This window comes from Nocardia sp. NPDC058176, from assembly GCF_042883805.1.
GTDB lineage: Bacteria > Actinomycetota > Actinomycetes > Mycobacteriales > Mycobacteriaceae > Nocardia.
Genome location: NZ_JBHVVA010000002.1, coordinates 807862 through 1216454, shown reverse-complemented (window position 1 = coordinate 1216454; position 408593 = coordinate 807862). Strand labels below are relative to the sequence as shown.

General features: G+C 68.1%; 364 protein-coding genes, 1 tRNA gene and 6 pseudogenes. 185 read left to right on the top strand and 186 right to left on the bottom strand.

Features of this window, described 5'->3' with window-relative positions:
• Positions 1-225: 225 nt before the first annotated feature.
• Positions 226-1737 carry a CCA tRNA nucleotidyltransferase gene (locus ACFVVM_RS18175; protein WP_387619303.1) on the top strand — a complete coding sequence of 504 codons (1512 nt, stop codon included), beginning with the start codon at positions 226-228 and terminating at the stop codon, positions 1735-1737.
• Here ACFVVM_RS18175 and ACFVVM_RS18170 read toward each other — a convergent pair whose 3' ends face one another.
• Positions 1738-2553 carry a hypothetical protein gene (locus ACFVVM_RS18170; protein WP_387619166.1) on the bottom strand — a complete coding sequence of 272 codons (816 nt, stop codon included), beginning with the start codon at positions 2551-2553 and terminating at the stop codon, positions 1738-1740.
• 124 nt (positions 2554-2677) lie between these two features.
• Here ACFVVM_RS18170 and ACFVVM_RS18165 point away from each other — a divergent pair, with 124 nt between their 5' ends.
• The 3 genes from ACFVVM_RS18165 to ACFVVM_RS18155 are packed head-to-tail and all read left to right on the top strand — an operon-like array spanning position 2678 to position 5048.
• The gene (locus ACFVVM_RS18165; protein ID WP_387619163.1) at positions 2678-3433 is read left to right on the top strand and encodes a LamB/YcsF family protein; all 756 of its coding nucleotides are present in this window, start codon (positions 2678-2680) and stop codon (positions 3431-3433) included.
• Between the two features lie 14 nt (positions 3434-3447).
• Entirely contained in the window at positions 3448-4137 is a 690-nt protein-coding gene (locus ACFVVM_RS18160) for an allophanate hydrolase subunit 1 (RefSeq protein ID WP_387619160.1), read from the top strand.
• 53 nt (positions 4138-4190) lie between these two features.
• Positions 4191-5048 (top strand): biotin-dependent carboxyltransferase family protein, encoded by an 858-nt coding sequence (locus ACFVVM_RS18155; protein WP_387619158.1) that lies wholly within the window; start codon positions 4191-4193, stop codon positions 5046-5048.
• Here ACFVVM_RS18155 and ACFVVM_RS18150 read toward each other — a convergent pair whose 3' ends face one another.
• Positions 5049-6569 carry a DUF4185 domain-containing protein gene (locus ACFVVM_RS18150; protein ID WP_387619156.1) on the bottom strand — a complete coding sequence of 507 codons (1521 nt, stop codon included), beginning with the start codon at positions 6567-6569 and terminating at the stop codon, positions 5049-5051.
• A gap of 51 nt (positions 6570-6620) precedes the next feature.
• Between ACFVVM_RS18150 and ACFVVM_RS18145 the strand changes: the two genes are divergently transcribed.
• A complete protein-coding gene (locus ACFVVM_RS18145; protein ID WP_387619153.1) occupies positions 6621-7091 on the top strand; it encodes a hypothetical protein in 471 nt (156 codons plus the stop codon).
• Here ACFVVM_RS18145 and ACFVVM_RS18140 read toward each other — a convergent pair.
• Positions 7060-8325: an MFS transporter gene (locus ACFVVM_RS18140; protein ID WP_387619300.1), complete on the bottom strand. Its 1266-nt coding sequence runs from the start codon at positions 8323-8325 to the stop codon at positions 7060-7062. The two genes, ACFVVM_RS18145 and ACFVVM_RS18140, sit on opposite strands and share 32 nt — an antisense overlap.
• 168 nt (positions 8326-8493) lie before the next feature.
• Between ACFVVM_RS18140 and ACFVVM_RS18135 the strand changes: the two genes are divergently transcribed.
• A complete protein-coding gene (locus ACFVVM_RS18135) occupies positions 8494-9270 on the top strand; it encodes a pirin family protein (protein ID WP_387619150.1) in 777 nt (258 codons plus the stop codon).
• A gap of 5 nt (positions 9271-9275) precedes the next feature.
• Here ACFVVM_RS18135 and ACFVVM_RS18130 read toward each other — a convergent pair whose 3' ends face one another.
• Entirely contained in the window at positions 9276-9875 is a 600-nt protein-coding gene (locus ACFVVM_RS18130; RefSeq protein ID WP_387619147.1) for a hypothetical protein, read from the bottom strand.
• Between the two features lie 139 nt (positions 9876-10014).
• On the opposite strand from ACFVVM_RS18130, the gene ACFVVM_RS18125 reads away from it, so the two are divergent.
• Genes ACFVVM_RS18125 through ACFVVM_RS18115 form a run of 3 tightly spaced genes read left to right on the top strand, consistent with a single transcriptional unit; the run spans position 10015 to position 11873 of the window.
• A complete protein-coding gene (locus ACFVVM_RS18125; RefSeq protein ID WP_387619144.1) occupies positions 10015-10866 on the top strand; it encodes a helix-turn-helix domain-containing protein in 852 nt (283 codons plus the stop codon).
• Positions 10867-10876: 10 nt separating this feature from the next.
• Entirely contained in the window at positions 10877-11242 is a 366-nt protein-coding gene (locus tag ACFVVM_RS18120; protein ID WP_387619141.1) for a DUF397 domain-containing protein, read from the top strand.
• Between the two features lie 58 nt (positions 11243-11300).
• Positions 11301-11873: a hypothetical protein gene (locus ACFVVM_RS18115; protein ID WP_387619138.1), complete on the top strand. Its 573-nt coding sequence runs from the start codon at positions 11301-11303 to the stop codon at positions 11871-11873.
• Positions 11874-11944: 71 nt separating this feature from the next.
• On the opposite strand, the gene ACFVVM_RS18110 is transcribed toward ACFVVM_RS18115, so the two are convergent.
• Positions 11945-13030: an alkene reductase gene (locus tag ACFVVM_RS18110; RefSeq protein ID WP_387619136.1), complete on the bottom strand. Its 1086-nt coding sequence runs from the start codon at positions 13028-13030 to the stop codon at positions 11945-11947.
• Positions 13031-13065: 35 nt separating this feature from the next.
• Entirely contained in the window at positions 13066-13455 is a 390-nt protein-coding gene (locus ACFVVM_RS18105; protein ID WP_387619133.1) for a RidA family protein, read from the bottom strand.
• Positions 13456-13555: 100 nt separating this feature from the next.
• Between ACFVVM_RS18105 and ACFVVM_RS18100 the strand changes: the two genes are divergently transcribed.
• From ACFVVM_RS18100 to ACFVVM_RS18080, 5 genes are all read left to right on the top strand, one after another.
• Positions 13556-13963 (top strand): MarR family winged helix-turn-helix transcriptional regulator, encoded by a 408-nt coding sequence (locus ACFVVM_RS18100; RefSeq protein ID WP_387619130.1) that lies wholly within the window; start codon positions 13556-13558, stop codon positions 13961-13963.
• A gap of 264 nt (positions 13964-14227) precedes the next feature.
• The gene (locus ACFVVM_RS18095; protein WP_387619298.1) at positions 14228-15979 is read left to right on the top strand and encodes a PQQ-binding-like beta-propeller repeat protein; all 1752 of its coding nucleotides are present in this window, start codon (positions 14228-14230) and stop codon (positions 15977-15979) included.
• Positions 15980-16040: 61 nt separating this feature from the next.
• Positions 16041-18056, top strand: coding sequence for a M13 family metallopeptidase (locus ACFVVM_RS18090; RefSeq protein WP_387619127.1), 2016 nt, complete (start codon positions 16041-16043; stop codon positions 18054-18056).
• 82 nt (positions 18057-18138) lie between these two features.
• On the top strand, positions 18139-18891 hold the full coding sequence (locus tag ACFVVM_RS18085) for an MBL fold metallo-hydrolase (RefSeq protein WP_387619124.1): 753 nt from the start codon (positions 18139-18141) through the stop codon (positions 18889-18891).
• A gap of 128 nt (positions 18892-19019) precedes the next feature.
• Positions 19020-20210 carry a Fic family protein gene (locus ACFVVM_RS18080; RefSeq protein ID WP_387619121.1) on the top strand — a complete coding sequence of 397 codons (1191 nt, stop codon included), beginning with the start codon at positions 19020-19022 and terminating at the stop codon, positions 20208-20210.
• A 3-nt stretch (positions 20211-20213) separates the two neighbouring features.
• Here ACFVVM_RS18080 and ACFVVM_RS18075 read toward each other — a convergent pair whose 3' ends face one another.
• The 7 genes from ACFVVM_RS18075 to ACFVVM_RS18045 all read right to left on the bottom strand — a co-directional run bounded on the left by ACFVVM_RS18075 (position 20214) and on the right by ACFVVM_RS18045 (position 28494).
• Positions 20214-21290: an ABC transporter ATP-binding protein gene (locus tag ACFVVM_RS18075; protein ID WP_387619118.1), complete on the bottom strand. Its 1077-nt coding sequence runs from the start codon at positions 21288-21290 to the stop codon at positions 20214-20216.
• Between the two features lie 60 nt (positions 21291-21350).
• A complete protein-coding gene (locus ACFVVM_RS18070) occupies positions 21351-22679 on the bottom strand; it encodes an ABC transporter substrate-binding protein (protein WP_387619115.1) in 1329 nt (442 codons plus the stop codon).
• A gap of 19 nt (positions 22680-22698) precedes the next feature.
• Positions 22699-23565: a carbohydrate ABC transporter permease gene (locus tag ACFVVM_RS18065; RefSeq protein ID WP_387619112.1), complete on the bottom strand. Its 867-nt coding sequence runs from the start codon at positions 23563-23565 to the stop codon at positions 22699-22701.
• Positions 23562-24554, bottom strand: a complete 993-nt coding sequence (locus tag ACFVVM_RS18060; RefSeq protein ID WP_387619295.1) for a carbohydrate ABC transporter permease — start codon at positions 24552-24554, stop codon at positions 23562-23564. Before ACFVVM_RS18060 ends, ACFVVM_RS18065 begins: the two co-directional genes overlap by 4 nt.
• 81 nt (positions 24555-24635) lie before the next feature.
• Positions 24636-25523 (bottom strand): L,D-transpeptidase, encoded by an 888-nt coding sequence (locus ACFVVM_RS18055; protein WP_387619109.1) that lies wholly within the window; start codon positions 25521-25523, stop codon positions 24636-24638.
• 303 nt (positions 25524-25826) lie between these two features.
• Entirely contained in the window at positions 25827-27206 is a 1380-nt protein-coding gene (locus tag ACFVVM_RS18050; RefSeq protein WP_387619106.1) for a cytochrome P450, read from the bottom strand.
• 7 nt (positions 27207-27213) lie between these two features.
• Complete coding sequence (locus ACFVVM_RS18045) at positions 27214-28494, bottom strand: serine hydrolase domain-containing protein (protein WP_387619103.1); 1281 nt, start codon at positions 28492-28494, stop codon at positions 27214-27216.
• A gap of 115 nt (positions 28495-28609) precedes the next feature.
• Between ACFVVM_RS18045 and ACFVVM_RS18040 the strand changes: the two genes are divergently transcribed.
• Both ACFVVM_RS18040 and ACFVVM_RS18035 read left to right on the top strand, forming a co-directional pair.
• Entirely contained in the window at positions 28610-29224 is a 615-nt protein-coding gene (locus ACFVVM_RS18040; RefSeq protein ID WP_387619100.1) for a hypothetical protein, read from the top strand.
• 10 nt (positions 29225-29234) lie between these two features.
• On the top strand, positions 29235-30686 hold the full coding sequence (locus tag ACFVVM_RS18035) for an MFS transporter (protein WP_387619097.1): 1452 nt from the start codon (positions 29235-29237) through the stop codon (positions 30684-30686).
• Between the two features lie 42 nt (positions 30687-30728).
• Here ACFVVM_RS18035 and ACFVVM_RS18030 read toward each other — a convergent pair whose 3' ends face one another.
• On the bottom strand, positions 30729-31403 hold the full coding sequence (locus ACFVVM_RS18030; protein WP_387619094.1) for a serine protease: 675 nt from the start codon (positions 31401-31403) through the stop codon (positions 30729-30731).
• A gap of 518 nt (positions 31404-31921) precedes the next feature.
• Between ACFVVM_RS18030 and ACFVVM_RS18025 the strand changes: the two genes are divergently transcribed.
• From ACFVVM_RS18025 to ACFVVM_RS17985, 9 genes are all read left to right on the top strand, one after another.
• Complete coding sequence (locus ACFVVM_RS18025) at positions 31922-32776, top strand: MlaE family ABC transporter permease (protein WP_387619091.1); 855 nt, start codon at positions 31922-31924, stop codon at positions 32774-32776.
• Positions 32777-32779: 3 nt separating this feature from the next.
• A complete protein-coding gene (locus tag ACFVVM_RS18020) occupies positions 32780-33643 on the top strand; it encodes an MlaE family ABC transporter permease (RefSeq protein ID WP_387619088.1) in 864 nt (287 codons plus the stop codon).
• A 7-nt stretch (positions 33644-33650) separates the two neighbouring features.
• Positions 33651-35162 (top strand): MlaD family protein, encoded by a 1512-nt coding sequence (locus ACFVVM_RS18015; RefSeq protein ID WP_387619086.1) that lies wholly within the window; start codon positions 33651-33653, stop codon positions 35160-35162.
• Positions 35159-36184, top strand: a complete 1026-nt coding sequence (locus ACFVVM_RS18010; RefSeq protein WP_387619084.1) for an MCE family protein — start codon at positions 35159-35161, stop codon at positions 36182-36184. Before ACFVVM_RS18015 ends, ACFVVM_RS18010 begins: the two co-directional genes overlap by 4 nt.
• A complete protein-coding gene (locus ACFVVM_RS18005; protein ID WP_387619081.1) occupies positions 36181-37176 on the top strand; it encodes an MCE family protein in 996 nt (331 codons plus the stop codon). Before ACFVVM_RS18010 ends, ACFVVM_RS18005 begins: the two co-directional genes overlap by 4 nt.
• On the top strand, positions 37173-38285 hold the full coding sequence (locus ACFVVM_RS18000) for an MCE family protein (RefSeq protein WP_387619078.1): 1113 nt from the start codon (positions 37173-37175) through the stop codon (positions 38283-38285). Before ACFVVM_RS18005 ends, ACFVVM_RS18000 begins: the two co-directional genes overlap by 4 nt.
• An 8-nt stretch (positions 38286-38293) precedes the next feature.
• Entirely contained in the window at positions 38294-39382 is a 1089-nt protein-coding gene (locus ACFVVM_RS17995; protein WP_387619075.1) for an MCE family protein, read from the top strand.
• Positions 39379-40554, top strand: a complete 1176-nt coding sequence (locus tag ACFVVM_RS17990; protein WP_387619073.1) for an MlaD family protein — start codon at positions 39379-39381, stop codon at positions 40552-40554. Before ACFVVM_RS17995 ends, ACFVVM_RS17990 begins: the two co-directional genes overlap by 4 nt.
• 129 nt (positions 40555-40683) lie before the next feature.
• Positions 40684-41394 (top strand): hypothetical protein, encoded by a 711-nt coding sequence (locus tag ACFVVM_RS17985; RefSeq protein WP_387619071.1) that lies wholly within the window; start codon positions 40684-40686, stop codon positions 41392-41394.
• Positions 41395-41482: 88 nt separating this feature from the next.
• Here the strand turns inward: ACFVVM_RS17985 and ACFVVM_RS17980 are convergent, their stop codons facing one another.
• From ACFVVM_RS17980 to ACFVVM_RS17955, 6 genes are all read right to left on the bottom strand, one after another.
• A complete protein-coding gene (locus tag ACFVVM_RS17980) occupies positions 41483-42046 on the bottom strand; it encodes a ribonuclease H (RefSeq protein WP_387619069.1) in 564 nt (187 codons plus the stop codon).
• A 10-nt stretch (positions 42047-42056) separates the two neighbouring features.
• Entirely contained in the window at positions 42057-42530 is a 474-nt protein-coding gene (locus ACFVVM_RS17975) for an SRPBCC family protein (RefSeq protein WP_387619066.1), read from the bottom strand.
• A gap of 23 nt (positions 42531-42553) precedes the next feature.
• Positions 42554-43774 (bottom strand): L-2-hydroxyglutarate oxidase, encoded by a 1221-nt coding sequence (gene lhgO, locus ACFVVM_RS17970; RefSeq protein ID WP_387619063.1) that lies wholly within the window; start codon positions 43772-43774, stop codon positions 42554-42556.
• Positions 43771-44433, bottom strand: coding sequence for a hypothetical protein (locus ACFVVM_RS17965; RefSeq protein ID WP_387619060.1), 663 nt, complete (start codon positions 44431-44433; stop codon positions 43771-43773). Before ACFVVM_RS17965 ends, lhgO begins: the two co-directional genes overlap by 4 nt.
• Positions 44434-44762: 329 nt before the next feature.
• A complete protein-coding gene (locus ACFVVM_RS17960) occupies positions 44763-45554 on the bottom strand; it encodes a TIGR03084 family metal-binding protein (protein ID WP_387619057.1) in 792 nt (263 codons plus the stop codon).
• A 107-nt stretch (positions 45555-45661) separates the two neighbouring features.
• Entirely contained in the window at positions 45662-47017 is a 1356-nt protein-coding gene (locus tag ACFVVM_RS17955) for a hypothetical protein (protein WP_387619054.1), read from the bottom strand.
• Positions 47018-47336: 319 nt separating this feature from the next.
• Here ACFVVM_RS17955 and ACFVVM_RS17950 point away from each other — a divergent pair, with 319 nt between their 5' ends.
• Both ACFVVM_RS17950 and ACFVVM_RS17945 read left to right on the top strand, forming a co-directional pair.
• Positions 47337-48221: a hypothetical protein gene (locus ACFVVM_RS17950; protein WP_387619051.1), complete on the top strand. Its 885-nt coding sequence runs from the start codon at positions 47337-47339 to the stop codon at positions 48219-48221.
• Between the two features lie 106 nt (positions 48222-48327).
• Complete coding sequence (locus ACFVVM_RS17945) at positions 48328-50058, top strand: protein kinase (RefSeq protein WP_387619049.1); 1731 nt, start codon at positions 48328-48330, stop codon at positions 50056-50058.
• Positions 50059-50367: 309 nt separating this feature from the next.
• Here the strand turns inward: ACFVVM_RS17945 and ACFVVM_RS17940 are convergent, their stop codons facing one another.
• Positions 50368-50988, bottom strand: a complete 621-nt coding sequence (locus ACFVVM_RS17940) for a TetR/AcrR family transcriptional regulator (protein WP_387619046.1) — start codon at positions 50986-50988, stop codon at positions 50368-50370.
• Positions 50989-51156: 168 nt separating this feature from the next.
• On the opposite strand from ACFVVM_RS17940, the gene ACFVVM_RS17935 reads away from it, so the two are divergent.
• Genes ACFVVM_RS17935 through ACFVVM_RS17925 form a run of 3 tightly spaced genes read left to right on the top strand, consistent with a single transcriptional unit; the run spans position 51157 to position 53118 of the window.
• Positions 51157-51855, top strand: a complete 699-nt coding sequence (locus ACFVVM_RS17935) for a hypothetical protein (RefSeq protein ID WP_387619043.1) — start codon at positions 51157-51159, stop codon at positions 51853-51855.
• 28 nt (positions 51856-51883) lie between these two features.
• On the top strand, positions 51884-52054 hold the full coding sequence (locus ACFVVM_RS17930) for a DUF2613 domain-containing protein (protein WP_387619041.1): 171 nt from the start codon (positions 51884-51886) through the stop codon (positions 52052-52054).
• A complete protein-coding gene (locus ACFVVM_RS17925) occupies positions 52051-53118 on the top strand; it encodes a DUF3068 domain-containing protein (protein ID WP_387619038.1) in 1068 nt (355 codons plus the stop codon). The genes ACFVVM_RS17930 and ACFVVM_RS17925 overlap by 4 nt, the downstream gene beginning before the upstream one ends.
• Positions 53119-53176: 58 nt before the next feature.
• Here the strand turns inward: ACFVVM_RS17925 and ACFVVM_RS17920 are convergent, their stop codons facing one another.
• Both ACFVVM_RS17920 and ACFVVM_RS17915 read right to left on the bottom strand, forming a co-directional pair.
• On the bottom strand, positions 53177-53974 hold the full coding sequence (locus ACFVVM_RS17920) for a hypothetical protein (RefSeq protein ID WP_387619036.1): 798 nt from the start codon (positions 53972-53974) through the stop codon (positions 53177-53179).
• A 372-nt stretch (positions 53975-54346) separates the two neighbouring features.
• The gene (locus ACFVVM_RS17915; RefSeq protein WP_387619034.1) at positions 54347-55054 is read right to left on the bottom strand and encodes a DUF6159 family protein; all 708 of its coding nucleotides are present in this window, start codon (positions 55052-55054) and stop codon (positions 54347-54349) included.
• Between ACFVVM_RS17915 and ACFVVM_RS17910 the strand changes: the two genes are divergently transcribed.
• Positions 55038-55166, top strand: coding sequence for a hypothetical protein (locus tag ACFVVM_RS17910; protein ID WP_387619032.1), 129 nt, complete (start codon positions 55038-55040; stop codon positions 55164-55166). The genes ACFVVM_RS17915 and ACFVVM_RS17910 overlap by 17 nt on opposite strands.
• 211 nt (positions 55167-55377) lie before the next feature.
• Entirely contained in the window at positions 55378-57915 is a 2538-nt protein-coding gene (gene lon / locus ACFVVM_RS17905; protein ID WP_387619029.1) for an endopeptidase La, read from the top strand.
• Positions 57916-58160: 245 nt separating this feature from the next.
• Here the strand turns inward: lon and ACFVVM_RS17900 are convergent.
• A pseudogene (locus tag ACFVVM_RS17900) lies at positions 58161-58568 on the bottom strand (PaaI family thioesterase); the annotation flags it as partial.
• A 107-nt stretch (positions 58569-58675) separates the two neighbouring features.
• On the opposite strand from ACFVVM_RS17900, the gene ACFVVM_RS17895 reads away from it, so the two are divergent.
• Both ACFVVM_RS17895 and ACFVVM_RS17890 read left to right on the top strand, forming a co-directional pair.
• On the top strand, positions 58676-59749 hold the full coding sequence (locus ACFVVM_RS17895) for a DNA polymerase IV (RefSeq protein WP_387619027.1): 1074 nt from the start codon (positions 58676-58678) through the stop codon (positions 59747-59749).
• Positions 59750-59878: 129 nt separating this feature from the next.
• Positions 59879-60874: an acryloyl-CoA reductase gene (locus tag ACFVVM_RS17890; RefSeq protein WP_387619024.1), complete on the top strand. Its 996-nt coding sequence runs from the start codon at positions 59879-59881 to the stop codon at positions 60872-60874.
• A gap of 1 nt (position 60875) precedes the next feature.
• Here the strand turns inward: ACFVVM_RS17890 and ACFVVM_RS17885 are convergent, their stop codons facing one another.
• The 6 genes and pseudogenes from ACFVVM_RS17885 to ACFVVM_RS17860 all read right to left on the bottom strand — a co-directional run bounded on the left by ACFVVM_RS17885 (position 60876) and on the right by ACFVVM_RS17860 (position 68896).
• Positions 60876-62336 carry a chlorohydrolase family protein gene (locus tag ACFVVM_RS17885; RefSeq protein WP_387619021.1) on the bottom strand — a complete coding sequence of 487 codons (1461 nt, stop codon included), beginning with the start codon at positions 62334-62336 and terminating at the stop codon, positions 60876-60878.
• Positions 62337-63587 (bottom strand): amidohydrolase family protein, encoded by a 1251-nt coding sequence (locus ACFVVM_RS17880; protein ID WP_387619019.1) that lies wholly within the window; start codon positions 63585-63587, stop codon positions 62337-62339. It abuts the gene before it with no gap.
• Positions 63588-63590: 3 nt separating this feature from the next.
• Complete coding sequence (locus tag ACFVVM_RS17875; RefSeq protein WP_387619017.1) at positions 63591-65120, bottom strand: ABC transporter substrate-binding protein; 1530 nt, start codon at positions 65118-65120, stop codon at positions 63591-63593.
• A pseudogene (locus ACFVVM_RS17870) lies at positions 65117-67110 on the bottom strand (dipeptide ABC transporter ATP-binding protein). The gene ACFVVM_RS17875 and the pseudogene ACFVVM_RS17870 overlap by 4 nt, the downstream one beginning before the upstream one ends.
• Positions 67107-67979 (bottom strand): ABC transporter permease, encoded by an 873-nt coding sequence (locus ACFVVM_RS17865; protein WP_387619014.1) that lies wholly within the window; start codon positions 67977-67979, stop codon positions 67107-67109. Before ACFVVM_RS17865 ends, ACFVVM_RS17870 begins: the two are co-directional and overlap by 4 nt.
• Positions 67976-68896, bottom strand: a complete 921-nt coding sequence (locus ACFVVM_RS17860; RefSeq protein ID WP_387619011.1) for an ABC transporter permease — start codon at positions 68894-68896, stop codon at positions 67976-67978. Before ACFVVM_RS17860 ends, ACFVVM_RS17865 begins: the two co-directional genes overlap by 4 nt.
• 242 nt (positions 68897-69138) lie before the next feature.
• On the opposite strand from ACFVVM_RS17860, the gene ACFVVM_RS17855 reads away from it, so the two are divergent.
• Entirely contained in the window at positions 69139-69831 is a 693-nt protein-coding gene (locus ACFVVM_RS17855) for a GntR family transcriptional regulator (RefSeq protein WP_387619009.1), read from the top strand.
• A gap of 21 nt (positions 69832-69852) precedes the next feature.
• On the opposite strand, the gene ACFVVM_RS17850 is transcribed toward ACFVVM_RS17855, so the two are convergent.
• Positions 69853-71739, bottom strand: a complete 1887-nt coding sequence (locus ACFVVM_RS17850) for an ABC transporter ATP-binding protein (protein ID WP_387619006.1) — start codon at positions 71737-71739, stop codon at positions 69853-69855.
• Between the two features lie 146 nt (positions 71740-71885).
• On the opposite strand from ACFVVM_RS17850, the gene ACFVVM_RS17845 reads away from it, so the two are divergent.
• Together ACFVVM_RS17845 and ACFVVM_RS17840 are read left to right on the top strand one after the other, a co-directional pair.
• The gene (locus ACFVVM_RS17845) at positions 71886-74825 is read left to right on the top strand and encodes an FAD-binding and (Fe-S)-binding domain-containing protein (protein WP_387619003.1); all 2940 of its coding nucleotides are present in this window, start codon (positions 71886-71888) and stop codon (positions 74823-74825) included.
• A gap of 376 nt (positions 74826-75201) precedes the next feature.
• Positions 75202-76140 carry a DNA-3-methyladenine glycosylase family protein gene (locus ACFVVM_RS17840; RefSeq protein WP_387619292.1) on the top strand — a complete coding sequence of 313 codons (939 nt, stop codon included), beginning with the start codon at positions 75202-75204 and terminating at the stop codon, positions 76138-76140.
• Here the strand turns inward: ACFVVM_RS17840 and ACFVVM_RS17835 are convergent.
• Positions 76137-76343, bottom strand: coding sequence for a hypothetical protein (locus ACFVVM_RS17835; protein ID WP_071930974.1), 207 nt, complete (start codon positions 76341-76343; stop codon positions 76137-76139). The genes ACFVVM_RS17840 and ACFVVM_RS17835 overlap by 4 nt on opposite strands.
• Before the next feature lie 182 nt (positions 76344-76525).
• Here ACFVVM_RS17835 and ACFVVM_RS17830 point away from each other — a divergent pair, with 182 nt between their 5' ends.
• From ACFVVM_RS17830 to ACFVVM_RS17815, 4 genes are all read left to right on the top strand, one after another.
• On the top strand, positions 76526-77443 hold the full coding sequence (locus ACFVVM_RS17830; protein WP_387619000.1) for a helix-turn-helix domain-containing protein: 918 nt from the start codon (positions 76526-76528) through the stop codon (positions 77441-77443).
• Positions 77440-77658 carry a DUF397 domain-containing protein gene (locus tag ACFVVM_RS17825; protein ID WP_302875657.1) on the top strand — a complete coding sequence of 73 codons (219 nt, stop codon included), beginning with the start codon at positions 77440-77442 and terminating at the stop codon, positions 77656-77658. Before ACFVVM_RS17830 ends, ACFVVM_RS17825 begins: the two co-directional genes overlap by 4 nt.
• Complete coding sequence (locus tag ACFVVM_RS17820) at positions 77655-77867, top strand: DUF397 domain-containing protein (protein WP_387618997.1); 213 nt, start codon at positions 77655-77657, stop codon at positions 77865-77867. The genes ACFVVM_RS17825 and ACFVVM_RS17820 overlap by 4 nt, the downstream gene beginning before the upstream one ends.
• Before the next feature lie 98 nt (positions 77868-77965).
• Positions 77966-78103: a hypothetical protein gene (locus ACFVVM_RS17815; protein WP_387618995.1), complete on the top strand. Its 138-nt coding sequence runs from the start codon at positions 77966-77968 to the stop codon at positions 78101-78103.
• Between the two features lie 14 nt (positions 78104-78117).
• Here the strand turns inward: ACFVVM_RS17815 and ACFVVM_RS17810 are convergent, their stop codons facing one another.
• The 3 genes from ACFVVM_RS17810 to ACFVVM_RS17800 are packed head-to-tail and all read right to left on the bottom strand — an operon-like array spanning position 78118 to position 81655.
• Positions 78118-78864 (bottom strand): succinate dehydrogenase/fumarate reductase iron-sulfur subunit, encoded by a 747-nt coding sequence (locus tag ACFVVM_RS17810; RefSeq protein ID WP_387618992.1) that lies wholly within the window; start codon positions 78862-78864, stop codon positions 78118-78120.
• Positions 78865-78866: 2 nt separating this feature from the next.
• Entirely contained in the window at positions 78867-80801 is a 1935-nt protein-coding gene (locus ACFVVM_RS17805) for a fumarate reductase/succinate dehydrogenase flavoprotein subunit (protein ID WP_387618989.1), read from the bottom strand.
• A gap of 26 nt (positions 80802-80827) precedes the next feature.
• The gene (locus ACFVVM_RS17800; protein ID WP_387618986.1) at positions 80828-81655 is read right to left on the bottom strand and encodes a hypothetical protein; all 828 of its coding nucleotides are present in this window, start codon (positions 81653-81655) and stop codon (positions 80828-80830) included.
• 249 nt (positions 81656-81904) lie between these two features.
• Between ACFVVM_RS17800 and ACFVVM_RS17795 the strand changes: the two genes are divergently transcribed.
• Positions 81905-83086, top strand: coding sequence for an acetyl-CoA acetyltransferase (locus ACFVVM_RS17795; RefSeq protein WP_387618984.1), 1182 nt, complete (start codon positions 81905-81907; stop codon positions 83084-83086).
• Positions 83087-83200: 114 nt separating this feature from the next.
• Here ACFVVM_RS17795 and ACFVVM_RS17790 read toward each other — a convergent pair whose 3' ends face one another.
• The 3 genes from ACFVVM_RS17790 to ACFVVM_RS17780 all read right to left on the bottom strand — a co-directional run bounded on the left by ACFVVM_RS17790 (position 83201) and on the right by ACFVVM_RS17780 (position 86043).
• The gene (locus tag ACFVVM_RS17790; RefSeq protein WP_071930967.1) at positions 83201-83491 is read right to left on the bottom strand and encodes a hypothetical protein; all 291 of its coding nucleotides are present in this window, start codon (positions 83489-83491) and stop codon (positions 83201-83203) included.
• Between the two features lie 192 nt (positions 83492-83683).
• The gene (locus tag ACFVVM_RS17785; protein ID WP_387618981.1) at positions 83684-84628 is read right to left on the bottom strand and encodes an alpha/beta fold hydrolase; all 945 of its coding nucleotides are present in this window, start codon (positions 84626-84628) and stop codon (positions 83684-83686) included.
• 233 nt (positions 84629-84861) lie between these two features.
• The gene (locus ACFVVM_RS17780; RefSeq protein WP_387618979.1) at positions 84862-86043 is read right to left on the bottom strand and encodes an AAA family ATPase; all 1182 of its coding nucleotides are present in this window, start codon (positions 86041-86043) and stop codon (positions 84862-84864) included.
• A gap of 110 nt (positions 86044-86153) precedes the next feature.
• Between ACFVVM_RS17780 and ACFVVM_RS17775 the strand changes: the two genes are divergently transcribed.
• The 3 genes from ACFVVM_RS17775 (at position 86154) to ACFVVM_RS17765 (ending at position 87726) form a co-directional block, all read left to right on the top strand.
• Complete coding sequence (locus tag ACFVVM_RS17775; RefSeq protein ID WP_387618976.1) at positions 86154-86441, top strand: hypothetical protein; 288 nt, start codon at positions 86154-86156, stop codon at positions 86439-86441.
• A gap of 328 nt (positions 86442-86769) precedes the next feature.
• Positions 86770-87330: a C40 family peptidase gene (locus ACFVVM_RS17770; RefSeq protein WP_387619289.1), complete on the top strand. Its 561-nt coding sequence runs from the start codon at positions 86770-86772 to the stop codon at positions 87328-87330.
• A gap of 3 nt (positions 87331-87333) precedes the next feature.
• A complete protein-coding gene (locus ACFVVM_RS17765) occupies positions 87334-87726 on the top strand; it encodes an RNA-binding S4 domain-containing protein (RefSeq protein WP_387618973.1) in 393 nt (130 codons plus the stop codon).
• Here ACFVVM_RS17765 and ACFVVM_RS17760 read toward each other — a convergent pair.
• Positions 87723-88100, bottom strand: coding sequence for a hypothetical protein (locus ACFVVM_RS17760; RefSeq protein ID WP_387619286.1), 378 nt, complete (start codon positions 88098-88100; stop codon positions 87723-87725). The genes ACFVVM_RS17765 and ACFVVM_RS17760 overlap by 4 nt on opposite strands.
• 154 nt (positions 88101-88254) lie before the next feature.
• Between ACFVVM_RS17760 and ACFVVM_RS17755 the strand changes: the two genes are divergently transcribed.
• Positions 88255-89205: an MBL fold metallo-hydrolase gene (locus ACFVVM_RS17755; RefSeq protein WP_387618970.1), complete on the top strand. Its 951-nt coding sequence runs from the start codon at positions 88255-88257 to the stop codon at positions 89203-89205.
• A 159-nt stretch (positions 89206-89364) separates the two neighbouring features.
• Here ACFVVM_RS17755 and ACFVVM_RS17750 read toward each other — a convergent pair whose 3' ends face one another.
• On the bottom strand, positions 89365-90294 hold the full coding sequence (locus tag ACFVVM_RS17750) for an NAD-dependent epimerase/dehydratase family protein (RefSeq protein WP_387618967.1): 930 nt from the start codon (positions 90292-90294) through the stop codon (positions 89365-89367).
• A gap of 159 nt (positions 90295-90453) precedes the next feature.
• Between ACFVVM_RS17750 and ACFVVM_RS17745 the strand changes: the two genes are divergently transcribed.
• Together ACFVVM_RS17745 and ACFVVM_RS17740 are read left to right on the top strand one after the other, a co-directional pair.
• On the top strand, positions 90454-92826 hold the full coding sequence (locus tag ACFVVM_RS17745) for a lysylphosphatidylglycerol synthase domain-containing protein (RefSeq protein WP_387618965.1): 2373 nt from the start codon (positions 90454-90456) through the stop codon (positions 92824-92826).
• A 242-nt stretch (positions 92827-93068) separates the two neighbouring features.
• Entirely contained in the window at positions 93069-93836 is a 768-nt protein-coding gene (locus tag ACFVVM_RS17740; RefSeq protein WP_387618962.1) for a GntR family transcriptional regulator, read from the top strand.
• Between the two features lie 8 nt (positions 93837-93844).
• Here ACFVVM_RS17740 and ACFVVM_RS17735 read toward each other — a convergent pair whose 3' ends face one another.
• From ACFVVM_RS17735 to ACFVVM_RS17715, 5 genes are all read right to left on the bottom strand, one after another.
• Positions 93845-95287 (bottom strand): threonine/serine exporter ThrE family protein, encoded by a 1443-nt coding sequence (locus ACFVVM_RS17735; RefSeq protein ID WP_387618959.1) that lies wholly within the window; start codon positions 95285-95287, stop codon positions 93845-93847.
• 141 nt (positions 95288-95428) lie between these two features.
• Positions 95429-96547 (bottom strand): NAD(P)H-dependent flavin oxidoreductase, encoded by a 1119-nt coding sequence (locus ACFVVM_RS17730; protein WP_387618956.1) that lies wholly within the window; start codon positions 96545-96547, stop codon positions 95429-95431.
• 43 nt (positions 96548-96590) lie between these two features.
• Positions 96591-97949, bottom strand: coding sequence for a wax ester/triacylglycerol synthase family O-acyltransferase (locus ACFVVM_RS17725; RefSeq protein WP_387618953.1), 1359 nt, complete (start codon positions 97947-97949; stop codon positions 96591-96593).
• 164 nt (positions 97950-98113) lie between these two features.
• Positions 98114-99001, bottom strand: a complete 888-nt coding sequence (locus ACFVVM_RS17720; RefSeq protein ID WP_387618951.1) for a hypothetical protein — start codon at positions 98999-99001, stop codon at positions 98114-98116.
• Between the two features lie 77 nt (positions 99002-99078).
• Positions 99079-99528 carry a MarR family winged helix-turn-helix transcriptional regulator gene (locus ACFVVM_RS17715; RefSeq protein WP_387618948.1) on the bottom strand — a complete coding sequence of 150 codons (450 nt, stop codon included), beginning with the start codon at positions 99526-99528 and terminating at the stop codon, positions 99079-99081.
• A gap of 106 nt (positions 99529-99634) precedes the next feature.
• On the opposite strand from ACFVVM_RS17715, the gene ACFVVM_RS17710 reads away from it, so the two are divergent.
• Complete coding sequence (locus tag ACFVVM_RS17710) at positions 99635-100813, top strand: MFS transporter (RefSeq protein ID WP_387618945.1); 1179 nt, start codon at positions 99635-99637, stop codon at positions 100811-100813.
• A 172-nt stretch (positions 100814-100985) separates the two neighbouring features.
• Here the strand turns inward: ACFVVM_RS17710 and ACFVVM_RS17705 are convergent, their stop codons facing one another.
• From ACFVVM_RS17705 to rpsF, 6 genes are all read right to left on the bottom strand, one after another.
• Positions 100986-102725, bottom strand: a complete 1740-nt coding sequence (locus ACFVVM_RS17705) for a cutinase family protein (protein ID WP_387618942.1) — start codon at positions 102723-102725, stop codon at positions 100986-100988.
• Between the two features lie 169 nt (positions 102726-102894).
• Positions 102895-105516: a replicative DNA helicase gene (gene dnaB, locus ACFVVM_RS17700; protein ID WP_387618939.1), complete on the bottom strand. Its 2622-nt coding sequence runs from the start codon at positions 105514-105516 to the stop codon at positions 102895-102897.
• 585 nt (positions 105517-106101) lie between these two features.
• On the bottom strand, positions 106102-106554 hold the full coding sequence (gene rplI, locus ACFVVM_RS17695; RefSeq protein ID WP_387618938.1) for a 50S ribosomal protein L9: 453 nt from the start codon (positions 106552-106554) through the stop codon (positions 106102-106104).
• Positions 106555-106571: 17 nt separating this feature from the next.
• Positions 106572-106823: a 30S ribosomal protein S18 gene (gene rpsR, locus ACFVVM_RS17690; protein ID WP_056823934.1), complete on the bottom strand. Its 252-nt coding sequence runs from the start codon at positions 106821-106823 to the stop codon at positions 106572-106574.
• Positions 106824-106854: 31 nt separating this feature from the next.
• On the bottom strand, positions 106855-107415 hold the full coding sequence (locus tag ACFVVM_RS17685) for a single-stranded DNA-binding protein (RefSeq protein ID WP_387618935.1): 561 nt from the start codon (positions 107413-107415) through the stop codon (positions 106855-106857).
• 96 nt (positions 107416-107511) lie between these two features.
• Positions 107512-107799, bottom strand: coding sequence for a 30S ribosomal protein S6 (gene rpsF, locus ACFVVM_RS17680; protein ID WP_071930950.1), 288 nt, complete (start codon positions 107797-107799; stop codon positions 107512-107514).
• Positions 107800-107937: 138 nt separating this feature from the next.
• Here rpsF and ACFVVM_RS17675 point away from each other — a divergent pair, with 138 nt between their 5' ends.
• The gene (locus ACFVVM_RS17675; protein ID WP_387618932.1) at positions 107938-109317 is read left to right on the top strand and encodes a glycosyltransferase family 87 protein; all 1380 of its coding nucleotides are present in this window, start codon (positions 107938-107940) and stop codon (positions 109315-109317) included.
• A 62-nt stretch (positions 109318-109379) separates the two neighbouring features.
• On the opposite strand, the gene ACFVVM_RS17670 is transcribed toward ACFVVM_RS17675, so the two are convergent.
• Complete coding sequence (locus tag ACFVVM_RS17670; protein WP_387618930.1) at positions 109380-110480, bottom strand: DUF475 domain-containing protein; 1101 nt, start codon at positions 110478-110480, stop codon at positions 109380-109382.
• Between the two features lie 69 nt (positions 110481-110549).
• The gene (locus ACFVVM_RS17665; RefSeq protein WP_071930948.1) at positions 110550-111125 is read right to left on the bottom strand and encodes a TerD family protein; all 576 of its coding nucleotides are present in this window, start codon (positions 111123-111125) and stop codon (positions 110550-110552) included.
• Positions 111126-111462: 337 nt separating this feature from the next.
• Between ACFVVM_RS17665 and ACFVVM_RS17660 the strand changes: the two genes are divergently transcribed.
• Genes ACFVVM_RS17660 through ACFVVM_RS17645 form a run of 4 tightly spaced genes read left to right on the top strand, consistent with a single transcriptional unit; the run spans position 111463 to position 117559 of the window.
• On the top strand, positions 111463-112536 hold the full coding sequence (locus ACFVVM_RS17660; RefSeq protein WP_387618926.1) for a hypothetical protein: 1074 nt from the start codon (positions 111463-111465) through the stop codon (positions 112534-112536).
• A 36-nt stretch (positions 112537-112572) separates the two neighbouring features.
• Complete coding sequence (locus tag ACFVVM_RS17655) at positions 112573-113784, top strand: HpcH/HpaI aldolase/citrate lyase family protein (protein ID WP_387618923.1); 1212 nt, start codon at positions 112573-112575, stop codon at positions 113782-113784.
• Positions 113781-116711: a phosphoribosyltransferase gene (locus ACFVVM_RS17650; RefSeq protein WP_387618920.1), complete on the top strand. Its 2931-nt coding sequence runs from the start codon at positions 113781-113783 to the stop codon at positions 116709-116711. Before ACFVVM_RS17655 ends, ACFVVM_RS17650 begins: the two co-directional genes overlap by 4 nt.
• Before the next feature lie 38 nt (positions 116712-116749).
• On the top strand, positions 116750-117559 hold the full coding sequence (locus tag ACFVVM_RS17645) for an HAD family hydrolase (protein ID WP_387619284.1): 810 nt from the start codon (positions 116750-116752) through the stop codon (positions 117557-117559).
• Positions 117560-117629: 70 nt separating this feature from the next.
• On the opposite strand, the gene ACFVVM_RS17640 is transcribed toward ACFVVM_RS17645, so the two are convergent.
• The 4 genes from ACFVVM_RS17640 to ACFVVM_RS17625 all read right to left on the bottom strand — a co-directional run bounded on the left by ACFVVM_RS17640 (position 117630) and on the right by ACFVVM_RS17625 (position 120905).
• Entirely contained in the window at positions 117630-118685 is a 1056-nt protein-coding gene (locus ACFVVM_RS17640) for an alpha/beta hydrolase (protein WP_387618918.1), read from the bottom strand.
• A gap of 123 nt (positions 118686-118808) precedes the next feature.
• Positions 118809-119573 (bottom strand): AIM24 family protein, encoded by a 765-nt coding sequence (locus tag ACFVVM_RS17635; protein WP_387618915.1) that lies wholly within the window; start codon positions 119571-119573, stop codon positions 118809-118811.
• A 4-nt stretch (positions 119574-119577) separates the two neighbouring features.
• The gene (locus ACFVVM_RS17630; protein ID WP_387618912.1) at positions 119578-120273 is read right to left on the bottom strand and encodes an AIM24 family protein; all 696 of its coding nucleotides are present in this window, start codon (positions 120271-120273) and stop codon (positions 119578-119580) included.
• An 8-nt stretch (positions 120274-120281) separates the two neighbouring features.
• Complete coding sequence (locus tag ACFVVM_RS17625) at positions 120282-120905, bottom strand: AIM24 family protein (RefSeq protein WP_387618909.1); 624 nt, start codon at positions 120903-120905, stop codon at positions 120282-120284.
• Between the two features lie 166 nt (positions 120906-121071).
• Between ACFVVM_RS17625 and ACFVVM_RS17620 the strand changes: the two genes are divergently transcribed.
• A complete protein-coding gene (locus tag ACFVVM_RS17620; protein WP_387618906.1) occupies positions 121072-122466 on the top strand; it encodes a TerD family protein in 1395 nt (464 codons plus the stop codon).
• Between the two features lie 27 nt (positions 122467-122493).
• Entirely contained in the window at positions 122494-124191 is a 1698-nt protein-coding gene (locus ACFVVM_RS17615) for a TerD family protein (RefSeq protein ID WP_387618903.1), read from the top strand.
• A gap of 107 nt (positions 124192-124298) precedes the next feature.
• On the opposite strand, the gene ACFVVM_RS17610 is transcribed toward ACFVVM_RS17615, so the two are convergent.
• The 3 genes from ACFVVM_RS17610 to ACFVVM_RS17600 all read right to left on the bottom strand — a co-directional run bounded on the left by ACFVVM_RS17610 (position 124299) and on the right by ACFVVM_RS17600 (position 129529).
• Positions 124299-126005, bottom strand: coding sequence for a glycosyltransferase family 87 protein (locus ACFVVM_RS17610; protein ID WP_387619281.1), 1707 nt, complete (start codon positions 126003-126005; stop codon positions 124299-124301).
• Between the two features lie 81 nt (positions 126006-126086).
• Positions 126087-128306 (bottom strand): transglycosylase domain-containing protein, encoded by a 2220-nt coding sequence (locus ACFVVM_RS17605; RefSeq protein ID WP_387619278.1) that lies wholly within the window; start codon positions 128304-128306, stop codon positions 126087-126089.
• 803 nt (positions 128307-129109) lie between these two features.
• Positions 129110-129529 carry a DUF5318 domain-containing protein gene (locus ACFVVM_RS17600; RefSeq protein ID WP_387618900.1) on the bottom strand — a complete coding sequence of 140 codons (420 nt, stop codon included), beginning with the start codon at positions 129527-129529 and terminating at the stop codon, positions 129110-129112.
• A gap of 123 nt (positions 129530-129652) precedes the next feature.
• Between ACFVVM_RS17600 and ACFVVM_RS17595 the strand changes: the two genes are divergently transcribed.
• The 4 genes from ACFVVM_RS17595 (at position 129653) to ACFVVM_RS17580 (ending at position 133332) form a co-directional block, all read left to right on the top strand.
• Positions 129653-130726, top strand: coding sequence for a DUF1707 domain-containing protein (locus tag ACFVVM_RS17595; RefSeq protein WP_387618897.1), 1074 nt, complete (start codon positions 129653-129655; stop codon positions 130724-130726).
• Between the two features lie 7 nt (positions 130727-130733).
• Positions 130734-131528: a DUF1707 domain-containing protein gene (locus tag ACFVVM_RS17590; protein ID WP_387618895.1), complete on the top strand. Its 795-nt coding sequence runs from the start codon at positions 130734-130736 to the stop codon at positions 131526-131528.
• A 144-nt stretch (positions 131529-131672) separates the two neighbouring features.
• Positions 131673-132230, top strand: coding sequence for a PadR family transcriptional regulator (locus ACFVVM_RS17585; protein WP_071930941.1), 558 nt, complete (start codon positions 131673-131675; stop codon positions 132228-132230).
• Entirely contained in the window at positions 132223-133332 is a 1110-nt protein-coding gene (locus ACFVVM_RS17580) for an inositol-3-phosphate synthase (RefSeq protein ID WP_387618891.1), read from the top strand. The genes ACFVVM_RS17585 and ACFVVM_RS17580 overlap by 8 nt, the downstream gene beginning before the upstream one ends.
• A gap of 62 nt (positions 133333-133394) precedes the next feature.
• Here ACFVVM_RS17580 and ACFVVM_RS17575 read toward each other — a convergent pair whose 3' ends face one another.
• The 6 genes from ACFVVM_RS17575 to ACFVVM_RS17550 form a co-directional block, all read right to left on the bottom strand.
• Positions 133395-133826 (bottom strand): GyrI-like domain-containing protein, encoded by a 432-nt coding sequence (locus ACFVVM_RS17575; protein WP_387618888.1) that lies wholly within the window; start codon positions 133824-133826, stop codon positions 133395-133397.
• A 3-nt stretch (positions 133827-133829) separates the two neighbouring features.
• The gene (locus ACFVVM_RS17570; RefSeq protein ID WP_387618885.1) at positions 133830-134288 is read right to left on the bottom strand and encodes a GyrI-like domain-containing protein; all 459 of its coding nucleotides are present in this window, start codon (positions 134286-134288) and stop codon (positions 133830-133832) included.
• A gap of 172 nt (positions 134289-134460) precedes the next feature.
• Positions 134461-136734 (bottom strand): transglycosylase domain-containing protein, encoded by a 2274-nt coding sequence (locus ACFVVM_RS17565; protein ID WP_387618882.1) that lies wholly within the window; start codon positions 136732-136734, stop codon positions 134461-134463.
• 117 nt (positions 136735-136851) lie between these two features.
• On the bottom strand, positions 136852-137739 hold the full coding sequence (locus tag ACFVVM_RS17560; protein WP_387619275.1) for a carbohydrate ABC transporter permease: 888 nt from the start codon (positions 137737-137739) through the stop codon (positions 136852-136854).
• 11 nt (positions 137740-137750) lie between these two features.
• Entirely contained in the window at positions 137751-138728 is a 978-nt protein-coding gene (locus ACFVVM_RS17555) for a carbohydrate ABC transporter permease (RefSeq protein ID WP_387618879.1), read from the bottom strand.
• 45 nt (positions 138729-138773) lie between these two features.
• The gene (locus ACFVVM_RS17550; RefSeq protein ID WP_387618877.1) at positions 138774-140051 is read right to left on the bottom strand and encodes an ABC transporter substrate-binding protein; all 1278 of its coding nucleotides are present in this window, start codon (positions 140049-140051) and stop codon (positions 138774-138776) included.
• 198 nt (positions 140052-140249) lie between these two features.
• Between ACFVVM_RS17550 and ACFVVM_RS17545 the strand changes: the two genes are divergently transcribed.
• Together ACFVVM_RS17545 and ACFVVM_RS17540 are read left to right on the top strand one after the other, a co-directional pair.
• Positions 140250-141050, top strand: a complete 801-nt coding sequence (locus ACFVVM_RS17545) for a DUF2786 domain-containing protein (RefSeq protein WP_387619272.1) — start codon at positions 140250-140252, stop codon at positions 141048-141050.
• Between the two features lie 106 nt (positions 141051-141156).
• Complete coding sequence (locus ACFVVM_RS17540; protein ID WP_387618874.1) at positions 141157-141687, top strand: TIGR04338 family metallohydrolase; 531 nt, start codon at positions 141157-141159, stop codon at positions 141685-141687.
• A 412-nt stretch (positions 141688-142099) separates the two neighbouring features.
• Here the strand turns inward: ACFVVM_RS17540 and ACFVVM_RS17535 are convergent, their stop codons facing one another.
• The 3 genes from ACFVVM_RS17535 to ACFVVM_RS17525 all read right to left on the bottom strand — a co-directional run bounded on the left by ACFVVM_RS17535 (position 142100) and on the right by ACFVVM_RS17525 (position 144078).
• A complete protein-coding gene (locus ACFVVM_RS17535) occupies positions 142100-142522 on the bottom strand; it encodes an organic hydroperoxide resistance protein (protein ID WP_387618871.1) in 423 nt (140 codons plus the stop codon).
• Positions 142523-142528: 6 nt separating this feature from the next.
• Positions 142529-142960 carry a MarR family winged helix-turn-helix transcriptional regulator gene (locus ACFVVM_RS17530; RefSeq protein WP_387618868.1) on the bottom strand — a complete coding sequence of 144 codons (432 nt, stop codon included), beginning with the start codon at positions 142958-142960 and terminating at the stop codon, positions 142529-142531.
• A gap of 155 nt (positions 142961-143115) precedes the next feature.
• Positions 143116-144078 carry an o-succinylbenzoate synthase gene (locus ACFVVM_RS17525; protein WP_387618866.1) on the bottom strand — a complete coding sequence of 321 codons (963 nt, stop codon included), beginning with the start codon at positions 144076-144078 and terminating at the stop codon, positions 143116-143118.
• A gap of 84 nt (positions 144079-144162) precedes the next feature.
• Between ACFVVM_RS17525 and ACFVVM_RS17520 the strand changes: the two genes are divergently transcribed.
• Positions 144163-144483, top strand: a complete 321-nt coding sequence (locus ACFVVM_RS17520; protein ID WP_387618863.1) for a hypothetical protein — start codon at positions 144163-144165, stop codon at positions 144481-144483.
• A gap of 139 nt (positions 144484-144622) precedes the next feature.
• Here ACFVVM_RS17520 and ACFVVM_RS17515 read toward each other — a convergent pair whose 3' ends face one another.
• Positions 144623-145792, bottom strand: a complete 1170-nt coding sequence (locus ACFVVM_RS17515) for a thiolase family protein (RefSeq protein WP_387618860.1) — start codon at positions 145790-145792, stop codon at positions 144623-144625.
• Positions 145793-145876: 84 nt separating this feature from the next.
• Here ACFVVM_RS17515 and ACFVVM_RS17510 point away from each other — a divergent pair, with 84 nt between their 5' ends.
• A complete protein-coding gene (locus tag ACFVVM_RS17510; protein ID WP_387618858.1) occupies positions 145877-146389 on the top strand; it encodes a winged helix-turn-helix transcriptional regulator in 513 nt (170 codons plus the stop codon).
• Between the two features lies 1 nt (position 146390).
• Here ACFVVM_RS17510 and ACFVVM_RS17505 read toward each other — a convergent pair whose 3' ends face one another.
• Complete coding sequence (locus ACFVVM_RS17505) at positions 146391-147038, bottom strand: NADPH-dependent F420 reductase (protein WP_387618855.1); 648 nt, start codon at positions 147036-147038, stop codon at positions 146391-146393.
• A 139-nt stretch (positions 147039-147177) separates the two neighbouring features.
• On the bottom strand, positions 147178-148260 hold the full coding sequence (locus ACFVVM_RS17500; protein WP_387618853.1) for an ABC transporter ATP-binding protein: 1083 nt from the start codon (positions 148258-148260) through the stop codon (positions 147178-147180).
• A 179-nt stretch (positions 148261-148439) separates the two neighbouring features.
• Here ACFVVM_RS17500 and ACFVVM_RS17495 point away from each other — a divergent pair, with 179 nt between their 5' ends.
• The 5 genes from ACFVVM_RS17495 to ACFVVM_RS17475 all read left to right on the top strand — a co-directional run bounded on the left by ACFVVM_RS17495 (position 148440) and on the right by ACFVVM_RS17475 (position 153477).
• Positions 148440-149582: an RNA-guided endonuclease InsQ/TnpB family protein gene (locus ACFVVM_RS17495; RefSeq protein ID WP_387618850.1), complete on the top strand. Its 1143-nt coding sequence runs from the start codon at positions 148440-148442 to the stop codon at positions 149580-149582.
• A gap of 131 nt (positions 149583-149713) precedes the next feature.
• Positions 149714-150508, top strand: coding sequence for an LLM class F420-dependent oxidoreductase (locus ACFVVM_RS17490; protein WP_387618847.1), 795 nt, complete (start codon positions 149714-149716; stop codon positions 150506-150508).
• Between the two features lie 71 nt (positions 150509-150579).
• Entirely contained in the window at positions 150580-152373 is a 1794-nt protein-coding gene (locus tag ACFVVM_RS17485; protein WP_387618844.1) for an ABC transporter substrate-binding protein/permease, read from the top strand.
• Positions 152373-153098: an amino acid ABC transporter ATP-binding protein gene (locus tag ACFVVM_RS17480; protein WP_387618841.1), complete on the top strand. Its 726-nt coding sequence runs from the start codon at positions 152373-152375 to the stop codon at positions 153096-153098. The genes ACFVVM_RS17485 and ACFVVM_RS17480 overlap by 1 nt, the downstream gene beginning before the upstream one ends.
• An 82-nt stretch (positions 153099-153180) precedes the next feature.
• Positions 153181-153477: a hypothetical protein gene (locus ACFVVM_RS17475; protein WP_387618839.1), complete on the top strand. Its 297-nt coding sequence runs from the start codon at positions 153181-153183 to the stop codon at positions 153475-153477.
• Between the two features lies 1 nt (position 153478).
• On the opposite strand, the gene ACFVVM_RS17470 is transcribed toward ACFVVM_RS17475, so the two are convergent.
• The 5 genes from ACFVVM_RS17470 to ACFVVM_RS17450 form a co-directional block, all read right to left on the bottom strand.
• Positions 153479-153694: a helix-turn-helix domain-containing protein gene (locus tag ACFVVM_RS17470; RefSeq protein ID WP_387619269.1), complete on the bottom strand. Its 216-nt coding sequence runs from the start codon at positions 153692-153694 to the stop codon at positions 153479-153481.
• Between the two features lie 27 nt (positions 153695-153721).
• The gene (locus ACFVVM_RS17465) at positions 153722-154939 is read right to left on the bottom strand and encodes a CHAT domain-containing protein (protein WP_387619266.1); all 1218 of its coding nucleotides are present in this window, start codon (positions 154937-154939) and stop codon (positions 153722-153724) included.
• 116 nt (positions 154940-155055) lie between these two features.
• Positions 155056-156567 (bottom strand): hypothetical protein, encoded by a 1512-nt coding sequence (locus ACFVVM_RS17460; protein ID WP_387618836.1) that lies wholly within the window; start codon positions 156565-156567, stop codon positions 155056-155058.
• A 167-nt stretch (positions 156568-156734) separates the two neighbouring features.
• Positions 156735-157919, bottom strand: a complete 1185-nt coding sequence (locus tag ACFVVM_RS17455) for a hypothetical protein (protein ID WP_387618833.1) — start codon at positions 157917-157919, stop codon at positions 156735-156737.
• Positions 157919-159244, bottom strand: a complete 1326-nt coding sequence (locus ACFVVM_RS17450) for a hypothetical protein (RefSeq protein ID WP_387619263.1) — start codon at positions 159242-159244, stop codon at positions 157919-157921. Before ACFVVM_RS17450 ends, ACFVVM_RS17455 begins: the two co-directional genes overlap by 1 nt.
• Positions 159245-159425: 181 nt before the next feature.
• Here ACFVVM_RS17450 and ACFVVM_RS17445 point away from each other — a divergent pair, with 181 nt between their 5' ends.
• From ACFVVM_RS17445 to ACFVVM_RS17435, 3 genes are all read left to right on the top strand, one after another.
• On the top strand, positions 159426-159941 hold the full coding sequence (locus tag ACFVVM_RS17445; RefSeq protein ID WP_387618831.1) for a lipoprotein LpqH: 516 nt from the start codon (positions 159426-159428) through the stop codon (positions 159939-159941).
• A 39-nt stretch (positions 159942-159980) separates the two neighbouring features.
• Positions 159981-160781, top strand: a complete 801-nt coding sequence (locus ACFVVM_RS17440) for a hypothetical protein (RefSeq protein WP_387618828.1) — start codon at positions 159981-159983, stop codon at positions 160779-160781.
• A gap of 172 nt (positions 160782-160953) precedes the next feature.
• The gene (locus tag ACFVVM_RS17435; protein ID WP_387618826.1) at positions 160954-163020 is read left to right on the top strand and encodes a PhoX family protein; all 2067 of its coding nucleotides are present in this window, start codon (positions 160954-160956) and stop codon (positions 163018-163020) included.
• A 60-nt stretch (positions 163021-163080) separates the two neighbouring features.
• Here the strand turns inward: ACFVVM_RS17435 and ACFVVM_RS17430 are convergent, their stop codons facing one another.
• Positions 163081-163824 carry a glycoside hydrolase family 25 protein gene (locus tag ACFVVM_RS17430; protein ID WP_387618823.1) on the bottom strand — a complete coding sequence of 248 codons (744 nt, stop codon included), beginning with the start codon at positions 163822-163824 and terminating at the stop codon, positions 163081-163083.
• A 136-nt stretch (positions 163825-163960) separates the two neighbouring features.
• Between ACFVVM_RS17430 and ACFVVM_RS17425 the strand changes: the two genes are divergently transcribed.
• The gene (locus ACFVVM_RS17425; protein WP_387618820.1) at positions 163961-164632 is read left to right on the top strand and encodes a pentapeptide repeat-containing protein; all 672 of its coding nucleotides are present in this window, start codon (positions 163961-163963) and stop codon (positions 164630-164632) included.
• 1 nt (position 164633) lies between these two features.
• Here ACFVVM_RS17425 and ACFVVM_RS17420 read toward each other — a convergent pair whose 3' ends face one another.
• Positions 164634-165974 (bottom strand): amylo-alpha-1,6-glucosidase, encoded by a 1341-nt coding sequence (locus tag ACFVVM_RS17420; protein ID WP_387618817.1) that lies wholly within the window; start codon positions 165972-165974, stop codon positions 164634-164636.
• Between the two features lie 54 nt (positions 165975-166028).
• Positions 166029-166529, bottom strand: coding sequence for a DUF6069 family protein (locus tag ACFVVM_RS17415; RefSeq protein WP_387618814.1), 501 nt, complete (start codon positions 166527-166529; stop codon positions 166029-166031).
• Positions 166530-166732: 203 nt separating this feature from the next.
• Between ACFVVM_RS17415 and ACFVVM_RS17410 the strand changes: the two genes are divergently transcribed.
• The 3 genes from ACFVVM_RS17410 to ACFVVM_RS17400 all read left to right on the top strand — a co-directional run bounded on the left by ACFVVM_RS17410 (position 166733) and on the right by ACFVVM_RS17400 (position 169112).
• Positions 166733-167422 carry an SDR family oxidoreductase gene (locus ACFVVM_RS17410; protein ID WP_387618812.1) on the top strand — a complete coding sequence of 230 codons (690 nt, stop codon included), beginning with the start codon at positions 166733-166735 and terminating at the stop codon, positions 167420-167422.
• A gap of 76 nt (positions 167423-167498) precedes the next feature.
• A complete protein-coding gene (locus tag ACFVVM_RS17405) occupies positions 167499-168287 on the top strand; it encodes a polysaccharide deacetylase family protein (protein WP_387619260.1) in 789 nt (262 codons plus the stop codon).
• A gap of 162 nt (positions 168288-168449) precedes the next feature.
• Positions 168450-169112, top strand: a complete 663-nt coding sequence (locus ACFVVM_RS17400) for a hypothetical protein (protein ID WP_387618809.1) — start codon at positions 168450-168452, stop codon at positions 169110-169112.
• 12 nt (positions 169113-169124) lie between these two features.
• Here the strand turns inward: ACFVVM_RS17400 and ACFVVM_RS17395 are convergent, their stop codons facing one another.
• Both ACFVVM_RS17395 and leuS read right to left on the bottom strand, forming a co-directional pair.
• On the bottom strand, positions 169125-169322 hold the full coding sequence (locus ACFVVM_RS17395; protein ID WP_387618807.1) for a DUF5808 domain-containing protein: 198 nt from the start codon (positions 169320-169322) through the stop codon (positions 169125-169127).
• A 34-nt stretch (positions 169323-169356) separates the two neighbouring features.
• Positions 169357-172203 carry a leucine--tRNA ligase gene (gene leuS, locus ACFVVM_RS17390; RefSeq protein WP_387618804.1) on the bottom strand — a complete coding sequence of 949 codons (2847 nt, stop codon included), beginning with the start codon at positions 172201-172203 and terminating at the stop codon, positions 169357-169359.
• A 205-nt stretch (positions 172204-172408) separates the two neighbouring features.
• On the opposite strand from leuS, the gene ACFVVM_RS17385 reads away from it, so the two are divergent.
• A complete protein-coding gene (locus ACFVVM_RS17385) occupies positions 172409-172816 on the top strand; it encodes an SdpI family protein (RefSeq protein WP_387618802.1) in 408 nt (135 codons plus the stop codon).
• Positions 172817-172826: 10 nt separating this feature from the next.
• Here ACFVVM_RS17385 and ACFVVM_RS17380 read toward each other — a convergent pair whose 3' ends face one another.
• Positions 172827-173681: a hypothetical protein gene (locus ACFVVM_RS17380; RefSeq protein WP_387618799.1), complete on the bottom strand. Its 855-nt coding sequence runs from the start codon at positions 173679-173681 to the stop codon at positions 172827-172829.
• A gap of 406 nt (positions 173682-174087) precedes the next feature.
• Between ACFVVM_RS17380 and ACFVVM_RS17375 the strand changes: the two genes are divergently transcribed.
• Entirely contained in the window at positions 174088-174258 is a 171-nt protein-coding gene (locus ACFVVM_RS17375; RefSeq protein WP_387618796.1) for a hypothetical protein, read from the top strand.
• 761 nt (positions 174259-175019) lie between these two features.
• Here the strand turns inward: ACFVVM_RS17375 and ACFVVM_RS17370 are convergent.
• Genes ACFVVM_RS17370 through ACFVVM_RS17355 form a run of 4 tightly spaced genes read right to left on the bottom strand, consistent with a single transcriptional unit; the run spans position 175020 to position 179438 of the window.
• Complete coding sequence (locus ACFVVM_RS17370) at positions 175020-176048, bottom strand: aminotransferase class I/II-fold pyridoxal phosphate-dependent enzyme (RefSeq protein WP_387618794.1); 1029 nt, start codon at positions 176046-176048, stop codon at positions 175020-175022.
• Positions 176045-177058, bottom strand: coding sequence for a 3-oxoacyl-ACP synthase III family protein (locus ACFVVM_RS17365; RefSeq protein ID WP_387618791.1), 1014 nt, complete (start codon positions 177056-177058; stop codon positions 176045-176047). The genes ACFVVM_RS17370 and ACFVVM_RS17365 overlap by 4 nt, the downstream gene beginning before the upstream one ends.
• An 8-nt stretch (positions 177059-177066) precedes the next feature.
• Positions 177067-177726, bottom strand: coding sequence for an SRPBCC family protein (locus ACFVVM_RS17360; protein WP_387618789.1), 660 nt, complete (start codon positions 177724-177726; stop codon positions 177067-177069).
• The gene (locus tag ACFVVM_RS17355) at positions 177723-179438 is read right to left on the bottom strand and encodes a thiamine pyrophosphate-binding protein (protein ID WP_387618787.1); all 1716 of its coding nucleotides are present in this window, start codon (positions 179436-179438) and stop codon (positions 177723-177725) included. The genes ACFVVM_RS17360 and ACFVVM_RS17355 overlap by 4 nt, the downstream gene beginning before the upstream one ends.
• Before the next feature lie 167 nt (positions 179439-179605).
• Here ACFVVM_RS17355 and ACFVVM_RS17350 point away from each other — a divergent pair, with 167 nt between their 5' ends.
• From ACFVVM_RS17350 to ACFVVM_RS17340, 3 genes are all read left to right on the top strand, one after another.
• Positions 179606-180133 carry an EXLDI protein gene (locus tag ACFVVM_RS17350; protein WP_387618784.1) on the top strand — a complete coding sequence of 176 codons (528 nt, stop codon included), beginning with the start codon at positions 179606-179608 and terminating at the stop codon, positions 180131-180133.
• 110 nt (positions 180134-180243) lie between these two features.
• Positions 180244-181212, top strand: a complete 969-nt coding sequence (locus tag ACFVVM_RS17345) for an ATP-binding cassette domain-containing protein (protein ID WP_387618782.1) — start codon at positions 180244-180246, stop codon at positions 181210-181212.
• Positions 181209-181976: an ABC transporter permease gene (locus ACFVVM_RS17340; RefSeq protein WP_387618779.1), complete on the top strand. Its 768-nt coding sequence runs from the start codon at positions 181209-181211 to the stop codon at positions 181974-181976. The genes ACFVVM_RS17345 and ACFVVM_RS17340 overlap by 4 nt, the downstream gene beginning before the upstream one ends.
• A 49-nt stretch (positions 181977-182025) precedes the next feature.
• Here the strand turns inward: ACFVVM_RS17340 and ACFVVM_RS17335 are convergent, their stop codons facing one another.
• The 3 genes from ACFVVM_RS17335 to ACFVVM_RS17325 form a co-directional block, all read right to left on the bottom strand.
• Positions 182026-182724, bottom strand: a complete 699-nt coding sequence (locus ACFVVM_RS17335; RefSeq protein ID WP_387618777.1) for a zf-HC2 domain-containing protein — start codon at positions 182722-182724, stop codon at positions 182026-182028.
• A complete protein-coding gene (locus ACFVVM_RS17330) occupies positions 182721-183230 on the bottom strand; it encodes a sigma-70 family RNA polymerase sigma factor (RefSeq protein WP_387618774.1) in 510 nt (169 codons plus the stop codon). Before ACFVVM_RS17330 ends, ACFVVM_RS17335 begins: the two co-directional genes overlap by 4 nt.
• A gap of 66 nt (positions 183231-183296) precedes the next feature.
• Positions 183297-183935 (bottom strand): YqgE/AlgH family protein, encoded by a 639-nt coding sequence (locus ACFVVM_RS17325; protein WP_387618771.1) that lies wholly within the window; start codon positions 183933-183935, stop codon positions 183297-183299.
• 106 nt (positions 183936-184041) lie between these two features.
• Here ACFVVM_RS17325 and ACFVVM_RS17320 point away from each other — a divergent pair, with 106 nt between their 5' ends.
• Positions 184042-184803: a lysophospholipid acyltransferase family protein gene (locus ACFVVM_RS17320; protein WP_387618769.1), complete on the top strand. Its 762-nt coding sequence runs from the start codon at positions 184042-184044 to the stop codon at positions 184801-184803.
• Here the strand turns inward: ACFVVM_RS17320 and ACFVVM_RS17315 are convergent.
• The gene (locus ACFVVM_RS17315; protein WP_387618766.1) at positions 184797-185108 is read right to left on the bottom strand and encodes a GNAT family N-acetyltransferase; all 312 of its coding nucleotides are present in this window, start codon (positions 185106-185108) and stop codon (positions 184797-184799) included. The two genes, ACFVVM_RS17320 and ACFVVM_RS17315, sit on opposite strands and share 7 nt — an antisense overlap.
• Before the next feature lie 335 nt (positions 185109-185443).
• Here ACFVVM_RS17315 and ACFVVM_RS17310 point away from each other — a divergent pair, with 335 nt between their 5' ends.
• Positions 185444-186580 carry a glycerate kinase gene (locus ACFVVM_RS17310; RefSeq protein ID WP_387618763.1) on the top strand — a complete coding sequence of 379 codons (1137 nt, stop codon included), beginning with the start codon at positions 185444-185446 and terminating at the stop codon, positions 186578-186580.
• On the opposite strand, the gene ACFVVM_RS17305 is transcribed toward ACFVVM_RS17310, so the two are convergent.
• Complete coding sequence (locus ACFVVM_RS17305) at positions 186581-186952, bottom strand: winged helix-turn-helix transcriptional regulator (protein WP_387618760.1); 372 nt, start codon at positions 186950-186952, stop codon at positions 186581-186583.
• A 114-nt stretch (positions 186953-187066) separates the two neighbouring features.
• Between ACFVVM_RS17305 and ACFVVM_RS17300 the strand changes: the two genes are divergently transcribed.
• A complete protein-coding gene (locus tag ACFVVM_RS17300; RefSeq protein ID WP_387619257.1) occupies positions 187067-187972 on the top strand; it encodes an NAD(P)-dependent oxidoreductase in 906 nt (301 codons plus the stop codon).
• Positions 187973-187977: 5 nt separating this feature from the next.
• Positions 187978-188847, top strand: a complete 870-nt coding sequence (locus ACFVVM_RS17295; RefSeq protein WP_387618757.1) for an NAD(P)-dependent oxidoreductase — start codon at positions 187978-187980, stop codon at positions 188845-188847.
• Between the two features lie 49 nt (positions 188848-188896).
• On the opposite strand, the gene ACFVVM_RS17290 is transcribed toward ACFVVM_RS17295, so the two are convergent.
• From ACFVVM_RS17290 to ACFVVM_RS17280, 3 genes are read right to left on the bottom strand one after another with little or no spacing between them, the layout of a single operon-like run.
• Complete coding sequence (locus ACFVVM_RS17290; RefSeq protein ID WP_189034374.1) at positions 188897-189133, bottom strand: helix-turn-helix transcriptional regulator; 237 nt, start codon at positions 189131-189133, stop codon at positions 188897-188899.
• Positions 189123-189965 carry an ABC transporter permease gene (locus ACFVVM_RS17285; protein ID WP_387618754.1) on the bottom strand — a complete coding sequence of 281 codons (843 nt, stop codon included), beginning with the start codon at positions 189963-189965 and terminating at the stop codon, positions 189123-189125. The genes ACFVVM_RS17290 and ACFVVM_RS17285 overlap by 11 nt, the downstream gene beginning before the upstream one ends.
• Positions 189962-190891 (bottom strand): ABC transporter ATP-binding protein, encoded by a 930-nt coding sequence (locus ACFVVM_RS17280; RefSeq protein WP_387618752.1) that lies wholly within the window; start codon positions 190889-190891, stop codon positions 189962-189964. Before ACFVVM_RS17280 ends, ACFVVM_RS17285 begins: the two co-directional genes overlap by 4 nt.
• 181 nt (positions 190892-191072) lie before the next feature.
• Between ACFVVM_RS17280 and ACFVVM_RS17275 the strand changes: the two genes are divergently transcribed.
• Entirely contained in the window at positions 191073-191519 is a 447-nt protein-coding gene (locus tag ACFVVM_RS17275; protein WP_387618749.1) for a nitroreductase family deazaflavin-dependent oxidoreductase, read from the top strand.
• Here ACFVVM_RS17275 and aroQ read toward each other — a convergent pair.
• A complete protein-coding gene (aroQ, locus tag ACFVVM_RS17270) occupies positions 191516-191968 on the bottom strand; it encodes a type II 3-dehydroquinate dehydratase (protein ID WP_387618747.1) in 453 nt (150 codons plus the stop codon). The two genes, ACFVVM_RS17275 and aroQ, sit on opposite strands and share 4 nt — an antisense overlap.
• 15 nt (positions 191969-191983) lie before the next feature.
• A complete protein-coding gene (locus ACFVVM_RS17265; protein WP_387618744.1) occupies positions 191984-192559 on the bottom strand; it encodes a hypothetical protein in 576 nt (191 codons plus the stop codon).
• Between the two features lie 522 nt (positions 192560-193081).
• Here ACFVVM_RS17265 and ACFVVM_RS17260 point away from each other — a divergent pair.
• Entirely contained in the window at positions 193082-194635 is a 1554-nt protein-coding gene (locus tag ACFVVM_RS17260) for an NTF2-like N-terminal transpeptidase domain-containing protein (RefSeq protein WP_387618742.1), read from the top strand.
• Between the two features lie 48 nt (positions 194636-194683).
• Positions 194684-195043: a DUF3054 domain-containing protein gene (locus ACFVVM_RS17255; RefSeq protein WP_387618739.1), complete on the top strand. Its 360-nt coding sequence runs from the start codon at positions 194684-194686 to the stop codon at positions 195041-195043.
• A gap of 1 nt (position 195044) precedes the next feature.
• Here the strand turns inward: ACFVVM_RS17255 and ACFVVM_RS17250 are convergent, their stop codons facing one another.
• Both ACFVVM_RS17250 and ACFVVM_RS17245 read right to left on the bottom strand, forming a co-directional pair.
• Positions 195045-196121 carry a YbhN family protein gene (locus ACFVVM_RS17250; protein WP_387618737.1) on the bottom strand — a complete coding sequence of 359 codons (1077 nt, stop codon included), beginning with the start codon at positions 196119-196121 and terminating at the stop codon, positions 195045-195047.
• 4 nt (positions 196122-196125) lie between these two features.
• On the bottom strand, positions 196126-197679 hold the full coding sequence (locus tag ACFVVM_RS17245) for an adenylate/guanylate cyclase domain-containing protein (protein WP_387618735.1): 1554 nt from the start codon (positions 197677-197679) through the stop codon (positions 196126-196128).
• A 39-nt stretch (positions 197680-197718) separates the two neighbouring features.
• Between ACFVVM_RS17245 and ACFVVM_RS17240 the strand changes: the two genes are divergently transcribed.
• The 4 genes from ACFVVM_RS17240 to ACFVVM_RS17225 are packed head-to-tail and all read left to right on the top strand — an operon-like array spanning position 197719 to position 201509.
• Positions 197719-198969, top strand: coding sequence for an AI-2E family transporter (locus tag ACFVVM_RS17240; protein ID WP_387618733.1), 1251 nt, complete (start codon positions 197719-197721; stop codon positions 198967-198969).
• Positions 198950-200128, top strand: coding sequence for a MacS family sensor histidine kinase (macS, locus tag ACFVVM_RS17235; protein WP_387618730.1), 1179 nt, complete (start codon positions 198950-198952; stop codon positions 200126-200128). Before ACFVVM_RS17240 ends, macS begins: the two co-directional genes overlap by 20 nt.
• 15 nt (positions 200129-200143) lie before the next feature.
• Entirely contained in the window at positions 200144-200800 is a 657-nt protein-coding gene (locus ACFVVM_RS17230) for a response regulator (RefSeq protein WP_387618728.1), read from the top strand.
• Between the two features lie 49 nt (positions 200801-200849).
• On the top strand, positions 200850-201509 hold the full coding sequence (locus ACFVVM_RS17225; protein WP_387618726.1) for a DUF1707 domain-containing protein: 660 nt from the start codon (positions 200850-200852) through the stop codon (positions 201507-201509).
• Positions 201510-201551: 42 nt separating this feature from the next.
• Here the strand turns inward: ACFVVM_RS17225 and ACFVVM_RS17220 are convergent, their stop codons facing one another.
• Positions 201552-202013, bottom strand: coding sequence for a hypothetical protein (locus ACFVVM_RS17220; RefSeq protein WP_387618723.1), 462 nt, complete (start codon positions 202011-202013; stop codon positions 201552-201554).
• Between the two features lie 663 nt (positions 202014-202676).
• On the opposite strand from ACFVVM_RS17220, the gene ACFVVM_RS17215 reads away from it, so the two are divergent.
• Complete coding sequence (locus tag ACFVVM_RS17215) at positions 202677-204284, top strand: DUF2339 domain-containing protein (protein WP_387618721.1); 1608 nt, start codon at positions 202677-202679, stop codon at positions 204282-204284.
• Between the two features lie 217 nt (positions 204285-204501).
• On the opposite strand, the gene ACFVVM_RS17210 is transcribed toward ACFVVM_RS17215, so the two are convergent.
• The 3 genes from ACFVVM_RS17210 to trmB are packed head-to-tail and all read right to left on the bottom strand — an operon-like array spanning position 204502 to position 211109.
• Positions 204502-209646 carry an MMPL family transporter gene (locus ACFVVM_RS17210; protein WP_387618718.1) on the bottom strand — a complete coding sequence of 1715 codons (5145 nt, stop codon included), beginning with the start codon at positions 209644-209646 and terminating at the stop codon, positions 204502-204504.
• Positions 209647-210369 carry an NYN domain-containing protein gene (locus tag ACFVVM_RS17205; RefSeq protein WP_387618717.1) on the bottom strand — a complete coding sequence of 241 codons (723 nt, stop codon included), beginning with the start codon at positions 210367-210369 and terminating at the stop codon, positions 209647-209649.
• Positions 210366-211109, bottom strand: a complete 744-nt coding sequence (trmB, locus tag ACFVVM_RS17200; protein WP_387619255.1) for a tRNA (guanosine(46)-N7)-methyltransferase TrmB — start codon at positions 211107-211109, stop codon at positions 210366-210368. The genes ACFVVM_RS17205 and trmB overlap by 4 nt, the downstream gene beginning before the upstream one ends.
• Positions 211110-211332: 223 nt before the next feature.
• Between trmB and ACFVVM_RS17195 the strand changes: the two genes are divergently transcribed.
• The 3 genes from ACFVVM_RS17195 to ACFVVM_RS17185 all read left to right on the top strand — a co-directional run bounded on the left by ACFVVM_RS17195 (position 211333) and on the right by ACFVVM_RS17185 (position 216105).
• The gene (locus tag ACFVVM_RS17195) at positions 211333-212442 is read left to right on the top strand and encodes a hypothetical protein (protein ID WP_387618715.1); all 1110 of its coding nucleotides are present in this window, start codon (positions 211333-211335) and stop codon (positions 212440-212442) included.
• Entirely contained in the window at positions 212429-213985 is a 1557-nt protein-coding gene (locus ACFVVM_RS17190; protein ID WP_387618712.1) for a hypothetical protein, read from the top strand. Before ACFVVM_RS17195 ends, ACFVVM_RS17190 begins: the two co-directional genes overlap by 14 nt.
• A gap of 287 nt (positions 213986-214272) precedes the next feature.
• Positions 214273-216105 carry a phosphoenolpyruvate carboxykinase (GTP) gene (locus tag ACFVVM_RS17185; protein ID WP_387618709.1) on the top strand — a complete coding sequence of 611 codons (1833 nt, stop codon included), beginning with the start codon at positions 214273-214275 and terminating at the stop codon, positions 216103-216105.
• A 51-nt stretch (positions 216106-216156) separates the two neighbouring features.
• Here the strand turns inward: ACFVVM_RS17185 and ACFVVM_RS17180 are convergent, their stop codons facing one another.
• A complete protein-coding gene (locus ACFVVM_RS17180; RefSeq protein WP_387618706.1) occupies positions 216157-216912 on the bottom strand; it encodes an HD domain-containing protein in 756 nt (251 codons plus the stop codon).
• A 112-nt stretch (positions 216913-217024) separates the two neighbouring features.
• On the opposite strand from ACFVVM_RS17180, the gene ACFVVM_RS17175 reads away from it, so the two are divergent.
• Both ACFVVM_RS17175 and ACFVVM_RS17170 read left to right on the top strand, forming a co-directional pair.
• Positions 217025-217975 carry a GlxA family transcriptional regulator gene (locus tag ACFVVM_RS17175; RefSeq protein WP_387618704.1) on the top strand — a complete coding sequence of 317 codons (951 nt, stop codon included), beginning with the start codon at positions 217025-217027 and terminating at the stop codon, positions 217973-217975.
• Between the two features lie 203 nt (positions 217976-218178).
• Positions 218179-218358 (top strand): hypothetical protein, encoded by a 180-nt coding sequence (locus ACFVVM_RS17170; RefSeq protein WP_387618702.1) that lies wholly within the window; start codon positions 218179-218181, stop codon positions 218356-218358.
• On the opposite strand, the gene ACFVVM_RS17165 is transcribed toward ACFVVM_RS17170, so the two are convergent.
• Complete coding sequence (locus tag ACFVVM_RS17165) at positions 218355-219800, bottom strand: aldehyde dehydrogenase (protein ID WP_387618700.1); 1446 nt, start codon at positions 219798-219800, stop codon at positions 218355-218357. The genes ACFVVM_RS17170 and ACFVVM_RS17165 overlap by 4 nt on opposite strands.
• Before the next feature lie 241 nt (positions 219801-220041).
• On the opposite strand from ACFVVM_RS17165, the gene ACFVVM_RS17160 reads away from it, so the two are divergent.
• Positions 220042-220308 (top strand): hypothetical protein, encoded by a 267-nt coding sequence (locus tag ACFVVM_RS17160; RefSeq protein ID WP_387618697.1) that lies wholly within the window; start codon positions 220042-220044, stop codon positions 220306-220308.
• Here the strand turns inward: ACFVVM_RS17160 and ACFVVM_RS17155 are convergent, their stop codons facing one another.
• Entirely contained in the window at positions 220309-221109 is an 801-nt protein-coding gene (locus tag ACFVVM_RS17155) for a methyltransferase domain-containing protein (protein ID WP_387618694.1), read from the bottom strand.
• Between the two features lie 155 nt (positions 221110-221264).
• Between ACFVVM_RS17155 and ACFVVM_RS17150 the strand changes: the two genes are divergently transcribed.
• Entirely contained in the window at positions 221265-222434 is a 1170-nt protein-coding gene (locus ACFVVM_RS17150; protein ID WP_387618691.1) for a glycosyltransferase family 4 protein, read from the top strand.
• Between the two features lie 30 nt (positions 222435-222464).
• Here ACFVVM_RS17150 and ACFVVM_RS17145 read toward each other — a convergent pair whose 3' ends face one another.
• Positions 222465-223322, bottom strand: coding sequence for a hypothetical protein (locus tag ACFVVM_RS17145; protein WP_387618688.1), 858 nt, complete (start codon positions 223320-223322; stop codon positions 222465-222467).
• A 114-nt stretch (positions 223323-223436) separates the two neighbouring features.
• The gene (locus ACFVVM_RS17140; protein ID WP_387618685.1) at positions 223437-225584 is read right to left on the bottom strand and encodes a hypothetical protein; all 2148 of its coding nucleotides are present in this window, start codon (positions 225582-225584) and stop codon (positions 223437-223439) included.
• Between the two features lie 174 nt (positions 225585-225758).
• Between ACFVVM_RS17140 and ACFVVM_RS17135 the strand changes: the two genes are divergently transcribed.
• The gene (locus ACFVVM_RS17135) at positions 225759-227189 is read left to right on the top strand and encodes a polysaccharide biosynthesis protein (protein WP_387618682.1); all 1431 of its coding nucleotides are present in this window, start codon (positions 225759-225761) and stop codon (positions 227187-227189) included.
• 52 nt (positions 227190-227241) lie between these two features.
• On the opposite strand, the gene ACFVVM_RS17130 is transcribed toward ACFVVM_RS17135, so the two are convergent.
• Entirely contained in the window at positions 227242-228441 is a 1200-nt protein-coding gene (locus ACFVVM_RS17130) for a DUF3068 domain-containing protein (RefSeq protein ID WP_387618679.1), read from the bottom strand.
• A 146-nt stretch (positions 228442-228587) separates the two neighbouring features.
• Between ACFVVM_RS17130 and ACFVVM_RS17125 the strand changes: the two genes are divergently transcribed.
• A complete protein-coding gene (locus ACFVVM_RS17125) occupies positions 228588-229775 on the top strand; it encodes an acyltransferase family protein (RefSeq protein WP_387618676.1) in 1188 nt (395 codons plus the stop codon).
• Positions 229776-229861: 86 nt separating this feature from the next.
• Here the strand turns inward: ACFVVM_RS17125 and ACFVVM_RS17120 are convergent, their stop codons facing one another.
• From ACFVVM_RS17120 to ACFVVM_RS17105, 4 genes are all read right to left on the bottom strand, one after another.
• A complete protein-coding gene (locus ACFVVM_RS17120) occupies positions 229862-234145 on the bottom strand; it encodes an alpha-(1->3)-arabinofuranosyltransferase (RefSeq protein ID WP_387619252.1) in 4284 nt (1427 codons plus the stop codon).
• A gap of 37 nt (positions 234146-234182) precedes the next feature.
• On the bottom strand, positions 234183-234353 hold the full coding sequence (locus tag ACFVVM_RS17115) for a DUF2613 domain-containing protein (RefSeq protein WP_022566695.1): 171 nt from the start codon (positions 234351-234353) through the stop codon (positions 234183-234185).
• 66 nt (positions 234354-234419) lie between these two features.
• On the bottom strand, positions 234420-235544 hold the full coding sequence (locus tag ACFVVM_RS17110) for an isochorismate synthase MenF (protein WP_387618674.1): 1125 nt from the start codon (positions 235542-235544) through the stop codon (positions 234420-234422).
• Between the two features lie 18 nt (positions 235545-235562).
• A complete protein-coding gene (locus ACFVVM_RS17105; protein ID WP_387618672.1) occupies positions 235563-236030 on the bottom strand; it encodes a universal stress protein in 468 nt (155 codons plus the stop codon).
• Positions 236031-236143: 113 nt separating this feature from the next.
• Between ACFVVM_RS17105 and ACFVVM_RS17100 the strand changes: the two genes are divergently transcribed.
• The 3 genes from ACFVVM_RS17100 to ACFVVM_RS17090 all read left to right on the top strand — a co-directional run bounded on the left by ACFVVM_RS17100 (position 236144) and on the right by ACFVVM_RS17090 (position 239361).
• A complete protein-coding gene (locus ACFVVM_RS17100) occupies positions 236144-237304 on the top strand; it encodes a glycoside hydrolase family 3 N-terminal domain-containing protein (RefSeq protein WP_387618669.1) in 1161 nt (386 codons plus the stop codon).
• An 84-nt stretch (positions 237305-237388) separates the two neighbouring features.
• Complete coding sequence (locus tag ACFVVM_RS17095; RefSeq protein ID WP_387618666.1) at positions 237389-237988, top strand: TetR/AcrR family transcriptional regulator; 600 nt, start codon at positions 237389-237391, stop codon at positions 237986-237988.
• An 83-nt stretch (positions 237989-238071) separates the two neighbouring features.
• Positions 238072-239361 carry a DUF5685 family protein gene (locus ACFVVM_RS17090; protein WP_387618663.1) on the top strand — a complete coding sequence of 430 codons (1290 nt, stop codon included), beginning with the start codon at positions 238072-238074 and terminating at the stop codon, positions 239359-239361.
• 7 nt (positions 239362-239368) lie between these two features.
• On the opposite strand, the gene ACFVVM_RS17085 is transcribed toward ACFVVM_RS17090, so the two are convergent.
• Positions 239369-241231 carry a VanW family protein gene (locus tag ACFVVM_RS17085; protein ID WP_387618661.1) on the bottom strand — a complete coding sequence of 621 codons (1863 nt, stop codon included), beginning with the start codon at positions 241229-241231 and terminating at the stop codon, positions 239369-239371.
• A 333-nt stretch (positions 241232-241564) separates the two neighbouring features.
• Between ACFVVM_RS17085 and gnd the strand changes: the two genes are divergently transcribed.
• The 3 genes from gnd to ACFVVM_RS17070 all read left to right on the top strand — a co-directional run bounded on the left by gnd (position 241565) and on the right by ACFVVM_RS17070 (position 244581).
• Positions 241565-242596, top strand: coding sequence for a phosphogluconate dehydrogenase (NAD(+)-dependent, decarboxylating) (gene gnd / locus ACFVVM_RS17080; RefSeq protein WP_387618658.1), 1032 nt, complete (start codon positions 241565-241567; stop codon positions 242594-242596).
• A 186-nt stretch (positions 242597-242782) separates the two neighbouring features.
• Positions 242783-243484, top strand: a complete 702-nt coding sequence (locus ACFVVM_RS17075; protein ID WP_387618655.1) for a hypothetical protein — start codon at positions 242783-242785, stop codon at positions 243482-243484.
• Positions 243485-243600: 116 nt separating this feature from the next.
• The gene (locus ACFVVM_RS17070) at positions 243601-244581 is read left to right on the top strand and encodes an alpha/beta hydrolase (protein ID WP_387618652.1); all 981 of its coding nucleotides are present in this window, start codon (positions 243601-243603) and stop codon (positions 244579-244581) included.
• 37 nt (positions 244582-244618) lie between these two features.
• Here the strand turns inward: ACFVVM_RS17070 and ACFVVM_RS17065 are convergent, their stop codons facing one another.
• The gene (locus tag ACFVVM_RS17065; RefSeq protein ID WP_387618649.1) at positions 244619-246568 is read right to left on the bottom strand and encodes a GMC family oxidoreductase N-terminal domain-containing protein; all 1950 of its coding nucleotides are present in this window, start codon (positions 246566-246568) and stop codon (positions 244619-244621) included.
• A 31-nt stretch (positions 246569-246599) separates the two neighbouring features.
• A complete protein-coding gene (locus ACFVVM_RS17060; RefSeq protein WP_387618646.1) occupies positions 246600-248021 on the bottom strand; it encodes an aldehyde dehydrogenase family protein in 1422 nt (473 codons plus the stop codon).
• A 150-nt stretch (positions 248022-248171) separates the two neighbouring features.
• Here ACFVVM_RS17060 and ACFVVM_RS17055 point away from each other — a divergent pair, with 150 nt between their 5' ends.
• From ACFVVM_RS17055 to ACFVVM_RS17045, 3 genes are all read left to right on the top strand, one after another.
• Positions 248172-249389: a PucR family transcriptional regulator gene (locus ACFVVM_RS17055; protein WP_387618643.1), complete on the top strand. Its 1218-nt coding sequence runs from the start codon at positions 248172-248174 to the stop codon at positions 249387-249389.
• 137 nt (positions 249390-249526) lie between these two features.
• Positions 249527-249760, top strand: coding sequence for a hypothetical protein (locus ACFVVM_RS17050; RefSeq protein ID WP_387618640.1), 234 nt, complete (start codon positions 249527-249529; stop codon positions 249758-249760).
• A gap of 228 nt (positions 249761-249988) precedes the next feature.
• A complete protein-coding gene (locus tag ACFVVM_RS17045; protein WP_387618638.1) occupies positions 249989-250192 on the top strand; it encodes a hypothetical protein in 204 nt (67 codons plus the stop codon).
• Between the two features lie 86 nt (positions 250193-250278).
• Here the strand turns inward: ACFVVM_RS17045 and ACFVVM_RS17040 are convergent, their stop codons facing one another.
• Positions 250279-251613 carry an acetyl-CoA C-acetyltransferase gene (locus ACFVVM_RS17040; protein ID WP_387618635.1) on the bottom strand — a complete coding sequence of 445 codons (1335 nt, stop codon included), beginning with the start codon at positions 251611-251613 and terminating at the stop codon, positions 250279-250281.
• A gap of 172 nt (positions 251614-251785) precedes the next feature.
• On the opposite strand from ACFVVM_RS17040, the gene ACFVVM_RS17035 reads away from it, so the two are divergent.
• Both ACFVVM_RS17035 and ACFVVM_RS17030 read left to right on the top strand, forming a co-directional pair.
• Entirely contained in the window at positions 251786-253141 is a 1356-nt protein-coding gene (locus ACFVVM_RS17035) for a 3-oxoacyl-ACP reductase (protein WP_387618632.1), read from the top strand.
• Complete coding sequence (locus tag ACFVVM_RS17030) at positions 253141-254010, top strand: MaoC/PaaZ C-terminal domain-containing protein (protein ID WP_387618630.1); 870 nt, start codon at positions 253141-253143, stop codon at positions 254008-254010. The genes ACFVVM_RS17035 and ACFVVM_RS17030 overlap by 1 nt, the downstream gene beginning before the upstream one ends.
• A gap of 49 nt (positions 254011-254059) precedes the next feature.
• On the opposite strand, the gene ACFVVM_RS17025 is transcribed toward ACFVVM_RS17030, so the two are convergent.
• Positions 254060-254875 carry a hypothetical protein gene (locus ACFVVM_RS17025; RefSeq protein WP_387618628.1) on the bottom strand — a complete coding sequence of 272 codons (816 nt, stop codon included), beginning with the start codon at positions 254873-254875 and terminating at the stop codon, positions 254060-254062.
• A 539-nt stretch (positions 254876-255414) separates the two neighbouring features.
• On the opposite strand from ACFVVM_RS17025, the gene ACFVVM_RS17020 reads away from it, so the two are divergent.
• The 3 genes from ACFVVM_RS17020 (at position 255415) to ACFVVM_RS17010 (ending at position 257450) form a co-directional block, all read left to right on the top strand.
• Positions 255415-255897 carry a hypothetical protein gene (locus ACFVVM_RS17020; RefSeq protein WP_387618625.1) on the top strand — a complete coding sequence of 161 codons (483 nt, stop codon included), beginning with the start codon at positions 255415-255417 and terminating at the stop codon, positions 255895-255897.
• A 498-nt stretch (positions 255898-256395) separates the two neighbouring features.
• The gene (locus ACFVVM_RS17015; protein ID WP_387618623.1) at positions 256396-256803 is read left to right on the top strand and encodes a hypothetical protein; all 408 of its coding nucleotides are present in this window, start codon (positions 256396-256398) and stop codon (positions 256801-256803) included.
• 77 nt (positions 256804-256880) lie between these two features.
• The gene (locus ACFVVM_RS17010; protein ID WP_387618620.1) at positions 256881-257450 is read left to right on the top strand and encodes a hypothetical protein; all 570 of its coding nucleotides are present in this window, start codon (positions 256881-256883) and stop codon (positions 257448-257450) included.
• Between the two features lie 164 nt (positions 257451-257614).
• On the opposite strand, the gene ACFVVM_RS17005 is transcribed toward ACFVVM_RS17010, so the two are convergent.
• Positions 257615-258076, bottom strand: coding sequence for a hypothetical protein (locus ACFVVM_RS17005; protein ID WP_387618618.1), 462 nt, complete (start codon positions 258074-258076; stop codon positions 257615-257617).
• 124 nt (positions 258077-258200) lie between these two features.
• Positions 258201-258776: a cysteine hydrolase family protein gene (locus tag ACFVVM_RS17000; RefSeq protein WP_387618616.1), complete on the bottom strand. Its 576-nt coding sequence runs from the start codon at positions 258774-258776 to the stop codon at positions 258201-258203.
• Positions 258777-258876: 100 nt separating this feature from the next.
• On the opposite strand from ACFVVM_RS17000, the gene ACFVVM_RS16995 reads away from it, so the two are divergent.
• Complete coding sequence (locus ACFVVM_RS16995; protein ID WP_387618614.1) at positions 258877-259854, top strand: GlxA family transcriptional regulator; 978 nt, start codon at positions 258877-258879, stop codon at positions 259852-259854.
• A gap of 65 nt (positions 259855-259919) precedes the next feature.
• On the opposite strand, the gene ACFVVM_RS16990 is transcribed toward ACFVVM_RS16995, so the two are convergent.
• Positions 259920-260564 carry a helix-turn-helix domain-containing protein gene (locus ACFVVM_RS16990; RefSeq protein ID WP_387618612.1) on the bottom strand — a complete coding sequence of 215 codons (645 nt, stop codon included), beginning with the start codon at positions 260562-260564 and terminating at the stop codon, positions 259920-259922.
• An 868-nt stretch (positions 260565-261432) separates the two neighbouring features.
• Here ACFVVM_RS16990 and ACFVVM_RS16985 point away from each other — a divergent pair.
• Together ACFVVM_RS16985 and ACFVVM_RS16980 are read left to right on the top strand one after the other, a co-directional pair.
• On the top strand, positions 261433-261879 hold the full coding sequence (locus ACFVVM_RS16985) for a DUF6301 family protein (RefSeq protein ID WP_387618609.1): 447 nt from the start codon (positions 261433-261435) through the stop codon (positions 261877-261879).
• 30 nt (positions 261880-261909) lie between these two features.
• A complete protein-coding gene (locus ACFVVM_RS16980) occupies positions 261910-262428 on the top strand; it encodes a hypothetical protein (protein ID WP_387618606.1) in 519 nt (172 codons plus the stop codon).
• 21 nt (positions 262429-262449) lie between these two features.
• Here the strand turns inward: ACFVVM_RS16980 and ACFVVM_RS16975 are convergent, their stop codons facing one another.
• Positions 262450-262821 (bottom strand): hypothetical protein, encoded by a 372-nt coding sequence (locus ACFVVM_RS16975; protein WP_387618603.1) that lies wholly within the window; start codon positions 262819-262821, stop codon positions 262450-262452.
• Positions 262785-263075, bottom strand: a complete 291-nt coding sequence (locus tag ACFVVM_RS16970) for a transposase (RefSeq protein ID WP_387618601.1) — start codon at positions 263073-263075, stop codon at positions 262785-262787. Before ACFVVM_RS16970 ends, ACFVVM_RS16975 begins: the two co-directional genes overlap by 37 nt.
• Before the next feature lie 185 nt (positions 263076-263260).
• On the opposite strand from ACFVVM_RS16970, the gene ACFVVM_RS16965 reads away from it, so the two are divergent.
• A complete protein-coding gene (locus ACFVVM_RS16965) occupies positions 263261-263632 on the top strand; it encodes a hypothetical protein (protein ID WP_387618598.1) in 372 nt (123 codons plus the stop codon).
• Positions 263633-263977: 345 nt separating this feature from the next.
• Here ACFVVM_RS16965 and ACFVVM_RS16960 read toward each other — a convergent pair whose 3' ends face one another.
• The 3 genes from ACFVVM_RS16960 to ACFVVM_RS16950 all read right to left on the bottom strand — a co-directional run bounded on the left by ACFVVM_RS16960 (position 263978) and on the right by ACFVVM_RS16950 (position 268067).
• Complete coding sequence (locus tag ACFVVM_RS16960; protein ID WP_387618595.1) at positions 263978-264691, bottom strand: helix-turn-helix domain-containing protein; 714 nt, start codon at positions 264689-264691, stop codon at positions 263978-263980.
• Between the two features lie 101 nt (positions 264692-264792).
• Complete coding sequence (locus ACFVVM_RS16955; RefSeq protein ID WP_387618593.1) at positions 264793-266064, bottom strand: ATP-binding protein; 1272 nt, start codon at positions 266062-266064, stop codon at positions 264793-264795.
• A 167-nt stretch (positions 266065-266231) separates the two neighbouring features.
• Entirely contained in the window at positions 266232-268067 is a 1836-nt protein-coding gene (locus tag ACFVVM_RS16950) for an acyl-CoA dehydrogenase (RefSeq protein ID WP_387618590.1), read from the bottom strand.
• A gap of 233 nt (positions 268068-268300) precedes the next feature.
• Between ACFVVM_RS16950 and ACFVVM_RS16945 the strand changes: the two genes are divergently transcribed.
• On the top strand, positions 268301-268906 hold the full coding sequence (locus tag ACFVVM_RS16945) for an alpha/beta family hydrolase (RefSeq protein ID WP_387618587.1): 606 nt from the start codon (positions 268301-268303) through the stop codon (positions 268904-268906).
• 60 nt (positions 268907-268966) lie between these two features.
• Here ACFVVM_RS16945 and ACFVVM_RS16940 read toward each other — a convergent pair whose 3' ends face one another.
• From ACFVVM_RS16940 to ACFVVM_RS16930, 3 genes are all read right to left on the bottom strand, one after another.
• Entirely contained in the window at positions 268967-269629 is a 663-nt protein-coding gene (locus ACFVVM_RS16940) for a class I SAM-dependent methyltransferase (protein WP_387618584.1), read from the bottom strand.
• 24 nt (positions 269630-269653) lie between these two features.
• Entirely contained in the window at positions 269654-270760 is a 1107-nt protein-coding gene (locus ACFVVM_RS16935; RefSeq protein WP_387618581.1) for a DUF4185 domain-containing protein, read from the bottom strand.
• Positions 270761-270930: 170 nt separating this feature from the next.
• Positions 270931-271680 (bottom strand): crotonase/enoyl-CoA hydratase family protein, encoded by a 750-nt coding sequence (locus ACFVVM_RS16930; protein WP_387618578.1) that lies wholly within the window; start codon positions 271678-271680, stop codon positions 270931-270933.
• Between the two features lie 111 nt (positions 271681-271791).
• Here ACFVVM_RS16930 and ACFVVM_RS16925 point away from each other — a divergent pair, with 111 nt between their 5' ends.
• The 5 genes from ACFVVM_RS16925 (at position 271792) to ACFVVM_RS16905 (ending at position 275601) form a co-directional block, all read left to right on the top strand.
• Positions 271792-272109 carry a hypothetical protein gene (locus ACFVVM_RS16925; protein WP_387618576.1) on the top strand — a complete coding sequence of 106 codons (318 nt, stop codon included), beginning with the start codon at positions 271792-271794 and terminating at the stop codon, positions 272107-272109.
• A gap of 92 nt (positions 272110-272201) precedes the next feature.
• Entirely contained in the window at positions 272202-273317 is a 1116-nt protein-coding gene (sfnG, locus tag ACFVVM_RS16920) for a dimethylsulfone monooxygenase SfnG (protein ID WP_387618574.1), read from the top strand.
• Positions 273317-274558, top strand: a complete 1242-nt coding sequence (locus ACFVVM_RS16915; RefSeq protein WP_387618571.1) for an SfnB family sulfur acquisition oxidoreductase — start codon at positions 273317-273319, stop codon at positions 274556-274558. The genes sfnG and ACFVVM_RS16915 overlap by 1 nt, the downstream gene beginning before the upstream one ends.
• Before the next feature lie 25 nt (positions 274559-274583).
• Entirely contained in the window at positions 274584-275111 is a 528-nt protein-coding gene (locus ACFVVM_RS16910) for an NADPH-dependent FMN reductase (protein WP_387618568.1), read from the top strand.
• Entirely contained in the window at positions 275104-275601 is a 498-nt protein-coding gene (locus tag ACFVVM_RS16905) for a flavin reductase family protein (protein ID WP_387618565.1), read from the top strand. Before ACFVVM_RS16910 ends, ACFVVM_RS16905 begins: the two co-directional genes overlap by 8 nt.
• A gap of 57 nt (positions 275602-275658) precedes the next feature.
• Here ACFVVM_RS16905 and ACFVVM_RS16900 read toward each other — a convergent pair.
• Positions 275659-275729: transfer RNA gene (locus ACFVVM_RS16900), tRNA-Gly, on the bottom strand.
• A gap of 122 nt (positions 275730-275851) precedes the next feature.
• Between ACFVVM_RS16900 and dcd the strand changes: the two genes are divergently transcribed.
• Positions 275852-276451, top strand: coding sequence for a dCTP deaminase (gene dcd / locus ACFVVM_RS16895; protein ID WP_387618562.1), 600 nt, complete (start codon positions 275852-275854; stop codon positions 276449-276451).
• On the opposite strand, the gene ACFVVM_RS16890 is transcribed toward dcd, so the two are convergent.
• Positions 276370-276876: a hypothetical protein gene (locus ACFVVM_RS16890; RefSeq protein ID WP_387618559.1), complete on the bottom strand. Its 507-nt coding sequence runs from the start codon at positions 276874-276876 to the stop codon at positions 276370-276372. The two genes, dcd and ACFVVM_RS16890, sit on opposite strands and share 82 nt — an antisense overlap.
• 205 nt (positions 276877-277081) lie before the next feature.
• Between ACFVVM_RS16890 and ACFVVM_RS16885 the strand changes: the two genes are divergently transcribed.
• Both ACFVVM_RS16885 and ACFVVM_RS16880 read left to right on the top strand, forming a co-directional pair.
• Entirely contained in the window at positions 277082-278344 is a 1263-nt protein-coding gene (locus ACFVVM_RS16885) for a helix-turn-helix domain-containing protein (RefSeq protein WP_387618557.1), read from the top strand.
• Between the two features lie 42 nt (positions 278345-278386).
• Complete coding sequence (locus ACFVVM_RS16880) at positions 278387-279643, top strand: pyridoxal phosphate-dependent aminotransferase (RefSeq protein WP_387618554.1); 1257 nt, start codon at positions 278387-278389, stop codon at positions 279641-279643.
• An 841-nt stretch (positions 279644-280484) separates the two neighbouring features.
• Here the strand turns inward: ACFVVM_RS16880 and ACFVVM_RS16875 are convergent.
• From ACFVVM_RS16875 to ACFVVM_RS16840, 8 genes are all read right to left on the bottom strand, one after another.
• A complete protein-coding gene (locus ACFVVM_RS16875; protein ID WP_387618551.1) occupies positions 280485-282413 on the bottom strand; it encodes a hypothetical protein in 1929 nt (642 codons plus the stop codon).
• Between the two features lie 372 nt (positions 282414-282785).
• The gene (locus tag ACFVVM_RS16870; RefSeq protein WP_387618548.1) at positions 282786-286499 is read right to left on the bottom strand and encodes an NACHT domain-containing protein; all 3714 of its coding nucleotides are present in this window, start codon (positions 286497-286499) and stop codon (positions 282786-282788) included.
• A gap of 375 nt (positions 286500-286874) precedes the next feature.
• A complete protein-coding gene (locus ACFVVM_RS16865) occupies positions 286875-288275 on the bottom strand; it encodes a hypothetical protein (RefSeq protein WP_387618545.1) in 1401 nt (466 codons plus the stop codon).
• Positions 288276-288382: 107 nt separating this feature from the next.
• A complete protein-coding gene (locus ACFVVM_RS16860) occupies positions 288383-288688 on the bottom strand; it encodes a helix-turn-helix transcriptional regulator (protein ID WP_387618542.1) in 306 nt (101 codons plus the stop codon).
• A 256-nt stretch (positions 288689-288944) separates the two neighbouring features.
• Positions 288945-291890, bottom strand: a complete 2946-nt coding sequence (locus tag ACFVVM_RS16855) for a PrgI family mobile element protein (RefSeq protein WP_387618540.1) — start codon at positions 291888-291890, stop codon at positions 288945-288947.
• Positions 291887-293695, bottom strand: coding sequence for a hypothetical protein (locus ACFVVM_RS16850; RefSeq protein WP_387618537.1), 1809 nt, complete (start codon positions 293693-293695; stop codon positions 291887-291889). Before ACFVVM_RS16850 ends, ACFVVM_RS16855 begins: the two co-directional genes overlap by 4 nt.
• A 47-nt stretch (positions 293696-293742) precedes the next feature.
• Complete coding sequence (locus ACFVVM_RS16845; RefSeq protein ID WP_387618535.1) at positions 293743-294141, bottom strand: pilin; 399 nt, start codon at positions 294139-294141, stop codon at positions 293743-293745.
• Positions 294138-295070: a hypothetical protein gene (locus tag ACFVVM_RS16840; RefSeq protein WP_387618532.1), complete on the bottom strand. Its 933-nt coding sequence runs from the start codon at positions 295068-295070 to the stop codon at positions 294138-294140. The genes ACFVVM_RS16845 and ACFVVM_RS16840 overlap by 4 nt, the downstream gene beginning before the upstream one ends.
• 474 nt (positions 295071-295544) lie before the next feature.
• Between ACFVVM_RS16840 and ACFVVM_RS16835 the strand changes: the two genes are divergently transcribed.
• The 6 genes from ACFVVM_RS16835 (at position 295545) to ACFVVM_RS16810 (ending at position 303430) form a co-directional block, all read left to right on the top strand.
• A complete protein-coding gene (locus ACFVVM_RS16835; RefSeq protein ID WP_387618529.1) occupies positions 295545-296192 on the top strand; it encodes a hypothetical protein in 648 nt (215 codons plus the stop codon).
• Positions 296193-296246: 54 nt separating this feature from the next.
• Entirely contained in the window at positions 296247-297257 is a 1011-nt protein-coding gene (locus ACFVVM_RS16830; RefSeq protein ID WP_387618527.1) for a TRM11 family SAM-dependent methyltransferase, read from the top strand.
• Positions 297254-299830 (top strand): helicase HerA domain-containing protein, encoded by a 2577-nt coding sequence (locus ACFVVM_RS16825; protein WP_387618525.1) that lies wholly within the window; start codon positions 297254-297256, stop codon positions 299828-299830. The genes ACFVVM_RS16830 and ACFVVM_RS16825 overlap by 4 nt, the downstream gene beginning before the upstream one ends.
• Positions 299827-300831: a replication-relaxation family protein gene (locus ACFVVM_RS16820; RefSeq protein ID WP_387618519.1), complete on the top strand. Its 1005-nt coding sequence runs from the start codon at positions 299827-299829 to the stop codon at positions 300829-300831. Before ACFVVM_RS16825 ends, ACFVVM_RS16820 begins: the two co-directional genes overlap by 4 nt.
• A gap of 7 nt (positions 300832-300838) precedes the next feature.
• Entirely contained in the window at positions 300839-301864 is a 1026-nt protein-coding gene (locus tag ACFVVM_RS16815) for an NlpC/P60 family protein (RefSeq protein WP_387618516.1), read from the top strand.
• Between the two features lie 105 nt (positions 301865-301969).
• Positions 301970-303430, top strand: a complete 1461-nt coding sequence (locus ACFVVM_RS16810; RefSeq protein WP_387618513.1) for a cutinase family protein — start codon at positions 301970-301972, stop codon at positions 303428-303430.
• A 217-nt stretch (positions 303431-303647) separates the two neighbouring features.
• On the opposite strand, the gene ACFVVM_RS16805 is transcribed toward ACFVVM_RS16810, so the two are convergent.
• From ACFVVM_RS16805 to ACFVVM_RS16795, 3 genes are all read right to left on the bottom strand, one after another.
• Positions 303648-303875 (bottom strand): recombinase family protein, encoded by a 228-nt coding sequence (locus tag ACFVVM_RS16805; protein ID WP_387619249.1) that lies wholly within the window; start codon positions 303873-303875, stop codon positions 303648-303650.
• Between the two features lie 29 nt (positions 303876-303904).
• On the bottom strand, positions 303905-304180 hold the full coding sequence (locus ACFVVM_RS16800; RefSeq protein ID WP_387618511.1) for a hypothetical protein: 276 nt from the start codon (positions 304178-304180) through the stop codon (positions 303905-303907).
• 1141 nt (positions 304181-305321) lie between these two features.
• Positions 305322-306086 (bottom strand): hypothetical protein, encoded by a 765-nt coding sequence (locus ACFVVM_RS16795; protein WP_387618509.1) that lies wholly within the window; start codon positions 306084-306086, stop codon positions 305322-305324.
• A 286-nt stretch (positions 306087-306372) separates the two neighbouring features.
• On the opposite strand from ACFVVM_RS16795, the gene ACFVVM_RS16790 reads away from it, so the two are divergent.
• The 3 genes from ACFVVM_RS16790 to ACFVVM_RS16780 all read left to right on the top strand — a co-directional run bounded on the left by ACFVVM_RS16790 (position 306373) and on the right by ACFVVM_RS16780 (position 308996).
• Positions 306373-307416: a hypothetical protein gene (locus ACFVVM_RS16790; protein ID WP_387618506.1), complete on the top strand. Its 1044-nt coding sequence runs from the start codon at positions 306373-306375 to the stop codon at positions 307414-307416.
• A 92-nt stretch (positions 307417-307508) separates the two neighbouring features.
• A complete protein-coding gene (locus tag ACFVVM_RS16785; protein WP_387618504.1) occupies positions 307509-307976 on the top strand; it encodes a hypothetical protein in 468 nt (155 codons plus the stop codon).
• Positions 307977-308813: 837 nt separating this feature from the next.
• On the top strand, positions 308814-308996 hold the full coding sequence (locus ACFVVM_RS16780; RefSeq protein WP_387618501.1) for a hypothetical protein: 183 nt from the start codon (positions 308814-308816) through the stop codon (positions 308994-308996).
• A gap of 108 nt (positions 308997-309104) precedes the next feature.
• On the opposite strand, the gene ACFVVM_RS16775 is transcribed toward ACFVVM_RS16780, so the two are convergent.
• The 10 genes from ACFVVM_RS16775 to ACFVVM_RS16730 all read right to left on the bottom strand — a co-directional run bounded on the left by ACFVVM_RS16775 (position 309105) and on the right by ACFVVM_RS16730 (position 320646).
• On the bottom strand, positions 309105-309737 hold the full coding sequence (locus ACFVVM_RS16775) for a hypothetical protein (RefSeq protein WP_387618498.1): 633 nt from the start codon (positions 309735-309737) through the stop codon (positions 309105-309107).
• 63 nt (positions 309738-309800) lie between these two features.
• A complete protein-coding gene (locus ACFVVM_RS16770) occupies positions 309801-310346 on the bottom strand; it encodes a hypothetical protein (RefSeq protein WP_387618496.1) in 546 nt (181 codons plus the stop codon).
• Positions 310347-310416: 70 nt separating this feature from the next.
• Entirely contained in the window at positions 310417-310743 is a 327-nt protein-coding gene (locus ACFVVM_RS16765) for a hypothetical protein (protein WP_387618493.1), read from the bottom strand.
• A 96-nt stretch (positions 310744-310839) separates the two neighbouring features.
• Positions 310840-312528 carry a hypothetical protein gene (locus ACFVVM_RS16760; protein ID WP_387618491.1) on the bottom strand — a complete coding sequence of 563 codons (1689 nt, stop codon included), beginning with the start codon at positions 312526-312528 and terminating at the stop codon, positions 310840-310842.
• A 50-nt stretch (positions 312529-312578) separates the two neighbouring features.
• The gene (locus ACFVVM_RS16755) at positions 312579-313826 is read right to left on the bottom strand and encodes an AAA family ATPase (protein ID WP_387618488.1); all 1248 of its coding nucleotides are present in this window, start codon (positions 313824-313826) and stop codon (positions 312579-312581) included.
• 799 nt (positions 313827-314625) lie between these two features.
• Entirely contained in the window at positions 314626-316416 is a 1791-nt protein-coding gene (locus ACFVVM_RS16750; RefSeq protein ID WP_387618486.1) for a BTAD domain-containing putative transcriptional regulator, read from the bottom strand.
• Between the two features lie 64 nt (positions 316417-316480).
• Positions 316481-317242, bottom strand: coding sequence for a hypothetical protein (locus tag ACFVVM_RS16745; RefSeq protein ID WP_387618483.1), 762 nt, complete (start codon positions 317240-317242; stop codon positions 316481-316483).
• A gap of 106 nt (positions 317243-317348) precedes the next feature.
• Positions 317349-318509, bottom strand: coding sequence for a lipase family protein (locus tag ACFVVM_RS16740; protein WP_387618480.1), 1161 nt, complete (start codon positions 318507-318509; stop codon positions 317349-317351).
• A complete protein-coding gene (locus tag ACFVVM_RS16735) occupies positions 318509-319744 on the bottom strand; it encodes a cutinase family protein (RefSeq protein ID WP_387618477.1) in 1236 nt (411 codons plus the stop codon). Before ACFVVM_RS16735 ends, ACFVVM_RS16740 begins: the two co-directional genes overlap by 1 nt.
• The gene (locus ACFVVM_RS16730; RefSeq protein WP_387618474.1) at positions 319741-320646 is read right to left on the bottom strand and encodes a hypothetical protein; all 906 of its coding nucleotides are present in this window, start codon (positions 320644-320646) and stop codon (positions 319741-319743) included. The genes ACFVVM_RS16735 and ACFVVM_RS16730 overlap by 4 nt, the downstream gene beginning before the upstream one ends.
• A 746-nt stretch (positions 320647-321392) precedes the next feature.
• Here ACFVVM_RS16730 and ACFVVM_RS16725 point away from each other — a divergent pair.
• From ACFVVM_RS16725 to ACFVVM_RS16715, 3 genes are all read left to right on the top strand, one after another.
• Positions 321393-322130, top strand: a complete 738-nt coding sequence (locus tag ACFVVM_RS16725) for a helix-turn-helix domain-containing protein (protein ID WP_387618472.1) — start codon at positions 321393-321395, stop codon at positions 322128-322130.
• Positions 322131-322305: 175 nt separating this feature from the next.
• Positions 322306-323076 carry a hypothetical protein gene (locus tag ACFVVM_RS16720; RefSeq protein ID WP_387618469.1) on the top strand — a complete coding sequence of 257 codons (771 nt, stop codon included), beginning with the start codon at positions 322306-322308 and terminating at the stop codon, positions 323074-323076.
• A gap of 79 nt (positions 323077-323155) precedes the next feature.
• Entirely contained in the window at positions 323156-323905 is a 750-nt protein-coding gene (locus ACFVVM_RS16715; RefSeq protein ID WP_387618466.1) for an HAD family hydrolase, read from the top strand.
• Here the strand turns inward: ACFVVM_RS16715 and ACFVVM_RS16710 are convergent.
• The gene (locus ACFVVM_RS16710; RefSeq protein ID WP_387618463.1) at positions 323823-325187 is read right to left on the bottom strand and encodes a hypothetical protein; all 1365 of its coding nucleotides are present in this window, start codon (positions 325185-325187) and stop codon (positions 323823-323825) included. The genes ACFVVM_RS16715 and ACFVVM_RS16710 overlap by 83 nt on opposite strands.
• Before the next feature lie 242 nt (positions 325188-325429).
• Here ACFVVM_RS16710 and ACFVVM_RS16705 point away from each other — a divergent pair, with 242 nt between their 5' ends.
• From ACFVVM_RS16705 to ACFVVM_RS16635, 15 genes are all read left to right on the top strand, one after another.
• Positions 325430-325666, top strand: a complete 237-nt coding sequence (locus tag ACFVVM_RS16705; RefSeq protein ID WP_387618460.1) for a hypothetical protein — start codon at positions 325430-325432, stop codon at positions 325664-325666.
• Between the two features lie 80 nt (positions 325667-325746).
• Positions 325747-326145 (top strand): DNA-directed RNA polymerase subunit beta, encoded by a 399-nt coding sequence (locus ACFVVM_RS16700; protein WP_387618457.1) that lies wholly within the window; start codon positions 325747-325749, stop codon positions 326143-326145.
• Between the two features lie 65 nt (positions 326146-326210).
• Positions 326211-326360 carry a hypothetical protein gene (locus tag ACFVVM_RS16695; RefSeq protein WP_387618455.1) on the top strand — a complete coding sequence of 50 codons (150 nt, stop codon included), beginning with the start codon at positions 326211-326213 and terminating at the stop codon, positions 326358-326360.
• Between the two features lie 164 nt (positions 326361-326524).
• Positions 326525-327055 carry a hypothetical protein gene (locus tag ACFVVM_RS16690; protein ID WP_387618452.1) on the top strand — a complete coding sequence of 177 codons (531 nt, stop codon included), beginning with the start codon at positions 326525-326527 and terminating at the stop codon, positions 327053-327055.
• Positions 327056-327255: 200 nt separating this feature from the next.
• Positions 327256-327864 (top strand): DUF5753 domain-containing protein, encoded by a 609-nt coding sequence (locus ACFVVM_RS16685; protein WP_387618450.1) that lies wholly within the window; start codon positions 327256-327258, stop codon positions 327862-327864.
• A 102-nt stretch (positions 327865-327966) separates the two neighbouring features.
• Positions 327967-328749 carry an SAM-dependent methyltransferase gene (locus tag ACFVVM_RS16680; RefSeq protein WP_387618447.1) on the top strand — a complete coding sequence of 261 codons (783 nt, stop codon included), beginning with the start codon at positions 327967-327969 and terminating at the stop codon, positions 328747-328749.
• 78 nt (positions 328750-328827) lie between these two features.
• Positions 328828-329526, top strand: coding sequence for a 6-phosphogluconolactonase (locus tag ACFVVM_RS16675; RefSeq protein WP_387618444.1), 699 nt, complete (start codon positions 328828-328830; stop codon positions 329524-329526).
• Positions 329523-330593 carry an ROK family protein gene (locus ACFVVM_RS16670; protein ID WP_387618442.1) on the top strand — a complete coding sequence of 357 codons (1071 nt, stop codon included), beginning with the start codon at positions 329523-329525 and terminating at the stop codon, positions 330591-330593. Before ACFVVM_RS16675 ends, ACFVVM_RS16670 begins: the two co-directional genes overlap by 4 nt.
• A gap of 1 nt (position 330594) precedes the next feature.
• Entirely contained in the window at positions 330595-331722 is a 1128-nt protein-coding gene (locus tag ACFVVM_RS16665; RefSeq protein ID WP_387618439.1) for a sedoheptulose 7-phosphate cyclase, read from the top strand.
• A complete protein-coding gene (locus tag ACFVVM_RS16660) occupies positions 331719-332822 on the top strand; it encodes a hypothetical protein (RefSeq protein ID WP_387618437.1) in 1104 nt (367 codons plus the stop codon). Before ACFVVM_RS16665 ends, ACFVVM_RS16660 begins: the two co-directional genes overlap by 4 nt.
• Positions 332819-333895 carry a hypothetical protein gene (locus ACFVVM_RS16655; RefSeq protein ID WP_387618435.1) on the top strand — a complete coding sequence of 359 codons (1077 nt, stop codon included), beginning with the start codon at positions 332819-332821 and terminating at the stop codon, positions 333893-333895. The genes ACFVVM_RS16660 and ACFVVM_RS16655 overlap by 4 nt, the downstream gene beginning before the upstream one ends.
• A complete protein-coding gene (locus ACFVVM_RS16650) occupies positions 333895-335013 on the top strand; it encodes a DegT/DnrJ/EryC1/StrS family aminotransferase (protein WP_387618433.1) in 1119 nt (372 codons plus the stop codon). Before ACFVVM_RS16655 ends, ACFVVM_RS16650 begins: the two co-directional genes overlap by 1 nt.
• Positions 335010-335756 carry a ribulose-phosphate 3-epimerase gene (locus ACFVVM_RS16645; protein WP_387618430.1) on the top strand — a complete coding sequence of 249 codons (747 nt, stop codon included), beginning with the start codon at positions 335010-335012 and terminating at the stop codon, positions 335754-335756. Before ACFVVM_RS16650 ends, ACFVVM_RS16645 begins: the two co-directional genes overlap by 4 nt.
• A gap of 82 nt (positions 335757-335838) precedes the next feature.
• A complete protein-coding gene (locus ACFVVM_RS16640; protein ID WP_387618428.1) occupies positions 335839-336276 on the top strand; it encodes a GNAT family N-acetyltransferase in 438 nt (145 codons plus the stop codon).
• Between the two features lie 48 nt (positions 336277-336324).
• Positions 336325-336969 carry an NUDIX hydrolase N-terminal domain-containing protein gene (locus ACFVVM_RS16635; protein WP_387618425.1) on the top strand — a complete coding sequence of 215 codons (645 nt, stop codon included), beginning with the start codon at positions 336325-336327 and terminating at the stop codon, positions 336967-336969.
• 161 nt (positions 336970-337130) lie between these two features.
• On the opposite strand, the gene ACFVVM_RS16630 is transcribed toward ACFVVM_RS16635, so the two are convergent.
• The 5 genes and pseudogenes from ACFVVM_RS16630 to ACFVVM_RS16610 form a co-directional block, all read right to left on the bottom strand.
• Complete coding sequence (locus ACFVVM_RS16630; RefSeq protein ID WP_387618423.1) at positions 337131-337334, bottom strand: hypothetical protein; 204 nt, start codon at positions 337332-337334, stop codon at positions 337131-337133.
• Between the two features lie 374 nt (positions 337335-337708).
• Positions 337709-338109: pseudogene (locus ACFVVM_RS16625) on the bottom strand (ribonucleotide-diphosphate reductase subunit beta); the annotation flags it as partial.
• 584 nt (positions 338110-338693) lie between these two features.
• A complete protein-coding gene (locus ACFVVM_RS16620; RefSeq protein WP_387618420.1) occupies positions 338694-339146 on the bottom strand; it encodes a hypothetical protein in 453 nt (150 codons plus the stop codon).
• Between the two features lies 1 nt (position 339147).
• Positions 339148-340050 (bottom strand): DUF6192 family protein, encoded by a 903-nt coding sequence (locus ACFVVM_RS16615; protein ID WP_387618418.1) that lies wholly within the window; start codon positions 340048-340050, stop codon positions 339148-339150.
• Positions 340051-340724: 674 nt separating this feature from the next.
• Positions 340725-340853, bottom strand: a pseudogene (locus ACFVVM_RS16610) (sensor histidine kinase KdpD); the annotation flags it as partial.
• Positions 340854-341028: 175 nt separating this feature from the next.
• Here ACFVVM_RS16610 and ACFVVM_RS16605 point away from each other — a divergent pair.
• Positions 341029-341154 (top strand): annotated as a pseudogene (locus tag ACFVVM_RS16605) (arsenate reductase ArsC); the annotation flags it as partial.
• Positions 341155-341484: 330 nt separating this feature from the next.
• Here ACFVVM_RS16605 and ACFVVM_RS16600 read toward each other — a convergent pair.
• The 10 genes and pseudogenes from ACFVVM_RS16600 to ACFVVM_RS16555 all read right to left on the bottom strand — a co-directional run bounded on the left by ACFVVM_RS16600 (position 341485) and on the right by ACFVVM_RS16555 (position 351844).
• Positions 341485-342267 (bottom strand): hypothetical protein, encoded by a 783-nt coding sequence (locus ACFVVM_RS16600; RefSeq protein ID WP_387618415.1) that lies wholly within the window; start codon positions 342265-342267, stop codon positions 341485-341487.
• Complete coding sequence (locus tag ACFVVM_RS16595) at positions 342267-342503, bottom strand: hypothetical protein (protein WP_387618412.1); 237 nt, start codon at positions 342501-342503, stop codon at positions 342267-342269. The genes ACFVVM_RS16600 and ACFVVM_RS16595 overlap by 1 nt, the downstream gene beginning before the upstream one ends.
• A gap of 109 nt (positions 342504-342612) precedes the next feature.
• Positions 342613-343326 carry a hypothetical protein gene (locus tag ACFVVM_RS16590; protein WP_387618410.1) on the bottom strand — a complete coding sequence of 238 codons (714 nt, stop codon included), beginning with the start codon at positions 343324-343326 and terminating at the stop codon, positions 342613-342615.
• A 46-nt stretch (positions 343327-343372) separates the two neighbouring features.
• On the bottom strand, positions 343373-344983 hold the full coding sequence (locus tag ACFVVM_RS16585) for an AMP-binding protein (protein ID WP_387618407.1): 1611 nt from the start codon (positions 344981-344983) through the stop codon (positions 343373-343375).
• An 8-nt stretch (positions 344984-344991) separates the two neighbouring features.
• Positions 344992-345219, bottom strand: coding sequence for a ferredoxin (locus ACFVVM_RS16580; RefSeq protein ID WP_387618405.1), 228 nt, complete (start codon positions 345217-345219; stop codon positions 344992-344994).
• The gene (locus ACFVVM_RS16575; RefSeq protein WP_387618403.1) at positions 345216-346454 is read right to left on the bottom strand and encodes a cytochrome P450; all 1239 of its coding nucleotides are present in this window, start codon (positions 346452-346454) and stop codon (positions 345216-345218) included. Before ACFVVM_RS16575 ends, ACFVVM_RS16580 begins: the two co-directional genes overlap by 4 nt.
• A 173-nt stretch (positions 346455-346627) precedes the next feature.
• A pseudogene (locus tag ACFVVM_RS16570) lies at positions 346628-348530 on the bottom strand (fumarylacetoacetate hydrolase family protein).
• 93 nt (positions 348531-348623) lie between these two features.
• A complete protein-coding gene (locus ACFVVM_RS16565) occupies positions 348624-350075 on the bottom strand; it encodes an MFS transporter (protein ID WP_387618401.1) in 1452 nt (483 codons plus the stop codon).
• A gap of 111 nt (positions 350076-350186) precedes the next feature.
• On the bottom strand, positions 350187-351038 hold the full coding sequence (locus ACFVVM_RS16560; RefSeq protein ID WP_387618398.1) for an enoyl-CoA hydratase: 852 nt from the start codon (positions 351036-351038) through the stop codon (positions 350187-350189).
• Positions 351035-351844: an enoyl-CoA hydratase/isomerase family protein gene (locus ACFVVM_RS16555; protein WP_387618395.1), complete on the bottom strand. Its 810-nt coding sequence runs from the start codon at positions 351842-351844 to the stop codon at positions 351035-351037. Before ACFVVM_RS16555 ends, ACFVVM_RS16560 begins: the two co-directional genes overlap by 4 nt.
• Positions 351845-351961: 117 nt before the next feature.
• On the opposite strand from ACFVVM_RS16555, the gene ACFVVM_RS16550 reads away from it, so the two are divergent.
• Both ACFVVM_RS16550 and ACFVVM_RS16545 read left to right on the top strand, forming a co-directional pair.
• On the top strand, positions 351962-352972 hold the full coding sequence (locus ACFVVM_RS16550) for an SDR family oxidoreductase (protein WP_387618392.1): 1011 nt from the start codon (positions 351962-351964) through the stop codon (positions 352970-352972).
• Positions 352973-352999: 27 nt separating this feature from the next.
• The gene (locus ACFVVM_RS16545; RefSeq protein ID WP_387618390.1) at positions 353000-353686 is read left to right on the top strand and encodes a TetR/AcrR family transcriptional regulator; all 687 of its coding nucleotides are present in this window, start codon (positions 353000-353002) and stop codon (positions 353684-353686) included.
• A 31-nt stretch (positions 353687-353717) separates the two neighbouring features.
• On the opposite strand, the gene ACFVVM_RS16540 is transcribed toward ACFVVM_RS16545, so the two are convergent.
• Together ACFVVM_RS16540 and ACFVVM_RS16535 are read right to left on the bottom strand one after the other, a co-directional pair.
• The gene (locus tag ACFVVM_RS16540) at positions 353718-355229 is read right to left on the bottom strand and encodes an AMP-binding protein (RefSeq protein WP_387618387.1); all 1512 of its coding nucleotides are present in this window, start codon (positions 355227-355229) and stop codon (positions 353718-353720) included.
• 106 nt (positions 355230-355335) lie between these two features.
• Positions 355336-356871 (bottom strand): long-chain-fatty-acid--CoA ligase, encoded by a 1536-nt coding sequence (locus ACFVVM_RS16535; RefSeq protein ID WP_387618385.1) that lies wholly within the window; start codon positions 356869-356871, stop codon positions 355336-355338.
• A gap of 285 nt (positions 356872-357156) precedes the next feature.
• Here ACFVVM_RS16535 and ACFVVM_RS16530 point away from each other — a divergent pair, with 285 nt between their 5' ends.
• The 10 genes from ACFVVM_RS16530 to ACFVVM_RS16485 all read left to right on the top strand — a co-directional run bounded on the left by ACFVVM_RS16530 (position 357157) and on the right by ACFVVM_RS16485 (position 365212).
• Positions 357157-358338, top strand: a complete 1182-nt coding sequence (locus ACFVVM_RS16530; protein ID WP_387618382.1) for a lipid-transfer protein — start codon at positions 357157-357159, stop codon at positions 358336-358338.
• Position 358339: 1 nt separating this feature from the next.
• A complete protein-coding gene (locus tag ACFVVM_RS16525; protein ID WP_387618380.1) occupies positions 358340-358798 on the top strand; it encodes a MaoC family dehydratase N-terminal domain-containing protein in 459 nt (152 codons plus the stop codon).
• Entirely contained in the window at positions 358795-359205 is a 411-nt protein-coding gene (locus ACFVVM_RS16520) for a MaoC/PaaZ C-terminal domain-containing protein (protein WP_387618377.1), read from the top strand. Before ACFVVM_RS16525 ends, ACFVVM_RS16520 begins: the two co-directional genes overlap by 4 nt.
• Positions 359206-359221: 16 nt before the next feature.
• Positions 359222-360052, top strand: coding sequence for an SDR family NAD(P)-dependent oxidoreductase (locus ACFVVM_RS16515; protein ID WP_387618374.1), 831 nt, complete (start codon positions 359222-359224; stop codon positions 360050-360052).
• A 21-nt stretch (positions 360053-360073) separates the two neighbouring features.
• Positions 360074-360205, top strand: coding sequence for a hypothetical protein (locus tag ACFVVM_RS16510; protein WP_387618371.1), 132 nt, complete (start codon positions 360074-360076; stop codon positions 360203-360205).
• Between the two features lie 128 nt (positions 360206-360333).
• Positions 360334-361515, top strand: a complete 1182-nt coding sequence (locus tag ACFVVM_RS16505; protein WP_387618368.1) for a TetR/AcrR family transcriptional regulator — start codon at positions 360334-360336, stop codon at positions 361513-361515.
• Between the two features lie 23 nt (positions 361516-361538).
• The gene (locus ACFVVM_RS16500; protein ID WP_387618365.1) at positions 361539-363857 is read left to right on the top strand and encodes a nitrate- and nitrite sensing domain-containing protein; all 2319 of its coding nucleotides are present in this window, start codon (positions 361539-361541) and stop codon (positions 363855-363857) included.
• A complete protein-coding gene (locus tag ACFVVM_RS16495) occupies positions 363854-364249 on the top strand; it encodes a roadblock/LC7 domain-containing protein (RefSeq protein WP_387618361.1) in 396 nt (131 codons plus the stop codon). The genes ACFVVM_RS16500 and ACFVVM_RS16495 overlap by 4 nt, the downstream gene beginning before the upstream one ends.
• Positions 364246-364617 carry a DUF742 domain-containing protein gene (locus ACFVVM_RS16490; protein ID WP_387618358.1) on the top strand — a complete coding sequence of 124 codons (372 nt, stop codon included), beginning with the start codon at positions 364246-364248 and terminating at the stop codon, positions 364615-364617. The genes ACFVVM_RS16495 and ACFVVM_RS16490 overlap by 4 nt, the downstream gene beginning before the upstream one ends.
• A complete protein-coding gene (locus tag ACFVVM_RS16485) occupies positions 364598-365212 on the top strand; it encodes an ATP/GTP-binding protein (protein ID WP_387618355.1) in 615 nt (204 codons plus the stop codon). The genes ACFVVM_RS16490 and ACFVVM_RS16485 overlap by 20 nt, the downstream gene beginning before the upstream one ends.
• Positions 365213-366153: 941 nt before the next feature.
• On the opposite strand, the gene ACFVVM_RS16480 is transcribed toward ACFVVM_RS16485, so the two are convergent.
• A complete protein-coding gene (locus ACFVVM_RS16480; protein WP_387618352.1) occupies positions 366154-367740 on the bottom strand; it encodes a hypothetical protein in 1587 nt (528 codons plus the stop codon).
• A gap of 280 nt (positions 367741-368020) precedes the next feature.
• Here ACFVVM_RS16480 and ACFVVM_RS16475 point away from each other — a divergent pair, with 280 nt between their 5' ends.
• Positions 368021-368263 carry a hypothetical protein gene (locus ACFVVM_RS16475; protein ID WP_387618349.1) on the top strand — a complete coding sequence of 81 codons (243 nt, stop codon included), beginning with the start codon at positions 368021-368023 and terminating at the stop codon, positions 368261-368263.
• Positions 368264-368440: 177 nt separating this feature from the next.
• Here the strand turns inward: ACFVVM_RS16475 and ACFVVM_RS16470 are convergent, their stop codons facing one another.
• Both ACFVVM_RS16470 and ACFVVM_RS16465 read right to left on the bottom strand, forming a co-directional pair.
• Positions 368441-369307 carry a hypothetical protein gene (locus ACFVVM_RS16470; protein WP_387618347.1) on the bottom strand — a complete coding sequence of 289 codons (867 nt, stop codon included), beginning with the start codon at positions 369305-369307 and terminating at the stop codon, positions 368441-368443.
• A gap of 261 nt (positions 369308-369568) precedes the next feature.
• Positions 369569-369826, bottom strand: coding sequence for a hypothetical protein (locus tag ACFVVM_RS16465; RefSeq protein ID WP_387618344.1), 258 nt, complete (start codon positions 369824-369826; stop codon positions 369569-369571).
• Positions 369827-370144: 318 nt separating this feature from the next.
• On the opposite strand from ACFVVM_RS16465, the gene ACFVVM_RS16460 reads away from it, so the two are divergent.
• Both ACFVVM_RS16460 and ACFVVM_RS16455 read left to right on the top strand, forming a co-directional pair.
• A complete protein-coding gene (locus ACFVVM_RS16460; protein WP_387618341.1) occupies positions 370145-372124 on the top strand; it encodes an NACHT domain-containing protein in 1980 nt (659 codons plus the stop codon).
• A gap of 628 nt (positions 372125-372752) precedes the next feature.
• Positions 372753-374027: a YibE/F family protein gene (locus ACFVVM_RS16455; protein WP_387618338.1), complete on the top strand. Its 1275-nt coding sequence runs from the start codon at positions 372753-372755 to the stop codon at positions 374025-374027.
• Position 374028: 1 nt separating this feature from the next.
• Here the strand turns inward: ACFVVM_RS16455 and ACFVVM_RS16450 are convergent, their stop codons facing one another.
• Both ACFVVM_RS16450 and ACFVVM_RS16445 read right to left on the bottom strand, forming a co-directional pair.
• On the bottom strand, positions 374029-375390 hold the full coding sequence (locus ACFVVM_RS16450; protein ID WP_387618335.1) for an Hsp70 family protein: 1362 nt from the start codon (positions 375388-375390) through the stop codon (positions 374029-374031).
• A gap of 87 nt (positions 375391-375477) precedes the next feature.
• A complete protein-coding gene (locus ACFVVM_RS16445; RefSeq protein WP_387618333.1) occupies positions 375478-376800 on the bottom strand; it encodes a UDP-glucose dehydrogenase family protein in 1323 nt (440 codons plus the stop codon).
• A 129-nt stretch (positions 376801-376929) separates the two neighbouring features.
• On the opposite strand from ACFVVM_RS16445, the gene ACFVVM_RS16440 reads away from it, so the two are divergent.
• Positions 376930-377460, top strand: a complete 531-nt coding sequence (locus ACFVVM_RS16440) for a YdcF family protein (protein ID WP_387618330.1) — start codon at positions 376930-376932, stop codon at positions 377458-377460.
• Between the two features lie 396 nt (positions 377461-377856).
• Complete coding sequence (locus tag ACFVVM_RS16435) at positions 377857-378060, top strand: PASTA domain-containing protein (protein ID WP_387618328.1); 204 nt, start codon at positions 377857-377859, stop codon at positions 378058-378060.
• Positions 378061-378150: 90 nt separating this feature from the next.
• Here ACFVVM_RS16435 and ACFVVM_RS16430 read toward each other — a convergent pair whose 3' ends face one another.
• On the bottom strand, positions 378151-381516 hold the full coding sequence (locus ACFVVM_RS16430; RefSeq protein ID WP_387618326.1) for a (Fe-S)-binding protein: 3366 nt from the start codon (positions 381514-381516) through the stop codon (positions 378151-378153).
• Between the two features lie 507 nt (positions 381517-382023).
• Between ACFVVM_RS16430 and ACFVVM_RS16425 the strand changes: the two genes are divergently transcribed.
• The gene (locus ACFVVM_RS16425) at positions 382024-382692 is read left to right on the top strand and encodes a hypothetical protein (RefSeq protein ID WP_387618324.1); all 669 of its coding nucleotides are present in this window, start codon (positions 382024-382026) and stop codon (positions 382690-382692) included.
• Positions 382693-382946: 254 nt separating this feature from the next.
• Here ACFVVM_RS16425 and ACFVVM_RS16420 read toward each other — a convergent pair whose 3' ends face one another.
• The 5 genes from ACFVVM_RS16420 to ACFVVM_RS16400 all read right to left on the bottom strand — a co-directional run bounded on the left by ACFVVM_RS16420 (position 382947) and on the right by ACFVVM_RS16400 (position 391319).
• Entirely contained in the window at positions 382947-384209 is a 1263-nt protein-coding gene (locus ACFVVM_RS16420) for a S1 family peptidase (protein ID WP_387618321.1), read from the bottom strand.
• Positions 384210-384352: 143 nt separating this feature from the next.
• Positions 384353-385714, bottom strand: coding sequence for a S1 family peptidase (locus ACFVVM_RS16415; protein WP_387618318.1), 1362 nt, complete (start codon positions 385712-385714; stop codon positions 384353-384355).
• 118 nt (positions 385715-385832) lie between these two features.
• On the bottom strand, positions 385833-386969 hold the full coding sequence (locus tag ACFVVM_RS16410) for a hypothetical protein (protein WP_387618316.1): 1137 nt from the start codon (positions 386967-386969) through the stop codon (positions 385833-385835).
• 23 nt (positions 386970-386992) lie between these two features.
• Complete coding sequence (locus ACFVVM_RS16405) at positions 386993-389473, bottom strand: LuxR C-terminal-related transcriptional regulator (RefSeq protein ID WP_387618315.1); 2481 nt, start codon at positions 389471-389473, stop codon at positions 386993-386995.
• Complete coding sequence (locus ACFVVM_RS16400) at positions 389466-391319, bottom strand: Hsp70 family protein (RefSeq protein ID WP_387618312.1); 1854 nt, start codon at positions 391317-391319, stop codon at positions 389466-389468. The genes ACFVVM_RS16405 and ACFVVM_RS16400 overlap by 8 nt, the downstream gene beginning before the upstream one ends.
• A gap of 291 nt (positions 391320-391610) precedes the next feature.
• On the opposite strand from ACFVVM_RS16400, the gene ACFVVM_RS16395 reads away from it, so the two are divergent.
• Genes ACFVVM_RS16395 through ACFVVM_RS16385 form a run of 3 tightly spaced genes read left to right on the top strand, consistent with a single transcriptional unit; the run spans position 391611 to position 396924 of the window.
• On the top strand, positions 391611-393539 hold the full coding sequence (locus ACFVVM_RS16395; RefSeq protein WP_387618310.1) for an IniB N-terminal domain-containing protein: 1929 nt from the start codon (positions 391611-391613) through the stop codon (positions 393537-393539).
• A gap of 17 nt (positions 393540-393556) precedes the next feature.
• The gene (locus ACFVVM_RS16390; RefSeq protein ID WP_387618307.1) at positions 393557-395395 is read left to right on the top strand and encodes a dynamin family protein; all 1839 of its coding nucleotides are present in this window, start codon (positions 393557-393559) and stop codon (positions 395393-395395) included.
• Positions 395392-396924: a dynamin family protein gene (locus tag ACFVVM_RS16385; protein WP_387618305.1), complete on the top strand. Its 1533-nt coding sequence runs from the start codon at positions 395392-395394 to the stop codon at positions 396922-396924. Before ACFVVM_RS16390 ends, ACFVVM_RS16385 begins: the two co-directional genes overlap by 4 nt.
• A gap of 3 nt (positions 396925-396927) precedes the next feature.
• On the opposite strand, the gene ACFVVM_RS16380 is transcribed toward ACFVVM_RS16385, so the two are convergent.
• Positions 396928-397404, bottom strand: coding sequence for a MarR family winged helix-turn-helix transcriptional regulator (locus ACFVVM_RS16380; protein ID WP_387618303.1), 477 nt, complete (start codon positions 397402-397404; stop codon positions 396928-396930).
• Between the two features lie 84 nt (positions 397405-397488).
• Between ACFVVM_RS16380 and ACFVVM_RS16375 the strand changes: the two genes are divergently transcribed.
• The 7 genes from ACFVVM_RS16375 to ACFVVM_RS16345 all read left to right on the top strand — a co-directional run bounded on the left by ACFVVM_RS16375 (position 397489) and on the right by ACFVVM_RS16345 (position 405830).
• On the top strand, positions 397489-399066 hold the full coding sequence (locus ACFVVM_RS16375; protein ID WP_387618300.1) for an MFS transporter: 1578 nt from the start codon (positions 397489-397491) through the stop codon (positions 399064-399066).
• Positions 399067-399339: 273 nt separating this feature from the next.
• Positions 399340-401205: a molecular chaperone DnaK gene (gene dnaK, locus ACFVVM_RS16370; protein ID WP_387618297.1), complete on the top strand. Its 1866-nt coding sequence runs from the start codon at positions 399340-399342 to the stop codon at positions 401203-401205.
• Positions 401202-401759, top strand: a complete 558-nt coding sequence (gene grpE / locus ACFVVM_RS16365) for a nucleotide exchange factor GrpE (protein WP_387618294.1) — start codon at positions 401202-401204, stop codon at positions 401757-401759. The genes dnaK and grpE overlap by 4 nt, the downstream gene beginning before the upstream one ends.
• Positions 401760-401780: 21 nt before the next feature.
• Positions 401781-402971: a molecular chaperone DnaJ gene (gene dnaJ / locus ACFVVM_RS16360; RefSeq protein ID WP_387618292.1), complete on the top strand. Its 1191-nt coding sequence runs from the start codon at positions 401781-401783 to the stop codon at positions 402969-402971.
• Positions 402971-403372, top strand: coding sequence for a heat shock protein transcriptional repressor HspR (locus ACFVVM_RS16355; RefSeq protein WP_387618289.1), 402 nt, complete (start codon positions 402971-402973; stop codon positions 403370-403372). The genes dnaJ and ACFVVM_RS16355 overlap by 1 nt, the downstream gene beginning before the upstream one ends.
• 615 nt (positions 403373-403987) lie before the next feature.
• Positions 403988-405157, top strand: coding sequence for a globin domain-containing protein (locus ACFVVM_RS16350; RefSeq protein WP_387618286.1), 1170 nt, complete (start codon positions 403988-403990; stop codon positions 405155-405157).
• A 103-nt stretch (positions 405158-405260) separates the two neighbouring features.
• Entirely contained in the window at positions 405261-405830 is a 570-nt protein-coding gene (locus ACFVVM_RS16345; protein WP_387618283.1) for a suppressor of fused domain protein, read from the top strand.
• A gap of 20 nt (positions 405831-405850) precedes the next feature.
• On the opposite strand, the gene ACFVVM_RS16340 is transcribed toward ACFVVM_RS16345, so the two are convergent.
• The 4 genes from ACFVVM_RS16340 to ACFVVM_RS16325 form a co-directional block, all read right to left on the bottom strand.
• A complete protein-coding gene (locus tag ACFVVM_RS16340) occupies positions 405851-406069 on the bottom strand; it encodes a hypothetical protein (protein ID WP_387618280.1) in 219 nt (72 codons plus the stop codon).
• The gene (locus ACFVVM_RS16335) at positions 406066-406347 is read right to left on the bottom strand and encodes a hypothetical protein (protein WP_387618278.1); all 282 of its coding nucleotides are present in this window, start codon (positions 406345-406347) and stop codon (positions 406066-406068) included. Before ACFVVM_RS16335 ends, ACFVVM_RS16340 begins: the two co-directional genes overlap by 4 nt.
• 143 nt (positions 406348-406490) lie before the next feature.
• Positions 406491-407249, bottom strand: a complete 759-nt coding sequence (locus tag ACFVVM_RS16330; protein ID WP_387618275.1) for an FAD-binding oxidoreductase — start codon at positions 407247-407249, stop codon at positions 406491-406493.
• Between the two features lie 25 nt (positions 407250-407274).
• A complete protein-coding gene (locus ACFVVM_RS16325; protein WP_387618272.1) occupies positions 407275-408432 on the bottom strand; it encodes an FAD-binding oxidoreductase in 1158 nt (385 codons plus the stop codon).
• Between the last annotated feature and the right edge of the window lie 161 nt (positions 408433-408593).

Sequence of the window (408593 nt, the reverse complement as noted above, 5' to 3'; positions counted from 1 at the left end):
GCGCCGCGGCTTGCTCCTTCGTCGCGTACGCCGCGGCGCCTGACCGGCGGCCCGGCCGCGACCGGCCACTTCGTGGCCGCCGCTCCTCGGGGTCGCGGGTGCGGGGCTGGTAGTGCGGTCATGGCGGACTTAAGTGGTGAGGTGTGGCTGGTAGTGCGGTAGGTGGTGGGGTGCGCGGGAGGGCGTCCACTTGGGCGTTGGGCGGCGACGAGTTCGGTGGGCGCGATGTGGCTGGGAGGGTGGGAGCTCGGCCCAGTAAGCTGCTTATTCGTGGTTTCCCCTGATGTTGTCCCTGAAGCTGTGGCGGATCGTCGTGCTCGCCTGCTGGCGGGGGCGCAGGTGACATTGGGGCAGCTTGCCGATGTGCTCACGCCGTTGGGGGCGATGTTCGCGGAGCGGGGGCATTCGCTCTATCTGGTCGGTGGCAGTGTGCGGGACGCGGTGCTGGGGCGGTTGGGCAATGATCTGGATTTCACCACCGATGCGCGGCCGGAGGTGGTGCAGGAGCTGATGCGGGGGTGGGCGGATCATTTGTGGGATACCGGTGGCCTGGCGTTCGGCACGGTGAGCGCGGCCAAGGCTGATCAGCAGCTCGAGATCACCACGTTCCGGGCCGACACCTATGACCGGGTCTCCCGCAATCCCGAGGTCACTTTCGGTGACACCCTCGAAGGGGATCTGGTCCGCCGCGATTTCACGGTCAATGCGATGGCGGTGCGCATAGCCGCCGACGGCACTCTCGAGTTCGTCGATCCGCTCGATGGTCTCGACGCGCTGCTCAGGGGGGTGCTCGATACTCCTGCCGCGCCGCAGGATTCGTTCGACGACGATCCGCTGCGGATGTTGCGCGCAGCTCGCTTCGTCGCCCAGCTGGGGTTCGAGGTGGCGCCGCGGGTGCGGGCGGCGATCGTGGACATGGCCGAGCAGATCGACCGGATCACCGCGGAGCGGGTGCGGACCGAGCTCGACAAGCTGATCGGCGCGGATCATCCGATCGATGGCATCAACCTCATGTGCGATACGGGCCTGGCCCAGCGGGTGCTGCCGGAGGTGCCGGCGATGAAGCTCGAGATCGACGAGCACCATCAGCACAAGGACGTCTACCAGCATTCGCTGACCGTGCTCTCCCAGGCGATCGACCAGGAGGAGGGCGATCCCGACCTGGTGCTGCGCTGGGCGGCGCTGCTGCACGACATCGGCAAGCCCGACACCAAGCGCAACGAGCCGGGTGGCGGGGTGAGCTTCCATCACCACGAGGTGGTCGGCGCGAAGATGGTGCGCAAGCGGATGCGCGCGCTGAAGTACCCGAAGGCGTTCACCGAAGAGGTTGCGCGCCTGGTGTTCCTGCACCTGCGCTTCCACGGCTACGGCAAGGGGCAGTGGACCGATTCGGCGGTGCGCCGCTACGTCACCGATGCCGACGACCTGCTCGATCGCCTGCACAAACTCGTCCGCGCCGACTGCACCACCCGCAACCGGCGCCGCGCGGCCGCCCTGCGCGCCACCTACGACGAGCTGGAATCGCGCATCGCGACCCTGCGCGCCCAGGAGGACCTGGCGCGCGTGCGCCCCGACCTCGACGGCAACGCGATCATGGAACTGCTCGACCTGCCGCCGGGCCCGCAGGTCGGCAAGGCGTGGAAGTACCTGAAGGATCTGCGCCTCGACCGCGGCCCGATGACGCGCGAGGAAGCCGAAGCCGCCCTGCTGGACTGGTGGAAAACGCAGAACCCCTGATCAGAACACGATCAGCGTGGTGCCCGCGACGATCGCCGAGCGGATCTGGGCCAGGTCGAACGAGCCGGTGGTCTCGGGCAGCTCGATCCGGAAGCGCACCTTGTCGCCGCGGCGGTGCGCGTAGGTGATGCTCGCCCGGTTCGGCAGGTCGTCGAGCAGCAGCGCGGGCGCCTTGATGGCGCGCCGTGGCAGGCGCAGACCGTGCCAGTTCGCCCGGTGGACGTCGATGGTGAGCAGATTGTCGTAGACCTGCGCGTCGACGATCGCGCTCATCTTCTTGGTGCGATGCGTGGCGAGGATGCGGCCGCGCTCGTCCAGGCGCACCCGCCAGTCGAAGTTCTGCGCGTCGACCCACTCGACCAGCGCCTCGATCCCGATGACGCCCTCGATGTCGAGCTGCTGCACCCGGATCTTGGTCGGCACACCGGGAATCAGCCGGACCCCGTGCGCGATCACGGTGACGCTGTCGAACGGATGCGCGTCCCAGACCAGGTCGGAGAGCACCGTCTTGCTCTGGAAGTGCGCGCCGCGCCTGCGCACCTTGAACACGTCGAGGGTGGCGGTCAGGTCGTGTCCGAGCAGGGTGGCGCTCACCTCTTGGCCGCCGAAACGGCTGAGAATGCCCTCGCTGAGCACGGTCATCAGCACATCGGGCATGAGCGCGGTGACGGTGCCGGAACCGAGGTCGGCGACGGGATCGGCCCAGGACGTGGTGAAACCGAGCCACTGGTCGATCCACGACGGGTCGAGCAGGCGCCTGCCCATATCGACAGCGCCCGACAGTGACCAGGACTTCGGATCGAAATACGTGGCCATGATGATCCGAGCGTACTTGGCCGCGGCTCCGGCGGCCACGGTCCGCGCGGGGTTCTGGGACCGGCGCCAAGACCGACCCCGCCCCGGTGGTGACGGAGTGGGCCGGGTCGTTCATGCTCGATTCATGCCGCTCGACCTGAACAGTGATCTCGGTGAGGGCTTCGGCCCGTGGCGGATGGGTGAGGACGCCGCGATGCTCGACATCGTCACCAGCGCCAACATCGCCTGCAGCTTCCATGCCGGTGATCCCGTCACCATGCGCCGCACCTGCGAACTCGCGGTGGCCAAGGGCGTGCGGATCGGCGCGCACATCGGCTATCGCGACCTGGTCGGTTTCGGCCGCCGCGATATCGCCATCGCCCCGGCCGACCTGCGCGACGAGGTGCTGTACCAGATCGGCGCGCTGGCGGCGTTCGCCACGGCGGCGGGCGATCGGGTGCGCTATGTGAAGCCGCACGGCGCGCTCTACCACGCGGCGGCCCGCGATCCCCTGCTCGCCGACGCCGTCCTGGCCGCGGTGGCCGAGGCGGCACCCGATCTGTTCCTGCTCGGCCCGGCCGGTACCGAGCTGGAACGCGCCGCGCTGCGGGCGAAGGTGCGATTCGTCGGTGAGGGTTTCGCCGATCGGGCCTACACCTCGACGGGCCTGCTGGCCCCGCGCGGAGTTGCCGGTGCGGTGCTCGCCCCCGATGACGCCGTGTCGCAGGCGGTTTCTCTTGCGCTGTCGGGGACCGCGCGTACCGTAGACGGTCCCGGTACGGTCGCCGTATCCGTGGCCAGCGTGTGTGTCCACGGTGACTCTCCTGCCGCCGTGGAGATGGCTCGCCGGATTCGCGGGGCGCTCGACGAGGCAGGCGTGCCGGTGGAGCCGTTCGGCTGAGGGTGGGAGGCTCGATGGTCAACGACTGGAACTCGCGGATCCGGCCCGCGGGTGATCGGGCCATGCTCATCACCCTCGACGATCCACGCCCGGTCCAGCGTCTGGCCTCGGCCCTGCGGGTGCACGCCATCGCGGGGGTGCAGGATGTGCTGCCCGCGGCGGAAACCGTGCTGGTGACCATGCATGCGGTGAGCTACGGGACGCAGGTCCGCCGCGAGCTCGTCGCCCTGCTCGACCGGCTGGATCAGGAGCCGCCGCAACCGGATTCGCCGGATGTTTCCCGTGGAACACCGCCGGAGGGCGGCCTCGACGACGACATCGTGGAGATCCCGGTCCGCTACGACGGCACCGATCTGCCCGAGGTCGCCCGGCTGCTCGACCTGTCGGTGCCGGAGGTGATCGCGGCGCACACCGGCACCGTCTGGCGGTGCGCGTTCGTCGGATTCGCACCCGGTTTCGGCTATCTCACCTCGCCCGACGGCAGGCTCACCGTGCCGCGCCGGGCGCAGGCGCGCACCGCCATCCCACCGGGTGCGGTCGCGCTGGCCGGCGGCTATTCGGCGGTGTATCCGCGAGGCACGCCGGGCGGCTGGCAGCTGATCGGCCGCACGGACCTGCGGATGTGGGTCGTCGACCGTGATCCACCCGCGCTGGTGCGGGCGGGTTCGGCGATACGGTTCGTCGAGCTGACGAGCGAGGAATAACCCCAGGCTGCTCAACGGTGCGCCGCCTCGACAGCGAATCGGGGAGTGATCGCATGCTGATCTTCATCGAGCGGGTGGGGCCGCTCGCGACCGTGCAGGACCTCGGCCGTCCGGGTTGGTTCGATTCCGGGGTCGGCCAGGCGGGTGCGGCCGATCGCGCGTCGCTGCGGCTGGCGAACCGGCTGGTCGGCAATCCGGAGGACCACGCCGCCATCGAGGTGCTGCTCGGCGGACTCGCCCTGCGCGCCGACACGCATCTCACGGTCGCGGTGACCGGCGCGCCCGCACCGGCGACGGTCGACGGCATGCCCGTCGGGCACGCCAGCGTGCTCGAACTCGACGAGGGCAAGGTCCTTCGACTCGGCCTGGCAGGCACCGGATTACGCAGCTACGTGGCGGTGCGCGGCGGCATCGATGTGGCCAAGGTGCTCGGTTCCCGCAGCCGCGACACGCTGTCCGGGATCGGCCCCGAACCGCTGCACGCGGGCGCGCAACTGCCCATCGGCCCCGCCCCGCGCACCCTGCCCACGGTCGAGTTCGCGCCGCAACCGGTGCCGCCGGAGGTGCTCACGGTCCGCGCGCGTCCCGGCCCGCGCGCGGACTGGTTCGCCGAACCCGAGCGGCTGTTCCGCGGGTCGTGGGTGGTCTCGGTCGACACCGACCGGGTCGGCGCGCGCCTGGATCGCGGCGACGGGCCACCGCTGGTTCGTTCCTGTTCGCACGAGTTACCCGCCGAAGGTGTCGCGCTGGGCTCGGTGCAGGTGCCGCCGAGCGGTCAGCCCGTCGTCTTCCTGGCCGATCACCCGATCACCGGCGGCTATCCGGTGGTCGCCGTCGTCCTCGACGCCGATGTCGACACGGTGGCCCAGGCCCGCCCCGGTCAGCGCCTGCGGTTCGTGCCGGATCTGTGATCAGGCAGGTGGATTCAGTCGTGCGTGCATCAGATACACGTTGTAGCTGTCCCACGCCGACATCGTGAAGTACAGGTCGCGCGCGGTCGACCAGGGATGAATGAACCCGCCGTAGGCCCGCGGATACTCCTCGGTGGAGACCAGCGGCACGGCCGAGGTCCATGCGCCCTGCGGCTCGGCCGCCGTACGCAACACGATCTGGCCCGCCGCCGCGTCCAGGTAGACCATCTGCCACTGCTCGCTCTCGGCGTCGAAGCGCACCGACAGCTCGCTGGCCGTGCCGAGCACGAGCGGGGTCGCCGAGTTCTCCGCGGCCGGGGCCCAGCTGCCGTTCACCCAGTACTGGTAGGCCGTCTTGTTGAGCACGTCCTTCTTGTGCACCCTGGCCAGGCCGATCACCCCGACCCGCCCGTTGGGCGTGCCGAACATGTAGACGTAGTCGCCGTGCGGCACCATCGCGGCCACCTGGAAGCGGCCGAGGCCGAACATGTTCTCCCACTTGGCGTGCTGGTCCTTGGTCCAGGTCTGGCCGCCGTCGTCGGAGTAGGCGAGGCCGCCGTAGTTGGTGAGCCACATGCCCGGGATCCGCGACCAGTGGTTCACCGACATGTAGCTCATGAACTGCCGCTCGCCGAGGGCGAACCCCGAGGTGGGGATGGTGGTGGTCTCCCAGTTCTTGATCTTGCGGCTGCCGAGCAGTTCGGCGGCGTGGCAGGGGCTGTCCTGCACCATCGAGTCGATGGTCAGCCCGTCGGACAGGTCGGTGTCGGTGCTGAAGGCGAGCGCGTTGGAGCGCCAGTCGGCGGTGTCGGCGCCCGCGCCGCCGTAGACCCAGCCCTCGCCGAAGGTGTCGCCGAAGACCATCGCGACCTTGCCCGGTTCGGTCTCCCAGAACAGGCCGAGGTCGGTGCCGTCGACCTGCCAGCGCATATCGGTCCGATTGGCCGAGCCGGGCCCGGTGACCTGCTCGACGAGCCGCACGAACTCCACCCCGGTCGGCGCGACCGGCGCGTGCACCGGACCCGGCTCGATCGGTCGCACAACGGTTTCGGGCGCCTCCTGCGGCGGATCGCCCTCGCCGCCGGGCACCGGGATCGGGATGGGCTCGATCTCCGGATTGATCCGGATCCGGGGCAGCAGGTCGGCCGAGCCCGTCGACATCGGCTCGCCCCCTTCGCTGTCCGGCACGGGAGTGTCCCTGACCTCGGGGCATGGATTGCGGCACGGGTCCGTCGGCAGCGGGGTCTGGGCGACCCGCGTGTTGTCGTGCGGTGGGTCGGGCACCGGCACCGGTGTCGGCAGGGGCACCGGGATCGGGATGTCGATGCTCGGCGGGAGCGGCGGCGCGGGCGGCGCGTCGGGGTCGGGCAGCCGGTGCACCGGATCGAATCCGACTTCCCCGCAGATGTTCACCGGTGGCGGCGCCCACGGGAGCGGAGCGGCCTGGGCCGGTACGGCGAGGGCCGCGGCGAGCAACACACCGAGTGCGGCCGAGCCGGGCGAAACCGCTGATGCGCGCATGCGCGTAGAACTTACCGGAACCGAACGCGCCTGCCGTGCGTCCAAACAGATGTGAACGAAATCGAGTACGTCTTCGGAACCGGCGACGGGATCGTGCACCACTGGTCGGGTCAGGCCGAGCTGGCACTGGCGAATACGGGGGTGGCCGACGCACTATGGCTCGACTTCGACGGTGACGGCGGTGTCGATGACGCACTGTGGGATTCCGACGGTGACGGCGTCGCCGATGTCGCGGCCCTCGACCTGGACGACGACGGCGTCCTGGACCACTTCTTCACCGATCCGACCGGCAACGGCACCTGGTCGCACCAGATCACCGGCGCGCCGGAGGATGCCGAGCGGGAGCCGCTGCCCTGGGTCGAACGCGACGCACCGGCCGAGGTCACCGTCGAGACCGCGCGTCCGGCGTCGAATCTCGACCTGCTGCCCGACATTCCGCTGGCGACGGTCGACCACCGGACCGTCCTGGCCCAGGACACCGCCGGTCCGCTCAGCCCGCCACCCTGGCCCTGCGGGCGTTGAGCGCGATCGCCACGATGCCGAGCGCGTAGACCGCCGCGCCGGTGAGCACCACGGCGAGCGAGTGCCCGTCGGCGGGGATCACCAGCGCGGTCACCGCGATCGCCAGCACGAAGGTGATGTTGAAAACGGTGTCCTGCAGGGCGAACACCTGGCCGCGCCGATCGTCGTCGATGTCCATCTGCATGCTGGCGTCGCCGGTCAGCTTGATCGTCTGCCCGGCGAGGCCGAGGCCGAACGCGCCGAGCAGCAGCAGGCGGTGGGCATTGTCGACCGCGGAGTCGGTCGAGGCGACCGCGATCGGGGTGACCAGCGTCAGCTGCACGATCACCGCGGTCACCAGCCCGACCAGCACCGTGCGCGGACGGCCGAGCCGGGGAATCAGCACCGGTGCCAGGATCGCGGCGGTGAGCATGCCCGCCGCGGCGAAGCCGATCGCGACCCCGAAACCCACCAGCCCGCCGCTCATCTGGGTCTCGCCGGTGGGCTGCCGCAGCACCAGCACCATGATCAGCGTGTTCATCCCGAACACGATCCGGTGCGCGCCGATCCCGATCATCGCCGTGGTCACCTGCACCGAGTCCCACACCGCGCGCGCACCGGTGCGCAAGCCGGTCGCGATCGCGTACACCGTGCTCGCCGTTCCGGCCGACCCGCGCTCGGGCCCGAGCACGCGCGGCCCGAACCCATAGGCGAGCACCGCGCCGAGCACCGAGCCGACACCACTGAGCGCCACCGCCACCGCCGCGGCGGCATCGCCCGCGCCGAGCACCGCGATCACCGCCACGGCCGTCGCCGCGCCGATCCCGGCACACACCGAGGCCACCGTCGCCAGGATCGAGTTCATCGGCACCAGCCAGCGCCGTTCCAGCACCCGTGGCAGCGCCGCCGACACTCCGGCCAGCACGAACCGGCTGATTCCCACCACCGCCAGCGCCAGGATCAGCAGCGGCGTCTCCCCCGCCCCGCCGAACAGCGCGAGCGCGGCCACCCCGATCAGCACCGCCCGGGTCACGCTCGCGACCAGCAGCACACCGCGGCGGTCCCACCGGTCGAGCAGGGCACCCGCGTAGGGCCCGAGGATCGAATAGGGCAGCAGCAGTACCGCGAAACCGGCCGCGATGGCCAGTGGATCGGTCTCACGTTCGGGGTTGAACAGGATGGCGCCCGAGAGCGCGGCCTGGAACATGCCGTCGCCGAACTGAGCGGCCAGCCGCAGCAGGGCCAGCCGTGGCATCCGCGGATTCCGCCGGAGGACTCCGCGGCTCTCCCGGAGCAGATTCCGCAGCGAGTTCGGTTGTTCGTCCGCCGGATCCGCGCCGTCGCGACGATGGGTGGACACGTCGTGAGAATAGTGGTGCCAGAATTGGGGTGGCGGTACGGGTGGAAGAGCAGGAGGAGCGTCATGTCGACACCGACGACGCCGCGGATCGAACTGCATCGCGGCGGTGACCGGATGAAGACGCGGATCTCGTGGCTGGACTCCAAGCACTCGTTCTCCTTCGGCGAGCACTACGACCCCGACAACACCCATCACGGGCTGCTGTTGGTGAACAACGAGGACGTGGTGCTGCCGGGCGAGGGCTTCGACACGCATCCGCATCGGGACATGGAGATCGTCACCTGGGTGCTCGACGGCAGCCTGGTGCACCAGGACTCGCTGGGCCACAACGGCGTCATCTATCCGGGTCTGGCGCAGCGGATGAGCGCGGGCACCGGGATCATGCACTCGGAGAAGAACGATTCGTGGCGCCTGGACGCCGCGCTGCCCACCCATGACGAGCCGGTGCATTTCGTCCAGATGTGGGTGGTGCCCGACGAGCCGGGCGTGGATCCGGGTTATCAGCAGCTCGAGATCGATGACGAGCTCGCCCGCGGCGATCTGGTGACGGTGGCCTCGGGCCTACCGCGCTATCGCGACCGCACCGCCATCGCGATCAATTCCTCGCACGCGGCGATGCATGTGGCCCGCATGCCCGCCGAGAGTCCCGGTTTCACCCTGCCCGATGCGCCCTACCTGCATGTCTTCGTGGCGCGCGGCGAGGTCGATGTCGAGGGCCTCGGCACGCTGGCGCAGGGCGACGCGGTGCGGTTCACGCGTTCGGGCGGCCGGCGAGTGCGTCCGCACGGTGCCGCGGAGGTCCTGGTGTGGGAGATGCACGCGCGGCTGGGTGGTCAGTAGCTCGCTCAGGCCGATCCGGGCTGGTGGATCAGGTCGGCGGTTCGGGCATTGGTGCGGGTCGCGGCGATGATCTGGGCGAAGTCCGGGCGGTGGTCGCCGTCGGGGGGCTGCATCCAGGTGCGGTATCCGCTGCGTTCGTCGGCCGGGGAGGGGAGCACGATCTCGCTGCCGGGTAAGGCGACCGAGGCGCACACCCGGAACAGTTCGGCGAAGAGCACGGTGTCGAGGTAGGAGTTGTCGGTGGGGCCGGTCAGGAAGGTCCAGCGGCCCGAGCGGGGATGGGCGATGATCGGCCCGCAGCGCAGGCCGCGCCCGATCAGCAGCCCGCGAACCCGCTCGCCCAGCGTCGATGGCATCACCACCGCCCCGACGGCGCCGATCTCCAGCATGATCCGGCCGAGGGTCGAGTCGACCACGCCGTAGAGCCCGTTGTGCTTGCGGTAGTGACGACAGCGCGCCAGTGCGTCCTGGGTGGCCGAGTATTCCTCGGCCGCGGTATACCCGCCTTTGTCATCAGTGCGCGACGTGCTCATCACGACCTCGTCTCTGTCGACGCTGGACTCGATGTAGCTGTGGATTCGCTCGATCGGGGAGAGCTCATACATCACGAACGCTGTGGAGCGGGAAACTTTTTCATAACGGCCGTTCCGATGGGAAAAATACCGTTCTCGACAGCCTAGTGCCGCACAACCGGCCTGACAATAGTCAGTAGCTAGCGTGTCGATCAGCGTATTATCTGCCCGCATGGCTCCCGTTTCGCCGACCGCAGCGCGCTGGGAACTCGTGCTGCGCCTGCGTGAGCTGCGCGAGCAGCGCGGTTTCGACTCGGCCGGGTTCGCCCGCCGCGTCGGGTTCACCCCGGCCAACTGGTCGCATGTGGAGAAGGGCAGGCGGGTGCTCACCCGCACCACCATCGAACCGGTCCTCGACGTTCTCGACGTCACCGCCGATGAGCGTCGTGAACTGCTGGAACTGCTCGAGGCCAGCAAGCAGCGCGGCTGGTGGTCCACCGCCTCGGCCCTGATCGGTCCCGAACTGCAGCGCCTGTACGGGATGGAGGCGGGCGCGCAGAGCATCCGCAGCTATGACAGTCTGCTCGTGCCCGGCCTGCTGCAGACCGAGGCGTACGCGCGTGCTCTGATCAGTGCCGATGTGATGATCCGTCCTGTGCAGGTAGACCAATTGGTCGCGATAAGACTACGCCGACAGGAGCGTTTGCGCGAGCCCGACCCGCTGGAACTCACCGCCGTGCTCGGCGAGGCCACCCTGCGCCAGCAGACCGGCGGTCCCGAGGTCCTGCGTGAGCAGCTGTGCCACCTGGTCGAACTGGTGCGCACGCTCGACACCGTCGACGTGCGAGTCATTCCGTTCAGTGCCACCGAGGGCGCGGTTCTCGGCGGTTCCAGCTTCCATCTGCTCGACTTCGCAAGCGATCAGCTACCTACCTTCGCCTGGGCCGAGAGCGCGGTATTCGGTGGCCCCGTCGACGACCCCGAGCAGGTGCGCGATCTCGGCTTCGCCTACCTGCGCGCTCGCGAGCAGTCCCTTTCCCGCACTGAATCTCTCGCTCTGATCAGGGAGTATGCGAGCGTGTAAGATTCGAGGCATGTCCACCACCGCTCGCCGCCGCCCGGCCGAACACGGCTGGTTCACCTCGTCACGCTCGAATAACGGCAACCAATGTGTCGAGGTCCGATTCGATGGTGACGTCGTCCAGATACGCGACAGCAAATTCCGCCGCAACCCGCTCAACGTCGGCCTGGACGAACCGATCATCACCGTCCCCACCGAGCTGTGGACCGAATTCCTGCACCACCTCCGCACCACCCGCCGCCACCCCACCCTCGTCGCCCACGTCTCCCCCGACCACTCCGCCACCCTCCGCCACAACGCCACCCTCCTCCACTTCACCGCCCCCGAATGGGAAGCCTTCCTCGCCGGCGTCCACGACAACGAATTCGCCTGCGTGTAGAGCCCGGATCGCGCGGTTGTAGGGTCTCCGGAAGTGGCCAGACGGCCATGATCGGGGAATGCGGGGTATCGGGGTGTCGACGAGGGAATGGCGTGAGCGCCACAAGGCACCGGTGGCCTGGAATGTGACGATGGTGGTGGCCGCTGTTGCCACGGCGCTGTGCTGCGCTCGGAAAATATGGGCCGATGTGACAGTCTTCGAAGACGACGAATTCTGGCTGACCGTCGGTCTTTTGCTTGTCATACCGGTGGCGGTCTGGTTGGCGCTGATCGTCGTCGCTTGCCTGAGGTACACGGGCTGGTGGCGCCTTGGCCTGCTGGTTCCCGTGTTCGTCGCGGTGACGGTGGCGCTGGCCGGGTTCTCCGTTCCGGGTCGGATCGGCTGGCTGGTGACTCGAAGCGAGATGAATCAGGCAGCCGCGGTGTGCGACGAGCGGGAAAGCGCTATTGGCATTTACAAGTTTCACCGTATCGAAAGTGAACCCGACAAAGAATGTGAATTCTATTTGTCGAGGTATTACCCCGGAGTTCGTAGCGGTTTCATCTATCTGCCGAGCGGCAGAGACCTCGTCAGCACCATCGATAGCAAGTACATCCGCCTCGATGATTCTTGGTATTACTTCAGGGCATAGTCCCGGCCGGGCCTCGCCGCTGGTCACACGACCCTCGGTGTGTGACCTGCGGCAGAGCCCAACGGTCAGGACTACGCGCCCTCGGTGACCAGTGCCGGGTAGTCGGTGTAACCCTCGGCGCCGCCGCCGTAGACGAGCTCACGGGCGTACTCGGTGAGCGGGGCTCCCGTGGCGATTCGGGCGGGGAGGTCGGGGTTGGCGATGAATGATCGGCCGAAGGAGAAGATGTCGGCCAGGCCGGCGTCGAGGGTTTTCTCCCCTGCGGCGCTGGTCGTTGGTGTCGGGCCGTTGAAGTTCGCGATCAGGGTGCCGGACCAGCGGGGGCGCAGGTCGGCGAGGGCGGGGTACTTGCCGCGTTCGATCACGTGGAGGTAGGCGAGGCCGAGGGGGTCGATGGCGTCGACGAGGGCTCGGTAGGTGGTCTGTGGGTCCGCTTCGGCGATCTCGTTCTCCGGGTTGTCGGGTGAGATGCGCAGTCCGACGCGTTCGGCGCCCACTTCGGCCACGACCGCGTGCACGATGTCGAGGACCAGCTGGAGGCGTCCGGTGAGCGAGCCGCCGAAGCGGTCGGTGCGCAGGTTGGTGTTCTCGGCCAGGAACTGTTGCAGCAGGTAGCCGTTCGCGCCGTGGATCTCGACACCGTCGAAGCCGGCAGCGATGGCATTGCGCGCCTCGACGGCGAAGTCGGTGACGGTGGCCTCGACTTCGGCGGTGGTCATCGCGCGCGGGGTGACGTAATCGACCATCCCCTGGCTGGTGAAGACCTTCGCGTCGGTGACGCCGACGGCCGAGGGTGCCAGCGGCGTCGCGCCACCCAGGGTCAGCGGGTGGGTCAGCCGGCCGACGTGCCACAGCTGGGCGAAGATGCGCCCGTCCGCCGCGTGCACCGCGTCGGTCACCTCGCGCCAGCCAGCCACCTGCGCGTCGTCGACGAGGCCGGGGATGCCGGGCCCGCCCTTGCCGAGAACGTTGGCGTAGATCCCCTCGCTGACGATGAGTCCGGCACCGGCCCGCTGGGCGTAGTAGTCCTTGGTGAGCGGATTCGGGACGCCGGTGGCGTCATCGGCGCGGCCCCTGGTCATGGGGGCCATCGCGATGCGATTGGGCAGGTCGAGGGTGCCGCGCTGGTAGGGGCGGAGCAGGGGGCTGTCGGACATCGGAGTTCCTTTCGGGAAGCGGGTCGAGCGGTGGATCAGCGGGCGAGAGCGGTGACTTCGACTTCGATCTGCCAGTCGGGCTGGGCGAGCGAGGACACCTCGAGCAGTGTGTCGGCGGGGTAGGGCTCGCTGAGGAACTCCCCGCGCAGCTGGATGACCTTGTCGAGGTTGGCGGCCATGTCGGTGACGAAGATGCCGACCTTCACCACGTCGGTGAAGTCCGCGCCGGCTTCCTGCAGCACGCGCCGGATGTTGCCGAACGCCTGACGCCCCTGGGTGAGGAAGTCGTCGGAGACGGTCTTGCCCTGCTCGTCGATGCCTGCCTGTCCGGAGACGTGCAGCAGGCCGCCTGCCCGGATCGCCTGCGAGATCTTGTACGGCGCGTACCAGTCGGGGGTGGTGGCGATCTTCTCGATGCTGGTCATGACGTTTCTCCTCTGTCGGTGCATGTACATGCATGTAATGTAGGTACATGCAGAGTTTGGCATTGCATATACTCTGGTGTCAAGACGGAAGGTGAAGATGATGGAAACAGCGATCTGGGACCAGGTCGTGGCCCTGCACGGCATGGTGACCCACCAGCTGGCCAAGCAGATGCAGCGGCGCCACAACATCGGACTCTCCGAGTTCCAGGCCCTGTGCCGGCTCGCGAGCGCCGACGACGGTGAACTGCGCATGCAGGAGCTGGCCGAACTCATCGGCCTCAACCAGAGCTCGGTCTCCCGCCTGGTCGCCCGCCTGGAATCGAGCGGCCTCACCCGCCGCGACCTGTGCCCCAAGGACCGCCGCGGCGTGTACACGGTGATCACCGACGAGGGCCGCGCCCTCCATCGCGAGGCCTTGCCGACCTACCAGAAGGCCCTGGCCGAGGCCTTGGACGAGGCGTCCGCCGACACCAGGGTCAGCGAACTCGTCGCCAAGCTCCGCACCTGATCGACCGCCTCCGCATTCGCCGACAGCGCGGCCGGCTCCGTCGACGATGCGGATGCCGGCGAGGTCGGTGACACCCGTGAACCGATTTGGTCTGCCGCTGAGCTGGTCGCTGACTGATACCTTCTGCGGGGCGAGGTATCAGGGGGAATCGTGTCAGTGGACGGTGAGAAATCGGACTCGGAGTCCAGCGTGCCGAGGGCGGGGTGGCCGGCTGGTCTGGCCGGGCTGGGTATCGGGCTCGGCATCGGGGCGACCGTGCTCGGGATGTGGAGTCGATTCGGCACCGAGGATGTGGCGCTCGGCGACTGGCACAGGACAGCGATAGTCGGTGTCGCCGAACGGGTCGCACTCACCGGGGCTGTCGTCGGGGCCATCGTCGCCGTCGGTCTGGTGGTGTTGGTCGTGCTCGGGCGACGACCCGATCCCAGCGCGGAAACCGATTTCAGTATCGACATCTGGATCGTTTCGATGATCGTGCTGGTTGTCGGTGCCATGCTCGGGCTGGGCGAGCCGTGGAACGCGGTAAAGGCTTGGTCGGTGGTCCGGGGGTTCTATCCCTTCTCACCGCGACCACCGATGGCCGCCGCCGCGTATCTGTTGGCCGGCGTGGCTCTGCTCCCGGCGATCATCGGCGCCATCCGCATCAGGTATGGCCGGCAGTTGCCGTTGCGCGTTCTCGGCTGCTCGCTGGTGGCCGGACTGCTGGTGTCGACGGCGGCCGCGGTCGGTGCCCTCCGATTGGGCGACGACAACACGAACATCGACCGTTCGACGGCTGGGTCGGCCGAGGCGCTCGCGGTACCGGCGCGGGTGAGCGGCGAAGCCTTCCGGTTCGTCCTGGACCGCGAGAACTTCTCGTCCACCCGTGACAGATACGAGATCGTCGCGACTACTGCTGGGTTCGTCATCGGAACGAAATCCGGCATCATCGCCTATGACGGCCTGACCGGCGAGCAGCGGTGGCACTACCAGCGCAGCGATCAGGGCTCCTCTTCGTTGCGGCGCCTGGACTACTCACTGCTCAGCACTGATGGGGGTGACGTGGTTGTCACGAACTGGGAGAAGATCGGGACCGTCGCCTTCGACGCCACAACTGGCGAAACCTTGTGGACGGCGAAGTCTTCGGAGGGGATCGACGACTTCGACCTGGTTTCCTACCCCTGGGTGGTGCCAAGTAGCGCGCCGAGGCCGCTGCTGCGCGGAGACGGCGTCGAGATCGCGGCATTCGAACCGCGGACCGGGCGGCGGCTCTGGCTTTCCGACACCTCGGTGCCGTATTGCTCGCTCGATCGCACGGTGATGACTTCGGCTGGTCTCTATCAGGTGCGTGAGTGCCGGGACGAGGCCGAAAGGCCGTATTGGTCGCACATCACGGCGATTCATCCCGAAACTGGAAACATCATCGCCACCAGAGAGTTCGGGCGGGAGCCAGCGGGCGCGGACTCGCCGCGCTTTCACGATGGCCGAGTCGTCCCGAGCGGGAACTCGCTCGTCGTGGAGTTTCCGGCCGCTCGCCGAGACGGCGACCCAGCCGTGCTCGTCGTCACCGAGCCCGATCAGCTGGCCGATGCTCCGCTACTCGAGGTGGCGGGACTGAGCAAGGTACTCGGCGCCACTGGTGACGGGGCAGAACTTCTGGCGGGACGCGAATGGCCGAGTGACCGGTACGCCATCACAAGCCATCTGGTGTCGGTCGCCGAGGCAGCGATGGGCCCGGTCCTTTCGGACTCGCGAGTGGATCTGGACAACCAGGAACTGTGGTCACACTCGATCTTCCTTACCGATCAACTCGTGCAGCTCTCGCACGCGGACGGCTACCGTGGCCCCGAGTACACCAAGCTCCGTACATGGGACCGCGCCGGCATCCGCGAAGAGCCGATCGATATCCCGGTGGATTGGCCCATGTACGGCGGGGACTACTGGTATGCCAATTCGGCCCTGATCCCGGTGAACGGCTCCCTGCTCCTCGTTCTACCTGGTGAAGACGGATCTCTCGTGATAATCGGCATCCGATAACAGGCGTACCAGCGATCCCATACCCACCGCCGCTTGCCCGATATTCGGCATACTGGGGACCGTGACTTCAGATCTGAGCGCTCCCTCCGGTATCGATCTGTCCTTCCGTGATCAGGATGTGCGGGTGCAGGACGATCTGTTCGCGCACGTCAACGGCCAGTGGCTGGCCGGGTACGAGATCCCGGCCGACCGCGCGGTCGACGGTGCCTTCCGCACGCTCTACGACCAGGCCGAGCTCGATGTGCAGGTGATCATCCAGGACAGCGCGGCCGGTGCCGCCGACGACGCCGATGCGCGCAAGATCGGTGACCTGTACTCGAGCTTCATGAACACCGACGCCGTCGCCGCGGCCGGGTTCACCCCCGTCGCCGACGAGCTGCGCGCCATCGCCGAGGTCGCCGATCCGAGCGCCTTCGCCGCGCTGCTCGGCCGCCTGCAGCGCACCGGTGTGCGCGGCGCGCTCGGCTACTACGTCGACACCGACGACAAGGACTCCACCCGCTACCTGGTGCACGCGACCCAGTCGGGCATCGGCCTGCCCGACGAGTCCTACTATCGCCAGGACGAATTCGCCGAGATCCGCGACGCCTACCGCGCGCACCTGGTGAAGATGTTCACCATCGCCGCCGCCGATCCGGCACTGGCCGGGCTGGTGCCCGCCGACGCCGAGGACGCCGCCCGTCGCGTGTTCGAGCTGGAACGCACACTGGCAGCGGGACATTGGGATGTCGTGCGCCGCCGCGATGCCGAGAAGAGCTACAACCTCACCACTTTCGCCGATCTCGCCGCCGAGCATCCCGAATTCGACTGGGCCGCTTGGGTCGAGGCGATCGCCGCCGGACTCGATCGCGCGGGCGCCGAACTGTTCGCCGAGCTCGTGGTCCGCCAGCCCGATTACGTGCGCGCCTTCGCCCGCGCGTGGGCCGATGTGCCGCAGGCGGATTGGCAGGCCTGGGCCGTCTCGCAGGTGCTGCACGCCAGGGCACCGTTCCTGACCGACGAGATCGTCGCCGAGAACTTCGACTTCTACGGCCGCACCCTCACCGGCGCCCAGGAGAACCGCGAGCGCTGGAAGCGTGGTGTGTCGCTGGTGCAGGAGCTGCTCGGCGAGGCCGTCGGCAAACTGTATGTGGCCAGGCACTTTCCGCCGCAGGCCAAGGCGCGGATGGTCGAGCTGGTGGCCAATCTGCAGGAGGCCTACCGCCGCAACATCGCCGAGCTCGAGTGGATGGGCCCCGATACCCGCGCCGCCGCGCTGACCAAGCTGGAGAAGTTCACCCCCAAGATCGGCTACCCCGACACCTGGCGTGACTACTCCGCGGTCGAGATCGATCCGGCCGACCTGGTCGGCAACTACCGCCGTGGCTACGCCGCCGATCACGACCGTGACCTGGGCAAGCTGGGCGGTGAGGTCGACCGCGGCGAGTGGTTCATGACCCCGCAGACGGTGAACGCCTACTACAACCCCGGCATGAACGAGATCGTCTTCCCCGCCGCGATCCTGCAGCCGCCGTTCTTCGACATGAACGCCGACGACGCGGCCAACTACGGCGGTATCGGCGCGGTGATCGGTCACGAGATCGGCCACGGCTTCGACGATCAGGGCGCCAAGTACGACGGCGACGGCAACATGAAGGACTGGTGGACAGATGCCGACCGCGCCGAATTCGGCAAGCGCACCAAGGCTTTGATCGAGCAGTACAACGTGCTCTCCCCCGCCGATCTGGCCGACGAGCACACCGTCAATGGTGAGTTCACGATCGGCGAGAACATCGGTGACCTGGGCGGTCTCTCGATTGCCCTTGCCGCGTACAAGATCTCGCTCGACGGCGTGGAGCCGCCGGTCATCGACGGGCTCACCGGTCTGCAGCGGGTGTTCTACGGCTGGGCGCAGGTGTGGCGCACCAAGGCACGGCAGGAAGAGGCCATCCGCCGCCTCGCCGTCGACCCGCATTCGCCGCCGGAGTTCCGCTGCAATGCGGTGGTGCGCAATATCGACAGCTTCTACGAGGCGTTCGAGGTCTCGCCCGAGGACAAGCTGTTCCTCGATCCCGCTGAGCGCGTGACGATCTGGTGACCGCGGTCCCCGGTCCGTGCGGCCACGTCGCCGGACCGGGGATCTTCGCGTCGGAAAGCGTTGGCCCAGAATAGGATCAGCTATGCGCTATGAACAGGTCGCCGACAACGTCTTCCTGATCCGCGGCACCGACGTGAACATGTTCGTGCTCCGCGACGGCCGCGACCTCACCCTGATCGACGCCGGCTGGCACGGCGACGCCGCGACCATCGAGAAATCGATCCGCGCCCTCGGCCACCGCCCCGAAGACATCACCGCCATCCTGCTCACCCACGCCCACCTCGACCACGTCGGCGCCCTGAACCACCTGCACCGCGAATACGCGATCCCGGTCTACACCAGTGAAACCGAAGCCGCCCACGCCCGCGGCGAACACCACGAATCCGCCACCCCTCTCGACGTGATCAAACGCCTCACCGACCGCAGCACTCTCGGCTGGGCCACCCGCATCACCGCCGCCGGCGGCCTCCGCAAAAACCCGGTCCCCCACATCCAACCCTTCCCCACCGAAGGCCCCCTCGACCTCCCCGGCCACCCCATCCCCATCCCCACCCCGGGCCACACCTCCGGCCACACCGCCTACCACCTCCCCACCGCAGGCGCCATCGCCACCGGCGACACCCTCGTCACCGCCCACCCCACGTCGAAACTCACCGGCCCCCAACCCCTCCCGAACTTCTTCAACCACAGCACCCCCGCCACGATCGACAGCTATACAGCCCTCGAACCCGTCCCCGCCGACCTCGTCCTCCCCGGGCACGGACCGGTCTGGACCAATGGCATCGCCGCCGCCGTGGCCCGTGCCCGCGAGAGCGCCGCACACCAGCGGACCTGACGCATACGCCCGAACTCGTCCCGGTGCGCACGGAGCGCCCAAATGACTGTATGGCGTCTACTACTATCGTTTACTGTACTCAAAGTATAGTAACGAGATGACTGCTGTACCTTTCGGGCGCCGCTGACATGAACTGGCCCGCACACCGAATCGAGGAAGTCGACTGGGCACCCCACCAGCGGCAGGGTAGTCGTGCCGAGCGCACGCTCGATCGCATCGCGGTGTCGATCCCCCCTCGTATCGCCGACCTCGACTACGACCCGACCGGTCCGGTGGCGCGTGCGCACGAAGCGGCAGTGATCGCCGTCGCGCGCCTCGAAGCCGGGTACGGACAGTATCTCGCCCCGCTGGGGGACTTCTTGCTGCGCAGTGAGTCCGTCGCCTCGTCGAAGATCGAACACATCGATGCGGGCTGGCGAGCATTCGGAAAGGCGATCGGTGGCGCCAAGGCCAGTGACGAAGCCAAATCCCAACTGGCCGCGGTGCAAGCACTGATCGCGCTGGTCGATGCGGCGGGTACGGGCCCGATCACCGTCGAGGGACTGCTCGGCGCACACCGCCTTCTCATGGCACCCGACTACTACGCCGCCCGCGATTCCGGCCGCTTCCGCGATGTCCAGAATTGGATAGGTGGCAGCGACTACACGCCGATCGACGCGCTGTACGTGCCACCGCCGCCGGAACTCGTGCCCGAGCTGATGGACGACCTCCTGACGTTCGCACAACGCCGTGACCTGCCGATTCTTGCCCAGGCCGCCATCGCGCACGCGCAGTTCGAATCGATTCATCCGTTCGTCGACGGCAACGGCCGCATCGGTCGCGCCCTGATCAGCGCGATTCTGCGCAGACGGGGCCTGACAAGCCGGGTCACGGTTCCGATGGCATCGGTGATGCTGGCGGACACCGCCCGCTACTTTGCCCAGTTGGATGGCTTTCGCAGCGGGAAGGTGGACGAATCGGTCGAGTATGTGGCGCTCGCCGCCGTGCACTCCAGCGAGGCCGCTGCCGATTCGGCCCTGACCCTGGCCGATCTTCCGCAGCGGTGGCGCGACATCGCCCGCCCGCGGGCCGGGTCGTCCGACGAGAGGCTGCTCGCGAATCTGCTCGACCAGCCGATTCTCAACATCGACACCGCGAATCGCATCACCGGAACCACCGACGCCAACACCTATCGGGCGCTCGACCGCCTGACCGAGGTGGGCATCCTCGACCTGCTGTCGGAGTCCAAACGCAACCGTGTCTGGGCGGCAACCGACATCCTGGCCGAACTCGATGCCCTCAGTGCCGCGATCGGTCGGCGCAGCGCCGAAGGCATCTGACGACTAGCGCACGCGGGCTTCGGTTTCGGCGTCGAAGAAGAAGATTTCGCTGGTGGTGGGGCGGAGGTGGAGGGTTTCGCCGAGGGTGGTTCGGAAGCGGCGGTCGACGCGGACGACGATCTTGCCGGAGCGGGTGGCCCAGTCGGTGCCCGCGCCGTGGGTGTAGACGAAGGATTCGGCGCCGAGTTCTTCGAGGAGTTCGGCGACGACGGTGATGCCTTCGGGGTCGGTGGTGACCGTCCAGGCTTCCGGGCGGATGCCGAGGATCACTCGAGGGCCGGAGATGGTGCGCGGCACGGGGATTCGGAGGCCGTCGAGGACGGCGTGACCGTCGACGACGGGGGCTTCGAGCAGGTTCATGCCGGGCGAGCCGATGAAACCGGCGACGAAGGTGTTGACGGGGTCGTCGTAGAGCTCACGGGGAGAAGCGATCTGCTGGAGCGTGCCGTCGCGCAGCACCGCGACGCGATGACCCATCGTCATCGCCTCCACCTGATCGTGGGTGACGTAGACCGTCGTGGTGCCGAGACGCTGTTGCAGCGCGGCGATCTGGGAGCGGGTGCTCACCCGCAGTTTCGCGTCCAGGTTGGACAGCGGTTCGTCCATGCAGAACACCTGGGGACGACGAACGATGGCGCGCCCCATGGCCACACGCTGACGCTGACCACCCGACAGCTTGGCCGGTTTGCGATCCAGCAGCGGTTCCAGCTCCAGCATGGCCGCCGCCTCGCGCACCCGAATCAGCGTGTCGGACTTGCTCATTCCCGCATTGCGCAGCGCGAAGCCCATGTTCTCGGCGACGGTCATGTTCGGGTAGAGCGCGTAGCTCTGGAACACCATCGCCACATCGCGGGCGCGCGGCGGCAGCCCGGTGACATCACGATCGCCGATCCGGATGGACCCGGCCTCCACCGATTCCAGCCCGGCCAGCATGCGCAGGCTCGTCGACTTCCCACAGCCCGACGGACCGACGAGCACGAGGAACTCGCCGTCGGCGATGTCGAGGTCGAGCGCGTCGACAGCGGGGGTCTCGGCACCGGGGTAGCGGTGGGTCACACCGTCGAACTGCACTGTCGCCATGGGGAATTCTCCTGGGGAAAACGAACGGGCCGGTGGCACGAGACCACCGGCCCGTGGGGACTACTTGGGCAGTTTCGGGGTGATCTGCCGGTCGATGATCGTCTGCACGTCGGCGGCCACCTTGGCCAGCACCGTGGCCGGATCGGCGTTCTGCAGGCCGATCTGCTCGTAGCCGGTGCCGATGATCTGGTCGGCGCCGGGCACGAACACGCGCGCGTAGTCCTGGGACTTCGACACCGCCAGCTGGTCGATCGCGACCTTGGAGTTGGGGTTCTTCGCGAGGAACTCGATCTCGGTCGGATCGTTGACGGCCGACTTGCGCACCGGCATGTACCCGGTGCCCTGCGTGAAGTACGCGGTGTTGGCGCCGTTGGTGATGAACTCGATGAACTTGAGCGCGTTCACCTTTCGCTCGTCGGAGATCCGCGACGGCACGGCAAGACCGGCGCCACCGGTGGTCACGCCGGGCCCGTTGGGGTGCGGCAGGAACGCGGTGCCGAACTCGAACTTGCCGTCGGCGTTCTTCTTGATGCCGGTCAGGTCGCCGGTGGAGGCGATGGTGGAGGCGGCGACGCCGGTGCCGAAGTCGACCGCGATCTGCGGGCGGATCGCCGCGTACTTCTTGACGTTGATCGAATCGCGCAGGTAGGTGGCCGCGGCGATGCTGCCGGGCTCGGTGAACTTCAGTGCCCATTCGTCGGAGTAGGCGCCGCCGAAGGTCCAGTTCGGGCCCTGGAAGGTCCAGCCGAGGTAGTTCTTGGCGTCGCCCCAGGCATGCGCGAACTTGCCGCCGCCGACGACGGTCTGCAGGCGCGGACCCCACTCGTCGAATTCCTGCCAGGACTCGGGGCCGCGATCGGGCAGGCCGGCCGCGGACCACACGTCCTTGTTGTAGTAGAACAGCGGGGTCGAGCGGGCGTAGGGCAGCGCGTAATGCTTGCCGTCGAAGAGGTAGTCGGCGGCGAGGGAGTCGACGTAGTCGTCGAGCTGCACGCCCGCGTCGCCGAAGTGGCCGTCGAGCGGCTCGATCGCCGCCGAGAGCGCGTAGTTGAACCACCACACGTCGGAGAGCACGACCACATCGGGCAGGTCACCGCCGGTGAGCGCGGCGTTGAACTTCTGCGCCACCTCCTCGTAGTTCTTGCCCGCGTCGACCAGGTTCACCTTCAGCTCGGGGAACTTCGCCTCGAAGCGCTTGATCAGCTCGAGTTCGAGTTCCTTGGAGGTGCCGGGGTGGTTGGACCAGAAGGTGATGGTGTTCGCGTCACCGGAACCACCCGATGAACCGCCGGTGCCCGCGCACGCGGTGAGCGCGAGGCCCGCGGCGACACCGCCGGTCAGACCGAGGAAGCCACGGCGGCTCAGCGCCGGGAATCGTGAAGTGGACACGTGGATCTCCGTTCGAGAATCAACCCTTGACCGCACCGGAGGTGAGGCCTTTGATCATGTGACGTTGCAGGGCGAGGAAGACGATGAGAATCGGCAGCATGGTCAGCACGGTGCCCGCCATCACCGGGCCCCAGTTGGTGACGCTGGGGTTCTCGGTGTTCTGCAGCAGGGTCAGGCCCACCGGCAGCGTCGCGACATCGGTGGAGTCGGCCATCAGGAACGGCCACAGGTACTCGTTCCACTCGTTGACTAGCGTGACGACCGCGAACGCGACCATCGTGGGCCCCGACATGGGCAGCACCACCCTGGTCAGCAGCCGCCACCAGTTGGCGCCGTCCATGCGCGCGGCCTCGATGACCTCACCGGGCAGCGACAGGAAGTGGTTGCGCATCAGGAAGGTGCCGAAGGCGACGCCGCAGAGCGGAATGATGATGCCCTGGAAGGTGTTTCGCCAGCCCAGCTGCGCGATGAGCGCGTAGTTGGAGATGACGGTGATCTGGTTGGGCACCATCAGCGCGGCGATGATCACCAGGAACACGATGTTCTTGCCGGGGAAGCGCAGGAACACCAGGCCGTAGGCGCTGAACACGCCGAGCACGAACTTCACCACCGACACCACGCCGGTGACGAACAGCGAGTTGCGCAGGAAGGTCCAGAACGGGACCGTGCTGGTGGCGCGCTCGTAGTTCTCCGGATGCCAGCTGTTGGGCCAGTACACCGCGGGCTGGGTGTAGATGTCGGGCCGGTCCTTGAACGAGGTGATCAGGATCCAGAACAGCGGAACGCCGATCAGGATCAGCACGCACACCATCGCCGCGTAGCCGAGGACGGTGACCGCGCGCTCGCGGCGCCGATACGACAGTGTCTGCGGTCCAACGTGTTTCATCGCTCGCCCCGATCCATCACGCGCACCTGGATCAGCGTGACCACCAGCAGTACCAGGAACATGATCGTGGCGACGGTCGCGCCGTAGCCGGCCCGGAAGTTGCGGAAGGACTCCTCGTAGACCTGGAACACCATGGTCGTGGTGCCGTTGCCCAGCGGCCCGCCGCGGGTCATGACGTTGATGATGTCGAAGACCTGCAGCGAGTTGAGCAGCACCGTGATCGACAGGAAGAACGTGGTCGGCCGCAGCTGGGGCAGCAGGACTTTGGTGAAGGTGGTCCACCGGCTCGCGCCGTCCATCTCGGCGGCTTCCATCAGCTCGGCGCGCACGCCCTGCAGCGCGGCCAGGTAGATCACGAAAGTGTAGCCGAGGTTCTTCCAGATGTAGGTGATCGTCACCATGAACAGCGCCCAGTGCGGGTCCTGATAGAAATCCGGCACCCGCTCGACCCCGAGGCGGTGCAGGACGTCTTGTACCAGACCGAAACTCGGATCGAAGACGAATTGGAAAGCCACGCCGATCGCCGCGCCCGAAATCACGAACGGCGCGAAGATGGCCGAGCGAACCACATTGCGCCCGAACAATTTCCGATCCAACAACAGGGCGAGCGCGAGACCGAGCGCCATGCTCACCACGACCGCCGCGACGGTGAATATCACCGTATTGCTGACGACCTTCCAGGAATCGTCGCGCTGCCACCACTCGATATAATTTGCGAAACCAATTGGTTTCGCAATTGGGTCGGCGATGTTCCAGTCGGTGAACGAGAGCCGGATGTTGTCGGCCAGCGGGCGGTAAACGAACAGCGTCAACAGCGCCAGGTTCGGCACGACCAGTACCAGGAACAGCGCATAGTCTTGCCAGGGGCGATTTCTCAGCCCGCGGCCTCTCGGTGCGGGGAGGACCCGCTCTGGACTGCTACGCACCGCGGCAGCTTTACGGCGCACGGCGAACGTCCGGTTAACCTGGACCGCCGACCTGCTGAACATCGGGCGCACAGGCCGAGTACAGCAAAGAGCCGAACAATCCGACCGGAAAGATCGTATTGTTCGGCTCTCGTCCGAAAAGGGCTAGTTCCAGTCGCCCAGACCGTCACCGGCGCTGAGGGTGCCGCCCTGGGTGTTGGTCACGACCACGGCGTCGCCGCGGCGCGAGTTCTCCAGGAACCACTTGGCGTTCTCGGTGCTCACGTTCAGGCAGCCGTGGCTGGCGTTGGAGTAGCCCTGCTGGCCGACCGACCACGGCGCGGCGTGCAGGAAGATGCCGCTGTTGGACAGCCTGGTCGCGTACTCGACCTCGAGCTTGTAGCCCTCGGGGTCGGTGACCGGCACGCCGTAGGTGGAGGAGTCCATCGTCATCTGCTCGAGCCGCTCGCCGACGATGTAGGTGCCGTTGGGGGTCTCGTAGCCGGGCTTGCCCAGCGAGGTCGGCATCTCCTTGACGACCTCACCGTTGACGGTCACCGAGATCGTCTTGGTGTTGTCGTCGACGTAGGCGACGAACGCGTCACCGATGTGGAACGAGCTGGAGGTGCCGCCCGCGACGACGGTGACGTCGGTGTTGGCGGGCCAGAACTCGGTGGGCTTCCAGCGCACCTGCTTGGTGCCGGTCCAGTAGAAGTGGCCGGGCGCGTTCGTGCTCGAGGTGACCTTGATGGCCCGCTCGGCGGCGGCGCGGTCCTCGACCGGCTCCTTGAAGGTGATGATGATCGGCTGTGCGACACCAACGGTCTCGCCGTCGGCGATGTTGATGTTCGGCGGCGCGAACGGCGCCTGCGCGGGCTGGTCGACCGCGGGCTGGCTGGAACCGGAGCCGAAGCCCGGCAGGGTCGGCTCGGCGTGGGCAGGCACGGCGACCAGGGCGCCGGTCGCGGCGAACGCTGCCGACAGCAGCAGGCCCCGGCGAAGCCAGTGCGATTGCTGCGTATTTGCCTCGTTGTGCATAGGTATCTCGTCCATTCCATCTCTCGTTCCGCGTGCTGCGGCGCGAGATCTTCGTAAGTGACGCGGAGGCCGCAACGGGTCTCCACGGGGTAACGACGCCCCGACCCTGACCGCTCATTCCTACCCGCCCGAGGTGACAACGTGCCAGCGGCGCGACCCGGCGATAACAGACCGGCAACTATGTGCTGTGGGTCACATAACGTCTTGTTATCCACCGGCTTTCGGCAAACGCCGCGCTCACGGCGGCGAGTTGGAACCGGGGCCGGGGAGCAGGGTGGAAACACATCGGTGTGAGCTTCAAACCCGCAGTGAGCGAGATCACTGCGTTCGTGTGAAGTGGATCGCTCGATTCGGCGCGGTCGCCAGATTCCGCGGCACGGTCCGTGGCCGGGCACCGAGGGCGAGCCCGGGTTCGAGGCGCAACCGGACCCCGGTCAGCAGGGTCGCCAGCACGACGCGCAGTTCGTATTCGGCCAGCGTGGCGCCCAGGCAGCGGCGATGTCCGCCGCCGAAGGGCGCGAATTCGAACGGCGAGACCTTGCGGTCGAGGAAGCGGTCGGGATGGAACAGCCGCGGCGCGGGCCAGGTCGCGGGCTGACCGTGCAGGACGCCGACCGCCAGGCCGATCGTCTGACCAGCGGCGATGTCGATCCCGCGCCACCGCCACGGCTGCCGGATCCGGCGCAACACGATGGGTACCGGCGGATGCAACCGCAGCGTCTCCTGGCAGACCGCGTCGAGCAGCGGTAGCCGAGCTTGTTCGGCCGGATCACCGCTCGCTGCGGGCAGTTCGGCGACGACCCGATCGCGTAGTCCGCGCTCCCGGTGCAGGTGGTAGAGCGCCCAGGTCAGCGTGGTCGCGGTCGTCTCGTGACCGGCGACGATCAGCGTCCGCAGCTGCTCGCACAGCTCGGTGTCGGTGAGTGGGGAACCGTCGTCATAGCGGATGTCGAGCAGCAGGTCGAGCAGGTCGCCACCGTGCCCCACGCCACCAACGCCGTCACCGGTGCTGTCGTCTGTTTCGGAGCGCACGCGTCGACGCCGCGCGACATCGGCGAGGATGAGCCGGTCGAGCCGCTCACGAGCCGCGACGAATCGCGCCCACGGTCCGAAACCGCCCATGCCACGGCGTAATACGGGCGCGACCAGCAGCGGCGTGGTGAACGCGGCGAGGAAATCGGTGACCGCACCGGCATATTCGGCGCGACGATCCCCACCGGTTCCGAACACAGCGGCGAGGATGACCCGCAGGGTGATCGCACGGCTCGCGGCGAGCGCATCGATCCGGCCACCCACCTGCCAGGAAACTCCAGGGCCACAGCCCTTTTCGATCTCCAGCAGCGTCGCCTCCCGGATGACCTCGCCCAGTCCCCGCACCCGCGCACCGTGCAGCGCCGGCGCGAGCAGTGCGCGGTCGGCCCGGTGTCGCGGACCAGAGCTCAGGATGAGCGAGGCGGCGCCGACCATCGGCTCGATCGGATTGGGCCGTGGCGGTTCCAGCAACTCCACCGGCGCCCGGAACAACTCACGCGCGCCCTCGGACGTCCCCGTGAACAGCACCGGCGGAAATCCGGGGAAACCGACCGCGAAGGGATCACCGCGCGCGGCCCGTCGCCGCAGGTAGCCCTCGAAATCGTGCCCGGCGGCCGCGCCGTGCAGCAACGACCACCGTGGCGGTGCCCACCTCTGCGCGCTCATACCGGTACTACGGCCGCCGCGGGCCCCCGGTTCGACGCACGGTGCCCTGCGCGAGCGCCGCCAGCTTGGCCAGGCGGGCGTCGCCGAGGGCGGTGACGGCATTGCCGAGCCGGTTGGTGACGAACGCGATCGACATCCGCAGCTCCGGATCGGCGTAGGCGCCGGAACCGCCGACACCGTAGTGGCCGAACGCGTTTCGCGGCTGCTGCTTGGTCATCAGCACCGGCCGGTGATAGCCGAGGGTGAACCGCAGCGGCAGGCCGAGGACGTAGTCACGGCTCTCGGTCTGCTGGGTCCGGTTGATCGTCTCGACCGTCTCCGGGCGCAGCAGCGACACCGCCGGGTTCCCCGACTTCGGCCGATGCTCGGCGTCACCGCCGTACACCACACCCTCGTTGGCGAGCGCGCCGTACATCCTGGCCAGCGCCCGCGCCGAGAACACCCCGTTCCAGCCGGGCATCACCGCGTCGTGCACGCGCGGGTCGCGGACCAGTTCGTCGAAGCTCTCCGGCATGCCCGCCTCGGCCAGCCCACGGATCGGCCGCACCCACGACAGCACCGAGGACGCGGTGTTCCAGCGGATACCCGGCGGCGCCAGGTGCGGGAAGATCTTGGCGATCCGGTGCCGCTGCGCGGCCGGAACCTGGAACCAGAACTCGTCGATTCCCAAGGGCTGAGCCACTTCTCGGCGCAGCACCTCGGTGAACGGATCGCCGGTCACCCGCTGCACGATCTCGGCGACCAGCCAGCCGAAGGTGATCGCGTGATAGCCCGAGGTGCGGATGCGGCGCGGGTCGGCGGGGCTCTCGGCCAGCGCGTTCACCACCGCGCCGTAGTCGAGAATCCCCTCGCGCCCCGGCACCAGCCCGCGCACCCGGTGCAGTCCGGCCCGGTGCGAGAGCACATCGCGCACGGTGATGTCGGCCTTGCCGTGCGCGGCGAACTCCGGCCAATACCGGGCAACCGGTGCCTCGTAGTCGATGAGGCCACGTTCGGCCAGCCGGTGCAGCACCGTGGCGGCCACGCCCTTGCCGGTGGAGAAGGTGAGTGCGACGTGCTCGCCGTGCCAGCGCTGATCCTTGGCCGCCCAGCCCGCCCAGACATCCACCACCGGTCGGCCGTCGAGGTAGACCGCCAGCGCTCCCCCACCGCGACTCGGCTGCGGGAACATGCCGAAGAAATGGTCGGCGAGCCGGATGAAGCGCGGATCGATGAGCATCTGCCGCGGCGCCGCGAGCGCGCCGGGTCTGGTCAGTGGGCCGAAATCTCCCGCCGTTGCTGCCACCATCGGGTTCACCTCCTGATGCAGGCCGACCCGGGAGGCCGGAATCCCAAGGGTAACGCAGTGTCCGGACACCGGGACGGAGTCGACGCAGGTGGCTCCGGTGGTGTATTCACAGTAGGTGTTTGCAGATCTGTCCCTCGGCCGGTTCGTCGGCGCCGTCGCCATCACGGTGGCCGCGTTCGTCGCGGCCGGATGCGGTGGCACCATCGACGGCAACGCCCAACCGGCGATCGATGTCGTCCCGGCCACCAGCAGTGCCGCGCCCACCACGTCGGGCAAGACGACCACCAGCAAACCCGCGCCGACCTCGAGCCGCGGCGGCGACACCGACTTCCAGGCCAGTGTCGGCGACTGCGTCGCGCTCGGCGGCACCGTCGACGACGCCACCATCGAGAAGGCGTCCTGCGGCAGCCGATCGTCGAACTACAAGGTCATCGGCAAGGCCAAGACCAGCAGCGCCTGCATCAGCGACCGCGACAACTTCTACGCCGAGACCCTCAACGGGATCGAGACCGGCGCCCTGTGCCTCGACATCGACTGGGTGGTCGGCGGCTGCATGGACGTCGGCGGTGAGGAACCCTCGCGCATCGACTGCACCGAGTCCGGCTCCGAGCCGGTCAAGGTGATCACGATCCTGAACGACTCCGACAGCGTCGATTCCTGCCCCGACGACGCCGATTCCGGCTTCAAGTACGCCGAGCGTCGCATCGTGGTCTGCGTGGAGAGCCTGTAGTTTCGGACGGGTGCCGGCGACCAAGACGGTTCCGCTGAAATCGGCCACCGGCCGGTGGATCCTGCTCTCCACCATCCTCGGCTCCTCGATGGCGTCGCTGGACGCCACCGTCGTCTCGGTCGCGCTGCCACGCATCGGCGAGTCACTGAACACCGATGTCGCCGGACTGCAGTGGACCGTCAACGGCTACACCCTCACCCTCGCCTCGTTCATCCTGCTCGGCGGTTCGCTCGGGGACCGGCTCGGCCGTCGGCGCGTGTTCGTCTGGGGGATCGCGGGATTCGCGATCACCTCGCTGCTGTGCGCGCTGGCGGTGAACATCGAGATGCTGGTCGCCGCGCGGTTGCTGCAGGGTGTGGCCGGTGCGCTGCTCACGCCGGGCAGCCTGGCGCTGATCTCGGCCTCGATCGATCGGGGCGATCAGGGCAGCGCGATCGGCCTGTGGTCGGGGCTCGGCGGGGTGGCGGGCGCGTTCGGCCCGCTGCTCGGCGGCGGGCTGATCGATCTCGTCGGCTGGCGCGCCATCTTCCTGCTCAATGTGCCGTTGGCGCTGGTCGTGGCCGTGGTCGCGATCCGGTCGGTGCCGGAGAGCCGTGATCCGGACGCGTCCGGGCGCATCGATATCCCGGGTGCGGTGATCGTGGCGCTCGCCCTCGGCGCGCTCACACTGGGCCTGATCGACGCCCATCCCCTGCTGGTGGTGTTCGGCGCGCTCGCGCTCGGGGGCTTCGTCATGGTCGAGCTGCGCAGCCCGAATCCGCTGGTGCCGCCCGCGCTGTTCGGCTCGCGGGTGTTCACCGTCGCGAACCTGGTGACGCTGCTCGTCTACGCCGCGCTCGGTGGCGTCTTCTTCCTGCTGGTCCTGCAATTGCAGCTGGTCTCGGGGTATTCGCCGATGGCATCGGGCGCGGCGAGCCTGCCGGTGACCGTGCTGATGCTGGTGCTCTCGGCGCCCGCGGGACGCTGGGCGCAGCGGCACGGTCCACGGATTCCGCTGACCGTCGGTCCGCTGCTGGCCGCGGGCGGCGTCTTCGCGCTGCAACGGATCGGTCCCGACGCGAACTATCTGACCGATGTCCTGCCGGGCGTGCTGATCTTCGGGCTCGGCCTGTCGGCGCTGGTCGCGCCTCTGACCGGCGCGGTCCTGGCGGCCGTCCCGGTGTCCGAGGCGGGCATCGCCTCCGGGGTGAACAACGCCGTCGCGCGCACCGCCCAGCTACTCGCCGTCGCGGCGCTGCCGGGACTGGCCGGGCTCTCCGGCGCCTTCGCCGACCCGGTGGCCTTCGCCGCGGGCTTCGACACCGCCATGCGCTGGTGCGCGCTGCTGCTTCTGCTCGGCGCGGGCATCGCCGCGGTGTTGCTGCGCGTGCCGCGCCAGGCCGCCGCACCCGATCGGGTGGACTGCTTGCCGCACTGCGCCGGGGCCGACGGTCCAGCGCTGGCACCCGTCGAACAGAAATAGAGCGGGCCGCGAACCTGTCGCGACCCGCTCTGTTCCTGCTGCTCAGATCGGGCGATAACCGGCGCCCGTGCCGCCGCGGGCGTTGATGTCGTTGATGATCGAGTCCATGTTCGTGCCGACCTCGGGACCGAAACAGGCCACCGCGAGATAGGCGTTCACCATGCCGACCAGCGTCGAGCCGACCACGACCGGCGCGCCGGAATCGCCTTCGACCACACACATCTGCGACCAGGTCTCCATCTGGGTCTGGAAGACATCGCCCCAGCTCACCCCGCAGGTGTTACCGGTCGTTCTGCCTTCCTTGCACACGATCGTCGGGAACTGCGCCGGTCCGCCGAGGCCGGTGATGGTGACATTGCCGATCCGGTTGACCGGGACGATCCGGCCGGGCGTGAACTCGATGACCGCGTAGTCGAGTTCGGCGTTGCTGTAGACGAATCGGCCGATCTCGCCGTAGCCACGGTCCACTTCGGCGGCGACCCGGGAGCCCGCGTCGCCGCAGTGGCCCGCGGTGAGGCCGACCAGTCTGCCGCCGCCGTCGTGCCCGACCGTCGTGAGCGTGCACTCGAACATGTCGTCGATGACGATGCCGGACCCGCCGCCGAGCACCGGTGGGCCGGGTTGTGCCTGCGAAGCGCCAGCACCGGTGCCGAGCAGTACTGCACCGAGGGCGACGGCGAAGGCAGCGCTGGCTACCTTGGCGAGTTTGCTGAACATGTCCCTCCAGACGTCGGAAGCCCGCACGATATCAATTCGGTTTGCCTATCGTGCCTGTATTCCGTCCCGGGCGCGCCACGTCCCCGCCCTGGTCGGCACACTTTCCGCGAACAGTGTGTGTTTGCTGCTTACCAGAGCGGTCGCCGAACCACCGGGTGATAGCCGATGTCTATTGGAATTGTGATCGAGCGACCAATTTCGAGTTCTGCGTGTGATGTGTCCGCGCATTCCGCCGAGCGCTTCGTTATGAATGACAGTTTTCCGCAATATTTGTTTGGCGCGACCGCCGGTACTGGGAATCCATGCCGGAAAACGACATCCCGAGCAATCTCCGGAACCACACAAATGGGGCCGGTAGGGTCCGACATGGCACGTCTCATAACGGGTTGTGGACAGTGACCTCTATCTATGACCGCGCTCACATGTCGGTGGTGTGTTCTGCACTACTCCGTAGTAAGGTGCGTCAAGCAAACAAGTCGCCGGGGCAATGAGGGCCGGCGTCGAGAGGGGTAAAAGCAGTGCAGTCGACCAAGAGTCCGCCCACACGTTCACGAGTCAGCGAGGCTGTCGACTGGAGCAAGGGCCTTTGGGACGACCATCCGAAGAAGTCGCTCGAGACCTTCGGTCGACAGATCACGATGGGTTTCGAGGCGATCACGGAGTTGATCGTCGCGATCTTCCGCAGGCGCTTTCCCTTCGACGAGTTCGTCCGCCAGTGCGCGTTCATGGCCAATGTCGCCGCCGCGCCCACCCTGCTCGTCGCGATCCCGATCGCGGTCATCGTGTCCATCCAGGTCGGCGCGGTCGCCGGACAAGTCGGCGCGACCTCGTTCATCGGCGCGGCCAACGGCCTTGGCATCATCCAGCAGGGCGCCCCGCTGGTCACCTCGATCATGATCGCCGGTGCGGTCGGTTCGGCGGTGTGCGCCGACCTCGGCTCACGCACCATCCGTGAAGAGATCGACGCGATGAAGGTGATGGGCGTCGACCCGCTGCGCAGGCTGGTCGCCCCCCGGCTCGGCGCGGCGATGATCGTCAGCTTCCTGCTCTGCGGCTTCGTCGTCTTCGTCGGCTTCATCACCGGCTACATGTTCAACATCTTCGCCCAGGCGGGCACCCCCGGCTCCTACATGAGCACCTTCGCCTCCTTCGCGGTCACCCTCGATCTCGCGGTGGCGCTGCTCAAGTCGGTGATCTTCGGCCTGATCGCCGGCATCATCGCCTGCGACTGCGGGCTCAACGCGCGCGGTGGCCCGGGTGGTGTCGCCAACGCGGTGAACTCGGCGGTCGTCAGTTCCATGGTCATGCTGCTCGGCGTCAACGTGGCGATCACGCAGATCTACGCCGCCGTCTTCCCCCCACAGGTGGTCTGAGCCTTGTCATCAACCTATGTACCTCCGCTGCTGCGGCCACTGCGCCAGCTCAAGGCGGCCGGCCGGGCGCCCGTCGACCTGCTCGCCCGCCTCGGCCACCAGGTCTTCTTCTTCCTGCGTTCGGTCGGCTCGATTCCACTGGCGTTCAAGCAGTACCCGAAGGAAGTCTGGCGGCTGCTCTCCGACGTCACCTGGGGTAACGGCAACATCGTCGTCGGTGGCGGCACCATCGGCGTCATCCTGATCATCAGCGCCTTCGGCGGCATGACGGTGGCCATCCAGGGCTACACCTCGCTGAACCTGCTCGGGCTGAGCCCGATCACCGGCGCCATCTCGGCCTTCGCCACCACCCGCGAACTCGGTCCGCTGCTGGCGGCACTGGCCTTCGCGGCCCAGGCGGGCTGTCGATTCACCGCCCAACTCGGCGCGATGCGCATCTCCGAGGAGATCGACGCGCTCGAATCGGTCGCCATCCGCCCGCTGCCCTACCTGGTCAGCACCCGCATGGTGGCCGCGGTCATGGCGATCGTGCCGCTGTACTGCCTCGGCCTGGCGATGGCCTACCTGTCCTGCTCGGTCACCGTGCAGTTGATCGGCGGGACCGCGGCGGGCACGTACTCGCACTACTTCTACCAATTCCTGGTACCGACCGATGTGCTGTACTCACTGCTCAAGGCGATCGTGTTCGTCATGATCACCACCTTCATCCAGTGCTACTACGGCTTCTTCGCCTCCGGTGGTCCCGAAGGCGTCGGCGTCGCGGCCGGTCGGGCGATCAAGATGTGCATCATCCTGGTCGTGTTCGCCGACCTGTTCATGACTTTGGCGATCTGGGGCGTCGACCCCGGCATCAGGATCTCGGGGTAGGGGCACGATGATCATCGATCCGAGTGGGCGTGGCCCCACGATGAAACAGCTCTACATCGCCGGCGCGTGCGGCCTGGTGGTGTTCGCGGTGATCCTCGGCTTCCTGATGGCCAGGTACCAGGGCTATTTCGTGCCGAAGGTCAACGTGGCCGCCAACCTGTCGACCACCGGTGACGGCCTGCCGTCCAATGCCGACGTGAAGTTCCGCGGCGTGCTCGTCGGCGTCGTCAAGGACGTCGACATCGTCGACAAGGGCGCGGGACAGCGGGTGAACATCGAGCTGAAGCCGGAGTTCGCCAAGGGCGTTCCCAGCAATGTCACCGCCCGCGTCGTCCCCAGCAACCTGTTCGCGGTGACCTCGGTCGAACTGGTCTTCAACGGCCCGTACGACCAGTACCTGGAGGAGGGTTCGCAGATTCCGGAGGACCGCAGCGAGGGCACGATCGCGCTGCAGGACACCCTCACCACGGTCCGCGACATCCTCAACGAGATCGACCCGGTCCAGCTGGGCCGGGTGCTCGGCACGCTCACCCAGGCGCTCGACGGCAGCGGCCGGGTGCCCGGCTCCACCATCGTGCGCCTCGATCACTGGCTGACCACCGTCGCCGACGCGGGCCCGAACCTGGGCGGCATGCTGGACAACTTCTCGGCCTCGGCGCGCGCGCTCAACCAGTCGGCGCCGGAACTGATGAACGTGCTCGGCTCCTCGGTGCAGACCGCCAACACCATCGCGACCAAGCGTGATCAGCTGATCGCGCTGCTCGCCGGTGCCAGCACCACCACCGACCAGGTGAACGACCTGTTCGCGACCAACCCCGATGTGGGTAAGGAAGTCACCGTCGGCATGAACGCCACGCTGGGTTCGCTGGCCGCCGATCCGGCGTCGATCACCAAGGTCTTCGAGGTCTTCGGTCCGTCGCTGGCGAAGCTGAACACCACCTTCCACGGCGGCCCGAACGGCAAGCAGATGGTGTGGAACGCGGGTCTGACGTTCACCCCGTACAAGCCCTACACCGTCGCGGACTGCCCGCGCTACGGCGATCTGGTCGGCCCGAGCTGCTTCACCGCACCGGCCGAGGCCTCGCTGCCGCCGCTGCCGGAGAACCTGAAGCCGCGCAGGCTCGATTCGGCCGCCGGTCTGCCGCCGATGATCTCGATCCCCGGTATGCCGGACATCCCCGGCCTCACCACGCCGGTGCTGCCGATGCAGACCGCCAACGGCACCGAGGTCGTCCCGTTCGCCGGTACGCCGCTCGAGGGTCTCGTCCCGTCGTTCGAGATTCCGGGCCTGCCCGGTCTGCTCGGCGGCGCGCCTGCTCCGGCGCCCGCCGCGGCACCGGATCAGGAGGCTCCGGCCGAACCGGCACCGGCGCCGTCCGGCACACCGATCTCCTACCACGGTGACGCCGCGATTCCCGGATTCCTCGGCCGCAAGCCGACGACGTCCGAATATCTGCTGCTCGGTCCGATCATGAAGGGCGGAACCCTGCAAGTGTCCGAAAACGGGGGTGGCGCATGAGTATCCGCAAGCCACTGATCGGGTTCAGTATCTTCGCGCTCGTCTCACTGCTGGTCACCGTGGTCGTGTGGAACACACTGGCCCGCACGGTCGACGGTGACACCCGCAAGTACACCGCGATCTTCACCGATGTCCTCGGCCTACGGCCCGGCGACGATGTCCGCATGGCGGGCGTGCGCGTCGGCAAGGTCGAGAAGATCGAGCTCGACGGCAAGAACGACGCCAAGGTGTCGTTCATCGTGCAGAGCGACCAGACGGTCTTCGACGACACCAAAGCCCTTGTCCGCTACCAGAACCTGATCGGCCAGCGCTACGTCGCACTGGCGCCGGGCCAGGAGACCAGCCCGACCGAGCTGAAGAGCGGCGCGACGATTCCGATCGAGCGCACCGAACCCTCCTTCGACATCTCGGCCCTGCTCAACGGTTTCCAGCCGCTGTTCCAGGCACTCGAGCCCGCCGAGGTCAACGCGATGTCGGAGACCCTGATCCTGGCACTGCAGGGTGACGGGGTCTCGCTGTCGGCGTTCATCGTCCAGGCCGCGCAGCTGGCGACCGATTTCCAGCGTCGGGACGCGATCCTGTCCGACGTGATCACCAACCTGTCCGGTGTGATGGCCGGGTTGGCCAAGCGAGGGGATGAATTGGAGACCCTGGTTACCCAGACCCGGGCGTTGATCGGTGGTCTCTACGACCAGGGGCAGTCGCTGCAGCAGTCGACAGTGGTGTTGGCGGATGCGACGACCTCGCTGGTCGGGATGGTCGGCAAGATCCAGCCCCAGCTGTTCGCCGCCCAGAACTCCTCCACCGCGGCGCTGAACCTGTTGCTGGCCAACGGCGCCAAGCTCGATCAGGCCGCCGTCGACCTGCCGTCGCTGCTGGCCTCCCTCGGCCGGATGACCTCGGAGGGCACCCACGCCAACGCCTACCTGTGCGGCTTGGACGTCTCGCTCTACGGGGTGCTGTTCCCCCGCGGTCTGTTCAGCCAGATCGGTGGCACCTCGCACTCGGCGGTGTGCCGATGAGCACCTTGAAGTCGAGGTTCCTCGGCAACCGCAATTTCTGGCTCGGCGTCATCGGGTCGCTGTGCATCGTGCTGCTGCTGGTCGGCTCGACGATCTACCAGTTCATCGGGATCGGCAAGCAGACCATCGAGGCGGAGTTCGTGCAGGCCGCCGGGATCAGGACCGGGGACAAGGTCGCCGTGTCCGGCGTCCAGGTCGGCACCGTCACCGGCGCCAAGATCGAGGGCGATCACGTGGTGATCACCCTCGACGTGGACAGCTCGCTGAAGTTCGGTCCCGACGCGCACGCCGCGATCAAGATGGCGACCCTGCTCGGCGCGCGCTACGTCGACCTGAAGCCCGGCGACGGATCGGGGCTCGAGGACAAGACGATTCCGCGCAGCAACACCGACGTGCCCTACAACATCGCCGATGTCGTGCAGGTCGGTACGCCGAAGTTCGAGGCGCTCGACACCCAGAAGCTGGCGCAGTCGCTCAACACGATCAACTCCCAGCTCGGCGATTCGCCGGAACTGGTTGCCCAGGCGCTCGACAGCGTCGGCGCGGTGGCCAAGGTCGTCGATCAGCGCAAGGGCGAGGTCGACAGCCTGCTCAAGGACCTGAACCGGGTCACCCAGCTGCTGGCCGACAACCGCAACTCGATCCTGCTGGTGATCACCCAGGGCGAGGCCATCGCCAACCGGGTGATGGAGCGGCAGAACCTGCTGCGCCAGCTGCTCGACAACATCGCCACGCTGACCCGTCAGCTCGAGGAGATCGGCGCGCAGAACAACAACCAGTTCGGTGGCACCATCGGCCAGCTCAACACCATGGCCGAGGGCCTGCAGAAGAACAAGGAGAACCTCGACCGGCTGCTGCAGATCGGCCAGCCCACCGCGCGCTACTTCAACAACGCGGTCGGCAACGGCAACTACGGCGATGTCGGTCTGCCGTGGATTTTCCCCGACAACTGGCTGTGCTTCGTTCAGGTGATCCAGGGGTGCGAAGGATGAAACTGACCAACAGGCTCCGCAGCGCGAAGTTCCTCGCGCGCACGGTGATGATCGGCGCCACCGCGCTGGCACTGGGCAGCTGCTCGCTGCTGCCCAGTCAGTTCGACGACGCGCTCGGCCGCTCGACCAAGATCACCGCGGATTTCGAGAACATCGCGGGCATGTACGAGGGCAACGAGATCATGGTCCTCGGCCTGCCGGTGGGCAAGGTCGACAAGATCGTGCCCAAGGGCACCTTCGTCGAGGTTCACATGACCGTCGACGCGGGGGTGAAGATCCCCAAGGAGGCGATCGCGGCGATCATCTCGCCCTCGATCGTCACCGATCGCCACATCGACATCAGCCCGCCTTACACCGGTGGCGAGGCGCTGAAGTCGGGCGATCATCTGCCCAAGGCGCGCACCCGCACGCCGGTCGAGCTGGACACGATGATCAAGACCATCGACCAGTTCGCCGCGGCGCTCAAGCCCGAAGAGGGCCAGGAGGGGCTCGGCCCGCTCTCGGGCCGGGTGCTGTACCCGGTGCTCGACGGCAACGGCCAGAAGATCCGCGAGACCCTCGACGCGCTCTCGGGCGCGCTCAAGGTCGGCGTCGACAACAAGGACGCGATCTCCAACATCATCATCAAGCTCAACGAGCTGACGACGATGCTGGCCGACAACGACCAGTCGGTGCGCGATTTCAGCAACCGGGTGACCGCGATGTCGGGTCTGCTCGCCGAGCAGGCGCCGGGTCTGCAGGCCACCCTCGATCAGCTCAATCAGTTCCTGGCCAACACCTCGACGACCTTCGGGGTGCACGCCGACGAGCTGTCCGCCTCGCTGACCGGCCTGACCAACGTCACCAATCAGCTGCGCGACAACTCCGGCGCGCTGACCGAGGTCGTCGACATCGTGCCGCTGCTGATGCAGAACATCGACAACACCATCAACCGCGAGAAGGGCTTCATCCGCCTGCACGGGCTGATCGGCACCTCGCTCTCGGGCGAGATCGTCAGCGTCTTCTGCGAGCGGATCCAGATGAAGGCCGATGGTTGCCGCTCCGGAAACATGCAGGATTTCGGCCCCGACTACGGGCTCACCGCCGCACTGCTTGGACTGACGAAATGACCCTACGTATGACGATCAATGCCCGCCGCGCGATGGTCGCGGCGGCCGCGGCGGCGACGGTGGCGATCAGCTCCGGTTGCGGCTTCACCGTCGAGGACCTGCCGCTGCCGACGCCGGGCGCGGGCGGGGACACCTACACCCTGCACGCGGTGTTCGACAACGCGCTGAACCTGCCCGATCAGGCCAAGGTCAAGATCGGTGGTTCCGATGTCGGCGTGGTGACGGCGATCAAGACCAAGAACTTCCAGGCCCTGGTCGACATGGAGATCAGCACCGACATCCAGCTGCCCGAGGGCAGCACGGCCGAACTGCGCCAGGCCACCCCCCTCGGTGACGTCTTCGTCGCGCTGTCGGAGCCCAAGGAGAACACCGGCGCCGGGATGCTGAGCAGCGGCGACACCCTGCCGCTCGAGTCCACCTCGGCCGGCGCGACCGTCGAGGAGCTGCTGGTCTCGGTCTCGATGCTGTTCAACGGCGGCGGTGTCGCCAGCCTGAGCCGCCTCGGCACCGAGCTCGGGTCGATCCTCAACGGCAACGAGGTCGAACTCGGCCACCTGATCACCGAGATGACCGGCGTGATCGGCGAACTGAACAACAACAGCGCCCGGGTGGACACGGTGCTCACCGAGTTCAACACCCTCGCCAACACCATCGAGGTGAACAAGGGCCAGCTCGGCGAGGTGGCCGACACGCTGCCGCAGGCGATCGGCGCCATCGCCGAGAACAACCGGGCCATCGGCGATCTGCTCACCAAGCTGTCCACCGCCAGTGCCGCCCTCGGCGACTACTCCAACACCACCGGCGACCAGCTCAACGACCTGCTGGTGAATCTGGACAGCCTGATGAACGCGCTGGCCGCGACCGGCGGCAACTTCGAGTACGTGCTCGACCAGCTGCACGCGATCCGTCCCGGCGTCGACGCCACCTTCCGCGGCAAGGGTCTGGCGCCGTACGCGACGCTGACCAACCTCGATGTCGGATTGCTGACCGATCCGGCGAACAGCAAGTTCCCTGATCTGAAGGACGTGAACGACTTCGTCGGCAGCTTCATCCAGGTGCTGCAGATCGTTCAGGGCCGAGTGGAAGGCCACCGATGAGCAAGGTGAAGAAGTTCTTCGGTAGCAAGATCCTGCTGGCGAACACCGCGCTGGTGCTCGTGCTGCTGGTCGGCGCGACCTACCTGCTGGTCAACGTGATGCGGGTGAATCCGCTGCGGTCCGAGTACGCCGTGACGGTCAATCTCGACCGGTCCGGTGGTCTGCAGCCGGGCAACGACGTGACCCTGCGCGGGCACCGGATCGGCAAGGTCACCTCGATCGAGCTCATCGACCAGGGGCAGTCGATCGCGGCGCGGGCCCAGATCGACGAGAGCTACAAGATCCCGGCCGACTCGATGATCCAGGTGGCCGCGCTGTCGGCGGCCGGTGAGCAGTACATCGACTTCCGGCCCAACAGCGATGTCGGTCCGTTCCTGGCCGACGGCGCGGTGATCAAGTTCGATCCCGAACAGATCAAGACGCCGGTGCCGGTGTGGGCGGTGCTCGACGACACCAGCGCGCTGATCGCCCAGGTCAACCCGCAGGAGTTCGACGTCATCCTCGACGAGCTCGACATCGCGCTCGGCGGTGGCCCCGACCAGCTGCGCGGCCTGATCAACGGCGTGAGCCTGGTGGTCGCCGGTCTGGACAATCTGCTGCCGCAGACGGTGAACCTGATCGCGAACCTGCGGGTGATCGCCGAGACCACCTCGAACGCCCAGCCGGATCTGCAGACGCTGACCAACAACTCGGGTGCGCTGCTGGCCCAGTTCAACAACGCCAACGCCGAGCTGCAGGGCGTGCTCGACAACGCCCCGGCGCAGTTCGAGTCGCTCGGTGCGGTCCTGGACAAGACGGCCGATCCGATCACCGGTCTGGCGGCCAACTTCGTCGCCATCACCAAGGCCGCGCAGCTGCGCCAGCCCGCGATGCGGTTGCTGTTCCCGTCGCTGGCGCTGGGTCTGGAGGCGGTCGGCGCGCCGGCGCACGATGGCGAGTTCCACACCATCCTCGATGTCTGGCCGCGTCCCACCTGCTACTACAACACCGAGTACCGGCGGAACGAGGAAGTCCAGGACGGGTCGATCCCGCGCTGGAACTACTGCACGAACCCGCCCGCCGACCAGCAGATCCGTGGTTCGGCGAACGCTCCTCGACCGAATGTCCCCAACAACGGCGCGCAGATGCCGCCGGGGGTCGACCCGAACGAACGAACCCCCATCCCCAGGTGAGTCGATGCCCGGTCCGGCTGCTCGCGGCCGGACCGGGCATACTCGCGAGGAGAGCGTGTGGCCCGGCTCACGGGGCACACGAAGGAGATCGGTGCGGTATGTGTGCCGGGAAAGAGCAGGATTGATTCGATGACCAGCGACGACAAGCCCGATCTGGACAAGTCCGAGCCCACGCTCGAGGGGACGGCGGCAACTCCGGAAACCGATGCGCCCACCGTCAAGGCGGCCACCACGGCCGAGCCCGCGGCTGCGGCCGCGAGTGGCGGATCGAGCGCGCCGACGGGCTGGATCGCGGCTGGTGTCGCGGGTGTGGTCGCCGTCGGCGCGATCACCGCGGGTGTGGTGTTCTTCCTGCAGAACAGCAACAAGGCCGAGAAGCTCGATGCCATCGCCGAGTCGACGCAGGCCGCCTGCGACTACGGCGATGTCCTGGCGAACTACGACTACTCCAGCGACCTCGACGGCTACATCGAGGCGATGAAGGCGGGCGCCACCGGCGACTACCTCAAGGAGTTCTCCGATGCCAGCGAGGCGCTCAAGGGCGCCATGGTGCAGGCCCAGGTGAAGTCCCGCGGTGAGGACGTGCAGTGCGGCTACCTGTCCGGGTCGACGGAGGACGTCAAGGCGCTGGTCACCATGACCCAGTACCGGTCGAACTTCACCCAGCCCGGTGAGGATCGGATGAACTTCGCGCTCGAGATGACCCTGGAGCGCAACGACGACGGCAAGTGGCTGGTCAGCAAGATGGACTCGCCGCTGCTGAAGGGCAACCCCGGCGCCGCGGCCCCCGGCCCCGCGCCGGTGCCGACCGAGGAGCCCGCGCCGACGCCGGGCAACTGATCGGCCGCGCGATACCGACAGCAGGACCCGGCAGCACTGAGCTGCCGGGTCCTGCTGCGTGCGGTCCCACTCCGGTCGCGCCGCGCCGTCAGAACAGGGTGAGTGTTCCTGGCGCCGCTGGTGCGACCGGCTTCCCCGTGGCCCGCGGCTGGGTGGCTCGCGCGACTGGCGTCGCGTGTTCGGTGCTCGTCTGAACGGCGGGTGCCGGGTGGTCGCGGCCGAGCGCGGCGACTTCGCGGGCGGCGACCCCGGCCAGCTTGTCGGCCTGTTCGTTGAAGTAGTTGCCCACGTGCCCGCGGACCCAGCGGAAACGCACCGGTCCTTCGCGGGTGGTGATGGCCCGGTCGATCTGCTTGATGATGTCGACGTTCTTCACCGCGCCGCCGGTGGAGGTGCGCCAGCCGTTGCGCCGCCAGCTGGTGATCCACTCCGAGGCGCACTTGATGGCGTAGAGCGAATCGCTTTCGATGAGCATCGGTTCGGCACCCGGGTGGGCGAGGATGGCTTCCAGCACCGCGCGTAGTTCGGCGATCTGGTTGGTGCCGGCGGCCGCTCCCCCACTGGCCGACGGACCCTGATGATTCACCCAGGCCCAGCCGATGGCGCCGCCGGGATTGCGCAGGCAGGAGCCGTCGGTGCTCACGATGATCATGACCGCCACCCTAGGCGATGCGGCCGACAAGATCGGTACCGTGGAATGCCTCTATCTCCCTTCGCAACCGCGACTCCGTTCGGCGCAGTGCCGATTTCGCGGCCGCGTCGACGAGGCCGTGGCACAGGCGGCCGAGCACACCGCGTGGTGGTGGATAGTCGGCTTCGGACGTCAGCACCGACCGTTCGTAGCCGAGTGGATCGAACCGCAGGGTCACGGTTCCGTATACCCGCCCACGCAGGGTATACCCGATGACGGCGTTCTGCCGGAATTCGGTGATTTCACAGGTGACCTTGGTGCGAATGATCCCGAGCAACAGAATCTTTGCCGTGTAGGCGGCACCGAGTCCGCGATCGGGCTCCCCCGCGGGTTCGAGTGCGGTGACGCCGTACATCCAGCCGGGCACGTGGCGGCGGTCCTGGGCGTAGGCGAACGCGACCTCGACGGGTGCGCCCACGTCGCACGCATACCTGATGTGGCCCATCAGATAAAAGTACTATAACTATCCTATTTATTGCGCGATTCCAGCTGATCGACCAGATGCTCGGCGATCGGCATCGCCGAGGTGGCCGCCGGGGACGGCGCGTTGAGCACGTGGATCGAGCGCGGCGTGCGTTCGATGAGGAAATCGTGCACCAGTGTGCCGTCGCGCAGCACCGCCTGCGCCCGGATCCCCGCGCGGTGCGGCAGCAGGTCGGCGGTCGTGAGTTCCGGGCAGTACCTGCGGCATTCGGCGAGATAGCCGCGCTTGAACACCGAATTGCGCAGCTCGCGCGCTCCGGTCCGGAGGTGGTCGCGGGCCACCCGGTGCAGGCCGGGGAAGCTCAGCACGTCGAGTGCGTCGCGCCGGTTCACGCTGCCCTTGCGGTAGCCCTCCCTCGACAGGCCGAGTACGGCATTGGGGCCCACCGTCAGCTCGCCATCGATGGTCGGGCTCAGGTGCACGCCGAGGAACGGCAGCGCCGGATCGGGCACCGGATAGATCAGCGTGCGCACCAGGTCGGCCCGCTCGGCGGGCAGCCGGTAGTACTCGCCGCGGAACGGGACGATCCGGAAGTCGGTGCGAATCCCCGCCATTCGTGCCATCCGATCGGCCTGCAGCCCCGCGCAGACGACCAGCGTGTCCGCGGTGATCGACCCGTTCGGTCCGGAAATCGTGACGGCGGAACCGGTTTCGCTGATTGCCTCGATCGCGGTGTCGAGCAGCACCCGACCACCCATCGCCTCGACCTGCGCGGCCAGCGCCGCGGTGACCCTGGCGTAGTCGATGATGCCGGTGGCGGGCACGAACAATGCTCCGACACCGGTGATTCGCGGTTCGCGCCGGACCAGCTCGGCGGCATCGATCGCCTCGACCTCGACCCCGTTGGCGATCGAGCGCTCGTAGAGCGCGAGCATCCGCGCGTGTTCCGCGGAATCCGTTGCCACCAGCAGTTTTCCGCACACCTGGAACGGAATGTCGTTGGCCGCGGCGAACTCCTTGGTCCACTGCGCGCCGGCCCGGCACAGTCGCGCCTTCAAACTGTCGGGCGGGTAATAGATTCCGGAGTGGATGACGCCGCTGTTGTGCCCGGTCTGGTGGGCGCCGAGGGTGGCTTCCTTCTCCACCAGCACCAGGCTCGCGCCGGGGAACCGGCGCAGCAGCCGGTGCGCGGTCGCCACTCCGACGATGCCGCCGCCGAGCACGCAGAAGTCATACGCGGCGCGCGCTGGATCGGGAGAACTCACACGCTGACGGTAGTCTGCTCCGGCTCGGTCGGCTCGGTCGCCGTGGGTTCGGCCGGATCGACGGTCGCGGGCTGCTGGACCCGCTCGACCCGCAGCGTATGGCTGCCGAGCCCGGGGTCCGACAGGACGAACACCACTTCGCCACGGCGAGTGTCGAATTCGGTGTGCAGCGCGGTGATGCCCGCCGGATCGGCGGTGCTGCCGAGGTAGCGCGCGGCCAGCGTCACCAGATTCGTGTCGACGGTGAAGGCCAGCGTATCGGTGCGCGCCGGAGCCACCTGGGCGCCGACGTAGGTGCTGCCGATCCGCACCCGCCCGCCCAGCGTCGAGTCGTCCGGCGTCACGCCGATGCCGCCCTGCTGCGCGGTCACCGCGGTCCTTGTCGCCGCGGGAACCGACCGCTCGGCGGCCACCAGCTCGACGGTTTCGGCGGTGAACAGCGGCTTGGACCGCTCGGGCTCGGGCAGCCGGTCGGGGCGCGGCACGCTGAACGGGGTGGCGCGATCCTCGGCGGGCGCCGCGAGTTCGGGGGTGTCCTCGACGAGGACCGCGTGGTTGACGATGTAGGCGCCCGCGGCGAAGGTGAGGCACAGACTGGCGGCCCCGGCTACGACTGTCACGGACAGGCGCGCGATCTGTGCACGTCGATATGCGGTCACGATGCGGTCCTTCCGGTGCCTGTGGGTGTCCCAGGGAAACGGGCCCGCATCGTTGAAAGCCACGCGTTGATACCCACGGTACTGGGTAAGTGGCACCGCACGGCGACTCGGCCCATGAGATCAGGGACACATCTGAAACGCCGACGTATCAACGCTCGTCATCGCGGCGTTTCACCGGGTGGCTGTTTCTCACACCCGGCAGTGGGTACTCCCGAAAGGCAGGCGAGCGTCATTCACGACTGCCACGGAGGTCAACCCCCGGCCAACGTTGTCCGGGGCAGTCGGCACGAATGGCGCTCAACGAAGGGCGCTCGCCTGTTTCTGGAAACTCATGCGAACTGGCCCGCCTCGCGACCCGCTCCCGGTGGACCCGCGAAGGCCTGGGCGATGGTGAGCCAGTGGTCGGCGTCGGGGCCTTCGGTGGTCAGCGCGGTGTCGGCACGGTGGCGGCGCTGGGTGGCCACCTGGCAGAAGTCGATGGCGGGGCCGGTGATGCGCTGGGGGGCGTCCTCGGGGCCCCAGGTCCACAGGGTGCCGTCGGGGGCCGTGAGTTCCACCCGGAATTCCTCGGCGGGGCCGGATTCGCCGTTGACCAGGTACGCGTAGTTGCGCGCGCGGACGCTGATGTGGGCGACGGTGCGCAGGCGGGCGGTGGGGGCCCGGGTGACGCCGAGTGCGTCGGCGACGTCCTGACCGTGTGCCCAGGTCTCCATGATGCGGGCCGACACCATCGACGCGGCGCTCATGGGCGGGCCGAACCACGGCAGTTTGGTGCCGGGCGGCACGGCGCCGAGCGCGGCGATCAGGTTCTCGCGGCCCGCTTGCCAGCGCTCGAGCAGGTCGGCGGGGGCGATGCGCGCGATCTCCTCGGCGCCTTCGTCGACGAAGGTGAGCATCTTCGGCACGGCCTCGGCCAGCAGTTCGGCGAACTTCGCGCCGTCGGTGACCGACAGCAGCGACACTTCGTCGGTCCAGGTCAGGTGGGCGATCTGGGTGGCGATGTCCCAGCGCGGGGCCGGGGTGGGTGTCTGCCACTGGGCCGGGGTCAGCGGCGCGACCAGGGTTTCCAGATCCGCGCATTCGGCGGCGAAATCGTCGAGCAGGGCAGCGAGGTCGGCCATGCGTCAACCATCGCAGCGGCTCAGGAAAAATGCAAGCACGCCTGCTTGTTTGGTTCTCGAGGGAACAGGCCGAGAACCCGCGGCGCCAGCCGCCGATGGCACAGCACCTACCAGCCGAAGGTCAGCAGATGCAGTGCGCCGACGCCGATGCCGAGCACCGCGCCGTGCAGATACAGCAGCCAGGCGTCCTGCTCCACCGAGGCGTAGAACATCTCCATGAACTCGCCGGGGGTGAGTGTGCGCAGCTTGCGGGCCGCGAACTCGTCGATCTTCTTGGCCTGCTCCAGCACGAACTGCTCGTCCTCGACCATGCCCGGCGCCAGACTCAACCCGGCCCCGGCGCCCGAGATGGCCAGGTTCTCGAACTGCTTCTTGCCCATCGCCGCGCGCACCATGAACGCCGTCGGCCCGAGCTGCTTGTGGATCTCCTCGGAGACCACCCGTTCGATCAGCTGCCTGGTCTTGTCGCCGTTGGGGCCTTCCAGCAGCTCGTTGGACAGGTTCTCCACGGTCAGCACCTGGTAGGCCAGGATGTGCGCGAGATCGGTCGCGGCCTGGGGCTGGCGCTTGGCCAGCAGGGCCTGGCGCCACAGGTACTTGTAGCGCGGCTGCGGATCGCCCGGCTCGAACACCATCTTGATCGCGATGACATTCACCGTCACACCGATCATCGCCGAGGCGAACAGCACGATCACCCACGCCGGAATCGCCCCCCAGTAGGGAATCTGCGAGTGCACGTGCAGATACAGCGCCAGGATCAGGCCGAACGGCGCGCCGAGCAGGCCGATCCGCGCCATGAACTTCAGTTCCGGCGCCGCGATCGTGGTGGTCAGGTCCTTGAGGATGGACGGGTTGCGGTCCAGGTACCGGATCACGAAGTTCTTCACGTCGAGGATCTGGTCGATGTTGTCGCCGAGGCTCTCGAACGCGCGCCGGCACAGCGCGGGCAGCTGCCGGTCGACGCGCTGGTAGACGGCCTGCTTCACCTGCCGGGGCAGCGAGCGCCACAGGTCCGGATTCTCCCGGTACATGATCTCGTCGACGATCGGCTGCACCTGCTCGCGCGACCGTTCGGCCAGGTAGTCGCCGATACCGTCGAGGTCGAGCTCGTGGATGAAGTCGCGGGGGCTGCCGATCCGCATCAGCGCCTTGTCGACGCAGATGCTGGCCATCTTCTCCGAGCGCGCGGGGATGAAGCCCTGGAAGCCGAGCCTGCGCCCGTCCCCGGAGAAGGTCGGCAGCACCTGGACCCGGCGCGGCAGATACGGGTACAGCACGTGCAGCATCGGGACCCGGAAGCCCTTGAACAGCAGCGGCCAGAACAGCATCAGCACGCCGGTCCAGTTGGTGAGCCAGCCCGCCAGCGCACTGAAGATCGGAAAACTCACCAGATCGACCACGAACTTCGACTGCCCCGTCAGCTCTTCCCAGTTGATGAAGAGTCCGGAGGCCAGTGTGGTCATCGAGGAGCCCCCTAGTGCTGACGCGCGAGATACATGAAACGTGAGGATATAGGCAACCACATTCTTACCGGTCGTGACGGGTGTCGAGGGGCAGAAGGGCCAGAACGTGAGCGCCGTGACAGCCGGGCGGCCCACCCATCGGCGCTAGGCTGCGGTCATCGAGTTCTTCCCCGTCACCTGTGCAGAGGGAGTCGTCGTGAGCAGTGTTCCGCAGAACCATCTCCAGCGCCCGGTCACCGTCATCGGAGCGGGCAAGCTCGGCGTGAAGACCGGCGAGGGCTTCTACGACGACTACCCGAAGCCGAAGTAGGGCACGGCCATGACCGAGTTGCTCGCACTCGATCTGAAAGCCGCCGCCATGCACGCCATCTCGCTCGACGGCACCGCGGTGCGCACGCTGGTCGACGGCCTCGACCAGATGCCCGATGGCATCGTCGTGGACCAGCTGCGCGGCCACATCTACTGGACCAACATGGGCAGACCCGATCCCGGTGCGCAGCTGGGGACCGAACCGGAGTTCTTCACCCGCAACGGGTCGATCGAGCGGGTCGATCTCGACGGTCGCAACCGCGTCACCATCGTGCCGGTGGGCGCGTTCACCACCGGCAAGCAGCTCGCCGCCGATTTCGAGGCGGGCAGGCTGTACTGGTGCGACCGCGAGGGCATGGCCGTGCTCACCTGCGATCTCGACGGCGGTGACCTGCGGCCGCTGGTGGTCACCGGTGCGGACCCGCGGATCACCCGTAACTGGTGTGTCGGCATCTGCCTCGATCCGGACCGCCGCCTCGTCTACTGGACCCAGAAGGGCGCCGCCAAGGGCGGTGACGGCCGCATCTTCCGTGCCCCCATCGACCTGCCGCCCGGCGCGACCCCCGACAACCGTCCCGACATCGAACTGCTCTGGCAGGACCTCCCCGAACCGATCGACCTCGAACTCCACGGGCCGCACCTGATCTGGACCGACCGCGGCGCCCCACCCGAGGGCAATACCCTCTACGAGGCCACCGTTCAACCGGAAATCGGTGCCCCGCAGATCATCTCGCGCGGCTACCGGGAGGCGATCGGCGTCACCGGCTACGACCGGCACTTCTATGTCAGCGAACTGGGCGGATCCATCCGGCTGGTCGACCTCGGCACCGGCACCGACACCGAACTGGTCCGCCTCCACAGCCCGCTGACCGGCATCGCCCTCGCGGACCTGTAGCGCGGGCCCGCGCACCCGGTCACGAGCCGCCGATCGTGGCCGGTGAGGGCGGGCTCCTGCGGTTACAGTGGCCGGGAGGCATTGCTTTTATCCGGAGGGTTCGGCGGTGGAACAGCTCGGTACGAACGATCCCCGTCGGATCGGCGACTACCGGCTGCTCGGTGTGCTCGGCTCCGGTGGCATGGGCAAGGTGTATCTGGGCCGCAACTCGGGTGGGCGCACCGTCGCGGTGAAGGTCATCCGGCCCGATCTGATCGGCGACCCGGAGTTCCGCGTCAGATTCCGTCGGGAGGTGGCGGCCGCGCAGCGTGTCGGCAGCGCGTTCACCGCGCCCGTTCTCGATGCCGACGTCGATGCCGATCCCCCGTGGCTGGCGACCGGATATGTGGCGGGACTGTCGCTTTCGGACGCGGTCACCCGGTTCGGCCCCTTCGCCGAACCGACGCTGCTCGCGCTGGCGCACGGGTTGGCTGAAGCGCTGGTCGCGGTGCACGCGACGGGCATCGTGCACCGCGATCTGAAGCCGTCGAACGTGATGCTGGCGATCGACGGTCCCAAGGTGATTGACTTCGGCATCGCCCGCGCCGCGGAGGACGTCGCCCTCACCACCACCGGAAGGGTGGTCGGCTCACCGGGTTTCATGTGCCCGGAGCAGGTGAGCGGCGAACCGCTCGGTCCCCCGTGCGATGTGTTCGCCCTCGGCGGGGTGCTCACTTTCGCCGCCTCGGGGCACGGCCCGTTCGGCACCGCCGAGCTCGTCCAGATGCTGTGGCGGATCGTCTACGAGGAACCCCGCGTCGAATCCCTCCCCCCGTCTCTGCGCCCCCTCATCGCCGCCTGCCTCGCCAAGGACCCCGCCGCCCGCCCCACTCCCCAACAGCTGCGCACCGAGCTCGCCGCCATCGGCAAGCCCGAACGTTCCGGCTGGCTGCCACCCGCGGTCCTGGAGGAAGTCGGCGTGCGCGCGATCCGCCTCCTCGACCTCGATTCCGGTCCCTCCGACCTCGACACCACCGTCACCGCGGACCCGAATCGCCCGATCACCGGTGGCTCGGCCGTTGTCGCCCCGACCGGCCCCTGGGCCCAGGGCCTGCCCCCGATCACCGGCCCGGCCCCGCGCACACCACCGGAGACTGCGACCCCGAGCCGACATCCCGAGCCCGGGTGGCGCCGCGATGCGTCGTCGCCGGGCTGGTCCCCCGGCACGCACCCGGACGGCCCGGCGCCGAGTTGGCCGGGTGTCACAGGTCAGCACCCGATCGCAGACGTGACACAGGCCGGTCAGGGACCATGGCAGCCCACCGGCGGTCCAGCCCCCGGTCCGCGCCGCGACCGTACCCGCCGAACGCGCGTCCTGCTGACGGTCGCCATCGTGGCGGTGTTCGTGGCTGCGGCGGCGGGCACCTTTCTGATCGGCGCCCAACTGCGTGACCGACCGGACGGTGACGGCGCGGCGACCGCGACGGTGGTGGAGACGGGCGAGCAGACGCCATCGGGCAGCGTCCCCGAGGCCTTCCAGGGCGACTGGACGGGCCAGGCGGCCGATGGGCCGGTCCGCTTCGACATCGAGCTCAGCATCGGCCCAGGCGAGGTCGGCGAGGAGGTGGCCTGGTCGGCGAACACCGGCACGATCGGTGGGGAGCGCTGCGAGCGCACCGAGACGCTGACCGAGGCGAGCGAGGAACAGCTCACCTTCAGCGCCCGGCTCACCACGACGGACGGGACCTGTATGGACGACGGCGCCACGTCCACGGTGACCCTCGAGCCCGACGGCACCCTCCGCTTCACCACGCCGGGTCTGCTCGGCACCATCACCGGTGTCCTGCACAAGTCATGACCGCCACACCGCATCGGAGTAGCTGCGAGATAGCTGACTCGCTAGATCAAGATCGACTTCTTGGTCGCTGGTCCAGTGCTGGTCCGGGGCGCTATCGTGGCGTAGCCAACTCGCGAGTAACCAAGCAATCGCCTATCACCGCTGGTGATGCCGGTCTCAGAAATCTGGCCATTGCGATCTGGGTCACTACTATGTCAAACTCTCCCCCCACACTGTGAAGCCGATCGGTCTCACAATGTCCGGAGAGGGAGTTGGTTGAGTAGGCGGCACGTGCGCGAATTTGCCACCTTGTCGTCGGCTGCGCAGAACTCAGTCGAGATCGATCAGCGACAGCGCGGCACCGGTCAGCAGATCGACCAGTTCCTCGACCGGCGGTCGCGTCTCGCGCAGCAACCACTCGTGCGCCACACCGTTGACCGCCCCCGTGATCAAGGCGGTGGTCAGCTGCGCGTCCCCGCGCAACCGGACGCCGATGCCGGCCAGCGCGGTCGCGATCAACGCCGACCAGGTGTGCCGCCGCGCGCGGCGACGCTCCTCCATGCGGTCGCTCACGCCGACCACCTCGATGAGGGCGACCTTGGCGCGGTACGGATCCGAACCCAGCGATTCCAGGTACGCGGCCAGACCGGTGCGCAGTGCCGTCTCGGGATCGGTCGGCGAGTCCAGCTCGACCAGCGCGGCGCCGACCGCGGCCGCGGCGTCGTCCTGGATCCGGTCGTAGGCCGCGGTGAGCACGTCCTCGCGGGTCTCGAACTCCTCGTAGAACTGCCGCTTGGACAGGCCCGCCGCCGCACACACCTCGGCGAGCGAGCACGTCGCGTACCCACGTTCGGCGAAAATTCGCGTAGCTGCTTCCAGGAACCGCTGGCGCCGCTCGGCTTTACGCGCGACGACTGTACGACCCCCATACCGTCTGTCCGCTGTAGTCACCTCTCCAAAGTATCTGAAACCCGGGATCACACTGACATTTCCGGTGTGCCTCATTCATCCCATGAAAAGAAGGACGGCTGACCAGTGCTGCGCACCCGAGGATCGCGGACCGTTTTGTCTGCTCTCGTACTAGCGGCGAGTGCTTCACTCGTCGCCGCTACGCCGACGATGGCTGCCCCGCAGCCTGCCTCGGCGCAGCCCGGCGTTCCCGCCATCGCGGAGAACGTGCCCTCCGAGACGCTGGCAGCGCTGGCACCGACGATCGTAGGCGCCATCTCCGCGCCCGCCCCCATCGCCGACAGCGGCCAGGCCGCGATCCTGGCCCAGGCGCGCCTGCTGCTGGCCACGCCCGGCATTCCCGCGCAGGTCAAGTCGACGCTGGAACGGGTCATCACCTTCCTCGACGGCAGCGGCGGCGGTGGCCCCGACCTCCCGCCCGCCGACGGCCCGCGGATCGCGCAGTTCCTCTACCCGACCATCGGCAAGGGCTGCATCGGCCCGACCTCCGATTCGATCGGCACCGCGCTGGCCGTGCCCGGCCCGGCCGAACTGCCCCCGCCCGGACCCGCGTCCGGCCAGACCGGTTTCGTTTTCACCGCGCTGGGTACCAAAACGCCTGCCGTCGAACAGAATCCGCCGCTCACCGTGCAGTGGGTCAACCTCGACAATCGCCGTACCGGGGCGCAACCGCTGACCACCGAGGCCGCGATCAACCCCGACGGCCCCGCCACCCTGTCCGCCATCGCGGACACCGGTGCCGGCCGGGTCGCCGCGGTGATCTCCGGTTCGCTCACCACGACCACCGCCGACGGCGAAGCTCGTACCTGCTCGTTCGCCCCGACCCTCGGGTTCTTCACCGTCGCTTGAGTCGACGCCTCGCATTGGAGTTCGATCTATGAAGTTTGCCGTCCCCGGCCTGCTCAGCGGGCTGGCAGGCGCGATCCTCGGGGTGATTGCCGTGTTCGGCATCACCGCGGGCGCGCAACAGAATTCGATCCCGGCACCCGAGACCACCGCTGATCCCGGTTCCTCGCTGCTGGGCAACGTGCAGTACGGCAGCCGATGAGCGGCGCGCGCAGGATCATCGCCTGCATCCTCGTCGGCCTCGGCGCGCTGCTGCTCGCCGCCGCTGCCATGATTCCCACCTACACCGTCGGCAAGGTCGCCAAGACCCCGCTGGATCTGCGGATCACCACGATCGCCAAGAGCGTGCCCGGCGAGGAAAGCCTTGTGCTGGACGCGCGTTCGCTCACCTCGCCCGAGGGCTCGGCCAAGATCGACACCAACGTCCCGATCGTCTCGCAGCGCTTCCTGACCGTCGAGGAGCCCTCCGCCGCCGACGAGATGACCGTCCAGGCCGGCCAGACCCTGCGTCGCGACGACCGCGACGGCGACTCCGGTCTGCTCACCGCCTCGGTCGACCGCGTCACCATCAACCGCACCACCGGTGAGCCGATTCCGGCCTCGCCCAACGGTTCCATCGCGGTCAACGTCGACGCCTCGGGTGCCTCGGTGGCCGATCCGTCGCAGCGCGCCGGTCTGCAGTACCGCTTCCCGATCGGCACCGAGAAGAAGTCCTACCCGTACTTCGATCTCAACGCCCGCGCGACCTACGACATCGAGTTCGTCGACGAGTCCGAGATCAAGGGCGTCCCGGTCTACCACTTCCGCCAGACCATTCCGGTCACCAACATGTGGGACGTGGTTCCGGCCGCGACCAACAAGCTCACCCTGCCCGCCGCCAAGTGGGGCCTCGAGGGTGAGGAGCCGGTCACCATGACCCGCTTCTACACCAACACCCGCGACGTGTGGGTCGAGCCGAAGACCGGCGCGGTCCTCAAGGGCGGCGAGCAGATCCACCTGTTCTACGGCCGCAGCGCCAACCAGATCGACGTCACCGCGCTGAAGGCGAACATCGTCTTCGACGACGACACGATCGACGCCCAGCTCGCCGTCACCCAGGAGAGCCTCGACAAGCTCTCCCTGTTCGGCAAGACCCTCCCCATCACCCTCGGCGTCATCGGCGCCCTGCTCGTGATCGCCGGCATCGTCCTCGGCATCCTGAGCAGCCGCCGCAACTCCCTCACCGACGCCCCGACCGAACAGTTCCGCGTACCGCGAAACCTGTAGTCGCGCAATGTTTCACCAGCTCGGCCTCCCCGCTTTCGGCAGGGAGGCCGAGCTGTTTTCATGCCCCGAGCCCCACCAGGCCGAGACGCGGGCCGACGTTGTCGCGTAGCCAGCGGATTCGAGAGTCGTTGTCGGCCAGTCCGGTTCGCGCGATCTCGACCCAGCCGGGTCGATTCAGTACGGCCAGATAGCGATCCAGTACACGATCCCGGCAGCCCGCGGACCAGACGGCCGGATCTGCCTGTTGGACATAGGTGGCGAGGTTCGCGATGTCGCGGTACCGGGATATCGACGGTGTCAGGCGCGCAACGTGTTTCGAGTGCGCGTCGAGTACGGTTCCGGCGGCCGGATAGCGGTCGAGCGCGAGGCCCATGTTGTCCGCGTCGCTCATCTGCGACAGCAGCACGCTGGTGTGGTCGACCAGCGCGAGGTCGGGTTCGTCGACGGTGATCGCCGTGGCCAGGTCGGCGGTAACCGCCACAGTGCCGGCGAAGTACTTGTTGAGAAATTCGCCGTTGCACGCGCGGCGCAGAAGCCAGTCGCGCGACGCGAGAGCGTTTGTCTCGCAAAGTTTTTCGACCACATGAACCCGACCCCACCCAACCGCGCGGTCGCCGAGCCACTGCAGCGCCGTCATCCCGTCGGAGCAGCGAGCCATGGCGTCGGCAACCAGTGGCGCGAAATCGTCCGAGAGCAGACCGATCGTCTGCAGCAGTGGGATGTCCCGGTTGTCGGGGACCGTCCCGAGCAGCGCGACACCCACCCGCACGGCACAGCGATCGGTGCCGCGCCGCACCAGCCATCGTCCGGTCAGTCGTACCCGTTCGGCATCGGCGCGGCGAGCCGCGGCGGCCACGTGTTCGTTTCGGAACAGTGGCACGTCGACGTGGTGGCAGGCTTCGGCCAGATCGGCTGGGTCCGGGTCGGTTTGGGCGAAATGCTCGTCCAGAACTTCGGCGAGTGCGGCGCCCTCGATCCGCCAGTTCCACGGGCGTTCATCCGATCGCCAGCGGCGTCGATGCCGCTGTTCGTCGGGATAGGGGGAGCCGCCCCGCTCGAGCGGTCCGTCGGGAGTCTCGCGGTGCAATCGCATCGCATGGTCGAACAGGGAAACCGGGGAGACGGGCAGCTGCGGCCCGTGCACCAGGCTCATCAGCGGAGAGTGAACTCGATTCGATCAGTCATGGCCGCTGATGCTGCCACCGGTTCGGCGCCCGGTCAACCACGGTCAGCGCTGGCGGAAGGCGTGGGTGAGGTCGGCGTCGGCGAAGGCGACCGGGACGACGCCGTCGACGCTGAAGCGGTAGAGGGCGGTCTGGTAGATGCCGGAGAGGGCGGCGACGATCACGGTGGACACGATCAGCCAGGCGATACCGGCCAGTGCCACCAGCAGGGCCGCGGCCACGCTGGTGGCAAGGAGCTGGAAGCTGCCGATGATGAGGAGCACGCCCGGGATGGCGAGCAGGAAGCCGAAGATGCCGAGGCCCGCGTTGCCGACCACGTTCTCCCCCCAGGTCCGCTTCATCGACTCGGCCGAGTCCTTGACCGCGTCGACGACCCCGCGATCGGCGAGCACCATCTTCGGCAGCACCAGGTAGGAGACAACCTGCCACGCCGCCCCCGCGAGGCCCGTCAGGATCGTCCCGAGGAACCCGGCCCGATCCTGCAGAATCCGCAACACCTGCGAGACCGTCGCCGACACCGCCGCCCACACCAGAATCCGCGGCCACTTCCGCGCCGCGGCCCCGATGCCACCGGCCACGCTCGGATCACCCCCGCGCAACGCGACATCCGCCTGCGAGATGAGCGCCGCGTTGAAGAAGATCGTCACGAACGCCGAGGCCAGATACATCAGCCCGAACAGCACATACGTCGTCACCGACGACCGATCCCACAGGTCCGACACCACGATCGGCACGATGAAAGAAGCCGTCACCCCCACACTGGCCACCCCGGAAATCACCGGAAAAACCGCCAGCTCCTTGCGTGACTTCAACACCGAGGCCGAAGTTTTGAACATCTGCCACGAATTGGCGAACGCCACGTGATCCCCCTCCATCAACGATCGAACAAGATCACACCCTAGCGGCGCCAACCCATCGAGGCGATCCGTCGAACCAGCGGCCAGGGGTTACACCGCGACGACAGACGCTGGGTTCGGTGGGGGAAGTTCGCCGTGAGTGAACGGGGTCACCGGGGTGGAACAAACGGGTGGGGTGGGGGGTTGAGTGAACAAAGCTCAACTTTGGAAGGGTCGATATGACTACAGCTCAGAACCTGCCGGTGCTGTTCCTGACCGATCCGATCGTGCTGCCGGGCATGGTCGTGCCCATCGAACTGGACGAGTCCGCGCAGGCTGCCATCGATGCCGCTCAGGCGGGGAAAACCGGGGCCGTGCTGGTCGCGCCGCGACTGGATGAGGGGTACGCGTCGTACGGCGTCGTCGCCACCATCGAGCAGGTCGGCCGGATGCGCGGTGGCGCGCCCGCGGCGGTGTTGAAGGCCGAGCGCAGGGCGCGGATCGGGCACGGGGTGACCGGGCCGGGTGCGGCGCTGTGGGTGGAGGCCGAGCCGGTCGAGATCGGCGAGCCCGATGAACGGACCACCGAACTCGCGGCCGAGTACAAGAAGCTGGTCGTCGCGGTGCTGCAGCGGCGCGAGGCCTGGCAGATCATCGACATCGTCAACCAGCTCGACGACGTGGAGGCCATCGCCGACACCGCGGGCTACGCGCCGTACCTGTCCAACGACCAGAAGCGCGAACTGCTCGAGACGCCCGACCTCACCGCCCGGCTGACCAAGCAGATCGAGTGGATCACCGATCACATCGCCGAGGTCGAGGTCACCGACAAGATCTCCGAAGACGTGCGCGACGGCATGGAGAAGAGTCAGCGCGAGTTCCTGCTGCGCCAGCAGCTCAACGCCATCCGCAAGGAACTCGGCGAGGACGAACCCGACGGCGCCGACGACTACCGCACCCGCGTCGAGAACGCGGACCTGCCCGAGCACGTACGCGCCGAAGCGCTGCGCGAGGTGGGTCGCCTCGAACGCGCCAGCGACCAGAGCCCGGAATCCGGCTGGATCCGCACCTGGCTCGACACCGTGCTCGACCTGCCGTGGACGGTGAAAACCGAAGACAGCACCGATGTTTCGGCCGCCAGGGCCGTCCTCGATGCCGATCACCACGGTCTGGACGAGGTGAAGGACCGCATGGTCGAGTACCTGGCGGTGCGTTCACGGCGGGCCGCGCGTGGTCTCGAGGTCGTCGGTGGACGTGGGTCCGGTGCGGTGCTCGTGCTGGTCGGTCCGCCCGGTGTCGGCAAGACCTCGCTGGGCGAGTCGGTGGCGAAGGCGCTGGGCCGCAAGTTCGTTCGCGTCGCTCTGGGTGGCGTGCGCGACGAGGCCGAGATCCGTGGTCACCGCCGCACCTACGTGGGCGCGCTGCCCGGCCGGATCGTGCGGGCGGTGAAGGAGGCGGGATCGATGAATCCCGTTGTCCTGCTGGACGAGATCGACAAGGTCGGCTCCGATTTCCGCGGTGATCCGGCGGCGGCGCTGCTCGAGGTCCTCGACCCCGCGCAGAACCACACCTTCCGCGATCACTACCTGGACCTGGACCTCGACCTGTCGAACGTGCTGTTCATCGCGACGGCCAATGTCATGGACACCATCCCCGGCCCGCTGCTGGACCGGATGGAGCTCATCACCGTCGACGGCTACACCGAGGCCGACAAGGTGGCCATCGCCCGCGACTTCCTGGTGCCACGGCAGCTGGAACGCAATGCGCTGACCGCGGAAGAGGTTTCGATCACCGATGCGGCACTGCGCGAGATCGCGGCGAACTACACCAGGGAAGCCGGTGTGCGCCAGATGGAGCGACTCGTCGCAAAGGCATTGCGCAAGGCGGCAACTCGACTGGTGACTGCGGATTCCGCCGCAGAGCCCGGCGGCAAAGCCGCACCGGGTGGCGACGCCGCGTCGCGCGGCAACGTCGGGTCCGGCGGCAATGCGGTGCCGGATGACGGGCAGGTGCTCGGGTACGACCCGTCGCTCGGCTACGACAACGTGGTCGACTTCGAGTCGCGCCCCGCGGCCTCGGTCGAGTCGTCCGCGGACGCGGAGTCCGTGACGACCCTGACCGTCGACGTCGACAACCTCACCGACTACCTCGGCCGCCCCCGCTTCACCCCGGACTCGATGGAACGCACCGCTGTCCCCGGCGTCGCGACGGGCCTCGCGGTCACCGGCGCCGGCGGCGATGTGCTCTACATCGAGGCCAACGGCGCCGAGGGCGAGCGCTCGCTCACCCTCACCGGCCAGCTGGGTGACGTCATGAAGGAGTCGGCGCAGATCGCCCTCACCTACGTGCGCTCGCACCTGGCGGAGATCGGGATCGAGCCGAAGGTCCTCGACCGCAACATCCACATCCACTTCCCGGCGGGTGCGGTGCCCAAGGACGGACCGTCCGCGGGCGTCACCATGGTGACCGCCCTGGTGTCACTGGCACTGGGCCGCCAGGTGCGCGGCGATGTGGGCATGACCGGCGAGGTCACCCTCAACGGCAGCGTCCTGCCGATCGGCGGCGTGAAGCAGAAGCTGCTCGCCGCGCAGCGTGCCGGTTTGAGGACCGTCTTCATCCCGGCCCGCAACGAACCGGACCTCGACGAGGTCCCGGCCGAGGTGCTCGAGGCACTGGACGTGCGCCCCGTCGCCGACGTGGCCGACATCCTCGCCTACGCGATCGAGCCGGTCGCCGAACCGGCCATCGACGCCGATCGGTTCGCCGTCAGCGCCTGATCCGGACCGGCGAACGGGCCGTGCGCGACGCACGGCCCGTTTCGCCGTTCCAGCGCGACCTATCGGCTCACCGTCGGCGGGAGCGCCGGGGCTTCCTCGGCGACGGCGGCCAGCTGTTCCTCGGTGACGACGGTCAGCTGGTCGGTGTCGTACAGGTCCTGGTCGTCGTCGAACTCGGGATCGTCTTCGAAGGTGTCCTCGTCCTCGGCGGCCGCCTGCTCGAGATCCTTCTCGACCCGCCGGGTCGTGCCCTGGGCGACCGCACAGAGGATGGGCTCCTCCCCCTCGGTCTCGGCGTAGACGTCACAGTGGGTGACCGCCTGGCGGCGGGTGGCGCCGAGGACCGTCGCGTGCACGCGCAGCCGCTCACCCTGCGCGGGCCGCAGGTAGGTGATGGTGAATCCGCCGGTCAGGACGTTGGGCCCGAGGACGGTGCCCGCGGCGAAGGTGAGCGCGTTGTCGGCCGCGTAGGCGAGCACCCCGCCGTGCACGAAGCCGAACTGCTGGCCGTGTTCGGGCTGGATCTCGATGATCAGGGTGGCCGCGCCGTCGCCGAATTCGGTGAGCTCGGTGCCGACCAGGCGGGCGAAGGGTTGCGCGGCGAGTACCTGGCGGGCCAGGTCGAGGTCGAGGGTGGTGGCTTCGGTCGGCATCGGGTGTTCCGTTCTTCGAGCTCGGTCGTGACATCGGTTGGCGCGGTACGGATATTGCCACGCCCGGCTTACGGGTAATCGACGGTGCCGTGCGGTATGACGGAACAGTGCCCCAGTGGCTCCTGCATGTCGATCTCGACCAGTTCCAGGCGGCGGTGGAATTCCGGCGCCGCCCCGAGCTGCGCGGGCTACCGGTGATCGTCGGCGGCGAGGGTGATCCCGCGCAACCTCGCAAGGTCGTGACCTGCGCGTCCTACCCTGCCAGGGCCTACGGGGTGCGTGCCGGGATGGCCTTGAAGATGGCGCAGCGCAAGTGCCCGGATGGCGTATTCCTACCGCTGGACATGCCCGCCTACGAGGCCGCCTCCGCGGAGATCATGGCGACGCTGGGCCGGGTCGCGGGCCCGGTCGAGGTGTGGGGGATGGACGAGGCGTTCGTCGCCACCGATGGCGATCCGTGGCAGCTCGCCGCCGAAATCCGCAGTGCCATCATCGAACTCGGCCTCACCTGCTCGGTCGGCATCGGCGACAACAAACTCACCGCCAAACTCGCCACCGGCTTCGCCAAGTCGGCGGGCAAGTCCTCCGCCGAACCCGAGCACGACCCCGGCGCGGCGGCCGGCGTCTTCGAACTCACCGCCGCCAACTGGACCGAACTCATGGGCCACCGCCCCACCGACGCCCTGTGGGGCATCGGATCCAGGATCGCCGAACGCCTCGCCGATCTCGACATCGCCACCGTCACCGACCTCATGGCCGCCGACCGCGACCGCCTGGCCACCGAATTCGGCCCGAGCACCGGCCCCTACCTGTGGGTTCTCGGCCACGGCAAGGGCGACACCGAACTCACCACCACCCCGCGAACCCCCGTCGGCCGCAGCAAGTCCGAAACCTTCCCTCACGACCTCACCGACCCCGCCGAGATCCACCGCGAAGTGGCCCGCATCGCCACCGAGGTCGCCGAGGAGATGCGCGAACACCACCGCATCAGCACCCGGGTAGCGGTCACCGTCCGCACCAAAACCTTCTACACCCGCAGCAAACAGCAGAAACTCCCCCACCCCACCGACGACATCCCCACCATCGTCGCCACCGCCCTCGCCATCATCGCCCGCTTCGACCTCGACCGCCCCGTCCGCCTCCTCGGCGTCCGCCTGGAACTCCTGCAGTTGGACAGTTGATCACCAGGCACTGGTGCCGAAACCCTCTCGGCCGATGCTTGCGTGATTGCCTGATGATCAATCGTCCAGCTGGACCCGGGGTCGTCGGGGAGGCGACGTGGGGGCGGTGGGGCTCGTATGCTCGGGCGCATGGAGTTTTCGGCGATGGTGGCCCGTGAGTCCGACAGTGGGATCGTGCTCGCTCCCGAGCGGGTCGGGGAGGACTTCCTCGGCCAGGGCGAGGTGACGATCAAGGTTCACTACTCGAGTGCCAACTACAAGGACGGGCTCGCGATCACCCCGCGCGGGGGTGTGGTGCGGAACTATCCGATCGTGCCGGGCATCGATCTCACCGGCGAGGTGATCGCCTCGGAGGTCGACGACTTCGCTCCGGGCGATCTGGTGATCGCGCACGGCTATGACCTGGGTGTTTCCCGCAACGGCGGGTTCGCGGAGTATTCGAAGGTGCCCGCGGAGTGGGTGGTTCGCCTCGACGGGCTGAGCACCCGCGACGCCGCCGCCATCGGCACCGCCGGTTTCACCGCGGCGCTGAGCGTGCGGGCCCTGCTCGACCACGGCCTCACCCCCGATGACGGCGCGGTCCTGGTCACCGGCGCGACCGGTGGTGTCGGCTCGGTCGCCATCGACATCCTCTCCGGCCTCGGCTTCGAGGTCATCGCCTCCACCGGCAAGACCGACGCGGGCGACCTGCTCGCCGAGCTCGGCGCGAACGAGGTGATCGGCAGGCTCCCGCTCGATCCCGATGCCAAGCCGCGCCCGCTGAACAAGGCGAGCTGGGCCGCCGCGGTCGACAGCGTCGGCGGCGCCTCGCTGGCGCATGTGCTCAGCGCGATCGGTTACGGCGGCGCGGTTGCCGCCAGTGGCCTCACCGGCGGCGCCGAGCTGCCCGCCACCGTGCTGCCGTTCATCCTGCGCGGGGTGAGCCTGCTCGGCATCGACTCGGTCTTCCTGCCGATCGAGAAGCGCCGTGAGCTGTGGACGCAGCTCGGGAAAGAGCTTCGCCCACAGCATCTCTCGACGATCGAGTCGTTCGCGCCGATCACCGAGGTGGGCTCGGTGCTGCAGTCGATCAAGGACGGCACGCATTCGGGCCGCACCGTCATCGGGGTGGCGGGGGAGTTCTGACCTACTTCGCCGGGAACGAGGCCGGGAAGAGTTCGCCGACGGGACGCCGCAGGTAGTCCCGTTCGGCGTACGCCTCGCGCATCCGGTCGAACAGTTCCTGCGCGCGTTGCGTCATCGCGGCCAGGTCGATGCCGGGAATCACCCCGTCGCGCACCGTGATCCGGCCCGCGACCATCGAGAAGTCCGCCGCGCGCCCGGTGCTGTTCATGCACAGGGTGCGGATCGGGTCCTCGATGACACCGTCGCGCGGATCATCGAGCCGGAACGCCAACAGGTCCGCGGTCGCGCCCACCTCGATCCGCCCGAGGTCGGGGCGGCGTAGCGCATCGGCGCCGCCGCGGGTGGCCGCGTCGATGTAGTTGGCGTAGGTCGCCGAATCAAGTTGGTGCGTCAGCACTTTCGCGAGGGTGACGCCGATGTCAATGCCGCGCACCAGATCCGGTGGGAACGAGTCGGTGCCGAGTGAGATTCGTACGCCCGCCGCGCGGTAGCGGCCGAAGGTGTCCAGCGCCGAACCGTGCCTGGCCGAGGTGAGCGGGCAGTGCACGATGGCGGCGCCCGAGGCTGCCAGGGTGGCGATGTCGTCGTCGGTGTCCGCGTCGACGTGCGGGTTGGAGTCGACGTAGATCCCGTGGGGGATGAGCAGATTCGGCCCGAGCAGGCCGGCCTGTTCGAGCACCGCCAGCGGCGGGACACCGAACCGGTCGAGGACGAAGGCCCGTTCGAGCAGTCCCTGTAGCGCGTGCAGGCGAACCAGGACACCGGTTTCCGCGGCCAGCGAGGCTGTGCGTCGGAGCAGTTCCTCTGTGAGCGTCTCGATCCGGCACGGCAGCAGGGTGCCGTGGACGAGATCGGTGTCCTGCTCGGCGGCCCACCCCAGGAACCGGGCCGCGTCGGCGAACCCTTCCCGGCCCAGTTCCTCGTTCCAGTAGATGGATCGGGTGCCGTCGTCGTCGACCACGTTCACCCCGGACCGGTAGGCGGGCCCGAGGTAGACCCGCAGGCCGAGGCGTCGCGCCGCTTCGGCCATCGCGACGGCGTCGTCGTAGGTCTCGGCCCAGTCGCTGTGGATCTCGGAGGCGATCGGCATGGCCGTGGTGACCCCGTGCAGCAGCAACTGGACGAACCCGTACTCGCGGATGAACGCCCGCTCCTCGGCATCGAACACGGCTCGCCGCCGATGCGTGGCGTACTCGCGCGACCATTGCAGGCCGAGCCCGAGTTCGCGCGACTGCCACGAGTCGAGGATGGTGTGGTCGATGTCGGTGAGTGCGTCGAGGTCGACGAGGCCGGGCATCAGCACCGCCGCGCCGAGCTCGATCACCTCGTCCACCTCGTGCGCGCCCCGCGGACCAACGCCGACGATGCGCGAATCCCCTACCACCACTTCGGCATCGGCGAGCATGATGTGCCCCTCGGCCGAATGCGCGAGCACGTGTCGTGCCCGGATACCGCGACGCATTCAGTTCCCCTCCCTACCCCAGCGACCGGGGATCTCGAAGCCGTCGAGCGCGGTGTCGACCGAAACCACCGCGCCCCGGTGGATTACGGTCCGCTCGGCGGGCCGGTCCATGACGGCGGCGGTCGGGCTCACGGAGTCGACCAGGAAGAACTCGGCCGGATCACCCACCGCGAAACCCGGCCGCAGGTCGAGCGCGTCGAGCGGCGCCAGGCTCCGATCGATCACGCTCGCCCCACCCCAGGTGGCAACGGCCAGTGCGTGTTCCACGTGCTGATCGGAACCGAACCCGTTGACGAACGCGAGTTGCCAAGCGCGGTCGAGCATGTCGCCGTTGCCGTAGGGCGACCAGTAGTCGCGCTGCCCGTCCATCCCGACCCCGACTCGCACGCCCGCCGCGGCCAGGTCGAGTAGTGGCAGCTCCCAGCCCTTGGCGCCCGCCGCGTGGGTGAGCGCCACCTCGTTGGCCGCCAGCCGCTCGATCGCGGCAGGTACCGCGGGCAGGCCGCTGGCCAGCGCGCGAGCGTGCGAGACGGTCACCAGTCCGCGCATGTCCAGCGCCTCGATCCGTTCGTGGATCAGCTCCAGGGTGAACAGCCCGAGTTCACCCGCCTCGTGCAGGTGGATGTCGATGCCGACCTGGTGCCGCTCGGCGAGGCCGAACACCGCGTCCAGATGACGCACCGGATCGCGATCGATCTCGCACGGGTCGATCCCGCCGACCAGATCGGCCCCGGCTCGCAGCGCCGCGTCCATCAGGTCGACGACACCCGGTTCCAGCAGGATCCCGACCTGCGGGAACGCCACGATCTCCACATCGCACACCTCGGCATAGCGCTCCCGCGCCGCGAGTACGCCCTCCAGTTTCGTCAGTCCGGAATCGGCATCCACCTGGGCGTGACTGCGAATCCTGGTGGCGCCGTTGGCCACCGCGACGGCGAGGGTGAACACGGCCCGCTCGGCGACCGAGCGTTCGGCCGATCGCCAGTGCTCGCGGTCGTTCATGATCCGGCCCCAGCGTCCCGGTTCGCCGGTCTGGGCGCGGAAGGGCAGGCCGAGGCGGGTGGAGTCCAGGTGCAGGTGCACGTCCGAGAGGGCGGGCAGGATCACCCGGCCCGCGCCCTCGACGTGCGTACCGGCCCGGTCGGGGGAGCCGGTGGACGACACCGCGGCCACCAGCCCGTTCTCGACCAGCACGTCCACCGGGTCGGCGCCCCACGGTCGCACGTCGGTGAGCAGCAGTGAATCGCCCACGGATCAGTCCTTGCCGAAGGTGGTGTCGTCGACGGTGATCATCCCGTCGGCCCTGGGCTTCCAGGTCAGCTCCGGGTCCACCGCGTAGCTGGTGTCGGGGGTGTAGAGCCCGATCAGCAGCGCTTTCGAGTCGTTGACGGTGAACAGCTCGCGGTAGACGTCGATCCGGTCCTGGCCGCTGACGGTGCGGGTCTTGGCGACCAGCTCCGCGGTCTCGGGCAGCATCGCGTAGTCGTTCTGCTGGCCGCCGAACATCGAGGCGATCGGCGCGTCACCGTCCATGGTCGAGGGTGCGTAGGTGTTGAGGTAGATGCCGGTGGCGGTCTTGGTGCCGTAGATGGTCTGGGAGAAGCTGCCCTGGTCGGTGCCCTGCAGGGTGATGTTGAGACCCACCTTGGTCAGGTCGGCCTGGATGGCCTGGGCGATCTCCGAACTCAGCGGGATGCGTCCGTTCGTCGCGTACTGGAACGGAATCGGCTGACCCGAGTACCCGGCGTCGGCGAGCAGCTGCCTGGCCTTGGCCGGATCATGCACCGGGCCCGGGTAACTCGGATCGAACCCGCCGACATTCGCGGCGACGAGCTGATTGTCGACGGTCGCGCGCCCGGCGAGCAGGCTCTTCACGATGGCCTCCCGGTCGATGGCAAGGGCGATGGCCTCGCGTACCCGTTGGTCGGCCAGCGGACCGGTCGAGGAGTTCATGCCGAGGAAGGTCACGCCGTTCGACGGCATCGACTCGATCCGCACGCTCTTCGAATCCGCCACCGCCGAGACCTGATTGGGCGCGATCAGCGCGACATCGAGGCTGCCCGACTGCACGCCGTTGAGGCGGGCGTCGGCATCGGCGACGGTCTTGAAGGTGACGGTGTCGAGGGTGGGCGCGGGACCCCAGTAGTCCGGATTGCGCTTCACCACGTACTCCACGCCGCGCGTGTAGTGGTCGAAGACGTAGGGCCCCGAGCCGACCGGCGCGGCGGCGAATCCTTCCGAACCCAGTGCGGTGTAAACGGATTCGGGCACGATCGAGACGCCGGTGACGATGGTCGGCCATGCCGAGAACGGCGCGTTGAGGGTGAAGACGACGGTGTTGTCCGGACCGGTCGCGGCCGAGGCGAACATCTCCATGTAGGAAGCCGGGTCACCGGTCGGCGTCGCCTTGATCTGGTTGTAGGTGAAGGCCACGTCGGAAGGCTGCACCGGGTCGCCGTTGTGGAACTTCGCGTCGTCCCGGATGGTGAAGGTCCACTCGGTGAAGTCGGCGTTGTGCTCCCACTTCGTGGCCAGCAGCGGGCCGATGACACCGTCGGCGTCGAAGCGGGCCAGCTGGTCGAAGGCGGCGAAGTAGTAGTTGTAGCCGGCCAGTGAACCGTCGACGATCGGGTCGGGCACGTGCGTGGGCTCGGTGACGGCGCCGACGACGAGCGTGCGCGTGGAGCCGCTGTCGGTGCCCGCCGGAGCGCAGCCGCTCAGGGCGAGGGCGGAGACGGCGAGGACGGCGAGTCCTGTTGCCGCGCTGCGGGTTATCGATCTCATCGGGTTCCTTTCGAAGGGAGGGGGTACCGGCACGCCGCGGCATGGTCGGCGGGTCCGAGTGGTTCCAGTTCGGGGACGTGCTCGGCACAGTCGGGGCGCGCGATCGGACAGCGTGTGCGAAAGGTGCAGCCGCTGGGCGGATTCGCCGCATCGGGAAGTTCGCCGCGCACCAGCGTGGAGGTGTCGCGGCGGCGCTGGTGCGGGTCGGGAACGGGCGCCGAGGCGATCAGCGCCCGGGTGTAGGGGTGGCGCGGATTGGTGAACACGTCCTCGGTGGCGCCGACCTCGACGAGCTTGCCGAGGTGCATCACCGCCACCCGATCGGACAGGTGCCGGACCACCGAAAGGTCATGGGCGATGAACAGATACGACAGCCCGAGCTGTTCCTGCAGGTCCTGCAGCAGATTGATCACCTGGGCCTGCACCGAGGCGTCCAGTGCCGAGACCGGCTCGTCGAGCACGAGTACCTCCGGCCGTGGCGCCAGCGCCCTGGCGATACCGAGCCGCTGCCGCTGACCACCGGAGAACTCCGCGGGCTTCCGCTCCAGCGCGTCGTGGCCGAGCCCGACCTGATCGAGCAGCTCGACGACCCGCTCCCGGGAATACCCGCCCGCGATCAGCAGCGGTTCGGCCACGATGTCGTGCGCGGTCATCCGGGGATCGAGCGAGGAGTACGGGTCCTGGAACACCAGCTGCACCCGATTGCGCAGCGCACGCCGAGCCGCGGGACGCAGGGTGTCGAGGTCGTGTCCGAGGATGCGCACCGAACCCGCGGTTGGGGCGTTGATGCCGAAGATCGTGCGCACCAGCGTCGACTTGCCACCGCCGGATTCGCCGACGAGGCCGAAGGTTTCACCCCGCCGCACCCCGAAGCTCACACCGTCGAGAGCGCGCAGCCGTCGCTTGCCGAGCAGCCCACGCCGACTGGTGAAACTCACCTCGAGCCCGTCGACCCGGATCACTTCCTCGGGGGCTTCGATCGTGGTCATGCCGAGATGTCCTGTCGGATCGGAGTTGCCGCGAGTGCGGGTGGGCAGGCCAGGGCGCGGTCGGTATCCAGGGGCACGAGAACCGGTGTCGTCGTGTCGCATTCGCCGGTTTTATCCGCGAATTCGCAGCGCGGGGCGAAGCCGCAGCCCGCCGGGCGTTTGGTGGGGGAGGGCGGGGCGCCGGGGATGGCGTAGGCGCGGCCGGTGCCGGCGTGGCCGAGGAGGCTGCGTTGCAGGCCGCGAGTGTAGGGGTGGGTGGCGTCGTCGAAGATCTGCCAGACGGTTCCGGTTTCGACGACGCGGCCCGCGTACATGATCGCGACGCGGTCGGCGTGCTGGGCGACGAGGCCGAGGTCGTGGGTGATCAGGACCATGGCCGCGCCGCTGCGGGCGCGGGCCTCGGCGAGTACCTCCATGAGCTGGGCCTGCACCGTCACATCCAGCGCGGTGGTCGGCTCGTCGGCGATGAGCACCGCCGGGTCGTTGGCCATGGCCATGGCGATCACCGCGCGCTGGCGCATACCGCCCGACCACTGGTGTGGGTAGGCGCGGGCACGGTCGGCCGGTTGGGGGATACCCACAGCGGTCAGCAGTTCGATCACCCGTTGCTTGCGCGCGCCCGCGTCGAGATCGCGCTGGTGCACGGCCAGGGCGCGGCCGATCTGGGTGCCGACGCGGCGCACCGGGTTGAGGGTGGTCATCGGGTCCTGGAAGACGATGCCGAGTTCGGCGCCGCGCAATCGGCGTAGCGTCTCGTCATCGGCGCCGACGAGTTCACTGCCGCGGAAGCGCACGCTGCCGGAGTAGATCGTCAGCGATGGTGGGAGCAGGCCGAGCACGGCCAGCATCGTCACCGACTTGCCCGAGCCGGATTCGCCGACGAGACAGAGCACTTCGCCTTCGTCGAGGCGCAGGCTCACCCCGTCGACGAGGATCACCCGCTGACCGGCCGGGGTGTCGTAGCCGACCGTGAGGTCGGTGATCTCCAGCAAAGGGCTCATGCCACAACCTCTTTCACGAGCGCGCCACCACGGGTGCGCGGTGCCCGCCGCACGCGGCGCAGACCCTGCCCCTCGCCGGTGAAACGCCGACTGGCCAGCAGGGTTCCGCCGATCACCAGCAGCAGCGCGATGGCGGGGACGATCGTCAGATAGGGGGCCTGGCGCAGATACTTCTGCCCGTCGGTGATCATCAGGCCCCAGCTCGGCGTCGGCGGCTGCACGCCGAGCCCCAGGTAGTCGAAGGAGGAGATCATGATCAGCACGGTGCCGAGATCGGCGGTGGCCAGGATCAGCACCGGCACCGTGACGTGCCCGACGATGTGCTTGCGCATCACCCAGCTCGACCGCGCGCCCAGCAGCTTCGGCGCGATCACGAAGTCACGACCGGACAGCCCGAGCGCCACCGACCGCGACACCCTGGCATAGCCGACCCAGAAGGTGACCCCGAGGATCGTCGCCATCAGCGTGACGCTGGGTCCGCGGATGGCCGAGACCGCCATGATCACCAGCGTCATCGGCACGGCGAGCTGCACGTCGGCCATGCCCATCAGGATGTTGTCGGCCAGGCCGCGGAAGTAGCCGGAGACGGTGCCGATCGCCATCCCGATCAGCGCGTTGACCACCACGATCACCACCACCAGCCCGAGCGTGATCCGCCCGGCCAGCGCCAGCCTGCTCGCCAGATCGCGGCCGAGGGAATCGGTGCCGAGCGGGTAGCTCGCGTCGGTGAACGGCCGGATGAAGGCGTCGGCGAGTTCCTGGGTGTAGGGGCTGTAGCCCGGCAGCAGCGGATAGAGCAGGGAGAACAGCACCACCACGAGGATCATCGCGATGCCGCCGAGCATGGCGTAGGGGCGATTTCGGCTCATCGGACTCTCGCTCTCGGATCGATGACGCCGTAGAGGACGTCGATGCCGAAGTTGACGACCACGAAGATGGTCGCGATCACCACCAGCCCGGACTGCACCACCGGGAAGTCCCGGCTGAACACCGAATCCAGCATCAGCTGACCCAAACCCGGCCAGGCGAAAACGTTCTCGACGATCACCAGACCACCGAGCAAGGTGCCCAACGTGATTCCGGAAATGGTGAGCACTGGCAGCAGGGCATTGGGCAGCATGTCGCGCAGCAGTACCGACGAGCGGCGCTCACCGCGGGCGTAGGCGGTGCGCACGTAGTCCTGGGTGCTCTCGGTGACCAGAGAATTGTCCAAAAGCCTTGAGTAGACGACGAATTGCGCGGTCGCGATGGTCACCGCGGGCATCACGATGGCCAGCGGATCGGCGCCCGCCAGCGAGGGCAGCCAGCCCAGCGTCACCGAGAACACCAGCACCAGCAGCAGCCCGAACAGGAAGTCGGGCACCGCGAGCCGGGCCGCGCCGAGGCCGAGGGCGACCCCGCGCAGCGACCACCGGCCGCTGAGGTGGATGAGCAGGACCACCGCGACCGCGAGGCCGAGCCCGATCGCGAAGCCGGTGACGCCGAGCTGCAGGGAAGCGGGCAGCCGCTGCAGGACCAGCGTCATCGACGAGGTGCCCGACTGCCGGTAGGAGTCGCCGAAATCGCCGGTGAGGATGCCGGTGAGGTAGTCCAGGTACTGGGTCAGCGGCGGTTTGTCGAAGCCGAGTTCGGCGTTGAGAGCGGCGATGTCGGCTTCGCTGGCGGTCTCCGGCAGCAGCGTGGCGGCGGGACTGCCGGTCAGCCTGCCGAGGACGAAGGCCAGCGTGATGACGGCGAAGACGGTGATCACCGCCTGGGCCAGGCGGCGGAGCAGATAGGCGGCCAACACGCTTCCTCTCTGTGGCCGAATGTCATTCGGTATACAGAATTGGATTTGCGTGTATCGCTGTTGTGATCCGTACGTTTCGGTCCGGTGAATGATCCGGGCGTGCCAAAAAAGATATATCAAGTGGTCAGGAGGTATTTATTATTGGCATGTAGATCGCGGTACGACATGACGAGCGGTTATGTCGCAGATGCACTACGCGTCATAACAGTAGACAGAAGATATATTCGTAGACTGGCCGAGTGGCCCGAGACCTACCGCAGGCGGAAACCGTCGACGACACCTCCCAGACGCGGCGGATCTACGACGACCTACGCCGCAGCATCATCACCGGGCAGTACCGCGAAGGCGAGAAACTGCCGGAGGCGCGCATCGCGGCCATGCTCGGTACCTCACGACTGCCGGTGCGCGAAGCGCTGGCCCTGCTCGAATTCGACGGCATCGTCAGCGCGCTGCCGCGCCGCAGCGCGGTCGTCCGATCCTGGGATCGCACCGCGGTCGAGGAACTGTTCGACGTGCGGATCGGCCTCGAACCGCTGGCCGCGCGCCTGGCCGCGGCCCGCATCCGGCACGGCGCCGACAGTTCGCCGCTGCGCGCCGCGCTGCGAGAAGCGCAGGAGGCCACCGATTCCCGTGATCCGCTGCGCATCGCCGAGACGAACGCGAAACTGCACGGGGTCATCGTCGAACTGTCCGGCAACAGCCTGCTCACCCAGCTGATGCGGACCATCCTGGCCAGGATGGCGTGGCTGTTCTTCCTCACCGCCGACCGTGACACCGACGAACAGCGCGACGAGCACAGACACCTCATCGACGCGATCTCCTCCGGCGACGAGCGCATGGCCGAATACGCCATGCTCAGCCACACCGAGGCCGGGCGCGCGCCGACCCTCGCCATCGTCACCGCACTGCGCCACGCCGATCCCGGGCACTAGTCCCGGGATCGGCGTGGGGGTTCAGACTGTGGCGGGGGCGACCACCGGGTCATCGGCGAACTGCGTGCGGTACAGCTCGGCGTAGCGGCCGTCGGCATTGAGCAGGTCGGCGTGGGTGCCGCGCTCGACGATGCGCCCGTCCTCGAGCACCAGGATCTGATCGGCGGCCCGGATCGTGGAGAGCCGGTGCGCGATCACCAGGGCCGTGCGCCCGGTCAGTGCCTCGGTGAGCGCCTCCTGGACGGCGGCCTCGGAGGTGGAGTCCAGCGAGGCGGTGGCCTCGTCGAGGATCACCACGCGCGGCTGCTTGAGCAGCAGCCTGGCGATGGTCAGGCGCTGCCGTTCACCGCCGGAGAGCCGGTAGCCGCGTTCGCCGACCACGGTGTCGAGACCGTCGGTGAGCGAGGTGACCAGATCGCCGAGACGGGCCCGCTCCAGCGCGTCCCACAGCTGATCCTCGGTCGCCTCCGGGCGGGCCAGCAGCAGGTTCGCGCGGATGGTGTCGTGGAACAGGTGGCCGTCCTGGGTGACGAGGCCGACGGTGCGCTGGATGGACTCGGTGGTCAGCTCGCGCACATCGGCGCCGTTGAGCCGCACCGCGCCGGAATCGACATCGTAGAGGCGCGAAACCAGTTGGGCGATGGTCGATTTGCCCGCACCCGAGGAGCCGACCAGGGCGATCAGCTGGCCGGGTTCGGCCCGCAGCGACACCTCGTGCAGCACCTCGACGCCGCCGCGACTGTCCAGGGTCGCCACGTCCTCGAGCGAGGCCAGCGAGACCTTGTCGGCCGACGGGTAACCGAAGTTCACCGCGTCCAGTTCCACGGCCACCGGGCCGTCCGGCACCGGGGTGGCGCCGGGCGCGTCCTCGATCAGCGGCGTCAGATCGAGCACCTCGAACACGCGCTCGAAGCTCACCAGTGCCGACATGATCTCCAGCCGGGCGCTGGCCAGTGCGGTGAGCGGGGTGTAGAGGCGGGTGAGCAGCAGCGACAGCGCGACCACCGAGCCCGCGTCCAGGCTGCCCTGCAGGGCGTACCAGCCGCCGAGGCCGTAGACCAGGGCCAGCGCGAGCGCCGAGACCAGGGTGAGCGAGGTGACGAAAGTGGTCTGCAGCATGGCCGTGCGCACGCCGATGTCACGCACCCGGGTGGCGCGGGCCGCGAACTCCGAGGACTCCTGCTGCGGCCTGCCGAACAACTTCACCAGGGTGGCGCCGGGCGCGGAGAAGCGCTCGGTCATCTGGGTGCTCATGGCGGCGTTGAGCTGGGCGCCCTCGCGCTGCATCTCGGCGAGGCGATTGCCCGCGCGCCGGGCCGGGATGACGAACACCGGCAGCAGCACCAGCGCGAGCAGGGTGATCTGCCAGGAGATGCTGAGCATGACGGCGAGGGTGAGCACCAGGGTGACCAGGTTGGTGATCACGCCCGAGAGGGTGTCGCTGAACGCGCGCTGCGCGCCGATCACGTCGTTGTTGAGCCTGCTCACCAGCGCGCCGGTCCTGGTGCGGGTGAAGAACGCGACCGGCATCTTCTGCACGTGATCGAACACGGCGGTGCGCAGGTCCAGGATCAGGCCCTCGCCGATCCGGGCGGACAGCCAGCGGATGATCAGCCCGAGGCCGGCGTCGAGAATCGCCAGCCCGGCGATGGCGAGCGCGAGCAGCGCCACGACGCGCGGGGGCGACCCGCCGACGATGTCGTTGACGACGCGCCCGGCCAGCACGGGCGTCGCCACGCCGAGGACGGCGGCGAGCACGCTGAGTGCGAGGAAGCCACCGATGCGGCGTCGGTGTGGCTCGGCGAAGCGCGCGATCCGGCGCGCGGTGACCATGCGGAAGGGCCGTTCCTCCTCCGGCGCGTTCATTCGCCGGTACATCTGGCTGTAGGCCACGGACTCGATGCTCACGGTCACACTCCCTCTTCGCTCCAGGCCATTGAACTCCTGTGCACCGACACTAAAACCTCAACAAAGGTTCAGAGCAAATGCTTTCCGGTGACCGGCTGTTCCGCGCACAGCGAAATCGGCGCGGAGCAGGCGAATAGGCTGGTCGGGTGAACGACGACCGGAGTGCGCAGCTGCTGGCCGAGGCCCTGCGGGGCCGGGTGCTCGGCGAGGTCGACGCCTCGGTGCGCAGGCGGGCGGAGTACTCCTCGGACGCCTCGAACTATCGGGTGCGTCCCACCGCGGTGGTGTTCCCGCGCGGGGACGACGATGTCGCGGCGACGGTGAGCTTCGCCCGCGACAACGGGCTGCCGGTGACGGCGCGCGGCGGCGGCACCTCGGTGGCCGGGAACGCGATCGGGCCGGGGATCGTGCTGGATTTCAGCAGGCACATGAACGCTGTGCGCGCGGTCGACGTGGCGGCGCGCACCGCGACCGTGCAGCCGGGCGTGGTGCTGTCGGATCTGCAGCGGCGGCTGCGGGCCGACGGGTTGCGGTTCGGGCCCGACCCGTCGACCCAGGATCGCTGCACGCTCGGCGGGATGATCGGCAACAACGCGTGTGGTCCGCACGCGCTGGCGTGGGGCCGCACCTCCGACACCGTGCGCGAACTGCGCGTGATCGACGGAACCGGCGCGCGGCGGGTGCTCGGTGCCGGGCTGGATTCGGTGCCCGGTCTCGCGGGTTTCACCACCGCCAATCTCGCCGTGCTGCGGACCGAGCTGGGGCGGTTCGAGCGACAAGCGTCCGGGTACGGGCTGGAACATCTGCTGCCGGAACGGGGTTCGTCGGCGGCCAAGGCTTTCGTCGGTACCGAGGGCACCTGTGGACTCCTGCTCGAAGCGGAGGTGGCGCTCACGCCGATGCCCGCGGCGACGGTGCTGACCGTGCTCGGCTATCCCGATATGGCCGCGGCGGCAGACGATATCGCGGCGGTGATGCGGTGCGCGCCGATCGCGGTGGAGGGGATCGACGCGGGGCTGGTCGATGTGGTGCGCGCGCATCGCGGGACGGTGCCCGAGCTGCCGCGGGGGCGGGGCTGGTTGTTCGTCGAGACGGCGGGGGAGAGTGCGGCCGAGGCGCTGGCCGGGGCAGAGCGGCTGGTGCTCGAGGCCGGTGCGGACGACCATCGCATCGTCACCGATCCCATTGCCACCGCCGCACTCTGGCGGATTCGCGCCGACGGCGCGGGACTGGCCGGGCGTACGCCGGACGGGCAACCGGCGTGGCCCGGTTGGGAGGATGCCGCTGTCCCGCCGGAGAACCTGGGGAAGTACCTGCGCGAATTCGGTTCGCTCACCGCCGAATACGATGTCTCGGGGTTGCTCTACGGGCACATCGGCGACGGTTGCATTCATGTGCGGCTGGACTTCCCGATCGCCGATGCGCCTCAGCGGTTCCGGGCCTTCCTCTTCGACGCCGCCGAACTGGTTGTGCGCCATGGTGGATCGCTGTCGGGAGAGCACGGTGACGGACGGGCCAGATCCGAGCTGCTCGAAGTGATGTACAGCCCGGCCGCGCTCGCCGCCTTCGCCGGTTTCAAATCGCTGTTCGATCCCGACGACGTGCTCAACCCAGGCGTCCTTGTCGCGCCGAGTGCGGTCGACACCGACCTGCGGGTCGCAGGCGTGCGACCGGTCCCCGCCGTCGGCTTCGCGTTCGCGGACGACTCCGGTGATTTATCCACAGCTGTGCACAGATGTGTAGGAATCGGCAAGTGCCGTGCGGACACTCGCGCCTCCGGCGGCTTCATGTGCCCGTCCTACCTGGCCACCGCCGACGAGAAGGACAGCACCCGCGGCCGAGCCAGAGTCCTCCAGGAAGTCGTCCGCGGCGAACTCGACTGGCGCGCACCAGCAGTCACCGAATCCCTCGACCTGTGCCTGTCCTGCAAGGCCTGCGCCTCCGACTGCCCCGCGGGCGTCGACATGGCCACCTACAAATCCGAAACCCTCTACCGCCGCTACCGAGGCCGCCTCCGCCCCCTCGACCACTACGCCCTCGGCCAACTCCCCCGCTGGCTCGCCGTCGCACAGCGCTTTCCCCGCCTGGCCAACGCCCTCGCCGCCCGCCCCCATCTCCGCCGAACCGGCATGCGCTTGGCCGGAATCGACCCCCGCCGAACGACACCCGAGCTGGCGACGAAGGCTTTTCGCCGAATCTGGCGCGACCTCGGCGACAACGATCGCACGGAACCGCTACCGAACGCCCTGCGCCGCCATGCCGGGCCGCTGGACGACGGGTCGCAGGGTGTCGAACCGTCAGTTGTCCGGCTGCATGGTTCGGCGATGCGGGGCGGTCGAGGACCGGGAGGGGCGGGTGCGTCGGCGGGGGAGGTGATGCTGTGGGTCGATACGTTCACCGACACCTTCGATCCGGCGAACGGTCTGGCCGCGACGCAGTTGCTCGAGCAGCTCGGCTATCACGTCACGATCCCGGCCGAGCGGGTCTGCTGCGGGTTGACCTGGATCAGCACCGGGCAGCTCGACGGCGCCCGCGTCAGGCTGCGTGCCACGGTCGACGCGCTGGCCGAACACGTGGCCCGAGGCGGGCTGGTCGTCGGGCTGGAACCGTCGTGCACCGCGGCCTTGCGGGCTGACCTGCCCGAACTACTCCCTGACGATCCGCGATCCGCGCAGGTCGCCGCCGCCGTGCGCACACTCGCCGAATTCCTCCTCGAGCACCCCGCCTGGCAGCCACCGCAGCGGCCGAACGACACCGTGATCGTCCAGCCGCACTGCCATCAGCACGCCGTCGGCGGATTCGCCGCCGAGCGCAAGATCCTCGCCGCGATGGGCGTCACCGTGCGAGAACTGGCCGGTTGCTGCGGGCTCGCGGGAAACTTCGGCATGCAACGCGGGCACTACGACGTCTCGGTCGCCGTCGCGGAGAACGCCCTGCTCCCGGCCCTGCGCACCGCGCCGGACGACGCGATCTTCCTCGCCGACGGCTTCTCCTGCCGAACCCAGGCCGACCAACTCGCAGGCACTCGCGGTCGCCACCTCGCCAGATACCTACTCGACGATGACCGGGGCCCGGCCGACCACTGACGGCCTGTCCGAGCACGGGCCGAGGACGCGCTGCGGCGGCGTCACCTGCCGATCTCCGGGCGAGGCGGCCTGCCGAGTCCGGCCGGCTCGGCGGATGTCGGGCCGCCACTCGCCCCAGCATTCGCCCCGCAGGGTGGACCAGGTCAGCTGCCGCCGGGCAAAGCCCCCGGTGGAATGTGGTAGCCCGAGCTGCCCGCCGACCCGCTGCCCCATGCGGCGAGCAGCCAGTTGAGTGCGTCCGTGATCATCGGGGTACCTCCTGCATCGAGCGGATGCCAGCTATTTGCCAGTATCGTCTACATCGCCGTCGACGTGGCGAATATTACGAATACGCATCGGCACCGGATCGGGCGCGCACAATGGTCGGGTGCGCGATCTGACCCTCGACCCCGGCCTGTCGACGGCCGGGCTGTCCAGGACCGTCCGGTCGAGCAGGCCCTTCGATGTCGGGCTGACCATCGCCCCGCTGCGGCGCGGCGGGGGCGATCCCTGCCACCACGTCGACGCCGCGGGCGCGCATTGGCACGCCTCACGGATGCCGAGCGGTGTGGTCACCTACCGGCTCACCCAGGACGGTCCCGACGGCGCGCAGGCCAGCGCGTGGGGACCCGGCGCCGAGGAGTTCCTGACCGGCCTGGACCGGATGCTGTGCCTCGATGAGGACCTCGCCGACTTCGCTCCCGAGCACCCCAAACTGGTCGAAGCCCATCGCGTGGTCCCCGGCCTGCGGATGCTGCGGACCGGGCTGGTCTTCGAATCGCTGGTGCCCGCGATCCTCGAGCAGAAGGTGCACACGAAGTCGTCGTTCGCGGCTTGGCGGACCCTGGTGCGCGAATTCGGGACCAAGGCGCCGGGGCCCGCGCCGACTGGGCTGATGGTCGCCCCGGATGCGCAGACCTGGCGGCTCATCCCGTCGTGGAAATACCACCGAGCCAACGTAGGGCCCCAGCGAGCGCAGACCATCGTGCGCGCAGCCAGGGTGGCCGATTCGATCGAACGCACCGCCGCGCTCGCACCGGAGGAGGCGGCGAAAAGACTGCGCAGTCTGCCCGGCATCGGCGTCTGGACGGTGGCCGAGACGGCACAGCGCGCCTTCGGCGACGCCGACGCGCTCTCGGTCGGTGACTATCACCTGGCCGCGGTGGTCGGCTGGAGCCTGCTCGGCCGGCCGATCGACGACGACGCGATGCTGGAATACCTGGAACCACTACGCCCGCATCGCTATCGCGCGGTCCGGTTGCTCGAGCTCAGCGGCCAGGCGCGCAAGCCGAAATTCGGCCCGCGCGACCCGATCACCGATCATCGCCACCACTAGCGGATGGCGCGCTGCTCGAGCACACAGCGGCCGGAGTCCACCAGGGTGTCGCGCGCCCGCCTGCGCACCCGGCACTCGTCCACGGTGCAGTCGAGGTGCAATTGCATTGCGGCGTGGGCCTGTTCGGCGTCCATCGGGCCCGGATCGGTGCCGCAACCCAGTAGTGCAGCGGCAATATGCATGTTCACATCGCTCAGTTGCATGAATCCAGCAGAGCACGCAACCCTTCGGCTAACGGTGAGTACACGCCGATCCCGATATTTCACGACGAATTCCCAGCACAGGATCCAACGGGGAGTGCAGGATTCCCCAGAGTGGACGAAATACACCGCCACACCGGGGCCATGGGCGGTGGCGGCTGGGCGAACACAGGAGGAGTGGGGCTGTGCCAACGAACGCATCGACCGGAACCGGCGGACTATCGGCGGGTGTCTCCTCGACACTGCCACGCCGGCAGCTGGGACGCTACCTGCGCGACTGGCGCACCCAGGCCGGGCTCACCATCGCCGAGGCCGCCAAACTGATGGAATGGGGCGCCAGCACGCTACAGCGGCTGGAAAAGGGTCAGGCCGATCGTATTCGGACGATCGACATCCACGAACTGTGCCGGATCTACGGCATTCCCGACTCGCTCGCCGAGGGGCTCACCGGACTCGCGCAGCAGGCAGCGGTCAAGAGTTGGTGGCACGCCTACGGCGACCTGATTCCCGAAAACTTCGATATCTATGTGGGTTTGGAGGCCTCGGCCCGACGATTGCGGGCCTATCAGTCCGAATTGGTCCTGGGGTTGTTGCAGACCGCCGAATACGCGCGCGCGTTGAATCATCTGGGCTATCCCCAGGATTCGGTCGACGAGCTGGACCGACGCGTCGCACTGCGGTTGCAACGGCAGGCATTGATCACCCGCAAGCATTCGCCCGCCGAGATCGATGTGGTTCTGCACGAATCGGTATTGCATCGCATCGTCGGTGATGCAAAGGTGATGGCTGCGCAGTTGCGCCACCTTGCCGACACGAGTACCCGAAGCAATGTGGCACTGCGTATCCTGCCGTTTGCCGCCGGTGTTCCACTCGGAGTCTCCACCGGACCTTTCACGGTTCTCGAGTTCGGTACCGACAGCAAGGGGCAACCGGTCGAACCACCGGTGGTGTACGCCGAAGGCTTCACCGGCGATCTCTACCTGGAACGACGCGCAGATGTCAGGCGGTACGACCGGGCTCACGAGTGCCTCCAGCGCAGTGCGCTGGACATCCAACCGAGTAGAGACCTGCTGCGGCGGGTCGCGAAGGAGTATGTGGCATGAGTTTCGATCTCGACGACGCACACTGGTTCAAGAGCACGCGCAGCGGTGCGGGCAAGGACTGCGTCGAAGTCGCCTTCCTGTTCGGCGGGCGGGTCGGGGTGCGTGACAGCAAGAATCCCGCCGGTCCCGCCCTGGTCTTCGACGGCGCCAGCTGGGACGCGTTCACCCAGGGCATCGACAGCGGTGCGTTCGCCTGCGCACTGGCCGACCGGTGAACAGCAAACGCGATATCGACACCTCGGGCGCGACCTGGCTGCGCGCGGGAACCGCGGGGGAGGGCAGCGTGGAAGTGGCCATGCTGCCCGAGGGAAATGTCGCCCTGCGCGACGGCAAGAATCCCGACGGGCCGGTGCTGATCTTCACCCCGAGCGAATGGGCCGCGTTCACCGCGGGCGTCCACGACGGTGAGTTCGACCGGCCGTGAGGGTTTGATCGGCGCCGACGCCGGGTAGCCCATGGACTATGGACCGAGGGTTGAAGAAGATGCCACCCCGGTACCGGAGGCTAGCGCCTGAGGACGGGGTGGAACGCCTGATCGTGGTCCTGCTGTTCGCGGTATCGGCGATCGGAATCTACGTACTCACCAGCTCGTTGCTGTCGGCGCTGTTCATCGGATTACTGGTCGGATTAGTCGCGGTGGGGACTGTAGCTGTGCTGTAGGCACGGCTACGTCCCTACCGCCGGAACAGCTTGTTGCCCAGCCAGACGATCGGATCGTATTTGCGATCCACGACGCGCTCCTTCAACGGGATCAGCGCATTGTCGGTGATCTTGATGTGCTCCGGGCACACCTCGGTACAGCATTTGGTGATATTGCAATAGCCCAGACCGGCCTCGTTCTGGGCCATTTCGCGACGGTCCGCGTCGTCGAGCGGATGCATCTCCAGCTCGGTGATACGCATCAGGTAGCGCGGTCCGGAGAACGCGGGCTTGTTCTCCTCGTGATCGCGCACCACATGGCAGGTGTTCTGGCACAGGAAGCACTCGATGCACTTGCGGAACTCCTGGGAGCGCTCCACATCCACCTGCTTCATCCGGTAGTCGCCGGGCGCCAATCCGGGTGGCGGGGTGAACGACGGTATCTCCCTGGCCTTTTCGTAGTTGAACGAGACGTCGGTGACCAGGTCCTTGATGATCGGGAAGGTGCGCATCGGGGTCACGGTGATCACCTCGTCGGGGGTGAACGTCGACATCCGCGTCATGCACAGCAACCGCGGGCGCCCGTTCACCTCCGCCGAGCACGAACCACATTTGCCCGCTTTGCAATTCCAGCGCACCGCCAGATCCGGTGTCTGCGTGGCCTGCAGGCGATGAATGATGTCGAGCACCACTTCGCCCTCGTTGACCGCGACCGTGTAATCCTGCAGGTCACCGCCGTCGAGGTCGCCGCGCCAGACCCGGAACCGGGCGTCGTATCCCATCGCTACGCCTTTCCCTCGGCCGAGCCGGCCGCCGGATGCTCGGCCAATTCCTGCTCGGTGTAGTACTTCTCGAGCTCGCCCAGTTCGAACAGGGCGAGCAGGTCCTCGCGCATCGGCGTCTGCTCGGCCGGGGTCACGGTGACCCCCGGCACCAGCGCGTCGGTGGTGGCCGGGTCCAGCGCGCACACCAGCAGGGTGTTGCGCCAGTCCGGGTTCATGCCGGGATGATCGTCGCGGGTGTGCCCGCCCCGGCTCTCGGTGCGCAACAGCGCAGCCTCGGCGACACATTCGCTGACCAGCAGCATGTTGGCGAGGTCGATGGCGAGGTGCCAGCCGGGGTTGAACGGCCGCTTGCCCGTCACGGTGACCCTGGCGTAGCGGTCGCGCAGCTGGGCCAGCTTGTCGATCGCCTCGCGCACCTCGTGTTCCTTGCGGATGATGCCGACCAGGTCGTTCATCGTCTGCTGCAACTCCGCGTGCAGGGTGTAGGGGTTCTCGCCCTCACCGGATTCGGGTGAATCGAACGGCGCCAGAGCGGTTTTCGCGGCCGCTTCGACATCGGTGTCGGCAGGCAGCGGCTTCTCGGTCAGCTGTTTGACGTAGGCCGCGGCGCCGAGACCGGCGCGTCGACCGAACACCAGCAGGTCCGACAGCGAGTTGCCGCCGAGCCGGTTGGAACCGTGCATACCGCCGGAACACTCACCGGCGGCGAACAATCCGGGGGTCACGGCCGCGCCGGTATCGGGGTCGACTTCGACACCGCCCATCACGTAATGGCAGGTCGGGCCGACTTCCATCGGCTCGGCGGTGATGTCGACATCGGCCAGTTCCTTGAACTGGTGATGCATCGAGGGCAGCCTGCGCACGATCTCGTCGGCGGGCATGCGGGAGGCGATGTCGAGGAACACGCCACCGTGTTCGGTACCGCGACCCGCCTTGACCTCCTCGTTGATCGCGCGGGCCACCTCGTCGCGGGGCAGCAGATCGGGGGTGCGGCGCGCGGAATCGTTGTCGCGCAACCACTGATCGGCCTCGTCCTCGGTCTCGGCGTACTGGCCCTTGAACACCGGCGGGATGTAGTCGAACATGAACCGCTTGCCCTCGGAGTTCTTCAGCACCCCGCCGTCACCGCGCACGCCCTCGGTGACCAGGATGCCCTTCACGCTCGGCGGCCAGACCATGCCGGTGGGGTGGAACTGCAGGAACTCCATGTTGATCAGCGTCGCGCCCGCGCGCAGCGCCAGCGCGTGACCGTCGCCGGTGTACTCCCAGGAGTTCGACGTCACCTTGTAGGACTTGCCGATACCGCCGGTGGCCAGCACGATCGCGGGCGTGCGGAACAGGATGAAATCGCCGGATTCGCGCCAATACCCGAACGCCCCCGCGATCCGGCCGTCATCGGTGAACAGCTCGGTGACGGTGCACTCGGCGAAGACCTTGATCCTGGCCTCGTAATCGCCGGTGGCCGCGTAGTCCTCCTGCTGCAGCGAGACGATCTTCTGCTGCATGGTGCGGATCAGTTCCAGACCGGTCCGGTCGCCGACGTGGGCCAGGCGCGGATAGGTGTGGCCACCGAAGTTGCGCTGGCTGATCCGGCCGTCGGCGGTCCGATCGAACAGCGCCCCATAGGTTTCCAGCTCCCACACCCGGTCGGCGGCCTCGCGGGCGTGCAGTTCGGCCATCCGCCAGTTGTTGAGGAACTTGCCCCCGCGCATGGTGTCCTTGAAATGGGTCTGCCAGTTGTCCTTGTCGTTGGCATTGCCCATCGAGGCCGCGCAGCCGCCCTCGGCCATCACGGTGTGCGCCTTGCCGAACAGCGACTTGCACACCACCGCCACCGAGAGTCCCTGCTCACGCGCCTCGATCACCGCGCGAAGGCCGGCGCCGCCCGCCCCGATCACCACGACGTCGTAGTCGCGCTGCTGCACTTCCGGCATTCGATGAAGCTCCTTCTGCTCGCGGCTCAGTCGACGAACCGCAGGTCCGACATGGTCCCGCTGGCAACCAACATCACGTAGAAGTCGGTGAGCGCGAGCGTGCCGAGAGTTGTCCAGGCCAGCGCCATGTGGCGGGTGTTGAGCTTGGAGATCTGCGTCCAGTACCAGTAGCGCACCGGATGGGCGGAGAAGTTCTTGAGCCGCCCGCCCACGATGTGGCGGCACGAGTGACACGACAGGGTGTAGCCCCACAGCAGCGTGACATTGATCAGCAGTACGAGATTGCCGAGCCCGAAACCGAATCCGCCGCTCGCGCCGTGGAATGCCGACAGCGCGTCATAGGTGTTGACCAGCGTGACCACCAGCGCGAAGTAGAAGAAGTAGCGGTGCGCGTTCTGGATGATCAGCGGCAGCCGCGTCTCCCCGGAATAGCCGGTGTGTGGCTCGGCCACCGCGCACGCGGGCGGCGACAACCACACCGAGCGGTAGTAGGCCTTGCGGTAGTAGTAGCAGGTGAGCCGGAAACCGAGCAGGAACGGCAGCACCACGAAGCCGAGCGGAATCCACATCGGCAACTCGCCGATCCAGACCCCGAAATGACTCGATCCGGGCACGCACGACGCGCTCACGCACGGCGAGTAGAACGGCGTCAGATAGTGATACTCCGGCACCCAATAGGCCGTGCGCACAAACGATCTCACCGTCGCGTACCCGACGAACGCGGCGAGGCCGAGTGCGGTGAGCAGTGGCGGCAGCCACCATCGATCGGTGCGCAGGGTGCGTGCGGTGATGCGGGCCCTCGTCCTGGCGAAGACGCCGCTCCCCGAAGGGGTGACGGTCGGTGCGGCACTCACGGTGGAAGCCTCGCTGATCTTCCGGCGTGCGGCGGTTGATCATTCCCCACCGCGATGGATTGTGATGTGGGCCACCATACGCCAGGGTTGTCGCCGCTCGAGCCGGGTCTCACGCACTCGTGTCCGGCGTACCACGGTGAGATCGGTCACAGCCGTAACTGCCGTTACTACCCGTCATGCCGGTGCAACAAACCTGTGGTGCCCTGTGACAGGAAATTCCCCGCAACGGGGAAAGGAGCGTGACGAGCAATGAGAAGAGCCGCGATCGTGGCACCCGTCCGCACGCCCAGTGGCGTGGAGGGTGGCGCACTATCGGGTATGCCCGCCGAATGGCTGGCGACCACGGTCCTGTCAGCCGTGATCGAGCGCTCGGGCATCGACCCACTACGTATCGAAGACGTCGCGATGGCCTGTACCGACGGCGGGCTCTCCGATGTTCCCGCGATCGGCGCACTGGCCGCGCGCGGTGCCGGCCTGCCCTTCTCGGTGCCCGGATTCCTCACCGACCGGCACGGCGGCAGCGGCCTGCAGGCGGTGATCACCGCGGCCATGATGGTGCAGACCGGGGCCGCCGATGTGGTCGTCGCCGGTGGCGTCGAATGCGCGACGACCCCGGCCGGGCTACCCGGTGGCACCGCCGGTCTGCGCAATGCCGAACGGCTCGCGCGCTACTACGGCATCGACCGCGGCGCGGCCGACGAATTCGCCGTCGCCAGTCATCGCAAGGCCGCGCGGGCCTGGCGCCAGGGCGCGTTCGGGGCGGAGGTGGTGCCGGTCGGCGTGGGCGGCGGCTTCGCCGAGCACCAGATCCGCCGCGACGAGGGCGTGCGCGACGACCTGTCGACCCACACCCTGGCCGGGCTGCGGCCGCTGCTCGCCGACGGTGTCGTGACCATCGGCAACATGAGTTCGCACCGGCTCGGCGCCTCGGCCTGCCTGGTCGTCGCCGAGGACCGCCTCACCGAGCTCGGGCTCACGCCCATGGCCTTCCTGGCCGGCTGGGCGGCCGCGGGCTGTGACAGCGAGGGGCCCGCGCTCGGCGCCGCGCCCGCGGTGGCCAAGCTGCTCGCCCGCACCGGCTGCGCGCTCGACGAGATCGACCTGCTCGAGATCAACGAGGGCTACGCGGTGGAGGTCCTCGCCCTGGCCACCGAGTGGGAACTCGACCCGCTGGGCAGGCTCAACGTCAACGGCTCCGACATCGCCCTCGGCCACCCGGTCGGCGCCACCGGCCTGCGCATCATGACCACGATGCTGCACGAGCTCGGCCGCACCGGCGGCCGCTTCGGGCTCGAGGCCATCGCCCTCGGCCACGACCACGGCATCGCCGCCCTGTTCGAGTCGGCCGAACAAGCCGAACCGGTGGAGGTACCGCGCGGTGCCCGCTTCCACGGCTCCCGTCCCCGCCGCCTGGGCAAACACCGCGCCTGAGCTGCAAACACCAGGAACCCGCGGCGCCAGCCGCCATATATACAGAGGTCGGCGCGGCGGTCCTGGTAGCAGGGCCGCCGCGCCGGTGAACAAGGTCTTGCCGGTGCGCGAGGTCTATTTGGTGCGCGGGCGGGAGTGGAAGCCCAGTCCCTCGTCCTGCGCGCCCATCCAGGCGGCCTCGTCGGACTTGCTGTCGGGGACGTAGATGGGTTCGGACCGGCGGGGAACGGCGAGCTCCGGCGGCGGTGCCTGCTCGAACTCCTCGGCGTCGATGACGAGCCGCTCGAGGTCGTTCTCCAACCGGCGCACGGTGGCCGCGTCGCCGTAGTTGGAGCGCAGTGCGCCGATCGATTGCCGGAGTTGGCCGACCGCGTAGCGCAGTTCCGCGATATCGCTGCGTGTCATCGTTACCTCCTGTGTATATGGCGGGCATACCGACTCGTCGGATCACTGGCACGCCCGTGAAACCCCGGGCCGCACTGCACCGAGTCGTGTGACTCACCACACAACGTGATCTCCACCACAGTAACTGAACTTTTCGGTTTCCGCCGAAGTTGGCCGGGATCGCGGAGTTGCTGTCCGGTAACTGTTCGGTACTCAGCCCGCGACCGCGTAGCGTCCGCGCACGCTCGCACCCGCCCGCTCGACCAGCGCGGTGATCGAATGGGCGACCTCCTCCGCGCGCTCGAGGATCACGCTGTGCCCCGCGCCCTCGATCCGCACCAGCTCGGCACCGGCGAGCTGGGAGGCCAGCACCACCGAATGCGTGAACGGCACCATGAGATCGGCCGAGCCCGCCAGCACGAGCGCGGGCAGATCGCCGAGCTTGCCGAGGGTGTGCGCCTCGTCGAAGTCGAGCAGCGAACTCAGGAAGCCCGAGACGGTCAGCAGCGGCGTCTCGTTGAGTACCGCCGTGGCGATGGCGACGATCCGCGGATTCACCCGCCGGGTACCCGCGCTGGCCTCGCGGATCAGCGGCCCGAAGATCCAGCGGGAGAAGCGCTTCGACGCCTGCATCACCCGCGGCGCCCTGACCACGGCGCGTTGCAGCGAGGCGACGGCGTGCCGGTTGAGCAGCCGGCCGAGGCCGACCTCGGTGATCCCGCCCGCCGCGCCCGCGATGAGCCCGATCCCGGCCACCCGGTGCCCGATCGTCGCCGGGAACAGCCGGGCGTAGGCCAGCAGCACCATCGCGCCCATGGAGTGCCCGACCAGGACGATCGGCCCGATCGGCGCGACCGCGCGCAGCACCGCGTCGAGATCGGTGGCCAGCTGGTCGATGGTGTAGGTGTCGTGGTGGGCGTGCCCGGATTCGCCGTGGCCGCGGTGGTCGTAGAAGACCATCCTGGTGTCGGTGTCCCAGTGCCGCAGCAGCTGTTCGCGCAGGAACGACCACGATTCGGTGTGCAGGCAGTGGCCGTGGACGAAGACGACGGTCAGCGGCGCGTCGACCGAACCGAAGCTACGGACCGCGATCGGCACACCGTCATCGGCGACGACTGTGGCACGGCGTCCGTCGAGGTCCGCGAAGTTCTCCGACATGTCGGGCCTCCTTCCTGCTGGGCTTTTCGGACTAGGTTTCCGGCCCGTTAGCCGCCTATACCTCGCGTTATCCACCCGATGCGCAACCGATCCCATTGCGGCCGTTCCCGTGATCGCAGGAATATCTACGGAAATCTAGGGTTCTGGCTAGATATATGCAGACAGGTATCGAGTAGAGACTCGTGAGGGTTGTCTTCGGCTTTCTTCGAAATGAACTAGAAACCCGAAGAGATTCATACGCTGCGCAGATACCGACCGAAGTGCGGCACGGTGAAGCCGATCGTGCCGCGCTCGGCGGAGTAGATCAGGCCCTTCTTGATCAGCCCGTCGCGGGCGGGGGAGACCGAGGCAGGCTTGCGGCCCAGCTCGGCGGCCACCGCCGCGGTCGCGACCGGGCCGTCGTCACCGGACAGATCGGCCATCGCGCGCATGTACTCGCGTTCGGCCGGGGTGGCGCGCTCGTAGCGCGAACCGAAGAAGCCGACCGCCAGCTCCTCCTCCGCCGCCGGGGCCGCCACCTCGACGTCCTCGGCGGTGATCGGGCTCTCCGGCGCCTGATCCCAGGCCGCCTTGCCGTAGGCCTGCACGAAATAGGGGTAGCCGTCGGCGCGCTGATACAGCGAGTCGAGCGCCTCGGAGGTGAACTTCACCTCCTCGCGTTCGGCCGGGGCGATCAGCGCCAGGTCGGCCGACTCCCGGTCCAGCCGATCGATCCGGTGGTAACTGAACAGTCGCTCGGAGTAGCTCTTGGACGCCGAGAGCACCGCGGGCAGATGCGGCAGTCCGGCACCGACCACGATCAACGGCGCGCCGTCTTGACTCAGCTCGTGGCAGGCGCCGCAGATCGCGGACACATCCGCCGGGCCCAGATCCTGCATCTCGTCGATGAAGACGCCGATCCCGACGCCGATGTCGGCGGCCAGCGCCGCGGCCTCCTTGAACAGCTCGATCAGGTCGATCTCGATGTCGCCGGAATCGGCCCGCCCGGTCACCGCGGGCACGTCGATGCCCGGCTGCCAGCGTTCCCGCATCCCCTTGTCGGCGGTGGCGCGCAGGGCGAAGGCCTTGAGGATGCCGAGGAAATCGTCGACACGCTCGGGATTGCGGTGCGCCATCGCGATCGCGCGCACCGACATGTGCAGGGCAGACGACAGTGGCCTGCGCAGATCCTGATCGGGCCGGGCCTCGATCTTGCCGGTGCCCCAGCCGCGCGAGATGGCGGCCGAGCGAAGCTGGTTGAGCAGCACGGTCTTTCCGACCCCGCGCAATCCGGTGAGCATCACGCTGCGTTCCGGCCTGCCGCGGGCGATCCGTTCGAGCACGATGTCGAACGCGGCGAGTTGCTTGTCGCGCCCGGCCAATTCGGGCGGACGCTGACCGGCGCCGGGAGCATACGGATTGCGCACGGGGTCCATGCCGGACAACCGTAGCGCGTCGCCACAGCGGAATCTCGGTAACTCTGGGCTGTGTCCTAGATACTGCTAGCGAACCCCAGACGTGTGAGTGGAACCGGAACGGAGCGCCCATGGTCGCAGAACCCGAATTCGACGGTCACGACCCGATGGTGACCTCCACCGCCGAGATCGTGGCGGGCTGGCCGCTGCCGCAGGGCGCCTACCTGGCCGACACCATCCGGCGCGGCCTGCTGGCCAGCATCGGCACCGGCTACGACGATCCGCAGGTGGTGGCCGACCTCGCCGTCGGTCCGCTGGTGATCGCGCTCGGCCGGATGGAGGTGGACCTGGCCGACGCGCGTCAGCGCATCGAGGAGCTCGAACGCGCCCTCGGGCTGCGTGATGGTCACGATCGATGACCGCGACGGCTCGGCGGAGATCGAGCCGTTACGCGTGGCGACACGCCGGTGATACGGGTCTTGTTCAGGGCTTTCACGCCCACGGGAAAACAACTTGCGCGCATCGCTGGACAGCATGAGGGCCAAGCCGTAATCTTCTCGTGACTTAGTGGAGTCTGTCGGTTCGTAAGAGAATCGGCGCCATGGGTCACCGCCGAAAGTCGTGATCGCCAAGCGATCCCGGTACACCACGGCGGGAGAGCAGCAAGATCGGAGACTCGTCTCGGTGGGTAAACACAGCTTGCAGCGGGATTCTCGTCTGCCGAATTCCGTCAAGGGTGCACTCGTCATGGGTGCGGTGGCCGCCACGACCGGTGCGATGCCCGCGATTTCGCAGGCCGCCACGATCAACATCCCCGGCCTCGGTAACTTCGATCTGCCGCCCGAGCTCGAGCAGCCCGCGCAGCAGCTGGAGAAGGAACTGCAGGCGATGGTGGCCCCGCAGGGCCAGGCCGCGCCGCAGCTGCCGAGCGTCACCTTCGACAATCCTTTCCAGCAGCAGCAGACGCCGGCCGACATCGCCCTCGATGCCGCGCGCACCAAGGTCGGCGCCCAGTACAACTGGGGCGCTGCCGGTCCGTCGAGCTTCGACTGCTCCGGTCTCGTGCAGTGGGCCTACCGCCAGGCCGGTGTCGAGCTGCCGCGCACCAGCTTCGAGCAGTCCCACGTGGGCGCGCCCGTCTCCTTCGACAACCTGCAGGCCGGTGACATCGTCATCACCAACGGTGGTGGCCACGTCGGCATCTACGCGGGCAACGGTCAGCTGCTGAACGCGGTGCAGTCGGGCACCCCGGTGTCCTACACCCAGCTCAGCGCCGACCAGGTCGTCACGGCACGCCGTATCGTCTAAGGGGTGTCCCCCGCGGAACAACGCTCCGTCACCCAGGCCCGCGTCGATTCGTGGATCTGGGCGGTCCGATTGTTCAAAACGCGCTCGGCCGCGGCGGAAGCCTGCCGCGCCGGGCACGTGCGCATCAACGGCGTCACCGTGAAACCGGCCCAGCCGGTACGCCTCGGTGACGAGATCAGGATCCGGCACGCCGGTCTGGAGCGGATCGTCGTCGTCGAGCGGATCATCCACAAGCGGGTCGGTCCGCCGATCGCCGCGCAGTGCCTGATCGACCGCTCGCCGCCGCCACCACCCAAGGAAGTCCTCGCCACGCTGCCGCAGCGTGATCGTGGTGCGGGCCGGCCCACGAAACGTGAACGCCGTGAGACCGATCGGCTGATGGGCCGCACCGACTAGGGCAGCGCCGCGATCTTGGCGGGAATCTCGATGTTCTCGTCGGCCCAGTACAGCGCGCACACCCGGTGGTAGCCGTCGGCGATCAGCATCGGGACATTTCGGCGGCAGTCGCCGCGCACCAGCAGAATCGGCGAGAGCTTCTTGTTCTCGTTGACCTTGAGCAGGTCCCTGCGCACATGTGGATTGTCCGGGGTGAGCGCTTCGAGCCGGGAGGCGCGCAGGATGTCCTTGGCCTTCTTCACCACCACCGGCGCCCGGCGCAGCTCCGCCACGATCGCCTCGACCACGTCGTCGGCGGCGAGCAGCGCGAGATAGTCGGCCGCGGCCGGATAGTCGTGGTCGTCCGGGGTGGCCTTCCACTGCACCGTGATGATCTGGTCTGCCATCGAACGATCATCCGCCGCGGCGGAGACAGATAGCGGGAGCGTTGCCAGATGTTATCGATTATTGGTGTGACCGGTGCCGAGCCGTTGTCGGTGAAATTTCGTTCGGTGGTCCCGGTCTGGGCGATCGCCTACGGTGGCAACTATGGGTGAGCGCACGCCGATGTTATCGACGCTTCTCGCCTGCTGTGTCGCCGCTGCCGCCACCGGCCCGCGGCTGCTGTGGCCGCGCGGCGCCGATCCGGAATTCCTCGACAGGCTCGAGTCCGCGCCCCTGCCCCCGGCCCACAACACCGTCGGGCTCACCGCGCTCGTCCAAGGGCAGCTGTCCGCGCCGACCGCGATCGTCGTCGAGGGCGTGCGCACGCTGCGGAGCACCTCGCTGACCATGGCGGCCTTCCTGATCCGCCATCCCAGCGCCACCTTCCTCGTCGACCCGGCGATCTGCGCCGGTGTGCACCAGCGGGTACTGCCCGAGCTGCCGTTCCCGGTGCCGCTGCTGGTCAGCCCCGAGCAGCCGGTGCACGGCCTGAGCGAGGTGCTGGCCGCCAACGACCTCACCGGCGCCGACATCGACTTCGTGCTGCCCACCCACCTGCACTGGGACCACGTCGCCGGACTCTACGAACTGCCCGGCTGGGTGCCCATCCGGGTGCCGAGCGTCGAATACCGCTGGGCCATGGGCGGATCGCACGCCCCCCTCGGCGTGGCCCGCGGCCCGTTGCGCGGCCGGATCTTCGACCTCTACGAACTCGACGGCCCACCCGTCCTCACCTTCGCCCGCAGCCACGACCTCCTCGGCGACGGCTCGGTCCTGCTCGTCGACCTGGCCGGACACACGCCCGGCAGCGTCGGCGTGCTCCTCGCCGTCGACGACGGAACCCGCGTCCTGCTCGCGGGCGACGCGGTCTGGAGCCGACTGCAGGTCGAACTCCTCCGCGAAACGGCACCCCTGCCCGGCCAGCTGGTCGACGCCGACCGCAACCTCGCCTTCGAAACCATCCACCGCCTCCACGCGCTCCCTGCCGACATCGAACTCATCCCTGGCCACGACCGGGCCGCCGTCGCGGCACGCACTGACCCCCGCGCGCACTGACCCCCGCGGTATCGCACGCGCTATCTCACGCCCTGACGCACGCGCCCACCTGCGTGCTGGCTCGTGCGTTGGTGTCCGGACCGACGCATCCGTGCGTGTGCGCCGACCGCGCCATGCCCAGGTTCACCCTGGGGCAGCCCGGCGAGCATCGCCGCGGCCTCACCGCACGGCGAGGCCCTCGGCGACGCTCGCATAGCGCGGTCGCCACTCCAGTTCCTCGTGGGCGAGTGCGCTCGAGATGCGCATCGACGTATCCGCCATGAGGGCGCCGATGTAGGGGACGGCGAGGCGGATCAGCCAGGCGGGCAGGCGGATCGGGCGTGGGGTCTGCTGACTGCGCGCGACCTCGGTGATGAACTCGCGCCAGGTGATCGGGGTGTCGTCGGCCAGGTTGTAGGCGCGGCCGGGGGTGCCTCGGTCGAGGGCGGCGACGGTCGCGGCGGCCGCGTCCTCGACGTGGATCCAGCTGTTCACGCCGCCGGGGCCGAGGGGGCCCACCGGGGCGTGCTTGCGCATCAGGTCGGCGAACAGGTCGCTGAACGCGCCGGGGCCGTAGAACAGTCCGTAGCGCAGCGCGATGCCGTCGACGCCCGCCGCGTCGAACACCTGCTCCTCGCCCGCGACGCAGGCGCGCACCACCTCGTCGGCCGCGCCGCCGTCGTAGACGCCGAACTGGTCGCGTTCGGTGAGCGGGCGCTCGCCGTGGTCGTGATAGCCGTAGCCGAGGATCAGCGACTGGACCAGGAAGCGGCGGGCGCCGAGCAGTTCGGCGGCGTCGAGCAGGTTGGCGGTGCCGTGGGTGCGCAGCAGGCCGGTCGGGTCGTCGACCGGGATCCGGCGTGCCGGCTTGGCTGCGCGCAGGGCGGTCGCCTGGTGGATCACCGCGTCGGCGCGTCGGCCGTCGAGTGCGCGCAGCAGCGCGTCGCGATCGAGGACGTCGGCGGCGATCGGCTCGGCGCCGAGTTCCTTCGCCAGCGCGTGGTTGGCCCGATTGCGGACGAGCGCGAGCACGGTGTGCCCGTTCGTGGTCAACGCGCGGATCAGTGGGCGGCCGATGGCACCGGTGGCGCCCGCGAGCAGAACCTGCATGATCGTTCCTTCCGGCTGAGGGTCATTCCCTGACTTCTGGACGGGATCCGCGGATCGTTTGTGACGGCCTGTGACTCGCTTCACGCCACACTGAGGTGACCGGGAGAATGTGCGATGTCACGGCGGGTCGACGGCGTGTCGGTGTGTATCGTGCGGCTCATGCGAGTCGACGGTCGGGAGATTCCCGTCACGGGAAGTCTCCTGCAGCCGCGGACCCGGCGTACCAGCGACATCGTCCGCGTCGTGCTGGCGGCGATGGGTGTCGGCGTGGTGGTCGCGGGCTCGCTGATCACCCGGCCGGAGTGGCTGGCACTGGAACGCTCGGTGTCCAACATCGTCGGCTTCCTGAGCCCGGACCAGTCGACGATGGTCTACCTGGTCTACGGAATGCTCATCCTGGCACTGCCGTTCGCCATCCTCATCGAACTGGTGCTGCGCAGGCAGTGGAAACTGCTCGCGGGCTACGCGGCCGCCGGCCTGCTCGCGGTCCTCGCCCTCTCGGTCACCGGGGCGGGCATCTCGACGCCGAAATGGCATCTGCCGGTGCCGGACCGGTTCGACACCTTCCTGTCGCAATTCCTCGACGACCCGCGCTGGATCGCCATGCTCGCGGCCATGCTCACCGTGTCCAGTCCCTGGCTGCCGGTGCGGCCGCGGCGCTGGATGTGGTTCCTGCTGTTGATGTTCGCGCCCATCCACCTGGTGGTCAGCTCGGTGGTGCCCGCGCGGGCGATGCTCGGGCTCGTCGTCGGCTGGCTGGTCGGCGCGGTGATCGTCTGGCTGGTCGGCACGCCCGCGCTCGAGGTACCGCTGGAGGCCGCGGTCCGCGTGCTGGCCCGGCGCGGATACACGGTGCGCGCCTTCCGGGTCGACCGGCCCGCGGGCCGCGGACCGCTGCTGCTGGCCACCGAGGTCGACGGGCCCGAATCCGAGCTCGTCGTGGAGATGTACGGCAAGAACCAGCGCAGCTTCGGTGCGATCCGGCAGGTGTGGCGCTGGATCACCTTCCGCTCCAGCGAGACCGCGCCGCTGCACGGATCGATGCACCGGGCCGTCGAGCATCGGGCGCTGCTCGGGATCGCGATCGGCGAGCTCGGCATGGCCGACAGCCATCAGGTCGCGGTGGCCGGGCTCGATCGCGGCTGGATGCTGTACGCGCACACCGTCCCCCGTGGCACGCCGATCCGGAAGCTGTCCGCGCAGGTGCTGCCCGGGGTGTGGCGCTCGCTGCTGCGCATGCACGAGAACCAGATCAGCCACGGCGATCTGCAACCGGACCAGGTGCGAGTCAGCCAGGGCGACACCCTGTTCGGCGGTTTCTCCGCCGCCGAGTTCGGCGCGTCCGAGGCGCAGCGGCAGACCGACATCGCGCAGCTGCTCGTGTCGACCACGTCGCTGTTCGGCAAGCGCGAGGCGGTGGCGACGGCGATCGAGGTGCTCGGCGAGGACACCGTCGTCACCGCGGCGCGGCGCCTGACCAAATCGGCCATGCCGACCGGCATCCGCAAATCGGTGCCCGAGTGGACCAAGGTGATGGCGACCGCGCGCGAGGAGGTGCGTTCCCAGACCGGCCACGACCGCATCCAGTCCGAACAGCTCACCCGCTTCACCCGCAACCAGATCATCCAGCTGGTGCTGCTGGTCGGGTTGGTCTACGTGGCCTACCCGTTCTTCAGCCAGGTGCCCACCTTCTTCAGCCAGCTGCGCACCCTCAACTGGTGGTGGGCGCTGCTCGGCCTCGCCATCTCCGGACTCACCTATGTCGGCGCCGCCGCCGCGCTCTGGGCCTGCGCGGACGGGCTGATCAAGGTGCGGTACCTGGTCGTGGAACAGCTGGCCAACACCTTCGTCGCGACGACCACGCCCGCCGGTGTCGGCGGATTGGCGCTGAGTGTGCGCTTCCTGCAGCAGGCCGGAATGACGACGATGCGCGCGACCGCGGCGGTGGCGCTGCAGCAATCGATGCAGGTGATCACCCATCTCACGCTGCTCGTCATCTTCAGTGTGATCGCCGGAACCTCGACGAATCTGGCCCACATCGTGCCCGACGCGTCGGTGCTGTACCTGGCCGCCGGGGTGGTCCTCGGGTTGGTCGGCGCGTTCATGTTCGTGCCGAAACTGCGCCGCTGGGTGAATCATTCGGTGCGCCCGCAGTTGAAGGAGGTCGTCGGCGAGCTGATCGACCTCGGTCGCGATCCGAAGCGGTTCGCGGTGATCGTCGGCGGATGTGGGGCGATCACGCTCGGCCAGGCGCTCGCGCTGTGGGCCAGCGTCGAAGCCTTCGGCGGCGGAACGAATTTCGTCACCGTCACCATCGTCACCATGATCGGCGGCACGCTGGCCTCGGCCGCGCCGACACCCGGTGGCGTCGGCGCGGTCGAGGCGGCACTGATCGGTGGCCTGGCGGCCTTCGGCGTCCCCGCCGAGATCGCGGTGCCCGCCGTCCTGCTCTACCGCGTCCTGACCTGCTGGATCCCGGTCGCCCTCGGCTGGCCGGTCATGCGCTGGATGAGCGAAAAGCAGATGATCTAGCCAGCCTGTCTGATCCACACGCGCCTTTTCGCCGTGCACGTTTCCCCCGGTCACCGTGCATGTTGACGGTCGTTTCGGCTGTCGCCGGGCGCTTGCCGAACGGGCTGTTCGGTCGGTTTGTGGAGATGATCGGCCGGGGGACGTGAACCGCCCCACAGCGCCCGCGGGTGGGTGCGGGGTGGGGTATCTGCGCCTAAACTGTCTGGGACGTAGCCGGATCATGACCGAAAGGTGTTTCTTCGATGGGATCCCGGACGGTGGTCGCCGACGTTGCCGACGAGTTGGCACGCCGGGTCGCCACCGGTGAGTACCGGCCCGGCGAGCTGATGCCGTCGGTGCGCCAGGTCGCCGAGGAGTTCGGGATGAACCGCGCGACCGCCCAGCTCACCCTCGGCAGGCTGGAGTCCTACGGCTTCGTCGAGGCGCGTCGCGGTAAGGGCTTCACCATCCGCGATGTGCGCGAAGCGGGCGGGATGGACGTCTACCGGCACCTGTTCCGGTTCTCCATCACCGCCCCCGCGGTCGCCGCGGAGATGTTCACCGACATCGTCGAGGTGGAGCGCGGCATCGTGCTCGAGGCCCTGCTCGGCTACACCGCCGCGGAGAAGGTGCTCGATCCGGCCGAACTGGCCGCCGCCGTCGACGAGCTCGAGGCGATGGCCCGCAACGCCGTGCCCGACCACCCGCGCATCATCGCCGCCGAGATGGCCCTGGTGCGCAGGCTGCTCGGCGTGCTCGGGATGAGCATGCAGCGCGCCGTGCTGAATTCGATCGCCGACATGGTCGTCGAGGTGCCGGAGGCGGTGGCCGCCTACTTCGCGGTCGCGGCCGACCTGCATGTGCTGGTCTGGCGGGCGCTGCTCGCGGTGTGGGATGCCGAGTCGGCGCCCTCGGAGGCTCAGCTCGCCCTGTTCGAGGACCTCTTCGCGCTCTATCACGAGAAGGTGATCGCCCGATTCGACGAGCTCGTCGGCGAGGCACCCGTCGAATCCACGGCGGCCACGGCCTGATCTTGTACTCAGCTGTCTGAGTCGGATTTGTCCTTCGTGTCCGAACCGTGGTGCCAGGGCAGATGGCGCCCCTGCGGCAGCACCGACTCCAGAATCGTGCCGACGTGCGGTGGGCGTGAGTTGGTCAGCCCGGACCCGACCATCACCCCGAGCGCGATCGACATCACCGACAGCAGCGCCGAGACCAGCACTTCCAGCCCGCCGGTCGCCGCGCCGCCGGTCGTGTGCAGCACCAGCTCCGAGACCCCGGTCAGGCTGATCCCGCCGGGTACCAGCATCCAGAACGCGGGCAGGAACGCCACCTGGGTCGGCGGCGCGTGCTTGCGGCCCTGGATCAGATAGGCGGCCGGTACCGCGATGAGTCCGCCGAGGAACGCGCCGGTCAGCGGGCCGGACACGGTCTTGCCGACCAACTGCGCGGCGAAGGTGATGTAGAGGACCAGCAGCAGCCAGCCCACCGAATTCTGCGGCGCGCTCGACCGCCACGAGTGCCCGTAACAGATCAGCAGCACCCCGAGCAGCGGTGCCCACCAGCCCAACCGGGCGTCGCTCACCGGCGGCGTCTCCAGCTGCCCGAGCACACTGATCCCGATGTAGATGCCGAACGCGAGCAGGAACAGCATGTTGATGCCGTAGACGACCCGGCTCGCGCCCGCGACCATCGATCCCGTCGCCAGCTCGATCGTGCCGTTGGTGAGCATCGCGCCGGGCAGCAGCGTCGCGACCGCCGGAATCAGCAACTGCTGCGGTTGCCCACCGGCGAGCGTGCCGGGAAACCCGAAGGCCAGCGCCGCGACCAGCGCCGAGGCGACCACCGGCAGCGCCATCGACAGCAGCCGCACCCGGTCGGCGAGCTGGGTGAGCACGCCGACGACCAAACCGAGCACCACATAGCCGACCAGCGCCCGCGCGCCCGGATTGAGCATCATCCCCAGGCCGACCGTCAGCACGACCTGCCCGAGCAGGATCAGCCACGGCGGGCTGCCGGGCTTCGCCGCCAGCAGCGCGTCGAGGTCGTCGGAGGCCCGCGTCGGCGGCGGCGCGTCCCGCTCGATGGTGTCGATGAGCCGGTACAGCCCGGCGATCTGGTCCAGCGGCAGGGTGCCGACGCGCGCGTCGAGCATGTCGACCGCCGAGTCGCCGACCGTGCGCACCCGCACGAACACCGCCGTCGGCAGCACCATGAAGTGGATGTTGTCGCTGCCGTAGCGCCGGGACAGCTTGTCGAGGATCTCCTGCACCCGCGCCGAGGTCTCACCCGCCCCGACCAGCGCGACCCCGATGCGGCAGAGCAGGTTCAGCAGATCGGCGGGCACCGGCGGTTCGGCCGGAGGTTTCGGAATCGGCCGGGTCGGCAGGGCCGCGGTGTACTGCGCCCGGGCGTTGGCGATCGCGCGCTCCACCCGGAACCGGGCGGCTTTCCAGCTGGTGTACCTGTGCTCGGAGTCCATGTCACCGCCGTCCGCAACCGTTGGGCCATGGTGCGTGGCGATGCCCGTCCTCGCGCATCGCCCGCATCGCGGGTGAGATAGGGCGAGTCTAGGGGTATTGGCGGCGCTGCCGGGAGCGTGTGTGCTCCCGGCACGCGTGGATCACCCGTTGAGCTTGGTCAGGCGGTCGTAGGCCGTGACGTACTCCTCGACGAGGCGGTTGATCACATCCGCGCTGCGTTCGACCTTGTTCATCATGCCGACCACCTGGCCGACCGGATTGAAGTTCACGTCCTTGGCCGCCTCGGGGTAGCGGTGCCCGCGCTTCACGCCGTCGAGGGCCACCATCATCTGCAGCGGCATCGGCAGCGGGTCGGGAGTGTCGGTGGCCTCCCAGGCGTCGGTCCAGTCGTTGCGCAGCATGCGGCACGGCTTGCCGGTCCACGAGCGCGAGCGGATGGTGTCGTGGCTGCTGGCGTCGAGGTAGGTGCTCATCTGCGCGGGCGGCACATTGGCCTCCTCGACGGTGAGCCACAGCGAGCCGGTCCACGCGCCCGCCGCGCCCATCGCCAGCGCCGCCGCGACCTGCGCGCCGTTGCCGATGCCGCCGGCCGCGAGCACCGGCAGATCGCCGACGGCGTCGATGACCTGCGGCCACAGCACCAGCGATGACACCTCACCGCAGTGTCCGCCGCCCTCGGTGCCCTGACACACCACGAAGTCGAGCCCGGCGTCCTTGTGGTTCTGCGCGTGCTTCACCGAGCCGCACAGCGCGCCGATCACCCGGCCCGACTCCTGGATCCGCGCCACCACATCGGCGGGCGGGGTGCCGAGCGCGTTGGCGACCAGCTTGGCCTTCGGATGGTTCAGGATCACGTCCACCTGCGGACCGGCGGTGGTCGCGGTCCAGCCGAGCAGCTCGTTGTGGTGCTCGCCGTCGGGCAGGGCGGGCACGTTGTGCTCGGTGAGGATCTGCTGGGCGAAGTCGCGATGGCCCTGCGGAACCATCTGCGCCAGCTGCTTTTCCAGCTGCTCGGGACTGAGCCCGTCGACGCCCTTGCCCTCGTACTTCGACGGGATCACCAGGTCGACGCCGTAGATCCCGGTGACGTGCTCGTCGAGCCAGGCCAGCTCGACCTCGAGTTCCTCGGCGGTGAAGCCGACCGCCCCGAGCACCCCCAGCCCGCCCGCGTTGCTCACCGCTGCCACCACGTCGCGGCAGTGGGTGAAGGCGAAGAGGGGGAACTCGATGCCGAGCTGTTCGCAGAATTCGGTACGCATACCGAACTGTAACACGTTCTAGTTTGTCTGAGAATGGTCGATTTCAGGCAGCGGCGTCCTCGAGCGCGGCCAGCGAATCCTCCAGGTGGTCGAGCAATCGGTGCAGGTCGGGCAGGGTGCGACGGCATCCGACCAGACCGAAATCGAGGTTGTCGCCATTGGAGGTGAGGGTGATGTTCACGGCCTGGCCGTCCAGTGGGATGGACAGCGGATAGGCGGCATCCAGGCGCGCGCCGTTCCAGTACAGCGGCTCGCGCGCCCCCGGCACATTCGAGATGACGATGTTGAACGGCGGCGTCCCCATCGAGGCGAACCCGGGCAGCAGCATCGCCGCCATCGGACTCAGCATCACCCCGGCCACCGCCAGCGTCTGCGCCGGCGTGAGCGAGCGATACACCTCCTTGTTGCGTTGCGTCGATTCACTCACCACCCGCAGCCGCTCCAGCGGATCGGCGACATCGGTGCCCAGATTGCACAGCAGCGCGGCGATCTTCACGCCCTGGGTGTCGGTGTCGTCGGGATCGCGCAGCGACATCGGCACCATCGCGATCATCGGCTTGTCCGGTAAGGCGTTGCGCTCCAGCAGATACGACCGCAGCGCCCCGGCCGACATCGCCAGCACCACATCGTTGACGGTGGTGCCCGTCGCCTTCTTCACCTGCTTGACCCGGTCCATCGACCAGCTGCGCACCGCGCACTTGCGCGCACCACCGATCGGCACATTGAACAGCGTGCGCGGCGCCTCGAACGGCAGCGTCAGCTGCTGCTGCAACAGGCCGGTGCGGGTGGCCCGCATGAGCGCCGCCGTCGCCGAGGCCGCCGAGTTCATGCCGCCGAGCAGCCCGCCCAGCCCCGACTTCGACTGCGCGCGGGCCTCCGGGCGCTGCTTGCGCGGCAGGTTCCACGGCGTCTTCACCTCGGCGGCGAACGGATCGGTGGTGAGCGTGCGGCGTAACAGCCGCTGCGCGGACACCCCGTCGATGAGCGCGTGGTGCATCTTCGAATACAGCGCGAAGCGGCCGTCGGCCAGGCCCTCGACGAAATGCAGCTCCCACATCGGGCGGTGCCGGTCGAGCAGTGCGCTGTGCAGCGTCGAGGTGTGGTCGAGCAGTTGGCCGATCCGGCCCGGCGCGGGCAGGGCGCTGCGCTGCACGTGATAGTCCAGGTCGACCTCGTCGTCCTGAGCCCAGGCCAGCTGGGGCGCGCCGAGCCAGGTGGCCGGTCGCTTGCGGAAGGTGGGGCGGAAGGTCTTGTCCGCCAGCAGTGCGTCGCGGAACTCCCGCAGATAGTCCGGCCCCGCGTCTTCGGGCGGCTCGAACAGCTGCAGTGAGCCGACATGCATCGGGTGTTCGCGCGACTCCGCGAGTAGGAACAGCGCATCCAACGGCGCGATGAACTCCATGACTGATCGCCCCCTGACGAGAGTGGTTCATGCGAATCTGTAGACGATCGACCACGCTGTCGGGTCGGCGCGCGAACAACACGCGCCGTGCTCCAAGTTACCCGGACGTATGGACCCGCGTCAGGCGAACGCGCGCAGCGGGGTACCCGGGTGAGACGTGCGGATCAGACCCGGACGGTCTCGGTGCGATGCTGCTGCTCCGCGTCGTCGGCATCGGCCACCGGCTGCCGTTCGGTGGGTTCGGTTGCCGCGTCGGCGGTCTCGGCGACCTGGCCCGCGACGGTCTGCTCCGCGACCGGCTCGGCGACGGCTTCGACCGGCCCGGCAACGGTGGTGACCGGCGCCGTTTCGGTGGCGACCGGCTCGGCGACGGTGGCGACCGGCTGTGCCTCGGCCTCGACCGGAGCCGCGGCCTGCGCCGGAACCGCGGCTACCGCAGGACCTTTCGTGGCGACCGCGATGCCGAGCTCGAGCCGGGTGATCTCCACCAGCGCCCGCTCCTGCTCGGCGGCATGGCGCATCGCCTTCTGCCACAGCGAGGCCATCTCTTCGATCTCGTCGACGGTGGCCTCCACATCGATGTGCAGCTTGAGCCGCTGCATGGTGATGTGCTGGGCGGCGGTGAGCGTGCGCAGCAGGTCCTCGCACTTGCTCGAGATGCGGCGATGGGACACCACCCGCAGGCGGGTCAGCATGCCGCTGGGCCGGTCCCAGATCACCTTGTGGATCTGCGCGCCGACGCCGTCGATCTCCTCGACGGTGACCAGATCCCATTCGCCACAGTTGGTCAGATCGGCCCGCACCGAGGCCGAGGTCTCCAGGATCGAGGCGACCGCGGCGAGCACGGCCTCGCGCCGCCACGCCTCGTGATCACGCTGATCGCCCACCATGTTCGACAGCTCGACATTGCGCTGCGCGGCGTCGAGCGCCTGCCTGCCGCGCTCGTCGGCCGCCGCGATGCCTTCGCGATGCGTGCGGTTGTTGGCGATGACGCCGACCAGAACTGCTGCGGCGACGACGAGCGAACCGAGGAGTGGGAGCCACTGAGTCACCCGCCGATCATTGCATCGTGGCTCCGCACAGTCACCATGATCGGCGCGTTGCCCCGATGTCGCCGGGGGTGTCGGGCTCAGTTCGGTGCCGGAACCCGGTGCAGGAAGGCGACCAGCGGGGCCAGTTCGGGGAGTTGTTCGGCGTCCGAAAGTGCTTGCTCCAGTGCGTGATCATGCGTCGGCCGCGCCTTTTCGTATGTGGCGCGACCGGTTTCGGTGAGCTCGGTGTAGATGCCACGACGGTCGTCGGCGCACAGCACCCGCACCAGCAGGCCCCGGTTCTCCAGCCGGTTGACCAGCCGGGTCGTCGCGCTCGCCGACAGCGCGGCGGCACGGGCGAGCTGGGAGATCCGCATGTGCCAGCCGTCCTGGCGGGCGAGCGCGTCGAGCACGGTGTACTCCACGACTGACAGTTCGTGCTCGCGCACCAGCTCGCGCTCCAGCGCGGACTCGATGTGCCCGTGCAGCGCGGCCAGGGTGCGCCAGCCCGTCGCCCGCACCTCGACGGCGTCATCCGCAATGCCCATGTGCCGAGTGTAGCTGGCGGTTGCAATAGAGCGCGTGTGCAACTATCGTCGCCTGTTGTTAGTTGCACACGCTTGTTATCGGCGTCTGGTGAAAGGAAGCGCGCACATGCCACTCGGTCTCATCGCCCTCGCGCTCGGGGGCTTCGGCATCGGACTCACCGAGTTCGTCATCGCGGGGCTGCTCTCGCCGGTCGCCGCCGATCTCGGGGTCTCGGTGCCGACGGCCGGGTATCTCATCTCCGGCTACGCGCTCGCCGTCGTCGTCGGGGCGCTCGGGCTCACCCCGGTGGTCAACCGGTGGCAGCCCAAGCGGGCATTGCAGCTGCTCATGGTGCTGTTCATCGTCGGCAATGCGGCCTCGGCGCTGGCTCCCGGCTATGCGGCGCTGCTCGGCGGGCGCGTCCTCGCCGCGCTTGCCCACGGCGCGTTCTTCGGGATCGGCGCGGTCCTGGCGTCCTCGCTGGTGGCGCCGGAGAAGAAGGCGGGGGCCATCTCGATCATGTTCGGCGGGCTCACCGTCGCCAATGTGCTCGGCGTCCCGCTCGGCACCTTCATCGGTCAGGAGTGGGGCTGGCGGGCGACCTTCGCGGTGATCACCGTCGTCGGCCTGATCGCGCTGGCCGGGATCGCCGCGCTCGTCCCCGACGCGCCCGCCGCGAGCGCCCGCCCGAACCTGCGCGCCGAGCTCTCGGTGTTCCGCAACACCCAGGTCTGGTACTCGCTGGCCATGACCGTGCTGGTGTTCGGCGGCATGTTCGGCGCGTTCATGTACATCGAGCCGCTGCTCACCCGCGTCACCGGCTTCTCCGACGGCATGGTGCCCTGGCTGCTCGTGCTCTTCGGCGTCGGCCTGTTCTTCGGCAACCTGTTCGGCGGCCGCTGGGCCGACCGCGCGCTCACCCGCACCCTGCTCGCGCTCACCGTGAGCCTCGGCCTCGCCCTCGCCGCGTTCGCCCTGCTCGCCGACCACAAGATCGCCGCTCTGCTCCTGCTCCCGGCGATGGGCTTCTTCGGCTTCGGAGCCACCCCCGGCCTGCAGATGCGCGTCCTCGACCATGCCGCCGACGCGCCCACTCTCGCGTCCTCGGCCAATATCGCGGCCTTCAACGTCGGCAACTTTCTGGGCGTCTGGTTGTCGGGCCTGGCCATCAGCGCGGGCTTCGGGTGGGTATCCCCGCTGTGGGTGGGTGTGGGGTTCGCCGTCACCGGGTTGGTCGTGCTGATCGCGGCCACGCGGGGTGAGCGGGCAACGTCGACCGAGGAAGCGGAGCCGATCGCGGTCTAGCTGGTACTCGCGTGGCCTCGGCGGCGCGCGGGATGCGGTTTCGGGGTGCCGGCTCGGCCCGGTCGTCGAGATCGTGGGAGCGGAGTGAGATGAACCCCTTCACGAGGTATCGGCATGGTGGAAAGCCGAAGTCCCCGGTAGCGGACTGCGCTACCGGGGACTTCGGTCGTGACTAGTTCGCCGGGACCGGGGTGGTGGTCGTCGGTTCCACGGTCGTGGTCGGCGGCACCGCCGTGGTCTCGGTGGTGCTCGAGCTCTCCGTGGTTGTCACCGGGGCGGCGGCCCGGTTGGTGACAGGCTCCGGAGCGGGGGCCGACGGGGCGGTGGTCTCGGACGGGGTGGTCGTCGACGGGGTCGTGGTCGGCGTGGTGGTGGTCGGCTCCGTCGTCTTGGACCTCGTGGTGGGCTCGGTCGTCTTGGTTGTGGTGCTCGGCTCGGTCGTCTTCGACGTGGTGGTGGTCTTGGACGTGGTCGTCGAGGTGGTGGTCTTCGACGTGGTCTTGGCCGCCGAAGTCGTCGTCGGCGCCTGCCTGGTGCTCGTCGCCGCCTCGCGCGCCGCGGCCAGGTCGGCCGGTTCCGGCGCGGCCTTGGTGTTCACCGGCTCGCCCGCCTGCGCCTGCTTGGCCAGGTGCGTCAGCCATGCCGCCGCGTACTCGGCCGAGGTCAGCGGCTTGCCGTTCGCCTCATCGGAGTCACGCCAGTAGTCGAAGTGGTGACCGGTCCCGTTCGGGCCGAGGGTGAGCTGGTACGGATCGCTCAGCGCCACCGGAATGGTGTTCTGGTTGGTGATGATCAGCCCGACGATCTCGTTGAAGATCTTCTGCGGCAGGTAGGCCAGCGGCGAGATCTGCTCGGCGGCAATGGCGTCGGCCTGCGACGGTGCCTTCGTCTCGCCGGGCACGTAATCCGGATCGGAGACCTTGAGCAGCACGTCGAGGAAGGTCTCGTCGCTGGCCATCCAGTTCGGGTTGGCGCCGATGTCGGAGAAGGCCGCCATCGCGATCCGGCCGAGGGTGAAGGCCATGTCCTGGCCGGTGGCCGGGGTCAGCCCGTCGCGTTCCAGATCGTCGACATTGATCTGCCTGCCCACATTGGCCGCCAGCTGCAGCAGCGAGATGTTCTTGGGGGCGGCGCAGGTGAGGTCGCCCTCGGAGCAGAACGACGCGATCTTGCCGTTGAGCGCACCGAAGTCGCCGCCGGTGGTCACGCCCTTGCCCGAGACCGGGGTCCGGCCGTCCTGGTATCGCTGGTCGAAACCGTCCGGGTTGGCGAAGGGGTCCTCGGCGCCGATGAACGGACCGTCACCGGCCGCGCGACCCGCGTCGGCGAACATGACCACACCGAGCACGTCATCGGGATTCACCACATCGAACCCGTCGTCCGGGCTGTCGTTGCCGATGCCCTCGGCCACCCGCCGCACCACGTCGGCACCCTCGCTGTATCCGACGATGGAGAACTTGGTGTCCGGGCAGGCCGCCGAGATCTCGCGCATCACCTGCTGAGTGTTGGCCACCCCCGCGTTGACCGCGTCCTCATACGAGGACATGTTCGCCGGATAGGCGATGTACACCGCCGCGTACTGTCCATCGGCCACACTCGAGGCGGGCGCGTTCACCACCGGATCCACCCACACACTGCTGTGATCCCCCGACAACGCCGCGGGCAGCGGATTCCCGTTGGCATCGAGCAGCATCGCGGTGGTCCCCGCGACCGGAGTGTCGTTACGCCCCGCCACCGAGATGGTCACCATCTCCCGGCACTCGGTCACCGAGGTGGTGAGCTCGTACTCCGGCGACGGCGCCTGCGACGTCACCGCGAACGACGCCGCGACAATCGCCGCGACACCCAACGCCGCGGGCGCGGCAACAGCCGAAGCGATCCGATGTTTCGCAAGGAACTCACGCAGATTCATGGCAGTTTCCCGTTCGAAGACCTACAGGTGGGGGCAGGCCCCCCGACGGGCCGCATGTCACGAAGAATGTCGCCCCCACCCCACCGATCGTTACTAGAGCAAACAGGTATCACCGCCCCCAATCCTGGGGGCCATACCCAGCCGCTATCGCAAGACCGACACCAGGTACTCAGCCCCGTGCCATGTCCACGAACCGGCTCAGGTGCAGCTGGTGGGCCACGGTGATGGTGGCGGTGGGGCCGTTACGGTGCTTGCCGACGATGAGGTCGGCCTCGCCGCCGCGGGGGTCGTCGCGTTCGAAGGCGTCGGGGCGGTGCAGCAGGATGACCATGTCGGCGTCCTGTTCGAGCGATCCGGACTCACGAAGGTCGGAGACCATCGGCCGCTTGTCCGTTCGCTGTTCCGGACCACGGTTCAGCTGAGAGATCGCGATCACTGGAACTTCGAGTTCCTTCGCCAACAGCTTGAGATGGCGCGAGAACTCCGAGACTTCCTGCTGTCGCGATTCGACCTTCTTACCCGAGCTCATCAGCTGGAGGTAGTCCACCACCACGAGTTTCAGATCGTGTCGCTGCTTGAGCCGCCGCGCCTTGGCTCGAATTTCCATCATGGTCAGGTTCGGCGAATCGTCGACGAACAGCGGCGCCTCACTGATCTCACTCATCCGCCGAGCCAGCTTGGTCCAGTCGTCATCACTCATCCGCCCCGAACGCATATCACCGAGCTTGATCTTCGCCTCGGCCGACAGCAGACGCATCACGATCTCGGTCCGGCTCATCTCGAGCGAGAAGATGACACTGGCCATTCCATGCTTGATCGAGCAACTCCGCATGAAATCCATACCGAGCGTGGAATTGTGTGTCGGGACCATCGAGTGGCCGGCCAGGTACAGATGGTCGGCATTGTCGACTTCGACGCAGCGGACCGGGACCGAATCGATGCGCCGCACATCGACGATGTAGCGCGAATTCGAGCGCGCAGTGTTGCGAGATGCGCGGCGTTCCTTGTGCAGCAGCGCCTTTCGGTACAGCCCGAACACTTCCTCGTCGGTGGCGAAGGTGAGGATGTAGCAGGTCGAGGACTGCTCCGAACGGCCGCGAACCCGTTTGGTCGTTACGCCACAGCGATAACCGAGGCTGACGACCAGTTCCCGAACATCGCGGAACAGCTGCTCACTGGTGACGGCGAACTGCACCGATCCACCGTGCGTCACCGTCCCATCGGTATCGAGCAGGCCCGCCAACAGCGCCCGGCGCTGAGTTTCGGACGACCGCAGATACTCCGTCGGAATGTGCTTGTCGCCAAGTACGCCGAGCGTGCGCAGCCGTGCCTGCACGCTGCCGACCGAGTTCCGGCAGGACTGGCACAGGCGCAGCCCGATCGAAGGGCCGCCGCATTCGGCGCAGCTGGGCGCGGGAACGGGGGCAGACACGAAGCGCGCCTTACCGCCACACGAGCGCCCACAGGTGCGGACCTCGCTGGTGAACGGAACGAACTCGGCACCGCAGACCACGCAGTCACGAGCCGCGACCGGCGCATCCGCCGGCAGCGTCAGCTGGAATCGCCACTGCGCCGATTGCGAGGGCACCGCGACGATGCCTTCCGCTTCGATGCGCGCCACGATCTCCGGGTCGACACAGGTGATCTGTGCGGCCTCGTAGGTGCCGTCGCCCAACCAGGCGCCGAGCGTGTACGGCGGGACCAGCAGATCGCGGTCGGGCAGCTGTAGTGGCCGTGCGTTGGTGACGGAGTGATTTATTCGTCGGTCCGCGGTGTCGCAGCGAAGGGTTCTCGCGATGTCCTCGGTGGTGTGGATGGCGGCGAAGGTCCGCTGTGTCCGCCCGCGCTCGGCCTCCTGCGCGGAACGGCGAGAGGCCCGGGTATCGGTGAGCCACTGATGCTGCGCGTCCGCGACGAGTACGGTCCCGTCGGAGAATTCGACCTCGTAGCAGGGACGATCGGTCATCACCTCGGTCGCCGCGATCACATGCGTCGGGCGGCCGTGCGCGTCGAGCAGCTCATCGCCCACCCCGACCTCGCCCATGGTGGTCCACCCGGTCGGTGTCGGCAGAGGAGTGTCGAGCGCGAGGGCTTTACCCACACCCGGTCGCGCGGCGACGATGATCATCTGACCCGCGTGCAACCCGTTGGTGAGTTCGTCGAGTTCGGTGAAGCCGGTGGGGACGCCGAGGGAGATGCCGCCGCGGGAGGCGATGGAGTCGATTTCGTCCATGGTGGGCTGGAGGAGTTCTTCCAGCGGGGTGAAGTCCTCGGTGGTGCGGCGCTCGGTGACCTCGTAGATCTCGGCCTGGGCGCGGTCGACGACCTCGGCGACGTCCTGGCCGTCGGCGCCGGCGTAGCCGAACTGGACGATGCGGGTGCCCGCTTCGACGAGGCGGCGCAGGATGGCCTTCTCGGCGACGATCTCGGCGTAGAAGCCGGCGTTGGCGGCGGTGGGGACGGTCTGGGTGAGGGTCACCAGGTAGGGCGGGCCGCCGATGCGCTTGAGTTCGCCGCGGCGGTCGAGGCCGGCGGAGACGGTGACGGGGTCGGCGGGTTCGCCGCGGCCGTACAGGTCGAGGATGGTGTCGTAGATGGCCTGGTGGGCGGGACGGTAGAAGTCCCCGGGGCGCAGCACCTCGACGACGTCGGCGATGGCGTCCTTGCTCAGCAGCATGCCGCCGAGGACGGACTGCTCGGCGGCCATGTCGTGCGGGGGCTGGCGGCCGAAGTCCTCGCCGGGGGGCTCAGGCGGGAAGTCGGTTTGCGCGCGGTCACCGGTGGTAGTCACCAGACCGTCCTCTCTGCCCTCGAGACCGGGGGTTTCACATCGATGAACTCGTTGTACTCCCGGGCACCGACACGGTTGTCAGCAATCGGTTGCCTGCGTGATTCCCGGGGTCGCGCGCAGGGCAATGCGACGAACCTAGGCGACGTTTCGGGGACGCGCCAACCCCATATGTGCACACAACTGTGGATAACTTGGGGGTAGTTCACCCGCTGTTGTGCAGCTCCTGTGGAAAACGTGGGGAAAACCCAGGTCAGTCTGGTGGAACGCCCTGCTAGACCCCGTTTTACCCAACTCTCGACCTGTGGATGAAAGAAGTACCGGCGTGTCGGTGAAGGTGAACGGCCGGGCGTGTTGGGTAAACAGCAGCCGTGCACGATATGACCGGTGTCACAATTACACCGGTCGGTTTCCTCGGTCATCCACAGGTGGAATAACCGGAGGTCAGCGAGTTGCCGACCGGGGGCCGAAAACCGGCACGCCGCACGGGGACAAACCCGGCAATCGGTCAGCTATCGCCCGAAAACCCGGATGACGGCAGCAGGAAACCACCCCTGCGTCGAACACAGGGGTGGTTTCCCAGCGAACTCAGTTCGCCGCAACCTCGAGGTTGAACTTGGCAGCCACATCGGGGTGCAGGTGCACCACGATGCCGTGCTTGCCGGTCGCCTTGATGTGCGACTTCGGCAGCTCGATGCTGCGCTTGTCCACCACGGGGCCACCGGCGGCCTTGATGGCGCCTGCCACGTCGGTGGTGGTGACCGAACCGAACAGCTTGCCGCTGTCGGCGGTCTTCACGGCCAGCGAAACCGACTCCAGGCCCTCGATGGCCTGCTTCAGCTCGTTGGCGTGATCCAGGTCGCGCACCTTGCGGGCGTCCTGGGCGCGACGGATGCCGTCGACCTGCTTCTGGGCGCCACGGGTGGCCACGATGGCCAGGCCGCGGGGCAGCAGGAAGTTGCGGCCGTAGCCGTCCTTGACCTCGACGAGATCGCCCGGGGCACCGAGGTTGTCGACATCAGCGGTGAGGATGAGCTTCATCTGTCTGACTCCCTTTCTCAGCGAGCGGTCGACACGTAAGGCAGCAGGGCCACCTCACGCGAGTTCTTGACGGCCACAGCGATGTCACGCTGGTGCTGCACGCAGTTGCCGGTGACGCGACGAGCGCGGATCTTGCCGCGATCGCTGACGTACTTACGCAGCAGCGTGGTGTCTTTGTAATCGATATTGACGATTCCGGACTTGGCTTCCTTGCAGAAAGCGCAGGCCTTCTTCTTCAGTACCTTTTCGCGCGCGGGCGCTTTAGGCATGGTTTTCTCTCCGTACTATGAGTGCCGTTCCTCAGAACGGCGGTTCGTCATCCGTGCGGCCGCCGCCCCCGAAGGAGCCGGCCGCGGGCGCGCTACCCCACGGATCGTCGTTGCCGGCGTTGCCGCCGCCCGACTGTCCGCCGCCATTGTTGGCGCTGTAGCCGCCTGCGCTTGCACCTGCACCGGCATTGCCGGAACCGCCACCGAAGCCGCCGCCTCCGCCGCCGCGACCGGCCTTGGAGACCTTGGCCGTCGCGTACCGCAGGGAGGGACCGACCTCGTCGACCTCGAGTTCGACGACCGTGCGCTTCTCACCCTCGCGGGTTTCGTAGGAGCGCTGCTTGAGCCGTCCGCTCACGATCACGCGAGCACCTCGGGTCAGGCTCTCGGCGACGTTCTCCGCTGCTTCACGCCAGATGTTGCAGCGCAGGAACAGGGCCTCGCCGTCTTTCCATTCGTTCGAATTACGATCGAACACGCGGGGAGTCGAAGCGACGGTGAAATTCGCCACCGCTGCGCCCGCGGGCGTGAAACGAAGCTCGGGGTCTGCCGTCAAGTTTCCGATGACGGTAATGACCGTGTCGCCTGCCATGGGGGTTCCTCCTGCTCGCCGGTGCTGTCCGCTACTCGCTGTCGCGCTAGAGCCTAAAGATAGGCACCGACGAAAACGAGAGAATGTTGCAGCGGACTACTTGTCGTTGCGCAGAACCTTGGTGCGCAGCACCGTCTCGTTGAGGCCCAGCTGGCGATCCAGCTCGCTCACGGTGGCGGGGGTCGCGGTCAGTTCGACGATCGCGTAGATGCCTTCGGCCTGCTTGGCGATCTCGTAGGCGAGCCGGCGACGGCCCCAGATGTCGACCTTGTCGACCTTGCCGCCCTCGGTCTTGACGACCGTGAGCAGGGTATCCAGGGACTGCCCGACGATGCGCTCGTCCAGGCTGGGGTCGAGGATGACCATCACTTCATATTGACGCACGGACCAATCACCTCCTGTGGACTAGGAAACGGCCATGGACTTTCCATGGCAGGAGGGTTCGTTGCGTCAGCAACCCGCCAAGGCTACATGAGCAGGGGGTGAGCGGCGAAATCGATCTTCACGCATAGGGTGTCTGCCATGGCCTCGGCAGACCCGCAGCAGCGCGCAGCACGTGGCGCCGCGCGAGCCGCGGCGCTGACTTTCCTCATTGTGCTGTTGTGCGGGCTCACCCTCGCGATGGGCTATGCGAACAAGGCGCGGTGTGCCGGAGGAGCGATCGACGAAGACGGTCGCAGCCTGGTATTCGACGAGCGCAAGGATTCGGATGTCTGCTACTCCGACATCCAATTCCTGTGGCTCGGCCGCGATATCGACAATCACGTCTTCCCCTACGTGGACGGCGGCATCACCGAAGACGGCGCGCTGACCGGCGGCGCGGTGGAGTATCCGGTGCTCAGCGGCGTGCTGATGTGGGCGGGGGCGATCGGGGTGAGCAACGACGCCGATTTCCTCTGGCGCTCGGCGCTGCTGCTCACGCCGTTCGCGCTGCTGACCGCGTGGATGCTGGCCCGGCTCGCCGGCCCGGCGGCCCTGCTGTGGGCGATCGGCCCGCCGCTGGTGCTCTACGCCTTCCACAACTGGGAACTGCCGGTGGTGTGTACGGCGGTGGCCGCGATCTATGTGATGACCGCGTTGACCGGCCTGTCCGTGCGCACCCGCGGGATCATCGCCGCGGTGCTGCTCGCGCTCGGTTTCTGTCTCAAGATCTATCCGGGCATCTTCGTGCTGCCGCTCGCGCTGTATGTGCTCACCGAGGGCACGGCGCGCGACGGACGACGGCTGCGCGATCTCGACGTGGTCGGCGCCGCGCAGACCCTGCTGGCCGCGATGGGCACCGTGGCCGCGGTGAATCTGCCGTTCGCGGTGGCCGGGCCGGAGGGGTGGCGGGCCTCGATCACCTTCCAGCAGATGCGCCAGGCCGACATCACCACCAATTCGATCTGGTACTGGGGCCACCAGCTGATCTCCGGTCGCATGGTCGAGGCCACCGACACCTGGCACGACCTGGTGTCGGTGGCCTCACCCGCGCTGATCTTCGCCTCGTTCGCGGTGGCCATGTGGGTGGGCTGGCGGCGCTGGACCACGTCGGCGGCGCTCCCGTGGGTGGGCGTCAGCGCGGCCATGTTGTGCGGATTCATGCTTTTCCACAAGGTCCACTCACCCCAGTACACCCTGTGGATAATTCCGTTCCTGGTGCTGCTCGAGGTGCCGTGGTCGATGGTCGCGGCCTATCTGGTGGCCGACGCCGCGGTGGGGATCGGGGTGTTCCGGTACTTCTATTCGATGGGCACCGGCGAGGGCGTCGAGCTGATGGAGGGGGTCGTCCAGTTCGGCGTGTGGTTGCGCTCGGCGCTGCTGATCGCGCTGTTCTTCGTCTTCCTGCGGGCTCGGCTGCGCGGTGCGTTCCGGCTCGAAACACCGTCCACTTCGGGACGAGAACTCCAGCCGGTCGCCTGACACAACGACAGCGGCGGCGAATCCCGTGGGACTCGCCGCCGCTGTGGCGTTTCTCGGCCGACTCAGCTGACCGGAGCGGCTTCCTTCTCCTCCGCCTCGTCGGGCTCGGCCCGGCGATTGCGCAGGATGCTGGAGATGAGCGCCGCGCCGATGAACGCGATACCGACCAGACCGGTGATCAGCTCGTTGACGTGCACGCCGATCGAGATGAGCAGGATGGTGGCCAGCGCGCCGATCGCCCAGTGCGCGCCGTGCTCGAGGTACACGTAATCCGAGAGCGTGCCCTGGCGCACCAGGTACACCGTGATCGACCGGACGAAGATCGCGCCGATCAGGCCGAGGCCAAGCGCGATGATGATCGGGTCGGAGGTGATGGCGAACGCGCCGATCACGCCGTCGAAGGAGAACGACGCGTCGAGGACCTCGAGGTAGAGGAACAGGAAGAAGCCGGCCTTACCGGTGGCTTTCACCAGCTCGGACGGGCCGCTGCTCTCCTCGAGGTCTTCGGTGTGGAACATCGAACCGAGGCCGTCGACGGCGATGTAGACGATCATGCCGAGCAGACCGGCCAGCAGCACGGTGCCGCGGACCTCGGGATCGGCGAGGAACTCCGCGGTGAGCAGCAGGCCGATGCCGGCGACCACGACGGCGAGCATGTCGAGCTTGCCCGCCTTGGCCAGCGGCTTCTCCAGCCAGCTGAGCCAGGTGATCTCACGTTCCTCGAAGATGAAGTTCAGGAACAGCATCGCCAGGAACATGCCACCGAAGGCCGCGATCTGCGGGTGCGCGTCGGTGAGCAGGGTCTCGTAGCTGGGGCTGCCGTCGGGGAAGGTGGCCGCGTCGTTCGCCGGTGGGTTGAGGGCGAGGTCGAAGGCCTGCACGGGGTTGAGCCCGGCGGTGACCCACACGATCGCCAGCGGGAACACCAGGCGCATGCCGAACACGGCGATGACGATGCCGATGGTCAGGAAGATCCGCTGCCAGAATTCGCTCATCCGGCGCAGCACGGTGGCGTTGATGACAGCGTTGTCGAACGAGAGCGACACCTCGAGGATACCGAGGATCGCGCAGAGGAACAGCGCGGTCAGACCGCCGTAGAGGTAGGCCACGACCAACGAGAACACCGTGATGGCGATGGACAGGCCGAAGATGCGCGTAATCACGCGGAGGGACCTTTCTGTGTCACAAGAACAGGGGGCCCGGAATGTCGAGCCCCCTGTCCATGATGGTGACTAGACGTTGACGCCGTAGTCGCGGGCGATACCGGCCAGGCCGGAGGCGTAGCCCTGTCCGATGGCGCGGAACTTCCACTCGGCACCGTTGCGGTACAGCTCGCCGAAGACCATAGCCGTCTCGGTCGACGCGTCCTCGGTGAGGTCGTAGCGGGCGAGCTCGTTGCCGTTGGCCCGGTCGACAACGCGGATGTAGGCGTTGCGCACCTGGCCGAACGACTGGCTGCGGGACTCCGCGTCGTAGATCGAGACCGGGAAGAAGATGCTCTCGATGGTCGGCGGGGTGTTGGCCAGGTCGACGTTGATGACCTCGTCGTCGCCGTCGCCCTCACCGGTGAGGTTGTCGCCGGTGTGCTCGATGGCGCCTTCCGGGGACTTCAGGTTGTTGAAGAACACGAAGTGCTTGTCGGAGACGACCTTCTTGTCGCCGCCGGTGGCGATCGCGCTCGCGTCGAGGTCGAAGTCGGTGCCGGTGGTGGTGCGGACGTCCCAGCCGAGGCCGACCGCGACCGCGGTCAGGTTCGGGGCCTCTTTGGTCAGCGAAACGTTGCCGCCCTTGGACAGACTGACACCCATGCGGGAATCCCTTCGGTTGGTCCGGTGTGTCGTTTCCCGGCAATCTCCGAATGCATGTCCGAATCGCCGGGTACGGCTACGACAGTAATAGGTTTCGCCGAACTTGCGTAGGAACGAGCTGCAGCCCTGGTGAACGGGGGGAATCTCCTACCATCGACGAGGAGTGCGCGCCGTGGACGGTTCCGCGGTTCGGGAAGGGGACGTGCCGGTGACACCTCGCAGACGCGGATGGTTCAGATCGGGGCCTGATCATGAGTGGATCAGCGGAGCGCGGGCGGCGACCTCGGCCGCCTTCCTCGATATGGATCGCAGGCAGTCGGCGGCGGAGGCGGGAGTGGTGGCCAGTGATCAGGTCTTCCCCGATCGCCGCGTCGGCGCGGCCTGGGAGCCGGTGCGGGCGCGCTGCTACGCGGCGGCGGGCGCCTATCTGAGTCTGACCGAGGAACTCGACACCGCCGAGGCGACCGGGACGCCGATCCCGCACGGTCCGGCCAGGGCCGACGCGGTGGTCCGCCAGCTGCACGAGGCCGCACGCGGGGTCGACGAGTTCTATCACGCCAACAGCGCCGGGCTGGCGGAGGCGGCGAGCGTGCGGGCGACGGTGCCGCAGTTGCTCACGCGGGTGCGGGCCGACGCCGAGGGCGTGCTCGCGAAGGCGGCCGACTCGGAGTTCGCGGCGTACCCCTCGGTCTCCGGTGGAGTGAAGCGGCTGAATGAGGCCATGATCACAGCGTCGGCGATCGACCCGCTGGCCGCCGTCGCGAGTGCGCGCGAGGCCGCCGCGCAGGTCAAGCAGGCGACGACGGATCTGTCGGATGCGTTGGCGCAGGCCCCTTCTCGCGCGATGGCCGCCACGAACGCGATCGCCTCGGTGACCACCCGGCTGGCGGCGGTGCGCAACCGCGCCGCCGCGCTCGGACCCGCCTACTCGGCACTGCTGCGTGAGTTCAGTGCTGCGAGTTCGGCCGATCTGACCAACAATGAGCGGGAAAGCCAGCGCGGCATCGACGCCGCCGACGCCGAGCTGGTCGGAGCGCGCGTCGCGGCTGCCGATCGTGACCCGGAGAACGCCCTTGACTTGACCGCCGCCGCACGCCAGCACCTCGCCGAGGCCGAGCAGTTGGTCGATGCCGTCACTCGACGGCTCGAACTGCTCCGCGGGGTGCGTGCCGATCCCGAAGCGCAGGCCCGCACCGTACGATTCCGGCTGCGGGACGCGCAGATGCTCGCGGTCGACCGAGGTCTGGTCGCCGAGTGGGGGTCGGTGCTCGATGCGCAAGCCGAACGCCTCGACCGGATCACTTCGGGACTGACGGGTCGTCATCCAGACTATTGGGCGTATGTGTCCGAACTGGGTACCGTCGCTGAGTTCATCGCCGGAGTGGTCGACCGCATGAGAAAACACGAGTAGAGAACACACAGTGGCCCGACAGATGAGGTGGGGGGAATGACCGCGGGGTATGCCGTCGCGCCGGAGGTTTGCCTGTACAAGCAGACTCCGCTGCGCCATTTTCGGCAGTTGCAGGGTCCGCGCAGCCGGGAGTTGTTCCTGGTCGAGCCGGAACCGATCGTCGCCTCCGACGATCGGGAGTTACTCGCGACCGCCCTCGGCGCCACCCTGTACGTCCCCGCGACCAGACCCGATCTGGCGGAGACGATCCGCCGCAGGGCGGCGCGCGGGGTGTGCTCGATGGTGATCGACCTCGAGGACGCCGTCGCCGATCATCAGGTGGCGGCCGCCAAGGAACACGCGGTGGCGACGCTGGATCTGCTGGCGCGCAGCCAGGATCCCAATCCGATGCTGTTCGTGCGGGTGCGCGATCCGCAGACCGTGACCGAACTGGTCGAGCTGCTCGGGCCGGGCGCGAGCGCGCTCACCGGGTTCGTCTTCCCCAAGTTCGACGCGGTCACCGGGCCCGCCTACCTGGCCGCCCTGGACGCGGCGAGCCATCGGCTCGGCCGCCCGGTCTACGGCATGCCGGTGCTGGAATCGGCGAGTCTGGTCCATCGCCAGACCCGCGACGAGCAGCTCTCGCGCATCGCCGACCTGCTCGCCGCGCACCGCGACAAACTGCTGGCGGTACGGATCGGCGCCACCGACATGTGCTCGACGTTCGGCATCCGCCGCGACCGCGACCTCACGATCTACGACGTGCGGGTGGTCGCCGATGTGATCGCCGACATCGTCAACTACCTCGGCCGCGCCGACGGCACCGGATTCATCATCACCGGACCGGTCTGGGAGTACTTCGCCGATCACGAGCGGATGTTCCGGCCGCTGCTGCGGACCGCGCCGTTCGAGGAGTCCGACGCGGTCCCGTTCCGCCAGTACCTGGTGAGCCGCGACCTCGACGGCCTGCTGCGCGAGATCACCCTCGACCGCGCCAACGGCATCCAGGGCAAGACGGTGATCCACCCCTCGCACGTGGCCGCCGTGCACGCGCTGTCGGTGGTGACCCACGAGGAGTACGCCGACGCGCTCGACATCCTGGCCGCCGACGTCGGTGGCGTGGCCGCCTCGGAATACCGCAACAAGATGAACGAGATGCGCCCGCACCGCAGTTGGGCCCGCCAGACGCTGGTCCGGGCTCGCGCGTTCGGCGTCGCCAACAAGGGAGTGTCCTTCGTGGATCTGCTGACTGCGATGATCGCCGAATGAGCGGGGTCGATCGGGAAACCCCCTGGGCCACCGAACATCTGGGGATCCAGCTGCTGCACACCGAGTCCTTCACCGCGACGTCGGCTGCTGGCGCTTCGGCTGAAGTCGTCGCGGTCGAGGCTTCGCCCGAAGGTGCGTCGGGTCCGGTCACGCCGTCGGCTGTCGGCCTGTCGTCCCTCGATGCCTCGCCCGCCGGGCTGTCGATCGGCGAGCTCGTTCGGCCAGGTCTGCGCCGTAATCCGCGGCGGGCGCATCTGCTCGTGTCCACGGTGCTCGGCAAGCATCTGCCCACCGATCCGCGTGTGGTGATCGGGGCGGGTGATCGGCTCGGTGATCTCGTGCGTGAGAAGCTGGGCGACCGTGAGTCGGTAGTGCTCGGATTCGCCGAGACCGCAACGGGTCTGGGGCATTGCGTGGCCGCGCGTCTCGACGCGGCCTGCTATCTGCACTCCACTCGCAGGCACGAACCGCGCGCCACCACGCTCACCGGATTCGAGGAGGGGCACTCGCACGCCACCTCGCATCTGCTCCAACCCGCACCGGGCGAGATCTTCGCCAACGATCTGCCGTTGGTCCTGGTCGACGACGAGATCTCCACCGGCGACACCGCCATCGACGCGGTCCGCGCCCTGCACGCCTTCGCCCCCCGCGCGCACTACGTGCTCGCCTCCCTGGTCGACATGCGCACCGCCGCCGACCGGGACAAGTTCGAGAAGTTCGCCGCCGAACTGGGTGCGCGGATCGACACCGTCTGCCTGGCTGCCGGTCGCACCGAATTGCCGGACGGGCTCGTGGAGTCTGTCGCTGCCCTGCCCGACCCGGAGCTCAATCCGGGAGCAGCACAGCGTGGTTCGTTCGGCCGAATCGAACTCCCCTGGCCCGCCGAGGTTCCCGAGGGCGGCCGGCACGGCATCCTGAACACAGATGTCTCCGCCTTCGACGTGGCATTGAAATCCGCCACCGCCGAGGTGCACGCGCGCCTGAACACCGAGTTCCCCGGCCGCCCGGTGATCGTGCTCGGCCACGAGGAACTCATGTACCTCCCCCTGCGCCTGGCCGCCGAACTCGCCAACGCCGGAACCGTCACCCGCTTCCAAACCACCACCCGCTCACCGGCTTACGTCCTCGACGAACCCGGCTACCCCCTCCGCCGCGGCTTCCGCTTCACCGCCCCCGAACCGGACCCCACCGCCCACCGCTACCTCTACAACGCCCAGCTCCCCGACAGCGACGAGGCACCGGTCCTGCTGATCGTCCTCGACCCCCCGGCCGACACTCCCGAACTCATCGCCCCCGGCGGCCTGGTCGACGTCCTCACCACCTCCGGCGCCGACGTCCTCATCGCCGTCCTCCCCGGCGCCGACCCCCGCGCCCTCCACGAATCCCGCACCACCCGATCGACCCCGAGCACCGGCTCCACAACGACGCGACCGGGCATGCCCGAGCGCCCCACCGGTTCCGCCGTGGCTATGCGGTCTGCCGTATCCAACGCGCCCGCGGATGCGGCTGCCAGAGCCGACGCGCCCGCGCGGTCTGCCGGGTCCGCCGTGACTACGCGATCTGCCGTGGCCGACGCGATCGCGCGGCATGGTGTGCCCGACGCGACCGCACAGCCCGACACGACTGCGCGGCCCGACACGACCGCGCGGCCTGCGTCGGCTGATGTCACCACGCGGGCCGCCGTGGCCGACGCGTCGGCGGGCGAGCTGGGAACCGTGGTCTCGGCGAATGGATCGGCTGCCGTCGGTGCCGGGGCGGGCGCGGCTTCCGCCGACGCTGTCGGTGTGACGCGCGGTGGACGCCCGCTGCCCCAGCCGCTTCGTGGACCCGAGTTCGGATCGTATGCGCCCGAAGAGGTTTCGTGGCTGCTGAAGGATCTCTCGGATGCCGATCTGGAGGCCGACGTCGCCGAACGCGAACGGCGCATCCAGGCGGGTGTCGCCCATTACGCCGAGTCGCTGCCGGTGGAATATCAGCCAGACGCGGAGTATCGCGAGCTGTTCGACCAGGTGCTGGCCGACAGCGCCGAGCGGTTGGCGCTCGCGGTGGCGACCGTGTCGGAACTCGTTGTCGCCGAACGTGGTGCGGACATCGTGCTGGTCTCGCTGGCCAGGGCGGGAACGCCGGTTGGTGTGCTCATGCGTCGCTGGCTGGCCAGTGGTGTCGGGCGGCCGAGTCTGACGGTGCCGCACTACGCGGTGTCGATCGTGCGAGATCGTGGCATCGACGCGGTGGCGCTGGACTATCTTGCGCACCATCATGATCCGGCCTCGATCGTGTTCGTCGACGGCTGGACCGGCAAGGGTGCGATCACCCACGAACTCACCGAGGCACTCGACGCCTACCACGCGGCGGGTGGCGCGCGGTTCAATCCTGAACTCGTCGTCCTGGCCGATCCCGGCAACAGCGTGCGCACCTACGGCACCCGCGACGACTTCCTCATCGCCTCGGCCTGCCTGAATTCGACTGTCTCCGGCCTGGTTTCACGCACGGTCCTGAACGAGACCTTGATCGGACCCCGAGATTTCCACGGCGCCAAGTTCTACAGCGAACTCGCCGCCGCGGATGTCTCCAACGAACTGCTCGACGCGGTGACCGCCGCTTTCCCCGCCATCGCCGACAAGGTCCCGGACGCGGTCGCGGCGATCCAGGAATCCGATCGCACCCCGGCCTGGTCGGGCTGGGCGTCGGTGGAACGCGTGCGCGCCGAATATGGCGTCGCCAGTGTGAATTTCGTGAAGCCGGGCGTCGGCGAGACCACCCGCGTCCTCCTCCGGCGGGTGCCGTGGCGGGTCCTCGTCCGCGAGGCCGACGCCCCCGAACACGCCCACATCCGCCTGCTCGCCGCCGCGCGCGATGTCCCAGTGGAAGTGGTGCCCGACCTGGCGTACTCCTGCATGGGCCTGATCAAGGAGCTCGACCAGTGACCGCCGAGGCATTGTTCGCCACCGACCTGGATCGCACGATGATCTTCTCGCGCAATGCCTTCGGCGGCGCGGACGCGGTGGCGAAGGAATGTGTGGAGTACTACGAGGGCGAACCGCTGTCGTACATGACCACCACCGCCGTCACCCAGTTACGGCAGCTGGCCGCCGCGGCGCCGGTGCTCCCCACGACCACCCGCACCATCGAGCAGTTCCAGCGGATCGCACTGCCCGGCGCACCGTGGCGCTACGCGGTCACCAGCAACGGCGGCAACATCCTCGTCGACGGCATCCCCGACCCGACCTGGCGCACCGCCATCGACGACCAGGTCCGCACCACCGGCGCGACCCTCGCCGAGGTCGGCGCCGAACTGCGCACCCGCATCGATGATTCCTGGGTCGCGAAGTACCGCGAGGCCGACGACCTGTTCTGCTACCTGGTCGTGCACCCCGACGCGGTCCCCACGGGGTTCCTCGCCACCTGGGACGCGTGGTGCCGGACGAACGGCTGGTCGGCATCCCAGCAGGGCCGCAAGATCTACACGATGCCCGACGCCGTCAGCAAGAGCTTCGCCATCGCCGAAGTCCGCCGCCGCCTGGTGGATTCCGGCGCACTGGCCGAGCACGCGCCGCTGTACGCCGCGGGCGACGGCGCCCTCGACGCCCCCATGCTCCGCGCCGCCGACGCCGCCATCCGCCCCCGCCACGGCGAACTCGAGGAACTGAACTTCACCGCCCCCAACCTCACTGTCACCGCGGCCGCCGGCATCTTGGCCGGCGAGGAGATCCTCGACTGGTTCCACACCGTTGCCGCCGACCCCCTCCTCGCGCCCGTCCCCGACCCCGCCTGATCTGGACTGTTGATCACCAGGCCGTGGTGGCGTCAGCTTCTCGACCGATGCTCACCTGAGAGCCTGGTGATCAACGGTCCAGGACGGGGAACAGCCCTTGTGCCAGCACGGGCCAGGACGACTTGAGGTCGTCCTGCCAGTAGCCCCAGGAATGGGTGCCGGTTTCCCGGTAGACGAAGGTCGCGGGGATGTCGAGTTGGCCGAGGCGGGCTTGCAGGTTGTGCGCGCCGAGGAAGATCGCGCCCTCGATCAGCGCGCCGAGTGCCACCGTCTTGGGGGTGTCGGCGGGCTTCTCCATGCGGAACGGGCCGCCCGGTTCGTCGTGGATGCCGGGGATGCCGGTGCCGGTGGACACGAAAAGGTTTGTGCCGCGCAGCTTCTCGGCATTGACCAGCGGATCGTTGGCCACCCACAGCGGCCCGCCCGCTGGACCCCACATGTTCTCGATGTCGCCGCCGCCGTACATTTCCACGGTCGCCTTCACCGCCTGCTGGCCCGCGAGATCGCTGACCTGGGTGAGCCCGCTGTACACCGCCGCGCTGCGGAAGAGCCCGGGATGGTTGATGGCGAGATTGAGCACCGGCACGCCCGACATCGACAGCCCGGCAATGGCATTCACCCCATTGGTGCCCAGCGCCGCGTCGATGAGCGGTGGCAGCTCCTCCCCGATGTAGGTCTGCCACTTGTTGACGCCGAGCACCGGATCGGGCTTGATCCAGTCCGCGTAGAACGACCACTTGCCGCCGATGACCTGGACGACATTGATGTCCTTGTCGGAGAGGAAATCCAGTGCGTCGGTACGCAATTGCCACGACGCGCGATCCTCGCCACCACCGGCGCCGTTGAGCAGGTACAGCGCGGGCTTCGGTGTGGAGATGTCGGCGGGGCGCTGCACGTCGACGGGGAAGGTCGCGTCCATCGAGGCGGAGTACACGTGCAGCCGAAGGTGCCGGGCGTCGGTGACCTCCATCTTCTCGATGAAGGACCCGTTCGGTGAGGTCACCGCCTCGATCGTCACACCGGGCGCGGTGACCGGCTCGGCGGACACGGGAATACCGGTGACGAGCGAGGTGCCGAGGGCGAACACTGCCACCGCCACGACCCGTCGGATGCTGCGACGCCGCACTGCGCCCACTCCTCTGATCGAACCACCGCCGAACCGTTCTCTCGGCGGAGCTCACCGTAGCGGGCACCCGGCGATCGCCGCCGGTTTTTGGCGCGTTCTCGTTTCAGATTCTGTGGGCTCGGGTCAGTAGCCCTGCTGCTGACCCGAGAGCTGCTGGGCGATGACCCCCTGGATCCGCTGCAGTCCGCCCACGCTGACACCGCTCTGCAACTGGCCCTCGATGGTGCGGACCAGGGCGTTGTCGCTCATGATCTTCTCGGTCGACTGGATCAGCACGGTCCCGGCGCCGGTGAAATCGAACTGGCGCTCCTCGCCGGAGTTCACGCCCATCCTGGCCGCGCCCGCCGCCAGGAAGCTGCCGATCCAGCCCTCGTCGTAGTGGTGGCTGGGGGAGGGGCAGTCGGCCCAGCCGACCAGCGCCTCGGGGTCGACCCGCAGCGGCGGTTCGGCGAACATCACCGGACCGTTGGAGGAGGCGAGGAACTTGCCGGTGCCGATCAGGGTGAGGAACCCGGGCACGATCGACTGCTTGAGCGCCAGGCCCGGCTCGAAGGCGAGCAGGTTGGCGCCCCGGATGGTGAGGTTGCCGTCCTCGAGATCGTAGGAATTGATGTCGTAGCCGCGGTCGCCGATGATCAGCTTGCCGTGGCCCTCGGCGACCACGTAGTCACCCGCGAACAGCGGCGCGGAGAACTTGGAGGTCACCATGTGCACGAGGTGGCCCTGCAGGCCGTGGGTGAGCAGCTGGAACTGGATCTGGCCGTAGTAGGCGATCATCGCGCCCTTGCGCATGAACCACGGGCCGGTCAGGTCGATGCAGAAGGCGTAGTCGTTGCCCGGAATGTTGTCGCTGGCACCGAGATTGTGCGGAGACAGGATTTGGCTCATCGGTTCACAACTTCTCTTCGGAGGCCTGCACGTACACCACACCCTGTCCGACGCAATGCAATTGCATCGCCTCGCCCGAACCACGGCCCACCGCGTCACGCCAGCTCAACGCGGCCTTGAGCTCGGTCGTGACGTTGCCGTACGCGGCGACGAAGGCCTGCGGGTCGACGACCACCGGATGCTGCCCGCCCACTTGCAGTTCCAGGAATCCGCCGTGCCCGAGCAGCACCGCCGAGCCCTGTCCGCTGAGCTGGGTGGTGAACATGCCCTGCCCGGTCGCCACGCCGGCGGCGGCACCGCGCAGCGCGCCCATCAGACCGCCACCGCCACCCCCGCCCGAACTCGCCACCGACACCACCGACGCCTGCAGCGCGGCCGAATTGGCCAGCAGCCGGGAAGCTTCCACGCGCAGCGTCGCACCCGGCTGCAGCTGCACCACCTGCACCTCGAGCCCGGCGAATCCGTAATGGACAACGCCCTTTCCGCTCGCCAGCATCGTGCGCTCGTGCTCGCCCGCCATCATCTGCCCGGCCATCCGCATCAGCCCGCCGCCGCCCATTCCGGCGCCCGCACCCGGAATCTGGTGCGGGGAGAAGGCGACCTGGCCCGTGTAGAACAGCATCGCGCCGGTCCGGCCGACCACGTCGCCTGCCCGCTCGAGGTCGACCCGGACGACCTTGCCGTTGATCTTCTCGAACATCGCCCGCCCTACCGTTCCGCCGGCTGGATCAGCACGACGCCCTGGCCTTCCCACCGCAGTGAGAACGCCTCACCGGAACCCTGGCCGACCACGGAGCGCCAGGAGACATCGGTGACGAAGGATTGATTGAGATTGCCGCGCGCCGCGACGAACGCGTCCGGGTCGACGATCAGCGGGAACTGCGGCGAGACCTCGAGATGGATCAGCGGACCACCGGCCGACAGCAACGCCACCTGGCCCTGCCCGCTGACCGTGGTGGTGAACAGGCCGTTGCCCGCCGACATCCCGCCGACCCCGGCGAAGCGCACATCGGTGCGCAGATTCCCCGCGAAGGCCAGCAGCTGCTGCGACTCGACCTGCAGGGTCTCGTTGTTCAGATTCACCACGGTGACGTCCTGGCCGTTCACCGCGAAATAGACCCGGCCGTTGCCACCGCATTCCATCAGCGACAGCTTCTCGCCGGTGGCGCGGCGCTTGAGCCCGGCCAGCACGCCGTCGCCGCCGCCGAACCCGGCCGATTTGAACTGCACAGTGCCTTCGTAGGCCACCATCGAACCCGCGATCGCGCGCACGCTCGTCCCCGTGAGCTGGGCTGCGACCACCTTCTTCGATTGCTCGAACAATTGCGCCATGACCGGCCTGAGGTCCCCTCTGACAAGCGGGATCGAAGCCCCGTTCCGACTGCGTCGTCACCCTAACCGATCCGGGGCGCGGGTGCGGGGCTCACCGAGCGCGAACGCCACCGGCCGGTTTCTCGTAGAGTGGCAGGCGACCGCACCGACAAGCGAAGGGTCGAACTTGTCTGCAACACTCGCCAAGGGCCAGAACGGTCCGCTGGCCGTCACTGACGTGGTGATCTCGCTCCAGCTCACGGCACCGGCCGACCTGTCCGCACTGCTCGTGACCGAGCAGGGCAAGGTCCGCACCGACGCCGATTTCGTCTTCTACAACCAGCCGAGCGGACCGGGCGTCGACCTGCGTCCGGGCCCGGCCGGTCAGCCCGCCTCGCTGGCGGTGTCGCTGCCCGCCGTGCCCGCCGACATCGCCCAGATCCGCGCGGTGATCACCCTCGACGACGCGAACAGCAACTTCGGCCGGTCCGCCCCGCCCACCGCGATCGTCTCCGACGCGGCCGGGAATCAGCTGTACGCGTATCAGATCGAGGGGCTCAATGCCGAGTCGATCGTGATCGCGCTCGAGCTGTACCGCCGTCAGGGCAGCTGGAAGGTGCGCGCCGTCGGTCAGGGCTACGCCGGTGGTTTCGCCGCGCTCGTCACCGATCACGGTGTGCAGGTGGATGATTCGCCCGCCCAGGCCGCGCCCGCCGCCGCGCCGCAGCAGGCACCGCCGCCGCCTCCGCCCCCGCCGTCGCAGCCCGCGTACCCGCAGCAGTCCGCGCCGAGCTACCCCCAGCAGTCGGCGCCGAACTACCCGCAGCAGCCCGCGCCCGCCTACGCCCCGCCCGGTGGTGGCTATCCGCCGCCGCCCGGGCCCGGTCCGGCCCCGCAGCCGCCCGCCGGTGGTTACCCGCCGCCGCCCGGCCCCGGCTATCCGCCGCCCGCGCAGCCCGCGCCGCCGCAGCAGGCCGGTGAGGTCAGCCTGAGCAAGGATCGCCCGGTCAGCCTGCAGAAGGGCCAGCGGGTCACCCTGCGCAAGGACGGCGGCACCGCGCTGACCTTCGTGAAGATGGGCCTGGGCTGGGACCCGGTCCGCGCGCGTGGCATGTTCGGCAACCGCACGGTCGACATCGACCTCGACGCCTCGGTCTGCATGTTCGCCGACAACAACCTCGTCGACGTGGCCTACTACGGCCAGCTCTCGTCCAAGGACGGCTCGATCCGCCACCAGGGCGACAACCTGACCGGGGAAGGTGACGGCGACGACGAGACGATCCTGGTCGACCTGACCCGGATCCCGGCCCACATCTCCACCCTGCTGTTCATCGTCACCTCCTACAAGGGCCACACCTTCGAACAGGTGCAGAACGCGTTCTGCCGCCTGATCGACGGCACCACCAACGGTGAGCTCGCCCGCTACACCCTCGCGGGCGGCATGCCGTTCACCGCGATGGCGATGGCGAAGGTGTACCGGGCCGGCGGCGACTGGAAGATGCAGGCGCTCGGCGAGGGCTTCCAGGCCAAGCACCCCGGCGAGGCCGTCCCGCAGCTGGGCCGCTTCCTCGGCAACACCTAGGCCGCACGACAGAGCAGGGCAGACAACGTGATTCACCTGAAGGCGGGGCAGAACACCGCCCTCACCGCCGACGCCGTGCGCTTCACCGCGCAGACCACCGGCACCGTCGAACTCGGCGCGCTCGTGGTCGGCGAGGACCTGCGGGTACGCGACGCGCACGACCACGTGTGCGCGTCGCGGCCCTCGGCCCCCGGGGTGAGCGTCATCGGCGGCGCGGTGGAACTCGCTCTGCCGCAGGTGCGTTCGGATGCCGGTGCGGTGCTGCTGTACGTCGCGGCCGGTCACGTGCTCGGAAGTGTCACGGCGGCCCTGTTCGAGAACGGCAGTGTCACCGCGGAATTCGTCATCTCGCCGACCGCGGGCGAGAGCGCGCTGATCTGCCTCGAGGTCTACCGCCGCGGCGGTGCCTGGAAACTTCGCGCACTCGGCCAGGGATACGCCGGCGGTTCGGCGCAACTGCTGACCGCACACGGCGTCCCCGCGTCGACCCACCCCGGCCCGCCGACACACGCCGGTGCGCCTACCCACGGCTCACACCCCTCGGCTCCCGATGCCCCGACCCACGGCACCCCTACTTATCCGGGATACCCCGGCGGACAGTCCGGTGGGCCAACCCAGTCTGGCGCCCCGACTCAGTTCGGTGCGTCGAGCTATCCCGGTGGACCGACTCAATCCGGCGCGCCGACCGAGGCGTTCGGCCAGGTCCCGCCCGCGCCAGGAGCCCCGCTCGAAGTCGGGCACGGCCTGCAGCGCATGTGGATGATCTTCGAGGACGCCGCTCGCTCGGCAGCCGCGCTGCTCTCCGCCCGCGATTACGCCGCCACCCGGCTGGATCAGGAACTGTCAGAGGCGGTTTCGAATCCGGCGACCCGGAATACCCCCGCCGCCGATGCCGCTCGCACCGTCGCCCAGCGTCGCCATGACGACCTGGTCGGGATCGCCGACGCCGACCACCGGCGCGACAGCGATCAGCTCGGTCGCGAGATCGCCGAGGCCGACGCCGTGATGCCCGCCGCGCTCGCCTCCTGGCTCGCTCCGTCCTGGACCACGCGTGCGGAACCGAGCGACGGCATCCGGCTCGGCGAGCTCTACGCCAGCGAGCGCGGCGAGTTGCGCGTGCCGTATTGCGTTCCGGTGCCGTTGAATCGGCCGCTGTGGGTCGACACCGAGTCCACCGCCGCCGCCTCCCGCGTCGTCGGCGCCCTGCTGGCCCGGCTCGTAGCCGCCCTGCCGGACAAGCCGATCCGGGTGGACCTGATCGACCTCACCGCGGGCCTGCGCGGACTCGCCACCCCCCTCGCACCGCTGCTGGCAGGCCCGGTGATCACCGACCACGGCGACATCTCGGCGCGCCTGCGCGAGCTCGCCACCGCGGCCGAACTCGCCGAAATCGCTTATCAGAGTGGGCAAGCCGTCCCGCCCACCGAGCACCGCATCCTCGTCGCCGCCGACTTCCCGCACGGCTACCAGACCGAGGACGTGGTCCGCCTCGGCCAGCTCATGGTGCGCGGCGACCTGATCGGCCTGTCGCTGATCATCGTCGGCAGCGGCACCACCGAATTCGCCGACGGCCCCCTGGCCCTGCTCGCCCAGTCCTGCCGCCACCTGCCCACTCTGCCGGGCACTCCCCTCTTCGACCCGTGGACCGGCAACGCCTGGGAACTCGACCTCGACATGCTCCCCGCCGAACCCGAACTCCAGGCCCGCTACCTCCGCACGCAGTAACCCACCCGATCTGGACGGTCGATCACCACGCTCTGGTGGCGGGCGCTTCTCGGCCGGTGCTTACCTGAGAGCGTGGTGATCAGCCGTCCAGCACCGGGGCGCGGTGGCTAGGTGTGGGTCAGGGAGGTCTTCCGGTCGGGAGCGCGTCGCCGGGCGAATGCGTCGGCGCGGGAGAGGCGGGGGCGCAGGAATTCCGGGAGCCACGGCAGCAGGGGATCGGGTGCTCGATCGAGGACGCCGCCCGCCGGGTCGTCGACGAAATCGCGGCGGACCAGGTCGTCCTGCGGGCGCAGGATCTGGTAGACGATCAGCGCGCACAGGCCGATCACAGCGAGGTCGCGCAGCACCACGGTGCCGGTGAACCACTGCTCGGGCACGCCCTTGTTGTCCTCGCCGAGGTAGTAGTACATCCGGGGCACCCAGACGAGTGCGTCGATCGTCATCCAGGCCAACAGGATTCGCCGATGTGGCAGGGCGAGCACCGCGAGCGGCACCAGCCACAGCGAGTACTGCGGGCTCCACACCTTGTTCGTCAGCAGGAACGCCGCGACGACGAGGAAGCACAGCTGGGTCAGCCGGGGGCGTCGCGGCGCGGTGAGCGCCAGATAGCCGATCCCGGCGCAGGCGAGCAGGAACAGCAGCAGCGAGACCGAGTTCAGGATGGTCGGCGGTTCGCCGTGCGCGAGCGGGCCGTCGAAGCCGGCCCAGCCGGTGAACGAGGAGATCACGTTGTAGATCGAATCCGGATCGGCGTGCCGGGTGGTGTTGAGCCGGAAGAACTCCCGCCAACCCTGCGGGTACAGCGCGGCGATCGGCAGATTCACCACCGCCCAGGTGCCCGCCGCGGCGACGGTCGTCAGCGTGGCCGCGCCGAGCGGGCGCAGCGCGAAAAGGTGAGTCCTGGCGGGGGTTTCGCGCAGATAGGTGCGAACCGCGGCGACACTGTCGATGTCGCGCAACCGCAGGCCCGCGCGCGCGGCGGGCAGGCGCTGCATCGGATCGGCCCGCAGGCACAGCACGATGATCGGCCCGAGCAGCAGCAGCGGATACAGCTTGGCCGCACCGCCGAGCCCGAGCAGCACCCCGGCGAGCACGGGCCTGCGCCGGGCCCAGGCCAGCAGGCCGGTGGCCGCGAAAGCCGTTGCCAGGGCGTCGAAATTGGTGAACGCGTGCACGATGACCAGCGGCGAGACCGCGATGAGAGCCGCATCCCAGACCCGCCGCCCGGCTAGTCGCGACGAGGCCCACACGGTGATCAGCCAGCCCACCGCGAGACCGAGCGCGACGACGTTGAAGTACACCACCACCGACATCGCGCCGGGCAGCGGCAGGTGATCCCAGACATTGCCCACCTGCATCGCCGCGTACTGGTACAGGCCCGAGAGCACCGGGTATTCCATGTACCTGACCTCGGTGCCGCCGTCGGGCGTCGACTCGATCCAGTGCTTCTTGTACGGGAAAGCGCCCTCGTTGAGCCGTTCGGCGCCGTAGAGCGGGACCGTGTCCGAGTAGCACATGGCCACGTACTGGCGGCCGTTGGTCCAGTCCAGCGTCAGCCCGCCCGCGCCGTCGTCGGTCTGCTGGATGCAGGCGGCCTTGGTCGACCAGCCCAGCGCCAAGAAGATCACCGTGAAGGCGAACAGCACCCGCAGCGGGGTCCAGAACCGCACCCGCCCGATCAGCGCGTGATCGCCGACCGGGCCGCCGACCACGGTGGACAGCTGCGTGGTCAGCGAATCGTTGCGGCTGGGCCGGTCGCGCGCGTCGATCGAGCGCAGGTCGGGGGCGAGCTGGGCGGGCGCGACGTACTGCACCGCGCGGCCCGGCCGGGTACCACTCGACGCCGGTTGGTCCGCGAGTTGCTGATCGGTCACGACATCCGAGGCTACCGGTGGCTACCGGGTTCCGGTCGGCGCGGTTCCCCCGCCTGTGTCGCTCTCGTCGTCCTCGGTTCCCCCGTTGCCGGTGACACCGCCGTTGCCGGTGGTCGGCGGGGAACCGTCGGCGGGTGCCACCGGCTGGCCGGGCAGCGGTCCGGTTGTGGGCTCCGGCGCCTGCGGCGCGCGCTGCGGCACCGCGGGCTGCTGCACTCCCGGCACCGGAATCCGGATGCCGGGCAGGATCTCCACCTGCGAGGGCACGATCACCGGCGGCGCGAAGGTCTGCTCGGTGGTCGAGGGCGCGGTGAACGGGGCCGACCATTCCGGCACGCCCGCCTGGCCCTTGATCGGCGCGGGCTTGGGGAACGACTCGTTCGACGTGCCCGACAGCGCGGCGTCCATCGTGGACTTCCAGATGTCGGAGGGCAGGCCGGAACCGTAGATGCTGCCGCCACCGTAGTTGCGCAGCGGTTCGCCCTGCTCGGTGCCGACCCACACCGCCGTCGACAGCGACGGGGTGTAACCGACCATCCAGGCGTCGCGGTTGCTGCCGGTGTCGCCGAGCTGGTGGGTGCCGGTCTTGGCCGCCGACTCGCGGCCACCGGCCAGATTGTGGTTGCGCGAGTAGGCCGCGATCGGCTTCATCGCCGCGGTGACATTGTCGGCCACGGCCGCGCTGACCCGCTGCTCACCGGCCGGTTCGCCGCGATCGAGCAGTACCTGACCGTCGGCGGTGACGACCCGCGAGATGAAGTGCGGTGCGTGGTAGACGCCGGAGGCGGCCAGGGTCGCGTACGCCGAGGCCATGTCCAGCGGCCGGGACTGGTACTGGCCGAGCACGATGCCGTTGTTGGGGCCGTTGCCATCCGGTTCGGTCAGCGTCTTGCCGATGCCGGGCAGCTCCTCGGGAATGCCCAGCTTGTGGCCCATGTCGGCGATCTTCTGCGGACCGCCGTTCATGTCCAGCTGCATGCGGTAGAAGCTGGTGTTCAACGAGCGCTTGAGTGCCTCGGCGATGGTGCACATCCCGCACGACTCACCCTCGACATTGCCGATCTGGATGCCGTTGACGGTGATCGGCGAGCTGTCGTAGAGCTGCGAGAGGGGGATGCCCTGTTCGAGGTTGGCGGCCAGGCCGATCGACTTGAACGAGGAGCCGGTGGGCAGACCCGCGTTGGCGAAGTCGAAGCCCTGGCCGTCCTCACCGCCGTAGTAGCCGAGCACCGCGCCGGAGCGCGGGTCGATCGAGACCACCGCGGTCCGCAGGTTCTCCGGTTCGCCCTGCAGGTTCTTCTGCGCGGCGTTCACCGCGGCTTCCTGCACCTTGGGGTCGATCGTCGTGGTGATCTGCAGGCCCTCGGTGTTGAGCTGCTGCTCGCTGATCCCGGCCGCGGACAGCTCCCTGAGCACCTGGTTCTTCACCAGGCCCTCGGGCCCGGAGTCGAGGCTCTTGTCGCCCAGCGAGGCCAGTGGCACGACCGCCGGGTACTCCATCGACTGACGGTCGGCCGCGGGCAGGTTGTTGCCGGCGACCATGCCGTCGAGCACGTAGTTCCAGCGCGAGCGCGCGCCGTCGGGGTTCTGCTCCGGATCGAGCAGCGAGGGCAGCTGAATGGTCGCGGCGAGCACCGCGCCCTCGGCGACGGTCAGTTCCTGGACGGGCTTGCCGAAGTACGCCTTCGCGGCGGCATCGATGCCGTAGGCGCCACGACCGAAGTAGATGGTGTTGAGGTAGGCGGCGAGGATGTCTTCCTTGCTCCACTCGCTGGCCATCTTCGCCGAGATCACCAGCTCGTGCATCTTGCGTGTCATCGACCGCTCGTCACCGACCAGCGCGTTCTTCACGTACTGCTGGGTGATCGTGGAACCACCACCGGCGCTCTCCTTGCCCATGATGTTGTCGCGGGCGGCGCGGGCGAAGCCCGAGACCGAGAAGCCGGGGTTGGTGTAGAAGTCGCGGTCCTCGGCGGCGATCACGGCGTTACGCGCGTGCGGCGGGATCTGGTCGATCGAGACCTCGGTGCGGTTGCCCTCCGGCGGCACCACCTTGCTCAGCACGGTCTCGCCGTCGGCGGCGAAGATCGTCGCGACCTGATTGGTCTCCAGATCGCCGGGCTTGGGCACCGACACCGCCGTGTAGGCGACCAGGAAAACCGTGCTCGGTACGACGATGGCCAGGGCGACCAGGACATACAGCGTGCGGCGCACGATCCGCCACGGCGATTTCTTCTTCACCGTTTCACCATTACCGGAGCCGTCGTCGCCCCCGCCACCATCGCGGCGGCTGCGCGGACCGGTCGGCGGCGGGGTACCACCGGAGCCGGTGGCCCGGCGTTCACCGGTGGTCGGGCCACCGGGACGCCTGCCCGCGCCGGGACGCGCGGCGGCCGCGCCGGCGCCGGCGCGGCGGGTCACATCATCGTTGGCACCGCGCACGGTGCGGGCGGCGTCGGGCTGACCCGAACGCACGGTCGGCTCCTCGGGGCCACCGGGACGCGGCAGCTTCTGGGTGGCACCGGCGGCGGGCACCCCGGGGCGACCGGGCTGACCGGGCCTGCCCTGCGGCGGCCTGCCCTGACCGGGCGGCGGTCCGCCCTGCGGCCCACCGGGGCGCTGCGGGGGCGGACCGGGACGGCGCGGCGCGCCACCCGGCGGCGGTCCCTGCTGACGATTGGGCGGCGGTCCACCCTGCGGCGGCCTGCCCTGACCGGGCGCCGGGCCGCGCCCACCGGGCGGCGGACCGCCCTGCGCGGGCCCACCGGGACGCTGCGGGGGCGGACCCGGCCGGCGCGGCGGCGGGCCGGCGGGCCGATCACCCGACTGTGGAGGAACACCGGGGTTGGCACCCCGAGCTGGACGGCCGCCATGCGGATCATCGCCGAAGGGGGAGGACTCGTAGGGCGAACTCACTGACCAGATCTCCATAACTCGTAAGGTTCAACCGACACACGACATCCGCGCCGGTGGACCGGCGCGGATACCTTGCACCCCGAACAGCGGCGCATCAAGCGGTGGCCACCATCACTGCGCGGCCCCCATCACTCGGCAGCGGATCGCCGCCCGGCTCTCGGACCGGATCGGCGACGGGCGGGCGCCGGCGCCGAACCGAGCACATACGACTGCACCAGATGGTTCCAGCTGCACGAGCGGCACACCTCGACGACGTGCACCGAGAACTCCTCGTTCGACTCTGCCATCCGGATCAGTTCCTCCGGTGTCCGCGCCGACCCGGCCGCCTGGCCGAGCCCGTCGCCGTACACCCAGGAAACCAAGGTCAGCTGCTCTTTCCGGCAGATCGGGCAGGTGACCTCGCTGCCCCGACCATGGAACTTCGCGGCCCTGAGCAGATACGGATTCGCATCGCACACCTCGGCCACCCCCACCCGGCCCGCGTAGACATCGGCCAGCAGCGACCTGCGCCGGAGCGCATAGTCGACCACCTGCCGCTGAATTCGCACGATCACCAGAGTAGCGGGGTTTGATTCGTGGCGTTGTGGGCACCGCGAGTTCCGCGGTCACATCGTAAACTCCCGATACCGGGGTCGTCCCGGACATTTGCGCAGGTTAGGCGAACGAAGGTGATGGCTGATTCCGGGCGGTCCGCGCGCGGACCGGAATCCGTGACGAGGGCGCGTGATATCGATCGCGCGCAGGTGTCGAGCGTTCTTGACGCCGCCTACGCGGAGGGTCAGCTGAGTGCGCACGAGTACCACGACCGGGTGCGCCGGGCCGCGTCCGCGCGGACGCTCGGCGACCTCGGCGGACTCACCGCCGACCTGCAGTCACCCGCGGTATTCGGTGCTCCGCCCGCCGTCGCGCCCAAGCGGTTGGGCCGCAGGCATTTCGACGAATACCCGGCCAGAACCCGTGCGCGGACCGCCGACCGCGCCGCCACCCGCGAGGTACTCGACGCTGCCCGGGCCGACGGCCAGCTCGACGCGAGCGAACACCGTGCCGCGGTCAAATTGGCCGATGGGGCAAGGACTCTGGGCGAGCTGGCCACCCTGGTCACCGAGTTGCAGCAGCGTCCGGCCGCACCGACGAAGCCGAGAACCCGTGACCTGTCCCGGATCGCGACCGTCCTGGCCGCCGCGGTCGTCGCGGTGGCCTGCTTCGTCTGGACCGTGCGCGCCGACGAACCGCCACCGCCGCCGGTCGAAGTCGCCGCGATCGACTACGACGCCGCCCCGCCGCTGGTCCTGCCGACCCCTTCACCCGCCACCCTCGCCGGATTCCTGAAGGTCCGCGACGACTACCTCGCGAAGTTCGGCGACACCGTCGTCGCCGAACTGGTGCTGCACGACACGCACGCCTCGGTCCAGCGGATCTCGGCGGCCAATCCCGCCCGCACCGACGACTACACCTACCGTGGCGGCTTCGTCCGCTCGCCCGGCGGCTATTCCACCCGGCAGCGCGACGAGGCGCCGGTCGACCTGTCCCAGGTCGACGCCGACGCGCTCGGTGCCGTGCTGGCCACCGTCGTGACCGACCTGGCGGTACCGGACGGGCAGGTCTCACACCTGCGGTTCGATGCCGACAGCCGGACCGAGCAGCCCGCCATCATGATCTTCGTCCGCAGCGAGGCCGGTCACTCCGGCCACCTGACCATCACGCTGACGGGCGACATCGTGCGCAGCTCTCCCTATACAGAATGACCGAGCAATGAAGAATCCCGTCGCCGCCAAGAACCTGCGCGCCCGTGACACCGACCGCACCGACGTGTGCGCCCTGCTCGACGCCGCGCTCGCCGACGGCCAGCTCAGCGCGGCCGAACACGAGAACCGCACCGCCACCGCCATGCGCGCGGAAACCTTCGGCGCGCTCGACCGCCTCGTCGACGACCTGCAGGTCCCCGCCGACCTCGCCGCCACCCCGGTCGCCCGCGGCATTCCGCGCGCGCCACGGCGCTGGTGGATCCCCGTCGGCGCGGTGGCCGGTGCGGCGCTGCTCGGCGCGCTGGCCGGGCTGATCGGGCGCACCGCCGGTGACGTGGTCGCCGGCGAGTCGGTGCCCGACCTGACCACCGGCACCGGCTTCGCGTATTTCCTCGCCGCCTACCAGGCGGAATTCGGTTCGATGGTGGCCGACGACGCCACGGTGTATCCGGACTCTGTCCGGGTCTCCCGGGATTCGGGGCAGCCGGGCAAGGCGGACCGCTGGGGCTATCGCGGCGGGAAGTTCGAGACCTGGGGCCCGCAGGACAGGCGGCCGCCCGGTACGCCCTCCTTCGACCTGGCCGAGGTGGACGTCGAGCGCTTCGCCCGCATCGTCGCCGGTGCGCCGGAGACGGTCCGGATACCCGACGGCCGGGTGACGCTGGTGACCATCCGCTTCTCCTCGGGTCAGAAGGATCCGTGGCCCGAGATCGGCATCCACGTCAAGAACGAGGCCGAGCAGACCGGCCATTTCACGATCGCCCTCGACGGTGAACCCCTCGCGGTCCACCCCGCCCGCTGACCGGCCGTTCGCCACCTGCGCAAACAGTGATCTGCGTCATCGAACTATGCGCAGATGTATCGCTCCGATATAGTTGGAACTCGCATCCACGGTTAGGTCCGTTCGGTCTGTCAGGCCGACATAGTCAGGGAGTGAGGTCGCGCAGTGCTCGAATTGGCGATTCTCGGCCTGCTCCTCGACGCGCCCATGCACGGCTACGAACTGCGCAAGCGGTTGACGGGCCTGCTCGGAGCGTTCCGGGCCTTCTCCTACGGTTCGCTCTACCCGACGCTGCGCAGGATGCAGGCCGACGGGTTGATCGCCGAGGAGCTGCCGGAGGGCGCGATCGCGCGCCGTGCGCGTCGCGTCTACCGGCTCACGCCGGTCGGGCGGGAACGGTTCAACGAACTCCTCGCCGACACCGGTCCGCAGAACTACACCGATGACGGCTTCGGCGTTCACCTGGCCTTCTTCAGCCGCACTCCCGCCGAGGCGAGGATGCGGATCCTGGAGGGCAGGCGACGCCAGGTCGAGGAGCGCCGAGAGGGTCTGCGGGAAGCGATCAAGAAGGCCAGCGGCTCGCTGGATCGCTACACCCGCCAGCTCCACCAGCTCGGACTGGAATCAAGCGAGCGCGAAGTGCGCTGGCTCAACGAGTTGATTGCGGCGGAGCAATCGACGAAGGCGGCACCACAGAAAGAGGGAAAGAGCGGCCATGAGTGATGTCAACAAGGTTGGGTCCGGCGAAGTTCGCGTCGCGATCGTCGGTGTGGGCAACTGCGCATCGTCGCTGGTGCAAGGCGTGCAGTACTACAAGGATGCCGACGAGAACTCGACCGTTCCCGGCCTCATGCACGTCAAGTTCGGTCCCTATCACGTCAAGGACGTGAAGTTCGTGGCCGCCTTCGACGTCGACGCCAAGAAGGTCGGCTTCGACCTGGCCGAGGCGATCTTCGCCAGCGAGAACAACACCATCAAGATCTCCGATGTGCCGCCCACCGATATCACGGTGCTGCGTGGCCCGACTCTCGACGGCATCGGCAAGTACTACGCCCAGACCATCGAGCAGTCCGAGGCTCCGGCCGTGGACGTCGTCAAGGCACTGAAGGACGCCAAGGTCGACGTGCTGGTCTCGTACCTGCCCGTCGGTTCGGAAGAGGCCGACAAGTTCTACGCGCAGTGCGCCATCGACGCGAACGTGGCGTTCGTCAACGCGCTGCCGGTCTTCATCGCCTCCGACCCGGTCTGGGCGCAGAAGTTCGTCGACGCCGGTGTCCCGATCGTCGGTGACGACATCAAGTCCCAGGTCGGCGCGACCATCACCCACCGCGTGATGGCCAAGCTGTTCGAGGACCGCGGCGTGGTGCTCGACCGCACCTACCAGCTCAATGTCGGCGGCAACATGGACTTCAAGAACATGCTCGAGCGCGAGCGCCTGGAGTCGAAGAAGGTCTCCAAGACCCAGGCCGTCACCTCGAACCTGACCGGTTCGCTGGCGGGCAAGGTGCACGACCGCAACGTCCACATCGGTCCCTCGGACTACGTGGAGTGGCTCGACGACCGCAAGTGGGCCTACGTGCGCCTCGAGGGTCGCGCCTTCGGTGACGCCCCGCTGAACCTGGAGTACAAGCTCGAGGTGTGGGACTCGCCGAACTCGGCGGGCATCATCATCGACGCGGTGCGCGCGGCCAAGATCGCCAAGGACCGCGGCATCGGCGGACCGGTCATCCCGGCCTCGGCCTACCTGATGAAGTCCCCGCCGGAGCAGATCGCCGACGACGTCGCGCGTACCCAGCTCGAGGCGTTCATCATCGGCGCCGAGTAGGAACGTACGAAAAGAGCCGGTGGGCGCGAACTTTCGCGCCCACCGGCTCTTTTTGTGCATTCTCAGTCGAGGGAGACGTACACCTCGACGCTGGTCGGGCCGGTGTAGCGCTCCAATTCCGCTGTGTGGGAGCGGGTTATGGTGCCCGCGCTCTCGGCCTTGACGACCTGGGCCCAGGCGGTGCGCAGCAGGTCGTAGGGCTTGTCGGAGACCACGAACTTGGCGTAGCGGCCCGCGGGGATACGGGTGAGGACGTCGCCCTCGTCGATGTCGTCCAGCTCGGCGACCTCGTAGCCGAGAACGGCGACGGCGTGGTCGTTCTGGCCGATGTAGGCCGCGGCGCGGGGGACCGGCTTCTCCCGGGACAGGTAGCGGTCCCAGGTGAAGTTGACCAGGTCCAGGTCGCGCGCGGTCACTTCACGTCCGGCCAATGGCACGGTCAGGCCCGCGATCAGGCCGTCGTCGAGGGTGACGATCTCGAAATCCACGGACATGGCCTATTCGCCGCCCTTCTCGTCGGTCACGGAGACGAAGATCGCGACGGTGCCCGCGTCGGGGTACTCCTCGCAGTCGCCGGTGTAGGCGCGCACGAACTCACCGGCGGCCTCGGCATCCCAGATCTGGCGCCACAGGGCGACGACGGTGTCGCCGAGATCGTCACCGCTGGCGACGAATTTGGCGTAGCGGCCTGCCGGGATCCTGGCCAGCACGTCACCCACCTGCAGATCGGACAGCGTCTTGCACTCGTAGCCGGCGATATGGGTCAGGTAGGAGTTGATCTCCGGCGCGAAATCGACGTATCCCGTCGCGGCGCGCCCGGGTAACGACCTGGCCCGCAGGTGCTGCCACGCCTCCACCACCTTGGCGCGGCGCGGCCCCTCGACAGCGAGCGCCGGGCTGCGGAGCACCGTGCCCGCGATCAGCGTCTCGGGACGGTCAACGACATCGAATTCCACCTGCGTAGCCCCTATGTCTAGTCTCGTCGTCGCTCGAGCGCATATCTTCCCGCATCGATCTGACAGGTTCCGCGTCGGGATCTCGTCGACCCCCTGGCCGGGCTGTTCGCGCTCTGGCCAACGATGTTGCCATGTCCGGGCAGGTGCCGGGTCACGGTGGCCAATCCGTGATCTATCGTGGCCCTTCCCCACCGATCCCGGGGAACCATTCGCCCTGTTCAGGGGCCTGCGTCGCGGGCGGAATGATGATCACCGGCGGCGGATTCCGCGGGGCGTTGGTCGGCGGATTGAGAATGTCGAAGCCACTGTTGCCCGGCGGCGGCGGGACGGGTGCGGGCGCGGTCCAGCCGCCACCGCTCGGCAGCGGCGGCGCGGCGAACTGCTCGACGGGCGTGCCCGCCAGCGCGGTGTCCATGACCTGCTTCCAGATGTCGGCGGGCAGCCCCGACCCGTAGATCGCCCCGCCCCGCCCACTGCGCAGCGGCTGTGACTGCTCGGTGCCGACCCACACCGCCGTCGACAGCGCGGGCGTGTAGCCGATCATCCAGGCGTCCTTGGTGTCCTTGGACTCGCCGAGCTGAGTGGTGCCGGTCTTGGCCGCCGACGGCCTGCCCTCGGCCAGCCCGTGCCCGTTGGAGTAGTTGGCGATCGGCATCATCGCCTGCGTCGTCGCGTCGGCGATGGCGGCGGTGATCCGCTGCTCGGGTTCCGAGAGTCGCTTGCCCACGCGGTTTTCCGCATCCCGATCGAGCAGTACCCGGCCGTCACCGGTGGTCACCCGCTGGACGAAATAGGGCGGGTGATAGACCCCCGAGGCGGCCAGGGTCGCGTACGCCGACGCCATGTCGATGGGCCGAACCAGGTACTGCCCGAGCACGATCCCGTTCAGCGGCGGTCCGCCCGCCTCGGTCAGCGAGACCCCGTCCACGCCGGGGATGTACTCGGGGATCCCGGCCAGGTGCGCGGCCGCGGCGATCGAGCGCGGGCCGTCGGCCATCGTCATGGTGAGCCGGTAGAAGCTGGTGTTCAGCGAGCGCTTGAGCGCCTCGGTGAGCGGACACTGCCCGCAGGAATCGTTGTCCACGTTGGTGATCGTGGTCCCGCGATCGGAGATGGGCGAGCTGTCGATCGACCGGGTCACCGGAATGCCCTGCTGCTGCGCGGCGACGAGCGCGAACACCTTGAACGAGGAACCGGTCTGCAGCGGGGCCTGCGCGAAATCGAAACCGGCGCCGTCCTCGCCGCCGTAGTAGGCACGCACCGCACCACTGCGCGGATCGATCGAGACCACCGCCGAGCGCAGTTCCTCGGGCTGCCAGGCCAGTCGTTCGCGCACGGTGTCGACCGCGCCCGCCTGCGCGGCGGCGTCGATGGTGGTGGTGATCTGCAGTGCGCCGGTGTTGATGTCGGCATCGGTGAGCCCGGCGGCGCGCAGCTCGCGCAGCACCTGGGTGCGGATGTGGCCTTCCGGGCCGAGCACCGTCTCCGCCGCCGGGACGTCGACGAGCGGGATGATCGGCGGGAACTCCGTCGCGTCGCGGTCGCCGGGCGCGAGCACGTTCATCTCGACCATGCCGTCGATCACGTACTGCCAGCGGGCCCGCAACTGATCGAAGTGGGTCTCGGGGTCGAGGACCGAGGGGGAGCGGATCACCGCGGCCAGCACCGCGCCCTCGGCCAGGCTCAGCTCCGGCACCGGCTTGTCGAAGTAGGCCTTCGCGGCGGCGGCGATCCCGTAGGCGCCGCGGCCGAAGTAGATGGTGTTGAGGTAGGCGGCCAGGATCTCGTCCTTGCTCCACTGCCGCGCCATCTTCGCCGCGATGATCAGCTCGCGCATCTTGCGGGTGACGGTGCGTTCGGAGCTGAGGAAGGCGTTCTTCACGTACTGCTGGGTGATCGTCGACCCGCCGCCCGCGTTGTCGTGGCCCGCCAGATTGTCCCGCGCGGCCCGCAGGAACCCGCTCGTCGAATAGCCGGGGTTGGTGTAGAAATTGCGGTCCTCGGCCGAGAGCACCGCGTCACGGACCTGGAAGGGCACGTCACTGAGCGGGATCGGAATCCGATTGCCCTGCGGGGGAATGACTTTCGTCAGCACGGTGGTGCCGTCGGCGGCCAGCACGGTGGCGGGCTGCTCGACCGCGACCTCGGCGGGCTCGGGAATCTCCGAACTCCAGTACACCGCGGCGAACAGCAGCGTGGGCACACAGAAGAAGATGACGAACAGGCTCAGCAGCAGGCGCCGGATCCGCTGTCCCCTGGTGCGCCGGCGCCGTGGCCGGGGCTCGTCCGGCTCCGTGCCCTCGGCCAGCCGGGCGGCCTGGGCGCGGCGCGCCGCGCCTTTGCGGGGCGGCTGATCGCGTCCGAGCGGGTCACGGAACCCGGCGATCGAGGTGTAGGGCGGATCGTCATCGGAGCGCCCGCGTCCGCCCTCGGAGGCCACGACCATCTCCTTCCGGAGCGATGGAAGAACTCACCTGCACCGACCTATCGATGCGGGTGACTCTACCCGGCGCGGGTCACCGAACCCCGGAAGCGACGCTGTGGGCGGGCAACGCGCCGCCCGTCAGCTCTTGACGCCGCCCGCGGTGAGACCGGAGATGATCCGGCGCTGGAACAGCAGCACCATGATCACCAGCGGCACGGTGACGATCACGCCCGCCGCCATGATCGCCGCGTACGGCTGCACCAGCGGATCGTTGCCGGAGAAGCTGGCGATGGCCACCGTCACCGGCTTGGTCTGATCACCGGAGAGCAGCCGGGCCAGCAGGTACTCGTTCACCGCGGCGATGAACGCCAGGATCGCGGTCGTGAACACCGCGGGCGCGGCCAGCGGCAGCATGATCAACCGGAAGGCCTGCAGCTTGCTCGCGCCGTCGATGCGCGCGGCTTCCTCGAGCTCCCAGGGCAGTTCGGCGAAGAACGAGGCCAGGATGTAGACCGTCATCGGCAGCACGAACGAGATGTTCGGGATGATCATCGCCTGGTACTGACCGATCCAGCCCAGGTCGGTGAACAGCTGGAACAGCGGCGTCACCAGCACCACAGCCGGGAACATCGAGGCCGACAGGATCAGCCCCGAGAGCAGGTACTTGCCCGCGAAGGTCATCCGCGCCAGCGCGTACGCGGCCAGCACGCCGAGTGCCAGTGCGATGGCGGTCGTCGCCGAACCGATGATCAGGCTGTTGAGCAGCGCCTTGCCGAAGTCGTTGCCGCGGCTGGTGTCGAAGGCGTTCTGGAAGTTCTCCAGCGTCACGTGGGTCGGCCACGGCGTGCTGTCGAAGGTGTGCGCCGAATCGCGGAAGGCGACGACGGTCATCCAGTAGAACGGCCCGAGCCCCCACACCAGGATGATGAACACACCCAGGTAGAGCCGGGCGGTGCCAAGGCGCTTGCGCCACGACACCGGCTGCACCGCGAGCTCGCCGGACAGCTCGGGCGATTCCTTGGTCATCGAGATGCTCATCAGGCCGCCTTCCGCTGTTCTTCTTGCGTCCGAACGGCATTGGCGCCGAGCACCTTCACCAGGACGAACGCTATGCCGAAGACGAGTAGGAAGGTGATCGTCGAGAGCGCGGCCGCGCTGTTGGGGCCTTGGCGCACCTGATCGACCACCAGGATCGACAGCGTGTTCGTCGCCGGGTTGCCCAGCGTCATGATCGCGGGCAGGTCGTACATGCGCAGCGCGTCCATCGTGCGGAACAGGATCGCGACCAGCAGCGCGGGCTTGAGCAGCGGCAGTGTGATGTGCAGGAACCGCTGCCAGGCCGAGGCGCCGTCGACCTTGGCGGCCTCGTACACGTCGTTCGGGATCACCTGCAGGCCGGCCAGGATCAGCAGCGCCATGAACGGCGTCGTCTTCCACACGTCGGCCACGATCACCGCGAACCGGGAGGCCCACACGTCGTGGGTCCACAGGATGTCGGTGCCCAGCACCCGGTTCACCACGCCGTCGGCCTGGAACATGAACTCCCACAGCCGCGCGGTGACGGCGGTCGGGATCGCCCAGGGGATCAGCACGGCGGCGCGCAGCAGCGCCCGGCCGCGGAAGGTCTTGCCCATCACGATGGCCATGCCGAGGCCGAGCAACGCCTCCAGCGACACCGTCACCACCGTGAAGAACAGGGTGACCCCGACCGCGGACCAGAACTGCGAGCCGAGCGTGCCGGTCGGGCACGAGATCGTGCCGCCGGGCGAATTGCACTGCTGCAGCAGCCAGTGCGTGTAGTTGCTCAGCCCCGCGCTGCCGCCCTCGACGAACATGCCGGTGGCCGGGTCGATCCCGGCGTCCTGCTGAAAGGACATCCAGAGTGCCTGGAACACCGGATATCCGATGACGACGGCCAGCGCGACGAGCACAGGCGTGATGAACAACCACGCCTTGCCGGATCGCTGCAGTTCCAGCGCAAGCCCGCGCTGCTTGGGTCCCGAAGGATCCGACACCGTTACTACTCTCCTACGGTCTGGTCGGGTCCGCTGCGCGCTCCGCTACGAACCGGCGGTCTCGATGCCCTTTTGCATGCCGGCGACCGCATCGTCGACGGACTTCGTGCCGTTCAGGGCAGCATAGGCGTTGTCCTGGATGGCCTTCGACACCGCGGGATAGAACGGGGTGACCGGACGCGGCACGGCGCTGGCGATGGACTCCTTCAGCGCGGGCAGGTACGGCATCTTGGCGATCAGGGCCGGGTCGTCGTAGAGCGAGGCGCGCACCGAGGGCAGCGCGCCGGCGGCGATGATCTGCTGGGCCTCTTCGCTGATCAGGTAGCGCACGAAATCGGCGGCGGTGGCCTTGTTCTTGGAGAACGCGCTGATCGCGGCGTTGTAGCCGCCGAGGGTCGAGGCGCCGACACCGGTGTTACCCGGCAGCGGGGCGACACCGAACTTGTCCTTCACCGCGGAGCCGTCGGCGTTGGCCTGGCCGTACAGGTAGGGCCAGTTGCGCAGGAACAGCAGCTTGCCGGACTCGAACGCGCTGGCGCTCTCACCTTCCTTGAAGGTGATGGCTTCCTTGGGGATGTCACCGTTCTTGTAGGCGTCGACGAGGACCTTCAGGCCCGCCTTCGACTCCGGGCTGTTCACGGTCGGGGTCTTGCCGTCGGCGCCGACGAAGCTGCCACCGAAGGCGTTGATGACCTCGGAGGTGTTCACCGTCAGGCCCTCGTAGGGGGCGAGCTGACCGGCGTAGCAGCCGATGTTGTTGTCGCGCGCGATCTGGCACTGGGCCAGCATCTCGGTCCAGGTGCGCGGCGGCTCGGGCACCAGGTCGGTGCGGTAGTACAGCAGGCCACCATTGGTGTTGCGCGGGGCCGCGTACAGCGTGCCGTTGTAGGTGGCGCTGGCGACGGTCGGCGCGAGCAGCGGCGCGGTGTCGATCGCGAAGGAGTCCTTGAGCGGCTGGATCCAGCCCTTCGCCGCGAATTCCGCGGTCCACGGCACATCGAGGGCGACGACGTCGTAGCCGTCCTGCTTGGCCTGGAAGTGCTCGGCGAGGTCGTCGCGCTGCTGGTTGGCGTCGGCCGACTGCTCCTTGAACGTCACCTGCTCGTCCGGATGCGCGGCGTTCCACCGGTCGATGAGCTGCTTGACCACACCGGTCTCGGTGGTGTCCTTACCCTCGACGTAGGTGATCGGGCCGCGGCCCGTCAGGTTCTCGTCGAGCGGGTTACCTCCGTTGTCACTGGAGCAGCCACTGGCGAACGATGCGGTGAGCAACGCGATCGAGGCAGCAACCATGGTCGCTCTGGGGACGAACTTCAAGGCCATCGCAGACACTCCAGGGTCGAGACGTGAGCAGCAGCACACCCGTGCGGTGCAACAGGCAACATACATGGTGACGGCTCGTCGCGTCCGATCGTCCTGCCCTTTGGCCTACTTTCGGGTCAGTTGCGCTGCGGCCGGGTGTCGGTGCGGTGCCCTACCCTCGACGAGGTGACCAGTCCATCGTCGCCGGCGCCCGACCGGATGCTCACCCGGATCGGGGGTTTGCTGCGCAAGGCCGAGGCCACCGACAACGAGCACGAGGCCGAGGCATTTCTGGCGGCGGCGCAGCGGCTGGCGACGAAATCGTCGATCGATCTCGCGGTGGCGCGGTCGCACATCGCGGGGCGTGAGCGCAGGCCGGTGCCGGTCCAGCGGATCATCCCGATCGGTGAACCGGGGCGTAAGGGGTTGCGCACCTATGTGCAGTTGTTCGTCGCCATCGCGACCGCCAACGATGTGCGCTGCGATGTCGCTCGCAGCTCCGCGCAGGTCTACGCCTACGGGTTCGACGCCGACATCGACGCCTGCGAAGCGCTCTACGCGAGCCTGCTCGTCCAGATGGTGCGGGCCTCGGATCACTACATCAAATCCGGTGCGTATCGGGAGGCGACGGTGATCAAGATCGTCACCGAGAAGCGATTCGGGCGGACTGTGCGTCGCAAGGTGGAGGCTCCTGTTGCCGGGGTCACGGCCCGGCTCAACTTCCAGATGGCGTTCGCGGCGCGGGTCGGGGCTCGCTTGGCCGAGGTGAAAGCCGAGGTGGTTGCCGAGGAATCGAGCGTTGAATCCACCGGGACGGCCCTTGCTCTGCGCGACAAGGAGCTCGCCCTCACCGACTTCTACACCGCCACCTCCGAGGCTCGGGGGACCTGGCGGGGTCCGCAGACTTCCACCGGCCACTCGGCTGCCGCCCGCCGGGCCGGGGATCGAGCGGGGCGTACCGCGCGGCTCGGTGCGTCGCCGGAACTGCCTGCGGCGCGCGCGAAACTCACCGGGAGTTGAGAGGTGTCGGAGCAGGGGGTGCCGTCGATGCGTGGGCGGACAGGTGACGGCGGGCGGTACGGCCATGCTGCTCGCGTGCTCTGGCAGCGGGGTGCCGGAGTGAGCAGTGCCGGGGAATGACGTAGGGCGGCCGCGGCGAGACAGTCAGCGGGCCAAGGTGTATGACGGCGAGCAGTTGGTGCGGGGGGTGTTCGATCGGGCGGCCGAATTCGGGCATCGGACGGTGGATATCTATGGGTCACAGGTGACTTTGCCGGTGGAGCGACGGTTCGCTTCCGTCGAATCTGTGCAGAGTTACGTCGACAAAGTGCTTGCGCTGAATTGGGTTCGGGCGCAATGGGAACGGGCCGCTGTTCCGGTTCGGGTCCGGGCGCGGGCGGGGAGTTCTGCTGCGCACTACGAGGTGGGGACCGGGGTGCTGGCGGTGCCGGTGCACACCGGGGCGAGTGCGTGGGCGTTGCGTGAGCTGGTGGTCTTGCACGAACTCGCCCACCACCTCGCGTCCGCCGGGGACGAGGCTCCTCATGGGCCCGAATTCTGTACTCGCTATGCCGAATTGGTTGATGGGGTGATCGGGCCTGAAGCGGCGCTGTTGATTCGGGCGACGTTTGGGGGGTGTGGGGTGCGGTTCGGGTGAGGTGTGGTGGGGAGTGTTGTAGGTGGTGGTCTTAAGTGGCGGGTGTGGCTGGTAGTGCGGTAGGTGGCTGACTTGGGGTTTTACTGACACGGGGCGGTATACGGGCTGTGTTTATTGGAGCGCTGGCGCGCTCGAGTCGCGGCCCCGAAGGGCCGCCGGTTAGGCACCGCGGCTTGCTCCTTCGTCGCCTACGCCGCGGCGCCTAACCGGCGACCCGGCCGCGACCGGCCGCTTCGCGGCCGCCGCTCCTCGAGGTCGCGGGTGCGGGGCTGGGTTTGGCGGTCATGGCGGAATTAAGTGGTGAGATGTGGTTGGACACGTGATCACCACGCTCTCAGGTGAGTATCGGCCGAGTGGCCGCGCCAGGGGAGCGTGGTGATCAGTGGTTCGGGAGGTGGTGGGGCGCTGGGGGTCAGTCTTCGGTTACCTGGAGGTCTACGTCGATGTTGCCTCGGGTGGCGTTGGAGTAGGGGCAGACCTCGTGGGCCTTGGCGGTGAGGGCCTTGGCCTCTTCGTGGGGGAGGTGGGGGAGGGTCACCTCGAGGGTTACGGCGAGTTGGAAGCCGCCTTCGTCGTTGGGGCCGATCGAGACGCGGGCGCCGACGGCGGAATCGTTGACGTTGGCGCCTGCTTGCTTGCCGACCAGGCGCAGGGCGGAGTGGAAGCAGGCGGCGTAGCCGACGGCGAAGAGCTGTTCGGGGTTGGTGCCGGCGCCGTCGCCGCCCATTTCCTTCGGCGGGGCGAGGGTCACGTCGAGCTTGCCGTCGGTGGTGCGGCCGTGGCCGGTGCGGCCTTCGCCGGTGGTCAGGGCTTCTGCGGTGTAGAGGACCTTCATGTCAGCTCATTTCTCCGTGAGGGTGTGGGTGAGTTTGCGTAGCAGTCCACGCAGGGCATCGAATTCCTCGGCGGTCAGTCCGACGACCTCCGACATCTCGGCGGGGATCCGGCAGGCCTCGGCCCGCAGGTCGCGCCCGTGTTCGGTGAGCACGATGTCGACGCGGCGTTCGTCGTCGACGGCCCGCCGCCGTTCGACGAAACCGCCCGTCTCCAGTCGCTTGAGCAGCGGAGACAGGGTTCCCGAGTCGAGATCGAGCGCTTTGCCGAGCTCGCTGACGCTGCGTCCGTCGTGCTCCCAGAGCGCCAGCATCACCAGATATTGCGGATAGGTCAGCCCGAGCCGTTCCAGCTTCGGGCGGTAAACCGACGTCATCGCCCGCGACGCCGCGTACAGCGGGAAGCAGAGCTGCTCATCGAGGGCGAGTCCATCGGTCATGCCAAAACGGTAGCTCACAATTAAGTTGTGCACAACTAATTGGAGCCATCACGCCTGCCCTGGACCGTTGATCACCAGGCTCTGGTGCAGGACGCTTCTCGGCCGATGCCTGCATGGGAGCCTGGTGATCAACGGTCCAAGAGAGGGGACGGTGGTCAGTCGGGAACGAGGAGCTCGCTGACACGCTCGTACCGGCGCAACCACCACTCCACTCGTTCGGGATCGGGATGTCGAAATTTCTCCAATAGCGCGGGATCGGGCTCCGGTGGGGCCGTGGGGACCGGAAGCCACCCGTGCACAGGGCGCAGCGAATCGGTGACGAGGTCGCCTTCGAAGAGCGCGAGAGTGCCCAGCCCGCAGGCAAATTCGAGCTCGGGGAGCGCACCGGCCAACGCCAGTTGCGCGGCCAGTCCGACGCTCGTCTCCAGCGCCGACGACACGACGGTCGGCAGGCCGGCCGCCTCGGCCACTGCCAGCGCTCTGCGTACCCCGCCCAGTGGCGCGCATTTCAGCACCGCCACGTCCGCAGCCCCCGCGACGGCGACGCGCAGTGGATCCTCGGCCCGCCGGATCGATTCGTCGGCCGCGATCCGCACCGACACCCGCCGCCGCACCTCGGCCAACTCCTCGACGGTCCGGCACGGCTGCTCGACGTACTCCAATCCCCCTGCGGCCCGGTCGATCTCACCGATGTTTCGTACGGCGGTCTCCACATCCCACACCGTGTTGGCGTCGACCCGAATCGCCCCGTCCCCGATGGCTTCCCGAACGGCCGCCACCCGCGCGAGATCCTCGGCGAGCGAATCGGGATGGTCGGCAACCTTCACCTTCGCAGTCGCACAACCGGATTCCCGCACGATCCGCCCCGCCGCCACGGGCCCGACCGCGGGCACCGTGCAGTTCACCGGAATCCGATCCCGCACCGGCGCGGGCCATCCCACCGTCGCCTGCTCCACCGCCGTCGCCAACCATCCCGCCGCTTCCCGATCGTCGTACTCGGGAAAGGCGCAGAACTCCCCCCACCCCAGCGGCCCGCGAATCAACATCCCCTCGCGCACGGTGATCCCCCGAAACCGCGTACGCAGCGGAATCGCATAAACGAACGTATCGGCGCCCATCGTCCCGATCGTAGAGGTCGCCGAAATCTCGGCTCGAGTAGTTCCACGGTGTCGCGTCGACCCGCGCCGGGCGATCCTGAAACCATGCGCCGCACCACCGACCGGACGACCTTGGTGCTGCTCGCGAGCCTGGTCCTGTTCGCGGGCGCGACAGCCGCCACCGCGATCCGCCTCGAACTGTCCGACCGCACCTGCCCACTCGACTACGGCGGCTGCTACACCCCGTACATGACCCTGGGCTCCCAGGTGGCCTGCGCGGGCGCGGCAGCCGCCGTGCTCGGCTCCGCGGTGTGGGTGGCGATCGGGACGGCCCGTGCTCGGTCGGTCCGCTATGTGCCCGTGCTCGGGGCCGTCCTGGTCATCGCCACCTTCTTGGCGGGTCGTGAGATCGCGACCTGGTCCTGACGATCGCCATCACGAAAGTCGTCGACCCCAGCGGGCTCGCCAGTGCGGCAGCGATCGATGAGCTGAGATCGCGCAGACCGAGGAGAGTTCGTTCATGGCCGAACAAGAGACGCGGTCGTCCGGTGATTCGGTTCGGCTCTCACAGGCGTTCGATGATGGTGGCGTTCGCGAGTCCGCCTGCCTCGCACATGGTTTGCAGACCGTAGCGTCCGCCGCGTTGGTGCAGGGCGTGAACCAGCGTCGTCATCAGCCTGGCACCCGAAGCGCCCAGCGGATGGCCGATGGCGATGGCCCCACCGTTGACGTTCACCTTGCTCAGATCGGCACCCGTCTCCTGCGCCCAGGCCAGCACCACCGGGGAGAACGCCTCGTTGATCTCGATCAGGTCGATATCGGCCAGCTCGAGCCCGGCCCGTCGCAACACCTTCTCGGTCGCCGGGATGACGGCGGTGAGCATGAGCAGCGGATCGTCGCCCGCGACGGCGAAACTGTGCAACCTGGCCAGCGGACGCAACCCGAGCTGGGCGGCGCGTTCGCCGGACATGATGAGTACCGCCGAGCTGCCGTCGCTGACCTGGCTGGCCGACGCGGCGGTGATCTCCCAGCTGATCTGCGGGAATCGGGCCGCCATGGCGGGGTCGTAGTACGCGGGTCGCAGCTTGGCGAGGGTGTCGAGCGTGCTGCTGACCCGGATGCCCTCGTCGGTGGCCAGCCCGTGCAGCGGTGCGAGTTCGTCGGCGAAGAGGCCGTCTTTGGTTGCGCGGGCGGCCTTTTCGTGGCTGCCGAGGGCGAACTCGTCGAGCTGGGTACGGGTCAGTCCCCACTTGGCCGCGATGAGTTCGGCGCTGATGCCCTGGGGGACCAGGTCGTCGGAGTAGCGCTCGGCGAACGCGACGCCGGAGAGATCGGCAGAGCCGACGAGATTGGCGCCCATGGGAATTCGGCCCATGGATTCCACGCCCGCCGCCACCACGATGTCGTAGGCGCCCGCGATCACGCCCTGGGCGGCGAAGTGGATGGCCTGCTGGCTGCTGCCGCACTGCCGGTCGACCGTGGTGGCTGGCACGGATTCGGGATATCCGGCGGCCAGCGCGGCCCGCCGGGTCATGTTCGCGCCCTGCTCGCCGACCTGGGTGACGATGCCGCCGATCACGTCGTCGACCAGGGCGGGGTCGATGCCGCTTCGCTCGATCACCGCGCGCAGGCTGTGCGCGAGCAGGTCGACGGGATGGACGTCGTGAAGTGCGCCGTCGGGTTTGCCCCGGCCGATGGGGGTGCGTACCGCTTCGACGATGACCGCGTCTCGCATGGGAGTCCTCTTCCGCGAATCTGGCTCTATCTAACAATAGCCAGAGTAGGCGCTAACTATCTTCGACTCAAGTCAGAAGTGGGTATGATGTCGGACATGGCAGCCGTGATGGATGGACCCCTGGCCGATCTGAGCGCGTGGGACACCACGGGCTGTTCGATCGCGCGCGCCATGGATCTCATCGGCACCCGCTCGGCGATGCTGATCCTGCGCGAGGCCTATTACGGCACCCGCCGCTTCGACGGCTTCGCCCGTCGCGTCGGCATCACCGACGCCGCGGCCGCCGGTCAGCTCCGCAAACTCACCGAGGCCGGCCTGCTCGAGAAGCAGCCCTACCGCGAAGAGGGCAAGCGCACCCGCAACGAATACGTCCTCACCCAGATGGGCCGCGACCTGCTCCCCGCCGTCGTCGCCCTCTGGCAGTGGGGCGACACCTACCTCCAGCCCGGCCCGCCGCCGCTGCTGCGCGTCGACGCCGACACCGACACCCCGGTCACCGTCGACCTGCGCACCCCGGACGGCACCGAGGTCCCCCTCGAACGCCTCAAGGTCCGCGTCAACAAGGACTACCTGCGCGCCCGCAAGAACGCGCGCTGACTCAGCCGGTGAAGACGCCGATGTTGATGTCCTCGGTGCCGAGGGCCTGGTAGAGGCTCACCCACAGCAGGACAAGGGGTTCGGTACTGCGGGCGGTGTTCAGCGGGCCGAGGTCGACGAGCTGATCCGCGGCCCAGCCGAAGGAGCGCAGCAGCTCGGCCACCTGGTCCTTGGCGTCGGCGTCGTCACCGCTGAGGAAGAGGCTGTGCCTGCCCGGGATTCGACCCGGGTCGACCATCACCTGATTGTTGGTGCTGTTGAGCGTCTTCACCACGAACGCGTCGGGAAAGGCCTGCTGCAGGGATTCGGCGACGCTGCCCGCCTCGGGCACAACGAGTTTCGGCGGAAAACCCTGTGAGAAGTCGAGCGGATTCGACACATCGACGATGACCTTGCCGCGCAGATTGTCCGCCCCCGCCGCGGTGAGCGCCGCGAGTGAGACCGTGCCCGAGGTGGCGTTCACGATCAGCTCGGCATCGGCCGCCGCGTCGGCGAATGTGCCGTGCGCACCGCCGGTTTCGGCTGCCCAGGCGGCGGCATCGGCATTGTCGGCGGTGCGCGATCCCATCGTCACCACGTGGCCGACTTCGATCAACTTGCTCGCCAGCCGTCGTCCGACCTGGCCGGTTCCGAGTACCGCTACGCGCATGACCCACCTCGTGCCCCGAGACTCACCCGGCGATCACCGGACACAGCCAGCCTAAATCGGTGTCACCGGGTGGTCGAGCGTCTTCGCGCGCAGCGAAAGTGCCTGCCCGCGAATCGAAATCCGCGGGCAGGCCGCAGGTTCAGCGCAGACGACGACCGTCGGCCGCGCTGAAGAAGTACACGTGCTCGGGATCGGCGGTCAGTTGCAGGCGCTCGCCCTTGGTCGGCGGGGTGCGCCAATCGACCCGCGCCACAATCGTTTCCCCGGTCTGCCCGCTCGCACCGGTGGACAGCGCGCGTCCGTAGACGTAGGCGTCGGACCCGAGCTCCTCCACCACGTCGACCTCCATCCGCAGGCCGCCGTCGCCCACCTCGAGGTGTTCGGGCCGGATACCGAGCACGACCTGACCCTCGCCCGCGTCGGCCACCGCGCGCGGCACCCGCACCGGGTAGCCGCCGATGGTGACCGCGCCGTCGGCGACCGGCAGCGTGAACAGGTTCATCGCGGGCGAGCCCATGAACCCGGCGACGAACACATTGGCCGGATCGCGGTAGAGATCGCGCGGCGACGCGCACTGCTGCAGCAGCCCGTCCTTGAGCACCGCGACGCGGTCGCCCATCGTCATCGCCTCGACCTGATCGTGGGTGACGTAGACCGTGGTCGTGCCGAGACGACGCTGCAACTGCGCGATCTGGGTGCGGGTCTGCACGCGCAGCTTGGCGTCGAGGTTCGACAGCGGCTCGTCCATCAGGAACACCTGCGGCTGGCGCACGATCGCCCGGCCCATCGCCACGCGCTGACGCTGACCGCCCGAGAGCGCCTTCGGCTTGCGGTCGAGGTACTGCTCGAGATCGAGCAGCTTGGCCGCCTCGAGCACCCGCGCGGAGCGCTCGTCCTTGGACACCTTGGCCAGCTTGAGCGCGAAGCCCATGTTCTCCGCGACCGACATGTGCGGGTAGAGCGCGTAGTTCTGGAACACCATCGCGATGTCGCGATCCTTGGGTTCGGCGTCGGTCACGTCGTTCTCGCCGATCAGGATGCGCCCGCCGTTGACCTCCTCGAGCCCGGCCAGCATTCGCAGCGAGGTGGATTTGCCGCAACCCGAGGGTCCGACCAGGACCAGGAACTCGCCGTCGGCGATCTCGAGGTCGAGCGCGTCGACGGCGGGTTTGCTCGCACCGGCGTAGAGCCTGGTGGCGCGATCGAAGGTCACGGTAGCCATGCGTAGATCAACTTCCCATCCCGGCAGGAACGTGCCGGACGATCCGAGAACAGGGTCGCCAGGGATCGTAGCTGCGGCCCGGACCGCGCGCGTGATCGAGAGGCGTAGCGCGCAGACTCGTCGTTCACGGCGGGGATAGCCTCAATCATGTGAAAAACTAGCATGCTATCATCTCACCTGTGGCGTCGAAGGTGGTGAAGCGGGCGTACAAGTACCGCTTCTATCCGACAGGCGAGCAAGCGCAGCAGCTCGCCCGCACCTTCGGTTGCGTCCGCTACATCTACAACCGGGCGCTCGCCGAACGCTCACGGGCGTGGACGCAAGAGCAACGCCGCGTCAACTACGTGGACACGAGCAAGATGCTCACCGCCTGGAAGCGCGACCCCGAAACGCAGTGGCTCACCGAGCCGTCGAAGGGGCCGTTGCAGGTCGCGTTGCAGAATCTTCAGGGCGCGTTCGACAAGTTCTGGCGCAAGCAGACCGCCTACCCGAAGTTCAAGAAGCGTGGGAAGTCCCGCGACTCGGCCACCTACTTTTCGAACTGCTTCACCTACCGCGACGGCCGGATCAAGCTCGCGAAGCAGTCCGAACCGCTGGCCATCAACTGGTCACGCCCACTCCCGGAGGGGGCGGTGCCGTCGCAGGTCACGGTGTCGAAGGATTCGGCGGGCCGCTACCACATCTCGATCCTGGTAGAGGAAACGGTCACCGAACACGCGCCGACCGGCGCGACGGTCGGTGTGGACGCGGGCATCACCACCCTGTACACCCTCTCGACCGGGGAGAAGGTCTCCAATCCCCGGCACGAGCAGAAGGACCGCGCTCGGCTGGCGAAAGCGCAGCGGGCGCTCTGCAGGAAGCAGAAGGGCTCCAACAATCGCGCGCGGGCGCGGTTGAAGGTGGCGCGTATTCATGCACGGATCACGGATCGTCGCCGCGATCACTTGCACAAGCTCTCGACTCGTTTGGTGCGCGAAAACCAAGTGATCGCCATCGAGGATTTGAGTGTGCGGAACATGGTGCGGAATCGTTCGCTGGCGCGGGCGATCTCGGATGCGTCGTGGTCGCAGTTCCGGTCGATGCTGGAATACAAGGCGGACTGGTACGGGCGCACCGTGGTGGCGATCGACCGGTTCTATCCGTCGAGCAAGACGTGCTCGACGTGCGGGCGCATCGCAGACAAGTTGTCGTTGGGCATCCGGGAATGGGCCTGCCCGTGCGGCGCATCCCACGACCGGGATATCAACGCGGCCAAGAATATACGAGCGGTCGGGCTGGCCGTGCTCGCCTGTGGAGATGGTGTGAGACCGTCCCGCAGCTGATGCGGGACGGCAACTGTCGATGAAACAGGAACCCTCGCAGGTGACTGCGGGAATCCCCGCCCTTCAGGGCGGGGGGGAGGTCAATCCGGGTAGCCTCGCATACGGAGCCCACCGAGTGCGAGGAGCGCGGAATGAGTCGTCCAGTTCGAATCGGAGTCCAGCTTCAGCCCCAGCACGCCCCCGACTACGGCTTGATCCGTGACGCGGTGCTGCGGGCCGAGGACGCGGGTGTCGACATCGTCTTCAACTGGGACCATTTCTATCCGCTCACCGGCGACCCGGCGGGCGCGCACTTCGAGTGCTGGACCATGCTCGGCGCCTGGGCCGAACAGACCGAGCGGGTCGAGTTCGGCGCGCTGGTCACCGGCGGCGGCTACCGCAATCCCGATCTGCTCGCCGACATGGCCCGCACCGTCGACCACATCAGCGGCGGCAGGCTCATCCTCGGCATCGGCGCGGGCTGGTTCGAGCGCGATTACGACGAGTACGGCTACGAGTTCGGCACCCCCGGCAGCAGGCTGAAGCTGTTGAAGGAGAGCCTGGCCCGGATCTCCACCCGGCTCGGCAAGCTGAATCCGCCGCCGACCCGGCACATCCCGATCCTGATCGGCGGTGGCGGCGAGCGCAAAACCTTGCGCCTGGTCGCCGAGTACGCCGACATCTGGCATTCCTTCGCCGACGTGACGACCTTCGCGCACAAGAACAAGGTCCTCGCCGAGCACGCGGCCGCCGCGGGCACCGACGAGTCCAGGATCGAGCGCTCGGTGGCCTGGCAGGGCCGCAACGATGCCGAGGCGCTGCGCGCGGCGGGGGTCAGCCTGTTCACCGTCGGCGTCTCCGGCCCCGATTACGACCTCACCACCCTGCGCCAGGCGCTGGAATGGCGTGACGAAGTGAACCCCGAGTCACTCGAAGGTCTCGCCTGAGCTGGTGATTCGCGCCGACGCCTGGCGCGCGTAACCATCTGTTCGCCGACATGCCGCTAGGGTCTATCGGCATGTCTGGTGTGCGTGCTGTGCGAACTCGGGCGCGGATAGCCGCGCTGTTGCTCCTCGTCGGTGTCGCGGCGACGGGCTGCGGCGGCTCCGGCGGCGACACCGCGCGCGATCTGTGTTCGCCACCGGGCGCGAGCGCGGCCGCGGCGGCGCCGTCGAACCTCGGCGGCCCCGAGGCCGCGGGCACCGACCGCTACACCACCGCGACCACCCAGCCGGTCGAGTCGATCGATACCGCCAGGCTCGGCCTGCTCGATCCGGGCACGCTGAGCGTCGGCACGCTCTCCGACGCCCCGCCGAGCATCTGTGTGAACGGGCAGGGCACCTTCACCGGCTTCGACAACGAGCTGCTGCGCGCGATCGGCGAGAAACTCGGTCTGCGAGTGGAGTTCTCGGGCACCGAGTTCAGCGGTCTGCTGGCCCAGGTGGCGGGCAAGCGCTTCGATGTCGGCTCGTCCAACATCACCACCACCGATGCCCGCCGCGAGCTGGTCGACTTCACCAACGGCTACGACTTCGGCTACTTCTCGCTGGTCGTCCCGCAGAACAGCGCGGTCAAGGCCTTCGACGATCTCGGCCCGAGCTCGCGCATCGCGGTGGTGCAGGGCACCGTGCAGGACGAGTTCGTGGTGAACCAGCTGGGGCTGGACCCGGTGAAGTTCCCCGACTACAACACCGCCTACGCCAACTTGAAGTCCGGCCAGGTCGACGCCTGGGTCGCCCCGTCGGCACAGGCCGAGGGCGCGATCTCCCCCGGCGACGGCATCGTGATCTCGCAGAACACCTTCAGCCTCGACAACTTCATCGGCTACGCCGTGGCCAAGGGCAATCAGCCGCTCGTCGACGCGCTCAACTCGGGTCTGGACGCGGTGATCGCCGACGGCACCTACGCCGAGCTGTACGCCGACTGGGTGCCGCGCGAACTGCCGCCCGGCTGGAAGCCCGGCTCCAAAGCCGCACCGGCGCCGGAACTTCCGGACTTCGCGGCCATGGCCGCCGAGCGTGGCGAGGGCGAGACCGAGCAGGTCGCGCAGAAGTCGACCCTGCAGCAGTTGAAGGACACCTTCTTCGACTGGTCGTTGTACACCAAGGCTTTTCCCGACCTGATCAAGACCGGTCTGCCGAACACCCTGATCCTGGCGGTGGTTTCGGGTGTGCTCGGCACGATCATCGGCATGGTGCTCGCGGTGATGGGCATCTCGCGTTCGCGCTGGCTGCGCTGGCCCGCCCGCGTCTACACCGACATCTTCCGCGGTCTGCCCGCGGTGGTGATCATCCTGCTGATCGGTCTCGGCATCGGTCCGGTGGTCCGCAACATCACCGGCGGTAATCCGTACTGGCTCGGCGCGGTGGCGCTGGCGCTGCTCGCCTCGGCCTATATCGGTGAGATCTTCCGCTCCGGAATCCAATCGGTGGAGCCCGGTCAGCTCGAGGCCGCGCGGGCCGTCGGGTTCGGCTACCGCCAGGCGATGACCCTGGTGGTGATCCCGCAGGGCGTGCGCCGGGTGCTGCCCGCGCTGATGAACCAGTTCATCGCGCTGATCAAGGACTCCTCGCTGATCTACTTCCTCGGCCTGCTCGCCTCCCAGCGCGAGCTGTTCGCCGTCGGCCGCGATCTCAATGCCCAGACCGGCAACCTGTCGCCGCTGGTCGCGGCGGGTCTGATGTATCTGGTGCTGACCATCCCGCTCACCCACCTGGTGAACTACATCGACCGGCGGATGCGCACCGGCAAACCGGCGCCCGCTGCCCCCATCGACCCGGTCGAGTCGGCCACTATCTCGGAAGGTCGCTGATGAGCGCATCCCTCACCGGCACGGGACTGAATCTGACCCTCGGTAACAACCACATCCTGCGCGGGGTCGACATCCACGTCGACGCCGGGCACGCCACCACCGTCATCGGCCCGTCCGGCTCGGGCAAGTCGACCCTGCTGCGCGTGCTCAACCGCCTGCACGAACCCGACTCCGGCGACGTCCTGCTCGACGGCAAATCGGTGCTGCGCGACAATCCCGACCGCCTGCGCCAGCGCATCGGCATGGTCTTCCAGCAGTTCAACCTGTTCCCGCACAAGACCGTCGCCGACAACATCGCGCTCGGCCCGCGCAAACTGCGCGGCCTGTCCGGTGACGAGGCCCGTGCGCTGGCCCTCGAACAGCTCGAGATCGTCGGCCTGGTGGACAAGGCCGATGCCAGGCCCGCCGCGCTGTCGGGCGGTCAGCAGCAGCGCGTCGCCATCGCCCGCGCCCTGGCCATGAAGCCGGAGCTGATGTTCTTCGACGAGGCCACCTCGGCGCTGGACCCGGAGCTGGTCAAGGGTGTGCTCGCGCTGATGGCCGAACTGGCCGCGGGCGGGATGACGATGATCGTGGTGACCCACGAGATGGGCTTCGCCCGCAGCGTCTCCGACAGCGTCGTGTTCATGGATCAGGGCGTCGTCGTGGAGACCGGCACCCCCGACGAACTGTTCGACGACGCCAAGACCCCGCGTCTGCGCCGTTTCCTCGATCAGGTCCTCTGACCAGGTCGGACGGGGTCGCAGCAACGTATGCGCAACTGCTAATGTCGGAAGTGCTCAGCTCCACTTCGATCAAAGGAGAGCGATGACCACGGCACACGTTGAACATCTCGAGCACACCCACGTCCACGGGCCCACCTGCGGCCATGTCGCCGTCCCGCACGAGGACCATGTCGACTACGTCCACGACGGCCACCTGCACCGTGCCCACGACGGCCACTTCGACGAGTGCGAGTCCTCGGCACACGTCGAGCACACCGCCCACGACCACGCCCACGGCCCCGGCTGCGGCCACGTCGCGGTCCCGCACGGCGACCACGTCGACTACATCCACGACGGCCACCGCCACGCCGCCCACAACGGCCATTACGACGACCACTGACCTACCCGGCGGCGCGTCCCGGTTCGAATTCCACACGAAGGCGCAACTCGAGCGCGGCGGCAAGCCGCTCGAGTAGCGGGATGGTCGGCATCGTCCCGCCCGCCTCGAACCGGGCCACTGCGGGTTGACGCAGCCCGGCGCGAGTCGCCAACTCGGACTGAGTGAGCCCGAGTTCCTCGCGCCGGTTCCGCACCGCCGCCCCGAGCTCGAAGCGCAGCCGCGCGGCGTCACTCAGGTAGATGATTCAGTCGCTGACGGTGGCGAAGGCGGACCAGAGGAGGGGGGAGTTCTCGGGGGTGGGGGTGTCTCGCCAGGCGGATAGGCGGGTGCGTTGCCAGGTGAGGAGGGTGGGGATGGGGGTGGGGGAGTCGTGGGCGGTGTCCACGGCGCAGATGGCGGCTTGGAGGGGGAAGGTCGTGGTGGGGGTGAGGGTGTGGAAGGCGTGGTCGGTGGGGAGGGGCCAGCGGGTGGCGGTGACCAGTTCGGCGCCGGCCGACAGGGCGGCGGTGGTGAGGCCGAGGGCCTCGGTGAAGCGCAGGTCGCCGCCGCTTTCGCAGGCGATGAGGGCGACGCGGCTCGGCATCGGCCACAGGTCGCGGCCGGGGACCGGGGTCGGGTCGAGGGTGTAGGTGCCCAGCAGGAGGTCCTTGGCCGAGAGTGGGCGGTGGGTGCGGTTCGGGGCGGCGAAGCCGCGGGTCTCGGTGGTGCAGCTCAGGTGTAGTTCGGCGTGTTCGCTCTCGCCGGATTCCGGGGCGGGCGCGGTCACGTGGCCCACGTAGACCAGTCGGCTCGCTCCCGCCCGCAGCACTTCCGAGAGCCAGCCGCGATCGGTATCGGTCCGCCGGAACAGCTCGACCGGATCGGTGACGGCGGGCAGCAGCCGATCGCCGTACCGGCCGAAGTGCTCGGCCACCGGGGTGCTCGCGCTCGGCCTGCCCAGTACCGACCCGAGTTCGGAATCCGCCCGGAACCCGGGCACCCGCGGATCGAGTACCGCGACCACCGGCAACTCCCCGGTGTCGGCCCATCGCCGCGCGGTCCGCTCCGGCGCCCGCACCACCGACACCGGCGCGAGCAGACTGACATCGGCGATGTCGAGCAACCGGATCCCCGGATCGAGCGCGATGATCTCCCAGGGCACCTGCGCCAGCCGGGGCGAGGGCTGGATCCGCAGATGCGGACGAATCCCCCGCTGGGACAGTTCGTAGAGCTGCACGGCCAGCCCGTACGGCACCAGCGTGCGTGACAGTGCCTGCGCCAGCGCGTTTTCCGCGTCCGGGTCGACGAGCGCGCCCTCGGTCAGCACATACCGCAGTCGCTCGGGTCGCGCGGGATCGGGTACGGCGTCGGCCAGTTGCCGCAGCACCTCGCGCACCTGGTCGCGCGGCAGTGTCGCGATTCCGCGCGCCGAAGTGCCCCCGACCCAGCGCCAGGACATGTAGACATCGCCTGCGTCGGCCATCCGGATGAGCGCGGTCGGCCCACCGGGCAGCGGCTGATCGGATCCTTCGGTCCGGGGGTGCCGGGGACGGGGGTCCGGCGTGGTCCGGCGATGGTCGTCGGGTGACTGGACGGCGTTCACAGCGTGATCACCCGGTTGTCGCGGACCGGGCGGCCGTAGCGCAGTTCGGCGTGGGTGATGAAGTCCGACAGCAGTATTCGACCGTCGTCGAGCAGCCGTGGCGGTGGTGCGACGGGGACGCCAGCGGCCGCGGCGACATCGGCGAGGGCGGTACCGAGGTGCAGTGCGGTGTGCGAGGTCTCGGCTGGTGCGGGGTGGAGGAGCTCGAATTCGAGGGCGGGAGTGCTGGTCTCGTCGATGCTGGTGAGGTCGAGTGTTGTTCCCGCGCACTGGCTGTCGACGAGGTCGGCGACGAGTTGTCCATCACCGGCGAGGGCGGCGCAGTGGAATGCCAGGCGCATGGCCGGTGCGGCGACGGCGCGATGCCAGTGTTCGCGTTGATTGCCGTTGGGCAGGGTGTGGCGCACCGCATCGATGGCGAGGGCGGCGGGCACGGCGAGGTCGACCGCGCGGGCGAGCAGGTCCGGATCCGGTTGTGGCGCTTGCTCGATCGCGGTGTGCAGGAGCTCGGCGTGCCAGTAGTCCAGCTGGGCGCAGTGCATGCCGAGACCGTGCGCGGAATACACCGCGAACGATTCGGCGAGCAGGGCCTCACCCTGCGGGAGATCGCCTTCCGCACAGGCCACCGTGGCCAGGCGCAGGCGGACGTCGGCGGCATCCAAGACGGCGCCGGTCGCCTCGAAGTAGTCCAGTGCCCGCTGGTAAGCCGAACGAGCGGTGGCGAGTTCACCGCTGCCCTCGGCGAGGAAACCCGCTGTCTTGGCGCCGATCCCGGACCGGTGGCCCAATCCCGCGCGATCGAAGAACTGCTGACTGGCACGCAACGGCGCCTCGGCCTCGTCGTAGTGCCCGGCCCGGACCAGCATGATGGCCAGATTCTGCTGCGTCTCGGCCACCGCCGCCTCGTCACCCGCCTCGACGAATGCCGCCAAACCCTGTCGCGCGAAGTCGAGCGCCAGCTCCCGCCGGCCGATCTCGAACGAACTCGCCGCCAGATTCACCAGTGGGTGACCCACCAGCTCGGGTGCGAAACGCTCGGTCACACCGAGGGATTCGTTCGCCAGTTCGGCCGCCCTCGCCCACTGCTGACGATGCAGCGCCACCGCCGTCAGCGACAGCAGGCAGGCGACCCGGAGGAAACCCTGATCGGCGTCGTCGGCGAGCAGCGCACGCGCCTGCTCCAGCGCCTCCTGTGCCGCGTCCAGCTCACCCAGATGCTGCAGCGCCTGCGACAGGTTGACCAGGGCCGCAGGCCGCTGATGCGCCGCGTCCTCGGGCATCTCCGCGAGCGCGGTCCGGAACAGCGACACCGACCGCCGATGCTCACCGAGCTCATCGGCCATACTCGCCGCATTGATCAGCGCCGCACTGCGCAACCGCGGCGACGCCCCCTCCGCCGCTCCCTGGAAGATCTCGAGCGCCGCCGCCACCTCGCCGCGCTGATACGCCTCGTATCCGGCGGTGAGCTGCGCGTCGTCCTGGTCGGACCTACTCCCGGTGGCTGCCATTCAACTGCTCCCGATCGATGGGGACACGGTGTGTGGACGATTGTGCATGGTCGACGCGGTCCCGGCACGGAGCCGTACCCACCCGTGCGCCCGCCGCTCCATGCGCAGAGCCGCACACTCCGTGGATCCGCAGTTCCCGCTGGCTGTGTCCGGCGGCGGCGCGCTCATCAGAAGTCCTGATCCTCGCCCGCGGCCGACGCTTCGGCGGTCAGTAGCCGGTCGTCTCCGGTGCCGGCGAGCCGTTGACGGACGTAGGCGCGGATTCGCTCCCGCATGGGCGATTCGTCACCGGGTGGGTTCTCTGGACCGACACCAGGCACGAAAACGCTGATTTCATAGCCTGTTTCGACTGCTCCCGGAGCCTGCACCGAGCCGACCCATGCGTCTCCGCGTCGCTGTAGCGGCACCGTGTATCGCTCGGATCCGCCGCCGGAATCCGCCGCCGGTGACCCGACGACCTGCGCATACGGCCGGAGGTACTCGGGAACCTCGCGCGCGCAGTCCGGTGCCGTAACCGCGCTCACCTGCACAGTCGACACCCCGCTCGCGCGCGTCACCTGCCACGACACCGCGTGTTCGCTCGCGTCGACGATGCCGGGTGGACACCGCCGCCAATCCCAACCACTACTGCCCCGCGCGAGCACCAGCCCGCCGCCGGTCGCCCCCGCACCGCCTGCGGCAAGCGCGTAATCCTCAGCACGGGAACGCTGCTCGCTGGCTATCTGCTCTGAGCCGGGTCCGTCATGGGGGTCGGCGCCGCCACCGGGACCCCCAGCCCCGGGGCGGATCGGCCACCTTTGGTGCTCGGTCCCGTTCGATTCCCGCGGCGTCTTCGGATCCGCCGATCGTTGCGGAGGGTCGATCATGGCGTTTCGATTGTCCGAGAGGCCCTGTCGTTCAGCCGATTCGGCATCGCCGAGCGCCATCTCGCATGCCTCGGCCAGGGTGGTGATCTCGTCGTTCAGGAGCCGGGGATCGAGGGTGGGGATCGCGTCGAGGGTCGAGGCGGGCCACCAGCGGGTTGCCCAGTGGGCGTAGGCGAGTTGGCGTAGTGCGGTCGCGAGTTCGGGGCGGGCGGGGGTGGCTGTGAGCTCCTGGGGATAACTATCGGCCACGGCGAGGGCGACGGGTTCGCCGTAGACGGCCCACAGCCAGTCCTGCGCCGAGTCCGGGTCGTCGAGGACGGCAGCCGGGAATTCCTGTCCCGCGAGCAGGCTCCAACTCAGGTGTCCGCCTGCGACTTCCAGGACGAGAGTGTCGAGCGCGGGACCCGCATCGATGACCAGTGGCGCGTCATCGGGGGCCAGCGTCAGCAGGCCGAGGGTGGCGCGGCGCAGGTGGACGGTCGTCATCAGCTGGCCCTCGCTTCCGGAACAGTGGCGGGCTCGGCGGTGAGCGCCTGTTTCACCCGGGTCCGGTGATCGAGGATCACCGACCGCGCCACCCCGTCGAGCAGATTCCACAGCTCCCCGGGCTCGTACACCGGGAACTCCCGCACGTCCCGCCCGTGCAGCCGCACCCACAGCCGGCGCACATACGGCCGCCACGGTGTCCGCAACTCAGCGGCAACCACCGCCAGCGGCCCACCCACCCCGTCGACCGAGTGCACCGCATACCGCCGTGCCTGCAAGACGTACCCTTCCCGCCGCCACCGCCCGTTGACCACCTCATGCGCCCGCGAGCCCCAGCCCTCGCCGTCGGCCTGCCCGCCCGTCGCTGTCGGACCACCGATCGGCGAAAGGCCCAGCGCCAGTTCACAACCCGCGGCAGCGGCGACGCGCAACGATTCGTCCAGCAATCCCCAGGGCGAACAACTGCGGGAGATCTCCGTCGTCACCAGTTCCGGGATCTCGGGTAGATCCACGCGGTCGATGCTGCCCTGGAGCACGGTGAACACCCGCTCGTAGACGGTCCGGTCGAGCGGCAGCGCGAGGTTGGCCGTGGAGGCGGCGGCGCCGAGCGCGGGACGGACCGGGGCGGGGTGGACGGTGAGCCCGAGGTCGTCGGCACCGTGGGCGGGCTGCGGATTCCACAGGGCGATCCCGCGATGGGTGCCCGCCTGATCGCGGACCAGCTCGTCGAACAGCACCCCGGCGTCGGCGGGGTCGCCGTCGCGAGCCAGCGTGCAGGCGTCGAGCAGTTCGGACAACTCGGCGGACCGATCGCGTGCGCCGTAGCCGGCGAGCGGTCGCCGACCCCAGGCCAGCTCCAGCAGCTGGTTCAGCTCGGCGGCACGACCGGGCTCGGTGACATGGCTCTTCAAGGCTGCGGTGGTGCGCCCGCCGGTGCTCTCGTGGACCTCCCGTAGCATCGCCTCGGCAACTGCCCGCCCGCGTTCACCCTCGGGCGCACCATGCGTGGTCGCCAGCTCGAAGCACCGCTGGAAGTACAGGTCCTGGGCATTGCCCTCGGTGATCCGCAATGCCCGCCGAACCTGCTTGAGCACGGTGAACCAGCTCGCGCAGTCGCGCAGGACATCGGCGCGCGCGTTGACCAGCGCGGTGAGCAGGGCGCTGCCATCGGCATCGAGCACGGTCGCCGCGCACGCCGGATGCTGCATCGGCCGGATCACCAGCGGATCCAGGATGAGCTTCACGGTGCGCCGCAGCGGCCCACCCTGTGGCCCGCTCAGTGCCCCGACCCCGTCGAGCCCGCGCCACACCTCGTCGAGCACCATGGCGCGAGACCTCCGCATTCGACCAGGCTAGCTGTATCCATTGCGGCTGGCGCCGCGGTTCTCGGCCCTGTGACCCCGGGTGTGCCCACCGGCAAAAGTTGGGATCGGTAGGGCGCCGGGGATTTCTACCTTTCTCTCAACGGGTCACCGACCCGGCTCACACCGAGAGAACGGAACCACTATGAACACCAAGCTGATCGCCGCCCTCGCCGCCACCGCCACCGCGCTGATGGTCACCGCCTGCAGCGATTCCGGCAGCACCGCCACCCCGAGCAACACCCCCACCCAGGGCAGCACCGCCCCGGCAGCGGGCAACTCCACCGCCAGCGTCGACGGCAAGGAGTTCGACGCGAAGTTCGAGACCACCTGTGCCGAGCAGGGCGGCATCCTGGCCCTCGCGCTCACCGACACGGCCAACGCCACCTACGGCACCCTCTCGGTCAGCGCCTCCATCCAGGGCGACACCGTCCAGGCGGTCGCCGTCGCGGGCAGCCAGGGCGGCGCGAACGGACTGCCCTACGCGGTCGGCTACGGCAACGGCGCGCCGGGCGGTTCGGCCCAGCTCAGCAAGGACGGCAACACCTTCCGGGTCACCGGCGAGGGCGTGAGCGCCCCCGACCTGACCAACCCGCTGGCCGGCCCGGAGACGGTGAAGTTCGACGTCACCTTCGCCTGCTCGACCATCGTCGGCGCCTGACCCCGTCGCGACCCGGTCGCACCCCATCGAGGAGACATCGTGAAATCCAAGATCCGCGCGGCCGCGGTCGCCTTCGGAGTCCTGTCCATCGGCTACTACCTCTACTACGGCCTCACCTACACCCCCGACGAGTTCACCGGCGGCACGCTCGGCTGGGTCGGCCCGCAGATGGCGCTGCCGATCATCGCGCTGACCATCGTCCCGATCGTGTTCGCCTTCACCGGCGACGGCATCATCGAGGCCTTCACCGGCCGCAACAGCGGCGAGTTCCGCGACGGCGAGATCGGCATCGGCACCGTCACCGCATTCCGTCAGACCGGGGTCTCGGTCAATGACCAGCCGCAGGTCAGGATCGAGTTCCGGGTGGAGGGAGCTGACGGAAAGGTCTTCGATTCCCAGGCCAAGATGATCGTGCCGCTCACCGAGCTGGCGCTGCTGCAGCCCGGCGTGGTGCTGCCGGTCCGGTATCTGCCGGGTCGCACCGACAAGGTGGAGGTCGACCGCTCCGGTGACGCGGGTGCCGCGCAGCGGGCGATGAACGAGTCGCTCATCCGCAAGGGCATCACCACCCGCGGCAAGCTCGACATCGCCGAACGCGGACTGGCCGCGCAGGCGGTGGTGCGCAGTCTCGACGTGTCGGGCCGCATCCGCGGCGGCTACACCGAGGTCGCTCTCGGCCTGGTGGTGACCCGCCCCGACGGCACCACCTTCGAGACCCGCGCCGACAAGTACCTGCCGCCGTCGGCGATCGGAAATGTCCAGATCGGCCGCATCATTCAGGTGCGCTACCTGCCCGGCAACGAGCAGGAGGTGGTGATCGCACTGCCGGTCAACGCGTGAAGTCCCCGGCCGGGTCCGCGGGTGGCGATGTCCACCCGCGGACCCGGCCGCGGTCGTGGTGTGCCACCGGCAAACTGAGGGTTACCTAATTGGTCGGTTGTTCATCCGGCCTTTTCCTCCGACTGGTTTGCGCCGTTTACCGTGCGGCCGTCAGCTCGAGTCAGGAGTGATCGTGAGTCTCAAACCACTCGCCCTCTTCGTCAATCACGACGGCCGTTCCTCGCGTGCCGCCGTGACCTGCGAATACAAATGCGGCAACGCGTGCTTCCACGAAGTACCGAACAGCTCCACCGGAGCGTATTTCGGTGACATCGTCAGCTCGCTCAACCGGCGCGGCCTCATCAAGGGCGGTGCGGCGGCGGTACTCGCGGTCGGCGCGGCCTCGGCGCTCGCGGCCTGCGGTGACGACGAGGTGTCGTCTACCGGAACGCCGAGCACGCCCGCGGGAACGCCGGGCACCGGCACCGATTTCACCGCGGTCGCGCCCAACACCCAGGACGCCCTTGTCGTCCCGGACGGCTACGAGCAGTCCGTCGTGATCCGCTGGGGTGACCCGGTTTTCGAGGACGCCCCCGCCTTCGACTTCGACAACCAGACCGCCGGCGCCGCGGCCAAGCAGTTCGGTTACAACAACGACTTCGCGGCGCTGCTGCCCATCGAGGGCCAGGCGAACAGCTACCTGCTGGTGGTCAATCACGAGTACACCACCGCCCCGCACATGTTCCGCGGGTACGACAAGGAGAACCCCACCGACGAGCAGATCGCGATCACGCTCGCCGCGCACGGTCTCACCGTGATCGAGGTGCGGGGCAAGTCCGAATCGGGCGAGCTCACCCCGGTTTTCGGCAAGTACAGCCGCCGCATCACCCCGTCGACCGAGTTCACCGTCACCGGTCCGGCCGCGGGCAGCGATCTGCTGAAGACCTCCGCCGATCCCACCGGCACCAAGGTGCTCGGCACGCTCAACAACTGTGCCGGCGGTGTGACCCCTTGGGGCACCATCCTTTCCGGTGAGGAGAACTTCAATCAGTACTTCTCCCACGGTGATCAGGTCACCGATCCCGACGCGGTGAAGCGCCTCAAGCGCTACGGGCTCGTCGCGGGCGCCACACCGTACTTCTGGGAGCGCGCCGACAAGCGCTTCGATCTGACCCAGGAACCCAACGAGGTCAACCGCTTCGGCTACGTCGTCGAGGTCGACCCGTGGGATGCGGAGTCCACGCCGGTCAAGCACTCCGCGCTCGGCCGCTTCAAGCACGAGGGCGCCAACATCTACGTCACCTCCGGCGGCGACGTGGTCGCCTACTCCGGTGACGACGAGCGCTTCGACTACATGTACAAGTTCGTCTCCGCCCGCAAGGTGCAGTCCGGCGTCGGCGCGGCGAGCCGTCGCGAGAACATGAAGATCCTCGCCGAGGGCACCCTGTACGTGGCCAAGCTGTCCGGTGACCACCCGGATCAGATCGACGGCAGCGGAAAGGTCCCCTCCGACAAGGGTTTCACCGGTTCCGGCGAGTGGATTCCGATCCTCGAGACCGGCGCCGACGGCAAGGGCAAGTCGCTCGTCGACGGCTTCTCCGCCGAGGAGGTCGCGGTGTTCACCCGGCTGGCGGCCGACAAGGTGGGCGCCACCAAGATGGACCGCCCCGAGGACTTCGAGGCCAACCCGTTCACCGGCAAGGTCTACGTCGCGCTGACCAACAACGCCAACCGTGGTGAGGAGGGCAAGGCCCCCGCCGACGAGGCCAACCCGCGCAACCTCAACAAGAACGGCCAGGTCCTCGAGATCGACGACGACCACACCGGCACGAAGTTCACCTGGTCGCTGCTGCTGGTCTGCGGCGATCCGGCCGCGGCCGACACCTACTTCGGCGGGTTCGACAAGTCCAAGGTGAGCCCGATCTCCTGCCCCGACAACCTGGCCTTCGACCCGTACGGCAACCTGTGGATCTCCACCGACGGCAATGCGCTCAAGTCCAACGACGGCCTGTTCTCGGTGGTGCTCGAGGGCGAGAACCGCGGTGAGACCAAGCAGTTCCTGACCGTCCCGCGTGGCGCCGAGACCTGCGGGCCGATCGTCACCGAACAGCGCGTCATCGTCGCCGTCCAGCATCCGGGCGAGTCCGACGACGCCACCCCGGAGAACCCGATGTCGCACTGGCCCGACGGCGGCACCAGCCAGCCCCGCCCGTCCATCGCGGTCGTCTGGAAGAAGAACGGCGGTCGCATCGGCGTGTAGCCGACAACCGATCTGCCGATGAAACCGGTACTCGACTGGGCGAGTACCGGTTTCGTCGTCCTAGCTGCTGCCGAACAGTCCGGACATGTTGGCGAAGCGCGCGAAATCACCCTGGGCACCGCTGTAGACGTTGACGTCGGTGCCGCCGCTGATCCCGGGGACACTGCCGCGGTCGGTGGTCTGCCAGAAGGTCCAGTGCGGCCAGCCGCCGGGGACCTCGGGGTGTTCGTTGCCGCTGTAGTCGGCGATCCACAGGGGGTAGCGCGTGAAGGCGTTGGTGTCGGCCATCGCCGTCTTCCAGAAGTGGGGATAGGTGTAGATGATCGGCGTGCGGCCGGTGAGGGCCTGCACGGTGTTGAGGTAGCGGTGGGTCCAGTCGATCAGCTCAGGCGGAGCCAGTCCGCCGGACACCTCCAGGTCGAGTACCGGGGGCAGATCGAGAGGGCCGTTCTGGCCGAGGACGGTCGCCGCGTACATCGCCGCCTGCGGTTCTGGCGGCAGTTCGGGGCGCGCGTAGTGATAGGTGCCGCGCGCCACGCCCGCGGTGCGCATCAGCACGCTGTCGGCGACGAAATACGGGTTGAAGTAGTGCAGTCCCTCGGTGGCCTTCACCATCGCGAACTGATGACCGGCCGCGCGCACGGCGTGCCAGTCGATCATCCGCCCGTCCACGTGCTGCCAGGACGACACGTCCGGCCCACTCGGCGCGGCCGCCACGGTGGCGGGCACGAAGGCCGCCACCGCGACCAGTGACAACGCGGTACACCCGCGGCGAACAGTCGAACTCCAGCGGTCGATGTCCATGGCGCTCGACCGTAGTCAGTCGCTGGCCCTGTGGCCAGTGGTGTCGATGGGGTGTCTGCGAATAGTTGTCCAACCGAAAGCCGTCGGTGGCTGCCCGTATCTTGGTGCCGACATCGGATGACGGGAGTGGTGGGCGATGGCGCGCAAGCGTGAGATGCGGTTCGAACCGGCGGTGGCGAAGCTGGGCTCGGTGCGGTCGGCGGTCTCGCCCGCCGACGATCCGGCCGACGACGGCACCGTCGAGGACGTCGAGTATCGCGGTGCCGATTTCGCCGAAGCCCATGTCCACGGCGCGAGCTTCGAGGGCTGCCTGTTCGACAGCGTGCGTTTCCCGAGCACACTGCGCCAGGCCACCATCACCGAATCCGCCCTGCGCGTCTGCGATCTCGCCAACGTGCAGGCCGACGACTCCTCGATGTTCGAGACGGTGATCGAACACGGCCGGATCACCGGATTGTCCTGGACCGCGGGCGTGCTGCGCGACGTGCTGATCGAATCGACCCGCGCCGACCTGGCCTCCTTCGCCGAATCCCGCCTGCGCTCGGTCGTCTTCCGCGACTGCGACCTGCGCCAGGCCGATTTCCAGCGCACCGAGTTCCGCAATGTCCGCTTCGAACGCTGCAACCTCACCGCCGCCCGCTTCAACGACGCCCGCCCCCAGCAGAACCTCCGCTTCGAGGACTGCGACCTCACCGCCGTCTCCGGCCTCACCGCCCTGCGCGGCGCCACCATCCAGGGCGGCGACCTCGAATCCCTCGCCGCCACCCTCGCCCGCGAACTGGGCATCGTGGTGGAACAGGACCGCTGATTCAGCCCAGCCAGTCCAGGACCGAGGCGGCGGTCCAGGACTGTTGCATGCTGCCCAGGGGGGCGCCGGTGAAGGGTTCGTAGTACTCGGCGAAGCTGCCGTCGCTGGCCTGGCGCAGGCCCTCGGCGCGCAGCATGTAGGAGCGTTCGGCCCAGCCGCGGCGGGCGAAGGCCCAGGAGAACAGCCAGCTCATCACCGGCCAGACCGGGCCGCGCCAGTATTCGCGGGGGCGGAAGTCGCCGGAGACCGGGGAGGTCGAGGGCGGCAGGGCGTAGCGCAGGTCGGGGTGGCCGCAGAAGCGCGGGCCCTCGAAGGTGTTGAGCAGGGCGCGTTCGGCGTGGCGGGGCAGGCCGCCCGAGATCAGCGGGGCGAACATGGCCAGGGTCTCGGTGCTGATCCAGCGTTGCAGGCGCGCGTCGTAATCGCGGGCGGCGCCGGTGCGTTCGTCGGCGGTGGCCACGACGCCCTGGCGGAAGCGATCGGCCCAGGTGTGCAGTTCGCGCACGTCGGAGTGCGGTTGCTTGTACTCCTCGCCGATGTCGGCGAGCACCTCGCAGGCCAGCGCGAAGATCGCCGAGACGAACACGTCCTCGACGGCGAAGCTCATCACCGAGGTGAGCTGGAAGTCGTCGTAGTTCGCCCGGCGCATCTGCTCGACCAGCCACAGGTAGCGGTCGTATTCGCGGTCGCTCGGACGCTGGGTCGGGTCGGAGATGACGGCGGTGTCGGCGCGGCGGTAGGGCGGCAGATCGGCGCCGGGCACCACATTGGCGTAGGCGCGGTCCCAGCGCGGCGAGTTGTCCATGCCGGATTCCCAGCCGTGGTAGAGCGTGATCCGCCCGGTCTCCTTGGGGTCGCGGGCGTGGGCGAGCCAGCGGTGCCAGCGCACCAGATCCGGCCAGCGGCGGTTCAGGAATTCCTCCGCGACGGCCCGGGTCGAGCGCCCGTGCCTGCGGGAATGGTCGAGGATGCGCTGGACGGCGATCGCGTGCACCGGCGGCTGGGTGATCCCGGAGGTGTCGGGGCCGTCGGGCGCGTTCGCCGCCAGCTTGCGACACTCCCAGCGCGCGGGCCCGGGGAAATAGCCGTCGACGCCGTTGGCGAAGACGATGTGCGGGATCATCCCGTTCTTCCACTGCGCGGAGAGCAGCGTGTCGAGTTCGACGACGGCCCGCTCCACACTCAGCGGTGCCAGCCCCACCGCCACGAACGCCGCGTCCCAGCTCCACATGTGTGGATACAGCCGGGGCGCGGCGCTGGTCATCGTGCCCAGGTCGTTGCCGCGCAGGAGGTAGGCGGCGCGCGCCGCGAGCTGCGTCGAGGTGAAACCTGGGTCCGTCATCTCCCTATTCTGCTGCGGTCCGGACGCGGTGGCATCTCGGCGGGGCTGTGACGGTCAGTACCCCTCTTGACGCGGCCCGTTCTGCGCCGCCGAACCGACCGAGCTGAGCATGGTGGTGATGCAGAGTCCGATGAGCAGGTTGATCACCGCGGTCGCGATCTTGGCGTCCAGATCGGCCACCAGGGTGAACGGCAGGATCACCGCCACGGCCGTGACCAGCAGGCAGATCCAGGTGAAGAAGGTCAGCGGGCTCGGCATGAGCGCCAGCAGCACGGTCAGCAGGGCCGTGGCCAGCAGCGCGGCGCCCGCGGCGGCGAGGGCGTAGGACGTGGTCGACACCGTGCCGTAGGTGCCCGCGCCCTCGGGCGCGAGGATCGCGACGCCGAGCACCCCGCGCACCAACATGATCGCCACGACGACGAGCAGCGCCGCCACGACCGCGGTACCGACACCGCCCGCCCACAACTTGCCCATGTTGATCGACGGTTTCGGCGGCTGCCCCTGCTGCGGATACTGCGGGTTCGCTGGTCCGTAGTTGTACCGGGGATCGGTCATCCTTCGACGGTACTAGCGAGTGCCGCTGATCAGCGCGAAAACGCCCCAGGAGTCGCCCACCAGCCCCTCTTCCGCCCGATTTGCCGGAATCGGTTGTAATCCCGTGCTGGACGGTTGATCACCAGGCTCCCATGCGAGTATCGGCCGAGAAGCGAACGCCACCAGAGCCTGATGATCTTGATGGTGCCCGATAGCGTGGAGGGATGACGGTGACCAGTAGTCCTGCTCCGACGGCGTTGATCACGGGGGCGAGTCGGGGGCTCGGTGCGGCGATCGCGCGGGAACTCGCTGCGACGCATGATCTTCTGCTCGGCGCGCGTTCCGGTGCTGCGCTCGCGCCGATTCTCGCCGAACTGCCGGGCGCGACGGGGTGGCCGGTCGCGCTCACCGATTATCCGGCCGTCGCCGCGGCGGCCGAGCCGATCGGGCGACTCGACGCGCTGGTCCACAATGCGGGCATCGCCGACCTCGGCACCGTTGCCGAGTCGTCGGTTGAGCAGTGGCGGTCCACCCTCGAGGTCAACCTCATCGCGGTCGCCGAGCTGACCAGGGTGCTGCTGCCCGCGCTGCGCGCCGCGAACGGGCATGTGGTGCTGATCAATTCGGGCGCAGGCTTGCGGGCGAACGCGGGGTGGGCGTCGTACGCGGCGAGCAAGTTCGGGCTGCGCGCCTTCGCCGACGCGCTGCGGCTCGAGGAGCCGAACATCCGGGTGACCTCGATCTTCCCCGGCCGCATCGACACCGACATGCAGCGGGAGATCATCGCGGGCGAGGGGCGCGAGTACCGGCCGGAGGAGTTCCTCACCCCGGAAACGGTGGCGGGGGCGGTGCGGACGGCGCTCGACACGCCACGCGATGCGCACCCGACGGAGATCGTGCTGCGACCATACTGAGCTGTATGGCTCGTGCCCTGGTCGTCGACCGAGGAGCACCCGTTTCGAAGAGGGGTTCGGAGTGGATCGACGCAGGATGCTGACGCTGCTGGCCGCGGGTACCGCCGTGGCGCTGACCGGATGCGCGACCGCGGGCGGCGAGACCATGAATGCGGGTTCAGGTGGGGAGATACTCGAACCGCCCGTCGCACCGCCCCCGGTCCAGCCCCTGCTCCCGCCGCCGCCCGGCGGGCCGAAGACGATCATCCCGGCTCAGACCATCACCGCCCTGCCCGGTGCGGGCACCAGCATGGCGCTCACCGTCGACGACGGCGCCAGCCCCGAGGTGGTCGGCGCCTACGTGCAGTGGGCCAGGGACACCGGCGCCCGCTTCACCTTCTTCGTCACCGGCTACTACGAATCCTGGACCATCCATCGCGACGCCCTGCGCCCCCTGGTCGACTCGGGCCAGATCCAGCTCGCCAACCACACCTGGGACCACGCCGCGCTCACCAAACTCGACGCGACCGGCATCGCGAGCCAACTCGGCCGCACAAAAGACTTCCTGCACAACACCTTCGGCGTCGACGGCACCCCCTTCTACCGCCCACCCTTCGGCTACCACAACGCCGCCGTCGACCGCGTCGCCGCCGACCTCGGCTACACCGTCCCCACCATGTGGTACGGCTCCCTCTCGGACTCCGGCCTGATCACCGAGCAATACCTGATCGAGTGCGCCCACAAGTACTTCGCCGCCCAGACGATCATCATCGGCCACGCCAACTTCCCCCCGGTGACCCGCTGCTACGGCCAACTCGTCGACATCATCCGCGACCGCAACCTGTCCCTGGTCACCCTGAACGACGTACTGCAGGTACAGGTTTGAGTAGAACTGCCCGTCCTTCGCCCGATCTGGTATAACTTCCGATAGTTATCGGCTATCACCTGATGGCGCAGGGGTTGGGCATAGAAATAACCCCGGCGATGTGACCGTAGTCAGGGATCGTTCCGGGGTCTTCTCGAGCAACGCTAGGGGCGGGTGGGGGCAATGTCAAGTGACGCGACGGTGCGATGGCGAGCCGAGGTCGTTGCCGACCTGCTCAGCCACCAGCGCCTGAGTTCGTATCTCGCAGCCACCCCCGATCTCGACTCGGCCCTGACGCTATATGAGTGGAACTCCGACGCCTCTGCCGCTGTTTTCGCACTGATCGCGCGTACCGAGGTCCTGACCAGGAACGCGATGGACGGCGCCTTGACCCGGTGGTCCAAGCGTCGACACTGGACACTCGAATGGTTCGATCACGTTCCGCTGGATCGTCGCGGTGACATCGATCTGGCGGAGGCTCGAAAGCGCTGTTCTCGCTGCCACGCCGCCGAGGCGCACGGAAAGGTCATCGCCGAACTGTCTTTCGGCTTCTGGCGGTATCTGGCGACATCGCGCTATCACGCATCGATCTGGGTGCCAGGTCTGCATGCGGCGTTCCCGCTGGGGAACCCCGACATCCGACGCAGACGAGGACAGGTCGAGCGGTGTCTCAAGAACCTGCACCAGGTGCGCAATCGGGTCGCCCACCACGAGCCGATTCACGCCTACGATCTGCTCCAGACGGTGGACGACGCGCGTCGGTTGGCCGGGTGGATCGCGCCCGACGCGGCCGCGTGGCTCATGGCACGAGAACAAGTCACCGCCATCTGTCGACGGCGCACCTAGGTGCCCTGCCGATCAGCGGCGCCAGTGGAGTAGGCGGTAGAGGTTGAGGTCGTAGCCCCAGCCGAAGGCTTTCGGGGTGAAGAGGCGGGGGTCGTCGGGGTTCCAGGCGCGGGCCTTGACGCGGGACCAGGTGGGGCGGCGCCAGTCGTAGGGCATGCCCGCGAGGGTGCCCTGGGGTGCGGGTACCCGTGCGTCGTCGGGTTCAGTCATCGGTGCTGCTCCTCACGTCGGACGGGTTCCCGGCTCACGGGACGATGTTGACCATTTTGCCCGGAACCACGATCACCTTGCGCGGGGCGTTGCCCTCGAGCAGCGCCACCACCTTCTCGTCGGCCAGTGCCGCGGCCTCGATGGCGGCGGGGTCGGCGTCGGCGGGGACCTGGATGCGGCTGCGGACCTTGCCCTTCACCTGGATCGGGTACTCCACCGAATCCGCCACCAGCAGTGCGGGATCGGCGATCGGGAAGGGGCCGTGGGCCAGGGACGCGGTGTGGCCGAGGCGCTCCCACAGTTCCTCGGCGATGTGCGGGGCGAGCGGGGCCAGCATCAGCACCAGCGGTTCCACGGCGGCGCGGGGGGCGCCGTCGGGGTAGTTCTTGGTGAGGTGGTTGGTCAGCTCGATCAGCTTGGCGCCCGCGGTGTTGTCGCGCAGGGCGGCCAGGTCCTCGTCGACGCCGGCGATGGTGCGGTGCACCAGGCGCAGGGTCTCGTCCGAGGGCGCGGCGTCGGTGGCCTTCACCGTGCCGGTCTCCTCGTCGACCACCAGGCGCCACACGCGCTGCAGGAACCGGTGCGCGCCGACGACGTCCTTGGTCGCCCACGGGCGCGAGGTGTCCAGCGGACCCATCGACATCTCGTAGAAGCGGAAGGTGTCCGCGCCGTAGAGATCGCACATGTCGTCGGGCGAGATGGCGTTCTTCAGCGACTTGCCGATCTTGCCGTACTCCTGGGCCACCTCGATCTCGACGCCGTCGGGACCGGTCCAGAAGAACTTCGCGTCGCGCTCGACGACCTCGGCGGCGGGCACGTACGCGCCGCGGGAGTCGGTGTAGGCGAAGCCCTGCACGTAACCCTGGTTGAACAGGCGGCGGTAGGGCTCGCTGCCCGAGACGTCACCCAGGTCGAAGAGCACCTTCTGCCAGAACCGCGCGTACAGCAGGTGCAGCACCGCGTGCTCCACCCCGCCGACGTACAGGTCGACCCCGCCCGGATCGTTCGGGCCGTGCTCGGCCGTACGCGGGCCCAGCCAGTACTTCTCGTTCTCCTCGGCGCAGAACGTCGCGGCGTTGGTCGGGTCGGCGTAGCGCAGCTGATACCAGGAGCTGCCCGCCCAGTTGGGCATGACATTGGTGTCGCGGCGGTACTGCTTGGGCCCGTCGCCCAGATCGAGTTCCACGTTGACCCAGTCGGTGGCCTTGGCCAGCGGCGGGGACGGCTCGGAGTTCGCGTCGTCGGCGTCGAAGGTGACCGGCGCGAAATCCTCCATCTCCGGAAGTTCCACGGGCAGCATGGATTCCGGCAGCGCGTGCGCGACACCGTCGGCGTCGTAGACGATCGGGAACGGCTCGCCCCAGTAGCGCTGCCGGGCGAACAGCCAGTCGCGCAGCTTGTACTGGACCGTGCCGGTGCCGTGGCCCTCGGCCTCGAGGTGACCGATCATGGTCGCCTTGGCCTCGTCGACCGAAAGACCGTTCAGGAAGTCGGAATTCACCAGCTCGCCGTCACCGGACCAGGCGGCCTCGGTGATGTCGCCGCCGGCGATCACCTCGACGATCGGCAGGTTCAGCGCGGTGGCGAACTCCCAGTCGCGCCCGTCGTGGCCGGGGACGGCCATGATCGCGCCGGTGCCGTACCCGCTGAGCACGTAGTCGGCGATGAAGATCGGCACCTGCTTGCCGTTGGCCGGATTGGTCGCGTAGGAACCGAGGAAGACGCCGGTCTTCTCCTTGTTCTCCTGGCGCTCCAGATCCGTCTTCGCCGCGATCGACTTGCGGTAGGCCGCAACGGCTTCCGCCGGGGTCGCCGCGTCGCCGTTGGTCCACCGGGCCTCGGTGCTGTCCGGCCAGGCGGCGGCGGTCAGCTTGTCGACCAGCTCGTGTTCGGGGGCCAGCACCACGTAGGTCGCGCCGAACAGGGTGTCGGGACGGGTGGTGAACACCTCGATGGTCTCGCCCTCGGGCGCGTCGAAACGCACCTGCGCGCCACGGGATCGGCCGATCCAGTTGCGCTGCATGGACTTCACGTTGTCGGGCCAGTCCAGGGTGTCCAGGTCGTCGACCAGGCGATCGGCATAGGAGGTGATCCGCATCATCCACTGCCACATGCGCTTACGGAACACCGGGAAGTTGCCGCGCTCGCTGCGCCCGTCGGCGGTGACCTCTTCGTTGGACAGCACCGTGCCGAGACCCGGGCACCAGTTGACGATCGAATCCGACTGGTACACCAGGCGATACGAGTCGAGCAGCGCGCCGCGCTCGGCCGGGGTCAGCGTGTTCCAGTCACCGTCGGGCACCGGGCGCGCGCCGCCCGCGAACTGCTCTTCGAGCTCCGCGATCGGCCGGGCGCGATCGGCTTCCTGGTCATACCAGGAGTTGTAGATGCGCAGGAAGATCCACTGTGTCCAGCGGTAGTACTCGGGATCGGTGGTGGCGAAGGAGCGGCGCGGATCGTGGCCAAGGCCCAGGCGGTCCAGCTGACGCTGCATGGTCGCGATATTGGCCTCGGTGGTGACCCGCGGGTGCGCGCCGGTCTGCACGGCGTACTGCTCGGCGGGCAGGCCGAAGGCGTCGTAGCCCAGCGCGTGCAGGACGTTGCGGCCGTGCATGCGGTGGTAGCGGCCGAACACATCGGTGGCGATGTAGCCCAGGGGATGGCCGACGTGCAGGCCCGCGCCCGAGGGGAACGGGAACATGTCCTGGATGAAGAGCTTGTCGGCAGGCGTCTCGCCCGCGAGCGGGCCGACCGGGTTGGGCGCGTGGAACGTGCCGCGCTCGGTCCAGTTCTGCTGCCAGCGCCGCTCGATCCGCCCAGCCAGCTCGGCGTTGTACCGGTGCTGAGGTACGTCACTCTCGGTAGTACGAGTGTCCTGCACGGTCCTGCCTTCTTGTTCTCGCCGATCCCCGGTAAACATCGTCTAACAGGGTAGAACGTCGACGGTATCGGATTTCCCATGGGCCGAGACTGCGGCCTGGGCGGCGCGTACCCGGTCGGGGGCCGGGCACGCACCGGTGTGGGGGCGGTCACCTCGGTGGGGAGCGCCGATTCCGGTGTCGTCGCGGGTGCGCTAGCCTGCAGGAATGGTCGTCGTCGCTCTCCTGCTGTTCGCGCTGGCCGCGGTCGCCGTTGCGACCGGCGTGCTCGGACTGATCGGCAAACTGCCCCGCAACCGCTTCGTCGGTGTCACCACCGAAGCGGCGCTGCACAGCGAGGACAACTTCCGCATCGCCAACCGCATCGCCGCCCCCACCTCGGTCGGCGCGGGCTTCCTGCTCTTCGCCGGTGGGCTGGTGGCCCTGGCCGTCGGCGGGTTCGCGGCCCTCGGCGTGGCCGTCCTGGTCGCCGCCGTCGCCATCTTCACCCTCGGCGCGGGCGCGAACGCCGCCGCCCGCACCGTCGAGCCCCTGATGCCCCCCGCCCCCGTCGGTGGCTGCGGCTCCTCCTGCGGTGGGTGCTCCCTGCGCGCGACCTGCGCCCCGGCGAACTGAGTCTGCCGGGTCACCGGAGTGTTGGTGGGGGAAGGATCACGACCTCACCCTTCACCAGTGCGTACAAGGTGTGAGTTTCCGGATCCACGACCAGATCGCGCGGTTCGTCGAGTGCCATTGTCTTGGCCACCGCATCGGTCGCCATGTCGGTGACCCGCATCCGGTCATCCGCGCCCTCGAGCCCGTCGCTGAGGGTGTAGACGGCCTGTGCCGTGGGATCAAACGCCGCCTTGTAGGTGATCGAGAGTCCACTGGCGTCCTTGTCCGTTCCGAAGCCCAGATAGATATCGGTGACCGTCGAGGTGGCTGGATCGAGGACGGCGATCCCGCCCTTCTTGTTCAGGATGAAGACCTTTTCGGTGTCCGGGTCGAATTCGGCCTGTGACGCATCAGGCAATGGCCAGGGCACATTCTGGCGCGAGTGCGTGGTCAGATCGATCGCTTCTACCTCGGTCCCGACGACGTAGGCGACCTGTGCGCCAGGGTCGATGGCGATGTCTTGCAAATAGTGCGGAGAGACGGGCACCACAGTGCTGGCCGAGTCGCTCCCCTCGGGGACAACCGAGACGACGCTGCTGTAGACGGCTCCGCGTTCGTCCTCGAAACCACCCTTGACGTTGCCGAGAACGTAAGCGGTGTGCGTGGTTTCGTCGACGGCGACCCGCAGCGCATACGTGCCGACCGATATCTGCGCTCGGATGGTGTTCGTCGCGCCGTCGATCACCGTGAGGATTCCATGGTCGGTCTGGCGGTCCACGGCGCTGACGATGTAGATCGTGCGTGTACTCGAGTCGATGGCGATGTCGGAGGCGTATACCGGAAGGACGATCGTGTCGACGAGTGTGTCCGTGGTCGTATCGATCACCGACAGTTTGTGAACGTAGCTGCGGCGGTCACTGTCGGCGCGTCCGGTGGTGGCGGCGTACAACGTGCGGGTGGCGGGGTCGATGGCCAGCTTTCCGGAGAAGAAGTCGCCGTCGATCGGGATGGTCGGTAGCAGCGCGTGACCGTCGACCTTCGTCGCGCATCCGGTCGCCGCCGCGATACCCGCCGTCGCCACGACCGTGACCAGCAGACGAACCCACCTGCGACGTCGCGGCTTGGTACCCGCCGGCCTCGGCCGCTGAATCGATCTGTGCACTTGTCCCCCCGGAGCGAAAAATGTTTCGGCCGAGGCAATCTACCGTGATCTGACTGTTGCCCGCGGTCGGTGGCGTTGGGGTACAACAGAAGTGGGGACTGCTTCTGCTTGTGCACTTCGGGGGGTCGACATGCACATTGTCATCGGACTCGTCGCGATCATCGGGATCTGCGATATCGGGGCGGGCGTGACGATGCTGGTCAATGGTGGGGACGAGGTGTTCATACCCGGATACGCCTCCATCGGGATCGGGGTGATCACCCTCGGATTCGCCGCGCATCTGTGGCGGACCGAGCGATGAGGGGGCAGTTCTCAGGGTGACGGGGTACGAGGGAATCGATAACACGGGGGGAGACCGACATGTTCCTGGTATCTGGTTTGTTGTTGGTGGTCATCGGGGTTTCCGCTGTTGGGCGGGCGCCGATGGCGGGGGTTCCGCTCCTGGTCGTCGGCGTGATTCTGCTGATCGCCGGGGCCTACGACTTCATCGGTCACACGGGCTCCGCCGCTCGCTCCGGGTACGGGTCGCGGCGGAACCGTCGTCGGTACTGGCGGGCGTCCGACGGGGCCGACGGCTACGGCCCCGGCGAATCCGGTGGTGGTTCCTCGGACTGGGGCGGTAGCGGATCGAGCGGCTGTGGCGGCGGGGGGTCCAGCGGCTGCGGCGGTGGGGGCGGAGGCAGCGGGAGCTGAATTGACCTGTGGCTTTCGGGGGTGGCGGGGGTACAAAGGAATTGAGGACACTCGGGGGAGGTCGACATGTTGCTCGTAGCAGGTTTGTTGTTCGCTGTTGTCGGGGGAATCGCGGTGGGGCAGGCGCCGATGGCGGGTGTTCCGTTGCTGGTTGTCGCGGTGGTGCTGGGGGCGCTCGGAGGGCGTGATCTGGTTCGGCGCGCAGGCTCCGTTCGTCAGGCCGGGGGGTGGAAGCGGCCGACTGCTTGGGTGACGGTGTTCGGTGTGGGCGGGACGTCCGTGCACAGTGACGGTGGTTCCAGCAGCGTCTGGTCCGGTGGCTCGGACAGCGGCGGAGGCGGGGGCGGCGGTGGCGGGGACTGACCGGTGTCAGGGTTCGCGCAGGGTGCGCAACGCCGCGTACACCGCGCGTCCGGCGGCGGGGTCGCCGACGGTGATGCGGGCGCTTCCGTCGGGGTAGGACTTGGCACGGATGCCTGCGCGGCGCAGGGCGGTGGCTACGCCCGGGCCGGGTAGATAGAGGAAGTTGGCGTGGCTGACCGGGGCGTCGATGCCGCAGGCGTGAAGTGCGGTGCGCAGGGCTTCGCGTTCGGTGTTGATGCGGGTGACGCGGGTGCGCAGTTCGTCGTCGGCGGCGTAGGCGGCACGGACGGCGGCTACCGCCGCGGTCCCGATGCCGAAGGGCAATTGCTGGGCGCGGATTCGTTCGATCAGCTTGCCGCGTGCGACGCAGTAGCCGATCCGCAGGCCGGCCAGACCGTATGCTTTCGAAAAGGTGCGCAGGATCAGGAGATTGGCGTGCCGGTGGAGCAGGGCGTGGAGATCGAGACGGTCGGCGGGGGCGAGGAATTCGACGTAGGCCTCGTCGAGCAGCACCGGTACCCGGCGGGGGACGGCGGCGAGGAACGATCGCACGGCGCTCGCGTCGAGCACCGTGCCGGTCGGATTGTGCGGCCTGCACAGCACGATCAGCGCGGTGCGGCGGGTCACCGCGCGGCGCAGGGCGGCCAGGTCCTGGTCACCGGCGGTGTCCAGCGGTACCGGCACCAGTGACAGGCCCGCCATCTCCGCCATCAGCGGATACCCGTCGAATGTCGGTGTGCTGGTGACGAGTTCGCCATCGCCGAGGGTCCGCATCACCTGCATGGCGACACCGGTGGCACCCGCGCCGACGACCACCTCCGCCGCGGCGACCCCGAGCTGCTCGGCGATGATCCGTGGCAACTGCTGTGGCAGGAACTCCGGGTATCTGTTCGCCTGGCCGATCGTCGCGTTCACGGCCCTGATGATGGAAGGCAGTGGTGGAAAAGGGTTCTCGCTGAGCCCGAGATCGAACAGCGCGGGGGCGGAACCGCGAAACCGCTGTGAGGGAATGGTCGGTTCGACGAGCACACTCATCGCGCCGCACCCCACCGGATCGCCGCCGCGCCGGCGAAATCGCCCGCGTGCGCGAAGGCCGACAGCAGCACCACCGAGCCATTGCGCAACCGGCCCGCGCGGTTCTCCGCGTCGAGCGTCACAGGAATGCCCGCGGCGAAAAGGTTTCCGCACTGATCGAAGGTGTCGGGATGACGTTCGGCGGGCAGCTCCAGCGCATCGTGCCAATTGCGCAGGAACAGCCGATTCGGCTGATTGGTGACGAACGTATCGATGTCGCGGCCCTTCACCCCGATGTGTTCGCACACTGCCAGCGCCACCTCCGGCACCAGCCGATTGCCCCGCGCGAACACCTTGGTGATCTTCGATTCGGTGAAACTCACACAGCCCTGCCCCTCACCCGGTTCCCAGTACTTGCGCGGCCCATTGGTCGAGAAGTCCATGTCGCCCGCGAATTCGGGATAGGTGCGGCACTCGATGTCGAGGATCGGCGCCGAATCGTCCTTGCGCAGCAGGCCGATTCCGCACCCGTCCCCGGGCACGGGCGCCTGGGCGAGTTTGCGGATCTCGGGCTGGGTGAACACCGGTCCCGCGCAGTTCTGCGCGGCGACGATCAGCGCCGTCTTCGCGGCACTGGTCGCCATGATCATCCGGGCCAGCGACATCATGTGCACGAAGGCCGCGCAGCCGCCGTTGTGCACGTCGAGGACGTGGGCGGGGCGCGCACCGAGCCGTCTGGCCAGTTCGGGACCGGCACCGAGTACCGGATTGTCGGGGAGTTGGGTGTGGGTGATGATGATGTCGAGTTCGGCGGCCAGCCCGTCGCCGTGGCGTTCGCGCAGCGCGGTGAAGGCCTGTTCGGCCATGTCGACGGCGGTTTCGTCGCGGGCGATGTGGTGACGGCCGGTGGGCGAGCGGAACATCACGTTCTTCGCCATCCGCTCGGACCGGGAGTACTGGGTGAAGTAGTCGGTCGGAACCGGGTCGCCGGGCAGATAGCTCGCGATGTCGACCAGACTCACCTGGGGCATGGGGGAATTCACCGCATCCACTCCGGCTTGATCGGAAGCCCGTGCGCCGCACGGTATTCACAGATGGCTTTGAGGTTGTCCAGCTCCAATTGGTGTCCGGCCGAGAACATCTCCCAGAAATCGCCGACCCAGACCGGTCGCTTCGGCGGAGCCGTTTCGGGATAACCGTTCTCGTCGTAGAAGGGGTGTTTGCAGTTGACCCACAGCACCACCGAACCGGGCTTGTCGAACACCACTTGCGCGTCGACCACCCGCATCAGATAGATCATCCACAGGTGCGCGGACTGGTCCCAGGCGCAGTGGTAGTCGACGGTCATCGCGTCGGGATGGGCGACGGTGCGGGTGAAACACTTGGTCGAATCGCCCAGCCGGTCATAGGACAGCCACAGGCCCGGCTCCTCGGTCTCGGTGAAACCGCGCAGGCTGTAGGTCCATTCCTCGAGTGAGCGGGTGTCGGCCAGATACTCGAAGACCTCGCGCGGCGGCGCGGCGATATAGGTCTGCACCGGGCAGTACTCGCCGAAGATCTGGTCGTGCGGATACACCGACCGCAGCATGTCCATGATGATCGGCGTGGTCGCCTCCCGGTCGGAGTTCTCGATGCGCAGCACGCCGGGCACCACCTCCTCCGGGATGTCGCTGAGTGCGGGCAGGGCGCTGGTGGTCACTGGGGGCTCCTCGCGGATTCGATGGTCGACAGGAACGGCAGGAACGGCGGGACTTCGTCGGGGTCGCAGACGATTTCGAGAAAGGCGGGACCCCGGGCGGTGAAGCTGTCGTGGAGCGCGTCGGCGAGCTCGGCGGATGCGGTGACGGTGCGGGCGGGCAGCCCGGGGAACATGGCCGCGATCCCCGCTCCCGGATGCGCGGTGCGGAAACGGTTGAAGCTGTAGCGATCTCGGTAGTAGAGCTGTTCGCGCGTCACGCACATGGCGTGCGCGTTGTTGTTGAACACCACGAAGGTGACGGGCAGGTCGTGTTCGACGGCGGTGTGGATCTCCATGCCGTGCATGTAGAAGGCGCCGTCACCCGCGATCACGATGGTGCGGTGCGGACCGTCGGGCGCGGCGTGGCGGGCGAACGCGGAGCCGATGCCCGCGCCGAAGGCATATCCCATCCCGCCCATGCCGAGGGCGACGACGAACCGTCCGCCTGTGGGCACCCGCAGGTGGTGCACGACCGCGGCGCCGGTGTTGCCCGCGTCGGCGAAGATGTCCGCGCGCGCGGGCAACGCGGCCTGGATGGCCTCGACGACGGTGCGATACCGCAGGCCAGGGCCCGATGCCTCGGGTACCGGTAGCGGGGTGGGCGTGCTCGCCGACGTGCTCGACGGTGCCGGATCGAGCCGCCCCAGCAGCCGGGTGATGTCGGCGGCGAGGTCGGTGCTCGGCGCATGGATGGTGGGCAGGTACGGCTCCAGCACACCGAGGCTGAGCAGCGGCCGGTCGGTCAGCGCCGATTCCAGACCGGCCCGGGTGGTGACCGGCAGGCGAGTGCCCACGAGCAGGCAGGCGCTTGCCGATTCCAGTGCCGCGATCAGTTCGGGATGACCCATGCTGCCCGCGACGCCGCCGTATCCGGGGCCGGTCGCGGGATAGACGTCCTTGGCATCAGGAGCTACACCGATGGTGGCGTCCAGCGCGGTGACCAGCTCGGCCAGTTCGGCACGCGCATCGTCGCGCGCCACCTGGTCACCCGCGATGACGACCACCTTGCCGAGCGCACGAGCGGCGGCGAGTTCCTCGGCGATTGTCGTGAGGCGCTCGCCGGGCTCGGGAGAATCGGCTGCGGCGGCGACCTCTGTCGAGAGCGGCGTTCGGTTCGGGCGCCGACCGTGCGCCACAGCAGCCGCTGGCATCGACTGCTGCTGAACATCTTTGGGCAGCAGTAGCACCGCAGGTCCACCACTGCGAGCTGCTGCGATCGCCGCCGTCAGCTGAGCGGGCAGTTCGGCCGGGTCGGTGACTCGTGCGCAGTAGCGACTGATCGTCGTGAACAGCACGGCCGCGTCGATTGATTCGGCGAGTCCGCTCGAATCCTGGAAGGCGCCAAGACCTTCCAGCGCGGTGGGGGCCTGGCCGATGAGTGCGAGCACCGGCACCCGCGACGTATAGGACTCGGCCAGCCCGGGCACCAGATTCATCGCCCCACCGCCGGAGGTCGCGGCGACCACGCCGAGCCCGCCGGTGCTGCGCGCGTACCCGTCGGCCATGGTGGCGGCCGAGAATTCGTGCTTGGCGATGATCCCGGCCGGGTGTCCGCCCGCGTCGAAGATCGCGTCGTACAGATCCTCGATGTTGGCGCCGTCGACGCCGAAGATGTGCGTGACCCCCAGGTCGGCGACCGCGCGCACCAGATGGTCGACCACTCTGTCCGGCATCGGTCCTCCTCTGGCGCGAGTACGCGTCGGCGGTCGCGGTGAACAGCGGAAATCCGGCACACGGATCGTCGACTACACGAGGGATACGGCGTGGCCGGGGAGTGGGTTCACAGGGTGGGCGATATTCACCCCTTGTGTGTACGTATACATCTACGTATAGTCATTTCATGCCCAACAAGACGATCTACGTGGCCGACGACGATCTCCCGCTGTTCCAGCGGGCGCAGGAACTCGTCGGCGGCAATCTCTCCGGTGCGGTCGTCACCGCGCTGCGCCGGCTCATCGAACTCGAGGAGGGGCGTCAGGCGGGGTTCGAGGAGATCACCATGCAGGTGGGTCGCGACGGCGTGCGGCAGGTGCGCTTCCAGGGCACCCTGCTGGGCGAAATGCGCGATGTCGGCGAGGAGCGGGTGCTGGATCAAAAGGTCTATCGCAGCCGCAAGGGCAAGTTCGTGCTGCACACCCACACCGCGCTGTGGAAGGACTATCCCACCGGCGAGGCCGCCGGTGACATGAAGGACTGGAAGTACTGGCGCCGGATGTTCGGCATCGGCGACCGGCCATGGGACTGGGGCGATTACGAGTACGAGATCGTCGACGAACTCGCGGCGCTGAAGGGCCGCATCCCGGACAAGCTGTACCGCAAGGTCGAGGACATCACCGCGCATCCACAGGTCGAGGAGCTCGACATCTAGCCCCGACCACAACCACATACCCACACGCACCGCAGCCCCCCGAGGGGGTTGTGTCGATAACTCATGCACATATTCGCAGTAATTGATGAAATCTGGAAGGAACGACCACCATGGTCAACGGTCAATCGGCACCCGCCATCACCGCACGCGGCCTGCGCAAATCCTATGGCGACCACACCGTCCTGGACGGCATCGACCTCACGGTCACCGAGGGCACCGTCTTCGCCCTGCTCGGCCCGAACGGCGCGGGCAAGACCACCACCGTGCAGATCCTCACCACGCTGATCGACGCCGACGCGGGCGAGCTCACCGTCGGCGGCAACGACGTGCGCGCCGACCGCGCGAAGGTGCGGGCGCTGATCGGCGTCACCGGGCAGTTCGCCGCCGTCGACGAACTGCTGACCGGTCGCGAGAACCTGCACCTGATGGGCGATCTCGAACATCTGCCCCGGCGCGAAACCCACAGGCTGGCAACCGAACTGCTGGAACGCTTCGACCTGGTGGAGGCCGCCGACAAACCGGCGAGCACCTACTCCGGCGGCATGACCCGCAGGCTCGACCTCGCGATGACACTGGTCGGCGACCCGAGGGTCATCTTCCTCGACGAGCCGACCACCGGCCTGGACCCCCGCAGCCGCCGCGCCATTTGGGACATCATCCGCGGCCTGGTCGACGACCAGGGCGTCACCGTCTTCCTCACCACCCAGTACCTCGAGGAAGCCGACCACCTCGCCGACCGGATCGCCGTCCTCGACCACGGTCGCCTCGTCGCCGAAGGCACTGCGGCAGAACTGAAACGGCTCGTCCCCGGCGGGCACATCCGGATCGATTTCGCCGACCACGCCGCGCTCACCGCCGCCCACCGCGCACTCGGCGCCGGCGCGCGGGTGCTCGACGGCGGTGACGGGCTCACCCTCGCCGTGCCCAGTGACGGCGGCGTGCGCTCGGTGCGCGCCGTGCTCGACCTGCTCGATGCCGAGGACATCGAAGCGGGCGGCATCGCCGTGCACACCCCCGACCTCGACGACGTCTTCCTCACCCTTACCGGCACCACCACCGAGCAGGAGTCGCTGCGATGACCACCCCGACCTACGCCCTCACCGACACCATGACGATGTTGCGGCGCAACATCACTCACGCCAAGCGCTACCCCAGCATGACCTTCAGCATCATCGTGATGCCGATCGTGCTGCTGGTGGTGTTCAACTACGTCTTCGGCGGCGCGCTGGAGAAGTCCTCCGGCGGCAACTACATCGACTATCTCGCGCCCGGCATGCTGTTGCTGCTACCCGCCTACATGACCGTCTCGGTGGCCGTGTCGATCGCGACCGATTCGAGCAAGGGCATCGTGAATCGCTTTCGGGTGATGGCGATCTCGCAGTCCTCGATGCTCACCGGGCATGTGCTCGGCGCGCTGCTCCAGGCGCTGGCGGGCATGATCGCGATGACGGCGGTCGCGCTGCTGATGGGCTTTCGGCCCAACGCGAACGTGGTCGAGTGGCTGGCCGCCTTCGGTCTGCTCGCCTTCGTCACCTTCGCCTTCTGCTGGCTGGCCATCGCGCTCGGTCTGCTCTCGCCGAATCCCGAAAGTGCCAGCAACGCACCGTTTCCGATCGTGCTGATGCCGTTTCTGGGCAGTGGTCTGGTGGCCACCGACACCATGCCGGTCGGGCTGCGCCAGTTCGCCGAGTACCAGCCCTTCACCCCGATCACCGAAACGCTGCGCGGGCTGCTGATGGGCACCGGGATCGGCGCGAACGGCTGGATCTCGCTGGCCTGGTGCGTCGCGATCGCGACCGGCGGCTTCCTCTGGTCGGTACGGCTGTCGACACGCTCGGCGTAGACCGAAAGCGTCGAGCGGTCCCGGAGCACCGGGACCGCTCGACGCGTGTTCAGACCTGGGCCACCAGGACCGTGCGACCCGAGTCCACCGAGGTGATCTCCACGCTGCTGATCGACTCCGGTGGCGCGTCGATCGTGCGGTCGACGGTGAGTTCGGTGCCGGGCCCCGCTGGCCACTGGTCGAGCTCGATCCGCTGCTCGCCCGAGGTCACGACCAGGCCGTAGGTCCAGACGTAGCTCGAACCGACATCGCTGGGTGGGTAACGGCAGGTCATCACCAGACGCGTGCGCTCGCCGTCGCGGACCAGTTTCACCTGCGCGCTGATCGGCGTCTGCTCGACCGCGCGCATCTCCTGCTGGGCGACGATCTGCTCGGTCGACGCATCCGAGCGCGCCACCGTGACGGTGATCGGAATCGCGATCGCCACCGCGGCGGCCGCGGCGGCCACCGCACTGCCGATCCCGAGCCACCGGCGCCGCTGCTGTCGTCGCTGGGCCGCCGCGGCCAGCGACGGAATCAGATCCGGCATCGGCGGCGGCGCGTCGGCGGGGGGCTCGATCATCGACAGCGCGGTGTCACGGTCGACCAGGGCGAGCATGCCCGGCATCGCGGCCAGCTCGGCCACCGCCTCGCCGCAGTGCGGGCAGTCGATCAGATGCGCCTCGTATTCACGCCGCTCGGCGGCGCCCAGCGAACCGAGAACGTAGGCGGCGTCCCAGGTGCTGTATTCATCGGCGCGATCGTTCATCGGTTCGTCACCCCCATCTCCTGTAGTGCCAGCCGCATCGCCCGCATGCCGTAGTGCAGGCGCGACTTCACCGTGCCCGGCGGAATGCCGAGTTCGTCGGCGATCTGCTGCATGCCGAGGCCGCGATAGTAGGCGCGCACGATCACGTCACGATGATCCGGGCTCAGCGTGCTGAGCGCGTCGGCGACCAGCCAGCCGTCGAGCGCCCGGTCCGACTGGTCGGGGCTCACCTGCTCGGGCGGGGTGTCGGTGCCGAACTCGCGGCGATGGCGGGCGCTGCGGTGCTCGTCGACGGCGAGATGCCGGGCCACGGTGAACAACCAGGCGCGCGGGGAGGTGTCGGTCTGCTCCAGCACGGCGGGGCGCTGCCAGGCGCGCAGCAGCGTCTCCTGCACGATGTCCTCGGCCCGGCCGGGATCGCGCACCAGGCCGAGAGTGAAGCGCCACAGTGCGGGCGCGTGCTCGGCGTAGAGCGCGCGCATCAGTTCGTCGCGACCGTCGTCCATCGGCGGTCGCGCTCACTGCTCGTCGGAATACATGGTCACTCCTACTCGGTCGAAGGAGTAACGGGATCAGTTGCGTTCGAGTTCAATCGGGTGGGTCGCCAGCAGCGCGAGCGGCAGCGGCTGGCGGCGCAGCACGCCCGACCACAGGTCGTGACGGTCGGTGGCGATCGGGTCCGAGGGCAGCGCCGAGACCACGATCCAGTCGTCGTTGTCGAGCTCGCCGTCGAGCTGGCCCATCGACCAGCCCGCGTACCCGGCGAAGATCCTGATCCGCTCCACCAGCGGGCCGATCTCGGCCGGATCGGCGTCCAGATCCACCAGCACCACCCGCCCGTCGACCCGGCGCAGACCACGCACGTCGCTGATGTCGGCACCGGTGCGCAGCGTGCCGAGGCACAGGGCCGCGTCCCGTTTCACCGGGCCGCCGATGTAGAGATCGGACGGGCTGGCGGCCAGCTCGGCCCACGCGGGCAGCACGTCGACCACCGGGGTCTCGCTCGGCCGGTTGAGCACCACGCCGAGACTGCCGGCGTCGTTGTGCTCGATCACGTACACGACGGTCCGCCGGAATGTCGGCTCGACCAGGTCGATCGCCGACACCAGCAGATTGCCCGCGCGGACGCCCGCCGCGGGCTGGCCGCGGCGCCGGTCGTCGCCGTGCCCGTCGCGAGTCCGGCGCTCGTCCGGGTCGTCTCCGCGTGCCACTGAGCCATCATCGCATTGGACCGGTGTCATGCGCTCGTCGCAGACGACCAAGTACCGGAAAATTTCTCGTCACCAGGGGTGGATCGGCGACCGGTAGGGTCGCGCTATGCACTCGCCCGAAGTCCTGCTCGACGACAACGATGCTGTGTACGACTACTACCTGCGGCATCAGCAGAACCGGTGGAAGGCGCTGGCCGCCTACGCGGTGCTCGCCCGGCGCTTCCGCCCACGGGTGAGTTTCGCCGAGGGTGCCCAACAGCAGTTGAAGGCGCTAGTCAAAAGCGGGCGCCCCGTGGTTTACGCGATCAACCACCTCTCCACCAGCGACCCGTACACCGTCGCCGCCACCGCCTGGCGCTCGCCGCTGCGCGCGAAGATCGGCCGGGTGCGGGTGCTGGCCAAGGACGAGCTTTTCCTCGATCCCGAGCAGCGCCGCAAGGTCGACATGATGGGCGGGATCCCGGTGTTCCGCGGCAAGGACCACGGCATCCGGGCTGTCAACGCCGCTGGTCAGCGGATGATGGACGTGTCCGCGCAGCGCCTGGCCAACGGTGATCACCTCGCGGTCTTCCCCGAGGGCACGTGCAACGACGTCGACCCGGCGACGGTGCAGGCGGTCGGCAGCGGCATCGGCCACATCGCGTTCCGCGCGGCCAAACTGGGTGCGCCGCCCGCGCTGGTCGCCCTCGCCATGAGCTACGGTCCGCGACCGGATCCCACGGTCGAACCGACCGCCGAGGACGTGGTGTCGGCCGCGTTCTACTTCCGCGCGCCGGTGCTGGAACTACCGCAGCGGCCCGCCGACATCGCGCGGCTCGCCAAGGAGGAACTGCAACACGCCGTCGACGGGGCCGTCGCGCACTACTGAGGCAGGCCGAACATCGCCCGCGAACGCTGCGGCACCAGCGAGATGTACTCGGGATGGGTGTTGACGAAGTGCAGCACCACCGGGCACAGCGGCAACACGCTGAACCCCTCGGTGCGGCTGGCGTCCATCGCCGCCTGGATCAGCACGTTCGCCAGACCCCTGCCCTCGAACCTGGGATAGATCTCGGTGTGCACGAGGCCGCGCTCGTCCCCGGTGTCCTGGTACTCGATGTATCCGGCGGGAGCCCCGTCGGCGGTGAGTTCGAACCGCTCCAGCGCGGCATTCTTGCGGACCTCGGTCGCCATGATCCCGACGCTAGCACCATTCGCGCGGCGGGCGGGGGGTGTCCGCGGCCCCTGGAGGGCCGGGGGTTCAGGTACCGCGGCTTGCTCCTTCGTCGCCTACGCCGCGGCACCTGACCGCCGGGCCGGGCCGCGGACGGGCCCCTCCTCGGGGTCGGGGCGTGCGGGGTGCGTCAGGGGCGCACGGAACGGGCCCCTCCTCGGGGTCGGGGCGTGCGGGGTGCGTCGGGGGGCGCACGGAACGGGCCCCTTCTCGGGTCGGGGTGTGGTGGGTGCTCTGGGTGGGTATGGATATTTGTTTGGTGGCGGGTTTCGATTCGAGCCCGGAGAATGTCGGGATGACCGTCCGACCGCGCGTGGTGCTCGCCCCCGACAAGTTCAAGGGTTCGCTCGCCGCGCCCGAGGTCGCGGCGGCGCTGGCCACCGGAATACGCCGTGGCGCACCCGCCGCGGACGTGCGGTGCGTGCCCGTGGCCGACGGCGGTGACGGCATGGTCGACGCTTTCGCGGCCGCGGGGTGGCGGCGTGTCGAAGTCGCCGCGCCGGGGCCGACCGGCGAGTCGTCCACCGCGGTATACGCCGTGCACGGTGACACCGCGGTCGTCGAATTGGCCTCGGCGGTCGGGCTGGTGAAGCTGCCCGGCGGCAGGCTCGACCCGCTCGGGGCCAACACCTACGGGCTGGGTGTGGTGGTCGCGCACGCGCTCGACAACGGTGCGCGCGAGATCGTCCTCGGGCTGGGTGGCAGCGCCTCCACCGACGGTGGTTCCGGTCTGCTGCGGGCGCTCGGCCTGCGGCTGCTCGACCGGGCGGGCCGCGAGCTGACCGCCGGGGCGAACGGTTCCGGCGATGTCGGTTCGCTGCTGCGGCAGGTGTGCTCGGTCGACCGGGCCGGGCTCGACCCCGCCGTCACGCAGGCGCGGTTCACGCTGGCCTGCGATGTGGACAATCCGCTGCTCGGTCCGGCGGGCGCGGTCGCGGTGTACGCGGCGCAGAAGGGCGCCAACGCGCGGCAGATGGCGGAATTGGAAGCGGCGCTGTCGAATTGGGCCGCAATCCTGGGCACCGGATACGCCGAGATCGGTGGTGCGGGCGCGGCGGGCGGCACCGGGTTCGGTGCGCTGGCGGTGCTCGGCGCGCAGGTGCGCAGCGGCATCGATGTGGTGCTCGAACTGCTGGAATTCCCCGCGCTGGTGCAGGGGGCGACGCTGGTCGTCACCGGGGAGGGGTCACTGGATCACCAGAGCATGCACGGCAAGGCCCCGGTCGGGGTCGCCGCGGCGGCCAAGGCGGCCGGGGTGCCCGTGGTCGCGGCGGTGGGCCGAACCCTGTTGTCGCCGGGAGAGATTCGGGCGGCCGGATTCGCCGGGTGTTATCCGCTCAGCGCGCTCGAAGCCGATCCGGCGCGCTCGATGGCGGCGGCATCGGGCCTGCTGGAACGCATCGGCGAGCGCATCGCCGCCCGGCACCTCTAGCTACAGCGCGACCCGGGTGGCGACGACCTCGGCAGGCAGGGACTTCGCGCTCAACTCGGTGCGGTGCGTTTCGCCCCACCGCTCCAGCGGTTCCAGCGCGACGCGCAGGGTGTCGCCGAGCGGGGTCAGCGAGTATTCGACGCGCGGCGGGATCTCGGGATAGATCTCGCGGTGCACCACCCCGGAGCTCTCCAGCTGCCGCAGGTTCTCGGTGAGCACCTTCTCGCTCACCCCGTCGAGCATGCGCCGGATCTGCCCGAAGCGCTGCGGGCCCTCGCCGAGCACCCACATCAGGTGCAATTTCCACTTGCCGCCCACCACGTCGATGGCCAGGCTCATGCCGCATGGGTCGTGAGCTACGTCACTGTTCATCTCCGGTGCACCTCTCTGACCGCATTTCGAACCTCGAGGTAAGCAACCACACTCCGACGTTCGGTCTTCCCCGACGATACCCGCGCCGACCACCATGGATTTCGGCGCCGAACCATCCAGTATCGAGAATCGAAGGGGCATCAGATGTCCGAGCAGAACAACAACCGCTCCGTTTCCGTCCTCGGCCTCGGCCCGATCGGGCAGGCCATGGTGCGCGCCTTCCTCGCGGCCGGTGTCGAGGTGACGGTGTGGAACCGCAGCACCGCCAAGGTCGACGCCATGGTCGAACTCGGCGCCAAGCGCGCCGAGACCGTCGCCGAGGCGCTGTCGGCCAACGAGGTGTCGGTGCTGAGCCTGACGCACTACGCCGCCATGTACGACGTGCTCGGCCAGGCACCGGAAGCGTTGGCGGACAAGGTGATCGTCAACATGTCCTCCGATTCGCCGGAGAAGGCACGGGCCGGCGCGGCCTGGGTGCGCGAGCGTGGCGCGCAGTTCCTCTCCGGTGGTGTGATGTCGGCGGGGGAGAACATCGAGCACCCCGCGTCCTACATCTTCTACAGCGGCCCGCAGGAGGTGTTCGACGCGCACGCCGAACTGCTGCGCCCGCTCAGCCCGCAGGAGTACCTCGGCACCGACGACGGCCTCGCCCAGATCTTCTACCAGGCGCTGCTCACGACCTTCCACCCGTGGCTGATCGCCTTCGACCAGGCCACCGCGATGATCGCCCGCTCCGGCCACGACATCGCCCAGTTCGTCCCGTTCGCGGTGCGCTCGAGCGAGGCCTATCCCTACTTCATGCAGGAGTTCTCCGTCGCCAACCAGAACGGCGGCTGGGCCGACCTGGCCACCCTGAAGATGATGGACGCCGGCGCGCAGCACATCATCGACGCCAGCGAGGAAGTCGGTGTCGACGCCGGGTTCTCCCACCTGGCCCAGTCCTACTGGCGCAAGGCCATCGCCGCCAGCGAGGCCGCGGGCAAGCCGGTCTCGACCTTCGAACTGATCAAGGGGGAGTGAGTCCGATGCCGGAGCGGGCGACGGTGACCGTCCTCGGCCTCGGCCCGATGGGCCAGGCGATGGTGCGCGCCTACCTCGACGCCGACATCGCGGTCACCGTTTGGAATCGCACCGCCGAGAAGTCCGACCGCATGGCCGAAATCGGTGCCCGCCGTGCGGATTCGGTGGGCGCGGCGGTGGCCGCGGCCGAGGTGATCGTGCTCAGCCTGACCCACTACGAGGCCATGTACGAGGTCCTCGGTCCGGTCGCCGATGGATTGACCGGCAAGGTCGTGGTCAACCTGTCCTCGGACTCACCGGAGCAGACCCGGCGCGGGGCCGAATGGGTGCGCGCGCACGGCGGCGAATTCCTCGCCGGTGGGGTGATGGGCCAGCCGGAAGAGCTGGCCGGGCCGGACGCCTACATCTTCTACAGCGGTCCGCGCGAGGTGTTCGACGCGCACCTGGGGCTGCTGAGTCCGCTGGCGGCGCCGGAGTACCTGGGCGCCGACGACGGCTTGGCCCAGGTCTACTACCAGGCGATGCTCGCCCTGTTCCTGCCGCTGCTGCTCGGCTACGAACAGGCGATGGCGATCATCGACCGCTCCGGTTCCGAGATCGACCGGTTCCTGCCCTACGCGCAGCGCTCGCTCGGCACGGTCACCGACCTGTACGCGGCCTGGGCGGGTATGGCCGCGGCGGGTGGGCTGGGTGATCCGGGGTATCTGCGAATGATGGATGCCGGGGCGCGCCATGTGGTGGCGACCGGGGCGGCAGTCGGTGTCGATGTCGAACTGGCCGAGGCGGTTTCGTCGTACTGGCGGCGGGCGATCGCGGCCGGTGCGGAGTCCGGCGTGCCGGTGTCGACCTTCCAATTGGTCCGTGGCACAGCGTGATTCACGCACGGAACCGTCCGGCACCCTGAGGTGCCGAACGGTTCGGCGTTCACGCGGTCTCGGCGCCGAGGCGAGGGAACGGTTCGGTGGAGAACACCACCTCAACCGCCACCTCGAAGTAGGCCGCGATCCGCAGGGCCAGATGCAGGCTGGGACTGTATTCGCCCCGTTCGAGATAGCCGACGGTCTGGTAGTGCACGCCGAGCGCCTCGGCCAGGTCCCGCCGCGAGATGCCACGCTCGGCGCGCAGCATCGCGATGCGGTTGTAGATGACCTCAGAAGGCACGCTGCATCGCCTTTTCCCGGCGCTGCGCCATCGCCGATCCGGACTCACGACTCGCCATGCGCCGCAACACGATCGGGGCGAGGACCAGGCCGACCACCGCCCAGACGCCGAGTACCGCGATGGTTTCCCCGTGTCGCCAGGACTCGCCCAGCTCGATGACGACCGTATCGGCGGGCAGCAGCGCCGAGCGCATACCGAGGCCGAGCCAGTACATCGGGAACACCTGGCCGATCGCCTGCAGCCAGCCGGGCAGGGCGGTGATCGGATAGAAGATGCCGGAGATGGCGATCAGGCCCATCAGCGGCATGGTCAGCAGGAACGCCGTGCGGGTGTCGAGCGCGCTGCCCAGGATCGCGCCGATCGGCAGCGAGGCCAGCAGGCCGAGCGCGACCACCCACACGAACGTCAGCACCGCGCCCAGCCCGGACAGCGAGGTCCCGCCGATGATCACCATGCTCACACCGAGCACGATAACCACCTGGGCGATCACCGAGCCCGCGGTGGCCACGATCTTGCCGGTGAAGTAGCCGAGCATGCCGCCCGGCACGGCCTTCGCACGCAACAGGGTGCCGTCCTCGCGGTCGAGGACCAGCACGTTGAGCAGCGCGTACATGCCGTTGAAGGCGATGATGCTCCCGAGCAGACCGGGCACGGCCAGCTCGGCCACGGACATGCCGGTCTCGCCGTAGGTCTTGTCGCGCAGCAGGAACAGCACGCCGAGCGTGATGGCCGGCGTGACGAACTGCCCGATCAGATCGGGCGCGTTGGTGTAGGCCTGGCGCAGTTCGATCACGCCGCGGGCGAGTCCGGCGCGCAGGGCGGTGGTGTTCATCGGGTGACCTCCGTGAGGCTGTGGACGGCGAGGTCATCCGCACCGGATTCGGCCCGCCGGACCAGGGTCATGTAGGTGTCCTCGAGCGAGGCGCGGCGCACCTCGAGATCGCCGATCCCGTCACCGTGCTGTTTGAACAGCTCGTGCACGAACTTGGTCGACTCGGTGGTGGTGTGCACGAACCGCTGACCGTCGGCGGTCCAGCTGACCTGGGCCTCGCCCGCGATGGAGCGGGACAGTTCGTCGGGGGAGCCGTCGGCGATGATGCGGCCACCGGCCAGGATCAGGATCCGGTCGGCGAGCTTCTCGGCCTCGTCCAGGTCGTGCGTCGTGAGCAGCACGGTGGTGTCCTCCAGATCGGCCAGGCGGTGCACCAGATCGTGGAAGTCGCGCCGGGCGGCGGGATCGAAGCCCGCGGTCGGCTCGTCCATGAACAGCAGGTCGGGCCTGCCGACGACGCCGATCGCCACATCGAGCCTGCGTCGCTGGCCACCGGAGAGCGTGGCGATCTTGGCGCCCGCGTGTTCGGTGAGCCCGACCAGTTCGATGAGTTCGTCGGGGTCCCACGGCCGTGGCACGCCGGGTGTGGCGTAGGGCGCGTAGAACGCGCCGAGATGGGTGAGCAGTTCGCGCACCCGCCATTTGGCGTGGTCACGCCAGGATTGCAGGACCACGCCGATGCGGGCGCGCCACTGCTCGTCACCGTGTTCGGGATCGGCCCCCAGCACGTCGACCCGGCCGGCCGACCTCCTGCGGAACCCCTCGAGGATCTCGATCGTGGTGGTCTTGCCCGCGCCGTTGGGCCCGAGCATGACGAGTACTTCCCCGCGTTTGGCCTGAAATGTCACGTCGTGCAGGACATCGGTCTCGTCGTACCGCATCCGCAATCGCTCTACGTCGAGAACGACGTTGTTGCTCGAAGTCATGAGTCCTCCCAGTCATCGACCTTCGATGATATGTAGCATATGTACTACATATCATCGCGTCAATGCGGTCGCGAGGATCGGACGTTTCGGAAAGTGAGAGCACTGCTCTTGACAAACGGCCGCGCCGGTCGCATGCTTGTACTCAACAGAGAGCAGTGCTCACGGTTCAGGAGTGATCAGCATGGACAACGCCACCCGCTACCTCGTCCCCACCGGCATCGAGCCGATCATGAACAAGGTCTTCAACCTGGTGCCGAAGCTGGGCATCAATGTGGCCGGTGGGCGCCTGCTGGCCGTGCGCGGCCGCAAGAGCGGGGAGTGGCGCACCACCCTGGTCAACGTGATGACCGCCGCTGACGGCGAGCGCTACCTGGTCGCGCCCCGCGGGCACACCCAGTGGGTGCGCAATCTGCGCGCGGCGGGCGCGGGCGAACTGCGTCTCGGCCGCAAGACCGAGACGTTCACCGCCACCGAGGTCGCCGACGCCGACAAGGTGCCGCTGCTGCGCCTCTACCTGGAGAAGTGGGGCTGGGAGGTCGGCAAGTTCTTCGAAGGCATCACCAAGGACGCCACCGATGACGAACTCGCCGCCATCGCACCGGGATTCCCGGTCTTCCGCCTCGCCTAGTCGCCGAGCAGATACTCGATCGCGGCCGCGTAGCCCTTGATGCCGAGCCCGGCGATGACCGCGGTCGCGATCGGGGACACGAAGGAGTGGTGCCGGAACTCCTCGCGCGCATGCACATTGCTGATGTGCACCTCGACGATCGGCACCTCGGGAATCACCAGCGCGTCACGCAACGCGACGGAGGTGTGGGTCAGCCCGCCCGGATTGATCACGATCGCCGACACCACACCCCTGGCCTCGTGGATCCGGTCGATCAGCGCGCCTTCGTGATTGGACTGGAACGCGACGACCTCGCGGCCGTACCGCTTCGCGGTGCGCTCGCACAGTGCCACGACGTCGTCGAGGGTGTCGGCACCGTAGATCTCGGGCTGGCGGGTGCCGAGCATGTTCAGGTTCGGTCCGTTCAGCACGAGGATCGGACCGGTGGCCTGCGCGGCGGTATCTGCCATGCAAGCCACCTTAATTCACAGCCCGGTCGGGCCCTCCGAACGCAGGTCGTCGACCTTGCGCATGGCTTCGCGCAGTTCGGCCAGCCAGCTCTCGGCGTGCTTGCCCGCCAGTTTCACCGTCCAGGCCAGCGCGTCGGCGCGGGAGCGGGCCACGCCCGCGTCGATGAGGGTGTCGAGGACCTGGCGTTCGGGCTGGCGCAGGCGGGTCATCACCGGAACGGCGAGGTGGGTGAACAGGATTCGCTCGCCGTCGAGGCGGACGCCCCAGGCGACGCTGCGGCCGTAACGCCGCTGGGCCTCGTCGGCGATCTGCATGCGGGCCGCGCGGGTCGACTCGCGGAAGCGGGCGAGCGCGCCCTCCTTGGTGGCGGTCGAGGCGGGCGGCGCGTCGGCCTCGCCGGACTTCGGCGGCGGGAGTTCGCCGACCACGACGATCTCGTCGCGATCGATCTCGATCTCCGGCGGGCCGGTGAACCAGTCGGTCGGCAATCGTCCGGCGAACCAGTCGGGGGCGTCGGCGGGGTCGGGAAGGTCGGCTTGCTGCCAGCCTCCCGGTCGGCCGAATCCGCGTTCGCGATGAGCGTTCCGCATGGAGATCACCTGCTATCCGAGTTGCGCCTGTTGCGGTGATTACAAGATTACGCCGATACTCGCGTGCCGGTTTCCGCTCTGCGAGAACAGGGTCCCGGGCGGGCCGGCATGCTCGCGTTCGGGGGTTGGGTGTCGGTGGCCCTGGGTACCCTCGCGTTGAATCGCCCGGACAATGCGGGATCCGCACAACTCGATGGGTCCGCCGGTACCGTTGGTGAGCCAGTAGTTGCCACTGGCTGGGCGAGGTTGGAAATCATCCCCTCATCGAGGGGAGATTTCGGGCACAATCGAGGTGCTGAGGTCGGAAAGCGTCCCGTTTGCCGGGGCATCGGAGACGGGTCAACTTCCGGTACGGTGGATTTGTTACTGGAGTGGCAAGAGTGAAGAGTGGGCGATATGGATGTGTGGGGATCCCGCCGCTTTCGCGTACGGGGCGCAATGGCGATCGTGGGGGCTGCGGCCCTCGCGTTCACGTTGTGCTCGTGCGGAGTGGGGGGTGCGCCGAGTGAGTCGGAATCGGTGGTGCAGCGGTTCACCGACCTGCTCGATGATCAGGACTACGCCAAAGCGGCGGACCTGACCTCCTATCCCGCGGCCGCCTCCGCAACCATCAAGCAAATGTTCGAGGGGCTGGAGTCCGGCACGGTCGACTACGAGCCGAGCCAGGTCATCGACCTCGATCCGCAGTCGGCCATCTTCAGCCTCGACGTCGCCTGGAACTTCGGCGAGAACAAGGACTGGTCCTACACACTGCAGGGCACCGTCCGCAAGCTCGCCATCGGCTGGCGGATCTCCTGGGACCCGGACGTGGTCATGCCGCAGCTGAAGGACAACCGCACCGTCAAGCTCGTGCGCACCACCGCCAAGCCGCCGCCCAAGGTCACCGACCTGGCCGGTGATCCGCTGATGACCGAGCAGACGATCAATGTCATCAAGATCGATCCCGCCCGCACCGGTGACCTGGTGGCCTCGACGAACGCGCTGGCCGACGCCATCGAACCGGTCGCGCCGCTGATCACCGGCCCCTCGCTGATGCAGCAGCTGGCCGCGGCGGAGGGCAAGCCGGTGATCGCGGTGAACCTGCGCGACGGCGATTTCGCGATCCTGGAACCGCGGATGGCCAAGGTGCCCGGCGTGGTGATGGAGAAGGAGCCGCGGCTGATCTCGGCCGACCGGCGCACCTGGTCACCGATGCTCGACGCGCTGCGCGAGGTCTGGAAGGACAACCTGGCGGCCAGCGCGGGCTGGGGCGTGCAGATCTTCGAAGCCGACGGCCGGTTCGTCGAACAGATCGCCGGATACCAGGGTCCGGCCGGACCCGACATCTCCGCGACCATGGACCAGCGGCTGCAGCGTGCCGCCGAGGACGCGGTGGTCAGCGCCGGCACCCCGGCCTCGGTCGTGGCGATCCAGCCCTCGACGGGCGCGGTCGTCGCGGTCGCGCAGAACACCTACGCCACCCAGAAGGGGCCGATCGCGTTCACCGGCCTGTTCCCGGCGGGCGGCACCATGGAGCTGTTCCGCGCGGTCGCCGCCGCGACCGAGAACAAGCCGCCGCAGGAGATCTCCGAGCAGGAGGTGGCCGAGGCCGCGACCGCGCTCGGGGTCGGTGTCGACTTCAAGGTCCCCGGCCTCGACGAGGTGACCGGCCGGATCAGCGTGCCCGGCCGCAGCACCGAGCAGGTGCGCCAGGGCGCCGGGGCCGACGCGGTGCTGGCCAGTCCCTTCGGGATGGCGATCGCCGCGGCCGCGATCTCGCGCGGGTCGGTGGTGCCGCCGATGATCGAAACGGGCAAGCCGAGCGTCAGCGAGACCCCGGTGCCCGAGTTGCCGCAGGCCGCGGTCGACCGGCTGCGCGGCCTCATGCACGAGGGCATCGGCAAGCCGGAAACCGCCGCGCTGCGCGGGTTCCGCGATGTCACCGCCTTCGCGGCCACCGGCGGCGCCGACGGCTGGCTGCTCGCCACCATGGGCGACCTGGTCTTCGCGGTCCACATCGCCGACGTCGACAGCCGCGACGCCACCTCCCGCCTGGCCGCCGTCATGCTGAAATCGCTGGCCACGCCGGAACCGTGACCCGCGCGTGCGGTCGGGATGTCGATCTTGACCGGTTACCCTGCTCGGGTGAAGAGATTCGCGCCGTTCGCTCTTGATGCCCTGTTGGTGATCGTTTTCTGCGCGATCGGCAGGCGTAGTCACGACGAGGCGGTGCTGGCCGGGCTGGTGAAGACGGTGTGGCCCTTCGGGATCGGTTTGCTCGCTGGCTGGGCGCTGGCCATGGCCGCCGCGCGCAACGCCCGCTTCGACGCGACGACCCTGTGGCCGAGCGGCATCCTGATCTGGCTCGGCACGCTCGTCGGCGGCATGGTCCTGCGCGCGGTGAGTGGTCAGGGTGTCGCGGTGAGTTTCGTGATCGTGGCGGCCAGTGTGCTCGCGCTGTTCCTGCTCGGCTGGCGCGCGGCGGTCAGCGCACTGCGCAGCTGACTCAGATCCGGCGCTGCTGTTTGAACTCCTGTTCGTATTCCGCGTCGTCGTCCTGGGGTGTGCGGAACAGGAACGCGATGACGATCCAGCCGACGATGGCGACCAGGATGAAGCTGACCAGCCGGTAGATGAACGCGGCGGCGACCGCCTGCGCGGCGGGCAGGCCCGCGGCCGCGGTGAGGCCGTAGATCAGGGTGGCGTCCACGTAGACGATGCCGCCCGGCGCGAACGGGATCGACCCCACCGCCTTGCCCGCCGCGAAGGCGATGAGCAGGCCGGACAGCTTGGGATCGGCACCGATCGCGTAGCAGGCGGCGCCCAGACAGGCCACGTCGGCGAAACGGTGCATCAGGGCCCAGACCCCGACCAGCGCGCCGTCGCGCTTGCCCAGGTCGACCGATTCCAGCTGGGCCCTGATCTCGGCCAGCTTGGCGATGCCGTGATCGGCCGACTTCTTGCGGAGCCGGTTGACCACCGCGAGCACCCGCCGCAGGATCGCCTCCAAGGCACCCGGATGCCGGGCGAGGTAGTTGCCCGCGATCAGCACCGCGGCCAGCAGCACCACCGTGGCGATGAGCTTGACCCCGATTCCCCTGCCGACCAGCGCGGCACCGGCGATCCCGAGCAGCGCGAGTCCGGCGGCGGCGACCACGCCGGAGAAGACCAGCTGCCACGACGCCACGATCGGGCTCGCGCCCCAGCGCCGGGTCTGGCGGTAGGTGAAGGCGGTGGAGAAGACCTGACCGGCGGGCAGCGTCAGCGACATCGCCGTGGCGCCGTAGACCACCGACACCGACTTGCCCTGGCTGACATCCACCCCGCCCGCGTGCAGCAGCTGCTTCTGCACCCGGCCGAAGCCGCTCATCGAGACCGCCTGCAGGAAGATGCACAGCACCAGCCAGCCCCAGTGGATCTCGGTCAGCGTGCGCCAGGATTCGTGCAGGCGCGGCCACAGGTAGATGCCCTCGCCGATGAGCAGGGCGAGCAGCACCGCGCCGAGCACCCATTTCACCCACCAGAACCGGCGGCGGCGCTCGGCCGGGGCATGCTCACCTGCTAGGTCGCCGTCGGCCGTCACGGTCTCAGCCTAACGAACGCAACTGTTCTCCCAGCTCCTCGCCGGGCGCGGCGGTTGCCGGCTTCGGCCAGGCCAGCCGGGTTTTTCTGCGTCTGCCACGCAGCTGGACCTCGTCGCCGGTCTCCCAATGGTCTTGCTCGCTTTCGTCGGCGAAGTACAGCGCGCTGCCCGAAGCGAGGACGCGGCCGGGTTGATCTTTGGCCAGTTCGGTGAGCCGGGACGCCTCGTTGACGGGGTCACCGATCACGGTGTATTCGAATCGGTTCGCGGCGCCGATGTTTCCGGCGACGGCCAGGCCCGCCGACACGCCGATGCCGACATCGAGGCTGGTCACCTCGCGCAGCGCTGCGCGCAGATCGCGGGCCGCGGCCAGCGCGGCGCTCGGCGCGTCGGGGCGGTCCAGCGGCGCGCCGAAGATGGCGAGCGCGGCATCGCCGACGAACTTGTTGACGAAGCCGTGGTGGCGGTCGATCACGTCGACCACCACCCGGAAGAACTCGTTGAGCAGGCTGACGACCTCGGTCGGCGGGCGCTCGGCGGCCGCGGCGGTCGAGCCGACCATGTCGACGAACAGCACCGCCACGAACCGGGTCTCGCCACCGAGTTCGGTGCCGTAGTCGAGCGCGCGCTGGGCTACGTCCTCGCCCACGTGCTGGCCGAACAGCTCCTGCAGTTGCCGCCGCTTGGCCGCCTCTTCCATCATCCGGTTGAAGCCCACCTGCAGCAGCCCGATCTCACTGCCGTCGTAGACCTCGACCTGCACATCGCGCGCGCCCGCCTGCACCCGGTTGATGGCCTGGGACAGCTGCCGCACCGGGTCGGAGATCGACGATCCGGTGAGCATCGACAGCGCCAGCGCCTGCAGGATCACCACGCCGCACAGCAGCAGGATCGAGATGGCCAGCGATTCCGCCGAGAACTTCACATCGGAGGAGATCTGGGTGACGCACAGCAGCACGATCGCGATGGTCGGCGCGAAGGTGCCCATGCCCCAGGTCATCGCCATTCTGGTGCCGACGCCGGGGGTGAGGGTGTGGTCGAAGGTGCCCTCGGTCAGCGCCTCGGCGGCGACCGGGCGCAGGATGCGCTCGCCGAGCATGTAGGTGAAGCCGAACACGATGGTGGCGGCCATACACTCGGTGACGATCACCGCGCCTGCCAGTTCGGGCGATTCGGCGATGATCAGCGCGGCGAGCACGGCACCGCCGATGATCCACAGCACCAGGTGCACGATGGACTGGCGCAGCGGCACGTGCAGCGCCGCCATCTGTTCCTGCCTGCTCGGCGGTCCGCCGCGCATCTGCCAGCGCATCACCGGGCGCAACATCAGCGTGGCGGCGAAGATACTGAGCACCGCGGCCACACCGAAGACCAGCAGCGGCGCGAGCAGCCCGATCCGGCGCACGCCGCCGGGGTCGCCCTCGGGTACGGGCAGGCCGTATTGGATGAACGCCCACACCAGCACCGCGCCGAAGGCGTTGGCCAGCAGTATCGAGGTCAGATACAGCGGCCAGCGCGTTCGCATGGTCTGTTTGACCGCTTCCAGGGGCGCCGACACGACCACCAATCTAGCGTTGTGACCGATAGGCTCTCTGAAGTGACCGACCAGAAGGTAATTTCCGGGCCGGAGTCCGGGCCGTGGCGTTCCGACGCCGAGGCCGTGCATCCCCTGGTCCGTAAAGCCGCCGCCTGGAGCTGGCGGCTGCTGATCATCTTCGCGGCGGTGCTCGCGGTGGGGATGCTGGTCCAGCGGTTCGCCACCGTGGTCATTCCGCTGGCGATCGCGCTGCTCGCGGCCGCGCTGCTCGCGCCCCTGGTCGATTGGCTGCAGCGGGTGGGGATTCCGCGCGGGCTCGGCGTGTTCGTCGCGCTGGTCGGCTCGATCGGGTTGCTCGCCGGGGTGCTGACCTTCGTCGTCGAACAGTTCGTCGACGGCATTCCCGCGCTGACCAACGAGGTCACCGACAGCGTGCACAAGGTGCAGGACTGGCTGATCAACGGCCCGCCGCACCTGAGCGACGAGCAGATCCGCAACGCGGGCGACACCATCGTGCGCACCCTGCAGGACAACCAGGACAGTCTCACCAGCGGCGCGCTGACCACCGCGACCGCCATCGGTCACATCGTGGCCGGCGCGTTCCTGATCCTGTTCATCCTGATCTTCTTCCTCTACGGCGGCGATCAGATCTGGACCTTCGTCACCCGGATCATCCCCACCGCGCACCGGGAGAAGGTGCGCACCGCCGGTGAACTGGGGTTCGGGACGCTGGTCGGGTTCGTGCGCGCCACCGTCGTGGTCGCGGGGGTCGACGCGATCGGGATCGGCGCCGGACTGGCGATCCTGCACGTTCCGCTGGCCTTGCCGCTGGCCTCGCTGGTGTTCATCAGCGCGTTCATCCCGATCATCGGCGCGTTCTTCGCCGGGTTCGTCGCGGTGTTCATCGCCCTGGTCACCAAGGGGCTGGTGACCGCGCTGATCGTGCTCGGCATCATCATCGCGGTGATGCAGCTGGAAGGCCATGTGCTGCAGCCCTTGCTGCTGGGCCGGGCCGTGAGCATCCATCCGCTGGCCGTGGTGCTGGCGATCACCGCGGGCCTGGTGGTCGGCGGGATCGCGGGCGCGCTGCTCGCGGTGCCGCTGATCGCGGTGTGCAATACCGCGATCCGGTATCTGCTCGCCGACAGCCCGGAGGAGGTCTACAGCGATCTCGCCGGTGGTGAGGACCGAAGACTCTTCGCCGCGGAGCCGGACAAACCCGAGCCGGGCCGCTTCGACATCGGGCGCGTGCTGCGCAAGGAAGAATCCAAGACCGAGCCCGAGTCCGGCGATGCGGACCCACACAGCTGAGCTGAGTTCGGCCGACGCGGCGACCGCGCCCCTGTGGCGGGCCGCCCAGGCGTTTCGGCTGGTCACGCTGCTGTACGCGATCGGCCAGCAGATCGCGTCGGTGTCCTATTACGAACACCCGCGACTGAGCTGGATGCTGATCGCGCTGATGGCGATCTGGTCGGGCAGTTCGGCCCTGCTGCTCTCGCAGTGGTACTTCCCCGAGGCCACCGGGCGGATTCGCGGCTGGGTGGTGTTCGGCGATCAGGTGGTGACCGTCGCGCTGATCGCCTCGACCCGGCTGGTCGCCGATTACGACTGGTACCACGGACATCAGACCCTGCCGACGACGCTGTGGATCGCGAACTCGGTGATCTCGATGGCCATCCTGCGCGGTCCGGTGGCCGGTGTTCTCGCCGGGCTCGGGATGTCGGCGGTGGTGGTGACGGTGCGCGAGCAATGGGGACAGGACGTGTGGGGCGATGCCACCGCGCCGGTGCTCGTCTCGGTCGGTTTGGCCCTCGGGCTGGCCGCCAACACCGCGCGCCGGGCCCAGGGCCAGCTCGAACGGGCGCTGCGGATCACCGCCGCCGCGCAGGAACGCGAACGGCTCGCGCGCGAGGTGCACGACGGGGTGCTGCAGGTGCTCGCCTACATCAAGCGCCGCGGCGACGAGATCGGTGGTCCCGCGGCCGAACTCGCGCAGCGGGCCGGGGAGCAGGAGGTGGCGCTGCGGGTGCTGCTGTCCGAGCAGGGCGAGCGACCGGATTCCGGTGCCGCCGAGGTGGATCTGCGGCCCGCGCTGACCACCCTGGCCACGCCGAAGGTGTCGGTGGCGACGCCCGGTGAGCCGGTGCTCATCGGGCGCGGCGCCGCGCACGAGATCGCCGCCGCGGTGGCGACCGCGCTGTCGAATGTCGAGCTGCACGCGGGGGCGGACGCGAAAGCGTATGTGCTGCTGGAGGACACCGGTGACATGCTGGTGGTGAGCGTGCGCGACGACGGGGTCGGGATTCCGGCCGGTCGCCTCGCCGCCGCCGAAGCCGAAGGGCGGATGGGGGTTTCGCGGTCCATCGTCGGGCGGATCGGTGCGCTCGGTGGCGACGCGGAGCTGCTCACCGAGGGCGAGGACTTCGGCACCGAATGGGAATTCCGGATCCCGCGCCACCCGGCGCGCTGAGAGGCAGGAGCGACGATGCCCGAGGACGTGATCACGGTGATGGTGGTCGACGATCACCCGATGTGGCGCGAAGGCGTCTCGCGCGATCTCACCGAGGCAGGTTTCGCCGTGCCCGCCACCGCCGACGGGGTCGGCACCGCCACCCGGCGTGCCGCCGCTGTGCAACCCGATGTGGTGCTGATGGACATGCAGCTCACCGACGGCAACGGGGCCGCCGCCACCGCCGAGGTGCTGCGGGTCTCACCGCACAGCCGGGTGCTCGTGCTGTCGGCCTCGGCCGAACGCGATGACGTGCTCGACGCGATCAAGGCCGGTGCCAGCGGATACCTGGTGAAGAGCGCCTCGGTGAGCGAGCTGATCGAGGCCGTGCGGGCGACCGCGGCCGGTCAGCCGGTGTTCACGCCCGGCCTGGCCGGTCTGGTCCTCGGTGAATACCGGCGGATGGCCACCGCGCCCGTCGCCGATGATCAGCCGCACCGGCCCTCGCTGACCGAGCGGGAGACCGAGGTGCTGCGGATGGTCGCCAAGGGGCTGTCGGCCAAGCAGATCGCCTCGCGGCTGAGCCTGTCGCATCGCACGGTGGAGAACCATGTGCAGGCCACGCTGCGCAAACTGCAGCTGGCCAACCGGGTGGAGCTCACCCGCTACGCCATAGAACAGGGTCTCGAATAGGGGTTTGCCCTGATGCGCGGGGACGGTCGCGCTGGCTACCCTCGATGACATGGGCGGTCCCGAATCCCTCTACGTACCCGGCGCGACGACCTCCGGTCCTGTCGCCGACCGGGAACTGCGCGTGTCCGACGCCGAACGTGAGCACGTCGGCCAGTTGCTGCAACGCGCCGTCGGCCTCGGCATGCTCTCGCTCGGCGAGTTCACCGAGCGCATGGACACCGCGCTCGGCGCCAAGACCCGCGGCGAACTCAACGCCGTGCTGGTCGACCTGCCCGGGATGCGCGTGGCGGGCACGCCCCAACCGGCCGCCATGCCGCGCCCGGCTCCGCCCGGTGGTTCGACGCCGGGGCTGATCCGCAGTCGCCTGTCCGGGGTGAACCGCCGCGGTCCGTGGCAGGTGCCGCCGGTCCTGCACCTCAACAACCTGATGTCCAGTGTCACGCTGGATTTCACCGAGGCGGTGATGCAGACCCAGATCGTCGAGATCCGGATGGACGACTACTGCACCAGCCTCACCCTGCTCGTCCCCTCGGCCGCCACGGTCGACCTCAACGGTCTCGACCTGGTCGGCTCCAGCGCCAACAACAAGGTCCGCACCGGCCCGCCGATCGGCCCCCTGCACCTGGTGGTGCACGGGCGCGTCCGCTTCGGCTCCGTCACCGCGAAGTACCCGCTGATGGTCCAGTGGCGCAGGTTCCTCAACTCCTGACCCGCGAGATCGGGTAGAACCAGGTAGCCCTGCCGGGGGTTTCTACTCATCCCATGGACAGCGCATCCAGGCGACGATAAGGGCATGAGTACAGCCATCGATCCCGCCCTCGTCGCCCGCCTCTCCGGCGAGTTCACCGACCTCGGCACCCGCATGGGCCGACTGGGCGGCGACCTGGACCTCCTGCGCGCGCAGTTGCTCGCCGATGTGCAGGGGCGCGCCGAGTCGACCGCACCACCGGCCTTGCGCGCCCGCAGTGTCGCCGAGCTGCGGGCGCCGTTCCTGCGAGCGGGGTCCGTTGCCGAGCAGGGCGGTGTTCGCGAGGATGGCGATATTCGTGTCGACGGGGGTGTCGAACCGAGCGGTGCGGCGCAGGGAGCTGCGGGATCCGCCTCGGGCAGTGCCGCTGATGAGTCTTCCGCGCAGGTCTCGAGTGAGTCGAGTGCATTGAGTGACGTTGGTGTGCACCAAGATTCGACAATCGGTGATGACGACGGCCGACATGCCCCGGCTCGGAACGCGAGCCCGTCGGATGTCTCGGCGTCGAGTGAGTCTGCTGTGGGTGCACCGCAAGATGCTGGGGCGCAGGGTGTTACGCCGAGCGACCGCGAGGCTCCGCCGTCTGCGCCGGCCAGCGGCGGGCAGCAGGTGCTGCCGACCGGCAGTGATGCTGCTGTGGCGCAGGGTGCACCGCAAGAGGGTTGGCAGCCGAGCCGAGGCGCAAGTACCTCGGAAGCTGCTGGGGCAAAGGGTGTTACGCAGGAGGAAGGAAACCTCGCGCAGGCTGTCGGAGGTAGCGGAGCGCAGCAGGCGCCTGGGGTGCGCGGCGAACCGATGTCGCAGGCCGCCGTGGCGCAGGGTGCACCGCATGGCGGTTGGCAGATGGGGCCCGGTGGTCAGGCTGTGGCACAAGCCGTTGGGGCGCCGGGTATTCCAGGTCCTGGGCCCGCTCCTGGTGGTTGGGGTCCGGGGCGGCCCGGTGGATTCGCGGGGGCGCAGCCGGGTTGGGGGCAGCCCGGGGCGCATGGGCGGCCGGGGCATGGGGGGTGGCCGGGGGCTCCTTATGGGCCAGGTGGGCCGCGGGGACCGGTGGGGCCGGGGCAGCGGGCGGGGTGGGTTGCGCCCCCGCCTCGGGAGCCGAAGACGCCGTGGTGGCAGCGGGAAGGGGTGATCTCGCGGGTGCTGGCGGTGGCCGGTGTCGGGGTGACGCTGATCGGTGTGCTGATGCTGTTGGTGCTGGCCGCGCAGGCGGGGTTCTTCGGGCCGGTGGCGAGAGTTGTTGCCGGTGGGGCGCTTTCGCTGGTGCTCGTCGGTGCGGGGTGGCGGGTGTTCACCAAGCCGGGTGGGCGGGTCGGTGGGATCGCGCTCGTGTCGACCGGTATCGCCGGTGCGTATCTGGATGTTGTCGCGATGACAGGGTACTACCACTGGGTGCCTGCCGGTGTCGGACTGGCGTTGGCGCTGGTGGTGGCGTTGGCCGGGGTCGGGCTGGCGATGCGGTGGCAGTCGCAGCCGCTGGCGGTGGGCGTCGTGATCGGTGCCGCGGTGCTCTCGCCCGCGCTGACCACCGAATTGATGCTGCTCGGGTTCCTCGTGGTGCTGCAGGCGGCCGGTGTTCCGGTGCAGATGCGTCGCGATTGGCCGGTGCTGCACGTGGCACGCACCCTGCCCGTGGTGCTCGCCGCGCTGAGCATGATCGCGGTCAGCGGCATCGCGGGTGCCATCGGCGGTGAAGAAGCCGCGCAGCGTCGTGGACTGCTGATCGCCGTGATCGCCTGCGCCGTGGTCGGACTCGTCGGCGCCCTGCTCGTGGTGCGCCGCAAGCCCGCCGACATCACCGCGAGCGTCACGATCGCGCTCACCGCACTGCCCGTCCTCGCGGTCGCGTTGCTGTTCAGCCGCGTCGTGAACGCGTCGATCACCGGCGCGCTCGCCACCGTCCTCCTCGGCCTCGCCGCGACGACACTCGTCCCCGGCCTGCGCGATCGGATCCCGCGCCACACCGCCCTGGTCGCCGCACTCACCGGCGCCGTCGCCCTGCTGCAGACCTGCGGCGCCGCGACCGGCGCCCACCCGCACCTGTTCCCGACCAGCCTGTTCGTGGTCGCGCTGGCCTTCCTGGCGGTCGCCGCGACCAGCCGTGCACGCGTCGCCGCGGGTCTCGGCCTCGCCTTCGCCCTGTTCGGTGGACTCGCCCTGCTGGCCATCGCCAACCCGGAAACCCTGACCGTGCACCGGTTCGCCGAACGGCACCTCGACATCTCGACCGCCGTCGCGGCGCTGATCGGCCTCGCCGTCGCCGCGATGGTGGCCTGGACGGTGCCGCGCCTGCCCGGCTGGGCCGATCAAACCCTGGTCACCATCGTGTGGATCGCGGTGAGCGTCGCCGGTCTGTACTCCGTGCTGGTCGCCTCGGTATCGCTCGGCGTGGCGCTGAACGTGCCCGACGGCTTCGTCATCGGCCACAGCCTCGCGACGATCGTCTGGATGGTCGCGGCCACCGCCTCGCTGTTCTACGGCCTGCGCCGCCTGTCCCGCTCACCCGCGGTGGCGAAGGTCTGCCTGGTCTCCGGCCTCCTGGTGGCCGCCGCTGCCCTGGCGAAGCTGTTCCTGTTCGACCTCGCGACTCTGTCCGGCCTGGTCCGCGTCATCGCCTTCCTGGCAGTCGGAATCCTCCTGCTGCTCACGGGAACCCGCTACGCCCGGGCCTTCGCCGATTCCGGTGCGGAGCGCACGGAGGTCGAGCGCGCGGAAACCGAGCGCGCGCAGAGCTGAGCGATACGGCGGAACCCACGGCGCCTCGATGCCGTGGGTTTCGTGGCGTCCGTGTACCGCCGGGCCCCAGCCGGTTTCGCCCTCGCGACCGACCCTCGAAGATTGCTGCACCGTGTCGTCATCGACTCCAGTGCCGAACGCGTGAACAGCCGATCGAACGCGAAACCCACGGCACCGCAATGCCGTGGGTTTCGCTGCTTTCGTACTACCGCTGAGCTCAGTCGGTTTCGTCCTCGCGGCGCCGCAGCAGTTCGTTCACGCTCACCGTGCGTCCCTCGTTGCCGCTGTGCCGCCCCTCGTCGGCCGCGTTTCCGCGCCGCGAGGACCGGAGCTGGGCCATCCAGTTCTCGATCTCGTTGCGATTGCTCTCCGCCTGCGGCTCCTCGGATCCGCCTGCGGTGGAACCGCTTTCGACCGAGTCGTCGACCTCTGCGGCAGAAAGCTCGGTGGTCGCCGTGTCCTCAGTCGGCGCCGCGGGAGTCGGCACAGCCGTGAACCCGGACGGAGCCCGCCACTGCCCCGCGGTCTCGCTCTCCTGCGCGTCCGCGCCGATCTGATCGGGGGTGATCGACCGACCGGCCACGTCTGTGCCCGCCTGGCTCACGCGTTCGTGCCAGCCTTCAGCCGCGTCCGGCTGCCCGGCGGTCTGAGAATCGGCATCGGCTCGCTCGGACCAGCCGAGGTGATCGGCATCCGCCGTGCTCGGCCGGTTCGCCGAGTTCGCCTGATCGGCGGCTGAACCGAGGTATCCGTCCGCCTGGACGGAGTCGGGATCTGCCGCCGGCCGCGCCGATTCGTCCTGCCAGGGCGAGGCCGACGCAGTCGGTTCACCGGTCGGGACCGCGGTGAATCCGGGGGGTGCGGACTGCGGGCGGACGATTTCCGGGCGGGAATCCTGCTGCGGCGCCGCCGAGTTGGGCTCAGCAGTGAATTCGTCGCGCGCGGGATCGTTCGCCGGGCGGCGGAACACACTGTTGTCCGGCTCGGGAGTCACCGGGGAGAAGCGCGGTCCGGTGTCGGTGCCCGGTGTGTCGAAGTCGCCTGTGACGCCGCCGATGGAGCGGTCGCTCCACGGGCTCGTCGGCTGCTGAGGTTCAACCGGAACCGGGGTACCGAAGATGCCGCGTGCCGCCGGGGTATCCCCGGTGGTCGGACGCTCGGCATCCGAGCTGCGGTCCGCGTTCGTGACACCGTGCGCCTCGGCCCAGTGTGACCCGGCTCCGCGCGATTCGGTCCCGTGCGATTCGGATCCGCGCGATTCTGTCCGGTCCGATGACTCGGCTCGATGCGCACCCGGGGTCGCGGAGAGATCGGATGGCGGCACGAATCCTCGTGGGCGCGATTCGGGTTCCCATGCCGAGGATTCCTCGTCGGTACCGTCGTTCGTCGCCGAATCCGAGGGTGCGCGTTCCGGTGTCGGAACGGCGGTGAACCCGCTGAACGTGCCACCTGCCGGGGGCTCGCTCGTACGCGGCCGCGGCGGCGTCACCATGCTGGGCGGTGTGTTCACGATGCTCGGCGGCGTTTGCGGGGGGACCACTCCGCGCGGCGGCGGTGTGTTCACGATGCCGGGCCGGATCGGCGTCACGATGCTCGGGCGTGGGAACGGATCATCGGCGGGCGCACCGGATTCGGTGTCGTCACCGCTGGTCCTCGGCGTCGAGATCCGCGGCACGGGGCTGTCCCCGAGGCCCGGGGGTGTGTAACCGGCAGGCGGCTGCACTCGCTCGGAACCCCGCGGCGCCGCCGGCGCGCTGCTACGCGGCAGGTCCAGCCCCGCGTCGCTCGCCTCGGCACTACGAGAGCCGACACCACGAGAGCCGGCATCACTGGAGCTGTCGGCACCGCCGCGACCCAACGCGTTGCCCGGTGAATCGACGCCGTCGGTACGCAGCGCGTTGCCTGGTGAATCGACACCGTCGCTGCGCAGCGCGTTGCCCGGCGAACGGAAGTCCGTGTCGCTGCCGCGGCCAGCGCTCTCGGGTGCAGCACTTGGTGCGCGGAAACTGTCATCGCCCAGAGTCGAGCTGATGACCCCGGGTGCACCGAATCCGGTGTCGCTACCCGAGCCGCCATCGCCGGGCCGCCCGAAGTCGGTGTCGCCACTCGGGTCGGCACTGATGATCCCGGGTGCGCCGAAGGTGTTGCCACTACTCGGATTCGGGCTGATCACGCCTGGGGCTCCGAAACCGTTGTCGCCGCGCGAGTTCGGGCCTGGCGCCCGGGGTGTGTCGATGCCGCGGTCGGCAGTCGGGTTGCTGATGCTCGGCAGGCCGGAGGCGCCGTCGGCACCTGTGGCTCGACTCGAGTCGCTCGGTGCGCGGAAACCGTTGTCGCCACGCGAGTCCGTAGTGCCGGACTCGCCGAGACCGCGGTTCAGACCACCGACACCCGGTGTACCGAGGGAGTCACCACCATGCGCGCTCGGGTTGGTGCCGCCTGGCGTACCGAAGCCGTTGTCGCCGGCACCGCCGGGGCTTGTACTGCCCGGCGCGCGGAAGTCGTTGGCATTGCCCACGCTCGGGCTGCCGGATCCACCGAAGGTGTCCGCGCTGCGGCTCGAGTCGTTCGGTGCGCGGAAACCGTTGTCGCCACGCGGGCCGTCTCCGGGTGCGTGGAAACCGTTGCTGCCGTTCAGGTTCGGGCCAGCGGTGCCAGGTGAGTCGGAGCCGGTGTCGCCGTCGGGGGAGCGGGTCGGCCGGGAGCCGGTGTCACCGAGGTGGAAACCGGTGTCGCCGTGGGTTTCCGGGGCGGTTCCGGCGGTGTCCGGGTCGTCGGGCTTCGGCGGGGTGGTGCCGGGCTTGACGACCGGGAGGATTCGGGTGGGCTCGCCTGTGGTGTTCTTCGGCGGGTCGACGTCCGGGGCGGGGTCAGCGGACTTGCCCTCGCCGGGCTCGCTGCCCGGCTTGACCACCGGCAGGACACGAGTCGGTTCACCACTCGACAGCATCGACGCGCGGGGGCGGGTCGGGTCCGGTGACATCGGGTGGCGCGGACGGGCAGGCTCGGCCGGGTCAGGGGACTCGCTGATCTTGTCCATTCGCTGGGTCGGCGCCTCGGCCTCGATCTCGGCGACCGTGCGGGGCCGGCGCGGGGTGCGGGCCAGCTTGGAATCCGGGACCGCCGTCATCTGCATGGTCGGCGGATCGGTGATCGGGGTGGTCTTCACCAGGTCGACCACGGCACCCTTCTGCGGGCGCTCGTCGTCGAGGATGGGTTCGCCGAGGCCGATCTTCTCCTGGATGCGCTTCATCCACTTCGGCGCCCACCAGCAGTCGTCGCCGAGCAGCTTCATGATCGCGGGGACCAGCAGCATGCGCAGCACGGTGGCGTCGATGAACAGCGCTGCGATCATGCCGTAGGCGATGTACTGCATCATCACCATGTCGGAGAACGCGAACGCACCGGTCACGACCAGCAGGATCAGGGCGGCGGCGGTGATGATGCGCCCGGTCTGGGCGGTGCCTATTCGCACGGCCTCGGTGGTCGACGCGCCTTGGGCACGGGCCTCCACCATGCGGGAGAGCAGGAAGACCTCGTAGTCGGTCGACAAGCCGTAGATGATCGCGATGATCAACATCAGCACCGGCGCGCTGATCGGTTGTGGCGTGAAATTGAGGATCCCGGCGCCGTTGCCGTCGATGAAGATCCAGGTCAGGATGCCCAGCGTCGAGCCGAGCCCGAGCGCGCTCATCAACGCGGCCTTGATCGGCAGCACCAGCGAACCGAAGGTCAGGAACATCAGCACGAAGGTGCTGAGCAGGACGATCGCGATCATCCACGGCATCAGTTCGAGCAGCGTGTCGATACTGTCGGCCATCAGCGCGGGCTGACCGGTGACATACATCGTGACGCCGTCGGGAATCGCGATCGAGCGCAGATAGTCGATGGTCGGTTCGGCATTGCCGGTGGGATCGACCAGGGTCGCCGAGGTGCGGAACACCTCCGCGTTGCCCGGGGACTTGACCGGCACCTCGAACGGGCCGACCAGCCCGGGAGCCTGGTTGGCTTCCTTCCAGACCTGGCCGATCGCCTGGGTGTTGTCGGAGACGAAGACCAGCTGGATCGGGTCGGTCTTCTTCTGCGGGAACACCTCGTAGAAGTGCTCGAGCGCGGCGCGGGTGTCGTTGTCGGGCGGCAGGTACTTCTCGTTGATGCCGCCGAAGGCCAGATTCTTGACCGGGATGATCAGCAACAGCAGGCCGACCGTGACCGGGATCGCGATCTTGAGCGGGTGCTTCATCACCCAGCGGGTGAGATTGCCCCAGAAACCGTTCTCGATCTGCTCGGCGGTCTTGTTCTTGCGGAACCACTTGAGGCCGAGCATGTCGACGCGCGGGCCGAGCACGGCGAGCATGGCGGGCAGGATCGTCACCGCGGTCAGCGCGGCCAGGGACACGGTCGCGATGGTGCCGTAGGCGACCGAACGCAGGAAGCCCTGCGGGAACAGCAACACGCCGCCGAGGCTGGCGATGATCATCGTCGCCGAGAAGACGACCGTCCGCCCGGCCGTCACCACTGATCTTCGGACGGCGGCCTTGGTGTCGTAGCCCTCGGCCAGCTCTTCGCGGAAACGACTGACTATGAACAGTCCGTAGTCGATCGCCAGGCCCAGACCGATCATCGAGACGACACCGGTGACGAACGAGTTGACCTCGGTGAAGTTGGTCAGCGTCATGACCAGGCCGGTGGCACCGATGATGGTGAGACCACCGATGATCAGCGGCAGCGCGGCCGCGACGATGCCACCGAAGATGAAGAACAGCAGGATCGCCACGGCGGGAAGGGCGAGCACTTCCATCCGCTTGGTGTCGTGCGCGATGGTGTCGTTGAGCGTGACCGCGAGCGGCTGCAGGCCCGAGACCTCCACGTCGACGCCGGGAATGTAGAAGACGTCCGCCACGACCCGGTAGTTGGCCATGATCGTGGTGTCGTCGTCACCGACGATGGCGATGGAGGCGAACGCGTGCTTCTTGTCCTTGGACCCGAACGCCGACGGCACGGCGGGCGCGTCGCCCACGCGCCAATAGGTGCCGTTGATCTTGTCGATCTGATCCGGATGTTCGGCGGTGACCGCGGTCAGATTGTCGACGACCTTCTGCTGGAACTCCGGGTCATCGATCGTTCCGCCCTCGGGCGCGTTGTACATGACGATCACATCCGCCATGTGGTCGCGCCCGAACGAGGCGTCGGCGAGTTCGGCGCCCTGCACCGACTCGGAGCCGGGATCGAACCAGCCGCTCTGGGTCAGCCGGTCGCCGAGCCCGGTGCCGTAGGCGCCCAGCGCCAACAAGGCAGCACCGACCACCGCGATGACGGCGAAGCGGAACCGATAGACCAGATCGCCCCAGCGGGTGAACACTTAAGCGACTCCTTGACCAGGGCGAGAAGTGAGTAGCGCCGACAGCGGCCGGAAGGGCTGCAGCCAAGCGCCCTCGTCGGGCAGCGAATCGAGGCTCACCCGCGGTAGCGGTTCCCGGAATACACCGGGGATGTCCTCGAGGTCGACGAAACCGAGGGTATCGGATGTGACAGCCCAACTCGCGTGCTCACGGAATCCGAGCACCTGAGCTGGGATTCCCTTGGCGGCGATGGCTTCGAGCGGTTCGCGGAAGGCCTGGCCGTCGGCCGAGGCCACCATGATGCCCGCTAAACCGCCGTCGCGCTGGCGCATCGCGATGTGGGCGAGCATGTCGGCGTCGACGTCGGAATCCTCGTCGATCTTCGGCTTGGCGAACACCGCGAAGCCGACATTGCGCAGCGCCTCCACCCACGGGCGGACCACGTCGGCGGTGCCGGGCGCGATATTGGTGAAGACGGTGGCCTCGGCCTCGATGCGGCCCTTGGTGCCCACCGACAGTTCTGCGGTGCGGGTGAGCAGCCAGCGGCCGAGCGCGTCGAAGCGCGGGCGATAAGCGGCGGTGGGACGCCCACCGAGGATGGCGCCCAGGCCCATGTCGAGGTTCGGCGCGTCCCAGACGAGCAGGACGCGTCGGACATCGGGCCCGGAACTGCTCAACGCCTCGGTGCCGGCGCCTGTCTGGGTGACGTCCGGCATCTCGGGGGCGATCTCACTCACGCTCATCTGTCGATCTTCCCCCATATGAACTCGTTGATGGCGCTTCCGGCACGCAGACCTTTGCCTTCGAACTTGGTGACCGGGCGGTCGAAGCCGATCGGCGCGGTCTCCCGATTGGCCGCGCTGTCGCCACCGGTGGTGTCGTTGAGGCCGGTGAGCAGTGGTTCGGCCGAGCCTACTTCGAGGATGTGTTCGGCGTAATCGGCGTGGTCGGTCGCCACGTGCAGCACCCCGCCGGGCCGCAGCCTGCTGGCGATGAGCGCGAAGGTCGGCGCCTGCAGCAGGCGGCGCTTGTGGTGGCGGGCCTTGGGCCACGGGTCGGGGAAGAACACCCGGACGCCGGTCAGCGATTCCGGGGCAACCATGTTCTCGAGCACATCGACGGCGTCACCGCGCAGCAGGCGGATGTTGCCGATCTCCTCGCGCTCGACCTGCTGGACCAGCTGGGCCAGGCCCGGCTTGTACACCTCGATGCCGATCAGGTTCAGGTGCGGTTCGGACTTGGCCATGGCGGCCGTCGCGGTGCCGGTGCCGCAGCCGATCTCGATGACCAGCGGGGCACTGCGGCCGAACCAGGCGTCGGCCTCGATCGGCTCGTTGGACACGTCGCGGCCGATCACCGGCCAGGTGCGTTCCCAGGAGGCCTGCTGATTCGGGGTCAGCGCGCCGCGCCGCGAGCGGAAGCTCGTGACGCGGGGGTAGAGCCGGGAGCCGGTGGTCGAGCGACGGCCTGCCTCGTTGGGCATTTCCGAGAGTTTGGGATGGGCCGAGGCGGTGGACGGCTGCCCCGGAACCGACTCGACAGGGTGGTTGGCGGCGTCGTTCACGCCGTCCATTGTCCAGCATGCGCGCGGGTGCGTCGCAGCCGCGTGCGTCGCGCGGGAGCGAACGTCGCAGATCGGCGGGTCGCGGCCCTGATGCCGGTTGCCCAGATCTGACACAATGCCCTCCGTAAAGGGGGTGCGCAGAATGTCGACAGCCACCGAATCCGAACGGACACGACCGGTCGATGCGCTCGATGAGCTGATCTCGACGCTCGGTGCCGGGCCCGGCGGTGATCGGGAGATCGCCGATCAGCTCGCCGCCGCGGTCGCGCGCCGTCGGCGGCCGCTGCGTATCCAGGTCGCCGGGCGGGCGCTCAGCGGGCGGAGCACCGTGCTGCGGGCGCTGGCCTTGCTGTCGGCGCAGGAGACCGCGCCGGTCGATCAGCCCGAGCTGCCCGATCCGGTGCTCGACGGTGACCTGGTCATCTATGTCCTCGCCGGTGCGCCGCAGGCCGCGGACCACCGGTTGCTCGCCACCCTGCCCGCCGGGCGCAGCGTCGTGGTGCTCAACAAGGCCGACGCGGTGGGCGCGCGCTGGGGCGAGGCCGTGGCCGCCGCCGAACGGCACGCGCACGAACTCGGCCTGCCGATCGTGCCGGTGGTCGCCTCGCTCGCCGCCCGGACCAGGGCGGGCGCGGTGGATGCCGCCGACCTGACCGATCTGCGCCGACTCGCCGCCGACCCCGACGCGCCCTCGCTGCTGGCCGCCGAACTGTTCATCGGCGCGGGTGCCGACCAGGACGCGCGCCGCAGGCTGATCGAGAACTGGGACCTCTACGGCGTCGACTGCGCCCTGACCGCCCTGCGCGCCGACCCCGACCTGAGCGCCGCCGCGCTGATCCAGATCCTGCACTCCGCCAGCGGGATCGACCCGCTGCACCGGCTGGTCCACCGGCGCTACGAGCAGGTGGAGGCGGTGCGCGGTGGCGAACTCCTCGACGAGCTGTTCCGCCTCGCCGCCCGTGCCGTCCCCGGCGACGGCGGCCTGGCGCGCGAGCGCATCGAGCACTACCTCGCCGGTGACGAAGCGCTCTGGGCCGGACTGTGCGCGGGCCTGGCCTGTCCACAGGTCGCCCACCTCGCCGCCGGCTACCCGTCCCCGGCGCCCGCCGACGCCGACGAAGCCCTCGCCCGCGCCACCCGCTGGCGCGCGGTCGTCTCCAGCGACATGCCGCCCGCCGCCCGCCGTGCCGCCCTGCGCGTCCACCACGGCTACATCAGGGCCTGGGAGCGGATGAGTAGTGCCGGACTCTGACCAGGCCGCGACACCGCTGCCTTCCGAGGCGACCGGTGCGTCGGTACCGACGCAGGCAACACGAGTTTCGACGACCGATGGCGCCGTCGAACCCGCTGCGGCGGATGCGGCAGCTCTTCCCGAGGCTGTCGAGGCAGTGATCGAGCGGTGGAATCCGCAGGGCATCGCGTTGTTGCGGGCGATGGACGAGTCGGGCGGGGGCGGCGGCGTCGTCCTCTACGCCGTCGACGACGCCAACACCACCCTGCTGCGCACCGAACTGGCCCGCTTCGAACCGCGCGTCGACCTGGGCGACCCGGCGACCGTCACCCCGGCGACCGAACCCGCCGCCGCGCTGATCCTGTTCGACGCGGGCAGCGTCATCGGCGCCGACACCCTCGCCCTGATCGACCGGCTGCGCGCGGACGGCACCCGGGTCCTGCTCGCCATGAACGGCTTCCACGCCTATCAGGACTGGCGCGCGATCCGGGAACGCAGCCTGGCCGTGCTCGCGGCCCGCGGACTCACCGACCTCGACGTCATGCCCGTCTCGGCGCGCCTGGCCACCGCCGCCCGCGCCGCCGACGACTCGGCCCTGCTCGACCGCTCCGGCCTCGCCGGACTGCACGCCGCGCTCGCCGCCGCCACCGCGCAGACACCCACCGGCGGCCCCGAACGTCGAGCGGCCGTGCGGGCCAGGGTCCTCGCCGACACCAGGGCCAGGATCGACGAGCAGATCGCCGCGCTGGGCTCGGGCACGGATTCGACCCGGATCAGGGAGGAGCGGGTCGCGCTGCTGGCCGGACGCGACGGCGGCCGCCAGACCGGGCTCTCGGCGGTGCGCAGCCAGGTCCAGCTGGCGCGCGTCGACCTGACCACCGAGGTCGGCTCGATGGTGCGTGCCCTGCACACCCGTTCGCGCGCCGAACTCGACCGCTGCGACCGCGCCGAACTGCGCGTCTACGCCCAACGTCTGCAGCAGGCGACCGGCGAACTGTCGGTCGCGGTCGACGCCGCGATCGACGAGCGCGTCGCCGAGACCGCCCGCCGGATCGGCACCGCCGAACCCGCACCGCGCAGGCGTGATCCGGCCCCGCGGGTCGGCCCGGATCCCGAGCCGAGGCACCGTGGTGTCGAAGATCACCTCATGATCGCGCTGGGGGCGTCGGCCGGTGTCGGCCTCGGCCGATTGGTCGTCGCGCCGCTGTCGCTGGTGCCGACCCTCGACTACGCCAGCGTCCCGGTGACGCTGCTGCTCGGCGCGGCCGCGGCCGCCTGGGTCGTGCGCGCGCGAGGGCAGCTGGCCGAGCGCAACCACATGGCGCAGTGGGTGTCCGAGGCGCTGGTGAATGTGAAAGCCCAGTTCGAGCAGCGTGTGGCGGCGGTGCTCGTCGATGTGGAGGCCGAACTCGCCGAACACGTCGTGCGCGAATCGACGGCGCGCGCGGTCGCCGTCGACCGGCGTGTCGCGGAATTGGACGCGCTGGCCCGGCGCCTGGTGGCCGAGCGCCCGGCTCAGTTGTCGGCCTGTGAGCGGGATATCACCACGCTGGATCGGCTGTGAGCGCCGAGATTGGTGGACCGACCTGTGGGTACTTGTTGGGGAACCCGATTCCGTATCGGTCGTCATATCGCGTTAACCTCTAGGTAGGAACCTGGGCGTCCGCTCCGTGCCAGTCGCTGCGCGGCCTCCGTCCGTGTACGGCCCTCCTGCCGTCCATTGGGGTTGTGCGGTGGTTGCTCGCTGCGGACGCCTTCCCGCCCATGGTGGCGATCGATGGGATTCGCGCTGGTCGACGGCCTGGCCAGTGGGAAGAAAATCGAACAACCGCCCATCTCAGGAGAGTTTTCATGACCTCAGCGACCATTCCTGGTCTTCGTGGATCCGACGGCACCGCGCCGACCGAGCACAGTGAACTGCTCGCCTGGGTACAGGAAGTCGCAGAGCTCACTCAGCCGGACCGCGTGGTCTGGGCCGACGGCTCCGACGCGGAATGGGATCGCCTGACCACCCAGCTGGTCGAGGCGGGCACCTTCAAGAAGCTCGACGAGAAGAAGAAGCCGAACTCCTTCCTGGCGCTGTCGGACCCCTCCGATGTGGCGCGCGTCGAGTCGCGCACCTACATCTGTTCCAAGACCGAAGCCGACGCGGGCCCCACCAACAACTGGGTCGACCCCGCCGAGATGCGCGCCACCATGACCGAGCTGTACCGCGGCTCGATGAAGGGCCGCACCATGTACGTGGTGCCGTTCTGCATGGGCCCGCTCGGCGCCGACGACCCCAAGCTGGGCGTGGAGATCACCGACTCCGAATACGTCGTGGTCTCGATGCGCGTGATGACCCGCATGGGCCAGGCCGCGCTCGACAAGCTGGGCGCCGACAAGCCGTTCGTGAAGGCGCTGCACTCCGTGGGCGCGCCGCTGGCCGAGGGCCAGGCCGATGTGCCGTGGCCGTGCAGCGACACCAAGTACATCACCCACTTCCCCGAGGACCGTGAGATCTGGTCCTACGGTTCCGGCTACGGCGGCAACGCCCTGCTCGGCAAGAAGTGCTACTCGCTGCGTATCGCCTCGGCGATGGCCCACGACGAGGGCTGGCTGGCCGAGCACATGCTGATCCTCAAGCTGATCTCGCCCGAGGGCAAGAACTACTACGTGGCCGCCGCCTTCCCGAGCGCCTGTGGCAAGACCAACCTCGCGATGATCCAGCCGACCATCCCCGGCTGGCGCGCGGAGACCCTGGGCGACGACATCGCCTGGATGCGCTTCGGCGCCGACGGCCAGCTCTACGCCGTGAACCCGGAATTCGGATTCTTCGGCGTCGCGCCCGGCACCAACCACAGCTCCAACCCCAACGCGATGGCCACCATCGAGGCGGGCAACACCGTCTACACCAACGTCGCCCTGACCGACGACAACGACGTGTGGTGGGAGGGCCTCGAGGGCACCCCCGATCACCTGATCGACTGGAAGGGCAACGACTGGGTCGCCCGCGAGACCGAGACGCTGGCCGCGCACCCGAACTCGCGCTACTGCACCCCGATGTCGCAGTGCCCGATCCTGGCGCCCGAGTGGGACGACCCGCAGGGTGTGCCGATCTCGGCGATCCTGTTCGGCGGCCGCCGCAAGACCACGGTCCCGCTGGTGACCGAGTCCTTCGGCTGGGAGCACGGCGTGTTCATGGGCGCCACCATGGGCTCGGAGCAGACCGCCGCCGCCGAGGGCAAGGTGGGCACCGTCCGCCGCGACCCGATGGCCATGCTGCCGTTCCTCGGCTACCACGTGGGCGACTACCTCAACCACTGGATCAACCTCGGCAAGAACGCCGACGCGACCAAGCTGCCGAAGATCTTCTACGTCAACTGGTTCCGTCGTGGCGAGGACGGCCGCTTCCTGTGGCCCGGATTCGGTGAGAACTCCCGCGTGCTGGAGTGGATCGTCGGCCGGATCGAGGGTCGCTCGAGCGCCGAGGCCACCGCGGTCGGCAACGTCCCCTCGGCCGCCGATCTCGACCTGGAAGGCCTCGACGTGGTCGTCGCCGATGTCGACGAGGCCCTCGCGGTGAACGTCGACGAGTGGCGCAAGGAGATCCCCTCGATCGAGGAGTGGTTCGAGTTCGTCGGCGACAAGCTCCCCTCGGGCGTCCGCGACGAGTTCGAGGCCCTCAAGGAGCGCCTGGGCTGATCCCCCCGAACAACGAACCGCCCGCACCGTTTCCGGTGCGGGCGGTTTCGTCTATTCGGCGAAGGGTGCCAGCGCGATCAGCTGGGTGAAGCCGGTGCGCGAGAGCCAGGCGATGCGGCCGTCGGGGACGGCGGCGGCCTCGGCGGCGAAGGCGGTGGTGATTTCGCGCTTGAAGTGGTGGCGGGGGTGGCGGGTGAGGAGGTCGGCGGTCCAGGTCGGGTCGAGGTCGGCGAGACGGTCGCCGAGGACGTCGACCGAGGCGCCCGCGGAGACGAAACCGCCTGGGTCGCTGAGGTTCGCGGCGATGCCGGGGGTGAGGTGGGCGGCGATGGCGGCGCCGATCGTTTCGGCGCGGTCGGGTTCGGCGCCGTGCCGATGGGCGAAGGCCACCGCGCTCTGCGCGCCGACGACGGCGAAACATCTACCCGGAGTTGGTTTTTCGAGCGCAATGTCGTGGAGCAGGCTGGAGACATAGGCGATTTCGTCGTCATAGGAGGCACGGTCGAGGTCGGCGAGCGCGCGGGCGAAGAAGTAGGTGCGGAAGGAGTGCGCGAGCAGCGCGTCCGAGAGTGTCTCGCGCGCATGCTCTTCGGCGGCCTTCGCCAAGGGGGTGTCGGGTAGGCGCAGGCCGTCGAACTCGACCCGGCCGGTGCCGCGTCGGCCCAGCGCGAGGCGAACGCGGCCGGGCGCGAAACCCGCGACGGTGCGCGGCAGGGTCAGCAGCAGGTGGCGGCGTTGCGCGGCGGTGAGGTTGCCGCCGGTGTCGGTGGCCCAGGCCCAGTCCAGGCCTGCCGGGTGTGTGGTCATGCGGATGTCTCCCTCGTCGACGAGCGCGTCCGTTTCAGCAAAGCCGCCACGGCCCGGTCCCGACGAGTGGCAGGCATGCCAGCATTGCTCGGATTCGTGCCAAACTCGGAGCATGCTCTCCGTTGCCGCGCTCGCGTTGGACGGCGTGATGACCTTCGACCTGGCCTGCGCGGTCCAGGCGTTCCGGCACGGTCCGGGCAAGACCGGTGAACCCGTCGGCTTCGACCTGCGCACCTGCGGTGTCCGGCCCGGCCCGGTGTGGACGCCGAACGGCTTCGAGCTGCATGTCGAACACGGCCTCGAACTGCTGGCCGAGGCGGATCTGATCGTCGTCCCCGGGATCGGCCTGCCCACCCTGCCCGCTCCGGAACCCGCGCTGGACGCCCTGCGCGCGGCCTCGGCCCGCGGCGCCACCATCGCCAGTATCTGCATCGGCGCCTTCGTCCTCGCCCAGGCCGGTCTGCTCGACGACCGCCCGGCCACCACGCACTGGGCCTACTGCGACGAATTCGCCGCTCTCTTCCCCGCGGTGAAGCTCGACCCGGGAGCGCTCTACATCGACGACGGCGACATCCTCACCTCGGCAGGCCTGTCCGCGGGCCTCGACCTGTGCCTGCACATCGTCCGCAGGGAACTGGGCGCCGCCGCGGCCGCCGACCTCGCCCGCTGGAACGTGGTGCCACCGCACCGCGAAGGCGGTCAGGCCCAGTACATCCCGCAGCTCATGGGCGGTGCCGACCCGGGCGGTGGCCTCGCAACGACCCTGAGCTGGGCGGTCGCCAATCTCGACAAGGCCAGGGATGTCGCCGCGCTGGCCGCACACGCGTTGATGAGCGAGCGGACCTTCATCCGCCGCTTCAAGGCCGAGGTCGGCACCACCCCGCGCGCGTGGCTGGACGCGCAACGGGTCGGCCGGGCGCGCGAGTTGCTCGAGCGCACCGAATCGCCGGTGGAGACGGTGGCACAGCGGTCCGGTTTCGGCGGCGTGACCGCACTGCGCGATCACCTGCGCGCCGCCACCGGTCTCACGCCCTCGGCTTACCGGCGCTCACTGCGGCACTGACCGGTATTCGCCCCATGATTCCCGGGGTGAATATATGGGTACTTAGGGAAACGTCAGAGAGTCGCTCCCCAACGGGAGCTGCCGTCCCCTATATTCCGTGTCAGCTCCGCCGCATGTCGCACCATCTGAGCTAACTCCCTTTCGAGACTCCTGCACCGCCGACGCGGTCAACGATGAGATCGACGCTGAGAGGTGGTTGACGCATGACCGATCTGGTGACCGGATTCGAGTCCGACACCTACTCGACCACGCCGCTGCATCGGGTGGCGGGCCGCCTGCAGAGCGCACTGCCACCGGGCTGGCGGGTCGATGTGGTCGACCTGCCGGCCCGGGGCGAGGTGGGCGCGCAGCCGGTGCTGCGGGTGCAGATGCCGGAGAACTAGCCGGTCCAACCCATCGGCATCAGGACGGACTTCTGCTCGCAGAATGCGTCGAGGCCTTCGGGGCCGTTCTCGCGGCCGATGCCGGAGTTCTTGTACCCACCGAAGGGCGCGGTCGGGTCGAAGGCGTACCAGTTGATCGCGTAGGTGCCGGTGCGCACCCGCGCGGCGACCTCGACACCGTGCTCGATGTCGGTGGTCCACACCGACCCGGCCAGGCCGTAGTCGGAATCGTTGGCGATGGCGATCGCCTCGTCCTCGGTGTCGTAGGGGATCACCGAGAGCACCGGGCCGAAGATCTCCTCCTGGGCGATGGTGCTCGAGTTGTCGACGTCGGCGAAGATGGTCGGCTCGACGAACCAGCCCTTCTCGACCCCGGCGGGCCGTCCGCCGCCCAGCACGAGCCGCGCGCCCTCTTCCTTGCCCTTGGCGATGTAGCTCTCCACCCGATCGCGCTGCTTTTCGCTGATCAGCGGGCCGAGCTGGGTGGCCGGATCGGTGGGATCGCCGGTCTGCATGGTCTTCACATGCGCGACCAGCGCGTCGATGATCTCCTCGTAGCGGCTGCGCGGGGCCAGGATGCGGGTCTGCGCCACGCAGCCCTGGCCGCTGTTCATCAACCCGGAGAACGCAAGAACGGGAATGCTGGCCGCGAGGTCGGCATCGGGCAGCACGATGGCGGCCGACTTGCCGCCGAGCTCGAGCGAGACGGTCTTGAGCTGCTCACCGGCGATGGCGGCCAGTTTCCGGCCGACCGCGGTGGAACCGGTGAAGGTCACCTTGTCGACGCCGGGATGTCCGGCCAGGTACTCGCTCGCTTCCGCCTCGGCGGGCAGCACCGAGAGCACGCCGTCGGGCAGCCCGGCCTCGGTGAAGATGTCGGCGAGCAGATTCGCGGTGAGCGGGGTGAGCGGCGAGGGCTTGAGCACCACCGTGCAGCCGGCGAGCAGCGCGGGGCCGAGCTTGTTCGCGGCGAGGAACAACGGGACATTCCAGGCGGTGATCGCGGCCACGACACCGCGCGGTTCCCGTGAGACGCGCGAGGTTCCGAACAGGCCGACCCGAGTCTCGTTCCACTGGAACGTCTTCGCGAGCTCGGCGACCGCGTTGAGCGCGGCGACGGCCGGAATCTGGTTGAGTGTCAAGGCCGCTAGCGCGGGCGCGCCCATCTCCGCGGTGAGCGCGGCGAGCAATTCCGGCGAGCGCTGCTCGATCAGCTGCGCGGCCTTGGTGAGTACCTCGGCTCGTTCCAGTGGGGGAGTCGATGGCCACGGTCCGCTGTCGAAGGCGTCGCGGGCCGCGGCGACCGCCGCGTCCACGTCGGCCTTCGTTACCGCAGGCACGCTGCCGACGGTCTCCTCCGTTGCGGGTGAGACCACGGAAATGCGGTCACTACCGGCCGGGGTGGTCCACTTGCCGCCGATGAACAGGCTGTCGTAGTGCATGAGAACACGTTACAGTTTTGCGGCCGGATTGTCTGCAACATGTTCTAATTCGCTGCGGCGCAACAACTGTGAACAGGGCGAATTCCAACCTGTCGGTTCGCTTTTCGGGTAAACGCACTATTGCGTTCTGGTGGTGAAAAGGGGATGCTTTAGCTACTGATCAGCTCGCTCGATTCATCGGACCTTAACAGCGAATTGGGGAGACCGACTCATGGCTGTGCAAGTGATCGGCCGATCGTTGATGACCAGCGACCAGACCGACCATCAAGCGAAGAGTGTGGGCAGCGGGGGATGGGTTGTGTCATTCCTGCCCGGCCGCACACTCACGATCGAGCAGGCAACTGCCGCCATCCAGGCCGCTGAGGCGGTCGCGATGGTCGGAGCCCTCGCCGATCAGGTCGGCCTGACCACGTTGGAGACAGTGGGCCTGGCGATTCAGGAATCGCCGTGGGCCAGCGCGTTACCCGACCCGGTGCGGAGGTCGCGGCGATTGAGCTGGCTGGCCTGATCACTCCTTCGTGGCGATCACTACCAGATTGCTGACCAGTAGCTCGCGGACCATCGGAATGCGGACGAGCCACCACGCCCAGCGCGGGTGATAACGCGGAAAAACCGTACGGACGTCAGCTGAAGTCGTTGCCGCCCAGTGCAAACCCTCCGCCGCGGTCACCGCGAACAAAGATCGGCCGAACCTGTTCTTGGGTTCACGTCCGTGCTTGCGCCGGTATCGGCGTGCCGCGTACTCGCCGCCGAGGTAGTGCCAGAGCCCGGTCTCGTGACCACCGAAGGGCCCGTGCCACACCGTGTAGGAGAACACGATGAGGCCGCCGGGCTTGGTCACCCGGACCATCTCCTCGGCCATCACCCACGGCTGCGGCACGTGCTCGGCGACGTTGGAGGAGAAGCAGACGTCGAAGGCGTTGTCGCGGAACGGCAGTGCCATCCCCGAGCCGCGCACCGATCCGGCCACCCGCAGTCCGGCCGCGTGCATCTCCGACGGGTCGGGCTCGACCGAGACGTAGCGTGCCCCCGCCGCGGTGAACTCGTCGGCGAAGTAGCCGGGGCCGCCGCCGACGTCGAGGACGACGGTGCCGGTGAGGTCGCGTTCGGTGATGTCGGTGTAGAAGTCGGCGATCATCTCGGCGCTGTCGGTCGCGATGCCGCCGTAGAACCGGGCCGGGTCGGACTGCTCGAACCGGAAACTGGTCAGCAGGCGCAGCGAGCGGCGCAGCGTCGCGCGCCGCGCGAAACGGGGCGTACGGCGGCGCTGGACGGGCTGCGCGGTTCTCGGCGGGGATGCGGTCGGCACGGCAGGAGTTTATGGGCATCGCGTCGCGGTGTGGTCGCCTGGTCTGGGGGAACACTCTGCGGCGATAGTGGCGATAGATCCGTGTCGTGCAGGACACACCCGCTAGGGTGGGGGCCGACGTTTGTCCGAAACCGACCCGATTGCGAGCTACGACCGTGCGTGAAGTCCTCCTGTTGTGCTGGCGTGACACGGGGCACCCGCAGGGTGGGGGCAGCGAGCGCTACCTGGAGCAGGTCGGCGCCCAGCTGGCGGCCCGTGGCATCAAGGTCACCCTGCGCACGGCCGGGTATCCCGGGGCGGCGCGGCGTGAGCACATCGACGGGATCGACATCAGCCGCGCTGGCGGGCGCTTCACGGTGTATCCGCGGGCGCTGGCCGCCATCGTGGCCGGTCGGCTCGGTATCGGGCCGCTGCGCGGTGTCCGCCCCGATGTCGTGATCGACACCCAGAACGGCATCCCCTTCTTCGCCACGGCCACGGGCGTGCCGTCGGTGGTGCTGGTGCATCACGGGCACCGCGAGCAGTGGCCGGTGGCCGGGCGGCTGGTCGGGCGGATCGGCTGGTGGATCGAGTCCAAGCTCTCGCCGCGGGTGCATCGCGGCAACCAGTACCTGACCGTTTCACTGCCCTCGGCCGAGGAACTGGCCGTGCTCGGCGTCGACCGCGAGCGCATCGCCGTGGTCCGCAACGGGGCCGAACCGGTCCCCGCCGAGGTCGTCCCCGGTGCCGACGGCACCCGCGCGACCCATCCCCGCGTCGCCGTCCTGTCCCGGCTCGTCCCGCACAAGCAGATCGAAGACGCCCTCACCGCCGTCGCGCACCTGCGCGAACGCTTCCCCGACGTGCACCTCGACGTGATCGGCGACGGCTGGTGGGCGGACAACCTGCGCGACTGCGCGGCGAGCCTCGGCATCGCCGACGCCGTCACCTTCCACGGCCACGTCGACGAACGCCGCAAGCACGAGATCCTGTCCGCCGCGTGGGTCCACGTGATGCCCTCCCGCAAGGAAGGTTGGGGCCTGGCCGTCATCGAAGCCGCCCAGCACGGCGTCCCCACCATCGGCTACCGCAGCTCCCGCGGCCTCACCGACTCCATCGTCGACGGCGTCACCGGCCTGCTCGTCGACGACGCCCCCGCCCTCGCCGAAGCCGCCGCCGACCTACTCGCCGATGCGAAGATCCGCCAGGTCATGGGCGAGAAGGCCCGTGCGAGGGCCCGCGAGTTCTCCTGGGAACAAACCGGCACCGGCGTCCACGAGGTTCTCGCCGCGGCCGCCCGAGGCCAGTTCGTCACCGGCCTGGTCGCCCCACCCGCCCAGGACTGACAACGGCGAACGTCTTCGGCCGTGTGCGAATCAGTCGGCGAAGAGGTCGTCGGCCGCGCGAGCATCAACGGCCCGATCGAACCATGCATCGAGCTCGTCGAGATCCCGGCACGCATTGATCTTGGCTTCCGCGGCTGGCGGGAGCTCGATGCCGCGGCGCTGCAGGATGCGCAGAATGTCGTGGACGCGACCCTCGATGCGGCCCTGCTCGCGACCTTCTTCGCGGAGTCGCTGTGACGTCTCGCCCCGGAAGAACGACAGATCGATCGACATCAGATTCCTCCATATCCGGGCGCCGCGGGTACGGCCGAGACCCAGTTCGACGAGTTCGGTGTAGATCTGAGCGTCATCGTGATCGCCTACCAGGTGCAATGCGGCGGAGAGCGCCTCCAGTATGGCACCGATTTCTGGTCGGGTGGCATGCGTGATCGCAGAAAGCGCCGCTAGGGGTAGGTCGGTGGCTGCGGTCTCGACATCGGTGACAGCGGGGACGTTGTGTGGTCCGAGGACGAGCGGGTGCAGGGTCACGCATGGCCATGTCGCGTGGCCGATGGAGTGCGGGCCCTCTGCCCATGTCGCGGTGGTCCGGTTGCGGCACACGACGACCAGGACCACGGGAATCCCGTACTTCGCGTGGAGGAACGCCAGGTAGTACGCCCACGCGCCGGGGCGGCTGTCGTCCTTCTTGTTCTGTGCTTCGATCACCAGGAGGAAGCTGGACTCTGCCGTGACAATTCGTAGAACTGTGTCCGCGCGACGTTCGATCGGTTCGATCTCGGTGAGATCGACCGATAGGTGTTCGACCTCGATCGGGTCGGGGAAGGGGAGGTCGAGCGCATGGAAGACGCGGGCGAAGGTGCCCGGGTCGTGCCGGAAGATCCGGTGCATCGCTTCGTGATGAGAGCTGACCATAGCGACCGAACATAGATCACTGATGGGACCATGGTTCCATTTGTGCGGCGTGTTCGGGGACATGCGGGCGACGCGCCGGGGGACACTCCGTCAGCGGGTGGTTGGGCGGAGGGCTGCGAGGGTCAGGCCGGCGAGGAGGAGGGTTGCCCAGAGGAGGTGGGCGGCTGCCGAGGTTCGGCGTTGGGTGGGGGTGGAGACGTCGCGGGGGGTGGGGTCGGGGATTCGGTAGAGGGACAGGTCGGTGTCCTGGTAGACGAGTTCGGTTGCGGTGAGGGTGGTTTCGGCGGTGCCCAGGGGGCCGGGGGTGGTGCGTTCCAGCAGGATCCACCCGATGCCGAGGTCGGCTAGTTCGGCGGGGGTGCCGCCGCGGAGGAGGGTGTCCTCGACGGTGCGGGCGCGGTTGCCCTCGCCGGTGACGGCGTAGCCGCGGACGTTGAGTTCGCCGGTTTGCAGGACGTCGTTGGGGAGGATGCGGGGGGCGGGGTCGAGGACGGGAGCTGCTCCGCTGTACGGGAATCGGCGGAACATGCCGCCGGGGAGGATCGCCACATCGCCGGGGCCGTCGATGTTGTCCACGACTTCGGCCCAACCCGCCGGGTAGTGCACCGGGCGCATCTCGCCGCCGACTCCCCAGGCCAGGTCGGCGAGCGGGAAGATGAGTAGCGCAATGAAAAGTGCTGCGACAGCGTTGATTCCAGTGCGACTCGACCTGACCTCCGCCGAATCGTTCTCCGCATCAATCGAGTCCGCGGCGCGCGCCGCACTGCTGTCCGTACGCCCTGGCACGGCGGCGTCGACCGCTGGCCCCGGCTCGGGGGTGCCGACCGCAACCGTCTCGAATTCAGCTGTGTTGGTTCGGGTTTGGTGGATGTCACCGTTCGGTGCGCGACCGTCGACGGTGATTCGACGCCACCACGTGAGGACGGTCCGACAAGCCGCGGCTGCGCACAATGCGTAGGCGGGCATGGCCAGGGCGACGTATTTCTGGGTGTCGCGTAGCAAGCCCGCGCCAGGGATGTGCACCATCGACCACTCCCCGGCCGCGAGCCCCCACCCGGTGGCGCCGAGCGCGGGCAGCACGATGGCTACCGCCGCGATGACCAGCAGCGTCCGGCCGTCGCGCCCGCTCGCCCACACCGCGCGGACCCCCAGCGCGACGATCACGAGCAGCAACAGGGTGCCCACCAGGGCCAGTGGCGTCGTCCGGCTCGCGGGAACCGCCTCGCCGTTCCAGATCCCGCCGAGTCCGGCCAGACTCCCCAGCGTCCCGAGCCACGGTTCGGCCCGCGCCGCGAACGCCGCCACCCCGGCCGGGTCCGACGGCTCGGCCCCCGACCCGAGCGCGGTCGCGGTCAGCCAGGGCGCGCATGTGGCGATCCACAGCGCGAGCGCGGGCAGGAACGCCCGCCGCCCGATCAGCGCGAGTCCGACCACCGCTGCCAGCAGCGATCCCGTCGGCGTCAACCCGGCCGCCGCGAAGCACGCCGCAAGCGCGCCCCACTCACCGACGGTCTGCCTCATTCCGCCCGTGCGCCCGGCTCTGCCGCGCCGCCCTTGGTTCCCGTTCGTGTCCTGTGCCTGCCCGACGCTGTCACTCGACCTGGCCGTGGCCGGCGATTCACCGCCGGATTCCGCTGTACTTCCGGTCGTCGCCGAGGTGGCGGGGACGGCGCGGTCGGCAGAGCCGGTGCGGATACGGGCGACGAGGGCGGTCCAGGGGAGGTTGCGGCGGGTAGAGCCGCTGCGGGCGATCCAAGGGACGGCGCGGTGGGTAGAGCCGGTGCGGATGTGGGTGGCGGCGAGGGCGGTCCAGGGGAGGGCTGCGTAGCCGGTGAGCAGGCTCCAGTGGCCTTGGAGGAGACGTTCGGCGACGAAGGGGTTCCACAGGGCGAGGGTCGCGGCGAGAAGCTGGGCGCCGGTACCGGCATCGACGAAGCGGCGAGCGAGGACGGCGGCGCCGTAGCCTGCCGACCACAGCGCGACGATCAGGATCGCCTTCACCAGGATCCCGCCGTCGATCACCGGCGAGAGGACCGCGAGCAGGGCGTCTTGGGGGACCGCACGTGGGGCCGCGGCGCCGAGACCGAGGGCGGAGTCGGTGAGGTAGGAGCGGGGCGTGCTCACCGCGTCCCGCAGCAGCAGGTATCCCGACCCGGCCAGTGGTCCGACGATGATCAGCGTGAGCAGGGCGCAGTACCCGGCGACCAAGACCCTCGCACGCCCACCACTACCCGTCACGTCAGTGCACCTTACGTCCCGGCTCGCGCCGCCACACGGCCCCCGCGAAGTTACGGCCTGCCCGGTGATCGGGGTGGCGACCGCGTCCGGCGCGTCGAGGTGCGACGATGGGGCGTGTCTTCGGTCCGTCGTCCGCCTGTTGTTGCTGATCTGACCTGGGTGACGGCTGGTGCGATGACCGCCAACGTCGCCGGGTACCTCCTGCAGTTGTTGGCGGGACGCTGGCTCGGCGTGGCCGGGTACAGCGAGTTCGCGAGTCTGCTCGCCGTGCAGCTGCTGTGCGCGGTGCCCGCGCTGGCCATGCAGAACGTGGTCGCGCGCGAGGTGGTCCGCGGGGCGAGTCTGCGCGCGGTGCGATCCATGCAGTGGCGGTGCGCGGCGCTGGTGGCCGCGGTCGCGGTGGTCCTCGTGCCGGTGGTGGCCGAGGTGCTGAACGTGGGCGTGTGGGCGGCCGCCGCGGCGCTCGGTGCGGCGCCCGCGCTGGTCGTGCTCTCGGGTGAACAGGGAATCCTGCAGGGCGGCAACCACTTCCGCGCTCTTGCGACGGTGCTCGCGATGGCGGGAACCGCCCGCGTCGTCCCCGCGCTGATCGCCTTCGCGCTCGGTGGTGGCGCCGCCGGCGCGCTGTGGGCGGGTGCCGCGGGCATCGTCGTCGCCGCACTCGTCGCGGCCCGCATCGCCCGCACCACCACGGGCACCCCGGTCAACGACCGCGAGCTCGGACCTGGCCTACCGCCCGGACCTGGCCTACCGCCCGGACCTGGCCTACCGCCCGGATCCGCCCTACCGCCCGGATCCGGCCTGCCACCCGAATCCGGCCAGCTATCCGGATCTGGCCTGCCACCCGAATCCGGCCAGCTATCCGGATCTGGCCTGCCACCCGAATCCGGCCAGCTATCCGGACCTGGTCTGCCACCCGGACCCGGCCAGCGTCGCGAGGCCGAACCCGTGCACCACACGTCGACCAAGCACGCCGCGAAACCCACCTCGTCCAGGGCGAAAAACGGCGCGATCGGCGTCCTACCGGTCCTGCGCGCCGTGCAGGTGCAAGCCGCGCTGATGGCCCTGTCCTCGGTGGACCTGATCGTGGTCCGCATCGTCCTCGACGAGGTCGACGCGAGCCGCTATTCGCTCGGCACCATCGCCACGAAGATCGCCTTCTGGCTCCCGCAGGCGGTGGGCGTGGTGCTGTATCCGCGCATGGCCAAGCCGACGCAGTCGGCGCGCGCGATCCGCGACGCGCTGTCGGTGCTGTCGCTGATCGGCATCGTCGCGGTGATCGGTGCCGCCGTGGCCGCGCCGCTGGCCCCGCTGTTCGCCGGGCAGGACTACGCCCCGATCCAGAGCATGCTGTGGCTGTTCGCCCTGCACGGCGCGATCCTGGCGGTGTTGCAGGGCGCCCTGCTGTCGGCCATCGCGGTGGAGCGCACCGCCCTGGCCGCTGTCACCTGGATCGGCCTCGCCGTCGAAGTGACCCTGATGCTGACCTTCGCCCGCACCATCGGCTCGCTGATCGGCACGGCCGTCGCCGTCGCCGCCGTGACCACCGCGATCGTCGGCCTGGTCGTCCTGCGCACCGCTGCGCGAACCACCCCACACCACTGACGACGGCGGCCCCGGTCGCAATGACCGGGGCCGCCGTCTGGAGCGAGTGTCCTCAGGGACGTTTGTTGATGTCGATCTGCTCGGTGGGCCCGTCGTAGTCCCCGCGCGGGAACTGCGTGGTCGGTGCCTCGTCGGCATCCCAGTCCGAGGCCGCCGTCGCACCGGAAGCCGCCGCGGGCGCTGGGGTGGTGCGGCCACCGCGCGGGGACGCGTGGGCGGGAGTGCCACCGCTGCCGCGCAGGCCGAGGAACAGGCCGGCGAGCAGGGCGAGCACGCCGAGAATGCCGAGCACGATCGGGACGGTGCGGCCGAACAGCGACAGCTTGTCGGTGTTCTCCTTGGCGATCTCGAGCTGCGACTCCACGGTCGCCTCGTCGAACACGATGTGCGACTTGAGCGCGGTCACCTCGGGCTTTTCGGCCGTGCGCGCGTAGTACAGGTGCAGCGACTCGCCACCCTTGACGACGGTGCCGGTCTGCGGCTCGACCCACAGGTCACGCACGTTGGTGTAGTACCGGTTCATGGTGACGGGCTCGTCGGGCTCGACATCGGTGACGCCCCACTTCGACGCGGGCAGGGTCAGCCGGTTGGCGGGCGACTGCACGACGTCCCAGGTGTTGGTGGCGGGCACCGTGTTCTGGAAGCGGTAGACCTTGGTGTTGTTGATCTCGGTCTCTTCGATGAAGTTCGCGTCGAAGGACTGACGGGCGTTGATGTCGAAGTACGGGTAGGTCTTCTTCTCGGTGCCGATCGGGAACCGGTAGCCGATACCGGTGTGCTGCACCGGCTCCATGACACTGCCCTCCCGGTCGACGGTGACCGCGATCGACCCGTTGGGGTCCGCCTCGACGGGCATGCCGGTGGTGCGGGAGATGGTGACGCGGTCGATGGTGGCGGTGAGCAGGCCGGTGTCGCCCTGCACGTCGGTGCGGCGCAGCGTCTGGCCCGCCTGCAGCGTCATCTCGTCGGCGTCGGAGGGCTCCTCGACGGTGACGAAGCGCTGCGAGACCAGCGGCACATCGGTGTTCACGACGGCCGGACCATCGCCGGTGGTCAGCGACCTGGAGTCGAGGACGAGGCTGTCCTCGCCCGGCTGATTCACCGCGATCGTGGTGATCTCGAGATCGAGCGGAGTCTTGGCCACCTTGCTCACCGTGTAGGTGGGGATCATCAGCGCGGCGACGAGTAATGCCGCGCCCAGACCCACGAGCACGCAGGCGACCGTCCTTCTGGTACCGGCACTCAGTGCCATGCAAACTCTCCTCGTCGTTCGAACACGGATAATCCGGTGGTCTGGTATTGCACCACAGGCACTCGTGAGCCCCGACACTAACAGCCCGAGATCCCAGTGTGCGGTGCTGTGCCCTGGAAAACGCCGACACGGCAGACTGGAACCCGATGACGACCGCCACCGCCCCCGTACCGCCACCGCGCGCCTTCATTCCCGCCCTCGAAGGCATGCGCGGGATGGCGGCACTCGGTGTACTGGTCACCCATGTCGCGTTCCAGACCGGCGCATCGAAGATCACGGTGCTCGGGCCGATCCTGGAGCGCTTCGACATGGCGGTCGCGGTGTTCTTCGCGCTGTCGGGGTTCCTGCTGTGGCGTCCGCACGCCGCGGCCGCCTACGGGGTGGGCAAGGCGCCCTCGACCGGGCGTTATCTGCTGCACCGGGTCGCGCGGATCATGCCCGCGTACTGGGCGGTCGTGGTGTTCGTGCTGGTGCTGCTGCCCGGCGCGGCCCAGTCGGCGAACCTGAAGGTGTGGGTGTCGAACCTGTTCTTCCTGCAGGTTTTCGTGCCGTTGACACTGACCGAGGGCCTCACGCAGATGTGGAGCCTGTCGGTGGAGGTGGCCTTCTATCTGTTGCTGCCGCTGCTGGCCTGGTCGGTGGTGCGGTTGCGCGGCCCGGCGGTCCGGTGGCGGCTGCCGGTGCTGGGCACGCTGATCGCGGTGAGCCTGACCTGGAATCTGTGGCCCGTGCCGACGCCGGACGCGATCCACGCCGACAACTGGCTGCCCGGCTATCTGCCGTGGTTCGCGGCGGGCATGGTGCTGGCCGAGCTGATCCACCGGGCCCGCCCCGGCACGTGGTGGGGCCCGCTGCTGGCGAGTCAGCCGCTGATGTGGGCCGTGGCGCTGGTGGCCTTCCTGATCTCGGCGACCGAGTTCGGTGGTCCGGCCGGGCTGGAGCGGGCCGAGCCGTGGCAGTACGCGGTGAAGATGGCGCTCGGCATGGTCATCGGGTTCGGCCTGATGGCGCCGTTGGTGCTGCGTCCCGCCGACGCCACCCCGCACCGCTGGCTGGAATCACCCGCCGCGGCGATGCTGGGGCGCTGGTCCTACGGCATCTTCCTCTGGCACCTGGTGGTGCTGACCATGGTCTTCCCGGTGTTCAGCCTGATGCCGTTCAGCGGGCACTTCGTCTACGTGCTCATCCTGACCACCGTGCTCACGTTGCCGCTGGCCGCGGCGAGCTACGCGCTGATCGAGGAACCCGCGCGTCGCTGGGCCCGGCGCTGGGACAAGCGCGCCGAGAGCAGTCGCACCACTTCCTCGGGCACCGAGAGCCCTGCCGCACGCTGAACGGTGCCGTCCGCGGCGGGTCACGCCGTGGTGTTCGCCTGCGTACCGGCCTACGCGATGGACCAAGTCGTGCGGCGGACTGTTGGTCAGCGCCGACGCGGCAGGGCCGCGACCCCGACGGCGACCACGGCGATGACCGCCGGTGCCTGCGCCCACAGCGAGCCACCCATGTACTCGGTTCCCGAGCGCCACGTCCCCGTGGACAGCGCCGCCATCGACAGCATCGTCCCGATTCCGGCGACCCACGGCAGCACCCGCGCCGTGAGCGCGGGCCGGAATCGACTGCAGCCCAGCGCGATCAGCGTGCACACCGCCCCGAACGGTCCGGCGACGACGGCGGTGACACCGGTCAGCCCGACCGCGGCGAGCCAGTGGACACCCCACGTCACCGGCGCGGGACCGGGATCGGGCACCGGCCGTCGACGGGGAATCGCCAGCAGCACAAGCGGAATCAGCAGAAGCAGCCCACCGAAGATCGCCAGTCGGTACCAGCGGTCGGCCGGGAACGACACTGTGATCTCGCCGGTGGTGCCGTCCGGGATCAGCCACCCCTGCTGCCAGCCGTCGACCACCACGGGTGTCAGCTCGCGCCCATCGGCGGCATGCGCCTCCCAGCCGACATTGGTGCTGAGCGGCAGCACGAGCAGCTGGGCGCCCGGATCGGAGGGTCCGGCGGGGAACGAATCGGTGCGGATCAGCCGCATCCGGTCGACGGTGAACAGCTCGGTCGGCACCACCGTGAGGTCGGGATTGCCGGGCAGCAGTTCGATGTCGGCGGCGTCCTCCTCGCACGCGCGTGCGGAAACCGGTGCGCCGGAGCGCAGTTCATCGGCCGTGGCGGTGACCGTGGTGTGCACGGCGCGGCCGCCGATGGCGATCACGGGTCCGGCGTCGCAGCCGATGGTGACGAGCCGGTCGCCGGGCGCGTGCGCCGGATACTCCGGACCGAGCACCTCGACTTCGGCCAGCCCGGTCGGCTGGGTGAGGACGAAACCGAGCGCGGTGCGGTCGAGCACCGTGTTCCAGCGCTGGATGCTGATCTCGACGCGGTCGGTCTCGGTGGGGTGCAGCGAGATCCGGGCGGGTTCGCCGTGTTCGCGTTCGGGCAGTTCCCTGACCTGCGGGCCGTTGCCGAGGTTCACCGTGACGGCGGTGGCTGTGGCGGGCAGCCCGCCCAGTGCGGTGGTGATGTCGAGCCCGGTGACCACGGCGGGTTCGGGAAGTTCCAGTACCAGTGTGGGTTTGGCGCCGGTGGGTTCACGCACGGTGGCTTCCGGCGCGATCCAGGTTGTCTTCGGATCGCCGTCGGTGGCGGCGAAGGCCGCGCCGCGCAGGTCGGCGACATCGGCCTTGCCGCGCGCCACCGGCCGCGAGTGGTCGGTGAGCAGGGCTTCGAGTGCGGGCCCCGGCCGGGTGCGGACCGTGAGATCCGTACCGACGGTGAGTGGTTCGGGCACCGCGATGGTGCGGTTGAACACGCCGGGCTCCTCGGCGGGCAGGCCGAGTCCCTTGCTGCAGTGCACGCGGTCGGGTCCGTCGAAACAGGCGCTGCGGCCGGGGAATTCCTGGCCGAGATCCCAGCCGGTGGGGATGGTTCCGGCGGCCACCTCGGGCAGCGCTATGCGGTGGCGGATGTCGACGCGCACCGGTGCGTCACGCACGCTGTAGTCGTCGAGGGTGAGGTCGCTGATGCCGAACTGGCCACCGCGGGTGCCTCTTTCGGTGCGGGCGGCGGTGATCATCACCCAGTCGGTCTCACCGGCGGGCAGCGCGACCGTCACCGGTGCGCCGGGCTCGGTGATCCGCGCCGACACGGTGCCGCGCGCGGTACGGACCTCGACCCACTTCACCGGATCGCCCAGCGCGGCCGCCGCCGTGGTGAACCGCAGCGATCCGGAGGTGATGGGCTGGTCGAGATCGAGCCGAAGCCACTGTCCCAGTGCGGATTCGGCGCCGTTGCTGATCCAGGCGGTACTCGGATCGCCGTCGACGGCCGCGGCGGTGGAACTGCCCGGCGCGGCCCCGCCGATCTGGGTGGCGTCGGCGGCGGAGCTGGACGCGGTGACTTCGGCGCCCGACCACTCGCCCTGCACGAGACCGGTTCCCTCGACGGGATAGTCGGGCACCAGGTTGTGCGTGCGCCGGGCGTCGTCGGGGGCGCGGACCGCGGAGTTGTGGTTGTCGACCCGGCCGAAATCGGTTTCGCGGTCCATGGGGGTGTCGGTGATCAGCGTCGGCTGCGGCGGCAGACCGGCCCGGCGCGCATCGGCGTCGAGCAGGATCGGGGCGGTGGGGTCGCCGGTGTCGCGGCGGAGGCGTTCGAGCACCTCGGGACCGCCCTTGACGACCGGGACCGAGTCGAGCGGAACGGTGTAGGCGCCGGGGAAACCTGGTGGCGCGCCCGTGCCACCGCGCACGTCGACGGGCGTGCCCGGCGGCGGCACATCGACCCGGTAGATCTCGATCGCCGGGTAGGCGGGCAGCAGATCGTTGTCGACGACCAGTCCGGCATCGGCCGCGCGCGGCCCGATCAGCGCGCCGAACTCGGCGACCTTGGTGAGTCCCGGCGAGCCCTCGATGGCCTGGTGCGCGAGCATCGGCCGGGTCGAGCGCGAGGTCTCCGGGTCGAGGTCGTTGCGCAGGACAAGGACGCCGATGCCCTGATCGGCGAGGGTGGCGGCGAGTCCGGTCGAGGGTCGGCCGTCGGCGATGAGGCGCTGCACCGAGTCCATCGCGCGGATGGTGCCCGGCGGATTGAGCGGCACCGAGTCGCGTACCGCCCAGGGCGTACTCGCCAGGGCCTGGAGCGGTTCGTCACGGGTGAGTCCCCAGATCTGACTGCCGAACGGCGCGCCGGGCACGACGAGCGCGCGGGTGTCGGCGGCATTGTCGGCCAGCCATTGCGCGGTGTCGGTCCAGTAGGCGGGCACCCGGTCGTAGGCGCCGCGCGGGGCGAGGCGCGCGGTCCAGGCCAGCGAGGTCGCCAGCATGAGCGCGGCCAGGATCAGGGCGGCCACCGCGACGAGCCTGCTCCGCTCGGGATGGGCGAAAGCATTGCGCCACACCGGCAGCGGCGAGGAGGCGGGCAGCGGCACCCGGCCGAGCAGATGCGCGAGACCGACCACCAGCGGCAGCCGGATCAGCGGCTCCAGCTTGTGCACATTGCGCAGCGGCGCGCCGCCGGAATCGAGGAACACCCGCACCGATTCGGCGAAGGGTCCACCGAGCGTGCCGACGTATCCGGCGCAGATGCCAGCCAGACCGACACACAGGATCAGCACGAACCGGCCCCGGTACGGCATCGACGAGCGCGCCAGCCCGGCCATGCCCGCCGCGGCGAGCAGGCCGGTCGCCAGCACCGCGCCGGGCTGGGTCACCAGCACCGCGCCCGCGATGCGCTCGGGCGAGACGAACGGCGTCCAGCTGTCGGTGCCGCGCAGCACCTCACTCAACGACGCCCACTGCGTCGTCACCCCCGAGGACTCGATGTAGTCGAGGAACGGCGGACTCACCTTGCCCAGCAGCAGCAGCGGCACGGCCCACCAGAAGGTCGCCAGGACCAGCAGCGGAATCCAGGCCAGCGTGAACCGCCACCAGCGCCGATTGGGGCGGTACGAGGCCCACCACAGCGCGGCGGGCAGGAACGCCGCCACCGTCGCCACCGCGTTCACCGACCCCATCAGGGCCAGCGCGAGCGCACTGCCTGCGGGCGAGAGCGCGCCACCACGGCCAAGCCGCGGTTCGCTGCCACGATCCTTGGTCGCGCCCGAGGTGTCGTCGTCTGGAGCCCGGCTCGAAATCGCCGCGCTCTCGGACCCTGCGGGGTTGCCGGCGCGTTTACGCTCGAAGCCCTTGCCGTCGCGGGACCGACTCCGCATCGCGACACCGAGCGCCGCGGGTGCGAGCAGCACCCAGGGCGCGAGCATCATCGGGAGCGTTTCCGAGGAGATCGAGCCGAGGGTGGTCAGCACCCGAGGCGACAGCGCGAACGCGATACCCGCGATCACCCGCGACCCGCGCGCTCCGATCCCGAGGGTCTCGCACAGCTTGACGATGCCCCAGAACCCGGCCAGCAGCAGCAGCGCCCACCAGACGCGCTGGGTGACCCAGGCGGGCACATTCAGCAGATGACCGGCGGAGAAGAACGCGCCGTGCGGGAAGAAGTAGCCGTAGGCCTGGTTCTGCACCTGGCCCATCGGGGCCTGGCTGCTCCACAGGTGAGCGGCCCGCGCGAGGAATCCGAGGGGGTTCTGCGCCAGGTCGTATTTGGTGTCGGCGACGGTGAGGCCGGGCGCCTGCGCGAAGGTCAGTACGAAGGCGGCGACAACCGAACCGACGAACCAGCGCCACCCCAGTGGCGCCTTGTCCAGATGCCCCTTCTCGGGGCGCGACGCGCGGGCGTCGGGCTCAGCGGCTGCCGTATTCAGGGGCGTTGAGCAGCGAGGAGTCCTTGTCACCGCTGCGGTCGATCGAGGGCGCCGTGTTCTGCTGCACCGCTGCCGTGATCGCGAAGACGGCGATTGCGCTCAGCAGGGCGCCGCCGACCGCGCTGGCAACAGCCGGAACAGCAAACTTCATCGCGCACTCCAATACGCTCGACTAGGGGCCTGTCTCCGGCCAACCTAGCAGGTGCGGGGCCGCAGGTCAGTCGTTGGGCACGCCGCAACGCAGCGCGCCGAGCAGGGTGCGGAATTTGGCGGTGGTCTCGGCCAGCTCGGCGGCCGGATCCGAGGCCGCGACGATGCCGCCACCCGCGCTCGCCCGCAGGGCGCGTCGATCGGCCGAGAGTTCGGCTCCCCGGATGGCGACCACCCATTCGCCGTCGCCGTCATCGGCACACCAGCCGACCGCGCCGCCGTAGAACCCGCGTTGCGGTTCGGCGGCCGTGATCGCAGCCAGCGCGGCGGCGAACGGCGTCCCGTTGACGGCGGGCGTCGGGTGCAGCAGCAGAGCCAGGTCGAGCGCGGTGGTCGACGGGTCACGCAGCACCCCGTGGATGGGGGTGGCCAGATGCCAGACCTGCTCGGTGCTCAGGAGCTCGGGCGCGTCGGGGATGCGCAGTTCGGCGCAGACCGGGGTCAGCCGCTCGCGGATCCAGTCGATCACGTACGCGTGCTCTTCGTGATTCTTGGTGCTGGACAGCAACTCTCGCGCCTGTGCTGCGTCGGCCTCCGGATCGGTGAGCCGGGGCAGGGTGCCGGCCAGCGGATGCAGACTCACCCGGTCACCGTGCCGCGCGACCAGCACCTCCGGCGTCGCCCCGATCAGCGTCTCGCCGGACCGGCCCGCCGCCGACAGCTCGACCGCGTACACATTCGCGGTCGGATGTCTGGTCAGCAGGTACGCGGCCAGCACCTCGGGATCGAGCGGCGCGTCGGCCGCGAGCACCATGCTGCGCGCCGCCACCACCTTGCGCAGCTCGTTCGCCGGGTCACCGAGCTGTTCGACCAGCTTCGCCACCCGCGCCACATGCTCTGCCGCACTGGGTATCTCATCGACCACCCGCACGCCGGGCAGCTCCGGCAGTGCGGCAGGCCGCCACGGTCCCGCGGTGTGTTCCACGTGCTCCGGCTGCCAGAGCGCGGCGGCCTCGCGCGGATCGAAGGGCAGTGCGCCCACGATGATTCCCGGCGCGGTGCTCGTCGAGGTGGGCGCGACGGCCCGCCACGCGCGCAACGTCGCGACCGCCTCGCGTGGGTCGGCGAAACTCGCGCGCACGCCCGTCGCTCGTAGGACAGAGTCGGGGCGGGCGAGCAGGAATCGGTCCATGGCCGACCCTAACCCCGCTCAGTGCTCGGGCGGCACCAGGAAGACCGGCCGGTGTCCGTGCTTGAGCACGGCTTCGGCCACGCTGCTGTGCAGCAGGGCGCGCAGACCCGTCGCACCGCGCGTACCGGCCACGATGATGTCGACGTCGAGTTCCTCGGCGCAGTCCACGATCGTGTTCCAGATGGTGGTCGAGCATTCGGCGGTGCGCGGTTCGGCGGCGATACCGGCCAGCTTGGCCAGGTGCACGCCTTCGGCGTTGATCTTGCGGGCATCGGTGTAGGCGATGTCCTCGATCTCCTCGTCGGCTACCCATTCCGGTTGCATCACCCCGGCCAGGCCCGAGATCCGGGCGGCCTGGCGCACCATCGGTTCCCAGGCGGTGAGCAGGATCGCGCGTTCGGCGGACAGGAAGCGGCCCGCGTACTCGATGGCGCGTTTGGCGTGTTCGGAACCGTCGTAGGCGATGAGCATCCGATCGCAAGCCATGACGACCTCCTGCGCAGGTCCAGCGTCTGTTTTCTCAGATTACCCCTGGTTCGGAGGTTTCAATCCGAACCTGCTGGGGTGGATCGGGCCGAGTCCGGGCTACGGTGGAGCCCATGCGGAAATCGCCGATGGTCGTGTTCGCAGTGCTCGCCACCGTCGCCACCGCTTGCTCGGGAGGCTCGTCGAACGAGACGACCACCACGGCGAGCGTCGCGACCTCAGCGAGTGGGGAGTCGGGCGCACCGGCCACCCCCGCCCAGAGCGCGTGCGGCGAGGAGTATCTCGCCCAGCTCTCCCAGCGCGAGAAACTCGCCCAGCTGCTCACCGTCGGCATCACCGGTTCTGACGACGCGTCGAACGTGGTGAGCACCGAGCAGGTCGGCGGGATCTTCGTCGGTAGCTGGACCGATCCGAGCCTGCTCGCCAGCGGTCCGCTGGACGCGGTGAAGGCCCAGGCCAAGGTGCCGCTGATGGTGACCATCGACGAGGAGGGCGGGCGGGTCTCCCGGGCGGCCAACGCGATCGGGTCGATCCCCTCGGCGCGCGTGATCGCCCAGACCCAGACCCCCGAGCAGTTCTTCGAGAACACGGTCACCCGGTCGCAGGCGCTCAAAGACCTCGGCATCACCGTGAACTTCGCCCCCGACACCGATGTGAGCAGCCAGCCCGACAACAGCGTCATCGGCGACCGCTCCTTCAGCGACGATCCCCAGGTCGTGGTCACCTTCGCCGACGCCTACATTCGCGCGTCGAATCAGGTTGGCCTCGGCTCGGTCATCAAGCACTTCCCCGGGCACGGCTCGGCCTCGGGCGATTCGCACACCGGTGCCGTCACCACCCCGCCGCTGGACCAGATGCAGGACACCGACCTGGTGCCCTTCCGTGAGCTCGTCGGCTCCGGCGCCGCGGTGATGGTCGGCCACCTCGACGTGCCCGGCCTGACCGAGCCCGACGTGCCCGCCAGCATCAGCCCCGCCGTGATGTCGCTGCTGCGCGAGGGCACCGGCTATGGCGCCGCCCCGTTCGACGGCCCGATCTTCACCGATGATCTCGGTGGCATGGCGGCCATCACCGACCGCATGTCGATCGAGGAAGCGGTGGAGGCCGCGCTGGTCGCCGGTGCCGACAATGCCCTGTGGATCAGCACCTCCGCGGTGCCCCAGGTACTCGACCGCTTGGAACAGTCGGTGGCAAGTGGCAAACTGCCCGCCGACCAGGTCGACGCCTCTGTGCTGCGGATGGCGCGCTACAAGGGCGCACCGTTGGGCTGCTGAGCGGCGTGGCGACTGTGCGGCAAATGGGTACCGACGATCTTACCTTGGAGTAAGATAGAGGTTCACCCTGCGGTAGGAGAGTGGATGGCAGGCGGGACCAAGCGACTTCCCCGGGCGGTTCGCGAGCAGCAGATGCTCGATGCCGCGGTCGAGGTGTTCGCGCGCAAGGGCTTCCACGACACCTCGATGGATGCGATCGCCGCCGAGGCGAAGATCTCCAAACCCATGCTGTACCTGTACTACGGCTCCAAGGACGAGCTGTTCCGCGCCTGCATCCAGCGCGAGGGACTGCGCTTCATCGAGGCCGTCGCGCCCGCGGGCAATCCGCACCTTACCCCGCACGAACAGGTCCGCACCGCGCTCGAGGGCTTCCTCGATTTCGTCGACCGCAATCGGCAGTCCTGGCAGGTGCTGTACCGGCAGGCAATCGGTCAGCAAGCTTTCGCCTCCGAAATCGACAATGCCCGTGAGCGGGTCATCGAGCTCACCGCGAAACTGCTGGAATCCAGCGCCAAGAACCCCGAGCCCGGCACCAATTTCGAGGTCGTCGCGGCCGCGGTGATCGGCGCGGGCGAGGCCATCGCCGATCGGGTCGCGAGCGGCCGGATCGAGGTGGCCGAGGCGGTCGACCTGCTCGACGATCTGGCCTGGCGCGGTCTGGCCGGTCGCAAGAAGACCGAATAACGCGCCACCGGTTGCCCCCGCGGCGCCGACCTGCGATTGTGCACGGTCGGTGTTGTTTGGAATACGGGGTGACAGTGTTCGGAGTGTTGAAGCCGTGTGCGCACGGCGCGGAGAAATACGGCATCGATCCGGGGCAGTGGCAGGCGCACATGTGCGGGCTGTGCCTGGGTCTGCGTGATGGGCACGGTCAGCTGGCCCGCGCGGCGACCAACACCGACGCCATCGTGCTGAGCGTGCTCACCGAGGCCCAGTCCGGCGCGGCCGATGCGCGCACCACCGCGGGCCCGTGCCCGCTGCGGGGCATGCGGCGCGCCCCGGTGGTCGCGGCGAACGCGCCCGGCGTGCAGTTGGCCGCGACGGCCTCACTTCTGTTGGGCGCGGCCAAGATTCGCGATCACGTCGACGATGGCGACTCCGGCGCGCTCACCCGTCGCCCCATGCGCCGTGTCTCGGCCACCTGGGCCGACCGGGCCCGCACACAGGCCGCTGGCATCGGACTCGACGTAGAGCCGATGCTGGCGGCGATCGCGACCCAGTCCACCCTGGAAGCGCGGGTTGTCGGCGCTGGTGCCCAGCTCGCCCCGGAGGCGGGGACGGCGGGGAACCCAGGCGGAGAGCACCGAGGCGCGTCGCGGGTACCCGGTTGCGTCGCGGGCCGGCCGGATCGGTCGTCGGCGGGTGCTGTGGCGGCAACGCTCGACGAACTCACGGGGCCGACCCAGCTCTGCGCGGCCACGCTGTTCGGCCACACCGCCACACTCGCGGGCCGACCGGAAAACGTTGCGGCACTGCAGGAGATCGGTCGCCACGTCGGGCGGATCGCCCATCTGGCCGATGCCATCGAAGACCTCGAACGCGACCGTGCCCGCGGCCGGTTCAACCCGCTCGAAGCCACCGGCACCGACATGCCGCGCGCCTATGAGTTGTTGCGCGAGAGCGAATCCCGCATCCGCCAGGTCGCCGCCGAAGCCGAACTCGACCAGCTGCCGACCGTGCGCTGGGCACTTCTAGATCCACTGGCGAGTCTGCTGCGCACCCTCGGTCGCGGCCTCGGCATCGCGACCGTGCACGTGTGCCGCACCACCGCGGGCACTCAGCAGCGACAGCGGCCGGTCGCCCAGCGGCACACGCCCTACGAACTCCCCATCAACCCGCACAAGGACCCGAAAAAGCCCGGCCCGCTCGAGGCGGCCGGGCTGATTCTCGGCGTCTACTGCACCGGCATCGCCTGCTGTAGCGATCACACCAATCCGTGCTCTGGCAAGCGCAAGAAGGCGTGGCGCAAACGGTGCGACTGCGAATGCTGTGACTGCTGCGGCAATTGCGGCGACTGCTGCGGCAAGGACGGTTGCGGCTGCGGGTGCGACTGCTAGGAAATCCTCACTCGCACTTCACCACCGGGATGGGGTCGTACTTCACCGTCCGCGTGTGCCGGGAGATCTGGGCACCGGTCTTGTGGTCGGTGATCACCCTGGTGTCGGAGATGGTGAAGCCCGGCGCGCCCTCGGAGGCGATGCAGTCCTTGCCCTTGGGCAGGGTCAGCTCGGTGGGCTCGGTCGGCTTCGACTTCTCGCCGGTGATCGATTCCACGTCAACGGTTTTGGTGCCCCATAGCCGCACGGTGATGTCGGAACCGGTCGCGACGGCCTGGATGTAGACGCCGGTCTCGGCGGTGTTGCGGAACGCCAGGTCGATCGCGCCGTCGAAGACGGTGGCCTCGCGCGCGGCCGGGTAGCGCGAGATGTAATAGCTGTGCTCGGTGTGCCCGGCGTCTTCCATCCCGGCGAAGTAGGCGGCGTTGTAGAGCGTGGTGGCGAACTGGCTGATGCCGCCGCCGACCGCGGTGCTCGGCCTGCCCTTGTCGATGATGCCGGACTCCACATAGCCCTCCGCCGCGGTGCGCGGACCGGTGAACCCGTTGAGCGAGAAGGTGTCTCCCGGCTTGACCACCGCGCCGTCCACCTTCGCGGCGACGGTGCGGATGTTCACCCCGGAGGGCCCGCTGAAGCCACCGGTGGTGAATTCGCCGATCGACTCGGTGATTCCGAGTCCCTCGGCGGCCTCGGTGGTGAGCTTCGGTTCGATGCGCTCGTAGACCACCTCGGTGGCCCGCTCGCCCGCCAGCGTGAGCAGTGCGGGCAGCTTCTCCAGCGTCTTGGGCCAGTCGACCTTCTCGCCGACCACGGCGGGTACCACGGTGGGCGCCCCGGCGCCGACGGTGAAGGTGGCGTCCTTCGGCTCGATCTCCGAGGCCGCCAATTGCGGTGCGAGCAGGGCGATCACGGCGTCGTTGTCGATCACAGGGGCGAGGCCGCCGTTCCCGTCGGGAACGAAGCTGAGCACCTCACTGATCTGACCGGGGGTCAGGGTGACGCGAGTGTCCTTGCCCGCCAAGGTGATCGGCGCGGCGATGGCGGGGGTGGCGATATCGCGCAGGGCGGCCTGCACCGCCTCCTCGCGCACCTCGACGGGCGCGGCGACGACGGGTAGATCCAGTTCGGTGCTCTCGGCCCAGCGCTCGGTGATCGTGGTGCGCGCGGTGCCGGAGTCCAGGACCCGGCCCGGCACGGGCGCCACGGCGACCGGAACGCTGTTCTCGAAGTGCACCGTGCCCTCGACCGTCGGGTTGTCGTACCCGCGGAAGGTGTCGAGCTGCTGTTCGAGCGCCGCGTCGTCGACGGTGCTCACGGCCCGCACCTCGCGGGTGCCGAACAGGGAGACCAGTCGGCTGACCGGGTTGATCGGCTGATCGCCGACAGCGTCCCAGGTGCGGTCCCAGTCCACCGCGAGACCCGCGGCGGCGGGCACCATGGATGTCTGCACGTCACCGATGCGCACCGGCAGCGGCTGTTCGGCCTTCGGCCCGAGCTCGGAGCGAAGCAGAGCGTCGGCCTCGGCCCGGTCCATCCCGCCGACGTCCACACCGGCCACGACCACGCCGCGCGGGACCTCGCCCGCGCCGAGCGCGAGATCGGCCAGGTAGGCGGCCGCGCCGAACGCCAAAACGGCGCCGACCGCGATCCCGACCCGCTTGACCAGCTGCTGGTTGTCGGGCGGGGTGGGCGGCTGAGCCCCGGGCGGGGGCGCGGGCGCCCAGCGGTCACGGGTGACGGTGCTGATGGGCTGGGTGGGCAAAACGGTGGTGTCGGCATCGAAAGTGCGATTTGCTTCGAGCAGCTTGCGTAGTCCGACCTCGCCCTTTTGCCGGTCGGCCGGTCGTCCGGCGTTCGACTCGCTGGGCACGGAGGTCCTTCCGTAGGGGTGTATGGCGTCGTCCTTAGAAGGTGCGCCCGGCCCCGATGTTTGCGGGGCCCCGGCCAAGGGTAATGCGCCTGGGCGCAGATGGCAGCCCGGCCACCGGTGACCGACAGCAGGAAGGCTCCGCGTAGTTGCCGGGTCGGGGGTCTGGCAACTACACGGAGCCGATCTGTTTATCGCGGCCCGTAGCGGGGCGTTACAGCCCGATTCCGGGGAATTTCGCCTGCCCCGGTGACGCCGCCCTGCGTGCCTGCCGGGCCGGGCGGGAGAATCTGACGTGAGACTCGCCACCAGGGACCGGACAACGAGGGAGAACTGATGCAGCTGGGAATGATCGGCCTCGGCCGGATGGGCGCCAACATCGTGCGCCGGATCGTGCGGGACGGGAACACCGCGGTCGGTCACGAACGTCATCAGGGCCACATCACCGAGCTGACGAACGAGCTGGGTGACAGTTTCCAGGGCAGCACGGACCTGAAGGAATTCGTGGGCATGCTCGATACGCCCCGGGTGGTGTGGGTGATGATCCCCGCCGGGGCGACGGGTGCCGCGATCGATCAGCTGGCCGACCTGCTCGAGCCGGGCGACATCATCATCGACGGCGGTAACAGCCGCTACCACGAGGACATCGAGCGCTCGAAGGCGTTGGCGCCCAAGGGTATCCACTACCTCGACATCGGCACCTCCGGCGGCGTGTTCGGCCTCGAGCGCGGTTTCTGTCTGATGATCGGCGGCGAGGCCGAGCAGGTGCGCTACCTGGAGCCGCTGTTCGAGTCGATCGCGCCCGGTGTCGAGGCCGCACCGCGTACCCCCGGACGCACGGGGGAGCCGACGCCCGCCGAGCGGGGCTGGCTGCACTGTGGTCCGGCCGGCGCCGGTCACTTCGTGAAAATGGTGCACAACGGCATCGAGTACGGCGCGATGGCCGCCTACGCCGAGGGCCTGAACATCCTCGACCACGCCAATGTGGGCGCCGCGCGGGCCGACGGTGAGCACTCCGCCGAGGAGACCCCGCTCGAGCACCCGGAGTATTACCAATACGACCTGGACATTCCGGAGATCACCGAGGTGTGGCGGCGCGGGTCGGTGGTGGCGTCCTGGCTGCTCGATCTCACCGCGTCGGCCCTCTACGCCGACCCGAACCTGGACTCCTACAGCGGCCGGGTCTCCGATTCCGGCGAGGGCCGCTGGACGATCGACGCCGCCATCGACACCGCGGTCCCGGTTCCGGTCCTGGCCGCCGCCCTGTTCCAGCGCTTCTCCTCGCGCGGTGAGGCGCTCTACGCCGACAAGATGCTCTCGGCCATGCGCAAGGCCTTCGGCGGCCACAACGAGCTGCCGCAGAAGTAACTCGTCCAGTGGGCTTGACACCCGCAAACACAAGGTTAAACAGGTATGTTCCACAAAAATGAGAACGTGTTCTTATTTTTCAGGACAACCGTCCAGTCCGGCCGATACCTTGTGGTCAGAGGGGGGGAAAGCCCACCTGATGAGGATTCGTCCCGGCCGTCTTCGCCGGGACTTTGGAGGAAAACCATGTTCCGGACTTCGCGTATCGCCGCGGGAATCGCGGCCACCACCCTGGTCGTGGCGGGTGTCGGCGTCAGCCTCGGTTCCGGCATCGCCGCGGCCGCTCCCGACTGCGCGGTCAGCAGCCACGCCACCAAGCGGGATGCCAGCACGGTCGGCGTCACCCACGTCTACGACAAGGTCGCCAGCGCCGAGACGATCGGCGTCGGCACCAGCGTCACCTACAAGGTGATCGTCGGGACCACCGGGATCGGCAACCCGTACGTCAACACCATCACCGACTTCCCGCCCGTCGGCTTCGGCGCCCCGACCAAGACCACCATCACCGCCTACCACGCGATCGGCGGCCAGCGCACCGAGGATGTGACCGCGACCCCGAACGCGGGCGGCTGGAAGGTCACCAGCACCGGCTGGTTCGTCAACTCCGGCAACCCGGTCACCCTGACCATCACCTACCCCGTGCCGAGCAGCGTCAAGGCCGGTCAGCAGATCACCAGCGGCGGCGTGGGCGTGGCGGGCACCGTGGGTGTCGGCACCGAACTGCCCGGCCTCACCGCCTGCTTCACCGCTCGCGGTGCCAATGCCGGTGAGACCGTGATCGGCAGCCTCGGCGACAACGGTCTCGGTTCCTCGGACGGTCAGCTGAGCTCCACCGGCTCGGCCACCGACATCCTCTCCGACGTGCTGCGCAATCTGATCGGAAGCTGATCGCGTAGCACCTGGTCGCCGGGGCGGTTCGCGCTGTCGCCCCGGCGTGCCGGGTTCGTGGAAGTCGTTGTGTCCGGCCGGGTTCCGGCTGTCGTTCTGGGTGAGGGTTCATGGTGATGTCCAAGCGGTCGATCGCGGCCGTCGTCGCGGCGCTGGCGCTGTCGTTGTGCTCGTTCGGTACCGCCGGCGCGGACTCCGCGCGCCTCGATCACATCGACCGTCCCGGTCAGCGGCACCAGACGCTGCACGTGTACTCCGCGGCGATGGACCGGGTGATCCCGCTGCAGGTCATCACCCCCTACGACACCAGCGCGCCACGCCCCACGCTGTATCTGCTCAACGGCGCGGGCGGCGGCGAGGACATCGCCAACTGGTACAACCAGACCGATGTCGTGCAGTTCTTCGCCGACAAGAACGTCAACGTGATCACCCCCGCCGCGGGCGCCTTCTCCTACTACACCGACTGGCAGCGCGACGACCCGAAGCTCGGCCGCAACAAGTGGCAGACCTTCCTCACCGAAGAACTCCCCCCGATCGTCGACGCGACGCTGAACACCACCGGTGTGAATGCCATTGCGGGACTGTCGATGTCGGCCACCGCTGTGCTCAATCTCGCCATCGCCGCCCCCGACCGCTACCGCGCCGTCGGCGCCTACAGCGGCTGCGCCTCGGTCGAGGATCCCCTCAGCCGCGCCTACATCGAACTGGTCCTCGCCCGCGCGGGCGCCGACCCCGCCAACATGTGGGGCGCCCCCGGCGACCCGGCCTGGCGGGCCAATGACGCCTACCTCAACGCGGAACGCCTGCGCGGCAAGGCCATCTACCTCTCCAGCGCGACCGGTCTCCCCGGCCCCGCCGAAGCCCTCCCACCCGGCGCGAACGTGGGCGCGGCGATCAAGATGACCGACCAGATCCTTCTCGGCGGCGCCATCGAGGCGGCCACCAACCTCTGCACCCAGCGCCTGGCCGCCCGCCTCGCGGACCTGAACATCCCCGCGCACACCGAATTCCGCCCCGCGGGCACCCACACGTGGAAGTACTGGGAACAGGACCTGCACAACTCCTGGCCGCTGATCGCCGCCGCCATCGGCGCCTGAGCGCGGGTGGTCCGGAGACCACCCGCGCGGCGTCGCGTCAGTTCGCGGCGGCCATGTTGGTCGCGGTGCGATGGGCCAGCGCCATCACCGAGATCATCGGATTCACGCCGGAACAGGTGGGCATGGCGCTGCTGTCGGTGATCCAGACACCCGCGATGTCGTGCAGCTCGCCGAGGGTGTTCGCCACCGAGGTCTGCGGATCGGAACCCATTCTCGCGCTGGACATCTGGTGCGCACTGAACACCGGCGTGCCACCGGGCCCGATCGGGATCTGATCGACCTGCGCGAGGAAGGCATCAAGGTCATCGCCGCGCTGCCAGGGTGCGAACGGCTGACCGGCCAGGAAGATCTGCTTGGCACCGGCGGCTTCCTGCATCCGGATCGCGGTGACCGCGGCCTCCCGGAAGTTCTGCCGGTCCAGCTCGTCGGCGAACGGATACCAGTGCACCGCTTCACCATCGGCGTCGATGGTGACGCTGCCCGCGCCGCGGTCCTTGACGATGAACACCCAGTCGGCGCGGTACCGGTAGCGCTGCGTCAGCTCCTTGTGCTCGGCACCCGACAGCCAGGGCACGACCGTGGTGAACAGTCCGGGCAGATGCTGCACGCATTCGATGATGTAGCCGTAACCGTCCCGGGTCTCGGCGAATTCGTGCACGATCCCGGCCATCGCGGGCCCGAACCACGGATCCTGTGGCTCGTCGTAGATGCCGGTGACCAGGGTCGCCGGATGCAGGCGAAGGCCGGTGCCCACCGCCGGACCGCCGATGCCGGATCGCAGCAGCAGGGCAGGTGTCTCCAGAGCGCCTGCGGCAGCGGCGATCTGGGGTGCGTTGACGACGATGCGGGAGGTCTGCCCGGTCTCGGGATCGGTGTGGATCGCCTCGACACCGATGGCCTTGCCGTCCCTGGTCAGGATCCGCCGCGCCTTCGTGTTCGGCAGCAGTCGCGCGCCCGCGTCGGCCGCGTCCTGCAGGAAGGTGCGCATGGTGCCCTGCTTGGCGCCGGTCTGGTCACCCATGCCGCTGTAGCCCGCGAGCTCGGGATCGTAGCGCTCCGGATCGATGTTGAGATTCGCCACCTTGTAGGAATAGCCCAGTGCCGCAGCACCTTCCGAGAGACGACGGTGCGGTTCGTTCTGGGTGGCGACCGTCTCGTTGCACTTCATCCGCGTGAACACCGCGTCGAGGTGCTCGTCGAACTCGGGCCCGTCCACGCCGGTGAGCCCGAACTCCTGCGCCCACACCTTGCGCACCGCGTCCGGGGTGCGCAGCGAGTTGGACCAGTTGACCGTGCTGCCACCACCGACGGTGGCGCCCGCGGCGAGGCTGACCATCCCGTCGGCGGTCGGGAAGAACCCGCCGCGCAGGAACAGATCCTGATAGGCGCCGAGTTCGGTCTGGCCGAAGTCGGATTCGTTGCGGTAGGCGCCTGCTTCGAGCACGATCACCCGCTTGCCCGCCGCCGCGAGCACCGCTGCCGCCACGCCGCCACCGCTGCCGGAGCCGATCACCACCACATCGGCGTCCAGTGTGGTGTCCCCGGTCGGGGCGATGACCGGCAGTGTCTTGGGCGTCGGCGGCGGTGTCTGCGCCGGACCGGGATAACCCATCCCGGTCCACAGCGGGTTGTGCCCCGCCTCGTCGGTGAGGCCGTAGGAGAACAGCACCGACAGCTGGTAGAGCGCGGCGATCGCACCCTGCGTCTCCGGGGTGATGCGCGCGAGATTGCCGATGATCACCTCGCGTACGGCTTGCGGCTGATTCTTCAGGCCGACGAGCGCGGCGGTGTCGATCAGCTGCAGCAGCCCCGCGAACTGCTCATCGGGAAGGTGGGCGAGCAGGTACTGCTCGGCGGCCAGGTCGGCACCGACATCGCTGCCCTTGACGGCGAAGAAGCCGGTCGGATCGTCCTCGCGGGGCACGGAAGCGACGAACGTGTCGACGATGGCGGTGAGTGTCTTGCGCTGCTTGGTGGTGAATTCCATGACGGTCGTGTCCTTCGAAAGTGGTTGTGGTTCAGGGCAGCTGCATCGATTTGGTCTCCAGGAACTCCTCGAGACCCCACTTGCCGAACTCCCGCCCGTTGCCCGATTGGCCGTAGCCGCCGAAGGGGGCGTAGATGTTGAAGGCGCCGTCGTTGATCTGTACCTGACCCGCGCGGATCCGCCGCGCGAGCGCGATCGCCCGTGCTTCGTCGGCGGAGAACACCGCGGCGTTGAGGCCGTAGATCGAATCGTTGGCCAGCGCGACGGCCTCGTCCTCGTCGTCGTAGGGCTGGATCACCAGGACCGGTCCGAAGATCTCCTCGCGCACGATCGCCATGTCCGGGGTGACGTCGGAGAAGACGGTCGGGCGCACGTAGAACCCGCGGTCGAGCCCCTCGGGCCGGGTCGGGCCGCCGGCGACCAGCCGCGCGCCCTCGGCGATGCCGATGTCGATGTAGTCGACCACCCGATCGCGCTGCGCGGCCGACACGAGCGGGCCGAGCACGGTGCTCGGCGCGAAGGGATCGCCGACGACGATGGCCTCGGCACCCGCCTTGGCGATGGCCTCGACCTCGGCGAGCCGGGTGCGCGGCACGATCATCCTGGTCAGCGCGATGCAGGTCTGGCCGGAGTTGAGATAGCAGCCGTTGAGTCCGGCGCTCACGGCCTCGACGAGATCGGCGTCGTCGAGCACGATCAGCGGCGACTTGCCGCCCAGTTCCAGCGCCACCCGCTTGATGGTCTGCGCCGCGACCGCGCCGATGCGGCGTCCGGCCACCGTCGACCCGGTCAGCGACACCATGTCGACCTCCGGATGCGCGACCAGGGTCTCACCGACCCCCGTCCCCGTGCCGGACACGAGGTTGAAGACGCCGGGCGGCAGTCCGATCGACTCGAAGACCTCGGCCAGCACGTACGCGTTGAGCGGCGCGACCTCGCTCGGCTTGAGCACGACGGTGCAGCCTGCGGCGAGCGCGGGCGCCACCTTCGCGGCGATCTGGTGCAGCGGGTAGTTCCACGGCGTGATCGCGACGACCACACCGATCGGCTCGCGGACCACCAGCGAGTTGTAAACCTGCTCCTCGAACGGAAAGCTCAGCGCGACATCGGCGATCGAGACGAACGACTGCACCGGCAACCCCGCCTGCACCACATTGCTGTAGGCGAACGGCATCCCGACCTCTCGACTGATCAGCGTCGCGATCTCGGTCTGGCGCAGCTGCAGCGCTTCGGCCGCGCGCTTCAGATAGCCCGCTCGCTCGGCGGGCAGGGTCGCCGCCCAGGACGGGAAGGCCTTGCGCGCCGCCGCGACCGCGGCGTTCGCGTCGTCGGCATCACCGGCCGGGACGGTCGCCAGCACCTCTTCGCTGGCCGCGTCGACCACGTCGATGCGGTCGGTCCCGTGCGAGGGCTGCCAGCGTCCGTCGATGTAATGAGAATCGTGCGCGATCATGGGATCTCCTGTCGTCGATGGGGAAGTGTTTTGTCGGCGTGAACAGGGTCACTTCGAGCATCGTGGGTGACGGGCGTCATAGTCTTGTCTCGGTCGACAACAATGTCTCGCCACGCTGTCCGGCGGGACAACGCGGCTGAAGGAGCTGGGATGAGCACCGAGGCGAAGGTGACGCAGTGGCTGGAGCAGTTCGTCCGCGAGGCCGAGAGCCGGGACACGCTCGACCGGCTGGTCGGGCTCACCGATGCGCGGATCCTGGAGGCGGTGCCGCAGATAGCCACGGACGCATCGCTGGTCCGCGAGCTGCACGCCAGCACGCGCGCCCACTGGCGTGGGTTCCTGGCGATGGTCGCCCGTGACGTCTTCGAGGTGCAGGTGGGTCCCGAGGCGTTCGACCTCGCCCGCACCCTGGCCCGGCGCGGGTTCGACCTGCCGGTGCTGCTGTCGATCTATCGCGTGGGGCAGCGTGCGGTCTGGACCTACATCACCGACCTGCTCACCACCGAGGTCGCCGACGCCGACGTCCGATCGGCCGCGTTGCTGCAGTTCTGGAGCAGGCTGTCGCAGTGGCTCGACACCGCCATCGAGTCGATGATCCTGGCCTTCACCGCCGAACGTGAACAGTGGCAACGCGGGTCACAGGCCCGGCGGGTCGAGATCGTGCACGACATCCTGGCGGGGCGCCCCCTCGACATCGATGCCGCCGGCCGCGCGCTGTCCTATCCGCTGCACCACCTGCACACCGCGTACGTGCTGTGGGTCGACGACGACGCGCCCGACACCGATGTGCAGCGCCTGCTCGAGACCGCCGCGACCACGATCGCCACCGCCATCGCCGCCCCGCGCCCGCTGTCAGTCGGCACCGGCGCGCGAACGCTCTGGTGCTGGGTGGCCACTTCGCGCCCGACCGGTGGGGTGATCGACGCGCTCGACCCGCACGTCCACGTCGCGATCGGTACCTGCGCGCCCGGCCTGCCGGGCTTTCGGCAGAGCCACCGCGAAGCGCGCGCGGCGCAGACCGTCGCGACCCGGCGCGCGCACGGCACTGCCGTGACCCGCTACGAGGACGTGGAACTGGCTTGCCTCGCAGCGGGATTGGCTGGCGAGGAGGGCATGGAGACCTTCGTCCGCCGCGAACTCGGCCCCCTCGCCGCAGCCGACACCGCCGCCGCGCGTTTACGCGACACCGTCCGCCGATACCTGATCCACGCGGCCAACGCCGAGGTGACGGCCGAGCTCCTCGGCGTCCACCCCAACACCATTCGATACCGCGTCCGCCAGGCCGAGGCCATGCTCGGTCACCCGATCGAGGAACGTCGCGTCCACGTCGAACTCGCCCTGGCCGTCATCGACACCTTCGGCCCCTGACGCCCGGATCGCCGATTTTCTATCCGCTTCCGACGCAGCGGAATTCGAGCTTCGATCCCGGAAGGTCGTCGGTAACGATCGCGTGGAGCCGCCCGATCAGATAGTTAGCTTCGCTCAGTTTCTTCGAAAGGCTTGCCATGCAACGTCGAATGACCCGGATCCTGGTTGCCACCGCGGCCGTCGCAGTCCTCGGCGCGGGCGCGTCCCCCGCCCTCGCGTCCCCCGCCCCCGCCCCGGCCGTGGCGATCGCCGAATCCGGTTCCGCCGGCACCGGTTCCGCCGTCCTCGACTTCCCCCTCGGCTTCCTCAAACTCATCCTCTGCGGCACCTGGGCCTCCCCCGAACCCCACTACATCCCCTTCTGCCGCTGACGCCATGAACGCAACGGCGGGTGGCTTCCGAATGGGTACGATGCGAAACTGACTGCGCATGGCGCTGATGGCGGCATTGATGTGTACTCGGCCAGGGCCTTGGCGCAGGTGAAGTGGCGAGGTGCCACAGTCTCGCGAGACGAGGTTCAGAACGAACCCCACGGCGAGCTTGTCACTCGGAATACTGCTGCTGCCCAACTGGTTTCGGTATCCCGCGCGACAACACAGATGCGCGAGGTTCGGAGGGCTGACTTCGCCGAGGAGATCGGGCTACCCGCCAAAGCCGCGATCTCGGCGCAGCGTTTGGCTTTTGGTGCCGCTGCCGCAGTGGATTTCGACAGCCTCCCCTTCGCCGGTTCGCCAAAGAACCGAACGCTGCGCGAACTTCGGTTGCGGCGAGCCCAGCTGGCGGATTCGTTCGAATCACGATGAGAACGGCAACGGCGGGTGGTCTCCGAATCGGAGACCACCCGCCGTCGTGTGGTCTCCGAATCGGAGACCACCCGCCGTCGTGTGGACTAGCGCTCGATGATCGCGACGACGCCCTGGCCGCCCGCGGCGCAGATGGAGATCAGGGCGCGCCCGGATCCCTTCTCCGCCAGCAGCTTCGCGGTGGAGGCGACGACGCGGCCGCCGGTGGCGGCGAACGGGTGGCCCGCGGCCAGCGAGGAGCCGTTGACGTTGAGCTTGCTGCGGTCGATCGAGCCGAGCGCGCCGTCGAGGCCCAGCCGCTCCTTGCAGTAGGCGTCGGACTCCCACGCGGCCAGGGTGGCCAGCACCACGGAGGCGAAGGCCTCGTGGATCTCGTAGTAGTCGAAGTCCTGCAGGGTCAGGCCGTTGCGGGCCAGCAGGCGCGGCACCGCGTAGGTGGGCGCCATCAGCAGGCCGTCGGGGCCGTGGATGTAGTCCACCGAGGCGACCTCGGAGTCGACCAGGTGCGCCAGCACGGGCAGGTTGCGCTCGGCGGCCCACTCGTCGCTCGACAGCAGCACCGCGGAGGCACCGTCGGTGAGCGGGGTGGAGTTGCCCGCGGTCATGGTGGCGTCGCCCAGCTTGGTGCCGAACACCGGCTTGAGGGTGGCCAGCTTCTCCACGGTCGAGCCGGGACGCAGGTTGTCGTCGCGGGTCAGGCCGAGGAACGGGGTGATCAGGTCGTCGAAGAAGCCACGGTCGTAGGCGGCGGCCATGTTCTTGTGCGAGAGGTAGGCCAGCTCGTCCTGCGCCTCGCGGGCGATGCCGAACTCCTTGGCGGTGATGGCGGCGTGCTCGCCCATCGACAGCCCGGTGCGCGGCTCGGCGTTGCGCGGGATCTCGATGCCGAGCATCCCCGGACGCAGCTGGCCGACCAGCTTGAGGCGGTCCTTGTTGGTCTTGGCGCGGTTGGCGGTGAGCATCCACTCGCGCATGTCCTCGCTGACGCCGATCGGCGCGTCGGAGGTGGTGTCGGCACCGCCGCCGATGCCCGACTCGATGCGACCGAGCGCGATCGCGTCACCCACGGTGACCACCGACTGCAGGCCGGTGCCACAGGCGAGCTGCAGGTCGTGGGCGGGGGTGTAGGGCGAGAGCTTCGAGCCGAGCACGCTCTCGCGGATCAGGCTGTGCTCGCCGACCTTCTTGAGCACCGCGCCGCCGACGACCATGCCCAGGCGCTCGCCCTGCAGGCCGAAGCGGCTGACCAGCCCGTCCAGGGTGGCGGTGAACATGTCCTGGTTGGAGGCCTTCGCGTAGGCCTTGTCGGAACGAGCGAACGGGATGCGGTTACCACCAACGATCGCGACCGGGCGCGCAGTCTTCGCGGTCTTGGCGGGGGTCTTGGCCTTGGCCGTCGCCGAGCGGGCTTTGCTTGTCACTCGAGTTCTCCATGGTCTCGTCGGTTCCGGGTACGTCAGGCGTATCGGTTTACATTAAACTTACTCTGGAGTAAGTTCGTTGTCGACACCGTACCCGCAAATGTGCGCCAACACGGGGGACACTGGGCGAGCACGGTCATACAACACGTCGAGCACAGAGAAGGTAGGAAAAGTGGCAGCCAAGAGCAAGGGTGCACCCAACCTCTACGGATCCTTCATCCACTCCGCCCCCGGCGCGTTCCTCGCGAGCAAGCTGGGCCTGCCCCAGCCGGCAGAGCTGCGTCGTTACAAGGCGGGCGAGCCCGCGCTTCCCGGTCCGGTCCTGCTCGGCGGCAAGGGCCGCCTCGCCGAACCGGTCCGCGCGCTGCTCGCCGATTACACCGTCGCCGATTCGCTCGACTCGGGCACCAAGTACGGCGCCCTCGTCTTCGACGCCACCGGCATCGACTCCATCGACAAGCTCGCGCAGCTGTTCGAATTCTTCCAGCCCGCCATTCGCAACCTCGCGCCTTCGGGGCGTGTCGTCGTCATCGGCACCACTCCGGAGCTGGTCGGCTCGGTCGACGAGCAGATCGCCCAGCGCGCGCTCGAGGGCTTCACCCGTTCGGTCGCCAAGGAGCTGCTGCGCGGCGCCACCGGCCAGCTGGTCTACGTGCATCCCGAGGCGGGCGCCGCCGCGACCGGCCTCGAGTCCACCCTGCGCTTCCTGCTCTCGGGCAAGTCGGCCTTCGTCGACGGCCAGGTCATCCGGGTCGGCAAGGACGATTCCGTCGCCCCCGCCAGCTGGGACAAGCCCCTCGCGGGCAAGGTCGCCGTGGTCACCGGTGCCGCGCGCGGTATCGGCGCCACCATCGCCGAGGTCTTCGCCCGTGACGGCGCCACCGTCATCGTCGCCGACATCCCCGCCGCCGGCGAGGCCCTGTCCGAGACCGCCAACAAGGTCGGCGCCACCGCCCTGGCCCTCGACGTCACCGCTCCCGACGCCGCCGAGCGTCTGGCCGAGTTCGCCGTCGAGCGCTTCGGCGGCATCGACATCGTCGTGCACAACGCGGGCATCACCCGCGACAAGCTGCTCGCCAACATGGACGAGGGCCGCTGGAACTCGGTCATCAACGTCAATCTCGCTGCCCCGCACCGCATCACCTCCGGCCTGGTGGCCAAGGGTGTGCTCAAGGAGGGTGGCCGCGTGATCGACGTGTCCTCCATCGCGGGCATCGCGGGCAACCGCGGCCAGACCAACTACGGCGCCTCCAAGGCCGGTGTCATCGGCATGGTCGACGCCGAGGCCCCGCTGCTGGCCGAGAAGGGCATCACCATCAACGCGGTGGCCCCCGGCTTCATCGAGACCGCCATGACCGCCGCCATCCCGGTCGGCACCCGCGAGGCCGGTCGCCTGATGAGCTCGCTGCTGCAGGGCGGCCAGACCGTCGACGTGGCCGAGACCATCGCCTACTTCGCCAGCCCGGCGTCGAACGCGGTGAGCGGCAACGTGGTTCGCGTCTGCGGTCAGAGCCTGATCGGCGCCTGATGACCCAGACGATCACCCTCTCCGAGGTTCCGAAGAACGGCGGGCTCTACGCGAAGGCGGCGCTGGGCGCCGTCCCGCTGCCGGGCCCGCTCTCGGGCCGCAAGCCCGCGCTGCCCGATCGCCGCGTGGTGCTCGACGGTTTCCAGGTCGACCCCGATCACCTGGCCGCCTACTGCCACGCGACCGGTCTGCGGTTCAGCGACACCCTGCCGCTGACCTACCCGTTCATCCTGTCGTTCCCGCTGATGATGGAACTGCTCGTGGCGCGGGACTTCCCGTTCACCGCGGTCGGTTCGGTGCACCTCGAGAACGTCATCGAGCGCACCCGGGAGATCTCGGTCGCCGAGCCGCTCGACTTCACCGCCCACATCGAGAACCTCCGGGAACACCCGAAGGGCCTGCTGATCGACGCGGTGACCGAGATCCGGGTCGGCCGCGAACTGGTCTGGCGCCAGGTCTCGACCATGCTGCACCAGCAGCGCACCTCGCTCTCGGGCGGACCGAAGTCCACGCCTCCCGAGGACCAGGTCCCGCCGCCCCCGCTGCGCGTGCAGCGCGTCGATCAGAAGATCATCAACCGCTACGCCGCGGCCTCCGGTGATCGCAACCCGATCCACGTCTCCGGCCTGGGCGCCAAGGCCATGGGCTTCCCCAAGACCATCGCCCACGGCATGTGGTCGGCGGCCGACATCCTCAGCACCATCGAGGGCCGCATCCCCGAAAAGGCCACCTACGCGGTCAAATTCGGCAAGCCCATCTTCCTGCCCTCGTCGATCAACATCTACGCCGAGCAGGCCGAATCGGGCTGGAACCTCTCCATCCTCCACCCCAAAAAGGGCTACCCCCACCTCACCGCCACCCTGCGCTGAGCCGACACCCGAAGGGCCGTACATCCACCGGATGTACGGCCCTTCGCCGTCACTCCCCATGGTCGAGCACGTCGGCTTCGAATCCGTGGGCCAGCAGATCCGTCAGCAATGCGGGAGAGAGTCGCGCCCGCAACTCCGGGTCCTCGTGCAGACAGATCAGCGCTTCGACGAGGAGATCGGTCGGCACACCCCAGAACACCTCGGCCGGAATCAGCCACGGCCCGTTACGCTCTCGACGACTCGACTTGAACTGCGCGGCCCCTCGCTTGTCCGGACGATGCCGCCGCATGCCCGCCCTGGCGCACATGATGGCGACGGCGTCATTGTGCTGCATTTCGGCGCGGTTGACCCCGAGGACGTTGTCCCAGTCGAATTCCCAATCCAGGCAGGGCATCTGCACCCTGAGCGAGTTCGGCGAAACGATCATCCGTATGGAACGCCGACTCATGGCCAAGATCACGGCCATGAACAGGACGCAGAGACAGAGGACGATCCCGTTGAACGTCACTTCGGTCAGGCCGCCCTGGAACCAACCGAAGATCGCGCTGATGCCCGCGATCGGCGTGAATATCGTCAGGGTGACCAGTGGCCGGAGTGGGCGGTAGCGCAGGATCACCGTGCTCGGATCGTCCGTGTGGTGGACCACGGGCGAACGCTCGCCCTTCTCGGCGTAGTAGTCGGCCAGGCCGACTACTCCGAGGGGGAGCAGGAACAGGCTCAGAGTCGCGATCGTCGGCTCATCGATCGCGAGACCGAGCACCACGAAGAGAATTCCGAGGGCAACGGCGGCGAACGAAGCTCCCGTGAGCATGTCGCCGCGCGCGCCGCGGCTGAGGAATCCGGTTTGCCGGAGTGGTGCGCGCATCGGAGAGGGACCTCGGGTCTCGGGGGGCGGCCCTGCGGCTCGATCCGGCGGGCGGTGCTCAGTTCATCCTAGTCAGGAGCCCAAAGGTGGAGTACAGCAATGTATTTCGGAATCTCGGCGTCCACGGTGGATGCGGTGATCGCCTGCCGACGATGGCTCGTTACGTGAATTAGCTGTGATATTACTCAATTTCGCCAGGGTAAATAGCGAACTATTTGCTGAATCTGGACTTATCGGATCTCTTGGTCTACCGACCGGTGTTTTCTTCCGCGAGCTAAGGAATTGCTCGACGCCATGTGGGCTGTGGATGGAATGTTGCCAGATCGCCAATGCCGCCGACTGTCAGAATTCGGCTACCGCAGGGCATTTGAATCTTCATCTTCCCGAATTTCGCGGACTCCACATCCTCTAAAAACAGTGTTAGAACTTCCGTACCCAGCTGTCGGGCTGGGCAAACGGGAGGATATCGAGGCCCCGGGGCCGCCGCGGAATCCGCGGCGAGACGTGGTGTGGAGGAAGCGTTGAAGTACAGAACAGCAGTGGCATCGGTCGGGGCGGCGTGCTCGCTGCTCGGGTTCGCCGGTGTGGCCGCCGCCGACACCGGCAGTGGTGAGACGGGCAGCGGTGTCATCGACACCGGCAGTGGGATTCTCGGTGATCTGCTCGACACCGGGAGCGGCATTCTCAGTGGCAGCGCCGGCGGCTCCGCCGAGGGCGTGCAGCAGTGCAACCGGGTCACCAAGTCCGGCGGGGCGGGCGTGACGAACACCGTGCATCAGCTCGGTGCCACGGGGCCCACCAGTTTCGTCCTCTCCTATGAAACCCTGAACATTCCGGACCGAATTCAGGTGTTCTATCAGGGCGCCCAGGTGCTCGACACCGGCTATGTCGGCGACAACATCAATGAGGGCACCGGCTCTGCGGTCGTTTCACTGCCCGCGGGCAGCGCGTCAACGGTGACCGTCCGGGTCAGCGGCTTGGACGAGACCAAATGGGAGTACACGGTCAACTGCCCGGCATAGCGGCAGTCGGCGACCTGGCAACGGTCGGGTCAATCATGGGGAAATCGGCAGCGTGCGCACTCCGCCCGAGGTCGAATCGAGTTGGTGCCCAATCGTTTCCCGACATGGAGGTGTTACGTCCTGATGACGTGAGATCAATCATGGCATGGATCGGCTGATAGCTGGGTATTCACCGATGTTGCGCTCCGCCAGGTGAGGGCGCCCTGACCTGGCATTCCCGGCCTTCTGTCGACCGTTGCGCACGCCCGATCGATTGTCCAGCGGGTATGACGCGGTGGTCACCACCCATGGTGACCTCGGAGCGTCGCTCGATGAAGGATCGCACTGCAATCCTCGATCCGGAGCGATCACGAAGCGCGGCGTCAGCAAATTCGTGGCACAGCCACCGCGAATGCCCCGAAAAATTCGGGCTGGGGCGGCATCCGCCGTCCGTGTTAGAAAAGTTTCCGTCCGGCGAGATAGTCGGCAGTCATGCTTTATATCAAGGGGATTCATTTCATGAAGAAGCTTCGTACGCTCGGCCTCGGTATCGTTCTCGCGGCCGGAATGGTCCTGCTCGGCACCGGCGTCTCCGCCGCCGAGGAGCCCTCCACCGGTTCGGCCGAGGGCCTGGCCGCCGTGCTGGAGTCGCTGAGCTCCGGCTCGGCCGGTGACGACGCCACCGATGGCGACGACGTCTCCGAGAAGGAGGAGACCGAGGCCTCCACCGGTTCCGCCGAGGGCCTGGCCGCCCTGCTCGAGGCCCTGATCTCCGGCTCGGCCGGCGGCGACGACGCCACCGATGGCGACACCGTCGCCGACGAGACCGAGACCGGTTCCGCCGAGGGCATCGCCGCCCTGCTGAAGGCCCTGACCACCGGCTCGTCCGACGGCGACGACGCCGCCGACCCGGACGCCACCTCCTGACATCTCAGTGAATCGAATGCCCCGCTCCCAGCGGGGCATTCGTCGTTTTCGTACCCACTCACCATCAGGACACAGATTTGTTCGAGTCACGCGCCCTTCTCGCCGCCGTCATCACGGCGACCGGCCTGTCCATGTTCGGTGCCGACGCGGCAGCCGAGCCGGTCGCCCCCGCGTCGACCGGCTCGGCTCAAACGAGCACCCCCACCGCGGAAACGATCAGCGCCGCCTTCCCCCGTTTGGTCCCCGCCTCCCGCGAAGGCGAGATCGGTTATCGCGAGGCGACCTGCTGGGAGACCGACCGCGGCTACCTCCCCGACCCGAACCGCGGCGACCCCGACTTCGGCAACTGGGTCTGGCAATGGCGTTGCTTCGCGGGCGGTGACAGCCAGGACCCCTTCTACCGCGTCTACGCCTATCAGTCCCCCGCCGACACCCACTCGGTGCTCACCGCTCTCCCACCCAACACGGTGTCGATCGACACCAACCACGGTCGTCCGTACACGAACCACAAGTACACCGACAATGGCCACAAGATCATCACGTCCTTCTTCGACGACCCACAGCGCTCCGGCTTCCTCTTCTTCACCGACGGATACGGCACCCCCGACGAGGTCCTGAACTGGTGGAAGTCGGCCCCGCTGAACTGACAGCTCCGAGGGCGGTGCCACCTTCCGCTCGGCGCGCGACTATCCGGTCCCACTCCGACTTCGTCCACTGCACCTACGGCCCGATCCCCAACGGCCACGCACACGTCTCAGCGAATCGAATGCCTCGCTCCCAGCGGGGCATTCGTCGTTTTCGAGGTACTCCGCTATGTCTCCACCCGCAACGCCGGGTGATACAGCCGCATGTCATGGATGACATCGTTGATCGTGTGCGGAAGAACTTGCGACGCTGTGACACTCGCTCGGCTCCACCCGGCCACCGGCGACAGTGCGGTGAGCAGCCGTGCTCGCCTGTCCATGCGTGAAATCACGGAAACTGGATCCGCCAGGACTATTTCCAGGTTCGTGTTGAGGCGTCGACTCGCGAGAACCTTCGGTCCGACATCGATCGTGCGCACTCGTACCCGATCGATTTCCGTCCAGTGAATTCGGCCGATCAGCCGGATCACGACACCGTGGCTGTCGATGACCAGTTCCGGCGTGGCGGCGCGCATGCGTGTCGCGCCGAATACGGCAACCGCGATGCCGATGCTCGAGATCGCAACGGGCACCGGTGCGATTCCGCTCTCGGCGGTCACCGCGGTGACCGCGGCGAGCGTCGCGGTCAACACCCCCAGGGTGAAGGCAAGTACTCCGACTGGGTTCGTAGCAGCTGGATACGCCAGCGGAATCGTCGGATCATGTTCTTGCACAAGGGAAGTCTATGCAGATGATCCGAGAGTTCCTCGTTGATCAGAGCTCGGTGGCGGTGGAAACGACCACCGCGTAGAGATCCCGGAGGGTGGCGAGGGCGCTGCGGTGGAGTTGCTCCGCCGGGACGTCGGCGAGGGGCCGGGTGGCACAGGCGTCGGCGACGACGGTGGGTTTGTTGCCCCGGAGGAAGGCTCCTTCGGCGGTGAAGGTGACGCACATGTGGGTCATGAAGCCCGCGATCACGACCGTCTCGTTGCCCGCCGCGTCGACGAGTTCGCCCAGTTCGGTGCCGACGAAGGCGTTGGGCGCGGTCTTGACGACCACCCGCTCATCCGGGGTGGGCGAAAGATCGGGGTGGATTCGGCCGATGTCGGCGGTGATGTCGTAGGGGGTTCCCGCCCCACCGTCATTGATGACGTGAATGACCGTGGCACCGGAGTCCCTTGCGGCGCCAAGCAATTCGACGGCCGCGTCGAGAGCCGCCCGCCATCCGGTCAGTTCCATCACGCCACGGGTGTAGGTGTTCTGGTAGTCGACCAGGATCAGGGTGGACTCGGCCAGGGTGGCCGGGCTGTCGTCGAGACCATTGAGCTCGCGCAGAGTCGTCGAAGTCATCGGGGGACCTTCCTATCGGGAACGATTCCACGCTAAAGACGGCCCGAGATGTCGGCAATGTCATGTAGCCTGCAGATTCAGACATGCGAGGAGGGGTCGGGTGGAGCGGCTGATCGTCATGGTCCTCTTCGACCGCGTCGACCTGCTCGACGTCACCGGCCCGCCCGAGGTCTTCTCCCTCCTGCAACGCGAACTCGACGAACCCACCGGCTACGAGGTGATGCTCGCCGCCGAGACCATGGACCCGGTCACCACTTCGGCGGGCGTCCGCGTACTTCCCGACACCACCTTCCTCGAGGTCTCCTCCCGCCGGATCGACACCGTGGTGGTCCCCGGCGCGGTCGAGGTGGACGATCAGCGCCGCGTCCGAGCGCTCGTCGACCCGTCCGTCGTCTACGCCGTGGCCGTCCTGGCCAAGGACGCCCGCCGCATCGCCTCGGTCTGCGTCGGCGCCCACATCCTCGCTGCCGCAGGACTTCTCGATGGCAAGCGCGCCACCACGCACTGGTCGACCGCGCGCCAGCTCGCCGCCGAACATCCGGCCGTCGACGTCGACGCCGACCCCATCTACATCCGCGACGGCGACATCTGGACCGGTGCCGGCCTCACCGCCTGCCTCGATCTCACCCTCGCCCTGGTGGCCGACGACTTCGGCGACGAACTCGCCCTGCGCGTGGCCCGCCAACTCGTGATGTACCTCAAAAGGCCAAGTGGCCAAAGCCAATTCAGCGTCTCACTCGAACCGGTCTCCACCACCCGCCGCATCGACGACCTCCGCCACTACATCACCCGCAACATCGCGACCCCGCTCACCGTCTCGGTCCTGGCCGAACAAGCCAACGTCAGCGACCGCCAACTCACCCGCATCTTCCGCACCGAACTCGGCATGACCCCCGCCGCCTACATCGAATCCGCCCGCGTCGAAATAGCCCGCCACCGCCTCGAAACCACCGACGAAACCCTCCAACGCATCGCCACCACCTGCGGCTTCAACACCATCGACACCCTCACCCGAGCCTTCCGCCGCACCCTCGACACCACCCCCACCGAATACCGCAACCGCTTCCGCCTGGGCTGACGGGGATATGGGCGCGTCGGCGCCGAGACGACGAATGCCCCGCGCGAAGGCGGGGCATTCGATGATCAGCTGTGTCTGGCAGCCCGGAGACCGTTGACGTACGCCGCCACGATCCGAAGGTCACCCTCGGAGTGCCCGGACAGGTCGACGATGCCCTCCTGGGGCTGTGGTCTCGGTTGCTCGACCGGCGCCGGATCCAGGCCCGCCTGTGTGAGCAGCGGCGACGCGTCGAGACCGACCGCCTCGGCCATCGCCTGCAGGGTCTCGGCGGTCGTGCTGGCCGGGACCTTCTGGCCCCGTTTGTACTGCGTGCCGTTCTCGACCTGTGTCCACAGGCTGGTGCTGATTCGAGCTGCTTTCGCGGCGCGGTCCATCGACATCTCGCGCTCCTTGCGAGCAAGCCGCAGGGTGGCGCTGACCTTGTCGGGTTTCGTCAGCTGATCGTTCTCTACTCCACTTGAGATGGGACCGATCGAGTGTGAAGTGTCCGGTAGCTTGTGCCCATGATCTTGGATCCTGCTCTGCCACAAAGTATTCCGACGGAATGGAAAGTGTCGATGGCAGTGGCGACTGTTATGACGCAGGCGTGCTGCCTTTGGCTCGTATGGGCTGACGTAACGGCGTTCGATGATATCCAGGTAGTGATACCGGTCGGGGTAGCACTGGTCGTCCCGGTGCTGGTGTGGTTGGTACTCGCCCTTCTCGGTCACATGCGTTACCCGAGGTGGTGGCGATTGGGGCTTCTGGTCCCCGCTTTCCTCGCGGTGACGGTGGTCTCGACCTGGCTCCACGTACCTGGCCGGCTCGGATGGATGGTGTCTCGGGATGCTATGGATCGCGCAGCCGCGACGTGTGAAGACCTTGACCGCGGCAGGTCGGGAACTTCATACGAAGGTGTAGAGATCGGTACCTACAGATTCCATCACGTCGAGCGTGACTCTCTTGGGACGTGCCAATTCGTGTTGGCGAAAGACTATCCATGGGCACAAAGCGGATTTCTCTATCTACCGAATGAGAGTCGCTCGAATAATGAATATGATCACGTGTATATCCACCTCGGAAATTCGTGGTATTACTATCGGTTGTGAAAGGTGTGGGAATCATGGGCGGTGGAGAAGTTGGTGAATTTCGCAATAGCAGTCGGGCATTGATGAACGATTTTATTGCGGCCTCTCCTTCTGTCGACTTCCGCTCGGCTGATCGACGCCTGAGGGACGACGTCGAGAACCTGGCTCCGGGTCCGCTCAACTCGCAGGCACTCCGAAGGGGCGCATCATAAATTCGGCGCATAGACCGATCCGCGTCACGTCAACATGGGTCCGGCAGCGGGCTCTGGCCACCCGGCTGGTCAAGACGATCCGTGTTCTTCAGGAGCACCAGCTTCAGGCTGCCGCGGCAGGATGAAAAGGGATCAATAAGTATCGTTGACTACGGACGCCATCTTTGTGGTCCCCGCTGTCCTGGGCAGGCAATATTCACGACCCTGCCGCCTACGCTGGACTAATGTTCGTAAGCGGGAGGCTGACCTATGCTGACCTATGCTTTATCTATTCGAGGACAACAAGGGAGGCCTACTCCATGCAGGTCGATGTTGACGGCGCGGTTCGGATTGCAAGGCTCGCCAAACAGTTCGAATGGACTGGATATGTTGATGATGTGACGCGGTTCACAGAAGTTGCAGGGTGGGTTTCTGAATGGTCCGGAGAAAATGGCATGACTTTTCAAACAAATTTGGAGGTCGTTCGTCCGGAAGCTCGTGTGTTTATGCGAAAGAGGGTATTCTCTGATATCACAATGTATGTGACTGAAATTCTCGATCAATCAGTTCCTTGGGTTGACAGTCGAGAGTCGATCGTTGATTCATACGCAGAACTTGTGTTCGCACTTGAACCCGTTCTTGGCGCGCCGACGCGCACTGAGCCCGGCGTCGATGCAGTCATGGCGTGGGATGCTTCAGGCATATCGATATGTCTGCGATCTCTCAGTCGGTCAATAGTACTCGAGTTGGCTAATCCGAAGTTCTGACAAAGGAATACGCGAGCTGGTGATGGGGAAATGGTGAGCTTAGACGCTGGGGATGCTGACTGGAGGAATTTATCCACGGCACTGGCATTGACATTGTCGGGTATGCCAACCAAGGGCTACCTGATTGTCAAAGCTGCTGGTGAGCGTTTCTCTCGCTTCTTTGTTGGTGAGCCAGAACTGTGGTGCGAGATCGTGCATAACGACAATCTCGGTGCAGATTTTCAGATGCCTGATCAATTCGAGGATAGGCTGCGGGGAGGCGGGTGGTGCCCGCCCTCGAAAGGGCGCTCGGACAACTGGCATCTGCTCGTAGGTTGGCCGGTTCGTTACCGCACGTACGAAATGCTGGCCGACCAAGTCGTTGAGGCATTTCGGCAGGGTCTCCACGTGGCGACACCCTTCGAACTGGAGGTTGAGTCTTGGGTTGAGGATTCCGACAAGGAATTCCCAACCAGCGAATTGGAGGATGTGACGAGCGCGGCACGGCAGCTCGGGAATCTACGTAGTCGGTCCAGCGCGCGACGTCTGGACCGGCGGCTGGACTCATGAGGAATATCTCGCTAAGAGCTCCTAACGGGTTCGGTTGCTGAGTCGTCGCCAACATATCAGTGAGGCAACGTGATTCAGGAATCCGTAGTGGATGTCGGTGCGATACTCCCACCGGACGGTCAGACGCCAGTGCTGGTGGATCAGGGCAATGGTTTGCTCGACGATCCAGCGGTCGGCAGTGACTTTGTCGCGGGTTCCGCGGCGCGGGATGTAGCCGGTGATCCCGCGTTGTCGCAGCTCGGTGTACACGCGGGGGCAGTCGTAGCCCTTGTCGGTGATCGGATTCTCAATCCGGCGTCGCGGTGGCCCTGGCCGTCCACGCAAGGGGTGAACCCGATCGGGCACGGGCGCGAGCATCAGGTGGTCGTTGACGTTGGCCGCGGACAGTTCCACGACGAGGGAACCCGTTTCCACAGGTCAGCAGGTGATGTTTGGAGCAACACTCCGGCGGCTTGCCAGTCGCGTAGCCTGCGCCAACACGTCATCCCGGACCCGAACTCGAGTTCCTGGGGAAGGTCTTCCCACTCGATGAACAGCACGAACAAGATCCCCTGGAACACCAGCCTCCGGTTGTGTTGGGCCGGGCGGGTGTCTGCTGGCGTCGCCGGCTGCAGCGGCTCGATAACCGCCCACAGTTCATCATCCACGACCCACGGTGCCGTCACGGCGAAACATACTGCACAACAGTGGGTCTCATTGCCTCATAACTGAACCCGTTAGTAGCTCTTACAACCGCGACGCCACTGTGCAGGCCGGGCTCGGAAACATACTCGGTCGTCGATGCGGCCTGATCAGGCGCCGCGTCCCCCGATACCTGATGAAAGGAAATGAAATGTCGAAATTGATTCGCCTGCGGGTGAATTCGAACGATGCGTGGACCAGGATTCGAGTGCCCCGGCAGGCGCGGCCTGTCCAGGCTCGCGCGTTTCTGGGCGGGGTCGTCGGTGGTGGCTCTCCGGAGCCGCCGACCGCATGGGACACCTATTGGGAGGTCCCGAGTAACGCGGTCGCCGGTGAGGAGACCTACCTCATCCGGCGGGGTGTCCTGCCCGGTCTCACGGTGCCCAGCCCTGAGCAGCCGCCACAGGAAACACCGAGTGAATCCGGTCTGTCGGGTGCGACGACCTTCTTCGCGGAGGATGGCGCGGTGTTCTGGATCTACCGCGATCTCTTCGGCGCCGGGGGCAACTACCCCCCGAACTAGTCGGGCAAGCATGCACTGAGCCAAACGGCCCACACTCCTTGCCGGAGTGTGGGCCGTTTTCGTGGTTTCGGCTCAGGGTGAGGTGAAGTGTCGACGGGGGTGGGGGGAGGGTCTAGGTTCGGGCGGGCGTGTTCGCCGGCCGTTCACCCGGGCGACGTGTTCCGTCATCTCGGGGTGGTAGGAACACGGTGTTCATTCGGACGAAAGAGGAAATACGTTGGATGCCCTGATTCAGATCCTGAACCTGCTCGCTGCCTTCTCGACCGGGTCGGCGGGGTAGTCGGTTTTCTCAGCAGCGTGGCACCCGTCGGATTCGGCGGGTGCCGAGCTCGTTTCCGGGGGCGGTCAGCGGGTGGGGATCAGGCGGTAGAGCCACCAGGGGCGGGTGGGGAAGGCCGGGTCGTAGACACGCAGGAGCATGCGGCGTTCGGTGGGGGTGCCGGGTTCGCGTAGGCGGAGGTGGCGGCGGGCGATGTCCTGGGGGCGGACGTCGCTGGCCCAGATCTCGTCCCAGTCGGGGGAGCGGCCGCAGGCTTCGGCGATCGCGCTGATGCGCTGGGTGGGGGCGAGGGGTGAGAGCATGCGGAAGGCGTGGACGAGGAGCTGGGCCTCGGTGGTCCAGTCGACGAAGACCTCTTTCGCGGTCTGATTGAGGAACATCCACTGCAGCATGTTGACGCCGGCGCCGAGGCCGGGGAACAGGCGCTGGTAGTCCGCGTTCGCGGCGAGCACGTCCATGGTGGGGAAGCGCTGGAAGCAGGCGGGGTGGGTGAGGCTGGCCAGGTCGGCCAGGTCCTCGGCCGAGGGTGTGGTGGGCGGCGGGCCGGACTCGACCGCGGGCAGCCCGAGCACCAGGATGTGTTTGCGGTACCACTGCGGTACGTCGAGGCTGTCGAAGAGGCGTTGCAGCATCGGCGGATTGGGCACCAGCGTGCCCGCTTCGATCTGCGTGATCAGCAGCGGCGCCATCTGCGCGCGCACGGCCAGCTCGGTCCGGGCGAGCCCGGCCGCCATCCGCCGTTCGCGCAAATACACACTGAGCGCGGAACTTTCAGCCATCTCGACCCCCCGAGCGATGCATCGACGGTATTACCCAGGATACGCGCTGATCTTGCCGAGGAAACGACAAACGGCCCGGAGCAACAGCGTCGGTTCGCGACTCAAGGTCCTAGAAGCGCGAGTGGGATGACAGCGATTCCGTCCGGACGGCGGTACGCATTCTCGCCCGCGTACACGACGGCCGCATCCACGACATCGTCGCCAACCCGGTCCCGGAGCCAGAGCAAGTGTTTGACATCGACATCGGTGACCCGGTCCGCGAGCTTCACCTCGATCGGCAGTACCCGACCGTCCGAGCGTTGGACGATGAGGTCGATCTCGTGATCTCCGTTGCGGGTCCGCAGATGTCCGACCTGGGTATCGACAGCTTGCGCGTAGGCTTGCACGCTCAGTGTGACCAGATGTTCGAACAGTGCGCCGAGAATCGTGCCTTCGCGGAGCCGCCTTCCGGTGCCTTGCTCGGCGCGAAGCAAAGCCTTCGCATCGAGACCGAGCAGACGTGCGGCCAGGGCGGGATCCGCGAGCTGGTGCTTGGGAGCTTGCCCGAGTCGGTCGAGGTGGTTCCGGCTCGGAATCCACGCTGGAACGGGATCCAAGAGCCACAACGACGACAGCGCATCGCGATAGGCCAGCGTAGTTTCCTGGGCGGGCTTGCTCGGCAGACCAGGGGTAGCCGCATCGAGAATCTTGGAGTACGCGGCTGTCGAGGAAGTGGCGGCCGCGTACGCCGCCAGCCACGCGCGGAGCACCTCGGGTTTGCGCACCGGATAGCCCTGCTCCGGGAACTCGCGTTGCACGACATTGTCGAGATAGGCATCGAGCTCGACGCGGCGAACCCGAGGCGGCAGCGGGCGAATCGCGGGGAACCCCGATGCGGTGATCTCTTCGACGTAGTCGACAAGTCGCAGTGCTGTCGATCCATGGATATCGGTCCCACCGTCGAGGAGATCGGCCAACCGTACGGTCGGGGCTTCGATACCACGTTCGGCGATGCTCAACGGCCGCATCCGCATCGGGACGATCCGGCCCGCGCCGGAGTGGACAACCGCTCCGCGGGGAGCCGAGCTACCCGCGATGATGAAGTGTCCTGGTGGCGATCCCCCGTCGACGGCGTGCCTGATGTGGTCCCAGACCTCGGGCAGCCGTTGCCACTCGTCGACCAGCACGGGTCCCTTCGTGCGAGTCAAAATCGATGGGTCGGCGATGATCAGCTCTCGTTGGGCGGGCAGACTGAGGTCGATGGTCCAGGCGGCGCGCTGGAGGGCGGTCGCGGTCTTTCCCACGCCTTTGGGGCCGAAAATCGCGAGCGCTCTCAGGTGCGGCTGGATATCGTCCAGAACTGGGTCGATGATTCGCGGGTGATACTCGGCCATATGGCTAATCTAGCAATCGCACGGCTTCTAGTCTTGTAATCGCAGGGTCCCTACTCTGGTAAACGCACGAACTTTACTCTGGTAATCGCCGAATCACGACAGTCGCGCCTGGTACGACAAACGGCCCGGAGCAATAGCTCCGGGCCGTTCAGGTCAGACGGTCAACCTCAGAAGGCCGCTTCGTCCAGCTCCATGATGTCGTTGTCCAGGTTGGCCAGGATCGCGCGGGTGGCGGTCAGCTCCGGCAGGACGTTGCGGGCGAAGAACTGCGCCGAGGCGACCTTGCCGGTGTAGAAGGCGACATCGGTGCCGGTGGCGCCGTTGTCCAGGGCCGCGAGGGCGATCTCGGCCTGCTGCAGCAGCTGCCAGCCGATGAACAGGTCGCCGACGGCCATCAGGAAGCGGACCGAACCCAGGCCGACCTTGTACAGCTCGGTCGGCTGCTCCTGGGCGCCCATCAGGTGGCCGGTCAGGGTGGCGGCCATGGTCTGGACGTCCTCGAGCGCGGTGGCGAGCAGCTTGCGCTCGCCCTTGAGGCGCTCGTTGGCGGAGTCGGAGTCGATGAACTTCTGGATCTGGCCTGCCACGTGGGCCAGGGCCACACCGCGGTCGCGGGCGATCTTGCGGAAGAAGAAGTCCTGGGCCTGGATGGCGGTGGTGCCCTCGTAGAGCGAGTCGATCTTCGCGTCGCGGATGTACTGCTCGATCGGGTAGTCCTGCAGGAAGCCGGAGCCACCGAAGGTCTGCAGCGAGTCGGTCAGGTACTGGTAGGCGCGCTCGGAGCCGACACCCTTGACGATCGGGAGCAGCAGGTCGTTCACGCGGAACGCGACGTCCTTGTCCGCACCGGAGACGGCCTCGGCGATCTCGGGGTTCTGGTGGGCGGCGGTGTAGAGGTAGATCGCGCGCAGGCCCTCGGCGTACGCCTTCTGGGTGGCCAGCGAACGACGCACGTCCGGGTGGTGGGTGATGGTCACGCGGGGCGCGGCCTTGTCGGTCATCTGGGTCAGGTCGGCACCCTGGACGCGGGTCTTGGCGTAGTCCAGCGCGTTCAGGTAACCGGTCGACAGGGTCGCGATGGCCTTGGTGCCGACCATCATGCGGGCGTTCTCGATGACGTCGAACATCTGCGCGATGCCGTTGTGCACCTCGCCGACCAGCCAGCCCTTGGCGGGGATGCCGTGGCCGCCGAAGGTGACCTCACAGGTGGCCGAGGCCTTGATGCCCATCTTGTGCTCGACGTTGGTGACGAACACGCCGTTGCGATCGCCGAGGGTCTCGGTCTCGAAGTCGAAGTGGGTCTTCGGGACGTAGAACAGCGACAGGCCCTTGGTGCCCGGTCCGGCGCCCTCGGGGCGGGCCAGCACCAGGTGCATGATGTTCTCGAACAGGTCGTCGGAGTCGCCCGAGGTGATGAAGCGCTTCACACCCTCGATGTGCCAGGTGCCGTCTTCCTGCTTGATCGCCTTGGTGCGGCCGGCGCCGACGTCGGAGCCCGCGTCGGGCTCGGTCAGCACCATGGTGGCGCCCCAGTTGCGGTTGGCGATCTTGGCCGCCCACTGCTTCTGCTCTTCGGTGCCGTTGTTGAAGAACACCTGGGCGAAGCCGGCGCCCGCGGCGTACATCTGGATCGGCGGGTTGGCGCCGAGCACCATCTCCGACAGGGCCCAGGTGATCGCGGACGGCGCATTCAGGCCGCCGAGCTCCTCGACGACGCCGACCTTGGCCCACTCGCCGTCTTCGAGCGCCTTGTAGGACTTCTTGAAGGACTCGGGCAGGGTGACCGTGTGGTTGTTCGGGTCGAAGGTGGGCGGGTTGCGGTCCGCGTCGGCGAACGAGTCGGCCAGCGGGCCCTCGGCCAGGCGGCGGACCTCGGAGAGCATCTCCTTCACGGTGTCGGTGTCGAGATCACCGAAGGCGCCCGCGTCCAGGAGCTTGTCGATGCCGAGAACCTCGAAGAGGTTGAACTCGAGGTCGCGAACGTTTGCCTTGTAGTGGCCCATGTGAGTACTCACTCTCCGTTGAGTTCTGGTGCGGTCGGTTGTGCGCCGTTCCCGCCCGTCGTGACGTCCACCGGGTAGCCTTGCCGGTTTTCCGCATGCTACTCGCGGGTAACTTCTTGACCATATTACCGGTGGGTAATCGCTTCGGCAAAGGGGTGTGCGGCAATGTGATGTGAAAAACACGCCTGGCTGTGGCGCGGTTGCTCGCAGTGTGCGTGGGGCTACCGTGAGGTGTGCGCATCGAGACGAGTGCGGGACCGGCCGAGATCGAGCTCGACGAGGTTGCCGAGCCGAGCTTCCTGCTGGCGATCACGCACGGCTCCGGCGGCGGCGTCGACGCGAAAGACATTCTGGTAGTGCGTGATTCGGCGGTCGAAGCCGGTGGCGTGGTGGCTCGTGTGGTCCAGCCCTACCGGGTTGCCGGACGGCGCGCACCCGGTTCGGCGGTCAAGCAGGACGAGGCCTGGCTTGAGATCGTGGCCGCGCTGCGCGCGCGATTTCCCGGGATCCCGCTCGTCCAGGGGGGTCGCAGCAACGGCGCGCGGGTGGCGTGTCGCACCGCGGTGGCGGCGGACGCGCGCGGGGTGATCGCCCTGTCCTTCCCGCTGCACCCGCCCGGAAAGCCGGAGAAGTCCCGGCGCGAGGAGCTCCTCGCCACCGGTGACATCGAGGTCGTCGTCATCAACGGCGGCAGCGACCCCTTCGGTATCCCCGACCCCACCGACGCCACCGAAGTCCGCGTCATCCCCAAGCAGCCCCACTCGTTCCGCACCGGCTTCGACCTCATCGCCGCGACCGTCATCCCCTGGTTCGCCCGCTGGCGCCGACTGGACGAGTGATCACCACGCTCTGGTGTGCGTAACGGCCGAGAAGCCGCCACCAGAGCGTGCTGATCTTGATCAGGGAGTGGGGCGCTCGGCGATGACGAGGGCGTCGATGGCGTCCGGGCCCTCGGTGGGGCGGAAGACGTGGTCGGCGACGCGGATGGTGAGGCCCTGGTCGTCGAGGTCGGCGCGGATGTCCTCGGGGGTGAAGAGGATGTCGGTGTCCTGGGGGCCGCCGTAGCCGTCGGTGACGTTGCTGGTGTCGTGGCCGAGGACCAGGAGCATGCCGCCAGGGGAGAGCATGCCGGCGAGCTGGCGCAGCAGGGGGCGGCGCTGATCGGCGGGGAGGTGGACGAAGACCATCAGGATCAGCTCGAACGGGCCGGTGACCTCGGCGGCGGCGAGCTCGGTGATGTCGGCGCAGCGCCAGTCCACCCGGGAGCGGACCGAACGGGACAGGCGCGCGGCGACGGTGCGGCCCTTGTCGATGCCGACCTGGGAGAAGTCGACGGCCTGCACCTGCCAGCCGTGGGTGGCCAGCCACAGCGCGTGGCGACCCTCGCCGCAGGCCAGGTCGAGCGCACGGGGCAGGGGCGGCGGGGTGGCGTCGGTTTCGGCGGCGAGCCGGGCGACGCGTTTGTCCAGGCCGTAGACATACTCGACCACCGTGCTGTTCGGCGGTGCGCCCCACACCAATTCACTGCGCGCATACCGCGCATCCCACTCCGCCGAATCCATGGTTCGAGTGTAGGGCGCGCGAAACTACAGCGTGGTGCGCATCAGGACGACGTTGTACTGCGAATGGATGGTCGTCATGAAGTACAGGTCGCGGCCCGTCTGGTACGGGAAGATCGACGGGGCGTAGGCGGTGGGGAGCTCGCGGGCATCGATCAGGACCTCCGGGGCGCTCCACGGGCCCTGCGGGGAGGACGCGCGGCGCATCACCACGGAGTTGAACGGATCGGTGGTGAGCGAGACGAACTCGCCGAGGTACTCGTTGTACATCACCGACAGCTCGCCGACGCCGTGCATGACCGGCGCCGCCGCGTTCACGTCGTTGGGGCGCCAGCCGTTGCCGTCCCAGTACTCGTAGGCCCCGAGGTTCTCGATCTCGCCTTCGGGCACGCGGGCGACGAAGGCGTCGTTGTTGCGGCCCGACGCGGTGCCGTACTCGTAGATGAAGCCACCGTCCTTCAGGAAGGCGTTCATCTGGAAGTTCGCGTTGCCGCCCTCGGCGGGACGGCGGGTGTGGCCGAGATCGGCCCAGGTCTCGCCGTTGTCGGCGGAGGCGGCCAGGCCGGAGAAGCTGGTGGTCCACTCGCCGGGCGCGTCCCAGGTCTTCACCGACATCAGCGACATGTACTGCACCCCGTTGGCCGAGATGCCCGCGGTCGGGATGCGGCTGATCTCCAGGAACGGGATCTTCGGGCTGGGGATCAGGTCGCGCGCCTGGCCGATCACATCGCGCACCACACTGTCGAAGTAGATGCCGTTGGCCGGGTTCTTGCTGTTGCTGCGGACCAGGATGTTGGAGCGCCACGCCCAGGTGCTGCCCGCGAGCAGATTGGGGAAGCCGAGGCCCGCGGTGTCGCCGAAGGCGGTGAGCATCTCGCCCCGGCCGTTGTCCCACATGATGCCGAGGTCGGTGCCGAGGACGTTGTAGTTCTGGGTGTTGTTCGGGCTCGCCATGCCGGTCACCTGGAACACGGCCTGGGTGCGACCGTGCAGCGGAGGCAGGCCGTGGGTGCCGTTGAGGACGGGGATCGGGTTGATGGCGTTCGGATTCGCCACGGCGGGAGTGGCTCCGCTCACCAGCAAGGCCGTGGCCCCTGCCAGTGCTGCCAGCAGGATGGATCCGGTCTTGTTCACGGTCGTGGGAGCCTCCGGGTCGGGCCGAAAGTCACGCACGCTCCAGGGGCGCCTGTGTCACGTGCCACATTTCGACTGGTTGGCGAATCGCAGCGATGCTAACAGCCTTCCGACCGGATGTGGGGAACCTCGAGGTGGGAGCCGACACGAATTCTTCATCCGATTGCCTGTCAGTCGCTACGAGTCAGTGCCTTACGCAGCAGCAATGGCAGTTGGGCCGCGCGCTCGGCGGCGAAGGTGGCACGCGGGTTGCGGTGCCATGAGCGGTCGAAAAGGCGTTTGGCGGCGGCGACGGCCCGGGGATCGCGGGCGGTGACGCGGTCGGCGAGTGCTTCCGCGGCGGCCAGCGGGTCCTCGGCGACCTCGGTGATCAGGCCGATCTTCCGGGCGTGGGCGGCGTCGACGGGGTCGGCGGTCAGGGTCAGCAGCAGGGCCTGGTCGATGCCGATGAGCTGGGACAACGTCGCCGCGCCCGACATGTCCGGAACGAGCCCGTGCGCGGCTTCCATGACCGAGAATTCGGCCGTGGGGGCGGCGATCCGGAAATCGGCGGCGAGGGCGAGCTGGAGCCCGCCGCCGAAGCAGCGGCCGTGCACCGCCGCGATCACCGGAACGTCGAGGCGCCGCCACGACCAGCACGCTTCCTGAAAGGTGTTGGTACCGCGCCAGGGCCGGGGCAGGAATTCCCGGACGATAGCCAATGGTTCGCGGGTGGCGGCGGCGATATCGAGTCCGCTACTGAAACTTGGCCCGTTCCCGGTGACAATGGCGACCCGGGTTTCCTTGTGTTCGGCCACTTTTCGGGATGCCGCGACGAGATCGCGCAGCATTTCCAGCGTCAGGCCGTTGTGTTTGCCGGGCCGGTTCAACGAGATATATGCGCGGTCGCTGTCGAAGCGCACGGTGATGTGGTCTCCCATGGCCCTACCTTACTCATGAGTCAGTTCCGTGGGTGGCCTTCGTGCCGAGGGTGCGGCAAAATCCCACACGGCCGCGCATCGGCCGATGCGCGACGATCGAGAGGACACCAATTGCGAATCTGTCTCGTCGCCGCGGCGCTCATCGCGTTGCCGCTGCTGTCGGCATGTGGAAGCGATGACGAGGGCCCCGCGGTCACTCAGGCGGAGCTGTCCCAGTCGTTGCAGGACAAGGGTTTGCAGAATCCGGAGCTGGCCGACTGCGCCGCGAAGGTCTTCCTCGAATCGGGAATGTCGCAGAACGGGCTGCGGGTGATGGTGTCCAACGCGCAGTCCGGTGACCCGGCCGAGCTGCTCGGCGAGGAGGACTCCGGCAAGGTCGCCGCGGCCCAGTCCAAGATCGCCACGGACTGCGTGCGCCTGGGCGGCTGACCTCGCGCGCGTATCGATCGCGCCGATTCAAACCCTCGTCGGGTCAGGGCGCCGGTGTTGCACTGGAAGCGCCGACGACGAGGAGGAGCCGCATGACCACGGAGAGAATCGCCGACGAGGTCTCGTTCGCCTACTGGGTCCCCAATGTCAGTGGTGGGCTCGTGACCAGCGAGATCGAGCAGCGCACCAGCTGGGACTTCGAATACAACAAGAAGCTCGCCCAGACCGCGGAGCGCAACGGGTTCGACTACGCGCTCTCCCAGGTCCGCTACACCGCTTCCTACGGGGCGGAATTCCAGCACGAGTCGACCTCGTTCAGCCTCGCGCTGCTCGGGGCGACCGAGCGGCTCAAGGTGATCGCCGCCGTGCACCCTGGCCTGTGGCATCCGGCGGTGCTGGCCAAGTTCGGCGCCACCGCCGACCACCTGTCCGGTGGCCGGTTCGCGATCAACGTGGTCTCGGGCTGGTTCGCCGGTGAGTTCCAGGCCCTCGGTGAGCCGTGGCTCGAACACGACGAGCGCTACCGGCGCAGTGCCGAGTTCCTCGAGGTGATCCGCAAGATCTGGACCGAGGACGCGGTGAACTACGGCGGCGACTTCTACCGCATCCGTGATTTCACCCTCAAGCCCAAGCCGCTCAACACCCCGGAACGACCGAATCCCGAACTGTTCCAAGGGGGTAACTCCTCGGCGGCCCGCCGCAACGGTGGCCGCTATGCCGACTGGTACTTCTCCAACGGCAAGGACTTCGACGGTGTCACCGAGCAATTGGACGATCTGCGCGAGGTCGCCAGGGCCAACGACCGCGAGGTGAAGTTCGGCCTCAACGGGTTCATCATCGCCCGCGACACCGAGAAGGAAGCCCGCGACACCCTGCGCGAGATCATCGAGAAGGCGAACAAGCCTGCCGTGCAAGGGTTCCGGGACGCGGTACAGCAGGCCGGTCCGTCGACCGCCGATCGCAAGGGCATGTGGGCCGACTCCACCTTCGAGGATCTGGTCCAGTACAACGACGGCTTCCGCACCGGGCTGATCGGCACACCCGAGCAGATCGCCGAGCGGATCGTGGCCTACCGGGCGCTCGGCGTCGACCTGATCCTGGCCGGATTCCTGCACTTCCAGGAGGAGGTCGAGTACTTCGGCGCCAAGGTGCTGCCGCTGGTGCGTGAACTGGAGGCCGCAGCGACCCCGGTCGCGGCGGGACGCTGATGACGGTGGTGACCGCCGAGCGGATCACCACCGCCGCCCAGGCCCTCTCGGTCGCCACCGAACTGGCGGCCGAGTTCGCCGCGGGAGCGGCCGAGCGGGACCGCACGCGGCGCCTGCCGCACGAGGAACTCGATCAGCTCTCGGCCAGTGGACTGCTCGCGATCACGGTGCCCGCGGTGTACGGCGGCGCCGACCTGCCGCCGAGCGTGGTGGCCGAGGTGTTCCGGATCCTGGCGACCGGCGATCCCAACATCGCGCAGGTGCCGCACAGTCACTTCGTGTACCTGAACCTGTTGCGGCTGGCGGGAACTCGCGCTCAGCAGCGGGAGTATTTCGGGCGGGTGCTGGCCGGTGCGCGGATCGCGAACGCGCAGTCCGAGCGTGGTGGGGCGACCGTCGCCGACATCTCGACGGTGTTGCGTGTGCAGGGGGATCGGTTCGTCGTCGCCGGGACCAAGTACTACTGCACCGGATCGCTGTTCGCCGACATCCTCGCCGTGCTCACCAGACTCGATGATCCCCAAGGGATTTCGGGACTGGATTCCGGCGAGTACGTGGCGTTCGTGGCCGCGCTGGAGCCGGGAGTGCGCATCGTCGACGACTGGGATGCGTTGGGGCAGCGGACCACCGGGAGCGGGACGGTCGAGTTCGACTCCGTGAGTGTGAGCCGCGAGAACGTGGTGGCGCGCGCCGCCGCGGTGGGCGCGCCGACCGGATACGGCGCCTTCGCGCAGCTGCTGCACGCTGCCATCGACGCGGGGATCGCGCGTGGTGCGCTCGAAGCTGCCGCCGAATTCGTGCGGACGCGGAGTCGGCCGTGGTTCGAGGCCGAGGTCGAGCGAGCGGTGGATGATCCGCTGGTGGTGCAGCGGTTCGGGGAGCTGGCGGTGTCGGTGGCGGCTGCCGAGGCGACGCTGGTCGTCGCCGGTGCGGCCGTCGACGCGGCCGTGCGCTCGTCGGGGACCACCCACGCGGAGGACGACACCGAGCGCGATGATGCCGCGCAAGCCTCGATCGCGGTCGCGACCGCCAAGATCCTCGCCGACCGGGCCGCCAACGAGGTGTCCGCCGCGATCTTCGAGGTCGGTGGGACACGCAGCGCCGCCGCGACGCACCAGCTCGACCACTTCTGGCGCAATGCCCGCACCCACACCCTGCACGACCCGGTCCGCTGGAAGTACCAGCACATCGGGCGGGCCGTGCTGCACGACCGGCCGCCACCGCTGCACGGCGTGATCTGACAGATTCGACAGTGAGGACAACCCCGTGACAGTGACCGTCGTCGTCGGCAATCCGAAGCCGGCCTCACGCACCCTCGACGCCGCCGTGCGGGTCGCCGAGGCGCTGCGTCCCGGTATCGAACCGCAGGTCATCGACCTCATCACCCTCGGGCCGGGCCTGCTCGGCTGGGGTGACCCCGCGGTGACCGAGGCCAAGCAGGCCGTCGCCGAATCGGAGCTGGTGGTCTTCGCCAGTCCCACCTTCAAGGCCACCTACACCGGACTGCTCAAGCTGTTCCTCGAACAGTTCGACGGTGGCACCGGGCTGGCGGGCGTGCTCACCGTGCCGGTGATGCTCGGCGCCGGACCCACCCACGCACTCGCACCCGACCTGCTGCTCAAGCCGGTGCTGGTGGAGATCGGTGGCACCGCGGCGCTGCCCGGCCTCTACCTGGCCGACCGCAGCTTCGCCGAGGACGGCGTCATCGAGGAATACGCGCGACGGTGGGCACCCGTCGTCGCCGCACTGACAGACCGGGCGAAACAGCCCGTGGAGGCAACGAATCATGCATGAGCTCTTGGACTTTCCCGCCGACGGCACCGGCCTGCGCCGCGCCTTCGCCAACTTCCCCAGCGGCGTGGTCGCCGTGTGCGCCGAAATCGACGGCACCCCACACGGTCTGGCGGTGAGCACCTTCGTCCCCGTCTCACTCGACCCGCCGCTCGTCTCCTTCTGCGTCCAGAACTCCTCGTCGACCTGGCCCAAGCTCGCCGCCGCGGGCCACCTCGGCCTCAGCCTGCTCGGCACCGACCAGCAGGCCGCCGCCAAGGCCCTCGGCGCCCGCAACGGCGACCGTTTCCGCGAAACCGCCCTGCACCGCGGCACCGGCGAGGCCGTCTTCATCGACGGCGCCACCGCCTGGATCGAAGGCGTCCCCGAAACCCACGTCCCCGCCGGCGACCACATCGTCGTCATCCTCCGCGTCAACCGAGTGGCCACCCGCGAAGACATCGACCCCCTCGTCTTCCACGGCAGCAAATTCCGCACCCTGCACACAGGCTGAACCCCACCCGACAGCAGAAAAGGCCCCGGATCCGAAGATCCGGGGCCTTTTCCGTTGAGCCGATGACGGGAATCGAACCCGCGCTGTCTGCTTGGGAAGCAGAAGTTCTACCATTGAACTACATCGGCGTGCTTTTGACGCGCTCGCGACTCTATCAGACCTGGCGGCGGGGGATACAAGTCTTCGGGTGTCGGTGCAGGTCGTTGGGGGGCCGGGGTGGTTGGGGTGGGTGGCTGCCTACACTGGGCGCGTGCTGCTCTCCGATCGTGACATCAGGGCCGAGATCGCCGCGGGGCGGCTCGGCGTGGAACCGATGCTCGAGTCGATGGTTCAGCCGTCGAGTATCGATGTGCGGCTCGACGGGCTGTTCCGGGTGTTCGACAACAGTCGCTACACCCATATCGATCCGGCGCAGCAGCAGGACGAGCTGACCAGTCTGGTCGAGCCGAAGCCGGGGGAGCCGTTCGTGCTGCATCCGGGGGAGTTCGTGCTCGGGTCCACGCTCGAGGTGTGCTCGCTGCCCGATGATCTGGCGGGGCGGCTGGAGGGCAAGTCGAGTCTGGGGCGGCTGGGGCTGCTCACCCATTCGACGGCGGGGTTCATCGATCCGGGGTTCAGCGGGCACATCACGCTGGAACTGTCGAATGTGGCGAACCTGCCGATCACGCTGTGGCCGGGGATGAAGATCGGGCAGCTGTGCCTGATCCGGCTGTCCAGTCCGGCCGAGCACCCCTACGGCAGTGCCGCGGCCGGATCGAAGTACCAGGGTCAGCGCGGGCCGACGCCGTCGCGGTCGTACCTGAACTTCCCGCTCTCGCCCGACTCCCTCAACGCGGTCGAGACCCGCTGAGGCACGACCGACAGGGCGATGTGCAGCACCAGCGACAGCGGCGGCAGCACATCGTGGCCCGCGGGCGGGCGCACCCAGTGACAGCCCTCGCGGCTCCACCGGCCCAGGCTGGTCGGCAGCATGACGGCGCTGCCGATGGCGGGGATGTCGATGTCGAGGCCCGACAGTTCGGTGGCCACGTCGTCGGGCGGCCTGGCATCGGGGACGGCGAGCAGACTCCAGCGGATCTGGCGCGCCAGCACCGGACCCTCCCCGCGTCGCTCCCGTAGGACCGCCAGCACCTTCTCGGCCCGCGTGGTCGGCAGATGCACCACACAGATCCGGTCGGTGATCGGCAGCATCACGAAGCCACCGCGCTCGCGGACGGGTAGCCCGAATTCGCGCTGGTAGCAAGACACCCAGTCATCGACAGTCCTGGCTTCCACCCCTCAAGCATCGCGCGCGCGGGGGCGCGTGACCACTGCCCCGCACCGCCCTTTCACTGCCTCTGACAATCGATTCGACGAACATGTGGCGTGTCTCACTGTCGCGCTCGTACTCTGGAGTTCGGAGTTGTTCGTCGCGAAAGGTGACGCCGTGGTCGGGGAGTGGACGGGCAGAGAGGCCAGAGCCCTTCGCGATGCCAAACGAATGAGCATCCGGGAGTTCGCGGCTCATCTCGGCGTGCACGAACGGCTGGTGTCGAAATGGGAGGCCGGTGGGGCGCGGGTGCGCCCGCGGCCGGTGAATCAAGCAGCACTCGACACATCGCTGGCTCGCTCCGACGATGTTGTCCGCGCACGTTTCTCGACCTTGCTCGCACCCGCAGGCGATGCCGATCTGCTCGCATTCGTCGACGCGGGAATCAAAGGCACTGTGCCCGAGGTGATGTCGGAGAGGGAGTTGATCATGGCGGCTGCGCACGAGGCCAGCGAACACGCGGCCGCCGCGGAGAGCACCAATGTCGGCGCGACGACGCTGGCCCAGCTCGACGCCGACGTCCGGCGCATCGCCAACGAATACGTGCACGCCGCACCGGCGCCGATGATGGTCGAGATGCTGCGGGTCCGCAGGCGGGTGTACCGGCTGCTCGACGGGCAGCAGAAACCGGTCGACACCAGCCACCTGTACTTACTGGCGGGCACCCTGTCGGGCCTGCTGGCCAACGCCAGCACCGACCTCGGCTACCTCGACGCCGCAGGTGAACAGATCAGGGCCGCATGGGCGTACGCCGAACTGAGCGGGCACAACGGTTTACGCGCGTGGACGCGCGGCATGCACGCGCTGATCGAGAACTGGTCGGACCGCCCGCGCAACGCCGTCCAATTGGCGCGCAGCGGACAGGAATTCACCACCCCCGGCCTGGCCAGGGTGCGGCTGCTCAACATCGAGGCCAGGGTGTGGGCGCGGCTGGGCAACGACGCCGAGACCGATCGCTGCCTGCGCGCCGCCGAAGCAGCCGCGGGCGACCGGCGCGAAGAACTGCACGACGAGATCGGTGGTGTGTTCGGCTTCCCGGAGCCGAAGGCCGCCTACTACGCGGGCGCCACCTGCATCCAGCTCGGCCGGGCCGAACAGGCGCTGACCGCCACCGAACGCGCCATCGTCCTCTACACGAGCGGCCCCGCCCCGCAGCGCTCCTACGGAGCCGAATCGCTGGCACGCGTCGACAACGCCGCCGCGCATCTCATCAACGGCAGCATCGACGGCGCGGCCAATGCCCTGCGCCCGGTCCTCGGCCTCCCCGAGGACCGCCGCATCGCCCAGCTCGGCGAACGCCTGGCCGGCCTGCGCCGCCGCATCGCCGCCCCCGGCTACCGCAACGCCGTCGAAGCCCGCGGTCTCGACGAACAAATCGAGGAGTTCTGCATCGCCACCGCCGCTCTCGGGGCCCGCCCCTACCCTGCCGCCTGACCAGGGGGAGCGGGGATAAATGGGTTTGCGCCGGATGGCACCATGGATCGGGTGAGCCCGAATCAATCGCCGCATGTGCCGCCGCGCGTTCTCGAGCAGTCGACGAAACTGCAGAACGTGGTCTACGAGATCCGTGGGCCGGTACACGCGCAGGCAGCACGCCTGGAGGCCGAGGGCCATCGCATCCTCAAGCTCAACATCGGCAACCCGGCGCCGTTCGGCTTCGAGGCCCCCGATGTGATCATGCGCGACATCATCGCGGCGCTGCCGTACGCGCAGGGGTACTCCGAGTCCAAGGGCATCCTGTCGGCGCGGCGCGCGATCGTCACCCGCTACGAGCTGGTTCCCGGCTTCCCCGAGCTCGACGTGGACGACGTCTACCTCGGCAACGGGGTCTCCGAGCTGATCACCGTCACCATGCAGGCGCTGCTCGACAACGGCGACGAGGTGCTGATCCCGGCGCCGGACTACCCGCTGTGGACCGCCATGACCAGCCTGGCCGGCGGTACTCCCGTGCACTACCTGTGCGACGAGGAGAACGGCTGGCAGCCCGATATCGCCGACATCGAATCGAAGATCACCGACAAGACCAAGGCCCTGCTGGTGATCAACCCGAACAACCCGACGGGTGCGGTGTACTCGGCGGAGGTGCTGCAGCAGATCGTGGATCTGGCGCGCAAGCATCGCCTGCTGCTGCTGGCCGACGAGATCTACGACAAGATCCTCTACGACGACGCCAAGCACATCTCGCTGGCCTCGCTCGCCCCCGACCTGCTGTGCCTGACCTTCAACGGCCTGTCGAAGGCGTACCGGGTGGCCGGGTACCGCTCGGGCTGGCTCGCGATCACCGGGCCCAAGGAGCACGCGGCCGGGTTCCTCGAGGGCATCGACCTGCTCGCGTCCTCGCGGCTGTGTCCGAACGTTCCGGCGCAGCACGCCATTCAGGTGGCCCTGGGCGGTCATCAGAGCATCGAGGATCTGATCCTGCCCGGTGGACGCCTGCTCGAGCAGCGCGATGTGGCGTTCGAGCGGCTGAACATGATCCCGGGTGTGTCGTGTGTGAAGCCGCGTGGCGCGCTGTACGCGTTCCCGCGCCTCGACCCCAACGTGCACGAGATCCACGATGACGCCAAACTGATCCTGGATCTGCTGCTGCAGGAGAAGATCCTGATGGTGCAGGGCACCGGGTTCAACTGGCCCGCGACCGATCATCTGCGGATCGTGACGCTGCCGTGGGCGCGGGATCTGGCGGTGGCGATCGAGCGGTTCGGCAACTTCCTGGCCAGTTACCGACAGTGAGTCCTCACTTGTCAGGGCGTTGACCTGTGAGTTCTGTGGGGGCTCCGCAAGCTGGTCATCTTGATAGATTGACCAAAACAGACCTCGAGTTCGGAATATTGCAGGTTTTGAAGATCTACTAGTGCAAAAGTCCAACTTTTGTGTACAGTAGTCCTCGGCACTTAGGTGCCCGGCCCGGTTGTCTACCCCCCCTGGACAACCGAGAGCCTCAGGTACGCGCGCCTACCCCCCTGGGCGCCTGCCTGCGGGCGGCGGAGACATCCCCCTGCTCTCCGCCGCCCCCACTAACCCGCCTCCCCGCGTCTTTTGGCCAGACCTAGACGCGGGGAGGTTTTGTGTTGGCGGCCGGGGGTTGGTTGGTGGGTTCTGTTAGCCCGTTCCCGGTGAGTTACCGGTGTGCTCGCTTGATGTCCGGCCCCTGGTCATGGCGTCGACGGTACCGGCTCATCTGTGTCCGGTTGCCATCTAATTGTCAAAAATATGTCTGACGTGCGCGCTTCTCTATCGGTCGTCTACGCCGCTCAAGTCGGCAAGGCAACCGTGACGACGGGCCCACAGCCCCGCAGACGAATCCGACCGGCAGACGCGCGAGTTATGAGGGTAATCACACCTGGGCAGGACAGCGGGTGGGGGTGACACGGTCACGGTGTCACCCCCACGACCTATCTCCGTCCGCAGCAGCCATAGACTCGGCGCCGTATCACCTGACCAGCCCGGTGAGGAGCTGGTCACTGATCAGCATGATCACACCAACGTGCCCCTGATGGCACTCGCGGCAGTTGGACAGGCTTGGTGTTGGACTTCGCTGAGGGTTGATCTCGAAACCTGCCTCGGATCTGGCTCACACGGTGCGAGGTAGAACTCGCTGCAGCCAGCCAGGATCGGCTCCGACGCTGCGCAGTTCCGGGACCAGCTGATTCAGATCGTCATCCGAGTCGTAGCTAAAGCGAAGTTGCAGAGTGTTCTTGTCGGTAGCGATGCCCTCCGGTGCCAGTTCAATCCAGCACGAGTCTGAGGGCTGGCCTCCTTCGGTGCAGTGGCACCGGCGTTTTCGGACCGTCAGCGGCAGTCCCCACGTTGAATCGGTCAAAGCGGCGATGAAGCTGTCGTGGTAGGAACCGGTCGCCCGAGCTGAGGTAAGTTCCATTTTCAGCATTGGACCAGACGTCCACCCCGAGAACATGTAGGAGGTGGTACCGAAATGTAGAAGACCGATGCGTCGCAACAGACCCGAACAAAGCCAGTCAAGATGACCCTGGACTCTGGCCCTGGTGTCCATGCAATGCTGCTCAGCTTCTGTCAGCGCACCGTCGTTCCAGGTCAGCCGTTGAAGCGCAACATCGTATCCTTCGTTGACAGCCTCCAGGGCACGCCGCCACGACACACCAGAAGCTGCGCGAAACACCACCCTTGCCGATGTCCCGGACAACGTCACCTCAAGATCGGTTCCTCCAAGGCTATGTATCCGCAATCCGGGAATACCCGTGAGGAACCCACCCTCTGAGTCGGCGACCGGTGCCAGACACTCAAGCACCGTCTCTGCGGCGTCCCATGGCTCACTGAGTCCGACGACCGATCTGTCGAGGAAGACCATCAAGGTGCCCTCCGCCGTGGGTCTAACCCGTGAGATCGCGAATGGATGTGCCGCCCACATCGGGCCAAACGAAAGGGCTGTGAACAGCCACGATTCCAAGCGGGCCTGAGCGCCGTGCACGGCTGGCACGGGCGCGTCGCGATCGATACTCAGTCCGCGCTTCGCGTACTGCATGGACTCACCGGTGTAAGTGCGGTATGTCCCGAGCTCAGCGAACTTGGTCAACGAGCAGGATCGAATCCCCGTTGGGTCACTTGAATGCCCCAAGGGCTGGAGTTCGTCGTCGTAAAGCGTGCTACGTCGGAGGCAAAGGCTCACACTGCCAAAGACGGTGTCGCGCAACGTATAGCGGTAGACACCCGCTGAGCAATCATCGCAGTAGCAGTCGTGATCGACCATCTCGAAGGGCAGCCCAAACCGCTTGTCGAGGAGCTTTTCGATCACTTGACCGTGAGTCAGATGACCAGCCCATTCGACTTGGATGAGCGAATCGTGTTCGTGGATGTCTCGCCAGAGGTCAACGAATTTCATGACCGGAGTTCCCCGAAAGACTTGAGGACGCCGCAGCAGCCCGCTCATCATCCGGTCGGAAAAATCCGAGGATTCCGTTCGTGAATTCTGAATCTCTGCAAGCTCCTCGACTTCAACACGGTGTAGCCGATCATCATGACACAGGACGCTTCGGTGGAACGACTCCGGATCGTCGACGATCCGGGATTCGAGTGCCTCACGCCATGTCAAAGCATCGACACCGCGCAACATCACGGCAGCTCTAGAGCCGAACTGAGTGAGGCGCGCTCCGGCACTGGTAAATTTGACCCTCAGCCCTGGAATGCCTACAACAATCGAATTGCTATCGATACGCGGGATAACTCGGATCAGGAAAGACCCGAGCGCCGCTCCGACGGACAGTTGCAACCCCTTTCTCCTAGGAGAAGCGGCTGCTATCCCGAAGGGTTGACTCACTTCTTTGACGACGTCTTGCGATGTAGATCCATACCCAACGGCCCACAGGATCGCGGCCTCCAGCCGGGCTTGATCAAGCGAGGCGGTGGGTATGGCGACTTCGGCGCTACGAGATGCTAAGGACCGAATATCGGCCAGCGCCTGACAGTACTTCTCGCCAGTGTATCCGTCGATACGGGTTTGCGTGAGATGCCTCAGAATACCTGTCACAACTACTCCCTCGGCACGTACCCGGACTCGTGCTCAGGATCGGCCGACAGGTCGCACTCGACGCTAGAAGGTATGCAGGAAGGCGAAAGCCGTTTTCGCCGTTTGTGCCCCATGTCCGGGATGAGGCTGGCGTGGCACCTGTGCGCCAGTTGCACAGTCTGCGGCACGACACCGTCTTCGTCAATAACCGACACGCCTCACCCACGCCCGTGTCACCAGCCACGTGCCCCCAAGCACCACATGGCGCTTCGACCCGATCGGCAATACGCTCAGGGGGTATTCCACCCGATGGTCGCTATCCCGAAATCAATTCAGGAATCAACTGCCAAAATTTTTCAGTAGCTCAAATCAGATACCACCTCATATTTGGAATTAACCAAAATCCCAATCCTGTTCCTTTGACACCCGGGTGAGCGAAAGAGGCCGATGCTGCCGCTGCGCGGTATGCATTGCCAACATGACCGTCTCATACGGATAGCAAGTCGGATTCCTGAGGACTTCTTCGTTATTGACCGAACGAACAGTCCGAAGTACCGAGTACAATATCGTGTCATGACGAGGCGTGCCGTAGCGCCTGACATGCCGAACGGCTGCACCCCAATCCCTCGCTGCGCTAACATTGCGCCAGTCCGGAAGCATCATCGCTGTTTCCGCGCACTTCAAAGTCTCCACAAAGGATTTCATCGGTTCGCTCTCGTGCGTGGGCTGAATCGCGAGTTTCGACAGTGTCGCCCCGAATCCGAGGGAGACCAGGACAGACGAACGCGCGGAGAGCGGCGTTAGATCTATTACATCAACACGCTTCCGATCCGAACGTATCTCACACGCCGATGATGCGGATTCAAGCGTTCGGCGGAGGGCAAAGAACTCATCGTCTGAAAGATCTTCCAAAATGTAATTCAATTCATCAGCCAAAGCATAAAGAATGGCCGGAGGAGACCACATCGCCACAAGTGCAGCCCAGAACATTCTATCAATCCGGCTGCCGCACTTCTGTCGCTGATCGAACCACCATTTCACGCCGCTGCGTCTCATTCGCGCATTTCGCGCGCGGGAATACAGCGTTGCATCAGGCTCGAACATGGACACATCGCGAGCCTCTACGGGCCGTTTTGTTCGCATCCCTGCAGCAATGACAGCGAGCGACATTGGCGCCCAAATATCCCCGAAACTCGAACGGGTACTCTCAATGATGATATTGAAGATCTCAACAAGTCTCGCCTCCGTGAGGGACTCCCTGTCGCCCAGCTTGTTTCGAGTTGCTTGAGACACCCGTTCCAGGCACTCGATCACCACCGGCTGCATATCGGCATACCCAGCAGGTACTGCGCGGCGGCCCGTGCCATAAAGTCGAAGCCATTCAATCGAATGCAAGGGCATGTAACTGAAAAGTCCCGCGAAAACCCCCAATGGCGAGACGTCGATCGGGTTGCTAACAGTTCCGTTCAAGATGCCTCGGATATAAAAGTCACCCAAACCGTTGCTCGCCGACAGTTTCGCCGGATCATGAGCTGACAGTTCGCTGACCCGCTTCAACAGCTCGGAAGTTTCCGGATCATCACCTGTAATGAGACTTGCGAGCACTGTGTCGGAAACATTCTGAGCTGCTCCAGACCAAATCATTTGGACAAGATAGTTAGTTCGTTCAGTACCAGTGGCGTCACTCGCCAGCTTGATGAATTGTTCAGATAGAAATTCTCCGCCATTCATTCTGATAGCGATGCACATACTGTAGGGGCTAAGTTCTCCCGGCCACAATGGCAGCATCTCAAAGAGTTGATCTCGGAGCGTTTTTTGGCCGCATTCTTTGTCGAGCGCCATACGGCCTACTGTGCGCTCACCCCTCACAGCGAACAAAGTTTGCACGCCCCGTTCATCGAAGATTGCGCGTATAAGCTTGTCCTGAGCAAACTTCGTATTACTGAAGACCCAGTCCTGAAGCAGGGCCAAGCCGACATCCCTAGCATGGTATTCGATGCTGAAATCTTCAGTTCGGATCATCTCTTCCAAGCAGAGGACGAGTGTGCCCGTTTCGCCCCTTTCGCAACAACCCGCATAGAATCGGCAGACGTTCAACCAAAACGGATTTGCGGCGAGGGCTTCGAATCTCTGAGCCCGGTCGCCGCGGAGCCTGTCCGCACGGTAAGTCCCCACTGGGGCTGTGGAATACAAGTATTGTGCGCAAAAGAACTCGCGAAGCGGCTGGACCTCAAACTCATACAGGCCCTCGATTCTCTCGACCAGAACAAAAATCCGCTCAAGTCCACCCCCGAACAAGCGATCGGCAATTTCACCGGGTCGACCACTGGCTTCCAGATGCAGACGGGCCATTCTCTGCAGATCAGGCTCCGAGATACTTCCGGCCGAATTGGAGGACTCAGCTTGTGTTTGTAGCACCCAAGCCAATTCCTGGATAAAACTGAGAAGGACGTGTCGATTCTCCCTGACCATCACAGACTTGTCCGCTTCCCTAGTGAGGAAGAGATCGACGTAACGACTATAGAGATCCGTCCTTTGATCCGGAAGCGAATGCCCGATCTGATGAATTAGGCTCAACAGAATTGTGAGCTGCATCAGGTTCCGCGTCAGTTCTTGAATATGTGCAAGTTCTAGCTTCTCGCCGAGGATTTTCATCAAATCCGAACGCTCGCCTTGCTCCAGCCCTCGCGCGTCGGCCCACTTCTCCGCATAACTATTGATTCGATCGGCGTCGATGTCGAGCAGTGTCAGCGTCACAAAACCGTACCGCTTGAAACTTGGTGCTCGACCGAAGACAGACGGTCGACTCGTGACTACTATCTGCAAGTCGGGATCGAACTCCTGCCAGCGAGCAATAGCTTCTCCCACCGACGATACAAGGGCTTCACGGGCGGTGATATCCGCAACCTCATCCAGGCCATCGAGGAAAATTAGAATTGGCACTGACTTCATCAGCGTCAGTACATCATGGGGGTTAAATTCGATGCCCCCAGATGAGTATTGGATGAGCTCGCCCAGAAACACCTCTAGCGTGCGAATCCCAGTTCCTCCCTTCGCATTTGCGAAAGGTGAATTTCCATCGAGGAAAGCTGCATAGTCCCTTAGATCAACCTTTATCGGAAGCCTGAACGGAGACTGTCGGTACTGTTCAGGAACCCGTTCAACTGTGTGCGTCTTTCGCAGGAAGCTTGCGCGATGTACCTGACACACGTACTGCGCGAGGGTCGACTTCCCCTGCCCCGGAGCACCTTCAAGAATTAAGAGTTTATGATGTTGTTGAGAAGGTTCGCCGAGTATAAACTCCGCAGTTCCGAACCGGCGCGGTCGGCCAAATTCGTTATAATTGAACGCCCCACCGTCATGCTCGACTCCAGAGAAGAATGCGACCTCATCATCCGGCGCAATAAATTCTTCGAGCTCATGTTTCCCGGCACTGACCAGGCGCTTGGTTTGAGGATTGTCAAAGAAGTGCCGCGGCCAACCAACGGGAACGTCGATGAAAAGATCAAGTAGATCGTTGGAGAGGCTGACCTGCTTGAATTTGACTGTTCTGTCAGCTTCGAACTGATCTGCAATGAAAGCGCGGACTGCATCTTGTCGGCGCTCCTGTGCGTCCCCCAGCAATGATTTAAAGACGACCTCTATGCCATCCTCAAGCGATACTATCTCGGCGTACTTGAGCTTCAGTGTGGCCGGGGCGAGGTCGAGGCGTCGGTCGATCTCATCTCGCCAGAAACAGACGGCCGGAATTGGAAAATTGGCATCTAGCCAGGCTTGGACTTTATCGTAGCGCCCGCTTCCGTAGTGTGAAGTTCCTTTGGCATTTGTAGCGATTATATACTGTTCTGCGCCGTCGTTGGCCAACTGGATAACTTTGGGCATCTCGTCGGCCAGGGCTTCAAGCAGCCAGTCGGCGTTATCTTCTTTGTCATCGGCGCGTTTGAATTTGACTTGCAGAACAGTGCGGCTTTCCGGGTCCCAGCCATCACGGCCGCCATCCGGCTGGCCAACCGGATAACACTGAAGTTTGGGAAACTCTGAAACGAGTAGCGTTTGGCAGAGTTGTTGGAACCGCTCATGATTGCTGTTCTCGTAGAGGTAGCCCACCGACGCATTGTTCCCGCTCGCCTTAATCTGGTCAACTCTCCCATAGGAAACCATCCGGTCGGTACAAAATGGTTTGCCACGAATTGCTGGTGGGGAACATAGCGACACGCCTCAGCCAAGGTGCAGCTATGTGCTTTGCGGACCGCGATGTAGGGCCGCTGCTGAGCATTCGACCCATCTGATCGAAGGCCGATCGGGCGACGATGCACTGGGACGATTCGGCGGAGTGGGCGCCTCGCAAGCAGCCGCACCACTAGCTGGCCATCGCCGGTATCTACCGGTTGGTTGAATGTCGACGGGTCTGCGGTGGCCTCCGACACGGGTGGCACCGTCTACGCGGTGCCACCCTGACTGTTCATCCGGCCCCGCACACCATTAGCTGGTGCGGTGGCGTGCGATCTTGTTGAGCGCTGGGCCGATCTTCTGCCCGATGAGCGCAGTCACGTCTTCGTGTGGCTGGTGGCGACGCACATACGATTTCCGTAGGACCCGGGAGGTGTTGCCGAGTTGGTCGGCGACCTTGGTGACGTCAAGTCCGGCGGAGATGCCCTCGGTGCCGAGATGCTTACGCAAGCTGTGGGGCGATACCCCTTCGGGCAGATCGAGCGCGGATGCCACTCGTCGCCAGCGGCGGCCCATGCTCTTGAGGTTGCGTGTCCCGCCGTCGTCCAGGTCGAAGAACAAAAGATCTTCCGGCCAGTCGGCATCCGCCGGGCGCGGCGGCAACGCCAACCGCACCTTCTTAAACCGGCGTATCCGGGCGGCCATCATGTCGAGCACGGTTTGCGGCAGCTGGACCGGTTTGGCGATGAACTTGTCCTGGGACAGATCCTCGGCCCCATCGGCGGTGTAATCGATCCACACCTGGGCCGACCCGCCCCGGTTACGGACCGCGCCGCGCGGAGTCAGGGTGCCGGTGTCGAAGTCTATGTCGGATTCGCACACGGCCAGCGACTGTCCGAGTCGCCATCCGGTCGCCGCGACGAGCAGCACCCAGTCGGCGAGATCCTGGGTTTCGCAGTATTCGGCGACCGTGGGCACCCGACGCCTGCGTGCTGTCTTCCACTCACTGACCTCCAGGGTCGGGCACGGTGCAGTGGAGGTGTACACGCCGATTAGCAGGTGCTCGACGGTCGTGGAGTCGATGAACGCGGCACCGCCACGACGGCGGGAGAAGTTGGTCGGTTTCGGCAGCAGTGCCTCACGGACCGGGTTACCCGGTGGCAGTGCGCCGACGCGAATGCAGAACCGGAACATCCCCGACAGGATGTTCTCTTTCAAGATGCGGGGACCGCTGCCGCCACGTTCGCGGCCGACGTAGTCGAGCATGTCTTCGATGACGGCGGTGTTGGTCAGGCCGATCTCGCGGCGGCCGTATTTGGGGATCACGGTGTCACGCATGATCGGTTCGTAGTTGTTGATCGTCTCCTCGAGCCGTCCGCGTTTGCGGAGATCGTCCTTGTAGGCGGCCCACACCTCGGCCAGGGTCGAGCGCCGGGTGAGCTTGCTGGCCGTGGTGACCGAGGAGTCGATCCATTCCCCGGCCGCGTCGAGGTACGCGCGGCGGGCGCGTTCGCCGGTGCGGTCCGGTTTGGCCCGGCCCCGGCTGTCGGTCTCCGGTGGGGAGGAGCGGGTGATGCGGCGGTAGTTGCCGTTCCAGTCGCGGGGCCGCCCCGCAGCGGTCCATACCCCCGGTTGGCTCGGGTGCGGTTTCAGGTTCGGTTCGGGGACTGTGCCGGGGTCGATTTCCGGGCGGCCACGTCTAGGATTGACCATGCCTCTATTCCTCTGGAGGGGTGTAGTGGTGTGGCCTCCGTCGCCCGCTGCGTCAACAGTGGGACAAACCGGCGGGGGCCGACTTCGTTGTCAGGGGTGGAGCTGGGTCAGGCGGCGGCGGTGGTGCCACCGCGTCGGGTGCGTTCTTCCTCCTCGGTGATCCATTTCTCGACGTCGGTGCGCCGGTAGAAGACTCGGCGACCGAGGGCGAAAGAGGCAGGGCCATAGCCGATGTGCCGCCAATAACGCAGGGTGCCGACGGTGAATCCGTATTCGCCGTAGTCGCCGTGCTCGTCGGCCAGCTCGGTAGTGGTGAGTACCTCCCTACGCGGGGCATGTGGTGTCAGTTCGGGTGCGTGTGGGTCGATCGGGTCAGGGTTCGAGGTGTTGAGTTCTGCTGGTGTGTCGGCCATTTCGTCTCCTCCGCGCATTGATGCCGATGCGCCTGAATGCCGGTCTATGAACGCTCCGTGGACCGCCGGTCGTCAACCCGGTGTAGGGCTGACTCGTGTCGGGCCGCAGCGCCATCCACGTCGGTCGGGGTGGTGTCCCGTACTGGTGTCGCCGTGTCGTTGCCCATGCGGCCATTTCAGGGGCATTCCAGCCCTGCAAACCGGAACCGTGGACATGAATCGGGATGACTTCGGGATGGGAAAGTGCGGCAAGTAGTTAGAGCGGCCGCCTATCGAAAAACACCTCCTGCCTGTCATCTCCATCGACACCGGCGACGTCGGCAGTAGCCGACGTGGCCGTGCTTGGCGGACCGAGTGGAGTTAGCGGGGCCAGGGCGTCGATCGCGATGTCGCTGTCGTCCGCGTCAGCGGTAGCGGCGAGCTCGGCGGGATCGGTGGTGATGATCGCGTTCTCCGTCGCCGAGGCGAGCGAGGCGAACACCGCGCGATCGCCCCCGACCGCGAGCAGACCGGAACCGCGCGCGGCCGAGAACAGGAACTGCTGCTCGCCCTCAGAGAGGTGAAAAGCTCTGGCGACCTGGTCGATCGCCTGTGGTGCCTGACGCAGCAGGATCTGGGTCGCCGCATTGGAGACGATCGCGCGTCCCAACTCGGTCGAGCACACGTCGGCGGCATCCTGTGTAGCCACGGTCAGGCCCGCCCAGTGCTTGCGGAAGCTCTTAGCCGCCTTGAACAAGAACCGTGCTCCGGCCGGCTGACTCAACAGCAGCCACCCCTCGTCCACGGTGACCATGCGGGGCCGCCGCAAGCCCGGGTGCGACACCCGCCGCCACGTCGCATCCAGCACAAGTAGCGTGCCGATCGCCTTCAGTTCCTCGGGCAGCTCCCGCAGCGAGAACACGATCAACCCACCGTCGGGGTCGGTGGTGGTGGGCCCGTCGAGCAATCCGGCGTAGGCACCCTCGCCCACGAACGGGTGCAGGCCAGCGGCCAGCTCTGCGGCGGCAGGTGTGTTCATCCGGGCCAACTGGTCACGTAGCCCGCCCAGGGTGGGTGCGGGCCGAGTCCAGGTGGCGACGTCCTCGGTGATTCCGGCAGCGGTATAGGTGGCGGCCAGCGCAGTGTCCAACGCGGTCTTCTGCGCGGTGGTCTGCTCGCCGAGCAGGACCTGGATCAGGGTGTGGCAGAAGAGCTTGCGTCGGACAAGGGCGTCGGGCGAGGCGCTGCGGCGCCCGTCGTCTCGAACGTGGATTTCCAGGTCGAAGGGGTTGAGCCGCACCCCCGGTTCGCCAAGCCGAATCGTGGTTCCGCCCACGGCCTCGGCGAGGCGCCGGTATTCGTCTTCGGGGTCGATGACGATCTGTTCGATGCCTCGGTACAGCGAGCGCAGGATCTCGGTTTTGACCAGATAGGACTTGCCCGCACCGGATCGGCCGAGGATCACCATGTTGTGGTTGTGGGCTTCGGGGGCGAACCGGTCGGTGAACAGCAACCCGGCGGCGGCGTCGCGACCGAGGAGCACTCCGTGCGGGCGTGCGGCCTGGGCGGGGTCAGGGGCGGGCAATTGCGGGGAATCGAACGGGAAGGCCGCGGCGAGGGCGGTGGTGTCGAAGGTCCGCTCGACTCCGATCAGATCGAGTCCCAACGGCAGGGTGGTGGTCCAGGCTTGGGCGGCGCGGTAGGACAGGGTGCAGGTGTCCACGAGCAAGCTCGCCGCCAGCGCCCGCACCGCGGCGACCTCGTCGGCGAGTTCGGCTTCCGAGGTGGCGTGCACGCTCAGATACACCCCGGCCCGGAACAGCCTGGCCTCGGCGCGTGCCACCCGCGCCGACAGATCGGCGGCGTCTTCGGCGGCGACGTCGATCTGTGGGTCCGACATCCGGCCTCGGCCCAGGTCCTGTCGGCGGGAGGATTCCAGGCGTGCCTGCTGGCGGCGTAGCCGGGTGGCGGCGGTGACCGGGTCGACGGGGTCGATGTGGATGGCGACCTCGACCCGGCCGGGGTGGGATAGCAGCGGTGCGAGCCAGCCCGCTGTCACCTCTCGCGGGTAGCCGGTGACGGCGAGGGTCTGGGTCCAGTCCGATCCGATCTCGAGGTGTCGGGTGCCGATGCTCAACGATTCCGGCGCGAACCCGCTCTCGCTGGCGAACGGGTCGACCGCTGTGGTGTCGGGGTCGGTGGTGATGATCGCTGCGGGTGCGGCGATGTCGGCGGCGGCCGAGACCAGGCTCTCGGGATTGGTGCAGCTGGCCAGGACAGCGGTGGCTTGTGCGTCGTCGAGCGCGGTGACCGAGATCCCGAGCGGGGCAAGGATGTCGGCGGCCTCGTTCATTCGGCGCAGCAGTCGTGATTCGGCTCCACGGCGGGCGGCGGTCGAGGGTGCGCTTCGTGCCCGGCCTCGGCCTCGGCCGGGTAGCCGTGCTCGTGATCGGGTGGCGGTCAGGCCGTCGAGGGGTTCGCGCCAGATCAGGAGGACTTGGCGGTGTGTCGGGTTCTCCGCCGCGGCGAGGTCGGTGAGGTGGGTGGCGTGGTCGAGGGCGGCGGCGGCCAGGTCCGGCGACATCTGCGCGGCGGCGGTGTGCAGGGCGGTGATGTGGTCGGACAGGTCCAGGCGTGCCGAACGCACGAGGATCTGTACCGGCTGGCGCAGAGTGTGTAACCAGCCGGCGAGTTGGCCGACGAGGCTGTCTTGTTCGGCTGGAGTGCGCAAGCTCAGGTTGAGGGTGCCCGCGACCGCGATGACGGCGAGCCCATCGGGGCCGAGGTTGATCACCCCGACTCCGCCGCTGGCCGAGACTGATTCCGGTAGCCGTGCCGACTGTGCGGTCAACCCCGCCGGGGTGGGTGGGCGTGGCCGGGATCGGGTGGCGCGGTCGGTGATCCACGCCGGTGCCTCGGCGCGGGTGTGGCCGCGTGTTCGCAGGAGGTGGCGGGGGCGCAGGCGGTGGCGGATTGCGGCCACGAGGAGCAGGTCGACCGGCAGGCCGTCGCGGCGGGTCAGGACCGCGACGGTGACCACGACCGCGATTGGAGTCACGGCGGCACCGAAGACCAGAGGCGCGAGCACCGTCCTGCTCGCCAGCCATCCCGAGTACAACGCCAGTGCGGTCGTGGCGAGGACGGCGACCTGACGGATGGTGAACACACCGATGACTCGGTCGCTGCGCTCGACGTCGGCGGGAATACGAACCACGGTGGTCATCGGAGTTTCCCTCCTCGGGGAGCGCGGTGTGCGCGGCGACGCACAGGAAGATCAGGCATGGGCAGATGCAGTTGCCGTCCGGTCGAGCGCCTCGCCGCGGGCGCGGGCTCCGGCGGCGTCGCCGGTGGCGGTGCGGGTTTGACGCGGCGCACCGGGATCGGCAACGGGTACTGGCCGCTGCGAGTCGCCCGGTTACCGGCGTAGGGATCGGCCGGTGGAGCAACCGGCGCGGGTGTGGGTGTTGGTTCGGAGAAGTCGAAGGAGAGTTGTCGCGCCCGTGTGCGGGCAGCGGGCGGTGGTGCCGGTGGGCGCGCGGGTTGTGGTGGTGGCGTGGGCTTGACGCGGCGCACCGGGATCGGCAATGGGTATTGGCCGTTCTTGCCGGGCCGGATTCCCTGATAAGGGTCGGGTGGGTTGAAGTTGAAGGCGAGTTGCCGTCCCCGTGGTGTGCGGGAGGGTTTGGTGTTGGCGCTGGCGGCCGGGCTCGGCGTGGGTTGGCGTGGAACCCGGTGCACGCCTTGCAGAGGCAGCATCAGCTGCCCGGAGCGGGTCGCGCGGACACGCGCGTACGGGTTCGGTGGCGAGACCGTGGCGGTACGCCTCCCACCCTGAGACGCTCGGGGCGGCCGGGGACGTGCGGCCGTCGCGGCGCGCCCGCCAGCCCCAGATCCTGCCGAGGCTCCCTTGAGCAGGCCGAGGGTCTTGAAGGTGAGGTAGGCGCGGGCGATCGAGCCGACGAAGCTGCGGCCCTGCCCGATGCCCATCACCGACAGCAACCAGAACGGGGCCTTCACCAACACCGCGACCAGTGCCAAGCCGACGATCAGACTCACGATCCCGTTCGCGTTCGGGCCGAAGACCTCCCACCCGCCCGGGGACAGGAACACGCGCAACGCGACGACCAGGGTCATCGATTGCACGACCTGGATCGCCAAGCACGCGGCGAACGAGCGCCACCACCACCGCGCGATCCCATCGATGCCGGGCAGGCCGTGGCACATCAACGCCAACGGGGCCGCGACGATGAGCAGGATCGTGATCGCGACGCGCACCACGTAAGTGATGACCAGCACGACCAGCATCACCACCAGCACGAGCATCAGCAGTAGGCCGAAGCTCTGGCTCGCGGGACCGGCCGAGGTGATCTCGGCCAGTCCCGCTGCCGCCGAATCGCCGACGCCGCCCTCGCCGACGGCCGCGGCCATGGCGTTGGCGAAACCGATCGCGGTCGTGGCGATCACCATGCTCATCGCCCCGGCGATGAACCCGACGACGAGCCGGGGTGCCAGCTCGCGGATCGACCACTGGGTCTGCAGTGTCTCGCGCACCATCAGCAGCACCCCGGCCGCCATCACCACCAGGACGTAGAGGGCGAGCATGAGTTCCCACGACTGGGTCCACAACACCCCGATCTGCGGGATGTCGCCGGGTTCGGGTGTGGTGAGCAGGGTTTGGGAGAGCAGGTCGAGCAGCGGGTCGAGCGAGGTGTCGATGACCCGTTGAAAGAACCCATCGATCGCGAGCTCCACGCACCCGGAGATGTTGGTGACCCCGCACTCGGCGGCACTCGGTCCCGACCGCGGCGAGCTGTTCTCGCCCGGGGTGGGCGAGGTCGGGGTCGTCGGGGCGGGCGTCGTGGTCGGGGGCGGTTCCACCCACCGCGTCGGCGGGGTCGTCGTCGGGGCGGTGGGGGTGGGAGTGGGCGACACCGGCGCGGTCGGTGTCGTGGGCTGCGCCGCGGCCCCGCCGGTGCCGGTGAGGGTGAGCAGTGCCACGACCACCGCACCCGCAGCGACACGCACCACTGGCGATGTCCTCGCCGCGCAACGGATTCGGGGTGAGGTGTTCATCGTCAAGCCCCGACGATCGACTTGAGGATTTCGACGACGACCGGGGCGAGCATGGCCAGCCCATATCCCAGGCAGGCGGCGCGGAAGGCGGTCTTGGCCTTTTCGACCTCGGCGGGATCGCCTCCGCCGAGCAGGTATCGGGCTCCGGCCACGGTGAGGCACACCGTCGCCAACCCCGCCAGGATGCCCACCAGCCAGTTGCGGATGTTGTTGAGCACCTCATCGAGGGAGGCCGCGAGCGCCAACACCGACGGCTCCGGCGGCGCGGCTGACACCGACCCGGCCCCCAGCGTTGCCAGCACGGCCACCGCAGTGAGCACGGTCAGGATGGTCGACCACCGGCGCCCGAGTGCGCGCCGTGCCGTTGGCGCCTCGGTGAGGTGGAACTGGTGGGCGTTCATGCCGCCACCTGCCCGCGTCCGGTGCTCGATGGCCGCGATCCGAGAGAGTTCTGGCTTTGCCGGCGACCTCGCCGCAACGACCGATCGGCCCGAGGCGGGAGGGTGTTCACCGCGTGGGCTTCGACCGCGCTGGTGCGACTCGGGTCCAGGTCCACGTCGAGGGCGCGTTCGGTGATCCAGGCCAGCAGGGCGCGTTCGGCGCGCTGGCGTTGCTTGGCCAGCTTCCACAGCGACTCGCCGCGTTCGGTGGCCAGCGAGGTCAGTGTGCGCTGGCCGCACCGCGTCACCGCGATCAGTTCCGCCGCGCGTTCAGAGATCACCGCAGCGGCGACGGCATCAGCGAGCACCGCCTCGGGATGACCGGGTTCGGCGATGGTCGAGCGCGCGTGGGTGGCGAGCGGACCGAGGTCGGCGTCGACGTCTCCGGCCGCCATCGCCCCGGTGTGCTGTTGGGTTGCCGCCTTGCGGGTGGCGCGGTAGGCCGCCCACCGCAGCCGATGCCACACTCCCGGCCGGTCCAGCTCGACACGATCGAGGTAGGCGAAGAACCCCGTGAGGACCTCGGACTCGTGGTCGTGTCGGTGTGGGCTGCCCGGCGCGGCGAACTCCCCGGTGGCCTTGGCCAGCATCGGCACCGCCATGCCCGCGCACACCAACATCGCGTCCTCGCCGCGGGCGCGTGCCCGTTCGATCAGCCACACCCAGATCGCGTCGATCTCGGCGATCGGCACCGCCGGGTCCCACAGCAGCTCCCGCAGCCGGTCCCACGACTCGACCGGGCCCCTGGCCGTCACCGGACTCGGCGGGGTCGCGGGGTCGGTGGGCAACGGTCGTTGAGCGATCCGGGCGAATCCCGCCCGCACCACGCCCAGCGGTGAGAGCGGCAAACCGACCGATACCTGGTATTTCACGAATTCCGAACTCGACACCATCAACTCCTGCTCGGTGGAAAACAATTCCGACCTCACGAGGACACCGAACACCCACATCCGAAACGCATCCAATCCACACCCACACCGCACCCAAACAACACCCGCATCACACCCAAACAACATCCGCATCGCATCCATCGCCGATTCAGCGATCGCACAGCGATCGCCAGAACCCCACCGCTACCCCGCCGATGAACATGCTTCTAGCAGGCACTGTGTACGAATAGATGCGACTTGGATGCGTTTCGGATGTGGTGCGGATGCGCTACGGATGCACCGAGCTCTGATCTGGCTATCGGTGGAAAAAGTCTCGAAAGAATTCTTCGGTCCGAGCTCGATCGGCCAATCCAATCCCAGCAATCCACACTCAGGAAACTCTTGGAAAAAGATCTGGCGGGCGATGTCCAAAAACCGGCTTTTTGACGGAAGTAAGCGAGTACACAACCGCTCTCTCTCGTCAGGAGTTCACCAATGGCCGCTTACTCTCGGTCCTCGTCGGCGACACGTTCGGTGTCGATTCCCTCGACCTTGTGGGCACTGGGTGCCGACCCCCTCGATCCGCACGACCGCTGGCCCGCCCCGCTGCTTTCTCGCACAGTCGACGAGTTCTCCGCGCCCGGCTCACGGGTGCTGTTGATCGGCTGGCCCGCCCCGACCAGCCGAGGCATCCTGCGAATGCTCGAGCCCGATACCGCAGCGGCGCTGGCCGCGATCGGGGAGGCGGACCGGCACGGCATCGACGCGCCCACGCCCTCGACCGGCATCGCCGAACCGGTGGACCTGGTCGTCGCCAGCTTGCTCGCTGATCACGACGATCCCGCACAAGCCGCCGAGCACGTCACCGCGCTCGCGACCGAAACGATGGCGTTGGGCGGTTTGCTGGTCGTTCTCTCCCGCTGCCGACACAGCCCCAGCGGGGTGCTTCTCGATCCGGCCGGTTCGGTCGTGGCCGCCGCCCAGGCCGCCGATCTGCTCTACCTCCAGCACATCATCGCCGCGCCTGTCAGCGGGCACACCGTCATTGCCGCGCCGCCTGCCGACCCGGCCGCGCCCGGCCACTCGCGCCACCTGGTCGCCCACACCGACGTCTTCGTGTTCCTCCAGCCCGAACACGGCTGACCCCATACCGATACGCCTCGCCGCCCGGCCACTCGATCCCGTGAAGGACTCTCGATGACTCTCGACCCGACCACACCCACCACCGCCGCCACCGACTCCGTGACCGCCGCTGCGCCCTGGTCCGCCGACGTCCCGGTGTCGGTGTGGGCGACCGCCCAGACCGCGCCCACCGCCCAGCGACGGGGCCGCTATCACCCCGACAGCGTTCGCCACCCCGCCAAGATGTTCCCCGCGATCGTGCGGCACGCCGTGTCCACCTACACCCGGCCCGGGGGCCTCGTGCTGGACCCGATGTGCGGGATCGGCACGACCCTCGTCGAATCCCTGCATCTGGGCCGCCGCGCGGTCGGTGTCGAGTACGAGACGCAGTGGGCGGAGCTGGCGCGCACCAACATCGCGCTCACCCGTGACGCGGGCATCGACCTCGACGCCGAGGTCTACACCGGCGACGCCCGCAAACTGTCCGACCTGATCCCGGCCGAGTTGCGCGGGCAGGTGGATCTGGTGATCACCTCCCCGCCCTACGGCGACAGTGTGCACGGTCACGTCCGCGCCAACGGCAGCGAGCCGATCCGCAAGCGCAATCATCGCTACGGGCAGGTGCTCGATCGCGGCAACCTCGCCAATGTCGGCCTCGGTCGTCTGCTCTCGGGGTTCACCCGGATTCTGGCCGGTGCCGCCGAATTCCTGGCTCCCGGTGGGCATGTGGTGATCACCGCGCGGCCGTGGCGTCAGCACGCCGAGCTGGTGCCGCTGCCCGCCCATCTCTACACGTGCGGCGACTTGGCCGGACTTGTCCCGGTCGAGCGGTGCGTCGCGTTGCTGGGCCGCCTCACCGAGGGCGAACTCGTCGCCCGCAGTTCGTTCTTCCAGCGCGATTTCGTCGTCAAACAGCGCTCCGCCGGGCTGCCGATGCACCTCATCGCGCACGAGGACGTGGTCATCCTGCGCAAGCCGCTGGCCGCTGGCGCCTCGACCGAGCGGCGGGCCGCGCGATTCCCGTACGGCACTGCCCCGTTCTGGGGCAGCACCGATACGGCCGGGCCGGGGTCGGTGGCGGCGTGAGCACCCTTCTCGCCAACCCCGAGGACGGGTGGCTGGGGCGGGCGCTGCTCGCCCCGGCCGAGGGCCTGCGTGAGGTGGCCGCGACGCTCGGAAACATCGTCTCCTCGGCGACCGGGATCGTGGTGCTGGTCGCGGCGAGTGGGGTCCTCGCCGCGGTGCGCGCGGTGAGCTGGTGGCGTCGGCGCCGGCTGAGTGCGGGTGCTCGCCAGATCACCGTGCTCACCCCGCCCGAGGTCGACGCCAAAGGCGCACTCGCCTTCTGGGCACACCTGATCGGGCAACTCCGACCGGCCTGGGCCCGAACGTTGTTGGGGCAGCCGCATCTGGGGTTCGAATACGTCGTGAGCCCGGAAGAGGGCGCGGCGATCCGGCTCTGGGTGCCCGGCGCGATCCCACCCGGATTGATCGAACGCGCGGTCGCCTCGGCCTGGCCCGGCGCGCACACCGACACCATCTCACCCGCCCGGCCACCGCTGCCGATCCCGGTCGAGGGCATTCGGCGGGTCGTGGCCGGGGGCGAGCTGCGACTCGGGCGGCGCGAGGGGTTGCCGTTGAGCACCGATCACTCCGGTGATCTCGTGCGCGACCTGATCACCGCCGCCGACGACCTCGGTCCCGGCCAAGCCGCCTGTGTGCAGATCCTCGCCCGCCCGGTCACCGGCCGCCGGGTCGCGCGAGCGACCCGTGCCGCGGCGAGCACCGGTTCCCCGGCGGGGATGGTGGCCGGGTTGCTGCGCGAGGCGCTGAATCTGATCACGCCCGCCACGACGACCTCCCGACCGACCCGAGGGAGGGGTGTCGGCGAGGGGCGGGGTGGCGACCGTCAGATGGTGATGGAGTACTCCGCTGCCGCTCGTGCGGCGGCGGCCAAATCGCGCGGCGCGCACTGGGAAACGATCATTCGCTATGCCGCCTCGATCCCGGTCTCCACCGACCCCGACGACCTCGATCCGAAAGCGCAGGCGCGGGCGGTGGCACGCGGGCGGGCCGATGCTCTGGCCACGGTGTTCGGGGCGTGCACCGATCACAACTACTACCGGCGTCGGCACCGCCGGTTGCGTCTCGAGCGGTTGATCCGGCAGCGGCGGCTCGGGCGCGGGGATGTGCTGTCGGTGCCCGAGCTGGCCACGATCGCGCACCTGCCCACCGACGACGGGCTACCCGGCCTGCAGCGCGCCGGAGCCCGAGCCCTGTCCCCCGCCCCCGAGATCCCGGTTGGTGGGGAGCACACGAAACCGCTCGGGATGGCCGACACCGGCACCCGCCGACCGGTCGCGGTCAAAGTCAGCGACGCCCGCCACCACCTGCACATCCTCGGTCCCACCGGTGTCGGCAAGTCAACGCTGTTGGCGCGCACGATCCTCGATGACGCCGAGGCCGGGCGCGGGGTGATCGTCATCGACCCCAAGGGCGACCTCGTCACCGACGTCCTGTCCCGGCTGCCGTCGCGCATGGGCGAACGGGTGGTGCTCTTCGACGCCGACTCGACCGCCCCGCCACCGTGCGTGAACCCCCTCGACATCGGCCGGATCGGGCGCGCAGGAACCGATCTCGCCGTCGACAACCTCGTCACCGTCTTCCACCGCATCTTCCACCAATGGTGGGGACCACGCACCGACGACATCATGCGCGCCAGTCTGCTCACCCTGTGCGCCCAACCGGGCACCGCGACCCTGGCCGATCTGCCCCGGCTGCTCACCGAGCCCGCGTTCCGCGCCCGTGTCACCCGCACGACGAAAGATCCGGTGCTGCGGGGGTTCTGGGACAGCTACGAACAACTCTCCGACACCGGGCGCGCCCAGCTCACCGGCCCCTTGCTGAACAAGCTCCGCGCGTTCCTGTTGAGGCCGTTCGTCCGCGCGGCCATCGCGGGCGGACCCTCAACAGTCGAGTTCGCCGACATCCTCGATCAAGGCGGCATCTGCCTGGCCCGCCTGCCGAAAGGCTCACTCGGCGAAGAAACCTCGCGGCTGGTCGGGTCGCTACTGGTCGCACGGACCTGGCAGGCGGTGACCGCCAGGGCACGAGTGCCCTCCGCTGATCGGCCCGACGCGGCCCTGGTCCTCGACGAGGCACAGAACTTCCTCAACCTGTCCACGCCCATCGAGGACATGCTCGCCGAAGCCCGCGGACTACGCCTGTCGCTGCTGTTGGCGCACCAGAACCTCGGCCAACTCTCCCGCGAACTCAAAGACGGCATCTCGGCCAATGCCCGCAACAAGGTGATCTTCGCCGTCTCACCTGACGACGCCCGGGACCTGGCCCGCCACACCGACCCGTGGCTGTCCGAGCACGACTTGTCGCATCTGGACGCCTTCCACGCCGCCGCCCGGTTGTTGGTCGACGGCCGCAACGCCCGCCCCTTCACCCTCACCACCCGGCCGTTGCCGCCGCCGATTCCCGGGCGTGCCCGTGAGATCGCCGCCGCTGCCCGCGCCCGCCTCACCACCGCATCAGCCACACCCGCCGCCAACAGCACCCCCGACCCCGCCACCGCACGGCCTCGGATCGACCCCCGGCGTCCGCAGGCAGCCGCTGGCACCACCTCGCCCGAGAAAGGTTCGCGCTCATGATCGCCCGCCCCGACCGGCAAGCGGACTCTCGCGCCCCACGCCCGACCATTCCCCCACCGAGCGAGACGGTCGCGCTCGTGGCGCGGTTGACCGAGCGCGACCGCTGGATTCTGCGGATGCTGCACGAGCACCGTGTCCTGACCACCAACCAACTCACCGCCCTGGCCTTTCCTCACCCCCACATCGCCCTGCGCCGCCTCACCCGCCTGCACCGCTATGGCGCGCTGGACAGGTTCCGGCCACTGCGCACGCGTGGCAGCGCACCCATGCACTGGGTGCTGGCACCGGCCGGAGCAGCCGTGCTCGCCGCGGAAGCGGGCGTCAGCGCCCGCGAACTCGGCTACAGCCGCCAGCGCGCGCTCGCCGTCGCCCACAGCCTGCACCTGACCCACACCCTCGGCGTGAACACCTGGTTCACCACCCTCATCCACCACGGCGAGACCAACAGTGGAGGCCGAGTCCAGACGTGGTGGTCACAAGCGCGCTGCCACCGGCTCTGGGGCGACCTCGCCCGACCCGACAGCTTCGGCCGCTACACCCACACCGACACGACCCTCGACTTCTTCCTCGAATACGACCTCGGCACGACCGCCCTGGCGCGAGTCGCGGGCAAACTCCATGGCTTCGGCGAGCTGGCCCGCAGCACCGGGGTCATCACCCCGATCCTGCTGTGGGTACCGACCAGCGAGCGTGAGGCCAACGCCCGCACCGCTTTACACCACACCTGGAAGCGGCTACCCGACCCCGAGGCGGTGCCGGTCGCCACCGCCGCCGCGCAACTGCTCGACGCCGTCCCCGATCCGAGCCCAGCCGAGCGGGTGTGGCTGCCCCTGGACACCACCACCGGCACCCGTCTACGGCTGGCCGACCTCGCCACGGTCTGGCCCCACCGCACCCCGCCCGAAGCCGAGATCGACCAGGAGCAGAACTGGGCACCGCTGGCCGGACAGATCACTCTCGCACCGCCCCCGCCCCGCCCGCCGGACGTCGAGTCCTGGTGAGGCGCCGATGCTGTTCAAGGCACTCGCCGCGGGCTACGCGACCATCGTGTTCTGCGTCGTCGTGATCGCGGCCGTGGTCACCACCGTCGTCGTCTACGACCAGCCACTGTCCCCACTCACCCCGGATACCTCGCCCGGGACAGGTAGCGCGCCGAGTCCCGAAGCCCAACAAGACATCCCGGCCGAGATGTTGGTGCTCTACCAGCGTGCGGTCGGGGTATGTCCTGGGCTCGACTGGTCGGTGCTCGCCGCGATCGGCAAGATCGAGACCGACCACGGCCGCTCACCGTTGCCCGGAGTCACCAGCGGGGAGAACTCGGCCGGGGCCGGTGGCCCGATGCAGTTCCTGGCACCGACTTTCGACGGAGTGATCGCCCGGCACACGCTGCCTCCCGGTGGGGCGAGTCCGCCCTCGCGCTACAACCCGCACGACGCCGTGCACGCCGCCGCCCACTACCTGTGCGACTCCGGCGCACCCGGCGACATGTACCGGGCGATCTGGACCTACAACAACGCCGACTGGTACGTCCGCCAAGTCCTCGACCAAGCCGACGCCTACACCGAACCCGCACCCACCCAACACCATCCGGGCACCGGCGACTGCGACAACGTCCAGGCCGCCAATCCCGAGGCGGTCACCGTGCTCCGCTTCGCCTGCGATCAACTCGGCTGGCCCTACGTGTGGGGCGGTGACGGCCCCGCCGAAGGCGGCTACGACTGCTCCGGGCTCACCAAAGCCGCCTTCGCCGCCGCCGGAATCACGATCCCCCGCGTCGCCCACGACCAGTACTACGCCACCACACCCGTGCCCGACGGCCAGATCCAGCCCGGTGACCTCGTCTTCTACGGCACCGCCAGCAATCTGCATCACGTCGGCCTCTACCTGGGGGCCGAGAAGATGGTCAACGCACCAACTTTCGGTCAACCGGTCCAGGTCGCCAACTACCGGTGGGACAGCGACCAGTACTTCGGCGCGACCCGGCCCCTGACACCACGCTCCCCGACCCGAGCCGACTCCGGCGCCGCACCATGACCCCGAGCGCGTGCCCCTCCACCGTCACCGGCCGCCGACCGGCACACGTGAAAACGACTCGGCCATCACCGATCCCACCCCCAACACCTCGCAAGGAGAACCGCCGTGCCCCTCTCCAACAACACTCTCCACAAGCCCGTCCGCGCCCGCGTCGCGCGCGCGGCGTTGTGTGCCGCCGTCGCCACCGCCACGGCCTGCGGGGCCGGTGCCGCCACCGCTGACCCGAGGACCGACCCCACCGCCACCGACTGCCCGCGCTGGACCGCGCTGCTGGTACCGGGCACGTTCGAGACAACCCCGACCACCGATCCGGGAGAGCCGGTCGGGGTACTCGCCGCGGTCGCGGAGTCGTTGACGAGCCGCTACGGCAACGACATCGACGTCCGCACCCTCACCCGCACCACCGACACGACACCGGCCGACCCCAGCGAGGCCACGGCCGAACACGCGCTCACCGCGGCGCTGTCGGCGTTGTGCTCGCGGACCCAGGTGGTCCTCGCCGGCTATGCCGAAGGTGCCGCTACGGCCGGCGACCTCGCTGCCTCGATCGGCAACAACGAGGGCCCGATCTCGGCCTCGCGAGTCGTGGCGGTCGGGCTCATCTCCGACCCGCACCGCGACCCCACGACCACCCAACTCGGCACCCCGGTCTCCGGCCACGGTGTCGCAGGCCCGCGCACGCAGGGGTTCGGCGACCTGGGCGAGCGTGTCCGTACGGTCTGCCCCGCAGACGACCTGTACTGCTCGACCACCTCCGAGGTATCGAACGCCCTCGCCGCCGTCGGGCGAGCCCTGATCCCCACCCCGACCCCGACCAGAACCACCGCGCCGAGTCGACCCTCGACGGTCACCTCGACCCCACCGTCACCGGCGACCTCGACACCGACGCCTACCACCACCTCGCCACGGATCACGACCTCTACCGGCGAGCTGACGCTGTCCCAAGTCCTCGCCCAGGTCGTGACCGTCGTGAACGGACTGGCCCTCGTCACCGCGAACGTGCCCGCGATCGTGGCCGACCTCGCCGAGCTCCCCGGACTCGTCGCCGCTGGTGACGTCCGGGGGCTACACCGCGTCGCCGGGGACCTCAACAACCAGTTCGCGCCCTTGGTCGCGATGGCCGCCGAGATCGACCTGCGCCTGGTGTCTCGCCTCCTGGCCGTCGCCGCACCGCTGGACACCACCGGCATCGCCGCGATCGCCTCCGAGATCGTCGGGGTCCTGGCCGGTCTCGACATCGCCCGGATCGCCACCAACGTCGGTCGCGCCCAAGAGATCGCCTGGACCGCAGCCGAGATCCTCGCCGCCGGTGACCCCGTCGCCGCCGCGCTCGCGCTAACCGGTTTGGCTCCGATCGCTGCCGACCTGCTCGCCGCCACCGCCTCGGCGTTCACCGGTGGCACATCGCTACCTTCCCTCGCCCCGACCTACACCGCCACCACCACCGATATGGGCGATCCGACCCGCACAGACAACGACACGGCCGTGTTCGGCGGCCACGACATCGCGACCGCCACTACGCTGCTGGCGGAATGGATCGTCGAGGCGATCGACGGCAAGAAATAGCCCGTACACCGACAAACAGACGAAGAACGGCCGGTGGGACCGAGCAGATGCTCGTCCTCACCGGCAGTTTCGCGGGTGGGTCAGGCCAGGAGACCATCGAGGAGTCGGTGAGTGTGCTTGTACGGCCGGGGTCAGCGGTGATCGCCATACCGCCAGATCGGCGACGCCGCGGCCTCGCAATTGGAGTCGGTGAGCATCGTGACCGCGGCGAGAACGGTCAACACTTCAACACACGATCCGCTCCGCGTTGCGCCGCTCTCGGACGGCCGAACTGATCGACCACGTTGGCTGTGTGCAACAGCCGCCACACGTGCGAGTGATACCAGCGGTGTCCGCCACCTGGTGTGGGGAGTCCCCTCGCGTTGAGCTCGGAGGCGATGGCGCGGTAACTGATTCCTTCGCGATGCATGGTCACAGCAAGCGCAAGAACTTCGTCCGGGCACATACGACGGCGTCCCCGGCGGCGGATCTCGTTCATCGACGGCTCCGACGAACACCGTCAGCACCGCTTCGCGATCGACGGCCGGAACCGGTCCTCAGGACGGCATCGATCAATGCCATCAACGCACCGAGCGCAGCGTCGAAGATCCGCATCGCGCGTTCGCTACGGCGTTTGCTTCCGAACACCGCGACCACGGCAGCCAGCGAAATCAACAGGGTGAGTAGCACTACCGGCATGAGAACAGTAGCGGCGAGGATAAACGGGGCGAGGTCCCACGTCGTGTGGGCCTCGCCGAGATGGATCGGCAACGTGCACTCCCGTGTGAATTCGGAGCGCGACGCCGTTCATGGTGAGGGCGCGCTCCGTAGGTGGATTCGAGTCGGCTGTACACCAGCCGAATTCGGTCCACGGCACACGCGAGGGGATGCTGTGATGATCTGCCCGGGTCGGAGCGCGCCAGTATGGCGACGAAGCGAATTGTGGCACAAGCTCATTCGCGCGCGTCGCGTTGCGTCGCGCTGTTGATCACGCCGAGTCGACGAACGCCGATAGCCCATACCCACAACGCTGCGAGCCCGGTGTATGTCCTGCAACGACTGTCGGTAGGCATCCTCGAAAAGGACCGCGACAACGCGCGCAAATGCGGCAAAAGCCGCGGACCTGCCAGATCCTGTGGGAGCTGGTTCGATACGCGACCGATAGATTCTGCCGAGCTTGCAGTAGGCGTTTAATCGATTGTCGCCGACCCAGTCGCGGCCCAACTCCGGCAGCTGAGGCTCGCTTCGACGATGCATCGCGATAGTCGCGGTCACCGCTTCACGGACCTGCGGTGAGTCGCCATCGAGCGCGCAGGACAACAGTTCGGAGCTGGTCGTGGATACTTCGCCGGGATCGCCGAGCGCACGCCGCTCAACCTCATCGACTCCTATCCGCAACGCGGCCAGCCTGAACGACGAGACACCAGCGATCCACCACCGGTTCGAAATCCCCTTCGCCTTGACAGTCCACAGGTGATTCGAGTTCCGCTCAACAGTGAAGAGACTGATATGGGCACTCCGAACGAAGGCGCCCTCGGAGATCGCCGCCGCCTGCCATGTACCTAGCCGCTGCTCAAACCCCTTCAGGTCTGACGCGCAGCCTCCAAGATATTTGGTCCGAAAATACCAGGTCGATCGACGGCGAGTGACGACTACGTCGGTGTGCGCGGGGTACGTGGCCACAACGAACAGCGTAGACGCGAGTCCGGCCTGGTCCGGGAATTCATCGATCTCCTAGGATCGTTGTCGCTGGTCACAGGCACCAGCCATCAATCTCTCGACTGCGGCACCGCAGAGTCCATGTGCTTCGTACCGATAGGAAGGTACTACGGCGAGGTCGGACCGCCTCGGTGAGCGGCAACGGTGTACCGTCCTGCCCGACAGCGGCTCTCAGCTTCCGATAGGCAGCCGGTCATCGCATTCGGACCGGATCTGTCACGTGGTCTCGGACGACTCTGCCGGCCGCTGCGAGTGACTGCTGGATTCGGTGGGTTCGTCTCGTCAAGTACCACTGGTCGATCGAGGCTTGGATCGCACCCACGTGTTCGTCGGTGACAGCGGTGCCGTCGGCCTGGGGACCGATGGCCTCGGTGATCCATCGCTCGACGCTGCGCCGACTCGGGACCCGAGAGACCCATGGATTACCCGTGATCGGCCTGATCTGAGGGAGCAGCGCTCGACCGCCGAGTCTGGCGTAGAGAGTCCTCTGCCGATGGACACGCCAAGTCGGGCTCTGAAAATTGGGGAAGTTCAGGGTGATCCACAACAGAGATAGCTCGTACACGACCCAAGCCACCGCAACGACCCAAGTGCTGCTGTCACCGAAGAACAGAATGCTGCCCGTCATGAGGACGAGAGCGGGGATCAGAGCTTGGGGCAGGAAGCGCCACTGCCTCGCGTTCTCTCCCGGTGTCACCTGGACGGCGTACTCGGCCGCCAGCAAGTGGCGGGCATAGTCGTACTCCCACCTCAGTTTCGGCGGGCATGCGTCATCGAGCCGCTTGATCTCGGCCTCGTACTCATCGACCTTCTCACGCGCCCGCTGAATCGACTTTCGTCCTCGTGCACGCTTCTCCAGCCGGTTCTTCTGAACGGTCACGTACACAGTCACCGTTGTCAAAGAGGCCACCACCATCGCGGTTACCAGACTCAACACCGGAACCAGACTCGCCTGCATGCACCCTCCCCTGCGCTCCGGGGCATTATGCCCGACAGTGCGCCGATAGGCTCGAGGCCCCGAGCGCGGTACCGCCTTGCCTGTGCAACACAGCGCCACCGGGCTGGTTGACCGAGCCGATTCCGCATGCATCTACTCGTGGGTGATGGCCCAGGTCTCCGACACCCTCGACAAGCAAACTTGTTGATATCAGCGAGTTCGACAACACCTTGACTTGCCTAGTTGCAGCCCCGCGGCGAGTGCGGCGGCTTCGCCGGGCGACATGCCCACGAGCCGAATTCCTCTCGTGCTGTCCGCGTTCCGTGTAATAGAAGAGTTGAATTCGGGGCCGGAAATAATTTCCACATTCCGCTTGACATCACACACCGTATCGAGCGTCCATGGAAACCGGAACAACACCGACCCCCGGGGAATTCGTCCCGATCGGTGCGGTTTCCGTCCCGACCGGGACATCACCGAATTCACCGAAACACCATGTTGGAAGGAATCCCCCATGTCGAAAAAGAAGAACGCCACCACCACGCCCGCCCCGGAAACCGATTCGGGCACGGTAGCGGTGCCCGTGCTGCGTAGCGACGCCGACCGGGCACTGTGGGCGGCATTGGGCGACAACCCCGGCAGCACCGCCGCCGCGCTGGCCGACGCGGCAGGCATCGGGGCGTCGACGGCGCGCCGTGTGTTGGTGGGGTGGGAATCGGCCGGGGCCGCGCGGTCGGCCACCGATCCCACGTCGCCCCGGGCCGCGAAAACCTGGACGGCCGAACCGGCCACGCCCGTACCCACCGAACCGGAACCAGCCACCCCGGAAGCGGCTGCGGCCGAAACCGCTACCCCGGAACCGATTTCGCCCGAACCGGCCGCACCCGAATCGGCCACCCCGGAACCCGACCCCGCCGATCCCACCACGCCGGAACCCGTTTCGTCCGACCAGGACGCCCCAGCATCCGAACCGGCCGCCCCGGCATCGGCCGAACCCGCCGGTGAAGTGGAACCGACCGACCCCGCACCCGACAGCGCACCGGATACAGCGGTAGCCGCCCCCACGGGCGACGATCCCACCGACGCCGCCCCGGTGACCCCGGTCCCGCCCGCCGAACCGGCAGCGACGAAAGAGGAGTCGACCGTGGAACGGCTTCCAGCCGGTGCACTGCGGGGACAGGTCGAGGACTACCTGCGCGACAACCCCGGAAAGGAGTACACGCCACACCAGATCGGCAAAGAGCTCGGCCGGTCCAGCGGCGCGGTCCACAACGCCCTGGTCAAGCTGACCAAGGACGGCACCGCACGCCAAACCAGCACGGCCCCCAAGAAATTCGCTCTCGCGTCCTGACAATCGGGGCGATGCCGGAATCCCCGGAGCTGCTATCTCCGGGGAGTCCGACACCGCGCCTCTCAATGTATCCCCTGAGAAAGGTGCTCGACATGTACACCACCCCGACCCCGGCCGTCCTGGCCTCGTCCCTGCACCAGGTGTTCGCAGGTTCCACCCAGGCCCCAGACAGCTTGGCGTTGTGGCTCGAGATCGCGGCCAAGGCCGTGCGCGAACTCGAGCTGTCTGTTCGCCCGGACCTGATGCCGTGGGTGCCGCTGATGCTGCGCTACCGGCTCCTACGGACCGAGGGCGAGTTCTTCCCTTACACCGGTTCGGTGCGGATCATGACCGGACCGCTGACCGGGACGTTGTTCCCCAATCCCGAGGCCGCCGCCGAGGCGGTCGTCGCCGCGACCCCGGTCCCGTTGGTCGTACGCGATGAGGGTGACATCAGCGGCGACGATGACACCGGTGACGACACCGAGGCGGCGCGCAAGGAGTTGCCATTGTGGCGGTTCCGGCCCGCTGGTGCCTCGGCCGCGTTCACCCCGCGTGCCGTCCCGCCGCTCATCTCCTGACCCGTCTACCCGCTGAAACGGCCGGTGGTGCCTTGGCACCACCGGCCGTTTCGCTGTCTGCGCTGTGCGGGCCGACCCGGTGGCTACTGGGCGCGGTCGGTGCCCCTGTTCGACCCGATCGGTCAGCGCAGGGCGGCGATGTTGTAGCCGGTGGGCGTCGAACACGGCCATGCCGCCGTTCCTGGGGTAGTGGAATGGCGGTGCCGGTGGGTGTTTGTCTGCCGTCCGCCATTTGTGCGCCAGCGCAGCCGCCCTGGACCGACTACTTGGTAGTCGACCTCGCCCCAATCTGGTAGCGCCCCAAACTATCGCTTGCTTGCCACACCGTGTACCCCACCCGTGGACCAACTCATCGGCCGCCATTCCGGCGAGGCAAGCTCAGCCACTTCGTCGCGTCGCGACTCGCCGCGGACAACCGGCCCCCACCGTGAGGCACACGACGCGTGGTTCCCGGCCAGAACAGAACGGGTTGAGCCGAGGCAGCGCTCGCGCTATGCCGGCAGAGTCCGCCTCGACCGCGCGGCCCGAGGGTGCTGGTGAGTGGGGCCGAGGCGCGAGGCGGATACTGGAGGGACGGGATGTTGACGCTGCCCTCTCCGCCGGGCGTCAACGGTTGTTGTTCTCGGGCAAGGTGCGCTCAGGCGGTCGGCGCGCCTCGAAACGCGGCGGCACGATGTTGTTCGACTGCCCGAAGGTGCGAGTCGGCGCATCGACGGCGGCTTTCACGGCGACCGGAATCCCCGGTGCGCGCCGTGCATACCTCGACTCCAGGCCAATCAGCCCGCCATCAGAACACACCCGTGCCTGGGGTCGACCCGTCACTGTGACGGCCCGGACATGGATCAACCACCCCGTATCTGGAAGGTGATCGTCATGGGCAAGGACATGGACCGCGAGTCCGCCGACCGCATCATCGCCGCCGCCGACCGCGACCCGGACTCAGCGACCGCGACCTCAGGATTCGACGACCGCGCCGACGCTGCCGCCACCCGCAACGAGGACCGCGACGAGAACGACTAGCCGCGTACCACGAGGGCGAGACGAAAGAGGCCGCCGTCCCGATGGATTCGGGACGGCGGCCCTCGTTCGCCGGTCGGCCTCGGTGCCGCCTGTCGACAGCAGGCGATGTCAGCCCTCGTCCGTGGACGCGAGATCCGGCGCGGTGTCGGCGGGGTCCGACGCGGTGTCGGCGACGCGCCACCGTGTGTAGCGGTCCTCGTCGAGGCGTCCGGTGACGCGGCCGTCGGCGTCCCAGCGAGCCAGGATCGAGCGCACTGTGTGAGGTCGAGCTCCCACCACCGCGGCGAGCTCGTCGCAGGTCGCCGCCTCGGCCTCGACCAGCGCGGTCCACAACGCGGCCTCGGGCCAGGGTGGCAAGGTGGCGAGGTCATCGGCGGGGATGCCCGCGCGTAGGGCCTCGATCACGGTGCGGAGGCGGCGTCCTCCGGCGGTGTACTCGTAGTTGACGAGGTAGTCGAGTTCCCAGCTCTCGGCACAGTCGGGGCAGATCGTGATGCCGTGGTTGCACTTGTCGGGTCGCATCACCAGCCAGACTCGACCCGGGGCCTCGTCGGTGTCGCGTAGCTGGACCGACACGTAGGCGTTGCCGCTGAGCATCGCGCCGGGTTTGATCGCGCCGGTCTCGTCGTGGCCTTTCGTGTCGTGCATGATCCGCATGCGGAACGCCTGCGGCTGTTCGTCGTGCCCGTCGCTGCCGTGGTGTCGGTCCTGCTGGGCGGGGTTCGCGTGTTCGGTGGTCACAGTGTTCTCCTGTCGTCGCCGGGGCCACCCCCGGGCGCGGGTCGCGCCCGGGGGCGGCGGGTGTCAGTCGTCGAGGGCGAGGTATCGGCGGATCTCGGTGGCGCTGAGCAACCCGCTGTGGAGGAGGTGCTCTCGGGTCTCGAGCAGGTCGGCGAGCGCGTCGGCGAGCTTGGCGCTGTCGAACTCGACGGAGTCGGGTTGGTCGGGGTCGGGGAATCGGCCCGCGCGCAGCGTGGTCGCGATGGTGGTCAGTTGTTGGGCGAGTTCCTCGGCCTGTCCGGCGGCCTCGTCCTGGTCACGGCGCACCCGCGCGAGCGCGGCGTCGCGGTGGGCGCGCTGATAGTGGTGCATCTGGTCGAGCCACTGCGGGGACGGCGCCTCGTCGGCAGGGGCAAGCTCCCACGGTTTGGCCGAACCCTGTGCGCCGGTCGAGGTTTCGATGGCGAACTCGGGGACGCCCTCGTCGTGGTAGGCGCGGCGGATGGTCGCGCGCCAGGTGCGGTCGTGGCGGCCGGTGACCTCGTCACCGACCTGCAACGGGCACACCGCGTCGGCGGGGCGAGTGTGGGTGTCGGCGGGGTCGGCGGTGGTGTGGGTGTTGGCGGTCATGGTGTCGTCTCCTGTCGGTCCGTGGGGCGGTGGGTGGGGCCGGTCGGCTGGTCACCGCCGCCCCGGGGGTTCATCGGGGCAGTAGCGCACGTAGGGCGGCGGGCGCGTGGTTGTGCCAGACCCGCGCGGTGTGCCCGGCGGGGCCGGTGCGCATCCGTTCCACGGCACCGCGCGCGTAGGCGGCGATGTCGTCGGGGTCCACGAGGTGGATGCGTGGGGTGGCGAGTCCGGTCTCGGTGCCAGTGAGATGGGCGACGGTGAACAGCCCGCGCTCGTCGTGTGGGCTGGGTGCGTAGATGACGAATTGGTCGCCGGTGGCGGGGTTGCTCACCTCGTAGATCAGGTCGAGCGCGGCCGAGGTGGCGCTCGGGCGGGTGGTGTTGGTGGGTTCGGTCATGGTGTTGTTCTCCTGTCGGTGCCGGGGTGTTTTCCTGACCCCCTGTGGCCCCGGATGCGGTGCGCACCCGGGGCAACGGGGGGTCCGGGCAACAACTCAGGCGGCGGCTCGGACAGCGGCGATCGCGGTGCGGCCGATGGTGGCGGCGGTGCGGGACGGGTACTCGAGTTTGTGCACGGTCGCCCCTTCCAGCGGGGTGGCGATGCCGGTTGACGCGGCCAGCCACAGCACCGCGCATCCGGTCGCGCGCATCGCGTGGAGGCGCTGTTGGGCAGCGTCACGGTGAGGGCCGTGGTAGTGGCCATCGGAAATGATCACCAGCAACCTCGTCGCCCCGGGCCGGGCCAGGGTGAGGGCACCGTCGAGGGCCTCGACGGCCTCGTCGATGACCTCGAAGGAGTCCGGGCACGTGAAATCGGTGACCTGTTTGGGTGCGGTGCCCGGGTAGACGATCGGCTCGACCGATCGCCCGAAGGTGAGGGTCGCGGTCGAGGCGGGCACCATGGCCAGCTCGGCAGCGCGGGCGATGATCCAGGCGGCCGAGGCCACCGGGGCCGCGAACCTCTTCATCGAGGCCGACACGTCACAGGCGATCCCGACTCGCAGCGGCGGCAGCGGAGTCGACTTGCGGATGGTGCGGGTGAACGGTTCGGCGGTCGGTATCGCGCCGGCGGCGAGTTGGGCCTGCCGGGCCAACGCGCCACGCATCCGCAACCGGCCCGGGGGTAGCGCCGACGTCGCTCTCACAGCGGCACGTTCACGGGTGGCCGCCGAGTCCAGAGCACGGGCCAACGCTCGCGCGGCGGACTGTTCGTCCGGGGTCGGCGGGCGGGTGGAGGTCCTACGGGCCGAGGGTCCCTTGCTGAAAACCTTGTACGCTTGCGCGACGGCGCGCCGTTCGGATTCGTCGGCGTCGCGGCGCGCGGTGTCGGCGGCCTCGGCCGGGTCGGGCTCGACCGGTTCGGCAGCCACCGCGCGGCCGACGTTGGCGACCGTCGCCTCGATCGAGGCCCCCAGCATCGAGCCCGGTACCGGGTCCGCGTGTGGGTCCGGGCCCACGAGGTCGAGCCAGCGTCGCCCGAGCTCGAGCATGGTGGCGGCATCGTCGTCGGCCACGGTGTGCGCCTCACGCCAGATCGCGCGCAACTTGTCGAGAGTGTCAGTGCCCAGGATCGACTCGACCACCAGCTCGGTGGGCGCGCATTCGGCCGAGTCGAGCACACCACCGTCGACTCGCCCCAAGATCAGAGCGGCGGTGTGGGCGGCGGCATACGGGGTGGGCGGGATCGCGGCGGCGGCCTCGGCCCCACCGTGATCCCCGAGCACGATCTCGGTGGCGCTGGCACGCAACCAATGCCGGTCGTCGGGGCGGCGGCGTATCTGAGCGGCCTCGATGCGGGATTCCTCGAGCAGCATCGCGGCCTCGACCACGGCCGGGTCCGCTGACTCGGGCCGTTCCCACACCGAATGTTTGGCGTGCGCGCATTCATGCACGAACGCGCCCCACACCGCCGCGTATCGGGCGCGGTCGCTGTTGCGGTCCGGTTGCGCGGTGGCCGGGTCGATCCCGAGCCGGGTGCCGTCGAGTTCGATGGCCGCGCTGTGGCGCATGAACACCGCCGGGTGCCCGTGGGCCGCGCCGGGGGCGATGGTGACGATCAGGTCCTCGCGGTCGGCGATCGGCGGGGCCTCGGCGGTCAGCGCGGCCGACAGCGAGTCCCATCCACCGGTGGTGGGCGCAGGGGCGGGGGTGGCGGTCGGGTCGGCGATCAGGTGTCCGGTCATGGCAGGTGAGTTCCTTTCAGGTGGGGCGGATTTGGTGGCGGCCTCGCCGGTCACAGCCGCGAGCCGAGGGTCAGCGGGCTGTGGCTGTTGCCGAACACCGAACGCACCACAGCGGCCACCACGGCCCGGTCCTCTTCCGGTGCGGTACCGACCAGATTGGCGGCGGCGGTGTCGGTATCGGTGGCGGCGGCGATCTTGTTGAACGCGATCAGCTCGCGCAGCTGCGGCACCCACCCGACCTCGCCCTTGCCCCGCCGAGTGGCCAGATTGCGCGCCACCCGTACCGCTTTCGAGTCGACCCCGAGCTGCGCGGCGAGGTCGTAGTCCGAGCTCACGTGCACCTGGAACGCGAACCGGCTCGCCAGCGCATCTGACAGGATGGCCCCGTGCACGCCGGGGTTGTGTCCGGCCACCACGAAGAACCCGGGCTCGGCTTTCACGATCTCGCCGCCGTGGGCTTTGATCTGGATCTCTTTGCGTCCGTCCATCGCGGGATACACCGCCGCCAACACAGTCGGCGGAATGAGAGTCGCGTCGTCGACGAACAGCACCCGACCCTCGCGCATGGCTCGAACCAATGGCCCGTAGATGAAACTGAAAGTGCCATCGGGGTTTTGGGTGTACTCGCCCACGAAATCGGCGACCGTGGTGTCCCCGTCACCCTGCACTGTCAGAAGGTCACCGAACGCGGCCTCGATCAGCGACGTTTTGCCGGTCCCGGGGGGCCCGTACAGCAGCACCGGAACCTCGGCGGTGCGCATGGTGGCCAGCACATCCACATCGGCCTTCCCGGCCAACTCGCGGGTGTGGTAGGTCTGCCCGTTCGGTCGGATCACGGTGGTACCGGTGCGCGCGGGGGTAGCCGGGGCGGCGGGGGTAGCCGGGGCGGCCGGTGCGACGGGGGTGGCCGCTTGCGGTGCCCGGCGGGGGCGGCGGCGCGCCGGGGCGGCGGTCCCGCTGGCAGCCGGGGCCGGGGTAGGCGCGGCCGGGGCGGTAGCCGGGGCCGGGGCGGGGGCGGCGGCGGGGGCAGCCGGGGCCGGGGCGGTAGCGGCGGTGGCGGTGTTCGCGTTGGCGCGGTAGCGGCGTGGCTTGTCGGATGTGCGTTCGGCCTGCCCGTCCCTGGTCAGCACTTCCAACGCATTGCCCACCGCACCCGACGAACGATCAAGTTTTTTCGCGATATCGCGGGGCGACAGTTCACCCCCGTGCGCGGCCAGTTCTGCGGCCACCATGCGGCGCAATTCGCCATTGCCCAACCGGGCACCGGTAGCGGGGGCCGGGGTGGTGGTGTTCGTCATTTCGACTCCTGAAAAGTTGCATCCGTTCACGCACTGCCAGCGCGGATCGTGGCATAGGTGTGGCGATTGCGCCAATCGGATTTCTCGGAATTCCCGTATGAATTTCGGGAACGATTCGACGCTAACTCGACTCGCGCCGCGAATGCAACCCCAAAAAAGCAGAAAAAACACCTATTTTCGGCGCGAGTCCCCGGAATTCGCAGCGCAACAACACAAAGAAATGCGCACCACCGGCCATCCGCCAGCAAGCCGACATCACCACCAACAAAAACCGATCGGAAAAGAAGGAGCAAAAAGAATAATAGGAAAATGAATAAGAGAATGAGGAAAGCGGGAACGTGAGAGGCGGAATCAGGCAGCCAGACAACCGATGACAAGCGAGGAGGAACAGCCCGGCAAAGCATGTCTATACAGCCTTGTGTATAGACAATCCTGGATCGCACCCCGGCTCCGAAACCACTATCTACCAGCACAGATAGCCGCGCGGGGTGATGTGTTTTGATCACACCACCGACCACAGCACGGAAGGTGGCCACCGAACACATCACACATCCAACACGCCGAATAAACGGCATGATGCAATTCATTCGACAATTAGCTAATGGGCCTTCTTTGAATGGTGAACCATAATTGTTCGACTGCCAATGACCTCGCGCCATATTGTCAATCGGAGATCTCGCGCGCCACCCGTATTAATGACAAGAGAATCGTTTTTCACACCCGGGTCGATCAATTCACATAATAGCCGGATACGGCTGTCACGCACACACCGACAGGGGGCATCAATCGGAATTGCTACCTACCTTTCGGCACGTCGGAGGTGGTCGAGGAGCTGGCGTGTTTCCTGACTCGGTGTCTCGCTGATCTCGGCGAGCTTGCGAGTCAGGAGAGAATAGGTCCGTGTGAGTGCGGCGTACTCGCCGAGGCGGGCATGGAGCCTGAGAATGTCTTGCCAAATGGTTTCGTTGTAAGGGTCGCTCTCCGCGGTTTCTTCGAGCAGACCCAGAGTCGCTCGGGGATCGTTTTCGGCATTGCGGGTGGCCAACCAACTCAAGGCGTTGAGGGCGTCGCGTCGGGCGGATTCGCGCAGGGGCTCGACCCAGGTGCCGGTGATGTCGGGGGCCAGCTCGGCGGTGGCCAGATCGGCGACCTGTCGGCAGGCGGTGGCTTGGTCGGTGTCGTCGGTGGCGCGGCGGCGAGCGGCCACAGCGGCGCTGAATTTCCAGTAGTCGACGGTGAGAGCGGGTTCGGACAGGCGGCAGTGGGAGCGGTCGTCGATGAGCAGTCCGGTGATCTGGCCGTCGGTGGCGGAGGCGACGGTGGTGCGCAGGCGGCTCAGGCTGTTGGTGAGGGCGGTGGTGGCGCGTTCGGGTGGCTGTTCGCCCCAGAGCATGTCGACCAGCCTGGCCCGGTTCACGCCCTCGGGGTGCAGGGCGAGCACGGCGAGGACCTCCCGGCTGCGTGGGGGCAACCGGATCTCCACGCTCTCGCCAGCTCCTGATGCGCGCCACATGATCCGGGTCGGTCCGAAGATCCGAACGGCGATCTCGGGTGTGGCTGGCTGGGGTGGCGCAGCGGTGACCGGGACGCCCGCGGATTCGGAGTCGAGTCGGGGCTCGGATCGCGGGTCGATGTGTGCGACGGAGGTGGCCTCGGTGGAATGTTCGGCGTCCTCGACGGGGGCACCGAGGTCGGGTGCGGTCGGCACGGTGACCGGATCGGGGCCTGGTGGCTCTGATCGTCGAGGTGGGCGTGGGAGCGGGCTGGTCGAAGGCGGCAGGTCGAGTCGGTAGACGGTGGGCGAAGGCGCCTGGTGGCGTGTGTGGCGGGCCCGGTGAGCGGCGGGGCGGGGCGGGGGCTGCCTCGGCTCGTCTGGCGGGGTGGGTGGTCGCAGGTGGTGGTGTACCGCCGTCGCGATCACGCGGGCGGCCGGGAGAACGCGGGGGCGGCGGCGAGGGCTCGCGATGCCGTGCAGTAGTGCCTCGGCGCTGGCGCGGGCGCGGGGCACGGTGCCCAGCAGCGGGAGACCGAGGGCGGCGGCGAAGTCGCTGTGCGCGCTCGCGCCGATGAGCACGATGCCGCGTCGGCGGGCGTGGCGGGTCAGGGTGTGGACGCGCCGCGCCGCGCGCTGCGGGTCGATGTAGTCGGCGCGCACGACGACCAGGCAGGCGTCGGCGGCAGCCAGGACCACGCCCAGGTCCGAATCCGGCCCGGGGGCACCGCAATCGGCGAACACGGTCGCCGACAGTGTGCTGCGCCAGCTCGCGTGCGCACCGGTCAACAGGGAGACCGCCGACAGCGTGGCGGTGGTGTCGCGCATCGGTGGCGCGGCCAGGATCGCGACTCCGGCGGGCAGGATTTGAGTGTGCTCGGCCAGCCTGTCGGCCTCGACCGGTTCGTCGGGGGTGAGTGTGCGGGCCAAGCTCGCCTGCCCCAGATACGGGTCGCCGTCGACGAATTCGGCGAGTCGCCCGCCTGCGGGGTCGGCTTCGACGATCAGCGCGGGCTCGGGCCCTGGCCACATCTGGGACAGGGCCAGGGTGGTCGTGGTGGTTCCCGCGCGCGGACCCACCCCCGCGACCGCGATCATCATCGGCGCCCGCGAACTCGTGCGCGCCGGTGCGATCGGCGTGCCCAGGTGCGCTCTGGTGTGGTCATCCCTGACCCTGGATGTTGGAGATCAGCAGGGGCACACCGGACTCACCGGGGCGGGTGTTGACGAGTTGGAGGTAGTCAATGCGATGCCGGTCGGCGCGCAGCTCGGCGACGTGGACGTTGGCGGTGGTCTCCGAGATCGGGGTGATCGCGACGCAGTGCGTGGTGCCCGGTGGGATGGAGGCGATGCCCGCGGCGAGTCCCTCCACGGCGATCCCGGCCTCCGGGGCCAGCAACCGCGTCGCGGCCTCGGCGTCGCGCTGGAGGTAGTAGGCGGCCTGGAAGGAAGCGATCACTCCGGGCACGGTGGCGGGGTCGCCCGCACGGTCGGTGACCACCGTCCCCGACAACCCGGTGCACGCGTCTTCGGGTGTGGGCGGCGTGCTCGACGGAGTCGCCGTGGCCACCACCTGCTCACCCCCGCCGCCGGTGTCGGTGTTGGTCGCCGATATCGCCGCGACCCCGGCCAGGATGGCGATGGTGGCCGCCAGCGCGGCCCAGGCCCGGCCCGGCAGGCGATGCGCGACGCTGAACCACCATGCCCGTGCCGCGTCGGTGTCAGCTGCGTCAGGAGTGTGCGGTAGTGCGTCCATCCATCGGTCGTCGCGCTGCGGCGCTCCGGGATTCAGCTCGCGATCCGGGCCGATGTCGACGGGATCGGCGCCGGAGTCGGGTATGAGCTGGACTGGCGATGCCCCGCGCGGCTCGTCCAGCCACGCCCAGGGCTCCTCGTCATCGGGTGGTGTGTCGCGATACCTCATTCGTTTCGCCTCGGGGAGAGTCGATCTCGGATCGGTGGGTGCTCCGGGGGCCTGCCCGCACCCCGGGAGGGGGGTTGCGGGGTGCGGGCAGGTTCCCCCGGAGGGGTCAGTGGTGGCTGGTGCGCTCGGTCGACTCGCCTACGGCCTTGGCAGAGCGGGGTGAGGATGCCGGCCGACTCGTGATGTCGTGGGCGAGGTGGGCCAGGACATCACTGATGGCGGCCTGGGCGGTGGCGCGGTGATCGGCGTCGTACTCCCGCCAGCTCACCGCGGTGGCCCGCTGCCGGTAGGCGACCAGCGTCTTGCGACCGGCCTGCACGGGGATCAGGGAGTCGCGCTCACCGTGATACAGGTGCAGGGGCACCTCGACGGGCACGTGGGCGAGAGTCTCGAGGGCGAGCACCCGCCGCCACCAGGTGTCGTTCCAGGGGTCTTCGAGGCGGCACCAGTGCTGCAGCGGTTGCCAGTACTGCAACAGCAACTCGACCGCGGTGAGGTGCTGGGCTTCGGCGACAGCGAGCACGCCTTCGTCGGTGAGTACGTGACGCAACGGGAGCTGGTCGTAGGCGCGGGAGAGTCCGATCAGCCCGGCCAGGCCCAGCCCTGCTCCCGGGCCCCGCCCGATCGCTGGTGCCAGCGCGGCGAGGTCGGTGACGACGGCTCCGGCGGCGATCCCGCGCAGGTCGACCTCGGGGGCGTACCAGGGCTGCAGTTCCCCGGTCGCCGCGGCGACTCGGCCGCCGTCGGCGTAACCCCAGGCCACCACCGGAGCGACAGGCACGTCGAGGTCGAGGTTCGCGCTCCGATAGACGGCGCGGGCGAGGTCGAGCACGAGTTTGGCGTTCGCGCGGGCGGCGAGGAAGGTATGTGGTCCGGCACCGACGCCGAGTCCCCGCCCGTCGGGGATGGCCACCACCCATCCCTTCTCCAGTGCGGCTTCGATCCCCGCGACGTCGGGTTCGGTGCCGGTGGCCAGTAGTTGCGAGGGCGCGCACCGGCCGCCGAGACCCCGAAAGCTCGGGCAGTACAACAAGATCGCGGTCGAACCCGGCTCGGCCATGGTCTCGGGGATGAGCACGATCCCCGAAGCGGGAATCAGCTGGGACCGCGAGTCGGTCGAGGTATAGATGATCTGCCAGGCCCCCGACGCCCCGACCGGTTGCGGGGTGAACACGGGGCGGGTCCGCACGAGATCGCCAGGGCCGAGCCCGTGGTGCAGGATCGGCGGATCGTAGAAGTCGGTCTCGGAGGGGTTGGTGTTGTTCATCAGTGCCTCCCGGCGAGGTCGTGAGCAAGGGCGGTCATCCACGCGACCCCACTGGCCAGCTGCCCGGAGGCGGCATAGCCGGTGTGATGGCCGGGGATGTCGGCGAAACGGAGAAGGACCGCTGGATCGAGTAGGTCGGCGTTGTCGGTGACCAGCTGGCCCCACGCGGCCGACAACCGCGCGGCGAGGTTGGGCAGCTGGGTGATCGGATCGGCGGCCACCACGGCGGTGATCTGGGCCCAGCGCGCCGAGGCAGCGGCAGCCTCGGGAGCGGTCGGTGCTGGGGTGCGGGAATCGGCGGCGTCGATGAGGCGCTGGGCCAGACTCGCCGCGGGCACATAGTCGACGAACCCGGGCCCGAGGTGGAAGTCGTTGTTCACCAAGGTCGTCCAGGCGTCACCGAGCGCTACCGACAGCAGTGCCTGGATCGAGCCGAGCGCGGCGATCGGGTCACGCAGGTCGGCTTGGGCGGCCAGTTGGGCGGCCACCCGCAATAGGACGGCACGCTCGGGTGCTGAGCAGCTGAGGTCACCCTCGACACACACATCGACCACCCGGCCGGTGAGCGCGCCGTAGTCGGCACCGGCAGTGGTGGCGATCCCGCCGCCCGAGGCGGGCGCGGTGCTGATCACCACTCCCGACACCGCCGCCCCGCTCGTCCCAGGGGCAGGGTCCGGGGTGAGTTGTCCGGGGCGGCCGGGGATCACCGGCGAGCCCGGGGCGCGGTCAGGATCGGAGTACAGCGCGATCCCGGCGATCCGGTCAGACGCGACGGGGCCTTCTCCGGCCCCGACAGCTTGGGCGAACGACGAGACCACTTGTGCGCCTTGTGAGTAACCGGCGGCGGCCAGTGCGGTGTTCGGGCAGTCGGCGGCGATCTGGGCGGCCGTGGCCGACAGTGCGGCTACGCCTTGCCCTGCCGAGTGCGTGTAGGGGTCGGTCCCACCGCCGGTGCCAATCGCCCCACCGAACGAGGCCACATACGCGACGTACGAGCGGGCCACCAGCCCCGGCGCGGCACCGGCGACCGGGCCCAGAAGGTGCCCGAGCATCCCGGTATCGGCGGTCGGAGAAGCGGCGGGTGACGACTCGCCGGTGCCCTGGACTCCGAGAACCCACAACGCCGGGCAGCTCGGCCCCGGTGAAGGCGGTTGCGCGGCAACCGATCCTGACGGGCACAGACCACCGGCGATCGCGGCCAGGGCCACCGCGGTGAGGACACGGCGACCGGTCACGGCTGCCCCACCCCCGCACCCGCACCGAACCCCGCCCCCACCGTGCCACCGACCAGCGCGCCCACAGCAGCGGCGGGCAGCCCGGCCACCAACGCGCCCGCCACCGCCCCGGCCGCCGCGCCCAGAGCCGTACCGGCGACGCCGGAGGTGATGGTGCCGATCACCGGGATCGCCACCACGGTGCCGATCGCGGCCCCGGCGATCCCGCCGATGGTGCCACCTGCCAACGCGCCCACGGCCGCACCGGCCGCCGCTGCGGGGGCACCGGTGACCGTGCCCCCGATCGCGCCACCGGTCGCGGCCCCAGCGACCGTGGCCCCGGCCACCCGATCCGAGCGCCCGGCCGGAAGACCCACGGAGTCAAGGAATGTGGCGGCTTGGGCTTCGAGGTCGGCGCTGACGGTGTTGATGGTGTCGCCGACCTCCGGCGGTAGCCATTCCGGGTCGGGGAACTCGGCCGTGCCGATACGGATCGTGTCCGGTGGCGGTTCGATCGGCGCGACCGGCTCGACCGGGACCGGGGTGCGCAGCTCAGTCACGTAGACCGGTGGCGCGGGCGCGGGTGAAGGGGCGGGCCGAGGAGCGGGACCGTTGCGGACCTCGGGCGGCTGCTCCACATACACCGACGGCTCGACCGGCGCGGGAGGCGGTGGAGGAGCTTGGGTTCCGGGCTGAGCCGGGGCGGTGACACCGGGCTGGTCAGCGATCGGGGCCAGTGGTGCCATCGCACTCGCCGGCTGAACCGCGAGCACCATCAGGACCGGTACCGCACCGGCAGCCACGATACGGCCACCCCACAGCATCCGGGCCCCGAAGGGCAGGCGGGCACGGCGAGCATCGACGGGGCAGACCACGCCCGACGAGGAGACGGCAGCGCGGCGAGTTTTCCGTTTTTCGGGCACGACAAATAGACCTTCCGAGAGAAGGAAAAAGAAGAAAAAGGGGGAATTCGAGAATTGCTGCACAATGCCGTACTGCACTATGCAGCAGGCCCGCCCTCCCAGCTGCGCCGTTGCAGCCGGGAGGCCGATCCCTCATTTCTCACGGCAGCGAGAAACGAGTTGGTCTGCTAGAAGAACGGCAAGACCTGCGTGGCGATCGCCAGCACGTTCGAGACCAGTGACGCACCGGCGCTGAGAACGGATAGAACGGTGTAGAGATCCACGGTTTCCCTTTCGGAGGTGGTTGGGGTACCTCACCATCACAGCCCCGAAAACCCTTGCTACGCCACCCTTTCGAGGGGTAGATTTTGTGCTAGCACTGTCGTTACCCCTGCAAACATACCGGCCGGCCTGCGCCGATGCGCGAAAGTGGTAACGCAGTGTCAGTCAGAAATTCTTACCCGTCCATACACCGCCTCGCGGTGTATGCACAATGTGCCCGGGTGTATGCACAATGCGCCTGGGTGTATACACACCCACGGCCACCCCTGGCTAATTGTCGGCCAGCTCACAGCGAACGCGCTGGGCAGGGTCGTTCCCAATCTGGTAGAAACGAAACCAACTCGGGGGAGTTAACCCTTCAACCTAACTCAGGGCGAAGAGGTGTCAGAAGACGACAATAGGAGGGGCTTGACGTGAACCGGAGGACGTACCCAGCCAGACGCCAGGGTCGTACCGATTCGGAACTGCCGGATCTCGGATGCTGGGTGCGCCTGGTCCGCGACCGACGCAAGCTCACCCGTCCCCGCGCTGCCGAGCTCCTCCACGTCAGCCCCGATCTGCTCAAGAAGATCGAGCGCGGCGAAACACCGTGCTCACCAGCGGTGTTGGACAAGATGATCCTCGCCTACGAACTCGACAGAGCCCAGGAACGCCACACCCGGGCCCTCACCCAGCCTCCTGTCCCGCTGCCCTCAATCGCCGAACTACACACTCGGGCAAACACTCCCGACTACCGCGCGAAGCTGGACTACCTCGACAACCGGGGCCTCATCGGCGCCTACGTCGACCCGTTGTGCAACGTCGTCCTCGCCAACGAACGCTTCCGTGCCGATCTGCCCGGCGTCGAGCGGTTCGGCGACAACATCGCCACCTGGTTCTTCCACCCCGGCTCACCACTGCCCACCGCCGAACCGATTGTCGTGCAGTGGGACCGGGCTGCCGTTCTCATCGCGGCTTCCGTGCGCGGCTCGTTCGGTCGACACCGCGACACACCGCGCGCACTCACCCTCTACCAGCAGCTGCGCCGATCGACCGCCTTCACTCGCCTGTGGGAGACCAACCTGTCGGTCGCCCACGGCCTCAAAACCCAAGAACCCGTCCACCTGCGCCAGCCAGCCACCGGCGAGCACTACACCGTGCGCATCCACCTCGGCGCGCAGAATTCGCCGGAGCTGCGCTTCTGCTTCGCCTACCGCGACGAATGCGACAAACCCCCACACTGACCGACCAGGCAACCGCGCCCTCTTCTCACCGATACGGGCGAGGACAACTCAACACCGAACTGGAGAGCCGAAATGAAGCGCAACTTCACCCCGAGCAGCCGTTGCTACCTCGAGCATCCTCGCTCGCTGGCGGGACACCTCACATCCCTACCGCCGCACAGAACTACACGGTGACATGCCCACCGACCACACGCTCACCGGAATGCCGGACTTCCACGACTCGCTCGAATACCTGCGCCTCCACCATGACCTCTCCCGCGAGGCCCTCGCCCGCGAGGCCGACATCAGCGCCTCCTACCTGCACCGGATCATCCGCAAGCGGCTCCACCCCGGCACCAAAGCCCTTCCCGGATTGATCGGCGCCTTCGACCTCGACGCGGCCCAGCAACGGCACCTACACGAACTACTGCAACCGTCCGCGGACCTCGCGCCCATCACGGAACTACGCAGCCGACTGAGCGACCTCGGCATCCAAAGCCACCTCGACAGCCTCGACAACCACGAGGTGATGGCCGCCCTTTTCGACCCCCTCCAAACCGTTCTGCACGGCAACCGCGTCTTCCACCGCTTGATGCCCGGCATCGCCGACGCCGGAAACAACATCGTCCAATGGATGTGCACGCCCACCGCCCGCGACAGCTACGACACCTGGGACGACGACATGCGCTACTTCGTCCGAATGCTGCGCACCGCACTCGGCCGATACCGCGACCTGCCCCGAGCCCGCGCCCTCTTCCGCACACTGCGGACCTACCCCGAGTTCCGGCGCGTATGGGACTCGACCCCCATGCAGCTGACCTACGGCCCACGCACCGCACCGTTCCGCATCCGCACCACCGGCTCCGCGATACCGACCTCGCTCGGCATCGAGGTCGACGAGTACGACGACTGCCCCGACGTCATCATCGTCCACGGCCTCTACAACACAACCGCCATCGCCTCCTGACAACATCACAGGCCCACCCAAATCCGACCTTGAACTGGGGCAGTGCGGAACAGGTCACCGTCTGCAAGAATCCGTGCACATGGCTGAGACACAGGCGGGACTCCAGGCCGGACTCGTTGTCTGGGATGTTGACGGCACACTGATCCCTGCGGACCTCCGCTGGCTACGGCGAGCCGTCGCCTCCACCTACAACATCGAGGAATCCGCCGTCGTCTTCCCGGCCGCGCGGATACACGGCTACACCGACGAGTCCATCGTGGTCGACACGGCCATCGCCTCGGGAGTCACCAGCGAGGCAGCCGAAGAAGGATTCGGCCGCTACGCCGATGTCCTGATGGAGATCATGACCCGCGGCGAGGCCGAACTCGCCCGCGACCAAGCGGCCTACCCCGGTGCCGCCGCGACGATCGCCGCGTTGGCCGAGCACGGGTTCGTGCAGACCGCCCTCACCGGGAACCTGCGGATATCGGCAGAGTTCAAACTGGCGGTCGCGGGCCTGGACTCGCACCTGGACCTGAGCGTCGGCGCGTTCGGCTCCGACGCACGAGACCGGTTCGACCTGCCCGCCTTCGTCGCCGACCGCTATCAGGCGAAGTACGGGCACCCACTTGACCCGGCACGAACCATCATCATCGGCGACGCACCGAACGACATCGCCACAGCTCGCCACGCCGGATTCGGTGTCGTCGCGGTAGCCCACAGACTGACTGCCGAGGAGTTGTCGCAGCATTCGCCGGATGCGATCGTCAACGACCTGGACCCGAAGGTGGTGTTGCGAGCGATCCGTTCGGCACAGGAGATCCAGGCGGCAGTAGGGGTCGACCGCTAGCGACGCTGTCGACTCGTTCTTTCAACTCCAGGACGGGGCGCTCGTTCGACCAAGGAGCCATCCTTTCGATGGCTCGTTGCGCGCGTTCGATGCCGCGCTGATTGCCCATCGCCGCCAGCTCGCCGTAGGTTTCACCGAGCACCGTGCAACCGTGCTCCAGCTCGCCTGCCAAGGAATAGGCGCTGGCCAGGTCGACGCGGGCGGCAAGGGCGACGTTGGGGCTGTCCATCTCGGGAGAGATCAGTGATTCGAGCGCGGCAATCGCTCGTTTCGGTTGACCGAGAAGCAGCAGGCACGTTCCGACGTAGACCTGAATGCGCGTGGTGTTCCAGTCGCTGAACAGCCCGGCACGGTCATCCTCATCGATGTCCTCGGCGGCGCGTTGGGCGCGAGTCAGCGCTTCCTCGCATTCGTCGCGCATGTCCAGCACCGCATAGGCTTGCGCCTGCTCGGCACCGATTCGTGCTCGTGCGGCGGGCGGCAGATGGTCCGCGACGTTCGCGGCCTCATTCAGCACCCGGAGCCCGATGACGACATCGCCGTCCAAGCCGATCAATGTCGCAGCATCGGATCGAAGGTTGCTCTCGAAAATCCGTGCGATCCCGCCCATCGTCTTGTCGTGGAGCTCGTCGGCGAGCTTGCGGGCGAACGCACAATGGGTGAGTGCCATCGGCCGGTTGCCGATGGCACTCCAAACCCGGCTCGCCACAACGGATGTCTCACCCAACAGCGCACCGGCCTGTCGTTTGATGCGGTCATCGGTTGCCGCGCGGTACAGGGACGCAACGGCGTCTCGATGCGCTTCTACCGGGCCGATCAGAGCGTCAGGTGCGATGCTCTGACGCTGACCCGCCAAGAGATTGGTCACGGCGACGAAACTCTGGAGCGATCTCTCCGCAGCCGCTCGCGACCGCATCAGCGAGGAAGCAACGTCAGAATCGAATGGTGCGACGGACACCGGAGCAACGTTGACCGACGACCGGTTGCCAGTAGTAGAGCCAGCACGCCGGGTGTTCGTATGTGCGCCAGTTCCATTGGCGGTCACGACTGAAACTGGAAGCGTCGACACTGAATATCGTTTCTTCCACGCAGTTTCGCCTTCGGCCAAGATTTGCTCGAATCGTGCGCGGTCGTCCTGGGTTGCGCGCTGCGCATAGGTCGTATCCAGGATCTCCTGGGTGAGCGAGCGGGGTGTCACTCCGCTCAGACCTGAACGCCAATTGCTGACCGTTGTTGCCTGAACGCCCAGCAAGGCAGCGAACTCTCGGACCGACTTCCGCATCGCCTCCTGAAGCGCAGCCGCTTCGAAGCCAGTCCATTCCCGCCCACGTATCATCGCGCCCCCAACTTTTCCGGTGCCTGAACGGGGAAATGCCTACGGTACGCCTACGGTACCCCAACACTGTGCGATTCCTTCCGATGCTGCTGGCAGGCCACGATTTACACCAGAACCCGTACCGGGGAATCGGTGGCGAAACCGCCGGATCGTTCCCGTAGTTCGAAGCGCCACCAGGAGGCTCGCGCATGACACAGTCCGACACGACCGCGGCGAGGACCGCGCCGTCGCCGGGTGCCAGTACCGATCCGGCCGCCGAGTTGCTCACCGAGATCGAGACCACCCACACGTGGCGCTCATCCCTCGACGATCTCGTGGCGACCCTCGAGGCGATGACAGCGGCCGGGTGGCTCGATCGAGTACCTACTGTGCCGACCACCGAGGTCATCGACCCCACCGTGACCCGATTGCCCGGAGCGGCGTGATGACCGCGCCCACGCCGCCCGCCACGGCCTTCGCCGAGACCCCTCAGTCACGGACCGAGTTCTACCGGAGCATCTGCTCGATGCCCGCCGTCGTCGACCACGACACCGGACGGATCACCATGAAGGCCGGGCTCGTCACAGCGGTGATGATGCCTACCCCCCTGGCCGAACGGGTCAAGACCATCCTGGAAACGCGCGGTATCACCCCGCTGTCGATCATCGGCCACCCTCGCGCCGGGATGTGGACCTTCCTCGTCCGATCCGACATCCGGCCGATCGGCAACCCCGAAGACGTCGGGCGACTCTGGGGGGCGCGGGTGGTGGTGATCCACGAAGGCGACATCGCGCTGCCTTCACCCTCCACGGACCCGGACCTGATCCGCACCTGGGTCTCCCCCGCCACCGGAAGCTTCCGACCATCCGGCGCAGTCGTGATCGAGTGCGCACGAACGTACCTATCCGGGCAGGCCAGGCGATGACCAGCGGCGGGCAGTCACCGCGCCCCGACGAACCCGACATTCGACTCTGCGTCGAATGGGGTCGCGTGCGAACCGAATTCGCCGCCTGCCTGACCGCAGCACTGGTGTTCGTCTGCGACGTGGCCACCCACCGCCCCGGAACCGTCACCGTGCACCCCGGCCACTGCACAGGGCTGCCCCGCCTGCCCAACGAACGCCTCTACCTCCAGCCCTAACCCGACCCCTGACCACCCGCATGGCCTTCCGCACGAGACCCGGCGAGACCTGACAGCACCTCGCCCGGTCGAGGCCACGTGTGCGAAGGCGGCTCCGGAGTCGAATTTCCCAACGACTCCGGGGCCACCCAAACCTCCGCGAACCACACCGAAGGACCCGAAACATGTACGCCAAGTTCCACACCCCCACCACCTCCACACCGCGCGCCCGCCGCCACCGACAGATCGCGGCAGGCGTACTCGGCGCACTGGCGACACTCGCCGTGATCGCGATGCTCGCCTCGCCCGAGGCCACCGCCGAATCGGAGTCGGACGGCTTCACCTGCGAGGAGATCACCGGCGCGGACCTGGTCACCGGGTCCAGGCCTGGCGACACCTCCAGCGCCCCCGCCGCGATCCTCGGGTTCAATCACGCCTACTACGTGGACCGCTCCGCCACCCGAGCTCAGGAGTTCCTGACTTCCGATTCGGTTCTCGGCGTGGACAACCGGCTGCAGACCGGGATCGATGCCGTACCCGCCGAGACCCGGCCCTGCGTGAGCATCTCCCCGCTCAACACCCTCGGTGACGCCGAACGGTGGGCGGTGACGGTGACCGAGTTCCGGCCCGACATCGAACCCTGGGTGGCGCGGCAGACGGTGACCACCCGCACCGTCGACGGGCGGAGCTTGATCAGCGAAATCGCCTTGGCCTGACCGGCCGTTCCAGACCACCTGAATACCTCGGACCGGCCGCGACTCTCCCCGGGCCGGCTGAGTCCGAGGGTGGGGAACCGCTCCCGGAGGCCACCGGTCCCCGGCCTCCGGGAGCGCCAGCCCTGACTCCTCTGACCACATCCGGTGGAACCTCTCCACTCCTACCCAACCATTGAAACACCAACGAAAGGTTAGACATCATGACTACCAAGACCTGGCACGACGTCACCGACGGCGGCCTGGAAACGTTGCAGCGCAGCCTCATCGACCTCGAAGCCAAGACCAAGTTCCATCGCTGGTATTCACCCACGATCCTGCCTGGCCTGCTCCAGACGCACGACTACGCCCGCGCGATCCTCACCAAATGCTCGGCTGCACTGGGATTGGTCGACGACAGCGAGGCGACCGCGATCGCGCGCCTGGAACGTCAGACAGTCCTCGACTTCCCCGGCCACGAGTTCCACATGCTCATTGACGAACGCGCGCTGCACCTCACGGTCGGCAGCTCGGAGGTGATGGCGACCCAGATCCGGCACCTGAGCACCATCCTCACCGCCCGCGACCACGTCAAGATCGGGATCATCCCCCTCACGGCCGAATTCGTGGCCCCGGCGATCAATTTCGTCATCTCCGATACCACCCGCGTCGACAGCGAAGACATCGTCGGCCCGATCGAACACAGCTCGCCCGAAAAGGTCGAGCTGGTCGAGCGGACCTTCGATCTGCTCGCCACCACCGCGCTCTACGGCGACGACGCCCAGGTGATCCTGACACGAGTCCTGGCCAACCACACCGAGGCCGCCGACTGATCCATCCGACCGGCCGCGAAGCCCCTGACAACTCTCCGCCGTAGCTCTCGCCGCGGTGACAGGGAGGCGTTCGGGGTCTCGCGCCCTGGCGAGGTGAGGACAATGACAGCACTGGACACCAACCACCCCAACCCCGCACGGGTGTTCAACACGCTGATGGGCGGCAAGGACCACTACGAACTCGACCGCGTGATCGCCGAGCCTTTCCTGGGCAGCCAGCTCGCGGTCGCCCTGGCCGAGGCACGTCGGTTCGCCCGGCGCGCGGTCGAATACCTCAGCACCACCCACCAGGTCCACCAAGTGGTCGAACTCGGATGTGGACTCCCGATGCCGCCGGACATCGGGGAGATCGCCGTCCACGCGAACCCGAAAGCCCGGACCCTCTATCTCGACCACGACATCGTCGTCACCACCCACGCTCGCGCATTGCTGACCGAGCAGAACGGCTACGTCGCCGAAGTCGACATCACCGACATCGACGCTGTCCTCGACCGGATCGGGGCGGTCATGGACTCCACTGCGCCGCTGGCGATCTGCCTGTCCGGGACCGTCGAACTACTCCCCGACGGCGCGGCGGTGTTCGACGCACTGACCCGCAAGCTGCCACCCGGTACCTGGATCGTGTTCAGCCACATCACCGGCGAGGTCGGCTGGAGCGACATCGGCCGTGCCACCGAAGCACTGAACCGGGCAGATATCGCCTTTCACCCGCGTGACCGCGACACGATCACCACGATGCTGGACCCGTACCGGCTCGCCGATCCCGGTCTGATCGCCGCGCACCGATGGCGGCCCCTCGACACCGAACACGACGCGCTCCGTGCCCAGCATCCCTACGTCTGGGACCTGCCCGCCCTGGCCGCTGTCGGACAGCTACCCGACTAGCACCACCGCAAGCACCACATCGAGCACGACGGTGCTCCTCGCCGACCTTCCCCTCACATCTCGATGCAGGAGGTGCCCATGCCGTTGACGTGCATGGTCTACGAAACGACTGCCGATCTGGCCTCGGCAGCAGCAGAACTCATCGCCGCCGGAATCAATTCATCGATCGAGGAGACGGGTGGGTGCCTGGTCGCGGTGGCCGGTGGATCGACTCCGGCGCCGATTTATCGCGAGCTCAGTCGTGCCGATATCGATTGGTCCACGGTGGTTTTCGTGCAAACCGACGAACGGGTCGCAACGCAAGCCACCGATCGCTGCGCTGGAGCGATCGAGACAGCGCTCGGTTTGACAGACCCGGGCCGTCGCGCCTGCTGGTATCCGATTCGTGTGCACGGCGACGCCCAGCGAACCGCTGCCGCCTATGACGAACAGCTCGCCAGACTTCGGGCCGAGGGGGTTCCCGACATCGCGGTGCTCGGCTTGGGAACCGACGGCCACACCGCCTCGATCTTCGACCCCACCCTCGGCGAGGGCCCCGACCAGCGAGTGGTGGCCACGACCTACCGCGGCGAGCCGCGAGTCAGCCTCGGCCTGAACTATCTCCGTGCCGTTCCCACGCGAATCCTGCTGGCCACCGGGGCCGGGAAAAGCGCGGCCTTGGCACAGATCCTCACCCCCGCACCAGATGTGGCTCTGACCTCGGCGGCCCTCGTCGTCGGCGAGGACGGGTACGTCTTGGCCGACACCGCCACCTACCCAGGCCGGGCGCGAGCATGAGCTACGGAGCGGGTACTGGCCCTGCGCTGATCGTGTTCGATCTCGGCGGGACGTGGTGGCGTTCGGCAGTGGTGTCCTCGTCCGGTGCGCTGGTCGATCACGAACGGCATCCGGCGGTGACGAAGGCCGGTACCGGCAGCAACGTCGCGACGCTGCGCGAGCTGATGGTGCAGTTCCTCCTCACCCACACCCGGCGACTACTCGAACTCCACCCCGACGTAACGGATGTGGGGATCTCGGTCGGAGCCGCCACCAACGGCCACACCGGCCAGATCCTGGCCAGCGCACCACTGTGGGGCGACAACGCCGACCCCTTCGACCTACGAGCCACACTGTGCGAGAACGACTCACCGGTTCGGTGGTGGGTGGTCAACGATGTGACCGGTCTCGCGCTGGCTATCGCCAACAGGCCCGAGGTCCGCGCGATGGGTGCGAAAACTGTTGCGGCGGTGACGGTCAGCAGCGGGATCGCCGCCCGCACGATCGACGTAGAGTCCGGTCAGGTGGTACTCGACCGCGTGCACGGGATGCAAGGCGAGATCGGACACCTCCCGGCCATCGCCGCCGTACCGCCGTCGGGCGATCTTGCGGTGTGCGATTGCGGAGCCGCCGGGCACGTTTCGGCGATCGCGTCGGGCAAGGCGATCGACCGGCAGCTCGCACAGCTGGCGGGCGTCGTGGGCGTGGATGCGGGCACCGATCCGCCGCTGGCTCGACTGCGTGCCTCGCTCGAGACGAACAATCCGCACGCGGAAGCATTTCTGGACTCGGTGACCGCGCCGCTGGCACGAGCGTTGCTGTACCTGCTGGCCATCGATGCCCGCATCGATCACGTGTTCCTGTCCGGCGGGGTGGTCGACACCCTCGCCGATCACTACATGTCCAGCGTGTACCGCTGTCTCGAGGCCGAGGGCCTCTATCTCGTCTCCACACACCAGCCCACCGTGTTCCGCGACCGGATCTCCCGCTTGGACTCCGATGGGCTCGACCCGCTGCGCGGTGCCGGGTTGTTCGCTTGCACGCAATCGCTGTCGGCCACCGCTCGGCCCGGGGGAAGGAAACACTGACATGGACCGCATCTGGGGTGTCGCTGCGACACAAACGATCTGCTACCGCATCCGACGAACACGAGACTGCCTGGACCCCGACAACAGCGACCTGGCAGACGCGGTCGGTATCGGCAACCGCCGAACCCTGGTCTTCGTCGATTCGACGGTCATGAGCTTCTTCGGCGAGCAGATCCTGGCCTATTTCGACACCTACAGCTCGCGCTGCACCGTGGTGCCGATCGACACCACCGAACGCACCAAGAACTCCGAGACCGTGAGCCGGATCATCCGCGAGTTCGACAAGTTCGGACTCAGCCGGCGTCGCGATGCCGTCGTCGCCCTCGGCGGTGGAGTCCTGACCGACGTCGTCGGCTTCGCCGCGAGCATCTATCGCCGGGGCGTGCCCTACATCCGAGTGCCCACCACCCTGTTGGGCATGGTCGACGCCGCCGTGGGAGTCAAGACCGGGATCAACTTCAACGGCCGCAAGAACCGGCTCGGCACCTACTACGCCTCGAGCGAAACCCTCGTCGACCCGAGCTTCCTCGCGACGCTGCCGGAGCGTCAGATCTCCAACGGGATGGCCGAGATCCTCAAGATCGCCCTGGTCAAAGACAGCGGGCTGTTCGACCGGATCGAGCGGGAATGGACCACCGCCCCCGGCTTCGCCGCGCAGAGCTCGGTCAACGGGCCGGTCATCGACGCCGCGATCACCGCGATCATCGAGGAACTGGAACCGAACCTGTGGGAGGACGACCTCGCCCGTCTGCCCGACTTCGGCCACACCTTCAGCCCCTCGTTCGAGCTGGCCGCGAAACCGAAGCTGTACCACGGGGAAGCGGTCGCCATCGACATCGCCTTGTCGTGCGTGCTCGCCCAACAACGTCGCCTGATCGACGACGAATGCCTGGACCGAATCCTGACCCTGATGGCGCGCGTCGGGCTGCCCTTGAGCCATCCCTGCATCACCGAGGAGATGCTGCACGCGGGGTTGGCCGACTCGATCCGCCACCGCGACGGCAACCAGAACATCCCGCTGCTCACCAAGATCGGCACCGCGATCTTCGCCCAAGACATCACCCCGACCGAGGTCAGCGCCGCCGCCGAGGCGGTGCGCCCCCTCCACGCCCAACGGTGCACCGCATGAACACCACCACCGGACACCGAACCCTCATCCGCGACGGCAACGAACTGCGCCTGCAGTCCGCACCCCGGCCCGATGCCTCCCACCCAGGCCCGGTCCGGCGTGTTCTGCGAGTCGGTGTCTGCGGCACCGACCTGCAGATCCAGCGCGGCGCCCGAGCCGACCTTGCCTCGATCCTGGGCCACGAAGGTATCGCCCTCACCCCGGATGAACAGGGCTGCGAGATCTTCAATCCTGTCGACCCGAGAGCCCAGGACGTGATCTTGGGCCACAGCTACGACGGCCTCCTGCGCGACCATGTGCCCGCGCGATTGCCCTGCGGGATGGTTCCCGCTCACCCGGACCTTCCGCTCGATCTCGGCCCGTTGGTCGAACCGACCGCGACCGCCCTCTACGCCTGGGACCTGATGCGCGTGCACCTGCCCCTCACCGGGACGGTCGCGGTGTTCGGCGGCGGTTCGGCGGCCCTGCTGGTGGCGATGCTGGGCGAAGACCTCGGCTACCGAATGCAGCTAGTTCACCCTCGCCGCGGGCGACTGGACTACCTCGACCAACTCGGCGTGCTGCCCGACAGCACCCTCACCCAACGGATTCAACCGGCCAGCGTGCACGGCGCGCTCGTGTGCCTGCCCCGCGAGGCGACCGTCACGGCCATCAACGCCGCCACCGCCAGCCTCACCGACACCGGCGTGCTCGACCTGTTCGGCGGCATCCCCGCCGGACTACGGCACCCAGCCCTGCCCGGCATCGACTTGTCGGCGGTCCGGCGCGCGAACGTGTGCGGGCGTTCCTCGGGCTACGACTCAGTGCAGGTGTTTCCCAGCGCTGGCAAGCGCATATGGGTGACCGGGCATCGCGGAACCTCACCCGCCCATCTCGACCGGGCCCAGCAGCATCTGCTCGCGGCTCCACACCGATTCGGCACGCTCATCAGCCACGTGATCTCACTCGAGGAAGCCGCCTCGCGCATCCCGGCCATGGCCCGAGGCGAACGACCTGTCGGCGAGCACGTCAAAGTCGTCGTCGACCTGACCATGTCGCGGCCCGCGCGCGAACCGGACCTGGCGATCACCGTGGCCGATCACCTCGAGGCGCTGCGATGACCGCTCCACTCGCTAGCACCTATCGGCGGATCGAGCACCGCGACCACACCGCCTTCCTCACCACCGCCACCGTGGCCGAGGAGTCTTCGGTGCTCGCCACCGGCCGTGTTGTTCTGGCACCTCGTGTGGTCGGGGTCTGCCGCTCCGATCTGCGCGAGATCACCGGTATTCGGTTCGGACGCCGCGACTTCGGCCACGAGATCGTCGGCGATGTTCTCGACTGCACCCCGGGCCTGGCCGACCTTCGGGGCCGGACGGTGGTGTTCGATCCGCACCCACAGCTGGCGCACCGGACATCGGGATTCGGTGAGTTGGTCGAACTGACCGGTGACTCCCACCAGCTGCGTGCCGCGCTGGTACCGGTCCCGGCGGGGCTGGCCGACCGGGTGGCGGTGTTCGCCGAACCGCTGGCGTGCGCGGTGCACTGCGCCACCCGGCTGCACACCGTCACCGCGGACCTCGCGCTGGCACCGGAGTCCACGGTCGCGGTGTTTGGTGCGGGGATGGCCGGGACCTTGATCAGCACGGTCCTCACCGCCACCGGGCACCGGTGTGTCGTGTTCAACCCGACCAGCGCGCGGATCGAGCTCCTCCGTGACCGCCGCGCTCTGCCCGCCAGCGTGCTGGACTCCGAACAGCATCGAGCGCCGTTCCAGCGCGTCGTCGTGGCCACCGCCGCCGCCAGCCCGCAGATATTGGCGACCTGCTTGGACATGCTCGCCGAGGACGGCCTGCTGCTGATCTTCGCGGGCACCCAGCCCGGTGACCGCCTCGACACCATCGACATCGACCACCTCCGCCGCACCGAAGACGTACAGCAACTCTCCAGACCGAGTAGACGGGGCCACCTCGCAGGCACCCACGGGGCCCTCCGCACCGACTTCCACACCGCCCTGAACCTGCTGCAGCAAGCCCCTGATGCCGGATGGTCACCGTCGCTGTGCGTCCAACGACTCACCACCGAGGTTCTCGGCCTCGACGCCGCCGCCGACCACCTCACCGCCCACGCCACCCACCGCGGCCTCGGCAAAACGATCGTGCAGATCCGCCCACCCCATCCCCGGGAGTCGTGATGAAGATCCCCCGCTACAACCACCGCGCCCAGTTCGCCGACCTGCCCACCACCACCGAGAAGATCCAGCAGGCGCTGGCCACCGGCGACTACACCCTCGGCGAAACCGTGGCCCGTTTCGAGCAGCGCTTCGCCGACTACCTCGGCACCACCCACGCCATCGGCGTCAACTCCGGCACCGACGCGCTGACCCTGGCCCTGACCGCGCTCGGCATCGGGCCGGGCGATGAGGTCGTCACCGTCGCCAACACCTTCCACGCCACCGCGCTGGCGATCACGAAGGTCGGCGCGAGACCGGTGCTCGTCGACTGCGACCCCGACACCTACCTGACCGACCTCGACGCTCTCGACGCGGCGTGCGGGCCGCGCACCACCGCCATCCTCGCGGTGCACCTGTTCGGCCGCAGCCTGGACATGGACCGGGTCACCGAGATCGCCGCCCGACATCAGATCCCGATCGTCGAGGACTGCGCCCAAGCCGTCGGAGCCACCTGGAACGGCAAGCGGGCCGGCACCTTCGGCGCTGCCGCCGCCTTCAGCTTCCATCCGAGCAAGAACCTCGCCGCGGCGGGCGATGGCGGAGCCGTCGTCACCGACAACGCCGACATCGCCCACACGACCAAGACCCTGCGCGGCCTCGGGCAAGACGGCCAGGACAACCACGTGACCCTCGGAGTGAACTCCAAACTCGACGCGATCCAAGCCATCGTCCTCGACGCCAAACTCGACCTCCTCGACAGCTGGAACACCCAACGCCGCACGCTCGCCGCCCACTACACCCGCACCCTGACCCACCCGGCGATCACCGTCGCACCACCACCACGGCAACCCGGCGACCACGTCTACCACCTGTTCCAGGTCGCCGTGCCCGACCGCGATCGCGTTCTCGCACAACTGCGTTCGGACGGCATCGACGCCGTCGTCCGCTACCCCGTCCCGATTCACCGCCAGCCCGCCTTCGCGGCCTACCAGTTCAATGGCACGTACCCCCACGCCGAACACCAGGCCGCCGACACCTTGTGCCTGCCGATCCGCCCGGACCTGTCACCCGCGGAAGTCGACTTCGTCTCGGACCGACTGACCACCGCCACCACCCACGCCCAGGAGGCCCTCCCATGACCGTGTCCATCGCACCGGCGCTGATCGGTGCCGATCCTCTGGCATTGCGCGACGCCATCGACAACGTCACCACCAGCACCGCCAAATACCTGCACCTCGACATCATGGACGGCCACTACACCCCCGCGATCAGCTTCGGCCTCCGCACCGTCGCCGCCATCCGCCAGCAAACGACCCTGCCCCTGGATGTCCACGTGCAGACACTAGAACCGGAGCGCTACCTCGAGGACCTCATCACCCTCGGAGCCGACCGGATCAGCTTCCACATCGACGCCGCCGCCGATGTCGGCACAGCCCTCGACACACTCCACGAGGCCGGCATCCGCAAAGGACTGGTGCTCAACCCCGACCTCGGCCTCGAACTCCTCGACCCCTACCTCGCACGCCTGGACTTCGTCGTCCTCATGACCAGCCGACCCGGCACCAGCACCTTCGAGCCCACCGTCGCGGACAAGATCCGCACATTGCGCACCATTCTGGACGCGCGCGGACTCGACACCGTCGAACTCGTCGCCGACGGCGGCATCACCCTCACCACCGCACCACCGACCGTCGCCGCCGGAGCCGACATACTCGTTGCGGGCAGCGCGATCTTCAGCTCTCCCGACACCGACCTGCCGACAGCAGTTCGCCGCCTGGCCCAGGCAACCGTGGGCAAACACCGATCGGATCGCGACACTGCGCGGGATACGCTGGTGCCGGTATCGCCGCCGCCAACCATCCCTGCTCGACAGAGTGGTTGAAAATCGTTCCGGCACTGAATCTTTCGTGACGACCATACGTTCAACCCATGAAACGATACTGGAGGAGTCCGTGGTACAGCAGATGCCCGAGGCAGTTGTCATCGACATCGTGACCGAAGTCCACGATGAGACGTTGACCGCGCTGTCCGCGCTCGTCCCGCAACTGTCATCCACCGCGCCACCGTTGACCCGCGACCACCTGGAGGCGGTCCTCACTTCCCCGTCGGCACGGCTACTCACCGCACGTGTCGACGGCGCGATCGTCGGCACGCTGACACTGGTGCTCTACACCATCCCCACCGGACTGCGCGCACGCATCGAAGACGTCGTGGTCGACCAAAACGCACGCGGACACGGCGTCGGACGCGCCCTGACCACCGCCGCCGTTTCCATCGCCAAGGACCACGGCGCACGCACCGTCGATCTCACCTCGACCCCGACGAAAACCGCAGCCAACCAGCTCTACCAGAGCCTCGGATTCACCCCCCGCCAATCCACGACCTACCGCATCACCCCCTGACCTGCGGCGAACAACCGCCACCACGCCGACCCGACCGAAGGACCCCGGATGGACAACACCCAATCCAGCACCGAGAGCCAGATCCGCCAACACGCCATCGCGCTGGCCGCCCTCGCGCACAACGGCCTCGTCTTCGCCACCGACGTCTTCGACCGGCAACGCTACGAACAGGCCAAACAGATAGCCGCCGACCTCCTCGCCCTCATCAGCGACGGCTCCGTCGAGGACCTGCAGAAGAACGTGTTCCTCGAACAGGGCTACATGACGCCCAAGGTCGACGTCCGAGGCGGCGTCTTCGACAACGAGGGCCGCATCCTGCTCATCCGGGACCGCAGCGACGAGCGGTGGACTTTGCCCGGCGGCTGGTGCGACGTCTTGGAACCGCCGTCGAACGCCGTCGAACGCGAGGTCGAAGAAGAATCCGGAATCACTGTGCGCGCCAGCAAACTCGTCGCGCTACACGACCGCGACGTACAAGGCCACCAGCCCGCCTTCCCATACCACGTCTACAAACTGTTCTTCCTGTGCGAGACCATCTCCCACGGCCAACCGAGCCCCGTCGAGACCATCGAAGTCGGCTGGTTCAACGTCGATGATCTGCCCGACCTGTCGACAACTCGCGTTCTCGACACCCAGATCCGGCTTCTCCACGATCACTGGAACAAACCTGACCTGCCAACCACGTTCGACTGACCCTCGTCGCCATCCGAAGGTCCACGGGCGCTGATCGCGGAGTCTTGTGTCTCGCTACTGACGGCGGGGTTGAGAGTCGACCCCGCGGCCGGTCACTGCCGGTCGGGTACTAGTTGGCAGGGAGTGCCGCCCGCATACATGCGCACGGGCGGCTCGGTCGCCTACCGGCGGAGCGTCTTCGCCAGATTGAGTACGAACGCGCCCGCCGATAACCCGGCGACGATGTTGTCGGCGCCGATGGCAATGGCGACAGCGGTAGTGGACGCACACGCCACGGCACTGATATTGAACCAGTCGATGCGATGCGGGGGCGGATCGCCGTCAGCCGGGCCTTGCTGCGGGATCGGCGAGTTGGTGACTACCATCGGTAGCGACCTCCTACTCCTTGCGTGGATGCGGGATTCAGTTGGTCTACGACCCCGGCCTGTTGACGCAGGCACGGGGTCGCTTGTGTTACCCCGAAAGCGCTAGCAGGAGTAACGCATTACACGCGTAGGCGACGCTTCGCCGCGACTATGCACATTTCGGGATCTTGCGAACTTCCGGTAGCTGACCTTTTGCGTTATTTCGACAGACTCGATTATGAGATGACCTGCGTGCATGAGATCATCGGCTGCGTGTCGGGGGACGACCGAGCACCTCCTCAGGTTGAGCTTTCGGTGCCTCTTGATTCTTTCGCGCTTTCCCCGTTCCTGCTCTCCGGGTGGCTAACGGGCCGGTCACATTTCCGTCGTTCTGAGGACTCCCCGTCCTCGTCCTCGGGTGTTGACGGCCTTGCCGATCACGTAGCTCGAGCCCGAGCCGGAGAAGAAGTCGTGGTCCTCGTCCGTGTTGGGCGAGAGCCCCGACAGGATCGCGGAGTTGACCTCGCACCCGTCCTTGGGGAATAGGCCCTGGTCGCCGAGGTTCATCAGCGCCTTGTTGGCGTTGTAGCGCAGGAACTTCTTGACGTCCTCGGTGAGGTCGACCTCGTCGTAGAGGTCCTGGGTGTAGTCCACCTCGTTGCCGTAGAGCTCGAAGGTGTAGTTCTTCAGCTCATCGCGCCCTGCCGGGCGAGACCAGCTCGAGGCCCTTCTGATACTTGTAGCCGATGTAGTAGCCGCAGACGGCGTCGGCGCGAATGATCAGGCGGATCAGCTCTTGGCGTGCACCGACTCCATGAACGGAGAGGAACATTCGGTTCGTCCGGGTCGGTGGTTGCTGCGATGTGGTGTACACCGCTGCCTCCTGCAGGGCGCGGGCACCGGGTCTCTCGGTGAAGTCGCAGGAGCGCGTTCTCGCCGGAACGCCGCGACCCCTTGCTCAGCGTCAGCGTGGTGGCATCAGGGTCACCGCCCAGCTAGGCCAATGACGAACTGACAGACCACCGACAACGCTTGGTCCTGGTCAGTGCTCGCAGTCGTTGTGCGCGGGCGGCACGTACATCGTGGTGCCGCAGGCCAGGCAAGTGTGTGCGCGGTGGTGACCACCGATCCGCCGACAGGGCACCGCAGCGACGAGTGACCGGCCCGCTCCGAGCCGATGGCCAGCAGGACAAAACCTAGGCGAGGGCCGGGTCCAAAGCCCGGCACGCAGGTACGGACGCACCGATTCGCACACAGTCTCGAACATACATTCGATTTTTCACCACCTGCATCCCTATGACAACTCCGCGTGAGGACAAACCCGAAACCTGTCGGATACGCGCCGTCCACGCACCTGCCAACAGGCAACCCAAGTCGAGGTCACCGCGCCACCCCGGCCGTCCGAGAGCGCTGCCGAAAGTCATCGGCGGTGACATCGCTGGCCATCTGCAATGAGGCTGCTGCCGCGTTGAGCTGGGCCATCGCCAGGTCTACCCAGGGACCACCTGGCACGACTTGCGCGAACGGCAGGACTGTCCCCTTCATCAGTCGGACCACCCGCTTGTGACTCGTGCCAGTGACAGATCCCGTGTAAACCCTGATGAGATCCGGGTCGACGGATATCTGATAGCCGCGTGCCCGCGACCAGATGAGCGGCTCACTGTTCGCCAGGGCGGCTTCTTCACGAATCTCGGCGAGCCCGGCACGTACCTGGCTCGGGGACAACCCTGTCACGTCGGAGAGTCGCTTGGCCGACAGTCCGTCCGGCTGAGCGTCGAGCAAGGCCATCCGGACCCTCTCGCCCTTGACGTGGGAAGGAATTCTGCGTGCCATCTCACTCGCCTCCGAGCAACCGCGCGAGCGCGTCGTCCATCCCGACGTTTCCGGTATCGACAGCGCTCTCGATCCAGTCAGCGGTGGCGCGCACCCGCGCAGTGTTGGCATGTACCCGCTCGCGTTCCTCGTCGGTGAAATCGTTGCCCCGCATGGCCGGTACGAGCCGGGAGGCCGAGGCGACGAATTGTTGGCACGCTCCGACAAGATCGACGTACTCGGCTGAGTGCTCGATTCGCCGAACCGCTGGTGCACTCCGTCGGACCCGGTCCAGCGCCTCCCTCGACCTGTCGACCTGAGCCGAGTTCACCGCATGCCGCGCTGTGCGATCTGCCATTGCTTCGTAGGCCACCGTCGGACGACGCAGGAAGTCGGTGATCACCCGGGTAGCAACCGCGTCGTCCTTGGCCAGGTCATGAATCCGCTCGACGCGCTCCTGTTCGGTCTCCGCGTGTCCGGGCCGTTGGCCGAGCGCGCGATGGGCGGCATCGACTGTCCAAATCCGTTCTCCGGTTCGCTTGTTCTCCGGGGGATCGAGGAGCCGATCGTGTCTTTCCTGCGGATCGTCGGGCGCGCCGAACGCCGCGAAGATCTTGTGGATGTAATACGAGACGCCAGGGACCCGGAAATCTTCTGGCCAGCGTGATGCCACCCAGCGGTAGTTCGTCAGCGTCGATTCGGGAATGCCCACGTCCTCGGCGTACATGCGAAGCCCCCACTCCACGGTCAGCACTTCGTCGCCAGGGGCGACCCGCCCACCGTGCCTGGCATGGATCGGCTCGATCTCCAGGGCGTTCTCACCGAGTTTGAATTGGCTGTAGGTCTGCTGCGCTACGAGGTTGCGTCCTTCCTTCACGAGGCGGTCGTAGCGCCGCTTCGTGACCGCACCGATCTTGGTGGTCATGGTGATCTCCTCCACGCCCGACCTGACCGCTCCCAGATGGTCTGCCGCCGAGGACGTCGTTCGTGTCGGCTACTGAACGGATCGCGGGCGCACAGCTCGATTCTGCTCTCACGTCATCCGAGTTGACAAGACCGCAAGGAACAGCATTCCTGCTGATCAGGACCTATTTTCAGGCAACTCCGGAGGCGTCGCCATGAGGTGTCACAGTGTCGGATAGCCAGAACGGCTACGGCGCCACGCACGGGTGCGGCACCGGTGAGAGCAATAGCGAGCGTCGGTGCGATGGTCGACACCAGCGATCCAGGTATCACCGCACTGGGGGCAGCGCCGGACGGCAGCACGATCGTGCAATGCGTTTACCTTCTGCTGGCCCTGCTTGCGCCATCGCCAGTACCGCGAGCGGCACCTGGTCGAGCAGAACAGCGCATCGGAGCGCTGCTCCGGCCGTAGCCGAATGCCGCAACCGGGGCAGTAGCCGATCGAACTGGTCGAGCGCGCGCACATACTCCGAGCCTACGACTCAGGCCGCAGTCCGAGCCGGACTGCGGCGCTGTTTGTGCGGGCATGGACGGGACGGCGACGCCAACAACTCTGCGAACCGGCCGGAAGCATAATCCGACGATGCCGGACCCTCTTCCGACCGCACGAATTGCTGCCGTCGAGCAGACCTGAGGTCTCGACGCGCCCATGGTCTCGGCTACTACCACCACCGCATCGTGACCGCGTTCGCGGCGTCGGTGGGCCTCGGCGTGCACCGCGTAGATCTTGGCGACACCCGGCGCCCCGCCGAGGTAGATGCGCAGTTCGCCGCGTTCACGGCTCCACCGTCACGCGAGTTCGGCCCGATCGGTACGCGGACTCGGCGCCGACCGGCTCCTCGGCGACCGGCCATCCGGCGCCTTTTCGGCAGCGGCGATCTGACGACACCATGTCCAGCGCGGAGATCGCCGCCGCAGGCCACAGGACCAGCCGCAGCACCTGCGCGGTCGCTTCACCCGACAACGCCTGCACGCCCCGGCCCACGTCGAGGGCAAAGCACCCACCGTGCTGTTCCTGTGCACCCACAACGCCGGACGCTCCCAGATGGCCGCCGGATTCCTGTCCCGGTTCACTGAACCCGCGTTCCCACCATGCACTTGGCGTATGCACGAGATGTCCGCAGACGGCCGACTTCAACGAAGTCGGGCACGTCGAGGCACTATCTCCTATCGATCTTCTGAGATGCAGGACGCCCGTGAGCGTTATCGCGATCGACCGCTAGGGTGTCGGCCTGCCTTTGATCGACCGAGTCTCCGATCACGCCCAGTATTTCGCTCCACTTCGCACAGAATCGGGCGAGGCGGGCTGTCATGGATGTTTCCCGAACAACGCTGGAGAACCATGTGGCAAGGAGAAAGATTGCGAGCAGGACCAGTTCGGTGTGAACGACGCCAGTCATCGATCTGTCGCGTCTCGGCCGTATCGCGACTCGCTCGCGACACCTCCGCGCAGCAGGGGAAGCGGTTGGTCGATGAAGGGCACGAGGCGGTGGATATCGGTGCGGTCGATGCGAAAATTCGTGATCACGACCTCGGGAACGGTGCCGTCTGCAGGCAACGCGCGCAGAAAGAGTAAGTCACGGCGGCAGCGGGCGGCAGCGTATTCCGCGATCGCGGTAACCATGGTCTGCTCGGCACCGAGCTTATGCGCGTAGAAGTCCTTCTTGGCCTCGTGCAGCACTGAGGTCGCCGCGTGAAACTTCGTGACCACAGATGCAATTGCCGCATCGGAGATCGGGCACCGCGGTGGCGGACACCGATAACTGACCGGTGCCAGTGCTTGTAGGCCGCGCATCTTCGGGCGGCACCGCGCTTCCTCGCACTTGTGGTGCAGTCTCACCAGCGTTCCGGCATGGTCACGGTCGACGAGCCCAGGATCGATGCGGCAGAACACGCGAGCCGCAGAAGTCTCGAAGACGGCACGCGTGGTCGTGTATTCGTGTATTCGCTGCGTCACGGCCTCTTCCAATCCCGACTGGCACCCGCGAGACGAGCTCCCACCCACGCTCGTTCGCCCGAGCGCCTGCTCGGCGCGGGCGCGGGTCGCGCAGTGCGCGGCACTGCAGCCTTCGGCGCTTATCAACAGTGCCATCGCGGCGAAGAAGGAGTGGATAGGCCCAGGGTCCTCGGTGCAGTCATGCACCGAGGGTGGCGGGTCGAGGGGATCTGGCGTGGCCATCAGGGGATTACCCAGTTTCGTTCACAGGGGAGTCGGGGCAGCAGCAATGCCGTGGTGCTGGCGCGCGGAATGGCTTCACCGTTGCTGTGGGTGGCGTTGAACGCGGTGATGAACCGGTGCGCAGCGCTGGTGCACGCTTGGTAGAACAGGTCCCAGCACTCGCCCCTGATGTCGGTCCAGTGGATGTGGATGACGACGTCGTGTTCTGTGGTTTGTGGTGCTGGGTTCTCGAACATGTTGTGGCCAAACGGTTTTTGTGAGGCTGGTCGCGGTGTATCGGCGAAGTGCCGCCGCGTGCGGGCGAGGGGCTACCGTCGACTACGGACTCGACGGCAGCGCCTACTGCTATTTCGCGGGAGCGGGTGCAGGAGTGGGAGCGGGCTGGTTGATGGTGGTGAAGTACTGCACCGCGGCCAGGATCGCGACAGGTGCTGTGACCAGCAGCTGTCCGGCCAGCGTGCCCAGCGCGCCGACGGCGAGGATGCCGCCGAGGCAGCCGATCGCCGCTGCGGGCAGGAACGGCCCGAACAGCCCGACGATCGTGGCCGCCGCGACGGTGGCACCGGCGATGCCACCGAGCACGCAACCGATAGCACTGCCGCCGATGCCGCCGACAAGGGCACCGATCGAGGCTCCCATCACGATGGTGCTGGTCAGGCGGCCCCATGCCGCCTGTTCACGCTCATACTCTGTCCGCCAGGGCGCCTGGTTCTCGAACGGCAACGCCACCGGCTTGTACACGGCATGCTCCACATCGAACTGCGGAGTCAGCGTCGCGGTCCGGTCCTTGATCTGCGCCGCGATGGGGAACACGAAATCATCGACCCGGAACGACAACTCGGTGCCGGCGAGCACCGTCCCGTTCGGGGCCTTGATCTTGAACACCCCATCCTCATCCACCAGCGATCCGGCATCGGTGACGATGCTGACATCGGTGGCAGTGCTGGTCGCCGAGTAGTTCACACCCGCCTCGGCCGCGGCCGACGCTGGGGAGATCATCCCGGCCGGGACCGAGATGGCAGCCGTGGCCAAGGCTGCCACGATTGTTGTTTTACGCATCGTACTTTCTACTTTCTCATCGGGAAATCATTCGGGAATGATCAGCTCATCGCCAGCCTCGACTCGGGCCTGCGCAATGGCTTTGGATTTCAGCGCTCGCAGAAGGTGCGCTGTCTGAATTCAGCCCCCACCCCGGCCAACTCGCGCGCAGCGCCTTCTTGTCGTGCTTGCCGTAGCTGGTCGTTGGCACGGTGTCGACGACCCGGATCGCCTTGGGTTGCTTGTATCGGGCGAGTTCGGCCCGGCACACCGCCAACAGTTCGGACTCGTCGACGACGGCGCCGTCCTCCGGGACGACGAAGGCCACGACCGCCTCGCCCCAGTCCGGGTGTGGGATCCCGACCACCGCGACGTCGGCCACGCCGCGACAGGTCGCCACGATCCGTTCCACCTCGGTGCAGTAGACGTTCATGCCACCGGTGATGACCATGTCGTTCTTCCGGTCGAGCAGGTAGACGAATCCGTCGTCATCGATGCGGCCGATGTCCCCGGTGTACAGCCACCCGTCGCGCAGCGCCTTCTCGGTCTGCTCGGAAAGGTCGCGGTAGCCGCTGAAGGTGTAGGGCGTGAGCGCGATGATCTCGCCGACTTCGCCGGGCAGGAGCTCACGCCCGGCGCTGTCGACAACCTTGACGGTGGACATCGTCGCCGCCTGCCCGCAACTGGCGAGCCGGTCGGTGTCGGCACGGTGGTCCTCCCGGCGCAGGCGGGTGAGGAAGTTGGGGGCCTCGGACTGACCGTAGAGCTGCATGAACACCGGCCCGAACCGCTCCAGGCCCTGGTGGAGCCGTTCGGGCGTGATCGGCGCCGCACCATAGAGGATGGTACGGATCGAGGACACGTCGAAATCCCGGTCCGCGGCATGGTCGAGCACGCGGTAGATCATGGTCGGCACCATGAACGTGAACGTCACGCGATCGACCGCCATGCGCTCGAGCACCGATTCGGCATCGAACTTCGACTCCAGGTAATGGCATGCGCCCTTCAGCATTCCGGCCTGGAGCAGAAATCCCGCACTGTGCGGCAGCGGCGTAGTGAGCAGCACCCTTTCGTCGTCGAGAAGACCCATCTCGATCACGTGGGCAAGGAGATTGAGGGTCAACCCCTGCTGGGTGTGCATGACTCCCTTGGGCCGCCCCGTTGTCCCGCCGGTGTACATGATCATGCCGAGATCCGTCGGCGCGGGATCGATGTCCGGCGCGGTGACCGACTGCCCGGCCAGCGCGTCGTTCCACCCCACCACCCGGTCGGGAGCGTCGGCGGGCGCCTCCGTGGCGATGATCAGTTCCACTTGCGGCGCCGTCGTCCGCAGGACCTGGGTGAGCATTTCGGCGTCGGCGATCACCACTCGGGCGCCGCTGTCGCGGAGGATATGGTCGATGTCGTTGAACGACAGCATGTCGTTCAACGGCACTTTGACCGCGCCGCACCGGATCACGGCTTGGTCCGCCACCACGTATTCGGCGCGGTTCGACATCATCAACGCGACGCCGACCCCGGGACCGACACCCGCGTCTCGCAATCGGTGCGCCAACTGGTTGGCCTCGACGACGATCTGCGCGTAGCTGCGGCTGATCCCGCGATCGTGCACAGCCGGACGCGAACCGAACCGGTCGAGCGCGGCGACGAACATCGCTTTCAGCGTGAGCTCCCTCATCGGAACACCTATCGGTCGATCTCTGAGTGGGCCGGGTCGTACTCTTCGATGTCGATCGCGGCCATCGGGCACAGCTGCGCGGCCAGCAGGACTTCCTCGATGTGCCCGACCGGGGTGGGATCGAACAGCGAAACCCACCCGTCGTCGGTCTCTCCGAACACCGTCGGGGCCGCGCGACGGCACGCCCCGCTCGCCATGCAGGCCTCCGCGTGCACGGTGACGCGCAGGCGCCTCACAGCCGCACCGGACGCTTGTCCCACCCGCGCGCGACGATGTTCAGCCGCCGCCGCTGCGCGGGTTCGGCGCCCGCCGCGAAGTCGGGGTACGTGGCGAGCAGCTTCTCGAAGAACACCCGGCCCTCCAGCCTGGCCAGGTGCGCCCCGACACAGAAGTGGATGCCGTATAGGAAGGACAGGTGCGGCTCCGTTCGGTCGATGTCGAATCGCAGCGGATCGTCGTACACGCGCGGGTCGCGATTGGCCGCACCGAGGCTCAGCAACACCATGGACCCGGCCGGGAAGTGCCTGCCGTTGAATTCGGTGTCCACGGTCACCTTGCGCCCCGAATAGTGCAGCGGTGGTTCGAACCGAAGCATCTCTTCGACGGCGCCGGGAATACGCGCCGGGTCGGCCATCAGCGCAGCCCTGGTCTCGGGGTGGTCGAGCAGCAGCGTGACGCCGTTGCCGATGAGGTTCGTGGTTGTCTCGTTGCCGGCGACGAGCAACAGCGCCAGCTGCGACAGCATTTCACCGTCCGAGAGCCGGTCGCCGTCGAAGGTCTCGGTACCGAGCATGTGCGAGACGAGGTCGTCGGCGGGCTCGGCCCGGCGCTGGGCGATCAAGCCGGCGAGGTAGTCGAACAGCTCGAGGCTCGCCCGGATCGCGGCGTCGCGGTCGTCGCCGAGCACCATCGGGTCGAAGGTCGAGGCGTAGCCGTAGGACCATTCCCGGAACTTCGGCTGCACCTCGTCGGGCACACCGAGGATCGCCGCGATCACCGCCACCGGCACCTCGGCGGCCGGGCCGGTCATCATGTCGATCTCCTGGCCCGCGTGATAGCGAGCCAGCGACCGGTCGGCCGCCCGCTCGACCTCGGCCTGCCACCCGCGCACCGCGTTCGGCGTGAACGCGTGCCGGAAGGTCGAGCGTCCGCGCGTGTGCCGGGGCGGGTCGTGGAACATGAACAGCTGGCTGGCGGTGTCGATGAACCGGCGATGCTCGGGATCGTCGGGGTTGTGGATGCTCGGAGAGCTCCCCTCGAAGATCTCGCTGGAGAACGTCTTGTGGTCGCCGGAGATCCGACGGACATCGGCGTGACGCGTGATCATGTGCGCGTTCAAGCCCTCGAGGACGTGGATTCCGTCGCCGAGTTCGCGCAGTTCGTCGTAGAGCGGAAACGGATCTTCGACGGCGCCCCCGAACAGTTTCCCGATGAGCAGGTCTGCTGCTGCGGTGGTTCGAGCAGTGGTCATGGCAGTCTCCTAGAGGTGATGTGGATTACGGCGACGGCGCCCGACGCGGGCCGATCACGTAGCGACGTGCGTGGGCAGGTCGCGCTCGGGGGCGTACTTCTACTTCGACAGCAAGTGGTCGCTGATCGACGCCCTGATCGATCTGCGCTGCGTGCGAGCCTGACCCGCGCATCTCAGGCCCGCCCCCTGTCGGACTCCCACTCGGCCATCGCGGTGAACAGGTCCACCCCAGACAGTTCGGGCGTGCCGGGGTCGCGATCGCGGTAGATCCGATAGACCGTCGCGACGATGCGATCGGCTTCGTGCAAGTCCTCGTAGGGTCCGAGGTCGATCTCCCAGGCCGCCCGCTTCCAGTCCTTGCCGGCGTCCCGGGCCGCTTCCACCTCCTTGTCGATGTACCGGAGGTACTCGCGCATATCGGCGAGACCCGACACGTCGGTCACGGGGCCGTGCCCGGGCACAACAACGCGGGGCTGCCAGGAAATCATGGTGTCGAGTGCGCGGATCCAACCCTCGAGCGGTCCCGCCCACATGACCGGCGTCCCACCGACGAACAGCAGGTCACCGGTGAACAGCACCCCCGCGTCGGGCACGTTGACGACCACGTCGCCGGAGGTGTGCGCCGGCCCGAGGACGGCGATCTCGACCTTCCTGCCGTCCAGGTCGACCGTCGTCGAACCGTCCACGATGGTGTTCGGTTCACGCATGTGGATGCCCGTGAAGTCGAATCGGCCGAACCGCTTCTGGACGTAGGACCCCAGCACCGGTCCCAGATCCATGCCGGCGATGGACCCGACCAGTTCCGGCGGCGACTCGTGCATCTCGTGCACGGCCTCGGCCGCCGCGTGGATGCGGATGCCCTCGGGCAGCAACTGATTGCCGTAGCAGTGGTCTCCGTTGGCGTGGGTGTTGACCAGGTCGGTCACCGGCGCGCTCGCGGTGATCGGCGCCATCGCGTCGAGCATCTCGCCGGTCAGGTTCAGGTCGAAGAGCGTGTCCACCAACAGAGTTCGGCTGCCGCCGCGGACCAAGCCGGCGTTGCTGTAGCCGAAACTGCCGTCCGGCGCGAGCCACGCCCAGACTCCGTCGCCGACTTCGTGCAGGCCTTTGGTGAAAGGAATCATGTCAGAACCCCGTATGCAGTGGATGGAAGGTGCCGGTGGTGGCACGGATCGTCTGGCGAGTGGTGCCGAGGGCTTCGCTGTGCAGCGACACCACGTCACCAGGTTTCAGCCACCCCGCGTACTCGGCCGGGCTCGGGGTGTCGACGTGTTCGAGCAGGCAGCCGCCCGGAATCGTGCCCGAGCCGATGACGTCGCCGGGTCGCAGATCCACGCCGCGGGACACGTAGGCGATGATGTCGCCGAACGACCAATCCATCTGGCTCATCGAGCCTTTGGTCAACAGGGTGTCGTTAACGCTGGCGCTGACTTCGAACGCCAATTTCCCGTCGACCCGGAACTGCTCGACCTCGTCCAGGGTGACCAGGCTCGGCCCCAGCGTGACAGCCATGTCCTTTGATTTGCCCTGGCCGATGTTCAATGCCGATTCGTGCCACTGGGCGTTGCGGTTGGTCCAATCGCAGAAGAAAGTGAATCCGGCGATATGCGATTCGCCGGCCTCGGGTGCGATGTCGCGCCCTCCGGTACCGATCACGGCCCCCAGCTCGAGTTCCAGGTCGAAACACTGGCAGCCCGGCGGGATATCGACTGGGTCGTTGGGGCCGAGCACGGCTCCGGCGTTCCCGAAATAGAACGCGGGAATCTGCGACCACACCGGCGGGAGCTCCATCTCGCCCAATCCCACCGCGCGCAGGCAGCCGCGCAAATGGCCGAGGAAGCAGAGCGCGTCCCGCACCGACCGCGGATTCGGCAGCGGCGCTGCCAAACTCGTCTCCTGGACCTGCCGTACTTCCGCGGGCGAGCGGCGCGCGGCGTCGGCTGCCTCGGCCATCGCCGTCGGCCCGGCCTCCAGCAGGTCGAGCATGGTCGACTCACCGGTCAATCCGAGCACGCGATCGCCGTCGAGTACGCCGACGCGGCGCCCCGATTCCGATTCGTATGTCACCCAACGCATATCAACAGTCACCTTCGTTCAGAACACGGGTCCTCATGACCTCGACTTTTCCCAATTCGGACAGACAGCATCGCGGCGTTCTTCGCATGTCGTTCACATCGCCAGCGCTCCTTCCGGACTTTCCCCGGCGGCGACGTCGCGGGCAGCACGCTTGGGGAGCGCCAGGATCACGCACAGTGCGAGCACTGACATCACCAGCACCCAGGCCGTCAACGACACCCACGCCGTCTGCGTGGGCGCTCGGGTGCCGGGCACGGTCGACGAGTTGAGGATCAACGCGGCGACCGGGGTACCGATCGCCGTGAAGACGGTGCGCAGCAGCATGTTGACCCCGATGATCTCGCTGGTGTTCTCGGCAGGCACCGCTTCCACGATCACGTTCGGCAGCGCCCCGACCGCCCAGGCGACGCCGGTCAGGACGAGCGCGCCCGCTACCACGACGAGCACAACGTTGCTGTACCAGAACAGCAGGATCACGAAGCCGCCGAGCAGTAGGCAGGTGCTGACGACAAGTGCGCTACGCCCGCCCCACCGCAGTGCGACACGGCCCGCTATCGGCGACAGCGCGAAAGCCGCCAAACCCGCGCCGGCCACCACGGCTCCGGTGAAGGTCGCGCTGAGTCCCAATCCGACCGGCAGTTCGCTGGGGCTCTGCATCAGAATCGGTAGGGCCAGCGCCGCGGTCGCGAAACCTCCGACGGCGAGCAACGACATCGCGATCTGCGGGAACCCGACCGCCCGCGTCAAGAGTGCGCGGACATTGATCATCGGGATGTCGGCCCGCCACTCCCGATTCGCCCACAGGGCGAGAATCGCCGAGCCGCCGATCAGATACGCGGTGGCCGACCCCGTGAAACCGTCCCGCGCCGCGAACGTGATGCCGAGCAGGATCGCCGCGATCCCTGGCGCGAACAGCAGACCACCGACAACGTTGAGCCGCGCCGCGTTCTGGGCCCGTGGCGTTTCGCGCAGCACCACCGTTCCAGCGATCAAGCCGAGCAATGCGAGCACCGACGACACCCAGAAGATCAGCTTCCAGTCGCCGAGATCGACGAGGATGCCGCTCGTCAGGGCTCCCATGCTGGTGGCCAGTACTGCGGCGGCGCCGGTCACCGCCACGACGGTTGGCAGCCGACGGCGATCGGAAGTTTCCCGAGCCAGCCCGATGAGCAGGGGCAGCACCGCGGCGCTCGTGCCCTGCAAACCTCGGGCCAGCAACAGAATCGCGAAGTTCCCGCCGAAGAGGGCGCCGAGCAGCGAGCCGACGAGCGAGGCGGCGAGCAGCACCAGCAGTACGCGTTTGCGGCCGAACTGGTCGCCGAGCCGGCCGCCGATCGCCGCCGAGGCCGCGCCGGTCACGAGGAAGGTCGTCACCACCCACGACATCGTGAGGAGGTCGACCTGGAACTCCTCGGCCATCGTGGGAATCGCGACCAAGACCATCGATGTCTCGAACGCCCCCGTGGCCTCGATGATGAGCAAGGTGATCAGGAAGATCGCAGGTCGCTCGGCCAGTGTCCCCCACCGTTGCTCAATGTTCGACATGACCGCTCATCTCCGAGAGCCGGAGGCCGCACCGCAAGGCGACGGCGAGGAGAACAACAGCACCGTTGTCCATGGGTTTCTCTTTTCTCTGGTGCTGGCTATCGGTGATAGTCAGATCTGGGACAGCCGGCGGATCGCGTCGATCCCGTTCGGGTCGACCGGGAATCCGTCATGGACAGCGCGGGCGTTGGCATGCCCGGCTTGATGGAGGGCGAACGCGGAGTTCAGCGCATTGTGCTGACCTTGCGCTTCCAGGGCGTTGTTGACCGAGAGCTTCGCGAGCTTGAGCCCGAACGGTGGGCGCTGGGCGATCTCACCCGCGATCTCGAGCGTGAAATCCTCGATCCGGTCGCGCTCGACGACGTGATTGACCATGCCGAGCCGTTCGCCTTCCCGCGCGGTGAGCGCGTGTCCACGAAAGAGCATCTCCTTGGCCTTGCGCGCACCAAGCTCCCAGAGGTGGGTGTGGTACTCGTGACCGTTGAGATCGAAGGCGACGGTCGGGTCGGAGAAGGTCGCGTCCTCGGCGGCGATGATCAGGTCGCACGGCCACACGAGCATCAGCCCGCCGGCGATCACCTTGCCCTGCACCTGCGCGATGGTCGGTTTCGGGATGTTGCGCCAGCGCCAGCACATCCCGAGGTAGAACTCTTCTTCATTGGCCATGGCGCCCGCCTGGCCGGGCTGGGCGTAGCCACCGGTCATGTTCCGCGGGGGGAAGTCGGCACCTGTCGCGGTGTTGCGAAGGTCGTGTCCGGACGAGAAGTGCGGGCCGTCACCGGCCAGGATGATCACGCGGATGTCGTCGTCCAGCGTGGCCCGCTGGAACGCGGTGTCCAGCTCGTGCAGCATCTGGTAGTCCTGCGCGTTGCGCGTCTCGGGCCGGGCCAGCGTGATGCGGGCCACCCGCTCCCGCGGGACCTCGTAGCGGATTCTCGTGAAGCTGTTCTCGGGCATGGTCATGCTTCCCTTCTCCGCCGCACGGGTGACGCGGCGGCCATCGCCGTGCGGGCGGCGCCGGTCAAGGCGCCCAGTGTCTGCGCGCTCACCTCGGCGTCGAGGTGTTCGCGCAGCGAGGAATCCGCCCCGGCGCCGAGGAGTCGTTTGCTCAACCGCGTCCCGTATTTCGGATGCTTGGCAATCTCGCTCGCGAGCGCCTTGGCCGCCGCCAGCGGATCATCGGCGATGTCGGCAGCGAGTCCCGCCGCCACGGCTTCTTCTGCCGTGAGCGCTCCGGCGGAGTAGATCAGGTGCGCGGCCCGGCCGTGTCCGATGATCCGCGGCAGGAAGTAAGAGAGTCCCAAGTCCCCCGCCGACATGCCCAGACGCAGGAACGGCGCGGAAAATCGCGCGTCGGGAGCGACGATCCGGATGTCGGCGGCGGCAGCGAAAGCGAAACCCGCTCCCACCGCGTGCCCGCGCACGGCGGCGATCACGGGTGCGTCGGCCTCGGCGATCGCTCGGGTCACCGCCGCGCCGGCTCGGATGCCGGCGTACATCGCCTCCACCGGGTCGGACTCGGCCGGGTCGGCCACGCCGACCTCCAAGTCGAGTCCGGCGCAGAACGCTCGACCGGCACCCGTCAACACGATGGCACCGACATCGGAGCGGCGACCCAACTCGGCCAGCGCGGCCTCGAACTCGACGAGCAGCGCGTGCGTGATCGCGTTCAGCCGCTCAGGCCGGTTGAGGACGATGACGCCGACGCCATCGCTCACCTCCGCCAGGACGAGACTGCCCGGCACTGTTGCTTTCATCACCGTTGACACACCGTCACTGTAACAGCCAGCATAGAGTTGAACAACCATTCGACGGGGGTGAGATGTCGTCCGGTGAGCGCACCGCTCGTGGCCGACCGCACCCCGAAGACAAGCCGAGGAGAAGCCATGCCGGACAACGTCACCCGAGGTCACGACATCGAACCAACGCTCACCGCCGTGGACCCGGCGGACGAGTACCTGAACCCGGAGTCCGCGGACTCCTCGTGGGAAGGCGTACTGACCGGCGAGAACTCGGCCCTCCAGCGAACCGTCGATCCCGACACCCAGCCAGGGATCGACGACTTCGCGGACCGAGTCGCCTTCGTCACCGGCGGATCGCGCGGCGTCGGGCGGGGTATCGTCCGCGCACTGCTGCGCCGGGGCGCGATCGTCGCGATCGCCGACAAGTACCCGGAGCCGATCGACCTCGGCGAGGACGCGGATCCGACACGGCTGCGCTCCTATCAACTGGATGTCTCGGATCGAGAGCAGTACGCGCGGGTGGCGGCCGAGGTCAAACGCGATCTGGGCGAGGTGACCCTGCTGTTCAACAACGCGGGTATCGCGGATTCGGCGAGCCCGAGCCGGATGTCGTACCAGATGTGGGATCACATGCTGGGCGTCAATCTGGGAGGCGTGTACAACGGGATCCAGACCTTCACACCGGACATGATCGAGTCGCCGCGCCGCTGCCACATCGTGAACACGGCCTCCGAGGCGGGCCTGGTCGCGGGCGGCTCCGGGTTCCTCTACACCGCCAGCAAGTACGGGGTGGTGGGCTTGAGCGAATCCCTGCGATTCGAACTCGCCCATCACGGCATCGGTGTATCCGTCCTCAGCCCGGGGCCCGTGGCCACCGATATCGTCGAGAACACCCGCCGGCTCCGTCCCGCCGAGGCGGGAGACCACACCGCCCGGACCGGCCAGATGCTCGACCTCGTTCACGAAATCCTCCACCTGCACGGGCTCGATCCCGATCTGGTGGGCGAGTACACGGTGCAGGCCGTCGAGTCGAACGCCGCGTACATCAACACGCGCAACACCACGACAGAGCTCCTGCGGCAGCGGACCGACGCGATCATCGCGGCCATGGATCATGCGCAGGACTTCTTCGAAACGTCGGCGACAAAGGTCTGAATCCGGGCGCGCGTTAGGATGTCCGGCGTGAGTTCTGGACGGCAACGCCGCATCGATGAGATCGGCGACGAGAGCCGACGCCGGCTCCTGGACGCGGCCGAATCCCTGTTCGCCGAACGCGGCGTCGAACGGACCACCTTCTCCGACGTCGCGGAACGGGCCGGAATCAGTCGGGGCAGCATCCCATGGCACTTCAAGAACAAAGACGGACTGGTCATGGCGGTCGTTGCCCGGTCGATCGACCGCTTCATGGGCGCGGGCCGGTACGAATCCGTGCCGCCGCTGGCGCAGGTACTGCGGGACTACGCCGTCTGGATCCGCGGCGGCAACAACAGTTCGGCGATGATCTTCATGGTGCTGACCGAGGCGATGAACAGCAGCGGCGCGGTCCACGAGCAGTACCAGGAATTTCTGCGCAATCAGCGCAGGGACCTCCAGCGCTGGTTGCGCACGCACCGGCCCGAGGGGGTGGATCCCGCCCACGCCACGGCTCGTGAGCGGGCGACCGCCACCGCCTTGAACGGTGCGGCGATGGGTATTCACCTGCAAGCGTTGATCGATCCGGATGACGTCGATCTCGATGCGTCTCTGCAAACTTTCGCGTCCTTCATCGATGATCACATCCGTGACGTGTGGGCTGCCGAGCCCGCACGTCACGGTGCGGACGGTGACCACGGACCCGACAGCGACCCGGCCGTGCCCGCCGCCGACTGACCGGAGGGCACGGCCTCGCGCCATTGCGCGGTCAGTTCCCCGTCGAGGTGCCCATTCGGGCGATCACTTCGTCGCGCACCGCGGACCGGCGGGCTTTGCCTGCGAGGTCGCGCAGGGGTTCGTCGCGGAATTCGAAATAGCGCGGCATCTTGTAGGCCGGGAGTCGTTCGGCGAGGTAGGCACTCGCCACATCCTCGTTCAGCCCTGCCGCCGGGTCCGCTTCCACGAGTGCGTATCCCACCGCACCGAGGTCGGAGTCGGGTATTCCGACGACGAGGCTCGACAGCACGGCGGGATGCGCGTTGAGCACCACTTCGATCTCGGACGGGTAGACCTTGCGGCCACCCACGTTGAACATGTCGACGCGCCGATCGCTGATGTAGAGGTAGCCGTCCTCGTCGAACCAGCCCAGATCACCGATTGTCTCCCAGCCGTCGCGAGTGACCGACTCCGACCCGATGTAGCGGTAGGTGGCTCCCACGCCCTCCGGCGGCTTCATGTAGATCTCGCCCACCGTGCCCGGCGGGCACTCCGTACCCTCCTCGTCGAGGACGGTCATGCGGCCGATGGCCACCTTGCCGACCGAGCCGCGATGCGCCAACCAGTCGACGCCGTTGATCACGGTGAGCGCGGTCGCCTCGGTGCCACCGTAGAGCTCCCACACCTTCTCGGGTCCGAGGATGTCCATCCAGGCCTGTTTGAGCTCGGGCGCGCACGCGGCACCGAGATGCCAGACGCGCTCGATCGATGACAGGTCGTAGGCATCCGGGTCGGCGCGGTGGACCGGCAGCAGCCGCTGAAGAACGGTCGGGACCGTCGAAATCCAGCCGACCCGGTACTCGGCGATCAGCCGCAGGCATTCCCGCGGATCGAACCGGGACATCACCACCGCGTGCTGACCGACCAGCAGTCCGTTGATCAGCGCCACGAAGGGCGAATTGTGGGTCAGCGGGCCGACCACGAGCTGCGTGGTGCCCGGCCGCAAACCGAAGGCCGCCGCGACCATCCGCGGATCGAGGCGACTGTCCTCGGTGGCCTCGATCAACTTCGACCGGCCGGTGCTGCCGCCCGAAGGGAGGGCCTTCCAGCTCGGTGCGACGCGCGACGGAACAGGCTCATCCGACAACGACGCCGGCGGCTCGAAACCAGCGGGCACGCTCGCCTCGGCCAACCCGGCGGTATCTCGGCCGACCACCAGCGCACGGGGAACGAGCGCCATGATGGCGGCGAACTCCGATTCGGGCAGCCGCGCCGACAGCGGCGTGACGGTCGCGCCCAGCTTCCAGGCCGCCACCGCGGCCTGGACCCACTCGATGCCGTTGGGCAGCACAATCGTGACGTAGTCGCCTTGGCGCACACCGAGTTCCTCGTACGCGCGGGCCAGGCGGTTGGTGCTGCGATCCAGTTCGCGCCTGGTCAGCGTCACCCCGTCACAGGTCACGCTCGGGGCGTCCGGGCTCTGCGCCGCGAGGCGGGCGAGCTGGTCTCCGATCGGCAGGGGTAGTTCGTCCGCCGTCGGGGACACGTCGGAGGTGTTTGTCATGGTTGTCCTCGATCTCTTCGGTTGAGCGCGGCCGCCGATCGCTCGACGTCCCGCGGCATGCGGCGCCATTTACGTTGCGCCGCTGGCGTTTTGACAGATCTTCCGGTCATGCCTCGGCGGTCTGATGCCGTTGGCGCAGTTCGCGTTTGAGGATCTTGCCCGCGCCGGACATCGGCAGCGCGTCGACGAATTCCCAGCTGCGCGGGGTCTTGTAGCCCGCGATCGACGACCGGCAGTGCTCGTCCAGTTCCGCTTCGGTGGCGGGTGTGTCCGGGTGCAGAACGATCACCGCGTGGACGCGCTCGCCCCAGCGGTCGTCAGGCAGGCCGATCACGGCGCAGGTCGCCACCGCGGGGTGTTTGGAGAGTGCGTTCTCGACCTCGGCGGAGTAGACGTTCTCACCGCCGGTGATGATCATGTCCTTCAAACGGTCGACGATGAAGACGTAGCCGTCGTCGTCCATGTACCCGGCATCGCCGGTGTGCATCCACCCACCGCGCAACGCGGCCGCGGTATCGCTCGGGCGATTCCAGTAACCGAGCATCACGTTGTCGCCGCGCACGATGACCTCGCCGACCTGGCCGCGCGACACCTCGTTGTCGTGCTCGTCGACGATGCGCACCTCGGTGTGCGGCGCCGCCCGCCCACCCGACCTGGACCGAATCGGGTGGTCATGATCAGCAGGCGAGAGCATGGTCGCGATGGGTGAGAGCTCGGTCATGCCGTAGGCCTGGGTGAACGACGCAGCCGGGAACAGCTCGCGAGCGCGCGTGAGGACGCTCTCGGGGATCGTCGACGCACCGTAGAGAAAATGCACGAGGCTGCTCAGGTCGTAGTCGGCCGCGGTCGGTTCGTCGGCCACCATCTGGATCATCGTGGGGACGAGCAACGTGTCGGTGATGGCATGCTCGGCGATCGCGCGCAGGGTGGCGACCGGCGTGAACATCGGGATCATGAAGTGGGTCGCCCCCGCGAGATTGCCCATCGTCCACAGCGCGAAGTCGGCGAGGTGGAACATCGGCGCCGCGTGCAGCATCCGCCCGTGATGGGAGAGCACGTGCCCGGCCGCGAGCCCGCCCAGGCCTGATGCGACCAAATTGTCGTGCGTGAGCATCACCCCTTTGGGATGCCCGGTGGTTCCGCCGGTGTAGAAGACACCGAGCAATGCCTCGCCGCCGGTGCGGGTATCGGGCACGGGCTCGACGTTCGCGATCAGCTCCTCGTAATTCGCGGTACCGAACGGCGCCTCGCCGTCGCCGATGTAGATGACGGTCTCGAGGTCGGGGAGCCCCTCCCGCAAGGCCGGAACGACCTGGGCGAACGCGTCATCGACGAGCAGGATCCTCGTCTCGGATTCACGCAAGGAGTAAATGACCTCGGCCGGGCTCCATCGGATGTTGACAGGATTGAGCACCGCGCCGATCCAGGGAACCGCGAACAGGTACTCGTGGTAGCGGTCGGAGTTCAGCGCGAGGATGCCCACCCTGTCGCCGGGCTCGACCCCGAACTCGCGCAGCAATGCACCGAACCGCGCGATGCGATCGACGGACTCCGCGACCGTGCGCACCCTCGTACCGAAAACGGTCGCGATCCGATCCGGATCCTGTTGCAACGCGCGGTGCAGTGACTGGGTGAGGTACATCGTTGGGCTCCTACCGGATCGGTCAATCGGTTCGTACGTGGCTTCGGGTTCGACGTGGACCTCCCCGCGACGCACGTCATCGCGATCTCGCGACGAGGCATCCGACTGCCAGGACCCGGGTTGGACCCGGCCGCGAGGAGCGCCCTGGCAAGGTGTGATTCACATCTCCCTAATGGAGCGTAAGCGAATCGTCAAGAGTTGTAAATACCGGAAGATCGTGGGACAAATGTAGCTAGATGTGCGTTTATGGTTGACTAACCGAACGCAAACTAACTAGGAGTGCGAATGAGTAACAGAGTGGTGGTCGCTGGCGTCGGGATGGTTCCGTTCACCACGCCACGCAACAGCGAGACCTATGACGTCCTGGGCGAGCGCGCCGCGCGGGCGGCGCTGACCGACGCGGGCATCGACTACACCGCCGTACAGCAGGCCTTCGCGGGTTACGTCTACGGCGACTCGGCCTGTGGCCAGTCGACGCTGTACCGGCTCGGCACGACGGGCATCCCGGTCGTCAACGTGAACAACAACTGCTCCACCGGGTCGTCGGCACTGTTCCTGGCCCGGCAGGCCGTCGAACACGGCGTCGTGGACGTGGCTCTGGCGGTCGGGTTCGAACAGATGCAGCCGGGGGCCCTGGGGGCAGTGTTCCCGGACCGGCCGTCGCCGTTCGACCATTTCGACCCCGTCGTCCAACGTCTCCAGGGGTCGAGCGACGCGCCCTTCGCCGCGCAGTACTTCGGTGGTGCGGGCCGCGAGTACGCCGAGCGGTACGGGATGGACCCGGCGGTGTTCGCGCAGATCTCGGTGAAAGCCCGCCGCCACGCCGCCAACAACCCTTACGCCGTCTTCCGGGATCCGATCACCGTCGAAGAGGTGCTGGCCTCGCCGGTCATCTACGGTCCGCTGACCCGGCTCCAATGCTGCCCACCGACCAGCGGTGCCGCAGCCGCGATCCTGGTCAGCGAGGAATACGCCCGAGCCAACGGCCTGCGGACGGAAGTGGTCATCGCGGCACAGTCGATGGTGACCGACTTCGACTCCACGTTCGCGGACTCGATGATCAACATCGTCGGCTACGACATGGCGAAGACCGCGGCACGCAATGTCTATGAGGCGTCCGGTGTCGACCCGGCCGACATCTCCGTCGTGGAGCTGCACGATTGCTTCACCGCCAACGAGTTGCTCACCTACGAGTCGCTCGGACTCACTCCCGAAGGCACAGCGGAGAAATTCATCGCCGACGGTGACAACACCTATGGCGGCCGCGTCGTCACCAACCCCTCGGGCGGCCTGCTGTCCAAGGGGCACCCGCTCGGGGCGACAGGTCTGGCGCAGTGTACGGAACTGGTGTGGCAGCTCCGCGGCCTGGCGGAAAAACGCCAGGTCGACGGCGCGCGGGTCGCACTGCAGCACAATCTCGGGCTGGGCGGAGCGGCTGTGGTCACGCTGTACGAGAAGGTGAGCTGACATGGCGATCGATCCGGTGGTGGTCGGCACGACGCTGCCCACCACCACCCTCACGCTCGACAGCGGCCGATTGAAGTTCTTCGCCAAAGCGATCGGCGAGACCAACCCGGTCTTCAGTGACGACGATGCGGCACGCGCCGCCGGACACCCGGCGATACCGGTCCCGCCGACCTTTCTGTTCGCGGTGGAAATGGAGCAGCCGGACCCGTTCGCCTGGCTCCTCCCCCTGGGCGTCGACCTGCGCTTCGCGCTGCACGGTGAGCAGCGGTTCACGTACTACACACCAGCGCACGCCGGTGACGTCGTCACCGCGACACCTCGAATCTCCGACGTGTACAGCAAGAAGGGGGGCGCGCTGGAGTTCATCGTCAAGGACACCACCATCACTCGCGCCGACGACGTGTTGATCGCCGAGTTGACGTCGGTGATCGTGGTCCGTACCCCAGGAGCAGGCCAATGACCCTCACTTCCGAGATCACGGTGGGTACCGAGCTGCCCGCCCTGACCGTCGAACCGGTCTCGCGCACCACGCTCGCACTGTTCGCCGGAGCGTCCGGCGATCACAACCCGATCCACGTCGATACCGATGTGGCCGCGTCCGCCGGCCTCGACGACGTCTTCGCCCACGGCATGCTCTCCATGGCCTACCTGGGCAGACTGCTGACGAATTGGACCGCGCCCGAACGGATTCGCACCTTCACCGTGCGGTTCGGATCGATCACTGCCGTCCACGCGCGGCCCACCGCCACCGGCACGGTGACCTCCGTGGAGGACGCGTACGGCGAACGCCGTGCCCACCTCGACCTGACCGTCACCCTTGCCGACGGCACCGTCACCCTCACCGGCAACGCGGTTGTCGCCCTCTGAAAGGACTTTCGACATCATGGGAAAACTCGACGGCAAGGTCGCGCTGGTCACCGGTTCCGGGCGTGGGATCGGCCGGGAGATCGCGCTGAAGCTGGCCACCGAGGGTGCCTCGGTGGTGGTCAACGACCTCGACGCCGATCCGGCCCGGGAGACCGTCGCCGCTGTGGAAGCGATCGGCGCCAAGGCGGTCGCGGTACCGGGCAGCGTCACCGCGCCCGGATTCGCCGAGCAGTTCGTCCAGGCCGGAGTCGACGCCTTCGGCGGACTGGACATCATCGTCAACAACGCCGGCTTCACCTGGGATTCGGTCATCCAGAAGATGACCGACGAGCAGTGGGACACCATCATCGACGTCCATCTCGCCGCGCCGTTCCGTATCCTGCGGGCCGCACAGCCGGTGATCAGCGGCTTGGTGAAGGAGGCGCGGCAGGCGGGCACGCCCGTACCGTGTCGCAAGGTCGTCAACATCTCGTCGGTGGCGGGTACCGGCGGCAACGTCGGGCAGTCGAACTACTCAGCCGCCAAATCGGGCGTCCTCGGACTCACCAAGACACTCGCCAAGGAGTGGGGCCGCTACAACGTCACCGTCAACGCCGTGGCCTTCGGCCTGATCCGGACCAGGCTCACCGAGTCGCCAGCCGGTGGCGGCGGCAGTATCGATGTGGCGGGCAAGCAGATCAAAGTGGGCGTCAACCCTGATCTGCTCACGGCAATGGAAGCGGGTATCCCGCTCGGCCGCGCCGGAACCACGGCCGAGGCGGCGGGAGCGGTATACCTGCTGTGCAGCCCCGAATCCGACTACGTGAGCGCGCAGACGCTCATCTGCGGCGGCGGATTCAACTTCTGATGATCGCCACCGAGATCGACGATGACCTCGCCGGCGAGGTTCGATCGGCCGCACCGGCTCAATGCCCTGACCTGGCGGCCGATGGAGCTCGACCTCGATCTGGCCGTCGACGATCTCGGTGGCGACGTCCGCCCTCTTCGCGACCGACGATGAGGTTTCTCCGCCGGGATAGCGTTGCCGGCGGTTGCCGCTTCGTGTCGAGGGGTGGCGACAGCGCACCATCGAAGGAGCCGACGCTGTCCCATGCTCCGAGCCGACGGCGTCAGAAAGGTAGTTGAGCCATGACCCATCCCGCGCGCAAGACACGCCCGTCGAACAGGCGAGCGCTGATCCTCTCGGCTGCCGCCCAGCTCTTCCGTCGCGATGGATACCCCAAGGTGGGGATGAAGGACATCGCCGACGCGGTGGCCGTCGCGCCCTCCTCCCTCTACCACCACTTCCCCACCAAGAACGATCTGCTGGAAGCCGTCGTGTCCGACGCGCTGACCACCGCGGAACAGATCCTCCTCGACGCGCTGGACCGACCCGGCGACGACTTCATCGCCGAGCTCGCGTCGCGAGTGAGCGACGCGCGGGCGATCGGTGTGCTGTGGCGGCGGGAATCGCGCCATCTCAGCGACGACACCCGACACGTGTTGCGCAGTCAGATCCAGCGGATCGGCGCAGCCCTCGCCGCGCTGATCCACCGCGACCGCCCCGAACTCGACTCGACCCAGGCCGACTTCCTGGCCTGGGCGGTCCTCGCGGTGGTCACCAGCGTTTCATTCCACAACATCGACACCCCACCCGAACTGATCGAGCCGCTCATGCGAAACGCGGCAACAGCGGAAGTTCCACCACTGCAACGTATTCCGTCTGTGACCGTGGCGCCGCGGCCGTGGTGGCCGTCGCGACGCGAGCAGATCCTCGCCACCGCGACCCAACTGTTCGCCGCCCACGGCTTCACCGGAGTGTCTCTGGAAGACATCGGCGCGGCGATCGGGATCACGGGGCCGAGCATCTACAACCACTTCGCCACCAAGGCCGAGATTCTCTCGGCGGCCATGATGCGCGGGAACGAGATCCTGCGAGCCGACCTCTACCGCGCGTTCGAACACTCGATCAGTCCGATCGACGCACTCACTCGGCTGATCGACAGCTACCGGGAATTCGCGATGACGCACGGCGACATCATCGAATTGCTCGTCTCCGAGGTCGATCAACTGCCCGACGCCGAACGCAGCCAGTCACGCGCCGCGCAGCATGCGTACATCACCGAATGGGTCGGGGTACTGCGCCAGGTACTCGAACGCGCCGACGAGTCCGACGCGCGCATCCGCGTCCAAGCCATCCTCTTCACCATCAACGACATCGCGACGACGTCCCACCTGCGGCTCAAAGGCGCCGATCGCGCGATCACATCCCTCGCGCTCCGACTCGCGGGAACCGCGGATCGTTCGCGGACCGAAATACCGATTTCATAGGAGAACGCCACGTGGATCGAATGGTGGCAAAGCTCAGACCGAGGCTCGGCGTCCGTGCCCGAATTCTGGCGATCGCGCTCGTGCCGAGTATGGCACTGCTCGTGGCAGGCATCGGCGCGGCCGGGTACCTGGTAGAGCAGGCCAGACAAGACAGCGACTGGGCGGCGCAGATGCTTGCCGCCATCCCGCCCACCAGTGAGCTGGTGGAGGCCGTCCACCAGGAGCGACATCTCACAATGACGTATCTGGCCGGTGACGACAGTGCGATGCCCGCACTGACAGCCGCTCGCGCAAAGACGAACAGCGCGTTCGCGCAACTGATCGACATGTCCGCCGACGTCCGCTCGGCTGCCCACACCGACATCGGCGACGATCTCGGAGGGTTCGCCGCGCTGGGCGAGCATCTCACCGGCATCCGGACCGCCGTCGACGCCCGCCAGCTACCGTCCGCTGACGCCTACGACTTCTACAACCGGATGCTCGACGTGGTGCGCGCAGGCGCTCAGATCGCCCACGACGCCGTACCCGACGCCGAGATCGGCAAAGAAGTCACTGAAGGCTTCCGCCTGTTCTATACCGCCGACGCGATGGCTCGCGCGCATACGTTGGCTTACGCCACCGTCACCGCGGGCGGTCAACCTCCGCTGACCCCGCAGGAGTTCCTGGACCAGGTGGGCTTCTACCGCACCATGGCCGGCACTATTGTCACCGAGCCCGGCACCAGCCAAGGCGAGACGATGAAAGCCATCATGGGCACCCCGGCCTGGGCGCAGCTCGCCGAGATGGAGAACGCAGTCATCGCACGGCTTCTCGCGCCTGCCGACTCCGGCACCGCACGGACACGAAGCACCGGTGAGGGCACCGAGGCACCACTGCCACTGTCGATGGAACAGTGGCGCAGCGCTGCCGGTGAGGTCCACCAGGACTTGCTTGAGGTCTACACCGGCCAGAGCCTGAACACCCAGGCTCTCGCCGAGCGCAAAGCGAGCGATTCAGCGCGCGCCTCGCTCTACGGCGGTGGTGGCGTGCTGCTGGTCAGCATCGCCGCCCTTCTCATCGCACTGTTCCTGGCCAACCGTGTCATCCGCAGGCTGAAACGGTTGCGTGACGAGACCATGTCACTGGCCGACGACAACCTGCCCACCATGATGCGGCGACTGCGGGCGGGCGAACGGATCGACCTGGCCGCCGAGACTCCGCGTCTGGATTACGGCGACGACGAGATCGGCGAAGTGGCCAAAGCGTTCGAGCACGCGCACGCCGCCGCCGTCGAAGCCGCGGTCGACGAGGCCCGCACCCGCGAGGGTGTCAAGGCGGTGTTCCTCAATATCGCGCACCGCAGCCAGGTCGTGGTGCACCGCCAGTTGGAGATCCTGGACGAGGCCGAGGCCCGGCAGGAGGACCCGGCCCTGTTGGAGACGCTGTTCAAGCTCGATCACCTCGCCACGCGCGAGCGCCGCAACGCCGAGAACCTCATCATCCTCGGCGGCGAGCAACCGGGACGGCAGTGGCGCCATCCCATTTCGCTCATCGACCTGGTGCGGTCATCGATCGCCGAAACCGTCGACTTCGCCAGAGTCCGGATCACGAAACTTCCCGACGTACACGTACCCGGTACCGTCGTCGCCGATCTCGTGCACCTGCTCTCCGAGCTCGTCGACAACGCTACTTCCTTCTCGCCGCCACAATCCAAAGTCGAGATCTCCGGCAACGTTGTCGGCCGGGGCGTAGTCGTGGAGATCAGCGACCAGGGCATGGGCCTGCCCGCAGCCGAACTGCAGCGGCTCAACGAGATGCTGAGTGATCCACCGGACTTCGGCCTCGCGGCACTGTCGGTGAACTCACGGCTGGGACTGTTCGTGGTGGCCCAACTCGGTCGGCGCCACGGCGTCACCGTGCGGCTGGCCGACTCCGACTACGGCGGCATCCGCGCCATCGTGCTCATCCCGACCACACTGCTGGCGACCCCCGACGCACCTCTCTCCCCCGTATTCGCCGAACCGGCAGGTCGGTCGTGGCATTCGACGGCACACGCCGAACCTCCCATGGCCTGGCCCACACCAGGTGCGGTGCTGACCGTCGCGCCGCCCGAACCGCCGCTGCCCCCGCCGACGCCTCAGGCAGCGGTCGGAACGACCCCCGACGGCAGGCCCGCGCTGCCCAAACGCACACGACAAGCGAATCTCGCTCCGGAACTGGCGAATCCGTCGTCGGCTACACCCGCGACCAGCGAGCGGGAACAATCGGCCGAACAGGCCAGAGACCTGATGTCGGCCATCGAGAACGGAACACGGCAGGGCCGCCGCGCGCAGCCCACCGACCAACAGAAAGGCGTGCAGTGACCGCTTCCCAACCCGGCGACCTCAACTGGCTCCTGGACGATCTGGTGGATCGGCTGGCCGGCGTGCGGCACGCGGTGGTCCTGTCCACCGACGGGCTGCTACTCGGCCGCTCCACCGCCTTCAGCCGCGAAGATGCCGAGCACTTCGCCGCCATGTCGTGCACCCTCTACGGTCTGGCGCGCAGCGCGGGCCACCGCTTCGACGGCGGCGGGGTGCGCCAGGCCGTGGTCGAACTCGACCGGGCCGTCCTGTTCGTCACCGCCGCCGGTGACAACGCGTGTCTGGCCCTGCAAGCGTCGGATTCGGCGAACCTGGGAATGGTGGCCTACGAAATGAACGTCACGGTGCAACGCGTCGGTATCTATCTGTCCACCCCGGCGCGCTTACCATGACACGCCAGGACAACTCGTGGTTCGACGACGCGGCCGGACCGTTGATCCGCCCCTACGCGATCACCCGCGGCCGCACCATGGGCGCAGCCCACGATCTGGACGTCGCCACGCTCGTCACCACCTCGGGACTCACGCATCGACCCAGGCCAGAGCAAGAATACGAGAGCATCATCGCGGTGTGCCAGGTGCCGCTGTCGGTGGCCGAAGTCGCGGCGAGTTTGCGGCTTCCACTTGCTGTGACAAAGATTCTCGTCGGCGACCTGATCGGCGAGGGACACTTGATCTTCCGGGCTCCGGTGCACACCGAGGCAGGCGCCGGCGATCTCAACATATTGCGAGCAGTACTCGATGGCATCAGAAGACTTTGATCCTGCGCCGCTCGACCCGCAGGAGGCCCAGCAGTTGGCCGCGTCGGTCAAGATCCTCGTCGCCGGTGGTTTCGGCGTCGGCAAGACCACGATGGTCTCGGCGATCAGCGAGATCGCGCCGCTGCGCACCGAGGAACTCATCACCGAGGTCAGCTCCGGTGTCGATGACCTGTCCGGCGTGGAGTCCAAGCAGACCACCACGGTCGCACTGGATTTCGGCCGCATCACCATCGATTCCGATCTGGTGCTCTACCTGTTCGGCACTCCCGGACAGGACCGGTTCTGGTTCCTGTGGGATGAGCTCGCGCGCGGCGCGCTGGGCGCTGTCGTGCTCGCCGACACGCGCAGGCTGGGCAGTTCGTTCGCGGCGGTGGACTACTTCGAACGGCGCGGGCTGCCGTTCATGGTGGGCGTCAACTGCTTCGACGGCGCACCCCGCTACGCCGAGCAGGAGGTGCGCGAGGCACTCGACCTCGACCCACACACCCCGGTGCTGCTGTGCGACGCCCGCCACCGGGACTCGGCGAAGAACATCCTGCTCACCCTCGTCTGGCACCTCATCGAACTGACGAGACGCAAACCCATTACTACCTGAACCACCACCCGTTCATCGAGGCGGCAGCGCACCGAGCGTCCGTAGGATCAGTCGCGATCTGACCTACTCCTCACTAGCCGCTGACGGCGATGAGGTCGTTTAACCCCGGTTGGCACCTACCCGCAATCACGGTGTCTTCTTTGGTGATTCACGCAAGCGGCTACTCTCGGTGCACGTGAGCCCCGCCCTGGCAAGAAGGATACCGATGCATGGCCGCACCCGCTCGCCGATCTCTTGTTGGTCGCGGCCGTCGTGGGAGTACCGGCGTTGGCCGTAGTCACGATCGACGCGGGCACTACCCGGCCTGCCACAGGCTGAGACGTGCGCTGAGCGCCTCGCGGACGAAGACAACCAGTACACGGCATCTCGAAACGCATAGGTCTAGACGCCGCAAGATCGTCAACAGGGTAGTCCGAACGATCCCAGCTCGTGAACCCACCGTCGCGAACTCGCCAGCGCATCGCTCAGCGCACCCAACTCAGATGCAGTAGTCGCCATAGAGGCGAATATCGATCTCAACCTGGCGAGACGGTGAATCGCCGAGGCCGCTGCCGGTTCTAGCCGAATAGCTGTCCGACGCGGCACCCCAGCCCGTCGAGCCCCTTTCTCAACAAGCCCGGCCAGAACCTCCGCCGATCAACGGAAGGCACGTTGAGCTCCTCACTGCGTTGAGTGCGCGGGCGATCCGCTGCTTGGATCGGGGTAAATGGTGTTGGGATGGTTCAGAGCTCGATCGGCACGGAGACGCCGGTGAGGGCTTCGGCTTCTGTTCACAGCCGTGCCGCTACCTGCTTGTCAGTCGCCGTGCGCGGCAGCTTTGCCGGGACGGGCGAGCCGACCATGCACCATCGGGGTCCACAGAAGGTGTCCGGGTCGGTTGCCGCACAGTCGTGGCTGCGCGCCGCCGGAGGCGTCCTGTGGGCGCACGCCTCGGCACATCATCACAGCCGGTGTATCGCCCTGCCCATCAAGAAGGTGCGGATGGGGTCGAGGGCATTGACGAGAGTACCGACCTGTCGCTTGTCCATCACGTTCCCCAGCACCGCGCGGTGAACGAGGTCGTTGATGTTGCGGAGCAGGTGTTCGATGGTTTGCTCACCGGTCGGCGTGGTGGGCAAATCTGTATCACCGCTGAGATTTCTGATCTTCGCGCGCGCGGCCGAGATGTCGGCCTGTGACATCCCCGCAAGTCGTGCGGCACAGCCACTCACCCGCGAGGTTGTACTGACGCGCTCGTAGCAGGTACACGCTCTGTTGAGCAGCAAGATCCGCACGTGGTCCGGCGGGCCCAGTGACGTGCCGAAGCGGTCCACGATGTCCTGGTCGCTCAGCTCGGCCTGGTCGGCGAGGTAGCGGGCGATCAGGTAGTCGCCGGGCCCCTGAAAGCGGAGAGCGCGAAGCAGTCCCGTGGCTTCGACCGGTTCACCGTCCACGAGCTTGAACAGAGCCTGGGCATCAACCTTGAGCTGACGGTTCTCGTGGTCATTGGTCCGGAACAGACGCAGGAGGTCGGTGCGGGTCTCGGCGAGTTCTCCGTCTTTCAGCTGGTCCGCGTACGCCAAGCTCACACCGGCCAGGCGAGCGACCAGCATCACGATGTCCGAGGTGTCGGCGTACTCCGGGTGCTCGCCCTTTTGCAGACGACGCAGCCCGAGCACAACCTCCCTGAGCGCGGCGATCTCGTCCTCGGGCAGATTGCCGATCATCGCCTCGGCGCGCGCACTGTGGAACTTCGACAACACGGCTCTCACACGTAGCCCGAGGCGCTCGCTGATCTGCTGGTCCCACCGCTTGATGCGGACGATCGCCTGGAGGTGCCGAGGTTCGTGCAGTGCACGATCAACCATCTGGCGGGTCTGCTCGGCGGTGTCACCGTCGCTGTCGTCGCTGATCTGCTGAAGAAGACGAACTCGTTCCGAGGCACTGTTTCCGTGGCCACCGGGCCCTTTGGCGAGGTGGCGATGAGCCTGCACTGCAACGTCGTTGATCTGCAACGCGGAGTTCAGGGCCTGGTGGTTCGAACTTGCATCGAGGCGAGCCCGAACGGTCTTGGCGCACTCGATGATCTCCCGCGCGTGCATGGCCATGTCCACGGGCCTGCCGGACAGCGTCTGCACCAGGACGAGGCCGGACTCGGCAAGTTCGGTGTCATCGTCGGCCATGGTTGCCGCGGCGAACCGATTACGAAGTTCGTCGGTGCCGACGGGCGCGGCGATGATCTTGTCGCGCCCCTCTCGATCGTAGTGTTCCTGCGCCCAGTGCCGAACGTTGTCGGGCGTCGTCATGCCGGGTGTGATGCGGTACCGCTCGGCCAAGGCCGCGCACACCTCGGCCCAGTCGCGAAAGTGCTTCCGAAATGTCTGCACGTGGATGCCCGCCTGCTTGGCCAACGCGGTCCTCGTCGGCTCGGTCAGGAAGCTGGAGCTGGCCTCGGAGCTGTTGGTGACCAAGGCGTGAGCGGCGTCCAGGATCTTCTCCCGGGTGTTGCGCTTGCGTGCGATGTCCGAATTTCGCGCGGTCGAATCCACCACTGCGCCCGGCATCCTTCCCCTGGATCGGCGCCAATGTGTGGCCAATCCACAGCATCAGCGCAGTGGTCGCGAGCCGACCTCGGAGTTCAGGACGTAGCGCCACTTTCGGATCTCGATCGTAGCTGTACATACGCCTACGCGGCAGTAATCTGAGGAATGCGGCAATCCGTGCGCCGCAAGAGAAGTGGCGCCTCCCGGTCCAGGGGAAACGCCACTGATGGCAACACGCCAGCTAGTTCTCCGACTCCCAGTCAAATCACCAACAGGAGGTGCGCGCTTGACAAAGCTTACGCCGGACAGGTCTCATTCCGGTAAAGATCGGTCGAACAATCCCGATGATGTCTCGTTCGACATCGTCATGCACGGGTCGTTTCGCTTCAGCGGCCGCAAGATGCTGAAGAAGCTGAAGTGGCCCACGATCGGGGTCGGCATCGTGCTGTGCATCCTGTACGGACAGCAGCTTGAAGTCGAGATCCGCCCCGGAGCTTCCACGCCGGTTCAGATCAGCACGAACCCGTAATACCCAGCGTCACTTCACCACCGAGGTAAGCAGAGGCCCCCAACCAAGTTGGGGGCCTCTGCTGTGCCGCCACCAGTTCGCGTGTTCCGACGCCACCCAATCCGCCAACGATTGCCGTAACCGCTCGGTCCGCTTCCCTCCACCACACATGCGGCGACCCTCCGCCGCATCGGTGGTCTAGTTCTTGACGTGCCAATCCTGCGCGCCTGCTCGCGCGCGGTCTGCCTCGGCGAGTTGCGACCAGCATGATTCCGGTGCGCCGATGACAGCGCCTTGGTTACGGCGAGCTAGTCCGCGCAACGCCGTCTTTCGCTCGTCGGCGTCGCCAGCCACGAGGATCGCGTGCGCGAGGAAGGCCAGCCCATCGTCTGCCGGGACCTGGGTCAGTGGGACTCGCGGCAGCTGTTTGGCAGCGGCGTGGAAGCTTGGAAGATCAAAATCGATGTCGACGGAGGGCACGCGGTAGTTCTTGATCAACTCGTACAGTAGGCGGAGAGGGCCGAGGAGCCACGTGATGACCAGCACCCCGGCACCCCACCACCAGATCGCAACCGACAGTTTCGGTTGGACGGAGTAAGTCTCCTTCCCTTCTCGCCACTGACGTACATAGTCGAGGGCGATCGCGAGTGCGCACGCTCCCAACGTCGCAGCCACGAACCAACGTAGCGTGACGAAGGCGGAATGCATGCTCATCGCCGAGAACACGACGATCGTCACCAGGTTGTTCAGCGCGGGCCGCCCCCAGGTCGCCCACGCGGACAACAACGCCGCGCTCAGGATCAGGACCGGATACAGCGCTGAGCGCGTCGCCAGCCAGGCATCGACCGTCTGCGCCCACCGGTCTCCGACGCCGACATTGGCCAGGACCTCCCCACACCAGAGGACAGGCGTCAACTCGAACCGGCGGGTGGCGATCACCGTCCACAACCACACCGACGCGAGCATGGGAAACACCCACTCGACCACGTCAGTGATGTTTACACCGATCGCGTCCTGGAGTGCTTGGAGGTTGGTCCGGGTGGCCTTGTCCGGGTTATGAGCCATAGAGGTTGCTCCCTTCAATCGAGCATCACGCTGCGGACTCGGCCAGACATCGAGCGGCTCGTCGAGCCAAGGAATCGACCGGCAGACTACCGTCGTGGAACTCAGATCACGTTGGCGCGTTGTTGATGCCGGTCCCGGGCTGCGGTGACGGCCCGATGCAGACCTCGCCGACGCTCGGCTTGAGCGAAGCCGGTCGCGGATCGCGCCCAGGTCGCGATGACGCCGAGTTCCCGGTGGGACCGATCTAATGCCCGCCAACGCTCAGCGACCGGTGGCGGGCTGCACGGCTGCGGCCTGGTCTGGCGGTGGTGAGTCGCCGGACAATCCGTCGGGGTGGGCGGCCCGCAGGTAACGCATCGCAGTGGTGACGCCCATCCCGAACACGGTGATCAGCGCGACTGGATCGGCGGTATGGAGCGCTTCGTCGAGGATCCGGTGCTCCCGCAGTTGGCGTGGTGTCAGGCCGATCGCCCGGAATCCGGCGCCCACGCCGTAGCGACTGACTGGGCCTGCTTGCACCGCCGCTGACACCTCGTTGCCCCTCAGCCAAGGGCGAAATCCACTTCGATTACTAGTCGGCCAGAGGAGATCCCCAGGTCGCCTGCGTTACCATCTTCGATGTGCCCCGCCTAGGGCACAAACCTGCGACGTCGTGGCTACGGGGCGTAGCGTGCGTCGATGCCTCCGGGAGTCCAGCGGAGCATTTACACGGCGATTGCGGTTGCCTCTCGCCACTCAGAAGTGCTGTGAGGGAAACACTTCGATGGCAGGCTGTTTCGTGTGACAGGGATAGAGGCTGGCGCCGCACGCGCTGCGGCGGGGGCTGCTACGGCCGCGATGAAGGGACTGTTTCGATGGTGGCGACCGAAGTCGGACTGGGCCTCCTTGGCCGGGCTTGCCGACGGCCTCTCCGCCGCAGTCGATCAAGCCGAAATGCAAGTCCAGCAGGAACTGCGTGCCGGGCAGGGGGCACTCATGCCCGTCAGGTTCACTGCCGCCGCGCATCCGCAGCTGGAAGCGGGGATCGATTCTGCCGAGGTCGACGAGATATCCACCTATTTCGACCTACTCGAACAGCCACGGCGGCTGGTCGTGCTCGGCGACCCAGGTGCTGGCAAGACCGTCGCAGCCACCTACCTCGTACGCAGCCTGATCCAACGGCGCAGCGAACTGCTTGCAGTGACCCGCCGAGCCGCTGAACCTGTGCCGGTCCGGGTCAACACCGCCGGATGGGACGGCGGGCAAGAATTCTCCACCTGGCTTGTCACCAGGCTGGGGGTGGACTATCAGCTGCGGGCCCACGTGGCCGAGAAGATGGTCAAGAGCGGGATGATCCTGCCCATACTCGACGGCCTCGACGAAATGGACGACGACACCACCAGCGGGAAACGTGCCAGAGCGCTGCTGGACCGGCTCAACGAACGCGAATGGGCACACCGCCCCGCCGTCGTGCTGTGCCGCAGTACCGAATTCGACCACCTCGCCCAGGCAGGCGGCGACAACGGCCTGCACGGCGCGGCCACGGTTATCCTCGACCCTCTCACCACCAACCAGCCCGCAGACTACCTCACCCGCTACCAGCACCGGATCAATGCCAAACACCCCGCCTGGAACCGGATCACCACCCATCTGCGCCAGCACCCCGACACCCCCTTGGCCGTGACCCTGCGCAACCCGTGGATGCTCGGCCTGATCGCCACCGCCCTGCACCGAACCCCGCAGACTACTACCGCGCTGCTCGACTGCACCACGCCCGGAGCTGTGCGCGATGGATTGTTCGCCGCGCAGATCCCCGCCGCCATCGCCGGTACCGACGACAACAAACAGTTCCGCGATTACACCAGCGACAACGTCGAGAAATGGCTCCACACGCTGGCTCGGCATCTCGAACACCGCCGAGCCAGCGGCCACAACGGCACCGCCATCCGCCTCGACGAAATCTGGGAAATCGCTGGCACCACCCGAATCCGCCTCCTCCACGGACTGGCCCTCGCACTCCTAGTTGGACTCATATACGGGTTAACGGGCTGGTTCGTGTTCGAGCTCATGGTCGGGTTCACAGGCGGGCTCGCGTACGAGTCCGCTAACAGGCTCATTGTCGGGCTAATTGTCGGGCTCCCGGTCGGGCTCGCGTTTGGGCTCACGGCCGGGCTCGCAAGGTTTCCCCGCGCCGCACGCATTGCTTGGAAAGTGCCCACCCGAACGCGGTGGCCGCGGGGACTCGCGTTCGGGCTCGCGGGCATGTTCATCGGCGTGATCCTCGGTGGGCTCACGGCCGGGGTCCCGGCCGGGCTCCCGGCTGGGCTCACGGCCGGGCTCACGGTCGGGCCTATATTCTGGCTCATGTTCGGGCTCATGTTTGGGCTCGAAACCGAGGCCGACGATCAGCTCGCTTTGGGAACGGATGCGCGACACCTGATTCGCAACGACCTGCAGGCAGCGCTCCTCTACGGAGCCATGGGGCTCTTGTTCGGGCTCGCAGCCGGGATCGCGTTCAGTCTCGGTGCCAAGTTGGCGGTCGGCCTCGCGGCCGGGCTCGCCTTCGGGCTGATGTTCGGGCTCCCGATCACGCTGCTGCGCGTGCTCGTCAGCGGCCGGTTCTTCCTGGCCGTGCTTCTGTTCAAGATCACCGGGGTCTTTCCGGGCCGTCCTGCCGTTCTCCTCGATTGGGCGCGCGACAGTGGCCTGCTTCGAGTCAACGCCACTGCCTACCAGTTCCGGCACCAGACCTACCAGCAGTGGCTCCTCCACCATTCCCGCGTTTCAGACTCGCCCCGTTCACCTGATGACGTATCTCCAGTTCCTACTGCCAGCTAGGGCAGAGCCGAGCGCGCATTGAAATGCACGAGGTCCGGCGGTCCGGTCATTTACCGTATGTGCTTCAGGTGAAGGTGCAAGGTACGAGGCCCGTCGGCACGGCAAGGGCGGAAGCGCCGCCCTCAACCTGACCCCACCCGCATACTTTTGACGCAGGCCTGGCGCGAACCTGCAGGCCGCCACCGACGATGACCCGACGCCCTGCGCGACGAACCCGACCGACTCGTGGGTTCCACCGCGCTGACCGTCCGACTCCGCCAGGCAGCCCGGGCGACTGCAACCCGCACAGCACCCGATTGGCCGTCCCCAACATGGTCGCTGGCCAACCGTCGTGGCTTGTCATCAAACCCGCCATTTATTGGCTGACGTGAACCAGCGCGGCCCACGCGGCCCAACGCAAGTAACTGACATCACAGCCACAACTGGCCCAGTTTCGGCGGATCTGCTGTTCAGCAGACTACTGAACCAACAACACCCCACACTGCCAACGTTGACAACGACATTCAACGCATGCTAAAGCATTGCGAGTACATGGAGTTACCCATGTGCTTGCGTGATCTCGGGGAGCTTTGCGTGGTGTCGGGTTGCTTGGGTCGTTCTTGAAAACGACATCCCTTAAGGTTTGGGCGTGAGCGATCATCATCACCACCATCACGATCATTCTGGGCCGATAGCCATCGGTGACACCGCGGCGCGGGTTGTCGTGGGGCTGTTGGCTGTCATCGGGGTGGTGGTTCTGATCGCCACGGTGATGTTGTGGCCCAGTGAGCAGCACGTCGAGATTCCGTTGCCGATGCAGACGGTGGCCGGGGAGGCGGTGCACACCGAGGCCGGGACGGTGGTGATGCAGGATGTGGGGGCCTGTGGGAGTCCGTCGAACGGGCGGGTGTTCGTCGATGCGCCGGAGGCGCCGCGGACCTCGGCCTATACGTGTCAGCGCAGCATCATCGACATCCGGTCGGGGCCGGACGAGGGCAAGAAGACGCTGTTCGAGATCGCGCCGGGGCCGGGGCAGCCGGATCTGCGCGCGGGAGACGACATCCGGATCGTGCGGGCGGCCGATCCGAGTGGCATCACGATGTACGGGTTCGAGGACTACTCGCGTGGGCTGCCGCTGACGCTGATCGGGCTCGCGTTCGTACTGGTGATCGTGATCGTGGCGCGGTGGCGGGGTCTGCGGGCGATCATCGGGCTCGGTTTCGCGTTCGCCGTCGTGGTGATGTTCCTGCTGCCCGCGCTGCTCGACAGCAAGCCCGCGATCCCCGTCGCGCTGGTGTCGGGAGCACTGATTCTCTACGTGGTCCTCTACCTCGCGCACGGGGTGAATCTGCGGACCAGTTCGGCGCTGCTCGGGACGCTCGCCTCGATGCTGGTCGCGGCGTTCCTGTCCTGGGTGGCGTTGGAGATCACCCACCTCACGGGCCTGTCCGAAGAGCAGAACACCAATGTGGCCACCTATATCCAGCACGTCAGCATCACGGGCCTGCTGCTGGCCGGGTTCATCATCGGTTCGCTGGGTGTGCTCAACGATGTGACCATCACCCAGGCCTCGGCGGCCTTCGAACTCGCCGCACTCGACGAGGGCGCCTCGCGCCGCGAGATCTTCACCGCCGCCATGCGCGTCGGCCGCGATCACATCGCCAGCACCGTCTACACCCTGGTGCTCGCCTACGCCGGTGGCGCGCTCCCGCTGCTGCTGTTGTTCAGCATCGCCGGACGGTCCATCACCGACGTGCTCACCGGTGACGCGGTGGCCATCGAGATCACCCGCTCCGCGGTCGGCGGCATCGCGCTCGCCCTGTCGGTGCCGTTGACCACCGCCATCGCGGTCATGCTCGCCCGGCCCTTCGGCGGCAAGGTGCCCGTCGCCCCGCCGCAGCGGGCACGGCACGCGCGCGACTGAGCTACTGGCCGGGGCCGGGGAAGCCCGGCAGCACCACCGGCGGCAGCGTCGGCACGACGATCGGCGGCAGGCCCGGCACCACGGTGTAGGTGTTCGGGCCCGGCGGCGGTGGCGCGGCGTCGGTGGGCTCCTCGGCCTGCTGGCGCACCGGCGGCGCGGCCACGGTCTCGTGCACGGCCTCGGTGGTGGTGACCGGCGCGGAAGTCGGCGTCGCGACGCTGGGCCTCGGTGGCGTGGTCGCCGGTACCGCCTGCGAGTCCTCGCTGGCCGAACCGCGCTCCAGCACCTCGGGGCCATAGCCGAGGCCGAGGCCGATCGCGGCGACGACCACCAGCGAACTCACCGTCAGGACAGCGGCATTGAGCTCGCGGCGCGAATGCGCGCGGTTGGTGAGGGCGCTGAGCGGACCGCGACGGCGGGCGGGCGCGGTCAGCCAGGCCGGAGTCGAATCGTGCTCCTCGCCGAGCGGCATGGCCACGGGTGCGGCGGCGGGTGCCTGCTGGACCTGCGCGGGCCTGGCCAGCAGCGCGGCGCCGCGGGCCAGCGCGGCCTCCGGCTCGCCGGGCACGATCACCGGAACACCGATCGTGCGCTCGAGCACCCGCGCGATCAGCGGAATCCGCGCGCCGCCACCGACCACTAGGATCGCCTGCACCGGATGCTGCGCGCGGATGATCACATCACGGGCCATCCGCGCCGACGACTCGATCGCCAGCATCATCAGCGCTTCGAAATTCTCCTGCGTGAGCAGCACGAGGCCCTGCTCGCTCGGCAGCGCCACCGCGTTGTTGTTCGACAGCTGCTCCTTGGCGGCCCGGCACAGCCCGTCGAGCGCGGCCAGGCCCGCCGGATCGGCCGGATGCGCGATCCGGCCCGAGGCGATCTGCTGCTCGCGGATCAGCGAATCCAGGTAGTCGCCGCTGATGTCGCTGATCCGCTCGCACTGGTAGACATCGCTGGTGCGCGCGTTCACCACACTCACCGTGAGACCCGAACTGCCCAGGTCGTAGACGGCCAGCGCCGACACCTCGCGCATATCGCTGGTCGCGTGCGCGAAGTGCACGGCGGCCACCGCCTCGGGCACGAGCTGGTAGTTGGTGAGCTGGCGGCGCGCCATCGCGGCGCGGATCGCCCTGGCCTGCGGCTCGCTGCGGAAGGTGATGGTGGTCGCGGTGATCTCCGGAGACGCGGTCAGCGCGCCGGCGATCACATCCGCGGCCGCTTCCTCGGCCTGCTGCTCCGGCATCGAAATCGACTGCAGTTCGAACGAATACGGCGCATGATTGCCCTGGGGACCGCCGAGTTGCGGGCGCGCGAGGCGCACCGAGCCCGCCCCCACCGAAACTCCCAGAACCGAACTCATCAGCTGCCCATCTCGTTCCCTACTGCACGACATGCGGAGCCTGCGCATTCGGACCGAAATCCGGCAGCCCCCGCTTGGATCGCCACTCTACGGGGTGCCGAGTCCGGCGTACACCCACTGCGCGTCACGCCAGGTGGCGCGGTCCAAGCAGTTGCGACCGTCGATGATCGAGCGGCCACGGACCACCGGGTCCAGATCGGCCGGGGTCAACGCGGTGAACTCGTCCCACTCGGTCAGCACCAGGACCACATCGGCGCGATCGCAGGCCTCGGCCACCGAGGTGGCGTAGTTGAGCGTGGGGAAGACCCGGCGCGAATTCTCCACCGCCTTCGGGTCGTAGACGGTCACCACCGCGCCGTGCAGCTGGATCATCCCGGCCACGTTCAGCGCGGGCGAATCGCGCACGTCGTCGGATTCGGGCTTGAACGCCGCGCCGAGCACCGCCACGTTGGCGCCGAGCAGTGAGCCGCCGCAGGCGCGGGCGGCCATGTCGACCACCTTGGTGCGGCGGCGCATGTTGATGTTGTCGACCTCGCGCAGGAAGGCCACCGCGTGATCGGCGCCGAGTTCCCCGGAACGGGCCATGAACGCGCGGATGTCCTTGGGCAGGCAGCCGCCGCCGAAACCCAGTCCGGCATTGAGGAAGCGGCGGCCGATGCGGGCGTCGTAGCCCAGCGCGTCGGCCAGCATGGTGACGTCGGCGCCGGTGGCCTCGCAGACCTCCGAGACCGCGTTGATGAACGAGATCTTGGTCGCCAGAAAGGCATTCGCCGAGACCTTCACCAGTTCGGCGGTGGCCAGGTCGGTGAGCAGGAAGGGGATCTCGGCGGCGATCAGGTCGGCGTAGATCTCGCGGATGTGCTGCTCGACCCAGTCCGCGCGCTCGCGAGTGCGATCGAGGCCGAGGACGAGGCGGTCCGGGCGCAGGGTGTCCTGCACCGCGAAACCCTCACGCAGGAACTCCGGATTCCAGGCGACCTCGACGTCGACCTGCGCCCGCTCGCGGGCTCGAACACCCAGTGCCGCGGCGGTTCCCACCGGCACCGTCGACTTGCCGACGATCATCGCCGGACGCTCCAGCATCGGCGCGAGCGTATCCACCACGGCGTGCACGTATTTCAGGTCGGCGCCGTACTCGCCCTTCTTCTGCGGTGTGCCGACACCGAGGAAGTGGACGTCGGCGTGCGCGGCCGCGTCCGCGTAGTCGGTGGTGAATCGCAGCCTGCCCGCGGCGAGGTTGCGTTGCAGCACCTGCTCGAGGCCGGGCTCGTAGAACGGCACCACCCCGTCGGCCAGTTTGGCCACCTTGCCGGGATCGACGTCGACCCCGACCACATCGTGCCCCAGCTCGGCCATACACGCGGCATGCGTGGCCCCCAGGTACCCCGTTCCGAAGACTGTGCATCGCATGGTTTGTTGGTAAGCGCTGGGTGTGGCTACGCCGCGTCAGCGAGGCAAGAGCGGGCGCAACATCTGGTGTACAGGGGGAGAAGTGGGTGGATCGGCGCTGGTCGCGGCGGTGCGGGCTAGCATCGGTGCGTGCGCGGGCGCCGGATTCTGATCGCAGTGAGCGGGCTGGTGCTCGCGGCACTCGTCGTCACCGTGGCGTTGTGGCCGGTGTACGTGCGCCCGCGGACCGACCCGCCCCAGCCCGCCGACGCCATCCTCATCCTCGGCGGCGCGCACGACGGCCGTGAAGAACTCGGGCTGCGCCTGGCCGCCGAGGGTTACGCACCGCGCGTGCTCGTCTCCAACCCCTACGAGCGCAGCCCGATGATCAACCGGATCTGCCACGGCGGCTACAGCTTCGAGGTCATCTGCTTCGACCCCAGCCCCCGCACCACCCTCGGCGAAGGCCGCGAACTCGCCCGCCTCGGCACCGACTGGGACCGCGTCATCGTCGTCACCTTCACCCCCCACATCTCCCGATCCCGCTACATCCTCGGCAAATGCTGGCCCGGCGAACTCCTCTTCGTCGACCCGAAACCCCACCTGTCCCCGGCCCGCTGGGCGTGGGACTACGCCTATCAGTCGGCGGGGTATGCGAAGGCCTGGTTCGCGGACTGCTGAGTGAGCCCGGTTCGATTGCCGGCTACTTGCCGGTACCGACCGAACGGGCGCTGTCTCGGATGTACGCTCGCGCAGCACTCCTGTCGGGGGGAGCGCGAGCGGGCGGTCAGCAGGTCGCCCTGACATCTGTGAGCAGGGGAATCAACGATGAATCAATGGACGGCCGTGATGCGAATCGGCGGAGTAGCCGCCGTGCTGCTCGTCGGTGTGACGGGGTGTGCGGTAGAGAACGAGTCGAGTGCGCGTGCCACCTCCTCGGCCGCCACCTCAACTGTTGCGGACCTACCGGCACCGGTCGAAACGAGCCCACCGGCGATCGCGCCACTCGCGCCGGTGACCTCGTCGAGCCCGGCAGCGGCACCGGCTCCGGCCGCTGTCATGCCTGCGGTGGTCTGTATGAATCTGCAGGACGCGCAGAACACGATCCAGGCGGCCGGGGTGTTCTACTCCCGGTCAGAAGACGCGAGTGGTCGTGGTCGCGCCCAGGTCATGGACCGCAACTGGACCGTCGTCGCCCAGACCCCGGCGCCGGGAACTCCGTTCGGAGAAGGGGAAGCGGTGTTGTCGGTCGTGAAGAACGACGAGCCCAGTCAGTGCTGACAGGTCGCGATCGCTGAGTCGGTCGAGACACCGAGACAACGAAAGCGCCCCGGATTCGAAGGAATCCGGGGCGCTTTCAGGTTTCAGTTGTCAGCTCTTGCGGCCCGGGGACTTGGCTCCGGACTTGAAGCCGAGGCCGCCTGGTTTGGCGGTCGGCGGGGCTACCGGTGGGGTTCCGTTGCCGTTGCCGTTGCCGTTGCCGTTGCCGTTGCCGTTGCCGTTGCCGTTGGTGGGCTCGGGCTGCGCGGTCTGGGCAGCGGGGGCTTCCGGTTCCGCGGGAGCTGCCGGTTCGGCGGGGGTTTCCGGCTCGGTGGGAGCCGGGGTTGCCGTCGCGGCGGGCTTCGGGGTGCCGGGGGCCTTGGGGCCGGGGCGTTTGAAGCCTGACTTCATCGCCAGGCCCTTGGCGGCGACCGTGGGCTTGGACTCGGTGGGGGCCGAGGCCGGTTCCGCGGCGGGGGCTTCGGCGGCCGGGGCCGCTTCCACGGGGGCCGGGGTCGTTTCCGCTGCGGCCGCTTCTGCTGCCGGAGCTTCCGTGGCGGGCTTCGGGGCGCCGGGAGCCTTCGGGCCGGGGCGCTTGAAGCCCGACTTCATCGCCAAGCCCTTCGCCGCGACGGTGGGCTTGGTCTCCGTCGGGGCCGACTCGGTGGCGGGTGCTTCGGCGGCCGGAGCCGCTTCCGCTGCCGGAGTCGCTGCCGCGGGTGCCTTGGCGCCCGGAGCCTTCGCACCGGACTTCATACCCAGACCACCAGGGGCCTTCGCTCCGCCCTTCATTCCCAGACCCTTGACCGGGGCCGCGGGAGCCGCGGACTCGGCAGCCGGGGCGGCGTCGGCCGCGGGGGCCTTCGCGCCGGGGGCTTTCGCCCCGCCCTTCATGCCGAGGCCACCGGGGGCCTTGGCGGCACCCTTCATGCCCAGGCCCTTGGCCGGAGCAGCCTCAGCAGCCGGAGCCGCGTCCGCCGCAGGAGCCTTCGCGCCGGGTGCCTTGGCGGCGCCCTTCATGCCGAGGCCACCGCCACCGGGTGCCTTGGCCGGGCCCTTCATCCCGAGACCGCCACCGGGTGCCTTGGCCGGGCCCTTCATCCCGAGACCGCCACCGGGTGCCTTCGCGGCACCCTTCATCCCGAGGCCACCACCAGCCGGGGCGGCCTTCGGCGCGGTCTCGGTCGCCGTCTCGGCCACCACCACCGGTTCTGGTTCCGGTTCGGGTTCGGGTTCGGCCTTGGGTTCCTGGATCACCAACAGATTCGCCGACAATTCCGCCGCCTCGACCCGGGTGATCGAGTCCAACATCAACTGGGCGACGTCGACGACCTCGACACCTTCACCCTGGCCCTGTTCCTGACGGGCGGTCACACCATCGGTGAGCATCACCCGGCAGAACGGGCACCCGGTCGCGATCTTGGTCGGGTTCGTCGACAACGCTTCATCGACACGATCGACGTTGATGCGTTTGCCGAGTTGTTCTTCCATCCACATCCGGGCACCACCGGCACCACAACACATCGACCGTTCCCCGTGACGAGGCATCTCGACCAGAGTCGACCCCGACGCTTCCATCAACTCACGCGGGGCGTTGTAGATCTTGTTGTGCCGACCCAGATAGCAGGGGTCGTGGTAGGTGATGTTCTGCGACACCGACGCGACCGGGACCAGCTTCTTCTGCCGGACCAGGCGGTTGAGCAGCTGGGTGTGGTGCACGACCTCATAGGTGCCACCGACCTGGGGGTATTCGTTGTTGAGCGCGTTGAAGCAATGCGCACAGGTGACCACGATCTTCTTCTTCGACTGCTCGACACCCTCGAAGACCGAGTTGATGACCTCGATGTTCTGCATCGCCAACTGCTGGAACAAGAACTCGTTACCCGCACGCCGCGCGGAGTCACCGGTGCAGGTCTCCTCGGCACCCAACACCATGAACTTGGTGCCCGCGGTCGCCAACAACTCCGCCACGGCCTTGGTGGTCTTCTTCGCGCGGTCTTCATACGCGCCCGCGCACCCGACCCAGAACAGGTACTCGTAACCGTCGAAGGAATCAGCGTCCTGGCCGAAGACCGGGATGTCGAAATCGACTTCCTTGATCCAGTTCAACCGGTCTTTGGAGTTCTGGCCCCACGGGTTGCCCTTGTTCTCGAGGTTCTTGAACAACCCGGCCAGCTCGGAGGGGAACTCCGACTCGATGAGCACCTGGTAGCGGCGCATGTCGATGATGTGGTCGACGTGTTCGATATCGACCGGGCACTGCTCGACACACGCACCACAGGTCGTGCACGACCACAAAACCTCGGGATCGATGATGCCGTGAATGTCCTCGGCACCGATCAGGGGACGCTCCGCCTCGGCGCGCGCGGCCTCGGGGATCTTGGCCAGCGCGGCCTCGTCGGGCTTGCCGTCGGCGTCGACCAGACCGATCTCGTCGCCACCGGGATCCTTGCGGCCACCGGCCAGCAGGTAGGGGGCCGCGGCGTAACCGTGGTCGCGCAGCGACATGATCAGCAGCTTGGGCGAGAGCGGCTTGCCGGTGTTCCAGGCGGGGCACTGCGACTGGCAGCGACCGCACTCGGTGCAGGTGGTGAAGTCCAGCCAGCCCTTCCAGGAGAAGTCCTCCATGCGGCCGACGCCGAGACTGTCGACATCGGGATCGACATTCTCCATGTCGAGGACCTTGCCGTTGGAGATCATCGGCTTGACCGCGCCGAGGGCGACGCCGCCGTCGGCCTCACGCTTGAAGTAGATGTTCGGGAACGCCGAGAACCGGTGCCAGGCCACACCCCAGGTGATGTTGCGGCCGACCAGGTACAGGAACGCCATGCCCGACATCAGCTTGACGAACGCGAAGATCGACACCATGGTCGGGCTCGCGGGCAGCAGCTTGGCGATCTGCATGGTGAAGAAGTCGGTGGAGGCGTGCGCGTTGCCGTAGGTCGCGAGCTTGCCCGCCTTGACGAAGATCATGCCGAGGCCCTCGAGCAGGACGATCGTCTCGATCACGTAGGCGGGGGCGAACTTGGAGCCGCTGAAACGCGACAGCCGCTCAGGGATCCGGGGGTGGTTCAGCTGCCGGATGATGATCAGCGCGCCGATGCCGACCACGGTGCCGATGCCGAGGATCTCGTCCCAGAGGTGGTAGATCGCGGTGTCACCGATGATCGGCCAGTGGAACTTCGGATCGAAGGTCTGGCCGTACGCCTCGAACCAGAGCATGGCGCCGCCCATGAAGCCGATCATGACCAGCCAGTGCGCCCAGCCGACGGTGCGGAACTTGTTCATCCGCGTGTGGGCGAGGAACTCGATGACCATCGTCTTGAACCGCGGGAAGAACGGTCGCCAACGATCCGGAGCTGACTGGCCGATCGTCACGGCCTTGCCGATGTTCCATGCGCCGCCGAGGAACGACGCCCAACAGAACAGGCTGAGCACAGCTCCAATCGTGCCCAACGTGATTGTCAGGGCATTCATGTCGCGACCTTTCTTTAGAGGCAACACGAGGGTCTGGGGCAGGCATGCCCACCCGGTTGGCTCGTATCGTAACCGGCGCTAAGTTACCGGCCAGTAACTACCGGTGTCCACCGTAGGATCGGCATTTGCGCTCTGACCTTGTTTACTGCGGCTTGACCTGGAATTTGCCTGTGAGCAATATCACACAAATGTTTGCCGTAAGGTTCCCAAGTCTGCTGCTTAACACCGTAAACCGTGCGTGATCTGCGACGGAGCTAAGGCCAGGCTTACTAGCTCCGCCGAGATTGCTTCTGGCCTCAGGGGTTTCGGTCCATTAGGCTCCAGCTGTTCTGTCTGCTGTGCCGGTCTTCACACTGCTCGGGGAGAAGTAGGGGACATCTCATAAAGGTGTGCCCACTTGACGAGATCTCGCGTGTCGCGGACCGAGCGCCGTACCACACCTGATGGATGGGAACCTCAATGAATTTCCGTAGGACCACTGCGGCAGCCGCACTGGTTATCGGGGCGATGACTGTCACCGCGGGCACCTCGTACGCCGAGCCCGCGCCGCAGGACATCAAGTACTCGGTGAAGCTGGTCGACAAGACCGTCGTCGCCACTCTGCAGAACGGCACGTTCTCGATCGTCGAGGAGCCGGGCGAGACCGAGGACGCACCCAAGACCAAGGTCGCCGAGATCAAGGACAGTCGGGGGGCTGTCGTGATCTCGCTGCCGATCGACTACACGATCAATGGCGCCGCCATCCCGATCGCGAGCGAGCTCGACAAGGACAGCAAGGTCCTCTCGCTCACCCCGGAGAAGCCCGAGGGTGTCGAGATCGGCCAGGAGACCGTCGTCCCGCAGCCGGTGCTCAAGGGTGAGGCGATCGCCTCGCCGCAGGAGAACCAGAAGGCGATCAACGACTTCGCGGGCAAGTTCAGCATCGGCACCGCGATCGGCACCTTCGTCGGCACCGCGATCGGTGCGATCGTCGGCTGTGGCCTCGGCCTGCTCGCCATCCTGGCCGGCTGCATCGTCGGCCTCCCGCTCGGCGCCTCGATCGGCGGCATCCTCGGCATGATCGCGATCGGCGGGCCGACCATGGCCGTCGCCGGTTTCGAGCTGCTGCAGGTGCTGCAGGCCGAGCCGGGCACGTCGGTGTGGGCCGACAAGCCGCAGCCCGCTCCGGCCGGCTGAGACGGGCTCAGCCCGAACAGTTTCCACGAAGGCCCCGCTCCAATCGGAGCGGGGCCTTCGTGCGTTGCGGGGTGGTTGGGGTATGCAACCTGACTGATCAAGGGCTCAGCGAGGCGTTCAGGGGGTACTGGGTGCGGGGCTGGGAGACCGCTAGAGGGTGACGGAAAGCAACGGCGGGTGACAGAAAGCAGTTGGCCCGGTAGCGCAATGCGCTACCGGGCCAACTGTGGCTGCTCTGTGCCTGGGGCTTTCGGTCAGTTGGTGCGGACCGAGAGGCCGGGGTTGTCCGAGAGGACGACGCTCAGGGGCTGGGCGAAGAGCTGGGGGGTGTCGCCGGTGATGGCACCGATGATGTTCGGGATCTCGCAGATCGGGAAGTCGGCGACCGAGGAGGCGCTGGAGATACCGAGGGCGAGGCGGCCGGTCACGATCGCGCCGCCGGAGTCACCGGGGAGGGCGCAGATGTTGGCCGAGAAGCTCTGGGTGAGCTGACGATCGCCGACCTGCACGGTCTGGTCGACACCGTTGACCACGCCGCAGCTGAAGCCGGTGCGGGCACCGGACTTGCAGACGGGGGCACCGACCACGGGGGTGGCCACGCCGTCGACGGGGATGGGGGCGGCGCCGGGCACGCGGACGAGGTTGTTCTCGAAGCGGGCGCGGGCGTTGTCGTTGACCCGGATGATCGAGTAGTCCTGCTGGCCGAGCACCGACTTCTGGAAGGTGCCGAGCTGGGCGCCCGCGCGGTCGCCGTTCACCTCGTAGATGGCGGCGGCGTCACCGGTACCGGCGGTGCCGATGTCGGGGTTGCAGTGGCCCGCCGAGATGTTGATGACGTTGCCCGCGCGGTCGGTGCCGTTGAAGCCCAGCGAGCAGCGCAGCGAGCTGCGGCCGAGCACGGAGGCGTAGCCGTCGCCGCCGGCCAGCGCGCCGTTGCCGTCACCGGCGACGGGGGTGGCGGACAGGTCGATCCGCTCGCCTGCCACCGGCGGTGCGGTGACGACGACGCGGGACGGGTCGATGAAGCTCGGCAGCGGCAGGCCGGCCTGCTCCACGCGCACCGCGATCGCGTTGTTCACGGTGTCGACGACGACGCCACGCACCAGCGCGGCGACCTCCGGCGGCGCGGCCGCGAGCCAGTTCTCGAACGCGGACTTCTCGCCACGCAGGGTCGACTCGCTCTTGGCGACGTTGCGCACCTCGAACCCGGCCGACTCGGCGGCCTCGCGGGCCTGGTCGGCGCCGGGACCGTTCGCGAGCGCGACGACGGCGTTGCCCGAGTCGCTGAGCCAGGAACCGGCGAACACCTGCGGGAACTGGCGCTGCGCGGTGGTCGAGAACGCGGCGACCTGCTGCGCCAGATCGGCGCGGCGCAGGTACTCCTCGGGCGAGATCTTCAGATCACGGGTGACCGCTTCGATCAGCTGCGCCGGCAGGTCGACGGCGGGCGCGGGCTGCGCCTCGGCGACTGCCATGGTGGGGCCGAACAGCAGAATCGCCGCCGAAGCGGCGATCACGGACTTCCGAGCTCTTCTCGAGCTTCGCGCGGACGGGGTGCGACCCAGACGTGGCAGGAGCATGATCGAACTATATGGGTTCGGACGGGTTATGCCTACTCGTACCTGGCACGAGATTTCGCTCACCCCGTTGGGGGCGGTCTTCAGCCCGCGTTCGACTTGGTGCGCACCGAGATTCCGCTGCCGAGCCCGCCGCCCGAGCTCGCCTCGATATCGGCCAGGATCGGCCGGATCGGGATGCCGAGCGTGGCGGTGCCGCCGTAGGGCGCGAGCGCGGTGTTGGCCTCGGCGCAGTTGGGCGCCTCGGCGGCGTTGGAGCCGCTGGTGATGCCGAGCGCGAGGGTGCCCGAGACGATCGCGCCGCCACTGTCACCGCCGAGCGTGCAGGCACTGCTGGCGAAGCCACGGATGGTCTTGCTGATGCCCTCCGCGGTGAACAGCTGGGTCTCCACCCGGTCCGCCGAGACGAAACCGCAGGTGAACGTGGAGGACTGGCCGGTCTTGCAGACCGGGGCGCCGGTGACCGGTTCGGCCGTGCCGGTGATGGTGAGCGTGGTGCCGTTGGCGCCGCGCACCCGGGGCTGGTCCATGCCCGCGTTCACGGCGCGCTCGTTGAGCTGGATCACCGAGTAGTCCAGCGAGGCGGGCCCGCCGAGCACGGACTTGGCGAACGCACCGACCTGGGGGCTGTTGGGGATGTCGCGCACGTTCGGCGAGTAGACCGGCGCCGCGCCGCCGTCGTCGACGTTCGGGTTGCAGTGGCCCGCGGAGATGTTGAGCGCGTTGCCCGCGGCGTCGGTGCTGTTGAAGCCGAACGAGCACACGTCGACCCCGCGCAGCGTGGTGTCGTGCAGGTCGGTCTTCGCGGTGATGTAGGTGTCGCCGCCCATCGGCCGGTACTCCACCGCACCGCCGCCGCCGGGGGAGAGCACCACCTTGATGGTGGCGATCAGGGTCGGCAGGTTCAGCAGGTGGCCGGTGCCGGTGTTGGCGATGTTGAGCACCAGCTGGCTGTTGAGCGCGTCGATCGCGATCGAGCTGATCGGCTCGGAGATCTCGCGCGGCAGCGCGGCGATCCACTGGCTCAGCTGGATCAGCGCGCCCTCGAGGCCGTTGGCCGAGATGGGGGCGAGGTGGGTCTGGTAGCCGTCGGCCGCGGCGATCCGGCCCGCGTCGGCATTGGTGACGGCGACGACGGCCTTGCCCTCCGGCGTCAGCCAGGCACCGGCGAAGGTGTCGGGGTTCTCGGCGCGGAAGTCGCTCGCGTAGTCGCGCAGCTGCTGCGCGCGGGCGGCCCGGTCGAGGTATTCGGTCGGGGTCATCCCCAGATCGCGCGACAGGGCCGTCACCATTTCGGCTGGTAGCGCGTCCGCGGGAAGCTGAACGGGCGCAGCGGGTTCCGCCGAGGCGATACCGGAGCCGAGCAGGGGTGCGAGTAGAACAGTCGCGGCGAACCCGGCGGAGGCTGCCTTGACCGCGGCGCGACGCGCCACCAACTTGCGCATGAAATCCCTTCGTCGGCACGAGTGACCGAAACCACCGCCGGAGGCGATCATGTCGGTCAGCGCATCACTCTAGGGCACGGTCGTCCGGTGGGCGCGGTTACGGTGCACCCGGACGAGATCAGCGAGTGCCCGGAATCGTCAGGGGCGGTGGGAGATAGTCCGGCGGGTAGGTGCGGAACGGCCACGGCGAGCGCGTGGTGCTGCTGCTCCCGGCGTCCGGCTGCTCCTCGGTGGTGGTCGGTTCGCCCTCCGGTTCGGCTTCCGGTTCCGGTTCCGGCGTCGTTTCCTCGACGGGCGGCGGCGGTGGTGCCGGTGCGGGCGGCTCGTCGGTGGTCGGGACGACGACCGGTGCGGGCGTGGTCGATTCGACGACCGGCGCGGGCGGTGGCGGCACCGGTGTCGGCGCGGGCTCGGTGAGCTGTTCGGTTCGCGCGTCCGAGATCGGCGGCGGGGCGACCGGCTCGCTGCCGCGCAGCACCACCGAGACGGCGACGGCGCCGAGCAGCAGGCCGACGAGCGCGGCGGCCGCGATCAGCAGCGGCGTCCGGCTGCGGGCGGGCGGTGGTGTTTCGACGGGGACTGCCGCGGCGGCGACCGGCACGTCCATCGCCTTCGTCGGCAGGTTCGTCACCGGCAGGGCCGCCGAGTACGCCTGCGCGGTCACCATCGGGGTGGCGAGCGCGGGCATGACATCGGTGACCACCAGCGAGTTCTCGGTGACGATCGGGTCGGGCGGGGTCGCGCCGGCCGGGGTGGCCAGCACCGCGACGAGCGCGGCCCGGGCGGCGGCGGTGGCGTAGGTGCGGCCGGGGTCGGCGCCGTCGACGGGTTGGGGCAGTTCGTCCTCGCCGAGCAGCGCCACCGACTTCAGGCCCAGATAGTCCAGCGCCTCGCGCACACCGCGCACGATCTCCGGCGGCCAGTGGGCCGGATGCGTCGCGTAGAACTCGGCGGGGCCGCTGAGGTGTTCGGTGGTGAGGTCGATGAGGCAGAACATCGCGGTCGCCAGCAGGTCCTCGGCGCGGTAGGCCTCGCCGCCGTCGACATCGACCCCGGCCGGGTCGCCGATCGCGCGGATGAACCCGGCGACGGAGTGGGCGTGCGCGCTCGGGGCCGGACCGCCGAGCGCGGCATCGCCGTCGTCGGACATGTGCAGGACGGATTCGCGTGCGACGAAGGTCACCGAGCCGTCCTCGATGACCACCGCGGCGATGCACTCGTCATCGGCGATGCGCAGGCCGACTCCGGTGGCCATCCCGTTTACCTCCCCCGGGACCGTCACACCAGCAGTGAACCGTGTCCCATCGCGCGGAGCATTGACAATAGTTCCGATCGTGACCGGGCGCCCGTCCGACGTCGGATTCGCGCGACGTGATGCTCCACGGTTTTCGCGGAAATGTACAGCCGTGCGCCGATCTCCCGATAGGTCAGCCCGAGCAGAACCAGCTCGGCGACCTCGCGTTCGCGGTCGCTGAGCACGGTGGCCTCGAACTGCGGGGCCGGGCCGCCCGACGCCGGCGGGAGCGACCGCGCCACCGGCGGCGACTGCGCCACCGGGCGGGCGTTGACGCGCACCGCGCGGGCCAGTTTGAGCAGGGTGGTCGCGGTGGTCGAGTCGCCGGCGGCAAGGGCGGCCTCACTGGCGAGTCGAGCGGCGTCCCAGGTGAGGCCGAGCTCGGCCAGCGCCGACACCGCGGCCTCGACCTGGGCCGCGACGACCTGACCGCGCAGCACGAGCACCCAGGTGCGGCCCGCGTCGGCGAGCACGGCGGCCTGCCGGTCGCCGTCGGCCGCGGCGGTCTTGAGCGCGTGGGCGTGCGGCAGCAGATCGCTGGGAGACTCGCCGGCCAGCGCGGCCTGCACCCCGTACCAGTGGAACGAATTGGTCCAGGCGGGCGCGCGACCCACCTTGCGCAGCAGCGCGCGGGCCGTGGCGACGAGCGGTTCGATCCGGCGCGCATCGCGCAACCGGATGCCCGCCAGCCACAGTTCGCCGATCGGCAGCAGGCTCAGCAGGTCGGCGTCGAGCTCGTCGAACAGCGGGCACGCGGACTGCCAGGCGCGGGTCAGCGCCGCGTGATCGCCGCCGCGCCGGGCCAGGCCGACCGCGAGGGCGTGGGCGAGCAGCTGATCGCGTGGTTCCAGCGCCGGGATGTCGATCTCGGCGAGGGTGCTCGCGGCGCGCCGTTCGTCACCGCCGAGCAGCGCGGTCCAGGCGGTGAGGACGGCCAGCTGGGGGCTCGCGCCCTTGCTCGCGGCGCGGCGCAGTGCGTCACCGGCGCGGCCCGGTTCGCCGACGCCGAGGCAGAGCAGGGTGGCGATCGAGCGGGCCGAGCAGGGCAGGTAGCGGTCGTCGTCGGTGTTGCTCGCCTGGACGAGGGCGGAGATGGCCGCGGCCGTCCCGGCGCCGTGCGGGTCGAGCGAATCGTCGAACGCGCTGACGACGAGTCGCGCGCACGCGTCTGCCTCGGTCGGTGGCCAGTGCTTGGCCGTCTCGGACATGCGAGTCGCCTCCGCGATCTCACCGGCCATGGTGAGCACCATCGCGGCGGGCGCCCAGTCGGCGTTGATTCGTTCGGGTCCGAGCCAGCGGTACAGTTCGGCCGCCCGGCCCACCAGGCCGCGCCGGGTGAGAACAGACGCGGAGATCCGCACGGCGGCGACGAGTTCGGTCGGCGCGACGCGCTCGGCGGTGAGCAGCGGCTCGACCAGTCGCAGCGCGGTGTCGGTGTCGCCCGCCAGGGCCGCGGCCTCGGCCCAGCGCACCGCGATCGGCTCGACCGCAGCGCCCGCGGCGGCCGCGGCCGCGTAGTAGCGGGCCGCCTGCCCCGACTTCTCGGCGGTGCGGCAGAGGAATTCGGCCAGGCGTGCGTCGTGCACCCCCGACTCGGCCAGGAACAGGGCGGTGCTGTCGCGCAGCAGCCCCTCGTCCAGGCGCGCGGTCAGCAGGCGGCGCTGCACCTCGACGTAGCGGCGATCGCCGAGCAGGATGCGCAGCGGACCGACGGCGGGTGCGAGGAGCAGATCGGCATCGGTGACCAGCGCGCCGGCTCGCGCGCGGTCGATCAGGTCGTGCGCGGTGCCGAGGTCGACGCCGAGTATCTCGGTGAGTTCGGAGGCGTCCAAACCGGTTCCGGTGGCGGCGATGACGAGCGTGTCGAGCAGCGCGGGTTCCATCGTGTCGAGCAGCGTGCGGGTCCACGCGACGACGGCGTCGTCGACGGCCGCGACGCAGTGCTCGAGTTGGGCCCTGCGCGTGGCGTTCAGCGCGGCGACCACGCCGCCGGGGATGCCCGCCGTGAGTTCGTGGATGTGCAGGGCCAGCGGCCGGGAGACGGTCATGCCGAGCTCCCTGGCGAACAACGCGGTGTCGGCGCTGCCGAGAGCGCGCAGATCCACCGTGCGACCGTGCCGGGAGATCGTCTCGGACAGCACCCGCAGCCGGGCGTCGTGTGGGCGCGGCTGCGCGGTCAGCACCACCGAGCGGTGTCCGGATTCGATGGCCGCGCACAGGGTTTCGAGGTCGGTGTCGTTGTAGCGGTGGACATTGTCGGCGATGAGCACACCGCCCTCGCGCAGCGAATCGGTGACCGGAATGCCGCGTGCGCGCAGGTGTTTGCGAACGGCGTTGAGCAGGAACGACTTTCCGGTGCCCGACCGGCCGCGGATCAGCAACCGCACCGGCTGCTGATCGATGGTGTCGAGTGCGCGGAAGAGGGTTCTGCCGTTGGGGAAGGTGTCGAGAGCCAGCTCAGCCACCGTTTCCTCCCAGGACCCGTCCTGGCAGTTGCCTGCCTGATTCGAGGGTGTCGCCGACCGCGCCGCCGACATCGTCGAGTAGGCCGCCGGGGTTCACCTGGATGGTGGGGACCTGCGGTCGGGTCGGCTGTGCCGGTGCCGGTGCCGGTGCCGGTGCCGGTCCAGGTCCTGGGGCCGGTGCGGGCGCAGGTGCGGGGTTCGGCGACTGCCCAGCCTGGCCTGGTTGCCCCGCCTGGCCGGGTTGCGTCGGCTGCTGGGTGGCGGGTGCTCCGGCGGCCGGTGCCGGGGCACCACCGGCCTCGGCGTTGGTCTGCGCGGGACTCCCGGCGGTGGAGTTGCCCGGTTCTCCGGGGGCGCTGTTCGGTGCCCCCGCCTCGGTGACGCTCACCGGGTTCGCGCCGGTCGACCCGGGTGTGGTGGTCCCCTCGGGCCGGGCGGGATCGGCGACGGTCGAATCCGTGGCGTTCGGCGTCGCGGGAACACCGTCGGCGCCGGTCGAGACCGCGGCGGGCACCGCCGCACCGCTGGTCCCCGCGGCGGGGCCGGTCGGGGCGGAGGGCGGGGCACCCCCGAGCGCGAGGGTGCCGGTGGCCAGGGCGGCCATGGTCAGCGCGCCGACCGCGACGAGTGCCGTGCGCTTGGCGGTGGACATCCGGGAAGGCGCGGGTTCAGGTGCGGGCAACTCGGGGACCGCGACACCGGGCGCCGCGATCGCGCGTGCCGTGTCGCCGTGCGTCGCGGCGACCTGAATCGCGCCGACCGGCCGCACGGCGGCGATCGCCTCGGTGGGCACCGAGATCGCGGCCACGTCCAGGCCGATCTCGGCGGCGCCGTGCGCCGTGCCGGATCCGGGGTCGGCGCACACGACGATCGGCAGCCCGAACTCGCTCGAGATCAGCTCGGCGACCAGTGGAATCGCCGCACCGCCGCCGGCGAGCAGTACCCGGCCGACATCGCCCATGGTGAGACCGGCTTGGCGGACGGCGTCGCGGAGCAGATCCATCGAATCGAGCAGGGCCGGGCGCAGCAGGTCCTCGAGTTCGCCGCGGGTCAGCCGGATCTGGCTGGTGTGGGCGTCGGCATCGAGCGGGCCGACCGGAACGACCGTCGCGGTGATTCTGGACAGTTCTTCTTTCGCATTTCCGCAGCGCGCGCGCAATGCCGACAATTCGGCTTCGACAACGGGATCGAACGGGTCGATTTCGTTTTCGCCCAGTGCGTTAGCCAGGACATAACGCATCGTCAGAAGATCGAATTCGGTACCGGCGATCGCGGTGGTGTGCACCGGGGTGCCGAGCAGCCCGGCCTGTTCGCCGGTCCGTAGCACCGAGACCGTCAAGCCGCTCGCGCCCAAGTCGTAGACGACCAGCGCGCCGTCGTCGAACAGTCTGTTCTCCATTTCGTACCGGCGCACCGCGGCCAGCGGTTCGGGCACCACTGTCACCTCGGTCAGGCCGGCCCGTGCCAGCGCCGCGCGCGCCACCTCGACCGTGCGGTCCGGCCACCAGGCCGGGTGGCACGCGACGACGGTCGGTGCCGCGGCCGTGGGTTCGGACAGCGCGGTGACCAGCGCGTGGGTCGCGGCAGCGATCAGGTCGGCCGCGTCGTGGGTGGAACCGTCGTCTGCCAGCAGGTCCACTGGGTCACCGACCCTGGACAGGTAGTCGTCGACGATCACACCGGACGCGCTGTCGGCGGCGTCGGCGAATTCGGTCCGGCCGTCGGGGTGGATCCGCAGGGCGCTGCGATGGGTGACGACGGTGGCTCCGGCGCCGTCGGCGGTCATGGCCGCGGCGACCGAATTCGCCGCTCCGACAGTGATGCCGAGCGCCAGACGCTCTGTCATTGGACAACCCCGTTCGCAGGACTTCCGGTGGACGGTCAACGTGGAGAACAGCGGGTGTGCCGACGTGCTCGGTGTCCCATCCGATCTGTCGGTAGCCAGGGGGCAACTGTTACTTGCGCCGGGGCAGGTATGGGGGAATTCCCCTAATCGGCGAGCTGCCCCTAATGCGCGCGCCCACAGTGAACTAGGTATTCGCCCCGTTTCCCGTAACGCCGAGTCGGCTTAGCGTGAAAAACATTCCAACGACAACAGATCGGGCAGCCTGCCGACGATCTGGAGGAGCTGATCTCGATGACACCCAACGCGATTCTGGAATTCATCCTCAACCTGCTGCGCAACCGCGACGCCGCGGCGACCTATTGCGCCAACCCCTACGGTGCGCTGGCCGCCGCCGGCCTGGAGGTGACCCCCGAGGACATCTCCGCCTGCGCCCCGATGGTGGCGGAATCCGCGGTGGTCAGCGGCGGCTCCCAGTTGCAGGCGATCGTGGCGGCGGGCGCGGCGGCGAGTGCGAGTGTCGCGGCGACCTCGACGGCCGCCGCGGCCGCCGCCGTCACGGCCGCCACCGCTGCCGATGGCCAGCTCGGCGTCGGCCTCGACATCGGCCTCGGCGCCGCGGCCTCGGCGGTCGCCGGTGCCGCCGCCCAGGTCGGCGCGGGTATCGACGCCGCCGTCTCCGCGGTCACCGGCGCGAACGTCGACCTGAACGCAGGCGTCGGCCTGGATGGAGCGATCGACACCACGGTCGATCTGGGTGTCGGCCTCGAAGGCGCGCTGAATACCGCGATCGGTCTCGGCGCCGGCCTCGGCGGAGCGCTGAACGGCGCCGCGGGTCTCGGCGTCGGCCTCAACGGAGCACTGGACGGCGCGGCAGGTCTCGGCGCCCAGCTCAACGGCGCGGTAGCGGCCGGAGCCGATGTCGCCGCCGGTCTGAACGGTGCCGTCAACGGCGCGATCGGCGCCGCCACCGGCCTGGACACGGCCCTGAACGGGGCCATCGGCGCGGGCGCCGGGGTGGTCGGCGCGGTGGGCGCGGGCGCCGCGGCGGGCCTCGGCGGAGCCCTCACCGGAGCGGTCGGCGCGACAGGTGCGCTCGGTGGTGTGGTTGACGGTGCCGTCACGGGCGCGGTGGAGGGAGCCGCGGGCGTCGGTGGTGGGCTCGCCACAGGGATCGGCGGGGGGCTCGCTGGTGGGGTGAATGCCGGGGTGAGTGGTGCGACTGCCGTGGCGGGTGGGCTGGGTGCCGCCGCCACGGCCGGTGCGCAGGCTGCCGGAGGACTGGGCGCCGCTGCGACGACGACGGCGATCACCGGGCTCGATGGCGCGGTCGGCGCGGGGGCCGAATTCGGAACGGGATTGGAAACCGGGCTCGGCGGTGTCGCGTCGGCCGGTACCGGCCTGATCGGCGGGTTCACCGGCAGTGGTGAGGTCACCACCGGCCTGGATACAGCCCTGTCCTCAACCACCGGCATCGGCCTGACGAGCGGTCTACAGGGCGGCCTCGACACCGCCGCGACCGTCGGCACAGGCCTGGCCGGTTCGGCCACCGGCGGCGCGCAAGCGGGTCTCGGTGGGCTCGCGGACGCCGGTGCGGGGCTGACGGGTTCGGTGGCCGGCGGTGCTCAAGCAGGTCTCGGTGGCCTTGCCGATGCCGGTGCGGGTCTGACGGGTTCGGTCGTAGGCGGTGCCCAGACTGGGCTCGGCGGCATCGCGGATTCCGGTGTCGGCCTGGCTGGTTCGGCCGCGGGTGGTGCGCAAGCAGGTCTTGGTGGGCTCGCTGATGCCGGCGGCGGGCTGGCGGGCACGGCTGCGGGCGGTGCCCAGGTCGGAGTGGTCGGCGTCGCGGAAAGTGGTGTTGGGCTGGCGGGTTCGGCTGTCGGTGGGGCGCAGGCAGGGCTGGGTGGTGTCGTCGATGCGGGTGGGTCCGCCACGGCGGGTACCGGGCTCGGTGCGGGGCTGACCGGTACCGCGACCGGCGGCACACAACTCGGCGCCACAGCCGGTGACGCCCTCGGTACGGACATCGACTCCGCCGGCGCGTTCGGCACCCAGGGCGCGGTGACCACCGCCGCGGGCACCTGGTCCTCCGTCGACGTCTCCAGCGCGTTCGGTTCCGGCCTGCACGGATCGAGCCTCGGCGGTGAGTCGTCACTGTTCGGTGAGTCGAGCGCGGTCGTCGAGACCGGCCCGGACACGCACACCGACGGACTGTTCCACTGAGCGAAACGGCTACTGCGATGGGGACTCTCGCACCGAAGGTGGTGCCGCTGACGACGGTGTTGGCCGACACCGTCGCGGCGGCCCGCGCCGCGGGTCGCGACGATCTGGTGGTGCGACTCGAGACGGTCGCCGACCGGGTACGCGATCCGCGGCACCGGATCGTGGTCACCGGCCAGCTCGGTCAGGGCAAGAGCAGGTTCGTGAACGCGCTGCTCGGCCTCGACGTGTGCCCCGTCGGTGACGACACGACCACCGTCCTCCCGCTCCAGCTGTCCTACGGCGCCGAACCACGGGCCCACCTGGTGCTCGCCGAGCCCGGCGCGGAAGGATCGCGGGTGGAGATCCCGGTCGCCGAGATCGGCCGCGTCGACCACCGCAGTCCGTCGGCCGCGGGCAGGCAGATCGTGCGGATCGAGGTCGAGCTGCCGAATCGGCTGCTGGCCGATGGCGTCGTGCTGATCGACACCCCTGGTGTCGGCGGCCACGGAAGTTCCTGTGCCGCAGGCGTCCTGGGTATGGCCGCGGCGGCCGACGCCGTACTCGTGCTGTCCGACGCGTCCACCGAGCTCACCGAACCCGAGCTCACCTTCGTCCGTCAGCTCCGTGAACTGTGCCCAACGGTCGCCGTCCTGCTCACCAAGACCGACCTGTATCCGCACTGGCAGCAGGTGCTCGCGGCGGATCGCGCCCACCTGACCCGCGCCCGCGCCGACGTCGCCCTGATCCCGGTGTCGGCATCGCTGCGCGCGCACGCCCTGCGCCTGCAGGACGCGCAGCTCGGCCAGGAATCCGGTTTCGGAATGCTGTTCGGATTCCTGCGCGACCGGGTGGTCACGCGCGACCAGGCCGCGACCCGGCAGGCCGTGGCCCGTGAATTGTCCTCGGCGGCGGAGCATTTGGCGCTCGTACTCGGCAGCGAGCTGGTCGCCCTGCGCGATCCCGCGCTCGGCACGGCCGCCGTCGCGGAGTTGCAGGCGGCCCGCGCGGCCGCCGCGGATCTCCAGCGGCGCACCGCGACCTGGCAGCAGACACTCGCCGACGGCATCACCGATCTCGTCGGCGACATCGACCACGACCTGCGGGAACGGCTGCGCGAGGCCGCCCGCACCGGCCAGGAGTGGATCGACGAACACGACCCCGGCCGCCACTGGGACGCGGTCGCCGAATGGCTGTCCGGCACCGTCGACACCGCCCTCGGCGACAACCTCCTGCTCACCCACCGCCGCGCCGAATCGCTCGCCGAACGCATCGCGGCCCACTTCGCCGAGGCAGGCGCGGTCGAGCTGCCCGAGGTGCACGCCGACATGGACGACGAGCGCACGCTCCTCGGTTCGGGTTCGTTGGCCGAGCTCGAGCCCGAGATCGGTTTCACCAGCAAGGTGCTGGTCGGCATGCGTGGCTCCTACGGTGGGGTCCTGATGGTCGGCCTGGCCACCACGTTCGCCGGGCTGGCGATGCTGAATCCGATCTCCCTGGGCGCGGGTCTGATCGTGGGTGGCAAGGCCTACCGCGACGACAAGTCCGCGCGCCTGGCGCGGCGCCGGATCGAGGCCAACGCCGAGGTCCGGCGCTTCCTCGACGATGTGGCGTTCCAGGCGGGCAAGGACACCAAGGACCGCCTGCACCGCATCCACCGCGCGCTGCGCGATCACTTCGCCGGGGTGGCCGAGCGCACCCTGCGGTCGATCGACGACTCGCTGCGGGCCGCCCAGGACACCGCGACGATGGCCGCCACCCATCGCGCCGAACGCACCGCCGTGCTCGAACGGCAACTGCGCGCGGTCGCTGAACTGCGCCGATACGCGGATTCGATGCACACCGACCAGGAACTGCCCGGCGGTACTGTGTCCGGGTGAACCACCGTTTCGACACCGCCGCGCCCGGTGGCCGGACCACATCGACGGTCCTGGCCGAGGCGCACGAACTGGTCGCCGCGGCAGCGCGGGCCTTCGCCGGGGACGGGTACACGCGCGCCTTGCTGGCCGATTGCGAGTACCGCCTGCGCGAGCCACTGCGCGTCGCGCTGGCCGGTTCGATCAAAGCGGGCAAGTCGACGCTGCTCAACGCGCTGGTCGGCCAGGCCGTCGCCCCGACCGACGCCACCGAGTGCACCCGCGTGGTCACCTGGTACCGCGACGGCGCCACCCCCACCGTCACCGCCCATGCCGCCGACGGCGCCCGCGCCAATGTGATCGTGCGCCGCGGCGCGGGCGCGCACGGCCTCACCTTCGATCTGAACGCGCTGAGCTGGGACGCCGACGGCCCGCGCGCGGTGGACCACCTCGAGGTCGGCTGGCCCTCGGCCGCGCTGGCCCAGACCACGATCATCGATACCCCCGGCACCTCCTCCCTCTCGCGTGAGGTGTCGCAGCGCACCGCGCGACTGCTCACCCCCGCCGCCGAGGGCGGTTCGCCCGGCGCGGACGCCGTGGTCTACCTGTTGCGCCGCCTCGACGCCGCCGACGTGCAGTTCCTCGAGCAGATCGGCACCGGTGCCGGTGGCGCGGGCCCGCTCGGTGTGATCGGGGTGGTTTCGCGTGCCGACGAGATCGGCGCGGGCCGCATCGACGCGTTGCATTCCGCGCGTGATGTCGCCGCCCGCTTCGCGAGCGAGCTGGAGCGAACCGGCCTGTGCCAGGCGGTTATTCCGGTGGCCGGTCTGCTCGCGTACGCGGCCTCGACGCTGCGGCAGCCGGAGTTCGCCGCCTTCGAGGCACTGTCCACGGTGCCCGCCGAGGTGCTCGGCGACGCCCTGCTCTCGGCCGATCGCTTCGCCCGCGCCGACATCGCGCTGCCGGTGGCGCCCGAGACGCGCGCGCAACTGGTGGATCGCTTCGGCCTGTTCGGTATCCGGTTGGCCAACATGCTGATTCGCCTCGGTGCCCGCGATTCCGCCACGCTGGCAGCGCAATTGGCCGAGCGCAGCGGGATCGAGGAACTCCGCTCGGTCCTCGAGATCCAATTCGGCCAGCGTGCGGAGGAATTGAAGGCCCACTCGGCGCTGAGCGCCCTGAACCGAATCCTGGCCACCCGTCCCGGAACCGACGCCGATCAGCTGCTGCCCCGCGTGCGCGCTCGCCTGGCCGACGTGCACGGCTTCACCGAACTGCGTCTGCTCGGCCGCCTGCGCACCGACGAACTCCCGCTGCCCGCAGCGGTTCTCGCCGACCTGCACCGAATCCTCGGCGGCTCCGGTGTCGCCGCGCACCTGCGTCTGGGCCTGCCGCTCGACGTCGACGAGCACACCCTGCGGGCGAGGGCGGTCGAGGCGGTCCGCACCTGGCGCACCCGCGCGGCGCACCCACTCGCCGACCAGGCCACCGCCACCGCCTGCCGCGCCGCGGCCCGCAGCGCCGAGGGCATCCTGGCCACGCTGCCCCGCTGAGCGCTACTGCGGCGCCGCGGGCCCGTCCATCGCCGCTCGCAACCGGAACAGCAGCTCTTCGAACACCACGAGTTGCTCGGCCGGATACTCGGCCAGGATCGCGTCCTGCGTGGCGTTGACCGGCCGGAAGAACTCGTCGGCCAATTCCCTGGCGCGGTCGCTGCACCGCAGCGTCACCACGCGCCGGTCGGTGTGCTCGCGGCTGCGGGTGACGTAGCCCGCCTTTTCCAGGCGATTGAGCAGCGTCGTCATCGCACCCGAGGTCAGCGTGATCCGCTTGCCGAGCAACGCCGGTGAGAGCGGGCTCCCGGCCTGCTCGGCGGCCGCGATCTCCATCAGCGCGAACGCGTCGGTCGAGTGCACGCCGAGCGTGTCGGCGAAGCGACGGCCCAGTTCGGTGAAGCTCGCGCCGTAGTCGATGAGCCCGGCGGCGAGCCGTTGTCGCTGCGTGGCGACATCGCCGGGTGTCCGCTTCGCCATCTCGTCCTCTCGTTCGCCTCCGGATTGACAACCTACCGCCCCGGATCTACCTTCATCATAAAGTAACTTGATGATGGAGGTAAAGTGCAGACCCAGACAGAGACGCCACCGCTTCGGCTGTGGTTGGGATTGATCGCCGTATCGCTCGGCGTCGCGCTGATCGTGGTCGACCTGACGATCGTGAACGTGATCATCGCGCCGATCGTCGACGATCTCGGGATCACCTCGATTCAGGCGCAGTGGATCCAGGAGTCCTACGCGATCGTCTTCGCCGCGCTCCTGCTGCTCACCGGACGGCTCAGTGACCTCTACGGCGCGCGCAAGCTATTCCTGATCGGCCTGGTCGTCTTCGGCGCGACCAGCTTGCTCGCCGCGCTCGCCCCCAGCGGCGGGCTGCTCATCGCCGCGCGATTCCTGCAGGGCATCGGCGGGGCGATGATCCTGCCGACCTCGCTCGCGCTGGTGAACGCGGCCTTCACCGGGAAGGCGCGCGGCCAGGCCTTCGCGATCTGGGGTTCGACGATCGGCGCGGCCGCCGCGGTCGGCCCGCTGCTCGGCGGCTGGCTCGCCGACTTCTCCTGGCGCTGGGCCTTCGGCGTCAACATTCCGGCTGTCGCGCTCATCATGGTCGCGGTACTGATCTATCTGCCCGCCTCGCCGAGCAGCGTCGGCCGGGTCGACTGGCTCGGCGCTGTCCTGTCGGCACTCGGTCTCGGCCTGCTCGCCTTCGGCCTGATCGAAGGACGTCACTACGGCTGGCTGACGGTCACCGAGCCGTTGGAGATCGGCGAATTCGCCTGGCGCAGCGGACCTTCGCCCGTGCTCGTCGCGCTGGTGGGCGCGCTCGCGGCGCTCGCGGTGTTCTGGCGCAGGCAGGCGATGCTCGGTCGGGCCGACCGCGAACCCTTGCTCGATGTGCGGCTGTTCTCCATCGATTCGTTCCGCAAAGGCAATGTGGTGACGCTGATCGTCGGCCTCGGCGAGTTCGGCATCATCGCGGTGCTGCCGCTGTGGATGCAGTTCGCGCTCGACTACTCCGCGCTGCAGGCGGGCTTGGCGCTGGTGCCGCTGGCCATCGGCAGTTTCGTCGCCAGCGGGGCGAGTTTCTCGCTGACGGCGTCGGTTTCGGCGCTGGGCCAGGTGCGGATCGGCCTGCTGCTCGAAGCCCTCGGCCTGGCCATGCTCGGCCTGTTCGCCGCGGCCGACAGCAGCTGGTGGTCGATCGCGCTCGCCCTGTTCGTCTACGGCATCGGCGTCGGCTTCGCCACCGCGCAGGTGACCAATGTCGTGCTCGCCGACGTGCCGGGCGAGAGCGCCGGGCAGGGTTCGGGAATCCAGAGCGCCGCTCGCGAGCTCGGCTCCGCCCTCGGCATCGCCGTGCTCACCACGGTGTTCTTCAGCACCCTCGGCACGGGTCTGCGCGACCGCCTGACCGATGCGGGCCTGTCCGAACCCGAGGTCGCCGCCCTCGACGCCACCGTCACCGACAGCGCTGGCTCGGTCATCCCCGCCCTCGCCGCCGACCCCGCCTCCCTTCCTGTCGCCGAAGCCGCGCGGGAGGCCATGGCGGCGGGCATCGAGATCTCGAGCTACCTCTGCGCGGGGCTGCTCGTTCTCGCGCTGGCGACGACAGCCTTCGTCAAACCGGCGCGAAAGGTCTAGCTGGGGTAACCCCGGTCTCCGCGGAGTCACGATGTGGCATCGGGTGCTGCGGTTGAGTGGAGTCGAGGCAAGAATGACTCGCTGGGTGGGGAATTTTTGGTGGCGGCGGGAATGAATCGCCGCAGCTGCTGGTTGTGATCGTCGACAATGTTGAGTGTGATGGACTCAAGTTCGGGTTGACTCGCGGCAGATCTTGCGGGCAGGATTGAGCCCACCACACTCAGCGTTGGCTGAGACTGTTGCCCCATTTTCGTCAAACAGGAGGAAATCACCATGGCTCGTGCGGTCGGAATCGACCTCGGGACCACGAACTCCGTCGTCGCCGTGCTCGAAGGCGGCGAGCCGGTCGTGGTCGCGAACTCGGAAGGCTCGCGCACCACCCCCTCGATCGTCGCGTTCGCGAAGAACGGCGAGGTGCTCGTCGGTCAGCCTGCGAAGAACCAGGCCGTCACCAACGTCGACCGCACCATCCGCTCGGTCAAGCGCCACATCGGCACCGACTGGAACGTCGAGATCGACGACAAGAAGTACACCCCGCAGGAGATCTCGGCGCGCACGCTGATGAAGCTCAAGCGCGATGCCGAGGCCTACCTCGGTGAGGAGATCACCGACGCGGTCATCACCGTCCCCGCCTACTTCGAGGACGCCCAGCGCCAGGCCACCAAGGAAGCCGGCCAGATCGCCGGCCTGAACGTGCTGCGCATCGTCAACGAGCCCACCGCGGCCGCGCTGGCCTACGGCCTCGACAAGGGCGACAAAGAGCAGACCATCCTGGTCTTCGACCTCGGTGGCGGCACCTTCGACGTCTCGCTGCTGGAAATCGGCGAGGGCGTCGTCGAGGTCCGCGCGACCTCCGGTGACAACCACCTCGGCGGCGACGACTGGGACGAGCGCGTCGTCACCTGGCTCGTCGACAAGTTCAAGGCCAGCTCGGGCATCGACCTGACCAAGGACAAGATGGCCCTGCAGCGTCTGCGCGAGGCCGCCGAGAAGGCCAAGATCGAGCTGAGCTCCAGCCAGAGCACCTCGATCAACCTGCCCTACATCACCGTCGACGCGGACAAGAACCCGCTGTTCCTCGACGAGCAGCTCACCCGCTCGGAGTTCCAGAAGATCACCTCCGATCTGCTGGATCGCACCCGCGCGCCGTTCCAGTCCGTGATCAAGGACGCCGGCATCAACGTGGCCGACATCGACCACGTCGTGCTCGTCGGTGGTTCCACCCGCATGCCCGCCGTCTCCGACCTGGTCAAGGAACTGACCGGTGGCCGTGAGCCGAACAAGGGCGTGAACCCGGACGAGGTCGTCGCCGTGGGCGCCGCCCTGCAGGCCGGTGTGCTCAAGGGTGAGGTCAAGGACGTCCTGCTGCTCGATGTCACCCCGCTGTCGCTGGGTATCGAGACCAAGGGCGGCGTGATGACCAAGCTCATCGAGCGCAACACCACCATCCCGACCAAGCGCTCGGAGACCTTCACCACCGCCGACGACAACCAGCCGTCGGTGCAGATCCAGGTCTTCCAGGGCGAGCGCGAGATCGCCTCGCACAACAAGCTGCTCGGCTCCTTCGAGCTGACCGGCCTGCCCCCGGCCCCGCGCGGCGTGCCGCAGATCGAGGTCACCTTCGACATCGACGCCAACGGCATCGTGCACGTCACCGCGAAGGACAAGGGCACCGGCAAGGAGAACAAGATCAAGATCCAGGACGGCTCCGGTCTGTCCAAGGAAGAGATCGACCGCATGGTCAAGGACGCCGAGGCGCATGCCGCGGAGGACAAGACCCGTCGCGAAGAGGCCGAGACCCGCAACCAGGCCGAGTCGCTGGTGCACCAGACCGAGAAGTTCATCAGCGAGCAGAAGCTGAGCGAGGGCGGCGCGCAGGTGTCGGCCGATCAGCTGGCCAAGGTCGAGGCCGCGGTGGCCGAGGCCAAGACGGCTCTCGACGGCACCGACATCTCCGCGGTGAAGTCCGCGGTGGAGAAGCTGGCCGCCGAGTCGCAGGCTCTGGGCCAGGCGATCTACGAGGCGAGCGCCGCCGCCGACGCCCAGTCCGGTAACGGCGCGGGCCCGAGCCAGGCCGATGACGACCAGGTCGTCGACGCCGAGGTCGTGGACGAGCCGGTCGACACGGACAAGAAGTGACCGAGGCCAACTCCTCCGAGCAGGAGTTGATCGAGGAAGAAGTGGTCGAGCCCGACACCGCCGAGGTGGTGGAGCCCGAGCCCGAGACCGAGGCGCCGGTCAGCGACGAGCTGGCCGAACGCACCGCCGACCTGCAGCGGTTGACCGCGGAGTACGCGAACTACCGCCGCCGGGTCGAGCGCGACCGGCAGGCCAACATCGATGCCGCCAAGGCGTCGGTGGTGACCGAACTGCTCGGCGTGCTCGACGATCTGGACCGCGCGCGGGCGCACGGCGACCTGGAGACGGGTCCGCTCAAGTCCGTGGCCGACAAGCTCGAGACCGCGCTCACCAAGCAGGGTCTGGTCGAGTTCGGCGCTGTCGGTGACCCGTTCGACCCGACGCTGCACGAGGCCGTGCAGCACGAGGGTTCGGGCGCCGAGCCGGTACTCGGTGTGGTCATGCGCAAGGGCTATCGGTTCGGCGATCGGGTGCTTCGGCACGCGATGGTCGGGGTAACCGATGCCGAGGCTGTGGAGGCATCGGACGCGGATGCCGACGCCGACGCGAAATAACACGAGAGGAGGAGATGCCCGGTGAGTCAACGGGAGTGGATCGAGAAGGACTTCTACAAGGAGCTGGGCGTCTCCTCTGGCGCTTCGCAGGACGAGATCAAGAAGGCCTACCGCAAGCTCGCTCGCGACCTGCACCCGGATTCCAATCCGGGTGACACCAAGGCCGAGGAGCGGTTCAAGGCGGTCAGCGAGGCCAATGCCGTGCTGTCGGATCCGGCCAAGCGCAAGGAGTACGACGAGACGCGCCGCCTGTTCGCGGGCGGCGGCGGTCGCGGCGGCTACGGCACCGGGGGTGGCTTCACACCCGGTGCGGGCGGCGGATTCTCGCAGGACTTCAACATCGGTGACATCTTCGGTCAGGCCGGTGGCGCGGGCGCCGCTGGTGACGGCGGGCTCGGCGATCTGCTGGGCGGGCTGTTCAACCGGGGTGGCGGTCGGGCGGCCAGCCGTCCGCGCCGCGGTGCCGATGTCGAAACCGAGACCACGCTGGGCTTCCGCGAGGCGGCCCAGGGTGTCACCGTCCCGCTGCGGATGACCAGTCCCTCGCCGTGCACCACGTGTCACGGCAGCGGCGCCAAGCCGGGCACCAGCCCGCGCGTGTGCCCGCACTGCAACGGTGCCGGTGTGGTCAGCCGGAATCAGGGCGCGTTCGGTTTCAGCGAGCCCTGCGACGACTGCCGCGGCACCGGCTCGATCATCGACGACCCGTGCGTCGACTGCTCGGGCACCGGTATCCAGAACCGCACCCGCACGATCACCGTCCGGATTCCGCCGGGCGTGAGCGACGGCCAGAAGATCCGGCTGGCCGGGCAGGGCGAGGCCGGACTGCGCGGGGCGCCCTCGGGCGACCTGTATGTCACGGTGCACGTGAGCCAGGACAAGGTCTTCGGCCGTCAGGGCGACGACCTCACCTTGGTGCTGCCGGTGAGCTACAGCGAATTGGTGCTGGGGACAACCGTTTCTGTACCGACGCTGGACGGCCGGGTCGGCGTGAAGGTGCCGCCGGGCACCGCCGACGGGCGTATCCTGCGGGTACGTGGTCGTGGCGTGCCCAAGCGCGGTGCGGCGGGCGGCGCCGGTGATCTGCTGGTCACGGTGAAGGTGGCGGTTCCGCAGCAGCTGGACTCCGATGCCACCGATGCGCTCAAGCGCTATCAGGAGGCGGAGAAGGCCAGTGGCTTCGAACCGCGGGCTGGATGGGCGGGTGCTTGATGGCTGACAATCCGAAGTCCGCGTCGGGTTCGACCTCGCGTGCCGAGTTCTTCATGATCTCGGTGGCGGCTCAGCTGGCGGGGATGCACGCGCAGACGTTGCGTACCTACGACCGGCTGGGTCTGGTGACCCCGCAACGTACTTCGGGTGGTGGGCGCCGGTACTCGGCCCGCGATGTCGAGCTGCTGCGCGAGGTGCAGCGGCTGTCGCAGGACGAGGGCGTCAACCTGGCCGGGATCAAGCGCATCATCGAGCTCACCAATCAGGTGGAGGCGCTGCAACAGCGCGTCGAGGAGATGAGCGCGGAGATGGAGCGGTTGCGGGCGGGCTACCGGCCCGATCTGTCGCCGCCCCAGCGCAGTACCGCGCTCGTGGTGTGGCAGCCACGGAATCGGCGCTGAGGCTTCTCGATTAGACGGGCCCCTGGTTCGTGATCCGCTGCGGTGGACGCGGACCGGGGGCCCGTTCGTGTGCCGGTCAACCCCCGGCGACCGGCTGGTGACTATTCAGCAACCCACTTATTCGTGATCTTGCCGTTCGGTGGTCCTCGCTCAGGGCGTTGAAGTGCGGATTTGGCGCCGTTCCTGTTTCAAAGTTTGCTGGCGAGATGCTGAATTCGGATCAATCGGAACGCATTTCCGCGCCGCCGACCAGGCGCTCCGAGTCGCCCTCCCCGCGTGTCACGGCACGGCGCGTCGGATCGGGGTGTGCGGGGTTCGTAGCGGAAGAGTCGCTCTACCAGGCACATTGGTCGACGAATGTCGGTTTTGCCAGGTAAGTCATGGGCGTGTGAGGGCCTGTTCACTCCTGATTAACGGTCCCAGAGTATGTTTCAGGGGTACCGTCCATGAGCACCGGATGGTATTTAAAGAATTACACGCGTGATGTTTAAGAGTACGATTCCGAAGCTGGCAAACCTCGCCTAGACTTCTCGCATCGGCTGCTGACGAGTGTCCTCCCAGCCCGTCACTCGCCGCGCGGCTAGCGTTCGATGGCGAAACGAGGTTGTGACACATATGGATTCGCGGACTGTCGCTTTGATCCGTACTACGTTCAAGGCGGTTGCTGCGGAAGACGGTGGGTCCGAGAGGCTGGCGAGGTCGTTCTACTCGATCCTGTTCACGGACTACCCCGGTGTCCGCGACTACTTCCCGGCGGCCATGGATGCCCAGCGTGACCGGCTCGTCAAGGCGATCTCCTACGCGCTGGACCGGCTGGAGGAGCCGGACAAACTGCTGCCCTTCCTCGCCCAGCTCGGGCGCGACCACCGCAAGTACGGTGTGCAGCCCGCCCACTATGTGGCCGTGGCCAACTCGCTGAAGTCGGCCATGCGCCAGTTCGCCGGGACCGAGATGTGGACCGACGAGGTCGCCGCCGCCTGGGACGAGGGCCTCGCCACCATCAGCGGCGCGATGATCAGCGCCGCCGACAAGGAGACCACCCCGCCGGCGTGGACCGCGACGGTCGTCGAACGCCGCGAGGTGCTACGCAATCTCGCCGTCGTCCGGGTCCAGCTCGACCAGCCGATGCAGTACGCCGCCGGGCAGTACCTCAGCGTCCAGGTCCCCGCCCGCCCTCGCATGTGGCGCTATCTCTCGCCCGCCAATCCGGCCAATGCCAACGGCGAGATCGAATTCCACATCCGCAGTGTGCTCGGCGGCTGGGTCAGCCCGGCCATGGTCTCGCACACCACCGTCGGCGACCAGTGGCTGCTCGGCTCGCCACTGGGCGGGCTCGGGGTGCCGCGCAACACCAAGCGCAAGATGCTGATGGTCGGCTGCGGCACCGGCATCGCCCCGCTGCGCGCCCAGGTGATGGCGATGGCCCAGCGCCGGGTGAACCCGAAGGTGCACCTGTTCGTCGGCGGCCACCATCCCTGCGATCTCTACGACCTGCAGGTCCTGAGCCAACTGGCCGTCGCCAACAAGTGGCTCACCGTCACCCCCGTCAGCGAGAGCGACGAAAACCCCTGGTGGTACTACGATTCCGGCGAGCCGCACGTCGACTTACCGAGCCTGGAACCCCGAATGACCGGCCAGATCGGCAAGGTCGTCGCCAGCTACGGCCCCTGGGCCGACCGCGACGTCCAGATCGTCGGTTCCCCCTCCATGGTCCAAACCACCAAGTTCCGCCTCATGGCCGCTGGCACCCAGGCCAAGTCCATCCGCCACGACCCCCTGTTCTGAGCGCTTCGCCGGACTCGGCCCGAATCGACTCTGCCGTAGAGCATTTCGCACGGCGGAGATACCATCGTGCGGCGGTGCAGGGTGGGAGTCGGAAGGATTGTCGGTGGGTGCTTCTCCGTTGTTGCGGGCGGTCTTTCACGATGTGCGCCAGCTGTACGGCCCCGCCGACGACGGGTTCGTCTTCGAGGACGGCCCCGGCCCGCTGGGCCACATCGACGTGCTGGTGTACCGGCCGACCGACCGCATCCCGGTGACCACCTTCGCCACCGTCGGCATGGCAGCGGGCGAGATGCCCGCGACCACCGCCCCCGGCGGCCGCGCCGAACTGCGGTTCTCCTGGCGAGGTCACCTGGAACCGGAGCGCGAATCGGCCGTGGCCCGCCTACTGGCGAACCTCGCCGCCTACCCCTGGATCACCGACCAACAACTCGGCTGGGGACACATGATGACCCTGGAAGAAGACTTCCCCGGATTCCCCGACTGCCGCACAGTCATGTTCGCCGGCCCCCTGTTCCCCGAGGCCCAAGACATCTTCGAGGCCGAGGGCACCACCATCCGAATCCTGAACATCGTCCCCCTCACCACCCCCGAAACCGCCCGAGCCCGAACAATGCCCTCCGGCTTCTTCCTCACCGAACTCATGGACCAGGTCGACCTCTTCAGCCCGCGCTAGAGACCACCCCACGATGTGGATCAGCTCTGCGACGGATCGCTGTCGTCATCAGCGCTCGCGAGCTCCTCGATCACCGCGACTGCGGATTCGAACTCGGCATCCAACCCGATACCGCCCGACCACTGATGGGCCAGCTCGTTGAGACTGCCCCCATTGGCTCGCGGAGCCGGAACCAATCGCGACTTCACAAGTACATTCCAGCAGAATCCACTGGTCAGAGTCTGCTGGTGAGTGATCATTTCGGGTCGTGACGGCCCATGTAGCGTTCGATGTCGGTGCGGCCGTGGCGGAAATCGTCGGATTCAGCGGCCGCATCGAAAGATCTCAGCGTATCGAGGATCGGCACTTCGCCGAGCGCTTCGAGCTCCTCCAGCTTGTACATGATGTAGTCGGCGTCGGGGTCGTCGGCGGTCCGGCCGAGCTCGATGGCGATCGCGCGGATTCCGTCTCTTCCGCCGAGTCGGGCCAGGACTGCCGCGGCATCGACCATCACTGTCACGTTCCGGTCGTGCAGCATCTCGCTGAGTCGGGCCAGTACATCGGATCGACCGGCCCACGCGGCCAGGTCTTCGATCGCGCCGAGTCGATCGCCGGTGTTCGCACTCCGAGAACGATCGAGAGCGCTGTCGACGGTGGCGGGGCGCGACTGTGAAGGGGTGATCAGGCGCCTTCGGCGGTGATGTTGGTCGGGGGTGTGCCTGCTTCGATGAGGCGGTCGACGGTGGTGTGGACCATGGCGGGGGAGCCGCAGACCAGGACCTGGTGGCGGGTGAAGGGGCCGTGGGCGGTGGCGACGTCGGCGAGGGTGCCGTAGAGCATTTCCTCGGGGGCGAAGCCGATGTCGGAGCGGGTCTGTTCGTGCCATTCGTCGGGGAGGGCGGGGTCCTCGGGGGATTCGACGACGGGAATGACTGTCAGCCAGGGGAGTTCGCCCGCGAGCAGGAACAGCATGTCGGCGGCGTAGAGGTCGCGGGGGGAGCGGCCGCCGTAGAACAGGTAGGTGCGGGGCGGGGTGTCGCGGCGGGCCAGGTCGAGGATCTGGGCGCGCAGCGGGGCCAGGCCGGTGCCGCCCGCGATCAGCACCAGTTCGGTGGCGTCGGGATCGACGGCGAAAACCCCGTAGGGGGCGTGGATTCGCCACTGGTCGCCGGGCTTGGTGTCGGCGACGATCGAGCTCGAGCACCAACCGCCGGGCACGGTGCGCACGTGGAACTCCAGCTTCCCGTCCAGCGAGGGCGGCAGCGCGGGCGAAAGACGCCGCCGCACACCGGGATGCTGCGGCACCTCCACCTCGACCGACCCGCCTGCCTCGAAGGGCACGAAGTCACCGATCAGCCGGATCACGGCCAGATCGTGGCGCAAACGGTGGTGACCGACGACGGTCGCCGTCCAGGCGGGATCGGGAAACTCGGTGCTCATCGGCCTCTTTCGCGAACGGACGTGGTCAGCCGACGGGGTCGGCGGCGATGATCTCGTTGGGGGTGCCTGCCCGGAGCAGGGCGCGGCGGGTGTCGGCGATCATCCGGGGGGATCCGGAGATCTGGATCTGCCGATCCGACCACGCGCCGAAGCTGGTCACCACCGCACCCAGATTACCGACCAGCCGCCGGTGCATGCCGTGCGGATCGGGCGGCGTCTGCGGGTACCACCACGGATCGGTGTGCTGCTCGCAGACCGGCACCACGGTGAGCCACGGATTGGACTGCGACAGCTGCCACATGTTGTTCACGTCGTAGAGATCGCCGGGATAGTGGCCGCCGACGAAGAAGTGCACCCGCGGGTTGATGCCGCGCTGGCTCATCTCGATCAGCTGCGCGCGCAGCGGCGCGATACCGGTGCCGGACCCGATCATCAGCACGTCACGGCCGGACTCCCGGTCCACCTGCAGACCGCCGAGCGGACCGGCGATCTTCCACCGGTCACCGACCTTGGTGTCGTTGACGATGGCCGGGCTCACCCAGCCGCCGCTGATCCGGCGCACATGGAACTCCACCTCGCCGTACGGGTTGGCCGGGATGGCGGGGGAGAGATAGCGCCACATGTTCGGCCGCTGCGGGATCGCGATCGGCACGTACTGGCCCGCCTTGAACGGGATCGGGCCGTCGGCCTGCAGGCGCACGATGGCCAGGTCGTCGAGCACGCGGCGGTGGCCGACCACGGTCGCGTCCCAGTACGGCTGCGACTTGTCCTCGTTGGCGCCGATCGCCATCGAGGCCGAGACCAGGATGGTGATGTCGCGCCAGCCCTCGTCGAGCTCCCTGGTCCAGCGGTTGCCGTGATAGGTGCGCAGCGCCGCGAGCAGCGCGCGTCCGGCCAGGTCGTAGTGGTCGGCCTCGACCCCGTACTTGCGGTGGTCGCGGGCGAGTTGCTCGAGGAACTTCTGCGCCCGCTCGAAGTCCTCCAGATTGTCCAGCACGAACTGCAACGCCGTGGTCAGCCGCTTGGGCTGCATGTCCATGGCGGGGGGGAACAGCTCCCGCAACGACGGATCCTGGGCGAACAGATGACCATAAAAAGCACTGATCAGCCGCTCGGACCCGCCCGGTGTCTCCGACACCCCGCGGAAATCGGCGCGGACCAGCGCAAGCGAACGCGCATCCACGTCGTCAAGCTCCCTTTCCCTGGAATTGCTGCAATGTGGCCCCGCCCGATGGCGGACACCCTGTCAAGTATCCCCCGAAATGCCGCGCTGGGTGCAGGGATGCTCGTCACGGTCCCGCTCGCCGCACGGATCGTATGCCCTGCCCACCCCAACGGCCACGC

What these genes read in the sequence shown, in the direction of transcription:
- ACFVVM_RS16430 (WP_387618326.1), bottom strand. Translation starts at nt 381,516, where the DNA reads ATGAATGCCCTGACAATCACGTTGGGCACGATTGGAGCTGTGCTCAGC.
- ACFVVM_RS16715 (WP_387618466.1), top strand. Translation starts at nt 323,156, where the DNA reads ATGGCTGAGACACAGGCGGGACTCCAGGCCGGACTCGTTGTCTGGGAT.
- ACFVVM_RS16915 (WP_387618571.1), top strand. Translation starts at nt 273,317, where the DNA reads ATGACGGTGGTGACCGCCGAGCGGATCACCACCGCCGCCCAGGCCCTC.
- ACFVVM_RS16400 (WP_387618312.1), bottom strand. Translation starts at nt 391,319, where the DNA reads ATGACAGAGCGTCTGGCGCTCGGCATCACTGTCGGAGCGGCGAATTCG.
- ACFVVM_RS16690 (WP_387618452.1), top strand. Translation starts at nt 326,525, where the DNA reads ATGTACGCCAAGTTCCACACCCCCACCACCTCCACACCGCGCGCCCGC.
- ACFVVM_RS16680 (WP_387618447.1), top strand. Translation starts at nt 327,967, where the DNA reads ATGACAGCACTGGACACCAACCACCCCAACCCCGCACGGGTGTTCAAC.
- ACFVVM_RS17545 (WP_387619272.1), top strand. Translation starts at nt 140,250, where the DNA reads ATGCTCACCCGGATCGGGGGTTTGCTGCGCAAGGCCGAGGCCACCGAC.
- ACFVVM_RS16765 (WP_387618493.1), bottom strand. Translation starts at nt 310,743, where the DNA reads ATGACCGAACCCACCAACACCACCCGCCCGAGCGCCACCTCGGCCGCG.
- ACFVVM_RS16770 (WP_387618496.1), bottom strand. Translation starts at nt 310,346, where the DNA reads ATGACCGCCAACACCCACACCACCGCCGACCCCGCCGACACCCACACT.
- ACFVVM_RS17910 (WP_387619032.1), top strand. Translation starts at nt 55,038, where the DNA reads ATGAAAGAAGCCGTCACCCCCACACTGGCCACCCCGGAAATCACCGGA.
- ACFVVM_RS18045 (WP_387619103.1), bottom strand. Translation starts at nt 28,494, where the DNA reads ATGGTGGCAGCAACGGCGGGAGATTTCGGCCCACTGACCAGACCCGGC.
- ACFVVM_RS17305 (WP_387618760.1), bottom strand. Translation starts at nt 186,952, where the DNA reads ATGAACAGTGACGTAGCTCACGACCCATGCGGCATGAGCCTGGCCATC.
- ACFVVM_RS17145 (WP_387618688.1), bottom strand. Translation starts at nt 223,322, where the DNA reads ATGCACCGGATCTTCCGGCACGACCCGGGCACCTTCGCCCGCGTCTTC.
- ACFVVM_RS16435 (WP_387618328.1), top strand. Translation starts at nt 377,857, where the DNA reads ATGAATCTGCAGGACGCGCAGAACACGATCCAGGCGGCCGGGGTGTTC.
- ACFVVM_RS18075 (WP_387619118.1), bottom strand. Translation starts at nt 21,290, where the DNA reads ATGGCGACAGTGCAGTTCGACGGTGTGACCCACCGCTACCCCGGTGCC.
- ACFVVM_RS17070 (WP_387618652.1), top strand. Translation starts at nt 243,601, where the DNA reads ATGTCCAAGCGGTCGATCGCGGCCGTCGTCGCGGCGCTGGCGCTGTCG.
- ACFVVM_RS16865 (WP_387618545.1), bottom strand. Translation starts at nt 288,275, where the DNA reads ATGGTCAATCCTAGACGTGGCCGCCCGGAAATCGACCCCGGCACAGTC.
- ACFVVM_RS18105 (WP_387619133.1), bottom strand. Translation starts at nt 13,455, where the DNA reads ATGACCAGCATCGAGAAGATCGCCACCACCCCCGACTGGTACGCGCCG.
- ACFVVM_RS17075 (WP_387618655.1), top strand. Translation starts at nt 242,783, where the DNA reads ATGTTCCGGACTTCGCGTATCGCCGCGGGAATCGCGGCCACCACCCTG.
- ACFVVM_RS16600 (WP_387618415.1), bottom strand. Translation starts at nt 342,267, where the DNA reads ATGGCCACGCCAGATCCCCTCGACCCGCCACCCTCGGTGCATGACTGC.
- ACFVVM_RS17890 (WP_387619024.1), top strand. Translation starts at nt 59,879, where the DNA reads ATGGAGTTTTCGGCGATGGTGGCCCGTGAGTCCGACAGTGGGATCGTG.
- ACFVVM_RS17125 (WP_387618676.1), top strand. Translation starts at nt 228,588, where the DNA reads ATGACGACCGCCACCGCCCCCGTACCGCCACCGCGCGCCTTCATTCCC.
- ACFVVM_RS16710 (WP_387618463.1), bottom strand. Translation starts at nt 325,187, where the DNA reads ATGCGGAAGTCGGTCCGAGAGTTCGCTGCCTTGCTGGGCGTTCAGGCA.
- ACFVVM_RS16520 (WP_387618377.1), top strand. Translation starts at nt 358,795, where the DNA reads ATGACCCTCACTTCCGAGATCACGGTGGGTACCGAGCTGCCCGCCCTG.
- ACFVVM_RS16665 (WP_387618439.1), top strand. Translation starts at nt 330,595, where the DNA reads ATGGACCGCATCTGGGGTGTCGCTGCGACACAAACGATCTGCTACCGC.
- ACFVVM_RS16750 (WP_387618486.1), bottom strand. Translation starts at nt 316,416, where the DNA reads ATGATCGCGGTCGCGGGGGTGGGTCCGCGCGCGGGAACCACCACGACC.
- ACFVVM_RS17045 (WP_387618638.1), top strand. Translation starts at nt 249,989, where the DNA reads ATGCGCGAGGTTCGGAGGGCTGACTTCGCCGAGGAGATCGGGCTACCC.
- ACFVVM_RS18165 (WP_387619163.1), top strand. Translation starts at nt 2,678, where the DNA reads ATGCCGCTCGACCTGAACAGTGATCTCGGTGAGGGCTTCGGCCCGTGG.
- ACFVVM_RS17735 (WP_387618959.1), bottom strand. Translation starts at nt 95,287, where the DNA reads ATGGACTCCGAGCACAGGTACACCAGCTGGAAAGCCGCCCGGTTCCGG.
- ACFVVM_RS17580 (WP_387618891.1), top strand. Translation starts at nt 132,223, where the DNA reads ATGAGTGATGTCAACAAGGTTGGGTCCGGCGAAGTTCGCGTCGCGATC.
- ACFVVM_RS17315 (WP_387618766.1), bottom strand. Translation starts at nt 185,108, where the DNA reads ATGGCGACCGAGGTCCGCAAGAATGCCGCGCTGGAGCGGTTCGAACTC.
- ACFVVM_RS16955 (WP_387618593.1), bottom strand. Translation starts at nt 266,064, where the DNA reads ATGGCCGAGTATCACCCGCGAATCATCGACCCAGTTCTGGACGATATC.
- ACFVVM_RS17590 (WP_387618895.1), top strand. Translation starts at nt 130,734, where the DNA reads ATGAAGAATCCCGTCGCCGCCAAGAACCTGCGCGCCCGTGACACCGAC.
- ACFVVM_RS16675 (WP_387618444.1), top strand. Translation starts at nt 328,828, where the DNA reads ATGCCGTTGACGTGCATGGTCTACGAAACGACTGCCGATCTGGCCTCG.
- ACFVVM_RS17460 (WP_387618836.1), bottom strand. Translation starts at nt 156,567, where the DNA reads ATGGCAGCCACCGGGAGTAGGTCCGACCAGGACGACGCGCAGCTCACC.
- ACFVVM_RS17385 (WP_387618802.1), top strand. Translation starts at nt 172,409, where the DNA reads ATGGTCGTCGTCGCTCTCCTGCTGTTCGCGCTGGCCGCGGTCGCCGTT.
- ACFVVM_RS16685 (WP_387618450.1), top strand. Translation starts at nt 327,256, where the DNA reads ATGACTACCAAGACCTGGCACGACGTCACCGACGGCGGCCTGGAAACG.
- ACFVVM_RS16340 (WP_387618280.1), bottom strand. Translation starts at nt 406,069, where the DNA reads ATGATCACTCACCAGCAGACTCTGACCAGTGGATTCTGCTGGAATGTA.
- ACFVVM_RS17465 (WP_387619266.1), bottom strand. Translation starts at nt 154,939, where the DNA reads ATGGCCGACGCAGGCGATGTCTACATGTCCTGGCGCTGGGTCGGGGGC.
- sfnG (WP_387618574.1), top strand. Translation starts at nt 272,202, where the DNA reads ATGACCACGGAGAGAATCGCCGACGAGGTCTCGTTCGCCTACTGGGTC.
- lon (WP_387619029.1), top strand. Translation starts at nt 55,378, where the DNA reads ATGACTACAGCTCAGAACCTGCCGGTGCTGTTCCTGACCGATCCGATC.
- ACFVVM_RS18130 (WP_387619147.1), bottom strand. Translation starts at nt 9,875, where the DNA reads ATGTATGAGCTCTCCCCGATCGAGCGAATCCACAGCTACATCGAGTCC.
- ACFVVM_RS17205 (WP_387618717.1), bottom strand. Translation starts at nt 210,369, where the DNA reads ATGAGCGTGAGTGAGATCGCCCCCGAGATGCCGGACGTCACCCAGACA.
- ACFVVM_RS18055 (WP_387619109.1), bottom strand. Translation starts at nt 25,523, where the DNA reads ATGGACGAGATACCTATGCACAACGAGGCAAATACGCAGCAATCGCAC.
- ACFVVM_RS17755 (WP_387618970.1), top strand. Translation starts at nt 88,255, where the DNA reads ATGGGTGAGCGCACGCCGATGTTATCGACGCTTCTCGCCTGCTGTGTC.
- ACFVVM_RS17355 (WP_387618787.1), bottom strand. Translation starts at nt 179,438, where the DNA reads ATGCCGGACAGAGTGGTCGACCATCTGGTGCGCGCGGTCGCCGACCTG.
- ACFVVM_RS17230 (WP_387618728.1), top strand. Translation starts at nt 200,144, where the DNA reads ATGCCCGAGGACGTGATCACGGTGATGGTGGTCGACGATCACCCGATG.
- ACFVVM_RS17340 (WP_387618779.1), top strand. Translation starts at nt 181,209, where the DNA reads ATGACCACCCCGACCTACGCCCTCACCGACACCATGACGATGTTGCGG.
- ACFVVM_RS17350 (WP_387618784.1), top strand. Translation starts at nt 179,606, where the DNA reads ATGCCCAACAAGACGATCTACGTGGCCGACGACGATCTCCCGCTGTTC.
- ACFVVM_RS16980 (WP_387618606.1), top strand. Translation starts at nt 261,910, where the DNA reads ATGGTGAGCTTAGACGCTGGGGATGCTGACTGGAGGAATTTATCCACG.
- ACFVVM_RS17110 (WP_387618674.1), bottom strand. Translation starts at nt 235,544, where the DNA reads ATGGACCGATTCCTGCTCGCCCGCCCCGACTCTGTCCTACGAGCGACG.
- ACFVVM_RS18115 (WP_387619138.1), top strand. Translation starts at nt 11,301, where the DNA reads ATGCGGGGTATCGGGGTGTCGACGAGGGAATGGCGTGAGCGCCACAAG.
- ACFVVM_RS17100 (WP_387618669.1), top strand. Translation starts at nt 236,144, where the DNA reads ATGCGGAAATCGCCGATGGTCGTGTTCGCAGTGCTCGCCACCGTCGCC.
- ACFVVM_RS16650 (WP_387618433.1), top strand. Translation starts at nt 333,895, where the DNA reads ATGAAGATCCCCCGCTACAACCACCGCGCCCAGTTCGCCGACCTGCCC.
- ACFVVM_RS17130 (WP_387618679.1), bottom strand. Translation starts at nt 228,441, where the DNA reads ATGGCACTGAGTGCCGGTACCAGAAGGACGGTCGCCTGCGTGCTCGTG.
- ACFVVM_RS18060 (WP_387619295.1), bottom strand. Translation starts at nt 24,554, where the DNA reads ATGTTCAGCAGGTCGGCGGTCCAGGTTAACCGGACGTTCGCCGTGCGC.
- ACFVVM_RS17425 (WP_387618820.1), top strand. Translation starts at nt 163,961, where the DNA reads ATGGCGCGCAAGCGTGAGATGCGGTTCGAACCGGCGGTGGCGAAGCTG.
- ACFVVM_RS16540 (WP_387618387.1), bottom strand. Translation starts at nt 355,229, where the DNA reads ATGACAAACACCTCCGACGTGTCCCCGACGGCGGACGAACTACCCCTG.
- ACFVVM_RS17330 (WP_387618774.1), bottom strand. Translation starts at nt 183,230, where the DNA reads ATGGACGACGGTCGCGACGAACTGATGCGCGCGCTCTACGCCGAGCAC.
- ACFVVM_RS18175 (WP_387619303.1), top strand. Translation starts at nt 226, where the DNA reads ATGTGGCTGGGAGGGTGGGAGCTCGGCCCAGTAAGCTGCTTATTCGTG.
- ACFVVM_RS17335 (WP_387618777.1), bottom strand. Translation starts at nt 182,724, where the DNA reads ATGAACGATCGCGCCGATGAATACAGCACCTGGGACGCCGCCTACGTT.
- ACFVVM_RS17665 (WP_071930948.1), bottom strand. Translation starts at nt 111,125, where the DNA reads ATGGGTGTCAGTCTGTCCAAGGGCGGCAACGTTTCGCTGACCAAAGAG.
- ACFVVM_RS17725 (WP_387618953.1), bottom strand. Translation starts at nt 97,949, where the DNA reads ATGGAGTTCATCGCGCCGTTGGATGCGCTGTTCCTACTCGCGGAGTCG.
- ACFVVM_RS16515 (WP_387618374.1), top strand. Translation starts at nt 359,222, where the DNA reads ATGGGAAAACTCGACGGCAAGGTCGCGCTGGTCACCGGTTCCGGGCGT.
- ACFVVM_RS16620 (WP_387618420.1), bottom strand. Translation starts at nt 339,146, where the DNA reads ATGGCACGCAGAATTCCTTCCCACGTCAAGGGCGAGAGGGTCCGGATG.
- ACFVVM_RS16470 (WP_387618347.1), bottom strand. Translation starts at nt 369,307, where the DNA reads ATGGCTCATAACCCGGACAAGGCCACCCGGACCAACCTCCAAGCACTC.
- ACFVVM_RS18135 (WP_387619150.1), top strand. Translation starts at nt 8,494, where the DNA reads ATGTCGACACCGACGACGCCGCGGATCGAACTGCATCGCGGCGGTGAC.
- ACFVVM_RS17715 (WP_387618948.1), bottom strand. Translation starts at nt 99,528, where the DNA reads ATGGGCATTGCGGATGACGCCGTCGAGGTGCGGGCGACGGGCTGGCGC.
- ACFVVM_RS17135 (WP_387618682.1), top strand. Translation starts at nt 225,759, where the DNA reads ATGACCGCCAACGTCGCCGGGTACCTCCTGCAGTTGTTGGCGGGACGC.
- ACFVVM_RS17525 (WP_387618866.1), bottom strand. Translation starts at nt 144,078, where the DNA reads ATGGGCGCCGATACGTTCGTTTATGCGATTCCGCTGCGTACGCGGTTT.
- ACFVVM_RS17650 (WP_387618920.1), top strand. Translation starts at nt 113,781, where the DNA reads ATGAGCGGGGTCGATCGGGAAACCCCCTGGGCCACCGAACATCTGGGG.
- ACFVVM_RS16535 (WP_387618385.1), bottom strand. Translation starts at nt 356,871, where the DNA reads ATGTACCTCACCCAGTCACTGCACCGCGCGTTGCAACAGGATCCGGAT.
- ACFVVM_RS16960 (WP_387618595.1), bottom strand. Translation starts at nt 264,691, where the DNA reads ATGGCTGAAAGTTCCGCGCTCAGTGTGTATTTGCGCGAACGGCGGATG.
- ACFVVM_RS16930 (WP_387618578.1), bottom strand. Translation starts at nt 271,680, where the DNA reads ATGGGAGACCACATCACCGTGCGCTTCGACAGCGACCGCGCATATATC.
- rplI (WP_387618938.1), bottom strand. Translation starts at nt 106,554, where the DNA reads ATGAAGCTCATCCTCACCGCTGATGTCGACAACCTCGGTGCCCCGGGC.
- ACFVVM_RS18085 (WP_387619124.1), top strand. Translation starts at nt 18,139, where the DNA reads ATGCGCTATGAACAGGTCGCCGACAACGTCTTCCTGATCCGCGGCACC.
- ACFVVM_RS16380 (WP_387618303.1), bottom strand. Translation starts at nt 397,404, where the DNA reads ATGGCGAAGCGGACACCCGGCGATGTCGCCACGCAGCGACAACGGCTC.
- ACFVVM_RS17685 (WP_387618935.1), bottom strand. Translation starts at nt 107,415, where the DNA reads ATGGCAGGCGACACGGTCATTACCGTCATCGGAAACTTGACGGCAGAC.
- ACFVVM_RS18050 (WP_387619106.1), bottom strand. Translation starts at nt 27,206, where the DNA reads ATGAGCGCGCAGAGGTGGGCACCGCCACGGTGGTCGTTGCTGCACGGC.
- ACFVVM_RS16905 (WP_387618565.1), top strand. Translation starts at nt 275,104, where the DNA reads ATGCATGAGCTCTTGGACTTTCCCGCCGACGGCACCGGCCTGCGCCGC.
- ACFVVM_RS16425 (WP_387618324.1), top strand. Translation starts at nt 382,024, where the DNA reads ATGACTGTCACCGCGGGCACCTCGTACGCCGAGCCCGCGCCGCAGGAC.
- ACFVVM_RS18100 (WP_387619130.1), top strand. Translation starts at nt 13,556, where the DNA reads ATGGAAACAGCGATCTGGGACCAGGTCGTGGCCCTGCACGGCATGGTG.
- ACFVVM_RS16950 (WP_387618590.1), bottom strand. Translation starts at nt 268,067, where the DNA reads ATGGGCCACTACAAGGCAAACGTTCGCGACCTCGAGTTCAACCTCTTC.
- ACFVVM_RS17935 (WP_387619043.1), top strand. Translation starts at nt 51,157, where the DNA reads ATGGCTGCCCCGCAGCCTGCCTCGGCGCAGCCCGGCGTTCCCGCCATC.
- ACFVVM_RS18120 (WP_387619141.1), top strand. Translation starts at nt 10,877, where the DNA reads ATGTCCACCACCGCTCGCCGCCGCCCGGCCGAACACGGCTGGTTCACC.
- ACFVVM_RS16830 (WP_387618527.1), top strand. Translation starts at nt 296,247, where the DNA reads ATGACTCTCGACCCGACCACACCCACCACCGCCGCCACCGACTCCGTG.
- ACFVVM_RS16660 (WP_387618437.1), top strand. Translation starts at nt 331,719, where the DNA reads ATGAACACCACCACCGGACACCGAACCCTCATCCGCGACGGCAACGAA.
- ACFVVM_RS16785 (WP_387618504.1), top strand. Translation starts at nt 307,509, where the DNA reads ATGTACACCACCCCGACCCCGGCCGTCCTGGCCTCGTCCCTGCACCAG.
- ACFVVM_RS16410 (WP_387618316.1), bottom strand. Translation starts at nt 386,969, where the DNA reads ATGGCCACCGGAGTCGGCCTGCGCATCGCCGATGACGAGTGCATCGCC.
- ACFVVM_RS17655 (WP_387618923.1), top strand. Translation starts at nt 112,573, where the DNA reads ATGACCGCGGGGTATGCCGTCGCGCCGGAGGTTTGCCTGTACAAGCAG.
- ACFVVM_RS18095 (WP_387619298.1), top strand. Translation starts at nt 14,228, where the DNA reads ATGTGGAGTCGATTCGGCACCGAGGATGTGGCGCTCGGCGACTGGCAC.
- ACFVVM_RS16940 (WP_387618584.1), bottom strand. Translation starts at nt 269,629, where the DNA reads ATGGATTCGGCGGAGTGGGATGCGCGGTATGCGCGCAGTGAATTGGTG.
- ACFVVM_RS17320 (WP_387618769.1), top strand. Translation starts at nt 184,042, where the DNA reads ATGCACTCGCCCGAAGTCCTGCTCGACGACAACGATGCTGTGTACGAC.
- ACFVVM_RS17775 (WP_387618976.1), top strand. Translation starts at nt 86,154, where the DNA reads ATGGTCGCAGAACCCGAATTCGACGGTCACGACCCGATGGTGACCTCC.
- ACFVVM_RS17485 (WP_387618844.1), top strand. Translation starts at nt 150,580, where the DNA reads ATGTCTGGTGTGCGTGCTGTGCGAACTCGGGCGCGGATAGCCGCGCTG.
- ACFVVM_RS18155 (WP_387619158.1), top strand. Translation starts at nt 4,191, where the DNA reads ATGCTGATCTTCATCGAGCGGGTGGGGCCGCTCGCGACCGTGCAGGAC.
- ACFVVM_RS16640 (WP_387618428.1), top strand. Translation starts at nt 335,839, where the DNA reads ATGCCCGAGGCAGTTGTCATCGACATCGTGACCGAAGTCCACGATGAG.
- ACFVVM_RS16415 (WP_387618318.1), bottom strand. Translation starts at nt 385,714, where the DNA reads ATGCGCAAGTTGGTGGCGCGTCGCGCCGCGGTCAAGGCAGCCTCCGCC.
- ACFVVM_RS17930 (WP_387619041.1), top strand. Translation starts at nt 51,884, where the DNA reads ATGAAGTTTGCCGTCCCCGGCCTGCTCAGCGGGCTGGCAGGCGCGATC.
- ACFVVM_RS16615 (WP_387618418.1), bottom strand. Translation starts at nt 340,050, where the DNA reads ATGACCACCAAGATCGGTGCGGTCACGAAGCGGCGCTACGACCGCCTC.
- ACFVVM_RS16565 (WP_387618401.1), bottom strand. Translation starts at nt 350,075, where the DNA reads ATGTCGAACATTGAGCAACGGTGGGGGACACTGGCCGAGCGACCTGCG.
- ACFVVM_RS17785 (WP_387618981.1), bottom strand. Translation starts at nt 84,628, where the DNA reads ATGTCGGAGAACTTCGCGGACCTCGACGGACGCCGTGCCACAGTCGTC.
- ACFVVM_RS17490 (WP_387618847.1), top strand. Translation starts at nt 149,714, where the DNA reads ATGAGTCGTCCAGTTCGAATCGGAGTCCAGCTTCAGCCCCAGCACGCC.
- ACFVVM_RS17790 (WP_071930967.1), bottom strand. Translation starts at nt 83,491, where the DNA reads ATGACACGCAGCGATATCGCGGAACTGCGCTACGCGGTCGGCCAACTC.
- ACFVVM_RS17400 (WP_387618809.1), top strand. Translation starts at nt 168,450, where the DNA reads ATGTCAAGTGACGCGACGGTGCGATGGCGAGCCGAGGTCGTTGCCGAC.
- aroQ (WP_387618747.1), bottom strand. Translation starts at nt 191,968, where the DNA reads ATGGCAGATACCGCCGCGCAGGCCACCGGTCCGATCCTCGTGCTGAAC.
- ACFVVM_RS17955 (WP_387619054.1), bottom strand. Translation starts at nt 47,017, where the DNA reads ATGACCACACTGGCCTCCGGACTCTTCATCAACTGGGAAGAGCTGACG.
- ACFVVM_RS17810 (WP_387618992.1), bottom strand. Translation starts at nt 78,864, where the DNA reads ATGGGATACGACGCCCGGTTCCGGGTCTGGCGCGGCGACCTCGACGGC.
- ACFVVM_RS17750 (WP_387618967.1), bottom strand. Translation starts at nt 90,294, where the DNA reads ATGCAGGTTCTGCTCGCGGGCGCCACCGGTGCCATCGGCCGCCCACTG.
- ACFVVM_RS17985 (WP_387619071.1), top strand. Translation starts at nt 40,684, where the DNA reads ATGACCAGCGACGACAAGCCCGATCTGGACAAGTCCGAGCCCACGCTC.
- ACFVVM_RS16395 (WP_387618310.1), top strand. Translation starts at nt 391,611, where the DNA reads ATGACACCCAACGCGATTCTGGAATTCATCCTCAACCTGCTGCGCAAC.
- ACFVVM_RS16820 (WP_387618519.1), top strand. Translation starts at nt 299,827, where the DNA reads ATGATCGCCCGCCCCGACCGGCAAGCGGACTCTCGCGCCCCACGCCCG.
- ACFVVM_RS17535 (WP_387618871.1), bottom strand. Translation starts at nt 142,522, where the DNA reads ATGAAGGTCCTCTACACCGCAGAAGCCCTGACCACCGGCGAAGGCCGC.
- ACFVVM_RS16335 (WP_387618278.1), bottom strand. Translation starts at nt 406,347, where the DNA reads ATGCTGCACGACCGGAACGTGACAGTGATGGTCGATGCCGCGGCAGTC.
- dnaK (WP_387618297.1), top strand. Translation starts at nt 399,340, where the DNA reads ATGGCTCGTGCGGTCGGAATCGACCTCGGGACCACGAACTCCGTCGTC.
- ACFVVM_RS17095 (WP_387618666.1), top strand. Translation starts at nt 237,389, where the DNA reads ATGGCAGGCGGGACCAAGCGACTTCCCCGGGCGGTTCGCGAGCAGCAG.
- ACFVVM_RS16855 (WP_387618540.1), bottom strand. Translation starts at nt 291,890, where the DNA reads ATGACCACCGTGGTTCGTATTCCCGCCGACGTCGAGCGCAGCGACCGA.
- ACFVVM_RS17565 (WP_387618882.1), bottom strand. Translation starts at nt 136,734, where the DNA reads ATGGTCGTGGCCTCCGAGGGCGGACGCGGGCGCTCCGATGACGATCCG.
- ACFVVM_RS16740 (WP_387618480.1), bottom strand. Translation starts at nt 318,509, where the DNA reads ATGAACAACACCAACCCCTCCGAGACCGACTTCTACGATCCGCCGATC.
- ACFVVM_RS17050 (WP_387618640.1), top strand. Translation starts at nt 249,527, where the DNA reads ATGCAACGTCGAATGACCCGGATCCTGGTTGCCACCGCGGCCGTCGCA.
- ACFVVM_RS17285 (WP_387618754.1), bottom strand. Translation starts at nt 189,965, where the DNA reads ATGAACACCACCGCCCTGCGCGCCGGACTCGCCCGCGGCGTGATCGAA.
- ACFVVM_RS17625 (WP_387618909.1), bottom strand. Translation starts at nt 120,905, where the DNA reads ATGGCGCAATTGTTCGAGCAATCGAAGAAGGTGGTCGCAGCCCAGCTC.
- ACFVVM_RS17730 (WP_387618956.1), bottom strand. Translation starts at nt 96,547, where the DNA reads ATGCGTACCGAATTCTGCGAACAGCTCGGCATCGAGTTCCCCCTCTTC.
- ACFVVM_RS17000 (WP_387618616.1), bottom strand. Translation starts at nt 258,776, where the DNA reads ATGACTTCGACGACTCTGCGCGAGCTCAATGGTCTCGACGACAGCCCG.
- ACFVVM_RS18150 (WP_387619156.1), bottom strand. Translation starts at nt 6,569, where the DNA reads ATGCGCGCATCAGCGGTTTCGCCCGGCTCGGCCGCACTCGGTGTGTTG.
- ACFVVM_RS16965 (WP_387618598.1), top strand. Translation starts at nt 263,261, where the DNA reads ATGTCGAAATTGATTCGCCTGCGGGTGAATTCGAACGATGCGTGGACC.
- ACFVVM_RS17055 (WP_387618643.1), top strand. Translation starts at nt 248,172, where the DNA reads ATGAGCACCGAGGCGAAGGTGACGCAGTGGCTGGAGCAGTTCGTCCGC.
- ACFVVM_RS17980 (WP_387619069.1), bottom strand. Translation starts at nt 42,046, where the DNA reads ATGATCATCGTGAGCACCGACGGCTCCTGCCTGCGCAATCCCGGCGGC.
- ACFVVM_RS16700 (WP_387618457.1), top strand. Translation starts at nt 325,747, where the DNA reads ATGCCCGCCGTCGTCGACCACGACACCGGACGGATCACCATGAAGGCC.
- ACFVVM_RS17530 (WP_387618868.1), bottom strand. Translation starts at nt 142,960, where the DNA reads ATGACCGATGGACTCGCCCTCGATGAGCAGCTCTGCTTCCCGCTGTAC.
- ACFVVM_RS17115 (WP_022566695.1), bottom strand. Translation starts at nt 234,353, where the DNA reads ATGAAGTTTGCTGTTCCGGCTGTTGCCAGCGCGGTCGGCGGCGCCCTG.
- ACFVVM_RS16985 (WP_387618609.1), top strand. Translation starts at nt 261,433, where the DNA reads ATGCAGGTCGATGTTGACGGCGCGGTTCGGATTGCAAGGCTCGCCAAA.
- ACFVVM_RS17825 (WP_302875657.1), top strand. Translation starts at nt 77,440, where the DNA reads ATGAGTTTCGATCTCGACGACGCACACTGGTTCAAGAGCACGCGCAGC.
- ACFVVM_RS18125 (WP_387619144.1), top strand. Translation starts at nt 10,015, where the DNA reads ATGGCTCCCGTTTCGCCGACCGCAGCGCGCTGGGAACTCGTGCTGCGC.
- ACFVVM_RS16655 (WP_387618435.1), top strand. Translation starts at nt 332,819, where the DNA reads ATGACCGCTCCACTCGCTAGCACCTATCGGCGGATCGAGCACCGCGAC.
- ACFVVM_RS17560 (WP_387619275.1), bottom strand. Translation starts at nt 137,739, where the DNA reads ATGACCAAGGAATCGCCCGAGCTGTCCGGCGAGCTCGCGGTGCAGCCG.
- macS (WP_387618730.1), top strand. Translation starts at nt 198,950, where the DNA reads ATGCGGACCCACACAGCTGAGCTGAGTTCGGCCGACGCGGCGACCGCG.
- ACFVVM_RS17925 (WP_387619038.1), top strand. Translation starts at nt 52,051, where the DNA reads ATGAGCGGCGCGCGCAGGATCATCGCCTGCATCCTCGTCGGCCTCGGC.
- ACFVVM_RS17395 (WP_387618807.1), bottom strand. Translation starts at nt 169,322, where the DNA reads ATGACTGAACCCGACGACGCACGGGTACCCGCACCCCAGGGCACCCTC.
- ACFVVM_RS17740 (WP_387618962.1), top strand. Translation starts at nt 93,069, where the DNA reads ATGGGATCCCGGACGGTGGTCGCCGACGTTGCCGACGAGTTGGCACGC.
- ACFVVM_RS16575 (WP_387618403.1), bottom strand. Translation starts at nt 346,454, where the DNA reads ATGACCACTGCTCGAACCACCGCAGCAGCAGACCTGCTCATCGGGAAA.
- ACFVVM_RS18170 (WP_387619166.1), bottom strand. Translation starts at nt 2,553, where the DNA reads ATGGCCACGTATTTCGATCCGAAGTCCTGGTCACTGTCGGGCGCTGTC.
- ACFVVM_RS16835 (WP_387618529.1), top strand. Translation starts at nt 295,545, where the DNA reads ATGGCCGCTTACTCTCGGTCCTCGTCGGCGACACGTTCGGTGTCGATT.
- ACFVVM_RS16490 (WP_387618358.1), top strand. Translation starts at nt 364,246, where the DNA reads ATGACACGCCAGGACAACTCGTGGTTCGACGACGCGGCCGGACCGTTG.
- ACFVVM_RS17295 (WP_387618757.1), top strand. Translation starts at nt 187,978, where the DNA reads ATGCCGGAGCGGGCGACGGTGACCGTCCTCGGCCTCGGCCCGATGGGC.
- ACFVVM_RS16845 (WP_387618535.1), bottom strand. Translation starts at nt 294,141, where the DNA reads ATGAACGCCCACCAGTTCCACCTCACCGAGGCGCCAACGGCACGGCGC.
- ACFVVM_RS17195 (WP_387618715.1), top strand. Translation starts at nt 211,333, where the DNA reads ATGTCGACAGCCACCGAATCCGAACGGACACGACCGGTCGATGCGCTC.
- ACFVVM_RS17630 (WP_387618912.1), bottom strand. Translation starts at nt 120,273, where the DNA reads ATGTTCGAGAAGATCAACGGCAAGGTCGTCCGGGTCGACCTCGAGCGG.
- ACFVVM_RS17420 (WP_387618817.1), bottom strand. Translation starts at nt 165,974, where the DNA reads ATGACGGACCCAGGTTTCACCTCGACGCAGCTCGCGGCGCGCGCCGCC.
- ACFVVM_RS17950 (WP_387619051.1), top strand. Translation starts at nt 47,337, where the DNA reads ATGACCGAGTTGCTCGCACTCGATCTGAAAGCCGCCGCCATGCACGCC.
- ACFVVM_RS17875 (WP_387619017.1), bottom strand. Translation starts at nt 65,120, where the DNA reads ATGAGATCGATAACCCGCAGCGCGGCAACAGGACTCGCCGTCCTCGCC.
- ACFVVM_RS17170 (WP_387618702.1), top strand. Translation starts at nt 218,179, where the DNA reads ATGACCGATCTGGTGACCGGATTCGAGTCCGACACCTACTCGACCACG.
- ACFVVM_RS17635 (WP_387618915.1), bottom strand. Translation starts at nt 119,573, where the DNA reads ATGAGCCAAATCCTGTCTCCGCACAATCTCGGTGCCAGCGACAACATT.
- ACFVVM_RS18160 (WP_387619160.1), top strand. Translation starts at nt 3,448, where the DNA reads ATGGTCAACGACTGGAACTCGCGGATCCGGCCCGCGGGTGATCGGGCC.
- ACFVVM_RS16670 (WP_387618442.1), top strand. Translation starts at nt 329,523, where the DNA reads ATGAGCTACGGAGCGGGTACTGGCCCTGCGCTGATCGTGTTCGATCTC.
- ACFVVM_RS17365 (WP_387618791.1), bottom strand. Translation starts at nt 177,058, where the DNA reads ATGCCCCAGGTGAGTCTGGTCGACATCGCGAGCTATCTGCCCGGCGAC.
- ACFVVM_RS16460 (WP_387618341.1), top strand. Translation starts at nt 370,145, where the DNA reads ATGAAGGGACTGTTTCGATGGTGGCGACCGAAGTCGGACTGGGCCTCC.
- ACFVVM_RS16485 (WP_387618355.1), top strand. Translation starts at nt 364,598, where the DNA reads ATGGCATCAGAAGACTTTGATCCTGCGCCGCTCGACCCGCAGGAGGCC.
- ACFVVM_RS17780 (WP_387618979.1), bottom strand. Translation starts at nt 86,043, where the DNA reads ATGGACCCCGTGCGCAATCCGTATGCTCCCGGCGCCGGTCAGCGTCCG.
- ACFVVM_RS17455 (WP_387618833.1), bottom strand. Translation starts at nt 157,919, where the DNA reads ATGACGACCGTCCACCTGCGCCGCGCCACCCTCGGCCTGCTGACGCTG.
- ACFVVM_RS17030 (WP_387618630.1), top strand. Translation starts at nt 253,141, where the DNA reads ATGACCCAGACGATCACCCTCTCCGAGGTTCCGAAGAACGGCGGGCTC.
- ACFVVM_RS16795 (WP_387618509.1), bottom strand. Translation starts at nt 306,086, where the DNA reads ATGCAGGCGAGTCTGGTTCCGGTGTTGAGTCTGGTAACCGCGATGGTG.
- ACFVVM_RS17675 (WP_387618932.1), top strand. Translation starts at nt 107,938, where the DNA reads ATGGCCTCGGCAGACCCGCAGCAGCGCGCAGCACGTGGCGCCGCGCGA.
- ACFVVM_RS17160 (WP_387618697.1), top strand. Translation starts at nt 220,042, where the DNA reads ATGACCAGCGACCAGACCGACCATCAAGCGAAGAGTGTGGGCAGCGGG.
- ACFVVM_RS16450 (WP_387618335.1), bottom strand. Translation starts at nt 375,390, where the DNA reads ATGAGTTCGGTTCTGGGAGTTTCGGTGGGGGCGGGCTCGGTGCGCCTC.
- ACFVVM_RS16350 (WP_387618286.1), top strand. Translation starts at nt 403,988, where the DNA reads ATGGATTCGCGGACTGTCGCTTTGATCCGTACTACGTTCAAGGCGGTT.
- ACFVVM_RS18080 (WP_387619121.1), top strand. Translation starts at nt 19,020, where the DNA reads ATGAACTGGCCCGCACACCGAATCGAGGAAGTCGACTGGGCACCCCAC.
- ACFVVM_RS16630 (WP_387618423.1), bottom strand. Translation starts at nt 337,334, where the DNA reads ATGGTAGTCACCAACTCGCCGATCCCGCAGCAAGGCCCGGCTGACGGC.
- ACFVVM_RS16330 (WP_387618275.1), bottom strand. Translation starts at nt 407,249, where the DNA reads ATGAGCACCGAGTTTCCCGATCCCGCCTGGACGGCGACCGTCGTCGGT.
- ACFVVM_RS17310 (WP_387618763.1), top strand. Translation starts at nt 185,444, where the DNA reads ATGACCGTCCGACCGCGCGTGGTGCTCGCCCCCGACAAGTTCAAGGGT.
- ACFVVM_RS17865 (WP_387619014.1), bottom strand. Translation starts at nt 67,979, where the DNA reads ATGAGCCGAAATCGCCCCTACGCCATGCTCGGCGGCATCGCGATGATC.
- ACFVVM_RS17805 (WP_387618989.1), bottom strand. Translation starts at nt 80,801, where the DNA reads ATGCCGGAAGTGCAGCAGCGCGACTACGACGTCGTGGTGATCGGGGCG.
- ACFVVM_RS16780 (WP_387618501.1), top strand. Translation starts at nt 308,814, where the DNA reads ATGGATCAACCACCCCGTATCTGGAAGGTGATCGTCATGGGCAAGGAC.
- ACFVVM_RS16745 (WP_387618483.1), bottom strand. Translation starts at nt 317,242, where the DNA reads ATGAGGTATCGCGACACACCACCCGATGACGAGGAGCCCTGGGCGTGG.
- ACFVVM_RS17280 (WP_387618752.1), bottom strand. Translation starts at nt 190,891, where the DNA reads ATGACTTCGAGCAACAACGTCGTTCTCGACGTAGAGCGATTGCGGATG.
- ACFVVM_RS16590 (WP_387618410.1), bottom strand. Translation starts at nt 343,326, where the DNA reads ATGCGTAAAACAACAATCGTGGCAGCCTTGGCCACGGCTGCCATCTCG.
- ACFVVM_RS17430 (WP_387618823.1), bottom strand. Translation starts at nt 163,824, where the DNA reads ATGGACATCGACCGCTGGAGTTCGACTGTTCGCCGCGGGTGTACCGCG.
- ACFVVM_RS18030 (WP_387619094.1), bottom strand. Translation starts at nt 31,403, where the DNA reads ATGTTCAGCAAACTCGCCAAGGTAGCCAGCGCTGCCTTCGCCGTCGCC.
- ACFVVM_RS16585 (WP_387618407.1), bottom strand. Translation starts at nt 344,983, where the DNA reads ATGAGGGAGCTCACGCTGAAAGCGATGTTCGTCGCCGCGCTCGACCGG.
- ACFVVM_RS17995 (WP_387619075.1), top strand. Translation starts at nt 38,294, where the DNA reads ATGACGATCAATGCCCGCCGCGCGATGGTCGCGGCGGCCGCGGCGGCG.
- ACFVVM_RS17025 (WP_387618628.1), bottom strand. Translation starts at nt 254,875, where the DNA reads ATGCGCGCACCACTCCGGCAAACCGGATTCCTCAGCCGCGGCGCGCGC.
- ACFVVM_RS17475 (WP_387618839.1), top strand. Translation starts at nt 153,181, where the DNA reads ATGACCACGGCACACGTTGAACATCTCGAGCACACCCACGTCCACGGG.
- ACFVVM_RS16550 (WP_387618392.1), top strand. Translation starts at nt 351,962, where the DNA reads ATGCCGGACAACGTCACCCGAGGTCACGACATCGAACCAACGCTCACC.
- ACFVVM_RS17415 (WP_387618814.1), bottom strand. Translation starts at nt 166,529, where the DNA reads ATGACCGATCCCCGGTACAACTACGGACCAGCGAACCCGCAGTATCCG.
- ACFVVM_RS17175 (WP_387618704.1), top strand. Translation starts at nt 217,025, where the DNA reads ATGCTCTCCGTTGCCGCGCTCGCGTTGGACGGCGTGATGACCTTCGAC.
- ACFVVM_RS17015 (WP_387618623.1), top strand. Translation starts at nt 256,396, where the DNA reads ATGAAGAAGCTTCGTACGCTCGGCCTCGGTATCGTTCTCGCGGCCGGA.
- ACFVVM_RS17105 (WP_387618672.1), bottom strand. Translation starts at nt 236,030, where the DNA reads ATGGCTTGCGATCGGATGCTCATCGCCTACGACGGTTCCGAACACGCC.
- ACFVVM_RS18005 (WP_387619081.1), top strand. Translation starts at nt 36,181, where the DNA reads ATGAGCACCTTGAAGTCGAGGTTCCTCGGCAACCGCAATTTCTGGCTC.
- ACFVVM_RS17450 (WP_387619263.1), bottom strand. Translation starts at nt 159,244, where the DNA reads ATGGTGCTCGACGAGGTGTGGCGCGGGCTCGACGGGGTCGGGGCACTG.
- trmB (WP_387619255.1), bottom strand. Translation starts at nt 211,109, where the DNA reads ATGCCCAACGAGGCAGGCCGTCGCTCGACCACCGGCTCCCGGCTCTAC.
- ACFVVM_RS16805 (WP_387619249.1), bottom strand. Translation starts at nt 303,875, where the DNA reads ATGTGCCCGGACGAAGTTCTTGCGCTTGCTGTGACCATGCATCGCGAA.
- ACFVVM_RS17990 (WP_387619073.1), top strand. Translation starts at nt 39,379, where the DNA reads ATGAGCAAGGTGAAGAAGTTCTTCGGTAGCAAGATCCTGCTGGCGAAC.
- ACFVVM_RS17185 (WP_387618709.1), top strand. Translation starts at nt 214,273, where the DNA reads ATGACCTCAGCGACCATTCCTGGTCTTCGTGGATCCGACGGCACCGCG.
- ACFVVM_RS17960 (WP_387619057.1), bottom strand. Translation starts at nt 45,554, where the DNA reads ATGGCCGACCTCGCTGCCCTGCTCGACGATTTCGCCGCCGAATGCGCG.
- ACFVVM_RS17710 (WP_387618945.1), top strand. Translation starts at nt 99,635, where the DNA reads ATGCCACTCGGTCTCATCGCCCTCGCGCTCGGGGGCTTCGGCATCGGA.
- ACFVVM_RS16645 (WP_387618430.1), top strand. Translation starts at nt 335,010, where the DNA reads ATGACCGTGTCCATCGCACCGGCGCTGATCGGTGCCGATCCTCTGGCA.
- ACFVVM_RS17060 (WP_387618646.1), bottom strand. Translation starts at nt 248,021, where the DNA reads ATGATCGCGCACGATTCTCATTACATCGACGGACGCTGGCAGCCCTCG.
- rpsR (WP_056823934.1), bottom strand. Translation starts at nt 106,823, where the DNA reads ATGCCTAAAGCGCCCGCGCGCGAAAAGGTACTGAAGAAGAAGGCCTGC.
- ACFVVM_RS17500 (WP_387618853.1), bottom strand. Translation starts at nt 148,260, where the DNA reads ATGGCTACCGTGACCTTCGATCGCGCCACCAGGCTCTACGCCGGTGCG.
- ACFVVM_RS17065 (WP_387618649.1), bottom strand. Translation starts at nt 246,568, where the DNA reads ATGGAATTCACCACCAAGCAGCGCAAGACACTCACCGCCATCGTCGAC.
- ACFVVM_RS17595 (WP_387618897.1), top strand. Translation starts at nt 129,653, where the DNA reads ATGGCTGATTCCGGGCGGTCCGCGCGCGGACCGGAATCCGTGACGAGG.
- ACFVVM_RS17220 (WP_387618723.1), bottom strand. Translation starts at nt 202,013, where the DNA reads ATGTCGGCCGTCGTCATCACCGATTGTCGAATCTTGGTGCACACCAAC.
- ACFVVM_RS17550 (WP_387618877.1), bottom strand. Translation starts at nt 140,051, where the DNA reads ATGGCCTTGAAGTTCGTCCCCAGAGCGACCATGGTTGCTGCCTCGATC.
- ACFVVM_RS16595 (WP_387618412.1), bottom strand. Translation starts at nt 342,503, where the DNA reads ATGTTCGAGAACCCAGCACCACAAACCACAGAACACGACGTCGTCATC.
- ACFVVM_RS16760 (WP_387618491.1), bottom strand. Translation starts at nt 312,528, where the DNA reads ATGACCGGACACCTGATCGCCGACCCGACCGCCACCCCCGCCCCTGCG.
- ACFVVM_RS17410 (WP_387618812.1), top strand. Translation starts at nt 166,733, where the DNA reads ATGACGGTGACCAGTAGTCCTGCTCCGACGGCGTTGATCACGGGGGCG.
- ACFVVM_RS17165 (WP_387618700.1), bottom strand. Translation starts at nt 219,800, where the DNA reads ATGCACTACGACAGCCTGTTCATCGGCGGCAAGTGGACCACCCCGGCC.
- ACFVVM_RS16355 (WP_387618289.1), top strand. Translation starts at nt 402,971, where the DNA reads ATGGCTGACAATCCGAAGTCCGCGTCGGGTTCGACCTCGCGTGCCGAG.
- ACFVVM_RS17445 (WP_387618831.1), top strand. Translation starts at nt 159,426, where the DNA reads ATGAACACCAAGCTGATCGCCGCCCTCGCCGCCACCGCCACCGCGCTG.
- ACFVVM_RS17520 (WP_387618863.1), top strand. Translation starts at nt 144,163, where the DNA reads ATGCGCCGCACCACCGACCGGACGACCTTGGTGCTGCTCGCGAGCCTG.
- ACFVVM_RS17405 (WP_387619260.1), top strand. Translation starts at nt 167,499, where the DNA reads ATGCTGACGCTGCTGGCCGCGGGTACCGCCGTGGCGCTGACCGGATGC.
- ACFVVM_RS17505 (WP_387618855.1), bottom strand. Translation starts at nt 147,038, where the DNA reads ATGCGCGTAGCGGTACTCGGAACCGGCCAGGTCGGACGACGGCTGGCG.
- ACFVVM_RS17975 (WP_387619066.1), bottom strand. Translation starts at nt 42,530, where the DNA reads ATGGGCCACATCAGGTATGCGTGCGACGTGGGCGCACCCGTCGAGGTC.
- ACFVVM_RS16560 (WP_387618398.1), bottom strand. Translation starts at nt 351,038, where the DNA reads ATGACCATGCCCGAGAACAGCTTCACGAGAATCCGCTACGAGGTCCCG.
- ACFVVM_RS18010 (WP_387619084.1), top strand. Translation starts at nt 35,159, where the DNA reads ATGAGTATCCGCAAGCCACTGATCGGGTTCAGTATCTTCGCGCTCGTC.
- ACFVVM_RS17345 (WP_387618782.1), top strand. Translation starts at nt 180,244, where the DNA reads ATGGTCAACGGTCAATCGGCACCCGCCATCACCGCACGCGGCCTGCGC.
- ACFVVM_RS17885 (WP_387619021.1), bottom strand. Translation starts at nt 62,336, where the DNA reads ATGCGTCGCGGTATCCGGGCACGACACGTGCTCGCGCATTCGGCCGAG.
- ACFVVM_RS17480 (WP_387618841.1), top strand. Translation starts at nt 152,373, where the DNA reads ATGAGCGCATCCCTCACCGGCACGGGACTGAATCTGACCCTCGGTAAC.
- ACFVVM_RS17510 (WP_387618858.1), top strand. Translation starts at nt 145,877, where the DNA reads ATGATGTCGGACATGGCAGCCGTGATGGATGGACCCCTGGCCGATCTG.
- ACFVVM_RS17265 (WP_387618744.1), bottom strand. Translation starts at nt 192,559, where the DNA reads ATGCGGAACGCTCATCGCGAACGCGGATTCGGCCGACCGGGAGGCTGG.
- ACFVVM_RS17180 (WP_387618706.1), bottom strand. Translation starts at nt 216,912, where the DNA reads ATGACCACACACCCGGCAGGCCTGGACTGGGCCTGGGCCACCGACACC.
- ACFVVM_RS17770 (WP_387619289.1), top strand. Translation starts at nt 86,770, where the DNA reads ATGGGTGCGGTGGCCGCCACGACCGGTGCGATGCCCGCGATTTCGCAG.
- ACFVVM_RS17745 (WP_387618965.1), top strand. Translation starts at nt 90,454, where the DNA reads ATGCGAGTCGACGGTCGGGAGATTCCCGTCACGGGAAGTCTCCTGCAG.
- ACFVVM_RS18110 (WP_387619136.1), bottom strand. Translation starts at nt 13,030, where the DNA reads ATGTCCGACAGCCCCCTGCTCCGCCCCTACCAGCGCGGCACCCTCGAC.
- ACFVVM_RS17515 (WP_387618860.1), bottom strand. Translation starts at nt 145,792, where the DNA reads ATGCGAGACGCGGTCATCGTCGAAGCGGTACGCACCCCCATCGGCCGG.
- ACFVVM_RS16720 (WP_387618469.1), top strand. Translation starts at nt 322,306, where the DNA reads ATGCCCACCGACCACACGCTCACCGGAATGCCGGACTTCCACGACTCG.
- ACFVVM_RS18065 (WP_387619112.1), bottom strand. Translation starts at nt 23,565, where the DNA reads ATGAAACACGTTGGACCGCAGACACTGTCGTATCGGCGCCGCGAGCGC.
- ACFVVM_RS16885 (WP_387618557.1), top strand. Translation starts at nt 277,082, where the DNA reads ATGAGCATCCGGGAGTTCGCGGCTCATCTCGGCGTGCACGAACGGCTG.
- ACFVVM_RS18000 (WP_387619078.1), top strand. Translation starts at nt 37,173, where the DNA reads ATGAAACTGACCAACAGGCTCCGCAGCGCGAAGTTCCTCGCGCGCACG.
- ACFVVM_RS17275 (WP_387618749.1), top strand. Translation starts at nt 191,073, where the DNA reads ATGGACAACGCCACCCGCTACCTCGTCCCCACCGGCATCGAGCCGATC.
- ACFVVM_RS16860 (WP_387618542.1), bottom strand. Translation starts at nt 288,688, where the DNA reads ATGGCCGACACACCAGCAGAACTCAACACCTCGAACCCTGACCCGATC.
- ACFVVM_RS16525 (WP_387618380.1), top strand. Translation starts at nt 358,340, where the DNA reads ATGGCGATCGATCCGGTGGTGGTCGGCACGACGCTGCCCACCACCACC.
- ACFVVM_RS16510 (WP_387618371.1), top strand. Translation starts at nt 360,074, where the DNA reads ATGACCTCGCCGGCGAGGTTCGATCGGCCGCACCGGCTCAATGCCCTG.
- ACFVVM_RS16705 (WP_387618460.1), top strand. Translation starts at nt 325,430, where the DNA reads ATGACACAGTCCGACACGACCGCGGCGAGGACCGCGCCGTCGCCGGGT.
- ACFVVM_RS17225 (WP_387618726.1), top strand. Translation starts at nt 200,850, where the DNA reads ATGGGCGGTCCCGAATCCCTCTACGTACCCGGCGCGACGACCTCCGGT.
- ACFVVM_RS17795 (WP_387618984.1), top strand. Translation starts at nt 81,905, where the DNA reads ATGAGAAGAGCCGCGATCGTGGCACCCGTCCGCACGCCCAGTGGCGTG.
- ACFVVM_RS16390 (WP_387618307.1), top strand. Translation starts at nt 393,557, where the DNA reads ATGGGGACTCTCGCACCGAAGGTGGTGCCGCTGACGACGGTGTTGGCC.
- ACFVVM_RS17705 (WP_387618942.1), bottom strand. Translation starts at nt 102,725, where the DNA reads ATGAATCTGCGTGAGTTCCTTGCGAAACATCGGATCGCTTCGGCTGTT.
- ACFVVM_RS17370 (WP_387618794.1), bottom strand. Translation starts at nt 176,048, where the DNA reads ATGAGTGTGCTCGTCGAACCGACCATTCCCTCACAGCGGTTTCGCGGT.
- ACFVVM_RS16755 (WP_387618488.1), bottom strand. Translation starts at nt 313,826, where the DNA reads ATGACGAACACCACCACCCCGGCCCCCGCTACCGGTGCCCGGTTGGGC.
- ACFVVM_RS17835 (WP_071930974.1), bottom strand. Translation starts at nt 76,343, where the DNA reads ATGCAACTGAGCGATGTGAACATGCATATTGCCGCTGCACTACTGGGT.
- gnd (WP_387618658.1), top strand. Translation starts at nt 241,565, where the DNA reads ATGCAGCTGGGAATGATCGGCCTCGGCCGGATGGGCGCCAACATCGTG.
- ACFVVM_RS18140 (WP_387619300.1), bottom strand. Translation starts at nt 8,325, where the DNA reads ATGCCACGGCTGGCCCTGCTGCGGCTGGCCGCTCAGTTCGGCGACGGC.
- ACFVVM_RS16635 (WP_387618425.1), top strand. Translation starts at nt 336,325, where the DNA reads ATGGACAACACCCAATCCAGCACCGAGAGCCAGATCCGCCAACACGCC.
- ACFVVM_RS18015 (WP_387619086.1), top strand. Translation starts at nt 33,651, where the DNA reads ATGATCATCGATCCGAGTGGGCGTGGCCCCACGATGAAACAGCTCTAC.
- ACFVVM_RS16530 (WP_387618382.1), top strand. Translation starts at nt 357,157, where the DNA reads ATGAGTAACAGAGTGGTGGTCGCTGGCGTCGGGATGGTTCCGTTCACC.
- ACFVVM_RS17645 (WP_387619284.1), top strand. Translation starts at nt 116,750, where the DNA reads ATGATCTTCTCGCGCAATGCCTTCGGCGGCGCGGACGCGGTGGCGAAG.
- ACFVVM_RS16445 (WP_387618333.1), bottom strand. Translation starts at nt 376,800, where the DNA reads ATGCGATGCACAGTCTTCGGAACGGGGTACCTGGGGGCCACGCATGCC.
- ACFVVM_RS17375 (WP_387618796.1), top strand. Translation starts at nt 174,088, where the DNA reads ATGCACATTGTCATCGGACTCGTCGCGATCATCGGGATCTGCGATATC.
- ACFVVM_RS17575 (WP_387618888.1), bottom strand. Translation starts at nt 133,826, where the DNA reads ATGTCCGTGGATTTCGAGATCGTCACCCTCGACGACGGCCTGATCGCG.
- ACFVVM_RS16505 (WP_387618368.1), top strand. Translation starts at nt 360,334, where the DNA reads ATGACCCATCCCGCGCGCAAGACACGCCCGTCGAACAGGCGAGCGCTG.
- ACFVVM_RS16880 (WP_387618554.1), top strand. Translation starts at nt 278,387, where the DNA reads ATGGATCGGGTGAGCCCGAATCAATCGCCGCATGTGCCGCCGCGCGTT.
- ACFVVM_RS16815 (WP_387618516.1), top strand. Translation starts at nt 300,839, where the DNA reads ATGCTGTTCAAGGCACTCGCCGCGGGCTACGCGACCATCGTGTTCTGC.